The 348,753-nt window shown below is 51.1% G+C and carries 296 protein-coding genes, 10 tRNA genes, 1 other RNA gene, 4 pseudogenes and 1 riboswitch; of the genes and pseudogenes, 140 read left to right on the forward strand and 171 right to left on the reverse strand.

Features of this window, described 5'->3' with window-relative positions; genetic code table 11:
• Nucleotides 1-69: 69 nt before the first annotated feature.
• From BFW38_RS10145 to BFW38_RS10195, 11 genes are all read right to left on the reverse strand, one after another.
• Nucleotides 70-648, reverse strand: a complete 579-nt coding sequence (locus tag BFW38_RS10145) for a Swt1 family HEPN domain-containing protein (protein WP_084004584.1) — start codon at nucleotides 646-648, stop codon at nucleotides 70-72.
• 9 nt (nucleotides 649-657) lie between these two features.
• The gene (locus tag BFW38_RS10150) at nucleotides 658-1,278 is read right to left on the reverse strand and encodes a DUF5343 domain-containing protein (protein WP_068998437.1); all 621 of its coding nucleotides are present in this window, start codon (nucleotides 1,276-1,278) and stop codon (nucleotides 658-660) included.
• 72 nt (nucleotides 1,279-1,350) lie between these two features.
• Nucleotides 1,351-2,208: a hypothetical protein gene (locus BFW38_RS17975; protein ID WP_068998439.1), complete on the reverse strand. Its 858-nt coding sequence runs from the start codon at nucleotides 2,206-2,208 to the stop codon at nucleotides 1,351-1,353.
• A gap of 700 nt (nucleotides 2,209-2,908) precedes the next feature.
• On the reverse strand, nucleotides 2,909-4,594 hold the full coding sequence (locus BFW38_RS10160; RefSeq protein ID WP_068998441.1) for a multidrug ABC transporter permease/ATP-binding protein: 1,686 nt from the start codon (nucleotides 4,592-4,594) through the stop codon (nucleotides 2,909-2,911).
• Nucleotides 4,595-4,609: 15 nt separating this feature from the next.
• The gene (locus tag BFW38_RS10165) at nucleotides 4,610-5,203 is read right to left on the reverse strand and encodes a sigma-70 family RNA polymerase sigma factor (protein WP_139116599.1); all 594 of its coding nucleotides are present in this window, start codon (nucleotides 5,201-5,203) and stop codon (nucleotides 4,610-4,612) included.
• 251 nt (nucleotides 5,204-5,454) lie between these two features.
• Nucleotides 5,455-6,153, reverse strand: a complete 699-nt coding sequence (gene ung / locus BFW38_RS10170) for a uracil-DNA glycosylase (protein WP_175401022.1) — start codon at nucleotides 6,151-6,153, stop codon at nucleotides 5,455-5,457.
• 52 nt (nucleotides 6,154-6,205) lie between these two features.
• The gene (gene gpt, locus BFW38_RS10175) at nucleotides 6,206-6,697 is read right to left on the reverse strand and encodes a xanthine phosphoribosyltransferase (RefSeq protein ID WP_068998445.1); all 492 of its coding nucleotides are present in this window, start codon (nucleotides 6,695-6,697) and stop codon (nucleotides 6,206-6,208) included.
• Nucleotides 6,698-6,775: 78 nt separating this feature from the next.
• A complete protein-coding gene (locus BFW38_RS10180) occupies nucleotides 6,776-7,327 on the reverse strand; it encodes an adenine phosphoribosyltransferase (RefSeq protein WP_068998447.1) in 552 nt (183 codons plus the stop codon).
• A 2-nt stretch (nucleotides 7,328-7,329) separates the two neighbouring features.
• On the reverse strand, nucleotides 7,330-8,625 hold the full coding sequence (locus BFW38_RS10185; RefSeq protein WP_068998449.1) for an NCS2 family permease: 1,296 nt from the start codon (nucleotides 8,623-8,625) through the stop codon (nucleotides 7,330-7,332).
• 174 nt (nucleotides 8,626-8,799) lie between these two features.
• Nucleotides 8,800-9,417 (reverse strand): riboflavin synthase, encoded by a 618-nt coding sequence (locus tag BFW38_RS10190; protein WP_068998450.1) that lies wholly within the window; start codon nucleotides 9,415-9,417, stop codon nucleotides 8,800-8,802.
• Nucleotides 9,417-10,016, reverse strand: coding sequence for a 2-hydroxychromene-2-carboxylate isomerase (locus BFW38_RS10195; RefSeq protein ID WP_068998452.1), 600 nt, complete (start codon nucleotides 10,014-10,016; stop codon nucleotides 9,417-9,419). Before BFW38_RS10195 ends, BFW38_RS10190 begins: the two co-directional genes overlap by 1 nt.
• Before the next feature lie 252 nt (nucleotides 10,017-10,268).
• Nucleotides 10,269-10,345: riboswitch (SAM riboswitch) on the forward strand.
• Nucleotides 10,346-10,471: 126 nt separating this feature from the next.
• Here BFW38_RS10195 and BFW38_RS10200 point away from each other — a divergent pair.
• The 5 genes from BFW38_RS10200 (at nucleotide 10,472) to BFW38_RS10220 (ending at nucleotide 14,742) form a co-directional block, all read left to right on the forward strand.
• Nucleotides 10,472-11,512, forward strand: a complete 1,041-nt coding sequence (locus BFW38_RS10200; RefSeq protein ID WP_068998453.1) for a methionine ABC transporter ATP-binding protein — start codon at nucleotides 10,472-10,474, stop codon at nucleotides 11,510-11,512.
• Nucleotides 11,496-12,182, forward strand: a complete 687-nt coding sequence (locus tag BFW38_RS10205; RefSeq protein ID WP_281180396.1) for a methionine ABC transporter permease — start codon at nucleotides 11,496-11,498, stop codon at nucleotides 12,180-12,182. Before BFW38_RS10200 ends, BFW38_RS10205 begins: the two co-directional genes overlap by 17 nt.
• Before the next feature lie 100 nt (nucleotides 12,183-12,282).
• The gene (locus BFW38_RS10210) at nucleotides 12,283-13,092 is read left to right on the forward strand and encodes a MetQ/NlpA family ABC transporter substrate-binding protein (protein WP_068998455.1); all 810 of its coding nucleotides are present in this window, start codon (nucleotides 12,283-12,285) and stop codon (nucleotides 13,090-13,092) included.
• A gap of 92 nt (nucleotides 13,093-13,184) precedes the next feature.
• Nucleotides 13,185-13,673, forward strand: a complete 489-nt coding sequence (locus tag BFW38_RS10215) for a GAF domain-containing protein (RefSeq protein ID WP_068998457.1) — start codon at nucleotides 13,185-13,187, stop codon at nucleotides 13,671-13,673.
• 226 nt (nucleotides 13,674-13,899) lie between these two features.
• Entirely contained in the window at nucleotides 13,900-14,742 is an 843-nt protein-coding gene (locus tag BFW38_RS10220) for a MetQ/NlpA family ABC transporter substrate-binding protein (RefSeq protein ID WP_068998459.1), read from the forward strand.
• A gap of 90 nt (nucleotides 14,743-14,832) precedes the next feature.
• On the opposite strand, the gene BFW38_RS10225 is transcribed toward BFW38_RS10220, so the two are convergent.
• Complete coding sequence (locus BFW38_RS10225) at nucleotides 14,833-15,345, reverse strand: hypothetical protein (protein WP_068998461.1); 513 nt, start codon at nucleotides 15,343-15,345, stop codon at nucleotides 14,833-14,835.
• 160 nt (nucleotides 15,346-15,505) lie between these two features.
• Nucleotides 15,506-16,336, reverse strand: a complete 831-nt coding sequence (locus BFW38_RS10230) for a TatD family hydrolase (RefSeq protein ID WP_068998463.1) — start codon at nucleotides 16,334-16,336, stop codon at nucleotides 15,506-15,508.
• A gap of 507 nt (nucleotides 16,337-16,843) precedes the next feature.
• Here BFW38_RS10230 and BFW38_RS10235 point away from each other — a divergent pair.
• Complete coding sequence (locus BFW38_RS10235; RefSeq protein WP_068998465.1) at nucleotides 16,844-17,800, forward strand: chemotaxis protein CheV; 957 nt, start codon at nucleotides 16,844-16,846, stop codon at nucleotides 17,798-17,800.
• A gap of 209 nt (nucleotides 17,801-18,009) precedes the next feature.
• Nucleotides 18,010-19,911, forward strand: coding sequence for an ATP-binding cassette domain-containing protein (locus tag BFW38_RS10240; protein WP_068998467.1), 1,902 nt, complete (start codon nucleotides 18,010-18,012; stop codon nucleotides 19,909-19,911).
• Nucleotides 19,912-20,028: 117 nt separating this feature from the next.
• Here BFW38_RS10240 and sucD read toward each other — a convergent pair whose 3' ends face one another.
• The 9 genes from sucD to sdhC form a co-directional block, all read right to left on the reverse strand.
• Complete coding sequence (gene sucD / locus BFW38_RS10245) at nucleotides 20,029-20,901, reverse strand: succinate--CoA ligase subunit alpha (protein WP_068998469.1); 873 nt, start codon at nucleotides 20,899-20,901, stop codon at nucleotides 20,029-20,031.
• On the reverse strand, nucleotides 20,901-22,067 hold the full coding sequence (gene sucC / locus BFW38_RS10250; RefSeq protein ID WP_068998470.1) for an ADP-forming succinate--CoA ligase subunit beta: 1,167 nt from the start codon (nucleotides 22,065-22,067) through the stop codon (nucleotides 20,901-20,903). The genes sucD and sucC overlap by 1 nt, the downstream gene beginning before the upstream one ends.
• A gap of 216 nt (nucleotides 22,068-22,283) precedes the next feature.
• Nucleotides 22,284-23,723, reverse strand: a complete 1,440-nt coding sequence (gene lpdA / locus BFW38_RS10255) for a dihydrolipoyl dehydrogenase (protein WP_068998473.1) — start codon at nucleotides 23,721-23,723, stop codon at nucleotides 22,284-22,286.
• Between the two features lie 168 nt (nucleotides 23,724-23,891).
• Nucleotides 23,892-25,121: a 2-oxoglutarate dehydrogenase complex dihydrolipoyllysine-residue succinyltransferase gene (odhB, locus tag BFW38_RS10260; protein WP_068998474.1), complete on the reverse strand. Its 1,230-nt coding sequence runs from the start codon at nucleotides 25,119-25,121 to the stop codon at nucleotides 23,892-23,894.
• A gap of 75 nt (nucleotides 25,122-25,196) precedes the next feature.
• Entirely contained in the window at nucleotides 25,197-28,031 is a 2,835-nt protein-coding gene (locus BFW38_RS10265) for a 2-oxoglutarate dehydrogenase E1 component (protein ID WP_068998476.1), read from the reverse strand.
• A gap of 251 nt (nucleotides 28,032-28,282) precedes the next feature.
• Entirely contained in the window at nucleotides 28,283-28,993 is a 711-nt protein-coding gene (locus BFW38_RS10270) for a succinate dehydrogenase iron-sulfur subunit (protein ID WP_068998478.1), read from the reverse strand.
• Nucleotides 28,994-29,005: 12 nt separating this feature from the next.
• Entirely contained in the window at nucleotides 29,006-30,793 is a 1,788-nt protein-coding gene (gene sdhA / locus BFW38_RS10275; protein ID WP_068998480.1) for a succinate dehydrogenase flavoprotein subunit, read from the reverse strand.
• A gap of 3 nt (nucleotides 30,794-30,796) precedes the next feature.
• Complete coding sequence (gene sdhD, locus BFW38_RS10280; RefSeq protein ID WP_068998482.1) at nucleotides 30,797-31,144, reverse strand: succinate dehydrogenase, hydrophobic membrane anchor protein; 348 nt, start codon at nucleotides 31,142-31,144, stop codon at nucleotides 30,797-30,799.
• Nucleotides 31,138-31,515 (reverse strand): succinate dehydrogenase, cytochrome b556 subunit, encoded by a 378-nt coding sequence (gene sdhC / locus BFW38_RS10285; RefSeq protein ID WP_068998483.1) that lies wholly within the window; start codon nucleotides 31,513-31,515, stop codon nucleotides 31,138-31,140. Before sdhC ends, sdhD begins: the two co-directional genes overlap by 7 nt.
• Nucleotides 31,516-31,881: 366 nt before the next feature.
• Between sdhC and gltA the strand changes: the two genes are divergently transcribed.
• Nucleotides 31,882-33,162, forward strand: a complete 1,281-nt coding sequence (gene gltA / locus BFW38_RS10290) for a citrate synthase (RefSeq protein WP_068998485.1) — start codon at nucleotides 31,882-31,884, stop codon at nucleotides 33,160-33,162.
• Nucleotides 33,163-33,647: 485 nt separating this feature from the next.
• Nucleotides 33,648-35,444 carry an HD domain-containing phosphohydrolase gene (locus tag BFW38_RS10295; protein ID WP_068998487.1) on the forward strand — a complete coding sequence of 599 codons (1,797 nt, stop codon included), beginning with the start codon at nucleotides 33,648-33,650 and terminating at the stop codon, nucleotides 35,442-35,444.
• A gap of 369 nt (nucleotides 35,445-35,813) precedes the next feature.
• On the opposite strand, the gene BFW38_RS10300 is transcribed toward BFW38_RS10295, so the two are convergent.
• From BFW38_RS10300 to gltX, 3 genes are all read right to left on the reverse strand, one after another.
• A tRNA-Glu gene (locus tag BFW38_RS10300) sits at nucleotides 35,814-35,889 on the reverse strand.
• An 11-nt stretch (nucleotides 35,890-35,900) separates the two neighbouring features.
• Nucleotides 35,901-35,976: transfer RNA gene (locus BFW38_RS10305), tRNA-Ala, on the reverse strand.
• A gap of 150 nt (nucleotides 35,977-36,126) precedes the next feature.
• Entirely contained in the window at nucleotides 36,127-37,614 is a 1,488-nt protein-coding gene (gene gltX, locus BFW38_RS10310) for a glutamate--tRNA ligase (RefSeq protein WP_068998488.1), read from the reverse strand.
• Nucleotides 37,615-38,057: 443 nt separating this feature from the next.
• Here gltX and cydD point away from each other — a divergent pair, with 443 nt between their 5' ends.
• Both cydD and cydC read left to right on the forward strand, forming a co-directional pair.
• Complete coding sequence (gene cydD, locus BFW38_RS10315) at nucleotides 38,058-39,812, forward strand: thiol reductant ABC exporter subunit CydD (protein WP_068998491.1); 1,755 nt, start codon at nucleotides 38,058-38,060, stop codon at nucleotides 39,810-39,812.
• Nucleotides 39,809-41,491 carry a thiol reductant ABC exporter subunit CydC gene (cydC, locus tag BFW38_RS10320; RefSeq protein WP_068998493.1) on the forward strand — a complete coding sequence of 561 codons (1,683 nt, stop codon included), beginning with the start codon at nucleotides 39,809-39,811 and terminating at the stop codon, nucleotides 41,489-41,491. Before cydD ends, cydC begins: the two co-directional genes overlap by 4 nt.
• Nucleotides 41,492-41,577: 86 nt before the next feature.
• Here the strand turns inward: cydC and BFW38_RS10325 are convergent, their stop codons facing one another.
• The 5 genes from BFW38_RS10325 to BFW38_RS10345 all read right to left on the reverse strand — a co-directional run bounded on the left by BFW38_RS10325 (nucleotide 41,578) and on the right by BFW38_RS10345 (nucleotide 46,614).
• Nucleotides 41,578-42,300, reverse strand: coding sequence for an MBL fold metallo-hydrolase (locus tag BFW38_RS10325; RefSeq protein ID WP_068998495.1), 723 nt, complete (start codon nucleotides 42,298-42,300; stop codon nucleotides 41,578-41,580).
• The gene (locus tag BFW38_RS10330) at nucleotides 42,297-43,100 is read right to left on the reverse strand and encodes a class II glutamine amidotransferase (protein WP_068998497.1); all 804 of its coding nucleotides are present in this window, start codon (nucleotides 43,098-43,100) and stop codon (nucleotides 42,297-42,299) included. Before BFW38_RS10330 ends, BFW38_RS10325 begins: the two co-directional genes overlap by 4 nt.
• Before the next feature lie 76 nt (nucleotides 43,101-43,176).
• Nucleotides 43,177-45,141 carry a VWA domain-containing protein gene (locus BFW38_RS10335; RefSeq protein ID WP_068998498.1) on the reverse strand — a complete coding sequence of 655 codons (1,965 nt, stop codon included), beginning with the start codon at nucleotides 45,139-45,141 and terminating at the stop codon, nucleotides 43,177-43,179.
• A 175-nt stretch (nucleotides 45,142-45,316) separates the two neighbouring features.
• Nucleotides 45,317-45,979 carry a YEATS-associated helix-containing protein gene (locus BFW38_RS10340; protein WP_068998500.1) on the reverse strand — a complete coding sequence of 221 codons (663 nt, stop codon included), beginning with the start codon at nucleotides 45,977-45,979 and terminating at the stop codon, nucleotides 45,317-45,319.
• Nucleotides 45,980-46,266: 287 nt separating this feature from the next.
• Nucleotides 46,267-46,614 (reverse strand): hypothetical protein, encoded by a 348-nt coding sequence (locus tag BFW38_RS10345; protein WP_068998501.1) that lies wholly within the window; start codon nucleotides 46,612-46,614, stop codon nucleotides 46,267-46,269.
• 106 nt (nucleotides 46,615-46,720) lie between these two features.
• On the opposite strand from BFW38_RS10345, the gene BFW38_RS10350 reads away from it, so the two are divergent.
• The 6 genes from BFW38_RS10350 (at nucleotide 46,721) to BFW38_RS10375 (ending at nucleotide 54,354) form a co-directional block, all read left to right on the forward strand.
• Complete coding sequence (locus tag BFW38_RS10350; RefSeq protein ID WP_175400968.1) at nucleotides 46,721-48,778, forward strand: prolyl oligopeptidase family serine peptidase; 2,058 nt, start codon at nucleotides 46,721-46,723, stop codon at nucleotides 48,776-48,778.
• A 314-nt stretch (nucleotides 48,779-49,092) separates the two neighbouring features.
• Nucleotides 49,093-50,691, forward strand: coding sequence for an ABC transporter substrate-binding protein (locus BFW38_RS10355; protein WP_068998504.1), 1,599 nt, complete (start codon nucleotides 49,093-49,095; stop codon nucleotides 50,689-50,691).
• Between the two features lie 78 nt (nucleotides 50,692-50,769).
• Nucleotides 50,770-51,807, forward strand: a complete 1,038-nt coding sequence (locus BFW38_RS10360; protein WP_068998506.1) for an ABC transporter permease — start codon at nucleotides 50,770-50,772, stop codon at nucleotides 51,805-51,807.
• A complete protein-coding gene (locus BFW38_RS10365) occupies nucleotides 51,807-52,715 on the forward strand; it encodes an ABC transporter permease (protein WP_084004585.1) in 909 nt (302 codons plus the stop codon). Before BFW38_RS10360 ends, BFW38_RS10365 begins: the two co-directional genes overlap by 1 nt.
• Nucleotides 52,716-52,726: 11 nt before the next feature.
• Nucleotides 52,727-53,575: an ABC transporter ATP-binding protein gene (locus BFW38_RS10370; RefSeq protein ID WP_068998508.1), complete on the forward strand. Its 849-nt coding sequence runs from the start codon at nucleotides 52,727-52,729 to the stop codon at nucleotides 53,573-53,575.
• A gap of 2 nt (nucleotides 53,576-53,577) precedes the next feature.
• Nucleotides 53,578-54,354, forward strand: coding sequence for an ABC transporter ATP-binding protein (locus tag BFW38_RS10375; RefSeq protein ID WP_068998510.1), 777 nt, complete (start codon nucleotides 53,578-53,580; stop codon nucleotides 54,352-54,354).
• Nucleotides 54,355-54,416: 62 nt separating this feature from the next.
• Here BFW38_RS10375 and BFW38_RS10380 read toward each other — a convergent pair whose 3' ends face one another.
• The 7 genes from BFW38_RS10380 to ffs form a co-directional block, all read right to left on the reverse strand.
• Nucleotides 54,417-54,869: a YcgN family cysteine cluster protein gene (locus BFW38_RS10380; RefSeq protein WP_068998512.1), complete on the reverse strand. Its 453-nt coding sequence runs from the start codon at nucleotides 54,867-54,869 to the stop codon at nucleotides 54,417-54,419.
• On the reverse strand, nucleotides 54,869-55,192 hold the full coding sequence (locus BFW38_RS10385) for a YcgL domain-containing protein (protein ID WP_068998514.1): 324 nt from the start codon (nucleotides 55,190-55,192) through the stop codon (nucleotides 54,869-54,871). Before BFW38_RS10385 ends, BFW38_RS10380 begins: the two co-directional genes overlap by 1 nt.
• Nucleotides 55,193-55,289: 97 nt before the next feature.
• Complete coding sequence (gene rnd, locus BFW38_RS10390; protein ID WP_084004586.1) at nucleotides 55,290-56,423, reverse strand: ribonuclease D; 1,134 nt, start codon at nucleotides 56,421-56,423, stop codon at nucleotides 55,290-55,292.
• Nucleotides 56,424-56,573: 150 nt separating this feature from the next.
• Nucleotides 56,574-57,173, reverse strand: coding sequence for a recombination mediator RecR (gene recR, locus BFW38_RS10395; protein WP_069000378.1), 600 nt, complete (start codon nucleotides 57,171-57,173; stop codon nucleotides 56,574-56,576).
• A 135-nt stretch (nucleotides 57,174-57,308) separates the two neighbouring features.
• The gene (locus tag BFW38_RS10400) at nucleotides 57,309-57,638 is read right to left on the reverse strand and encodes a YbaB/EbfC family nucleoid-associated protein (protein WP_068998515.1); all 330 of its coding nucleotides are present in this window, start codon (nucleotides 57,636-57,638) and stop codon (nucleotides 57,309-57,311) included.
• 30 nt (nucleotides 57,639-57,668) lie between these two features.
• Complete coding sequence (dnaX, locus tag BFW38_RS10405; protein WP_068998517.1) at nucleotides 57,669-59,795, reverse strand: DNA polymerase III subunit gamma/tau; 2,127 nt, start codon at nucleotides 59,793-59,795, stop codon at nucleotides 57,669-57,671.
• 216 nt (nucleotides 59,796-60,011) lie between these two features.
• An RNA gene (gene ffs / locus BFW38_RS10410) (signal recognition particle sRNA small type) lies at nucleotides 60,012-60,108 on the reverse strand.
• 364 nt (nucleotides 60,109-60,472) lie between these two features.
• Here ffs and BFW38_RS10415 point away from each other — a divergent pair.
• The 3 genes from BFW38_RS10415 to BFW38_RS10425 all read left to right on the forward strand — a co-directional run bounded on the left by BFW38_RS10415 (nucleotide 60,473) and on the right by BFW38_RS10425 (nucleotide 63,267).
• Nucleotides 60,473-60,916, forward strand: a complete 444-nt coding sequence (locus BFW38_RS10415; RefSeq protein ID WP_068998519.1) for a CopD family protein — start codon at nucleotides 60,473-60,475, stop codon at nucleotides 60,914-60,916.
• 452 nt (nucleotides 60,917-61,368) lie between these two features.
• Nucleotides 61,369-62,142 (forward strand): TlyA family RNA methyltransferase, encoded by a 774-nt coding sequence (locus BFW38_RS10420; RefSeq protein WP_068998521.1) that lies wholly within the window; start codon nucleotides 61,369-61,371, stop codon nucleotides 62,140-62,142.
• Between the two features lie 150 nt (nucleotides 62,143-62,292).
• Nucleotides 62,293-63,267, forward strand: coding sequence for a phospholipase A (locus BFW38_RS10425; RefSeq protein ID WP_068998523.1), 975 nt, complete (start codon nucleotides 62,293-62,295; stop codon nucleotides 63,265-63,267).
• Nucleotides 63,268-63,379: 112 nt separating this feature from the next.
• Here BFW38_RS10425 and BFW38_RS10430 read toward each other — a convergent pair whose 3' ends face one another.
• Nucleotides 63,380-64,558 carry a BaiN/RdsA family NAD(P)/FAD-dependent oxidoreductase gene (locus BFW38_RS10430; RefSeq protein WP_069000379.1) on the reverse strand — a complete coding sequence of 393 codons (1,179 nt, stop codon included), beginning with the start codon at nucleotides 64,556-64,558 and terminating at the stop codon, nucleotides 63,380-63,382.
• Nucleotides 64,559-65,103: 545 nt separating this feature from the next.
• On the opposite strand from BFW38_RS10430, the gene BFW38_RS10435 reads away from it, so the two are divergent.
• The 4 genes from BFW38_RS10435 (at nucleotide 65,104) to BFW38_RS10450 (ending at nucleotide 70,476) form a co-directional block, all read left to right on the forward strand.
• A complete protein-coding gene (locus BFW38_RS10435; protein WP_068998525.1) occupies nucleotides 65,104-66,714 on the forward strand; it encodes an OpgD/OpgG family glucan biosynthesis protein in 1,611 nt (536 codons plus the stop codon).
• The gene (locus BFW38_RS10440) at nucleotides 66,689-66,886 is read left to right on the forward strand and encodes a hypothetical protein (RefSeq protein ID WP_139116600.1); all 198 of its coding nucleotides are present in this window, start codon (nucleotides 66,689-66,691) and stop codon (nucleotides 66,884-66,886) included. The genes BFW38_RS10435 and BFW38_RS10440 overlap by 26 nt, the downstream gene beginning before the upstream one ends.
• Nucleotides 66,887-66,964: 78 nt before the next feature.
• A complete protein-coding gene (gene mdoH / locus BFW38_RS10445; protein WP_068998529.1) occupies nucleotides 66,965-68,752 on the forward strand; it encodes a glucans biosynthesis glucosyltransferase MdoH in 1,788 nt (595 codons plus the stop codon).
• A 131-nt stretch (nucleotides 68,753-68,883) separates the two neighbouring features.
• Entirely contained in the window at nucleotides 68,884-70,476 is a 1,593-nt protein-coding gene (locus BFW38_RS10450) for an OpgD/OpgG family glucan biosynthesis protein (protein ID WP_068998530.1), read from the forward strand.
• 85 nt (nucleotides 70,477-70,561) lie between these two features.
• On the opposite strand, the gene BFW38_RS10455 is transcribed toward BFW38_RS10450, so the two are convergent.
• The 3 genes from BFW38_RS10455 to BFW38_RS10465 all read right to left on the reverse strand — a co-directional run bounded on the left by BFW38_RS10455 (nucleotide 70,562) and on the right by BFW38_RS10465 (nucleotide 71,854).
• Nucleotides 70,562-70,649, reverse strand: a tRNA-Ser gene (locus BFW38_RS10455).
• 133 nt (nucleotides 70,650-70,782) lie between these two features.
• The gene (locus tag BFW38_RS10460) at nucleotides 70,783-71,265 is read right to left on the reverse strand and encodes a YiiD C-terminal domain-containing protein (RefSeq protein WP_068998532.1); all 483 of its coding nucleotides are present in this window, start codon (nucleotides 71,263-71,265) and stop codon (nucleotides 70,783-70,785) included.
• Nucleotides 71,266-71,296: 31 nt separating this feature from the next.
• Complete coding sequence (locus BFW38_RS10465; protein WP_068998534.1) at nucleotides 71,297-71,854, reverse strand: NAD(P)H nitroreductase; 558 nt, start codon at nucleotides 71,852-71,854, stop codon at nucleotides 71,297-71,299.
• Between the two features lie 120 nt (nucleotides 71,855-71,974).
• Between BFW38_RS10465 and BFW38_RS10470 the strand changes: the two genes are divergently transcribed.
• Both BFW38_RS10470 and BFW38_RS10475 read left to right on the forward strand, forming a co-directional pair.
• Complete coding sequence (locus BFW38_RS10470; protein WP_068998536.1) at nucleotides 71,975-72,736, forward strand: hypothetical protein; 762 nt, start codon at nucleotides 71,975-71,977, stop codon at nucleotides 72,734-72,736.
• Nucleotides 72,737-73,051: 315 nt separating this feature from the next.
• Complete coding sequence (locus tag BFW38_RS10475) at nucleotides 73,052-74,356, forward strand: Na+/H+ antiporter family protein (RefSeq protein WP_069000380.1); 1,305 nt, start codon at nucleotides 73,052-73,054, stop codon at nucleotides 74,354-74,356.
• A 114-nt stretch (nucleotides 74,357-74,470) separates the two neighbouring features.
• Here the strand turns inward: BFW38_RS10475 and BFW38_RS10480 are convergent, their stop codons facing one another.
• The 4 genes from BFW38_RS10480 to BFW38_RS10495 are packed head-to-tail and all read right to left on the reverse strand — an operon-like array spanning nucleotide 74,471 to nucleotide 79,987.
• A complete protein-coding gene (locus tag BFW38_RS10480; protein WP_068998538.1) occupies nucleotides 74,471-75,667 on the reverse strand; it encodes an MFS transporter in 1,197 nt (398 codons plus the stop codon).
• Nucleotides 75,664-76,926 carry an MFS transporter gene (locus BFW38_RS10485; protein ID WP_068998540.1) on the reverse strand — a complete coding sequence of 421 codons (1,263 nt, stop codon included), beginning with the start codon at nucleotides 76,924-76,926 and terminating at the stop codon, nucleotides 75,664-75,666. Before BFW38_RS10485 ends, BFW38_RS10480 begins: the two co-directional genes overlap by 4 nt.
• A complete protein-coding gene (locus tag BFW38_RS10490; RefSeq protein WP_068998542.1) occupies nucleotides 76,923-77,951 on the reverse strand; it encodes a class I SAM-dependent methyltransferase in 1,029 nt (342 codons plus the stop codon). The genes BFW38_RS10485 and BFW38_RS10490 overlap by 4 nt, the downstream gene beginning before the upstream one ends.
• An 11-nt stretch (nucleotides 77,952-77,962) precedes the next feature.
• Nucleotides 77,963-79,987 (reverse strand): TonB-dependent receptor, encoded by a 2,025-nt coding sequence (locus BFW38_RS10495; protein ID WP_218186404.1) that lies wholly within the window; start codon nucleotides 79,985-79,987, stop codon nucleotides 77,963-77,965.
• A gap of 113 nt (nucleotides 79,988-80,100) precedes the next feature.
• Here BFW38_RS10495 and BFW38_RS10500 point away from each other — a divergent pair, with 113 nt between their 5' ends.
• The gene (locus tag BFW38_RS10500; protein WP_139116601.1) at nucleotides 80,101-81,105 is read left to right on the forward strand and encodes a helix-turn-helix transcriptional regulator; all 1,005 of its coding nucleotides are present in this window, start codon (nucleotides 80,101-80,103) and stop codon (nucleotides 81,103-81,105) included.
• A 74-nt stretch (nucleotides 81,106-81,179) separates the two neighbouring features.
• Here BFW38_RS10500 and BFW38_RS10505 read toward each other — a convergent pair whose 3' ends face one another.
• From BFW38_RS10505 to BFW38_RS10540, 8 genes are all read right to left on the reverse strand, one after another.
• Nucleotides 81,180-82,877, reverse strand: coding sequence for an ATP-binding cassette domain-containing protein (locus BFW38_RS10505; protein ID WP_068998545.1), 1,698 nt, complete (start codon nucleotides 82,875-82,877; stop codon nucleotides 81,180-81,182).
• Nucleotides 82,871-84,622, reverse strand: a complete 1,752-nt coding sequence (locus tag BFW38_RS10510; protein WP_245686134.1) for an ABC transporter ATP-binding protein — start codon at nucleotides 84,620-84,622, stop codon at nucleotides 82,871-82,873. Before BFW38_RS10510 ends, BFW38_RS10505 begins: the two co-directional genes overlap by 7 nt.
• Nucleotides 84,623-84,931: 309 nt before the next feature.
• A tRNA-Gly gene (locus BFW38_RS10515) sits at nucleotides 84,932-85,007 on the reverse strand.
• A 2-nt stretch (nucleotides 85,008-85,009) separates the two neighbouring features.
• Nucleotides 85,010-85,085: transfer RNA gene (locus BFW38_RS10520), tRNA-Glu, on the reverse strand.
• 90 nt (nucleotides 85,086-85,175) lie between these two features.
• A tRNA-Gly gene (locus tag BFW38_RS10525) sits at nucleotides 85,176-85,251 on the reverse strand.
• Nucleotides 85,252-85,253: 2 nt separating this feature from the next.
• Nucleotides 85,254-85,329 (reverse strand) — tRNA-Glu (locus BFW38_RS10530).
• Nucleotides 85,330-85,394: 65 nt separating this feature from the next.
• Nucleotides 85,395-85,470, reverse strand: a tRNA-Gly gene (locus BFW38_RS10535).
• 2 nt (nucleotides 85,471-85,472) lie between these two features.
• A tRNA-Glu gene (locus BFW38_RS10540) sits at nucleotides 85,473-85,548 on the reverse strand.
• A 538-nt stretch (nucleotides 85,549-86,086) separates the two neighbouring features.
• On the opposite strand from BFW38_RS10540, the gene BFW38_RS10545 reads away from it, so the two are divergent.
• From BFW38_RS10545 to htpX, 5 genes are all read left to right on the forward strand, one after another.
• Complete coding sequence (locus BFW38_RS10545) at nucleotides 86,087-86,854, forward strand: hypothetical protein (protein WP_068998547.1); 768 nt, start codon at nucleotides 86,087-86,089, stop codon at nucleotides 86,852-86,854.
• A 109-nt stretch (nucleotides 86,855-86,963) separates the two neighbouring features.
• Nucleotides 86,964-87,845 (forward strand): ribosome biogenesis GTPase YlqF, encoded by an 882-nt coding sequence (ylqF, locus tag BFW38_RS10550; protein WP_068998548.1) that lies wholly within the window; start codon nucleotides 86,964-86,966, stop codon nucleotides 87,843-87,845.
• A gap of 173 nt (nucleotides 87,846-88,018) precedes the next feature.
• Nucleotides 88,019-89,194, forward strand: coding sequence for a GGDEF domain-containing protein (locus BFW38_RS10555; protein WP_139116602.1), 1,176 nt, complete (start codon nucleotides 88,019-88,021; stop codon nucleotides 89,192-89,194).
• Nucleotides 89,195-89,386: 192 nt separating this feature from the next.
• Nucleotides 89,387-90,601, forward strand: a complete 1,215-nt coding sequence (locus BFW38_RS10560; RefSeq protein WP_068998553.1) for a pyridoxal phosphate-dependent aminotransferase — start codon at nucleotides 89,387-89,389, stop codon at nucleotides 90,599-90,601.
• Nucleotides 90,602-90,760: 159 nt separating this feature from the next.
• The gene (gene htpX, locus BFW38_RS10565) at nucleotides 90,761-91,663 is read left to right on the forward strand and encodes a protease HtpX (protein ID WP_068998555.1); all 903 of its coding nucleotides are present in this window, start codon (nucleotides 90,761-90,763) and stop codon (nucleotides 91,661-91,663) included.
• 201 nt (nucleotides 91,664-91,864) lie between these two features.
• Here the strand turns inward: htpX and BFW38_RS18345 are convergent, their stop codons facing one another.
• The gene (locus BFW38_RS18345) at nucleotides 91,865-93,943 is read right to left on the reverse strand and encodes a methyl-accepting chemotaxis protein (protein ID WP_068998556.1); all 2,079 of its coding nucleotides are present in this window, start codon (nucleotides 93,941-93,943) and stop codon (nucleotides 91,865-91,867) included.
• 373 nt (nucleotides 93,944-94,316) lie between these two features.
• Complete coding sequence (gene pdxB, locus BFW38_RS10575; protein WP_068998558.1) at nucleotides 94,317-95,468, reverse strand: 4-phosphoerythronate dehydrogenase PdxB; 1,152 nt, start codon at nucleotides 95,466-95,468, stop codon at nucleotides 94,317-94,319.
• Nucleotides 95,469-95,512: 44 nt separating this feature from the next.
• Between pdxB and BFW38_RS10580 the strand changes: the two genes are divergently transcribed.
• Nucleotides 95,513-95,794 (forward strand): WGR domain-containing protein, encoded by a 282-nt coding sequence (locus tag BFW38_RS10580; RefSeq protein WP_068998560.1) that lies wholly within the window; start codon nucleotides 95,513-95,515, stop codon nucleotides 95,792-95,794.
• Between the two features lie 133 nt (nucleotides 95,795-95,927).
• Here the strand turns inward: BFW38_RS10580 and BFW38_RS10585 are convergent, their stop codons facing one another.
• The 3 genes from BFW38_RS10585 to rlmKL all read right to left on the reverse strand — a co-directional run bounded on the left by BFW38_RS10585 (nucleotide 95,928) and on the right by rlmKL (nucleotide 99,008).
• Nucleotides 95,928-96,398, reverse strand: a complete 471-nt coding sequence (locus BFW38_RS10585; protein WP_068998561.1) for a CBS domain-containing protein — start codon at nucleotides 96,396-96,398, stop codon at nucleotides 95,928-95,930.
• A gap of 92 nt (nucleotides 96,399-96,490) precedes the next feature.
• A complete protein-coding gene (locus tag BFW38_RS10590; RefSeq protein WP_068998563.1) occupies nucleotides 96,491-96,748 on the reverse strand; it encodes a glutaredoxin family protein in 258 nt (85 codons plus the stop codon).
• Nucleotides 96,749-96,791: 43 nt separating this feature from the next.
• On the reverse strand, nucleotides 96,792-99,008 hold the full coding sequence (rlmKL, locus tag BFW38_RS10595) for a bifunctional 23S rRNA (guanine(2069)-N(7))-methyltransferase RlmK/23S rRNA (guanine(2445)-N(2))-methyltransferase RlmL (RefSeq protein WP_084004588.1): 2,217 nt from the start codon (nucleotides 99,006-99,008) through the stop codon (nucleotides 96,792-96,794).
• Nucleotides 99,009-99,349: 341 nt separating this feature from the next.
• Between rlmKL and rmf the strand changes: the two genes are divergently transcribed.
• Nucleotides 99,350-99,556: a ribosome modulation factor gene (rmf, locus tag BFW38_RS10600; RefSeq protein ID WP_069000384.1), complete on the forward strand. Its 207-nt coding sequence runs from the start codon at nucleotides 99,350-99,352 to the stop codon at nucleotides 99,554-99,556.
• A 337-nt stretch (nucleotides 99,557-99,893) separates the two neighbouring features.
• Here the strand turns inward: rmf and BFW38_RS10605 are convergent, their stop codons facing one another.
• The 3 genes from BFW38_RS10605 to BFW38_RS10615 form a co-directional block, all read right to left on the reverse strand.
• Nucleotides 99,894-100,925 carry a quinone-dependent dihydroorotate dehydrogenase gene (locus tag BFW38_RS10605; protein WP_068998565.1) on the reverse strand — a complete coding sequence of 344 codons (1,032 nt, stop codon included), beginning with the start codon at nucleotides 100,923-100,925 and terminating at the stop codon, nucleotides 99,894-99,896.
• Nucleotides 100,926-101,150: 225 nt separating this feature from the next.
• The gene (locus tag BFW38_RS10610; protein ID WP_175400970.1) at nucleotides 101,151-101,375 is read right to left on the reverse strand and encodes a DUF2835 family protein; all 225 of its coding nucleotides are present in this window, start codon (nucleotides 101,373-101,375) and stop codon (nucleotides 101,151-101,153) included.
• Between the two features lie 212 nt (nucleotides 101,376-101,587).
• Complete coding sequence (locus BFW38_RS10615; RefSeq protein ID WP_068998569.1) at nucleotides 101,588-106,420, reverse strand: NAD-glutamate dehydrogenase; 4,833 nt, start codon at nucleotides 106,418-106,420, stop codon at nucleotides 101,588-101,590.
• 491 nt (nucleotides 106,421-106,911) lie between these two features.
• On the opposite strand from BFW38_RS10615, the gene BFW38_RS10620 reads away from it, so the two are divergent.
• The 6 genes from BFW38_RS10620 (at nucleotide 106,912) to BFW38_RS10645 (ending at nucleotide 113,897) form a co-directional block, all read left to right on the forward strand.
• A complete protein-coding gene (locus BFW38_RS10620; RefSeq protein WP_084004589.1) occupies nucleotides 106,912-107,889 on the forward strand; it encodes an AAA family ATPase in 978 nt (325 codons plus the stop codon).
• Nucleotides 107,890-107,902: 13 nt separating this feature from the next.
• Complete coding sequence (locus BFW38_RS10625; RefSeq protein WP_175400971.1) at nucleotides 107,903-108,910, forward strand: DUF58 domain-containing protein; 1,008 nt, start codon at nucleotides 107,903-107,905, stop codon at nucleotides 108,908-108,910.
• A 185-nt stretch (nucleotides 108,911-109,095) separates the two neighbouring features.
• Nucleotides 109,096-109,563, forward strand: coding sequence for a DUF4381 domain-containing protein (locus BFW38_RS10630; protein WP_068998573.1), 468 nt, complete (start codon nucleotides 109,096-109,098; stop codon nucleotides 109,561-109,563).
• On the forward strand, nucleotides 109,542-110,546 hold the full coding sequence (locus BFW38_RS10635) for a VWA domain-containing protein (protein WP_068998575.1): 1,005 nt from the start codon (nucleotides 109,542-109,544) through the stop codon (nucleotides 110,544-110,546). The genes BFW38_RS10630 and BFW38_RS10635 overlap by 22 nt, the downstream gene beginning before the upstream one ends.
• Nucleotides 110,539-112,200 (forward strand): vWA domain-containing protein, encoded by a 1,662-nt coding sequence (locus tag BFW38_RS10640; RefSeq protein ID WP_068998577.1) that lies wholly within the window; start codon nucleotides 110,539-110,541, stop codon nucleotides 112,198-112,200. The genes BFW38_RS10635 and BFW38_RS10640 overlap by 8 nt, the downstream gene beginning before the upstream one ends.
• Nucleotides 112,197-113,897 carry a BatD family protein gene (locus BFW38_RS10645; RefSeq protein ID WP_068998579.1) on the forward strand — a complete coding sequence of 567 codons (1,701 nt, stop codon included), beginning with the start codon at nucleotides 112,197-112,199 and terminating at the stop codon, nucleotides 113,895-113,897. Before BFW38_RS10640 ends, BFW38_RS10645 begins: the two co-directional genes overlap by 4 nt.
• 180 nt (nucleotides 113,898-114,077) lie before the next feature.
• On the opposite strand, the gene trmA is transcribed toward BFW38_RS10645, so the two are convergent.
• From trmA to BFW38_RS10665, 4 genes are all read right to left on the reverse strand, one after another.
• Nucleotides 114,078-115,292 carry a tRNA (uridine(54)-C5)-methyltransferase TrmA gene (gene trmA / locus BFW38_RS10650; RefSeq protein WP_068998581.1) on the reverse strand — a complete coding sequence of 405 codons (1,215 nt, stop codon included), beginning with the start codon at nucleotides 115,290-115,292 and terminating at the stop codon, nucleotides 114,078-114,080.
• A 168-nt stretch (nucleotides 115,293-115,460) separates the two neighbouring features.
• On the reverse strand, nucleotides 115,461-115,982 hold the full coding sequence (locus BFW38_RS10655) for a hypothetical protein (protein WP_068998586.1): 522 nt from the start codon (nucleotides 115,980-115,982) through the stop codon (nucleotides 115,461-115,463).
• A 213-nt stretch (nucleotides 115,983-116,195) separates the two neighbouring features.
• Nucleotides 116,196-117,041, reverse strand: coding sequence for a glutamate racemase (murI, locus tag BFW38_RS10660; RefSeq protein WP_068998588.1), 846 nt, complete (start codon nucleotides 117,039-117,041; stop codon nucleotides 116,196-116,198).
• Between the two features lie 51 nt (nucleotides 117,042-117,092).
• On the reverse strand, nucleotides 117,093-118,004 hold the full coding sequence (locus BFW38_RS10665; protein ID WP_342668860.1) for a LysR family transcriptional regulator: 912 nt from the start codon (nucleotides 118,002-118,004) through the stop codon (nucleotides 117,093-117,095).
• A gap of 246 nt (nucleotides 118,005-118,250) precedes the next feature.
• Between BFW38_RS10665 and BFW38_RS10670 the strand changes: the two genes are divergently transcribed.
• Nucleotides 118,251-118,832 carry a YceI family protein gene (locus tag BFW38_RS10670; protein ID WP_175400972.1) on the forward strand — a complete coding sequence of 194 codons (582 nt, stop codon included), beginning with the start codon at nucleotides 118,251-118,253 and terminating at the stop codon, nucleotides 118,830-118,832.
• 78 nt (nucleotides 118,833-118,910) lie between these two features.
• Nucleotides 118,911-119,657 carry a hypothetical protein gene (locus tag BFW38_RS10675; RefSeq protein WP_068998592.1) on the forward strand — a complete coding sequence of 249 codons (747 nt, stop codon included), beginning with the start codon at nucleotides 118,911-118,913 and terminating at the stop codon, nucleotides 119,655-119,657.
• Here the strand turns inward: BFW38_RS10675 and BFW38_RS10680 are convergent.
• From BFW38_RS10680 to BFW38_RS18485, 7 genes are all read right to left on the reverse strand, one after another.
• Complete coding sequence (locus tag BFW38_RS10680) at nucleotides 119,654-119,923, reverse strand: hypothetical protein (protein ID WP_068998594.1); 270 nt, start codon at nucleotides 119,921-119,923, stop codon at nucleotides 119,654-119,656. The genes BFW38_RS10675 and BFW38_RS10680 overlap by 4 nt on opposite strands.
• 268 nt (nucleotides 119,924-120,191) lie before the next feature.
• The gene (locus BFW38_RS10685; RefSeq protein WP_068998596.1) at nucleotides 120,192-120,455 is read right to left on the reverse strand and encodes a hypothetical protein; all 264 of its coding nucleotides are present in this window, start codon (nucleotides 120,453-120,455) and stop codon (nucleotides 120,192-120,194) included.
• Nucleotides 120,456-120,463: 8 nt separating this feature from the next.
• On the reverse strand, nucleotides 120,464-122,383 hold the full coding sequence (locus BFW38_RS10690; RefSeq protein ID WP_068998598.1) for a DUF637 domain-containing protein: 1,920 nt from the start codon (nucleotides 122,381-122,383) through the stop codon (nucleotides 120,464-120,466).
• A gap of 360 nt (nucleotides 122,384-122,743) precedes the next feature.
• Nucleotides 122,744-123,265, reverse strand: a complete 522-nt coding sequence (locus BFW38_RS10695; RefSeq protein WP_139116603.1) for a hypothetical protein — start codon at nucleotides 123,263-123,265, stop codon at nucleotides 122,744-122,746.
• A gap of 21 nt (nucleotides 123,266-123,286) precedes the next feature.
• The gene (locus BFW38_RS10700; protein WP_068998601.1) at nucleotides 123,287-125,050 is read right to left on the reverse strand and encodes a DUF637 domain-containing protein; all 1,764 of its coding nucleotides are present in this window, start codon (nucleotides 125,048-125,050) and stop codon (nucleotides 123,287-123,289) included.
• 461 nt (nucleotides 125,051-125,511) lie between these two features.
• Nucleotides 125,512-125,865: a hypothetical protein gene (locus BFW38_RS10705; RefSeq protein ID WP_068998603.1), complete on the reverse strand. Its 354-nt coding sequence runs from the start codon at nucleotides 125,863-125,865 to the stop codon at nucleotides 125,512-125,514.
• A 194-nt stretch (nucleotides 125,866-126,059) separates the two neighbouring features.
• Nucleotides 126,060-126,206, reverse strand: coding sequence for a polymorphic toxin type 30 domain-containing protein (locus BFW38_RS18485; protein ID WP_425427900.1), 147 nt, complete (start codon nucleotides 126,204-126,206; stop codon nucleotides 126,060-126,062).
• A gap of 16 nt (nucleotides 126,207-126,222) precedes the next feature.
• Between BFW38_RS18485 and BFW38_RS18350 the strand changes: the two are divergent.
• Nucleotides 126,223-126,492, forward strand: a pseudogene (locus tag BFW38_RS18350) (transposase); the annotation flags it as partial.
• Here BFW38_RS18350 and BFW38_RS18490 read toward each other — a convergent pair.
• From BFW38_RS18490 to BFW38_RS10735, 4 genes and pseudogenes are all read right to left on the reverse strand, one after another.
• Nucleotides 126,467-126,757, reverse strand: a pseudogene (locus tag BFW38_RS18490) (hypothetical protein); the annotation flags it as partial. The pseudogenes BFW38_RS18350 and BFW38_RS18490 overlap by 26 nt on opposite strands.
• 50 nt (nucleotides 126,758-126,807) lie before the next feature.
• Nucleotides 126,808-127,353, reverse strand: a complete 546-nt coding sequence (locus BFW38_RS10725) for a hypothetical protein (protein WP_068998610.1) — start codon at nucleotides 127,351-127,353, stop codon at nucleotides 126,808-126,810.
• A 191-nt stretch (nucleotides 127,354-127,544) separates the two neighbouring features.
• Complete coding sequence (locus BFW38_RS10730; RefSeq protein ID WP_068998612.1) at nucleotides 127,545-127,934, reverse strand: hypothetical protein; 390 nt, start codon at nucleotides 127,932-127,934, stop codon at nucleotides 127,545-127,547.
• A gap of 522 nt (nucleotides 127,935-128,456) precedes the next feature.
• Nucleotides 128,457-128,993 carry a zinc ribbon-containing protein gene (locus BFW38_RS10735; protein WP_068998614.1) on the reverse strand — a complete coding sequence of 179 codons (537 nt, stop codon included), beginning with the start codon at nucleotides 128,991-128,993 and terminating at the stop codon, nucleotides 128,457-128,459.
• 189 nt (nucleotides 128,994-129,182) lie between these two features.
• On the opposite strand from BFW38_RS10735, the gene leuS reads away from it, so the two are divergent.
• The 3 genes from leuS to holA all read left to right on the forward strand — a co-directional run bounded on the left by leuS (nucleotide 129,183) and on the right by holA (nucleotide 133,459).
• The gene (gene leuS, locus BFW38_RS10745; protein WP_068998618.1) at nucleotides 129,183-131,780 is read left to right on the forward strand and encodes a leucine--tRNA ligase; all 2,598 of its coding nucleotides are present in this window, start codon (nucleotides 129,183-129,185) and stop codon (nucleotides 131,778-131,780) included.
• A complete protein-coding gene (locus BFW38_RS10750; RefSeq protein ID WP_068998619.1) occupies nucleotides 131,780-132,325 on the forward strand; it encodes an LPS-assembly lipoprotein LptE in 546 nt (181 codons plus the stop codon). Before leuS ends, BFW38_RS10750 begins: the two co-directional genes overlap by 1 nt.
• A 99-nt stretch (nucleotides 132,326-132,424) precedes the next feature.
• Nucleotides 132,425-133,459, forward strand: coding sequence for a DNA polymerase III subunit delta (holA, locus tag BFW38_RS10755; RefSeq protein WP_068998621.1), 1,035 nt, complete (start codon nucleotides 132,425-132,427; stop codon nucleotides 133,457-133,459).
• A gap of 6 nt (nucleotides 133,460-133,465) precedes the next feature.
• Here the strand turns inward: holA and BFW38_RS10760 are convergent, their stop codons facing one another.
• The 13 genes from BFW38_RS10760 to BFW38_RS10820 form a co-directional block, all read right to left on the reverse strand.
• Complete coding sequence (locus BFW38_RS10760) at nucleotides 133,466-133,936, reverse strand: energy transducer TonB (RefSeq protein WP_068998622.1); 471 nt, start codon at nucleotides 133,934-133,936, stop codon at nucleotides 133,466-133,468.
• Nucleotides 133,937-134,005: 69 nt separating this feature from the next.
• On the reverse strand, nucleotides 134,006-135,091 hold the full coding sequence (lipA, locus tag BFW38_RS10765) for a lipoyl synthase (RefSeq protein ID WP_139116604.1): 1,086 nt from the start codon (nucleotides 135,089-135,091) through the stop codon (nucleotides 134,006-134,008).
• 1 nt (nucleotide 135,092) lies between these two features.
• Nucleotides 135,093-135,761 (reverse strand): lipoyl(octanoyl) transferase LipB, encoded by a 669-nt coding sequence (gene lipB / locus BFW38_RS10770; protein WP_068998624.1) that lies wholly within the window; start codon nucleotides 135,759-135,761, stop codon nucleotides 135,093-135,095.
• A gap of 11 nt (nucleotides 135,762-135,772) precedes the next feature.
• Nucleotides 135,773-136,081, reverse strand: a complete 309-nt coding sequence (locus BFW38_RS10775; protein WP_068998626.1) for a YbeD family protein — start codon at nucleotides 136,079-136,081, stop codon at nucleotides 135,773-135,775.
• 293 nt (nucleotides 136,082-136,374) lie between these two features.
• Nucleotides 136,375-137,550: a D-alanyl-D-alanine carboxypeptidase family protein gene (locus BFW38_RS10780; protein WP_068998628.1), complete on the reverse strand. Its 1,176-nt coding sequence runs from the start codon at nucleotides 137,548-137,550 to the stop codon at nucleotides 136,375-136,377.
• Nucleotides 137,551-137,900: 350 nt separating this feature from the next.
• A complete protein-coding gene (locus BFW38_RS10785) occupies nucleotides 137,901-138,812 on the reverse strand; it encodes a septal ring lytic transglycosylase RlpA family protein (RefSeq protein ID WP_139116605.1) in 912 nt (303 codons plus the stop codon).
• Nucleotides 138,799-139,842 carry a lytic murein transglycosylase B gene (gene mltB, locus BFW38_RS10790; protein ID WP_068998632.1) on the reverse strand — a complete coding sequence of 348 codons (1,044 nt, stop codon included), beginning with the start codon at nucleotides 139,840-139,842 and terminating at the stop codon, nucleotides 138,799-138,801. Before mltB ends, BFW38_RS10785 begins: the two co-directional genes overlap by 14 nt.
• A 151-nt stretch (nucleotides 139,843-139,993) precedes the next feature.
• Nucleotides 139,994-141,139 (reverse strand): rod shape-determining protein RodA, encoded by a 1,146-nt coding sequence (gene rodA, locus BFW38_RS10795; RefSeq protein ID WP_139116606.1) that lies wholly within the window; start codon nucleotides 141,137-141,139, stop codon nucleotides 139,994-139,996.
• The gene (gene mrdA / locus BFW38_RS10800; protein ID WP_068998634.1) at nucleotides 141,139-143,031 is read right to left on the reverse strand and encodes a penicillin-binding protein 2; all 1,893 of its coding nucleotides are present in this window, start codon (nucleotides 143,029-143,031) and stop codon (nucleotides 141,139-141,141) included. The genes rodA and mrdA overlap by 1 nt, the downstream gene beginning before the upstream one ends.
• 6 nt (nucleotides 143,032-143,037) lie before the next feature.
• A complete protein-coding gene (rlmH, locus tag BFW38_RS10805; protein ID WP_069000389.1) occupies nucleotides 143,038-143,505 on the reverse strand; it encodes a 23S rRNA (pseudouridine(1915)-N(3))-methyltransferase RlmH in 468 nt (155 codons plus the stop codon).
• Between the two features lie 22 nt (nucleotides 143,506-143,527).
• Nucleotides 143,528-143,884 carry a ribosome silencing factor gene (rsfS, locus tag BFW38_RS10810; RefSeq protein ID WP_068998636.1) on the reverse strand — a complete coding sequence of 119 codons (357 nt, stop codon included), beginning with the start codon at nucleotides 143,882-143,884 and terminating at the stop codon, nucleotides 143,528-143,530.
• A 371-nt stretch (nucleotides 143,885-144,255) separates the two neighbouring features.
• Nucleotides 144,256-144,927, reverse strand: a complete 672-nt coding sequence (gene nadD / locus BFW38_RS10815) for a nicotinate-nucleotide adenylyltransferase (protein ID WP_245686136.1) — start codon at nucleotides 144,925-144,927, stop codon at nucleotides 144,256-144,258.
• On the reverse strand, nucleotides 144,924-146,183 hold the full coding sequence (locus BFW38_RS10820; protein WP_068998638.1) for a glutamate-5-semialdehyde dehydrogenase: 1,260 nt from the start codon (nucleotides 146,181-146,183) through the stop codon (nucleotides 144,924-144,926). Before BFW38_RS10820 ends, nadD begins: the two co-directional genes overlap by 4 nt.
• A gap of 697 nt (nucleotides 146,184-146,880) precedes the next feature.
• On the opposite strand from BFW38_RS10820, the gene BFW38_RS10825 reads away from it, so the two are divergent.
• From BFW38_RS10825 to BFW38_RS10835, 3 genes are read left to right on the forward strand one after another with little or no spacing between them, the layout of a single operon-like run.
• Nucleotides 146,881-147,894, forward strand: coding sequence for a hypothetical protein (locus BFW38_RS10825; RefSeq protein WP_139116607.1), 1,014 nt, complete (start codon nucleotides 146,881-146,883; stop codon nucleotides 147,892-147,894).
• Nucleotides 147,891-148,889, forward strand: a complete 999-nt coding sequence (locus BFW38_RS10830; protein ID WP_068998642.1) for a GGDEF domain-containing protein — start codon at nucleotides 147,891-147,893, stop codon at nucleotides 148,887-148,889. Before BFW38_RS10825 ends, BFW38_RS10830 begins: the two co-directional genes overlap by 4 nt.
• Nucleotides 148,870-150,264, forward strand: a complete 1,395-nt coding sequence (locus BFW38_RS10835; RefSeq protein ID WP_068998644.1) for a VTT domain-containing protein — start codon at nucleotides 148,870-148,872, stop codon at nucleotides 150,262-150,264. The genes BFW38_RS10830 and BFW38_RS10835 overlap by 20 nt, the downstream gene beginning before the upstream one ends.
• Here BFW38_RS10835 and BFW38_RS10840 read toward each other — a convergent pair.
• Nucleotides 150,251-150,868 carry a flavin prenyltransferase UbiX gene (locus BFW38_RS10840; RefSeq protein WP_068998646.1) on the reverse strand — a complete coding sequence of 206 codons (618 nt, stop codon included), beginning with the start codon at nucleotides 150,866-150,868 and terminating at the stop codon, nucleotides 150,251-150,253. The two genes, BFW38_RS10835 and BFW38_RS10840, sit on opposite strands and share 14 nt — an antisense overlap.
• Nucleotides 150,865-152,253 carry a UDP-N-acetylmuramate:L-alanyl-gamma-D-glutamyl-meso-diaminopimelate ligase gene (gene mpl, locus BFW38_RS10845; protein WP_068998649.1) on the reverse strand — a complete coding sequence of 463 codons (1,389 nt, stop codon included), beginning with the start codon at nucleotides 152,251-152,253 and terminating at the stop codon, nucleotides 150,865-150,867. Before mpl ends, BFW38_RS10840 begins: the two co-directional genes overlap by 4 nt.
• Before the next feature lie 435 nt (nucleotides 152,254-152,688).
• Here mpl and BFW38_RS10850 point away from each other — a divergent pair, with 435 nt between their 5' ends.
• Nucleotides 152,689-153,948 carry a 6-phosphofructokinase gene (locus tag BFW38_RS10850; protein WP_068998651.1) on the forward strand — a complete coding sequence of 420 codons (1,260 nt, stop codon included), beginning with the start codon at nucleotides 152,689-152,691 and terminating at the stop codon, nucleotides 153,946-153,948.
• A 222-nt stretch (nucleotides 153,949-154,170) separates the two neighbouring features.
• Here the strand turns inward: BFW38_RS10850 and BFW38_RS10855 are convergent, their stop codons facing one another.
• Together BFW38_RS10855 and BFW38_RS10860 are read right to left on the reverse strand one after the other, a co-directional pair.
• Nucleotides 154,171-155,391: an MFS transporter gene (locus BFW38_RS10855; RefSeq protein ID WP_068998653.1), complete on the reverse strand. Its 1,221-nt coding sequence runs from the start codon at nucleotides 155,389-155,391 to the stop codon at nucleotides 154,171-154,173.
• A gap of 188 nt (nucleotides 155,392-155,579) precedes the next feature.
• Nucleotides 155,580-157,307, reverse strand: coding sequence for a bifunctional protein-serine/threonine kinase/phosphatase (locus tag BFW38_RS10860; RefSeq protein WP_245686210.1), 1,728 nt, complete (start codon nucleotides 157,305-157,307; stop codon nucleotides 155,580-155,582).
• Between the two features lie 293 nt (nucleotides 157,308-157,600).
• On the opposite strand from BFW38_RS10860, the gene ppa reads away from it, so the two are divergent.
• Nucleotides 157,601-158,128: an inorganic diphosphatase gene (gene ppa / locus BFW38_RS10865; RefSeq protein ID WP_068998655.1), complete on the forward strand. Its 528-nt coding sequence runs from the start codon at nucleotides 157,601-157,603 to the stop codon at nucleotides 158,126-158,128.
• 94 nt (nucleotides 158,129-158,222) lie between these two features.
• Here ppa and BFW38_RS10870 read toward each other — a convergent pair whose 3' ends face one another.
• Both BFW38_RS10870 and BFW38_RS10875 read right to left on the reverse strand, forming a co-directional pair.
• Nucleotides 158,223-159,851, reverse strand: coding sequence for a methyl-accepting chemotaxis protein (locus BFW38_RS10870; protein ID WP_068998657.1), 1,629 nt, complete (start codon nucleotides 159,849-159,851; stop codon nucleotides 158,223-158,225).
• A gap of 389 nt (nucleotides 159,852-160,240) precedes the next feature.
• Entirely contained in the window at nucleotides 160,241-161,272 is a 1,032-nt protein-coding gene (locus BFW38_RS10875) for a DUF2333 family protein (protein WP_069000392.1), read from the reverse strand.
• 458 nt (nucleotides 161,273-161,730) lie between these two features.
• Between BFW38_RS10875 and dsbD the strand changes: the two genes are divergently transcribed.
• The 10 genes and pseudogenes from dsbD to purH all read left to right on the forward strand — a co-directional run bounded on the left by dsbD (nucleotide 161,731) and on the right by purH (nucleotide 172,057).
• On the forward strand, nucleotides 161,731-163,761 hold the full coding sequence (dsbD, locus tag BFW38_RS10880; protein WP_175400973.1) for a protein-disulfide reductase DsbD: 2,031 nt from the start codon (nucleotides 161,731-161,733) through the stop codon (nucleotides 163,759-163,761).
• Nucleotides 163,762-163,986: 225 nt separating this feature from the next.
• On the forward strand, nucleotides 163,987-164,427 hold the full coding sequence (gene aroQ, locus BFW38_RS10885) for a type II 3-dehydroquinate dehydratase (protein ID WP_068998661.1): 441 nt from the start codon (nucleotides 163,987-163,989) through the stop codon (nucleotides 164,425-164,427).
• Nucleotides 164,428-164,488: 61 nt separating this feature from the next.
• Nucleotides 164,489-164,962, forward strand: coding sequence for an acetyl-CoA carboxylase biotin carboxyl carrier protein (gene accB / locus BFW38_RS10890; protein ID WP_068998663.1), 474 nt, complete (start codon nucleotides 164,489-164,491; stop codon nucleotides 164,960-164,962).
• A gap of 64 nt (nucleotides 164,963-165,026) precedes the next feature.
• Nucleotides 165,027-166,367, forward strand: coding sequence for an acetyl-CoA carboxylase biotin carboxylase subunit (accC, locus tag BFW38_RS10895; RefSeq protein ID WP_068998665.1), 1,341 nt, complete (start codon nucleotides 165,027-165,029; stop codon nucleotides 166,365-166,367).
• Between the two features lie 138 nt (nucleotides 166,368-166,505).
• Nucleotides 166,506-167,399 carry a 50S ribosomal protein L11 methyltransferase gene (prmA, locus tag BFW38_RS10900; protein ID WP_068998668.1) on the forward strand — a complete coding sequence of 298 codons (894 nt, stop codon included), beginning with the start codon at nucleotides 166,506-166,508 and terminating at the stop codon, nucleotides 167,397-167,399.
• A gap of 133 nt (nucleotides 167,400-167,532) precedes the next feature.
• Nucleotides 167,533-167,634: pseudogene (locus BFW38_RS18495) on the forward strand (MJ0042-type zinc finger domain-containing protein); the annotation flags it as partial.
• A 153-nt stretch (nucleotides 167,635-167,787) separates the two neighbouring features.
• Nucleotides 167,788-168,729: a hypothetical protein gene (locus BFW38_RS10905; protein ID WP_068998671.1), complete on the forward strand. Its 942-nt coding sequence runs from the start codon at nucleotides 167,788-167,790 to the stop codon at nucleotides 168,727-168,729.
• 327 nt (nucleotides 168,730-169,056) lie between these two features.
• Complete coding sequence (gene dusB / locus BFW38_RS10910; RefSeq protein WP_218186483.1) at nucleotides 169,057-170,046, forward strand: tRNA dihydrouridine synthase DusB; 990 nt, start codon at nucleotides 169,057-169,059, stop codon at nucleotides 170,044-170,046.
• Nucleotides 170,043-170,363 carry a DNA-binding transcriptional regulator Fis gene (gene fis / locus BFW38_RS10915; protein ID WP_084004595.1) on the forward strand — a complete coding sequence of 107 codons (321 nt, stop codon included), beginning with the start codon at nucleotides 170,043-170,045 and terminating at the stop codon, nucleotides 170,361-170,363. Before dusB ends, fis begins: the two co-directional genes overlap by 4 nt.
• A gap of 104 nt (nucleotides 170,364-170,467) precedes the next feature.
• Entirely contained in the window at nucleotides 170,468-172,057 is a 1,590-nt protein-coding gene (gene purH / locus BFW38_RS10920; RefSeq protein ID WP_068998673.1) for a bifunctional phosphoribosylaminoimidazolecarboxamide formyltransferase/IMP cyclohydrolase, read from the forward strand.
• Nucleotides 172,058-172,137: 80 nt separating this feature from the next.
• Here purH and BFW38_RS10925 read toward each other — a convergent pair whose 3' ends face one another.
• The 5 genes from BFW38_RS10925 to folE form a co-directional block, all read right to left on the reverse strand.
• A complete protein-coding gene (locus BFW38_RS10925) occupies nucleotides 172,138-172,398 on the reverse strand; it encodes a DUF2061 domain-containing protein (RefSeq protein WP_068998674.1) in 261 nt (86 codons plus the stop codon).
• A 262-nt stretch (nucleotides 172,399-172,660) separates the two neighbouring features.
• Nucleotides 172,661-173,419, reverse strand: coding sequence for a TIGR04219 family outer membrane beta-barrel protein (locus BFW38_RS10930; protein ID WP_068998676.1), 759 nt, complete (start codon nucleotides 173,417-173,419; stop codon nucleotides 172,661-172,663).
• A gap of 138 nt (nucleotides 173,420-173,557) precedes the next feature.
• Complete coding sequence (locus BFW38_RS10935; protein WP_068998678.1) at nucleotides 173,558-174,031, reverse strand: hypothetical protein; 474 nt, start codon at nucleotides 174,029-174,031, stop codon at nucleotides 173,558-173,560.
• A gap of 86 nt (nucleotides 174,032-174,117) precedes the next feature.
• A complete protein-coding gene (gene folX, locus BFW38_RS10940; RefSeq protein ID WP_218186405.1) occupies nucleotides 174,118-174,525 on the reverse strand; it encodes a dihydroneopterin triphosphate 2'-epimerase in 408 nt (135 codons plus the stop codon).
• A gap of 66 nt (nucleotides 174,526-174,591) precedes the next feature.
• A complete protein-coding gene (gene folE, locus BFW38_RS10945) occupies nucleotides 174,592-175,164 on the reverse strand; it encodes a GTP cyclohydrolase I FolE (RefSeq protein WP_425427901.1) in 573 nt (190 codons plus the stop codon).
• A 467-nt stretch (nucleotides 175,165-175,631) separates the two neighbouring features.
• On the opposite strand from folE, the gene BFW38_RS10950 reads away from it, so the two are divergent.
• Together BFW38_RS10950 and BFW38_RS18500 are read left to right on the forward strand one after the other, a co-directional pair.
• Nucleotides 175,632-176,132 carry a hypothetical protein gene (locus BFW38_RS10950; protein WP_068998680.1) on the forward strand — a complete coding sequence of 167 codons (501 nt, stop codon included), beginning with the start codon at nucleotides 175,632-175,634 and terminating at the stop codon, nucleotides 176,130-176,132.
• Nucleotides 176,133-176,178: 46 nt separating this feature from the next.
• A pseudogene (locus BFW38_RS18500) lies at nucleotides 176,179-176,268 on the forward strand (pentapeptide repeat-containing protein); the annotation flags it as partial.
• A 28-nt stretch (nucleotides 176,269-176,296) separates the two neighbouring features.
• On the opposite strand, the gene BFW38_RS10955 reads toward BFW38_RS18500, so the two are convergent.
• The 5 genes from BFW38_RS10955 to BFW38_RS10975 all read right to left on the reverse strand — a co-directional run bounded on the left by BFW38_RS10955 (nucleotide 176,297) and on the right by BFW38_RS10975 (nucleotide 181,436).
• Complete coding sequence (locus tag BFW38_RS10955) at nucleotides 176,297-176,545, reverse strand: hypothetical protein (RefSeq protein WP_139116609.1); 249 nt, start codon at nucleotides 176,543-176,545, stop codon at nucleotides 176,297-176,299.
• A gap of 55 nt (nucleotides 176,546-176,600) precedes the next feature.
• Nucleotides 176,601-177,221, reverse strand: coding sequence for a 3'-5' exonuclease (locus tag BFW38_RS10960; protein ID WP_068998682.1), 621 nt, complete (start codon nucleotides 177,219-177,221; stop codon nucleotides 176,601-176,603).
• Nucleotides 177,222-177,320: 99 nt separating this feature from the next.
• A complete protein-coding gene (locus BFW38_RS10965; RefSeq protein ID WP_068998684.1) occupies nucleotides 177,321-179,156 on the reverse strand; it encodes a DUF294 nucleotidyltransferase-like domain-containing protein in 1,836 nt (611 codons plus the stop codon).
• A 165-nt stretch (nucleotides 179,157-179,321) separates the two neighbouring features.
• The gene (locus BFW38_RS10970) at nucleotides 179,322-181,115 is read right to left on the reverse strand and encodes a sodium:solute symporter family protein (RefSeq protein ID WP_068998686.1); all 1,794 of its coding nucleotides are present in this window, start codon (nucleotides 181,113-181,115) and stop codon (nucleotides 179,322-179,324) included.
• Nucleotides 181,116-181,160: 45 nt separating this feature from the next.
• Nucleotides 181,161-181,436, reverse strand: coding sequence for a DUF4212 domain-containing protein (locus tag BFW38_RS10975; protein ID WP_068998688.1), 276 nt, complete (start codon nucleotides 181,434-181,436; stop codon nucleotides 181,161-181,163).
• A gap of 588 nt (nucleotides 181,437-182,024) precedes the next feature.
• Here BFW38_RS10975 and BFW38_RS10980 point away from each other — a divergent pair.
• Complete coding sequence (locus BFW38_RS10980; protein ID WP_068998690.1) at nucleotides 182,025-185,972, forward strand: hybrid sensor histidine kinase/response regulator; 3,948 nt, start codon at nucleotides 182,025-182,027, stop codon at nucleotides 185,970-185,972.
• Nucleotides 185,973-186,092: 120 nt separating this feature from the next.
• Here the strand turns inward: BFW38_RS10980 and BFW38_RS10985 are convergent, their stop codons facing one another.
• The 3 genes from BFW38_RS10985 to BFW38_RS10995 all read right to left on the reverse strand — a co-directional run bounded on the left by BFW38_RS10985 (nucleotide 186,093) and on the right by BFW38_RS10995 (nucleotide 189,924).
• Nucleotides 186,093-186,755, reverse strand: coding sequence for a response regulator (locus BFW38_RS10985; RefSeq protein ID WP_068998692.1), 663 nt, complete (start codon nucleotides 186,753-186,755; stop codon nucleotides 186,093-186,095).
• 295 nt (nucleotides 186,756-187,050) lie between these two features.
• Entirely contained in the window at nucleotides 187,051-189,000 is a 1,950-nt protein-coding gene (acs, locus tag BFW38_RS10990; protein ID WP_068998695.1) for an acetate--CoA ligase, read from the reverse strand.
• 288 nt (nucleotides 189,001-189,288) lie between these two features.
• Nucleotides 189,289-189,924 carry a SprT family zinc-dependent metalloprotease gene (locus BFW38_RS10995; protein ID WP_218186406.1) on the reverse strand — a complete coding sequence of 212 codons (636 nt, stop codon included), beginning with the start codon at nucleotides 189,922-189,924 and terminating at the stop codon, nucleotides 189,289-189,291.
• A 146-nt stretch (nucleotides 189,925-190,070) separates the two neighbouring features.
• Between BFW38_RS10995 and BFW38_RS11000 the strand changes: the two genes are divergently transcribed.
• On the forward strand, nucleotides 190,071-190,769 hold the full coding sequence (locus BFW38_RS11000; RefSeq protein ID WP_068998697.1) for a YecA/YgfB family protein: 699 nt from the start codon (nucleotides 190,071-190,073) through the stop codon (nucleotides 190,767-190,769).
• 8 nt (nucleotides 190,770-190,777) lie between these two features.
• Here the strand turns inward: BFW38_RS11000 and BFW38_RS11005 are convergent, their stop codons facing one another.
• A complete protein-coding gene (locus BFW38_RS11005) occupies nucleotides 190,778-191,899 on the reverse strand; it encodes a phospholipase D-like domain-containing protein (protein ID WP_068998699.1) in 1,122 nt (373 codons plus the stop codon).
• 328 nt (nucleotides 191,900-192,227) lie between these two features.
• Here BFW38_RS11005 and plsB point away from each other — a divergent pair, with 328 nt between their 5' ends.
• The 4 genes from plsB (at nucleotide 192,228) to BFW38_RS11025 (ending at nucleotide 197,154) form a co-directional block, all read left to right on the forward strand.
• A complete protein-coding gene (plsB, locus tag BFW38_RS11010; RefSeq protein WP_084004598.1) occupies nucleotides 192,228-194,729 on the forward strand; it encodes a glycerol-3-phosphate 1-O-acyltransferase PlsB in 2,502 nt (833 codons plus the stop codon).
• Nucleotides 194,730-195,100: 371 nt separating this feature from the next.
• Nucleotides 195,101-195,826: a sterol desaturase family protein gene (locus tag BFW38_RS11015; protein WP_068998701.1), complete on the forward strand. Its 726-nt coding sequence runs from the start codon at nucleotides 195,101-195,103 to the stop codon at nucleotides 195,824-195,826.
• Between the two features lie 8 nt (nucleotides 195,827-195,834).
• Entirely contained in the window at nucleotides 195,835-196,173 is a 339-nt protein-coding gene (locus tag BFW38_RS11020; protein ID WP_139116611.1) for a hypothetical protein, read from the forward strand.
• A gap of 663 nt (nucleotides 196,174-196,836) precedes the next feature.
• Nucleotides 196,837-197,154 (forward strand): pyocin activator PrtN family protein, encoded by a 318-nt coding sequence (locus BFW38_RS11025; protein WP_068998705.1) that lies wholly within the window; start codon nucleotides 196,837-196,839, stop codon nucleotides 197,152-197,154.
• Between the two features lie 38 nt (nucleotides 197,155-197,192).
• Here BFW38_RS11025 and BFW38_RS11030 read toward each other — a convergent pair whose 3' ends face one another.
• The 6 genes from BFW38_RS11030 to BFW38_RS11055 form a co-directional block, all read right to left on the reverse strand.
• Nucleotides 197,193-197,966 (reverse strand): carbonic anhydrase, encoded by a 774-nt coding sequence (locus tag BFW38_RS11030; protein WP_084004599.1) that lies wholly within the window; start codon nucleotides 197,964-197,966, stop codon nucleotides 197,193-197,195.
• 43 nt (nucleotides 197,967-198,009) lie between these two features.
• Nucleotides 198,010-198,927: a glutaminase B gene (glsB, locus tag BFW38_RS11035; RefSeq protein WP_068998707.1), complete on the reverse strand. Its 918-nt coding sequence runs from the start codon at nucleotides 198,925-198,927 to the stop codon at nucleotides 198,010-198,012.
• Nucleotides 198,928-198,995: 68 nt separating this feature from the next.
• Nucleotides 198,996-200,843 carry an ABC transporter ATP-binding protein gene (locus BFW38_RS11040; protein ID WP_068998709.1) on the reverse strand — a complete coding sequence of 616 codons (1,848 nt, stop codon included), beginning with the start codon at nucleotides 200,841-200,843 and terminating at the stop codon, nucleotides 198,996-198,998.
• A 116-nt stretch (nucleotides 200,844-200,959) separates the two neighbouring features.
• Nucleotides 200,960-201,769 (reverse strand): class I SAM-dependent methyltransferase, encoded by an 810-nt coding sequence (locus tag BFW38_RS11045; protein WP_084004600.1) that lies wholly within the window; start codon nucleotides 201,767-201,769, stop codon nucleotides 200,960-200,962.
• A gap of 166 nt (nucleotides 201,770-201,935) precedes the next feature.
• Nucleotides 201,936-202,214 carry a hypothetical protein gene (locus BFW38_RS11050; RefSeq protein WP_068998710.1) on the reverse strand — a complete coding sequence of 93 codons (279 nt, stop codon included), beginning with the start codon at nucleotides 202,212-202,214 and terminating at the stop codon, nucleotides 201,936-201,938.
• 333 nt (nucleotides 202,215-202,547) lie between these two features.
• A complete protein-coding gene (locus tag BFW38_RS11055; protein WP_068998712.1) occupies nucleotides 202,548-203,447 on the reverse strand; it encodes a LysR family transcriptional regulator in 900 nt (299 codons plus the stop codon).
• A gap of 195 nt (nucleotides 203,448-203,642) precedes the next feature.
• Between BFW38_RS11055 and speB the strand changes: the two genes are divergently transcribed.
• Entirely contained in the window at nucleotides 203,643-204,596 is a 954-nt protein-coding gene (speB, locus tag BFW38_RS11060; protein WP_068998714.1) for an agmatinase, read from the forward strand.
• A 127-nt stretch (nucleotides 204,597-204,723) separates the two neighbouring features.
• The gene (locus BFW38_RS11065; RefSeq protein ID WP_068998716.1) at nucleotides 204,724-206,130 is read left to right on the forward strand and encodes a YjiH family protein; all 1,407 of its coding nucleotides are present in this window, start codon (nucleotides 204,724-204,726) and stop codon (nucleotides 206,128-206,130) included.
• 142 nt (nucleotides 206,131-206,272) lie between these two features.
• Here the strand turns inward: BFW38_RS11065 and BFW38_RS11070 are convergent, their stop codons facing one another.
• The 5 genes from BFW38_RS11070 to BFW38_RS11090 form a co-directional block, all read right to left on the reverse strand.
• Entirely contained in the window at nucleotides 206,273-207,088 is an 816-nt protein-coding gene (locus BFW38_RS11070; RefSeq protein ID WP_068998719.1) for an undecaprenyl-diphosphate phosphatase, read from the reverse strand.
• 91 nt (nucleotides 207,089-207,179) lie between these two features.
• Nucleotides 207,180-207,863 carry a tRNA (adenosine(37)-N6)-threonylcarbamoyltransferase complex dimerization subunit type 1 TsaB gene (gene tsaB, locus BFW38_RS11075; RefSeq protein WP_068998721.1) on the reverse strand — a complete coding sequence of 228 codons (684 nt, stop codon included), beginning with the start codon at nucleotides 207,861-207,863 and terminating at the stop codon, nucleotides 207,180-207,182.
• A 110-nt stretch (nucleotides 207,864-207,973) separates the two neighbouring features.
• Nucleotides 207,974-208,630, reverse strand: coding sequence for an adenylate kinase (adk, locus tag BFW38_RS11080; RefSeq protein WP_068998723.1), 657 nt, complete (start codon nucleotides 208,628-208,630; stop codon nucleotides 207,974-207,976).
• Nucleotides 208,631-209,053: 423 nt separating this feature from the next.
• Nucleotides 209,054-211,090: a methyl-accepting chemotaxis protein gene (locus BFW38_RS11085; protein WP_068998725.1), complete on the reverse strand. Its 2,037-nt coding sequence runs from the start codon at nucleotides 211,088-211,090 to the stop codon at nucleotides 209,054-209,056.
• A gap of 331 nt (nucleotides 211,091-211,421) precedes the next feature.
• Nucleotides 211,422-212,159 (reverse strand): glutamine amidotransferase, encoded by a 738-nt coding sequence (locus BFW38_RS11090; RefSeq protein WP_068998727.1) that lies wholly within the window; start codon nucleotides 212,157-212,159, stop codon nucleotides 211,422-211,424.
• Between the two features lie 109 nt (nucleotides 212,160-212,268).
• Here BFW38_RS11090 and pdxR point away from each other — a divergent pair, with 109 nt between their 5' ends.
• On the forward strand, nucleotides 212,269-213,792 hold the full coding sequence (gene pdxR / locus BFW38_RS11095; protein WP_069000402.1) for a MocR-like pyridoxine biosynthesis transcription factor PdxR: 1,524 nt from the start codon (nucleotides 212,269-212,271) through the stop codon (nucleotides 213,790-213,792).
• An 83-nt stretch (nucleotides 213,793-213,875) separates the two neighbouring features.
• Here the strand turns inward: pdxR and aceF are convergent, their stop codons facing one another.
• The 4 genes from aceF to ampD form a co-directional block, all read right to left on the reverse strand.
• The gene (gene aceF, locus BFW38_RS11100; RefSeq protein ID WP_068998729.1) at nucleotides 213,876-215,882 is read right to left on the reverse strand and encodes a pyruvate dehydrogenase complex dihydrolipoyllysine-residue acetyltransferase; all 2,007 of its coding nucleotides are present in this window, start codon (nucleotides 215,880-215,882) and stop codon (nucleotides 213,876-213,878) included.
• Nucleotides 215,883-216,038: 156 nt separating this feature from the next.
• On the reverse strand, nucleotides 216,039-218,717 hold the full coding sequence (gene aceE, locus BFW38_RS11105) for a pyruvate dehydrogenase (acetyl-transferring), homodimeric type (protein WP_068998731.1): 2,679 nt from the start codon (nucleotides 218,715-218,717) through the stop codon (nucleotides 216,039-216,041).
• 631 nt (nucleotides 218,718-219,348) lie between these two features.
• On the reverse strand, nucleotides 219,349-220,257 hold the full coding sequence (locus BFW38_RS11110) for a hypothetical protein (RefSeq protein ID WP_068998733.1): 909 nt from the start codon (nucleotides 220,255-220,257) through the stop codon (nucleotides 219,349-219,351).
• 121 nt (nucleotides 220,258-220,378) lie between these two features.
• Nucleotides 220,379-220,987: a 1,6-anhydro-N-acetylmuramyl-L-alanine amidase AmpD gene (gene ampD, locus BFW38_RS11115; RefSeq protein WP_245686137.1), complete on the reverse strand. Its 609-nt coding sequence runs from the start codon at nucleotides 220,985-220,987 to the stop codon at nucleotides 220,379-220,381.
• Between the two features lie 146 nt (nucleotides 220,988-221,133).
• Here ampD and nadC point away from each other — a divergent pair, with 146 nt between their 5' ends.
• The gene (gene nadC / locus BFW38_RS11120; protein WP_068998735.1) at nucleotides 221,134-221,982 is read left to right on the forward strand and encodes a carboxylating nicotinate-nucleotide diphosphorylase; all 849 of its coding nucleotides are present in this window, start codon (nucleotides 221,134-221,136) and stop codon (nucleotides 221,980-221,982) included.
• 70 nt (nucleotides 221,983-222,052) lie between these two features.
• Here the strand turns inward: nadC and rhtB are convergent, their stop codons facing one another.
• The gene (rhtB, locus tag BFW38_RS11125; RefSeq protein ID WP_068998737.1) at nucleotides 222,053-222,676 is read right to left on the reverse strand and encodes a homoserine/homoserine lactone efflux protein; all 624 of its coding nucleotides are present in this window, start codon (nucleotides 222,674-222,676) and stop codon (nucleotides 222,053-222,055) included.
• 332 nt (nucleotides 222,677-223,008) lie between these two features.
• Entirely contained in the window at nucleotides 223,009-223,629 is a 621-nt protein-coding gene (locus tag BFW38_RS11130) for an RBBP9/YdeN family alpha/beta hydrolase (RefSeq protein WP_084004601.1), read from the reverse strand.
• A 362-nt stretch (nucleotides 223,630-223,991) separates the two neighbouring features.
• On the opposite strand from BFW38_RS11130, the gene BFW38_RS11135 reads away from it, so the two are divergent.
• On the forward strand, nucleotides 223,992-226,052 hold the full coding sequence (locus BFW38_RS11135) for a methyl-accepting chemotaxis protein (RefSeq protein ID WP_068998739.1): 2,061 nt from the start codon (nucleotides 223,992-223,994) through the stop codon (nucleotides 226,050-226,052).
• A gap of 127 nt (nucleotides 226,053-226,179) precedes the next feature.
• Here the strand turns inward: BFW38_RS11135 and BFW38_RS11140 are convergent, their stop codons facing one another.
• Nucleotides 226,180-227,040 carry an alpha/beta hydrolase gene (locus BFW38_RS11140; RefSeq protein ID WP_068998741.1) on the reverse strand — a complete coding sequence of 287 codons (861 nt, stop codon included), beginning with the start codon at nucleotides 227,038-227,040 and terminating at the stop codon, nucleotides 226,180-226,182.
• Between the two features lie 95 nt (nucleotides 227,041-227,135).
• Here BFW38_RS11140 and tsaA point away from each other — a divergent pair, with 95 nt between their 5' ends.
• Complete coding sequence (gene tsaA / locus BFW38_RS11145) at nucleotides 227,136-227,945, forward strand: tRNA (N6-threonylcarbamoyladenosine(37)-N6)-methyltransferase TrmO (protein WP_068998743.1); 810 nt, start codon at nucleotides 227,136-227,138, stop codon at nucleotides 227,943-227,945.
• 344 nt (nucleotides 227,946-228,289) lie between these two features.
• Here tsaA and corA read toward each other — a convergent pair whose 3' ends face one another.
• Nucleotides 228,290-229,243, reverse strand: a complete 954-nt coding sequence (corA, locus tag BFW38_RS11150) for a magnesium/cobalt transporter CorA (RefSeq protein ID WP_068998749.1) — start codon at nucleotides 229,241-229,243, stop codon at nucleotides 228,290-228,292.
• A gap of 391 nt (nucleotides 229,244-229,634) precedes the next feature.
• Here corA and BFW38_RS11155 point away from each other — a divergent pair, with 391 nt between their 5' ends.
• The 5 genes from BFW38_RS11155 (at nucleotide 229,635) to BFW38_RS11175 (ending at nucleotide 234,034) form a co-directional block, all read left to right on the forward strand.
• A complete protein-coding gene (locus tag BFW38_RS11155) occupies nucleotides 229,635-231,326 on the forward strand; it encodes a carbon starvation CstA family protein (RefSeq protein WP_068998751.1) in 1,692 nt (563 codons plus the stop codon).
• Nucleotides 231,327-231,373: 47 nt separating this feature from the next.
• Nucleotides 231,374-231,601: a cory-CC-star protein gene (locus BFW38_RS11160; RefSeq protein WP_139116691.1), complete on the forward strand. Its 228-nt coding sequence runs from the start codon at nucleotides 231,374-231,376 to the stop codon at nucleotides 231,599-231,601.
• Between the two features lie 14 nt (nucleotides 231,602-231,615).
• Nucleotides 231,616-232,638, forward strand: a complete 1,023-nt coding sequence (locus tag BFW38_RS11165) for an ArsA family ATPase (protein ID WP_068998753.1) — start codon at nucleotides 231,616-231,618, stop codon at nucleotides 232,636-232,638.
• A 118-nt stretch (nucleotides 232,639-232,756) separates the two neighbouring features.
• Entirely contained in the window at nucleotides 232,757-233,038 is a 282-nt protein-coding gene (locus tag BFW38_RS17750; RefSeq protein ID WP_084004602.1) for a hypothetical protein, read from the forward strand.
• 180 nt (nucleotides 233,039-233,218) lie between these two features.
• Complete coding sequence (locus tag BFW38_RS11175; protein ID WP_139116612.1) at nucleotides 233,219-234,034, forward strand: hypothetical protein; 816 nt, start codon at nucleotides 233,219-233,221, stop codon at nucleotides 234,032-234,034.
• Between the two features lie 138 nt (nucleotides 234,035-234,172).
• On the opposite strand, the gene BFW38_RS11180 is transcribed toward BFW38_RS11175, so the two are convergent.
• Nucleotides 234,173-234,823, reverse strand: a complete 651-nt coding sequence (locus BFW38_RS11180) for a MarC family protein (RefSeq protein WP_245686138.1) — start codon at nucleotides 234,821-234,823, stop codon at nucleotides 234,173-234,175.
• A gap of 162 nt (nucleotides 234,824-234,985) precedes the next feature.
• On the opposite strand from BFW38_RS11180, the gene BFW38_RS11185 reads away from it, so the two are divergent.
• From BFW38_RS11185 to BFW38_RS11205, 5 genes are all read left to right on the forward strand, one after another.
• Nucleotides 234,986-235,405, forward strand: coding sequence for a DUF6678 family protein (locus BFW38_RS11185; RefSeq protein WP_139116613.1), 420 nt, complete (start codon nucleotides 234,986-234,988; stop codon nucleotides 235,403-235,405).
• Between the two features lie 31 nt (nucleotides 235,406-235,436).
• A complete protein-coding gene (locus BFW38_RS11190; protein ID WP_068998765.1) occupies nucleotides 235,437-235,883 on the forward strand; it encodes a riboflavin biosynthesis intermediates N-glycosidase in 447 nt (148 codons plus the stop codon).
• A gap of 18 nt (nucleotides 235,884-235,901) precedes the next feature.
• Nucleotides 235,902-236,258, forward strand: a complete 357-nt coding sequence (locus BFW38_RS11195) for a hypothetical protein (protein WP_068998767.1) — start codon at nucleotides 235,902-235,904, stop codon at nucleotides 236,256-236,258.
• A gap of 304 nt (nucleotides 236,259-236,562) precedes the next feature.
• Nucleotides 236,563-238,092: a UxaA family hydrolase gene (locus BFW38_RS11200; protein ID WP_068998769.1), complete on the forward strand. Its 1,530-nt coding sequence runs from the start codon at nucleotides 236,563-236,565 to the stop codon at nucleotides 238,090-238,092.
• Between the two features lie 49 nt (nucleotides 238,093-238,141).
• Nucleotides 238,142-239,116, forward strand: coding sequence for a GntR family transcriptional regulator (locus BFW38_RS11205; RefSeq protein ID WP_068998771.1), 975 nt, complete (start codon nucleotides 238,142-238,144; stop codon nucleotides 239,114-239,116).
• Between the two features lie 175 nt (nucleotides 239,117-239,291).
• On the opposite strand, the gene BFW38_RS11210 is transcribed toward BFW38_RS11205, so the two are convergent.
• From BFW38_RS11210 to BFW38_RS11225, 4 genes are all read right to left on the reverse strand, one after another.
• Nucleotides 239,292-240,245, reverse strand: coding sequence for a hypothetical protein (locus BFW38_RS11210; protein WP_068998773.1), 954 nt, complete (start codon nucleotides 240,243-240,245; stop codon nucleotides 239,292-239,294).
• A gap of 41 nt (nucleotides 240,246-240,286) precedes the next feature.
• On the reverse strand, nucleotides 240,287-241,807 hold the full coding sequence (locus BFW38_RS11215; protein WP_068998775.1) for a hypothetical protein: 1,521 nt from the start codon (nucleotides 241,805-241,807) through the stop codon (nucleotides 240,287-240,289).
• Between the two features lie 128 nt (nucleotides 241,808-241,935).
• On the reverse strand, nucleotides 241,936-243,156 hold the full coding sequence (locus tag BFW38_RS11220; protein ID WP_139116614.1) for a hypothetical protein: 1,221 nt from the start codon (nucleotides 243,154-243,156) through the stop codon (nucleotides 241,936-241,938).
• A gap of 483 nt (nucleotides 243,157-243,639) precedes the next feature.
• A complete protein-coding gene (locus tag BFW38_RS11225; protein ID WP_069000407.1) occupies nucleotides 243,640-244,521 on the reverse strand; it encodes a HEPN domain-containing protein in 882 nt (293 codons plus the stop codon).
• A 957-nt stretch (nucleotides 244,522-245,478) separates the two neighbouring features.
• Here BFW38_RS11225 and BFW38_RS11235 point away from each other — a divergent pair.
• Nucleotides 245,479-247,395, forward strand: coding sequence for a methyl-accepting chemotaxis protein (locus BFW38_RS11235; RefSeq protein ID WP_068998780.1), 1,917 nt, complete (start codon nucleotides 245,479-245,481; stop codon nucleotides 247,393-247,395).
• Nucleotides 247,396-247,787: 392 nt separating this feature from the next.
• Here the strand turns inward: BFW38_RS11235 and BFW38_RS17985 are convergent, their stop codons facing one another.
• From BFW38_RS17985 to BFW38_RS11275, 9 genes are all read right to left on the reverse strand, one after another.
• Entirely contained in the window at nucleotides 247,788-247,958 is a 171-nt protein-coding gene (locus tag BFW38_RS17985) for a hypothetical protein (RefSeq protein ID WP_175400975.1), read from the reverse strand.
• A gap of 75 nt (nucleotides 247,959-248,033) precedes the next feature.
• On the reverse strand, nucleotides 248,034-248,513 hold the full coding sequence (locus BFW38_RS11240) for a hypothetical protein (RefSeq protein WP_068998782.1): 480 nt from the start codon (nucleotides 248,511-248,513) through the stop codon (nucleotides 248,034-248,036).
• 137 nt (nucleotides 248,514-248,650) lie between these two features.
• Nucleotides 248,651-249,046: a DUF6678 family protein gene (locus tag BFW38_RS11245; protein WP_068998784.1), complete on the reverse strand. Its 396-nt coding sequence runs from the start codon at nucleotides 249,044-249,046 to the stop codon at nucleotides 248,651-248,653.
• A gap of 172 nt (nucleotides 249,047-249,218) precedes the next feature.
• On the reverse strand, nucleotides 249,219-249,536 hold the full coding sequence (locus BFW38_RS11250; protein WP_175400976.1) for a hypothetical protein: 318 nt from the start codon (nucleotides 249,534-249,536) through the stop codon (nucleotides 249,219-249,221).
• Between the two features lie 62 nt (nucleotides 249,537-249,598).
• Entirely contained in the window at nucleotides 249,599-250,183 is a 585-nt protein-coding gene (locus tag BFW38_RS11255) for a hypothetical protein (protein ID WP_069000409.1), read from the reverse strand.
• A gap of 414 nt (nucleotides 250,184-250,597) precedes the next feature.
• Nucleotides 250,598-251,389 carry an alpha/beta fold hydrolase gene (locus BFW38_RS11260; RefSeq protein ID WP_218186407.1) on the reverse strand — a complete coding sequence of 264 codons (792 nt, stop codon included), beginning with the start codon at nucleotides 251,387-251,389 and terminating at the stop codon, nucleotides 250,598-250,600.
• A 101-nt stretch (nucleotides 251,390-251,490) separates the two neighbouring features.
• Entirely contained in the window at nucleotides 251,491-252,693 is a 1,203-nt protein-coding gene (gene pcaF / locus BFW38_RS11265; protein ID WP_068998786.1) for a 3-oxoadipyl-CoA thiolase, read from the reverse strand.
• A gap of 96 nt (nucleotides 252,694-252,789) precedes the next feature.
• Complete coding sequence (locus BFW38_RS11270) at nucleotides 252,790-253,566, reverse strand: CoA-transferase subunit beta (protein ID WP_068998788.1); 777 nt, start codon at nucleotides 253,564-253,566, stop codon at nucleotides 252,790-252,792.
• The gene (locus BFW38_RS11275) at nucleotides 253,563-254,381 is read right to left on the reverse strand and encodes a CoA transferase subunit A (protein ID WP_068998790.1); all 819 of its coding nucleotides are present in this window, start codon (nucleotides 254,379-254,381) and stop codon (nucleotides 253,563-253,565) included. Before BFW38_RS11275 ends, BFW38_RS11270 begins: the two co-directional genes overlap by 4 nt.
• 262 nt (nucleotides 254,382-254,643) lie before the next feature.
• Between BFW38_RS11275 and BFW38_RS11280 the strand changes: the two genes are divergently transcribed.
• Nucleotides 254,644-255,438, forward strand: coding sequence for an IclR family transcriptional regulator domain-containing protein (locus BFW38_RS11280; protein ID WP_068998792.1), 795 nt, complete (start codon nucleotides 254,644-254,646; stop codon nucleotides 255,436-255,438).
• 44 nt (nucleotides 255,439-255,482) lie between these two features.
• On the opposite strand, the gene BFW38_RS11285 is transcribed toward BFW38_RS11280, so the two are convergent.
• Entirely contained in the window at nucleotides 255,483-256,385 is a 903-nt protein-coding gene (locus BFW38_RS11285) for a LysR family transcriptional regulator (protein ID WP_068998794.1), read from the reverse strand.
• Between the two features lie 107 nt (nucleotides 256,386-256,492).
• Here BFW38_RS11285 and BFW38_RS11290 point away from each other — a divergent pair, with 107 nt between their 5' ends.
• From BFW38_RS11290 to BFW38_RS11385, 20 genes are all read left to right on the forward strand, one after another.
• The gene (locus tag BFW38_RS11290) at nucleotides 256,493-257,614 is read left to right on the forward strand and encodes a muconate/chloromuconate family cycloisomerase (RefSeq protein ID WP_068998796.1); all 1,122 of its coding nucleotides are present in this window, start codon (nucleotides 256,493-256,495) and stop codon (nucleotides 257,612-257,614) included.
• 127 nt (nucleotides 257,615-257,741) lie between these two features.
• Nucleotides 257,742-258,032, forward strand: a complete 291-nt coding sequence (gene catC / locus BFW38_RS11295; protein WP_068998801.1) for a muconolactone Delta-isomerase — start codon at nucleotides 257,742-257,744, stop codon at nucleotides 258,030-258,032.
• Nucleotides 258,033-258,224: 192 nt separating this feature from the next.
• The gene (gene catA / locus BFW38_RS11300; RefSeq protein ID WP_245686139.1) at nucleotides 258,225-259,217 is read left to right on the forward strand and encodes a catechol 1,2-dioxygenase; all 993 of its coding nucleotides are present in this window, start codon (nucleotides 258,225-258,227) and stop codon (nucleotides 259,215-259,217) included.
• A gap of 157 nt (nucleotides 259,218-259,374) precedes the next feature.
• Entirely contained in the window at nucleotides 259,375-260,748 is a 1,374-nt protein-coding gene (locus BFW38_RS11305) for a Rieske 2Fe-2S domain-containing protein (protein WP_068998803.1), read from the forward strand.
• The gene (gene benB, locus BFW38_RS11310) at nucleotides 260,745-261,236 is read left to right on the forward strand and encodes a benzoate 1,2-dioxygenase small subunit (protein WP_068998805.1); all 492 of its coding nucleotides are present in this window, start codon (nucleotides 260,745-260,747) and stop codon (nucleotides 261,234-261,236) included. Before BFW38_RS11305 ends, benB begins: the two co-directional genes overlap by 4 nt.
• Before the next feature lie 48 nt (nucleotides 261,237-261,284).
• Nucleotides 261,285-262,343 carry a benzoate 1,2-dioxygenase electron transfer component BenC gene (gene benC / locus BFW38_RS11315; RefSeq protein ID WP_068998807.1) on the forward strand — a complete coding sequence of 353 codons (1,059 nt, stop codon included), beginning with the start codon at nucleotides 261,285-261,287 and terminating at the stop codon, nucleotides 262,341-262,343.
• Nucleotides 262,340-263,119 carry a benzoate diol dehydrogenase BenD gene (benD, locus tag BFW38_RS11320; RefSeq protein WP_068998809.1) on the forward strand — a complete coding sequence of 260 codons (780 nt, stop codon included), beginning with the start codon at nucleotides 262,340-262,342 and terminating at the stop codon, nucleotides 263,117-263,119. Before benC ends, benD begins: the two co-directional genes overlap by 4 nt.
• A 104-nt stretch (nucleotides 263,120-263,223) precedes the next feature.
• Complete coding sequence (locus BFW38_RS11325) at nucleotides 263,224-264,570, forward strand: MFS transporter (protein ID WP_068998811.1); 1,347 nt, start codon at nucleotides 263,224-263,226, stop codon at nucleotides 264,568-264,570.
• Nucleotides 264,571-265,057: 487 nt separating this feature from the next.
• Nucleotides 265,058-266,479, forward strand: coding sequence for a cytochrome-c oxidase, cbb3-type subunit I (gene ccoN, locus BFW38_RS11330; protein ID WP_068998813.1), 1,422 nt, complete (start codon nucleotides 265,058-265,060; stop codon nucleotides 266,477-266,479).
• 16 nt (nucleotides 266,480-266,495) lie between these two features.
• A complete protein-coding gene (gene ccoO / locus BFW38_RS11335) occupies nucleotides 266,496-267,104 on the forward strand; it encodes a cytochrome-c oxidase, cbb3-type subunit II (protein WP_068998815.1) in 609 nt (202 codons plus the stop codon).
• A gap of 4 nt (nucleotides 267,105-267,108) precedes the next feature.
• Entirely contained in the window at nucleotides 267,109-267,327 is a 219-nt protein-coding gene (locus tag BFW38_RS11340; protein ID WP_068998817.1) for a CcoQ/FixQ family Cbb3-type cytochrome c oxidase assembly chaperone, read from the forward strand.
• The gene (gene ccoP / locus BFW38_RS11345; protein ID WP_068998819.1) at nucleotides 267,317-268,318 is read left to right on the forward strand and encodes a cytochrome-c oxidase, cbb3-type subunit III; all 1,002 of its coding nucleotides are present in this window, start codon (nucleotides 267,317-267,319) and stop codon (nucleotides 268,316-268,318) included. The genes BFW38_RS11340 and ccoP overlap by 11 nt, the downstream gene beginning before the upstream one ends.
• Before the next feature lie 172 nt (nucleotides 268,319-268,490).
• Nucleotides 268,491-269,951: a cytochrome c oxidase accessory protein CcoG gene (ccoG, locus tag BFW38_RS11350; RefSeq protein WP_068998821.1), complete on the forward strand. Its 1,461-nt coding sequence runs from the start codon at nucleotides 268,491-268,493 to the stop codon at nucleotides 269,949-269,951.
• A gap of 101 nt (nucleotides 269,952-270,052) precedes the next feature.
• Complete coding sequence (locus tag BFW38_RS11355) at nucleotides 270,053-270,547, forward strand: FixH family protein (protein WP_068998823.1); 495 nt, start codon at nucleotides 270,053-270,055, stop codon at nucleotides 270,545-270,547.
• Nucleotides 270,548-270,706: 159 nt separating this feature from the next.
• A complete protein-coding gene (locus BFW38_RS11360; RefSeq protein WP_069000412.1) occupies nucleotides 270,707-273,184 on the forward strand; it encodes a heavy metal translocating P-type ATPase in 2,478 nt (825 codons plus the stop codon).
• Nucleotides 273,181-273,459 carry a cbb3-type cytochrome oxidase assembly protein CcoS gene (ccoS, locus tag BFW38_RS18390; protein ID WP_084004605.1) on the forward strand — a complete coding sequence of 93 codons (279 nt, stop codon included), beginning with the start codon at nucleotides 273,181-273,183 and terminating at the stop codon, nucleotides 273,457-273,459. The genes BFW38_RS11360 and ccoS overlap by 4 nt, the downstream gene beginning before the upstream one ends.
• On the forward strand, nucleotides 273,452-274,144 hold the full coding sequence (locus BFW38_RS11370) for a sulfite exporter TauE/SafE family protein (protein WP_068998825.1): 693 nt from the start codon (nucleotides 273,452-273,454) through the stop codon (nucleotides 274,142-274,144). The genes ccoS and BFW38_RS11370 overlap by 8 nt, the downstream gene beginning before the upstream one ends.
• A gap of 123 nt (nucleotides 274,145-274,267) precedes the next feature.
• Nucleotides 274,268-275,665, forward strand: coding sequence for an oxygen-independent coproporphyrinogen III oxidase (gene hemN / locus BFW38_RS11375; protein ID WP_068998827.1), 1,398 nt, complete (start codon nucleotides 274,268-274,270; stop codon nucleotides 275,663-275,665).
• A gap of 132 nt (nucleotides 275,666-275,797) precedes the next feature.
• Nucleotides 275,798-276,580 carry a fumarate/nitrate reduction transcriptional regulator Fnr gene (gene fnr / locus BFW38_RS11380; protein WP_068998828.1) on the forward strand — a complete coding sequence of 261 codons (783 nt, stop codon included), beginning with the start codon at nucleotides 275,798-275,800 and terminating at the stop codon, nucleotides 276,578-276,580.
• A 136-nt stretch (nucleotides 276,581-276,716) separates the two neighbouring features.
• Nucleotides 276,717-277,274, forward strand: coding sequence for a phosphoribosyltransferase family protein (locus BFW38_RS11385; RefSeq protein WP_175400977.1), 558 nt, complete (start codon nucleotides 276,717-276,719; stop codon nucleotides 277,272-277,274).
• A gap of 99 nt (nucleotides 277,275-277,373) precedes the next feature.
• Here BFW38_RS11385 and ttcA read toward each other — a convergent pair whose 3' ends face one another.
• The gene (gene ttcA, locus BFW38_RS11390; protein WP_069000413.1) at nucleotides 277,374-278,228 is read right to left on the reverse strand and encodes a tRNA 2-thiocytidine(32) synthetase TtcA; all 855 of its coding nucleotides are present in this window, start codon (nucleotides 278,226-278,228) and stop codon (nucleotides 277,374-277,376) included.
• 218 nt (nucleotides 278,229-278,446) lie between these two features.
• Here ttcA and BFW38_RS18225 point away from each other — a divergent pair, with 218 nt between their 5' ends.
• Together BFW38_RS18225 and BFW38_RS11400 are read left to right on the forward strand one after the other, a co-directional pair.
• The gene (locus tag BFW38_RS18225; RefSeq protein ID WP_068998832.1) at nucleotides 278,447-279,049 is read left to right on the forward strand and encodes a DNA-J related domain-containing protein; all 603 of its coding nucleotides are present in this window, start codon (nucleotides 278,447-278,449) and stop codon (nucleotides 279,047-279,049) included.
• A gap of 146 nt (nucleotides 279,050-279,195) precedes the next feature.
• On the forward strand, nucleotides 279,196-280,326 hold the full coding sequence (locus BFW38_RS11400) for a polysaccharide deacetylase family protein (RefSeq protein WP_084004608.1): 1,131 nt from the start codon (nucleotides 279,196-279,198) through the stop codon (nucleotides 280,324-280,326).
• Between the two features lie 121 nt (nucleotides 280,327-280,447).
• On the opposite strand, the gene BFW38_RS11405 is transcribed toward BFW38_RS11400, so the two are convergent.
• From BFW38_RS11405 to BFW38_RS11420, 4 genes are read right to left on the reverse strand one after another with little or no spacing between them, the layout of a single operon-like run.
• A complete protein-coding gene (locus BFW38_RS11405; RefSeq protein WP_068998834.1) occupies nucleotides 280,448-281,329 on the reverse strand; it encodes an ATP-binding protein in 882 nt (293 codons plus the stop codon).
• A 29-nt stretch (nucleotides 281,330-281,358) separates the two neighbouring features.
• On the reverse strand, nucleotides 281,359-282,930 hold the full coding sequence (gene mltC / locus BFW38_RS11410) for a membrane-bound lytic murein transglycosylase MltC (protein ID WP_218186408.1): 1,572 nt from the start codon (nucleotides 282,928-282,930) through the stop codon (nucleotides 281,359-281,361).
• A gap of 33 nt (nucleotides 282,931-282,963) precedes the next feature.
• Complete coding sequence (locus BFW38_RS11415) at nucleotides 282,964-283,974, reverse strand: serine/threonine protein kinase (protein WP_068998836.1); 1,011 nt, start codon at nucleotides 283,972-283,974, stop codon at nucleotides 282,964-282,966.
• A gap of 39 nt (nucleotides 283,975-284,013) precedes the next feature.
• A complete protein-coding gene (locus BFW38_RS11420) occupies nucleotides 284,014-284,757 on the reverse strand; it encodes a ComF family protein (RefSeq protein ID WP_139116615.1) in 744 nt (247 codons plus the stop codon).
• A gap of 89 nt (nucleotides 284,758-284,846) precedes the next feature.
• Between BFW38_RS11420 and bioB the strand changes: the two genes are divergently transcribed.
• The 6 genes from bioB (at nucleotide 284,847) to BFW38_RS11450 (ending at nucleotide 289,663) form a co-directional block, all read left to right on the forward strand.
• Nucleotides 284,847-285,938 (forward strand): biotin synthase BioB, encoded by a 1,092-nt coding sequence (bioB, locus tag BFW38_RS11425; RefSeq protein ID WP_068998840.1) that lies wholly within the window; start codon nucleotides 284,847-284,849, stop codon nucleotides 285,936-285,938.
• 2 nt (nucleotides 285,939-285,940) lie between these two features.
• Nucleotides 285,941-287,185, forward strand: coding sequence for an 8-amino-7-oxononanoate synthase (gene bioF, locus BFW38_RS11430; protein ID WP_068998842.1), 1,245 nt, complete (start codon nucleotides 285,941-285,943; stop codon nucleotides 287,183-287,185).
• Nucleotides 287,179-287,892: an alpha/beta fold hydrolase gene (locus BFW38_RS11435; RefSeq protein WP_068998844.1), complete on the forward strand. Its 714-nt coding sequence runs from the start codon at nucleotides 287,179-287,181 to the stop codon at nucleotides 287,890-287,892. The genes bioF and BFW38_RS11435 overlap by 7 nt, the downstream gene beginning before the upstream one ends.
• Nucleotides 287,889-288,722: a malonyl-ACP O-methyltransferase BioC gene (gene bioC / locus BFW38_RS11440; protein WP_084004609.1), complete on the forward strand. Its 834-nt coding sequence runs from the start codon at nucleotides 287,889-287,891 to the stop codon at nucleotides 288,720-288,722. Before BFW38_RS11435 ends, bioC begins: the two co-directional genes overlap by 4 nt.
• Nucleotides 288,723-288,852: 130 nt before the next feature.
• Nucleotides 288,853-289,551 (forward strand): dethiobiotin synthase, encoded by a 699-nt coding sequence (bioD, locus tag BFW38_RS11445; RefSeq protein ID WP_068998845.1) that lies wholly within the window; start codon nucleotides 288,853-288,855, stop codon nucleotides 289,549-289,551.
• A gap of 28 nt (nucleotides 289,552-289,579) precedes the next feature.
• A tRNA-Leu gene (locus BFW38_RS11450) sits at nucleotides 289,580-289,663 on the forward strand.
• A gap of 752 nt (nucleotides 289,664-290,415) precedes the next feature.
• Here the strand turns inward: BFW38_RS11450 and BFW38_RS11455 are convergent.
• From BFW38_RS11455 to BFW38_RS11470, 4 genes are all read right to left on the reverse strand, one after another.
• On the reverse strand, nucleotides 290,416-290,889 hold the full coding sequence (locus tag BFW38_RS11455; protein ID WP_084004610.1) for a peroxiredoxin: 474 nt from the start codon (nucleotides 290,887-290,889) through the stop codon (nucleotides 290,416-290,418).
• 127 nt (nucleotides 290,890-291,016) lie between these two features.
• Nucleotides 291,017-291,460, reverse strand: a complete 444-nt coding sequence (locus BFW38_RS11460; protein ID WP_068998847.1) for an organic hydroperoxide resistance protein — start codon at nucleotides 291,458-291,460, stop codon at nucleotides 291,017-291,019.
• Nucleotides 291,461-291,702: 242 nt separating this feature from the next.
• Nucleotides 291,703-292,218, reverse strand: coding sequence for a MarR family winged helix-turn-helix transcriptional regulator (locus BFW38_RS11465; RefSeq protein WP_342668851.1), 516 nt, complete (start codon nucleotides 292,216-292,218; stop codon nucleotides 291,703-291,705).
• A gap of 62 nt (nucleotides 292,219-292,280) precedes the next feature.
• On the reverse strand, nucleotides 292,281-292,892 hold the full coding sequence (locus BFW38_RS11470) for a LysE family translocator (protein ID WP_068998849.1): 612 nt from the start codon (nucleotides 292,890-292,892) through the stop codon (nucleotides 292,281-292,283).
• Between the two features lie 400 nt (nucleotides 292,893-293,292).
• On the opposite strand from BFW38_RS11470, the gene BFW38_RS11475 reads away from it, so the two are divergent.
• Both BFW38_RS11475 and BFW38_RS11480 read left to right on the forward strand, forming a co-directional pair.
• Nucleotides 293,293-294,576: a short-chain fatty acid transporter gene (locus tag BFW38_RS11475; RefSeq protein WP_068998850.1), complete on the forward strand. Its 1,284-nt coding sequence runs from the start codon at nucleotides 293,293-293,295 to the stop codon at nucleotides 294,574-294,576.
• A gap of 65 nt (nucleotides 294,577-294,641) precedes the next feature.
• Complete coding sequence (locus tag BFW38_RS11480; RefSeq protein ID WP_068998852.1) at nucleotides 294,642-295,175, forward strand: Mpo1 family 2-hydroxy fatty acid dioxygenase; 534 nt, start codon at nucleotides 294,642-294,644, stop codon at nucleotides 295,173-295,175.
• Between the two features lie 12 nt (nucleotides 295,176-295,187).
• Here BFW38_RS11480 and BFW38_RS11485 read toward each other — a convergent pair whose 3' ends face one another.
• Nucleotides 295,188-296,135 carry a cation diffusion facilitator family transporter gene (locus BFW38_RS11485; protein ID WP_068998854.1) on the reverse strand — a complete coding sequence of 316 codons (948 nt, stop codon included), beginning with the start codon at nucleotides 296,133-296,135 and terminating at the stop codon, nucleotides 295,188-295,190.
• 284 nt (nucleotides 296,136-296,419) lie between these two features.
• Between BFW38_RS11485 and BFW38_RS11490 the strand changes: the two genes are divergently transcribed.
• The gene (locus tag BFW38_RS11490) at nucleotides 296,420-297,613 is read left to right on the forward strand and encodes an amino acid aminotransferase (protein WP_068998855.1); all 1,194 of its coding nucleotides are present in this window, start codon (nucleotides 296,420-296,422) and stop codon (nucleotides 297,611-297,613) included.
• 150 nt (nucleotides 297,614-297,763) lie between these two features.
• On the opposite strand, the gene yghU is transcribed toward BFW38_RS11490, so the two are convergent.
• The 7 genes from yghU to BFW38_RS11525 form a co-directional block, all read right to left on the reverse strand.
• On the reverse strand, nucleotides 297,764-298,630 hold the full coding sequence (gene yghU / locus BFW38_RS11495; RefSeq protein ID WP_068998856.1) for a glutathione-dependent disulfide-bond oxidoreductase: 867 nt from the start codon (nucleotides 298,628-298,630) through the stop codon (nucleotides 297,764-297,766).
• 116 nt (nucleotides 298,631-298,746) lie between these two features.
• Complete coding sequence (locus BFW38_RS11500; RefSeq protein ID WP_068998858.1) at nucleotides 298,747-299,079, reverse strand: antibiotic biosynthesis monooxygenase family protein; 333 nt, start codon at nucleotides 299,077-299,079, stop codon at nucleotides 298,747-298,749.
• Between the two features lie 17 nt (nucleotides 299,080-299,096).
• The gene (gene rluF / locus BFW38_RS11505; RefSeq protein ID WP_068998860.1) at nucleotides 299,097-300,173 is read right to left on the reverse strand and encodes a 23S rRNA pseudouridine(2604) synthase RluF; all 1,077 of its coding nucleotides are present in this window, start codon (nucleotides 300,171-300,173) and stop codon (nucleotides 299,097-299,099) included.
• Between the two features lie 117 nt (nucleotides 300,174-300,290).
• Entirely contained in the window at nucleotides 300,291-300,773 is a 483-nt protein-coding gene (locus BFW38_RS11510; RefSeq protein ID WP_218186409.1) for a threonine/serine exporter family protein, read from the reverse strand.
• A 51-nt stretch (nucleotides 300,774-300,824) separates the two neighbouring features.
• Nucleotides 300,825-301,601 (reverse strand): threonine/serine exporter family protein, encoded by a 777-nt coding sequence (locus tag BFW38_RS11515; RefSeq protein ID WP_218186410.1) that lies wholly within the window; start codon nucleotides 301,599-301,601, stop codon nucleotides 300,825-300,827.
• A 94-nt stretch (nucleotides 301,602-301,695) separates the two neighbouring features.
• The gene (locus BFW38_RS11520; RefSeq protein ID WP_068998864.1) at nucleotides 301,696-302,346 is read right to left on the reverse strand and encodes a LysE family translocator; all 651 of its coding nucleotides are present in this window, start codon (nucleotides 302,344-302,346) and stop codon (nucleotides 301,696-301,698) included.
• Between the two features lies 1 nt (nucleotide 302,347).
• Nucleotides 302,348-303,034 carry an alanyl-tRNA editing protein gene (locus BFW38_RS11525; RefSeq protein ID WP_068998866.1) on the reverse strand — a complete coding sequence of 229 codons (687 nt, stop codon included), beginning with the start codon at nucleotides 303,032-303,034 and terminating at the stop codon, nucleotides 302,348-302,350.
• Nucleotides 303,035-303,232: 198 nt separating this feature from the next.
• Here BFW38_RS11525 and BFW38_RS11530 point away from each other — a divergent pair, with 198 nt between their 5' ends.
• The 3 genes from BFW38_RS11530 (at nucleotide 303,233) to BFW38_RS11540 (ending at nucleotide 308,789) form a co-directional block, all read left to right on the forward strand.
• Entirely contained in the window at nucleotides 303,233-304,147 is a 915-nt protein-coding gene (locus BFW38_RS11530) for a LysR family transcriptional regulator (RefSeq protein ID WP_068998868.1), read from the forward strand.
• 61 nt (nucleotides 304,148-304,208) lie between these two features.
• A complete protein-coding gene (locus tag BFW38_RS11535; RefSeq protein ID WP_068998870.1) occupies nucleotides 304,209-306,587 on the forward strand; it encodes a zinc/cadmium/mercury/lead-transporting ATPase in 2,379 nt (792 codons plus the stop codon).
• A gap of 558 nt (nucleotides 306,588-307,145) precedes the next feature.
• Nucleotides 307,146-308,789: a methyl-accepting chemotaxis protein gene (locus BFW38_RS11540; protein WP_068998872.1), complete on the forward strand. Its 1,644-nt coding sequence runs from the start codon at nucleotides 307,146-307,148 to the stop codon at nucleotides 308,787-308,789.
• Between the two features lie 153 nt (nucleotides 308,790-308,942).
• Here BFW38_RS11540 and BFW38_RS11545 read toward each other — a convergent pair whose 3' ends face one another.
• Both BFW38_RS11545 and BFW38_RS11550 read right to left on the reverse strand, forming a co-directional pair.
• Nucleotides 308,943-309,449, reverse strand: a complete 507-nt coding sequence (locus BFW38_RS11545; RefSeq protein ID WP_068998874.1) for a GNAT family N-acetyltransferase — start codon at nucleotides 309,447-309,449, stop codon at nucleotides 308,943-308,945.
• A gap of 174 nt (nucleotides 309,450-309,623) precedes the next feature.
• A complete protein-coding gene (locus BFW38_RS11550) occupies nucleotides 309,624-310,550 on the reverse strand; it encodes a LysR substrate-binding domain-containing protein (RefSeq protein ID WP_068998877.1) in 927 nt (308 codons plus the stop codon).
• Between the two features lie 98 nt (nucleotides 310,551-310,648).
• Here BFW38_RS11550 and BFW38_RS11555 point away from each other — a divergent pair, with 98 nt between their 5' ends.
• The 6 genes from BFW38_RS11555 (at nucleotide 310,649) to BFW38_RS11580 (ending at nucleotide 318,159) form a co-directional block, all read left to right on the forward strand.
• Nucleotides 310,649-311,620 (forward strand): TDT family transporter, encoded by a 972-nt coding sequence (locus tag BFW38_RS11555; protein WP_068998879.1) that lies wholly within the window; start codon nucleotides 310,649-310,651, stop codon nucleotides 311,618-311,620.
• 609 nt (nucleotides 311,621-312,229) lie between these two features.
• Nucleotides 312,230-313,546 carry an L-fuconate dehydratase gene (locus BFW38_RS11560; protein ID WP_068998881.1) on the forward strand — a complete coding sequence of 439 codons (1,317 nt, stop codon included), beginning with the start codon at nucleotides 312,230-312,232 and terminating at the stop codon, nucleotides 313,544-313,546.
• 57 nt (nucleotides 313,547-313,603) lie between these two features.
• The gene (locus tag BFW38_RS11565) at nucleotides 313,604-314,695 is read left to right on the forward strand and encodes a TRAP transporter substrate-binding protein (protein WP_245686140.1); all 1,092 of its coding nucleotides are present in this window, start codon (nucleotides 313,604-313,606) and stop codon (nucleotides 314,693-314,695) included.
• A 58-nt stretch (nucleotides 314,696-314,753) separates the two neighbouring features.
• Nucleotides 314,754-315,248 carry a TRAP transporter small permease gene (locus BFW38_RS11570; protein WP_068998883.1) on the forward strand — a complete coding sequence of 165 codons (495 nt, stop codon included), beginning with the start codon at nucleotides 314,754-314,756 and terminating at the stop codon, nucleotides 315,246-315,248.
• Entirely contained in the window at nucleotides 315,245-316,501 is a 1,257-nt protein-coding gene (locus BFW38_RS11575; protein ID WP_139116616.1) for a TRAP transporter large permease, read from the forward strand. Before BFW38_RS11570 ends, BFW38_RS11575 begins: the two co-directional genes overlap by 4 nt.
• Before the next feature lie 170 nt (nucleotides 316,502-316,671).
• On the forward strand, nucleotides 316,672-318,159 hold the full coding sequence (locus tag BFW38_RS11580) for an FAD-binding oxidoreductase (RefSeq protein WP_084004611.1): 1,488 nt from the start codon (nucleotides 316,672-316,674) through the stop codon (nucleotides 318,157-318,159).
• Here the strand turns inward: BFW38_RS11580 and BFW38_RS11585 are convergent.
• On the reverse strand, nucleotides 318,132-319,067 hold the full coding sequence (locus BFW38_RS11585) for an AraC family transcriptional regulator (RefSeq protein ID WP_069000423.1): 936 nt from the start codon (nucleotides 319,065-319,067) through the stop codon (nucleotides 318,132-318,134). The two genes, BFW38_RS11580 and BFW38_RS11585, sit on opposite strands and share 28 nt — an antisense overlap.
• 580 nt (nucleotides 319,068-319,647) lie before the next feature.
• On the opposite strand from BFW38_RS11585, the gene BFW38_RS11590 reads away from it, so the two are divergent.
• Both BFW38_RS11590 and BFW38_RS11595 read left to right on the forward strand, forming a co-directional pair.
• Nucleotides 319,648-320,922: an efflux RND transporter periplasmic adaptor subunit gene (locus BFW38_RS11590; protein WP_084004612.1), complete on the forward strand. Its 1,275-nt coding sequence runs from the start codon at nucleotides 319,648-319,650 to the stop codon at nucleotides 320,920-320,922.
• 96 nt (nucleotides 320,923-321,018) lie between these two features.
• Nucleotides 321,019-324,201 (forward strand): efflux RND transporter permease subunit, encoded by a 3,183-nt coding sequence (locus tag BFW38_RS11595; protein ID WP_068998885.1) that lies wholly within the window; start codon nucleotides 321,019-321,021, stop codon nucleotides 324,199-324,201.
• Between the two features lie 59 nt (nucleotides 324,202-324,260).
• Here the strand turns inward: BFW38_RS11595 and BFW38_RS11600 are convergent, their stop codons facing one another.
• Nucleotides 324,261-324,878 carry a TetR/AcrR family transcriptional regulator gene (locus BFW38_RS11600; RefSeq protein WP_218186411.1) on the reverse strand — a complete coding sequence of 206 codons (618 nt, stop codon included), beginning with the start codon at nucleotides 324,876-324,878 and terminating at the stop codon, nucleotides 324,261-324,263.
• A gap of 243 nt (nucleotides 324,879-325,121) precedes the next feature.
• On the opposite strand from BFW38_RS11600, the gene BFW38_RS11605 reads away from it, so the two are divergent.
• The 6 genes from BFW38_RS11605 (at nucleotide 325,122) to BFW38_RS18355 (ending at nucleotide 329,809) form a co-directional block, all read left to right on the forward strand.
• Nucleotides 325,122-325,670 (forward strand): VOC family protein, encoded by a 549-nt coding sequence (locus BFW38_RS11605; RefSeq protein ID WP_068998889.1) that lies wholly within the window; start codon nucleotides 325,122-325,124, stop codon nucleotides 325,668-325,670.
• A 306-nt stretch (nucleotides 325,671-325,976) separates the two neighbouring features.
• On the forward strand, nucleotides 325,977-328,082 hold the full coding sequence (locus tag BFW38_RS11610) for a TonB-dependent siderophore receptor (RefSeq protein WP_084004613.1): 2,106 nt from the start codon (nucleotides 325,977-325,979) through the stop codon (nucleotides 328,080-328,082).
• A 214-nt stretch (nucleotides 328,083-328,296) separates the two neighbouring features.
• On the forward strand, nucleotides 328,297-328,620 hold the full coding sequence (locus BFW38_RS11615) for an ElaB/YgaM/YqjD family protein (protein WP_068998891.1): 324 nt from the start codon (nucleotides 328,297-328,299) through the stop codon (nucleotides 328,618-328,620).
• 12 nt (nucleotides 328,621-328,632) lie between these two features.
• Nucleotides 328,633-329,160, forward strand: a complete 528-nt coding sequence (locus tag BFW38_RS11620) for a hypothetical protein (protein ID WP_068998893.1) — start codon at nucleotides 328,633-328,635, stop codon at nucleotides 329,158-329,160.
• A 171-nt stretch (nucleotides 329,161-329,331) separates the two neighbouring features.
• Nucleotides 329,332-329,580: a hypothetical protein gene (locus BFW38_RS17760; protein ID WP_245686141.1), complete on the forward strand. Its 249-nt coding sequence runs from the start codon at nucleotides 329,332-329,334 to the stop codon at nucleotides 329,578-329,580.
• A 100-nt stretch (nucleotides 329,581-329,680) separates the two neighbouring features.
• On the forward strand, nucleotides 329,681-329,809 hold the full coding sequence (locus tag BFW38_RS18355) for a hypothetical protein (protein ID WP_281180409.1): 129 nt from the start codon (nucleotides 329,681-329,683) through the stop codon (nucleotides 329,807-329,809).
• Between the two features lie 177 nt (nucleotides 329,810-329,986).
• On the opposite strand, the gene BFW38_RS11625 is transcribed toward BFW38_RS18355, so the two are convergent.
• On the reverse strand, nucleotides 329,987-331,399 hold the full coding sequence (locus BFW38_RS11625; protein WP_068998894.1) for a diguanylate cyclase domain-containing protein: 1,413 nt from the start codon (nucleotides 331,397-331,399) through the stop codon (nucleotides 329,987-329,989).
• Between the two features lie 309 nt (nucleotides 331,400-331,708).
• On the opposite strand from BFW38_RS11625, the gene BFW38_RS11630 reads away from it, so the two are divergent.
• The 4 genes from BFW38_RS11630 to BFW38_RS11645 are packed head-to-tail and all read left to right on the forward strand — an operon-like array spanning nucleotide 331,709 to nucleotide 335,672.
• On the forward strand, nucleotides 331,709-332,236 hold the full coding sequence (locus tag BFW38_RS11630) for a MarR family winged helix-turn-helix transcriptional regulator (protein WP_068998896.1): 528 nt from the start codon (nucleotides 331,709-331,711) through the stop codon (nucleotides 332,234-332,236).
• A gap of 12 nt (nucleotides 332,237-332,248) precedes the next feature.
• Entirely contained in the window at nucleotides 332,249-333,460 is a 1,212-nt protein-coding gene (locus BFW38_RS11635; RefSeq protein WP_068998897.1) for an HlyD/EmrA/EmrK family protein, read from the forward strand.
• A complete protein-coding gene (locus BFW38_RS11640; RefSeq protein ID WP_068998899.1) occupies nucleotides 333,453-334,958 on the forward strand; it encodes a DHA2 family efflux MFS transporter permease subunit in 1,506 nt (501 codons plus the stop codon). Before BFW38_RS11635 ends, BFW38_RS11640 begins: the two co-directional genes overlap by 8 nt.
• A 57-nt stretch (nucleotides 334,959-335,015) precedes the next feature.
• The gene (locus tag BFW38_RS11645; protein WP_068998904.1) at nucleotides 335,016-335,672 is read left to right on the forward strand and encodes a nucleotidyltransferase family protein; all 657 of its coding nucleotides are present in this window, start codon (nucleotides 335,016-335,018) and stop codon (nucleotides 335,670-335,672) included.
• Here the strand turns inward: BFW38_RS11645 and BFW38_RS11650 are convergent.
• The 4 genes from BFW38_RS11650 to BFW38_RS11665 all read right to left on the reverse strand — a co-directional run bounded on the left by BFW38_RS11650 (nucleotide 335,617) and on the right by BFW38_RS11665 (nucleotide 340,988).
• Nucleotides 335,617-336,681, reverse strand: coding sequence for an XdhC family protein (locus tag BFW38_RS11650; RefSeq protein ID WP_245686142.1), 1,065 nt, complete (start codon nucleotides 336,679-336,681; stop codon nucleotides 335,617-335,619). The two genes, BFW38_RS11645 and BFW38_RS11650, sit on opposite strands and share 56 nt — an antisense overlap.
• A gap of 202 nt (nucleotides 336,682-336,883) precedes the next feature.
• On the reverse strand, nucleotides 336,884-339,193 hold the full coding sequence (locus BFW38_RS11655; RefSeq protein ID WP_068998907.1) for a xanthine dehydrogenase family protein molybdopterin-binding subunit: 2,310 nt from the start codon (nucleotides 339,191-339,193) through the stop codon (nucleotides 336,884-336,886).
• Nucleotides 339,177-339,656 (reverse strand): (2Fe-2S)-binding protein, encoded by a 480-nt coding sequence (locus tag BFW38_RS11660; protein WP_068998909.1) that lies wholly within the window; start codon nucleotides 339,654-339,656, stop codon nucleotides 339,177-339,179. Before BFW38_RS11660 ends, BFW38_RS11655 begins: the two co-directional genes overlap by 17 nt.
• Nucleotides 339,657-339,674: 18 nt before the next feature.
• Nucleotides 339,675-340,988 carry a c-type cytochrome gene (locus BFW38_RS11665; protein ID WP_068998911.1) on the reverse strand — a complete coding sequence of 438 codons (1,314 nt, stop codon included), beginning with the start codon at nucleotides 340,986-340,988 and terminating at the stop codon, nucleotides 339,675-339,677.
• 557 nt (nucleotides 340,989-341,545) lie between these two features.
• Here BFW38_RS11665 and BFW38_RS11670 point away from each other — a divergent pair.
• Nucleotides 341,546-344,356, forward strand: coding sequence for a putative bifunctional diguanylate cyclase/phosphodiesterase (locus BFW38_RS11670; RefSeq protein ID WP_068998913.1), 2,811 nt, complete (start codon nucleotides 341,546-341,548; stop codon nucleotides 344,354-344,356).
• 98 nt (nucleotides 344,357-344,454) lie between these two features.
• Here BFW38_RS11670 and BFW38_RS11675 read toward each other — a convergent pair whose 3' ends face one another.
• Together BFW38_RS11675 and BFW38_RS11680 are read right to left on the reverse strand one after the other, a co-directional pair.
• Nucleotides 344,455-346,254, reverse strand: coding sequence for an acyl-CoA dehydrogenase C-terminal domain-containing protein (locus BFW38_RS11675; RefSeq protein WP_069000427.1), 1,800 nt, complete (start codon nucleotides 346,252-346,254; stop codon nucleotides 344,455-344,457).
• A 327-nt stretch (nucleotides 346,255-346,581) separates the two neighbouring features.
• Nucleotides 346,582-348,384, reverse strand: coding sequence for an acyl-CoA dehydrogenase C-terminal domain-containing protein (locus BFW38_RS11680; protein ID WP_068998915.1), 1,803 nt, complete (start codon nucleotides 348,382-348,384; stop codon nucleotides 346,582-346,584).
• Nucleotides 348,385-348,753 lie beyond the last annotated feature (369 nt).

The following is a 348,753-nucleotide window of genomic DNA, read 5'->3' on the forward strand; positions in this document are numbered from 1 at the left end:
TCGGCTCACGCGCCGGTTTGGAGCCGCGAAACGGCGAAAAATCGGTCGCTGTGCAGCCGATTGTTATATTCATCCCACCTGACGTATCCAGTCCCGACAAATGCTCTCAATTCGTTCTATTTCAATATCGGGCAGCACACCGGTATGCATAATAATGTTCCTGGACATTTCTAAGTCAGTAAACCTCGCATTAATCCACGCTTGAGACGGAAAGAGGTCAGAAAAATCATCCCAATTATTTATTATGATTTGCGCAAGATTTCCAAACATCGTATAGCCGATTGTAGTACTGGCACGCTGCGTATGGTATCTATTTATCTCTTCTTGATCCTTTAACTTTTGGACTGAACCTTTAATTTTACTTGGGACGCAAGTCTCCCACCAATCTATTCCTTGGCGCTCAGCTAATCGGTCCGTAATCAAATCCCTTACAGCATTTTCCAAACAAAAGAATACTGTATAGACGGACGCCATCTTATTAGCTTGATATATAATCCTTGGGCTAAAATCAGACTCATCCAGTCGTTCAACAGGTATCTCATGCTGTCCTTTTCTGATGGATATCCCATCAGCTTCCATACGCTGGAAGCTGTCCTCAAGTAGGATTCCGTTAAACACTAACTGCTTCAGCTCTTCTATGTTTTTCATTTTTAAAGCCTATATATTGAGGTTTTCTTTCAGGCTTTTGAATATCGCATTGTATACAGAGATATCTGTTGTGGCCGGTAGATGTATCTGGATGTTGTAATGAAATCCTGGCTGACCACTTGCTACAACTGGGGGGATATCTTCACCATTCGTGCCACCTTGAGGTTGAACCGGATCTTCTGGTGCTGGTTTTTCTACTGGTTTGCTAGCACTGTCAAATTTTGCCATATCACATAGCGTTTTGAACGTGGCATAGTACCTCCCAACTGCTTTCGCATCTTTGCCGGTCACACGTGACATTGCACCTTTAATCTCATCTTCAGGTGCAGAATGGATCTTTGTGTTAATGGCATACAAATCTGAATATAAGTCCTTGATTCTGGAACCCAGTGCCGACCATCGTTTTGTGGTGTCTTTTAAGTCATCATAGTGGGCAGTTGGAGCACCGTTATCTGTAATAAAACCTAGCCTTTTAAAAAGAGGAATTACCGCTCTATCATTTGAACTACTAAAACCTAATTGCTTGAGGAATTCATGGGAAAATTTTGGTGGCTTTGCTGCATTATGTATAGCTTCAATAATTGGCTTTATCTTATTGTTCGACACCATATAAGGATAATCGTCCGCCATATTACTCTCCTATAATTTCGTCAATATAACGCCTCATTCAGGTGCGCCGTAGGCGTCACTTGGAATGACTTGTTAAATTGATTTTTCAATTGCTCTTCTATAGACATGAGCCCCTTTCGTAGTTAACTCACCATCAATAATCAATCCATGATGTTCCATAAATAGTAAATCTTGGTCATCTAACAATCTTTCTTCTTTCATTTGCTTAAAGAGTCGATTTAACACCCGTGTTGGAGCATCGATATATTTTGATGAAAACCTTCCTTCTATTTTTTCAGATAAATAATTGATAAAAGATCCACTTACATCCTCAATATTACTCTCAGCACTGTTAATTCTTCTCTGCAATCGTCGGAGTTCGATCTTAGATCTATCTAATTCTAGACTGCTTTTTTGTAGCCTTTTTATTACCTCTTCTTTTTCATGGTCTGCAACTTTCGCTTTCTCCATTAGATCCAAAATTATCTTATCCCTTTCTTTCTCTTGCTCCTTTATATGTTTTTCTTCTTTCTTTTCTTCTTCTTTTGCCTGTTTTACATCAAATGGTATTTTGTCGAATTTTTCACGAAGACCAGTATAGCCTTCATCTATATGTTTTAGTTTTTCTCCAAAGCCAGACTCAATTCTTCCTAAAATTTCTGACATTTCTTTTGTGAACTTATAGGAGTTGTCATAGAAGCGGTTCGAGGTTTCAGTCGCCTTAAAATAAAATGCAGCTGAGAGCGCAATCGCAAAAAATGCTAAAAGTACTGACAGCAAATCGGTGAAACTGAATGATTCGAGACTAATTTTTATTTCAGAATTTATTAACTTCCAAGTAACTACAACAAGCAATGCAACTAGTATTACATCACGAATGTTACCTAATGTAAGGAAGCCCCCTTTCCACAACCTAGGTATAGCATTATCTTTTTCATCCGACTTTCTCACATACTCTCCTTATCAATTTAACATCTATGGACGCCCCGTTTTGTGCAAGCAAAGTCTTCATGACATCAAGGTATTGCAGCCATCTATCCGGATTTTACGAGGTATAAACCCCTATCCCTGATGAATTCCGCAAACTGGGGGCTCATCATTTTAACGTTCTCTATTGCGAACGATGTTAGTCACAGCCTTATCCAGTCCCGGTTCTACCTGTTTGTCATCCACTCACTTTGCCTACGCAAACCTAAGCATGGCGTCTAATCGTTTTATATTACAGCCGGTTCCATGTATCGCTGAACTTTATTCATTTTAATACTGCACATGCATGCTTTTCTCAAGCGACAACAGCCCAAAAAAAATCTGAAACCTATTGAATTAGAGAATTTTTACATACCCCTAACCATTATTTCTTGTCAAAAGGGCGCATGCGCGTTTGCATAAAAGACTCTGCTCAGTATCGTGCAAAGACACATCAACAATAGGTTAATATTGAAACATTTGGTGCGGTGATGCTAGTGAAAATAGACCATTTATTGATATGTATTAAGGCACTAAAAACAGGTAAATAACTATATCAATAGATCAATATACTGACGCGATAAATGTGAGGGCTACGGTGGGTTTTGGTGGTTAAAGCCCAGCGTTTGCTGGGCTTGTTGTGTTCGAGGGCGGTATGGTCAGTTTAATGAGCCGCAGGGATATATCAGTTAGGCGTCAAGACGGTGTTGTATATATCCTCGGTGATGCCTTGGCGTTGTGTGCCGGTCAGTTCGGTGAGTTGGCCAGCATCCATTTTGACGATACGGTCGGCTTGGTCAAAGTAGTGGTCATCGTGCGTGATCGCTAACAATGTGTGCCCTTGGGTTTTCAATAAGGGGATGAGTTCACGGTAAAACACGCGTCTGAAGGCGGGGTCTTGATCTGCGGCCCATTCATCTAATAATAGGATGTCCCGTTGTTCTAATAAGCTCAGTAATAACGCTAGCCGTTTGCGCTGGCCTTGGGAGTAACGGGTGTGTGATAGCCGATGGGCTTCAATTTCGGCTTTATGCGCCATTTGCAAGCGCGTTAGCCAGTAACTGACTCGTTCAGGGTTTGCAGATTGGCCTTGGGCTTCGAGGAGTTGGTCAAAGAGGTAGAAGTCGGTGAAGACGGCCGAGAAAAGCGCACGATAGAGGTCGACCCCAAGGGTATGCACTGGCCGCCCATCGATTAGGATTTCTCCGCTTTGCGGTTGATAAAGCCCGGTGAGTAAGCGGGCAAAGGTCGATTTGCCGCTGCCATTGCCACCAATCATGAAAATGATATCGCCACGCTGGAGGGTGAAGTCAATGGGGCCGACATCAAACCCGGCTTCGCCTTGCGCCCCGGTATAGTGATAATGCACTTGCGACAATGTGAGTGTTTGCCACTCCCCTAATCCACTGGCCTGTGATGGGTCGCCGCTGGATTGCACAAAATGAGGTTGGTAAGGCGCCAGTGCTAAACGGTCCAGTTTATTCAATGAGACTCGCGCCGAGATCATGGCCGGTAAGGCGGCGACGGCCGAGACTAATGGTGTTCTCATAAATAAGATGGTGAGTGCATAGGTGGCCGCCACGGCAGTATCGGCCCAGCCTAGGCCACGCGCGAGGTAAAACGCCAAGCCGATGGTACCCAGTACCATAATATTGGCCCAGTTACTGGCAATGCTGTGATAGCGGTCAGCCCGTGTGACATGGTGGCGATAGGTCGCCGCGCTGGGGTCAAATGTTTCGTCATAGTAATGGCGTGCACGATCACGATTCAGCGCCAGCTCTTTACGCCCTTCAATGGCCGCTTGGTAGTCTTGATAGAGTCGGTCTTCTGATTCGCGCAAGCATTGCAGGTGATGGTTCAAGCGCATCACGAGTATCCAGCCCACTGCCAGTGTGAATACCATCCAAAGTAGCGTCATGCCAAACAGAGGGAGTGAAAGCCAGGCTAAATATGCCATGGCCGCAATGCTTAAGACACCGCCATACATCAGCTCCGGCAGGTGGACAAAGGCTAGAGTGATATTGCGGATGTCGCTGGATAAACTGGCCAGGATATTGGCGCCGCCGATTTGCTCCAGGCGTTCAATATCCGTATCGAGGACGCGTTTCACTAGGCGCCGACGCAGGCCATACACAAAGCGATGCCCCAGTGCCGTGAGTGCCAGTTGGGCCCCTGATGCCATCACTAATAACACCAGCAATAATCCGACAAATTGCCAGAGCACGCCTTCAAGCGAGACATCAGGCGCTAGCATGCGCTCACTGATGAAGGCCATCACGCCGACACTGAGCAAGGCACTTAAAATACTGAGTAATAAAGCCCCCACCAGGGCTTGTGGGTGATCACTGAAAATCAGTCGAATCAATCGCATGGCGCGTTTCCTTGACTATCCCTGAGATGACTGACCACGAGCACGATTCACCGGCAGCTGTAATCGCTGACGACAGTGAGCCAAAGTATCACGCAGTATGAAGTTAACGAGGGTCGGTGAAACCCCCAAGCATTGGGCTACATCGCGTTGTGTGCGGCCTTCCAGGCGAATCAAGATTAGAACGCGGCGCATTCGGGTGGGTAGCTCAGACAGGGCCATGACCAGTTGGCGCAGCATATCCATGCCTAATGTTTCTTCCTCGGGGGAGCTGCCAGCAGGCACGGTATCCATCTCGATACTGAGTTGCTGTTGCAGATAACGCTGTTCTAACGATTGGCGGCGAAGCCGATCTAATGCCAAATTCCGGACAATTCGAAATAAAAACCGTTGGGGCTCACGCACATTGTCACCGAGACGTTGCTCCCAAATTTTAAGAAATGCATCTTGCACCACTTCTTCGGCCTGCGCTCGGGACCCTAACAATCGTTCAGCGCAATCAATTAAAGCACGCTCATGTTGTTGGTAAAGCATTAACCATTGCTGTGTCGACACCGTATCCGATGTCGGTACGAATGAAGCATCCTTCTGGGCTATCGCATGCTGTGTCATGAGAAGTCCTATTGGCTGTCATCTGTCCATAGATTGAGTATCCGAATATTTCATTGATACACATCAAGCGCACACACCATATAAAGAATGATTATTATTTTCAAATGTCTTTTTTTCGTATCAATCTTTTAAAAGACGCTTCACTGACCATGCCCTCTATTTTCTGGCGCATAAAAAAACCGCCGGATACCGAAGTATCAGGCGGTTCATATCAGCCGATTGATCGTCGCCCGATCACGGGCGATTCAACATTACTGACAATCAGGCGGCGGGGTCATGGGCAGTTGCCAATCAATCATATCTCGCCCTTGTTGCTGCAAAAAGGCGTTGGCCTGGGAGAAGTGGCGCTGGCCAAAAAAGCCTCGGTGAGCTGAGAGCGGAGAAGGATGAGGCGATTTCAATACACAGTGTCGACGGGTGTCGACAAAGCTGGCTTTACGCTGGGCGTGGCTGCCCCATAACAGGAAGACGCAGGTCGGCGCATGCTGGTTGACGACTTCAATCGCTTTGTCGGTAAAGGTTTCCCAGCCTTGCTTTTGATGCGAAGCCGCTTGGCCTTGCTCGACCGTCAACACACTGTTTAATAATAAAACACCTTGTCGTGCCCAATGCGTTAAGCAGCCATGTGCAGGCGGCTGAAACCCCACATCTTGTTGCAATTCTTGATAGATATTGCGCAACGAGGGCGGTATCGCGACCCCCGCCCGCACTGAGAAGCAAAGCCCATGCGCTTGGCCCGGCCCGTGATAAGGATCTTGCCCTAATATCACGACCCGGACTTGATCTAAGGGGGTCAGCTGAAAGGCATTAAACCAGTGGCTGGAATGCGGAAAAATGACTTTATGCTGGTCTTTTTCCTGCTTTAGAAAGCCTCTGAGTTGTTGCATATAAGGCTTTTCAAACTCTCCGCCCAGGTAGGGCCACCAGCTCTCAGGTAATGGCTGATTCAGCATCCTCAGCGTACTCCTTGATGCTCATTGAACGGTCAGTCTTTTGGAGCGATCAGTCTTTATTGAACTGGTCAACCAAGGGCTCGACGTAGCTCACGCCCATATCCCAAGGAAACTGAATCCAAGTGTCTTGATCGACCTCGGTAATACACTCGTCGACTAACGGACGCCCTTCAGGTTTGGCATAAATGGTGACGAAACACGCCTTCGGGAGCAACTCACGGACAGCACGTGCCGTTTTCCCGGTATCCACCAAGTCATCAACCAGTAAATACCCTTCACCATCACCGACGACGGGGTCAAAGGGTTTAATAATATTCAACTGACCTTGGTTCATGTGATCGTAACTGGTCACGCTGATGGTATCGATCCAACGCACATTCAGTTCACGGGCAATCAACCCGGCAGGAATTAACCCACCCCGCGTGATGGCGATAATGCCTTTAAATTCTCTTGGATATAAGCGAGCACAAAGATCACGAGTATCTCGGTGAATTTGATCCCAAGTGATCGAAAAATCTTTGCGGTAGCGGTTAGCGCTCATTGGTGTTATCCCAGGCTAGCAGTTGATCAGGACATAAAATAGTGTGCGACGATACACTCAAAACAAGCATCTCGCCATTTATTCAGACTCAGTAAATTCACAAACACTGAAAACGCTAAAGCCAGCATTTTGAATGAGTTTAGAGCCACCCAGCTCAGGCAAATCGATGATGGCGACGCATTCCACCACTTCACCACCGGCACGACGAATCAGATTAGCCGCTGCGATCATGGTGCCACCGGTGGCAATCAAATCATCCACCAACAGCACACGACTGCCGGGGGCGAATGCGTCTGCATTCAATTCAACCGTCGCTTCGCCATATTCCAGCTTGTAGGTTTCGCTTAATGTTTTGAATGGCAATTTCCCTTTTTTCCGCACTGGGACAAAACTGCAATTCAATTCATAAGCCAGTGGCGAACCAATAATAAAGCCTCGCGCATCAACAGCCGCCACCGCATCAATCTGGACATCATGATATTGGTGGACAAAGGCGTCGATCAGCTTGCGAAAGGCGGATCGGTCTTGCATCAGCGGGGTAATATCACGGAAATTAACCCCCGCTTCTGGCCAATCACGCACGGTACGGATCACCGACTTTAACTGTGCGCTATAAGGGCTCTTGGACATGCTTACTCCGACAAAAAGAGGAACTTAAGAATAAAGAGTACAGCCAGGACAAAGACACTCGGGCTCACTTCACTGACACGCCCTGATAACAGCTTCACGGCGGCATAAGTGATAAAGCCCAATGCAATACCGTTGGCAATCGAGAACGTCAGCGGCATCGCTAACGCCGCCACCAGTACCGGGGCGGCTTCGGTCACATCATCCCAATCGGCATGAGCGAGACTACCGGCCATTAAGACGGCGACATAAAGCAAAGCACCGGCAGTGGCATAGCTTGGTACGGTCATGGCGAGTGGTGAAAACAGCAAGCTGATCAAAAACAGGGCGGCGACAGTCACCGCAGTCAACCCCGTACGGCCGCCTGCGGCAATCCCGGCAGCACTTTCGATATAACTGGTGGTATTGGATGTGCCTAATACGGCACCGGCCATCGTCGCGCTACTATCCGACATCAAGGCTTTGCCCAAGCGGGGTAGTTTGCCGTCTTTATCGAGCAAGCCGCCTTTATGCGCCACGCCGACTAAAGTGCCGGAGGTATCGAATAAATCGACAAACAAGAAGGCAAAGATGACGCTGACCATGGCGACATCAAAGGCCCCAGCGATATCCATTTTCATAAACGTCGGCGCCGGTGAGGGCGGCATACTCATCACCCCTAGAAACTGGTTATGTCCTAGCAATGTTGAGAGTACGGTCACGACCAGCACGCCAATCATGACGGCGCCGGTGACACGGCGATAAGACAAGGCCGTGATCAAGAAAAACCCAAGGAAGGTATATAAGGCCGAAGGTTGAGACAGATCGCCCACGGTCACCAAGGTCGCAGGATTATCGACCACAATTCCGGAGTTTTTCAAGGCGACCAGGGCCATAAACAGGCCGATCCCGGCGGCAATGCCCAGCCGGAGCGATAACGGAATGGAGTTAATAATCCATTCGCGAATACGGAAAATACTCAGGAGGAAAAACACTAAGCCAGAGAGGAAAACCGCGCCTAATGCGACTTCCCAGGTTTTTCCCATGCCCAGCACGACACCAAAGGTAAAGAAGGCGTTCAGACCCATCCCCGGTGCCAAAGCAATCGGGTAGTTGGCCCACACCCCCATAATCAGGGTGCCGATCGCCGCGGCCACACAGGTGGCGACAAAGACCGCACCATGGTCCATACCGGTCTGGCTCAGCAGCTCCGGGTTGATGAAAATGATGTAGGCCATGGTCAAGAAGGTGGTGAAACCCGCAATGATCTCGGTTTTCACCGTAGTACCATGGGCTTTAAGCTGGAAAAGTCGTTCCAACATGAATGATCTCGCTCTGTCCGGGGCTAATTCGCAGAAGTGCCATAACCCCACGGAGAGTCGCGGGGCAGGAGAAAAACGCGAATGTTAGCGAAAAGTCAGGAAAAGTGCGAGATCACCATGCAAATGCGATACCTAAAAGCACCGATGCCCCGTATCAAATCAACAAATAAGGGGTCAAGCCAAGCCGCGCTGCGCCAGCAGCCGCTCAACCGTATCCACCGTGGCTTGAGTCTGGCTGTCCACTTCCAGATTGATATGATCGCCCTGCTGACGCTCGCCAAATAAGGTCAACTTGCGTGTTTCGGGAATCAAATAAACACTGAATCCGGTTTCATCCACTTCGCCCACGGTCAGGCTACACCCATCAAGACCGATGTAACCTTTGGGCAAGATGTACTTCATCCATTGAGCCGGCACATCAAACACCATTCGACAGTTGTGCTCATCTGGATATTCAATCGTTCGCACTGTCACTTGGTCGATGACATGGCCCGAGAGTAGATGGCCACCAATTTCGTCATTAAAACGCGCAGCCCGTTCAATATTGACGCGATCGCCCACTTGAAGCCGACCTAGGCTAGTCCGACGCAGCGTTTCAATCATCGCATCAAAATAAACCGCCTCCTCATCTTCACGCACAACGGTGAGGCAAGTGCCATTCACGGCAATACTGGCACCGTGAGTTAGGCCATCACGCCAAGCGACAGGAATCGCAATGCCTAATGTCGACAATGCCTGTTGTTGCGTCAGTGAAACGACTTCACAAACGCCTTTTACAATACCCGTAAACATTAATTTGAATCCTCTTGCTGCCAATGCAGATATTCCTGCAATAGCATGACACGATCACAGCCAAAGAACAGGGCTTCATCGACCGCAAAAGTCGGTACACCAAAAACACCTTTCCCTATAGCTTCGTCTGTTTGCGCTTTTAAGCGCGCCTTGGCCGCATCCGTTGCACCATCCGCTAGAGATCGAGGTGAGAACACCGTATTGAGTAGATCAGGTTGGGTGATATCCTGGCCACTGCCCCAATACAGATCAAATAACTGTAGCGACACTTCGACACGGGCGGGTTCAGGCATCATGACCAATGTGCGCAATAGTGGCAGCGTATTAGTCGGGAACTGATCGGGTATCGTCAGCGGGACTTGCAGCATCCGCGCCATTCTCGGGAGATCTTGCTCAAACAAATAACGCTGTTTAGCCGGAAGTGCTAAAGGAGGCTCACTGCCTAACGCCTTAAAGATACCGCCTAAAAAAACCGGTTTCCAATGTATCTTAATCTCAGCATGATCATGGGCGAGTTGCTGTTCCAGTGAGGCGATCTGAACCGCCGCCAAATAGCTGTAGGGGCTGACGATATCGTAATAAAAATCAATCTGAGACATCCTTAACTCCTCCTTAGTGAGACCCCGCAGTCAGCATTCAGATCCAACGACATCACGCATATAGGTCATGGCGACTCAATGGATCGCGCAAGGCAAGCAGCGTAAGATTTTCTGTTTTACCGCCACTTAACAGAATAGAACTATGGGCGTAAACGCCCAAAACCTTCCAAAGCACTTCGTACAAGATTGAATCGCTATAAAAAATATAGACCAGCTTGACAGGATCAAAGCGTCTACCTATCATTCGCACCAGTTCGAAATCGCGCCGATTTGAACCCGGATTGCGGGCGCGTTAAAAATTCCCGCTAAAAGGGTGTGTCCAGCGTTGACAGCCACCCGGTCACGGGTGGCTTTTTTTATTCTGCACCCGCCCTAATTAGCACCCCCGCAATCATCAGGCCCATTCGGCGCTCGCATCTAACCGTTCAGCGGTTTCAGTCAACGGGAGCGCGGCTTTGATCAATATCCGCAGTGTGAACAAAGTGTATGGTGAGGGCCCTAACGCGGTCACCGCTTTACGCGATATCAATTTAGAAGTCCCCCAAGGGGGTATTTATGGCGTGGTTGGGCGTAGCGGCGCAGGTAAAAGTACCCTGATCCGTTGTGTCAACATGCTGGAAACCCCCACCTCAGGCCAAGTGTTGGTCGATGGCCAAGACCTCACTCAACTTGATGAACAAGGGTTACGTCTGGCCCGCCATCAGATTGGGATGATTTTCCAGCACTTTAATCTGCTCAGCTCGCGTACCGTCTATGACAATATCGCCCTCCCATTAGAGCTGATGAAAGCCGATAGCGCTCAGATTAAAGCAGCCGTTGAGCCCTTGCTTGAACTCACCGGGCTAACCGATAAAGTGGATCATTACCCCAGCCAGCTTTCGGGCGGGCAGAAACAAAGGGTCGCCATTGCCCGCGCACTGGCCACAAAACCCAAAGTACTGCTCAGTGATGAAGCCACATCGGCGCTTGACCCCCACACCACACGGTCGATTCTTGAACTACTGAAAAACATCAACCGTGAACTGGGCATCACTATTTTGCTGATCACCCATGAAATGGAAGTGGTTAAGCGGATCTGTGATCGAGTCGCGTTAATCAGTGATGGCAGCCTGATCGAAGAAGACGAAGTGGGCCATTTCTTTACCCACCCCACAACGGCACTCGGTCATGAGTTTGTTGAAACAGCGCTCAGTCAGCCCTTACCTGAAGGGCTGGAAGATCGCTTACACGCCAACAAGGCCCCAAGCCGACGCCCCGTCATCCGTCTGACGTTCAGTGGCGATAGCGTGCAAGCGCCATTGATCACCCAGTTAGCGCGCCAATTTAGTGTGGATGTCAGCATCTTGCAGGCACAGGTCGAGCATATTCAAAGCCAAGTGCTGGGACGTCTATTAGCCGAATTATCAGGCAGTGATGAAGCGATTGCTCAAGCCATGACGCATCTTGAATCTCAACCGGTTCGTTTGGAGGTACTTGGTTATGTCCAGCCTGTCTGAAACACTCTCTAGCTTATCCATGCTGGCCACGCCGGAACAGTTACTCCAAGCGACTGGCGAAACGCTTTATATGGTGGTGGTGTCAGCCCTCATTTCCACCGCATTAGGGCTACCATTAGGGGTGCTACTCCACGTCACCCGCAAAGATCAGTTCATGTCTCGTCCGCGCCTGAATCGAGTACTGGGAGCCTTCACCAACATAGGCCGATCTGTTCCCTACATCATTCTGATGGTCTCTATATTGCCCTTGACCCGATTTTTGGTCGGCAGCTCTATTGGCACCAATGCCGCCATTGTGTCACTGACGCTCTCCGCCATTCCTTTTGTCGCCCGACTGATCGAAGGCGCCTTGAATGAAGTGCCGCCCGGCCTCATTGAAGCGGCACAGGCGATGGGCGCAAAACCCATGCAAATCATCACCAAAGTGCTGGTGCCGGAAGCCTTGCCTGGCATATTCAACAGTTTGACGGTCACAGTCGTGACGTTGATCAGTTATTCCGCCATGGCCGGTGCGGTTGCAGGAGGCGGCCTTGGGGCGCTAGGCATCAACTACGGCTACCAACGTTTTGATGGCATGACAATGTTGGTCACCGTCATCATCTTGGTGGCACTGGTCCAGCTGCTACAATCCGTTGGCGATGCATTAGTTAGACGTGTTGATCATCGTTGAGCATCCGTCTAGGGCGACCCTATCGCCTGATGTGAAGCCTTATATGACATGAACTCCGCCACAAAATAGACCATTGATTGCATCAAACAAGGAGCCTTAAATGAAGATTGTAAAACCGCTTCGCACACTCGCTTTAGCCGCCATTGCCGGTGCCGTATTAACCGCCTGCGGTGGGGATGAAAAAGACCAAAATACAGTACGCATCGGCACCATGGCGGGGCCAGAAACTGAAGTGATGGAAGTCGCTAAAAAAGTCGCGAAAGAGCAATACGATTTAAATGTCGAAATTGTCGAATTCAACGACTATGTCTCACCGAATGCGGCACTGGATGAAGGCAGCCTGGACGCCAATGCTTATCAGCATAAGCCGTACTTAGATGAAATGATGAAGTCACGTGACTATAGCTTTGAAGTTGCGGGCAAAACCTTCGTTTACCCCATGTCCGTGTTCTCATTAACTTATGATAATCTTCAAGCACTGCCCGAGAATGGCAAAATCGCCATTCCAAACGACCCGTCTAATGAAGGTCGTGCTTTAATCATGCTCAATGATGCCGGTGTGATCACACTGAAAGACCGGAATAACCTGGCGGCCACGCCCAACGACATTGCAGAGAACCCAAAAAATATCAGCTTCGCGGAGCTGGATGCGGCGCAGTTACCCCGCAGCCTCCAAGATGTCGACTTTGCCGTGGTGAACAACACTTTCGCTACGCCGGATCAACTCCCGGAAGGCGCGAAACGCGTCCTGACTGAAAGTTCTGAATCGCCCTATGTCAATCTGATTGTTGTGCGTGAAGGCGATAGCCAGCGCCCTGAAATTCAGAATCTCGTGAAAGCTTACCAAACACCAGAAGTGATCAAAGCCGCTCAGGAACGCTTTACTGATGTCGTTCCCGGCTGGAAATAATACTCACTGTTGAGTTTTTCGCCGACACAACACCGCCCAAGAGGCGGTGTTGTCCGTTCTGACTCCGAATGATGAGATAAAAGGGCCCCGTGATGACGATTGACGACCATACCGTTGAAGACTATCGCAGCCTCGCACGCCAACTGGCCGCGTTGCTAGGTGATGAACGAGACTGGTTAATTAATGTTAGCCAGCTGAATGCCTTTATTTTTGAACAACTTCCCGACCTCAACTGGGCCGGCGTTTATTTACTGCGAGCTGGCCAACTCAAGTTAGGGCCCTTTCAAGGCAAAGTCGCTTGCACTCATATCCCGTTAGACAAAGGCGTTTGCGGTGCAGCAGCACGAACAGGTGAAGTCCAGCGCGTTGAAGATGTCCATGCCTTTCCAGGCCACATCGCCTGTGATGCCGCCTCTCGAAGTGAAGTCGTGGTGCCTTTAAAAACACCCGAGGGCCAACTATGGGGCGTGCTCGACCTTGACAGCCCTCTACCTGCCCGCTTCACCGAGACTGATGCCACTGGCATTGCGCTGCTGGCGGATACGTTTCTTCAGCATACTGAGCTCCCCCGGCTGGATTAACACGCCGAGAAAGCTCAGCCTTCGCCCCAACCCTGCAGGCACAAGGAAGCGTCTGCATATAACCTAAAAAGACATTAAAAATTATTCTAATAATAATTACTTATATCAAAAAGCACTGTCGACAGAAGAATCGATCACTACCCAAGTGGCCGTAATTCAGAGACGATAGATGATTAGCAGCATTTACATTGAACACAACACTGAATACCACAATGGAGTTTCTTTTATGCGTATCGCTTCTGCTCTGCGGACATTAACACTCGCTGCCATAGCGGCAGGTTTACTCAGTGCTTGCGGCCAAGATGACCAAGGACAAGCTTCAACGCAGACAGACGAGTCGAATAAAACCTTGCGGGTCGGCACCATGGCGGGACCAGAAGAAGAAGTCATGGAAGTGGCCAAACAGGTTGCCAAAGATCAATACGGGTTGGATGTCGAAATTGTCGCCTTTAATGACTACATCTCACCCAATGCGGCGCTGGATGAAGGTAGCTTAGACGCCAATGCCTATCAGCATAAGCCGTATCTAGATGAGATGATGAAATCGCGGGATTACAACTTTGCGATTGCAGGCCACACGTTTGTTTTCCCGATGTCAGCGTATAGCCTGCAATATAGCCGCATTGATGATATCCCCAAGGGCGCCAAAATCGCGATTCCGAATGATCCTTCCAACGAAGGCCGAGCGTTAATCATGCTCAATGATGCGGGTTTGATCACATTGAAAGACCGCACCGACCTTTCCGCAACGCTCAATGACATTACAGACAATCCCCAGGACATTCAGTTTGCCGAGCTGGATGCCGCCCAATTACCCCGCAGCCTGGAAGATGTTGATCTGGCCGTGATTAACAGTAATTTTGCCACCGGAGACCAGCTACCTGACGGTACCCAGCGCCTGCTGACCGAAGGGGCTGACTCACCTTATGTCAATTTGATTGTGGTCCGTGAGGGCGACACTCAACGCCAAGATATTCAAACCTTCGTCAAAGCGTTCCATACCCAAGCGGTGATTGATGCAGCGAAAGCCCACTTTGACAATGTCGTGCCGGGTTGGACGACAGAATAACCACGATATAGAGACTTCACGGTATTCATATCACGAATCGGTGGAAATAAAATCCACCGATTCGGTATGCTTCTCAATGAATCCCTGGCTCTAAATTAACCCCTCTTGATGCCCTTCATCTTCATCCCACTCGGGCTCATCGCCGGTCAAAGCGACATGAACCTCCAGCATGGCACGAATACGATCTTCGGCCCTTTGCTCATCCAATCCAAGCTGTGACAACGTCAACCTAAACTGATCCAACCAATCAACGTCAGGCATCAGCTGTTGGGCTTCGGCGAGCTCAAAAGTAACTTCTCGACGCGCCGCATCAAATAATTTGAGTAACCACTGCTCTTGAGGAAATAATTGGTCGGTGTAAAACACATCATCCAGCTGATCATAAAGGAGTTCACGAATCACCTCATCGGCCTGAACCCCATGCAACTCCAGGTCCATGTCTTCCCGCGAGGCTAATACCGCGACATCATCCTGCCAATGATCTTCCGGCATAATGAGCACACTTTTGATGCGTCCATCCGGCATTGACCATGCAATCGCTACCGGATAGCTGGACTCATCCATTTCCGCTGCGTCAACGGCAATAAACATCGGGATAGACATGTACACTCCTGAAGGACATCAAAAAGAAATTTAGGGCAGAAACAAATGGGCCTGAATGATGGAATCTATCGTAGTAGATTGAATCTATCGCGGTAAATTGAATCTATCGCGGTAAATTGAATCTATCGCGGTAAATTGAATCTATCGCGGTAAATTGAATCTATCGCGGTAAACGGAAGAATCGTCGTGCATTATCCGTGGTTAAACGCGCCCACTCAACCGGATCTCGCGCTGTCCACTGCGACAACTGTGCCAAGACCCAAGGCAGACAGGCCGGTTCATTGCGACCTTTAGGAGGACGAGGACGTTGGGTTCTCGGCATTAAATAGGGCGCATCAGTTTCCAGCATCAACCGTTGCTCTGGAATCTCTTGAACCAAAGGCTGTAAATGCGTGCCACGTCGTTCATCACAAATCCAACCGGTTAGCCCAATATATAAATCAAGATCAAGATAACGGTATAAGTCTTCGCGATGGCCAGTAAAACAATGGACCACCAAGCCAGGAATTTGATCGCGCCAGGGGCGAATCATCGCCGCCAACGTCTCACCAGCTTCCCGTTCATGAACGAACATGGGCAGTTGATGGGCCGCGGCTTGAGCCAACTGAGCCTCGAAGGCTTCGCACTGCTGAGCCGGGGTAGAAAAATTGCGATTAAAGTCCAAACCGGCTTCCCCCACAGCCACACAGGCCGGATCAACCCACAACTGAGTCAGCGCTTTTTCATATTCCCCATCCCACTCACTCGCGTGATGAGGATGACATCCTGCCGTTGAAAACAGGCGCGCGGGATAATCATGAGCTAAATTCAAACTCTCAGTACTACAAGTCAATGAAGTACCCGTCAGGATCATCTGCTCGATGCCGATATCAAAAGCACGCTGAATCACGTCTGCACGGTCTTCGGCAAAGCGCACATCCGTTAAGTTGACGCCGATATCGACTAACGGGCTGATGGGAGCAACAAAAGGTTGGGCAATCGCAGTCATCATTCACCTATTTTTACGTCATACCGCCTATTTTACGTCACACCGATACAGTCAGAACCCGCTGGGAGGCATTAAAGTGCACATCAATTTCAGCTTGATCAAGGTGATGAGCCCGCAAGTTTTCAAGATGCTGATCATATAGTTTTCACTATATTGATTTAAACATATCGTCTGGGGATATCCGAGTGCCCCCTATAGAAACGGCTACAAAAGGTCAGCAACTGTTAAATATGGTCTCTTGAGTCCATCGTTCACCAGCATCTGGATGTCAGAACATAGTCAGATCTTATTTTTTTCACTAAGATGGACAGACAACACTTGTTTCGTTCTGGGTAACCGCTGTGAACAAGGTACTTAATGCATTAAAGCGAGTCAGTGTCAGGGCGAGTCGGCATTAGGGCGAGACCCTATTAGACAAGTCAGCCGAGTACCGAATGAGCAGAGTGCTTAAATGGCAGTATTAATTCGTGAGTTACTTTTCTGGTAACTCATCGCATGTGAGGAAAGATTATGGCAGGGGTTCTGGACACCGTTGATTCCCGCACACGCCTGGTGGGAGAAAACCGCCTGGAACTATTGATGTTCCGTCTGCACAGCCAACAGCTGTTTGCCATTAACGTATTCAAGGTTCAGGAAGTGATGCGGTTGCCCAAACTCACGAGCCTGCCTGAATCTCATCCTTACATATCGGGGGTCACTCACCACCGCGGTCACACCGTGCCGGTGATCAATCTGGCCCAGGCTGTCGGCATGCCACCGCTCCCGATATCCGAGGAAAGTAATCTCATTGTGACGGAATACAACAGCTCAGTTCAGGCTTTTCTGGTTGGCGGAGTGGACCGTATCGTCAACTTGAACTGGGAAGAGATTATGCCGCCACCGCGTACCAGTGGCCGCGCTCACTACTTGACGGCCATTACCCATATGGATAATCGATTAATTGAGATTATCGATGTCGAGAAAGTCCTGGCAGAAATCTCGCCTCACCAAGTGGTCGTCGATACTGACAGCATGGACCCTGAGTTATTAAAAGTGGCGAGCGAAACTGAGATTCTTATGGTCGATGATTCACCCACTGCCATCTCTCAAGTTCGTGAAGCCCTTTCCAGCCTTAATATCACATTGCATGTGGCGACCAATGGCCGTGAAGGGCTGAATAAGCTGAAAGCATGGGCCGATGCGGATGAAGATGTGCCACAAAAATTATTGATGCTGATCACGGATGCCGAAATGCCCGAAATGGATGGCTATCGCCTGACTCGGGAAATTCGCGAGGATAAGCGCTTGAAGGATCTCTTCATCGTCTTGCATACCTCTTTATCCGGTAACTTTAATAAAGCCATGGTACAACGCGTTGGCTGTGATGACTTCCTGTCTAAGTTCCAGCCCAAAGCGTTAACCGAGCTGGTTGAGAGACGTCTGCGCGAACGCGCAGGATTACCGGCCATGGTTGAACAGGAATCGTAACCAGCATTACCCCACAGGTATTCAAAATGCGCCAGCAAGCAACCGTTTGGCGCTCACTTGATAAGCTTGAGATAACGGGCCGCATTGAATGCGGCCCGCTTTGTATTCTGATATAGGTATAATGGCCTCAACCCCATATTTTGATGGAATGCTCATGCCAGAAGTCTCTGACAGGGTTCTCCAAAGTATTTTTTTCTATTGAGCGATCTATGACTTTAATCCGTTTTGAAAATCTACACCTAGCCTACGGGCCTACGCCCTTACTGAAAGAGGCCGATTTAGTCATTGAAGAAGGTGAAAAGCTGGCATTGCTGGGGCGTAATGGTGCCGGAAAATCCTCTCTGCTAAAGCTCGTCGCTGGTGAAATCCATTCAGATGATGGCCACATCTGGCGCAAACCAGAACTCAAAATCGGCACATTACCGCAAGTACTCCCGGCCGCTGACGAAAGAACCGTCTATCAAGTGGTGGCCGAAGGTTTAGCAGAAGCGGGGGCGTTACTAGAAGAGTTTCATCGCCTCACCCATCAAGCCGAACATGTCGACCTTAAGCGCTTAGAACAGCTACAGCACCAGCTCGAAGCCATTGATGGCTGGAATCTACAGAAGCGTGTCGAGCAAATGCTGAAACGCTTACAGCTGGATGCCAATACCCTGATGGCGAGCTTGTCTGGCGGTTGGCGCCGCCGCGTGGCATTAGCCAAGGCTTTGGTCAGTGAGCCGGATCTATTACTGCTTGATGAGCCGACCAACCATTTAGACATTGACACCATCCAGTGGTTGGAAGAGCAAATCAAACAATTTCCAGGCGCCGTCATGCTGATTACCCACGATCGGGCTTTTATGCAGGCGGTAGCCACACGCATGATTGAATTGGATCTCGGCCAAATCACCAGCTGGGAAGGCCGTTATCTTGAGTTCCTCGACTGGAAACAACACCAGCTCGAAATAGAAGCCAGGCATCAGGCTGAGTTTGATCGCCGATTGGCCCAAGAGGAGACCTGGATCCGTCAGGGCATCAAAGCGCGGAGAACACGGAATGAAGGTCGCGTTCGAGCACTCAAAGCCATGCGTCAGGAAAGGGCGGCCCGCTTAAAACGCCAGGGCAAAGCTGAAATCCAAATCGAAAGTGCGGATCGGTCAGGAAAGCTGGTGGCAGAGCTCACGGATGTGAGCGTCGACTATGGCGAAAAGCCGATTATCCAGCATCTCAATATGAGCGTCATGCGGGGCGATCGAATCGGCCTCCTGGGGCGCAATGGTGCGGGTAAAACAACACTGCTAAAACTCTTGTTAGGCGAGCTTTCGCCCACCAACGGCCAGGTCAAGATTGGAACCAAACTCGAAGTCGCCTATTTCGATCAACTCCGGGCGGGGCTCGATCCCGACAAGAATGTATTGGATAACTTGGCTGAAGGTCGGACCAGCGTCACCATCAATGGTCAGCAAAAGCACGTGATGGGTTACCTACAGGACTTTCTCTTCACACCAGAGCGTGCCCGCCAACCGGTACGTGCTTTATCAGGCGGTGAGCAGAACCGTTTGTTATTGGCTCGCTTATTTGCTCAGCCGTCAAATTTGCTGGTGATGGATGAGCCGACCAACGATCTGGACCTAGAAACCCTGGAGCTGCTCGAAGAGCGCTTAGCCGAATATCCAGGGACTTTGTTATTGGTCAGCCACGACCGTGCCTTTCTCGATAATGTCGTCACCAGTATTGTGGCTTTTGAAGGCCAAGGCAAAATTCGCGAGTATGTCGGTGGTTATGAAGACTGGATTCGTCAAGGCGGTCGATTCCCGGCTTTAAGTGCCCCGCAAAGTGATACGGTGTCAGCGACATCATCTCATCAAGCGAAGGCAGCCGAAACGGCGCCAAGTCGTAAAAAGCTGAGTTATAAATATCAACGAGAGCTTGACCAGCTACCGGCTCAAATTGAGCAGCAGGAAGCCGAAATTGCAGCCCAAGAAGCCATTGTCGGCGACCCAGGCTTCTATAGTCGTCCCACCGAAGAGGTGACCGTAGAACTGGCGAAATTGACTGATCTGCAAAATGCGCTGGAAACCTTGATGGAACGTTGGCTGGAACTAGAAGCGATGACAGAAGGCTCCTAGTAGGACGATAAAAGCACTGCACAAAACAGTCAGTCTATCAGACTAAAAGAAACGGCCACCCGAGGGTGGCCGTTTTGATGTCACTTCAAAGAAGCAACAAACACTCAATCGACTCGCTTACCAGCCTGCTTTTTCTTTCAAAGCAGAACCGATTTCAGCCAAGGAGCGTACAGTTTTCACGCCTGCCGCTTCGAGCGCAGCAAACTTCTCATCGGCTGTCCCTTTACCACCAGAAATGATGGCACCAGCATGGCCCATACGCTTGCCTTTCGGTGCAGTCACACCAGCAATGTAAGAGACAACAGGCTTAGTCACATTGGCTTTGATAAAGGCAGCGGCTTCTTCTTCAGCCGTTCCACCGATTTCACCAATCATGACAATCGCTTCAGTCTGCGGGTCATCCTGGAACATCTGCAGAATGTCGATAAAGTTAGAACCCGGGATGGGGTCACCACCGATACCCACACAAGTGGACTGACCGAAGCCAGCGTCAGTTGTTTGCTTAACGGCTTCGTAAGTCAGTGTACCAGAGCGCGATACGATACCGACTTTACCCGGCTTATGAATGTGGCCCGGCATGATGCCGATTTTACATTCTCCCGGCGTGATCACACCGGGGCAGTTCGGGCCGATCAGTCGAACACCCAGCTCATCACACTTCACTTTACAGTCCAGCATATCCAGTGTCGGAATGCCTTCAGTAATACAAACAATCAGTTTGATACCGCTGTTGGCTGCTTCCAGGATAGAGTCTTTACAAAACGGTGCCGGTACATAGATAACAGAAGCTTCTGCACCCGTAGTCTCAACCGCTTCTTTAACCGTGTTAAAGACTGGCAGCCCCAAGTGAGTTGTGCCGCCTTTACCTGGCGTTACACCACCCACCATCTGAGTACCATAAGCAATCGCTTGCTCAGAGTGGAAAGTCCCTTGGCCACCAGTGAACCCTTGGCAGATGACCTTGGTGTCTTTATTAATCAGGATACTCATTACTTGCCCTCCGCCGCTTTAACAACCTGCTGTGCAGCGTCAGTCAGGCTGGTGGCCGCGATGATATTCAGACCACTGTCTTCGAGTGTTTTAGCACCGAGTTCTGCGTTGTTACCTTCCAGACGTACAACGACCGGAACTTTAACACCGACCTGCTCAACGGCACCGATGATGCCTTCAGCGATCATGTCACAACGCACGATACCCCCGAAGATGTTGACCAGAACGGCCTTAACATTATCGTCAGAGAGGATAATTTTGAACGCTTCAGCCACACGCTCTTTAGTCGCACCGCCACCGACGTCGAGGAAGTTAGCCGGGCTACCACCATGCAGATTGACGATATCCATGGTGCCCATCGCCAGACCAGCGCCATTGACCATGCAGCCAATGTTGCCATCCAGCGCGACATAGTTGAGCTCCCACTCAGCCGCGTGAGCTTCACGCTGATCTTCCTGACTCGGGTCATTCATCGCCTGCAGATCTTTATGGCGATACAGTGCATTGCCATCAACACCTAATTTGGCGTCCAGGCAGTGCAGATTACCTTCGACTGTAATGACCAGCGGGTTAATCTCGATCAGCGCCAGATCTTTATCTTCAAACAACTGGGCCAGGCCCAGGAAGATCTTAGTGAACTGCTTGATCTGCTCTTTGTTCAGGCCCAGTTTGAAGGCCAGCTCACGAGCTTGGTACGGTTGAGCACCCGTCAACGGATCAATAGTCGCCTTGATGATTTTTTCAGGCGTTTCTTCCGCGACTTTCTCAATCTCAACACCACCTTCAGTAGACGCCATAAAGACGATACGACGGGTCGTGCGATCAACCACTGCGCCCAGATACAGTTCCTGAGCAATGTCAGTGCAAGATTCAACCAGGATTTTACTTACCGGCTGACCATTTGCATCAGTCTGATAAGTTACCAGGTTTTTACCCAGCCAGTTTTTGGCGAATTCAGCGGCAGCTTCCGGAGAGTCTACCAGCTTGACACCGCCTGCTTTACCGCGGCCACCGGCGTGGACCTGAGCTTTAACCACCCATTTGTCACCACCGATTTCCTGACATGCTGCGGCAGCGGCTTCCGGGGTATCTACAGCTTGACCTATAGAGACCGGCAGGCCGTAATCGGCGAACAGTTTCTTACCCTGATACTCGTGCAGGTTCATATCGCTATGCCGTTATATTGAACTTATTACAAAATGGAGGCGCCATGATAGCCAATACTGTTGACAGATTAAATCGATCATATGACCACCACTGCTAGCGCGGTGCTCATATGAAGGCGAACCATGTCAGTATTCACTCTCATAAGCCCCTCCCCCTGCAGTCAGTTGAGTGTTTCTTTCTAGAAGCATCAACAACTGACTGCATCCGTAGAAGACTTATTTTCGCTTCTTACGGTTGGCCATGTGAATTGCGTGTCCATCTACAGACAACGCAGCTTCATGCACAGCCTCGGAAAGCGTCGGGTGCGCGAAGCACATCAATGCCAAGTCTTCGGCTGAAGAGCCGAATTCCATAGCGACGACTCCGTTATGAATCATTTCACCCGCATTCTGACCCAGGATGTGCATCCCCAGGATTCGGTCAGTTTCTGCGTGAGCAATGATTTTGACCATACCATCCGTACAGCCATTAGCCATGGCACGACCGATGGCTGAGAAGGGGAAAACGCCCGTTGAAACCGGCACGCCATCCGCCTTGAGTTCTTCTTCCGTTTTACCCACCCACGCCACTTCCGGGAAAGTATAGATGACGTTGGGAATCACATCATAATTCACTTCAGCTTTATGGCCAGCAATGATGTCTGCCACCATGATGCCTTCTTCAGAGGCTTTATGCGCCAGCATCGGCCCACGCACAACATCACCAATCGCGTAAACGCCTGGCACTGAAGTGCGGCAATGATCGTCGACATAAATGAAGCCACGCTCATCCAGAGAGACACCGGCATCATCAGACAGCAGGCTCTGGGTATAAGGACGGCGGCCCACACACACGATCAGCTTATCAAAGGTTTTTTCTTGCTCGCCTTTGGCATCGGTGTATTTAACCGTCACTTCTTTATCTTTGATATCACTGCCTGTTACACGGGCACTCAGCTCAATATTGAGACCCTGTTTACTCAGCAGTTTTTTGGTTTCTTTCGCGATCTGCTGGTCAGCCGTTGCGAGGAAAGAATCCATCGCTTCGAAAACAGTCACTTCAGAACCCAGGCGATTCCAAACAGACCCCAGCTCCAGGCCGATGACACCACCACCAATCACGCCGAGACGCTTAGGCGTTTCTTCAAACTCTAAAGCGCCGGTGGAGTCAACGATAAGACCTTCAGTCAGCGGCGTCGGCGGAATTTCAGCCGGAACAGAACCCGAAGCAATAATAATATTCTCGGCTTCTAAGGTCTGATTGTTGCCATCATGCCCAGTCACTTCGACTTTTTTACCGGACAGTACTTTACCTGTCCCTTCAAAAGCCGTGACCCCATTGGCCTTAAACAACATCGCAATACCGCCGGTCAGCTGGTTAACGATTTTGTCTTTGCGGGCAATCATTTTTTTGACGTCCATTTTGACGTCAGGCGCTTCGATACCGAACTCTTCGAAGTCATCACGCGCTTCGGCGAACTTATGAGAAGCTTCTAGCAGCGCTTTAGAGGGAATACAGCCTACGTTCAAGCAAGTCCCACCGAAAACGGCCTTACCATCCTTATTCAACCACTTCTCGACACACGCAGTTTTAAGGCCCAGTTGAGCGGCTCGAATAGCGGCGACATAACCGCCAGGGCCTGCTCCGATGACGATAACATCAAATTTTTCGGACATGGTCTCTTCCTGTCTGTGCTGTATCAGGATAACGCCTGAAGTGACATCACAAAAACTTCAGGCCATAACAAAATCGCTGTTTCAAATAGGCAGGCTGACAACCACCAGCCTGCCTAGAGTCGGTCGTTACGACGTTAACGCGTTAACATCCTCGACCATTTGGCTCAATTAAACTTCAAGCAGGATGCGAGCCGGATCTTCCAACAGCTCCTTGATAGTGACCAGGAACTGAACCGCATCCTTACCATCAATCATGCGGTGATCATATGACAATGCCAGGTACATCATCGGGCGAATCACAACTTCGCCATTGACCGCCATGGGCCGTTCCTGAATTTTATGCATGCCCAAGATGGCAGTTTGCGGCGGATTCAGGATCGGCGTAGACATCAGAGAACCAAAAACACCACCGTTGGTGATGGTGAAAGTCCCACCCTGCATATCTTCGATGCCGATTTTACCGTCACGGCCGCGTTTACCGAAGTCTGAAATCGTGCTCTCAATACCGGCCAGTGTGAGGGAATCAGTATCGCGTAATACCGGCACCATCAAACCACGCGGTGTAGAGACGGCAACACCGATATCCTGATAACCGTGATACACGATATCAGTCCCATCGATAGAAGCGTTCACATCAGGGAAACGCTTCAGCGCTTCAGTCGCCGCTTTGACGAAGAAGGACATAAAGCCCAGACGAGTACCATTATGGGTCTTCTCAAACAGCTCTTTATACTGTTTACGCAGATCCATAACCGGCTTCATATCCACTTCATTATAAGTGGTCAACATGGCAGCCGTTTGCTGAGCCTGGACCAAACGTTTGGCGATCGTCTGACGCATACGAGACATCGGTACACGTTTTTCTTCACGTGCTCCCGCAACAGGCGCAGCGGCGGCTGGAGCAGCAGGTGCCGGTGAGGCTTTCGGGCCATTTTTGATGGCGTTCTGAACATCTTCTTTCAGAACTCGACCCCCTTTACCGGTGCCCTGAACCTGGCTCAGATCGACATTATTTTCAGCGGCCAATTTCTTCGCTGCCGGGGCAACCAGCTTGTCACCGACTTGAACAGCTTCTTCATCGCTGCTTTCAGTCGCTTCAGCTTTGGCATCAGAAGCGCTTTCGTCTGCAGAAGCATCCGCTTTCGGAGCATCAGCAGTGGCACCTTCTTCAACCGTAGCCAGGACTTGTTCAGACTCAACCACATCATCCTCGTTCACTTTGTGCTCTTTAAGCACACCGTCTACTGGAGACGGGACTTCAAGGACGACTTTATCGGTTTCGATTTCAACAATAATTTCATCACGGCTTACGGCATCACCTGGGTGCTTATGCCAAGTAGCAACAGTACCTTCAGCTACAGACTCAGGGAATGCGGGAGCTTTAATTTCAGTTGACATTGTCAGGACCTATTTTCCGTCATTCTTTGCAATGTTCGGACATACCCGACGTATGCCCGAACTCACCATCTGGGCTTAGACCTCAAACGCTTCGGTCACCAGTTTGTTCTGCTGTTCAGCGTGGACACTCGGATACCCTGATGCAGGTGCAGCCGCAGCCGCACGACTACTCAGTTTGAGGGCATTCGCCAGCTCCGGCTTGATCGCACCCAAAACGTTACGCATGTGATGCTGACTGGAGTACCAGGCCCCTTGGTTCTGAGGCTCTTCCTGGCACCAAACCACACGCTCAAGATTAGGATAACGACGAAGCTCCTGATCCAAGCTTTCTTCAGGGAACGGGTAAAGCTGCTCAATACGGATAATGGCAGTGTCGTCACGTTCAAGTTCTGTGCGCTTATGCATCAGGTCGTAGTAGACCTTACCGCCACACAAAATGACACGTTTGACGTTGCCATCATCCAGTTTGCCCTGATCTGGAATAACCGGCTGGAAAGCACCATCTGCAAGCTCCTCAAGCGTCGATGTTGCATCTTTATGACGCAACAAACTCTTCGGAGACATGACCACCAGCGGTTTACGTAACGGACGGATCACCTGACGACGCAGCAAATGATAAATCTGCGCAGGCGTTGTCGGTGCACACACTTGCATATTGTGTTCGGCACACAGCTGCAAGAAGCGCTCCAGACGAGCAGAAGAGTGCTCTGGCCCCTGCCCTTCAAATCCGTGCGGCAAGAGCAAGGTCAAGCCACACAGGCGGCCCCACTTACTTTCGCCAGAGGAAATAAACTGGTCAATCACGACTTGGGCGCCATTGGCGAAATCACCAAACTGAGCTTCCCAGATGACGAGCGCATTCGGCGTCGTTGTGGCATAGCCGTATTCGAAAGCCAACACCGCCTCTTCGGAGAGGAAGGAGTCATGAATCGTCATGCTCGGTTGGTTTTCTTTCAGGTGCTGCAACGGCACATAGAGGCTGCCATCTTGGTTGTTATGCAGGACTGCATGACGGTGAGAGAAGGTACCACGTCCGACATCTTGCCCTGTAATACGGATCGGGTGACCTTCATCAAGCAAGGTGGCATAAGCCATGGTCTCAGCAAAGCCCCAATTCATGGGCATTGCACCGGCCAACATTTTTTTACGATCATCGTAAATCTTGTTGACCTGACGCTGAAGTTTAAAGCCTTCAGGCGCCTCACACATTTTCTGTGCCAGCTCTTGTAAGCGTTTCAGATCAAAACGCGTATCAGCATGCGCAGTCCACTCATGGCCGAGGTACGGTGTCCAATCAACAAACAAACCTGTATTCGGCTCTTTGACAAGCGCATTAGCCACATGGCGCCCGTTATCCAGCGCATCACGATACTCATCAACCATACGCTTATCATCGGCTTCAGAAATGACGCCTTCATCGATGAGCTTTTGCGTATAGAGTTTACGGGTAGACGCGTGCTTACTGATTTTACTGTACATCAGCGGCTGGGTACCGGAAGGCTCATCCGCTTCGTTATGACCTCGACGACGATAACAAACCAAGTCGATCACAACGTCTTTATGGAATTGCATCCGATAGTCAATCGCCACTTGCGTCACATGCAAGACCGCTTCGGGATCATCACCGTTAACGTGGAAAATCGGTGCCTGAACCATTTTAGCGATATCGGTGCAGTACTCAGACGAACGGGCATCCTCACGCTTCGAAGTGGTAAAGCCCACCTGGTTGTTAATCACGATATGAATCGTACCGCCTGTCTTGTAAGCGCGGGTCTGAGACATCTGGAATGTCTCCATCACCACACCCTGCCCAGAAAAAGCGGCGTCCCCATGAATGGAGATCGGCAGCACTGCGTCGCCTTTGGTATCTTCTCGACGATCCTGGCGAGCACGTACAGACCCCTCGACCACGGGAGAACCAATTTCCAAATGAGAAGGGTTAAAGGCCAAGGCCAAGTGAACCTCTCCACCAGAGGTCATCACATTGGAGCTAAAGCCTTGGTGATATTTCACATCACCAGACCCATGATCAATCATTTTCTTGCCGTCGAACTCATCGAACAACTCAGCTGGGCTTTTCCCCAGAATATTGACCAAGGTGTTCAATCGCCCACGGTGTGCCATACCGATGACAATTTCTTTAATGCCATAGCCACCGGAACGCTGAATGATCTCATCCATCATGGGGATGTAAGATTCCCCACCTTCCAAACCGAAACGCTTAGTCCCCGGATATTTGGAAGCCAGATAGTTTTCTAGCCCTTCCGCCGCGGTCAAACGTTCCAGCAAGTGCTTACGCACTTCTTCGCTGTAATTCGGCTTAGAGCGAACAGACTCAAACCGTTGCTGAAGCCAACGCTTTTCCTCAGTATCGACGATGTGCATAAACTCAGCACCCGTCGTTGAGGTATAGGTCTGGCTAATCGCCTCGTAAATTTCCCTTAAAGTGGCCCGCTCCTTGCCAAGAAACAATGACCCCGTTTGGAACTCGGTATCAAAGTCGCTTTGATCCAACTGATGAAACGCTGGATCCAAGTCCGGAACAGGCTCACGCGCCATCAAGTTCAACGGATCAATGTCAGCACGCTGATGACCGCGGAAGCGGTAAGCATTGATCAACTGAAGGACACGAACCTGCTTTTTCTCTTGCGCATTGTCAGTACTGACGACAGCAGTATGCTGACGCGGCTGGCGAGCAAGTTGGGAAAAATGTTCACGGACGGGGGTAAGGGGCTGATCCTGAGCGGGAGCCCCTTCCGGGCGGGGGAGTGTATTGAAGTAATCGCGCCACTGCTCAGGTACGGAATTTGGATCTACAAGGAATTGCTCATAGAGCTCTTCGATGTAATGGATATTACCTCCGTAGGCATGAGAGGTACTCCATTGGTACTCCATGCTGCCTTCTTGCATCTGATATCACCCTGCATGAAGGGGAGTTTATCTGCTGTGACCGACGAGTCGCACCGTTGATGCAACCCGGCTTCCCCTGAACTGCACAGATAAACGGGGGAAACCCTAATCCCCTGATGGTTGCTAAATTGGCCGAAGCCGGTGCGTATGCACCGGCTTCGGCCATCTATTGTATCCGACTTTATAGAAAACTACAGGTCCGAATACAAGATTGGTCATATCGAATTGACCATACTGCTAATGACGCACCATTAGGTCGCATTCGACAATAGCATATCACGAATATGGCCAATGGCTCGCGTCGGATTAAGACCTTTGGGGCATACCGCAACACAGTTCATGATACCGCGACAACGGAACACACTGAAAGGATCGTCCAAGTCGGACAAACGCTCGCGTGTTGACGTATCGCGAGAGTCTGCCAAGAACCGATAAGCCTGAAGTAGACCTGACGGGCCCACAAACTTGTCCGGGTTCCACCAGAACGAAGGACAAGAAGTCGAACAGCAAGCGCACAAGATGCACTCATAAAGGCCATCCAACTTATCGCGATCTTCTGGGCTTTGCAGCCGCTCAATCGAAGGCTCAGGTTGATCATTGATCAAGAAAGGTTTGATTCGTTCGTACTGTTTATAGAACAGTGACAAATCAACCACCAGATCACGAATCACGGGCAAACCCGGCAGCGGCCGCAAAACAAGGCGATCACCTTGAACAACCTCTGACAGTGCGGTAATACAGCCCAGGCCATTTTTACCGTTCATGTTCATCCCATCAGAGCCACAAACGCCCTCACGGCAAGAACGACGGTAAGCCAATGAATTATCTTGCTCTTTCATCATACTCAGGACATCCAACACCATCACATCGCGCCCTTTGGTGTCGATTTCAAAATCCTGCATATAAGGAGCAGAGTCAGTTTCCGGGTTATAGCGATAAACGGAGACCTTGAGCATTGTCATCGTCATCTCCTCTTAATAAGTCCGCACTTTCGGCACGAAGTGCTTTAATAGATCTTCCGTCAGCAGCTTAGGTGTCATATTGACATCACGTTTTTCCAGAGTTTTTGTACTCGGAATATACAGTGAATGCTTGAGCCAACGGGAGTCGTCACGGTCAGGATAGTCATTACGGCTGTGAGCTCCACGACTCTCATCACGAGAATCGGCAGAAATCGCAGTAGCTTCAGCCACTTCCAGCAGGTTATCGAGCTCTAATGCTTCAACACGACCGGTATTGAATGCATGGCTCTTATCTTCCAAGTGAGCATTGGCAATCCGCTCGCGCAGATCCTTCAGTTGCTCAATCCCTTTCTCCATGTACGGGCCATCACGGAACACACCGAAATAGTTCTGCATACACTGCTGCAACTCTGTACGCAGCGCCGGTACAGATTCACCAGAAGAAGATTCATTCCAGCGATTCAAGCGTTTCATGGACTGTTCAATATCAGATTCAGCGGCTTCATCATATTCAATACCTTGATCAAGCGCCTGTTCAATATACTGACCTGCTGCACGGCCAAAGACCACCAGATCCAGCAGAGAGTTGCCACCCAGTCGGTTCGCACCATGAACAGAAACACAAGCGGCTTCACCACAGGCAAACAAACCATTGACGATCTGATCATTACCATTGCTATCACGCGTAATAGCCTGGCCATGAATATTGGTTGGAATCCCCCCCATCATATAGTGACAGGTCGGCACCACTGGAATCGGCGCCTTAACCGGGTCCACGTGAGCAAATGTCTGAGACAGCTCACAAATCCCCGGCAGGCGTTTATGCAGTACATCTTCACCCAGGTGATCCATTTTCAGGAAGACATGGTCACCATTTTCACCACAGCCACGGCCTTCAAGGATTTCCAGCACCATAGAGCGGGCGACAACGTCACGACCGGCCAGATCTTTGGCATTCGGTGCATAACGCTCCATGAAGCGCTCACCATCTTTATTGACCAGGTAACCGCCTTCACCACGACAGCCTTCAGTAACCAGCACACCCGCACCGTGAATACCGGTGGGGTGGAACTGCCACATTTCCATGTCCTGCATGGGGAAGCCAGCCCGCAGAGCCATCCCAATCCCGTCACCGGTATTGATCAACGCATTGGTGGTAGACGCATAAATACGACCCGCACCACCGGTCGCCAAGACCGTTGCTTTTGATTTGACGAAGACCACTTCACCCGTTTCGATGCTCATAGCAATGACGCCGACGACATCATTTTTGGCATTTTTCACTAGGTCAATGGCATACCACTCATTTAAGAAAGTGGTTTCATGCTTCACATTGTTCTGATAAAGCGTATGAAGCAAAGCGTGACCGGTACGGTCAGCGGCTGCACAGGTACGGGCAGCCTGCCCCCCTTTACCAAACTCTTTGGATTGGCCACCAAAAGGACGCTGATAAATACGACCGTTATCTAAACGAGAGAACGGCAGCCCCATATGCTCCAATTCAAAGACCGCTTTAGGCCCTTCAGAACACATGTACTCAATGGCATCCTGGTCACCGATATAGTCCGACCCTTTAACCGTGTCGTACATGTGCCAGCGCCAATCATCATTGGGATCGGTTGATGCAATGGCGCAAGTAATCCCACCCTGAGCGGAAACCGTATGCGAACGCGTGGGGAACACTTTAGAAATTACCGCTGTGCGTCGACCTGACTGGGCCAACTGCAAGGCAGCGCGTAAACCAGAACCACCACCACCAACGATGATGGCATCAAAACTCATTGTACGCAGTGCAGCCATGGATCACGCTCCCCAAAGAACTTGTACGCCCCAAACCACAAAGGCAAACAGGGCTAAAATAACGAAAGATTGGAAAATCAGACGGACGCCTGTTGCTTTCATATAGTCAGTCGATACCGTCCACAGACCAATCCAAGCGTGGGCAGCCACAGAAATCAGGGTCAGCATAGTGAAGATACGCATCCAGGTCTGCTGGAAGAGGGCATGCCAAGCGCTGTAGCTCAAATCGGAAACCGATAAGAAATAGCCCACCATAAAAAGAACATAGACCAACATAATGACAGCACTGGCGCGCTGCATTAACCAGTCCGATAGGCCGCTACGGCCAAAATTGGTGATATTAGTTACCATACCCAGACTCCTGCCAGAACCACCAGAACAATGGAAATTGCAATAGAGGCTTTCGCCATCTGCTGCCCACCTTCCAAGGTCACGCCAATATCTAAATCCATAATCAAATGCTTAACCCCAGCAACGCAGTGGTAGCCGAGTGCGGACAAAAGCCCCCACAACACAAACTTAGCGAAAAAGTTATGCTGCAAAGCATCTTTAACGGCAGCGAAGCCTTCTGGTGAGGACAAGGATTTATCCCAAGCCCAAAACAAAAAGAACAAACCGATAAAGAGAATGACGCCAGTCACGCGGTGCGTAATGGACGTAAGCGCGGGTAATGGAAACTTGATCGTTGATAGATCGAGGTTTACAGGTCGTTTGCTATTCACGGCTCACACACTCTTCTTGCTGTCACCGGGTATCGGCTCCAGCGGTGGTTGGAGATAGTGCAGTGCCCCATTGACCAGACATATACAATCCCTGGACAACATGTCACTCCAATGATTGCGCGGGACCAAGATTATAGAGGGAGGGTGCCTGCAACCGCAATGCGCATTGTCGACATTTTGGAGATAACACTGCTCGAAGTGGGTTAATTCCACCCATCTTATTTTTCGCGTGCTACTATTTTACTCAATAATGTCATCCTTTCCTTAGTCTTTTTGCGTAATTGACATTGAGCGACAGGATTCTATAGTGCACGACTTGGGAAAGGGCATAGCAAGTGTAAAAGAACACAAATTAAGGAGGCCTGCATGGCTGACAAAAAAGCGCTGCTCACCGTCGAGGGGCTAGACCAGCCAATCGAACTGCCGATTCTCTCCGGCAACGACGGTCCGGACGTTATCGACGTCCGAGGGCTTGGCGCCAATGGCCTGTTTACCTATGACCCGGGTTTCATGGCGACAGCATCCTGCGAGTCAGAAATCACATACATTGATGGCGCAAACGGCATTCTCCTGCACCGCGGCTACCCTATTGAACAATTAGCAGAAAACTCTGATTATATCGAGCTCTGCTACTTACTTCTGTATGGCGAAGTCCCAACGCCGGCACAACGGGAAAAGTTTGAAAGCACCATCACACGCCATACGATGGTTCATGAACAGCTCACACGCTTTTACTCCGGCTTCCGCCGAGACGCTCACCCCATGGCCGTCATGTGTGGTGTTGTCGGTGCACTTTCCGCCTTTTATCACGACTCACTCGACATCACTAACGCGCATGACCGCGAAGTGTCAGCATTCCGCCTCATTGCCAAGTTACCGACGATTGCCGCCATGTGTCACAAGTACAACATTGGCCAGCCTTTCGTCTTTCCGCGCAATGACCTAAATTACGCTGAAAACTTCCTTCACATGATGTTTGCAACTCCCTGTGAAGACTATAAGGTCAACCCCGTATTCGCTAAGGCGATGGATCGCATCTTCATGCTCCATGCCGATCACGAGCAAAATGCCTCAACCTCGACCGTACGACTGGCAGGCTCAACCGGCGCCAATCCGTTTGCCTGTATCGCGGCAGGCATTGCGGCACTTTGGGGACCGGCACATGGCGGCGCGAATGAAGCCGTGCTCAATATGCTAGATGAAATTGGCGACGAATCACGCATCGAAGAATTCGTCGACCGCGCTAAAGATAAAGATGATCCATTCAAGCTGATGGGCTTTGGTCACCGGGTTTATCGCAACTTTGATCCACGCGCTAGAGTGATGAAAAAAACCTGTGATGAAGTCCTCACAGAGCTAGGCATGGAAAACGATCCACAACTGCGCATTGCCAAACGCCTTGAGCAAATTGCTTTGGAAGACGATTACTTCAAAGAACGTAAGCTCTACCCGAATGTTGATTTCTATTCGGGTATCATTCTGAAAGCGATAGGCATTCCAACCAATATGTTTACGGTTATTTTTGCCATGAGCCGAACTATTGGCTGGATTTCCCACTGGAATGAAATGATCAGCAGCCCCTATAAAATTGGTCGTCCTCGCCAACTCTATAAGGGCTACACCAAACGCGATTATCCAACCAAATAACGCCCTCTCCTCAAGAGGGAAATTATTGCCCTTACTCAAAGGCTGCCCTCAAAGGCAGCCTTTTTTAATGGCTCGAGCGTCCGTAAGCACCATTCCCCGCGCCTGCCACCCACTGATAAACGTCAGATCTCAGCGACACTTCACGCCACAAAACGTTAGCAGATGTCAAAGCCGTTCACGAAAGAAGTAACAAACTTATGTGATTAGGTAAAATAGACCAGACAACAATTGCCATTTTGGCCTTCAAAGGTTAATTAGTCTGTTGCTTTACAGTGCGCACTGCTTAAACAACATACTGTGCTCATCACACTATTTGATCATCACGTATTTGTTTAAACAATGCATGCGCTCAAGCAGTGCTTTTAGCTCACCAGTGTTCTAGCTTATAAAAGTTAAAGCTTAATCTCTGGCATAGCCGTAGGGTCGGCCTATCTACCGCCTCAATCGCACTGAGCGCAGTTGCCAATGTTCATCAAGGATTCAACGTGAGCAGTCAAGAAGCCTCTTTAGACAATGCCCCTGCGAACCAGGGACAGTTACTCACCACTCCGGAAAGTATTTTTCGACTGCTTCGGCGTCTTCAGGATAGCCGCTCGCCTTTAACCCTTTCATTTTCAGCGGTTGAAGGCCACTACACCAGCTATGTCGTCCAGACGAACTTCAAAGAGCGCTACATCATCCTAGATGAGGTCAAGCCTGACTGGGGCGACCGTCTCATGACCCGCGGCACCCCTTTCTCATTCGAAGCGTTCCACGATGGCTGCCGAATGGAAAGCAGTGAAATCAAAGCCTTGGCCCGCGGCAACCGAGATGGCGACACCATCTACAAAGTCTCATTTCCAGACAGTATTGATTACCTTCAGCGCCGCCGATTCTTCCGTGCTTCAGTACGTCAATCGCTAGAAATCGAGATGCATCTAAAAAGCGACAACGAAGTCTACCAAGGCCTGCTTAGAGACCTCTCAGCCCAAGGGTGCCAAATCGAATTAGCCGGAGATTGGAGAGCGTTTTTACTACCAGACACCCAATTTGATCAATGCGATATCATTTTCCCTAATGGCCAAGTGATCAACATCAGCCTGGAAGTGAAACACGTCGCTTACAACGATAAGCAAAAGATCAGCTCGATCGGCTGCCAGTTCACCAGACTCACGGCGATGCACGACCGTAAAATTTCATTTGTGGTGGCCGAACTCCAACGCGACAACGCCCGCTTCTCTTCCAGCAACGCCATCGCCACCGGACTTTCTGCTCTATTCACCCCAAAAGAAGATGAAGAAACACAGCAAAAAGAAGCTGAAGCGGCTGCCAAAGCTGAGAAACAGGCACGCAAGGCTCGCTTCGAACAGCTGACAGAAGAAATGGCGCAGGTCGACATTCAGCAAACCCACGAACACGCCGTTAATGCCGTAAAATCGCTTGTCGCTCGCCTCAAAGCCAAGCAGCCACTCCCTATTCAAGAGGCTTGGCAAGCCAGCCAGGCATTAAGACAAGCCTGGAAGCAAGACCGACAACAACTGCTGTTACTGACACGCATACGCTCACCCGAGAACTATCTGTATGAGCACTCGGTCAGTGTCGGATTGCTGCTCGCAGACCAGCTCTCAACACCCGAGAATACAGAAGAGGCCGAAAGACTCATTTTCAGCGGCCTGTGCCACGACCTAGGCAAAGGCCTTATTCCAGAGCGTATTCTGGGTAAAGCGGGTAAGCTCACCGCCAATGAAGCTAAAGTCATGCACAAGCACGCACTGGTCACCCGAGAACTACTGTCCCGCCAGCAAGACATGCCTGAAGAAGCCCTACTCATTTGTACCCAAAACTGTGAGCGATTAGATGGCAGCGGCCATCCGGAAGGTCTTCAGGGTGAACAAATCAGTGCGTTGGGGCGCATGGCCGCAATCATTGATGTTTTTGATGCGATGACCAATGCGCGTAGCTACCGCGGCAGCCTGGTCCCCGCTCTGGCCTATAAGCGCCTACTTCAAGCCAAAGAACACTTTGATCCTCGATTGACTCAAAAGCTGATTAAGCGACAAGGACTCTTTCCAATTGGGTCAATGGTGCGCTTATCCGGCGGCTACCTGGCTTTTGTGAAGCGCCTTGATGCCCAGCAAAAGCCGGAAACATTACGTTTGGTCTATAACGTCAAAGAACTGATGCCTACACCCACGGAAGATTTGCAGGTGCACGAAATGGATGCCGAATATGGCACAATTGAAGGGCCTGATTCTCCCGGGCGATACCATCTATCCAACCACGTACTGCTCGGTCAACCCTGACCAACAATCGGTTGTCCACATCTTCTGTGGACAACTTCGTGGACAACCTCATATTTCACCGCTCAACCCTACAAGTTCAGGCGCCCCGCTTAGATTGGTCAAAAAATGATCAGAAAATAAAAGCCAAATATTTTCATAGCGTTACAGCCCTATAAACAGGGAAGATAAGCCCTATATCAAGGAAAAAAACAAGGAGTTGCGAGCAGATAAATGTGGATAATCCTGTTGACAATCGAATATTATCCTAGTCAACAACCTAGACAATATTGAGCCACAGAATGCTATTCAGTCGGAAAGAAGTGCACTGATCAGTCGTCGTCGAAGAGGTGATCAGCATCAAGCATGAAGACACGATAAAGCGGAAAGAAATGGCGTCCCATAGGGGGTTCGAACCCCTGTTACCGCCGTGAAAGGGCGGTGTCCTAGGCCACTAGACGAATGGGACGTATCAAGAATTGGTGGAGCCTAGCGGGATCGAACCGCTGACCTCAACACTGCCAGTGTTGCGCTCTCCCAGCTGAGCTAAGGCCCCACACTGTCTCTGAAAGACGGGGCGTATAATACGTAGATCACGCCCCTTGGTCAAGCTTAAAAAACGAGTTTTAGAATACTTTTTTTAACAACCGTCATCGGATCACTCAAGCACCAAGCCTGAATCGAAACTCAGCATTTATTTCAGCATTTATTGTGGCAATGCTTGATAGGCTTTCTCCAGCTTTTTCATTTGCTTCTTGGAGACACCACCTAAGACCTCAATGGCATGACGCAAACGTGAGCGCGTCATGTCAGCACCGATAATGTCCATTGAGTCCAAGACTGACGAAGAAGTCGACGCTCCGGTAATGGCAATAAAGACAGGCTGTAGGAAGCTCTTCATTTTAAGCTCAAATACATCGGCCAACGTTTTGACTTCTTCTAGAATCCGCTCCTTACGCCAATCCCTAAGGGCTTCTAAGCGCCACAACAAGAACTGAAGTAAGCGCACCAGCTCATCATGTTCTAATTTCACTTCAGCAAAGTCATCTGCCGTAATATTCGGCATACCGCTAAAGAAGAAAGAAGCCATGGGTGCGACATCGGAGAACTTTTCAACGCGAGGGCGAATCTGCGGCAGAATGCGCGAAACATAATCCTTATTGAAGGCCCACTCCATCAAGGCTTTCAGAAATGCTTCATCATCCAAGTCTTCTCGAATATAGAGCCCATTGAGCCAATTCAGTTTTTCCAGATCAAAGACAGGCCCTCCCAGCGAGACACGCTGAATATCAAAATGCGCCACCATCTCATCCAGAGAAAACTTCTCGCGCTCATCCGGCATAGACCAACCCATACGGCCCAGGTAATTTAAGACCGCTTCGGGCAGATAACCCATACGCTTATAAAAAGTGATCGAGGTGGGATTCTTCCGTTTAGATAACTTGGATTTATCCGCATTACGCAGCAAAGGCATATGGCAGAGCTGGGGCATCTCCCAACCAAAATACTCATAAAGCAACTTATGCTTAGGCGCTGAGTTGATCCACTCCTCGCCTCGCATCACATGGGTAATCCCCATTAGGTGATCATCGACCACATTCGCCAAATGATAAGTCGGCATGCCATCAGACTTGAGCAAAATCTGGGCATCGACCATGCCCCAATCCAGCTCAATCTTGCCTCGCAACATATCATCCACTTCACACGCGCCCGCTTCATCAGGCACGATCATCCGCACCACATAAGGCATCCCTTCTTTTTCGCGGCGAGCAATTTCGTCTTCCGGCAATTTCAAATCAGCCGGCTTAAGCGCCGTAAACTGGCCTGCTGCTTGACGTGCCTGGCGAAGCTCATCGAGCTCTGCCGGCGTCCGATAACACTTAAACGCGTGCCCTTTATCCAGCAGCTGCTGAACATAATCGCCATACAGGTGTTGGCGCTCACTCTGGCGGTAAGGCCCATGCGGCCCACCCACATCAGGCCCCTCGCTCCATTCAAGCCCAAGCCAGCGCAAAGAATCCAAGATCATCTGCTCGGAATCGGCAGTGGAGCGCACCTGATCCGTATCTTCGATACGCAAAATAAACTCACCACCATGCTGGCGGGCGAAACAATAGTTAAATAAGGCAATATAAGCAGTTCCCACATGCGGGTCGCCAGTGGGGGATGGTGCAATTCGCGTACGGACAGTCATGGAAGATCCTGTTAGTCAACACAGAAAGAAAACAAAGCCCGCATCAGTAAAAGCGGGTGGGTCGCATCTGATACTCAAACCGTATAAAGCTCAAGCGGTAATCATAAGTCTATTATATCGAGCCCTTTACCCGATATGCGACCCCGATCAATAGCGTTGATCATTCACATGGCCAATCGATCACACGCTTATCTCTAAACAATTCATCTCCGGTACCACATCACAAGGCGCTAAAACTGCGACAAATTGACCCATGTCACCTCCCAGGAATCCCTGTAGACTCAAATGCTGTGGCAGTCTGATCAATACAGAAAATCTATTCCTTAAGCTGTGGGTTGCGCGAGGGCGGCTCAGTCACTCGGTCGGTCCGTTTTGATCCCAACAACAATCCAGCGTATTGTGCTGCCAGTGATTTTTCTTGCTGTCAGAGTACCTAATTGCTTATGACTGAATCGACTGTTTCAGACTCCAATACAGAGGCGCCTGACGGCACCTCCAAACCTCCCTTCAATGCTCGCCGCTGGCTAAATCAGCTGGCTCGCCAAGAAAAGCGATGGCAGCGGATCACCTTGCAACTGGCCGCACTCCAAGGTGCCGCCATTATTGCTCAAGCGGCATTACTGGCTCAGCTCTTTCATGGGCTAATTATCGAGCACCAGTCGCTCCGTGATATGACCATGATTTACTGGACCCTGCCGATCGTCATCATTATTCGCGTCCTGCTCAACTGGGCACGCGAGATGGCCGGAACGCGGAGTTCCATCAATATCCGCCAAAGCCTACGCACTCAGCTGCTAGAAAGGCTAGCCCTATTAGGGCCTGTCTGGCGCCAACAACATCAAGGGGGCGCACTGGTCTCTCAGTTGCTGGAACAAGTTGAAGCACTGGATGGCTATATCGCACGCTATCGACCCCAGCAATGGCTGGCGGCCATTATTCCGTGCATGATTCTACTGGCCGTCTTTCCTGTGAGCTGGGCCGCCGGGCTGATATTACTCGGCACAGCGCCCTTGATCCCACTGTTTATGGCACTGGTGGGCCTCAAGGCTAAACAACGACAGGAAGAGCAGCATCGTAACTTGGCCCGAATGAGCGGTCATTTTCTTGATCAGTTACGCGGCTTACCCACGCTCCAACTCTTTAATGCCCATTACCAGCAAGCCGGCATCATTCAAGCCGTCGCGGAACACTTCAGACAAGGTACGATGCGCGTGCTGCGCTTGGCATTTTTATCCTCAACCGTACTAGAGTTTTTCACTGCCGTATCGATCGCACTCAGTGCGGTTTATCTGGGGTTTAGTTTTTTAGGACATCTCAACTTCGGCCTATATGGCGACCACCCCACGCTTGTGGTCGGCTTTTTTATTCTTCTCCTGGCACCAGAGTTTTACTTACCGCTCAGAGAGCTAGGTATTCACTACCATGCCAAAGCTGAAGCCGAAGGTGCCGCTGAGTTGCTTCACCCATGGTTGGATACAGCCTCCCCCAGCGTCGCAGGAGGTCGTCAAATACTTGAGTCAGCCCCTTACCATGTACAATTTCAACGCATTCATTATCGCCACCATCCAGAGGTTCCTCTCATTGAGGGCGTGACACTGGATTTACCGGCTCAACAAGTCATCGCCATTACGGGCACCAGTGGCAGCGGAAAGACCACCTTGCTGCGACTATTATCTGGACAACTTGCACCTTCTAGCGGATACGTGAGTATTAATAATGTCCGCCTCACCGAACTTGCCCAGCCTCAATGGCGTGAGCAGTTAGGCTGGATGAGCCAGCACCCTCATTTATTGGCAGCCACACTGCGCGAGAACCTGCTCTTATCCGCCCCAGAGAGCACCGATGACGCCCTTCAACAGGCGCTTGACGACGCCGGATTAAGGGGCTGGTTTGCCGAACTGCCAGAGGGGCTGGACACACAATTAGGAGATAGCGGACGCCCGGTTTCTGGCGGTCAACTCAGACGAATCGCCTTAGCGAGACTACTACTGCGTAATGCCCCTATTTGGCTGCTGGATGAACCCACTGCGAGTCTTGATGATGAAACCGAGCAGCGGATTATTCATTGCTTAGCGCGAGCCATTCGCGGCCGCACCGTATTGCTACTGACCCACCGCGAAGCTCCTTTAACGCTCGCCAGCCAAATCTACACGCTACAAGACGGGCAACTGCAATCATGTCAGAAGGATAAGGAATGATCGCTCTCTATCGTGTATTTACACCTTACCTGAAGCTGATGAAACCGCACTTAGGTTGGTTACTGGTCGGCGCCTTACTCACCCTCACAACACTTATTGCGGGTCTGGGGCTGCTAGCGCTTTCCGGCGGTTTTTTGACGGCCACTGCCATTGCCGGGCTATCAGCAGCCACAGCACAAAATTTCAATTTTTTTCAGCCTGCTGCCGGTGTCCGCTTTTTTGCCATGCTGAGAACGGGTAGCCGCTGGGGCGAAAGGGTAACCACACATGAGGCGACTTTTCGCATTCTTGCAGCCTTGCGCGTGTGGTTATTTGAACACTTGGCACCGCTGTCTCCTCAACAGTTGCAACGCCACCATAGTGGCGAGCTTTTAAACCGTCTGACGCGCGATATTGATGCTTTAGACAACCTTTATCTTCGGCTGCTATTACCTGTCGGTGCGGCCATACTACTGCTCGGCTTCATGGCGATCTGGTTAGGTAGATACCAAATCAGCCTGCTTTACCCGATCGTCGGACTCGCCATCATTGGCCTTGCGATTTTACCGCGTGCCGCCTGGTTAACTGGACGCCGTATCGCGCCTCAACTGCAACAGCAACGTCAGCACTTAAGAGTGACCTTGTTAGAACTGGTGGATGGTTTAGAAGAGCTGAGCCTGACGCCCAAACAATGGCAGCGCTATTGGCAACAAGCAGTGGATCAAAGTGAGCAATGGTTGACCCTTCAATGGCAGCTGGAATGGCGTGCAGGTTTACTACGAGCGTTGATGGGCATGAGTAGCGGGCTCGCCATGTGGGTTGCGATTGGATTGATGGCCGATGGACCACTAGAAGGGCCTTGGGTTGCCGCTATTGCGCTATTACTGCTGGGGACTGGCGAAATGTTGCAAGGCCTCCCCATGGCTTGGCAACAACTACCAGGCACGGCGGCGGCTGCACAAGGCCTGACTCAGCTTGCGGCTCAAGCACCTCTGATTCAGTTCCCGTCGCCCGAGCAGGCTCAGCAACCCAAAGATGCAAGCCTCAAACTACACCAGCTCACCTTTACCCATAGCAGCGGTGTTTCATTGCTTTCGGGCATTAATCTTGACTTACCCGCGGGGAGCCATTGCTTGATCCAAGGACCCAGTGGAGGCGGCAAGTCCACATTATGCGATTTACTCACGCGAAGACTGGACTATGCTCAAGGTGATATTACGGTGGGCGGTGTCTCACTATCGGCGCTGGATGAGCACACATTACGACAGACTATCGCCTACACGCCCCAATCGCCTTATCTCTTCACCCATACGCTAGCGGAGAACTTAAGGTTAGCCTCACCTAATAGCAGTGATGAGCAACTTTGGCAGATACTGGAAACGGTGGGATTATCCGACGCAGTGCGACAATGGCCCGATGGCCTCAATACCTGGATTGATGAAGCGGGCAGCAGCTTATCGGGCGGCCAAAGGCATCGTTTGGGCATCGCACGCGCTTTATTGGTTGAAGCCCCTATCACGATTTTGGATGAGCCCAGTGAAGGGTTGGACATTGAAGGAGAGCGGGCACTCATTCAAACGTTAACGGCGCAATTAAAAGGACGCACCTTAATTTGGGTCAGCCATCGAGAGACTGGGTTGAGCTATTTTTCACACCGTGCGCTTTTGAAGGATGGGCAATTAGCGCTCTTCAGCTCATAGACGGATCGGCACCATAGCGCAAGCCAACGCATAGGCTAGGCTCGCTCCTGACAGCTTCGATCATGTCCATGTTAGACGGGCATCAATCAATTGAGATAAAGCCCATCTTCACTTAATGCCACGTTAGGATAAGCCTGAATACGCTCAATGATCATGGGGATATGCTCGTCAAAGCAGTGATATAGCCATAAACGAGGCAGGCTCAAACGTTCTGCTAGCGCGAGGGATTGCTCAAGATCACCATGGCTCTCACTGGGCGTTAGCATCGCACACTCTAAAAAGGCATGATCTACGCCCGGCATTAGAGCTTCACTCGCTGGCGTAGGTCGACCATCGCCACTATAAAACAGACGTTGTCCGTCTAATTCAATCCGAATCGCTCGGTTAGGCATGGCGTGAATCGTCGGCGCCGTCGAAACCTGCCAATGTCGCCAAATGAAATGGTCTTGCGTATCCAACCATTGAATATCGAAACAACAACGCTCATCTGGCCAACAGGCCAAAGCCACCAATGAGTTCAACAGGGGCCGCTGAGCCGACTGACACACAATCGTTAACGGCTTATCCCGCCCAAAACTATGCCATTGATTCAATAAAGCGGGCAGCCCCGCACAATGATCAGGGTGAATATGAGTGAAATAAATCACATCGAGTTCATTAATGCCTAAACCGCGTCGCCAAAGCGCGCGTGGAATGGTCGGCCCACAGTCAATCAACCACTGCTCCCCGCGCTGACTTTCCACACGTATTGACGACGTATTACGCGCTAATGAAAAGGCACTGCCTGAGCCGATGACTTCAATGTTCATATCACACCCAGGCCAGCAGAACGGCGTCGTCCCATCACTTCACCCTCTTGAAAAATCACTAATTCCCCAGCTTCAAAAGGCGTCCAAGCCTCATTAGTCGTCAAAGGTTGCGTCGCGACCACCGTCACCACATCATGCTCAGTCGTGCAGCCGCTGAAGTCGATCGTCATCTCCATGTCCATGAGTCGGGCTTCACCAAAAGGGGCTCGACGCGTGATATGGACCAACTTAGTGCTACAAAATCCGTACAGATACTGGGCATCTGACAGTAGCATGTTGAATACACCCATCTGGCGCAATTGCTCACAACACTGATGAATCAAGTCCCAAAGCTGACGTGGCTCCTTGGGTGGTTCAGGGAATGCCTGGCGAATTTGATCCAAAAGCCAGCAGAAGGCATGCTCACTATCGGTCGTCCCGGTGGGATGATAAAGACCCAGAGGCAGAGTGGTCGCAAAAGACTGATCCAGCTGTCCATTATGCGCATAACTCCAATGCCGTCCCCATAGTTCACGGGAAAAAGGGTGGGTATTGCCCAGATTGACAGCGCCGACATTGGCTTGGCGAATATGACTGATCACAATACGGCTCTTGATGGGATAGTCACAAATCAAGCGTGCAATGGGCGATTCGATCGACGGATGAGGATCGCGAAACTCGCGATAACCATCATCCTCGTAAAAGGCAATGCCCCAACCATCACGATGAGGACCCGTCGCGCCCCCTCGACGCAAAAAGCCCGCCACACTAAAACATAAATCGGTAGGCACATTGGCACTCATTCCCAATAATTCACACACCTTAGCCTCCTTATCCAGCATAAAACGCAACAGGCCGACATATGTCGGCCTGTTCAGTTCCTGGGTCGATTAAGCCTCAGGTTTTCTTATCGTCGTCCAGATCGAGTTCCATGTCCATATCGAAATCGTCATCATCCAGATCCAAAGGTTCATCTTCATCATAACCTGGGCTTGCTTCCATGGCTTTTTGCTGACGACGCTTTTTAAAGCGTCGGTACAACATAAACAACACCACCAGCAACAAGATATTCACGATACCAGCGGCAATATACACCCAGAGAAGGCGAGGATCATCCCAATCCTTAATCGGTCCAAAGAGGTTGCTCTCTTCCTTCGGCGCTTCAGCTTCAGCTTCAGCCTCGGCCTCAGGTTGACTCTCCTCAACCGGCTCAGCAACAGCAGGTTCTTCAGGTAGAGCGGTGACTTCCGGCTCAGGCACAAAAGCAGGCGCGTCTTCTTCAACGGGCACCGGAGGTTGCGCTTCCTCCCCCGGGCGCAAGTAAACAGGCAAAGTCAACGCCGGTAAGGTGAGATCCAAAGGTGCATCCATCAAAACACCTCGCACCCGAACGTTGATGGCCTGTGGCGCACGACGATCATGCTCGCTCAAGTCTAACACCCACTCCCGATCACCTCGGTACTCAGGTGTCAGCCCTTTATCCTGTCCAACCTGAACCTGAAACTGCAGGTTTGCTGGATCCAGCTTCGGATGTTGCGCACGTAAAATCAGCTTAGCTTCGGGCCCTTCGGCTGAGAGCTGTAAGTGTGCTGAAACAACATCCTGCACGCTCACCGGACGACTGATACTGCGTTGGAACGTTTTGCCATCAACATTCACCACGATCGACTGATCACCCAGTTGCTTAGGCCCATCAAAACGCGTGGTAAAGTGCCCCGGGTTCTGACCCTCCAGTGTCATCGCCGATTGCTGCAACACCTGATCATTCTCATCAGTCATGGTGGCCTTTACATCTAACAACGAGAGAAAATCATCTCGCTTGATCAGACTACCATCTTCAGTGAACCACGCATCTAAGGGCACAGGATAGCCGCGATAAAGCGTGGCGGGCACATCGGCAAGATTCAGTTTTAAATCAGAAATCACCGTCACGCGATTATCTGGATGCACTTCTGTTTCAATCTGCCACTCACCAGAGGCGGGCTCTTTCGCAGTAATCAGATCGTATGTACGAGTGCTATGCCAGTTCACGTTACCAGGTCGGCTTTCCTCACTATAGCGTCGACCATTAGGATCTTTCAGGAAAGTTTGCTGGCTGTCGGGCTTATGAAAGACTAGCGCCGTAAACTCATTAATGCTGTCATCAATCAGGAAACGATTATCTTGAAGCGGAACTTCTTCAACCGGCACAGAGCGCTGTAACGCTTGCATGAAGAGACTCATCAAGTCATCTGCATTATGTGCAACAGCAAAGAGCCCCCCCGTACGCTGAGCCAACGTATTTAAAAGATCCTTATCGGCATTATCCGATAGTGCGATGGTGTGAATCGTATAACCCGCTTCTTTAAGCTTGGGCAGCATTTTACGCAGGATCTGATCTCGCGAGGCCTGATTTTCACGCCGTTTAATGGCACTATTCCGAGACTCAGAAGTATCCACCATGCCATCAGACAACAGAATAATGTGTCGATCAAAACCTGGCTCAGGCTTATCAATATCGTAGCTCGCCCGCTCCAAAGCATTTTCGATATCGGTATATAAAGCGACTGAGTTGATTTTGGACGCCTGTGCACGCGCATGTTCACGCCAAGCATCATCAACCGCTTGATGCGGCACCAGCATGTTGACATAAGCGCCAAAAGTCCAAACCCCAGCTTTGCTACCCGTGGGCAACAAATCAACCAGCAATTTCAATGCTGGACGACGCAGGTTATTGGGATCGTTCTTCTTCATACTGCCCGAGATATCAATCACGGCTCGCACATCTGGGCGCGAGGCTTCCGCTGCAGTCGCCTGAGAGACCACCGTGAAGCTCAGTAGCATCAGTGCCAACCCGCATATACGGGTTATCCATTCACGCATCCCACCCTCCGCTTGGGCTTTGGCCCTTATTCTTCATTATTTTGATCCCCCCAAGATGAGCTGACTATCGCACACCCTGGCTCAAAATCAGTCACTAACCCTGCAAGATCGACTCAAACAAGACCCACTCATAAAGCAAGACCGACTAACGTAAGACCGACTAAAGCAAGACCGATTAAATAACGTTTTCAGCCATACGACGGCCGCGCTCATTCAAAAACCAACGCAACCCCCACTCAGTAGTCACTTTGCTAGCCAGACCTTTCTGCATCAGCACCTGCAAAGATTTGTGCAGAGACTGCTCATCCATCTCGACATCATTGAGCAAACTCTCTTGTGTCCGGAAGATATGGCGTCCCGTTCCCAGGACTTTCAACGTCTGTGTTGATGCCACATCGAGCCCATCCACCAAAGCCTGGTCTTCCTCTGATAAGGCCGCCATTTCGGTTTCGGTCTCAACCATCGGCAACAGTAACTCGCGAAGTTGACGCACATCTGCGGCAATTGCTTCGACGTCTTGCTTAGCCGCCTCAGAAGCCTGCAAAGTGCGATCAACATCATTGGTCACCACAACGCGAGAGGCGATCGCGGCAATCAAACATAAACCAATGTAGATCAACAACTTACCGGCATCATCTTGGCTTTGCGTGACCATTTCACTGCCGACAAGATCGAGCACAACCGGGACCAAAAAAGCCGCCCCAACACCGACCACAACGCAACGCGCCATTTTCGTGGTATCTCGATTGCTCTGATTCAGTAAAAAGTAGTTGATCAGCCCGCCAAATACTCCAGCCAGCAGCATAACTAATGTCAAAACGATGACGAATGCGACCATAATTCAGTTCCCATAGTGTTAAGCACATCGTTGATTGTGGTGTGCTCAGTTACGTTACGTACTTAACCGTGTTGTGTATTTAATTACGTTGTTTATTTAATTGAGTGATGTATCTGTGTTGTATTGCACTCAATTCCGTTGTGCATGCCATACCAAAGATTCAACAGCATGGCGGTGACCATAGATTACAAGTCTCAAGGCATGGCTCGCTCAGACTCAGCTCAACTGATTGATTAATCGTGGTTTGTTCTGTCCTTAGAAAGCGTAACTCATCGAAAGAACAAGCCTTAATCCGCATCGGCCTTATCAGTAACCATGCGGTAGCGCCGCCACCATCCTACCAATAACGCAATCCCCCAGGCCGCTAATAATGCCGCTATCATCATAATTAAAATAGGTAGACCGGCTTGTGGGCCTTGAGCCATCATCTCCAGCAGTGCCACAATCACCGCTGGCGCAACCTGCTCGGTATGTGGCCCAATAGGTGCGGGCACGACCAGACACACCAGCTCACTTAATAGAATGCCCAGCCATAAGGTAAAAGGAAGCCCGCGCAAAATACGCCAGCTGGCCAGTAACAACACTAAGCCGGAAGCCGCGTAGGCCCACCAGGCATGGAATTCAAAATCAGTCATCGTATCCCGTATATCCGGATATATTTTCAGGGTCCGACATCATGTCGGAGTGAGAGTCAATACTACTATGCCGCTGACAGAAATAAAGAAACAAGCTGTAAACCTGATGCATCAAGCGACTCAGATCAGTGACCTGGAAAATGCCGCTCACCCGACAACACAGCAGTGGTTGTCATTAGCGCAACAGCATTTTGAAAGCAGTCGTCCTAAAACATTAGAAGACACCCTATACACTGAGCTATGTGCGCGCCAGCCTTTAGCCGATCAATCGACCCCGAGTCGCGATGGAGACTGGATTTATTTTAGTCGAATTGGGGAAAACGACGACTATCCGACCTACTGGCGTTATCCTGCTGCAGGCTCAGCCGACCAAGCCCAGTGTTTTTTAGATGTCCGCCAGCTGGCTGCTCAGCACCGCTACCTAGATATCGGCAACATGGAGACCTCTCCAGACGGGATGAAACTGGCGATCAGCCTGGATACCCGTGGTGATGAACATTATTGTCTTCAGATTCTCGATCTCGAGACACAACGCTGGTTAGACTGGTCCATTGATGACATGAGCGGTGATTTTGTCTGGGCTGGCGATAGTCAAACACTGCTGATCACTCAGCTGGATGACCGTATGCGACCCGACAGCGTCTGGCGCCACCAAGTCGGTCAGCCAGAGGCTCACTGTATTTATCAGGAAACGACACGGCATTTCTGGCTCAGTTTGGGGCGGACCCTTTCGCGCCAATGGCTATTGATTGAAGCTTCCAGCAAGACCAGCACAGAAGTCCATCTACTACCGGCTGAACAACCGGACTCCCCGCTATGCTGTTTGTGGCCACGCCAAACCGACGTCGAGATCAGCGTCAATCATCAGGGCCAACACTTTATTGTTTTATCTAACCATTTAGCGCGCAGCTGTAGCCTGCATGCCCTTCCCGAACAAGCCCTTCATCTGGAAGGTCAACAAGCGCCGACATTAAAAGACTGGCAAACCATTATTGCCCCCCAAGACGACATCACACTGGACGGCTTTCAACTTCACCCTGAGCACTTGCTGATTGAAGAGCGCAGTCATCTGACCGGGCTCTGTCGGCTCAAAGTAATGGACTGGCCAAAAGCCAATCAGCAGGGGCATATCCCAGCACCGGGACAATCGCTCAACTATGTCGTCAAAACACCGGATGACTTATGTAGTTTGGATATTCTGCCTTCAGAATACCCTGCAAATGGACAAGCCCGCCTGGTTTTTGAATCACTCAGGCACCCGGCGGAAACTTGGTCTTTATCATTAGATTCCGGCAACCACCAAGTATTGAAACAACAACAGGTGCACAACTTTGACAGTGCCGCCCTCAGCACCCGCTATTGCAGCGTTCTTTCAAGTGATGGCGCAGAAGTCCCCTTGCTCCTAGTCGCTCGTCGAGAGGTGCTCGAAAATGGCCATGCACCTCTAGTGATTTATGGTTACGGCGCTTACGGCGACTGCCTCGACCCTTGGTTTTCATCAGCCCGGCTAAGCTTACTGGACCGGGGATGGATTTACGCTATTGCTCAAGTTCGAGGCGGCTCAGAAAAAGGGGATCAGTGGTACCAGGCCGGGCGGCAGCAGCACAAGCCTCATTCCTTTGACGATCTAGAAGCGTGTATTCGTTATGTGCTCGAAGAGAAGCTCACCAGCCCCGCTCAACTGGCGCTATGGGGCGGTAGTGCGGGCGGTCTTTTAGTCGGCGCGACCCTTAATCGATGCCCAGAATTGATCGGTACAGCGTTAATGGAAGTGCCCTTCGTTGACTGCTTAAGAGCCATGCAGGACCCTTCTCTACCGTTAACGGAAGAAGAATATGAAGAGTGGGGCAATCCGTCAGATCCCGATATATTGGCTTTGATGCAGCAATATGATCCGATCAACAACTTGCCCCAGACTCGGCTACCTGAAGTACTCATGACCACAGGCCTGAATGATCCCCGAGTCCCTTACTGGCAGGTGCTGAAGTATTATGTTCAGTGGTGGACGCAGAATACGGATCCACAGCGTGAGCCTTTATTATATTGCCAGGACGAAGGCCATAGCGGTGCCAGCGCGCGCTTTGAAGGGTTCAGAGAAACAGCACGACTTTTAACCTTTCTTATTCATCATCAACCCTCTTCAACGACAGTCAGCACCTCATAATGCAGACGACATAAAACATCTAAGCCCCAGGATATTCCTGGGGTTTTTATTCATTCAGACTAAAGACTATTCGACCATTTTCCTATACATCATACATCACATGTTTATTGATTCATCCCCTTATATCCCCTAGCTTAACCCTTAAGTCGTGCTTAGGGCCTGCAATGTGCTCATGCCCCTTTACCCCCAAAAAATTCAGTCCCAAGCCACCGATCACGGTCTTATCAAGATTAAGGCTTTCTCCTTAAGAGCAACCTTTTAGACCTTACAGTGACCCAAAGTGACCTTTAACAATTACAATAGGAACGTCAGTCATGAAGTGTCTTAAATTACTGACTACAGGCTTACTCAGTCTGTTAATCAGCATTAGTAGTCATGCGCAAACCCCATCAGATCAATTGATCATTGGGATGAGCATGAATAACCTTCTTTCCCTTGACCCAGCAGCTGCGACAGGTCTAGATGTTGTCAGTATTAATGCCAACCTTTATGACACGCTAATTGAACTTGATGTCGACAATCCGGCTCAAGTCAATCCAGGTCTGGCCGAAAGCTGGGAAATCAGCGATGACGGACGCACAATCACCTTCAAGATTCGTTCTGGTGTACAGTTCCACTCAGGAGAACCGCTCACGGCAAAAGATGTCGCCTGGTCCCTGCAACGGGTACTGAAACTGAATCTTGCATTGGCGACAACCTGGAAAACTTATGGCTTCACTGCCGACAACGTTGAGCAGTACATGCGGGCCACCGATGACCACACCTTCGTATTGGAACTGCCCGAAGCAACCGATCCTCAACTCGTTGTTTATACCCTAGGGAGCTCTCCCAGCGCCTTTATTCTTGACCGTAAAACGGTCTTGGAACACCAAGAAGACGGTGATTTGGGCCACCAATGGCTGACATCAAATGCAGCCGGTTCAGGCGCTTTTATCTTAAACCGGTGGAGAGCCAAAGAACTTCTGCTGATGAGCCGTAATGATTATTATTGGCGTGAACCATCCCAATTACGACGCGTGATCATGCGACACATGAATGAGTCGCAATCCCTACGTTTGATGATGGAACGCGGCGATATCGACGTTGCCTACGGCATGTCAGTACCCGATATTGAAGCCATGCGTAAAACAGCCAACGTCGATATTCAGGCTGTTCAACGCGGTACTATGTACTATGCCGCTGTCAGCATGAAAGATCCAAAATATGCCAAACAAAAAGTGCGTGAGGCCATTCGCAGCTTGATTGACTACCGCGGCATTAATAAAAGTGTCATGCAGGATTACGGGGTATTTCACCAGCGCCCAGTCAAACTAGGACTGGAGGCAACATTACCTGAACCGGGCTATCAATTAGATGTTGAAAAGGCCAAAAAACTTTTGGCTGAAGCCGGTTATCCAAATGGATTCAAGACCTCAATTCGCGTTTTATCCGAAACCCCTTTTATTAATATTGCGACCAATATCCAGTCGACATTAGCACAAGCCGGTATTGATGCCAGCATCATCACGGGGACAGGTAATCAGGTTTATGGCGCCATGCGAGATCGTGATTTTGAAATCATTGTAGGTCGTGGTGGTGGCGGTATCGAACCACATCCATACTCAAGCTTACGCTCTTTAGTCTATAACCCAGACAACCGAGATGAAGCCAAACTCACAAACTTCCAAGGCTGGCGCACAGGCTTCTACAGCCCCGAAATCAACCAATTAATTGAAAACGCTTTAGTCGAAAAAGATGCCGATAAACAACTGAGCATGTATCGGGATGTGCAGCGGCTTTATGACGAAAAAGTCGGGGCTATTTTCCCAATTTCACAAATGGTTAACACCGTCGCATTGCGGAGTGACGTACAGCATTATCGTGTTCACCCAGCAGCGACAACACGCCTGCGTGAAGTTTCTAAGCAACGTTGAGGCTCAGTCACAAGTTAATGGTGAGTCGCAAGTTCATCGTGAGTCACGAATTAATGGTAAGTCACGAGGAGCCCAATCATGGCATTTTCGTCTGACACTATGGCATCACGCGTCACTCAACGGTTACTCCATCGGATGGTGACCGTCAGTATTACACTCTTTGGCCTTTTGGCATTGACCTTCATGATTGGTCGTGTCATGCCAATTGACCCCGTACTGACGGTTGTCGGCCCGGATGCCGATAGCTCTACCTATGAACAGGTTTATCAGGAAATGGGGCTGGACCAGCCCCTACTGGTACAGTTTGGGATTTATCTACAAGATCTCGCTCATGGTGATCTGGGGAATGCGCTATTAACAGGAAAGCCAGTGCTAGATGACATTATCCGCGTATTCCCTGCCACATTGGAACTCGCCACGGTAGCCATTATTTTCGGCATCGTGATTGGCATCCCCATGGGGGTCTACGCCGCGACTCAAAAGGGACGATTGACCGATCACATTATCCGAGTCATCAGCCTATTTGGTTACTCTACTCCTGTCTTCTGGGTTGGCATGATGGGCTTATTAATCTTCTATGCCTGGCTGAATTGGGTTGGAGGCTCTGGCCGTGTTGGGCTCGCTTACGAAGGGTTAGTTGAACCTGTCACAGGCATGATTCTGATTGACTCAATCATCGCCCGGGATTGGGAGGTCCTGGCCAGCGCACTCAACCACGTCGTGCTACCCGCCTTTATCCTAGGGTTGAATTCAGTCTCTTTCATCGCACGAATGACCCGCAGCTTCATGCTGGAGCAGCTGTCTCAGGAATACATTCTGACCGCTCGTGTTAAAGGCCTGCCGGAGCGCACAGTGATCTGGCGTCATGCTTTCCGCAACATCCTTGTGCAACTATTAACCATTGTGGCGCTGGCCTATGGCTCACTGCTCGAAGGCGCTGTCTTGATTGAAACCGTCTTTGCCTGGCCCGGTTTTGGTCAATACCTCACCAGTAGCATGATGCTGGGCGATATGAACGCTGTGATGGCCTCAGTACTACTCATCGGTCTGATGTTTGTCACCTTAAACCTGGTCACAGACATGCTTTACCCCATTTTCGACCCGAGGACGCGCTGATGACTGCTGAAACTTCAATGACCGCCTCAACCTCAATGGGTTCTACGCATCCCAATCGATATCAAGCCCTATGGACGCTTTGTCAGGATAGCACCAAGCGCTTACTGAAAAACCCGCTCACTGCAGTGGGGCTTGGTGTCGTCATTATGTTGTTATTAGTCGCTCTATTTGCACCTTGGCTCGCCACGCATGATCCACTCGTGCAGAACCTCAATAACACCCTGAGCGCCCCCAGCGCAGCTCATTGGTTTGGTACCGATGAATTTGGCCGTGATATTTACAGCCGTTTGGTCCATGGTGCCCGAATTACGCTGTATATCATTTCACTGGTCACCGTCATTGTGGGCCCTATTGGTCTGGCCATAGGCGCGATATCAGGCTACTTCGGGGGCTGGGTGGATACGCTATTCATGCGAATCACCGATATTTTCATCTCTTTCCCGAGTCTTGTCCTGGCGCTGGCTTTCGTCGCCGCCTTAGGGGCGGGCCTGGAGCATGCGGTCATTGCCATCGCCCTGACCTCCTGGCCCCCTATTGCACGCTTAGCCCGTGCCGAGACCCTACAGCTCAGACAAGCCGACTATATTGTCGCCGTTCAACTGCAGGGCGCCTCTTCAGCGCGTATTTTGTGCCGTCACATTGTGCCGATGTGTTTATCGTCCGTCATTGTTCGCCTGACCATGAATATGGCCAGCATCATCCTGACAGCAGCAGGTTTAGGCTTTTTAGGGTTAGGTGCGCAACCGCCACTTCCCGAATGGGGGGCGATGATTTCAACTGGACGAAGCTACATGCTGGAATCCTGGTGGCTGGTTGCCTTCCCCGGCGGCGCCATCTTATTGGTCAGCCTCGCCTTCAATCTATTAGGTGACGGCTTACGTGACCTACTCGATCCACGTAGCGAATAACAGGAGCCGAGATGACAACATCAAAACTGACGGTCAAAAATCTGGGCGTTCGCTTCAATCAAGATGGCCACTTTGTCGATGCGGTGCGTAACGTATCCTTTACGCTCGGACAAGAAAAGCTGGCGATTGTAGGAGAATCGGGTTCAGGTAAATCCACAGTAGGCCGCAGCTTATTACGCCTTCACCCACGTACCGCTGAGATCAAAGCTGACGCACTTCAGTTCGGCGATATCGACTTGCGCCACGCATCAGACAAAACCATACAGCAGTTACGTGGCGGCCGCATGGCCATGATCATGCAAGATCCCAAATACTCTTTGAATCCGGTAATGAAAGTGGGCGATCAAATCGCTGAGGCCTACCGTGCTCATCACCGTGCCACGCGTAAAAGTGCCAAGCAGAAAACCTTGGAGATGCTTGATAAAGTCCATATTCGTGACCCAGAGCGTGTCTACGATCTTTATCCTCACGAGGTTTCCGGTGGTATGGGTCAGCGCATCATGATTGCGATGATGATGATTCCCGAACCAGAAGTCATTATTGCCGATGAGCCCACCTCAGCACTGGATGTATCTGTCCAGCAACAAGTACTCAGCATTCTTGATGAATTGGTGACAGAACACCACCTGGGACTCATTTTCATCAGTCACGACCTCAACCTGGTCCGTCAGTTCTGTGACCGAGTGCTCGTCATGTATGCCGGCCAAGTGGTCGAATCGATTGCAGCCGCTGACCTTGACCATGCTGAACACCCCTACACACAAGGCCTGTTAAGTGCACTTCCCAGTGTGACAGAAAGACGTCCACGCTTACCGGTACTTCAGCGAGATCCTCGCTGGTTGACAGCAACAGGAGCTTAACCATGACAATGATTGATATTCAGTCACTTGATTTAAGCTTTGGTCATGGGGCTCAACAAGCCCATATCCTGAAGTCGATCCAACTGGCGATCGACGAAGGCGAATCCTTTGGCCTAGTCGGTGAGTCTGGATCGGGTAAAACCACAATTTTACGTTGCTTAGCAGGCCAATATAACCATTGGACAGGCCATATCAGTGTCAACAATCAACGGCTTTCTCATCGGTTGGACCGAGCGCGGTGCCGTTTGATGCAAATGGTGTTTCAGGACCCTTATGGCTCGCTTCATCCACGCCATACCATTGAGAGTATTTTGGCTGAGCCATTAAAAATTCATGGTATTGATCAACGCCATGAACGTATTGGTCAACTATTGAGCAAAGTCGGGTTAGATGACAGCTTCCGCTACCGTTTCCCTCACCAACTGTCTGGAGGGCAACGCCAACGGGTCGCCATTGCGCGGGCGCTGATTTTAGAGCCAAGAATTCTGCTGCTAGACGAGCCAACGTCCGCTCTGGATGTATCGGTCCAAGCTGAAATATTAAATCTACTCTCAGAGTTACGTCAGCGAGAAGGGCTCACTTACCTCATGGTGACACATGACCTTGGAGTCGTCGCTCACCTCTGCGATCGCATTGCCGTCATGCAACACGGTGAAATTCTGGAGGTTCTGGGGACTGATGAACTGTTAGCAGGGCAAGCACAACATCCATACACTCAAATGCTGATTACTCATAGCCGCCATAAAAGTGAAGTACCAGGGCAAGTGACTAGGGTCTGATAAAAGGCACGCCTCCTGAGACAAGGGAGGCGCTTATCTTGCTTTTATAATGGACCTTGCTTTTACAATGGAAGCTGGGGCTTGATCCACAAAATAATATGATCTTCGTAATCCTCTTCATCCACATCGGCCTCACTCACGGTACGATGACGCACGCTAATACCCGCTTCGTGCACACTGTCTGCACGCCCCGAAATGAGCGGATGCCATACCGGCAAAGGACGATCTTGGTAGCGCAGCCGATAAGCGCATGTCGGCGGCAACCAATCATAAATTTCATCTTCTTGCGCTCGAATCGACAGACAATCCGGCACTTGCTTTAAACGATTAGGATAGTCGCGACAACGGCACTGTTCAGGATCAAATAAATGACAGGCGATATCAGTAAAGAAGACCGCATCATCATCTTCATCCTGCAACTTATGCAGGCAACAACGCCCGCAGCCATCGCATAAGGCTTCCCATTCATCGTTAGACAATGAAGCTAAAGGGGCTTCCCAAAAACGTTCGCGCATTAAGCCCCCGGTGCCGGGCTGGAAGGCGGCAAGACACTCTCCACTTTAGGTGGCATCTGAAGATAAAACCCTTGTTCACGAATCGCGCTAATCACATCGGTCACATTCGCCCTAGCCAGTGAGCGCTCCGGGTGAAGAATCAACGTCATGACCGATTGCGGCGACCCGAACTGTTTCAACAAAGGTTCAGGCACATCAGCTAGGCCTTGTCGCTTATCCACGTAGAGATACATTTCATCTTTACGCGGGCTGCGATAGATCTCACACAACAGGCGATGCTCCCCTAACTCATGGCGACTGGATTGATTCGAATGTTGCGTCATGATGTCTTCACTCAATAATGAATCGGTACCCGTTACCCATACAAGGGCTAATCGATACAGGCCTTAATCAACACCCATCAATGAAGGCTTTGATAGATTAAGCCGGTGCGCCCAAGACATCGGCAAGCAACAAACGTCGCCATTGGGGCCAATCAGCAGGCAATGTCACAGGCTGGCCCGCCAGCTGCTCGGCAATCCATTGTTCCATCTGTTTACGCCTCACCAATAACTCTGGGGACAACCCGTGCTGCTCAGCTAATGTTTTAAGGCGCTCACGCCATTGCTTACGCAGTTGCTTGTACTCAGGGGCGGTTGGATTAGGCAGCGGTTTGGGCCACTCCTGGCGCGGTACCGCTTGCGCCTGTTGAATCAGCCCCAGCACTTCACGTCCTGACTGCTTAATCCACCCCGGACTGGCCTCTTCCAGTTGCGCCAATTGGGGTAAACTTTCAGGTAATTGTTCGCAAAGCGATTGCAACAACCCATCAGACGCCACTCGACTCCGTGGAATATCGCGCTCACGGCACCGCTCTTCGCGCCAAATACACAAGGCGCGCAACACCTGCAAACCCCGTGAATCCAAACGCCATGCTTGACGCACTCGCCAATAACTCTCGGCATCGTCCGTCGTCATCCTCGCCTCTCGGACCAAAGATTCGCCCTCTTGCATCACAATATCGAGACGCTCACAACCCGCAATAGGCGCTTGCCCAGCTAAACGATTCAATAACTTAGCCCACAAGGGCAGCAACCAAGCCACATCCTGGGCCGCGTAATGCTGTTGGCTCTCAGTGAGAGGACGCTGTAACCAATCAGAGCGCGTCTCACCTTTATCCAATTGAATATCTAATAAGGTATCCACCAAACGCTGATAGCCCATCCCGGAATCAAGACCTGCAAAGGCAGCAGCAATTTGCGTATCCACCACAGGGGCTGGCACCAACTGTAGCCACCCTTTAAAGACTTCAAGATCTTCCGAACAACTATGTAGAATCTTCAGTGGCCCACTGGTGAGCACCTCACGTAATGGTGCAACATCATTCAGGGTTAAAGGATCAATTAAATAACACGCCTCGCCATCACTGACTTGCAACAGAGCCGGACGTGGAAAAAACGTCGTGGTCCGAATAAATTCTGTATCCAGAGCCAATACTGGGAGGTGTTGCCACTGTGCACAATATTGAGCCAGTGACGCGTCATCACTCACCCAGATCATAGGCTGATCGGACATGTTCAATTCCTGTTTAAAACGACAAAATAGCTCAATATTAATAACGACTACCGAGCATTAACCATGACGATTGAATATTAACGATGATCGTTGAATATTAATGTGCCGGTTAAATATTCATTGGCACCCAGCCAGATAACCCCATAGATCTCAATCAAACTGACCACGCCCGACTAAAGCACGCGACAAGGTACCACCATCTACATATTCCAGTTCACCGCCCAATGGCACGCCATGGGCCAAGCGAGTCACTCGAATCCCTAAAGGGCGCAGCAACTCATGCACATAATGTGCGGTTGTTTCACCTTCGGCAGTGGGATTGGTGGCTAGAATCACCTCTTCGATCGCCCCATCTTGAACACGAGACAAAAGATCATCCAGCCCTAAATCCTCAGGACCAATCCCTTCAATGGGAGAAAGATGGCCCAATAGCACAAAATAATGACCGTCATAAATCCCAGTCTGTTCCAACGCCAACATATCCGCTGGCGTTTCAACCACACAGAGCATGTGTTCATTGCGCTTACTACTGCGGCAAATACGACACTCGGGTTCCTCAGTCAATGTCCGGCAACGGCGGCAATGGCCAACTTGATCCAACGCCTCTTGCAGAATCTGGGCCAAGCGTCGTCCACCCTCCCGGTCTCGTTCCAGAAGATGAAGCGCCATACGCTGAGCACTACGAGGCCCCACGCCGGGTAAACACCGCAACGCTTCCATGAACTGTTCGATCAAAGGGCTGAACTGCATGCATTCCTCATAACCAGCAAAGCGCCGCCGAGGCCATGCCAAGGGGCGCATCCAGTAATATCAATGACGCCAAAGCAGAGACCGAAGCGTATCCGGACTCACCCAAGCAGAAAAAGCTGACTCCAACACCGTTAATTAAAAAGGCATTTTAAACCCAGGAGGTAATGGCATCCCCTGGGTTAACTCTTCCATTTTATCTTTAGAAGCCTGCTCAACTTTTCGTACCGCATCATTAACCGCCGCCGCCAGCAAATCTTCCAACATGTCTTTATCTTCGGACATCAGGCTTTCATCAATATCCACCTTACGGACATCATGACGACCGGTCATGGTCACTTTCACCATGCCAGCACCGGATTCACCATCGACAGTGACATTGGCAGCTTCTTCCTGCATTTTTTGCATCTTTTCCTGCATTTCCTGGGCTTGCTTCATGATATTGCCCATTCCGCCTTTGCCAAACATGCCTCACCTCCACCTAGCGGTCATCAATATTTAACGGCCCTCACCCTCAGCGGGCGGGGCAGGTTCAACACTCGCTTCATCCAACTGCGCATCAAATTGTTGGATGAATATTTGAATATTGGGGTCCTGACGTAACTTTTCCAATGCCTGAGCCTTACGTGCGGCCGTAATCTTTTGCTGACGCAGTAACGGACTATCTTCCGGCAGCGGTTCCTGAGCGACAACCTCTAACTGCACCTGAGTATTCAGTGCAGTACTCAACTGTGCCGTGAGCGCTTGTTCGGCCATCCCCGTCAATACACTGCGCACCCTGGGCGGGGCCGCCAACCTCAACAATGGAGGCTCACTCGCCAGCCAACAGCACTCACCCGCCAGGCTCGCCTCCCAGCCTGATAGCCCTAACTGAGGATACACTGACAGCCAGTGCTCATTGGATTCAGGCCATGCCACCTCAGCCACCGTCTGTGGCACCGGCGGCATTTCAATATTCGGCGATGGCCGCGTACCGGTAGCGCGCTCAGAAGGGTCAGCTAACGCTGAGGGCTCAGCGGGTCGCGGCGGGGCCGTTGTTGTCGGTTCAGGAGTAGACCACTGAGCAGGCCCGTCCCAAGGCGCTGAGGACGGCGCTTGCCCAGCGTCAGCATCAGGTGCCACACCCGACTCAGACATACTGGCTTCAGACACGCTAGTTTCAGACACACTGGCTGCAGACACACTGGCCTCAGAGACGATGTCAGGTACAACCTCAGACATGGCCTGCCTATCTGGTCTAGGCGACTCAGACTGCGTTTCCGCCTGATCATGAGATGGCGTATCCGACACAGCAAAACCGGGCGACTCCACCGAAGGCATCGCCGGTGCAGCCGCATCAGGCTTTGGGGGCTCAGGCGGCGCCTCATTCAGAGGAGGAGAAGATCCTGCTTGTGGACCGCTCGGCTCGAAGTCAGTGGTTTGAGCACCAGCGGCCTGATATCCAGCAGCTTGGGGGTCAGCGGTTTGGAGGGCTGAGGCTTGGGTCATCGGTTGTGATGACGCCTCTGCCTGTAAAGAAACTTCCGGCAGCTCAGGAATCCCTTGAGGACGAAAAGCCAACATCCGCAACAAGGCCATCTCTAACCCAGTCCGAGGGTCAGGCGATAAAGGGAGATCACGACGCGATTCAATCGCAATCTGATAATACAACTGCACTTCTTCAGCGGGGAGCCGTTGTGCTAATGCCAATAGATGGTCACGCTCACCGAAGCTGTCGTCCAACGCCTCTGGCACCATCTGCGCCAATGTCAAACGATGCAGCAAACGCGCTAAATCCTCCAGCACAGCAGCAAAATCAGGGGCTTGCTCAGCCAACTGAGCCACTTCATTAAGTAAGGAAGCGGCATCATGCGCCACCAGCGCCGCCAATAACGCCTGCAAGTGACGATGATCCAGTACGCCCAGCATGCTGGTCACCGCATCAACCCGGACCTCGCCCTGACCAAACGCAATGGCCTGATCAGTCAACGATAAGGCATCACGCATCGAACCATCAGCAGCGCGCCCGAGCAACTTCAGCGCAGCATCATCAAAGGGCACATTCTCAGCGTTCAGCACATGCTGCAAATGCCCCGCAACTCGCTCCGGGGACATATTCTTCAACTGCAGCTGCAAACAACGCGACAAGATCGTCATCGGCAATTTCTGCGGGTCCGTCGTGGCCAGCAGAAACTTTACATGGGCAGGCGGCTCTTCAAGCGTTTTCAACAACGCATTAAAACTATGAGTGGAGAGCATGTGCACTTCGTCGATCAGATAGACCTTAAAACGGCCTCGCGTCGGCGAATACTGCACATTATCGAGTAGCTCTCGGGTATCTTCGACCTTGGTACGGCTGGCCGCATCAACTTCAATTAAATCAACGAAGCGACCCTCATCAATCTCACGACAAGTACCACACTCACCACAAGGTTGGCTGGTCACACCGGTTTCACAATTCAGGCATTTCGCCAGAATACGGGCGATCGTCGTTTTGCCGACGCCGCGGGTGCCGGTAAACAGATAGGCATGATGCAGACGATCCTGATCCAGTGCATTAATTAACGCTTTTTGCACATGGGTCTGGCCGACCAGTTCATGAAAGTTCTTGGGCCGCCATTTGCGGGCCAGCACTTGATAGCTCATCGACTTGGGGAAACTTCCAGACACAAGGATGAAAACACTAGCATGCGAAGCGACAACATGCACGAACCCTGCAGCCTAACAGACCACAAAGGGAGGCTCAGATATGCCGCAACCACCCACAGGCCATCCTATCGAGGTTAAATGAACAAATGCGAGCTCATCACAGGCCGAAACAATACGGCCGGACTCTATTCATACCCCTAAAATGGAGACAGCCCCTGCCAGCCACATCCCGGCACACACGTCCATCGCTACCGTTGCTCCCTTCCGGGCCTGGCGGGGTTCACGATTTAGTGTTGCGGGAGGACCGACAGGGGCCGCCACATCACGTCATTAAGGAATAAAAAAGCGGATAACTAATTGATCACACTAGATTCCCAAACAACGGCGGCGATATTACCAGCCACACCGCCACACCGCAACCACCACTTATCATCAGGACCGACAAACACCACTAAGCCTTTACTTCAGTCAAACGAAAAATGAAGTCAAGGACAAACGTACAAAGCACATCATCCGTGCTGACATCAATGTCTCCGCCCTTATCTTGAGTACACTAGCGCACCATAAGCACAACGACTTATTACGACATCGACAGCACCAGGACAAAACCACAAGCAATCAAATGACAGGCTGTACAATCGTAAAAGTCATCACCACAAAAGAGAACTGAAATCATGTATGGGCTATTACTGACGCTACACCTATTAGCCGCCAGCATCTGGACAGGTGGGCATATTATTCTTTCATTGATCATATTGCCGCGTGTGTTAAAAGAGCGCTCACCTGAACGCTTATTAGCGTTTGAATCGGCTTACGAAAAAATAGGTATGCCTGCCTTAGTCGTCCAAATTGTGACCGGCTTAACCTTGGCCTATCAAATGCTCCCTCATATTCCCTCATGGTTTGATATGTCCATCCCTATCGCACACGGCATCGTCGCTAAACTCATATTATTGGGCTTGACGGTTGTTTTCGCTTTAGATGCAAGACTCCGCGTTGTGCCGAAACTGTCACCCGCTAACCTCAACGATATGGCATTCCACATCATTGCCGTCACGATATTCTCCATCCTTTTCGTTATAGTAGGCGTATCGTTTAGAGCGGGCTGGTGGTTTTAGTTTTAACGGGGGCTAGTCATTTTAAAAAGTGTTTTGCCGCCAGTCCTGCCCCCTCTGGCCGCTATTCACACCATGCGATGGCCCTCATCAATACCGCACTCACTAATACCGCACTCACTAATACCCACTCATCACTACGACACTACGACAGCAATATGTCGCTATATTCATAACACTAGAGACGCCTTCCAAAGACGCTATACTCCCCCACTTACTGTCATCACCATTGATATCATGGTGGTGTTATGGCCATGGTGCCAATAGCGATGCATTCAAAGATCTGCACGACCGTCGGCCTCATGACACATCAACACGATTCAAGTCACGCGGCGAACGATAGTGACAACCTTTCTTTGATATGAATAATAGCCAGCTATGTGCAGACCATCGGCGACCTTTGAATCGCCACTCAAACCAGCCACTCGACTAACCCGCCACCCCGTGGAGCAAAGATGCAACGACTCGACCGCTTATTGCTTGAGCAAGGCTTATGTGCGACACGAACTCAAGCGCAGAATGCGATTCACTCTGGTCGGGTCCGTCTCTATGCGCCTAATGCTCAAGGGGTGTCATCTTGGCAAACCGTGACCAAACCGGGTCTAAAGTTGCCTGAATCGGCCCAACTTGAGGTGACACCCGATCCCGCAGACCGTTTTGTCTCACGCGGCGCGCTTAAACTCGCCGGAGCATTAGAAGCGCTGTCACTGGATGTCTCCGGGATGACCGCACTGGATGTGGGTCAGTCCACCGGGGGGTTTACAGATGCCCTACTGCAATCGGGGGTCAGTCGTGTGGTCGGCGTTGATGTCGGACATGATCAGCTACATCCCAAACTCAAAGCAGATCCTAGAGTTACGGGGCTTGAAGGTGTCAATGCCCGCGCGCTCCCTATTGACTCATTACACGCCGCGATCGAGCCCGAATTAGGCTTTGATTTGATCGTCATGGACGTTTCGTTTATTTCTCAAACCCTGATCCTGCCGGGTCTGCCGCAACTGCTCAAACCTTCAGGGCATTTGATTTCACTGGTTAAACCACAGTTTGAAGTTGGGCGGGAGCATGTCGGTAAAGGCGGTATTGTGCGGGATACACAGTGCTATCAGCAGGTAAAGACACGCATCATTGAGCGCTGTGAAACACTGGGGCTCAATGTACAACACTGGATGGAAAGCCCTATTCAGGGTGGAGACGGTAACCGTGAGTTTCTGTTATATGCCCAAAAATAAAACGCTCATGAGAGGCCCACTGAGCTCACAGGCGAGTGTCATTGTTTAAGCACTTGAGTGTTTAAACGATCGAATATTAAACGAGCCAGTACACACAACTTTATCCCTAACCCGACTCACACCACGATAAATACTGATCCGGAGCTCTTTATGCCTCACCGCCTTCCCCATTGGCTCATCATGGCGACTTTAATCGCCAGCCCCGCTTGGGCTGAGCGCCCGTCAGAAGATGTCAATGCCCACTCAGTTGAATCTAATACATCTTCTGAATCCACTACTGACAATGCGGGCAGCACTCAAAGCGATGAAGAACCTTTGATCGAGCCTATCCCCCCCAAGGCATTGGATAGCCGCCGAATTGATGAGTCCATTGCCGAAGAAAATCCCTCAGCATTCACGACATTTCGAGCCAATTATTTACTGCCGGTGACCTATAGCCATCACCTGAGTGAGCAGCACTATCCGGATTTTGAGGATCATGGCCTGCAACATACTGAAGCCAAGTTCCAGCTTAGTTTTAAATTCAAGGTACTGGACAAGGCCCTGCCCTGGGATGGCTCCTTATATTTTGCCTATACACAGCGCTCTTGGTGGCAGGTTTACAATGCCGCCGCGTCGCGGCCTTTCCGAGAAACCAATTACCAACCCGAAGCCTTTACCAGCTTTCCCAACAATATGACCTTTCTGGGTTGGACCAACCGAGAAAATCGTTTCGGCTTTGCGCACCAATCGAATGGCCGAGGCAACCCGCTCTCTCGTAGCTGGAATTACCTCTATGTCGATAGTATTTGGGGTCGAGGCAATTGGGCACTGTCACTGGCCCCTCGCTGGCGTTTGCCAGAAAGTGATGAAGATGATGACAACCCAGATCTGACCCAATACAAAGGCTACATGGATGTTGGACTCACTTACGCCCATAACAAAAATGAATATAGCCTGAGCGTTTTCGGCAACCCTAAATACAACAACTACGGCGGTACGCTCGAGTGGTCCTTCCCTTTAAAGCGCAAACTCCGGGGTTTTGTACAGATTGCAGCAGGTTATGGCGAAAGCATGGTTGACTATGACCTGGAAAACTATCGCTTAGGCTTTGGTATTCAGTTCAGTTCTCTACTCGGACATTAAGCGGCCAAGCATAAACAAAGCGCTGCCGGGGCTTTGGCGCTCATCCAATGCAACATATCACCGAGATGAGCACCCAGGCCCTGAGTCGACTCAAAAGAAAGGTCACCCGCGATCAAAAAGACTCGCCGCAAGCGACACCGGATGCCCAAGCCCACTGAAAGTTAAAACCGCCGAGCTGGCCGGTCACATCCAGCACCTCACCGATAAACCGTAACTGGGGCAACTCTTCAACCGCAAAGGTACGTGATGAAATTTGGCGAGTATCCACACCGCCGAGCGTCACTTCAGCGGTTCGATAACCCTCTGTTCCCGCTGGCGTAACCCACCAGTCACAAAGCTGGGCTTCGATTTCAGCTAACTGAGCATTACTGAAATCCGCGATATGGCCTTGGTGCCATTGATGCCAGTCGCATAAGGTTTGCGCCAATCGTTTGGGTAAGCGCTCAGTGAGAAATCTCATCAGACTGGCCTTAGGATGTGCCTGCCGAAACACTTTTAACGCTTCCAGCACCGAGGCCCCCGGTAGCAAATTCACATGCACACCATCACCCGGTTGCCAGTAGCTTGAAATTTGCAGCATCGCCGGGCCGGAAAGCCCTCGATGAGTGAAGAGCATCGGTTCTTGAAAAGCCTGCTCACGACAGCTCACCGAGACAGGGACCGACACCCCAGAAAGGCTTGCAAGGTGCTGCTTCAGCTCTGGATGCAAGGTAAAGGGCACCAAGCCTGCTCGCGTCGGTAACACCTCAAGATCAAACTGTCGGGCCAACTCATAGCCAAAGCCTGAAGCCCCTAGCGTCGGGATAGACAAGCCACCGGTAGCGACCACAACCGCCCCCACGTCCAGCCGACCTTGCGAAGTCTGTAAACGCATGCCGTCACCATGCCGCACCAGCTGCTTGATCTGCGTATTCAAGCGAATCTCAACACCGGCCCACTCACATTCAGTCAATAAAACATCTAAGACATCTTGACTACGGTGCTGGCAAAACAGCTGGCCGGGGGCTTTCTCTTCATACTCAAGGCCATGGCGATCCACTAATTCAACAAACTGCTGTGGCCCATAACGCTTCAAAGCCGAGATACAAAAGTGGGGGTTTGTGGAGAGAAAGTGCTGTGGCGTCGTGTTGAGATTAGTGAAATTACAACGTCCGCCACCCGACATCAGAATTTTTTTGCCCGCCTTGTTGGCATGGTCCAGCACTAAAACCCGCTGCCCTCGATACCCTGCTGTTGCGGCACACATTAACCCAGCAGCGCCAGCACCAATAATCACTACATCATAAGTCATGCTCATAAGCGGTCGCCGTGATCCATCAATCCATCCATACGTGCTGTCACCATCTACATCATTGGTCTTTTCATTATTGAGCTCCCCTCATCATAGCTGTGCGCCTGATGGCTGAGCTCACATTAAGTCAGCCTTAGTTAAGCTGACCTTTGTTGAGTAGGCCTTGTGTTGAGCAGGCCCTGTGTTAAAGAAACGTGTCGCCCCGGCAAAAAAGCGCCGAAGTTCACAGAAGAGGGCGTTGAAAAAGTCTGAGAAAAGGGCTCAAAAATGACGGCAGCCAAAATGACTGCAAAGTGTATCAGAGTTGCCCCCGCCATGAGGAAAATCCGACGGTACCCGCCTCCTGCAGCCGCGTAGCCAATCAGAGACGATTGCTTAAAAAAGCGCTTAAGCCAAAAATTTAAACATACATTTATGTGGGATATATGTGGGATACCCCTCCCGGATCTCACTGCGTCTTCCCACCAATCGGACGGGATATTGATGTGATGAAGGCCCTTATCACGGCCTCATCACCAACAGCGAAAGGGTGGCCTAGATCACAGATGAAAAGACGAACCTTTCTTGGCCTAACAACGCTAGGCCCAGTGATATTTTCCAACGCAACCCAAGCCGAACCGCTCCCCGAACCGAACAAGGTACCGGGGGAAGGCACGGCGACGCCGACGTCACCGTCTCCCAAAGGCAATTTTTCTTTTGATGCCCTGTCTACCCGTATGCAGGCTAAAGCGAAAGAGGCTTTTGAATCTCCCAAGATCACACTGCCTGAGGCCTTCCAATCCCTCAGTTACCAGGATTATTACGCCATTCGTTTTGATCCTAACAAAGCCCTGTGGCGTGACGGTTCAAATTTTCAGCTGCAATTTTACCCACTGGGTTGGCTATTTCAGACACCGGTCGAAATTTTTGAAATCGTCAATGGCCAAGCTCAGCCGCTTTCTTTTGATGCCAGCCAGTTTCTATTTCAAGCCCCGCTAGACCCTACTCGCTTTAAAAACACCGAGTTTCCCGGAGTCGCGGGGTTCAAAATGCATTATCCGCTCAACCGCGAAGACGTCAGTGATGAGGTCGTCTCATTTCTCGGCTCGTCTTATTTCAGGGCGGTCGGCCAAGGCAATACTTACGGACTTTCTGCACGCGGGCTGGCGATTAATACGGCCACCAATCAGCAAGAGGAATTTCCTCTATTTACAGCCTTTTATGTTGAAAAACCGACATCCAATACGGAGCAAATGATTGTCTATGCCACGCTGGAAGGTCCCAGTGTGACAGGCGCTTATCGCTTTGTGATCCAGCCAGGCAAACACACCCGAATGGATGTCACTAGCCGCTTATTTTTCCGCCAAGATGTCGAACGCCTCGGTATTGCCCCGATGACCTCCATGTTCTTATTCGGACCAGCCAATCAGCACGCTTTTGATGATTACCGTACGCGGGTTCATGACAGCGAGGGGCTTAAAATTATCCGCAGTGATGGGACCGAGCTCTGGCGAAGCTTACAAAATGCCAAATCATTGGCGAACGCTTACTTTGCTGAAAAAAATCCTCGTGCTTTTGGCCTCTATCAACGTCATCGTCACTTCCGCGATTATCAAGATGCCAACCATCATTATGAGCGCCGCCCCTCTCTATTGGTCGAGCCTCGAGGAGAATGGGGACAGGGCAACATTTCACTGGTTGAGATTCCGACTAAAGTGGAGTCCAACGACAATATTGTCGCCTTCTGGCAGCCCGAAATCCCCATTAAAGCAGGGCAGGCCGCCCAATATGACTATCGCCTTACCTGGGGGGCACTTGAAGAAGACCGCGTACGTCTGGCACGCGTGAAAGCTATCCGCACAGGGGAAGATATCAGCGCGACCCCCAACCCCAAACAGCGCAAACTGATTGTCGATTTCGAGGGTGGCGCTCTCGATAATTTAACGGCAGAAGCCCAAATCAGCTCACGACTGAGTATCACCCACGCCAAGATCATCCAAAGTCGTGTATTTCCCATTCCCAGTGCCCATATTTGGCGGCTCATGATCGACCTTGAACCTGAGGGTGATGCCCCCATGGAATTTGTAGGGGCACTCACTGATGGCAACAAGGATTTGAGTGAAATCTGGCTTTATCAAATGAGGACAGACGATGCGCAACCGATCAATGATGAATAAACAGCCACAGGATCACAGCACTTCAACTCCGCTCTCTAAGTCGCTCGATGTTGAGCCGGAGGCGTTCTTACCGCCTGCAGCCCCGCTGCATATGCCGATGCAAGCGCTTGAACGGGAGCGCCCCCATCGTTCAGGGCTCAATATCCTACGACACCATCTGCGACAACGTTAACTCGGTGAAACAGCACGACACCTAACGACAGGCTGAAACGTGCAATAACGCTGAGATGTGATCAACAGAGAGTGATTTATGCTAATACTCCGCCGCACCCTGGCGGTGGCCTTTACACTGCTGATTGCCGTGTTGGCCACTCAACTGGCGATGGATGTTTTTTTTGCTGATGGCGTGGACTGGGTTGATTACATCCGAATCACCCTCTCCTCAGTCACTGCTGCTTGGATTGCCTGGGGGGCCTCCATTGGCCTAGGCGGGCTTTTGGGGCGGGCTATTGCGACACCGCCAGCGCAATCACTTGACGAACTCTCACCTCAAACACGGACCGCCATATTGATTCCCGTGTATAACGAGGACCCCGAAGCCACACTCACCTCAGCCGCGGCCATGGCCGCCAGTCTGGCGGATACCCCTTATGCCGCTCATTTTGATTTAGTCGTGCTGTCGGATACTCGTGATGACAAGATGGTCAGCGCTGAGCAAGCTGGCATACGCTGGCTACGTCAATCGGTGACGCCAGAGATCGGCGTTTATTATCGCCACCGAGAAAACAACGAAGGCAAAAAAGCAGGTAACGTTGGGGATTTCGTCCGTCGTTATGGGGGCGCCTATACCTATATGCTGATTCTTGATGCGGACAGCTTAATGGAAGGGCATACCATACTCACCATGCTGCAACGAATGGAAGCCGACCCTGAACTGGGGCTACTTCAAAGCCTGCCACAGATTATCAGTGCGAACTCCTGGTTTGCCCGCAGTTTACAATTCTCAGCCGCTTTATTCTCACCCATTTATACACGCGGATTAGCTCGCACCCAAGGGCGAGAAGGCCCCTTCTGGGGACATAACGCGCTAGTGCGTACCCAGGCGTTTGCCGAAAGTTGCGGCTTGCCAGAACTCAGCGGAAAGCCACCTTTTGGCGGCCACATTCTAAGCCATGATTATGTTGAAGCGGCACTGCTGGCCCGCCAGAACTGGAAAGTTCGCGTTGATGCCGACCTTGAGGGCTCCTATGAACAATGCCCACAGAATGTAATTGATTTTGCCAAACGTGATCGCCGCTGGTGTCAGGGGAATTTACAGCATGCTCGACTCTTAACAACACCCGGTCTCAAGGGCTGGAGCCGCTTCACATTTGTTCAAGGCATTATGGCTTATTTAGCCTCACCGCTGTGGATGCTGCTCATTATTTGCTCGATTATTGCGCCTTTATTTGCCCCGCCCCCAGACTATTTTCCAAGCCCCTACTTACCCGCCATCTTTCCACATCCTGAAACCGCCTTGGCGGTCACCTTATTGGTCGGCATTTTCGGCTTATTGATTGGCCCCAAGCTGCTGATTGCACTACAAGCAGGCTTTAGTGGTCGTGCTCGTCGATTCGGCGGTTTTTGTCGCGCCTTTTGGTCAACCTGGGTTGAAATCATCTGGTCTTCCTTACTGGCCCCGATCACCTTGATGTACCAAAGTCGCTCCGTCTTACAAGTTCTAGCGGGGCTTGATGGTGGCTGGCCAGCGTCAGACCGGGAAGGTCAATCACTGCCTTTGATGGAAGCCACTCGCGCCAGCTGGTGGGTCTTACTGACTGGCGTTTTAATGCTGCTGGGGTCGCACTTTTTTGCCCCTAATCTTTTCTATTGGCTGTTACCCATTGCGCTGCCACAGATCCTCGCGCCGCTTCTGATCTCACTCAGCTCGACACAGCGCAGCGGTCATCTAGCCGCTCAAATGGGGCTATTTATGACACCAGAAGAGCGCCACGCTACACCGGTCATGCAACATAAACAGCAATGTCTTTCACAATGGCAAGATGATCATTTGCCGGTCGCTGACCCCCTGTCTGAGGTGACGCCTTGTTCAAAATGACGCCTTGTTCAAGATGACACTTTGTTCAAGATGACACTGTGTTCAAAGTCACGCCTTGTCAGAGATGCTGATCCATTGAGTATCAAGCATGTGACATCCACCCTGTTTTTACTGGCTAAGTGAGATTCATTATGACGTTGAACCGACGTGATTTCTTATGCCAAAGCGCAGCTTGGGCCAGCCTCCTGGCACTGCCTAGCAGTCGTTTGGCTTGGGGCAAAACGGCTACCGAGCAACATCCTTTTGCCTTTGAGCACTTGGTTCAGCAAGCGCGAAACGCTGCACAGCAGGCCTATACCCCGCCCCCAAGGCCGATGCCAGAGATCACTCAGCAGATCGATTACGCCAAGTGGGGAGAAATCAAGTTTGATACTGATAAAGCCCCTTTCCAGCAAGAGGGTGCTTATCCCGTCACTTTTTTCCATCTCGGCACTTATTTCCAAAACGCAGTACGCATGTATCAAGTGCGTCAAGGACAAGCTCAGGAAATCATTTATGACCCGAGCCTATTCAAAATCCCTGAGGATAATCCCGCGCGCCAACTTCCTCCTAATTCAGGGTTTGCGGGATTTCGCTTCCAGGAATATGACGGTGCCGATGACTGGCGCACTCAGGATTGGCTGGTCTTTCTAGGCGGGTGCTATCTCCGGACGATAGGCGCTTCAGGGCAGTATGGCTTATCCGCACGAGGCGTCGCCGTGAACCCAGCGGTTGCGGATCAAGCCGAAGAGTTCCCTAATTTCACTGCATTTTATATCGAAGAAACCACCGACCCAGAGCAACCAGTTGTGGTCTGCGCCCAACTAGATGGCCCCTCAATTACGGGAGCCTTCCGCTTCACCGCACATCGCGGACTGGATCGTAGCCAAGGCGTTGAAATCGAAGTTGAAGCCGAGATTTTCTTGCGGCGGGATATCGAACGCCTTGGGCTGATGCCACTAACGTCCATGTTCTGGTATAGCGAATACGGGCGGGAACGCCCTTATGACTGGCGACCCGAAGTCCATGACAGTGATGGCCTGGCCATCTGGATGGCCAATGGTGAGCGCCTATGGCGTCCACTGAACAACCCGCGGACCACCCGCGTATCGGCTTTCAGCGCCGACAGCCCACAAGGGTTTGGCCTGATGCAACGAGACCGAAACTTCGACCACTATCGAGACGGCGTTTTCTATGATCGTCGCCCCAGCTTATGGATTGAGCCGATCAAACCATTGGGGCAAGGCGCCATTCAGCTGTTAGAGATTCCAACCAACGACGAAATTCATGACAACATTGGCGCCTTCTGGGTGCCTGAAGCGCCAGCCCAAGCGGGTCAATATCACAGCCTTCATTATCGCATGTACTGGCAAGACGATAACCCTCACCCAGCCACACACATCGCGCAAGCCATCTCAACACGCTTTGGTCGTGGGGGGCAGCCCGGCCAGCCCCGGCCAGACAACGTCTATAAAGTGGCGGTTGAATTTGATCGACCCGAAGTACTGCAACAAATCCCCTATGGCGTCATGCCTGAAGTCGTCGCCTCAACCACTGCAGGCAAGATTGTCCGCACTCGCGTCGAACCCGTGCCCAATGGTAACGTCTGGCGGGCGATCTTTGATGTGGCACTCGAAGCCGATCAGATTGCGGAATTACGGCTTTATTTAGCGCTAGAGGGCAAGCCCTTAACCGAAACCTGGGCCTATCAGTTCGACCGAAACAGCCTGTTTCCGGCCACATGAATGGCTGACGAAATCAATGGCCAGGGACATCAATCGGCCGCAACGAAAAAAGCCCTGATCGAGTGATCAGGGCTTTTAAATTCGGTGGCGGAGAGGGAGGGATTCGAACCCTCGAAGCCTTACGACTTACACGCTTTCCAGGCGTGCTCCTTCGACCACTCGGACACCTCTCCGAACTGTTATCGGGATACCCCGAAACAGATGGCGCGTATACTACCGACACCCCTTAATGCATGCAAGTATTTTTTATCAAAAAATGCAGTTTTCTGAAGGTGTTACGACCTAAGCGGCCGCCAAGGCTTGAGGCTATGGCGCGGCTAAAGCCACATACCGGCCAGAAGCCCGTAAACAACATTGCGCCCCTTGATCCAACGTCATCGTCAACATCAAGCGCCCCCGCCCCTTCGCCTTCACTCGCGCCAACATTTCCGCAATCGAGGCCTCGGGTTGAGGCTGACAACGTAAAACAAAATCATCTGTGACCGGCGCTACAAACTCGGTTTGATGGTGGCTAACCACCACTGGGCACTCACAACCCGCGGCTCTCAATTGCAAGGTCATAAAACACCAGCCCAGCAGGGTCGACAACGCATTGAGGCCACCGCCAAATCCCGTCCCTTTATCATTGACCAGTGGAGAGAGCCGCACCGACATCAACAAGCTACGAGGGTCTTCCCACTGTAATGATTGAATTCCCAAATGAGGTACTAGCGGAATCGAAGTGCCAACTTCAGCCATAAACGAGGTCAGATCAGCAGTCAGTAATTGCTCATGATGACGGCTCTTCATCGTTGTTCATCCTCAGCACCACAAGTGCGCCTCAAGACCACTCACTGACAAAATCGTCTGGGTCCAACTCCGGTAGCGGTTTCATGCGCCCTGCCGGTGTTCCCAAATATAAAAAGCCGACGATCGATTCCGAGTCATTGAGCCCTAAAGCGTGATGAACATGCTCATCAAAAGCCAGCCACCCCGTACGCCAGATACCGGCAAACCCCTTCGCTTGTGCTGCCATCAGAAGGGCATGCGCCGCACACCCGGCAGAAAGCTGTTGCTCTATCTCAGGAACTTTAGGATCTTCTTTCGGGCTGGCCACGATGACGACAACCATCGGTGCCCGCAGCGGCATTTTGCGCATTTTATCCAGCGTCGCATCATCTGAATCGGCATCTTTGGCTTGTTGAGCCGCCACAAACACCTCGCCCAGACGTTCAAGGCCAGGGCCTGTGCACTGAATAAAACGCCACGGCCTTAAGCTATTATGATCAGGCGCACGTAACGCCGCCTGATAAAGCGTACGCAAAGTATCCGCCGCTGGCGCAGGCGCCCCCAGCTTGGGGTGAGAGTTACGTTCTAGCAATAACTGCATAGCGTCCATGGATCTCTCCCATAATCAATACAGGCAGTTACGGGGATAGTGTTGCTGCACAGGCAGAGCTGTCGCATACTTCAATCCATCCCCGAAGAAAGATTACGCGTACAAAAAGGGAAGCCTAACATGACCCTAACGCCTCTGGCAGTTTTGATACTGGTCCAGCTGGGCTTGATCCTGCTGGGACTGAATATTTTCCAGTGGTTTATTCAACGCCAACTGAAGCGAGAATTGGCTTCACGTCCTGCTGCGACAGGCCATGACCAACCCCGTTCAGCGGCTCAAAGCCCATCATTTGACCCGGAACAGGCGCAACTGTATTTGAACCGATTACATCTCAATGCTGAAACCCTGCAACAATCAGGAGATGAACGCACCACCCTGAGTCAAGAACAACGAGAATTAAGTGAAGCTCTAGCGAGTTTGCTGGGCCTCTCTTTAACCGCCGTCGCCACAGCGCCGGCAGCAGGTAATGCGGTGGCCGCTGCCTCTCAAAACGAGGCAGCGGCCATTCCTCAAGAAGACCTGACAATGGCATTGGATGACTTGGAGCCCCCCGAAGACTTTGTCGATGACTTACCTGAAGATGGCGCCGAAGATCTGCCGACAATCCCCGATGATGACCTGATGGGGCTAGATGTCGATTTACCGGATGCCCCAGCACAGGAAGAAGATGAGTCTGGCGATTTGCTCTCGCAAGGTGAGCTTGATGATGCCCTGGCAGGGCTCAGCTTGGATAACAGCGCCCCAATCACAGAAGAAGACACGAAAAAAGAGAAAGGCGAACTGCCTGAAGATGCCCTCGCGGCCAGCTTGGATGACCTGGATGAGTTTGACTTCGGTCAGTTGGAAGAAGCCCTAATGAAGGACGACAATAGCAAGCTTTAATGACCCCAACGACATCATCAGATTAAGCCACAAGGGCGCCCATTAAGGCGCCCTTGTGGCTTTTCCCTATTGTGGCTTTTTATCGTCTCGCTCGTTACCCTAATCGCCCCTTTGGGCGCATGCCTAAGATTGATCCCATCAAAAAAAGATAAGAGATAAAAAAAACACATGCCTCTCAGCTCAACTGGACACTTATCATCCCCTCAACTGCCCCTACGCGCCACAGCCGGCGTTATCTTGTTATTAGCATTGACCTACAGCGTATTATCGCCACAATGGCTGACCCTCAACTCCGTGGTGTTAGCGATTGGATTGATGATTACGCTGTGCTTGCTCAGGTTGCCTGTCACCATTGCCCTGATTGCCTCCGCACTGATCGGCGGGCTGCATAGCGGGCTGGATACTCACCAAGCCATTGCTGCGTTGAATGACAATCTGCTGATCGGTGCTCAAGTCGGCATGACTTACATCATGATTGGCGCCTTTGCCGTGGCACTCGCTCGCAGTGGTATTCTGGATCTCTTTGCCATGAAAGTGACCCACATGATGGGGTCTAGCGAAACCCACACTCATGGTCGAGTGAAATGGTTTTTATATGGCGTTTTTATGCTGTGCTCGGTGTTATCACAAAATGCCGTGCCCGTTCATATCGCCTTTATCCCGGTGATGATTCCACCATTATTAGGTATTTTTAACCGTTTACGGATTGATCGCCGCGCCGTGGCTTGTATTTTAGCCTGTGCCATCAGCAGTAGTTACTTACTCCTGCCAACCGGATTCGGGGCGATTTACCTGAACGAAATTTTGCTCGAAAACGTGAACAAAGTGGGAGCCGATCAAGGGCTCAATGTCACCGCCAGCATGGTGCCTCAAGCGATGTTCTTACCAGTGATGGGGATTATCACCGGTATGTTGGTTGCTTTATTCGTCACTTACCGCAAACCTCGTGACTACAAAGCGACGCCTGATATTCATCCAACACCACCGCAAGCACGCCGCTTAAGCATGCCGCAGCTGGTCATGACAATTTTGGCCATTGGTGTGGCTTTGGTCTGCCAGATTTATTTTGACTCACTATTAGTCGGCAGCATGATCGGATTCATGCTATTGGCTTTTGCTGGCATCTTCCGCTGGGATGAGCAGGATGATGTGTTTACCCAAGGCATGCGGATGATGGTACAGATCAGTGTCATTATCACCATTGCCTCGGGTTTTGCCGGTGTGCTCGAAGCCACCGGTGAAATCCAACCGCTGGTCTCGGCGGCGGCCAGTTGGATTGGTGATAATCGGCCATTAGCCGCTGCTTTAATGCTGCTGGTCGGCTTATTTATTACCATTGGCTTTGGTGACTCTTTCGCCAGTGTGCCGATTCTAGCTCCGATTTATATTCCACTGGCCCTAACCTTAGGTTTCTCGCCGATGGCCACAGTGGCCTTACTGGGGGCTTCGGCGGCGCTGGGCGATGCGGGCTCACCCGCCTCAACCATTACCCTAGGGGCAACATCAGGTCTTAATGCCGATGGACAACATGATCATGTGCGAGATTCAGTGATCCCCACCTTTATGCATGCGAACTTTGGCATGATCGTGTTTGCCTGGGTGGCAGCGATGATACTGTAACCTCCCCCAGGCCCGGTAATCCCCCCAAAAGTAACACCGCTCAGACGTGATAACCCGCGCTTGAGCATATATGACTGCGCACTGAATGGGCATGCCAAACAGGCATGCCCATCGTTATACTTTGACATTCCTTCCCGCAGGCAGCGAGACCACCAGTTCAACCAAAAGAATCGCAGCCAGAATCAGAATCGGGATATGCCACTCCCCTGTGCGCTGATAGATCACGCCAACCAACAGCGGCCCTGCAACAGCGAGCAGATAGCCCACAGTCTGTGCCATTGCCGAAATTCGAGTAGCCGCATCGACGCTGGACGCCTTGGCAACAAACAAGAAAGCCCCCAATGATGGACCAGCCCCTTGTCCAAAGCCCAACAGTGCAGCCCAGAGGATGGCGCTACCTCTTGGGGCATACATCAAACCTAGCGTGCCAGCCAGGCAAGTGAGCACCGTCATCACGATGTAAAGTTGCTGGTCAGTGCGGCGAGAAGCCAATAAAGGCGTGACGAAGCTACCCACCATCAAGCAAACCTGCGAAATGGAAAAAATCATCGCAGCATCAATCGGTGTAACGCCGCGATCAATCAGGATAGTCGGCATCCAAGGCAGAAATACGTACAGATTGAGTGCCTGTAAACCGAAGAACAAGGTGATCGACCAGGCCGTGCGATTGCCATAAACATTGACGGTAGCGCTTGAAACGCTCCCCAGGTTATCGACGACTGCCGCACGCCTTAACTGAGGTAGCCAAAGCAGCAACGCAAGGAAAGCAGGAAGGGCCCAAAGACCCAGCGTATGATAGGCCGCTGCGGTGTTCTCCCCCATCCACTGAAACAGAGGGAAAGAGCCGCTGGCGCCTAATACCGCACCGACACCCAGCATCAGGGCATAGATGCCCATCACCATCCCCATGCGCTGTGGTCCGAAGCGCTTGCGCGCCAGCGCGGGCATGACGACATTCATCACGGCGATGCCAGCACTGCCGATCACTGTACCCAGAATCAAAGCCGTTTCACCGAACCAGCGCACACCACACCCCAAGCAAAGCAGCAACAACGCCAGAAACAAAGTACGCTCCTCGCCGAGCCAGCGACGCAGGTGAACGCCTGGGATCGAAAAAATACCCAACAGTGCCAACGGCAGCGTCGTCACCAGCAGGGTCGATGCAAACCCTAATTCCAAATGAGTCAGCAGCGGCCCAACCGTGGCAAAGATCAGACGCAAGTTCAAAGCCGCCAGCACAAACCCCATCCACAGCCATACGGTAGACGCTGTGTTATCCATTGATCGTGTTGAGTCAATCGTCATACTCATGGCCGCACCTTGAAACGTTCATCGCGGTGAATAAAAATGCGATCACGGCTATACCATGCCAGCAGGCATACAAGCCCCAACGCGACCGACAACCCCACCAGTAATCCACCGTAACCCAGTCGATCTAACAAAATGCCCGCCAACAAAGGCGCCGTGGTGCGAGAAGCCACAAAGAGGCTGGATTGCAAGCCGTAGTCCAACGCGGCCAAATGCTGTCGTGCATGATTCATCATCAGACCGAACAACAGCCCTGAAGTCGCCCCCATCGCTAACGCTAAGGCCATGGCCGTTACCATCAACGCCGCCTTACCCCAGTCACCTATCACCACCACTACCAACGCAATCATCACCAGCAGGTTGAGCACAGCAAACAATGGCAAGGCGGTTCTTGCGCCGATGGTTTTGATAATCGGACCCGCCATCATACTGGCCACGGCAGCTACTAAGCCTCCGCCTACCCCAATGCTCCAGGCAATCTGCTCCTGAGCGAAGCCATGATCCAGCATCAAGGGTTTCAGGTAGATCCAGACAGCGCCTATCGCCGGGAAATAGAACAGCAACAGCCATATCCAGACTCGGTGCTCGGCGGTACGGAAATAGCTAATCCAGGCCTTCACGCCAGCACGGGTCACCTGACCCACATCCAGCGCATCTTCATCACCGCGATCTGTCGCCAGCCAAGGCAACAACAAGAGGCTGAGCAAAATGCTGGCCGACAATATAGCGAAGGGCCATGCCCAACCCAGCCGTGCATGCAGCACCAACATCACCCCGCCCCCGACAATGGCGGCCAAGGATGCCGCCACCGAACGAACCGCTCCGGCGCGAATACGTTCCGATTCGGGAAGCAACCTGATCGCCAACGCATTGACCGGCACATCCACCCAGGTACCCAGCAAGCTCGCCAACATAGCCAGTGCGAACAGCTGTAGATAGGGCGTATCAGCAAGATCGTTGCTCGCCAAAAGCGCCAGCGCCACTGCATACAAAACGCCCAGCAAGATGCCCCAGTGTTTGTAATTGGCCGCCCCCAGCCGCCAACGATCAACCGGGGTGGCCAGGATGAACTTAAAGACAGCCGGCAGGCCTGCCAGCTGTAGCAAGCCGATTTCCGTACCGCTCCAGCCGTGCTCGCGCATGACCAACGGTAGACCGACGAACATGTAGATAATGGGTGCAGTCAACACGAGGTTGAGCCAGCCAATCAGCAACTGCTGGGGCCACCAAGAGCGCGAGGCCATCATTGCTGTCGTGCTCATGGGCGCCTCCCCATGTGAAGGCAGACCGGTGCCATCGGGAAATCAACATGGCCTAGCGATTGGATCTCGGTCAAACCCGCCTTGGCCATCATCCGGGCGATCTCTCCCGGTTGTGGCAGCAGATTGCCGCGCAGGGCCACCGTGCCATAAAAGGGCAACACACGCGCCGCCATGGCAGGATCATCGACCTGCTCGGCATGCGCCAACAGCAACAGGCCACCAGGATTTAAGGCCGCTGTAGCCTTGCGTACCAGCGCCTCCGGATCGTGCAGGAAATGTAGGACTGCGGAGCACCAGATCAGGTCGTAGCCATTACCAATATCGTCCGTGTTCAGGTCGCAGCCCAATCCCTGTAGGCGATCGGCCAACCCGGCGGCCTGAATATTCTCTTGCGCCACTTCGGCGGCTTCCGGTTGGTCGCACAAGACACCGCGCCAACCTGGCAAACGTTGTGCCAGTGCAATACCGACATGCCCCGGACCGCCGCCCAGATCTAGCAGGCAGCCCGCTTCAGGCAGAGGCGGTAAGGTGTCAATCAGGCGCAGTACTGCCGGTACCGTTACCGCACGCTGCTCCTGCCCGATCTGCTCGCGCGCGGCTTGGGCCCAGCTTCCTTGAGGCGCCGCCTGGCCCTTTGAATCAAAGCCGTAACGCAGTAGCGTTTGCCATTGCCCAGCGAACCGAGTCAGGAAACGAGCGCGATATAACCAGCCTTGAGAACAATGCTCACCGGCGTCATCGACAAAGTAGCGCAAGGCCAGTGGCGATGTGACATAGCGCGGCTGGACAGAAACATCGACCGGCAACTGCCGCGACAACAGCTCCAGGCTCCATAACAAGTCCAGCCAGAGGGAGGTCGCCGTCAGATCCAGCTTCAGGTCCTGGGCTACGGTGCCAGCATCAGCAGGCTGACGCAGCCGATCAAACAGCCCCAAGACCAAGGCTTGCTCCAGTGCCTGAGTCTGAATCGGCGCAGCGGCGATGTTCCAGAACGGCTGCAAGGGGTGAGAGGTATGAAAGTTCATGGTCCTTGCCCTCACATCCGCCAGGTCAGCCGCATACCCACTTCACGGGGCGGGCTGTAAACTGTGACAAAACCGTTCTGGTAGCCCACGGCATCATAGGTTTTGTTCGCTGCATTATTCGTGTAAGCAGCAATTTCCCAAGTGTCCCACTGATATCCGGCCACCAGGTCGATCAAGCCAAAGCCACTGCGCTTGTAGCGGTTTTCAGCATCCAGATAAACCTTGCTCGTGCCGCGCACCTGAGCCTGCGCGTACCAGTCTTGCGGCGCGTCATAGCGAATACCGAGGTAGCCGGTCAGGTCTGGTGCGAACGGGTTACGATGGCCAGCGTAGTCCGCCGTACCGTCGCTGAAGTGATCAAAGCGGGTCCGGTTCCATGCCAGCCCTCCCTTGAGCTGCCAGCCATGACCCAGCAAGTAGTCCACATCAAATTCGATGCCTTTAGATTGGGCCGTCGCGGCGCTGGTGATATACATGACGCCAGGCATGGGCATCTGCATCACCTGCATGTCGTCGATATCCATGAAGTAGGCCGCCAATGAATAGCGCAGTCGCTTGTCCATCGCCCAGCCCTTGACCCCCATTTCATAGGACCAGTTCTTCTCCGGCTCGAAAGCGGCGTAATCGGTTGCTGCTGACAAAGCATTAAAGCCACCAGCACGGATACCTCGGCTCACGCTGACATACCACTGGTGCTCGGGCGCAAACTGATACTGAAGCGCGAGTTTGGGTGAGAAATGCGTCCAATCTCGATCCTGCTTTGATGCCCCCTGAGGGTCGATCTCGACCTCGTTGCGTTCAACGCGCGCACCGGCAGCAAGGCGCCAGGTGTCGCTCAGCGGAATATTCCAGTGCGTGAACAGCGCGACTGCACGGCTCTTCTGATCGGCACGCAAATCTTCCAGCGTCATCATGCGACGCCCTATGTTCTGCAGATCGTTGTCGCTTCGGTCCGCATAGACGCCCGCGAGCCAGTCCGTCGTGCCCAGCTGGCCCTCCAACCGAAATTCTTGTGATAGCGTGCGCAGCTGATGATTGCGCCGGATGTGCATGATGTCCGCCGCAGTGAAGTCGGTATCCTGCTGAATGTCGTCGGTGAAATCACTCCATGCCGTGATCGACCGCAGCCGCAGGTTGGAATCAAAGGCATGCGAGGCGTTCAACGATAACGATTGTCCCTTGGATTGGTTCCAGCTCGATGTACCGGATGCAACCTGCTTGCGAGGCGCAGTGGGCGCCCCCCACAGCGCTGCGCCGTCGTCGTAGTCCTGCCTCGCATAACGCAGCACCAGATCAGTCGCCGCACTGGGGGTCCAGCGCAAACCCAACTTTAGGTTGCGCGGTTCACGGTCGTCTTCCTGACCACCGGAATAAACATTGTCGATGAAGCCGTCCTGCTTCAACCAAGCACCGGAGAGACTAGCGTACAGAGTGTCTTCCACCAGCGGTCGGCTCAGCGAGAAACGGACACCCCGTTTATCTCGACTGCCAAGGTCTGTAGAGACACTGGTACGCGGTGTGTTGTCCATCGGCATACTGTGAATAGCGATTACGCCAGCTTCGGCGTTGCGCCCATAAAGAGTGGACTGAGGCCCACGTAGAACTTCGATGCGATCCACATCCAGCATGGCATCATCAAAACCTTGCGCAGTATGTGTCGGCACGTCATCTACCAGCAGCAACGTCGAAGTCGAAAAGGTGTTGAAATTGGCCGTTAACCCACGCATAACCGGTGAGTTCAATCCCGCCTGTCCGAATGGCTGGAACGATAGGCCCGGTATCCGCCCCTCCAACTGCGCCATCCTCTCGATGCCAGATTGTTCGAGATCCATCCCGTCGATCACCGCGACACTGGCCGGTACCTGCTCTAATGCGCGTGCGGTCTTATCGGCAGTCACGGTGATGGCGGACAGCTCCTCAACAGGATCGTCTGCCGTCGAAGTAGCCGTATCCTCGGCGGTTGCCATGGCAGGCAACACCAGTATCGGCAATGTCATCAGGAGGGCGCGATGGAAGGCGCCAAGTTCGTCATTCATGAGATAACCCAGTTAAAAATGCAGATGAAGAGGCGCTAATTCGCCTGAGAGTCACTATAACTTCCAGACGAAAATGGGTATCATTTGAGTTTTAGGCGATCTGGATTTTTTCTTTGGCATTTCGGAGTCAAGCCATCTCCCAACAAGGAGAAAGCCAACCCCCAGGAGGCGGAATGACCGACCACATCCATACGTCAGACATTCCCAATCCGACGCAGCTCGGCCAGGGGATCTGGCTACGTTCGCAATTACCCACCGAGCTAGGTGATTGCATGAACGACATCTGCCGTCTCGATGAAGGCCTGACACTGGCCTATGCCCACTATCGACCACAGCGGGATCTACTGGAACGCAGTTCTGTGGAAAGGGAAGGCCGTTCGCTGACCATCACCATCGCATTGGAAGGCGAGTCCAGCACTTTGGGCGTGGATGGACAGCGCTTCGACTTCATCGCCGGTCACAGCACTGTGGCAGCCTTCTCAAGTGTGCGCGGGGAGCGTCGTTTTCCTGCTGAGCGTGACATTCGTCAACTGCGCTTGATTGCCCAGGAGCCGCTGTTGCATCGCTATGGGTTGGCTCATCTGCTCGATGGCGTACGCAATGACCACTCTGCACGCCATATATTCTTCGGCAAGCATGGCGCAGGAACCCAGCACCTGGCGCAGTCACTGGTCCATCTTCATCATCGAGATGCCGGACTGCTGGATATTCAGATCGCAGCACTTAGCCTGTTAGCCGAACAAACCCGTACATTCCGGCCCTCAACGTCATTCAAAGGCCCGCTGCGTAGCGACGATCAAGATCGGATACTGCGTGTGCGTGATCTCCTCACACAGCAGTACGATCGGAAATTGACGATTGCCTACCTGTGCGCCACAGCCAGCATCAACGAGTTCAAACTCAAACAGGGCTTTAGGCACATGTTCGACACCAGCCCTCACCGTATGCTCATGGACATCCGTATGAAGAAAGCCTGGGAACTGCTGGAGAGAGGTTTATATGTCTCAAGCGTGGCCTACAAAGTCGGCTACGAGCACCTGTCCAGCTTCAGCACGGCATTCGAGCGCTACTACGGTCGCACACCAAAATCAGTTGCCAAACCTGGCAAGGGGCATTGAGGCATGCGGCGTCATGTCATCCAATACGTTTAGTTTCCGACTCAATTTCGGCTTCCAAATCCCTGCCCTGCTCCTCAGTGATCCATATCAGTGAAAAAATCAGCCACCCACGGCTGGCGCTCAGCCACCGCATCTGGATGTCCTTGATCCACTAAACGACCCTGCTGCAAAAACAGCAGGTGATCGGCCTGTCGCGCTAACATCGGCTGATGCGTAATCACAATCACGGTTTTATGGTTCTTTAAGGCCACCAGCTGGCGCACCACGCGGCCGGCCGAAACCGCGTCCAAACTTGAAGTCGGTTCATCTAACAAACAGACAGGAGATGGCGATAAAAAAGCACGTGCCAGCGCTAACCGTTGGCGCTGGCCACCAGACAATAAACGGCCACTCGGCCCCACCTGATGGGCCCACTGTTCTGGCCAGCGCTGAATATCCGCCAAGATGGAAGCTTGCTCCGCGGCTTGATCCAACTCCGCCTGGGAAGCTCCTGGCGATGACATCAATAGGTTCCAGGCCACAGGACCACTGATCAATGATTGCCCTTGAAAGACACAAGTCCGCAACTGGGTTAACGACTGTTCTGTCATTTGGCGCACATCACATCCGCCCATCAGTACTTGCCCCATATTGGGGTCATCCAAGCGCGCCAGCAAGGCCAGTAAGCAGCTCTTACCGGCACCCGAAGGACCAATGATGGCCGTCACTTTCTTGTCCGGTGCCGTAAAACTGACATGAGACAACCGGTATTGATCGCCCGCTTTCCAGGCCACTTCTTGTACTTCAACTTGGCCCCCATTGGGCTGATGACCACAGGAGGGAGACACTAATCTTGGTACAGCAAAAACGGCTATCAATTGATCCAAAGCGTGACGTGCATTATCCAATGCTTGATCGAAATGAGAGAGCACCGTTAAAGGCTCAACAAAACGCACAAGCAGAATCAGGACCACCAATAGCTGCAAACCGGAAATATCGCCCTGTGCTAAACAATGTGCTCCTAGCAGCAAGGCAAACGCTAATCCGCCTTGCACGCACACCGCAAACCCCAAATGTCCCGGCAAGCCACGCAGCAAAAGGGCACGTGAATACAAGAACAATTGCTTCAAGGATTGATCCAATCGTTGGCGAGGCTCGCTATTGCGCCCGGCAGCACGGAGTAAAGATTGGCAATCGGCAAACGCCTGAACTTCTTCAGCAAAAGCACGCTCAGCCGTTTCTCGAGCCAATGCGGTTTGTCGTTGGCGTGATCGGCTCCAGCCTAAAATAGCCAACAAAACTATGCCTGCCAGACATAGCCCAATCGCCAGACCTAAGTGGATAAAAAAGACCCCAATCACCACCGTCGACGAGGTCACCACCGCCGTCACGATAGGCGCTAATAAATGAGCCGGAATACTCATCGCTTGCATCACCGGCCCCTGCAATAATGTTTGGGGCGAAATGACAGACTGTAATTTCACTTGGCGGGCCTGAGGGAGATGTTGAATCAACTGCATAATCAACCCTGACGCCATACCGCCACTGGCCATAAAACCACACCGTGTGGCATAGTAGGCCACACAGGCCTGGGTCACCGTAACCCCGACTAAAACACTCAAGGTGACAATCGGCCATTGAAGCTCAACGCCGCCTTGTAATAAGGCCATGGCCAGTAACAGACCAGAAACTCCGTCTAATATTGCCGAGATCACCATCCAGAGCATGGCGACATTGAGCGCACCTCGACAGGCATCAGGCAAACGATAAAGCTGGCGCCACAGTGCTAACATGACCGGTCCTCCATGATCATATTGTCGCGGTGTTGCTGATGCCACATTTGCGCATAAAGCCCTTGCTTCGCTAACAAACTCGTGTGGTTCCCTTGCTCCACCACGCGCCCTTGGTCGAGCACCCAGATCTGATCCACCGAACCAATCTCAGCAAGCCTATGCGCCGTCATTACGCAGGTCTGATGCTTAAAATGATGCTGGATATTGGCCTGAACACGACTTCCCGTCGCGGGGTCCAATGCCGAAGTGGGCTCATCAAGTAAGATAATCGGAGCTTCTGATAAGAACGCTCGCGCCAACGCTAAACGCTGCATTTCCCCCCCAGAGAATTTGAGATCTCGCCCAACAACCGTTTGATACTGCTTAGGCAAGGCGCGAATCACCTCATCTAAACAAGCCCAACGCGCAGCACGCTGTACTTGCTCCAGGGAGGCCTGCGGACACAAGAGTGCAATATTCTCTTCAACACTGACACGAAGCGCTGCCGGGTGCTGATCTAACAACACAATAGAGGCACTTCGGATGGTTTCAGGTAAGGATGGCAACGGCACTCCATTCACCCAAATAGCACCAGATACCGGATCCATATAACGTGCTAACAAATGCAGTAACGTACTTTTCCCAGACCCAGAAGGCCCAACCAATGCCACACTTTCACCATGTTGAACCGTAAGGTTAATATCCGACAGACCATGAACTGCACCTGGATATCGATAACAGAGTTGGTGCACTTGCAACTGACCTTGCGCTAACACCTTCACAGACGAGGCTTCCGTATCGTCATCGTGAGGCGAACGATGTTTAACGCCCAATAGCTTCGAATCCTCGACATCGTAAGCCTCGCGTTCAAACAAAGGCGGCGTTTCAAACACCTGCTGTAATCGATCCGCCGCTGCGACCGCCTGACGTAATGCATCGCCCGCATGTCCCATCGCCTGTATCGGCGAAGCAATCGCTCTGACTAATAAAATAAAAGCGCACACATCGCCCAATGAAATAAACACACCTGTCGCGCTCAATCCCCAAGCGGATAAGAGTAACCAGATGACCAGCCAAGGCTGACTCAAGACCACCTGAATTATGGCCGCCCAATGACCGGCTTTAGAGACCCAACGAGAAAAGGACTGATTAAATTGCTGAGCGGATAACGTAACGCGTTGCTGGATCCCGGCTTCAGGATACTGCCGCGCTAGATGTAGATGCCGGGAAAACTCGCCGTAATCATCAGACAGCTGCTGCATTGCCTGATCACGCTGCGCCCCCACAGCACGAAAAGCACCAGAACGTAAGTATTTAAAACCCAGGATGGCCAAAACCAGAGGCACCGCAGCTAAGGCAAAAAGTGTCGGATTCAACCACAGCAAATAAAGACTCGTTAGACTGGGTAAGACAAGCAAATGGGTAACATCAACGGGGGCATGAGCCACCAACTGATGCAAGGCCCCCACATCGCGTTCAACGAGATGAGAGACACCTTGCGCACCACGTGCCGAAAACCAACCTAAAGGCAGTTTCTGCAAATGATCGAGTAATTGCTGGCGCAGCTGAAAACACACCATGACATCCATTTGGTGTGTGAAATAGGCCGACAAGGTTTGGCAGACAACACCGAGCAACATCACCAGCACGATGATCAACAATGGCCACCAATCAAACTGGCCTACCTGCATCCATTGATCAGCCCATAACGCCAACAATGCCCAAGGCAATAAAGTGGCCACTCCAGCCAGAGCTTGCAGGCCCATGGCCCCTATCCAATATTTTCGATAAGGACGTAAAAACTGCCACAACACAGCGCTTATCAACGACACCCCTCCTGACGATCAACAGTACAGTGACGTTAATCTACAGGGTTATCAGACAAGGTTCGGCGGGAATGCTTTCGTTCAAAAGACAAATTTATTCGATACTCGTCATCCATTATCAAGGCGTACGAATAAAGCATATCGGCATAGTGAGTCTACGGAGGGAGAGATCTCATCATTAAAAGATCAGATCAACACAATCAGATCAACAAAAAAAGCCAGCCTCTGTGAGGCTGGCTTTTTAAAATCTGGAGCGGGAAACGAGACTCGAACTCGCGACCCCAACCTTGGCAAGGTTGTGCTCTACCAACTGAGCTATTCCCGCAATGGCGTCCCATAGGGGGTTCGAACCCCTGTTACCGCCGTGAAAGGGCGGTGTCCTAGGCCACTAGACGAATGGGACACGCTTCTGGCGTTTTAAAGAGGCACCAGACTCTTAAATATTTGAACATAGAATGCACTATGCTTTCCATCATTGATTTCACTTCAATAATGGAGCGGGAAACGAGACTCGAACTCGCGACCCCAACCTTGGCAAGGTTGTGCTCTACCAACTGAGCTATTCCCGCAATGGCGTCCCATAGGGGGTTCGAACCCCTGTTACCGCCGTGAAAGGGCGGTGTCCTAGGCCACTAGACGAATGGGACACACAGCGATCTCAATTAAACTATCAGCTTAATAAGATCATACCTTTAACAAACAAGATGAGTATTGGAGCGGGAAACGAGACTCGAACTCGCGACCCCAACCTTGGCAAGGTTGTGCTCTACCAACTGAGCTATTCCCGCATTGGCGTCCCATAGGGGGTTCGAACCCCTGTTACCGCCGTGAAAGGGCGGTGTCCTAGGCCACTAGACGAATGGGACGTCGTGTATGCCTCATCTCAAGGTGGCGCGTATATTAAATAGCACCGCCCCCCATGTCAACTCGATTTTTGAATTTTTTTTACTGTCACTTCAACAACCTAGCGCCTCAACAACCAACACACTGAACACACAGTAGCGCCTGTCACTCAACCGCTAAAGACCTAACAAATCTCGATATCGTTAATACCAAGACGATCGCTTAAACATCACAGCCCCACAGCCACTCAGCAGGCAAGGCAAATAGCGCCGAACATTGAAGAAACCACTCACATTTACAGCACCATCACGCTACTATACTTAAAAATGACAGATGTCAGTCTTGTCATCCAGATCGACCACTCGGCATATTGAGCCCGACTCACCCAGCTAAACCACAGCATGCAGTAAAGTAAACGGCTCAACAGCCGTTAATAGAAAAGCTTATAATAGAACGAGTTAATGTGGTCGATATTGTAGGCATCAGTCAGTTATCAAGTTGAGATCGCCATCACCAAAGTGCTCAACTCACGATATCTAAAGATCAATACCGGGGGAAAAGATGCTGATCTTCATTTTAGGGGGTGTACTGCTACTGGCTTTTATAGTGGTGGCTTTCATCTATACCCGGCAACAACAGGAAAAAAAGCGTATTGAGCAAATGCGCCAGGTGCGAGCATTGGGTGATCGAGCACGCCAAATCAGCGTGTTATTGGATGAAATTCCACCTCAATTCCTATCAGATGACTTTAAACTCTTTCTAGTCAAGCAGTGGCAAGACCTATTACATGAGCAAAAAGCTTTGAATATGGGGAAAAACGACATCGAAGCTCAACTCGAACAAGCAGAACAAAAAGCAGAAGAAATTCGCCAGAACACACGGCCCAAAGCAGCCCCCATTGACGATATCAAGGTAGCGAATCAGGTCCGCAGAAACCTCAAACTACTGCATAAGACGCTGAGCGACCTCTATAAGGATCGCAAACTGAATGCTAAAACAGCGCAGGGATTTATCGGTGAAATCAAACACGGTTTCACTCGTTCATTGATTGAAGTATACAGTTCTGCGGCCCAGAAGGCGGAAAACGAAGGGAAATTACGTATTGCGATACTGCAATATCAGCGCATCATCAACGAACTGAACAAGGTCAATGGTCAGGGGCTATATAATCAGTACATTTTGGATTGTAAAAAAACCATTGAGCGCTTGGAACAACAGCAAGCCTCGGCTGAAGAGCAATCATCACAAAACAGTGAACTCAATGAAGCACTTGATCAAATGATCGAAGATGAAGACAGCTGGAAGAAAAAACAAGTTTACGACAACTAGCGCCTCCTCCGATACGGATACTGTACACTAACGCCCGCCTGAGTGGACCAGCCGTTGCGACTGCTGGCCCCGCTCATTTTTCACAAGTGGATTCAAATAGGATAATGCTATGACCTTGGGCTGGTATCCCGGACACATGCATAAAGCACGTCGTGAGATTAAAAAGCTGTTGCCTGAGATCGATGTGGTGATTGAAGTATTGGATGCTCGAATACCATACTCTAGCGCCAACCCGGTGTTGGGTCAGTTAGTACGCCATAAGCCAGTACTCAAACTGTTATCTAAAAGTGACTTGGCGGATCCTGAAAAAATACGTGAATGGGTCGCTTACCAGGAGCAAGATCAGCAGGTTCGTGCCTTGCCCGTTGTCACAACTGATGTCAAAACACTCAAACCCATTGCCAAAACCTGCCAGGAATTGGCCGACCAGGTGCGTGAAAGCCGCTCCGTCAAAGCCATGGTCATGGGCATTCCTAATGTCGGCAAATCGACACTCATCAATGCCCTGGCCGGAAAGCGTGTGGCCAAAGTGGGCAATGAACCTGCCGTCACACGTCGCCAGCAAAAAATCCAAGTGGGCGAACGCTTACAAATCACCGATACTCCTGGCGTATTATGGCCACGCATTCACGACCAAAATAGTGCTTATCGACTGGCAATGACTGGCGCCATCCGGGATACCGCGATGGACTATGAAGATGTTGGCCTTTGGGCTGTTGAGACCTTGATGCAACGCTACCCAGAACAACTGGCGAGGCGTTACAAAGTCGATCACCTGCCGGATGAACCCTTATCGATGCTGGAGATTATTGCCCGTAAAAGAGGGGGCCTAAAGTCTGGCGGCATCGTGGATTACCATAGGGCATCAGAAGTACTTCTACACGATCTTAGAGGCGGTCATCTTGGCTTATTAACACTGGAAACGCCGGCCGACATACCAGTCTATGACCCTGATCTTGATGGCCATGAAGAAACGGACACACAAGGCTAAACACATAACCAACAGAACGAACCACCTTGATACAAATCAAATAAAAATGATACATGACTGATATGATGCCATCCCACTTTAGTCAGTGGGCTCGGAAGTGAGGCAGGGCCTAGATTAGGTGCTGAAAAAACACTTCAGGATAAGTATTAAGTCCGACCCTGTTGGAGAAACTTGTGAGCTCACAGGAAAGGCGACGTTATCACACGCCAGGCATGACAAGGCAAGCGCTATCAACCTCTCGCTGGTTTCCATCGGGTCTTAGCGATACCTTAACCAACAAGCATCACTCTCAAGATTTCAACTTTGCACGAAGTGAGTACTTACATACTCGCGTTATGTTTGTTGCTATGGTCTTCGCGCTGCTAACGCCCATTTGGGCGATGGTGGACTACTTCATTATTCCTGGAGCGTTATACAGTAATGTGTTGTTAGCACGAGCCCTTATGATGGGCGCACTCACACTGGTCATGCTCATTACACGCCGCTCACGCATCAGTCTTGATAAAGTACGCCATTCTGTGGCGCTGTTGATGTTATCACCGGCTTTATTTTACCTCGCCGTATTACTGATGCTGGGCGATTATCAGAGTCATGACTTGGCCGGCTACAGCTTTATTCCTTTCTTACTGGTCGCATTTCTGAGCGTTTTCCCACTCACACTGCTAGAAAGCTTCGGTATCGGCATGATTATTCTGCTACTGGAGCTGATTTCACAATATAAAGGTGGATTATTACTGACGCCGTTAGGCTGGCAAGATTTGTGGCTGCTGTGCACTTTAATGGCCATTTCTTTATGGGCCAACCACTCCCAGGTCAGCACTTTAATGCGCCTTTATCGTCAGGCCAGCCTAGACCCGTTAACCGGACTGCTAAACCGTGGTGTCCTCTTGGAAAGCCTTGACCAGTTAATCGCCAAGCGTAAAGAAGACCGGGAAGACTCAGGTAAGGCGGCACCATTAACCCTTTTAATGCTGGACCTGGATCGCTTCAAACGAATTAATGACACTCATGGACACTCTATTGGTGACCAGGTCCTGAAAAGCTTCGCCTCAATCTTACGTGGTGAACTTAGAGAATCCGATATTATCGCTCGATACGGCGGCGAAGAGTTCATCATTGTACTACCCGGCACCCCCAAATCAGATGCCATGGGGTTGGCCGAACGTATCCGTCATCATTGTGAAAAAACAAGAGTCTACAATCATCAAGGCGAAACAGTCAGTTTTACAACCAGTATCGGTATCGCGGAACTAAGAGGCGACGAAGCCATTGATGCCATGCTACTGCGCCTGGATAACCGACTCTATGAAGCCAAAGCGAGGGGGCGTAACTGTATTGTTGCGACTTAGTGCCGACCAGAATCAATACCTCTCCCACAGATGAAGGCTTGGCCTAGAGCGGCGAGCCCTTTATCATGCGTGTTTGGCTTTTTACCCCTGAGCCAATTTTAATCTCCACCATCCATATTCCTCTGCTGGCCTGTCTTCGTTCAAACCGGCAAATGACGTCAATTCTAAGTAAGTCAATTCTGGATACCTGGCATGTACACCATTCGTAAGTCTCATAAACTCAACAATATTTGTTATGACATCCGCGGCCCAGTACTAGAAGAAGCCAAACGCCTAGAAGAAGAAGGCCAGCGCATACTGAAGCTCAATATTGGTAATCCCGCACCTTTTGGCTTCGAAGCGCCTGAAGAAATTCTCCAAGATGTCATGCGTAACTTAGCTCAGGCACAAGGATACAGTGACGCTAAAGGCCTCTACTCAGCACGCAAAGCCGTCATGCAGGAATGCCAAAAGACCGGTATCCAAGGTGTAGGCATTGAAGACGTCATTTTAGGCAATGGCGTGAGTGAGCTCATCGTGATGGCGATGCAAGCACTGCTCAATGATCAAGATGAAGTCTTACTCCCCGCTCCCGACTACCCACTATGGACAGCCGCAACCGGCCTGGCAGGGGGTAAAGCAGTCCACTATACTTGTGATGAACAAAGTGACTGGTTCCCTGACCTGGATGATATTCGCAGCAAGATCAGCAGCCGTACACGGGCCCTGGTATTAATTAATCCCAACAACCCCACCGGCGCCGTATACTCACGCGAGATTTTAGAAGGGCTCATTGAGATTGCTCGCGCGCACAACCTCGTCATTTTCTCCGATGAAATTTATGACAAGATTCTCTACGATGATGCCCAGCATGTGGCCACAGCCAGCCTAGCGGATGATTTATTATTCTGTACTTTTAATGGTCTATCCAAAAGTTATCGCATTGCCGGTTTTCGATCAGGCTGGTTGATTCTTTCCGGCGCCAAACACTTGGCCCAAGACTTTATTGAAGGTCTCAATATGCTGGCCTCAATGCGATTATGTGCCAACGTACCGGCACAGCATGCCATTCAAACGGCATTAGGTGGATATCAAAGCATTAACGACTTGATTTTGCCTGGCGGTCGCTTATTAGCACAACGCGATCGCGCTTATGAAATGATTCAAGAGATCCCCGGCGTCAGCTGTGTGAAACCTAAAGGCGCTTTGTATATGTTCCCGCGCTTGGATCCGAAAGTTTTTAACATCCAAGATGACGAACGCATGGTATTGGATCTACTACAACAAGAAAAAATGCTACTGGTACAAGGCACCGCCTTTAACTGGCCGTCGCCCGATCACTTTAGACTGGTCACACTCCCCTGGGTGGATCACCTTGAAGATGCCATACAGCGATTAGCGCGCTTCTTATCCCGCTATCGTCAATAAATAATAGAAAAGTCGTTGCAGCACCCGAGACATCACAGAAAGAAACACTTATAACAATGACATCTTGAAACCTTTAACCACCACCACGATCTAAAAGAGTGCTTGTAATCGCTTGATGAAGCAAAAGCCTAATCAACTTGCATGAGGACATACCACGCCATGATGCGCATACTGCTGTTTCTGGCAACCAACCTGGCCGTTGTACTGGTGGCCAGTGTCACCTTAAGCCTGCTAGGTGTTGACGGCTACATGAGCCGCCAGGGGCTGGATTTAGGCAGCCTGCTGGTCTTCTGTTTTGTATTTGGGATGGCAGGTTCACTGATCTCTCTATTGATGTCCAAAAAAATGGCGCAATGGAGCACAGGCACCCAAATCATTGAACACCCGCGTAATGCCCAGGAAAAATGGCTCGTCGACACTGTCTCTGAACTGGCCCAAAAGGCCGGCATTGGCATGCCGACAGTCGGTATTTTTCCCGCCGCACAATCCAACGCTTTTGCCACCGGTTGGAACCGTAATGATGCACTCGTGGCGGTATCGGCAGGGCTACTGCAACGGATGCGTCCCGAAGAAACACGCGCGGTACTGGCGCATGAAATCGGCCACGTCGCTAATGGCGATATGGTTACGCTTTCATTGGTTCAGGGAGTCGTGAATACCTTTGTCATGTTCTTTGCTCGTATTGCAGGCTATGCCGTGGATCGCTTTCTCAGCGGCAATAGTGATGACGAGTATCAAGGGCCGGGCATTGCTTATTACATCGTGAGCATTGTGGCTGAAATCGTTTTAGGCATTGCCGCTTCGGCAATTGTCATGTGGTTCAGCCGCTACCGTGAATATCGTGCGGATGAAGCCGGCGCTAAGTTGGCAGGGGCCGGTGCCATGATGGCGGCACTACAGCGCTTGAAAGCAGAGCAAGAGTTACCGAACCAAATGCCAGACACATTAACCGCTTTTGGTATTAATAAGGGACAGACTCGATCACTGATCGAACAACTCTTTTCCAGTCACCCGCCTCTGGACGATCGGATCGCGGCACTGGAAAAAATAGCGTATCGCTAATCTAACCCCTTAAAACACTCAAGCCCTGCAACCATTTGCAGGGCTTTTCTTTTAAAGGGTTGGTTGATAACAGGTTTTCTAAAAGGGCTTATCTAAAAAAACTTAGCATCTCAAGCCATTGAAGTGGCACATGGTTGACGTTTCGAGATCACGCACAGAGCCATAAAGCGCCAGCTGAAACGAAGCGCCTAAAACGCTGCACTAGAAGTTACTTTTAAGCGTATTAATTTCATCGACCGCCCGATTAATCTCATCTAAATATTGATTCAAAGCCTGGGCCTGCTCAATACTTTGATCCACCGTTGAGCGCGTGGCCTCAGACTCCGCAATCATCTGCGTCATATCACTTCCCAATTGGGTGACTTGCTCGCTCATAGTGTCAATAAAATCACTGGCTTGATTCATACTATCGCGAATATCTAGGATCGAGGATGAAACACCACTGACCGTTTCATTCGTTTCGCCGACACTCTCATGGGTACTACGTGACAGCGTTCGCACCTCATCCGCAACAACCGCAAACCCACGACCATGTTCCCCCGCACGGGCCGCTTCAATGGAAGCATTTAAGGCCAACAAGTTAGTTTTATCGGCAATACTGCTGATCACACCGAGCACTGAAATGATTTCATCTGCATTTTTCTGGAGTCGGCTGACGCCTTCGCGCAGACGCTCTCGGCCTTCAGCCTGTAACCGTACATCGTGATGAATCTGATCAAAACGCTGCTGTATATCATTCAGTACATCCGTCACCGACGAGGTATAGCTTTGCACCGATTCAAAGCCCGACATCATGGTCGACGCCATATCTTTATATTCAGTCATGTAATTGATTAGAATCGATTGCAAGTCGATGACTTGCTCCAGGCTATGCATTCGGCTTTCCATAAAGTATTCGCGGAAATTACTGTAGTGATGAGGAAAAAGCTCAATGAGCGGGTCGCGCACAGTGTCATCACGACGATAAAACAGGATCGCCGTCAATGTCTGGTTCATATGCACACCCAGCAACTCACCAAAAGAGGAGTAACCTGCAATCACCGTATCGGCAAAGGGCTTAACGCCTTTCAACGACTGGGCATTATTCAAGCGCCGCAAAATACAGTCGTTGGCCAAGATTCCCACTAATGCTTTAGGACGTGCTCGGGCAAAATCAGCGTAGGCTTTATCTAAGGCTTGCCCAAAAGAATCACTTTGTACTAAATGCAAACGCTCACCAAAACGGAGGTCACAGAAAAAACGTGCGGCCCCCTGTTCGAAGTCAAAAGCAGCGACCGAGCGGTTATAAGTCTCCCCTCCGATCTCAACCGCAAATGAATAGCCTTCTAAATGCTTTTCCAGTGCGCTTGAAGTACAACCAAAATGTTCACACAAGGCCTCGACAAAAGGTATTGAGCGCGTCTTTCCCTGTTGCTGTACAACAACCGTACGGACATCTCGGGTATTCACATCCGCATCACCGATCACAAATGAAGTCCCGGTTTTACGGAAGTTATGATGCATAAAAATACTGTATTGATAAGCTGGTGCTAGCTTAATAAAAATGGCTACCGCACAACGTGCTGCCACTTTTTCACCATCAAAGACAAACGCTTTATCAAAGTTTAAAGTGCCTCCCGCAGAGCCTCCCACAAAGTAACAGGGAAAACCTCCATGAGCATAAATCGCCTGCATAAAGAAGCTTTCACAGCCTGACAAACCATCAAAGAAAGTTAAAGCCAGCGTGTCATGACACTGAATGCTAAAAGGCACACGGACTTTATCCAACTCACGTTTAATCTGTGTCACACGCTCCTCTTCCGATAACCGCACCTCTCCACGCTGAATATCGTCACAGGGCAATGGGATTGTCGCGATATGCAACTGAGCCATCAGTGCTTGACTATACGTTTGTACGACCACGTTATCCCAATGTCCCTGAGCAGGGGCCTCGTGGTACATTGAAGCCCCGCAAGAGCTCAACTCCCCTGCCGTCATCAACACCACCAAACGCTGAGCGAATGGCATCGAGCGCCTGAGCTGACTCACCGTTTTCTCAAAATCAAGATGAGGCGAAACAAAAGCCAAAGCGAGCGCTGTTTGGCCCTGACCAAAATCCAACGAGGCTAACTGCTCTGGAGTCAAAGAGTGAGAAGCCCCGGCATAAACCTTGATAGGCGCAGCCGATGCTGAATCGGAGGCAAATTTAGACGTGGAGGTTTTCCAGGGTAATTTCATCATCATATCCATAATGAGTGGCAGTGGTGGCGGTGACACATGAAGCGCACCAAACAAAGACATATGCCCCAAACGCTAGCATCACTCTATCTGCTTTGATTGTCTTAACTTTAGCCGTTTTTGGCTTCAGTCACTTTTGACCTCAGTCGTTTTTTGAGCTCAGTCGTTTTAAATCAATGGCTGCCGATTTCAATCTAAAGCGCTAGTGAACTATGGCCAAAGCTTCCATTTAAATGGTCGTGTAAAATCTAGCGGTCATATCAAATCTAGGCAGCCCATCAGCAAAACACTCAACAGCCCGCGATAACAGAAAGAATAGACTCAAAGTGAGCAGAAGAATAAGGGAGGAGTCAAGCATATAAAGAAAATGACCTCACCACATGAGGCCATCAAAGCAAGCTCATCAGGGTAAGGCCATTGAATACAGATCAAACGGTTAAGCTTCGCGAATACTGAATCCAGCTGCTGTTAGAATATTGCCCATTTCAGACGATTTTTTGCGCACTTTGATCTTTATTGTCGTGAACTCACGCCGAGTATGGTACTCACGACGCAAACGGTCATAAGCCTGGGCAGGCAGTTCACGGCGTAACGCAAGTCTCAGCGCAGCATCATCATCACGCGGGTCGTAACAGGCCCTAACAGCCGCACGTAAAGTCCAAATCGGATCGGCATCAGGCGAAAACCCTAAACGCTTCAACCAGGGTTCAGGGAGCAACCCCCCGAGTTTTTGTCGCGCAGGGAGCCCAAAATGCTGACAAACGGCCTGATAAATCATTTCACTGCCCCGCATTTTACCGTCCAAGCTATAGCCTGCGATATGTGGAGTCGCCAGATCACATAGCGAGATCAATTCAGGATCAAGCTCAGGCTCACGCTCAAAGACGTCCATGATCGTCAGTAGATCACCTAAATCTTTAAGACGTGCTTTCAAGGCTTGATTATCCACCACACTCCCGCGACTGGTATTCACCAGTACTGTGTCGGGCTTAAGCGATTTCAGCCGTTTCTCATCCAATAAGTGGTGCGTCGGGTAAGCGCCTTCGCGAACCAAAGGGACGTGACAGCTGATCACATCAGCTTCAGTCAACAAAGTCTCCAGATCGACAAAGTGCTGAGTCTCCTCGGGTTCCGCATCAACCCGAGGCGGGTCGCACAACAAGATCTTCACACCTAGACGGGATAAGCGTTCAGCCAAGCGGCCACCGACATTCCCCACCCCAATGATGCCAACAGTCCGCTCGCGTAACAGAAAGCCTTCCCGCTCAGCGATCCACAACAAACTGGAAATCACATACTCAACGACAGAATCCGCATTGCTGCCCGGCGCATTCGCAAAACCGATCCCCATTGACGCCAATGCCGCTTGATCAATATGGTCCGTGCCGATCGTCGCTGTTCCGACAAAGCGTACTGGCGTGTCTGCCAGCAAATCGGCATTTACAGGCGTAATGGAGCGGACCAACACAATATCAGCGTGCTTAACGGCGGCTCGATCAATCGCCCGACCCGGTAGCGTGACCAATTCCCCCAGCCCGCCAAAAAAGGGTTGGAGTAACGGAATATTTTCATCGGCTAGGATTCGCATGATTCAAACTCTAAAATAGGGCTCTAACTAAAGGAGACCTGACTTTGATCGTTCGCTGGGAAAATGAGCATGATTACTATCTCGCCCACCTCCACCAGGATATGTTCGGCGACTGGGTACTCACCCGTGTCTGGGGTCAGATTGGAACCCAGTTCGGCGGTATTAAGCATACGCTTGTCAGCTCTCTGGATGAAGCCAGTATTCTACTGGACGATATTCGCCATATTCAGGAGAGCCGGGGTATGCATAAGGTGCTTGAAGCGGATGCTCTAGAATCACTGCCTGAGCCGGTACGCGCTCAGCTACAACGAGAGCTGCCATTTTAAGTCACTTGGCATCAAGCCCATCAGAGCACAGTGTGCTAAAAGCACCACTCAAAGCGAGACACAATGACGACCGGTGTGGATGACAAGCACCCGACCACCGGTCTCGATTAAGCGCTCAGCGTTCACAATGCGCTCAATCGATCGAGGGTTCAAGTAGACGCATAGCCAAGCGGACAAAATCAACTGAAGACACAATCCCCACCAGACGTCCATCATCCAGAATAGGTAATGCGCCTTGCTTACGGGCCAATAGCAACTGCCCGGCTTCAGTCAAAGGCGTATCGGCTGAAAGCTGTGGAAAATCACGATTAATCACATCGGTTAGTGGAACCTGCTTGAGATAATGACTCAATCGATGAGTGCCATACTCATCAGCGATCCGAAGGGCTTCTCTCAACACCGCCTTTTGATTCAGTAGCCCCACTAACAAGCCCTGACTATCTAATACGGGGACATGACGGATCTGATGATCACGCATCAGTTCATGGCCATCATGCAGTGTTTGCTCCAAACGCAAAGTCACCACATCAGGCACCATGATATCGGCAACGGTGGACGGCGATGCTGGAACTTGGGAGGTTGAAGCCTCTGTTGCAGTGGTCATACGAGGTAATCCTCTGGTTATTATTACCCACTTCATTCTTCTGACTCATGCTCATATATCACGCATGAGTGTTCATACGATCCATTTTGGGATCACCCGCTTTGAGACAACCAATGAGCGAGTGCTGGCGCATCAAAGGGCCAGCCTAGCTCATCACCCCGGGTATTTTGCAGTACCGGAATACGCACACCATACTGCTCAACCCAATCGGGATGATCCGTAATTTCAACCAATTCAAGGCTCACCCCTTGCGCCCGCCAAGGCTCAAGCAAGTGCTCTGCTTGCTCACATAAATGACAGCCCTGAGTCGTGAACAAACGCAGTGTCAGTGATGATTGTGGCAAATCCATTTCAATCTCTTCGCTCTATCAATCTTGCAATGCCTTAATCGGATTAACTCATAATGCGGTGGCGAAACTCAAAGCACTGATGGATTTTCTGATTACGGGCGAAATCCGGTGGAATACTTTGTGATGTCACATTCTTCACTTCATAGCGCGCCATCAAGTCTGCGTCCAGTTGAAAACGTCGCTGATTGTTAGAGAAGATTAATAAACCGTCACTGCTTAGCAACTTCATTGCGCCGTCAATGAGTGCCACATGATCACGCTGGACATCCAGCACCCCTTCCATCTTCTTGGAGTTAGAGAAGGTGGGCGGATCCATAAAGATCAAGTCGTAACGACCTTGATGGCGCTGAATCCATTGTAGGCAATCCGCCTGCAGACGTTGGTGTTGACGAAAATCCAGCTGATTAGCTTTCAAATTACGCTCAAGCCAGCCCAAATAGGTTTTCGACAAATCAACACTCGTGGTCGCTCGAGCGCCACCTAACGCCGCTTGAATGGTCGCGGCTCCGGTATAACAGAACAGATTAAGAAAACGCTTACCTTGCGCCAGCTCATAAATGCGTAAGCGGGTCGGTCTGTGGTCAAGAAACAGCCCAGTATCGAGATAATCCGTTAAATTCACCATCAACTGCGCCTGCCCTTCGCGTACAGCGAAAAAACGACCCTTTTGATCAAACTTGGTGTACTGCGCCGTTCCACTCTGGCGCCGACGTTGCTTGAGGTGAATATCTTCTGGCGCAACATCCAACACTTCTGGAATCGCCTGCAATGCTTCCATCAAGCGCTGCTGCGCTTTATCCGGATCAATTGAACGGGGCGGCGCATACTCCTGGACATGCACCTGATGGCCATAAATATCGATCGCCATTGCATATTCAGGCATATCCGCATCATAAAGACGGTAACACTCGATAGATTCACGCTTAATCCATTTCGCCAGCTTCTTACGATTCTTCCGCAAACGATTGGCCAGCATCTGCGCCCCTTCACTTAAGATCGACGTCGCTGTCTTTTCCGAAGCGTGTTCAGCTGAAGCCGATGATTCAACACCCGCCTCATCTGTCACAACATGGCGCTCACGCTGCTGTGCCAAATCAAATAGAAACAGCTTACAGGCGATCGGCCCATTAAAGAGGGCATACTGGCGTGCCGGACTGGCGGGAATACGATGCGCTAAATCAGGATTAGAAGTAAACAGCGCGAGCCGCCACTGGCCATAATGTTCTCGCAACTGCTGACCCAATTGAGCATACAAAGTCACCAAAGGGGGAATCTCTGACAGGCGCTCCCCATAAGGCGGGTTGGTGATCACAAGCCCCGTCTCAGCAGGCGCTATCGGCAAGTGTCGAGCATCACCATGTTCCAGCGTCACAAAGGTGTCCAAACCTGCCCGCGCCAGGTTGCCTCGCGCTGCGCTTAGAGCCTCGTCGCTTAAGTCTCGCCCAATCAGTGCAGGCAGTCCTTTCGCCAGCCCTGCCTTGGCACGCTGTTCGGCCTCATCACACAAGGCTTGCCAAAGTTGAGGGACATGCCCCAGCCAACGCTCCAAACCATGACTCTCGCGCAACAAGCCTGGAGCCATATCCGCCGCCATCAAGCCGGCTTCAGCCAATAAAGTGCCAGAACCACACAGGGGATCCAATAATGGCTCACCTGCTGCGGCTCGCTCAGGCCACCCGGCACGAATCAACAAAGCCGCCGCGAGATTCTCTTTAAGGGGCGCTCGAGCGCCTTCCAAGCGATAACCTCGCTGATGCAAGCTTTGTCCACCCAAATCCAGGCTCAGCACCCCTTCATGACGATGCAACCTCAAGTGCAAGCGGATATCAGGCTGCTGGAGATCAACCGATGGACGTGCCAACCCATGATCGCGGAACTGATCGACGATCCCATCTTTGACCTGCAACGCCGTATTCCGGGTATGGCGTAACTGAGGGGTGGTGCCACTCACATCCACCGCCAGACTCCCTTCTGAGGACAGATGCTCACGCCAATCCACTTGCTGCACCAAGGCACGCAAGCTATCCGCATCACTGACGGGCGCTCGTGCCAGCGTCAATAACACCCGGTTGGCTAAGCAGCTCCATAACACCGCACGATAGGCGTCGTCCAAGCGCCCCTGGCCACGCACACTGCCAACACTTTGTCGGACGGCCTGCCAACCGAACTGTGTTAACTCATCAGCCAACAAGGCTTCTAGCCCTTTGGGGCAGGTCACCGTCAAAGTCAGCATTGACGGGTCTAGCGGCGCATCGGACATTTTTTCTCCAGAATTCATAACAATGCCATATTGGCGTGGATAATAAAGAACCCTTGTACGATTGAAAATGTCACTTTCCCTCTTACAGCAACATAGCGTATCACTAGAAGGGTGAGCCTTGGTTGATACGGGGAGTCATTGGCACTCGTTTAACTTGCTATGTGAGTTTGACTTGCCATTAAGCCTCGTAGCAACAGGTCAGGCTTGCACGGGGATAACCCGAATGTCATGAGCTGGCCGCTATCCGAATAGACATGAAAGGCCAGTTTCATCGCCCTTCATTGTGGCATGATTTCGGGTCAATCAAAGACAGTCCAAGTAAAGCAGGAGAGGCCGTACTTATGAAGCGACAGAAACGTGATCGCACTCAACGAGTCTTTATCCGCGGCTATCAGGCCGGTTTATCCGGTCGATCAAAGGACGCCTGTCCTTCCCAGCAAGACGACTTACGTCAGGATTGGATCAACGGTTGGCGAGAAGGACGCGAAGACCGCTGGTCCGGCTTTAAAGGAGTATCGGCGATTCACAAAAATCCATCTATTCTCTAACGAACCTCATGGCTTATGCCAAGTGAATAAACGATACCCGTTGCGTGGTATGAGGGCAGTCACTTAAGCACTCAACAAGCGTGCCTAAGTGTTGCCCGTCAACAGTGTCGTACCTCAACGGTGCTGTACCTCAACAATGTGATTTTCAACATAGTGTCTGGTACAGATACCGACCTTAAGGTCTGACACTCGTCACGCAGACTGGCGTCAAGGCTCGCGAAAAATCGCGAGCCTTTCTATATTCGATTCAATCAATATCCAATCCAACCTATATCCAATCCAACTCACTATATTGACCACCCATTAAGATCTGACCCTCGTTAGGATCTCATCCTAGTTAAGCGTTTGCATCACCAAGCCCTGCCAGTGCCTCAGCACAAGACTGAACCAGTTGCGGGCCTTCGTAAATTAATCCCGTATATAGCTGTACCAAACGGGCACCCGCTTGAATTTTGGCCGCCGCATCTTGCGCACAATGAATACCCCCGACGCCAATAATCGGTAAATCATTTTCTAAGGCATCGGCCAGCACACGGATGACTTCGGTTGAGGCGTCGGTCAAAGGGCGACCTGAGAGCCCCCCTTGCTCATCCCCATGGCGCAACCCCGTCACCTGTGTTTTATCCAGCGTGGTATTGGTGGCAATCACGCCATCAATCTTTAAGGCTCGCAAGGTCTGTGCCACCGCCCGAATCTCATCGTCGTCCATATCGGGGGCAATCTTGACAGCAATCGGCACATAACGCCCATATTGATCCGCTAAGGCAGCTTGCTCAGCCTTCAACGGTGCCAGCAATTCACGCAAAGTATCGCCACTTTGGAGGCTACGCAGGCCCGGTGTATTGGGAGAAGAAATATTGACAGTGACGTAATCCGCATCGGCATAAACGGCACGCAACCCCGTCCGATAGTCATCCAACGCTTGGGCCACGGGCGTCGTCAAATTCTTACCAATATTAATCCCCAGCAGGCCCTCATAATGACGCTTGCGTACCTGCTGAACCAAGTGATCAACACCTTTATTGTTGAACCCCATACGATTAATAATGGCGCCCTCTTCGGGTATCCGAAACAAACGCGGCTTCGGATTACCGGGTTGAGGTCGGGGCGTCACCGTGCCCACTTCGACAAATCCAAAGCCTAAACGTCCCAGACTATCCAGATGATCGGCGTTTTTATCTAGACCCGCGGCTAACCCCACCGCATTAGGAAACGTCAGCCCCATCACTTGCACCGGCGCATACACCGGTTCGGGTAAACCGATCCCGAGCAGATGCAACCGATTGGCGGCATTCAGCATATCTAATGACAGCTCATGGGCTGCTTCCCCGGAAAGACGAAACAGCAGGTTACGCGCCAGACGATACATGACGATCCTCACCTCTTGGTCTAAACAATCATCTACCCACGCTGATATCACCGAGCCCAGGGAATCATAAAAACAGGGGGTGTCCAGAGGGGTCATAAAAACGGGGGGAGTATAGCAGGATACACCTGCTCAGCGGGTCTTTCTGGTGTCGAAAAGTATCGAATTCACACAAGTCAACTCATCACAATCAAAGTGCTTGACTTGGGCACCTTCATTTCATTCCCGCTAAGACGAGACACGCTGGATATCTTCAAAGCGCCCTTCGTCAGTGAAGCGAATACGAAAAATACCGGAAACACCTTGCGGGCCGACGATCCGATGTAATACAGAAGCAGGGAATTGAATACGACGCCCTTCAATACTTTGCGCCATCACCCAATGACTACCACCCTGATAGTAGCGCAAGCATTGCTCACGCGTGAGGTCCAACCGAATCAGAATACTTTGCATGGAGGTCATTCAGACAAGAGTCATTGTTATATGCGACACCGGCCCCACCCTGACAGACCAATGGCACATGCCCAGCATAGGCTGATACCACCGGCCCACACGTTCCAAAGCGCATCATAAAATGATTGGGCACAAAAAACAGCGCCCCTTATTCAATAAGAGGCGCTGTCATCACGATACCATGCCTATTTTAGTCAGGTGAACCCAGCGGTTCAGCCATCGGCATCACTGATCGCAAGAGTCGCTAATTGACGCATCGCGACAGCAAACAACGGATATCCAACATGGCTACCGCCACCGCGTACATCCTCCAGCAATTGAGACCAGTGATCCACTTGCATGGCATGGCGGGTTTCCCACTGAGTCAGACGATCCTCTAGATCGGGCGCCCCTTCATCCAAGGTCAACAAACTTACCGCAAGTGCACGCTGACGATCATCCAGCTCATCACGATAGGTTTCGCGCGCCATGGCTTCCCACTGGTCATGGACCTCCAGACCCACAATTTGCTGATTCAACCAGGGGAGCGACAGCTTCTCACCAATCAGGAAGTAAGCTTCAGCCACTTGCGGTAACTTAGCGCCGGTATCGCGCTCGGCTTGAATGATATTCAAGGCGTTATACAGGTGCTGAATCCCAGCCAAGCGTCCAGCCAGTTCTGCTGGCACGTCAGCCGCGACTAACTGCTCGTGACGCGTTTTCCAATCGGATAAAGCCTCACCGCTGAGACGCTCACCGATCAACTCAGCAATCATGCGCACCTTAGGCGTAAAGTGATCCACCGCTTCTCGAATACTGAGACCCGCAAAACGATGGCGCACAAACCAGCGTGTTGAGCGGCGCATCATCCGTGTCAATTGATGCATCATCTGCAGCTGCAGACCAGACTCAACCTTGTGATCTAATGCTTCGAGTGCATCCCACAAAGCCGGAATATCAAACACATCACGCGCAACGACATAGCCACGCACAATATCAGGAATCGTCAGGCTGGCCGTATCTTGCAAACGATGCACAAAAGTGATGCCCATATGATCAACCAATTGGTTGGTCAACATAGTGGCCACCAGTTCACGTTTCAGACGGTGCTCAGTTAAACGATCACCAAACCGTTCACGCAGCGCTTCAGGGAAGGCACGACTGAGCATCTGTTCAGAGAGCCAATGATCTTCCGGCACATCTGAGGCCAACAACGAAGCCTTGATGTCACTTTTAGCATAAGCCAGCAACACCGCCAGTTCAGGCCGCGTCATGCCTAGACCTTCAGCTTCACGCTCAGCCAACTCATCATCCGAAGGCAAAAACTCAAGCTCTCGATCCAACTGACCATCATGCTCAAGATCATCAATCATACGGCGGTAATGACTGACCCCTTCACGCGAGCCAAACTCCGCCACCGCCAACGCCTGGGCCTGAGTATAACTATCGTTTAAGACCAGCTCAGCGACTTCATCGGTCATGTCTTCCAGCAATTGATTACGCTGCTTCAGCGTCAAATCACCATTGCTGACGACCTGGTTAAGCATGATTTTGATGTTCACTTCGTGGTCTGAACAGTTCACACCACCGGCATTATCGATAAAGTCGGTATACAGACGTACACCGGCTTTGGCCGCTTCGATACGCGCCCGCTGCGTCAGCCCTAAGTTACCGCCTTCGCCAACAACGCGACAACGTAACTGGTTAGCATCAATCCGCAACGTATCATTGGCTTTATCCCCCACCTCCGCATGAGTTTCATCATGCGCTTTGACATAGGTGCCAATCCCGCCATTCCAGACCAAGTCCACCGGCGACCGCAGCAGTGCCGATATCAGCTCATTAGGCGTCAAACGATCCGCCTTGATTTCAAAGCAAGCTTTCATCTCCGGCGTAACCACAATGCTCTTGGCCTCGCGAGAGAAAACGCCACCACCCTTAGAAATCAAATCAGCCGGATAGTCATCCCAACCACTTTTCGGTCCCGCAAATAATTGCTGGCGAGCCTTGAAACTGGCCGTCACATCGGGGTTAGGATCAATAAAGATATGCTTATGGTTAAAGGCCCCAACCAGTTTGATCTGGTCAGAGAGCAGCATGCCGTTACCGAACACATCGCCGCCCATATCACCAATCCCGACAACACTGAAAGGCTCACGCTGAACATCGTGCCCCATTTCTCGGAAATGGCGTTGCACTGACACCCAGGCACCGCGAGCGGTAATCCCCATTTTCTTATGGTCATACCCCTGCGAGCCCCCGGATGCAAAAGCATCACCGAGCCAGAAGCCATATTCTTCAGCGATACCATTGGCAATATCAGAGAAGGTCGCGGTGCCTTTATCAGCGGCGACCACGAGATAGGGATCATCTTCATCATGACGTAACACTTGAGCGGGCGGTAAGATCGCATCGCCATCAAGATTATCCGTGATATCCAATAAGCCTCGAATAAAGGTCTTATAGCACTCGATCCCTTCCGCCAGGAAAGCCTCTCGGTCACTGGCATCCGGCAGGCGTTTGCAGACAAAGCCCCCTTTGGCACCGGCAGGAACAATCACCGCATTTTTCACCTGCTGAGCTTTCACTAGCCCCAATACTTCGGTACGGAAATCCTCATGTCGATCCGACCAACGCAAACCACCACGGGCAACTTTACTGCCACGCAGATGCACCCCTTCAACACGCGGAGAATAAACAAAGATTTCAAACATCGGCCGCGGCTTAGGCATATCACTGATATGACGCGGCTCTAACTTAAAGCTGATATAAGGCTTAGCTCGACCTTCAGCATAGGGCTGATAGAAATTGGTCCGCAAGGTGGCCTGAATCAACTCTAAATAACGGCGCAAAATACGATCTTCAGACAGGCTGGCGACTTTCTCCAGGCCCTGCTCAATACGCGATACACACTGGCTTTCGGCAGCTTCTGACTGCGTTTTTTCCGGGTCGAAACGCATATCAAACAAGGTCACCAGATCACGTGTAATGTCGCCATGCAGGCTTAAGGTGTTGGCAATATAATCCTGCGAAAAAGAAAACCCAATCTGCTTCATGTAGCGTGCATAAGCCCGCAACATCGCGACATGCCGCCAATCAAGATGAGCCGCTAAGACCAGACGGTTAAAGCTGTCATTTTCAGCTTCACCGAGCCAGATATGCAGGAAAGCCCGGTGAAAAATATCCCGCACCTGGGCCAGGTCAAGATCGCCGGTATAGGATAAGGAGAAGTCATGAATCCAGCAGTCACTGTCACTGCGACTAATTTCATAAGGCCGCTCACCGAGTACCCGAAGCCCCAAGTGCTCCATCACCGGTAGCACATCAGACAAAGGAACAGGCTCATGCTGTTTGAAGACTTTAAACCGCAGCTGGTCGGCATCTTCGACATTGCGATAAAGCGTTAAGCTAATCGAATCGCCCGCATCCAAGGCGTCCATATGACTGATATCAAAGACCGCATTGCGGGCATTGAAATCTTCACGATAAGCCGCAGGAAATGCCTCACGATAGCGTCGCGCATAAGCATTGGCTTTCTCTTCGCCATAGCCATCGATCAACGCATTATGCAACGCATCATCCCAAGAGCGGGCGATCTGAGTGATCCGCTGCTCGAGCTCATCCAGATCGACCTCAATCGGCTGATCACTGTTAAAGCGCATAATAAATTGAATACGCGCCAGCACCGATTCCGATAAATAGGTATTAAAATCAATAAACTCTGCATCCAGCTCTTCACACAGCAAACGTTGAATGCGTTGACGCAATTCAGTACCAAACACATCGCGCGGCACATACACCAGCGCCGAATAGTGACGGGCATAAGGATCAGTCCGCAGAAAGACACGGACCAATCGACGCTCACGCATATTGAAAATACTCAGCGCCGTCTGCGTCAGCTCCTGAGTATCAATTTGGAAGAGATCATCACGCGGATAAACTTCCAGAATCTGTAATAACTGCTTGCCATTATGACCCGACAGGCTCAGCCCGGCCTGTTCTAATACCGCATGAATCTTGCGTCGCAATACGGGAATAGCGCGAGGAGTCTGGTTATACACTGTGGCCGTATAAAGCCCCAGGATATGACGCTCACCAATCACTTCACCTTGCGCATTGAACCGCTTAATCGAAATATAATCAGGATAAGCAGGACGATGTACCCGCGCCATATTGGGCGCCTTGGCAAAGTTCAGCAACTCCGGAATCAGCACAAATTGATGCTCATCCAAAGATAAAGAATCCAGGCTCTGTGCTGAATAACGCGGGTCATCTAATTTAAAGACCCCCTGCTCACTGCCTTCAACCTTAACCAGTTTACGCTCACCATTGATCACCTGAACGTCATAATCATCGGCGCCCAGGAAAGTAAAGTGATCATCCGTCAACCATTTCAAGAAAGTCGCGGCTTCTTCAACATCTGAGGCTTGTAATTGTGGCGGTGGGGTTTCACTCAACTCATTGGCCAAGACCAAGGCCTGATCCCGCATAACGGCAAAGTCATCGACCACGACATGGACTTCGCGCAGCGTCTTCAGCAGATCTTCTCGCAGCCCTTCCAGCTCCTGCTCGTCGCTACAGCGATCAATTTCCATATAGATCACGGATTCCAGCGCACTCGACTCCAAAGTTTCCTGAGGCGCCGCCAGATGCGCTAACTCACCGGACTGGCGCTGTACACGCAACACCGCGTTGTGAATCGTATGCAGTGTTAAGCCATGTTGATTCAATGCAATTCTCAGTGAATCAACCAAAAATGGCATATCCACATTCAACACCTGAATCACCGTGTGAGACGACTGCCAGCCATCTCGCTCAAACTCAGGATTAAATACTTTCAGCTTGGATTGATCACCGTCAAAATCTTGTAGGAATTGCCACAGCGACAAGGTCGTGCCGTACAGCGCCTCATTAGACCATGCTGCCAATTCGTCATAAGCCGCACTTTTATAAAGGTGAAGTGCAAAAGCCTTGATTTGCTCACAAGTCTCCTGCGGCAAACGTTTGGACAAAGGCTCTTCTAACGTTTCAATCAATTCTGACAAGGCGCTATGGGATGTTTGCATGCGTTATATCTCCAGTCTCTTGGAGCTGTAATGTAAAGACGGTAAGGCGAACCAAAATCAAATTGCGTTTTTTTAATTTAGTGCGCTTTCAGCTTCCGAGTTCTACCGCTTTCTAATCACCAAATTTCAAACCAATACCACCTGCTCACCGGGAGGTCATGTGTATTCACCCCCACACTACTGCCTATTCTCTGCCACGCCAATGACTTCAATACCCTGAGTGGCAGGTCTACTGCCCTGTGCCTAGCGCAAGAAACTCATCATGGCCAGTCATACGCTAGAAAAGAACAGGCAAACCCGATAGGCTTGGATCATTTCGTGGCGCATGTCGTGACTTGGCGACTGATCATCTGACAGCAGCAATGAACCTAGAGGCTCGATTCCGATGCCTATGCTATGACAGGTGTTATCATCCCGCACTCAACATGCACTCTACGCATAACAAATGCCAATCGAAGCACAGGCTGTTACGCAAGGATAGACAACTGACCATGAGCGTTCATCAGGCCTTTATTGATCTAAAAACAGAACTTGAGCAACAAATCATTGGGCAGCAAGCGCTCATCGAGCGGCTGCTAATTGCATTGCTGGCGGATGGACACTTACTCGTAGAAGGTGCGCCGGGTCTCGCTAAAACTCGTGCGATCAAAGCACTGGCAGAACGACTTGATGTTGGCTTTCAACGTATTCAATTTACCCCAGACCTGTTACCGGCGGACTTAACCGGCACCGAGGTCTTTCATCCAGACAAAGGGGAGTTTAGCCTCCGCCCGGGTCCGATCTTTCATGATTTTCTGCTGGCCGATGAAATCAACCGGGCGCCCGCCAAAGTACAATCGGCGTTGCTGGAAGCGATGGCTGAGCGGCAAGTCAGTATCGCCGGGCGCACTCTGCCTTTGGGCGATGTGTTCTTGGTCATGGCCACACAAAACCCGCTTGAGCAAGAAGGCACTTATCCACTCCCTGAAGCACAGCTCGATCGTTTTCTGATGCATGTCTGGATCGACTACCCCGACAGTGCAGAAGAGTTAGCCATTATGCGACTGGTGCGCAAAGAGTTGCTACAACGCCAACAAGCCGATCACAGCGCCCACCCGACTTGGGACAAGATGCCACGTGAAGCCATCCTTGATGCCCGCCAGCAAGTGCTTAACCTCCATATGGCCGAAGCCGTCGAGCATTACATTGTGGCTTTGGTACAAGCAACACGACGACCCGAAGTCTATGATGAGCAATTGGCCCAATGGCTACGTTTTGGCGCTAGCCCTCGTGCAGTGCTCGCTTTAGAAAGATGCAGCCGTGCACGCGCCTGGCTGGCTGGGCGCGACCATGTACTACCGGAGGATGTTCAAGTCCTGGCCGCCGATATCTTACGTCACCGGCTACTGCGTGATTACAGCGCTGAAGCAGAAGGTATCTCGTTGGATAGCATCATTCAGCGCCTCTTGGCACTGGTGCCTGTCGCCTAAACGGGGAATGTTTGTGCTCTCAACCGGATGGTTCAAGTCATTAGCGTTCAAGCGCTGGGCAAAACCACAAGGGTCACAAGGGGATGAAGTGGGAGCCGCTTCATACCGCTCGTCACCCTCCGCCTCTGCGCTGTCAGATGTCCCCGTCGAAGTGACCTTTCAGGATCTCTGCCAATGGCGTGCTCAGGCCCCGCTACTTCCCTTGTCGCGACTCCTGGCCCATGCGGCTCGGATTCCAGGACAACATCTATCGCCTCGTTTTGGTCGAGGCATGGATTTCAAGGAGTCACGCATTTATCAACCCGGTGATGATCCCCGTCACCTGGATTGGAAACTGACTGCTCGAACCGGCCGCCCCCATACCAAGCTCTACCACGAAGAGCGTGAACGCCCAGTTCATTTATTTATTGATCAAGCTTCCCATCTTCAGTTTGGCCGTTGTGCCAGTAAAGCCGTGCTCGCCGCCAATACTGCGGCACTGCTGGCCTGGGCGTTACTGATCCAAGGTGAACGCATTGGGGGCGCCGTGAGAGGCTCCCAGAGTGAAAGCTGGCTCCCGATCCGACGAGGGGAAAGCGCCGTTGTACAGTTATTGCACCAGCTGGTACAGCACAATCAACAGCTTAGCGCCCTGACACCGGCTGTTCCTGGCGCACTGGATGCCCACTTACAACAGTTGCCGCAACATTGCTCTCGGGATACGTTGATTTTTCTGATCAGTGATTTTCGCGACCTAGGGCATTACACCCTGCTCAAGCGCTTGGCTCACCAGCATCGACTGGTGCTGATTCACCTGATTGACCCCTTGGATGAGGCATTACCCGCCATCAATGCCCCCATCGATCAAGGATTGGGCCCTCAACCCCTAAATACTCAAGCGCGGCAACACTGGCAACAACAGCACAAAAGGCACCGGCAACAGCTCGCACAACAAGTTTTAGGCTCAGGCGGCTATCTGGCGCTACGCAGTGATCAACCGCTACTGAGACAGCTCTCGGGTGATATTGCTGAAACCAGTTAAAACGGCCGAAAATCCAGAACAAATTTATCAAGACCCGTGATAACGATCCTATGGCAAGGCCTATCACCCCATGCGCTGTTCATACAAAGCGTGTTCAAACCACACTGTTCACACAACACAACACTGCAAGCCGCAACAAAGAGGTAAACTCAAGGCATTAAGTGTAATGATGATTTTGAAGGCCCATGAAAGAAGATACGCTAACCCTACTTAACCCGCTCGTGCCCCCTCAGTCTCCAGGACTTTGGCCCCCCGGACCGCTGACCTGGCTGGTCATCGCCAGTCTCTTGCTGGCGTTCATCGCCATGTTATGCTGGCGTCACTATAATGCGACTCGGCTGCGCCGTTATGCCTATCAAGAGCTGGACAGCATTCGTGAACGGCATGCCGCCCATTTGAACAATGCGCGTTATCTCTATGAACTGAATTTGTTGCTGAGACGGCTGGCCGTGCGTAATTTTCGTCGTGAGCACGTCGCCGCTTTAACCGGTAGCGACTGGCTGACTTTTTTGGATAATAGCTTGAACACTCACGAGTTTTCTCAAGGCTGCGGCCATGTCCTCGCCCATGGCGCTTATAAAGCTGAGCCCGGTCAACTGGATACTGCGGCCCTTCATCAGCTGGTCAGATCATGGATCAAGCACCAAACCTGACACTACTATGGCCGTGGGCACTCCTACTCTGGCCCCTGCCCTGGATACTTCACCGGCTGCTTCCGAAGCAAAGCCGGGGGGAGACTTTGCGGCTACCCGAAAATGCCACTCAAACAAGTAACGCCACAGCCCCCACAACGCCATGGGCTCGATTAAGTGGGCAGTGGCGCTTTGCCCTGATTTGGACGCTACTGATCCTCGCCACCGGTCGCCCGGTGCTGTTGGATCGTTTACAGACCCTGCCACAAAATAGCCGCCAAGTGATGCTTGCCGTCGATATATCCGGCAGCATGAATGAGCGCCTGGATCACGGCACTCGCTTAGAACAAGTTCAGAAAGTCGTCGGGCAATTTGTCATGCGCCGTCAATATGACCAAGTCGGGCTGATGGTCTTTGGCAGCCATGCCTATCTCTATGTCCCGATGACCCTCGACCATCAACTGCTGGTCGAGCAGCTTAAAGCTTTGAAGGCGGGAATGGCCGGTAATGGTACCGCCATAGGCGATGCCATTGGGCTTGGCGTCAGAGCGTTGCGACGGGGTCAAGGCGAATCTGTACTGGTCGTCCTTTCAGACGGGGTTAATAATGCCGGTCAGCTCACCCCGGCAGAAGCCCTCAATATTGCCCAAGAAGCCCAAATCCGAACTCACCTGGTAGTGATTGGCCTGGAAACCACACCCGATCTTCGTGAACGCATCGAGGCCACCGGTGGCCAGGTTTTCCATGCCAACAATGTACGTAGCCTAGACAGCATCTACCAACAAATTGATCAGCTAGAGCCCGTCACTCAATTGAAGACCATTGCCCGACACGCCCCTCTGGCTCAATACCTGCTCCTGCTCGCGCTGCTCTTGAGCAGTTACTGGTTATGGCAACGACGCACCGTGCGCCCAATTCATCAACACCATCATCAACACCAGGCACAAGCAGCATCAGCTCAAGCACCTTCTGAACCTGCGCACTTGAGGCAATCGAATGAGTGACGCGATTCACCTCTGGCTGGCACGCCCCGCATGGTTACTGCTTTGGCTACCGCTCATGGGGCTGCTGTGGATCTGGTGGCAACGCCCCCAGCAGCAACAATGGCGCCAATGGCTACCGCCGAGCCTGGCCACGCGCTTATTAAAAGGTCAGCCGATTCAAAGTCGTCGGCACCCGGCCTTACTGAGCCTCATTGGCTTATTACTGGGGCTAGCCCTGATCGGCCCCCGCTGGCCGATTGAGGCCCCTGCGCATAACTACTTACAAAACGGTGTGGTCGTGATCCAACGCATGGCCCCATCACTCATGCAAAGAGACTTACCCCCTAGTCGGTTGATTCGTGCCCAAGGGCTGCTCAGTCATCTTCTCCAGGAGCGCCAACAGGGATTAACCGGACTTGTGCTCTACGCCGGCAGCGCTCATATTGCCAGCCCGTTAACGCGTGATGCCCATACACTGGACCAACTGTTGCAACTGGTTCACCCCAGCGTGATGCCGTTAAGTGGTGATGATCCCAGTGCCGCCTTTGCGCAGGCCCAAAGGCTTGAGCCCGCTCAGGCTGAAACCCCGCTATATTGGCTATGGCTGACCGACCAACTGCCACGTCCAGAACACTGGACACAACTGAAACAGCAGATCCCAGCATCAGCCCAGCTCCTACTGGTGCCCCTCTTACCCGACAGCGCCTCACTGCGCGAACAATTAACCACACTGGCCCAATCCGGGTTGATCAGTGCTCAACTGGGGAGTACAAGACTCAACCAATGGCTCAAACACCCGGATACCGCATTAAGTACTCAGATTCAGAACGCGCGCCTGTCTGATGAACAAAACCCAGGCTATCGATTTATTGAATTCAGCCATTGGTGCTTACTGGCCGCCGTGCTACTGCTGGCTTGGCAATCCCGTGATTATCTTAATCAAACCAGCCCACTATCGCTGAGTGGGCTGGTCTGGGGTGGCTTAACGCTGGTAACGGCTCTAGGGCTCAGCTTGGCCCCCCCCGCACAGGCGGGTAATGGGCGCTGGTGGTCTGCCGACTGGCAGGCTTATCAAGCCTTACAAGCTGAAACCCCAGAAATCGCCTACCAGGAGGCTGAGGCTTCGTTACTGAAAGCGCATGCGGCTTATGCATTGGGGCGCTATCAGGAAGCCGCCCAACTGTTCAGCCAACAACTGGCCAAAATGGCTCCAAGCCAAGATGACATTAGCAGCAGTGCACAGCCTCCGCTGCCGGGCAGCTACGCGGCCCTGGCTTATAACACAGGTACGGCTTGGCTAGCTGCGGGGGCGCCAGCAAAAGCCATGACGCCGCTCACCGAAGCCTTACAACAAAGACCTCGCTGGCCAGCCGCCTGCGAGCATCGCGCCATGGCTCAAGCCTTGGTTCAAGGCTCAGACCCAACAGCCCGCTTACAAGCCTGCCATTCAGGGCAAGCGGGGCGCTCGGACCATCATGACGCAACACCACCCGAAGCCAATTCGGATCAAGGCCGCCAGCCCGCGCCTCAGCTTCAAGCCGGTCAACCACCGCCACAATGTGCACAATGCCCGCCTTTGTCAGAAGCCCGACAGCGTACCCTGGAGCTTTTGGAAGAAGACCGTTGGAATTTGCTACGCAACCGTTTCCGTGATGACTTGGAGCATCAGCCATGAGATTAACGCCATGCGCTCAATCCCAGGGCCTGTTCCAAGGGCTATTCATGCTCATGAGTTTGCTGATCAGCGCACTATCTGGATCAGCTCATGCGGCCCTGCTCACCCTCATGCAACCCAGTATAGAACCGGGCGGCAGCTTCGATATTCTGATAGAAAGTCAGGATCAAGCAGGGGCACCGCCTCAGCTAGGCTGGTCTCCCGAGTTAGAAAAGCACTTCCAGATCACCTGGATGGACCAAAGCACCGAATCATTAAACCAAGGCTTTCAACACCGCTGGCTGCTGACACTCCGTCAACGTCCGGACGATGCCAGTACCGGGATGCTGACACTACCGCCCTTTACCCTAGGAAATGATCGCACCCAACCGTTGCGGGTGATGGTCACCCCCCCCAAAGTGAAGGTGACGCCGCAAACGGCTCAATCAACACACGAAAAAGTCATTTCCATACACCAGGATCTCAACCATCGGCAGGCTTATGCCGGGCAAACGTTGGTCTACCGGATGGAAATCCTCTATCAAGGATATCCCTTTGACCCCTCCCTCTCACCCTTAAAAATGGAGGGGGCTCAAGGCCGTCAGCTAGGTGAACCGATCGAACACCAAGTCACCCTTCATGGCCAGCGCTATCAAGAAGCCCGTTGGCGCGACTTGATTACCATCAACCAAGCCCCAGCGCGTATATTGCCACGCCAATTCAGTGCCCGACTCAGCCCCTTTCCCGGCAGCCATCAAAGCCGTCGACATCAAGCTGAAGCGCCCGCCATTGACATTGAAGTCCTGCCCAAACCGGCAGAATTTCCCGAGACGGCCACTTGGTTACCAGCAGAAGGGCTGGCTTTGGATTATGACCTGCCCAACACCAACCACGCCTATCAGGCCGGTGATACCTTACAACTGACCGTCTACCTGGACGCCGTCGGGCAGCAAGGGCGACTACTGCCCACTTTTCCAAGGCTCGAAACAGAAGACTATACCGTGGCGCCGGTCCGTCACCATGTTCAGGATCGATTGGTCAGTCAGCAACTGGTGGGCAACCTCCAACAGGTCATGCTGGTCACGCTTAAACGCAGTGGATCAATCCAGTTGCCCACCCTGTCCGTGCCCTGGTGGGATGTCGAGCGACATCGACTGCGCCATACGGAACTGGCCTTACCCACACTCAAAGTCGTTCCCGCGAAGGCTGTATCGTCATCTACAGATTCGCCATCAGCAAACTCGCCATCAACAGCTCAAACCGCGGTGAATACAGGCACCGTCTCTTCGACCACCGCTGACGCACAAACGTCGACGCAATGGTCCATCCTCATTGCCTCAGTGCTGGCCAGCCTAGTCAGCATCGGCGTGATACTCTGGATACACCACCGTCAACGCCCTCAACAACGTTTGGCCCGACGTATTCGTAATCAGCAACACTGGTCGCATCGTGACATCTTGAACCTCCTCGCCGATTGGGCCTCCTGGACGGGACAACCACACCCAGCATGGCAAAAACCCGGACTGCTGCGCGTGTTACGCCATGCTGCCGCGGGTCATCGCATCCCACAGCACTTACTCGCCCAGGCCTTATTAGGCCGTAGACACGCCAGAAAAGGATTGAAAAGGCAAGGATTCACAAGACTGGCGATCAACAGAAAGAAACAAACACAACACCAGCACCGTTCCCAAACATTGCTGCCGCCGCTTTACCCCTAAACTCCGCGCATCATCCAGAGAACGCTCTGAACCATGGCCGCTTAGGAGGTGAGATCACCTCGTCACTCAATAGCGCCGAGCCAATAGCACCGAGCAAATAGCACCGGGCAAATAGCGCCGAGCAAAGCATCGATACCAAATGCCTGGATCGACATTCCACGCTCGGCGAAGCCATACATTTTAAGCCCGGCGAACCAATAACACCCCGGCCTCGGCATGATCGGTATAAGGGAACTGATCGAAAAAAGCCAAACGCTCCAGACGGTGTGTTTGGGTCAACGTCGCGAGATTCTCAACCAGTGTTTGAGGGTTACAAGAGATGTAAACAATGTGGTCATACTCCGCCACTTGTTTGAGTGTATCAGGGTCCAATCCCGCTCGAGGGGGGTCCACCAATACCGTAGAGAAAGTGTAATCTGCCAATCCCAGACGCTGCCCATAAGGGCTCTGAGGGTTCGCCAATGCCTGAGAAAACTCCTCCGCCGATAAACGCTCAACCTGGGCATTATGGGCACGATTGATTTCAACATTAAAACGACCTGCGGCAACCGAAGTCCGGGAGATTTCAGTGCCCAAAACGCGGCGGAAATTTGGTGCCAGCGCAACGGTGAAATTGCCCGCGCCACAATACAGCTCAACCAGATCCCCCCCAATGCCTTGCGTGACTTCACGCGCCCAGCTCAACATCGACTCACAAATGCGCGCATTAGGCTGCGTAAAACTATTTTCCACCTGCTTATAGGTCAGTGTCTGGCCATCCACCGTCAAACGCTCGAACACAAATTCACGATCCAGCACTAAGCGTTGTTTTCGAGAGCGGCCAATAATACTGACCCCCAAATCGACCTGTAACTGTCGGGCCAGCGTTTCCCACTGTTCATCCAGCGGCCGATGATAAATCAGAGAGATCAAAGCCTCGCCAGTCAACGTGGTCAAAAACTCGACCTGAAATAACTTATGGCGCAAAGGCGGCACATCTCGAATGGCATCCAGTAGCGCGGGCATCAACGCATTAATCCGCTCACTGGCCACAGGGTAGTCATCCATCCGCACCGTTTTCACGGGCTTTCGGGTTTTATTCCGTTTCTTCTTTTTCTTCCCTTGTGCGCTTTGGACTTGCGAACCCTCCGCCGAAGCAGCGCTCGCTTCAGCCTCGACCTGCGCGGCCTGCTGTGCCGCTAGCGCCTCGTCATCGGTATCAAACATCACATAATAGAGATCATCCCCCTCATGCCACACACGGAACTCAGCCCGCATACGATAATGCATCGGAGGAGATGGAAAGATCTCCATCTCAGGGGGATCAAAAGGCGTAAAACAAGACGCCAAAGCCTCAGCCTTGGCGTGGAGGAGTTCAGAATAACGTTCAGCTTCAACGACAGGCAGACGGCTCATGGATAAGGGCTCAGTTCAATCATCAACAAGGGGCGGCTAGCTTACCAAGCCGAACGGCCAGTGCAAGCCCGTTCTTACTGCACCGTCAAATCTCTCAATGACAGCACCGCGGCCCTTAATGATTAGACTTTAGCCTCCCTAGATGATTAAGCTGCAACGCCCGCTGGATTATTGAGTCTCAGCGCGTTGTTCACGACGAGTCAATAACATGCGATTCACCCCATCGGTCATGGCCTGTGTGATATCAAACTCAGGAAAGGCAGGCCCCAGCTTGATAATAATGTCACGTACAGGAGTACCCGAAGCGAACTTCCCAATCGGCAGTTTGATATCACGAGTCAAATTACCGGAAGTTGCCGGTAACCCATTCACCGCCTTCCAGGCCATACCAAATTGTTTTTCATCATCATATAAAGGCAACTCAATCACCTTAGGCTCACGCACGGCACGATCAAGGGTAATGCCCTCAATCAGGCTGCCGCGAGGATACAAAATCCCTTCACTGAGCAGATGGCGTGTCAGTCCTTCGATGTCATTCTCATGGCCCATGACACCAGACTGAATCAATCCTTTAATCTCTTTGCTATTGCCGAATACGTGCTGCCCCTGCCAATCCATGACTTCATAAGTCGCCTTAAAATGATGATCAAAGCCGACGTAATACCCCAGCGTCATATAGCGACCGCTCATGGTGCAGTTCTCCTCGATTAATCTCGATAACTTCGGCAGGCGATGCTCTCCTCACCACCGACTTTCCCATCACTGGCGCAATACCGAAGACTTCAGGTGATCACAATGCCATCACCGCTCAGATCCAGCCATGATATAGGCCGATAAGATGTACAAAAATGTAATATTAAAACAATGGGCTTTATATAGTGCAGCGCTCTTTATTCTGCAAGCCTAGACACTGCTCAACACAATGTCACCTTCATTAAAGTCCAACGCCGTCAGCTGTCGACAAGAAGCGAACCCCAGTGTCGCCAATGCTTCCATTAAATGGATCTGCTGCACAGGCGCCGTCGTCCAGGCGACACCAGCCGCCGCCCTATTCCCCGACACATCATCAACGCCGAGTAAATCCCCAACCCGTCGCGCCACGGCAGCACCAGAATCCACCCAGTGATAAGTGCGCTCAGCCACCGCCTGCAAGGCCGTTTTCAGTAATGGGAAATGGGTACAGCCCAAAATGATCGTATCAATATCCGATTGGGCCTCAATGGGGGCCAGAATATGGCGAAGCGTCTCTGGTGCGGGGGGATGACCCGCTAAAGCCTGCTCAGCCAAATCGACTAAGGGTGCAGAGGCGAACCGATAAAGCCGACAATCCGCCGCAAAATCCTGCATCAATTGATCGACATACGGGCGTGTCACTGTCCCAGCCGTGGCTAACAACGCAATCGAACGCGTCTGCGATACTTGCGCTGCAGGCTTGATTGCAGGCACCACTCCGACCACAGGCACGCGTAAACGCTCACGCAACCGAGGCAGCGCCAGCGTACTGGCCGTATTACAGGCAATCACCACCAAACCCGCACCGGTTTTGTCCAGCAAGCTTGTGATCACCGCTTCAACACGGTCGACCAGCCAGTCTTCGGGCTTATTACCGTAAGGAAATGCTGCATTATCAAAGGCATAATCCATCGGCAGCGAAGGCCACGCCCGACGGATCGCCTGCACAATCGATAAACCACCCACACCAGAATCAAAAACAAGTACGGGGCAAGCCCCCTGAGCCAACGGTTTCATCGTACTTTTAATGACCTCACTAAGCACACCAGACCAGAATACCCCGCACCGTTAGGGATGAACGCGTGCACAGAGAAACTCAATAAACGCCTGCACTCGGGCAGGTAAATGATGGCGATGAGCATAGACCAGGTAAATGCCCAAAGGGGGTGGCATCCACTCTTCCAGAATCGGGACTAGGCGTCCACTTTCCAGATAAGGTGACATCATAAAATCGGGCTGCTGCACCACCCCAAGACCCGCTGCAGCCGCTTCGCAAAGCGCCCGACCATTATTACAATCCAGTGCCGACACATAATGCTCACGTAGCTCGCTGCCATCGGACGGATCACGAAAACGCCATAACTGACCTTCCTGGGTATAAGTAAAATGCAGACAGCGATGTCGGCGTAAGTCCGCAGGCGTTTCAGGCCGCCCTTCACGCTCAAGATACTCTGGACTGGCATAGACCGAGAGCTGGCTCTCACCCAGTGTCCGCGCCACCAAACTGGAATCTTGCAATAACCCAATTCGCACGGCCAGATCGACAGACTCCGCCGTTAGATCAACCCGGCGATCCTCCAGCATTAATTGAATCTTCAACTGAGGGTGCAACTGCTGGAATTCAGCCACCGAAGGCATCAAAGACGCGACCCCATAATCCATCGGCGCTGAAATTCTCAATTTGCCCATTAAATGCCCGGCTCGCGCCGAGACTTCGGTTTCCAACTGCTGCCATTCATTCAACAAGGCACTTGCTTGCTGATACAACAGACGTCCCTCATCGGTCGGCGTCAGACGTCGTGTCGTCCTTGTTAATAATCGAACCCCCAAGTGCTTCTCTAACGCCGCCACATGTTTACTGACCATCGCCGTGGATAAATCCAAAGCACGCGCCGCTCCGGCAAAACTGCCTAACTCCATGACTTGGCAAAAAGCCTGATAAGCATCAAAGCGTTCCAGAATCCACCCCCTAGATGAGATTCATCGTCTATGGCTCTCGGATTAAACAACCGAGACTCAAAAGCAAATCTTACACCGGCATGCTTAGACCCACCGAATATCACTTCATTGTCAACCAGAAGTCATTATTATCAACCAGCAGTAAATAGTGCCTTTAGAATACACCCTGTTATCAAGCCCAAATCGTTCCGTCATACTCCTCGACATCAACCGGCTCACCCCAACCCCATCAATCACTTGAGCCATCACTTAACCAGGAGAAGCACCATGACACTACCCCCATTATTGGCTCGCACCGCTATGGCAACCCTCATCGGACTCGCCAGCTTAACCGCCACGGCTCAAGCCGCTGAATACAAAATCGACCCAGCCCACACCAATGCCATTTTTCGTATCAAACATATCAACACTTCATATTTGGTGGGTCGCTTCAATACGGTTGAAGGCACTTTTAACTACGACAGCGCAGCACCACAAAACGCCAGCATCCAAGTCACCATCCCTGTCGATAGCCTCGATACTAACTTTGCCGAACGCAATAAACATCTAAAAAGCCCTGACTTTTTCAGCGCCCGTCAATATCCCAATATTAACTTCAAAAGCACTCAGTACGAAGGTGATGCCAACAAGGGTACCCTAACGGGCCAACTGACCCTGCACGGCGTGACTCAAACCATCGAGATTCCTGTCGAAAAAGTAGGCGAAGGGAAAGATCCTTGGGGCGGCTACCGTGCCGGTTTCCATGGCGAAGTCACCATCAAGCGTACCGATTACGGGATGGATAAAATGCTGGGCGCCGGTAGCGATGAAGTCCAGCTCGTCTTAGATATTGAAGGCATTCGCCAGTAACCCTTTGCGAACGCCCCCAGGCCTTCACCACGGAGGCCTGGCCTGTGAAGTTTCCCTGCCGCTGACGGAACTGACACCATGTATGACACCACCGCCTCGCCCCTGGTGATGGCCTTACCCGGCCTGATCACCACCGGATTACTGGCCCTATTGGCCTTGGGATTACTTCGTCGGCATCCTTACCGACTCTCTTGGGCCTTAGCGCTGGCTCCGACACTGGGCCTGCTCGCCACTCAGCAAAATCCATTGAGTTGGCCCTTAGCACCACTGGTATTAAGCGCCGTGCTGGCCACACTGATCACCCGTATGGCCCAGTATCGCATCAGCGCAGCGCTGGGCATTATCGCCGCCCTCGCCATTAGCGGCTTTCAGCTCTTCATGCAACTTCCATTTGCAGAATTACTGCCGCTGGCATTACTCCCGTTACTGGCTCTTGCTGGCAGTCCACAACCCCACCACAGCAGCAGACTCTTTGCTCAAAGCCTCGGTGGCGCTTTCATCGCCCTCGCCATCGCCCTGAGCGCCAGTACCGAAACCGGACTCTGGATCGGCCTCATCACCCTCACCACAGGCCTGACCTGGCTCGCCACCTGCGTGATCAACATCGACACCCAACACAGCGAAGCCCCACTCCGCCTCGCCCACCTGCTGACACTTGGCTACGCCCAACTCTACATCGGCCTCCCCCTGGAAAGCTTCATCACCGCAGCTCTGGCCCTCGGGCTAAGACTCCCAGTGCAAAACGCCTGGCTCAATCCCTTCATCAGCCTGATATTTGGCGGCCTTACCCTGTGGCAACTCTGGCCCAGCCAATCCCTCTTCTAAAGCACCCACAACACCACACCATTGGTCGATGCAGCCTTGGCCAAGAAGGGGAACGGTCGTGCAACGCTCACGCGGCCACTGTTGCTGGGTAAGATCATACCGCCTGTTTCAACCTTACGGTTCAAGCCTGCGATAATGTCTTCGATGCTTTTGCCAGGAGTCAGCTCAGCTTGACCGGCTTGATCGGTGATGGTGATCTGGCCATCACTGATGCCGCTGCGGGTTAAGCTAGTATCACGCTGGCTGTCATGCAGGGCCACCGGCATGCCGCCGCCGGGAGGTGCGTCAGTACGCTAGCCCGTGAACCTACTGAGAGAACCTGTTTGCAGGCGAATATCTAAACCCTTCGCGGCCAAGGCCGCTCCTACCACACCTTGGTGCTTTCAGGGATGGCAGAAAGTCGTGGCCGCGATGACGATCAGGCACAGCATCTACGTAGCCACTGCCAAAGCCGTGAACGGCTACGTGGATCTCTAAGCACCGGGTGACACAGAAATATGAACACCCTCTGCGATTATTCGATGAATTCTGGAATTAAAGAGGAGTTCCTCTCAATCTACCAGGCTTTTGAATCAGTAGGCCATCAACTTGTCGACTCCGACATTTATCAACAAATTCCAAAGCATTGTTCAAATCCTTTTTATACAACTCATATGCTTCTTTTGTAATTTCATAGTACTCCTCATAATCTGCATACTCATTTCTCACTGGTATCGATAGATAAAACCGCCCTGAATCCTCCTCAATACCGATAGAAAATCGTTCTGCCCTATTAACTACCACGTCAGTAAATTTCATGGTTATTCCTAAAATGATAGAGGTGTCTGCCTAAATTGACTTGGCGAAATATCACCAGCATCAATTACTGCCTCCAAAGCACCATCAGGAAGTCTACCCCCAGGAACCCACAAATCATTAGCTCCCGCCTCATTACCAGATGGAATTCTTAGATTTAATTCTCTTGGTTTTGGAATATCCACTCTAACCAACGTATTAGCGTCAAAGAAGTCTTCTGGAAGACCTAACGCATTAGCCATTGCTCTGGAATTACCATTTGAAGACAATAACAATTTATCTGCCTCACTTTTTGTCATCACAAAAGAAGTTCCATCTCGCTGAGCAATTCCATATTTTTCAAGATTTCTTTGAGACATGAAGCGAGAAGCTCCGTCATCAAATTGTGAAATATGCTCGTTTATATATGAAGAAGAAAGATAATCGCTAGGATCTGGGCGCTGCCCATGTGGGATAGACCTAATTTCATCTATCTGAGTTTGGGATAGTGGAAACTTATGTAGAATACTCCCATCAACCCCAGAGTGGTGACTCGCTTCATTCTGCCCAACGGAGCTAGCATTGTCACTAGTACGGGGGTCGTTTGTTGATGTCGCGACATCGTCATGGGTGTGACTATCTTGCCCAGTCTCACGCCCTGCTGTGCTGTCTCGGTGCTCGGGAAGGTCTGTATCTCGGCCGAGTTCAACGAGGTCGTCGCCTGCTTTGGCTGCGTCCCCCGCTTGATCTAAGCCTCGACCCACAACACTTCGGCCTGCACCTTTAAGAGCGACGACCCGGGCAATGACTTTCTCCGTTGCCATTGCGGTAGTTTTGACGGCTCCACCTGCACCAGTCAGCAACCCTGCAATATCCATAAACAGTTTGCCGGTTTCCATACCAGAATTAAACGCCCCCTCAGCTCCCCCCTTCAGGTACTCTTCATCCATTTTATCAAGGCGGTCTCTAAATGATTGCTTCACCGCATCTGACACATTACCCAGCAAGTCGTCGCTATTTAACAGCAATCTAAGCGCTTCGTATGTCTTTCCCGGATTGCCTAACATTTTCACGACACCATCGATCGTGTCATGCAATCCGGCCGGAACCCCCGCTACCACTCCGGCATCAAAGCTCAACTCCTGCCCGATATCGACCCCTGTCCATTTTGACTCCACCTGGAATCGACAGAATGAGCTCTGACACGCTTCAAGTTCCTTTCTTTTCTGAGCAATCTGTGCGCTGATCAGATAGTTATTATCCACCGATGAGACGGCGCTGTTCATCGCGGTGCCGGGGTCTAGGTTGGTCCCCAGGGCCATGGCGGTGGTGAGGCCGACGATGATGTCGCGTTTGGTTTCTTTCTCTGCAACCGTTTCGTCGGGTTGGGCGGTGAAGAGGTTGGTCAGTAAGCTGCTGGTCGCCGCGCCCATGCCACCGGCCCCGCAGTCACCACCGCCGGCAGCAGCACCTAAACACCCTACGGCACCGTGAAGGGCGGCATGCAAGGGGCTACCTTCGGTGAGTTTGCCTTCACGGGTCCATTCACCCAGTAGGCTGGCGCCTTCTTGTTGCAGATAGTTGGCAACGCCCATTTGCACAAATTGTGTGGCGCCTGCGCTAAGGTTACCGCCGACAGCCGCATTCAGTGCATTCACCACTTTGCGCCCAGTGCCGCCGGGGAGCCAGGTTTCGTTTTCGATTAAGGCGGTTTTGTATTGTTGTTCTAACTGGGCAACCAGGGCGTCATCACGTTCGTCGGCTGTTTTTTCTTTTTCGGTATCCAGGGCTTTTTTCGCCCGGTCCACTTCTTTGCCGCGGTTTTTGATATAAGTCGCGGTTTCTTTAACGAAGGTCGAGGCGATGGCAAACTTGGCGTTGATTTCATCTTCATCCAAGTTGTTGCTTAAGCTGCCACTGGTATCACGGCCGGTTTCAACCTCACGGTTCAAGCCTGCGATAATGTCTTCGATGCTTTGGCCAGGAGTCAGCTCAGCTTGACCGGCTTGATCGGTAATGGTGATCTGGCCGTCACTGATACCGCTGCGGGTTGAACTGGTATCACGCTGGCTGTCATGCCTCTAAAGTTCTTGTGGGAGCTTGCTTGCAAGCGAATATATCGTGAACCCCGGACGGCCAAACACACCCCTTCGCGGCCAAGGGCGCTCCTACCACACCTTGGTGCTGTCAAGATTGGCAGGAAGTCGTGGCTGAGATGGCGATCAGACACAGCATCCACGTAGCAACTGCCAAGGCCGTGCAACGGCTACACAGACCTCTAAGCACCGGGTGACACAGAAATATGAACACCCTCACAAAAAACTCTGGTTCTGCTGCTCTAATATAATATGTTTGATTTTTTTTATTAACTCAACATCAACTTCGTCAATTAAAATCCACACAACCACTCTATCATTAGCACACCCAAAATAGACATTTTCATTTCTATATACACTTACGACATCATTATCGCTACCAAATCTTATACGCAACTGATCTTCAGAAATCTCAATCTCAACGCTACCATTACTATCTATAAAAACCCCACCCTGCCATTGATCTAAATCACTACAAGGCAATCCTTCAATAAAAATCGCCTTAAAATCTTTCTTAACTTTTTCTATTTCCACATAGTCACAGACTTGAACTAACTTTATAGAAGAAAGGCATGTTTTATATTGATCAAAACCAATCTCTATCAAATAACTTCCACCTACATAACGATAATATAACTGATGATCTGGACCATCACCAAATGTCACACAAAGCGGAACATAATCATCTACATCCAGTCTCGCTGGTAACATACAGCACACTCTGCTATTAATCTTCATTTAAAAACCCAATCAGTAAAATTAATTCAACATTCTTGCATGTTTAATCGCAGGGAGTTCACCGGCTTTTCTAGGAGGTGCAAAAATAATCTCCCAACCATCATCACTGACATATATTTTATTAAATTGAACGTTATTATTTTTAATAATATTCGAGACACCACCATGAAGGCTAGTTAATGCTTCTTGTGTTCGAACAGGATCAGGAAGATAAGTAAAATTCTCCCCTTTAATAGAGTTTCTAGATTGCCAGGAAGGAACCTTGCCTCCTATATTCACATTCCGAGAAGAAATAGTTCTGGTTAATTCTTCTTGAATATGCTTTGTAGCATTTGGAGCAATAAAAAGTTGTTTTCCCTCAATTTCAGTTATATATGCCCGTGGCAAATCAGTCCCAGGATAATTACCATAAGCATCCACTCTCTGAATTGAATCCCATACAGTTCCAGTACCATTATGTGTAACCCTCCCATCAACCCCAGAATGGTTACTCGCTTCATTCTGCCCAACGGTGCGAGCGTTGTCACTGGTATGGGTATAGTCTGGGAATAAATCCTCTCTATCTGAAGACCCTAGGCTTTCTTCGAGTCGGCCACCCGAACTTGGTGTGTTCGGGGTTTTGCGCCATAGTAACTCAAATCGTCTGGCACCATAAAGACCAGCACCGGATTTGATTAAATCTTCCGCATACTCATCGGGCGGGGTGTTGAGATAATCATAAAACTCTCTCTCAAGTTCCATACCCGGAAACTCACTGGTTGCCCAATCAGTCACAGATTGACCCGCATTAGCAGCACCATTATAAATATTCCCTGGTATACTTTTTATACCATCCCAAGCATCAGACGCCATTTGGGCCGGTCCATCAACGAGTTGGCTACCCCATTTACTTAGCTGGTCGGCCATATCATTACCCGTCTTCCTGATCCCTCGAAAGAATTCTCGTCTTTGGTAATCAGAATCGTATGCAGGCTCATAGTCTGGCAGCACATCTTCTGCCGGGTTAAGGTGCTGATCACTCCAATAGCGGTTCATCTCTTCGACCATTCGCTCGTGACTCCACCCCTCTTCTGCAGTTTGGATCAAGACTTTTTCACTGTAATTGAAAAGATCCTCATCTTGTGCATCACTGATCACACGAATTTGTCGAGTGATCGTATCTTTTAGCTCTTGATCATCAGTTGACGCACGAGCTTGATCAGCAGCATCGTTCATCTCCTTAGTGATCCAGTTATTATCCAACGATGAGACGGCGCTGTTCATGGCGGTGCCGGGGTCGAGGTTGGTCCCTAGGGCCATGGCGGTGGTGAGGCCGACGATGATGTCGCGTTTGGTTTCTTTCTCTGCAAAGGTTTCGTTGGGTTGGTCGGTGAAGAGGTTGGTCAGTAAGCTGCTGGTCGCCGCGCCCATGCCACCGGCACCGCAGTCACCACCGCCTGCAGCGGCACCTAAGCACCCTACGGCACCGTGAAGGGCGGCATGCAGGGGGCTGCCTTCGGTGAGCTTGCCTTCATGGGTCCATCGACCCAGTAGGCTGGCGCCTTCTTGTTGCAGGTAGTTGGCGATGCCCATTTGCACAAATTGTGTGGCGCCTGCGCTGAGGTTACCGCCGACAGCCGCATTCAGTGCATTCACCACTTTGCGCCCGGTACCGCCGGGTAACCAGGTTTCGTTTTCGATTAAGGCGGTTTTATATTGTTGCTCTAACTGAGCGACCAGGGCGTCATCACGTTCGTCGGCTGTTTTTTCTTTTTCGGTATCCAGAGCTTTTTTCGCCCGATCCACTTCTTTGCCGCGGTTGGTAATATAAGTCGCCCGGCTTGATCGGTGATGGTGATCTGGCCATCGCTGATGCCGCTGCGGATTGAGCTGGTATCACGCTGGCTGTCATGCAGGGCCACCGGCATGCCACCACCGGGGGCGGCGTCAGTACGCTAACCCCAGGACCTTCTGTGGGAGCTTGCTTGCAAGCGAATATATCGTGAACCCCGGACGGCCAAACACACCCCTTCGCGGCCTTGGCCGCTCCACACCTTGGTACTTTCAAGGGTGGCAGGAAGTCGTAGCCGAGATGGCGATCAGACACAGCATCTACGTAGCCACTGCCAAGGCCGTGCAATAGCTACGTGAACCTCTAAGAACCGAGTGACACAGAAATATGAACACTCTCTGGCGCGGGCAAAGTTGAGCTTAATTGATAATAAGAACGAGAATTAACCTAATGGAACACTAGGGTCTTGCCACAACTATATCTCAGACAAGTAATTTTGAGCCAAATTCTGAATAGCACTAATATCAGATTTTAAAAAAGACGTAAGGATCTCCTTTTTCTCTTCTAAATTAGACTCAGAAACAATTGATAATGCATGCACTAATGAGCCTGAATTTGACCCTTGAATATAGCCCAAGATATAATTATCTATTTCGCGAACACCAAGACCTGATGGATAAACTCCGCTGAGCAGATTTAATATACTTTCATGAACAGACAAATCAGTCTCATTCGGTAGAAGCATTAATAATTTAAGCACAATCGAAAGTTTTTCCTTATCGCTGTATACTTCCGTCTCAATTTCATCATTAAGTTCATCAACCAGCATGTCTCTACCATTACATCGGGTATTACAAATCTGTGAAATGAGGCTATTGCTCACGTCAACCTCCATTAGAATTAATTTTCATAAAATCCATTAACCAAATTTCAGGCATCTCAATAGGTATATGAGTGTTATTTGCCGCAGAAGGATCATAATGGGGACTCTCTGGTTTGTGCGCATTCTTATGCGCAAAGCTATCAGTAGCAGGTGTAGTCCCCCCCATCTGCCCTATGTGCAATCCATCCGTTTGCAACGTTTGAACCGTAATGGATTGGATCAGAGTCATCGATTCGCAGCCTATTGGTTATTCCGTTTTCATCGACCCATTTGTATTCCAAACCCATTTGGCTTTTATCTTCAACAGGCAGTAGTGTTAATCGACCGGCTCGTTTGAGTAAAGCAGGGAATGCCTACTTACGCTCTGCACTTTATATGCCAGTCATGAGTGCTGTGCGTTACGATCCGCGAGCTAAGGCATTTTATGAAGCGCTTATTGCGCGAGGGAAGAAAAAAATTCAGACCCAATGCGCCGTCATGAGGCAGTATCTGACTGTTTTATGGGCCTGCATTCAAACAAAAACTGCGTTTGACTCAACACCTTTATTCAGTGATGAGCATATGAAAACTTGAGGCTCAACAGAGTATCTACCCACCTTGGTGCTTTCAAGGGCGGCAGGAAGTCGTTGCCGAGATGGCGATCAGACAAAGCATCCACGTAGCCACTGCCAAGGCTAAGGACGCTACGCGGACCTCTAAGCACCGGGTGGCACAGAAATATGAACCCCCTCCCATAAGTTCCTTTCTGTATAGTTGCAGCATCATCCAGGTGACTCGTAACGGCATTTTGAAATTCAGCAAGAGTCTGAAGGTTCTTTTTTGTCGTATTAACTCCAAAATCTGAAGCATGTTAGAACTTCTTAGCCAATTCCCCCTCAATGAAGCTAACTACACTCTTTGCAACGTTTTATCAGCGTGAGATAAAAGCTTTTTGTACGCAGCACCCTTAATTAGCTCTCGACTCCTACATGAGCCAAGAACTAATCTCCAATCATCCCAAGGAAACACATCAGGCTCGATATAGATATTTTCGTTGATATCCAATGGCTCCTCCAGCGATAGGGATAAGTAACTCAATCCCATCGTAGTCGTAGACAGTTCGTTCATCTTAGACTCAGCTATAGAAAGTGAACTTTTAAAGTCACCTATGCATGAATATTCGCCTAGCCCTTCCCCGATAAACTTTGGACGATAAATAGTAGCCAATTGAAGTTTATCATCGTTGGAAGTTATTTGAATGGCAGAGAACTTCCCCGACTCTAGTGCAGAGAATGCAGAGTCTAGACTCCCTTTCCAGCTTTCAAAATCAAATGATTCAGCCTTTTCTTTTTTTAATACCTGAATCTCGACCTGAATTTTTCCAAGCAGAAAGCAAATGACCTCAAAGATTAGCTTGATGCTCTTTGAAGCAAACTCAACTACAAACAGATTCATAGCTTGCCTCCTAAACGAACATGCTCATCAACAATTCCCCCCTGACTAGGATTAGCTACATAGCTCATGATTTGCCCACCTTGTTCAACCAAAAATTCGTTGCCACGCCCTATGTGTCAGCGTAGTTGTCGCCTGTTTTGGCAGCATCTTCAACATGGTCTGAACAGTCTCTTGGAACAATCTAATCTCATTTAAAAATCTTTACTCAAGTCGAGACCATTAGAGCCTTTCTTAGCATAGAGAGTCTCGTATTGAAATGATAAAGCAAACTCAAATGAAGTCTGATTTGATAGATTAAAAACAATCTTCTTTACATCATCAAACAGGTTAGGCACTGTAATATCAACGTCAAAATATGCACGTAATCCAACAGACCAGCCTGTATCTTCCAGGTTTTCAGTTAATACTGTCGAATCTTCGAGATTCGTCTTAGCTGACATTGACGCATTTGTATTAGGTAATACGACAGAAAGCTCAGATTCCATCTCAGATAGGTCCGAATACTCAACACCCATTAAAGCGTTTTTTATATCCTGAAGTCTAATCCCCTTCGCAATCTCCAAATTGAGAGTCATAGCCATCCTAAAACTTCCTCATTAAACGCTTTCACCATCAATTAAATAAAGTTTTTCAAGAAATTCACCGACTTTTGTCCAAAAAACTTTAATATATCGACTTAACTCAACAGGAGTCATCAACATTCAAGACTATATCCTGAGCTCAATGCAAAACTTTACAAGTCATATCACCTCTAATTGTGTTCTGTTTTTATACTCTGGAGAATACACATCAGCGGATCTTTTATTAAAATCCAGATCAGAATCACCTCCCTTCCTTCCCATATTAGTTAAATCCGGCGACCCACTTCATTTAAAAAAACTTTAAAACAAAACTCTACTAAAAAATCCACATAACCTTTCAGTTAATTCAAACAATAAAGTACTTTTCACTTTAACCATCATATACATCTAATATTATATCGAGTAATGAGCTTAACTCATTTTCAATCTCGCGGAAGTCAATATTGCTGTAGGGGTTTGCCTGCTCGCAAGCCCCTACAAATGATCCCTACAGCGGGTGTTAATTTATCGAAAGAGGTTCAATTAAACCCCTTCACGTCGGAAGACTCGGCTATCACAGCGGTGGCAGGCTTCCAAGCGTTGGGTAAAGGGCACGGTGATGGCTTTGCCACATTCAGTACAAACGAAGCGACCGGCCATGGCGAGTTCTCCTGCATGGTAGAGGATGGCATCATTACGGGCTTCGAGGTCTTGAAAGAGCGTTTGCTGGCCGAGGTAGGTGGGATCGGCGACGTTGCGTAGGCCGTGCATAAATTGTTCCCCCAGTAACCCGGTTTCTTCCGCCAACCAGGCGCGCACATCATGGCCTGTCTCTTCCATATATTGTTTGAGGTCAGCCAGATCCCGTTTGAGCCAAGCAGACAATAAAGCCACTTCATCACGGGTCAGGCGTTCCAGTTCGCCTTCTTCTTCAACCAAGTGGTCGATTTCTTCACGCAGGCCTTCTTGGCCTTTGTTTTTCCATTCTTCTCGCCGTTCATCCAACCGCTTCAATAAGCGATCATACAGGCGCGCATTGGGTTCTTGCTGGTCTTGATCATGATCATGAGGGTCTGTCATGCGATTTCTCCTTGCGAGCCTGCTCGCGGGCCTACATGGGCACCGCTGCATCGTGTATGCTTGTCTGCCAAGTTATTTTCACGAGACAGACGCTGTGAGTCCAGCGAAGCGCAAAAGCGACAACGCTGCATGACTCCATGATCGAACAGCCGCCCTGTCATGGCAACCAGATCAGGCTCAAGAGCAAAAATGGACGTCCAAGTCAAAGACTATAATCCGCAAGCAATCGAACAGGCCGCACAGTCCTTCTGGGCGCGCAATGAGTGTTTCAAGGCTGTAGAAGACGCGACTCGCGAGAAATTCTACTGTCTGTCCATGTTCCCTTACCCCAGCGGTAAGCTGCATATGGGGCATGTACGTAACTACACCATTGGTGATGTGGTCAGCCGTTATCAACGACTGCAAGGCAAGAATGTCATGCAGCCAATGGGGTGGGATGCCTTCGGGATGCCCGCCGAAAATGCGGCCATCAAAAATCAGGTCCCACCGGCCAAGTGGACCTATGAAAATATCGATTATATGCGTCAGCAGCTCAAGTCGCTGGGCTTTGCCTACGACTGGAGCCGTGAGTTTGCGACCTGTGATGCCGATTACTATCGTTGGGAGCAGTGGTTCTTTGCCAAACTGGTCGATAAAGGGCTGGTTTATAAAAAGATGTCCACCGTTAACTGGGATCCAGTCGATCAGACAGTACTGGCCAATGAGCAGGTCATCGAAGGCCGTGGCTGGCGCTCAGGGGCTTTGGTCGAGCGTAAAGAAATCCCCCTCTGGTTCTTGAAGATCACCGATTATGCCGAAGAGCTGCTGGCCGACCTGGATACGGTGGATTGGCCTGAGCAGGTCAAAACCATGCAGCGCAACTGGATCGGTAAATCACGTGGGGTGGAACTGACGTTTGCGTTGAATGCGCCTGAATACGCCGAGGCCGAACAAGGGCTGACGGTGTACACCACGCGCCCGGATACGCTCTTTGGGGTCACTTATGTCGGCGTCGCCGCGGGCCATCCGCTGGCCAAGGCCGCTGCGGAACAGAACCCTGAGCTGGCCGCTTTCCTGGAAGAGTGCCAGAAAGGCGGCACTTCGGAAGCCGAGCTGGCGACCATGGAAAAGAAAGGGATGGATACCGGTTTTACCGCTTACCATCCGTTAACGGGGCGCCAAGTACCGATTTGGGTCGCCAATTTCGTACTGATGGAATATGGCACCGGTGCAGTCATGGCGGTGCCCGCCCATGATCAGCGCGATCATGAGTTCGCATGTAAATATGGCCTGCAAATTGAGCAAGTCATTGCGCCTGAAAGTGCAGAAGACCAAGTCAATCTGGCAGAAGAAGCTTTTACGGGTAAAGGCAAGCTGATTAACTCTGCCCAATTCGATGGACTCGAGTTTGAAGCCGCGTTTAATGCCATTGCCAATGAGCTGCGCGAGAAAGGCGTAGGTGACATTAAAGTCAACTTCCGCCTGCGCGATTGGGGTGTGGCCCGTCAACGTTACTGGGGTGCACCGATTCCCGTAAAATATGGCCCTCAGGGCGAAACCGTGCCCTTGAGTGATGACGATTTACCCGTGGCATTGCCGCTGGAAGTCGAAGTCGATGCCAGTGGCTCACCCTTGAAGAAAATGCCCGCCTTCTATGATTTGGGCGATGGCTGGACCCGAGAAACCGATACCTTTGACACCTTTATGGAGTCTTCCTGGTATTTCGCACGCTTCTGCTGTGCCGATAACCGTGAAGCCATGCTGGATGAGCGCGCCAATTATTGGTTGCCGGTCGATCTGTATATCGGTGGCATTGAGCATGCCATTTTGCACCTGCTCTATGCCCGTTTCTTCCAGAAACTGATGCGTGATTTTGGTCTGGTAGAGGCTGATGAGCCGTTTAAGCGTTTGCTCACTCAAGGCATGGTCATTGCCGAAACCTTCTATCGTGAGCTCCCCAATGGCGGCAAAGATTGGTTCAATCCGGCCGATGTTGAGGTTGAGCGTGATAGTAAAGGACGTCCGCTCTCTGCCAAGCTGATCAGTGATGGACAAGCCGTCGAAATGGGGGGCATCGAGAAGATGTCCAAATCCAAGAATAACGGCGTTGATCCGCAAACCATGATCGACCGTTTTGGTGCCGATACCGTGCGCCTGTTCATGATGTTCGCGGCACCACCAGAGCAATCGCTGGAATGGTCTGATGCCGGTGTTGAAGGGGCCCATCGCTACTTACGCCGCTTCTGGCGTTTAGTCCATGAGCATCTGGCCGCAGGTGAGCCTGGTGCGTTGGATGTGCAACAGCTGACCGATGAACAGAAAGAGTTGCGTCGCAAAACCCACGAGACCATTGCGAAGGTCAATGATGACATGGGCCGCCGGATCACCTTCAATACTGCCATTGCGGCGATGATGGAGTTGACCAACGCGGTATCACGCTTTGACGATGACACCCCGAAAGGGCTGGCAGTGGCCCGCGAAGCCATTGAGGCCATGGTGGTGATGCTGTCGCCCATCGTGCCCCATATCACTCACACCCTGTGGCAAACCCTGGGCCACGAAGAAAGCGTGATTGATGCCTTGTGGCCCGCAGCCGATGAAGAGGCCATGAAGCGTGATAGCATCGAGCTGGTGGCTCAGGTGAATGGCAAGGTGAGGGCTAAATTGTCGGTTGCCCCAGAAGCCGATAAGGCAGCGGTTGAAGCCTTGGCAATGGCTGACGAGCGGGTACAAAAGTTCATCGATGGCAAAACCATCCGTAAAGTCATCGTCGTGCCCGGTAAATTGATCAACATCGTGGCGAACTGATGAATCTATCCTTCTTGCGCTTTGAACCACGCGGGATATCACACCGGGGCCTGATGGCCCTGGTGTGGGTCATGGTGGTGGCGTCATTTTTAACGCTGACGGGCTGTGGCTATCATCTACGCGGCACCTTGAACCTGCCTGAAGGCTTGACCCCGGTTGTGGTTGACGCTAGCAGTGGCGCTCAAGGTGTGGCCCAACGACTGCAACGACGATTAGGCGAGGATCTGGCTCAATCCGGTGATCAGCCCGGGCTCAGAATACGCCTGTCGAACCTGCGTCGTGATGAGCAGCAAACCTTATATGTGGGTGATGATGGCAGCCAATTTAGCCAAACATTGAGTGTTCGTGCTGATGCGATGGATGCCTCCGGCTCTGCCATTTGGGTTAACCAAAGGGTCAGTGCCACAACGGATTATGTTCGAAACGAAGACACCTTGACCCGACCTCAACAACAGCAACAGCTACAAACACAGCTGGAGCAAGAGTTGGCCGAGCAACTGTTGAATCGGATTGCGGCGTTGAAAACCGCTGATCCCAGTCAATAATAAGCCGTCAGTCATCGCCAACCGAAGCGCCTTGGAAGAGTCTCTCTAAGGCGTTTCTCCCAGCAACCCCCTTTCTCCATGAGTTGATTGCCCACCGGTATGAAACTACCCGCTTATAAACTGAATGGTCAGCTTCAACAAGGGCTGGCGCCCATTTACTGGATCAGCGGTGATGAACCGCTGCAACACCAGGAAGCCTGTGATGCCATCCGAGCCCGCTGTCGGGCCGCCGGTATTGAAGAGCGAGAAGTGATGGCCGTAGAGCCGGGGTTCCAATGGCAGCAGCTATTGGATGCCGGCGCCAGCTTGTCATTATTCGCGTCACAGCGGCTGTTAGAACTGCGGATTACCGGCAATAAACTGGGCCGAGAGGGCTCCGAAGTCATCCGTCAGTATTGTCAACGGCTGACACAGCATCCTGAAGAGGGTGATGTGCTGCTGGTGACCAGTGGCAAGCTGGATGCCAGCCAAATGAAAAGTGCCTGGATGAAAGCGGTCGATCAAGCCGGTGTCACCGTACAAGTATGGCCGATTGAGGCGGCACGCCTGCCGCGCTGGGTTGCTGAGCGCGCTCAACAAGCGGGCTTGCAGATAGACCCTCAAGCCTGCCAACTACTGGCTGAAAGGGTTGAAGGCAATATGCTCGCCGCCGCCCAAGAAGTTGAAAAGTTGGCCTTGCTGACCCCTGCAGGTGAGCGCTTGGATGCGGATACGCTGTTAAGTCGGGTTCAGGATGCCAGTCGTCACACCGTATTTGACCTGGCCGATACACTCCTTCAAGGCGATGCCAATAAGGCGGCGCGCGTGTTACGTGGGCTTCGTGCTGAAGGCACTGAGCCCCCCATTATCTTATGGGCCATCACCCGGGAGTTACGCCAAATCATCAGCCTTGTTCATCGACTCGATGAGGGGCAACCATTAGCAACCATTTGTCAGCAATTGAAAATCTGGGAAAAGCGTCGCCCCTTATATCAAAAAGCCAGTCAGCGCTTGAGGCTACCTCAGCTGCATCAGTTACTGGCCCAAGCGGGGCGTTTGGATGACACTCTGAAAGGGGGTGGCACGCGCCAGGATGTTGAGGAAGGCTTGCTCAGTCTTTGTATGGGGTTATGCGATATACGGCTGGCAGGATAAATCAGCTTAATTCGATGGGCTCGGCGGATTCAAATGAAACTGAATCGGTAGCCGGATACGACTACGAATGGGATGACCATCCTTGATCGCCGGTTTGAAGGTCAGTGATTTCACGACTCTCAGCGCCTCGGCGTCTAACTCAGGAGAGACGGACATCACCACCCGTGGACGCTCTAACCCGCCCGTTTTGTTAACGACGCCCTGAATCATCACCACACCTTGCTGCTGCTTGGATCTTGCCGCAGCCGGATATTCAATGGCCTCATACAAAGCGCCCCAACCCTCTGCGGGCTCAGGGGGGCGATCTTCAAGTGCCCGAGGCTCAGCATCATTCGCCTGCTCCAAAGGAGCAGACGTATCCGAGGCCGGTGATGAGACGGACTCAGCAGGGGCCTGACATCCAGACAACAGCATCAAGCCCAGGCCGACTAAAACAGCTCGACCACTGAAACCTTGCCTATAGCCGAGTATCATCATTCATGCCCCTGTTTGAATCATCGTCTTGATCAACAATGCTGCCCAAATGAACAGCACTGATCACCAAGTTTAGCGCACCGTTTTGCCATGCGCCTGTTGATCAGCATGATACGATGAGCGCACCAAGGGGCCAGAAGCCACATGGACAAAGCCCATTTCACGGGCACGCTCGCCCAGCCATTCGAAATCTTCCGGCGTCACCCAACGGTCAATCGCCAAGTGATGTCGTGAAGGCTGCATATACTGACCTAAGGTCAACATATCAACACCATGAGCCCGCAGATCCTTCAGTACTTCCAGCACTTGCTCGTTGGTTTCGCCGACGCCTAGCATCAAGCCAGATTTGGTTTTCACCTCCGGACGTAATGCCTTATAGCCTTGCAGCAGTTTAAGCGAACCTTCATAGCTGGCGCCGGGACGCACCTTACGATAAAGCGAAGGCACCGTTTCCAGATTATGGTTAAACACATCCGGCGGGGTATCTTTTAAGATCTCAAGCGCCACATCAGCCCGTCCACGGAAATCCGGTACCAGCACTTCAATTTCTGTTTTCGGGTGATGCTGGCGAATTTCCGTAATACATTGGCCAATATGATCGGCACCACCGTCACGAAGGTCATCCCGGTCGACTGAGGTGATCACCACATAATTCAGGCGCATATCGGCAATGGCTTCGGCCAATTCACGCGGTTCATCCGCATTCAGCGCATTGGGACGCCCATGGGCGACATCGCAGAAGGGACAACGACGCGTACAAATATCCCCCATGATCATGAAGGTCGCCGTACCACCGTGAAAACACTCCCCTAGGTTCGGGCAAGAGGCTTCTTCGCAAACGGTATGCAAATTATGCTTGCGCAGCGTTTTTTTAATCCGTGTGATTTCCGGAGAAATCGGCATGCGGACTTTCAGCCAAGACGGTTTTTTAGGCAGTTCTTCGGTCGGTAGAATTTTGACCGGAATACGATCCGTTTTATCGGCACCACGCAGTTTGATGCCCTGCTGTGGTTTCTGGGCCCGGCGTGCAGCGGCACGGGCAGCAGCAATCGCAATCGCTTCAGCCCCACTACTCGACGCTGCCTCCGTATCTGCTGCGGGGATGTGTGTGGCCGCAGCGGCGTCGACCACTTCGATACCAGTTGTGGATTGGCTCATCTCAGGACCACCCCTGTCGAGTCTCTAAAGAAGTATGACCGAGCCGCTCAACCAAATGGTCAATCAGATGGGCTCGGGCGTCAGCTACGGTAACATCCGGACATACATCACATAATTGGGTGACCGGTAAGCCGGCATAACCGCAGGGATTAATGCGATCAAAAGGCGTTAGATCCATATCCAGATTAAAACTGAGCCCATGCATGCTGCGCCCATTACGAATACGAAGACCTAACGCTGCAATCTTGGCCCCGTCAACACGATGGCCTTTATACATCACCTGATCCAAATACACCCCTGGCGCATCCGGTTTGGCATAAGCATCCAAACCAAAATCGGCCAGCGTGTGAATCAAACTGTGCTCAATCAGGTTCACCAGATCACGTACCCCGTAACTGAGACGGCGAAGATCCAGCATGGGGTAAATCACCAACTGGCCTGGGCCATGGTAAGTCACCTGCCCGCCCCGATTAATCTTCACAACGGGGATATCGCCAGGCATCAACAGGTGCTCGTCTTTACCTGCTTGCCCTTGCGTGAATACGGGAGGGTGCTCCAGCACCCAGAGTTCATCTGGGGTCTCTGCGGTACGTGCGTCTGTAAAGCGCTGCATGCGCTCGTAAGTGGGCTCATAAGGTTGTTGGCCCAAGTCACGAATGATCAAGTCCATAGCATGCCCACTTACAGGACAATTTGAACGCGGCCAGTCGCCTTTAATGCGGCATGTACCTGGTTCAGGTGATCGCGACTCTCAGCAGTAATCGTGATACGAACAGACTGAAAACGCCCATTACGACTATCGACGATACTAATAGACTCTTCGTGGTAATGCGTCCCTTCAGCCGTCATTACATCGAGAATACAACGTTTAAAATCGGGGTCTCCCCGCCCAACCACTTTAAGGGGGTAGGCACATGGAAACTCAACTTCAGCTTCTCCAGTCTGGGGATCAGCTTGCACTTGGAGGGGCGCAGCGGCAGGTTTACTCATGGCATGATCTCATCAAACAGTCTGATCAAATGTAGTCGCCTGACATATGGCAGACCGGCAATATTCAAGATAAAGCCAGCCTGCATGAGGCCGTTGAGACGATACGTTAGGACTATACTTTAAGACTATTATGCCACAAATTATACGACCGTGATCGATAACCTAGTATTTTAGTCGGCTATTGTTTTGGCTATGTTGGCCACTCATCATAGCGTTAACCTCAAATAGCGTTAACTCACAAGAGGCCATGTCATCCCTGACAAGCCGCAAGCCGGTAGCACACACCGACTCGATCAGTTAAATAATCCCATCACAAAAAGCACGATACTGTCCCAGATGCGCTTAAAGAAGCCACCTTGTTCAACATTCTGCAATGCCACCAACGGTTTCTCGGCGACTTCTTTATCATCCAGTCGAATCACTAAGCGCCCATAAGACTGACCGGCCTGTACGGGTGCTTTGATCACCGGATCAATTTCCAGCGAGGCTTTCAAATCACCCTCGCGACCCCGTGGAATCGTGACAGACAGATCATGCTCTAAACCGAGTTGAACTTCATCTTGAGCACCAGACCATACTTTGCTGGTATTCAAAGGCTCATACTTTTCATAGAGTTTGCGGGTATCAAAGTAACGGAACCCATAAGCCAGCAGTTTCTGACTTTCCTGAGTGCGGGCCTCATCACTTTTGGTGCCCATGACGACAGAAATCAAGCGCATGTCATTGCGTTTGGCTGAAGCCACCAGACAGTAACCCGCTTCATCAGTGTGACCCGTTTTCAAACCATCGACCGAGTTATCACGCCACAGCAGACGGTTTCGGTTAGCCTGACGGATATCGTTGTAAGTGAAATAACGCTGAGAGTAGATCTGGTAGTGATCGGGATAGTCTTCAATGATATGACGGGCCAGAATGGCCAGATCATGTGCCGTTGAGTGATGGCCTTCAGCAGGCAACCCAGTGGCATTCATGTAATGAGTGTTGGTCATACCCAAACGCTGAGCAAACTGGTTCATTAAATCTGCAAATGAAGATTCACTGCCCGCCAAATGCTCCGCCAATGCAGTTGAAGCATCATTGCCGGATTGAATAATCACCCCATGCAACAATTTCTCAACTTCAACAAAAGTCCCTTCACGAATAAACATGCGAGACCCTGGCGCGCGCCAAGCTTTTTCACTGATACGGACTTTATCCGTCGGATTCAGGTTGCCCTTATCAATTTCATGCTCAACAAGATAAGCCGTCATCATTTTGGTCAAGCTGGCCGGTGGGAGCTTCTCATCGGCATTATGCTCTGCCAAAATCTTACCACTTTCCGCATCCATCAGAATCCAGGATGACGCCGCCAACTCAGGCGCCGCCGGAATCAGCGTTTCAGCTTGGGCAGACAGCGGCAGTCCTATGGCCAACAAGGCAGTGGCCCCCAACACCCGGATAGACCGTATCAGGCTTGGCGTTGAAGTCATTCGAGCCGACGCGAGAGCTTCCTGCGCCTTGGCTTGATGTTGGACTAGAGTGTTTTTATATCGGGTTCTGTTTAACACAGCCTTGAACTTGGCGTTTATCTTCAGCATGGTCGTCAACATCGCTCACATCGCTTGTCGTTGGAATCGAAGTCCATTCGAGGCAGGGTTAGCATCTCTCAACATGTAACTTTTTAGAGACACTCAAAAGACATTTACGCAGTATATCATTGCCAGTGTCGCCACCTAAACGTCGTTTCTTCACGACAAATTGAGATGGTGTGCTCACGGCAGCCTTGATCATCGCCGGCCCATGTCATCAAGATGTGCTGACCAAGAGCCTCTGCGAATGATCAAGAATCACTGCGGACCACCAGCGGGTCACCAAGTTCCGTATCGGCTATCGCTTGGCTGGCTCGTTCAATACTCTCAGTATCTTTTAAAGGTCCAATACGGACTCGATACCAGGTTTTTACGCCATAACTCGGCATGACTTTGACGGGTAAATTCAGCATTCGTTGCATACGCGTTTTCAAGCGCTGGGCCGCTTGTGCATTGCTCAGGGAAGCTACTTGCAGATAGACCGGTTGGTGCTCATTGGCAGAGGCCTGTCGCTGTTCCCGCCGACGAGCTTCGAGCCAACGCTGAGGATCAATCGCTTCAATCCTCACATGGGCGGTACCCTTGTGCAAATAGCCTAATTTGGACGCAGCGGCATAGGATAAGTCAATCAGGCGATTGCCATGAAAGGGGCCGCGATCATTAACCCGAACAATGGCGGTACGGCCATTATCCAAGTTCGTCACTTTCAAATACGTCGGCAACGGTAAAGTTTTATGCGCTGCCGTCATTTTGTACATGTCATAGACCTCACCATTGGAAGTCTTATGACCATGAAACTTAGTGCCATACCAGGAGGCCAGCCCTTCAGCGGCGTAACCTCGGCTACTGCTCATTACGGCGTAGCTTTGACCCCGCACGGTATACCGCCGCGGATTACCGTAACGGCTCGGTGATTCAACTCGCGGCACCGCATTGGGCACACCCGAAACATCCGGCGGATCATCGGGATGAGCATCATAGCGCTGGCTATAACGACCGCCTCCGGTTTGGTCAACACTGCCAAAGACCCCATCACCGCCAATCCCAGCACAGCCGCTGAGCAGGACCGATAAGAGGCATAACCCACCCATCACCCGGTAACGCCGCAGCGCTACCGGGAACCCAACAGGTAGGGCTCTAAACCACGAGTTAGCCCTGATCACGAGCGGCCTCCTGGTCGGAGGCACCCTGATCAGAGGCTTTTAGGGCTTTAGCAAGTTCATTAACGGCCATGGCATAGAGTCGACTGTGGTTATAGCGCGTAATCACATAAAAATTATGCAGCCCCAGCATCATTTGCTCCTGGTCATCATCCAGGCTCAACGCCATGGGGAGCACCCGAGTATCGGCCGTCAGAGAAGCGGATTTAGCCGTCATGCCGGCTGCGGCCACTTGACTGTAATCCTGCATATCAAAGCGATTTTTGCGCAGATTCTCAAGTTTTGTACCATCGCCTTCTAATACCGCATCCACGGCAACCGGCGCGTCTTTCTTCCAACCATGGGCTTCAAAATAATGCGCGACAGAACCAATGGCATCCACCGGATTGGTCCAGATATCGCGGAAACCATCACCATTGAAGTCGACCGCATAAGCCTGATAACTGGTCGGAATAAACTGCGGGAAGCCCATAGCCCCTGCATATGACCCCATCGGCAATAAGGGGTTCAAGCCCTCTTGCTTGACCAGTTCAAGATAAGCGACCAATTGCTTACGGAAAAAAGCACTTCGTGGCGGGTAATCAAACGACAAAGTGGACAGCGCATCAATAACGCGATGACGTCCTTTATGTCGACCATAAAAGGTTTCAACACCAATAATCGCGGTGATCACCGTCGGATCGACCCCATATTGTTCATGAGCTCGATTGAGTGCATCGCGATGCTGTGCCATAAATTCATGGCCAGCTTTAATTCGCGCATCGGTAATAAATAATCGGCGATACTCCGCCCAAGTCAGCACCCGTTCAGCGGGTTTAGAAATCAGCTTAATAATATCGTCACGCCGTTCGGCCTGACTAAAAAGATGATTCAACTGCTCAGGCTGCCAATCACTGTCTTGACTGACTTCCTGAATCAATTGTTTCACCTGCTCATTTGATGCAGGGTCGTAATGGGGTCGATCTGCCGCCAGTGAAGGTCCGGCCAGCAGTAGGCAGGCAACGCCCAAACCACGTTTTACAGTGTGTTTCATGCTTTCCCCTGTCTACCTTAGTTCGTCATCAAGCTTGCTTTGTACAGCCAGCCTGATAGCAGCACTCTTCGACATCATCGCAAAAGGCTGCAGTGATTGAGGCGTGATATTGACATCATGGTATTAGAATAAGCGATGCCATTGTCACGCATTAAGCGCGCTTGATCAGATCCCGGTGCGTATGAATCGACATTAAAATACCAAACCCCGCCAAGAGGGTAACGCTTGAAGTCCCCCCATAGCTGACCAGAGGAAGAGGCACCCCAACAACTGGCAAAATACCACTGACCATGCCGATATTGACAAAGACATAAACAAAAAAGGTGAGCGAAATGGTACCGGCCAATAATCGACTGAAAGTGTCTTGCGCATTGATTGCAATCTGGATTCCTCGCCAGATCAGCAATAGATAAACCACCATCAGTATCGACATACCAATCAGACCAAACTCTTCACCCAAGACGGCAATAATAAAATCGGTATGTCGCTCAGGCAGAAACTCTAACTGGGACTGAGTTCCATGTAGCCAGCCTTTACCATAGATGCCTCCTGAACCAATCGCCGTTTTCGACTGGATAATATTCCAGCCCGCCCCCAGCGGATCTCGTTCAGGGTTTAAAAAAGTCAGTACCCGATTACGCTGATAATCATGCATCACCATCCACAGTGCCGGTAGCCCCGCCATTGCTAGGGCTGAAAAGAAGCCGACTAAACGCCAGCTAAGCCCTGCCAACAGCACGACAAAAATGCCTGCCGCCCCGACCAGTAGCGAGGTGCCCAAATCCGGTTGTTTGGCAATCAGGAGAATCGGCACGGCCAGGATCACAGCACAACTTAGCAATTCTTTCCAGCGCGGAGGCAGAGGTCGACCCGATAACCAAGCGGCCAATGTCAACGGCATCGCCAATTTCATAATTTCAGACGGCTGAAAGCGGAATACACCAGGAATCACAAGCCAACGTTGTGCTCCTTTGGCATGAACACCTTCAATCAACACAACAATTAACATCAACACAGTAACCCCATACGCAAACGGGGCCAAACGGCGATAATGACGCGGGTGCACTTGTGCCAGCATGACCATCACCCCCATGGCAAACAACAGGCGATAGACTTGGCTTAGCGTCTCATCCAGATCAGCTCCGGAGGCGCTATAGAGCACAAACAGGCCGCCCGCCATCAGCAGCAACAGGATACTGAGCAACCAAACATCCAGATGTAGACGAAAGATCAGACCGGGCCGCCGACTCAAATGATGCTCAGCATCCGGCATCTGTCGCATAAAATCCTGTGACATCAGGGCGTCTCACCATCGGTTGAGCCCTCTTTTTCGGCTTGCTGAGCCTTCAGACGGGGCAGTAAATAGAAATCAGATAAATGACGCGCAATCGGTCCTGCCACACCACTGCCGCCGCCGCTATTCTCGGCTAAGACGGAAATCGCAATTTGCGGATCGTCAGCAGGTGCAAAACTGATGAATAAGGCATGATCATGCAGATGTTCGGGCAGCTTATCCGCATCGTACTCCTGATCTTTGGCGAGACTGAACACCTGTGCGGTACCTGATTTACCCGCCATTTTATAAGTCAGACCGCGCCCGGCACGGCGGCCAGTCCCTTCAGGCCCACTCATCACATCGACCAAAGCATTCACCACAAAATCCCAGTACTCGGGATTATGTAGTTGAATATCTGGTGGCGTATCTGGCGTAATCAGAGGCAGCTCTTTGCCATTGATTGATTTCGCCAAACGCGGTTGCACCCAACGTCCATGTTCAGCCAGTACGGCCGTTGCTGTCGCCAGCTGAAGCGGCGTTGAAAGCCAATACCCTTGACCGATGCCCACACTTAATGTTTCGCCGGGGTACCAAGGTTGATTATGAGCACGACGCTTCCAAGCACGGCTAGGCATTAAACCGGGGCGAGCGCCTTCAACATCTAGACTGGTGTCAGAGCCAAACCCAAAACGCTGCATGGTTTGCGAAAGATCATCGATGCCCATGATGTAAGCCATATGATAAAAGTAGGTATCATTAGAGACTTCGATCGCGCGATGCAGATCGACTCGACCATGCCCCCAGCGCTTCCAGTTACGGTAACGGCGACTATCATTAGGCAGCTGGAAGTAACCCGGATCATTCACCACCGTATCCAGTGTCACCGACCCCGTTTCCAGGCCTGCCAAAGCGAGAAAGGGCTTGACCGTTGAGCCGGGCGGATAACGCCCATGGGTCACCCGATTAAACAAAGGAAGATCAGGGTCTTGGCGCAAGGCTTGATAAGTTTTTCGGTCGATACCACTGACAAACAGGTTGGGGTCAAAAGAGGGCATACTGGCCATGGCCAAAATACCGCCTGTTTTGGGCTCAATCGCAACCACAGCACCGCGGTAATCACCTAACGCTTTATTGGCCTCTTTCTGAAGTTTGGCATCAATCTGTAAGACAATATCGCTTCCCGGTTGAGGGGGCTGCCGTTCAAGCACCCTCAGCACTCGGCCTCGCGCATTGGTCTCAACTTTACGATAGCCCACTTGGCCGTGTAGCTGATCCTCATAAAAACGCTCCACACCACTTTTGCCAACATAGTGGGTGCCGCTGTACTGAGTGGGATCAAGCCGCTTCAATTCTTTCTCATTAATCCGACCGACATACCCCAGCACATGAGTAAGATCTTCACCCATCGGGTAATAGCGGCGTAACTGGGCTTCGATTTCAACCCCAGGCAGGAGGTAACGATTCACCGACAATTTAGCCATCTGATCATCAGTGAGCTGATCCACCAATAATGCCGGTTCAAAGGGACGCCGACGGGTCATGGCGCGTTGGTGCATTTCATCAACACAGCCCGGCCCCATCTCTAACAAATCGCAGATGCGTCGTAGCACCAAGTCCAGATTTCCAGCGCGCTCGCGCACAATGGTCAGGCTATGGCTCGGTAAGTTTTCCGCCAATAGTCGACCTTCACGGTCATAAATCAGGCCGCGAGTCGGGGGAACCGCTTCAACGTGGATACGGTTGCGCTCAGAACGGGCAGCATGGGCATCGTATTGCCAGACCTGTAGCCAGACCATCCGCGCAAAGAGCCCAAGAATCATGAGAACGACTAGCACCAACGCCAGTCGCGCCCGGAACTGAAAAATATGCTTTTCCAGATCCGAGTCTTTTATGTCGTGCCGAAATTCCGCCATGCCGCCTCAACGATGGTAGGGGTGCCCTTGCAACAGCGTCCAAGCCCGATAGAGTTGCTCAGCCAGCAGCACACGCACCAACGGATGAGGTAATGTCAAAGGCGACAAAGACCAGCGTTGTTCTGCCTTGTCCAAGCAGGCAGAGGCCAAACCATCTGGCCCACCCACCAACAAAGCCACATCTCGGCCTTCCATACGCCAAGCATCGGCTTGCTGTGCTAACTGCTCAGTACTCCAGGGTTTTCCTTTGACATCGAGTGCAACAACCCGTTCCCCACCTTTAAGGCGAGACAGCATCTGTTCACCTTCCTGAGCGACGGTACGACGGATATCCGCAGATTTGAGCCGACTACCCGGCGCAATTTCGTCTAATTCCAGACGGAAGTCATGGGGTAAGCGTTTGGCATACTCCGTATAACCCGCCTCAACCCAAGCAGGCATACGTTGGCCAACCGCCAATAAGCGAATTTTCACAGTCACCTCATCAAAGGATGCTTTACGAGCTGGCGGCTTGATCTTCCGCATTACGCGGGAGGTCGCCCCATAAACGCTCCAGGTCGTAAAACTCACGAGTCTGCGGCAACATGACATGGACGACGACGTCACCGGCATCGACCAGCACCCATTCGGCACTGTTTTTCCCTTCAACACCCAGTGTTTTGATACCCGCTTCCTTAAAAGCATCGGTCACATTTTGCGCCATCGCCGCCACCTGCCGGGTCGAAGTGCCGCTGGCAATGACCATAAAGTCCGTCACACTGGTATGCCCGCGTACATCCAGGGACACAATATCTTTCGCTTTCAGGTCTTCAAGGGCTTGAATAGCGACCTGTTTGATCTCTTCAGATTGCATTGGGTGCTCTGTGTCGATTAATCACTGGCGATGAACCACTTACTATGAACCACTTACCATGAATCACTGACTAAAACTCAATGACTAGGCGCCATAACGAAGGATCGGACAGGCCCACCCCACGTGATAAGATATTCATCGCTGCTTATTTTGAGATGTCGAGTCGTTGTGCATCAATTCTAGTTTATGTACCAGTCCTCGCTCATGCATCACCTATCGCTCGCTAGATCACTTATCGCTAGCGAGATCGCACAAACACCGGGACTTCCCCTAGACTGATTGTCACAAACACTTTGTCACAAACATCGCCATTTAACCATTATTCTAACCGATTTGGCTCACTACGGGCAGAGGTTTGCTCACCGCCATTACTATCGATATAACTGATGCTGTTGGATGTAATCGATCACCTGATCGGGAAGCAAATATCGCACCGAGCGAGACGTCTGTAGCTGTCGGCGAATATAGGTCGCCGAAATGGTCAATGCTGAAGGTAAGGCCAAAGGTAAAATACCCCCATGGGTCGGCCATGAAGATAACGGTTTTGTCCAGCTACGCTCGGCCAAAGTTTGTGTCAACACTTCAGGTAAAGACGCTCGTTCACCGGGTCGATCCAATACGATGATATGTGCAACATCAAACAAAGCTTCCCAGCGCGACCAACTGGAGAGCCCAGCAAAAGCATCCCACCCCATCATAAAAGCCAGCGGCTGGTCATGACCATACTGTTCACGCAGCGCCATCAGGGTATCTAGAGAATACGAAGGGCCATCACGACGCAGTTCACGATCATCAATCACCCAGGATGGCATCCCCTTGGCAGCGGTCCTTAACATCGCCAAGCGTTGCTCTGGCGTCGCACCAGGCTCAGCCCGGTGCGGCGGTAAAGCACAAGGAACCAAATGCAGTGCCTTGAGTGGCAGCCACTGCTCTAACTCTACTGCACTGCGCAAATGGCCATTGTGAATGGGGTCAAACGTTCCCCCGTACATCACGACCCAAGGCACCATACCTGCCGTTTCCGGAGGATGATCAAGCATCATTGCCTCACCTGACCATCACCCAAGACAATATATTTCTGGCTAGTCAGGCCTTCCAGCCCCACAGGGCCGCGCGCATGAAGCTTGTCAGTAGAAATGCCAATTTCAGCACCAAGGCCATATTCAAACCCATCTGCGAATCGGGTTGATGCATTGACCATGACAGAACTTGAATCCACTTCACGGAGAAAGCGACGGGCCAGCGTATAATTCTCGGTGACGATACTGTCCGTATGGTGGGAGCCATGCTGATTAATATGCTCAATCGCTTCATTCATATCAGCCACCACACGGATTGCTAATATCGGGGCCAGGTATTCAGTATCCCAGTCTTCACTTGTCGCCGGTTTCGCCTGAGACAGAATAGACAGCGTACGCGGACACCCTCTCAGCTCAACTTGATGTTCAGCATAGGCTTCAGCCAACTGCGGCAAGATCGTAGCGGCCTTAGTCTCATGAACCAACAGCGTTTCCATGGTATTACAAGTACCATAACGATGCGTCTTGGCATTCAACGCAATCGCGATGGCTTTATCATCGTCAGCCATCGCATCAATATAGACATGGCAAATACCATCAAGATGCTTAATGACAGGCACACGTGCCTCACGGCTGACACGTTCAATCAGGCTCTTACCACCGCGCGGCACAATGACATCAACATACTCCGTCATCGTGATCAATTCTCCCACCGCCGCTCGATCAGTCGTTTCCACCACCTGAACCAATGACTCAGGCAGTCCCGCCTGAACTAAGCCTTGCTTGAGGCAGGCGGCAATCGCACGATTGGACTCAATGGCCTCAGACCCGCCACGCAAAATAGAGGCATTGCCAGATTTAAGACATAAACTGGCCGCTTCAACCGTGACATTGGGCCGGGATTCATAAATGATCCCAATCACACCCAACGGCACCCGCATTTTGCCCACTTCGATACCACTATTCAGACGGTGCAAATCCGTGACTTCGCCGACAGGATCAGGCAACGCCGCCACCTGCCGAACCCCTTCAATCATGCTATCAATACGAGCGGGGGTCAGCGCTAAGCGATCCAGCAAAGCGGCATCCAAACCTTTAGCCCGGCCGGCATCCAAATCACGCTGATTGGCACTGACTAACGTTTCACGCGCAGCATCCAAAATATCAGCAGTGAGCATCAGAGCACGGTTTTTGTCTGCCGTGTCTAACTTCGTCAGCAACCGAGAAGCGCGACGCGCCTCCTCGCCTAGCTGACGCATATAATCTTCCACTGTATCCATCATTTGATCTCGACTGAATTGAATCTCGACGGTCTTTCAACACATCCATCCATATGCAAGCTGCTCAGTGTGCCGTTTTTTTGGGCTCATCCCAAGAGGCTTGATGGATTAACTCTTAACGCTGTCAAAACCAACCGTATGGTCGCCGCTTTGAAATTGATTTGCCAGTTGCAACAAGGGCGTGCAATATAGCGAACAGTTTTCACAGAAGAATCATCTATAACATAAAGCGTCATGCAATTAACATACAGTGTTGTATGTTAATTGCATGACGGAGTGGCGATTCATCTAGATATTGAAAAGAGTAGATAAATTCAGATAATGCAGCTTAATATGTCCCTTGGAATGGGCCAAGGGCATATTAAAAAAGGTCTCTAGAATGCTGAGAAAAAGCGCTAGGCATACTGAGATCAATAACATTAGCGCTTAAAAGCCTTAACCTAAAAATTAGGCACAGTGTTCAGAGCAACTCTAGAGTGTCAAAAAAGCAGCAATCCCTGTTATTTTGGACTATAAAGACCCTAGTTGGCGCGAGATCTGAACTACAAAATTGTGCAAGAACAACGAACTCTTTACAATGTGGCAAGTGATCCAAGGAATAGGTCTGCTCTGGTAGCTGAATCGATTCCCTTAGCCGTACACTGGCCCCAGGTAAGCGTAATATTTCATCATTCGGGGAGTATAGGGCTTGTGCCTTATGGCGAAATCGACTACCCAATACTCCAAAAGGAAATGCCCAGAGCAAGGCCTCAGTGCGATGGGACAGCATGGACTCATGCGTTTGAAAATGTGGTTGCTCATGAGCGCAGGCTTATGTCTGATAGCCATGGCACCTTTTTATTGGTCAGATCAGGTCTACGGTGGCACTTTTATCGCCATCATTGGTGCAGGCCTTTTATTATGGCGTAGCTCGACGGGCACTTCCCCTTTACCCCGCCATTTACGTTATACGTTATACACACTAGTCGCCGTGTTCTCAGTGAGTACACTCTGGCAGGCTTATCAGATTACCCAGCACTCACCTTCTGATCCCCTTTATTTAATTTTCACCCTGGCGCTTCTTTTTTTATATCCCTTTATTGTTTCGATCGTGACGCCTTTTCATGAAGGGCTCTGCTGGATCAGCCTGCATTCACTGATCATCAACATCATATGGATGCTCAACCTCTCGGGCAGCTTTAGAGCCCATTCACTGATCCTTTACTGGCTGGCCACCTTAATGTGCGTCTTGTATCGCCTACATTATCAACAGCGCCAGCATCAATTACATCGCCAGTTAAGCCGTGATCCAGAAACCCGGCTATTTAACCGGGAGCAGCTGTACGACGATATACTACGCGAACAAAAAAGAGCGATTCGAGAAGATACAACACTCGGCTTTGTCATGCTGGAGTTCTCAACACAAACACTTAGCCAAATCATTGAGACTAGCCTGAAGCTTAGCCAACAAGTGGCCCCCTTCGAACCGCTTTATCGGGCCAGCCCCAATGCCATGGCCATTTTATTGCCAACAGCCACACGCCAAACATTAAATGAACGCGTTAACAGTCTCTGCTTTCCAGACCATATTCGCCACACACACTTTATGCTGGCTCATGACATGACATTACAAGAAGTATTCGCGCTGGCCCGACAGCAGCTGGACGACAGCCCATCGAATACGACTGACGACTCAAGCAGCGAGCACCAAGGCTGGGGTAAAGCACCATGATATGCAGCCAGCCCAGACGATTTGTCGCCTTGTTATATGCCGCCACCAGCTTACTGCTGCTGTTATTGGCAGCGAACCATTATATGGCCGGGTTTTATCAGGCTATTTTACTCCCAGCCGTATTGGCCCCCATATTTTTAGGTCTAGCCTTATTACGCTGGCACCTTGATAGTGCCTACTCACATGACCCAGCAGCCATTGTTGCACTCATCTGTATGGGGCTGCTCATCGTGCTACAGCCTTCAACCGATGCGATACCATGGCGTTTTGTCCCGATGTTTTTTTTTCCACTACTGGCCTGCCTATTATTGCCCAAGCTAGGGGCCACCTTGCTCAGCGTCTCACTCGGCATCGCCGTGCTGGCCGTGCATCCAGAAGAGTTGAAACAAGGAGAGTTTTTACTCTTAATGCTGCAATACGGGCTAGGTCTAATCATTGCCATCACCTTCGCTTCCTTACCTGCCCTGCAGCTGAGGCAACTGGCCTCGCTTAGCGATCGTGACAACACCACAGATTGTTATAACGATCGCCACCTAAAAGCCCGCCTAAAAGCGGAAATCGCCCGTTCTCGCGCCACTCGCCGCCCACTTGGACTGCTGCTGATTGAGCTACATCAGTATGAGAGTCTGCGCCATGACTTTGGCTTAAGCAGCAGTGAACAACTGATGCGCGATATTGTCATTGTATTAAGACGTAATAGCCGTGCAGGTGATGAGTTGTATCGTTTTGATGACCAAACCCTCTTATTATTGCTGCCCAATACCACCTTGAATGGTGCTCTGGTATTGAGAGAGCGCTTACACCGGCTCATACAAATGGAAAGCGAGTGTGAGCTCGGCCCCATTGATATGTCGGTAACCCCGCTCACGCTACAACCCGGAGAGCAAATCGGCGGGCTTTGGCAGCGCTTGCGCCATAGCTGTTACCACACACTATCAGAACGCTTAGACCAACCGACGGATACGCCAACCCGACATGACTTCAGCCCTAACTGATTGGTTGAACCAGTGGCCACTGCTGCTACCTTGGGCAATTTTGCTGGTCGCACTCCTTGAATCACTGGCCATTGCAGGGTTGATCCTCCCCGGAGTGGTATTACTCACAGCTTTAAGCGCTTTGGCAGGCCAACAGCAACTCGCCTGGTATTGGCTCTTACTGAGTGGATTTATCGGCGCGGTAATGGGCGATGGATTGAGCTTCTGGTTGGGCCATCACTTCAAAGATAACGTCAAGCACTGGTGGCCTTTCTCGCGCCACCCTCAATGGCTCAGCAAAGGCCAACGCTTCTTTCATCGCTATGGTGGATTCAGTATTTTTATTGGCCGTTTTGTCGGGCCAGTCAGACCCGTGATTCCACTGGTGGCGGGAATGCTGAAGATGAGCACCCAACGTTTCACCTTAATCAACCTAGTTTCTGCCCTACTCTGGGCACCAGCTTACTTATTACCCGGCTACTTACTCGGCAAACACCTTCATGAGCTGAACTGGCCTGAGGGGAGCGCCGAAATGCTGACCGTGATTGTCTTGGTCCTGGCCGTCATCGTGACACTAGTGCTCCTCGGACAAAGATATCTTGTCGCCCATAGCCGCTGTTACCAACACCTACAGCGTCAGTGGCAACACACTACTTTATGGCAAGCGCTACAGCGCCCTCGCGGGGAAAATGAGTTTCCGTTGGCATCATTACTGCTCGTTATCTTTGCCGTCTTGGGGTTTGCTTGTTGGAGTTTACTGCTCTCAGAAGGCGTTTTGGATCAGATGAATGAACGCCTCAACATCTTAGCCGGTACCCTGGCGACTCCTTGGCTGGTGACCAGTATGAAGGCTCTATCTCGTTTAGCCGATACCCCAGGTATCCTGATGCTAGGGTTGCCTTGGCTGGTCTTATTAGCGAGGCGTCGAGCCTGGATGCTACTGCTACATATCGGCGCCACATTAGCAGCGACAGCTGCAGTCACCACCGCTTTTAAATTCCTCTTCGCACGCCCGCGTCCTAATGTGGCCGATCACTTGGAGGGCTCTTTTGCCTATCCCAGTGCACATACCAGCATCGCGGTTGTTGCGTTTGGCATGATGGCGCTATGGTGCACTTGGGAACACCCTCATACCCGGCGTCGCTGGGCCTACGCTATCAGCAGCTTACCGATTCTGGCCATTGCCTTATCCCGCTGGCTGCAACAAGTCCATTGGGTCGGTGATTTAATCGGCGGGCTGCTCTTGGGGTTAGTCATGCTCGGATTGGTACGCGTGAGCTACTGCCGTTTCGATCAAACGCCGTTAAATGGTGGCCAGGATGTCCGCGATGCTGTCGTTGTGATGCTGATCATGGCGACCAGCCGTATTATCGGCTGGCCTTTCACCGAGTATTAGCCCCCCAAGAGGCGATCAATGACTGCTCAACACCCAGTTGATCCAAAATTCGCGCCACAATGAAATCCACTAGATCCGCCACCGATTGCGGCTGATGATAAAAGCCAGGCGCCGCTGGCATAATCACCGCACCCATTCGCGTGAGCGTTAACATATGCTCTAGATGAACCGCGTGAAGCGGTGTTTCTCTAGGCACAATAATCAATTGGCGTCGCTCTTTCAGCGCCACATCCCCAGCACGTTCAATCAAATTGTTACTGGCGCCAGTCGCTAAAGCCGATAAGGTGCCGCCAGAACAGGGACAAATCACCATCGCAGCTGGCGCACCTGATCCGGAAGCCACTGGCGCAAACCAGTCTTCTTTGCCATACACTTTAATTTGCTCAGGAGCCGCGGCAAATCGCTCAACCAACTCAGCAGCTAACTTGGCAGGGGCTGCCGGTAATTTAAAGCTGGTTTCTGTAGCAATCACCACATGTGCGGCTTTGGAAATCAACACACTGACTTCAACTTCCGCGGCGACCAGGCATTCAATTAAGCGTAATCCATATTGCACCCCTGATGCCCCAGTCAGCGCAACGGTCACTCGACGCGGTGTTGTCATACCTGTATCTCCCGCGCTCGTAATGCATCAAGTAACTGCTGATGCACGCCGCCAAAACCACCATTACTCATGATCACAACACGATCCCCTGGGACTAAAGTCTCCACCAGCTGCTTCACTAAATCCGACAGGTCCGTCATCACATGTCCAACCCCCAATTGCTGCACATCCCAGTCAACCCCAGGCCCCTGAAACCAATACACCTGATCAGCAGCAGCCACACTTGCGGGTAACTGCGCCTGATGAGTCCCCAGCTTCATCGTATTCGAACGGGGCTCAATTACCGCGATCAAACGCCCTTTAGCGCCAGGGCATGCCCCTGCGAGGGTCGTCGCAATCGCCGTCGGATGATGGGCGAAATCATCAAACACCTCAATCCCATCAACTTCGCCACGTAATTCCATCCGCCGCTTCACACCACGAAACTGATTCAACGCGGCCACGGCAGCATCCGGCGCCACCCCCACATGACGCGCCGCCGCTAACGCGGCCAATGCATTACGCATGTTATGCGTGCCCGTTTGTGTCCATTGCACCGTACCCAAGTGCCGATCGGCCAACCAAACATCAAAATGCTGACCGGCTTCATCTTGTGCTCGCGCTTGCCACTGACCAAATGCCACTTCATCCAAGGGGGCAATGGCAAAGGTTTCTACTTCACTCCAACACCCTTGCGCACGCACCCGAGCAAGGGCCTCATCCCCTTCGGGCATAATCACCCGACCGGATCCGGGAACCAGTCTCAACAAATGCTGGAATTGACGCTCAATCGCGGCTAAATCGGGAAAAATATCCGCATGATCATATTCCAGGTTATTCAAAATCAGCGTGCGGGGGGCATAGTGGACAAATTTCGAACGCTTATCGAAAAAAGCCGTATCATATTCATCCGCTTCCACGACAAAAAAAGGCGTGTCACCCAGCCGCGCAGACACCTCGAAATTACCGGGAACACCGCCAATCAAAAACCCCGGGCTCATCCCTGCCCACTCAAGAATCCAGGCTAATAGGCTCGCCGTACTGGTCTTGCCATGGGTCCCCGCAACCGCCAAGACCCATCGCCCAGGCAACACGTGATCATGCAGCCACTGAGGTCCAGAGATATAAGCGACCTGTGATTCCAGCAATGCTTCCACACAAGGCTTGCCTCGGCTCATCGCATTACCCACGACCACCTGATCAGGCAGTGCGCCACTGGGGCCTCGAAATTGGGAGGGGTCATAATCATACCCTTCATGCAAGACAATACCGGCGGCTTCTAATTGATCACTCATCGGCGGATAGACCTGAGCATCAGAACCGGTCACCTCATGTCCCAATGCCTTGGCCAATTGGGCCAGAGATCCCATAAAAGTGCCGCAAATGCCCAGAAAGTGCAGGTGCATGATACCTCTCCCAAAAGCAGCTGCTCTCAAATCAACAGCTGATGCCTAAAAATACCAGTGTAACATGGGGTTGAGGCCAGACTGGGTCCGTAGACGGACAGCAACACTCCCCTCACTCAGCCCGCCTCACTAAGCAAGCAAGCGCCGAAGCCCATCAGTGATCTTTTATCCGGCATCCTCTCCAATCCCCCAATCGAATTTCAAGCGCGATCTAAAGCAAGAAAATCGTCTTTTTACGGCCACACTTGTGCAAAACAAACGTCAATCGACTACAATTGGGCCGCCTTTTCATCCCGGCAATGGGCCAGCGCTGACAGTCGGCGCCACATGGGCCTACAAGCTTTACATTGAACTTACAAAAATCTAAATCAATTTCAGCTGCTTACCTATTGCCTAGTCTAATCCAGCCACTTCCAGCAGGAGTTTCTCAGCGTCATGGCGAAGAAGAATGCCTTTTACGCCCAGTCCGGTGGGGTTACCGCCGTCATCAATGCCAGTGCCTGTGGTGTCATCGAGGCGGCACGCCGCCACTCAGACCAGATTGGCACCGTCTACGCCGGACGTAACGGTATCATTGGGGCGCTGACAGAAGCCCTGATCGATACTTCTACTCTGAGCGATGAAGATGTTGCCGCTCTACGCCATACGCCAGGGGGCGCCTTTGGCTCCTGCCGTTATAAATTAAAAGATATTGACGCGCACCGGGCACAATATGAACGCCTGATTGAAGTCTTCAAAGCCCACAATATCGGCTACTTCTTTTATAACGGGGGCAATGACTCTGCCGACACCTGCCTGAAGGTGTCAAAACTGGCGGAAACCATGGGCTATCCACTGCAAGCCATCCATGTCCCGAAAACAGTGGATAACGACTTGCCGGTGACGGATAACTGCCCAGGTTTTGGCTCAGTGGCCAAATATATTGCCATCTCTACCCGCGAAGCAGCACTGGATATCGCCTCCATGTGCGCGACCTCAACCAAGGTGTTTATCCTTGAAGTGATGGGGCGTCACGCGGGCTGGATTGCCGGTGCCGGTGGTCTTGCCGCCGAGAAAGAAGGCGATGCGCCACACCTGATCATTTTTCCGGAAATCGCGTTTGATCGCCAAAAAGTCATGGCGAAAATTGACCAAAGCGTTAAAGATCATGGCTACTGCGTCATCGTCGTTTCGGAAGGCGCTCGCTATGAAGAGGGCACTTTCCTCGCCGATGCAGGATCAGTCGATGCCTTCGGCCATAAGCAACTCGGTGGCGTCGCGCCGACCTTAGCGGGCATGGTCCGTGAAGACCTCGGTTATAAATATCACTGGGCGGTTGCCGATTACCTGCAACGCGCCGCACGACACATCGCCTCTGAAACTGACGTTCAACAGGCTTATGCCGTAGGTCAAAAAGCCGTTGAACTGGCACTGGCAGGCCGTAACTCCGTCATGCCGACCATTGTTCGAGAAGAAAGCGAAACCTATCAATGGCACGTCGGTGAGGTTGCACTATCAGATGTAGCCAACGTGGAAAAATTTATGCCGCGTGATTACATCACTGAAGATGGTTTCGGCATTTCCGACGCGGGCCGGGCTTACCTGCAACCGCTAATTCAAGGCGAGTGCATTCCGCCGTTTAAAAACGGCATGCCTGTCTATGTTGAGTTAGAACACCAATTGGTCGAGCGCAAACTGCCTGATTTTGAGGTTTAAAGACTCACAAGCTTAAAGACTCACAAGCTTAAAGAGCCACAGCTTAAAAGCTCACGGGCTTAAAACTTACGATAAATAAGCCCGAGATCAGCGCACAAAGATCAAAAGCAGAAAAATTAAGAGCAGAAAAATTAAAAGCCCGTTGAGTTCAGTACTCAACGGGCTTTTTTGACTGCCGACGGCTTAACTGAAAGCCATCAGACACCATTGAACTAGATACCCTCAAGAAACGTCATGACATCCCGCGCGGTCATCACGGTGGTCGGGCAACTTAACACGACGTTCAGCCGCTTGAGAAGCGAAGAAGATCAGCATCCCTAGCAAGGCCAAACCCGCGCCCACCCAACCCGTAGAAGACCATTCAAACCCCGCTTTAACCGTCAAACCCGCCAACCAAGCACCTAACGCATTCGCCATATTAAAGGCCGCATGATTCAGTGACGCAGCCATGGTTTGGGCATCTTCGGCCACATCCATCAAACGTGTTTGCATCGCAGGCGCCACCCCGATACAAGTACCGACTAACGCCACAAATAAAAGGCCGCTCCACAAGGCATTCGCAGCAAAGAAGAAACCACTTTGTACCAGAATGCACCAGCCTAACATCAGAGGAATCGCTTTCAGCAAATTCCAATCAGTCAGTCGCCCACCCAACAAGTTACCGATAATGGTTCCCACACCAAACACGGCAAGCACGATAGGACCCAGCGATTGAGGCATACCGGCTTGCGCCGTTAAGGTCGGCACCACATAACTGAAGACAGCAAAGACACCGCCACATCCCATGCAGGCAATGGCTAACGTCGACAGTACGCGCGGTTTAATTAACGCCGTCATTTCCCGTTTAGGGCTGGCCTGGTGATCAATCGGCTGGCGCAACACCCAAAAGTGCACCATCACCATGGTCATTAAAGCGATCACGCCGACACCCGCAAATGCCACCTGCCAGCCCATTAAATTACCAGCCCAAGTCGCCAAGGGGGCACCCAGCAAGATGGCGACCGATAGGCCGCTCATCACACGGCCAATGGCCCGGCCTCGCTCCTGTACCGGCACGGCAGCGGCGGCCACCAAAGCGGCAACACCAAAATAAGCCCCATGCGGCAAACCGGCAATAAACCGTAACGCCACAAAAGACCAAAACCCTGGGGCCATAATGCTGGCAAAGTTGCCGATCGCAAAAAGCAACATCAGCGTGATCAACAACCCCTTACGAGGCACTCGGGCGGCGAGAGCCGAAATAATCGGTGCTCCCACGACCACCCCAAGAGCATAGCTGCTGATGGCATACCCCACATCGGGGACGTCAATCGCGAAATCATGGGCAACCCGCTCCATCAGCCCCATGATGACAAACTCTCCAGTACCGATACCAAACCCGCCCAGCGCAAGCGCTAACTCAGCCCAGCGAGGCGATCGACGCGGCATGCCAGTCGACGACATAAAACACTCCCGAACAAAAACGATCCGCCCAACAGGCGCTACATTCAACGCCTATCGGGCAGATCGCATAATCAGTCACAATAATGACCGAGTAGAATACTCAGATTTTAGACTTTCGTCTAGTTGAACCCCACCTTCTCGCCACAATCAGTCATTAAGACCACCCAGTCATTAAGACCACCCAGCCGTTAAGACCACCAAGTCACCAGCAACAAAATCAACAACAGTGCACTCAGGATTTTCCAAAAGGCTAAAGGATTGCGCTCCAGCAAAGGCGCATCCGCCGGTGCGGTAAAATCTGGATTGGGCTTTTTCAAGTCATAAATAAACTCAGAAAGACGCCGATAGCGTAACTCAGGGTTAGGCTGTAGCGCCTTACGCAGTGCGCCATCCATCCAGGCTGGAATCATGGGATTATATTGGCAACTAGGTTCGTAATGTAAACGCGTAAAATCCACTTTGCTCTGCATATTTTCCAATTGGCCGGCATAAGGCTTGTGTCCACACAAGACTTCATAGGCAATCGCGGCAATCGAAAACTGATCACTACGCGGCCCGGGTTCACGGCCCAAACGATATTCCGGTGCCGAATAAGGGGTCAGTCCCGCACTTCTGACCAAGGTTAAAGGTGCAGGCAAGTCAGGCAAACTGGGCACAGTCGCGACAGCAAAATCAATGAGCTTTAACATGCCTTGACCATCCACCAGCAGATTATCTGGCGTCAGTCGTTGATGCAGCACATCACGCCGATGGAGTGCACGCACGGCTTTAACTAACTGCTCAATCAAATCCAACCGCGTTTTTAAATCCGCTTGCGGATGCTCTGCACACCACTGCTCCAACGGAATGCCATGGACCCGCTCCATTAAGAAATACAAGCAACTCCGGGGACGAGACACATCGACCGCTTTAGCCACATAAGGGGACTGCACTCGCTCCAGCAGCCACTGTTGCATAATAAAATGGGCGAGGAAATCACGCCGCTGAGATAGCTGAGGCGCTGGGGCTTTTAACACCATTTCACGCCCGCTGGACATATCTGTGACGGCATAAATACGACTGGTTTGGCTACGCGATAAAACTTCATTAATGCGATAACCATCGACTTCCTCGCCCTCAGACAGCTCAACCGGCAAAGGCAGTGAGGAGTAAACCTCACCTAGCGTATTATCGGTTTCTGCAGGTAATTGATCGACCCGCACCAACTGAAAGCAGAAGTTCTGACTCGAATAGCCCCGAGCACTGGCTTTTTCAACCGCTTTTTCCAAAATCATGTCACAGGCTTGGTGTAAATCCTGTGAGTATTGCCGGATCAACTGAACAAAATCACTGGGCATCAGCGTCCCCTTGACCGACTGAGTGGTCATCAAGAAGATGTCGCCCTGCTTTAGGTTAAATTCCATAAAGTCGATATCGAGACTAGGGTCCATCCCCAAGGCTCGAGAAGGATAACGATAGCCGCCTAAAAGGGTGGTGTGCTCTCGGTTTAACTGTTCAAACTCAGCACCGCGCAGACGAAAGACCAGCGTATCCCCCATATGAAAAAGGTGTCCGACTCTTCCCCGCAGCACCAGCCCTGAAAAAGAGCTGATATAGTTGCCTTGCACCATCTGACGGCTTTGCGCGTAGAGCCAGCCATTCAAGGCACCCAAGACTCGGTTTGCAGAGGTTTTGACATCCCAATTATCCGGTGTCGCAAAGTAATCGGCCATAAACCCGCGGACACAGGTTTCACCAGCCTGTTTCGCTTTCACATTGCGCCAAGTCGAATCGGCCATCGCTGCCGCCACCCCTTTGGTCGCCAATAACGAATCTTCGGGCATCTGCACCGCCATGGCAGACCGCGCACTACGATGATCCAGTGCTCGATAGGCCTGGCCAATACTGACCGCCAGATGTCCTAGTTGCATGGTCATTTCAGTCACGCAGGCGCCTCGACTTTGCTGGTCCAGTAAAAGTATTGATCAGAAAAAACATTCGTCCGTCTTTGCAAAGAACACGTCATATCCCCCTCCTTCAAGCAAAGGATATGCCAGTGATTAAAGCAGGCTGATCATCACGGTTAATTGTCCCACTTTGACAAGCATCCTGCCAGCCGTCTGCGCGGCTTTGGTTGGATTGGTCAAGCCTTACGATGATCCGTATAATCAGAACGTTTTGTACCGGCAACCGCCGACCTCTCAGTCAACCCAAATCAAGGTTTGCACTCATGAGCTACAACCAAGTACCGGCAGGACGCGCCCTGCCTGATGATCTGAATGTCATTATCGAAATCCCGGCGAACCACGCGCCGATTAAATATGAAATCGACAAGGATATGGATGCCTTGGTGGTTGACCGTTTCATGGCCACCCCCATGTTCTACCCCGCTAACTATGGATTCATTCCGCAAACCCTAGGCGACGACGGCGACCCACTGGATGTCCTGGTCGTCACCCCCTACCCGGTTGAACCCGGTTCAGTCATTCGCTGCCGCCCGGTCGGTGTCCTCAACATGACCGACGAAGCCGGTGAAGATGCCAAACTGGTTGCCGTTCCCCATAGCAAACTGACGCCAATCTATGACGACATCAAAGACGTGGAAGACCTGCCGCAATTACTGCGCGATCAGATCACCCACTTCTTCGAGCGCTACAAAGATCTAGAAAAAGGCAAATGGGTCAAAATCGAAAGCTGGGCAAATGCTGAAGCGGCTCGTGAAGCGATCAAAAAAGCGGAAGCGGCTTACCATCAGTAAGATTCCCGCTGCGTAAGCCGGTCATTCCACAGGCTTGCTGCAAACAAAATGGCAAGGGCTTTCGCCCTTGCCATTTTTTATTGATGCCCTTTGATCAAGCCTTGTGATCATGGCTGCGCCCTTTGGTCGCATCAAAACGCTCAATCATCCCCTCAAGCTCTTGTGACATTTGCTCGAGCGACTGCGCTGACGATAAACCTTGCGCTCCCGTACTCATCAGCGCCTCAGCAGCTTCATGCACATCATGAATATACTGAGACATCTGCGTCACTTCTTCTTGCTGTTGCGTCACTGCCGTTGAAATAGACCGATTCATTTCATCCAGCGTTTCATTCGATGCCGCCATGGTCTCCACTTGTTCACTGAGCTGAGACATTTGCTCAATCCCAGTGCGCAGTTGCTGCTGTGTCTGATTCATACGATGGGTCAGTTGGGCCGCCACTTGCTGAAAACCCGATACCCGCTGCTCAATTCCCGCAGCAGATTCATGTGAGCGCTGGGCCAATTGCCTCACTTCATCGGCAACAACTGCAAACCCACGACCATGTTCACCCGCACGTGCGGCCTCAATCGCAGCATTCAAGGCCAGCAAGTTGGTCTGATCCGAAAGGCCCGTAATCAGTTCAACCATATGGTGGATGGTCTCGACGTGACCATCCAATGTTTGGGTCAACTCATCCACTTCGTCCAGCTGCACCGCACTATCGGTAAAGGCTTGCTGGGTTTCACTCAGCACTTGCAAACTATTGCGTTGAATGTGGCGTGTCTGCTGCGACATTTCCGCGGCCTGAGCACACCGTTCATCCATTTCCAAAAAAGTCCCCTGTAACGTGCCCATCGCCTGAGAGACTTGCTGCGTCTGCTGCTGTTGATGCTCCAACGCTTGTTGCACCTTGCCCAGATCACGCACGAGATCGGCGGCATGATCTTCAACCCGCCAAGCCGCATCCCCCACGCGGTCAATAATGGTCGCCTGTTGTAAACGTGCAAATTTAAGCGCTAACGCCAAGCTGCCCACGTCATCATCTCGTCCGGTATACAAACGCTGCAGCAAGGGATCATGGAAGTAGGCCTGGGATTGCTCCACGACATGTTGCAAAGGCAATGCCATTCGATAGGTCAAAGCCCACAAAAAAACAATGGTCGCCGGCAATAACACCGCAATATCCAGCCAACCAGGATCAACTCGCCAAGCCCAACCGGCCAATAGCGCTAAGACGGGCACCAGCAGCCCAATAAATAAGCGCGGCGCTAGAGACAAACGCCGCCACCAGCGCGGGCGATAACGCCAGTGACGCACATCCTGCTGCGCATGAAGCTGAGCATAAAGGACTTCGGCCTGAGCTTGATCTTGTGGCTCAACCGCATGACGCACAGACTGATAGCCGACCAGCTCACCTGACTCAATAATGGGCGAGATATGGGCATTCACCCAATAGTGGTCGCCGTTGGCACAGCGATTTTTGACCACCCCAATCCAGGTTTGACCTGCTTGCAATGTTCGCCAAAGGTGGGCAAATACCACACGCGGCATATCCGGATGACGGATCACGTTATGAGGCTGGCCAATCAGCTGGGCACGGTCATAGCCACTGATTTCACAGAAATAATCATTACAAGAAGTGATTTTACCGCGAACATCAGTATTAGAAATAATACAGCGCTGAGGGTCGACTTCGATATTACGCTGTGTTGTATGCTGCTGGTGATTAGGTGAGGCCATTGGAATAAAACTCTATTTTATATTTTATATTGCGCACCACAAAAACGCGCGAACACCACCAGGCCCAACCAGGCCATTTGCATGGTGAATCGTGTCAACACGCCAGTGACATATTGCCATCAACAAATCATAAACATGGCCATTATATTAATGGAATCAATACGTGGACCATTGTCACAATAAGTACAAAAGCATCACCATTGCGTAAATTAAGACGCAAATTGCGTAATATCTTAAAAAGCACCAACGAATATACTGAACAGATTGTTAACACGGCAGTACCAAAAATAGGCGCTTTGAGACAGTGTCTGTGGGCAAGCGCCGAGACTCATAAAACATAAAGATCTCGTAAGACATGAGAATCGGCGTTTTCAGAAGTGAAAGAAGGGTTATCCGCGATTGAGCAGCTCTTGTAGATCGATCAGGGCAGCATTGGCACGAGCCAAATAAGACGCCATAACTAAAGAATGATTGGCAAAAATGCCAAAGCCACTGCCATTGAGAATGATGGGGCTGCCCAGCGGCTGCTGTGTAGATTCCAATTCACGGATAATTTGCCGCAAGCTGACTCGTGCATTTTTATCATCCAGCACGCTACCAAAATCCTGCTCAACGGCCTTCAGTAGGTGGATCAAGGCCCATGCAGTCCCTCTCGCTTCGTAAAAAACATCATCGATCTGGGACCAACTGGTCTTGACCATCACTTCATCGGGTTCTTTTTTACTCGAAGTCGCGCTACGGTCATTCGCCAATGCAATATTGATACGTGATTGACCAACACTGGCCGCAAGACGCTGAGATAAGCTACCCAAACGGGTACCGACATCCGCTAGCCAGCGCTCAAGATTGTCTGCGCGCGCATAAAAACGCGCATTTTGCGGATCATCATCCTGCAAGCGAGTCAAATAATCACGTAGATCCTTACGTGCTTTGCTGTACTCCTGCTCAGCGGAAGGGAACATCCAGGCACTGGCATTCACAAACAATAGCGATTCGGCATCGGATAACGCCTTATCTTCCGCTGACTGAGTCTGAGAGCGACTGATATCTCGACGCATGGCTCGCGCCATATCACGCGTTTGTACTAATACGCCGTACTCCCAGGCGGGCATGTTGTCCAACCAAAGCCCAGGGGGAAACATGTCATTACGCAGATAGCCGCCCGGCTTATCCAGTAATGAATCAATCAGATGAACTAATGTCGCGGTGGTGGTCACCCCTTGACGCAATTGCCCCTCTGGCCCAATGCCCACTTCTTTTCGAGCTTGAGTCTTCACATCAAATAAATCGGGCGTACTGCTCCACCACATCCCCACCCCTAAGGCACCGATGAGGTAAGCACCTACAACCAACAGCACGACTCGGCTGATCCAACCCATCCGACTCAGAGCATGTCGGCCCTTAGACCAAAGCTTGCGCATCGTAACGATCTCCATGACATAACGCATATCACCTCTTGGCCTGAAAGCTTACCATGCCCCCTTGGATTGTTCGCCAATGATATAGGTGATCACGTTTCACAATCGGTGAGGCTTAGACTCGTGGCCGCTGTATCACACAGCACGACGATACCCGCTGAAAAATTTCCAATAAACTGAAATGCGTTCACTGACTCATGAACCATTGAAGCTATTCATAAACCCATAAACATCAGTATACAGATTTCAAAGTCTATAAGCTTAAGCAGGAAGACAGTGGATCACAAAGGCTAATCTATAGAGTTTCCATCGAGACCCATATAATTCAATACCGGAAAAGGCCATGCTGAAAAGCATGAACGAGTTGCCCCCTTTTCGGTCAAAAGCGCCATTGCGATCGTAGTCTTTCATCATCAATGATGTTCACCAGTTACAATAGCAGCATGCACCAGGGCAACGGAATGGATAAAACGGTCACTCAGGTTCTCACTCCGCATTACGATGCACTCCCCTCACTCAAGCACCACAAATGGATGGCGTTGCTGATGCTGTGGGCCATCACGCTGCTGCTTGCGGCAAGCGCTCACGCCAGCTTGTTTGATCAAGACAGTGGACAAACGTTCCGCTCCTGGCTCAGTAATGATGACAGTGAGTTCCTTTCGGTCGATGAGGCCTTTAAGCCTGAGCTCAACGTTTACGACAAACAATTAAGCATTGACTGGCACATTGCCGATGGCTATTACCTCTACCGTCCTCAAATTGAAGTCAAGATTGCCCCCGATCAAGGGCTCAGTGCAGGGCACTTAACGCTGCCACCGGGCCAAGAGAAACAAGATCAATACCTCGGGCTCACTCGGGTTTTCACCCAACAAGTATCGGCGCAATTGCCCTTGAACGGCTCACCCACCCAGGATCAACTGGCCGTCACTTTACGCTATCAAGGCTGTGCCGAAGCAGGGCTTTGTTACCCACCACGAACACGCACATTCAATGTTGATCTATCAGGATATGGTCAACCGGCACCAGAACGATCTTCACCGGAACCAGCGTCACCGACAGTGCCAGCACCCGCCACAAAGTCAGAGAGTCCTTTATCAATAGCGAACACCGAAGGCTCGACCTCCTCGACGTTACAATCCCCCTCACCGGGTTTTGTCCCCAGCGAGGATGGCCGCTTGCAAAATGCACTGGCCGAGTTGCCGATGTGGGCCACCCTGGGCTTATTTTTCCTAGCCGGATTAGGGTTAACCTTCACCCCTTGTGTTTTGCCGATGTTACCCATCATCAGTGCGATCACCTTAGGCCAGCAGCGTCATAAAGGGCGAGCGGGTCTGCTATCACTGAGTTATGTCTTGGGCATGGCCCTGACCTATGCAGCGCTGGGCGCCTTGGTCGGGCTATTCGGCGCCCAACTTAACCTTCAAGCGGCACTACAATCCCCTTATTGGCTCATTCCTTTCAGTCTATTGTTTGTCGTGCTGGCACTGTCCATGTTCGGTTTATTTGAGCTGAAAATGCCACAAGCCTGGCAAGACAGCATTGGGCAGGCTCAGTCGCAGTTAAAAGGCGGACAATTGCTGAACGTATTACTGCTCGGTGCGATGTCAACACTCGTCGTCTCCCCTTGCCTATCAGCGCCGCTGGCAGGGGCGATGGCTTTTATCGCCAGCACCGGTGAAGTCGCCCGTGGGGCACTGGCGCTCTGGGTGATGGGGCTGGGAATGGGTATTCCGCTGATTTTGGTGGGCATCTTTGGCAATCAATGGCTCCCGCGGTCAGGCGCCTGGATGAGCCAAGTGAAACATCTCTTTGGCCTTTTGTTACTGGGGCTGGCGGTCTGGTTGTTAAGCCGCTTATACCCTGGCCCGATCACCCTGGCACTTTGGGGCTCTTTGGCAATTCTAAGCGCCTTGTTCTTGGGAACACTCCAGCGGCATGAACACCCCCATAATGGGCAACGCTTTGCCCAAGCGCTGGGGCTCATACTGCTCATTTATGGCATTGCGCTTTGGTGGGGAGCACTCTCCGGCCACAAAAACCCATTACGTCCGTTAATGGAGCCCCCCGCAATATCATCGTCGATAACACCCGATGCGACAGCCCCCGAAGCGCGTTCATCTCAGCAGGCACGGTGGCGCCAAACCGATCACATTGCCACGCTTAAAAGTTGGATCGAAAAGGCAGAAAAACCTGTCATGATTGACCTTTACGCCGATTGGTGTATCGCTTGCCAAGTGATGGAGCATGAGGTGTTTCCTGATCCTAAGGTTGTTCAAGCCTTATCAAACTTCACACCAATACGCTTGGATATTACGAAAAATAACGCCGCCCAACAGCAGTGGCTCGCTCAACAACAGCTCTTTGGCCCCCCGTCACTGCTCTTTTTTGTCCAAGGGCAAGAGCAACGTCCGTGGCGCATCATGGGCGAAGTTGGGGTCGCAGAGCTGGCTGGGCACTTGAATGCGATCAAGGCGACGCCATCAGCTCAATGACTCAGTCGGTCATTGTTGATCAGCGCAAGAACATAAACGGGCGTTTAATTTCTGCGAAATAAAGCGAAACATCGCTGAACTGGACAATAACATTGAACTTCGGCAAACTTCCGCCCTAGTTTGCTAAGGGCAATTTGCCCTATAACGGGTCAGCCACTCGGCAGAGGCGGCCCAATGACGCTAACGCCCACTCAACTATTACGCTAACGGTAGGATCATTCTATTATGGCTCAAGTTTTGGTGCTCCATGGCCCCAACCTCAACCTTCTCGGTCGCCGTGAGCCCCAAATCTATGGCCATACGACTCTGGCAGATATTAACCAGCAGCTACAGCAACTGGCTGAACAAAAAGGCCATAGATTGGAAGCCTTTCAAAGCAATGCTGAAGCCGACTTGGTTAATCGCATCCACCAAGCGTGGGATGACGGGGTGGATATCATTCTGTTCAACCCGGCAGCGTTCACACATACCAGTGTTGCCTTGAGGGATGCCCTCCTGGGCGTTGCGATTCCCTTTATTGAAGTTCATCTGTCGAATGTGCATGCCCGTGAAGCATTCCGGCATCACTCTTATTTTTCCGATATTGCGATTGGCGTTATCTGCGGATTGGGCGCTCAGGGCTATGAACTGGCTCTGCAGGCGGCACTAACCCGGTTATCGTCATAGCCATATCTCAAGGCATAAGCCAACCCCTATCCACAGAACCAGACCCAATAGAGACATCATCATGGATATTCGCAAGGTCAAGAAGCTGATTGAATTGTTGGAAGAGTCCAATATCAGCGAAATTGAAATTCAAGAAGGCGAAGAGTCAGTGCGCATCAGCCGCCACGCCACCAACGGCGTTGCAGTCAATGCCCCGATGATGTATCCGCCCATGGCCCCACAGGCTCCGATGGCTGCACCTGCAGCACCCGCGGCGGCAACACAAGACAACGTGGCAGAACAAGCCCCCGCTCAGCCTTCAGGGCACCAAGTAAAATCCCCCATGGTCGGCACTTTCTATAGCGCACCGGCGCCTGGCGCCAAGCCCTTTATCACTGAAGGACAGCCGGTGAAGAAAGGCGACACGATCTGTATCGTCGAAGCCATGAAAATGATGAACCAAATCGAAGCCGATAAAGACGGTGTTGTTGAAGCCGTTCTTCTCGCCGATGGCGAACCAGTAGAATTCGATCAACCGTTGGTTATCATCAAATAACCAGCCCTTCACGTCAGACGCAGTGATCACGCTTACCGGCTCGATCACTGCACGAGGAATTGCAATGCTCGACAAAGTCGTCATCGCCAACCGCGGCGAGATCGCCCTGCGGATTCTACGTGCCTGTCGCGAACTGGGCATCCGTACCGTAGCGGTCCACTCAAAAGCTGACCGGGATCTCATGCATGTACGTCTGGCTGATGAAGCCGTCTGCATTGGCCCGGCCGCCTCCACCGAGTCCTACCTCAACATTCCGGCATTGATTGCAGCGGCAGAGGTCACCGATGCCACCGGCATTCACCCGGGCTATGGTTTTCTGGCTGAAAATGCCGGATTTGCTGAACAGGTCGAACGCTCAGGCTTTATTTTCATTGGCCCCAAAGCTGAAACAATTCGCTTGATGGGGGATAAAGTCTCCGCCATTGAAGCCATGAAAAAGGCTGGGGTGCCTACTGTACCAGGCTCTGATGGCCCCTTATCTTCTGATCCGGAGCAACTGCGACAAACCGCACGCCGAATTGGTTATCCGGTGATTATCAAAGCCGCCGCTGGCGGTGGTGGCCGTGGGATGCGCGTCGTCCATACTGAAGCCCACCTACTCAACGCGGTTCAAGTCACCCAGAATGAGGCACAGCAAGCCTTTGGTGACGGTACCGTATATATGGAGAAGTTCCTGGAAAATCCACGCCACGTGGAAGTCCAGGTACTGGCCGACGGCCAGGGTAACGCGATCCACCTGTATGATCGCGATTGCTCGCTGCAGCGCCGCCACCAGAAAGTATTAGAAGAAGCCCCCGCGCCTCACTTGGATGAGGAAGCTCGCGCTAAAGTCCTCAAGGCTTGTACAGATGCCTGTATCGAAATCGGCTATCGCGGCGCAGGTACTTTTGAGTTCCTGTACGAAGACGGCGGCTTTTATTTCATTGAAATGAACACCCGTGTTCAGGTTGAGCACCCAGTGACTGAGATGGTCACAGGTGTCGATATTGTCAAAGAGCAACTGCGCATTGCTTCTGGCCAGCCGTTGTCCATTCGACAAGAAGATGTGACATTAAGCGGTCACGCTTTTGAGTGCCGTATCAACGCTGAAGATCCACGCACCTTCATGCCATCGCCGGGCAAAATCACGTTGTACCATGCCCCAGGCGGCCTTGGTGTTCGAATGGATTCTCATATTTACTCAGGTTACAGCGTACCGCCTCACTATGATTCCTTGATCGGCAAACTGATCACTTGGGCTGAAAATCGTGAGCAATCTCTGACCCGTATGACAGGGGCCCTAGACGAACTATTGGTTGAAGGTATCAAAACCAATATTGATCTACATAAAGACCTGGTGCGCGATCAGCACTTCCAGGCCGGTGGTGTTAATATTCACTACCTTGAGAAGAAGCTGGCAGACTGATTGCAGACTGACATCAACTTCGCAACGGCGGCCTTAGGCCGCCGTTTTTAATTGTCAGTACTGCCATCATCACCCACAGCAACTGCCATTGCTAACAGTCATAGCCAACAGCAACGCTCTAAGCGCAAAAGGTGAATCATGTCCTGGCTACAAATCAAAACCCAAGTCGCCCCCGAAGATGCTGAAGTCATCGAAGATCAGCTGCTAGAAGCCGGGGCCTGCGCCATTACCTTAAGTGATGCTCAGGATACCCCCGTTTTCGAACCGATCCGAGGCACAACCCCTTTATGGGCCACTACAGTGGTGACGGGACTTTATGATGGCAATGCCGATGCTGCACAAATGCAACAGCAGATCCATCAATGGTGGACGACACATCGCCCTGAAGCGCCCGCTTTACAACTCAAGGTTGAGATCCTTGAAGACAAAGATTGGATTCGAGAGTGGATGGACAGCTTCGAGCCTTTAAAAATGGGCGACCGCCTCTGGGTGGTGCCGAGTTGGCTGGAACCACCCGAGCCTGAAGCCGTCAACCTTCGCTTAGATCCAGGGTTAGCCTTTGGGACAGGGACTCACCCCACGACAGCACTTTGTCTTGAGTGGCTAGATCAACAAAGACTTCAAGGCCAAAACGTGATCGATTTTGGCTGTGGTTCGGGCATTTTAGGGATTGCAGCCCTATTACTGGGAGCAAGTCAGGCCTGGGGCACCGATATTGACCCTCAAGCCTTGGAAGCCAGCCGAGAAAATGCACGCCGGAATCACCTCGACCCGGCACGCTTCCCCGTTTATTTTCCAGAGCAGTGCCCCGAGATCCAAGCCGATACCCTGGTGGCGAATATTTTGGCCGGGCCTTTAATTGACTTGGCCCCAACCTTAGCCCGCCTCGTTCGTAGCGGCGGTCAGCTGCTGTTATCAGGCATTCTGGCCCATCAAGCCGAAGCGATCATTGAAGCCTATCAGCCTTGGTTTGAGATGCAGCCTCCCGTCCAGAGAGAGGATTGGGTCAGACTGACTGGACAAAAGCGGTAGTTATTTCCTACATTGTCAATCGTCTCTGGCATGCAACAGCTCACTTACCAGATGCTACGTTTGAGCGCTTGGCCGATGCACCGCCAGGCGCTAATATCGATCATGGATGAAGCCGATACTGTAGGGAATTGTTGTGAAACTGACCCGTTGTCCACACTGCGAGACCCTTTTTGAGGTCAGCCTGAATGAGCTTAAAACGGCTGAGGGCGCTGTACGCTGCGGCCAATGCCTACGTATCTTTAATGCGACATACCATATCAATAACCAAGAGACATCATGTGCATCTGACTCAATTGAACAAGATGCTGATGATTCCACTAGTGCACGAGACCAGACGGCAAACGCTAATCAGGCGAAAGATATAGAGAGAAATTCTGTCAACGCAACAATGGCCACCCCCTCACCTCACAACCAGTCGATTCCCACCATTACAGAGCGCTTGAATGCCCACTCGTTTGATGATCATGCGACAGCGCATCGCAGTACGGCTGAAGACCAGCACGGTAGTGACACTGATGTCGCCCTAACATCCGAACCCCCCATAGGAACGCTGACCAAGACTGATCACACCGCGATTTCCATGGAGACGACGGCGCCAGTGACGGAGCGTATCAATGCTCAATTATCGCCCACCCGCGAAGCCGCAACGATGAACTCAGCGTCAATAAAAGCACCGTTGCTAGAAACGCCATCATCATCCGCTTCTGAGGAAACGTTAGACTTCGAGAAGCTGCTTGGGCTTAAACCTGCACCAACATCAGGTTCAGACACATCATCCTCAAAACAGACTGACGACTTACAGGCGCTGCTACAACTGGCGCCAGAGCAGACAATATCAACCAGTGAGCCCGCCGCTTCAGCAGCAATAACGGATAACCATGATGAAGAGCCAATAGATGACGACTATGACGCGTTAGCTGAATCATGGAGCGACTGGGTGCGTCAGCAATGGCAGTGGATAGGTGCAGCGATCATCCTTATGTTGGCCGGCACGATAGGGGTGCTGTCGATGACACCCTCGCCCTCCTCCAGCTTATCAAATTACCGCATTGAGTCCACTCAGGTGCAAACGGCACCGATTCAAAGCCGCTTGAACATTCGCTTTGAGTTACGCAATCTGACTGATCAACCCATGTCACTTAAAGGCATTGACATCAAGCTTAAAAATCTGACCGATAGCCTCTTAAGTGAGCATCATCTGGATCGCAGTCAACTTCAGGGCGACCTCGACCCCATCCCCCCTTTCAGCACAAGAACGCTAGAAGTAGAAGTTCCTCGACCAGGCACACTGGTCGCCAGCGTGGAAATCACACCGTTAGAAAACGACTAGGTAGGGTAACCCTATTGCACTCACGCAAAGAGTGAACATTTTTTCACCATTTATCCCTCTCTTAAGCCCGCTCAAACCTTTTACCCAGGCACCTGAACGGGTATCATACGTCGCTCTCAGGTCACAGCTATTTCTCTTCATCCGAGCTTGTAGGTTTTCAGGACGATAGGTTTTCAGAACGATCGCTTTTCAGAACGGTACGTTTTGGGAACGATAGATTTTCGGAAAGATAAGTTTTTGGAAAGATAGATTCTCGGAACGGATGGCGTTTGTCCTGTAACAACCCATTAACCATCAATCATCACCCCATCCAAGGCGATTTTCGTGCTGCGTATTGGCCCCTATAATATTGACGTCCCTGTCGTACTGGCCCCAATGGCAGGCGTCACTGACCGCCCCTTCCGACGCTTATGCCGTCAGATGGGGGCCGGTTTGGTGGTCTCGGAAATGGTGACTGCTGATACCCGCTTATGGCATACGCGGAAATCTCAACAGCGCCTTCCCCATGCCGACGAACCCGAACCCAGGGCGATTCAGATTGCCGGGGGAGAGCCAGAAATGCTGGCTGAAGCGGCCAAAGCCAATGTCGCACTGGGCGCACAAATTATTGATATCAATATGGGATGTCCGGCCAAAAAAGTCTGCAAAAAGGCGGCAGGCTCAGCCTTACTCAAGGATGAAGCCTTGGTGGCCGATATTTTAAAAGCGGTGGTGCAATCGGTAGATGTTCCCGTCACACTGAAGATCCGTACTGGCTGGGCACGACATGCCCAAAATGGCGTACATATTGCGCGCATGGCAGAAGATATCGGTATTCAGGCCCTGGCAGTGCATGGCCGCACTCGGGAAGACAAATTTCAGGGTGAAGCCGAATACGACACCATTGCCGAGATTTGTCAGGCGGTTTCGATCCCCGTATTGGCTAATGGGGACATTGACTCAGCAGAAAAAGCACGTGAAGTCCTAGACTATACTGGCGCAAAAGGTGTGATGATTGGACGTGCAGCCCAAGGTCGGCCTTGGATTTTTCGCGAAATTCGAGACTATTTGACCCTAGGCATATTGCGTCCAGCGCCCGAAAATGACGAAATTTATGCACTAATGCAAGCGCATCTGCAGGGATTGCACGATTGCTACGGCGATTTTATGGGCGTACGGATTGCCCGCAAACATATTGGCTGGTATCTCCAGCAGCACCCGCAGTCCTTAAGTCATTGGCGAGCTGGCTTTAATCGCTTAGAAACACCTTCGAGTCAGCTCGAATGGCTTGAGCATCTGTTCCACTCAGGGGCACCAGAAGCAAGGGCACTGGCATGAACCAACCCATTACGACAACACCGGCGGAAGCAGCCGCCCAGACCCAAAAAGAAGGCGCACAAGGGCTGCATGATCATCATGCCCAGCGTCCATTACGAGAAAGTGTCGCAATGGCACTTGAACATTATTTCGAGCAACTTGAAGGCCAACCCGTCAGCGATCTCTACGCTATGGTATTAGGAGAAGTTGAAGGGCCTTTGCTGGAAACCGTCATGCGCCATACCCAGGATAATCAGACCCAGGCTTCGGCCATACTGGGACTGAATCGAGGGACCCTGCGTAAAAAGCTCAAGCAGTACGGATTACTCGACTCATAATTGATCATGGGGAGCCGACCGGGCTCCCCATGTATTTGATCCTCTTTTGATTCGCACTCACTCCTGTAACCGTCGGCCTCGCCGACACAAGAAAGGCTCTCATCATGTCAGCACAGTCTGCGTCTCAGGGACTGCCCGTTCGCCGGGCTCTGATTAGCGTTTCCGATAAAACCGGTATCGTCGAATTTGCCCGTGCACTTGCCGCTCGGGACGTTGCCCTGCTCTCCACCGGAGGGACTTACCGTTTGCTGCAAGAAAATGGTATTGAGGTCACGGAAGTCTCCGAACATACCGGCTTCCCGGAAATGATGGATGGTCGGGTCAAGACCCTACACCCGAAGATTCATGGTGGGATTCTGGGGCGTCGCGGTCAGGATGATGACGTTATGGCCGATCATGGCATAGACCCAATCGACATGGTGATCGTCAACCTCTACCCCTTCACTGAAACCATCAGCCGAGATGATTGTACGCTGGAGATGGCGATTGAAAACATCGACATCGGTGGGCCGACCATGGTCCGCGCCTGTGCCAAAAACCACGCACACACCAGCATCGTGGTCAACGCAGATGATTATCAGCGTGTGATCGACGCCATGGATACGTATGGCAATCAAGTGCCGAGCGAAATACGTTTTGATCTCGCCGTTAAAGCCTTTGAACATACCGCAGCTTACGATGGCGCCATCGCCAATTATCTAGGCCGCCTGGTAGAAGGTGGTAACGAAGATTTCCCGCGCACCTTCAACAGCCAGTATGTCAAACGTCAGGACATGCGATATGGCGAAAACCCGCATCAAAAAGCGGCGTTTTATGCTGAAGCCGCGCCGACTGAAGCCAGTGTGGCCACGGCCAAAGTGCTCCAGGGTAAAGCACTGTCTTATAACAATGTCGCCGATACGGATGCCGCTTTTGAGTGCGTCAAATCGTTTGCGGAAACCGCCTGTGTGATCGTCAAACACGCTAACCCCTGTGGCGTCGCCGTTGCACAAACACCGCTAGAAGCCTATGACAAAGCGTTTAAAACCGATCCCACCAGTGCCTTTGGCGGTATTATCGCGTTTAACCGTCCACTGGATCAGGTGACGGCTCAAGCCATCGTTGATCGTCAGTTTGTTGAAGTCATTATTGCCCCTGGCGTAGAAGCGGGCGTCTCAGACATTATTGCCACGAAAAAGAATGTACGCCTGCTGGATTGCGGCGAGCATTGGCCGGGAGACCGTGCGGCAGCGCTGGACTATAAACGTGTCACAGGCGGGCTATTAGTTCAGGATCGAGATCAGGGCATGATTACCCGCGATGACCTGAAAGTGGTTACCGATCGCGCTCCCACCGAACAAGAGTTGAAGGATCTGGCGTTCGCTTGGAAAGTGGCCAAATTCGTCAAATCCAATGCCATTGTTTACACCCGTGATGGCATGACCATCGGTGTCGGTGCTGGTCAAATGAGCCGCGTCTACTCGGCCAAAATAGCCGGCATTAAAGCCGCTGACGAAAGCCTAGAAGTCAAAGGCTCTGTCATGGCCAGCGATGCCTTCTTCCCCTTCCGCGATGGCATTGATGCCGCTGCCGCCGCCGGGATTACCGCAGTGATTCAACCGGGTGGGTCAGTCAGAGATGAAGAAGTCATCCAGGCGGCGAACGAAGCCGGCATCGCGATGGTCTTCACAGGTATGCGCCACTTCCGTCACTAAGTAGGAGCTCGATTAACGGCCAACCGTGACGACAAGCGCCCCGAATGAGGGGCGCTTTTTATCTCAAGCTCATCGTGTCATCACACCTTGATTAGGCCCTTCATGGGGTCTTGAGGCGTGCTCGTGGTACGCCACTGCCACAGTTTTTCATGGATACTAAAGGCCACCGTATTAATGGCCGGTTCCACCATCGCCAACAGGCCACCCACCCACATATCCCCTGTCAGCCACCAAGCGACACAAAATGCGACGGTGAAATGTGTCATCGCAAAGGTCATCGTTTTGGCCAGGGTCACATGACGCCCCATCGCGGCCTTCAATCTTGTCAGTGAGCGATTCATGAGCCCAACTCCTCTGTAGGTATGGAATCAATATAATAAGAATCAATCTCACTTAAAAGCCAAAAAAATCAAACCTGCTGATTAATTAAGACTATTGAATTAAAACCCTAATGCACCTAAGCACTTGTGCTCAACATTTTAGATGTAGGCGCCAAAGTTAAAGTCGATGACGTGAGGCCTTCGTGTAAAAAAACCGGCTCATGTGAGCCGGTCGGGAAGTTTGATCAACAAAGATCAAAGGCAGGCACTGTTAAAGGCAAGCTTAAAAATGCAGGAAGACACCGGCGTACATGCCATCAACCGTCATATCCGCATCGATGTCATCAACATCGTCTAGTTCGGCATTAAAGCGACGATAACCAACTTCAAAGCCCGGTGACAAAATGGGCGTAATGTCCATCTCATAAGTCACTTTCGCGCTCACATCACTGACGTTATTGCCACTGTAACCGGCATAGTTAGCTTCAACCCCCGCCGATAAGCCAGAGAGCGGCAGGTGAAATTGAGCATGGCCATACAGCATGGGCAAGGTTTTATCGAGCTTCAGCGTCGAGGATTGACCGACAATATTTTGTTTGACCGTCATTTCACCATCAAACATACGGGCGGTCACGCCGAGATCCAGCGACATCCAGCCGAGGCCATCCAGCAACTCGTAATAGAGCGTGGCATCGGTGTGGGAAAGATCAGCTTTGGTATCAACATCACCGGCAAACGTCGTGTCATTAAACTGACCGACATAGGTGCTATCCCCATTAATCGATAAGTCTGTACGCTGCACTTTCAGATTAGGCACCAAGGGAATGGGATGCTCAATCGCAATCCAGATCTGATTCGCTGTGTCATCATCCAGGCCAAAGTCGACTTCATCTTCTCCGGCATTGTTGGCACGTCCTGTGTCCGCACTGGCATCCCAAAGATTAGCGCCGGCGTAAACGCCTAACGTATCGGCTTGTGCTGGTAGTGTCATCAGCGCAAAGGGCAGGCTGGCCACTGCCGCGCACATCATGGCCTTTTTCATGCGATCACTCCTGAAGGGTTATTCAAATCAGATCCAGATCAATCCAAAGCGGCATCAATCCAAAGCTGATGGGCATGGCATTATGAACATCTCAACATGCCCCATCATAATGAGGGTTTATTGGTATCCCAAGTGTCATTAAGGCGGCGACACCTGTTGCGGATCAACAGCCAAGGTCAATCCTAATAGTAGCAGGCTCACGACTAGGGCAGCCCAGGCCAATAAGCGACTAGTCGCCGTGTAACGCTCGGGGCTCTGGCGCAACTGCAAAAGTGACCACACTGCAAGTGGCGGCACCGGCAAGAGCACGATCCAACCAAAAGGAATCCCCAGAATTAACAAGACAAAAGCCACAATCGATAGATTCTGCGTTTGCTGACGAGGGGCTTGATCCGCTGAGGCAGTATGGCCAACGGCTCTCTGCTGCCCGATAGGCTGGCGAATAATACCCGTTAAACGCCCTTGATCCAGGTTTGCACTTACGGCCATGCCGACATCAGGTAAACCACCGCTACGCCATTGAGCCAGCGAAAAAGGGTAACGAGCATGATCCTCAGCTTCAATGACGCCTTGCTGAGTCTCCAGATCAAACTCGACAATCGTGCCGTTCATGAATGCAATCCTTACATGGCATGCCGCAATGACATGCCGGTGAGTCGATCGAGTTAACGTCGCTTAAATTGCCTGAATCCCCGCACTCAATCAAGTGAATGCTCTTCATCACCTCGGTGTGCATTGAGGGAGATCGAAACAGAGTCAGAAAATCTCAAGGCATGCGGTTTGTCCACCTCAACTTCGGCTTGCAATACCTGCTCATGCGACATAATGATTTCCAACACCTCACGGGTCAGCCGTTCCAATAACAAGAAACGGCCTTCTTCAACATATTGGATAATCTTCTTAGTGATCGTACGATAATTCAGCGCTTCATCAATAGTATTAAATTGAACGGCACGATCAGCGTGATAACGAATCACCGCATTAATCACAACATCTTGTCGATTATTGATTTCTTCATCTTTGATGCCGATGAAAGTTCTTAGCCGCAGGTTCTTGATACGGATCGTGGCTATGTGTTGCGGGTCATGCTGAGGGGTCGCCATCATCGCAGCTCCTTAGTGTTCACCTGATATCCATCCAACCGTCGATTGTCACCTGGTCAAAACGTGCGATTACAAACCGGCGAGCTTAAGAAATTCCTGGCGCGTATTTTGTGACTCACGGAACTGGCCCAACATGACAGAGGAACGCATTGAGGAGTTTTGCTTTTCAACACCTCTCATCATCATACACATGTGCTGTGCTTCAATGATCACCCCGACCCCACGGGCCTGAGTCACCTCCTGCACGGCATTGGCGATCTGTCGAGTCAACTGCTCTTGAATCTGCAACCGTCGTGCAAACATATCGACGATACGTGCAAACTTTGATAACCCAAGCACTTGACCATTAGGGATATAACCAATGTGGCAGCGCCCAATAAATGGCAACATATGATGTTCACACATTGAATAAAGCTCAATGTCGCGCACAATCACCATCTCATCGCAATCAGAAGAAAAGACCGCTCCATTCACGATCTCACTCAAATCCTGGCGATACCCTTGAGTCAGAAAGGTCATCGCTTTCGCAGCACGTTTAGGCGTATCCAGCAAGCCTTCGCGTTCAGGGTCTTCGCCCACGGCTTCAAGGATCTGGCGATATAGAGGAATCATCGATTCAGTCATGTCAGCATGTTTAGTCATGAATGGCAGCAGCTCAAGAAAAAGTGGAGGTTCAGGTCTAAGATGAATGAATGGCGCTATTGCATCAGCACATCATAGCACTACACAGGCTATACAACACTAGCAACTGTACAGCTATCGTACAATAAAATGAGTATCGCTATCACCCGTCAAAAACCTATGCAAGCGCACTATTTTATCCTACTCCTACACTCAAGAATAAGCGGGTTTAAAATCAAGTTGCTATAAACACATGACTCGCCAAGTTGTGCGACAAATGCGCACACCCCCGACACGGATCAATCCATTCTTATAAGCTTTTTGATATAGTCTTTGCAGCCCGTTCGATCATTGGAACTGTTGAGCACACAAGGGGCGTTACGGAAGATTTGTGGCATACAAATTTGTGACATATCGATAGGTCACCGCGCCGGACGTCACCGAGTAATTCATGGACCCTGACTCATTATCTGACGCGGATATATGGTATGAAACGACTGATCAGCGCTTGTTTTATTGCGGCTACTGCCTTCCCAATCATGGCCGCCGATACACTTACCCTGCAAGCAGGGACTCAACTCAAAGCCACCGTCATTGGCAACCAACACTTAAATGAGGGCGATGTCAGCCCCTTTGTACAACTGCATGTGGATCCCAGCCAGATTGGCCACAACACTGAGAACTGTATTGTGTCCAGCGAATTGTCTCTAAAACAAGGCACACTGGCGTTAACCGCTCAGCGCTTGTGGTGTTTGCAACCGGACGGCCACTTTTATCGTGGTGCTTTGGCTGCCACAGCAGTGAAAGGACTGACAGAGACATGCCAGCAAAAGCATGATGATCAATGCACGCAGGCACAATTAGATGATCAGCATGATCTCACCTTGAAACTCACCGAAACGGCAGAGATTCCATTGGTCATCAACAGTTCAGAGCAAGTCAACAAAATGCGTCTTGAACAAGCACCCAGTACCCCCCCCGCAGAATAATGCCGGGGTGAAGTGATAAGCCGCACCCTGCGGCTTATCTCAATCTGACCTCACTCAATCTGACCTCACTCAATCTGACCTCACTCAATCTGACCTCACTCAATCTGACCTCACTCGACTCGCTTCACTCGATTGAACTTCATGGCTAACATCCGAGCCAGTATTCAGCCCAGCATCAGCATCACATTGAAAAAGCGTGCGATCACGCCCAGCAGCAATAAAATAATACCAATTCGGTTCAACCAAAATTCGGTGGGATTTAACCGCATTTTAACTGACCAAAAAAACACCACGCCCCTCAAATCACGGGTACGGCCTAGGTACAAGCCGATTGAAAGCAAATAAATCCCGGCACCAAGGGCCAAAAAGAGGGTTTCTGCTGTAGGTAACATGGCATAAATCCAAGCCATCATCGACTCCTTATTAGCGCTTTCCTAAAACTGATGATCACCATAGACGGTTTCGGCGCTAGACCGGTATTGCACCTTTGTTGAGTCTGACGTACATCAAAGCCGTCGTGATGGCATCACCCAAAGCAGTATGGCGTTCTAGTAGAGGCACCCCCAGCTTCTTCGCCATCTGGTCAAAATGCAGATCGGGCTGAAGTTCAGGGTTCACCTGTTGCATTTTACGTTGATAAAGACGCGATAGTTCGATGGTTGTATTTGGTAAATCAAAACCAAAACGAGGCCGTAAATGGCGATTCAGTACCGCAATATCCAAATCAATGTAATAGCCCAAGATGGGACGATTTTGAATAAAGTTCAGTAACTGCGCCAGAGCATCACCCACCACTTCGCCACCATGTAAATCAACACCGCGCAAATGATGAATTTTGATGGAATCCGCATCTAAGCTATCGGGTTTTTGCAGTTTCACATCAAACCGCTGACTGGTCAGCACCTGGTCGCCCTTGACTTTCACCGCCGCAATCGATACCAGCTCCGCTTTTTGGGGGTCTAACCCGGTTAGCTCACAATCCAGCGCCACGACTTCATCGCCCTGGTAAGGCTCAAATAATGCCGCATATTGCCCTTCACGGTGCTGGCGCCGATCACGCGCCATACGCAATGCCTTCAGTACCATCATGCCCTCCTCAGGATGTCCGTATCCTTGCGCGACAACCGTCGCTCAGACGCGAATGAACACTCTAAATTCAGTGCTCTACATTCAACCAGTACGCTAAATTTAACGCTCTAAATGATAGTGGTGCTCCATGAAGGCCTTAAACTCTTTAACGAGGTGCAAGGCCTCGCGTAGCAAATCGCGATCCAATTTATTCAGTTCGGGAATCACCAGCCGGTTGCCATCACGCTCAGGGACTCGTCCAGCCTGCACCTTAAGTTGCTGACGCAAGCGCAGCATACTCATCACTGCAAGCGCTTCGGCCAAATTATCGGCAAAGTCTCGGCTTAATAATCGCCGTTCGGCCAAAACTTTCAGTCGCTCGAAGGTATTGGTGATCTTAATCCCATTCTCCAATGCCAGTGCACGAACACCATGCACAATAGGAAAAATACCGCCTTTTTTGATATCCAGCCCTTCACTACCTTTTAACCCCCCAAATAAATTGAGCGGCGTTGCGAAATGCAAAATGGGGCGGGCAAAATGCGAGAAGAACACACTGTTACCTTTAAAGCGATCAAACATAAAATCCCGAATAGGCGTAAACAGTTCAACCGCGCCAGCAACCGGGTGCGCATCCTGCACAATCGCCAGCTTCATCAGGCTTTCCCCTTCAACCGATGCCGCCCAACGCGCTAATTGGCCGTGCCACTGAGAAGCCGTCATGACCCATTCAGGGTTTGATACCATAATATTGCCCGGACATGGCGGGTAGCCATATGACAAGAGTGTCTCGGTGAACTGTTGCATCACCTGATGGCATTCAGGCCACTCCACGCCATCATCAATAATCAGCGCATTATCCTGATCCGTTTTCAGAACCTGCTCACCACGACCTTCACTGCCCATCACTAATAGACAGACATGCTGTTGATAGGCTTCAGGTACCAATAAGTTAAAAGCCTTCACCATCACGCGCGCATTCAAGGCCGCCAATAGGTCCATCGCAAATTGAATTTTGACACCTTGCGCGACCAAACTCTGGACCAACTCATCCATTGCACGCGCCGCACGTCCCAGCGAATCTAACGATTGAGCCCGTTCAATCTGCAACCCAATCACATGAGATTGACTTGAGAAAAAGCTCAGAATATCCGTCAGCTCGACTAAACCCACCAAGGTTTGATCATTCAACACCACCAGACGCTGTACACGATGTCGCGTCATCAAAATCAACGCATTGAATAGAAAATCACCGAGTTGAACGCTGAACAAGTTATAACTGGCCAAAGGCCCAACAGGGCTCGACAAAGTTTTATGCTGCATCACAACAGCATCAAGCAGATCGGTCCGCGTTAACATGCCTAGTTGCGTATCATGACGAACCAATAAACTATCGGCCTGCTCCTGCCGCAATTGCCCCGTTGCGGTTTCGATACTGCAATCAGCATTCACGACTACGGCTTCACGCAAAATCGTGTCACTGACGCGAGCCAGCATGAAACTCGACAGATCTAGACCCTCTTCACGCGGAGCATGGCGCGCAATGAGGCGCGATTTCTCAATCAAACTATGCCGAAAATAGTCTGCAAAGGCCGTGTTCTCTTCCATTAACTGAAGAAAGATCGCTTTGGGCAAAAGCCACACAATGGTTTCTTCTAGAGTACGAAACCGATAGCGACTTCGACCGTTGATAATACTAATCGCACCGAAAACATCTTCAGCAGTGTAGTGTCCAATCACACCCGCGTCTGGGTTGTCCGATTGCAGCTCATCCGGATCCAGCTCAACAACCACACCCTTCATGACGATAAACACCGCATCACTTTGTTGGCCAGCGTCGAGGACGATATCCCCTTGGCCGTAATACGCCAGATCAAGGCTTTGACTCAAGGTATGGGCCTGAGACTCCGACAGCTGATTAAAAGGTGGCTGCTGACAATCAAACTCATGACGCATGATGGCTCTCCCTGACCGTTGCTTCGTAGCGCAGATCGCGGCTTTTCATCTGGAGGGTCACAAAAAGCGGGCCCGCAGGCCCGCCCTGTGCTCACTGATCAAAAACTTGATCAGATTGTCTATGCCCGCCTCAAAAGGTAGGGCGCTTCTTGAGTCATCGATAGATCAATGGTCGATCGCCTCACCCGCTCCTCGGGGAATGCGAATGCTTTCTACCAGCGCTTGAATTTCAGCTGGCGGTGGCGGTGTGAAGCGGGATACCGCAAAAGCCACCACGAAGTTCAAGATCATGCCCAGAGAACCGATCCCTTCAGGTGAAATACCGAACCACCAAATAGACGGATCAGGGTTGATGAACTTGGTATAAACAATATAGCTGAAGGTGAAGACCAGACCGACGACCATACCGGCAATGGCACCTTCACGGTTCATGCGCTTATAGAAGATCCCCATAATGATGACCGGGAAGAAGGAAGCAGCAGCCAGACCAAAGGCAAATGCCACCACCTGTGCGACGAAGCCGGGAGGGTTGATACCAAAATAGCCCGCCACCAGAATGGCCACAGCCTGAGCCAGACGCGCGACATTCAGCTCTGCTTTCTCACTGATATTCGGATTGATGGTTTTCTTCACCAAATCATGCGAAATGGCCGATGCGATCACCAACAATAGACCGGCAGCAGTCGACAGGGCCGCAGCCACCCCACCGGCCGCCATCAAAGCGATCACCCAGCCGGGCAAATTGCCAATTTCAGGGTTCGCCAAGACCAGAATATCGCGATCGACATACACTTCAGAGGCATTATCAGTCAGCGCATTCGTGACCGTACGCTCACCCCACTGGCCTTTCACCTCACCGCCTTCTAAGGTGCCACCAGCAAAAATTGGCTTCCCTACGAAAGGCGCACCACCTCGCATTTGAATCTTGCCATCGCCATTTTTATCGACCCAAGCAATCAGGCCGGTAGCTTCCCAGTTATGGAACCAAGCAGGCGCGTCCTTATAGGCGACTTCATTGACAGACTCAATGATATTGGTCCGTGCAAAGACCCCAATAGCGGGTGCGGTGGTGTACAACAGGGCAATGAAGAAGAGGGCATAACCTGCAGAAATACGGGCATCTCGTACTTTCGGCACAGTAAAGAAACGCACAATCACGTGAGGCAAGCCGGCGGTACCACACATCAACGCGGCGGTAATAAAGAACACATCGATAGTGGCTTTTTTGCCTTCGGTATACTCACCAAAACCCAGCTCAGTCAACAGGCCATCCAAGCGATCCAGAATAAACTGACCGCTATCCGCTCCATCGACAACCGCGGTCGCGCCAAGCCCGGTCTGTGGCAAGATATGCCCAGTCATCATAATGGACAAGAAGATAGCCGGTACCAGATAAGCCACAATCAATACGCAATATTGAGCCACCTGAGTATAAGTAATGCCTTTCATGCCGCCCATAACGGAGTAAACAAATACAATCGCCATCCCAATGATGACGCCCATATTGATGTCCACTTCCAGAAAGCGCGAAAAGACGATCCCCACGCCACGCATCTGACCGGCGACATAGGTGAAAGAGACGAAGATAACGCAGATGACGGCAACCGTACGTGCCACATTGGAGTAATAACGATCCCCGACAAAGTCCGGTACGGTAAATTTACCAAATTTGCGCAGATAAGGCGCCAGCAACATTGCCAGTAGCAGATAGCCCCCAGTCCACCCCATCAAGTAAACAGAGCCGTCATAACCGAGATAAGCCAACAAACCGGCCATTGAGATAAATGATGCCGCGGACATCCAGTCGGCCGCCGTGGCCATACCATTGGCCATCGGCGGTACACCCCCTCCGGCGACATAGAACTCCTTTGTGGAGCCCGCTCTAGACCAAATTGCGATCCCGATGTAAAGCGCAAAGGAGGCCCCAACAAATAAGTATGTGAGTACTTGTACGTCCATATTAAAACCCTGTGTTGTCGTTATAATGCGCGGGATAAGTCGTCGTTACTCGTGCACGTCATATTTTTCATCTAATTTATTCATTGAGCGTGCATACATAATGATGAGAATAAGGAAAGTGTAGATGGACCCCTGCTGGGCAAACCAAAAGCCCAGTTTGAAACCAAAAAAGCGGATTTCATTGAGCTGATCGACAAACAAAATGCCGGCGCCGTAAGACGCCAAAAACCAGACCACAAGATAACCCGCAATCAATCTCAGGTTTTCTTTCCAGTAGGCTGTCGCCTGTTGTTGCTGTGTATCACTTTGATGGGTACTCATACGCTTCACCTGTTACTGTTACCGTTATTGTTTGAGGCTTAACGCGCTAAAGCTGGGCTTAACGTTTTCGATCTAACTATTTATGGTCTAACTATTCTCGCTCTAACGGCCTTGATCTCACGCTTTCAATTTCACGATCACTGATCTCGCGTTCAATCACGGCTTAAGCTCACTCCTTTTGGCCTAAGGGGCCTTCCGGATTCCACCCCACATCAAACGACATGATGCAAACTGATTGAGTGGCTTGAGTGTCGCCCATTCAATGTCGCCAATTGAATGCGGTTAATTGAATGTGGCTAATTGAATGTAGCAAGCCACCGCCCAGCTCACGCCTGTACATTAGTCTTAAGACGAAGGACTAGCAGGATCAAACACTTAGACCATTGTTTAATGATTCACCCTACAATGAGTCAGGAATTATTCTGAGGCTTTTGGCTTGAGCCTAAAGCGCCATCACAAGACAATAGGGCCATCAAGAACACACGCTTGGATGAAAAGCCTCATCACACTCGCTCAAAGCGCCAAGCGAAAAGGTCAGACTAAGGTCAGGAATGTTCCCGGCCATCAGATTGAAATAAGGACACATGCATGTTTGCGGGCTGGCAATTAATCCTGGTAGCACTGAGTTACCTCATGCTTTTATTTGGCATTGCCTGGTGGGGCGATCGTCGTGCTCTGGGCCGCAATAGCCAGAAACCTCGCCCTTTTGTCTACAGTTTAGCCTTGGCCATTTACTGTACCTCATGGACTTTCTTCGGTGCGGTCGGTCAGGCGGCAGAAGGGGGCTGGGTCTATCTCGGCATCTTCCTTGGGCCGATTTTGGCTTATGTGCTGGGTTGGCGCCTGATTCGCAAAACACTGCGTGCCAGCAAGGCGCAGAACATCACCTCGATTGCTGATTTTATTGCCTCACGCTATGGCAAATGGCAGGTATTGGCCGTCGTCGTCACCTTGGTCGCGCTGATAGGTTCCTTGCCTTACATTGCGCTTCAGCTGAAAGCCGTGGCGATGGCCTATGACATGCTAATTCATTACCCGGCTCCGCCACCGGATCACAAGCAACTGCCCGCAGTCGCAGACACCGCATTTCATGTCGCCATCGTGATGGCGATTTTTGCGATCTTATTTGGTACCCGCAGTATTAATGCCACCGAACATCATAACGGCCTCGTCAAAGCTATCGCCTTTGAAGGGGTCGTTAAACTATTGGCTTTTCTGGCCGTTGGCAGCTTTATTACTTACGGCGTTTTTTCAGGCTTTAACGACCTGATGAGCAAAGCACAGATCTATTTTGACCTGCAAAAAACACTCGGCTCGGGCGATGTCCCTCGCGGTTTAATTGCCCAAACACTGGTGTCGATGTTTGCCATTTTGATGTTGCCCCGACAGTTTCACGTCACCGTTGTCGAAAATACTCACCAGGATGACCTGAAGGTTTCACGCTGGCTGCTACCGTTATATCTCGTACTGATTGCGCTGTTTGTCATGCCGATTGCAGCGGCAGGCTTAATTCTATTCAGTGATGGTAGCGTTGAACCCGACGTTTTCATGCTAGCGCTCCCCCTATCACTACACTCCAAAGAGCTAGCGCTGGTCGCCTTTTTTGGCGGTTTCTCGGCCGCCACCAGCATGTCCATTATGGCGACCGTGGCCATCAGTATTATGGTGTCTAATGAGATCGTGATCCCGTTTCTGCTGAAATCACGCTGGAACAACAACACCTCTCATCACGATTTCGGCCGAGTCGTGCTGCGTATTCGTCGCCTGACCATGCTGGCGGTCATGCTGCTGAGCTACCTCACTTATCGACTGGTGGCTGAGTTCAATTCACTGGCCGCCACCGGCTTACTCTCTTTTGCGGCCATTGCACAGCTAGCACCCGCTGTTATCGGGGGACTGATCTGGAAACGTGGTAACCGCTGGGGAGCCTTGGCTGGGCTCGTCATGGGGATGTGGTTCTGGGCTTATACCCTGCTCATCCCAAGTCTACAGGCCGCCGGGCTGATTGATGCCCGCCTGATGAGCCATGGTCCTTGGGATATTCAATGGTTGCGCCCTGATGCCCTGCTGGGCACAGGCCATCTGGACTTCTTCACACACGGTGTCTTCTGGAGTTTAGGGGTTAACCTCCTGGCCTATATCAGCATTTCTCGACTAACACGTCAGCGGGTGATTGATCGTATCCAGGCTTCGGCCTTTGTCGATAACATTGAAGCGCGCCCCGCCAAAATTCGTCGCCCTTGGCAGGGCGTCACCACCGTGGGTGACTTAAAACTGCTAGGTCAGCGTTTTATCGGTCATGACGCGACCAATCAAGCCTTTGATCACTATGCCCACCAGCGTCACCTACCGCCGTTACGCCCCGAAGAGAAAGCCAGCATTGAACTGATTCAATTCACCGAACGATTATTAGCCGGGGTCTTGGGCGCCTCATCCGCACGTATCGTGATCAGCTCGACACTACAGGGCAAAGAGATCCAGATTGCCGATGTGATTTCCATCGTCGACGAAGCCTCTCAGGTACTGGAATTCAGCCGTGGATTATTGCAATCGACAGTCGAACACTTAAGCCAAGGCATCAGTGTTGTCGATCAGCACCAACGACTGGTGGTCTGGAATCAACGCTACCTGGAGCTGTTTCACTTTCCCGACGGCTTTGTCCAAGTCGGCTGCCCCATGGTCGATGTTTTTCGTTATAACGCTGAAAATGGCGAGTATGGCCCAGGCGATCCTGAAGCACATGTCCAGCAGCTGATGGATAATATCAGGCAGGGAGAGCCCCACCGTTATACTCGCTACCGCCAGGATGGCACCGTGCTCGATGTTCAGGGTAACCCCATGCCTGGAGGCGGCTTTGTCTTCAGTTATCAAGACATCACGCAACAGAAACAAACCGAAGAAGCCCTCATCCAATCGGAAAATAATATTCGGATATACACCGACAATGTCCCCGCATTAATCGCCTACTTTGATACTGAAAAGCGTTATTTATTTACCAATCGCGCTTATGAGGAAGCCATGGGGATCGATCGCACTGAAGTGATCGGTCAGCCCATCTATAAAGTGCTCTCAGAAGCGCAATATGAGCACCGTAAGCCGTATATGAAAGCGGCTTTGGAAGGCAAGCTGCAAAGCTTCGAACTAGAGCTACCCAGCCGCAACAAAGGCATGCGTTATGCTTTGGTCACCTATACGCCTCATCATGCCGAGAATGGCGATGTACTGGGCTTTTTTGCCCTTTATCAAGATATTACCGAACGCCGTTTGGTCGAAATTGCGCTGCAAGAAACCAATGAACACCTGGAAGAACGCGTCCGCGAACGTACGTTGGCTTTATCGGAACTGAATGCGGCGCTGCTCACTGAAAATCAGGTGCGAGCCAAAGCCGAAGAGGCCATGCGTCAGGCGAAACAACAGGCAGAAGATGCCAATGCCTCCAAAACACGCTTCCTAGCAGCCGCCAGTCACGATTTATTGCAACCCCTGAATGCGGCACGACTGTTCACTTCCGCCTTGGCACAGCGCACTCATGATGACAATACCCGCGCCACCACGGAGAATATTGATAACTCACTGAAAGCCGCAGAAGAGCTGCTGAGCACCCTGCTGGATATTTCCAAGCTGGATGCCGGAGCGATGCAGCCCAAAATCAGTCATTTTGCCCTCACCGATATTCTCCACCCGTTAAAGGCCGAATTTAGCATCATGGCCAGCCAACGCGATCTCGAATTAGACGTTATCGATAGCCGGAGCTGGGTTAAAAGCGATCCTCAAATGTTACGCCGCATCGTGCAAAACTTTCTTTCCAATGCAATGCGCTACACCCGAGAAGGACGAGTATTGCTGGGCTGTCGTCGAGAAGGACCGCACCACCTGCGCATTGAGGTCTGGGATACAGGTCCCGGTATTCCAGAGGCTAAACAGCTGGAAATTTTCCAAGAATTCCGCCGCTTGGATACACCGGACAAACACAACGAAAAAGGTCTGGGGCTAGGACTATCGATTGCCGAGCGCATGAGCCGCGTGATGGGTCATGATCTTCGTGTTCGTTCTTGGCCAGGGCAAGGCACCGTATTTTCCATTACGGTGGAGAAAGGTGAGGTTCAGCAAGAGCAGCCTGTGTCCACCTCACCTCGTGCTCGCATGAACAAACTCGACGGTGTCACTGTCTTGTGTATCGACAATGAACCGATGATTTTGGAAGGTATGTCGGCCATGCTATCGGGTTGGCACTGTGAAGTCTTTACCGCCACCACCATCGGTGGTGCCAAATCAATCTTGCGGAGTCAATCGGAGCCTCCTCAAGTCTTTCTTGCTGATTATCATCTGGATAACGAAGTCACCGGCATTATGGCGCTGAAAGCCCTGGAAGAAGCGCTGGGCGAGCCGGTACCCGGCATCGTGATTACGGCTGATCGTACCGATGAAATTGCCGAAGAAGTTCAACAAGCGGGCTATCAGCTGCTGCACAAACCGGTCAAGCCTGCGGCACTGCGTGCCCTGATGACTCGAACATTGCAGCGCAATAAGCCTTAAGAATCAGTAGAGAGAAGAGGTCAGACAGACGGATAAAAACAACCCCCGGATGGTGATCCATACGGGGGTTGTCTAGTGTCCGCTTTTGGCCGTCGTCTATTCACTTGTGTCTTTCAGTGATTAGCTTTCGACTTTAGGTGGTTCAACTTCCAGGCGCTGAGCTGCAATGACCGCTTGAGTCCGGGAATGCACATTCAGCTTACGCAGAATAGCCGTCACGTGAGCCTTGATCGTCGCTTCTGAAACATTCAATTCATACGCAATCTGTTTGTTGAGCAAACCTTCAGTTAACATGCTCAACACCCTAAACTGCTGTGGTGTCAGTGAGGTCAGAGCCTCAGCAAAACGGGCTTCCTCTTCAGAAATGGCCTCCATATTGTCAGCCATCGCCGGGGGGAGCCAGATTTCACCATCCAGGACTTCACTGATCGCTTCTGCGATCATTTCCAGCGAGGATGATTTGGGAATAAAACCAGACGCCCCATAATCAATCGCACGGCGCACAACACTCGGCTCTTCACTCCCGGACACCACAACAACGGGAATACCCGGAGATTGGCCTCGCAAAAAGACTAAGCCAGAAAAGCCATGCGCGCCCGGCATATGCAAATCCAGCAAAATAAGATCAGCATCCGCATGCTCCTGAGCGACCTGCTGTACCCCCTCTAGAGTATCGGCTTCTACAATCTCAACCGATGAAACGGCTTGATGAACAGCTTGTTGTAAGGCTGCACGAAATAACGGGTGATCGTCAGCAATGATAATTTTTTGGCGCAGTGCCATCGGGTTATCCTCCAAGTCCCTGCATGGGGCCCGATGCCCCTATCTCGTCAAGCATGCCAGAAAGCGCCTGTCGCGAAAAGGTTTCGCACTGTAACTCTAGATCACTCAACGTCATCAAACCTCCTTTTAGTTTTGAGTCAGGTCGGAATTAAGAGCATTAAACCCCGCCATTACGGCTTATCGACGAAGATCACCATAGCTCAAGCCTAAAACAAAAAACCAGGCCTTAGCGATAGCTAAAGCCTGGGTGACATCTGTCACGACAGGGTGACTGACCCTAAAATCAACTTAAATGTTATCGATTCAAGCGCTGATCAATCAGCTCATCGACCACAGAAGGATCAGCTAACGTTGAAGTATCGCCCAGACCATCGGTCTCATTGGCGGCAATCTTACGCAGAATGCGGCGCATGATTTTGCCTGAACGCGTTTTCGGAAGGCCCGGCGTAAACTGCACCAAATCCGGTGAGGCAATCGGGCCAATCTCTTTGCGTACCCATTTCACCAATTCTTTTTGCAGATCTTCTTCCGGTTCATAGCCATCGGCCAGAATCACGTAGACATAAATCCCCTGACCTTTGATATCGTGCGGGAAGCCGACCACCGCCGCTTCGGCAACCGCTGGGTGAGCCACCATGGCCGACTCAATCTCAGCGGTCCCCATTCGGTGGCCAGAGACATTCAATACATCGTCTACACGGCCGGTGATCCAGTAATAACCATCATCGTCACGACGACAGCCGTCACCAGTAAAATACATGCCTTTGTAAGTAGAGAAGTAGGTCTGTACAAACCGGTCATGATCTCCCCAAATAGAGCGGCCTTGGCCTGGCCATGAATCCAGCAGCACCAAGTTACCTTCAGTTGCCCCTTCAAGAATATGGCCTTCGTTATCCACCAACGCAGGTTGGACACCAAAGAAAGGCAAGGTCGCAGAGCCAGGTTTTTGAGCAATCGCACCGGGCAGTGGAGCAATCAGAATGCCTCCGGTTTCAGTCTGCCACCAGGTATCCACAATCGGGCAACGGCCATTGCCGATCACACGGTGGAACCATTCCCACGCTTCTGGGTTAATCGGCTCACCCACAGAGCCCAGAATCCTCAGGCTATCGCGTTTGGAGCTGTCCATGACATGCTCGCCCTGAGCCATCAAGGCACGCACCGCCGTTGGCGCCGTATACAGAATTGAGACCTGATGCTTGTCACATACTTCACCCATCCGGCCCGAGGTCGGATAACTGGGCACACCCTCGAACATGAGGGTGGTCGCACCATTGGCCAGCGGCCCATAAACAATATAGCTATGGCCAGTGATCCAGCCGACATCGGCGGTACACCAATACACTTCACCGGGCTTGTAATCGAAAACGTATTGATGAGTCATAGCCGCATAGACCAAGTAACCGCCCGTCGTATGCTTCAACCCTTTAGGCGCGCCCGTAGAGCCCGAGGTATACAAGATGAACAGCGGGTCTTCTGCGTTCATTTCTTCGGCTGGGCACTCATCACTGACGCCCGCAATCGCATCGTGATACCAAACATCACGGTGATCGTGCCAATCGATATCGCCACCGGTTCGCTTGAGTACAATCACCTTTTCAACCGTTTTGACTTCGGGATTCGCCAAGGCTTCATCAACGTTTTCCTTCAGCGGAATACGCTTACCTCCTCGCAACCCTTCATCGGAAGTAATCACAATGTTGGAATTGGAGTTCACAATACGGCTGCCAATGGCATCCGGTGAAAAGCCACCGAAGACGACCGAGTGCACAGCCCCTATGCGCGCGCAGGCCAGCATAGCAACAGCGGCTTCAGGCACCATCGGCATATAGAGCGTGATGACATCGCCTTTTTTTGCGCCGAGTTTTTTCAAGCCATTGGCAAACTGGCACACTTCACGATGCAGCTCGCGGTAAGTGATTTTACGATCTTCATTGGGATCATCGCCTTCCCAAATAATTGCAACTTCATCCCCACGCTCCGCCAAATGACGATCCAAGCAGTTATAAGCGGCATTCAAAGTGCCATCTTCGAACCAGCGGATATCAACATTATGGGGGTCATAACTGGTGTGCTTGACTTTGTTGTAGGGCTTAAACCAATCAAGGCGTTTACCTTGCTCGCCCCAGAATCCTTCTGGATCATCAATAGACTGCTGATACATTTGCTCATAACGCGCTTGGTCAATCCAGGCCTTAGCCGCTAGATCCGGGTTTACCGGGTACACCTTGTCTTGTTCACTCATCAGTCTCAGCCCCTATATCTGTAATGACGTCCTTGCAGTGCTCATCGCAGCTGGCAAGTCCTGTAAGTTAAGGAAGTGCCGGTGAATATTATTGTTGTCAGTGCACAAGCAATTCATCGCTTACGCAGATGCGAACATGTTACTTTCAGTTATACCGAGCCAAGCAGCGCGACAATATTAGACCTTGGTATTAACAAAAAACCCTTAAAAATCAATATGATAAACAAATCAAAATCAAGTGACTCCCAAGTCATTCGCCTTTGGTCTCACGCTTTTACCCTATCCTTGTCACGACTCCTGACGAACAAAGCGCAAGGGCTGACGGCAGACACGACATACATAAACCTGTCCTTGGCCCATGCGACGATGCCGGATAATCGTCAATGCATGTTCACGATCCTGACACTGACAAGCATAGATAAAGCTTTGACGTGCTGCCTTTTTAACATCAAAACCATGGCGAGTTTTAGGGATACAACCGAGTACATCACGCATGATCGACTGCCATTCCCCGCCATGAGGACGAATACGGCGACCAAACAAGGCATAGGCCAATAAGTGGGCGACTTCATGAGGAACAACCTCATCAACAAAGGGCTGGCCATTCTCTAAAAGCAGTTGACGATTAAACCGTAATCGCTGCCGCCCGGGTTCAGCCACGCCCGCATGACCGCCACGCAGCTTAAAGCTGACTTCAGGACGTGGAAAATGGCGCAGGAAATAACGCTCAGCTTGGTCATAACAAGCTTGAACACAAACACGCACCTGCCATTCCCATTGCGCCGGGGTGAGCGATTGATCCGGACTAGCTGCCGAATTCGCGCCCTGGATCAGGGACTGATCATTCGATGGTGAGAAATCCAACACAAAACCTCTTATCTTCTGGCACAATGCCATCATCGATAGGCTGATGGCTCCTGACATGACAGCGCCCTGTTTTTAAAAAAGCCCTGTTTTTAAAAAAGCTCTGTAGTTAAAGGAGCCGGACTGGCCTAACCGTAAATTCAAATCCCGGAGACATTCCGGAATATTCAGCAATAAAGCTGTTCATGCCAAGTAACGAGAATATCATGAGCGACGCACCCCTGCCTTTACAGCCCCTTGATGACGAAGCCTTCAATCGCCTGGCCGAACAGCTGGCGGCCATCACAGGGGTTGAAGATGAACATGACCTCACCACTGATGTGATGGCGGCCCATGGTTTTATGGTGGCCGAGGCACTGCAGCCGGCACCTCTGGAGCGCACCGCACTTCTGCCAGCACTGCTTGAAGAAACGGACGATATTCCAGAAGCCCAGCAAATCGCCTTGTGTGATGTGTTACTGCAGTTTGCAGAACGTGCACGACAAGCTTTTTATCTGGGGCATAGTATCGAGCTGCCTTTTGATTTGAACTGGGAAGCAGGCAGTGAAGCCGATATCGGTGATTGGAGCGCGGGCTTCATGCAAGCTGTTTTTCATGATGAAGCCCGCTGGTTCGGTGCTGTCAATGAACAAAGCACTGAAAATGAGCAAAGAGCACAACAGGTTGCTGAACTGTTATTACCCATCATGGCCCTCTCAGGCCTATTTGAAGATGAAGAAGAACTGGCCGAAGTGAGTGATGATCCAGACCTACTGAATCAGTTCACAGAACAACTGCCAGAACTCCTGGTTGATCTCTTCTGTCAGCTCAATGCCCCTGAAGACAAACCCGCGCCCAATAAAGCTCCAGGCAAAGGGCCCGGTAAGGGACAGCGACGCAGTGGACAACGCCAGAAGCGCAAATAACTCACCCTCTAGTGCAACTTCATCATTAAACCATTGACCCACCCCCAAAAGGCTTGCTGGATCTTTTGCCAGCGGGAACGCTGAGCCCAGCGTTGTGGGTCAATGGCTTGGCCTTGATCAAACCCGGATTGGAACCACTCGGTGACCGGCCAGGCCGCATCCGCCCCTTCCAGTTCTTGATTCGCTTCGCGATTCCAGCGCAACCCCCAGTGATCAAAATTACAAGAGCCCACAGAGACCCAATCATCGACACGGCTGACCTTAGCATGAATAAAACGTGGCTGATATTCATAGATACGCACCCCATTGGCCAGTAAGCGCTGATAAAACTGCTGGCCCGCTAGGCGTATCCAAGGATGGTCATGATGCGGCCCTGGCAACAGCAGGCGAACATCAACACCACGCTGCGCCGCCGCGATCAAAGCCCGTCGAATCGGCCGAGTGGGCACAAAATAAGGGGTTGCGATCCAAGCTCGATGCTGCGCATGACGCAAACGGTACAGCAAAGAATGCTTCACCACTTGTAAATACACCCCTTGAGCATGGACCACACGACCTTTCAGTCGATGCTCACTCATCTCGCCTTGGCACGAGCGAGGATCAGGGAGCACGACATCCGGCGCCCGCGCCTGCCGCCAGCTACGCCAAAATAGCGTTTGCCAATCCCCCACACAGTCGCCCTGAATTTCCATGGCGACTTCGTGCCAGGGCACCTCACCAGTTTCAAACTCATCGGCCCAACCAAAACCACCGACAAAAGCGGTATGCCCATCCACCACAATCAATTTACGATGATCTCGGACCAAATTCCGGCCCAGCTTGTGCCAACGCAAGGGGTTAAACCAGCCCAGATCGACGCCAGCCTCCACTAAGCGCCGGCGATCGGCATCATTCAAGGCCGCAGAGCCGTAGCTGTCGAGCAATAGCAATACCTGCACGCCCCGCTGCGCAGCCGCAATTAATACAGGAATCACCCGATTGCAAACCTGCCCAGACTCCATCAAGTACAGCTCAATCAGCACATAATGCTCAGCACGCTCAATGCGCTGTCTCATTTCGGGCTCATATGCCGTTGCATCAACCCACAAGCGTGCTTGCTGCTGATCTCGCCATGGAAATGGCTTGGCCACGTCACCTCCCCAATATTACGGGTTAAACAGTTAAACAATTGTACAATTACGCGACACTGACTAGGCAATGCGACACCCTCCAGTCTTTGGCGGAGTATGCATCATGCATGTGTCTTTAATAACCTATTGATCATGACACGAGTTGACATAGACTCGTGAGCCAATGACGCTGCTTAAGGTCAATCATTCATCATCGACGGATATGCCATCATCGACTGGTATAATGTCATGATGTGCTCTACGGCCGATCGTTAATAACGCCATAGCATCGTTGATCCTCAGTGGATCATATCATCCTACTTTTATGCCTCTGTCGCGGATACCCTGCATGAGATTGCTGAAAACGCTGCCCAGCCTCGTCACTCGTCCCATCAATCTGTTAATGCGCGGCATTTTGCAGTTGTGGATTAAACCGCACTGGTCAACCCCTGGCCCAGAGCAGCTCGAACTCGACCCTACCCTTCCGGTACTTTATGTCTTGCCCAGACAGAGCTATACCGACCGTCTGGTGTTAGAGCATGTCTGTCGTCAGAAGGGGCTGCCCGATATTCGCCCCTTGGCTTTGGGAGACCACTGGCTCGGCGATAATCTCGTCTATCTAGAGCGTCCCAGCCGACGCGGTCTATCCCGACGCAGCCCGCGGCTAACTCAAGCTTGGGAAGTCTTGCAAGCACGCCCACAGGATGATCTTCAAGTCGTGCCCGTCAGTCTATTCTGGGGGCGCGCCCCTGGGCGTGAGCACTCAGTGATGCAGTTGATCACGGTCGATAGCTGGTCGGTCGTCGGTCGACTTCGACGCCTCTTACGCGTGATTATTCATGGTCGACAACTGTATATGCAGTGGGGCCAGCCATTACGCCTACGTGAAGTACTGGGAGCACAACAGTTGCAGCAGAAGGGCGCCGCCTACGCGATTAACAAGAGTTCACGTCTGCTGGGGCTGTATTTTCGTCGGGTACGGACTCAAGTGCTGGGCCCCGATTTGTCTCACCGGCGGACACTGGTCAAAGGCTTACTACAAAGTCCACGCGTCAAAACCGCGATTGAGACCCAAGTTCAGCAACATGGCATCAGTGAGCAAAAGGCCTATCACCAGGCTGAGCGTTATGCTTTGGAAATTGCATCGAATGTGTCTTATCCGGTCATTCGGTTACTGGATCGCTTTCTTAACTGGTTGTGGAATCGACTTTATGATGGCGTCAAGGTCCATCATCTGGAGCGCTTAAAAGATCAGGCCGGCCAACACACGGTGGTCTATGTCCCCTGCCACCGTAGCCATATTGACTATTTACTGCTGTCTTATGTGTTGTTTGAACATGGCTTGATGACACCGCATATTGCCGCCGGGATTAATCTCGACATGCCGGTGATCGGGCCGTTGTTGCGTAGAGGCGGCGCTTTTTTTATGCGCCGTAGCTTCAGAGATAACCCGCTCTACAGCGCCGTATTTAACGAGTACCTCTATACCTTATTCGACCGGGGCCATCCGGTTGAATACTTTATCGAAGGGGGCCGCTCACGTACCGGGCGCACGCTCGCTCCGAGACCGGGGATGCTGGCGATGACACTGCGAGCGGCCTTAAGAGGCACACAAAAGCCATTGGTAATGGTACCGGTGTATATCGGCTATGAGCATGTGTTAGAGGGCCGCACCTATCTTGGAGAACTTCAAGGCCAAGAAAAGCGCAAAGAATCCCCCTTAGATCTATTTCGTGTGCTCAATAGCCTGCGCAAGGATTTTGGCCAAGTGAATGTCACTTTTGGCGAACCCTTGCATCTGGAGCGCTTCATGCAGGCCCATTACCCGCAATGGCGTCAATACGATAAACATGCCGAGCGCCCAGATTGGCTACAGCAGGCAGTACCAGAGCTTGGGCACGAGTTAGCCGTTAGAATTAACCAGTCTGCCAGTTTAAATCCTGTGGCATTGGTGGCATTGGCGCTACTGGCCAGCCCGCACCGCGCCTTAGAAGAAAGCGTTTTAGTGGCTCACATGCAAACGTTGGTACAACTGCAGCGGCAAGCCCCCCTTAGTCCAGATATTGTGTTGCCAGAAGGCACCGCTGAAGCTTGGCTGAGTAAAGCGGAAAAAATGGACATTATCGAACGCGTTGCCCATCCAATGGGCGACATCATCCGCGTCAATGAATCACAGGGTGTTTTACTCACCTGGTACCGCAATAACGTGTTGCACCTATTTGCGTTACCAGGGCTGATCGCCTATCTCTTCATGAACCAGCGTCAACATAGCCAGGATCGATTACAAACCCAGGTCGAGCTGCTTTATCCAGTACTCCAAAATGAGCTTTTTCTGCCGTGGCAGACGGATCAACTGACCCCAGTGGTGCAGCAAATGATTCAAGTCATGTGCAACAACGGCCTGCTCGTGGGGCATGAGCATCAACGCTTACGCCGTCCTCCCGGACAAACCCAAGGCATGATGCAACTTCGCTTACTGGGACAATTAGTACAGCCTGCTCTAGAGCGTGGCTATTTGCTACTGGCACTGCTCGATCGTGCCGGTTCCAATGTGCTCACCCGCGACATGCTGGTCGAGCAAGCTCAAGCACTGGCTCACCGTTTAGCGATCTTGCAAGGGTTAAACGCACCCGAGTATTTCGATGCCCGCCTTTTTCGCGGGCTGATTGAGGCGATGATCAAACAACAGCTGCTCAACCAAGATGACACCGGTTACCTAAGTTATGATGCCCCCTTACGTCGGCTCATTCATGCGGGCCGCAACCTATTTGATCCACGCTTAAGACATAGCATTCTACAGTTAGCGTGGACAACACCAGTCCCCCACAATTCGGAGACTCAGGCGGATTAAATGATCACGCCTATTTAAGCTCGTTTGTGTGAATCCGCTTGCTTGAATCTACTTATTTGAACCCACTTTTCGGCTCGGCTTATGTCGGGCCATTTTCTATCCTGCCATACGCCGATCGCGTCATATGGGCTATTCAACGGTGTTCAGCGTGGTTTAGCTGCCACATTCGATGAAACGAGGATCTAAACCATAGGTCATATCAACACTTTATATATAATCAGTTCATTAAAAATCATTATAAAGACACTTCACAAGAAGATCTCAACCACAAATAAAACTTTTAAACATCTGCTGAGCTATCGCATTAAAACAGTTTAATCGTGATTTATCATTGGATTGCCATTTTTGGCAACCCAATATGGAGAACGATTATGCTATTAGGATATATTGCGATGATACAAGTCATCGCCTTCACTTTCTTTTTCACATTAGAACGACTCGCCCCTAATCAACATCGCCCACCGTCAGATCACTTTAATCAATGGCTTTCTTTCGTCGGCTTATTTGGAGTGATATGGCTTAAGATCATAATACTGGCTTGGACATCGCTTATGCCCTATGGTTTAAATATCACATTACCTGGAAAAAACTGGGTGATAGAAGGCGGTATATTCTATCTTATTTACTCGTTTGGTAATTATTGGATGCACCGTATCAAGCATCAAAGTCAATGGCTCTGGCACTATGTTCATACCTTCCATCATATGCCACAACATATGGATACTCGCGTCTCATTATTTCGTCACCCAAGTGAGATGTTATTCAACTCTATTTATTTAATCACCCTGGGGCAATTAATTTTCAATGTCAGCTTAGAAGCTGCTGCCCTAGCGCTGGTCATTGAAGGGAGTTTAGAAGCCTTTCATCATAGCAATATTCGGCTGCCTCGAATTTTGAGGCCACTAGGCTATATTATTCAAACACCAGAAATGCACTTGGTTCATCACCAAAGAGGCTGGCATCGATCAAACTATAGCCCATTTTTATGGGATACAGTGTTTGGTACAGTGAGCTTTCCTAGCAATGACGAAATGCCAGTTGGCTTTCGACAAAGCCGTCGCATTGGTCCTTTTTTTCTATTCAAAAACCATAGATAGGTGACATCATGAACGCAGCAATGCCGCAACCTCAATATGATGACGATGACATCATGCCTGAAGCGATCAAAGCACAACTCGAGTCGATGTTTGATGCCGTCGGCATTGATGAGTTGGAGGCATTGCTGCGCACAAGAATTTCTAGCTACCTCGACTCAAGAACCATCATCAACGGCCGCCAGCGCAAAGGTAGCTACAAACTGCTTTCGGAAGCCACCGGGGTCAGCGATGCTTATATTTGGCAATTCCATAAGCAGGAAAGAGCCATTTGTATTACCAACATGAATTTGCTGGCTCAACACTTCGACATCCGTTATGTCGTTTATAACTTCGAACCTTCCGCCTAAGCATCCAAGGGTTAAGGCTGTTATTTTATTTTTATCCGAAATAGTTGACAAATTTAGCACGGACGCTATGATGCTAAATCGTGAAGGTTTAATAGGGAAATAACATTCACGATTGACTCATCATAAAAAACATGATTGATCAATTGACAGTCCCTAAAAAACCAACTAAGCCTATAAACACTCAACCCCATTGACGGGTGAAAGGCTCATAGACAAGGGAAAAGTCACACTCATCTAACGTCTCTCATTGGCTATCGAAATGATGGCGTAATGTCGGTATTTTCACCCAAAATGATTAAAATCTAGCGGTGTAAACCCTTCTTAAAAGAGACGCATGAAAGAGACGATAGGTATCATATTATCTATCTCACTCAAGCTCATCATGAGCTCAAAGCTACCTTGATCAAGCCTTTCATATAGATGATCTTATCGTCCAGGTTCTTGTGTGATCATTTCAAAAAATAAGAGCCAAGTTCAGACCAAACAAGATCAACCAAAAAGGCCTGATTAATCATCAATATGATGGGCTTTTATTCACCAAATACCTGGGGAATGATTATTTGCCCCATAGACCCTACAACGACAAAGCATCGCAACCCCCAGACCGGTTCATGGCAGTGACAAGCCATATCAGGATGAACCTCTGTTAAGGAGAACAGCCAGATGAGTACATCCCCTGAAGCGCTGGACATGACCCAGACAGCGACCTACCAAGAACTGCTGGCCGAATTTGGACAAGCGACTGTCAAGCTAGACCAAATTTGTGAAGCCTATTTTGGTATGAGCGTCGAAAAAGCGCGTGCTCGTGCCCCTCACAGGCTACCTTGCAACGCCTTCTTAGGAGGCGGTCCCACCCTTGAGTGGCGAGTCAAGCTCATAGACTTAGCCGCATTTATTGAAGCCAAGCAAGAGTTAGCCCAAAGAAAAGCGCGCCTCAAACCATCACTGCAAACAAGCACAGACCTCGACAGTGGCTATTGAGCCGATCGTTATTGAGACGCGGCCTATTGCGATAGCGGTTATTGAGACAGAATCGTACGGCCATTGAGTGGCTGGGTAGGACGGTTATTCGGCGCATTGACTAGCGCCTGAAAACGCTCAATTTGTTCTGATGAGACACTTCTTGGCATTCTCAAGACAAACCACTTGACCTCTTCCACGCATGGCGGCACCGTCAAAGACCCCAGATACCGGTAATGGACCGGGTTCGGCGGTAACAGCCGTTTAGGATTGAACGGCTTATGCCAGTGAGCGACTTCCCCCTCCGCCAGTGGCGGTGCTTGTAAAAAAGGCTCTAGTGCCGCTTGGTGCAGACCAAAATCAAAAAACAAGGCCACAACAGCGACCTCACCCGTTGCATTCTTATGCACCAAATGGACCTCAAGGGGATAGCTTTCACTATTAAAGCGATGTTCAGAAGGGCTGTGCAGATCAATACTCACCAAGGTATAACGGCTATTGCCCAACCATAGCAAATTCCCCGTAGGCATCGGCATTTCTAGCGTGTGCCCTCGATGAACCACCTTCGCCTCTCCCGAATGATAGTCAAAGCGCAAATCAGCGGCATCGCTCTTAATCACTGTGGACTTCTGAAAATCAATCGGTGATTGCGCTTGGCCTTGCTCACATAGAGAAAAACGCTCGGGCGTAGGCTCGGTATCAACAAGCCACTCAGGCTCAGCTGAGGCCCTGCTGGCAGCGACTGTCAGCCACAAGACACTGGCGAGCCATATGGAGAGACTTCGCAGACCGAAGCCCAGCATCCTGGCATTTTCTGTCTTATCGCTCACCATGCGGTTACTCCTTAATTCCAATGCGAAACGAGCCCCAGACTAATCACGCCGGGGCAAACACCGACCACCCAATACGCTCTGAAAGCTGTTCCAGCACAGCCATACCCACCAAAGAATTACCACTGTGATTGAGCTCCGGAGACCAGACACAGAGACTAAAACGCCCCGGCACAATCGCCACTATCCCGCCACCAACACCACTCTTCCCCGGCAACCCCACTCGATAAGCAAAATTACCCGCTTCATCATAAAGCCCACTGGTGGCCATGATAGCGTTCACTTGCTGAGTTTGTCTTAATGACAAAATACGCTCGTGAGAATGCAGGCACACGCCCTGATGGGCTAAAAAGCTAAAACCGCGCGCTAAATCAACACAGCTAGCCGCTAAAGCACAGTGATGAAAATAGCTACGCAACACGGACTCAACATCATTCTCAAAATTACCAAAGGACTGCATGAGATAAGCCATGGCAGCATTACGGGCCCGATGCTGGTATTCAGATTCAGCCACTTTTTCATCACACATCAATTGCGTATTGCCCGTCAGGCGCCGGACAAAATCTCGCATCGATAAGGTCGGCGCAGCATAACGGGAATGATTAATATCGCAGACCACCAAGGCTCCCGCATTAATAAAAGGATTGCGTGGCCGACCTTGCTCATATTCCAACTGAGCCATCGAGTTAAAAGCCTGCCCTGAGGGCTCATGACCCAGCCGCTGCCAAATGGCTTCACCCTGGTGCTGAATCGCTTGCACCAGGGAAAACACCTTAGAAATACTCTGAATAGAAAACGGCGTATAGGCATCACCGGCCGTGAACAGCTCCCCCTCAACACTCAAGGCAGCGATGCCTAGCTGGCAAGGGTTCACTTCGGCCAATGCCGGGATATATTGGGCCACTTGCCCTTGCCCGATTAAAGGCCGAACGGCATCAAGAATCTCATCCAACAGTGCTTGCATGATTACTCACATCCCACAGCGCAAAAGGCGCTCAGTATAGCGCCTGAATCTAGGGATACCAGATGTAATCAATCGCCTAGAAAGCCCCCAGTCTGATGAGCCCAGAGCTGCGCATAAATCCCCCCATGCGCCAATAACGCTTGATGACTGCCTTGTTCGACAACACGGCCTTGGTCCATCACGATCAACCGATCCATGGCCGCAATCGTCGATAGCCGGTGGGCAATAGCAATGACGGTTTTATTGGCCATCAACTGGTCCAAACTCGCCTGAATCGCCGCCTCAACTTCTGAATCCAGTGCCGAAGTGGCTTCATCCAAAATCAAGATGGGGGCATCTTTAAGTAACACACGCGCAATGGCAATTCGCTGACGCTGCCCTCCAGAAAGCTTCACGCCGCGCTCACCCACTTGAGCATCCAGACCGACATTACCGTTGGGGTCATTTAATGCCTGGATAAAGTCTTCAGCTTCGGCTTGTTGAATGGCCTGATGCAATTCAGCTTCCGTCGCATCCGGGCGACCATACATAATATTGTCGCGAATACTGCGATGTAATAAAGCGGTATCCTGCGAGACCATCCCAATATGACGACGCAGGCTATCCTGGCTGACCGCACGAACATCCTGCCCATCGATCAAAATACGCCCACTTTGCACATCATAAAAACGCAGCAACAAGTTCACCAAAGTCGACTTACCAGCCCCAGAGCGCCCGACCAAGCCGACCTTTTCTCCCGGTGCAATATTCAGATCCAACTGCTCAAAAACCGGCTTCCATTGGCCATTGGCACTGCGATAGCTGAAATCAACGCCTTGAAGTTCAATCCGGCCCTGTGGGACAGACAAAGCCGGGGCCTGGGGGGCATCCTGAATCTGAACCGGTTGAGACAAAGTATTCATCCCATCGGTAACAGTCCCCATGTTCTCGAACAGCATGCCCACTTCCCACATAATCCATTGCGACATACCGTTGATACGCAGCGCCAGCGAAATGGCAACCGCAATGGCACCCACCGTGATGGCATCAAACTGCCATAGCCAAATTGACACCGCCGCCACACTGAACGCCAGCAGATAGTTCAAGATATTGACGACCACATTCAAACCGGTCACCAAACGCATCTGATGATGCACTGTGCCCATAAACCCTTCCATGCTATCTCGGGCATAGTCAGATTCACGCCGAGTATGAGAAAACAATTTCACCGTCTGAATGTTGGTATAACTATCAACGATACGCCCGGTCATCGCTGAGCGCGCCTCCGCCTGTTGAGCCGCCACCGCTTTCATCCGCGGCACAAAGTAAATCTGTACCGCAATATAACCCAACAACCAAACCAGCATAGGCATCATCAAGCGCCAATCGGCAATGGCGACAATCGCCAACATACTGGTGAAATACACCAGGATGTACACCAACACATCCAGCAACTTCATCACACTTTCGCGCACCGCCAGCGCCGTTTGCATGACTTTGGTCGACAAGCGTCCAGCGAAGTCATCCTGATAAAAACTGAGGCTTTGTCGTAATAGATAACGGTGCGCCAGCCAACGCACTTTCATCGGAAAGTTACCCATTAGGGTTTGATGCACAATCAAAGAATGCAGAGTCACCACCAATGGCATGGCCACTAATAAAACGGCACTCATCCCGATCAACCGCCAGCGTTCTTGCTGCCAAAAGGTCGCCCGATCATGATGGGTTAACCAATCGACCAACTGCCCCATGAACTGTACCAGCTGAACTTCAAGCACCGCCAAGGCGCCTGTTAAAAAAGACATCAATAGCAACGGCTTACCCATGCCCCGCGCATAATGCCGACAAAATGCCACCAACCCAATTGGCGGCTGCTCTGGCGGTTGCGGCGGGAAAGGACGCACCCAGTTTTCAAATAAACGTAATAAGCGATTCATAAAACACACGACCTATGATCTGGCGATCCTGAAAATGGCACGACACAATAAGCTCATCACTGCGCAATAAACTCAGCACAGCGCAATAAGCCGCATTTAAAAGGCCTAGGCGATACTCAGGAACGGCGTAAAGCCTGTTTGGGATAGACATCAAAACGACTGGATTGACCTTCCAACACTAAACCAGGTGTAGGCCCGTCAATGGGCGGTGCTTTGCGGGGACGTTTGACCACCACTCGATGTGTCGCCACCTCCAATGCTGCCGCCAGTAATGTCGGCGCATCATCATCATCACCGACCAGTTGACGGAATAACCGCATCTCTTTTTTAACCGCAGCGGCAGCCTTCGCACGATTTTGCGCCCCATCGCGATGAGGAAACATAGGATCGAGATAGACCACCTCAGGCGAATATGACCACTCATCAACTGCACCTGATAGCTCACACGATGCATTTAAATGACGCAGCTGCCAGTGCTGTAAAATCGAAGCCAACTCAGCATCAGCGTGTGCCCGAGCTAATGCATCTGCGAGTAACGCATGCACAACAGGGCTGCGCTCCAGAGACAACACCGGACAACCCAGTGAGGCCAAGACAAAACTATCGCGCCCCAAGCCTGCCGTCGCATCCACAATGGACGGAGTGACGCCCGCTTTCAAACCACAAGCCTTCGCCACCGCCTGCCCCCGGCCGCCGCCGAAACGGCGACGATGGGCCATTTCCCCTTGGGTAAAATCGAGCCGCAACGGTTTAAGTTTAGGTTGATCCAGATCTTCTAACTGCAGCCCCTCGGCAGTCAGCGTCAGCAGTAACCCTGTATCAGGGCGCTGTGTTGCCCAAGTCTCGGGCAGCGTCACATCAGCAGGTAATCGCAGCTCAAGCTCAGCAGGCTTGTACCACGTCAACGGAGGCGTCTCAGGATTCATAGATATCTCACTATCGAATGAACCCCATATGGTAACGATTTAATTTTGAAGGTCTACGACACGGCGTCTAAAAGCGCATTTTAGCGCCTAAAAGTACCTATTGAAGAAGCACACAGTACGCTTGAGTCAGCAAGCGGCAAGATTCAACATTAAGCAGCAGGAAGGATTAAACATAAAGATCAACACGCGGCCAGGGCTCTTGATGTAACGAACGATGAGCCACATCCCAATAATGGCGCAAAGCTCGACGGCTATGACCCGACAATTGCCGGTCATCTTGAGGCATCTCATCATGGGCCGCGATATAGTCAATATCTTGACCCAGTGCAATCACCTCTGGCCCTTGCTGCGAGGCGGGTTGAGATTGAGGCTTGGCAGAAGGCTTCCGTTGTTTGGCCCGCGCCGGTGGCGACCAGGGCGCAGAAAGCGGTCCTCTGATTTGCATAGAAAGTTCCCCCTGCCCTGTGGTTGACCGTTTCCTTACATCTTGTTGCTTTTATCGGCCACTGGGTAAACATCTTGAATACAAATTCAACGAATAGTCATCAACAAATTCAATGTTGTTCACAATGATGGCCTATTACAGCGCCAACCGTTACCGCTGAACCGATGGCCTTTGTCCTGAGCCATCAATCAGTTCAGTCTCATACTCACGCTACCAGAACAGTTTCCCGCGATTACCGACCCAATGGAAGCCGCCAAAAGTATAACAAGCATTCAATACCCATATTTAAATGAGCCCGTCTCTCCCACCAAGCCGGTCTCAACTGATGACACATTAAGCATCATCCGCAGTATTCTGAATCAGCAGCTCTCGCATAGCGCGTATCAGCGGCTCACGAGCACGGCCGCGCCGACAAATCAATGATAACAAGGCTTGATATCCAAATTGACTCGGCAGTAGTGGCTTCAAGCGTTGGGCTTTCACAAAATGCTGGGCATATCGTTCAGGCAGGTACCCCACGTATTGGCCTGACAGAATCAGGGCCAACTGAGCTTCCATATTTTCAACAGTCGCAGTGCTATGACCAAACCCACGCTTACGTAGGTCCGAAAAGTTCCAATAACGTCGCGTTACAAAGCCATATTGCGTAATCCGCTCAACCGTTAACTGAGGCGTTTCAAATAACGGATGCGAATCTGCGCAATACAACCAGTGCTGTTCACGGTATAGCTCGCGCCCGATAATATTATTGACGGCAGAAGGGACATTGCCAATGGCGATATCGAGCTGGTTATTTAAGATACCGTGGATCTGCTCGTAGGGCGTTCGAACCTGAAGATCAAGATGGACTGCGGGGTAGCGCTGATTAAATTGTCGAATCACATTAGGCAATGACAGTGTCGTATCTAATACCGTGGCATCCAATACCGACATCGTCAGTCGACCGCCTAAATCACCTTTGATCGCTTCGACACTACGCTCTAAAGCATCAAACTCCCCCAAAAACTGAACCGTCTGGTGCAAAAACTGCTCGCCTTTCTCCGTTAACTGAAAGCCCGCCCGACCTCGTTGACACAGTACAAAGCCAAGCTGGGCTTCCAACTCACTCATGTAATTACTGATTGCGGAAGTCGTCAGGTTCAACGCTTGCTGAGCCCCCATGAACCCCTGATGCCTCGCAACAGCCACAAAAACTTCCAGCAGCCTGACGTTCAAACGCTTATGAGCTCTCATCCGAAAAGCCGTCCTATCACTATGCCGACAGATAGTTCACAAATTTGTGAAGTGAATATTTATTTTTTCATATTTTATGGTCAAGGAGGGATTTTTAAGATGCGTTAATTCCACCGTGATTACGATCAAGACGAACCCAAAACCATCGACCGATCCAAAACACCGACAAAAGACAATAACGAAGGATTTCTCATCATGGTCAAACACCTGAACCAACCCCAGAGCGGGAACGACATGCCGAGATTCGGCGGCCGTGCCACAATGCTCAGACTCCCCTTCGCTGAAGATTTAAATGGACTGGATGCAGCGTTTGTCGGCATTCCTCTCGATATCGGGACATCTCAGCGTGCAGGAACACGTTATGGGCCACGACAAATCAGGGCAGAATCCGTCATGATCCGCCCTTACAACATGGCCACGGGCGCCGCTCCTTTTGAGTCTTTATCAGTGGCCGATATCGGTGATGTCCCCATTAACACTTACAACCTGCTTAAGTCTGTCGACATCATTGAAGCCTACTACAGCGAGCTGAATGCCTACCCGCTGATTCCCTTAACATTAGGGGGCGACCACACGATCACACTGCCCATACTGCGCGCCTTAAGCAAAAAGCACGGCCCTGTAGGCCTGATTCACATCGATGCACATACGGATACCAACGATCAAATGTTCGGGGAATCCATAGCGCATGGCACGACATTCCGCCGGGCGGCCGAGGAGGGCTTGCTGGACTGTAACCGAGTGGTACAAATCGGTCAGCGAGCGCAAGGCTATTCCGCTCAAGACTTTAAATGGGGTGAAGAACAAGGATTCCGCTTGTTTACCGCTGAAACGTGCTGGTATCAGTCATTAGCGCCTTTAATGGCTGAAGTACAGAAAATGGTCGGCGATGGCCCTGTTTACTTATCTTTTGATATTGATGGCATCGACCCGGCCTGGGCCCCAGGAACAGGTACCCCAGAAGTCGGTGGGCTGACCACAACACAAGCCCTGGAGATTGTTCGCGGCTGCCGAGGGCTCAACTTAGTCGGCGCCGACCTCGTTGAAGTCTCCCCTCCTTATGACATCAGCGGTAACACCTCCCAGCTTGGTGCCAACCTACTTTACGAAATGCTTTGCGTATTACCCGGAGTGACTTATCACAATTAAATCCGCACGACGCTATCGGTACAGCACATCCAACCTGTACCGATAACGGTGTAAGCACTGGCCACCGAAAGACCCCGCTCGGTGGCCTATTAAAAAGATAAAATATAAATATAAATAAAGGCTTAGCATGAACCAACACCTGGATGAAAAAGAAGCAGACAGCGTTTTACTGAGCGATGTCGATAAGGCGCACCGCCCGCATACCCTGGCGACATACCTTAAATTCATAATCCCCTCACTGATTGGCTTTCTATTCTTCTTAACCCCGATCGTGGTGGATGGCAAAGTCACCATTGGCATGGGGGTACTGGCTGATCAACTCAATGAGCTCACTCAAGACTATTTACCTGCTTTTGCGACCTCGCTACTGGTTATTTCAGCATTGATCGCGCTTTATACAGCACTGTTTAAGCCTCGCTGGTCGCAACAAGATACCACCCTAGCCGAGATCTTCACCCCTAAAGGCATTTGGCTAGTGCTCAGGTTAGCGGGTGCCATATTTGCCACCATGATTCTGTTTGAAGTTGGGCCGGAATGGGTCTGGAACCGCAACACCGGAGGCGTGATGATGCTCGATCTTGCCCCCGTGTTAATCACATTTTTCTTTTTTGCGGCCATCCTGCTGCCCTTTTTGGTCGACTTTGGCTTCATGGAGTTTATCGGTACGCTAGTTCGTAATGCGTTCCAGAAAACATTTCGCTTACCCGGCCGCTCATCGATTGATGCGATTGCCTCTTGGCTTGGATCAGGCACCGTGGGGGTCTTAATTACCACCCATCAGTATGAGCAAGGGTTCTACTCCAAACGTGAAGCCTGCGTGATCGCAACCAACTTTTCGATCGCCTCAATCGCATTCAGCCTCCTGGTCAGCAGCTTTATTGGGCTGGACCACCTCTTTGTACCGTTTTATCTCACCGTGGTGGCCTCAGGCTTAGTTGCCGCGATTATCACACCGCGTTTGCCACCTTTATGCTGGAAGTCGGATGACTACAGTGGTAGTGGTAAACAAATCAATGAATCGGTTCCCAGCAATCACTCTTTATATTCCTGGGGCTTAGAACAAGCATTACGTCGGGCAGAAACCGCACCCAGCCCTTCCACGCTGGCACGAAGCTGCTTGATGAATGTCGTGGATATATTATTTGGTTTACTGCCACTGGTGATCGCGATCGGCACCGTTTCCTTGGCACTGGTGGAATACACACCTATTTTCACCTGGCTGTCTTATCCACTCATTCCGCTTCTAGATTTACTACAACTCCCAGAATCGGCTAAAGCAGCGCCCGCAATGTTGGTCGGGTTTGCGGATATGTTCTTGCCTGCGGTACTCGGCAAAGGCATTGAAAGTGAACTGACACGCTTTGTCATCGCTTGCGTCTCCATGACACAGCTGATCTACATGTCAGAAGTCGGCGTACTGCTACTGAAATCGAAAATCCCGCTTAACTTACTTGAACTACTCGCCATCTTCGTCATCCGTACCCTCATTACGTTGCCCATTATTGCGCTGATTGCACACACCTTAGTGTTCTAATCGACAAGAGTTTTAGTCACGAGAATTCTAATCGACAAGAGCTCTAATCGATGAATGCTCTGATCATCAGCCCATGCCACTGAGCGCTCTTCATTGAGCGCTCAACCCACCTTCGGCCTAACGCCATGAGCCCCAGTGATCATTAACCCCAATACACCATCGCCAGCAACACACCCGCCAAACACAAGCGATAGATCACGAAAGGCATCATGCCAATCCGGTCCAGCCAATGTAAAAAGAGGCGAATACATAGCCAAGCCGAAAGGAAGGATAATAAGACGCCCCAAGCCATATCCAACCAACGAGCTTCGGCCGCGTGCTCGTACAGCTCAATCCCTTTAAACAACCCGGCCGCGATGATGAGGGGAATAGACAGCAGGAAAGAAAAACGGGCACCCTCTTGACGGCTAAAGCCCAGCAATAACGCTGCCGTAATGGTGATCCCCGAGCGAGAAGTGCCTGGAATCAAAGCTAAGGCTTGAAATAGACCGATCACAAGCGCCAGCTTTAATGTCATTTGAGTCAATTGGCGAGTGCCGCTGTAGCGATCAGCCCAGCCCAGTAGGACACCAAAAACCAATGTGGCCCAACCAATGACAGCAGCAGAGCGCAAATGCAGCTCAATCCAATCGCTTAACAAAAGGCCGGCAATACAAGCAGGCACAGTGGCCACGATGATCGCCCAGCCTAGGCGCACGGCTTCAGGATCGGGTTGATGTCCCCTAGCAGCAGGCCAAAACTGACCGCCCCAACCGCGTATCAAACGCCCAAGCTCATGACGAAAGGCCCACATAACCGCCATGAGCGTCCCCACATGTACGGCGACATCAAACGCCAAACCTTGATCGGGCCAGCCCAGTAACGCATTGGGAAGAATTAAATGAGCCGAGCTTGAAATCGGCAAGAATTCGGTAAGGCCCTGAATCAATGCCAGGGCGGTTAATTGAAACCAGTCCAAAGGCGGCTCGCTTTTTTCAATAAGACGCTAGATTCAATAAAACGCCATAACCCTCAGCACTCAATAGCGCACCTCGACGTTACTGGCGATTTTAACGACGTTGATGGGTCACCTGATCACGTAGATAAACCGGCATTGCCTCTGCCGCATCAACGGCCAGGCCTGCGGCCAGATCTTGCGCGGCCAGCACCGCCATAGCATCCGCCTGGGGCCCAAGTGTCACCACCTGTTGCTGAATCCGACTTTGTACCACCGGTGGAAAGCGCTGATCATAATCCGCACCTGATCCCACCAGCACCCAGTCATCATCCTCACCTTTATCCAGCAACAAAGCTTCAGGCGCGGAGAGACGCTCTTCATGCAACGCTTCTGGATGATCCTGCTCCCAACGCCAGCAACACCAGTAGAGCTCATCCATACGCGCATCCAATGCCGTAATCACATGCCGTGCATATAACTGCTGATGAGCGGTATAGGCCATCGCGCGTAAAGTCGAGATGGGCAACACGGGCAAATCATGCGCTAAGGCCAGCCCTTGGGTCGCGGCTGCGGCAATCCGAAGGCCGGTAAACGAGCCTGGACCACGGCCAAAGGCGATCGCATCGAGCTGAGACAAACGAACCCCCGCGAGGTTCAATACCTCATGCACCATCGGTAACAATTGCTGTGCATGCTGACGCGGGCAATCACGATGAAGGGCCTCCACTTGACCGTCGTGCCATAGCGCAACGGAGCAGGCTTCAGAAGCGGTTTCAACAGCAAGAATGCGAGACATGAATTTTCTCTATGGGTAGACACAAATGAGCCCGCATTATAGCGGGCTCATAAAGCAGGACCAAACGGTCACCAGGCAATCGCATACGATCACTGTTTGATCCTAACCTCTCAAGATTTCAGTGCAGAGATAATCTGCTCACGAATGTCGTCAACACTACCGACACCGGCAATACAGCTGTACTGAGGCGCCTGAGCGGGGTCTTGCTTAGCCCAGCTCTGATAATATTCCACCAGCGGGGCCGTTTGCTCATGATAAACCGCCAAGCGATGACGAACGGTTTCTTCTTTATCATCATCACGCTGGATTAAGCCTTCACCGGTCACGTCATCCTTCCCTTCATCCTTGGGCGGATTGTAAATCACATGATAAGTACGACCAGAGCCCGGATGCACACGACGTCCCGCCATACGCTTAACGATTTCTTCATCGTCAACCGCGATTTCAACCACATGATCCAGTTTCACACCCGCTTCTTTTAAAGCATCGGCCTGGGGAATGGTACGTGGGAAGCCATCAAACAAAAAACCATTCGCGCAATCAGGCTGAGTGATCCGCTCTTGCACCAGCGCAATAATAATATCGTCAGAGACAAGTCCACCTGTGGTCATGATCTCTTTTACTTTGAGCCCTAGTTCAGAGCCTTCCTTGACTGCTGCACGTAGCATATCGCCGGTGGAAATCTGGGGGATAGCAAAAGACTCACAAATAAACTGAGCTTGAGTACCTTTACCTGCCCCAGGCGGGCCCAACAAAATCAATCGCATGGAAATCTCCTTAATCAACTGGCAACAGCCCGGCATCACCGGACTGCTTAATGTCATGGGGTATCAAACAAGCCCAGGGACGCTGATCACACCCGTTAAGGGGCACTATAACGGCCCCTCATCGAGATGACCCTGATATCCATCACTCACAAGCGTTTCATCACATGTTTTTAAAAGCGTTTTGAAAACCGTGCTTTCAAACACTCAATGCTCAAACACCGGCTTTCATAAACACGCTTTTCCCAAAATCATGCGATGAAAAAAGCTCAATATCCCCTGCTTGTGGTATCCACAGCGGAGATACTGATAAGACTGAGCGATAATTAGGCCAGTTTGTCATCTAAAATGGAATAACTGGACAATACAGGGCCACCCGAGCACTGACAAGCCTAATCCATTCAAGAACACTTGAAAGCCCCGACTTCAGTATAGGCGAAAAGCTTGCACGGCCTGTTGCAAATGATCCGTCGAGCGAATCAGCTGGGCACTGATATCTGCGGTACTCTGCGCAACCTGACGACTATGGTCACTGCCCTCACGAATGCGCATTAAGTTGCCATCAATTTCATCGGCAACACTGGACTGTTGATGAGCGGCGGTAGCCATTTGCTGACCCATGCCGAGAATCATCGCCATACCATCGGTGACCTCTTGTAAAAGCGCCCCCATTTGCTCGGCCTGCTCAGCCGTCGACACCGCTCGTTGCTGACTGCTGGATAAATGCTCGACGACCCCATCGATCCCGCGATAAAGCTGATCAATGACTTCGGCAATATCCTGAGTTGAGGCTTGAGTACGACTGGCCAAAGCTCTCACCTCATCGGCCACTACCGCAAAACCGCGCCCACTCTCTCCAGCTCGCGCCGCTTCAATAGCCGCATTCAGTGCCAACAGATTGGTTTGATCAGCAATCTCACGAATGACATTAAGCATCTCATTGACTCGACTGCTTTGTTGCACCAACTGAGTCCCCGCATCTCCCGCTTGGGACAGAGTGTTGGCCAATTGTTGCATCCAAGATTGCACTCGCTGCATCTGTTGATGCCCGGCTTCGACCTGATCACGCACCGACTGGGCGGTCTCAGCAGCGCTACTGGCATGCTGTGCGACTTCGGTGGCCGAAGCACTCATCTGATTCATTGACGTCGCCACCTGGTCCGTCTCATGGGTTTGCACGTCATGCGCCTGTTGTGCCTGCTGTGCTGAAGTCGCGACCTGATGAGCATGTTGATCCACCTCAGAGGCGGTCTCTGCAACCGTCTGCACCAATCGCCGCATATGCTCTGCCATAGCGGCAAAAGCATCGGTTAACGCGCCCATTTCATCCCGAGTATGCCGTTGCGGCACTTGGGTCAGATCGCCCCGGGCCAGGGTCTGTACTGACTTGAGCAGCACTTGAATATTGTGATGCATGGATAAATAAAAGCCGGTATACAAATAAGCAATCAGCAGCAAAATAGCGGCCAACCCCGCCACCATCCACACAATACGCTGTTGCTGGGCGCTTTCGGCATCGGCCAACTGGCGATCAGCCGCTTCAATCAAAGCCTTGGCCAACGCCATCAACTCAGCTTGCGCGGGATCCCCCTGCTGATAAAAAGCCGACCAGGGTTGATCAAGGCTCATCGCCGCCAGCAACTGTTCATCCAAGGCCGTTTGAAACGCCGCCAGCGCTGCCGAAGCCGCTTCAAAGCGGGGGGCCAGCTGATCTGAAAGCTCAGGGAAACGGAGCTGCATCACCGATTGCACTTGTACCAACTGCGCCTGCTGATGCTGTAACCGTTCATACCCCTCATCCAGCACCTGACTGGAAGAGGAATCCATATATCCCAACAAAAAACTGTAAGCGCCATAACTGCGTACCTGAGACACCGCATGTAAACTGGCGGGGATCTCCTGCAACAGCACACCTTGTAGCCATTGCACCGGTAGCCGTGAATCCCGAATCAACTCACTGCGTTGACGCAAATTTTCCAATAGCTCTTCAACCGCCGTCACCAAAGGCTGATAGTGGCTCATCGCCAGATCATGATTGCCCAAGCGACCCGGCGAAGTATTCATTGTCTCGACGAGCGCCTGGACCTGCTCGAACTGAGGTCCGGTTTCAATCCCAGGAAATTGCGTCTTGGCCAAGGTCATAAACGCTTGCCAGCTAGTCTGCCAACGCTGCCAAGCTGCCGCTTGCTGTTGTGCTAATTCGACCTCACCCCGGCCATTGCTTAAAGCGGCGAGATCACGATAATGCTCTGCCTGTTGAATGAGCATGAGCACATCCTGCTGACGCGACAACCCTTGACGCTCATGCTGAATGAGCTGCCAATCTGCCCACAGGGTTTTGAGAATCAAGGTACTGAACACGACTAATGGCAACAGAAAAAGGAGTGAAACCAGAGAGAATTTAGTGACGTAATGCAACCGATTCATCAGTGCCATTGCCGGCCCAAACAGTGCCTTTCCCATGGAAGTTCCCTCGACGCAAAGATCGTGAGGTCTCGTTTGAACCAGGTTGAAAAATCAGCCTCCAAACGTTCCTCAGCGTGATAAAGACAACAGACTCAACGCGATAATAATGGCAGATAAGCCTCTTATTTGCGTAACCCTTGATTGATGACGCCATCATCACACTAAGCGATTAGCACTCAAATTCAAACGATCGTTTAGTCTAAAACAATCGTTGGTAACGTGCTGTGGTCTCGCATGGGAACATGCATGCTCGCGCTAAACCCGGCATACAAAAAGCGACCGCCCCCGGCACGGGACGGTCGCTTGGCAGTGCAGTTCAATATGGCCCTTAAGATCCCCCCTGGGCAGGCGTGGTCTCTACACCTTCCAGCCAAGCGCTTAGCGCGGCACCAGCGGCGCGTGGCAAATCAAATTGCAGGGCCTTGGCTTCGGTACGTAATCGACCAAGATCAATACCAGCTTGCGCCAACTCGCAGGCATGCCCCACTAACCAGCGTTCGATCTGCTCCGGGTCGGCCTCCAAATGGCACTGGAGTGCCAGCACATGGCGGCCAACACTAAAAGCCTGGTGGGCACAAATGTCCGTGCCTGCTAACCGGGTCGCAGCGGCGGGGATATCGAAACGATCGCCATGCCAGTGCAACACCGGCACTGCCCCCAGTGCCGCCAGTGGCGATTCCTGCCCCTCAGGGGTCAACGTCAATGGCGCAAAACCAATCTCTTTCATGCCCATGCCGACAACTTGCGCCCCGAGTGCACGAGCGATCAGCTGTGCCCCCAAGCAAATGCCCAATAGTGGGCGTTGACATGCCAATCGATCCTGAATCAACGTCAACTCATCACCAATAAAGGGATAAATTGCCTCATCAAAAGCACCAATCGGCCCCCCCAGCACCACCATAAGATCGGCCGCTGCCGGATCTAAATCGCGTAGTTGATCGAGGGTGGCTTCCACATAACGCACATCATAACCGCGTGCCTTAAGTAGCGGCGCCAAGGTGCCGAGGTCTTCAAAATCCAGATGGCGAATCACAATAGCTGTTTTCGTCGAAGCGAGAGATGACATGGCCGGACCATAACTCCTGAAAAATCGGTGGGGATGACTTGAGTCATACCGTTATAAACTTAAAATGGCTGGATGTACCCCACCATTTTTCACAGACGATACCGACCAATTGTTTAAACACGCGTTACTTGAATCCGTCAAAGCCTGGATCAGCGACCCAGTGCACAGTGCCTTACCGCGACATGCACGTATCCAGCGAGCACTGCGTCAGTTGATCCTCGACGGTGCACTAGGTGTCGGCACGGCGCTGCCCGCCTCTCGCACACTGGCAAAATCATTGGGCGTTTCCCGCGATACGATCGAGTCAGCTTACAGCCAGCTGCACGCAGAAGGCTTCATCGAACGTCGCGTCGGTAGCGGCAGCTTTGTCTCAGAACAGGCACGACGCTTATCCGGGAGAGGGAAGCCAAAATACACACCCCTCGATCGCCAGACGCCCCCACGCCTTAGTCAGCGAGGCCACACCATACTCCAGAGCGGCGGTGTCCGTGATTTTCTGGAAGCACGCCCGTTCGCGCCCGGCGTGCCGGAAACACGCAGTTTTCCACTACAAATCTGGGAACGGGTGGAACGCCAGGTGCTGAAAGAATACGGCACCCATGCCTTGAGACACAGTCCACCGCAAGGGATGGCCCCGTTGCGGCGCGCCATTGCCGATTACATCAACCTGGAACGTGGTGCTCACGCCACTCCCGAACAAGTCCTGGTGTTGACCAGTTCCCAACAAGCCATGACCTTATGCGCCACGGTGCTGCTTGATGCGGGGGATCGGATTTTCGTCGAAGACCCCGTATACCACGGTGCACGTAAAGCATTCGACGCCGCCGGTCTCACCTGTGTACCGGTCCCTGTGGACACCGATGGCCTACAAGTCGAGCAACTGCTGGAGATGACTCAATCATCTGAGACGAGTCCCCAGGCGGTGTTTCTAACACCTTCACACCAATTCCCCACCGGCACAACGCTATCGTTAGACCGCCGCCTGGCCATCATCGAATGGGCACGAGCACAGCAAGGCTGGATCATCGAAGACGACTACGACAGCGAGTTCCATTATGCAGGCAAACCCACTGCTTGCGTGCAGGGGCTCGACCCTCATGAACGCACCATTTACATCGGCACTTTCACCAAATCCCTGTTTCCGGGATTGCGCATCGGTTATATGGTGCTACCAGCCTCGCTAGTCGAGCCCATGACCGTAGCCCGCACCCTATTGGATGGTCACAGCGCCCCGATTCCACAGCTGACACTGGCACGCTTTATCGAAAGTGGCCACTTCGGCGCTCATATCCGCACCATGCGTGCCGTTTATGCCCAACGACGCGACCAACTGGCTCAGCTGATACGCCAGCATCTCGCCGACTTCGTGGAACCCCAGGTGCCTACCGGGGGGATGCAAATGCCCTGCGTGCTCATTCGTGATATTGCCGAACAAAAGGTCGTTGAAGCCGCACGCCGAGTAGGCATCGACCTCTTAGGGTTAACTCCCCTCTACGCATCGAGCCAACCCAAGCCAGGCTTCCTCATGGGGTTTGCTGCTCATGCGCCTCACGAGCTGGAGACGGCTGTCAAAACCCTGGCAAAACTATTGCATAAGCTGACGCGATCGTCATATGACATCGACACCCCATAAAAAAAGCGACCGCCCCCGGCACGGGGCGGTCGCTTGGCACTCACAGGTTTTCACACCTGTGCAATCGCGTCAGAGCCTGCAGCTTATAGCAGAATCTGGCGAATATCAGCGATGATGCGGGCCAAGTAGGCCGTGAAACGTGCAGCATCAGCGCCATTCACCGCGCGGTGATCGTAAGATAAGCACAGCGGCAACATCTGACGCGGCTCAAACTCACTGCCATTCCAGACCGGCTCTACACTGGCTTTGGAGACCCCAAGGATCGCCACTTCAGGCGCATTGACAATCGGCGTAAACGCGGTGCCGCCGATTGAACCCAAAGATGAAATGGTGAAGCAACCCCCTTTCATCTCATCGCCTTTCAGCTGCTTCTTCTGGGCTCGTTTAGCTAGATCGACACTTTCACGTGCCAGTTCGAAAATGCTCTTCTTATCTGCATCACGAATCACCGGCACCAGCAGACCATCCGGCGTATCCACCGCAATCCCGATATGCACATACTTTTTCCAGATCACGTTAGTACCGTCCGCACTGAGCGAGACGTTAAATTGCGGGAACTGGCGCAACGCATGGGCGCAGGCTTTGATCAGGAAGGGCAGTGGTGTCAGCTTGGCGTCTTGTTTCTCGGCCTCAGCTTTCATCGACTTACGGAAGGCTTCAAGCTCAGTGATATCCGCTTTATCAAACTGAGTGACATGGGGCACGTTCAGCCAAGAACGATGCAGGTTAGTAGCCCCAGCCTTCATCAGGCGACCCATCGGCTTCTCTTCGACTTCACCAAACTTGCTGAAGTCAACCGCAGGAATCGGCGGAATACCCGCGCCACCAGTGGCCGCAGGCGCCGCAGCAGACCCACTGGCTTTATGCTGGCGCATCACCGATTTAACGTAGTTTTCCAGATCTTCTTTCAGCAAACGACCACGAGGCCCGGTCGCAGGCACATCCACTAGGTCAACACCCAACTCACGTGCCAACATGCGCACAGCGGGCCCCGCATGGACTTTGCCACTGGTACTTTCGGGAGCCGAAGATGCCGCATGAGACGATGCCGCAGGTGCCGGCGCTGAAGATGCAGCAGGCGCTGAGGTATTGGCCGTCGATGATGAAGAGGATGATGCTTGGGCCGCCGTATTGCTTGCCGCCGGTGCACCGGCCACTTCAATCACACCAATCAAGTCGCCTTCATTGACGCGATCACCGACTTTGATCTTCATTTCGACCAATTTACCGGCATAAGGCGCAGGCACATCCATAGAAGCTTTATCGGTCTCCAGTGTGAAGAGACCATCTTCTTCATTCAGGTCATCGCCTTCATTGACCGCCACTTCGATGACTTCGACATCTGTCGCGCCCCCCAGATCCGGCACATGGATCTCTTGGCGACCACCGCTAGCCGCAGGTTGCGCCTGAGGTGCGGGCTCGCTGGCCGGTGCCGAGGTCTCACTGGCAGGCGCAGAGGCCGCCGCTTCGGGTGCTGCCGCGCCGGAGGTGGTTTCGATATAACCGATCAAGTCGCCTTCATTGACATGGTCGCCGACTTTAATCTGCATCTCGACCAGCTTACCGGCATAAGGGGCCGGTACATCCATCGACGCTTTATCGGTTTCCAGCGTGAATAAGCCGTCTTCCACTTCAACCGCGTCGCCTTCGCCTGCAGTCACTTCAATCACTTCAACATCAGTGGCGCCGCCTAAATCCGGCACACGGATTTCCTGACGGCTGGCTTGTTGCTGGTGACTGGATTGCTGCGGCTCACTTTGCGTCTCAGCTTGAGCTTCAGCAGGTTGTTCTTGAGTCTCAGCGCTGTTCTCTACAGGACGACTCGCTGCAGGCGCATCCCCGCCACCTTCACCTTCGAGTTCAATCTCGAGGATCTCAGCGCCTTCGGAAACTTTATCGCCTTCAGACAGCAGAATTTTTTTCACCACACCGGCTTTCGGCGCCGGGACATCCATACTGGCTTTGTCCGACTCCAGTACGATCATGGTGTCTTCAGCATCGAGGCGATCGCCCTCTTTAATGCTGATTTCGATGACCTCGACATCTTCGCTGCCGCCGATATCGGGCACTTTGATGATTTCGGTACTCAAGGTCGTACTCCTTCAGATTCTATCTGTGATCCGACACGCGGGCCGTCGCTTGCTTGCCCCTGAGTGACGGGCTCGACAATCAATACTGGGCGCACCCAAACAATGCCGGGCGCACCCAAGGACAAGCGGTCAAAACGGACCCTTATCCTGCTGAGATCAGCAGTACAGCGGGTCGCATTTTTCAGGATCAATACCGTATTTGGTCAGCGCCTGAGTCACGACCTTCGGCTCGATCTCACCACGATCCGCCAGCGACTTCAAAGCCGCGACAGTGATGAAGTAGCGATCGATCTCAAAGAACTGACGCAGTTTCTCACGCGTATCTGAGCGACCGAAACCATCCGTACCCAATACTTTGAAGTCAGTCGGTACCCAATTGCTCACCTGATCAGCAAACAGCTTCATATAGTCAGTGGAGGCAATGACCGGCCCTTGACGACCTGACAGCTGCTCAGTGACAAACGCCTTTTGCGGCTCATCTTCCGGGTGCAGGAAGTTATGACGATCCACTTTTAGACCATTACGGCGCAGTTCATTGAAACTGGTCACCGACCAGATATCAGATTCAACACCAAAATCATCACGCAGCAGATCAGCAGCCGCTTCGACTTCACGCAGAATGACACCCGAGCCCATCAGCTGCACTTTCTTCTCGGCTTTAGCCCCTTCGCGCAGCAAGTACATGCCTTTGATGATGTCTTCACGAACACGATCATCTTCCGGCATAGCGGCATGTGCATAGTTCTCGTTCATCACGGTCAGGTAGTAATAGCAATTTTCTTTCTTGCCATACATACGCTCCAGACCATCCTGAATGATCACGGCCAGCTCATACGCATAAGTCGGATCATAGCTGCGGCAGTTCGGGATAGTGCTCGCCAACAGATGGCTGTGACCATCTTGGTGCTGCAGACCCTCACCGTTGAGCGGTGTCCGACCCGACGTGCCACCAATCAGGAAGCCACGAGCCTGAAGATCGCCCGCAGCCCAGGCCAGATCGCCAATGCGTTGGAAACCGAACATGGAGTAGTAAATATAGAACGGCACCAACGGATAGTTGTGGTTGGTGTAACTGGTCGCAGCGGCTACCCAAGCCGACATGGCACCCGCTTCAGTAATCCCCTCTTCGAGAATCTGACCTTTTTTATCCTCACGGTAGAACATGATCTGGTCAGAATCTTCCGGCTTATACTTCTGGCCTTCAGAGGTATAAATCCCGAGCTGACGGAACATGCCTTCCATACCAAAGGTACGCGCTTCGTCCGGCACAATCGGCACAATCTGCTTGCCGATCTGCTTGTCTTTGGTCAGCCCCGTCAGAATGCGGACAAACGCCATGGTGGTGGAGATTTCGCGATCCCCCGTCCCTTTGAGCATGGCATCAAAGGCTTTGTCATCCAAAGCGGGGGTCGGTAAGGCTTCGAAATCAGTTCGACGAGCCGGCAGGTAGCCCCCTAACTTCTGACGCGTAGCATGCAGGTAATTCAACTCAGGGCTATCGTCTTCCGGCTTATACAGCGGCGGAATACCACTTTCGATCTGCTCATCTGTCAGCGGAATACCAAAACGATCGCGGAATTTCTTCAGCCCTTCCGCCTGCAGACTCTTCACCGAGTGAGTATCGTTTTTGGCTTCGCCATCATCACCGATGCCGTACCCCTTAACGGTATGCGCCAGCACGACAGTCGGACGACCATTCGAATTATTGACAGCCTCGTGATAAGCCGCATAAACCTTATAAGGATCATGACCACCGCGGTTCAGGCGCCAGATATCGTCATCGGACATATCCTTGACCATTTCTTCGGTTTCCGGATATTTGCCGAAGAAGTGCTCACGGGTGTAAGCGCCGCCATTGGCTTTGTAGTTCTGGTACTCGCCATCCACAACTTCGTCCATCCGCTTTTGCAGCAGGCCTTTTTTGTCCTGTTCAAACAGCGGATCCCAGAAACGTCCCCAGACGACTTTGATGACATTCCAGCCAGCGCCACGGAAGACACCTTCCAGCTCATCCATCACACGGGAATTACCCCGTACCGGGCCATCCAGACGCTGAAGGTTACAGTTGATCACGAAGATCAAGTTATCCAGCTTCTCACGACCGGCCAGTGAAATCGCCCCGAGGGATTCCGGCTCATCGCACTCACCATCGCCCATAAAGCACCAAACTTTACGGTCATGCATGGGCTTGAGTTCACGGGAATCCAGGTACTTCATGACGTGCGCTTGATAGATCGACTGAATCGGACCCAACCCCATAGACACCGTCGGGAACTGCCAGAAATCAGGCATCAACCAAGGGTGCGGGTAAGACGACAAGCCGTTGCCATCGACTTCCTGACGGAAGTTATTGAGCTGCTCCTCGCTCAAGCGACCTTCCAGATAAGCGCGGGAGTAGATCCCCGGTGCACTATGACCCTGGATATAGACCAGATCGCCTTCGAAATCGCCATTAGGCGCACGGAAGAAGTAGTTAAAGCCTACGTCATACAGCGTCGCGCTGGACATAAAGCTTGAGATGTGACCCCCGATCCCTGGGTTTTCCTTGTTGGCGCGCATGACCATGGCCATCGCATTCCAACGAATCAAAGAACGAATGCGACGTTCCATGAACAGGTCACCGGGCATCCGGGCTTCACGATGGACAGGAATCGTATTGCGATGCGGGGTGTTCAGCGAAAACGGTAGCTGAGTACCATCCCGACGCATCCGATCGGCCAGTTGGGTCAGTAGGAAGTGAGCACGATCCTCACCTTCTCGATCCAGTACCGAATTCAGGGAATCCAACCATTCCTGAGTTTCCACCGGGTCGATATCTTGAACCTCAAGACTCATGGCGTCTCTCCGCGTGGTGATGTTGACATTATGATGAATAAAAACCGCCTCTATATTGGGCCCCTCAACATCACTTGATCAGTGGATGATGCTGACTTGACCATAATGGGCGATACAGGTTTCCAGTGCAGGCAGCCTGGCATTGACGCCAATAGGGGCAGCTTGCGTCTAAAATCAGTCTTTCGTTAATCCGTCTTTCTGAGTCAGTCCGTTGAATACGCACATTCATTCAATACGCACATTGAATCCGTACATCTCGGCAATACGACCGGCAACGGCTCAATGTAGTTAATTTACACAGGAGCTTACACCCGAGCAGGTTAACCTGACTAGAGCGTCAGCAGATCATGTACTGAGACCTCAGACTATATGATGACAAAGCGCAAGATAAATTCATGCTGCAGTGCAGAAAAATAGCCTTTATGACTCAAATCCAGGAACGGTCATCACGGCCGACAATCAACATTGCGACCTCTGCTTGCCGTTCACGTCAACTCAAAGACTTGTAATTTTACTACAAAAAACATCGCTTTGAATCCCTGAAACGGTTTTTTATCCCGTTGGCCGTCATCGGCGCGCCGCTTTTATACTGAAGAATGCAGGCCCTGAGCGGCCTGCATCGACATCAAAATCAATTCAGTGCGGGGAAAAAGATGACACTCAAAGCGGATAATGCCACCCAAACGGCTAAAGCACGCCACACCATTTCTCGTACACAGCCCAACTCATGATCGGCTTCAGCTGAAAAGTGCTCAGGGCGTTGACAGTACACCGTCGCCTCATCGGTCGAGGCATCCCCCCCTGAGACAGCCCCAAAACGGGTAATCAATTGGCGATTTAAATACACCTCAGTGGGTAATCGCCAACGCAACAGATCCATCAACCATTGCCTGATGCCCAAAACAGGCCGTCCCACTAAGGCCAACGTCAAACCTAAAAGGCGGGCTGCGGGCCATTCCAAAAGCCCTTGAAATCGCATAATCCAAGGGTTAACCGTCTGACCTTGAGCTTGAGCCCATTCAATGGCCAATGCAGACAAACGCGCTAACAAGGCCGCTACAGGGCCCAAGAGCAAATACCAGAAGAGCACCAAAAACAGTCGATCAAATGCATGTGCCAACAACCGAGCAACCAGTCGACAGTGCATGCTCACCGGAGTCAGGCCGGTCTCATCATCATCCAGCAATTCCAATGCATAGTGACGAGCCGCTTCATAATCCCCTTGTCGCCAAGCGATCATATAACGCTCAATCCAAGTCATCTCATCACGCCGACCTAAGACATAAAACACCACCAGCAAATGCACCACCAATGCGGCCAGATTCCAAGGGGTATCAGGAACGCGAGCTAATAGCGCGCACAATAAAAGCACCGGAGGTAAAACGCCCAGCAAATAAGGCAGCACCCTTCCCGCCCGATATCCGGTGATTCGCTCGATCAAAACCAATAATCGGGTATAGCGTCGATCCAGATACTGAATCAAGCGAATGCCAGGCACCCGCCGGAATAAAAGTACAGCCAGCATCACCACAAACTTCATGGGCGAGGTCTCCCTGTATGCCAATCAGGATTTTTGCTCATACCTCATTTCCTCCATTCCCTACGCGATTGCAGTCGATGATATCTATAGCGGCTTCAAGCTCATCATTCATCAATGTCTATCAATAGGCCAGCAACTGACGAAAATAAGCCCAATTAAACGCAGGCCCTGGATCAGTCTTCCGGCCCGGCGCAATATCACTATGGCCCGTCATTCGATCAGCGTTAATCTGAGGATAAGCCTGCATCAACACCTTGGCGACTGCGGCTAACTGCTGATATTGAATCGTGGTAAAAGGCTGATCATCCACCCCCTCTAACTCAATACCAATGGCATAATCATTACATTCAACTTGGCCTTGAAATACAGAACGCCCCGCATGCCAGGCACGTTTGTCAAAAGGCACAAACTGCACCAACTCACCAGTGCGCCGAATCAACAGGTGGGCCGACACCTGCAGCCCAGCCACTTTGGCAAAATAAGGGTGATCATCCGGCTTTAAACGTCCCTGAAACAGCGCTTCGATGTGACCCCCACCAAAACAATAAGGCGGCAGTGAAATATTATGGACAACCAATAAACTAATGGCTTGTCCTGCTGGGCGTTCATTAAACCAAGGCGACGGACTGCGCCGTACTCCTTCCAGCCAATGATCAACCACTTGCTCTGGTGGTCGCTGGGGTCCTTCACGCATTGAGCGGGGAGCGACCTGAGTGGGGGTTATCTGCATATTATCGAGATGCCTTCTGATCTTGCCTATTCAAATCAAACTCAATCACTTGCCTACGATCCTCAGTGCAATCTTGCTTAAACGACATCCATGGATCAGGCAGGTATAATACCGGACGAACTAAGCCTACCGAATTTGGAGTCATTATGCTGGCCAGTCTACCTGCCATTGAAGTCATTGATCGCCAAGTCCAAGAAGCGCTGGCAGAAGATGTCGGCCAAGGTGATATCACCGCCCAACTGATTCCCGCAGATCGCTGGCGCCGAGCCCGCGTGATCACCCGCGAAGCAGGCGTTTTTTGTGGTGAAGCGTGGATTGAATCCGTCTTTCGCCAGCTAGATCCTCGAGTGCAAGTCAGTCAAATCGCTCACGATGGTGAACGACTAGTCGCCGATCAAACCCTATTTTATGTTGAAGGCCCCGCCCGCGCGCTCATGACGGGTGAGCGCACCGCATTAAATTTTGTCCAAACCCTATGCGGCACCGCCACCCATTGCCAAGCGTATGCCGATCGCGTGGCCGATACCGGCGTGCGACTGCTGGATACGCGCAAAACACTGCCCGGTTTACGGCTAGCGCAAAAATACGCCGTCACCTGTGGTGGCTGCCATAACCACCGCATTGGCTTATTTGATGCCTTCTTAATTAAAGAGAACCATATTGCCGCTTGCGGAGGTATCGCAGAAGCTGTAGCCAGCGCCCATCGCATTGCGCCGGGTAAGCCGGTTGAAGTCGAAGTGGAAAACAAAGCGGAATTGGAAGAAGCGCTAACCGCTGGAGCTGACATTATCATGCTGGATGAATTCGATCTGATCAGCATGCGTGAAGCGGTCAAGTTCACTGCCGGGCGGGCCAAGCTAGAAGCCAGCGGCGGCATCACAAATAAAACCTTACGCCCTATTGCTGAAACCGGTGTTGACTATATCTCGATCGGCACACTGACCAAAGATGTCAAAGCACTCGATTTATCGATGCGCGTATTGGAAAACGGATAACTGGCGACATCACTCAAATCGCCACCCTCCTGATCCCCCCGAAAAAAGAGGCCGCTAAACGGCCTCTTGATTATTGTCCGTGTCGATAGGATGCCATCAAAACTGCCGCGCCCATAAATAAGCTGCCAAAAACACGGTTCATATGGCGCTGTCGGGCGGGTGTTTTTAGCCAGCCTAATAAACGGCTCGCCAAAGTGGCATAGCCCAGCATCACCACCACATCAACCACAATCAGTGTCACGCCCATTTCAAGAAACTGCGTCATATGACTGGCGTTAGGGTCAACGAATTGAGGGAACAATGCCACCAAAAACACGGTAGCCTTAGGGTTAGTCAAATTCACAAACGCAGCATTCCAAAACCGTTTTTGTGCCGACTCTTGAGGCTGGTCATCACCCGCGACGCCAAAACCTCCCTCACGAAACTTTTGCACCCCAAGCCAGATCAGATAAGCCACCCCAATCCACTTCACCAAAGCAAAAGCCAGCGCCGAAGAGGCCAGCAAAGCACCCAAGCCTACGCCAACCAAAAGAATTTGAGCCCCATAACCCAACTGAAGCCCCAAAATAGCCGGTAACGTATTACGCACACCATGGCGCAATCCATTACTCATGGTGTTCACTGCACCAGCACCGGGTGAAATGCTGATCAGACAAGAAGCCAGCAAAAAAGCCAACCAAATATCAAATGCCATAATGGGATTCCTGAAAACGCGATGACAAAAATACTCACCCCACCGCTCAGAACGCTGTGCGGAGGGAAACATAAGCCACTCAAGGTTCATGACCGGCTCAGGGTGATGAAAAACACCCGCGAGCGGTAGGGTCGCGAGAATAGATATCAGGCTAGTGAAAAAGCCAAAGAAGCGTCAATCATATTTTTGTCAGGGTATCATTCATCGCGCCCGGCCGGAGGCGCCCGATATAGGCTTGCACACGTTTTCAAAACTCGCCAGCTCTTTCAAAACTCGCTAGCTCTTTCAAAAATAGCATCATCGATCAAAAGAGCCGTCTACTGATCACGCGATTATGCAGCCAGGCGTTGCTCAATACGGCGCATGAGATGATTTAAAAATTCATACCCTGCTTCCCATTGATGATGCCCAGAAGCCACATTTAAATGACCCACACCCGCCAGCACATCCAGCTCAGCGCCCCAAAAGCGCGATAAGGCTAAAGCTCTTTGCGCTGTGGCTGCCGGATCATTGGTCGAGGCCACAACATGCACAGGAAACGGCAACGGCTGATGCGGTATAGGGGCAAAATTTTGCAAAGGCTCAGGACAATCGGGGCGCTCAACATCCGCAGGTGCCACCAGCAATGCCCCGGCAACTCGGGCGCGCAGTGCAGGGGCTGCGTCTAATGCCCAGTGCGCGATCGTAATACAGCCCAAACTATGGCCAATTAAAATTACCGGGCGGTCATCCGGGATCTCACGTAATGTCGCCTCGAAGGTGTCCACCCATTGCAACCGATCCGGCTGATGCCAATCACGCTGCTCAACCCGATATGCCTGTAACTGAGCCGTCCAATGACTCTGCCAGTGATCAACTTCCGAACCATGCCAGCCAGGCACCACAAGGAAGTGATAAGGCGCTTTTGAGTTCAGCGCGATCGGTGATTCAATAGAAGCAGCAGTCGGCAGCATGGTGTCACCTCCAGATAAGTAGAGAGGTGAGTATGCCAAGCCGCACAAAGAACAAAAAGAAATAAATAAAAATTTATTTATTCGATAAAGCAATAAAAAATAAGCAGTACCTCAATATACTCACCCTCCATGAGCCCATCAAAAAATCTCGACGAGGTATTCAGGGATGATGCATCACACGCTCAGAACACCTAAAGTACCCAAATCCCAAATCCCAAATCCCAAATCACTCAATAACCAATACTGAGGAACCAAGACCCCACAATACTTAAAGTACATAAGAACACTCAAAACAACCTAAACTTTCATCATCTCTCATTCATGCAGTGGATGCACAGTGCTGCCGTCAAGGGCCCTCATTTATGCTGAAAGCTTACCATCGCCTGCCTTTAGCCATGCAGCTCAACATGGCCACTCTTTTGGTGCTCGTCATTGTATTCACTGGTTTGATCGTCATGATCAATACCCGTGTTTCCAGTGACCTGGAACATTTAACGACACAGCACATTAAAGATGACTTGCAACTGACTACCGACTTTCTCGAAACCACTTATAACGCCACGCGACACGAAGTCGAAGCCGGTGGGCAAAGGTTTATCCAACAGTTCCCAGAAGGGCTCACCTTAAACAGGCAAAACACGCTGGACTTTAATGGACAACAGATCCCCGTACTATCGGATGAGAATGGGCCCTTAGCACAAAACTTCAGCAAACCGGATGAATTCACCTCAATGACCGGGGACAGTGCAACCATATTCCAACGAGTTGGGGATGATTTTCTGCGTATTTCGACCAGTTTACGCAAGCAGGACGGCAGCCGCGCTTACGGCACCTGGTTAGGCAAACAACACCCAGGGTATGAAAAATTAATCAGCGGCCAACGCTATGAAGGCTTAGCCATGCTGTTCGGCAAACTCACCCTCAGTGCTTACGAACCGGTTAAAGACAATAATGGCGACGTGATTGCAGTGCTTTATGTAGGCAGTGATGTCTCTGCAGTATTCGATGAAATCAAAACCAGCTTAGGCAAACTGAAAGTCGGCGATACCGGTTATTACTATGCGGTGGCCAACGAAAAGCAGAAAAAACCGGGCCTTATTCTGGTTCACCCGACCCTCGCGCAAGGACAAGAAGCCGCCGATATTCGTCAGATCAAAGATGCAAATGGCAACCAACCCTTTGGCGTGATGACCAAGGCCAATACCTCTGGCGTTCTTGACTACCCCTGGCAGGATGCCAATGGACAAGTACGTCAAAAAATGGCGGTTTATCAAAGTGTCGAAGGCTGGAACATGAACCTTGTTGCTGGCAGCTATGTGGATGAATTCACTGCGGCCAGTCGAGAGCTCCGTAACCTTTTAATGCCGTTGATGCTCGGCGCATTGATTCTATTGGGGCTACTACTGGCGTGGTTACTGCGTAGCCGACTCAAGCCATTACAAGCCCTCACCGCTCATGCTCAAGCAATGGGGGCAGGTGATCTGACACGCCGCCCCGCCCCAGACGATCAAACAGATAGCCGTAACGAACTTCACCGCTTGCAACTCGCTATGTATAGCATGGCCGATGGCCTACGAGAATTGATTGATAATCTGCAAGCGGCGGGGCAAGGCCTTCGTCACTCAGCAGAATCCATGTCATCCTCCGTGACAGGCGTCAGCAATACCGCCGATCAACAATCACAAGCCACCACACAAGCGGCGGGCACCATTGAAGAATTGACCGCCAGTGTCAGTGAAATTGCCCAAAATGCCGAAGAAGCCCAACAAACGGCAGGGGAATGCATGGATACAGCCCAAAACAGCCGGATTCACATGCAAGAGATTCTGAGCAACATCAACCAATTTGCAGAGCAAATCCGCAACTCATCCACCACCATGCAACAAGTGGCGGAGCGCTCCAATGCTGTCGGTCAGGTGATGGATGTGATCAGTGATGTCGCCGAACAAACCAACCTGCTGGCACTCAATGCGGCGATTGAGGCGGCCCGTGCCGGAGAACATGGACGCGGCTTTGCCGTCGTGGCTGATGAAGTCCGCCAACTGGCCCAACGCACTCAAACCGCAACCACCGATATTCGCAAACTGATGGATGAATTACGCGGCGATATTCTACAAGCCGCAGAGTTGATGCGTACCGGCGAAAGTGGCACGGCCGCAATGGTCGACCAAGTCAATGAAGCTGAAGGCACGCTGGACAGCATCATCAACGGCATACAAAACGTCAATGAGCGCAACCACTCAGTGGCTGTCGCCTCCCGACAGCAAGCCGAAGCCACCAATGAAATATCAGACAGCATTGCCCACATTGACTATCAAGCGCAGGAAACACGTCAACAGATTGATGCCAGCACAGAGGCCAGCCATCAGGTCTTAATGCTGTGTGACGATCTGGAACAACAAATCCAACGCTTCAAAATATAACCATGCACCCAGCAATACCGGTGAATTAAACAATACCGGTAAATTAAAACAGTCTGAATCCAAGCCACCACTTGGGTTCAGACCCTGATGAGCCAAGTCGATATCGTCTATTCAGTGAGTACGATGTTCAGCCAGTAGCCAACCGATCTAACGCGGTTTTCAACACTTGTGCTGCCAGCACCCAATCCTGTTCTAGCATGACGCCATGCCCCATGCCTTCAAGCCACTCAACTTTCACGCCATAACTCCAGGCCGTCATATCGGCCATCGCTTTAGGTACTAATTGATCCTCTTTCGCCCCAATTACGGCCAGCGGGCATCGCTTATGGCTCCATAACACATCAGGCGCGCCTACGATCAAGTCACCGCCTAATCGATGCGATTCCGGCCCCATCAAGGTCATATATCGATTCAAGGTCTCATCTTCAATCGGCTGATAAAACATCATCTCGCGGAGCTGCTCGGGCGTAGCCGTCTCCACATCCCAAAAAGTTCGAGCCATATTGAGGGTCAGATCAGGACGGCGCCAGAAACAACTCCAGGCTAAAGGCAATAAGCCTTGCGGCGGTATCGCGCAGAGTAACACCGCCCCAGGTAATGATTGCCGCAACATCAACTTCTGCACCAGCAAGCCGCCCATAGAATGTCCTACCACCCAGGGCTTCTGACCGGATTGCTGTTCAACCAAGGCCATAGCGCTTTCCACATCATCGACAAAATCACTGACGCCCAAGTGATTCAAACGCTCACGGCCGGGGCTTTGCCCGTGCCCTCTTAAACTGACCGCCCAGCAATCGTATCCTTGGGCCGCAAACCAGGGCATGAAATGCTCCTGCCAGACCCAAGCACCACAAAAAATACCATGGACAAATAGAATCGGGCGCTCTTGCCCGCCAACCCCTGGCTCACGAACAATTTCAAGGGGTTTGGCGGAAGCTGAAGCCGTATCCTGTCCTGATCCAAAAGACTTGGCAGAGGATTGCGTCATAATGTGACTCCGTATAGGTTAACGACCCTGTAAAACGATGCTTTAAATGACCTTGCAACACATCCCGATCAAATGACTTGAACGCCGAGCCCTGCATGCCTAAAGACGAAAGACTCACACACACACTGGATGGCCCTTACTCTGTCACGCCCATAGCGATGGTGACTAGCGACTTCGAGGAAAAGTTTGCCGTGCCTCGGCAACCCGGACTCGCCCCCAGTGCACGAGCTCGCTTAGTGTTGATTCCGCCATTTGATCGTCCGGAAGCATTAAAAGGACTCGACCAGCATAGTCACCTCTGGTTGATTTTTCGCTTTCACCTGGCCCAGCGTTCAACCCCAACATCATCAGAAGACATTGCTGAGGCTAACCCAGATTCCACCTTTAAACCGACTGTCCGCCCACCGCGACTCGGAGGGAATCAAAAGTTAGGGGTCTTTGCCAGTCGCTCGCCTTTTCGACCCAACAGCATGGGGCTATCGGTCGTTAAACTGGAGGCGGTTCATGCTGATGATCCGAACGGCCCCTGGATCGAAATCAGTGGCGCAGACTTGGTCGATGGCACCCCTATTCTCGATATCAAGCCTTACATTCCTTATGCCGACTCACTGTCTGAAGCGCACAGCGAATGGGCCGCGACCGCTCCGATACAGCGCCCAGTAAGCTTCAGCCCAGAGGCCCTGGCAACCACCGCGCAACACCAAGAACCCGAACGACTCAAGGCCGTGATCGAAGAAGTGCTGTCGCAAGATCCCCGCCCCGCTTATCAACAACAGCACCCAGACGTTGATCGGATTTATGGCGTACGCCTAATGGGAGTCAATGTTCGCTTTCGCTGCCTCAGTGATGATACTCAACCCGCCCCCCATGCGACTCGGTTCGAGGTCATCGAGCTGAAGCCATGAAAATACTGAAAATACGACGACAAAAGTCGCGCAAAGACTCGTTGTTGAAACCGGCATGAATAGAGAGAAGATTGAAGGGCTGCTGAATTCAGCCTATCGAATCCCTAATCAACTGGCCACACAGATTAAAACCAGTATTCAAAGCGACCCATCTGATCTTTTGAGCCGACCGCAACGGCTGGCACTCAGCTAAGGCCCTCTCAATGAAGACATCGCCTCCACGGTCACCCTCATTAAGCGCGGGGGGCAAAAGGGTCTCAGTCACCGTCGAAGCAGCAAAGCCAAGTCAGTGATGAAACCAATCGCAACCTAACCAGTATCAGCAGCGCAGCCTTAGTGAGGATTTACAGCCAACCGCGATGCTTGAAGTACCAATAAGGCGCGAACCCCGAACACACCATCAATCCCAACGCAATGGGATACCCATAGGTGAGATTTAATTCAGGCATCATATGAAAGTTCATCCCATAGATACTGGCGATGAGCGTCGGTGGTAAAAAGACCACCGAAGCGATAGAGAAAATTTTGATAATCTTGTTCTGTTCAATATTGATGAAGCCTTGGGTTGAGTTCATCAAAAAATTAATTTTATCGAACAAGAAGGTCGAATGAGACATCAGTGTCTCCACATCCCGCATGATCTCGCGGAGTGTCTCCGAGTATTCGTGATGATTCCGCATATGACGCAGCAAAAAAGAAATATCGCGCTGAGTATCCATCAAACACAAACGGATTTTTCCGTTACTGTCTTCCAGCTTCGCCAGCTTTTCGATAATGCTATCCAACTCACTTTCGTTTTCTTCCAACACCAGATGACTGACATCCTCTAGCTGTCGATGCAAATCCTCTAACGTGTCAGCATGATTCTCGACCTTGTTTTCAAACAGCGTCACAAGCAACTGCGCGGGTGAATCCACCGCAATCTGCCCACGGCGGGCCCGCATCCGCAGTAACCGGAAATCAGCCAATTCACTTTCGCGAATCGTGATCAAACGGTCTTGTTGTAAAATACACGCCACCGTTGAGGTTTTATGGCGTCCTTCCGTCTGATTTAAAAACAAAGAGTGCACATGAATGCCAGCCTGATCGACAAAGCAGCGCGCCGACGCTTCAATTTCTTCAACATCATCAGATTCCGGTAAATCTGTGCTCAATATAGCTTGAAGCTGTAACCGTTCATCATCATCAGGCTCCGTCGCATCAATCCAGTCGGCTTCTTGTTGCAAGGTGGCAAAGTGCTCGTCTTCTCTTGGAATTTCTTGCATCAAGCCATTGTTAATTTTAAAAAATCTTAGCATTCGTTGACCTCGGTATATTCGATACCTCATATCAGCCTGGCAGACACAGGCTTAGGCTTTAGCGCTCTCAGGTGCCCAACAAAACACCTCGAAAGCACAAAAAAAGCTCAAGACCGACAACATCTCAAGACCGACAACCGCTCAATATCCAATAGCCCCTAAAAGCGGAGCCTACAGGAAGATCATGACGAAAGGGTGGGCTACAGATGCTATCAATACCTTTCAAAAGTCGAATTGCAAGCTAAGCCGCCTCATAGCAACATGCAGGAGTTCGGGTTATGCGATGTAAACCTGTCAGTATTAAGGGGTTAGGTAATGATTCGCTCATTATCTAGCAAGGCAGCCAAGATGTGTTAACACATCATCTCGTGATGTTAAGGACTCTCTATCTATGAGCGCTATTATTTTGCTGCTCTTTGGGCTGGGGGGTATGGCCCTGGGGTATGTGTTCTATTCCAAGTTCATTGCCCAGCATATCTATAAGTTGGATGAAAACTTCAAAACACCCGCCCATGAAATGGAAGACGGGATCGACTTTGTGCCCACCAATAAGTTTGTCCTCTGGGGGCACCACTTCACCTCAGTCGCTGGCGCTGCGCCCATTGTCGGGCCTGCCATTGCAGTGATCTGGGGTTGGTTACCAGCCTTCTTGTGGGTCACGATCGGTACCATCTTTTTTGCCGGTGTCCATGATGCAGGGGCCATCTGGGCCAGTGTGCGTAACCGCGCCAAATCGGTCGGCGCCCTGACCGGCGAAGTGGTCGGTAATCGGGCCCGCTCGGTCTTTATGATCGTGATCTTCTTGGTGCTGCTGATGGTCAATGGCGTCTTTGGTGTGGTCATTGCCAAACTGCTGATCAATAACCCTGGCGCGGTCGTCCCCGTTTGGGGCGCCATCGTAGTGGCGCTGCTCATTGGCCAGCTCATTTACCGCATGAAAGCCAGTCTCCCGCTGGTGTCGATTCTAGGCGTTGGCGCCCTCTACTTCCTGATCTATATCGGCCCCTCCGTTCCCATGGCATTGCCTGAGCAAATTGGCTTCGAAGCAATCGGCTATCTCTCCGACTCAGCGGCCTGGATTCTGCTGCTGTTTGCTTACGCTGCCATTGCTTCACTGCTGCCCGTATGGATGCTGCTGCAACCCCGTGATTACATCAATGGCCTGCAACTGTTTGTTGGTCTGATCCTGCTTTATGGCGCGGTATTGATTGCAAACCCCACCGTCGTCGCCCCCATGATTAATATCGATGTCCCTGAAGGGACGCCGTCAATGATCCCCTTACTCTTTGTCACCATTGCCTGCGGTGCCATCTCCGGTTTCCACGGCCTAGTGGCCTCCGGTACCAGCTCCAAACAGCTGGATAAAGAAACGGATGCCCGTTTTGTCGGTTACTTCGGCGCCGTCGGCGAAGGGGCTCTGGCATTGGCCGCGATCATTGCCGCAACAGCAGGCTTTGCCTCACTAGCGGACTGGAAAGCGGTTTATCACGCCTTCGGTCAAGGCGGCGTACTGGCATTCGTCAATGGCGGTGCCACCATCCTGCATGCGGGTACAGGCATTGATGAAGTGGTCGCTTCAACCCTGCTGACCGTCATGGCCGCCTTGTTTGCAGGCACCACCATGGATACCGGCCTACGCCTGCAGCGCTACATCTTCCAAGAATGGGGTGAGATTTATAACATCAAATGGATGGGGAAAGCCCTGCCCGCCACCTTACTGGCAGTCGGTAGCTGTCTTGTTCTCGCCTTTGGTGCCGGTGGCGCTGATGGGACTGGCGGGCTGATCATCTGGCCGTTGTTTGGCACCACTAACCAACTGCTGGCCGGTTTAACCCTACTGGTCATCACGGTGATGCTGGTACGCCGTAAAATCGCCTCAGCCTATACCCTGATACCGCTGGTCTTCCTGCTGGTCATGACACTGGCTGCCCTGTTGCTACAGCTGAAAGGCTTCTATGAAAGCCAGAACTGGTTCCTGCTGGGGCTTGATATTGTTGTGCTGGTGGCAGCGATTCTGGTCACCCTGGAATGTGCTTCAGCACTGCGTCGGACCAAGCGCGAAATGGCTGAGGCTGACGCGTGAAGATCACGTTAAACCGATTGAAATACTGGTATCACAAGGCCAGTGAAATGGGGGCACAGTATTACAATGCCCCCTATCGGGCCGCCATTGCTCGGGCCAAGCGTGAAGAGGATGACCTCTTCATGCTACTGGTCTTCTCAGAAATGATGGGCGTGCCCAACCCGGCCTCCTGGTACTGTCTTGAGCTCCAGCCCTTGCTGCTGGAGCGCTTCCACCAATGGCACCAACGCATGGGTATGGAACGCTCACCGCTTGATCATTTTCGCTGCTGCTAACCTGGACCCGCATTATGACACTTGAGCTGGCCCCACTGCTTCAACATAAACGCCTGCTTTTTGTCGGCGGCAAAGGGGGTGTTGGAAAAACCACCATCTCAGCGGCACTGGCTGTCGCCGCCGCCGAAAGCGGGCGACGAGTGCTGCTGATCTCCACCGACCCCGCCCACAGCTTAGCCGATGCTTTTGATCGCCCGATTGGCGGCCATGAAACTCAAATGGCTGCCAACTTAACCGCCTTAGAGCTCGACCCCGACGCCGAGGTTGATACCTACCTTGAACGCGTCATGGGCCAAATGCGACGCTACGTTGGTCCCGATCAAATGGGCGAACTCACCCGCCAACTGCGCCTCTCCAAGCAATCCCCCGGCGCACAGGAAGCGGCCCTGCTGGAACGTTTGGCTCAACTGATCGAATCCGGCTTAGAGACTTACGACCTGCTGATATTCGACACGGCTCCGACCGGCCATACCCTCCGCCTGCTCAGCCTGCCCGAAGTGATGGCCGCCTGGACAGATGGCCTGCTCAAACACAATAAGCGCTCCGAAAAGCTGGGGCAGGTGCTGGCTCACCTCACCCCCGGCCGCAGCGTCGATAACCCAATGAAAGACCCGCAAGACAATGCCTTCGAAGACATGGACGACAAAAGCAAAGCCCTGGCCGAAACGCTACTGGCCCGCCAGCGCCTCTTCCATCGAACGCGCCACCAACTGGCCGACCCCGAACAAACCGGCTTCTTATTTGTGCTAACGCCGGAAAAACTACCGATACTGGAAACCGAACGCGCCGTTCAATCACTCCAAGACGCCCACATCCCGGTTGCTGGAGCCGTCGTCAATCGACTGCTGCCCGACACCGAACAGCAAGGCTTCTGGGCTGCCCGCTTTGAACGCCAACAACGTCACCTGGAAGACCTCAACCAACGCCTTAAGCAGCTGCCCAAACACCTCGTACCGCTGATGGCTGATGATATTCAAGGCCTAGATGCCCTCAGCCAACTTGGACACCAACTGATCAAGGCCCCTCAAACCGTTTAAAATCCACATCATCATTTGCCTCAAGTCAATGAAAGCTGCCTTAAGGCTTTAGCCTCCTAAGTGATCGGCGCCATAATTTCAATCGCAGGATATATGGTGCCACTCATGGAGAGCCTTTATGCCACGCCATCACCCCACCGCTCCTGAAGCCATGCAGAACCTGATCACCCAAATCAGACACAACCTCCCCATCGAACAACCCGACGCCTACCTCTGCCGCGCCCACTGTGTCGGCTGCCCGAAAAAACTCATGGAATACCTCGAAACCGAAATCCTCGATTGGGAAGCCGCCCTCGAACGTGGCGACACCCCAACCCTCGGCGACATCAATAAACTCGCCAAAAGCAGCCGCAAGATCCATACCGTCATGGTTAAAAACGGCCTCGCCGAACCGTTATAACCACTTAAAAAATGCCCAAATGACCAAGAATAATGAGTCCAACGACTCTCTCCCAATGGACAATATTGGCACCCAAGGTCAAAATTGAGGCATCCAAAAAGCATATTAATAACCACCAGCGTCATCACAAAAGACGCCGTAATCAGTCATCATCGACTCAATACTCACAGGGAAAGCAACATGCACCGACTGGCTGTTATCCTCATCAGCGCTATATTCCTAGCCTCATGTTCAGCATTAACCCCCAGAAAATCCAATACATCACAAGGCCCCTATATGCCCATCGTTGGCACATGGGCAATGGTGCCTCTCTCTAATGGCATAGCGAATGTTGCTGAATTTACGGCAGAGGGGAAAAGTACTCTACATGTATTCAACTGTGGGCAAGAACCCACTAACGAAACGGAAGTCTCAACTTACAAAATCAACAATGAAAGAAAGTTCATAAGAATAAACCAAGGCGATACTCCTATATTTCTATATATAGCTGAAATCAAAGACGACACTATGCTGCTGAGGCAAATAATTGGTGATGAAGTTTTCAACTTAAACTACATCAAAGTTGATCAGGTGTCTCCACTATGTGACCGCAAAGAAGCGCTACAAAAAGAACTGGGCCAAACACCTTACAAGCCATCAGACTTTGAGCCAAACCCAATCATTCCCGAGGCGCCAGGGTTAGAGCGATATGAGGGTAAATGGATGAACAAAGAGGGCCAACTCATAGTTGAAATCCACAAAGATGCCAATGGCCAATATAGTATTCAAAACCAAAGTACCAGAGACTGGAACTACCTTTATAGCCTCCTGAATCACGATGATAAATCTTTAGTCTTCATCAAATTCACTTATTCTGACAGACCCATATTATTCAACGCTCTAAAACATAAACTGCAGATTATTGAGGGGCTCACTCCTATTGAATCTCCGGACCAAATTAAATACACCTATTTTCTTGGCTTTAAAAAATACAGCGAAATATTAACTCGGCAATAATATATTCTAAGCAAAACATATCAAATGAGAGGGCAGGCCAGCCTTAGTGATTGCCTGCCCAAACACTGCGTACCTAAAAATCTTAGCCCTTATTCAATCAAGCGCCCTACCTTTCACCCCCCCCTAGATAAAACCCGATCAGCTTCCTATCTTCGCACTTTGGAAGAGAATATAAGCATCATGAACGCCTTGTATAAACATCTGGGTACCGATAATGGTAAGGATAAGCCCCATTAATCTTGTTGTAATACTTACGCCCGCTTCGCCTATTTTTTCAATTAATTTTGCACCATATAAAAAGCAAGCAAAAGTAATCAGGCACAGTATAGCGAATATAATAATTGTAATCACAATATGCAGCATCTCGCCAGATGCTGAATAGTTCATGGCGGTCGCAATGGTGCCTGGCCCAGCCAGAATCGGTATCGCTAAAGGCGAGATGGCAATATCAATATCGTCATCATCAGGCGGGAGGGTTGCGCGAGAGTGGAGATTTGAGGTGCGCCCATTAAGCATATGATAACCGACGATAAAGACTAAAATCCCCCCTGAAATACGTAATGCAGGCAAGGTAATACCAAAGACTTCGAAGATACCTTTGCCGAGCAAACAAAAAGCCGTGATGATCAAAAATGCCGTAAGTAACGCCTTAATCGTCGTATTTTTACGCTGTTGCTGATTTTGGTTTGCCGTCATGCCAATGAATACTGCAGTATTCGCAATCGGATTCATCATGGCAAAGAAGCCCATAAAAACAGAGATCGCCATGGTCGTGATATCGTGCATCATGAGGTTATCAGCTTTATGTGATTGAGAAATGAAGGGATTATCATGTTTTTTTATAGGGGTATGTCTATAGGGGATTCATATTGAGGGCCTCGCTGATGATACCAATGTGACCCCCCAACGGAAGAGAACGCCATCTAAGCAACGTTAAACAGGTGTGATCTCATGACTGAAACCGAAGAACAAGCAAAGGATCGCCACAGGATGGCACGCTATATCGCTCGGGAAGGGCTTGTCAGTGTCATGAACCAAACCAAGTGGGAAAAACTGCAGGCTTTAATGCAGCAAGAATCCTACCGAAGGCCGCCTTGGCGTGCCTACTGCTTACGAGATGCCGAAGATCTCGAACCAGAATGGGATTACGATTGGCACTACCACTTGCCGCCATTCAAATCTATTGTATGGCTCGAAATTAATCCTATTCAGAAAGAACGCAGAGGCCAACTCTTGCCTGATAAACTCACAGACAATACGGATTACCTTACAGACCTGCTCAAAACCCATCACATTCCCTTCAGCATAGAAGGTCAATCGCTTCGAGTATGGGGATACCTCAAACCCGGCCAGGCAGTTTCATTGATATAAATTGTATTCAAAGTTCAGGTGATATCGCAGTATGGCTAAGGTTATTTACTTTTTCGACAAAGGTGACAAGTATTATCAACTCTCCAACTTTGCCGGGTTTGGCTTTGTCCTGGATGGCCATCGATGGCGTACGATGGAACATTATTTCCAAGCCATGAAATTTGAGGGCACTGCTCACTTCGATAAAATCCGAAACTGTGCCTCCCCCAAGCAAGCCAAAGATTTGGGTCAATCTAGAGCAATACCTATTCGATCAGACTGGGATTCAATTAAAGAAGAGGTGATGCTCAAAGGATTAAGAGAGAAATTCAAAGACCCTGAACTGAAGAAAATTCTGCTCGGCACCGGGAAGAAAGAACTGGTTGAAAATTCACCCTATGATCAATATTGGGGAATTGGCTCCAATGGCAAAGGTAAAAATAGGCTTGGTATTTTACTGATGCAGCTACGGGCCGAGCTTAAAGCCTCCTCAGCCTAGCCGCAGATGGAGAGTGATATGGAAGCGATGAACCTGAGTGATGATGACATTCTCGCCGTTGTCAAACCCTTGGCGGAGCATACCGAACAGGCTTGGAATGAAAAAAACTATCATGAGTTTATTCGCTACTTCATCGAGGAAGATCCAACGGAGAACTTCCCCGAAGATGAGTTCTATCGGCAGATTGAAGAGAACTATAATCTGCACGGTCAGCATACCATTGCAGATTTAGTCGCCATTCATCGCAACCCCGATCACGTCATTGTGCTGTGGAAGGTCGATCTGGAAAAACGCCCAGAGCCAGGGCTACTGATTTATGGTTTCAGAGAACATGAAGGGCAAGTGTTCATCGAGGGTTGCGCCTATCACGCCTAAGCTCACGACTCGATAAGCTCTCCGTATAGCCCGCAACACCGTGTCAGCGACTCGATTCGATGCTGATGCGCCGAGCCTTCTCACCTCATCATCACTTTTGTGCTGTGCTATTTTCAGCATACAAAATGACTATTGTGCACAATAGTCATTTAATGCCAATATCCCATCATGCTTCATCGGCCTACACGGCTCAAAACCTGAGCTTCACTCAAAATAATTCAATAAAAACAAACTACTAAAACAATTTCATGAAAAGCGCCACAACAGTCCACTCAAAACAATAATTGAATATCAGAGGGCGAAGATGGAATTGATTACGTCATCCAGTACCGTAAAACGGCTGCACGAGCACGATAATGTGGCAGTGGCGATGAACGTGATGTCTCAAGGCATGCCCGTCGGCATCGCTGACGTCACCACGCGGCAACCGATTCCCGCCGGTCACAAACTGGCGCTAAAAACGATTGAACCGGGCGAGCATATTCTGAAATATGGCCAGGTGATTGGCTATGCGACTCAAACGATTGAGGCCGGTGCTCACGTTCACACACAGAATGTCGCCATGCAGGAGCGCGCTTCTTCATTGGATCAATTTGTGCCTGCCCAAATCACCCCCGTGACTGACCACACACGCACCTTTCAAGGCTTTGTCCGCCCCAATGGCAAAGTGGGTACGCGCAATTACATTGGCATTCTCTCGACGGTGAACTGCTCGGCCACCGTGTCCAAGGCCGTCGCCGATAAACTCGACTCATCAGAAACACTCAAAGCCCTAGGCTACGATGGCGTCGTCGCCATCACCCACGGCTCTGGCTGTGCCATCAACACCGAGCACGAGGGCTTTACCTTTCTGGACCGGGTGATGCGCGGCTATGCCGATCACCCCAACTTTGCGTTCATACTGGTGATTGGCTTGGGGTGTGAGACCTATCAGGTCAAAGACATGATCGCCCGACAGCACGCCGAATCTGACCCAAGCGTCTTCTACTTCAATATTCAAGAGGCCGGCGGCACCCGTGCCAGCATCAAACTAGCGGAGGAAAAATTGCTCGCTATGGCGCGTGAACGCCAACCCGTCAGCCGCTCCAGCGTGCCCCTCAGCGAGCTTTGTGTGGCCCTACAATGTGGCGGCTCTGATGGCTACTCGGGAATCACCGCGAACCCGGCACTGGGTTATGCCGCCGACCTCATTGTGCGCCATGGCGGCAGCGTCATTCTGGCGGAAACCCCTGAGATTTATGGCGCCGAGCATCTATTGCTAGATCGTGCGATCAGCCAACCCGTGGCACAAAAGCTGCTTGATCGCATCGACTGGTGGAAGCACTACACCGCAATCAACAACGCAGAGCTGAACAACAACCCCTCCCCCGGCAACAAAGCGGGCGGCCTGACCACGATTCTGGAAAAATCGCTTGGCGCTGTCGCCAAAGGCGGCACTAGCAGCCTCAACGATGTACTCGAATACGCCGAGCCCAGAACCGTAGCAGGCTTTAATTTCATGGATAGCCCAGGCTACGACCCCGTCTCCGTCACCGGGCAAATTGCCTCTGGCGCCAATGTTGTTTGCTTCACCACCGGTCGCGGCTCCGTATCTGGCTTTAAACCTGCGCCTTGCATTAAACTCGCCACCAATAGCGCCATGTACCAACGTATCGCTGAAGATATGGACATCAACTGCGGCACCATTATTGAGGGCGACCGCGCCATTGAAGCGGTCGGCGAAGCCGTGTTTGAACGGATCATTGCCATCGCCTCAGGTGAGGCCAGTGCCAGTGAATCACTGGGTTATGGCAACAACGAGTTTGTGCCCTGGTCAGTCGGCGCGATCACCTGATCCAGCCCAACCGCCCACGGCGGCAAACCGCAACAAGGTCAGTCGTCACATGGCAAACGCATTAAAAGACCAACTCTACCAAGCGCTCAGCACCAGCATCAAAAGCGGCGCCCTAGAGCCCGGATTAGTACTACTCGAAAGCCGCCTTGCGCGGCTTTTTTCAATGAGCCGGTCACCCGTCAGAGATACCCTGAACCGGCTGCATGAAGAAGGCCTCATCAGCCGCTTTGAGGGCCGCGGCTTTCTAGTAGGCCACACCCCCAAGCGTATCATCCGACGCGAGATCCATGCCGAAGCGTTTCAAAAAAGTGGCACCACAATCCAACGAGAAAACGACTGGACCACCCTAGCCGCAGACGTTGAGCGCGACACCGTGCTCTGCTCAATGCTTGGCCGCTGGGAAATCAACGAACTTCACCTCGCCAACACCCTTCAAGTCAGCCGCAGCGTCACCCAACAGATTTTGCTGAAGTTACAGTATCTAGGGGTTGTCGAACGCGAGAAATACAGTGGCTGGCAAGTGGTCCCACTCAATGATGCGCGCCTTCATCAACTCTATGAAGCCCGCATCCTGTTAGAACCCTTTATGCTGGAACGTGCCGCCAGCCGGATTCCCCCAGCCATATTGAACCGTTTTATCAACGACCTGAACCATGCCGCGATTCACTACCCGAATATCGAACCACGCCAACTCGATACACTGGAACACCACCTTCACCGTGACACCCTCCAGTACGGCGACAATGATGAAATCCTGACCATGCTAGGGCGTACCCGCCCAGTCCTACTGATCAGCAAACACTTATTAGAAGGGCCACTTCAACTCCCCAATGCAGACCCCTTCCTGGAAGATCACCGCCTCATCTTCCACCTCATGGCCCAGGGAAAAGGCCCCCAAGCCGCTGAAGCCCTGAAACAACACCTCCTCGACTCAGAAACAAAAGTGCGACACCGCCTAAGCGAATTTCGAACCCAAGGGCACATCCAAGCACCTGACTACCTTCGCTGGATCTCTGAGGAATAACCTAGACACAACTAGTGGCCAACAAACGCGGTTGGATCGCTCCTTATCCGCTTGCCTGATCAGACCCAACCAGATTTAAAGCCTCAATTCCCGCATTTAGCGGTGAACGTTCACGCGACCAGACGGAAGGGCGACACAGAAATATGAACACCCTCCCTTGCTACCTTTTGTGCTGCTAACACAAACCCAGTCGTCGCCTGAAATGTTCATCTTTATTTTCCATGTCACAATACATTCTGAGCATCTCATCTGGTCGTTCGTTTTCATCAGCCAAATAAGAGGCTTCATCAACTACCTCACATCTTGCATTTTTGTATGAGATAACCGCATCGTGAAACACGTAGGCGGGTAAAAATCTTAGTTTACTTCCACCCCCAGAAAGGCTAATACCGGCCAGCCTCACCTCACTATCATCATGAAAAACACTGTAAACCGGTCCGCCGCTCATCCCGTTAAGTTCTTCATGCGTAATATTCATCTCATCACTAAATGACACAAAACCGTCATGCTCATCTCTAATAAACAATCCTACTTTATGGTCCAGATTGAACATTGTAGATTGTGTAAATTCAGAGCGCTCGTCTAAATTGTCGTAAAAGTTATATTTTGCTGGAAACCCGCTGCACATGAGGATTTGCTTTTCAAAAAAGCTATCCTTATCTAAAAAATAATCTGAAGTTCCAACATTAATAAACTGTTGGGGTAAGGACATTGGCTTCATCGGAAAGAAGAACTCGACCAACACAACATCTTGCGGATCAAAACTTGACCTCTCATAGTCGATCAGTTCTCCCACATACCAGATTCTTCTCGCCATAAAAAAATCTAACATATCATCCCAATTCGGTGGATGATCTTTTGGCACCCATATCGGGGACTCATTTCTAAGCTCTAGAGGATATAGCTGCTTAAGGTTATGCTTAGCAGTAAGCAAAAAGAAACGGAAGTTCTGATATACAATCAGCCCCGACCCAATCCCAGACATAACATCAACATGGAAATGACCTCTCTCTTCAATATTAATTTCGGAGAAGTTATAAACAATTCTCCGAGTAGCTTTCGCGAACTCAGACTGCTTCGTAAATTCTAACCCTCTCCGAATGTCCTCAAAACCCGCATTCTCTATCAAGCTAAAGCTCCGATTTATATTTCAAGAAGAAAGGTAACGCCCTACTCAGCCGACGCGTTAGCGGTCGGCTGCAGTAGTTTGTTATGTTCGTCTGTCTCCGTTGAGCTTTGTTTCAGAACAACCTCTTCATGCCTGAGAAAGCTCGAATTAAATCTTTTTTCTAAGTTATCCCAGTCAATCGTTAGTGCTGCCAGTAAGATCTGAACTATAATCAAAACCCCCACTATCAATGAATATTTCCTATTGAAACGAAGATTTTGAACCTGCATTTCACTATTTAATCCGGACAGCCTACGATCTATAGATGCTTTTAATTTATCAGCAAGATTAAGCCTATATTTTGCAATTCTTTTTGCGGTATCCGAGTAAGACTTCCTACAGCCATGAGGAATCTCTTTCTGAATCGCCAGAATATTTTCCCTTAATGATTCTAGCTGGTTGGTAGACTCGAAAAGTATGTCATAATTTTTTTCAACCTTGTTTGAGTTCTTCAATAATGCTGAATTAGCGTACTCCGAAATCTCTACCTGTTGTCTTGCCACATCAATAAACATTGAGATAAATATGTGTGAGTCGTATAGAGCCAACCCATTCCGAGCAAAATTATCAAACTGGTCAAACTCTTCTAAGCTTTTGCTCTTTATAAATAACGCATCTAGATCATTCTTCTCTACCACGTAACGGCTTAAGAAGTGTTCTGAATTATCACTGCTTATTTTTTCATCAAAAAATCCAAGACTTCGTCGACAAACGCAAACATGGCTATCATCCTCGCATTCATCAGCTTCAACAAAATAAGGCTCATTAGTATCTCGATAGATATCTGCAATTAGCGTTAACTTTGAATCATCCTTAGTTATTCGCCATAGACTAAGGACTTTTTTAGCCATACTGACCACATCGCTGCAAACCTTATTTATATTCTCGTTTATAAGGTCTTCAACTAGGTTTCGTTTGTCATGATGTCGAATGGCTCTAAATTGCTGTGAAAATGGATTTGCGGAAGCAAAGGCGTAGTATCTCTTTACCTCGCTTACATCAACGCTGGAGACCATTCCTGTTGCTGACTCCTTCAGGAAAAAATATAGGGACAAATAATTAATTCCATACGAGTACTTGGACAAAGACACGTAACAAGAATCACAAAACTCTGATTCTTCCTCCATTCTCAATAAGGAAGTCAGCCTGTTTTCTCTGTGAAAATGAATCCAACCTAAATTTCTGTACCCTCCACCATGGTCATACTTGTTTTCAAAGACGGAATCATCTCTCTCAGGGTTGTAATCACCAGGAGACGCATTGGACTTTAGCCATCGGCGAATCGAATCCAAATCATCATGATCAACCTTTACAACTACGCTTATAGCTTTCCACGTGAAGCTTCCATCAAAAAGACTGGCAGATTTAATTCGATCCTCCTTTTCATACAGATGCTGGATCGACTCTTGCTCTTTTCGAGAATAGCTCTTTGCAATAAACCGAAGCCACTTAGGAAATACCCAAGGAATTAACCTGGCTAGGAGTAAGACAATTTCAGTATATTTGGCTTTTATAGGTTTCATTATTTTATTTCAGGCACAAAAAACATAACGCCGCCATAAGCGGTGAGTAATAGCTTGCTAAAATGTGGAACGAAGTGGAATCGAGCAAGCTATTACGAATCCGACTTAATGGCCTTGTTAAGGGCACACTATGCACACAGGTATTTTAATTGGTTTTCAAGGTCTTCTATTAACCAATTTAGTTTACTATCTGATATCGGTGCGGCTAAATTTTCTTGTAGACGACGTATTGATAAATGCTCTCTATCTCTGAATACAGCATCTAATTTACCTTTGGATATTACGGGCTCAAAGATCTCAGCATTAAAACTTAACTTTGGTGATGCATTTGATTTTAAGTCAGAATAAAAAATGGATTCTAAATTAAACATATCTCCCACTGATAAAAGCTTTTCCTCAGAGCTAACTATATAAGCTGTATTTATTTCAGGAAGATTTGAAGGTGTTAACAAAAACTCAGGTAGCCTTAACAGGAGCAAATCCCAAGCGGTGGCTTTTAAGTTCTTAACAGCTTTTGCGAAAGACATATTTGGTTGTACGTTTACAAACTTACCAGCAAAGTTTGAAAAATAATATAGTGCTAGGTTCACTTCTCTAGCCATCAGAATGTTTAATTCTGAAGTCAGAAAGGTTTCGAATTCTTTGTTTTTAGCGAGAATATTTTTTTCATTTATAGCGGGGTTCATAAAATGAATTAAAACCATCTTTAAAAGGCAAGCATAAGACACTCTTGTTAAGTCTATATAGTATTTCAATTCCTGTGCATCAACGAGGGATTTAGCCCAGTTAGCACCACAGTCATCAAGATTCGAAGCACCATATAAATCATAGTAATGGTCTAATGCCTCTTTTTTGTATTTGATCTCTTCGTTTTCAACGAAAGAAGACTCTTCCATACAATGTAATCTTAATACAGATGCTAACTTTTCACTTGAAGTCTTTAAAAATTGCTCTTTAGAAGATTTAGCCATATTCTCGGCTAGATAAAACATAGGACTGTAGTCACAATTTAATTGTGAAACATGTTTAAGGAAATCTATAGTTACAACTCTAGTATCAATGTCTAATTTACCTTTTCCAGATATAAAGCGGTGCAACCCATCAACAATATGAGAGTCTAGTATCAGAGTATGAACTATATAAAACTGTAACTCTTTTCTCTCTACAACAAACTCTCTATTTAATACCGCGGGCCTTTTTCCTTGAAACTGATCGACTATCCCGATCTTTTTAGTATTACTTTCAAAATGGAACGAACCGTCATAAAACTGAGCCTTATAAGGAGAGTTTGAAAGCTCAAAAATATGAGCATCTTTCATGTCTGGGTGGTCAAAAATATTAGAATACAACGACAGCCTCCTTGTGCCTTTAACATTGTTAATATCGCGCATGCGTACTTTTCTCAAGGCGACAACAAATAAAAAAATGTTAACCCATTGAATTAAAGATATTTTTACATATCTTTGACGTCTACCTCTTGTAAAAAGTACGCATACTCGTTTGTATCAAATTCTGTGCTCACTATTTCACAGTGCCATACCCATGGCTTCTTAATATTGAAACATCTTCTGTGATGATGCCAGTCCAAAATGCGCATTAATTGACATGGATTGACGCGCTATGGGCCGTTACAACCCAATCAATTATATATAAATATAGTGATATATATGTATTCAAGCATGAGCTGATGATGGCAGGGCACAGGGGTATGCATCGACATCGTTGGTTTGATTCCAGCCCTTCACAGAATCGCCTGCAAGCAGGCGCCCACAGAAAATTCCGAGGTTCATCGAAGGGTTGTAGGAGTTTGCTTGCAAGCGAAAGAGGCTAGCTCAAACTTCTCCAATTCTCTCCCGACAAACCCGATCCGTTAATTCTTGCAAACGCTGTACTTCTCCGGCCAGGTAATGAAGTTCTTCTTCGGTGATTTCGTAATGCTCAGAGTAGCGGGCTTCAATGTAAGCCCGTTGCAGGCGACGGAAGCAGCGGCGGTGGAATTTGTTATCGAGCGGGAAAATCGTTGCAAATTCAGGATCAATTTGGGCACATAGTTTTCCCAGTTTTTCGATGTTGTGGGACTTGGGTAAATAGTTAGTGCAGACCAGTAGGGTACAGGCGAATAAGTGTTCACTTGCTTGATGGAGTAAAAACGCAGCTTTTTTAAACCAATGGTTTTGCATCGTCACTTGGTGTAAAGCAATAAACTGAACCGCACTTTCAAACCACTGCTTATAATGCTTACGGGCGATTTCCTGTTGCTCTTCCTCGGTTAAGTTCCCCGGTTCAACGAGTGCCTTCCCATTGGCGTTATAAAGCAAGATGCCTTGTTCACGAATATCGGTAAAAAAGTAGTGACCTTGTCTGAGCTGTTCATTCACGTCTTCCAAGGTATGCACAATTAACCCTAGCGGTGCGCTTTTGACTTTACGTTCGATCTGCTCTTCCGCACTGCGCCAGACAAGGTCTTCTTCCACCAACGCGGCTTTGTTCACAATCACCAGAATATCGTAATCGCTGATATAGCCATTGACCGGATCGTTGACCCAACGGCCTTTAGCATGGCTGCCGAACAGGATGATTTTTAAGATCCGAAACTCGCTTTTACTCCCATTCTTGCCCTGAAGGTAGTCTTCCAGCGTATCGCGCAGAATCGTCGAGATCGTCGCCAGCTCACGCTGTTTATATTCGGGCAGGTGGTCGAGGGATCTTCTCATAAAACAACGCTTGGTCTGTGACTGAATCGCCATAGCATAAAAGAAGGGGCAGACAAAGAACACCGCCACCGCTCACGGTGCGCACATCACTGAAAAGAATGTGATTCAATTCAAAGCGGTCGCTTGTGATATTCAACGTTTACCCGGCCCTTTATCGATAAAGGGCAGATGATGAACTGGGAAAGGCTTCCGGTGGTGGAGCTTGAGTGGACTGGGGGGTAGGCTTACGGACATCATGAGCTTGACTTGAGGGGGCTGTGTTAACAGATGCGCCGTGCTTTGTACCGTGGCATTTTTACCAGTGCTGGCGAACTAAAAAAGGCGGTTCGTCGCTTGATCCAAACTCATAACGAGAAGCGAGCGCAGCCGTTCCGCTGGCACAAGAGTGCAGAATCGATTATGACTTCAGTCGCACGAGCAAAGCTGAGTGTTATTGATAATAAATTAATTCACCGGACGGCACGCTAGGGGCTTCTATCTATAGATAGGCTTATCTATAGAGGGCTATCGATAAAGGCCTCGCATAGCAACGCCTATTCAATTTTAATCATAAATCGCCCACCATATTAAAACCCAAAAATAATTCAATAAAAACTAATAAAGAAAACTCTAAAAAAATAAATACTGAAAAAATCTAAAAACACTCATACCTGCACAATTAATAAAAGAGACATGCCATTGATCAAGCTCATATTTTATACTGAGCTTTTCTAACACTACGAAATTCAATGCGTTACAATGATATAGCACGACATGTCTCATTGTATCAACAGGCACACTGACCGACACACCGGCTATCAAACCTCGTCATACCGAAGTGATGGATTGACCCGCACGCTAAAAGCGCAGGTAAAAAAGCGTCTATAACACATACGAGAACGGCTCTATTCTGCCAACAGCACAAGCGTTACATCATTTGAATCGCGCGATCCTCAATCGATAAAGCAAGGCAGCATAATGACACTTTCATTAAAAAAACGAATTCTATTCTTCTCGCTCTTATTCATACTTGTGATCTCAGCGGTTCAAACATGGAATGGCTATATTCGGTTTAGTCACTTTAATGATGACCAATCACTATCGAGCCAAACGCTTGAGACACACCTTATCGCCACCACATTAAACGAAAAGATCAATAGTTATTTTAATGCGCTCAACAGCTTTCATGTCGAATTCAACGCACAAAATCAGTTTGCAGACACTGACCAAGTGACTCAAGCGCTCACTCAATTAAAATCGGTTGACCCGAACATTCAGGCTGCATTCGTTGCATTAAAAGATGGTCGCTCTTTCGAAAACGGACGATTCTTTCCAGGATTCAATGCCAAAGAACTGAAGAAAGAATGGTATCTACGGGCTTTTGCAGGCGAGCACGACATCATCACCAAAGCCTATTTTGGAGAAGGCGAGCAAGAAGACGTGTTTGCACTGGCAGCCCCGATTTATCGCCAAGGCCAAGTCGTTGCCGTAGTGGCCATCACATTGAAAGTCTCCATGCTGAGTGATTTCATCAGTCACCTGACCCAAAACAACCAAGTCTTCGTTTACGATCATTCAGGCTACGTTGTTTCCGCCCAAAAAACCGAAATGATCGGACAAAATATTCATCAACTCCGTCCAGGCTTCAACCAGTTCAAAAACGGACATGACGTACTGAAGTATGACATTAATGATCGCACAGCCTTAGCCACCAAAAGCACATTACCGGATCGAGACTGGTCCGTCGTGAGTTACACCTGGGACGATGTCACCTCCAAACCGAGCCACGAAATGCTCATCGGCTCACTGGTCATTTTTCTGGTCATCGGCATACTGGCCCTCTTCATCGTCGCCCTGGGCGTCAATCGACTGGTCTATCGTCCCATTGGCGGAGAGCCGGAAGAAATTTCTCAAATCATTGCGAACTTGGCTCAAGGTGACCTCACCCATCAATTCAAAACCAGCGCCAATGATTCAGGTATTCATGCGTCGATTATCAAACTCAATCAAAAGCTTTCAGATATCATCCAAAACAGCCTGACCATTTCTGACAACGTCTCGGCCTCATCCGAAGAACTGACCAACGTGATGGACGATGCCGCCACGAATTCACGTCACGAATTGGCCGAGATTGAAACCGTCACCGCCTCAATCACTGAACTGTCAAGTACATCTCGTGAAGTCAGCACCAATGCGACCGAGGCCGACCAACAAGCGGATCTCGCCATTCAAAGTGTGCAAAGAGGCCAACAAGCCCTCAACAATGCCACTCAACTGACCGCCACCATCAACCAGTCCGTCACAGAAACCGCTGAGATGATTGCCCAACTGCGACATGACACTTTAAATATTGGTGAAGTGACTGATGTCATCAGTGCAGTCTCAGAGCAAACCAATCTACTGGCATTGAACGCCGCCATCGAAGCCGCTCGAGCCGGTGAACATGGCCGCGGATTTGCCGTTGTCGCGGATGAAGTCCGCAACCTTGCTGCGCGGACACATGAATCGACCGCTCAGATTCAAAATATTATTAACCAATTACAACTTCAGTCAGAAAAAGCCAACAATAATATGGCGGAAAACGTCAAAGCAATCCAAGCCTCCGTCGAACTTTCAGAAGAGGTCAAAGCGGCCTTTGATGAAGTGGCTCAAGCCGTCAACGCGATTGCAGATATCAACAAACTGGTGGCCACGGCCTCACACGAACAGTTCTGCATTACCGAAGATATCGAGCGCAACACTCAGCGGACACTGGACCTTGTGAATCAAAATGTTTCTGCCGTTAACCAGACTCAGCAAGCCGCGAATGAACTGGCCCAGTTAGCGGCTTCACAAAAAGAAGTGATGTCTTTCTTTAAATCCCAGCACACATCAAAATCCCAGCACACCGGCTAAAAACGGGGGGATTACCGCGGTTTGTAATATTCAACGTTTACCCGCCTTTTATCGATAAAGGGCGGATGATGAAGTGGGAAAGGCTTTGGGTGGTGGAACTGGAGCGGACTTACGGCAGGCTTGCGGACACCATGAGTTTGACTTGAGGGGGCTGTGTTAACAGATACGAGGATCATGAAGCACCGGGTGACACAGAAATATGCCCCCTCAGTCGATCACGACCATGGCGTCGTGACTGTGCTTGAAGCGAGGCATGCCGATCAGTACTTGTTCGTTTGCCTGATCCAGCCCAGCCAGAGGACAATTTCGAGTTTTTCTTCAACCTCAACGCTAATGGTAATGGCCGTCAACGGAGCGAGCGCAGCGTAGTTGGTATCCCGTTAATTACATGGTTATGCCAGTTGTTGTAGCCAGTCACGAAACCACTCCGTTGGCATTTGCTCTTCCTCGAAATTCTTCATTCGGAGTGCCTCTGGTGAGTAGGTTTTCGCCAAATATAAATCCCATTGTGTTTCGACATCAGGAAAGTGGTATAACACCAGTGCACAACTGCGCACTTGCAATGGAGGCGGAGCCGCAATGTAAAGGGCGTCGCGCGGCTATAGGCCGCGAATTGATGCGCCTTGTTAAATATTTATTTATTGAACCAGAAACTCTTTCGGCAATATTTGTTCTGGTTCAGTTCGAAAGAACATCGATGTAGCCCCTATACCCTGGGATCCGCTATAGTAATTGGCGACAGCAAATGCTGGTCCGTTTTCGTACTCAAGAATTCCAATGATATAGCAGGACTTAGCACCTAAGGCCTTCGTACTTAATACCGATGAGCCTTGTAACGGGCCAAAAAACTGTTCTATTTGGCCAAGCGTCTGAGCCTGACTTAATGACCTCGTATCGTTTTCAAGCGGCCCATTTTTAAGAAAACGCTTCATAAATGCGGCTCCGCCTTCCTGTTTATAGACCTCGACAGCCGCTGCAAATTCTCTTGAAGCGCCATCACAAACATCAGATGCGTGAGCCAATAGGCTTAGAAAGCTTAAAACTATGACTAGCAAAGTTCTTTTCATTATCGTCCCTTGTATATGATTAATATCATTATTGGCCAATACATTTAACATTTTTAATATCGCTCCTGCGTTTTTTCTCAGGGGAATAACGAGCCCCAAAATAGACAGCCTATCGAAGTATCTTGGATGAGATAACGTCATTCTAAAATGAGTGTCTGTTGACATCCAATTAAGCACTCAGCGAGGGGTCAGTCACGATAACCCCAGATGTACGCATATTCTTCCATCACTTCGAGGGGAAGCTCGCCCAACTGACAGAGTCTTTTCAGAACAGCGTCACTTGCGTCTTCGCTATGTTGCACTCTCCCCGTCTGAGGGTTGCGATATGATTTAAAACGTGGAAAACGCAACGCGTAAATATCTTTGTACATAATAGGACCGCCAACCAAGACGTCTTTGACGTACGTTCTTTCAAGTGCATCCATGCTTAAGATCTCTTCTATACCAAACTTTTCTTGGCCAACCGACGCGAGTTGGAAGGGATGCCGAGCGTCAGCAAGGATCGTCAAAACCTCTTTCCATTTTGTATTATTCATCAAAGCACATGAATAACGAGATATCGCTACATCGAGTGTTTTTCGCATATTCGACATCATTTAAAAGCCAATAAGCATGGCCAGTACCCACGCCCCCGTTATGACGAGCAGAACAGCTCAACCAGGCGCGCAAGTCGCTCATGGATTTACACCCCAAGTAATCCAGCACTGGGGCTATTAAACCGCAATTCAGTGATACCGAGTCTTATTAGGTTTGGGGTTATTCATCATATGGTGTGAACATGATGTCATAACCAAACGGGTTGTCTTTAGGGGGCTGTTCGGGTTCTGTTTCATATACTTGGATGTCTCCCGTCGCCTCAAAACCAATTTGCCTACCGATGACGCCAAGCATGTCAGCAGATTCGTCAGCGTTGGTGGCCCACGTTTTCATTGCCATTATTGCGGGGCCTTTTCGACACTTAAATCCGTCAGCAAGGTCACCCACAATGCCATCACCTAAAACCGTAAAATGTCGATATGGTGTGGTTTCTTTTCCGTATCGTAGTTTTAGCTTCCAGTTCTTTTCATCTTCCATGGTAGGCCTACTTTTTAATTCAAAGCATTGCTAGTTCAAAACATTGCTAGTTCAAAACGTTATCAGTTTAACCATTCTCTTTGAACGCCTGAATGCTCTATTTTCAGAAATTCGACTTGTGCTATTTTATTCTCAGACTCTGCCTCACTGAGGACGCCTTGTTCTGCGAGCCATTGAAATTTCTGTATTTCATTATCTAGATCATTTTCTGGATTAACATCCCCGAACCATTGTAAAAGTTGAGATTTTCTTCGTTTATTAATCTCATCAATGATTTGATCATGCTGTTTGTCTTGAATCACCCAAATGTTGCCTCGACCAGACCGGAAGACGGTATATTTAACCTTTGAATAATTGGACCAAATAATGCATGCGATGCCCAGTAGAATCCAAACGCCCTTACCGGATAATGAAGCATCAGCATAAATAGCATAGCCAAATTGTAGCACCCCCAATACCATCCAAAGATAGCCTACATTTCTAAGCCATTCATTTTGTTCTATTTGAATTGATGATTTTTGAGGAAAATCAGCATAATGAAGATCACCATCACTCGATCCAGATCGATCCTCATAAGCAAAATTAAAATAATGATCATAGAGTGTAAACACATGCTTAGTAGATCTTTTCTTTTGTACAAATTCCATTTGAACTGGCTCCCCATTTGACATAAGCGATGACCTATAGTGAGTTAAAATAAAAGCGTCATTAATGGTATAAACATCTCCGGCTGACATTAATGAGCACATTAAGCAGACATAGTGAATGATTAGATCATTCTCTTAAATGATCCCAAATAGTATCCAAAAGCAGACATAGTTGATCACCATTACGCTGCCCAAAAAGAGCACCTTAAATCCATCGCTTTAGGGCTCCGATATCACTTGAATCAGAGGATAAGCAGCGCACAAGAATAAAAAACCGCCTGCGATGTCACCGCTATTGTGGCGATCGCGGGACACCGAGGCGGTGATGTCAAGGGTTAACGCCCTTAGCACGAGGCGAGTCGATAAGATTTAAGCCACCGCACCTTCAACAAAGCTCAAACAGGGCCAGAGGCTTCAATGCGCATGCGCTAGAATCAGGGCACTCAGTTGTGAGGGGGCTTCTACTGCAGGTACGTGGCCGACATCTTGCATGATGATGGGAGCTGGCGCGCCGCAGATTTGAGCCAGTTCATTGAGCGTTGCCGCTGGGGTGGCCATGTCATCCCTTCCCCCAATCAATTGAGGCAACGGCTCACACGGCCCCAGCGTTGCTCGAAAATCTGTTTGCCCGAGCATTTCGCAGAGTAAGGCATAGCTGTGGGCATCGCCTTGACCCAGGATATGCTGCCAGCCCTTAAGTAGGGCGGGTTGTTGACGGCAGGCAACGGGCCCAAACCAGCGGGGCACGATCTCCCTCGCCATGGCGCTTAGCCCCAGTTCACGCACTTTGGCAGCACGAGTGTTCCAGGCATCAGCGGTGCCAATCTGGGCCCCGGTGTTGGTCAGCGTCACGGAAAGCAAGTGTTCGCTCGATGCAGCCAGCAGCTGCTGACCGATCACGCCGCCAATGGAGGTGCCGACAAAATGGAAGCGTTCGGCCCCCGCATGCCGGGCGAGTGCCAAGGCCTCCTCAGCTAAGTGTTGCGGACTAACGGTGGTGACCGTTTCGGGCCAGGCACCGCTGGCACCGTGTCCGGGCAAGTCCCACGTCAGCACTCGAAATTCAGCCAATAAATCGGGCAACAGGTCATCCCAGATGTTCTGGGTCATCCCTAAAGGGTGCGCCATGATCATCAAGGGTTTGTGTGAATCACCGAGTAGGCGGTAAGCCACAAGGCGATCATTCAGTGTAATCATTGACATCATCAACTCCAGATCATTACGTCTTGGCTGATACCGCTCGATCATCTTATCGTGCTCGAAACGACTATGACGGTGCTCAGCACTCAGCACCATGATTGCGGTGATCAAACACGTTCAATTAGTGTTGCAATCCCCTGCCCGACACCGACACACATGGTGCATAGTGCGTAGCGTCCACCGGTACGTTGCAGTTGGTGAGCAGCCGTCATCAGCAGACGGGCGCCGGACATCCCCAGCGGATGACCCAGTGCAATAGCACCGCCGTTGGGGTTGACCCGAGGGTCGTCATCAGCAATACCAAGGGCTCTTAATACCGCCAACCCTTGGGCGGCAAAGGCTTCGTTCAATTCGATCACATCGAGCTGATCAACCGTGATCCCCAATCGTTGCAGCAATTTTTGGGTGGCCGGTACAGGGCCGATCCCCATAATGCGCGGCTCAACACCGGCGGTACTCATGCCAAGAATTCTCGCCATCGGCTTAAGGCCGTGCCGATCCACCGCCGCTTGGCTGGCGACCAGCATGGCAGCGGCGCCATCATTAACGCCCGAGGCATTACCGGCGGTGACACTCCCTCCTTCACGAAACGGCGTCGGTAAGGTAGCCAGCTTCTCCAAGCTCGTCGCCCGCAGATGTTCATCGTGTTCAAAAACCCAAGGGTCCTGTTTACGACGCGGAATCGAGACCGGCTCGATCTCTTCGGCAAAGATTCCGGCCGCTTGCGCTTGAGCGGCTTTTTGTTGTGAGCGGAACGCAAATAGGTCCTGATCTTCCCGCGAGATATTAAACTGCTCGGCCACGTTCTCAGCGGTTTCCGGCATCGAATCGACGCCGTATTGCTGCTTCATTAAGGGGTTCACAAAGCGCCAGCCAATGGTGGTATCTTCAATATGCTGACTACGGGTGAAGGCGCTGTCCGCTTTCCCCATGACATAAGGGGCACGAGACATCGATTCCACGCCACCGGCCAGCACTAGATCCAACTCACCCGCACGAATGGCGCGAAAAGCGGTGCCAACGGCATCCATTCCCGAACCACACAGACGGTTCAGTGTTGTCCCAGGTACACAGACGGGCAGACCCGCCAGCAAGGCAGACATTCGTGCGACATTGCGATTATCTTCACCCGCTTGGTTGGCAGACCCCATCATCACTTCATCAATGGCAGCCCGATCCAATGTGGGCACCTGGTCCAATACGGCATTGAAGATATGGGCGGCCAAGTCATCCGGGCGCACGCTGGATAGCGCACCGCCCATACGGCCAATCGCGGTACGACGGGGATGGCAAATCAATACATCGGTCATCGGCTGATTTCTCTCTGTTGACTGATCTCAGCAGGGTCATCCCTGCGGGGTCATCCCAAACGGGCTCATTTCAGAAGGCTTATCACGGCGTTCTGATCACGACTGCCCCGCATGATGGGCCTGGGTTCGCGCTTTCAAGCGACGCAATACGTCCAGCTCATGAGCACTGGGGGACGGTGTCGTCTCCAGTGAGTCAGCGAATCGGATCTCCCAACCGGTGGCCTCAATAACGGCTTCGCGGCTGACGTTAGGGTGCAATGAGGTGACAACCAACTCTTTGCTGGTCGGGTCCGGCTTGAGAATACATAGATCGGTGATCACGACAGTCGGCCCACGACCGATATGGGGGACGTCATCCCGCGCTTTACCATCGCGACCAAACCCGACCGTGGTAATGAAATCGACCGCTTCAACAAAGGTCCGTTTGGAGTGTTTAACCGTAATGAAGACTTCATGCGCGTTGGTGGCAATCTCGGGGGCACCGCCGCCTCCCGGTAAACGCACTTTGGGATGACGATAATCCCCAATCAAAGTGGTATTCAGGTTGGCATAGCGGTCGATCTGGGCGGTACCCAGGAATCCAACACTGACATGCCCCCCTTGAAGCCAGTAACGGAACATTTCCGGTACCGAAACGGTGGTCAGCGCGGATTCACAAAGCTCGCCATCACCAATGGATAACGGCAAGATCTCGGGCTTAGTCTGCAGGGTGCCCGATTCGTAGATTAAGGTGACCTCTGGCGCGTGGGTCAGGCGCGCAAGATTCGCCGCCTCACTTGGCAGACCAATCCCAACGAAGCAGGTCATGTCATTGGTCAGGGCACGGGCAGCGGTCACACTCATCATTTCCGATGCGGTAAATTCTAGCGTCATGACACAGCTCCTTGCTCAAGCACATGATCGTTCAACCAAGCCTGAAAACGCTCACGATCGCGGGCGATTTCATCCCATGCTTGGTAAAAGGCGTTATCTCGTTCGTAGTAGCCCAGAGCGTAGGAAGGCTTGGCCCCTTGCGGCGCCTGTGCAATCGCCGTGACTGCCCAGCTTGGCAAAACGCAGGCATTCACCGAAGCGCCGAGATCATCCACAATCTCTTCAACGGTGACGATGCTGCGTTTGGCCGCCAGCACCACTTCTTTTTGCACCCCGACAATGCCCTCAATCAGCACATTGCCTTGTCGATCAGCCCGCTGAGCATGCACGACCGCCACATCAGGCCGAATCGAAGGCACTGCGGCCAGTTGTTCGCCGGTGAAAGGGCATTCGATGCATTTGATCTGAGGGTTGACCTTAGGTAAGTCACTGCTCACATAGCCGCGCAGCACCGCCAATGGGAGCCCCGCCGCGCCCGCCTCATAAGCACAGGCCATGGCCGCGTGGCTATGCTCCAAAATCTCAACCGAGTTGGGCCAACCTTGCTCAACCGCATCACGCAAGCGGTGTAAAGAGCCCACGCCTGGGTTACCGCCCCAGGAGAAGATCAACTGACGCACACACCCGGCCCCGATCAGCTGGTCGTAAATCAGATCAGGGGTCATCCTGATCAGGGTTAAATCGCGCTTGGCCTGCCGAATGATTTCGTGACCCGCTGCAAACGGAATCAGGTGGGTAAAACCTTCCATCGCGACCGTATCGCCATCGTCGATGTAGCGGCTCACCGCCGCTTGAAGGGAAAGAAACTCAGCCATGACTGCACCTCTTCGTGGATCGACTGATTGATCAGCGTATTAATCAATTGCTGACTTTATTTTTGTTCGTATTACGAACTTAAGTGCTTATAACGAACATCATGGAATGACTAAGGCTGAACCGTCAAGTCCAAAAATCGTCGATCAGTCGACCTCTAAGCCTTATTTCACCACCTCTCGATCCTGTTCGCATAACGAACACTAAGGTAAGATGCGCATTCAAGCGGTTAAATAAGCGGTTAACAATGACGGGAGAAAGCCCATGGATGACACGCTCGCCAATGAGCCCGTGTTAAAACCTGAAGATCGAGATTACGTCGGCGCCCTGGCGGCAGGTCTTGAAGTGCTGCAGTCGTTTGATGCGGAGCACCCTCGCATGACGCTCAGTGAAGTGGCCGCCAAGACCCAGATGGATCGCGCCAAAGCACGGCGCTTTTTGCTGACATTACATGCCTTAGGCTTTATCAAGCGTCACGACCGCCTGTTTGAACTCACGCCCAAGGTGCTGCAATTAGGCTACGCTTATCAGGCTTCGGATCATTACCGCGCCGTGATTCAACAGTATCTAGAAGGCATCACCGCCGAGCTTGGGGAGTCATCCTCGCTGGCAGTGCTGGATGGCGATGACGTGGTTTATGTGGTGAGATCGGCCGCACGGCACCGGCTGATGGTTATCAACTTATCCATCGGCACTCGCCTCCCTGCGGCCTATACCTCAATGGGGCGGGTTTTGCTTGGGCAGCTCGCTGAACCCCAGCTGCAAGCGTTTTTAGATCGAGTGCAACTGACGGCCTTTACAACCAACGCCATCACCACACGCAGTGCCCTTGAAACCGAAATTCGTCAAGCCAAGGCACAGGGGTATGCCGTAGTGGATCAGGAATTGGATTTGGGGCTACGATCACTGGCGGTGCCGGTTTTCGCCGGTCACGGTGAGCTGCTCGGCGCCATCAACATCAGTACCAATGCGGCTCGTGTCAGTATGGACACCTTGCACCACCAATATTTGCCCCACCTGCAATCGGTGGCCGAGCAAGTGAGGTTAAATACTCAATAATCCCCTCAATACTCGATTAACACCGTTGGCATGCGCTGAGGTCGTTAGGGATAACGTCCACTCAAGCGGTTATCGACCAGTTCATGCAAAATGGTATTCACCAGCCGCATGACAGAATTAGGGGCTTCTCCGCGCCGACGCGAGGCAATCACCGGAATACTGATGTCGGAGTCAATTAACGTGAGAAAGTCGACATCTTCACGATGAAGCTTACGCACTTGCTCGGGCACTAGGGTAAAGCCCATATCTGAGGCCACCAGAGAGAGCGCAGTTTGAAGATCGTTCACCTGCTGGCTCACATTGATTTTGAGCCCTCGGCTATGAAACAGCGCTTGAGTAATATCCGAGAAATTGGGGCCAGGGCCAGAGGGAAAGGCCACTAAGGGCCATGCTGAAAGCGCTTGCATGGTCAGCGGTTGCTGCCCCAGCACATGCCCTTCAGGCACTGCCGCAATCAGCGGTTCAGCAAACAATAACTGCTGTTCAACATCCGGGTCCTCAATATTGATCCGACCAAAGCCGATGTCGATTTTACCCACTTTCAGGGCCTCAACCTGCTCTCGGGTTTTCAACTCATAAAGCAGAATTTCCAGATTTTTATTCTGCCGCAAGCGTCGAATCATTTTCGGCAACTGGCCGTAGAACACGGAGGGCACAAAGCCGATGGAGAACACCGTTTTGCGGTGTTCAGCAATACGGCGAGTATCTTCAACCGTCGCCTTCACCTTGTCCTGAATCTGGCGGGCTTGTTCGAGAAAATATTCACCCCCGGGGGTTAATTCAAGCCCACGGGGTTTACGGATAAACAGCGCCACCCCCAGCTCTTCTTCCAACTGTTTGATCTGTCGGGTCAGCGGCGGCTGAGCCATAAACAGCTTTTCCGCTGCCCGCGTGAGATTGCCCTCCTCTGCTGCCGCAATGAAGTATCTCAGGTGTCTCAGCTCCATCCATACCTCCAGGGTATTGGTCGCTACTTAATCAATATTGGTTCAAGCCCAAAGAACCCCGTAATTTCTGAATCACAGGGTTGATTACTGATGATTACGGAGAGGCCATGTCCGCCACTATTCATTCTATCGAAGCGATTCTCGTCGACATCCCGACGATTCGCCCTCATAAGCTTTCGATGACCACCATGGGCGTTCAGAGCATGGTGATCGTGCGGATCAAGGACTCTGAAGGGCTTGAAGGCCTTGGCGAAGCCACAACTATCGGCGGCCTCTCATACGGCCCGGAAAGCCCAGAGAGCATTAAGCTGACGATCGATACCTACTTCAAACCACAGCTGATCGGGCAGCTTGCTGACAATATCAATACTCTACGGGTAATGCTAGAACGCTCAACCCGCGGCAACCGGCTGGCTAAATCGGCTATTGAAACCGCCCTTTGGGATCTGTATGGCAAGCGTACGGGCCGTTCACTTAGCGCCCTTTTAGGGGGTGCGGTGCATTCACATCTTCCGGTGCTGTGGACTCTCGCCAGCGGCGATACCACACAAGATATTCATGAGGCATTGGGCTTCATCGAAACTCGCCGCCACTGTGATTTCAAGCTCAAGATCGGCAGCCGGGCCTTGATGGAGGACATCCGCCATGTGGCCGCGATAAAAGAAGCCGTTGGGGATACGGCCAGTGTCCGTGTTGATGTCAATCAAGCCTGGGATGAATCTACCGCGGCCAAAGGCATGGCGGAGCTACAGGCGGCCGGGATTGATTTAGTCGAGCAGCCGACACCGATGGCGGACTTAGCCAGCCTGGTGCGCCTGTCCGAGAAGTTTCATCTCCCCATCCTGGCCGATGAGGCTGTTGCGAATGCCAAGGATCTTTACCACCTCGCGGCTCTGGGGTTCAGCGGTGCGGTGGCCATGAAAATCGCCAAGGCAGGCGGTCCCTTACGCGCACTCGAACAAGCCGCTGTGGCATCAGCAGCGGGGATCGGCTTGTACGGTGGCACCCTGCTAGAAGGCACGATCGGCACAACCGCCGCCCTACATGCTTGGTCGACCTGTGAAAAGCTGCACTGGGGCACTGAGATGTTTGGTCCGTTACTAATGAAAGATGACATCGTCATTCAGCCACTGAACTTCCATAACAACGGTGTTGATCTACCCACCGGGCCGGGCCTTGGCATTGAGATCGATGAAGAGAAGCTGGCGTTTTATCGCCGTAAAGACTGAGCTGCGCCAACGGTCATCACACTTCAACCCAAGTAAAACTTAACCAGAGCAAATCTTAAACCGAGCAAAGCTTAACCCGAACAAAGCTTAACCCAAGCAAAGCGCTACCAGCACAGGGGAGAGAAAAATGCTGTTCAAAGTCGAGATGACCGTGAAGATCCCGCACGACATGCCCGAAGAGATCGCCGCCGACATCAAGGCGCGAGAAAAAGCCTATGCGCAAAAGCTGCAAGCGCAAGGTCAGTGGCTCCATCTATGGCGTGTTGCGGGGAGCTACGCCAATGTCAGCATCTTCGATGTCCAAAGCAATGAAGAGCTTCAAGAGATCATCAGCCAGCTACCACTATTCCCTTACATGGAGATCAGCGTCGCACCTTTATGCCGACACCCTTCATCAATCCATGAGGATGATCGCTAACCCCCGAAACCCGCTAAACCAATGGCGTCGGTGAGCCATCGCTTGTGTTCATAAGAGCACCTGACCGTTGACCATAAAAGCACCTGACCATAAGAGCACGGGGCAAATCACAACATTCATCGAGTCATAACAACCATCGAGTCACAACAACCATCGAGTCATAACAACAATAATGTAATGGAGTGAGTCAAAATGACCGTACAAACAGCGACTGTTAACACAGTGTCCATTAGAACCATGCAATCCGCAGAGGTGAAAGAGCTGCTACACAAAGTCGCCGGTTTCAATAAAACGGGCGGAAATGAGCGGGCCAAGCAAGTGGTTCACCGTGTGATGCATGATGTTTTCCAGATCATTGAAGATCTCGATATCACGCCGGAGGAGTTTTGGCAGGCCGTTTACTACATCAATGAGTTAGGCCAGAACAGTGAAGCCTCATTGCTGGCGCCCGGCCTAGGAATGGATAAGTACCTGGATATCCGTCTTGATGCGGAAGATGAGCAAGCAGGCTTGAGCGGTGGAACACCACGCACCATTGAGGGGCCGCTTTATGTCGCTGGGGCGCCACAACATCATGCGTTTGCCCGGATGGACGATGGTACTGATAGCGCCGCCGAAGTCATGATACTGACCGGACAGATCCTCGATCAAGATGGCCAGCCGCTAGCCAACGCGGTGGTCGATGTCTGGCACGCCGATAGTAAAGGGGGCTACTCTTATTTTGATCGCTCCCAGAGTGAGTACAATCTGCGTCGCCGCATCACGACCGATGAACAAGGGCGCTACACCGCGCGCTCGATCATTCCATCCGGTTACGGCTGCCCGCCGGAAGGCCCGACCCAAAAGCTGTTGAATCAACTCGGTCGTCACGGTAATCGCCCCGCCCATATCCATTTCTTTATCTCGAAACCGGGTTACAAACACCTGACCACCCAGATCAACCTGGCCGGTGACGAATACACTTACGATGATTTCGCCTTCGCCACACGCGATGAGTTGGTCGTTGACGCTCACCGTATTGAAGACCCCGCCGAGGCCGCGTCTTTCGGCCTAGCGCAGCCGTTTACCAAGGTCGAGTTCAACATCCAGCTAGTGCCGACCGAAAGAACAGAACTGCAAACACGTCATCAACGCCAGCGAGCGCTGGAAAGCGAAGTCACTGAATCCCAACCGACAACCGCTTAAGCCCCAAAATAAGCGCCCACCGGCTTGTCCTGTCAGGCTGGTGGGGCGGCTTTATGCACGATGCACGGGATGCACGGGGTTGATAACAACGGCAGATCACCAAGACAGGCAGCCATATCAGCATATGGCCATATAACAACAATATGGAGTGACAGTCATGAGTCGCCAACTCGATCAACTTGAAAAGAAAATTGTGAATGCTGTCGAGGCGGATGCAAAAAATGGTCGCTATCGTTGCGATCGCAGTATTTTCACCGATAAAACGCTGTTTGAACTGGAGATGAAGCATATCTTCGAGGGCAATTGGGTGTTCCTGGCACATGAGAGCCAAATTGAAGCCCCTGGGGATTACTACACCGCCTATATCGGCCGTCAGCCAGTGATGATCACCCACACCCAAGCAGGTGAACTCAAGGCGATGCTCAACACCTGCTCACACCGTGGCGCGACCTTGTGCCGTAAGAAGCATGGCAACAAAAGCTCATTCACTTGCCCCTTCCACGGCTGGACGTTCAAGAACGATGGTCGCTTACTCAAAGCCAAAGATCAGAAAAAAGGCGGCTATCCCGCAAGCTTTAATCATGAGGGGTCTCATGACTTGAAGCCGCTGCCTCGTTTCGGCAACTACCGTGGCTTTCTGTTTGGTAGCTTAAATCCTGACGTGCTGCCACTGGAGCAATACCTCGGCGAAACCACCAAGGTGATTGATGCCATGGTCGACCAAGCCGAAGAAGGCATCGAAATCCTACGCGGGGCCTCCACCTATACCTATGAAGGCAATTGGAAACTGACTGCCGAAAATGGCGCCGATGGTTATCACGTCAGTACCGTGCATTGGAACTATCTCTCGACCATGGGCCAGCGCAATTACGAGAAAGGCGGCACCGAGGCGGTCGATGCCAAGAGCTGGTCTAACGAAGGCGGTTTCTACGCGTTCGAGCACGGCCACATGATGCTGTGGACACGCCTGACTAACCCGGAAGTTCGTCCGATATATCAGCACCTCGATCGCCTGGAAAAAACACTCGGCGCGCCAAGAGCCGACTTCATCGTGCGGACAACAAAGAATCTGTGCCTGTATCCCAATGTCTATCTGATGGATCAGTTCTCCACCCAGATTCGGGTGCTACGCCCCATCGATGTCGATAAGACTGAAATCACGATTTATTGCTGGGCCCCTAAAGGCGAATCAGCCGAGAGCCGAGCCAAACGGCTGCGCCAGTATGAAGATTTCTTCAATGTCTCGGGCATGGGCACGCCCGATGATTTAGAGGAGTTTCGTGGCTGCCAAGAGGGCTATCAGGCCAAAGGTCTGAAATGGAATGACATGAGCCGAGGCGCCCAACATTGGATCGAAGGGCCTGACGAATGGGCCAAGCGTATTGAAATGAAGCCCATTCTAAGTGGCGTGCGCCCAGAGGATGAAGGGCTTTACGTCACCCACCACCAACACTGGGTCGCTGAAATGTCCAAGGCCGTTGAAACTGAGCGCGCACAGTTGATTGCCCTGTCAGAGGAGGTGTCCCCATGAGCATGAGCTTTGAACAAATTCAGGCGTTCATTTTCCGAGAAGCACGATTGCTGGACGATCGCGAATGGGATGAGTGGCTCAAGTGCTACCACGAAAATGTCACTTATTGGATGCCCGCCTGGACTGATGACGATGAGCTGACTGAAGACCCTCAAACCGAGGTTTCTCTCATCTATTACCCCAATCGAGATGGGCTTGAAGATCGCGTTCACCGGCTCAAAACGGAGCGTTCCGGCGCCAGCTCTCTACCAGAACCGCGCACTGTCCACCTCACCTCCAATCTCGAAATCCTGGCACGAGAAGGATGCACAGTGAAAGTGCGCTTTAACTGGCAGACCCATAGCCACCGCTATCACAAGACGCACAGTTTTTTCGGTACCTCTTTCTACACCCTAGATTGCAGTGATGAACAGCCGCTGATTATCGACAAAAAAGTGATTCTGAAAAACGACTACATCAATCAGGTGATCGACATTTATCACCTGTAATTGAACCAGCGGTCATCGCACCCGCTGTAATTGATGAAGGAGTACATCATGACTTACCAAGTGGCGCTGAATTTTGAAGATGGTGTCACCCGAGTGATCACCTGTAATACGGGTGAAACCGTACTCGACGCCTCCTATCGTGCGCAATTGAATCTCCCCATGGACTGCTCCGATGGCGTTTGCGGCACCTGCAAGGGCGCATGTCACCAAGGCCAATTCGACCTAGGTGAAGACTATCTTGACGAAGCCCTTTCAGATGAAGAAGTTGAGCAGGGCATGGTCCTGACCTGTCAGATGGTGCCGGAAAGTGACTGCGTCGTGGAAATTCCCGCCGCCTTCTCACTGTGTAATAAATCTAAAAACAGCGCGATCAACGGCACTGTAGATGAAGTGAACTTACTCTCACCGACGGCCATTGAGCTCAAGATCACGGCGGATGCCGATATCGGATTTCTGCCAGGTCAGTACGTCAATATCCAAGTCCCCGGCACCGATGAGCAGCGCGCCTATTCCTTTAGCTCCCGTCCAGGCAGTCGCCAGTTGAGCTTTTTGATTCGTAACGTGCCAGGGGGCTTGATGAGTTCATGGCTCGTGGAACAGGCCAAAAGCGGGGATCAAGTCTCGCTAACCGGCCCAATGGGGGTATTTTATCAGCGCGCCGTGGAACGCCCTGTACTGATGCTGGCTGGAGGCACCGGGTTAGCACCATTTTTGGCCATGCTCGAAGCCTTACAGGAGAAAGGCTGTGAACACCCCACTCACTTGATCTATGGCGTTACCCACGATGAAGACCTGGTAGGTGTCGAAGCATTGGAAGCCTGGGCTCAACAGCTCGAACATTTCAGTTTCAAAACAGTGGTCGCCGACGAATCCAGTCAGCACCCACTTAAAGGCTTCGTGACTCAGCATATGCAAGACGCGCCCATCAATGATGGGGATGTCGATGTTTATCTTTGCGGGCCGCCGCCGATGGTGGATGCCGTGCTCAAACACTTCAATGCACAAGGCATCACGCCGCACTCATTCTATTACGAAAAATTCACCCCCAATGTCCAAGCGCCTCATGACGCAGGCGCCTCGAATCAGCAAGCGGAGCATGTCGCATGAAGGCACGATTCAGTAATAAAGTCATGGTCGTGACCGGTGCGGCCCAAGGCATTGGCAAGCGTGTGGCCGAGCTGGCCGCTGATGAAGGGGCACATGTGGTGCTGGTCGATAGGGCCGATTATGTCCACGGGCTTGCCACTGAGTTGCAGGCTCGAGGGGTCGATGCTTTGGCCGTACAGGCGGATCTAGAAACCTGGGAAGGTGCGGAAAAGACGATGGCCCGCGCCCATGAGCGCTTCGGCCAAATCGACATTCTGATCAACAATGTCGGTGGCACCATTTGGGCACAGCCTTTTGAGCACTATCAACCGGCACAAATCCAAAAAGAAATACAACGCTCACTGTTTCCCACCCTGTGGTGTTGCCGAGCGGTCCTGCCTTACATGGTCGAACAGAAGAGCGGCGTCATTGTGAATGTTTCTTCTGTGGCGACTCGGGGCCTGATGCGCGTGCCTTATGGCGCCGCCAAAGGTGGAGTCAATGCGATAACCGCCAATCTCGCCTTCGAGTACGCCGAACAGGGCATTCGTGTGAACGCCACCGCGCCCGGTGGTACTGAAGCCCCGACACGACTGACCCCGAGGAATACTGAAGCTCAAGGGGAGCGTGAAAAAAGTTGGTATCAATCCCTGATCGACCAAACCCGTGATAGCAGCTTGATGCATCGCTACGGCACCCTTGACGAACAAGCCGAGCCGATACTGTTTTTGGCCTCTGATGCCGCCAGCTATATCACCGGCACCGTGCTACCTGTTGCAGGAGGCGATCTGGGGTAAGGCGCTCAACGCCTTGCCCATTCATCAACCTTAATTCACCTCATTCAGTAGCGATAACACAGTCCTGACCCTCCAAACATAAAGACAATAACAAGGGCCATATCATGAGACATCTGGACGTAAGTCATGTCATTGACCATGCCAAATTCAGCCCCTTCCATTGGAAAGTGCTCTTCTGGTGCACCCTGATCATCATTTTCGATGGCTATGATCTGGTGATTTATGGGGTCGTCCTCCCATTACTGATGGCACAGTGGGCACTCAGCCCCTACGTCGCCGGGCTTTTAGGCAGCAGTGCCTTATTTGGCATGATGTTCGGCGCAATGGGGTTTGGCATGCTGTCCGACAAGCTCGGGCGCAAGAAAACCATCTTAATATGCGTGGTGCTGTTCAGCGTGACGACGGTGATTAACGGCTTGGCCACGACCCCCTGGCAATTCGGCATTCTGCGTTTTATCGCAGGGCTTGGCATTGGCGGAGTGATGCCTAATGTGGTCTCACTGATGAGTGAGTACTCACCTAAAAAAAGTAGAAGCACACTGGTGGCCCTGATGTTTTCGGGCTATGCCGTCGGCGGTATGATGTCAGCGGGGCTTGGCATCTGGATCGTCCCCAATTTCGGCTGGGAAATCATGTTCTATCTGGCGGTGGTGCCGCTCTTGTTGTTGCCGTTAATAATGAAGTTTCTCCCCGAGTCAGTCGCTTTCTTGATGGCTCAGAAACGAGATCGCGATGTCCGTACAATTCTGCATAAGCTTGATCCTGATCTGAACTTGACGGCTGAAGATCAGCTTACAGCGCCAGTCACGAAGGAAAGCAAGGCCTCTGTACTGGCGCTGTTTCGTGGCGGACGCGCCTTCAGCACGACCATGTTTTGGACCGCCTTCTTCTGTTGCTTATTGATGGTCTATGCACTGGGCTCTTGGTTGCCGAAGTTAATGTCCATGGCCGGATACGCCCTCAGCTCTAGCCTGATGTTCCTGATGGTACTGAATATCGGCGCGATTATTGGCGCTGTTGGCGGTGGCTGGCTGGCCGACCGCTTCTCTCTGCGAGCAGTGCTGGTCTCTTTCTTTATCTTGGGATCGGTGTCATTAATGATGCTGGGCTATGAACACCCCATGGGATTACTGTACACCCTGATGGGCATTGCAGGGGCCACCACCATTGGCTCCCAGATACTGCTTTATGCCTATGTGGCGCAGTACTATCCGACAACGATTCGGTCGACAGGATTAGGCTGGGCTTCCGGTATCGGGCGTAACGGTGCCATCGTCGGGCCTATGTTAGGCGGTACTCTGCTGGCACTGGCGCTGCCTCATCACCAGAACTTCTTGGCGTTAGCCATACCCGGAGCGATCGCCACTGTCGCCATCGCACTGGTCGACCGACGCTTTAAACTATCAGTGCAAGGCCCGAATAAGTCCTCTCTGGAAGCCAGTCATCGTTAAGCCCCGTCATTGTTACCACCACCATGGCAGGCACTTTCACTCGCCCCGCATGAGGTAACGCGGGGCGTTTTTCAGCAGTGTCAACACAACACATTGCCGTGACTGCTTTGATCTGAAGATATCACACAGACCTAATCGAGCAAAAAATATGTACTTTCCGCTTAGATGAATGCTATTCAGCTCGATACAGTCTTAACTATTCCATTCTAGGGATAGTACGGTTCTCTCATGTCTATGTTCGGCTTCATGTCAGTCGGCTCTTAAACACACTTATTTTCTTGTTGGATGACCAAGAGCTGATCAAGGTCAGCATCAAGTTCAACTTATTCAACTAAACTGAACAAGATCCTGTCAGGCAGGGCCTTTTTAAGCCCTTCAGGACACTGGCTTCACAACCGTTGACTTGCATCATGGCCCAGCTTCGCCACTTCCAAGACACTGGCGGCTGGATTCCTCCATTAAAAAATTGCTGTTATGGGAACCTGACATGAGCACAGCGTTTGAACACCCGACCTACAACTATAAGGTCGTTCGGCAATTCGCCGTTATGACTGTGGTCTGGGGCATCGTCGGTATGTTAGTCGGTGTCTTGATCGCAGCTCAGCTCGCATGGCCTGCGCTGAACTTCGACCTTCCGTGGACAAGCTTCGGACGTTTACGTCCGTTACACACCAATGCGGTGATTTTTGCCTTTGGGGGCTGCGCCCTCTTTGCAACGTCTTACTATGTGGTACAACGAACCTGCCAGGTCCGCTTAATTTCGGACGGCCTTGCTGCCTTTACGTTTTGGGGGTGGCAGGCGGTGATTGTGGCAGCGGCAATTACGTTACCGCTGGGCTTCACCTCTTCGAAAGAGTATGCGGAGCTGGAATGGCCGATCGATATTTTGATCACCCTAGTATGGGTGGCTTATGCGATCGTCTTTTTAGGCACGATAAAAATCCGTAAGACGTCGCACATTTATGTGGCGAACTGGTTCTATGCGGCTTTCATCTTGACCGTTGCGGTTCTGCATGTGGTCAATAGTGCTGCGATTCCAGTTACGCTAACTAAATCCTATTCGGCGTATGCGGGCGCGATCGATGCGATGGCCCAGTGGTGGTATGGCCACAACGCAGTAGGCTTTTTCCTGACGGCCGGCTTCTTGGGCATGATGTATTACTTTGTGCCGAAACAAGCTGAGCGCCCGGTTTATTCCTATCGCTTATCAATCGTTCACTTCTGGGCATTGATCTGTACTTATATGTGGGCTGGTCCTCACCACCTGCACTACACCGCGCTACCGGATTGGGCGCAATCCGTGGGTATGATCATGTCACTGATTCTGCTGGCACCTTCTTGGGGCGGTATGATCAACGGGATGATGACACTCTCAGGTGCGTGGCACAAACTGCGTACAGACCCGATTCTACGCTTCCTGGTCGTGTCTCTGTCTTTCTATGGGATGTCCACGTTTGAAGGTCCGATGATGTCAATCAAGACCGTTAACGCGCTTTCCCACTATACCGACTGGACCATTGGTCACGTGCACGCAGGTGCTCTCGGCTGGGTCGCCATGATCAGTATCGGCTCTATTTATCATCTGATTCCGCGCATTTTTGCGAAAGAGCAGATGTATTCCACCAACCTGATCAATGTGCACTTCTGGCTCGCCACTGTCGGCACCGTCCTTTACATCGCCTCTATGTGGGTCAATGGCATCCTGCAGGGTCTGATGTGGCGCGCAGTCAATGCTGATGGCACGCTGATGTACTCCTTCGTGGAAGCGCTGGAAGCAAGCCACCCCGGCTTCGTCGTTCGCTGGATTGGGGGCTGTTTCTGGGTCGTCGGTATGCTGATCATGGCATATAACGTCTTTGCCACTATTAAGAGCCCATCGACTGAAAAAGCTGTGGCTCAAGCGGCCTGATCAGAAGGAATGAATGATGCGACACGAAATTATTGAAAAGAATGTCGGCCTGATGGCCGTGCTGATTCTGGTCGTGATCAGTTTCGGGGGCCTGGCTGAAATCGTACCGCTGTTTTTCCAGGATAAAACCACGCAACCCGTGGAAGGCCTGGAGCCTTTAGGCGCACTGGAACTCGAAGGACGCGATATTTATATCCGTGAAGGCTGTAATGTTTGCCACTCACAGATGATTCGTCCTTTCCGTGCAGAAACAGAGCGCTATGGTCACTACTCAGTTGCCGGTGAGTTCGTCTATAACCACCCCTTCCTCTGGGGCTCTAAACGAACCGGGCCAGACCTGGCACGTGTTGGTGGTCGCTACAGTGACGACTGGCACCGGGCTCACCTCTACAACCCTCGTGACGTAGTCCCTGAGTCGAAGATGCCAGCTTATCCCTGGTTATTCCAGAATACGCTGGATGGGGCAGACACCGGTGCCAAAATGAAAGCACTGCGTACAGTCGGTGTGCCCTATACCGATGAGCAAATTGATGGTGCTGGTGAACAGGTGAAAGGGCATAAAGAAATTGATGCGCTGGTCGCCTATTTACAGCAACTCGGCACTGTCCTCAACGACAAGCGGTAAGGTTATGGATATTAACGTTTTTCGCGGCATTCTCTCTGTCATCCTGATGATCGCATTTGGCTGGATCGTATTCTGGGCTTATAGCAAGCATCAGAAAAAGAGCTTCGATGAAGCCGCCAACCTGCCATTTGCTGATGATGAGGCTCATGAGGCGTCGCAGAAAAACGCCCATAACCCGGATGATGAAAGCTCATCACTGGAGATGAAGAAACATGATCAATGAATCCATGAGCAGTTTCTGGGGGATATGGATTACAGCAATTACCCTGGGTGTGATTGCCTTCTGCTTTGTCCTGCTCGCTGGAAACCGCAAAACTGAGAAACCCATGACCGCTGATGGGGATGTACAAACCACCGGTCATGCTGCCGACGGCATCGAAGAATATGATAATCCACTGCCACGCTGGTGGTTCATGCTCTTCGTAGCCACGATCATCTTTGCCTTAGTTTATCTGGCGCTATACCCAGGGCTTGGTCAATGGAAGGGGCTGCTTGGCTGGTCATCCACTGGCCAGTGGGAACAAGAGATGGCTCACGCAGAAGAATTCTATGCGCCCATCTTTGATAAGTATGCCGCCATTGATATTGAGACGCTGGCCAATGATCCTGAAGCGATGAAAGTTGCTGAACGCATCTTCGTTAATAATTGCTCAGTGTGTCACGGATCGGCAGCTAAAGGCGGTTATGGCTTCCCGAACCTCACCGATGATGCGTGGCTGTATGGGGGGGATCCAGAAACCATTCGGACCACCATTATTCAGGGGCGTAATGGCCTCATGCCTGCCTGGGTCGATATTCTGGGTGAAGATGGTGTGACCAACATGACACAGTATGTCATGAGCCTGTCAGGTGCTGAGCACAATGCAGAACAAGCCGCCGCAGCTAAACCGCTATTTGCTGCCGTCTGTTCTTCTTGTCACGGTACTGATGGTAAAGGAAGTGCCGCCCACGGCATGGAGCTGGGCGCACCCAACCTGACCGACAATACTTGGCTATATAAACAACCTGAAGAAAGTTTGGCCGCCTCCATTGAGTACACTTTACGCAATGGTCGTAATGGCCTCATGCCTTCTCAGGCTCGCTATCTGGACTATGGTGCCGATCTACCCTCTATGGGAGAGTTAAGCAACATGTCACCTGAGCAAAAAGCAAAGCTGCTGCCTAAGCTGCACTTGGTCGCTGCCTACGTTTATAGCCTTTCCAACAAGCCGTAATCACGGACCGTCAGAAGCAGGGGAATGCGGCGCTATGTCGCATTCCCCTTTAGCATTCAAGCTGGATAATCTTGATATAAAACAGAGATAAGACGCTTGAACGTCTTACATTAAAAAAATGGATATGAACCGACGATCTTGATGATGACACTTTAACTGCCTGGTGAATGCAATGACGGATAAAATCCCCACAAAGGATGTCACCCCTAAAACCATAGATCCCAAAAACATAGATTCCAAAAACATAGGGGCCCAAAATACAGCGGGGGGTGGCTCTCTTTATGCCCAGCGTGAACATATTTATGTGAGGCGCATTAAAGGCACTTTTCAAAAGCTTCGAGGCCTATTTAACTGGCTCCTTATGTTGCTTTATTTTGGCACCGTATGGCTGCAATATGATGGGCGTCAGGCCATATTCTTTGACTTGCCAAACCGTCAGTTCCATATTTTTGGGGCAACCTTCTTTCCTCAAGATTTCGTTTTGCTCGCCTGGCTTTTGATTATTTGTGCCTTTGGTTTATTTTTTATTACTAACTTTGCGGGCCGAGTTTGGTGTGGTTATACCTGCCCACAAAGTGTCTGGACGTTTCTCTTTATTTGGGCTGAAGATGTCACGGAAGGAAGCCCAAATAAACGACGCAAGCTAGATCACCAGCCCATGAGTCGCGACAAGCTGACTCGCAAAAGTGCCAAGCACGCCATCTGGCTACTGATTGCGGCCGCAACCGCCATTACTTTTGTCGGCTATTTCTCACCGATTCGTCAGTTGATTCCCAATATCTTTGCATTTGATCTCGGCTCTTGGGAAATGTGGTGGCTAGGCTTTTTCACCTTTTTCACTTATCTCAATGCAGGCTGGTTACGTGAACAAGTCTGTATCTATATGTGCCCTTATGCCCGTTTCCAATCCGTCATGTTTGACCGAGACACCCTCATTGTCTCCTATGATCAAGAACGTGGCGAACCGCGTGGAGCGCGTAAAAAATCGGCTGACCACAAAGCTCAAGGGCTGGGTGATTGTATTGACTGCAACCTTTGTGTTCAGGTCTGCCCAACCGGTATTGATATTCGTGATGGTCTTCAGTATGAATGCATTACTTGCGCCGCTTGCGTCGACGCCTGTGATCAGGTCATGGAGAAAATGGGGTATGCCCCTGGGCTCATCAGTTATACCACTGAAAATGAGCAAGAAGGCCGTAAAAGCCGGATCTTACGCCCTCGTTTGATTGGTTACTTTATGGTGCTGGTGGGCATGATCGCCGCCTTTACGTTTGCCGTGGGGACTCGTGTGCCCGCTGAACTGGAAGTATTGCGAGACCGAAACCAATTACTGCGGATGACCGATAGCGGTGAAATTGAAAACAGTTATCGTGTAAAAATCGCGAACATGACTCAACAGCCGCGCGCCTTTGAGTTATCGGTCAGTGGTATTCCTGGCATTGAGTTAAAAGGGACAAGGTCTATTCAACTCGGCCCGAATGAAGTCCGTGAATTCCTGGTACAGCTGATCGTTGATCCTGATGCCATGCAAGCGCCGGCACAAGATGTCCTGATGACCGCCGTCAGTGATGAAGGCTCAACCCCCATTAGTATCAGTAAAAAGTCACGTTTTATCGGCCAAGTACAGCGTTGATGGTCGATGAACTTTAGTGAACAAGTAATGATCTTATGCCCTTGGGGTGATCGTTTCCCAAGGGCTTTTATCCATGAAGTAATGCATCAGAAGGTCTGATCATGAGTGAAATGTCATTCACCCCTTGGTACAAACAGTTCTGGCCGTGGTTTATTCTCACGCCTTTACTGTTTACTGTCGCCGTTGGAATCACGATGCTGACCATTTCCATTAAAGTGTTCGATGGTACGGTAAGTGATACCTATTACAAAGATGGGCTGGCCGTGAACCAGGTACTGGCTCGAGACCATGCGGCCAAGACTCTTGGGGTCGAAGCTGATATGACCTTCACTGATCAAGAGGTGTCACTCCAACTGAATGGCCTTTCCAGTCAACCCGCTTCGCTGGCACTGAAACTCATCAACCCGACCCGAGCTCGCCAAGATTTAGCGATCACCCTTGAGCACCAAGGCAATTATCGCTATGTCGGTACCTTGCCTCATGCGCTTCAATACGAGTGGGATCTAGAGCTGCAGCCCGCAGGTAAAGTGTGGCGTCTGACTGGACGCGCCAGCTTCCCGGCCCACCAAACAATCAAGCTATCCGCTGTTCAATAATCTTGAGGGCTATGGCATGTTTGGGGCTTTCTGACATATTGTTGAGCCCCGCAACACCACAGCCATGAGCGCCTGATTGATTCGCCTTATCCAATGACCGCTCATAAGATGTTATTGGGTAAGGCATTGCCCCACCACGGACCGGAAAGATCAAAACTGATGCATGAACCGTCCTGTTATCATTGCGGTGAGCCGATTCCTCAAGGACACCATTTCAGTGTTGAGGTCAATGGCGAATCACATGCCCTATGCTGCCGTGGCTGTGAAGCGGTAGCTCATGCCATTATTAACGGTGGCTTGGATAGCTACTATCAGTTCCGCACGCAAATGCCTGAACGCCCTGAAGGAGAAACACACCTGAGTGAGGCGGACCTGAATATCTTTGATCGTCCGGAATTACAGGCCCGTTTTGTCCATCAGGATGAGCAAGGCCATTGTGATACCCAATTAGCGATTGATGGCATGACCTGTGCGGCCTGTGCTTGGCTGATTGAACATCATATTGGTCGTCTTGAGGGGGTCACCAGCCTACTGGTCAATGTTTCTGACCATCGCGCACGGCTCATCTGGGATCCCGCACGCATCCAACTCAGCCAGATTTTAACTGAGCTACAGCAGATTGGTTACCCCAGCCGACCTTACCAACCTGATCAACATCAGCAGCAGTTGGAGTATGAACAGCGGATGGCCACCCGCCGCCTCATCGTCGCGGCCATCGGCATGATGCAGGTGATGATGTTCGCTTCAGCGCTGTATGTCGGTGCCTTTGATGGGATCGATGACAGCTTCAAAGCGCTTTTCCGCTGGCTATCATTGGCCTTAACCACACCCGTAGTTTTCTTTTCCGCACGACCATTTTTTACCGCCGCATGGCGTGATCTAAAAACCCGCCACCTCACCATGGATGTACCCGTCTCTCTGGCTATCGGTCTGGCCTACAGTGCCAGTGTCTACGCCACCGTGACCCACGGGCCCGAGGTGTATTTTGACTCTGTTGTCATGTTCACCTTTTTCCTATTATTTGGCCGCTATATCGAGATGCGAACACGCCACCGTATTGGTCGTGGAGGTAATCGCCTCGATACCCTGCTGCCAAGCAGCGCTATCCGTCTCACCGCCAATGGTGATCACTGGACGGAGGAGGTGGTCACTGCCGAGATGTTGGCGCCGGGAGAGCGTATTCGTGTTCGCCCCGGACAAACACTGCCTGCCGATGGCACTGTGGTCATAGGACACTCCAGCATTAATGAAGCGGCGCTCACCGGCGAATACATGCCAGTCCCCCGACAACCGGGGGATCAGGTGATGGCCGGAACACAAAATATTGATAGCCCGCTGGATATTGAGGTCACTCAAGCCGCAGCCCAGTCACGGGTCTCTGATATCATGCGATTAATGGACAGAGCGCTGGAGGAAAAACCGCGGGTCGCTGCAATCGCTAGCCATCTGGCTCATTATGTTGTCTTAGGGGTTCTCATTCTGGCCACAGGCACTTATGGCGTTTGGTGGTGGCTCGGGTCGGATCATGCTTTTTGGATTGCACTCTCGGTATTAGTCGCCACGTGTCCTTGCGCGCTTTCACTGGCCACCCCTACCTCGCTGACGGTCGCCAACAGTCACTTGCGTCAGCGTGGATTACTGGTAACAAGGGGACATGTACTGGAAGCTCTGGCGAAAGCCGATACGTTAATTCTGGATAAAACCGGGACCCTCACGGAAGGGCGCCTTCATCTGAGTCAGACCCTGTTATTAGCACCTGAAACCGAATCGATACCACAAGAAGCATTCATCCGTTGGGCCGCGTCACTTGAGGCACAGTCGAGCCACCCGATTGCAACAGCATTTAAAGAAACCAACGATCAAGCGCCGCTCGCCACGCGCCAACTGGAGGTGGTCACTGGCCAGGGAATCCAAGGCGAAGCACGCGACCTACAGGGGCAATGGCATACTTTACGTTTAGGACGCCCCGACTTTGCTTGGCCACAAGCGACACTTGAACGTCCCCAGTCAGAAGGGCTCTGGCTCCTCATGGCTAACGACCAAGGCCCCCTGTGTTGGTTTAATCTGAGTGACCGCCTCAGAGCTGACGCCATTGAGGCCGTCCAGGCCCTACAACAACAAGGTTTGACACTGGAACTTCTCAGTGGCGATCACCCGGATCATGTCGCACATATTGCCCAAATATTGGGACTGACCCACTATCAAGGTCATGCGACGCCTGAGACCAAATTGGCCCGTCTGCAACAGCTTCAAGCTGAAGGTCATCAAGTCGCCATGGTCGGTGATGGCATCAATGATGTTCCGGTACTGGCCGGTGCTCAAGTGTCGATCGCTATGGGACAAGCCACTGACTTGGCTCGCACCAGTGCCGATGCTTTATTGGTTTCATCCCATTTACAAAGGCTCTCAGAAGCACGGCAACTGGCGCTCAAGACACAACATATTATTCGCCAAAACCTTGGGCTTTCGCTGTGTTATAACCTCTCAGTGGTGCCACTGGCTGCCATGGGATGGGTGCCACCCTGGCTTGCGGCAATTGGTATGTCGCTCAGCTCGTTGATGGTCTTGTTCAATGCACTCCGACTCCGCTACCGTGAACAGGCATCCTCACCCGTCATGGAGGCAAGCTCTGCATGAGTATTCTTTATCTACTGATTCCGTTGTCATTAATTTTATTGGCACTGGCGGTATGGGCCTTTTTTTGGGCGGTTGATAACAAGCAGTTTGATGACCTCGAAGGCCCGGCTTATAGCATCCTTTTTGATGACGATGACCCTCGACATACCGGGCAAACAAGCACTAAGAGCGACGCCTCGTCCGCCGCATCAACGCCGCAAAGCTCGGCTCATAACTCGGATTCATCACAGTCCGCCACAAACTCGGCGCCATCACAGCATCCTCGCCATGATTGAACAATCGTTGTGGTCAGCCGCACTGATTGCCGGATTACTGGGTGGAGGGCATTGCATCGGCATGTGTGGTGGCATAGTCAGTAGCCTGACGATGGCATTACCGCCTGGTCGTCGCGAGCCACGTCAAATTACAGGTATGTTGCTGGGATATAACCTAGGGCGAATCAGCAGCTACAGTTTGGCTGGATTGATTGCAGGTAGCCTGGGTCAGCTATTAGGACAAAGCTGGATGGGCGTTGCCATGGGGTTACGGGCGCTGGCTGCCCTGATGCTGGTGTTAATGGCGCTCTATATTGGTCGCTGGTGGTCTGGCTTGATTCACATCGAAACCCTCGGGAAGGGGCTTTGGCAACGGATTGAACCCCTCGGACGACGTTTATTCCCTGTCCGACATGGCGGCCAAGCGTTTCTCTTGGGCAGCCTGTGGGGCTGGCTGCCTTGTGGTTTAGTCTACTCGATGCTCATTATGGCGCTGTCCAGCGGTAGTGGCCTCTATGGGGCTTTGATCATGCTGGCTTTCGGCCTCGGCACACTTCCGACACTGCTGGTCACTGGGTTTATGGCCGACCGCTTACGCACAGCACTCAGGCACCCGGTTTGGCGGCATCTCGCAGCATTCATTTTGCTCTTATTTGCATTGTGGCAACTGGCCCCGCTGTGGTACCAGCTAAAAGGTGCCGGCTAAAACATTCACTCAGTTAACGCCATGACTGTTTTTCAGTACGCAAAAAAGTTGACCTGGATCAAGAGGCCATAATGGCCAGAGGTCTAGCATGGCGCTTAATCAAAAGCTTTGAAAGACTTGTCTATGAAACACCCAGACCTCACTCGTATTGACTGGCAGCCCGAGCTCATTAAGCGTTATGACCTTGCGGGCCCACGCTACACGTCATACCCCACAGCACCTCAGTTTCACAGCGGGTTTACTGAGCAGGACTATCGACAAGCATTGTCAGAAAGCAATGCTTCAGGTGCCCCTTTGTCACTGTATTTCCATATTCCTTTTTGCGCCAAGATTTGCTTTTACTGTGGCTGCAACAAAATCGCGACCAAAGATACGCGCAAGTGTGAGCCTTACTTGGCCCACTTGATTCAAGAAATGGATATGCTGGCCGCCCATATCGATACACAACGCAGTGTCGAACAGCTTCATTGGGGCGGTGGTACCCCCACATTCTTATCTGACGAACAAATGCGTCGTTTGATGGATGCGACGCGTGAACGCTTTAACCTGCGGGACGATGACCAAGGCGATTACTCGATTGAGCTCGACCCTCGCGAAGTAGGTGATACCACGCTGCCTCTTTTACGTGAGCTTGGGTTTAACCGGGTCAGCATCGGCGTACAGGATTTAGATCTCGAGGTCCAGCAGGCGATTAACCGTGTACAACCCCGTGAAATGAGCCAACGTGTTCTGGATGAATCACGAGCGCTCGGCTTTCGCTCAATCAACTTCGATTTAATTTATGGGTTGCCCCATCAGGATCTTGCCCGTTTTAGTGATACCTTAGAGCAAGTGATTGAAATGGGGCCAGACCGCTTGTCGGTCTTTAACTATGCGCATTTACCCAGCCGCTTTAAACCGCAACGTCGAATTAACGAAGCCGACCTGCCCTCAGCCGATGAGAAGTTGAAAATTCTTGAACATAGTATTGGCCGATTGGTCAAAGCGGGCTATGTTTACATCGGGATGGATCATTTTGCTAAGCCCGATGACAGTCTCTCATTGGCACAACGTGAAGGGCGCCTACATCGAAACTTCCAAGGCTACACCACTCATAGTGAGTGCGATCTGTTAGCTATTGGGGCCTCATCGATTGGCCAAGTCGGTCCGACTTATATCCAGAACCATCACGATGCAGAGGCTTATCAGGCCAGTATTGGCAACCAGCAGTTTGCCACGATCCGTGGGCTCAAATTAACGCAGGATGATATCATTCGACGTGCAGCTATCAATCAGCTGATTTGTCATTTTGAGCTCGATGGCGACACTTTTGGACAACAGCACGACATTGCATTTAATGACTACTTTGCCGATGAGTTGATCCGGCTTCAGCAGCATGAACAGGATGGGCTTTTAGAACGACAAGGTAATCGTCTTGTCGTCACCCCCGCAGGCCGACTGTTGATTCGAAGTATTTGCATGGTATTCGATGCTTATCTCAACCAAAGCCAACAAACTCAGAAGTATTCACGTATCATTTAATATTGATACGCTAAAGATCAATCTTTTAGATTAATCGCAGAAATGCAATCGTCGCATTGCGTTAAGTCATAAAAGAGTGATAATGGACACCTATTTCACTCGCAAACCATCCGAATATAGGGAGGGTGTACGATGCCTAGCCGTCACCTCAAAGGGGGTTGCTTCAGCCTCAGCAAGGAAGCGCGTTGCGTGACCTGCAGTCTTAGCTCCTTATGCCTGCCATTATCACTCAATCTTGAAGATATCGATCAGCTAGATCGCATCATCAAGCGTCGGCAGCCACTCAAAAAAGGGGAGCATCTGTTCCGTCAAGGCGATGCCTTTGAATGTGTTTACGCAGTGCGCTCCGGCAGCCTGAAAAACTACATCATGACCAATGAAGGTGAAGAACAAATTACCAATTTCCATCTACCCAGTGAACTGGTTGGGATGGATGGCATTGATTGCGATGTTTACCCCATTTCGGCCAAGGCATTGGAAACCACAACCGTGTGTGAAATTCCATTCACACGTTTGGAAGCACTGGCACATGATTTACCCGATCTGCGCCAACAGATTTTGCGCATCATGAGTAAAGAGCTCCGTGATGATAAGCAAATGATGATGCTGCTTTCTAAGAAGAATGCAGAAGAGCGCGTAGCGACCTTCATTTCCAACTTATCCCAGCGATTTAAACGCCGCGGTTATTCTCAGTTCACTTTCCGCTTGCCCATGTCTCGCAATGAAATCGGGAACTATCTGGGCCTTGCAGTGGAAACGGTAAGCCGTGTGTTTACACGCTTTCAAAATGCTGAGCTCATTGCTGTAAATGGTAAAGAAGTGCACATTCTCGACATGGACCAGCTGATTGAGCTGGCCGGCATGGTCGATTGTGGCAGCGCACAACCCCCGGAAAAAATCGCAGCAGCACAATAATGCGATGATTTTGGGTTACACTTAATATCAGCAATTATTGATTTAATATCGCCTTGATTAAAAAAGCTTAATACAGGATCGGCACAGGCCATTGGAATGCGACACCCAGTGGCCATTGAATATGCGGAGAATGGTCATGGCTGAAGATTTCGCGCTTAAAGCGCTTGTCAGGCGTTTATCTGGATCATCCTCATCACGGGCCACACCCTTATCACGAGTAGAATGCGACTTCAGTCGCATTCTATCGGATCCCAAAGCGCTTCATCGTGCCATCGGCATGTTGATGCAGCGTTATATCGGTTCAGAAATCACTCACATTTTGGCGCTACCAGGCCAAGGCTGCCTATTGGGTGCGTTGCTCGCTTATCAACTAAATCTCCCCCTCATCTCAATTTGCTCCCCGGAAGATTTCCCTGAGGACGAGCGCCTAGTCTTACCCGATACCGACCCAGCACGCCCGCTGGCAATTCGTAAGGATCAACTGGTGGCAGGGGATCGCGTTTTACTCTTCGATGGGGTCATCGCCACAGGCACGACGTTTATCGCTGCCAGCACCTTGGTTCGACAACAAAATGCCAACATCAGTGAAGTCGCCGCGATCGCAGATTTCCCTGATTATGGCGGACGCCAACGGCTATTAGATATGGAAATCCCGGCTTTTAGCTTAATGGCTTTTGATGCGGACGAGCTTTAACAAATAAGCTTTGAAAAATAAGCTTTAACAACAAGCGGTATTGAGCGGCGGGAGGATCAAGGCTTAGATGCGCCTAAGCCTTGAATACTTGAATCAACACTAGGCCTTATAAGCCAGCATATCCAGTGCTTCAATACGTTGAGATTGTTGCTTCTCACGCTTGGCTTCGAGACCTTCGAAATCGAATAACTCTCGATCCGCCAATTGGCTGGGGGCCACATTCTGAACCGCTCGAAACATATTTTCGAGACGCCCAGGATGCGCTCGTTTCCAAGTCTGCAACATGTCTTTAATGACCTGACGTTGCAGACCATCTTGAGAGCCACATAAGTTACAGGGAATAATTGGAAACTCTCGGGCTTCTGCAAAGGCCTCAATATCGGGCTCTTCACAATACGCTAACGGGCGAATCACAATATGCTTGCCATCGTCTGATAACAGCTTAGGGGGCATGGCTTTGAGGGTACCGCCAAAAAACATATTCAAAAATAGTGTTTCAAGAATATCGTCGCGGTGGTGCCCCAGTGCAATTTTAGTCGCACCGATCTCTTCGGCATAGCCGTATAAAGTGCCCCGGCGCAGGCGAGAACAGAGACCGCAAGTGGTTTTACCTTCGGGCACCACCTCTTTGACGATCGAGTAAGTATCTCGCTCAATGATGTGATAAGGCACACCGACCGATTCTAAATAAGCGGGCAGGATATGCTCTGGGAACCCAGGTTGCTTTTGATCCAGGTTCACCGCAATCACATCAAACTGGATCGGAGCACTTTTTTGTAGGCCCAATAGAATATCCAGCATGGTGTAAGAGTCCTTTCCTCCGGATAAACATACCATGACCTTATCGCCGTCACGGATCATGTCATAATCACCGATCGCCTGGCCGACTTGGCGACGAAGCCGTTTTTGTAGCTTATTGAACTCACGTTTTTGCTTGGGCAGCAAATCCTGCATCGGGATCACCACAGTCTGACTGGAGGAGGGAAATAGGAACGGCCCACGTTGTACCCAATCCGTGGCAAAAAGTAAACGCTGGACTCGTTTTCCTTCTCTCATACCCCTGCTAACATGAGAGACTGAACTTATGTAAGTTCACGATCATCAGTTCAGGCGTATTAAGTCAATTCATCGCCTGAATGCTGCCTGTAACGGCATATAATTGGATGGATGCAATGACAGTATTGCAAGAAAGCCGCCTGTTTGGTGAGTTAGTTGAAATCCTTCAGCAATATCCCGAAGGCGTTAACGAACATACACTCCTCAAATCATTGGATGAACGAGGCGCCGTCAACCTGGATGAGGACACTTTCCGGGATACGGTCAAGCTCTTCCGCACACATTTCCTACTCTATAACGCTCTTTACCAACTTCGTGACCAACTTTGGCGTGAGGCGCGAGGACATTTGGAAATCACGGCAGTTCGCATTCAGTTGATGGCCTACCACCCAGGTCAATCAGGTCTCGAAGAACACGACCCCATGCGTGATTATTACCTCGATATCGATATGCTGGAGAAAACGACTGAGCAAGATATCGAATCAGCCTTGAATAATTTCTGGAAACGGCTGCATGAAGAAAGCATCTTCAGCAGCGGTGGGTTACAGGCGAAGGCATTACAAACGCTGGGCCTCAAAGAAGGATGCCCGGCACCAGAAATTAAACGCGCTTATCGACGACTATGTATGCGACACCACCCTGACCGAGGCGGTGATCCAGAGCGTCTTCAGGAAATTAACGAGGCCATGGAAATTCTGCGCCCCATGGTAAGGCCCTAAGGGGATCAGACTGAAAATACGCGATTCACATTAGGTAAGTACGAGATAAGAGTATGCCACTGAGGTAAGGTGCGGTTTATTACGGCATCGAGTATGGCCATATCACGATAGGCCCTTAAGGATACTGTCAGCTTATTGAGGATCTTATGATCGCATTTAGACCCCAGCTTCTCGCCATAATGTTATGGCTTATTAGCTCACTACTTTTTAGTCCACTACTTTGGGCTGCCAATTCCGCCTCTTCAACGGAGACAGCACCATCGGTCTATCATGCGGCGATCCTGATTTATCATCATGTCAGCGAACAGTCTCCGCCCTCGACCAGCGTCTCGCCTGATCGTTTTCGGACTCACCTGGATTTACTGGATGAACAAGGCTACACCGTTTGGCCATTACAAAAGGTCATGCAAACAATCAGCCAACGACAACCCATGCCGGACAAAGTCGTTGCGCTCACTTTTGATGATGGCTACGAAGATGTCTATCAAAATGCCTGGCCACTATTAAAACGCCGAAAATTGCCCTTTACCGTCTTTGTTAGCGGCGCCTACATCAACCAGCACCCCTTATATTTGACCTGGGAACAGCTCAAAGAGATGCAGGACACAGGATTAATGACGGTGGGCAATCATACCGCGTCTCACCCCCACATGATTCGACGTCAAGAGGATGAGAGCCGGGCAGACTGGCTCAAGCGGATGCAACGCGAGATTAACCTGAATGAATCACTGATTAAGAAGTTCTTAGGCGCTTCAACGCCCTTTTTCGCCTTCCCCTATGGTGAAAGCAACCCGGATCTGGAACGGCTAGTGCGTCAAATGGGGTATATGGGATTTGGCCAACAAACCGGTACGGCAAGTTTGTATACCGGCTTATCTCTAATCCCTCGCATTGCGGCCAACGGTCTTTACTCCAACCCTTCGACATTGATCACCAAGCTCAATAGCCTGCCATTACCGGTGAAAAACGTACAACCCGCGTCAGGTGTTTTGGAAGCCGACCAAACACGGCCTGAGCTGACATTTGATTTATATCCGGGTGAATACGATCCCAACCAACTCCGCTGCTATGGTGGCGATGGCCATGAAATTGAGACTCAGCACCAAGCGCTTAAAGCGGGCGGCTACCGGGTCAAAGTCATCACCGATCGTGATTTGTCGCCCGGCAGAACACGCTATAACTGTACCGCCCCTAGCCAGCAACAAGCGCGTTACTTTTGGTTTTCAAAACAATGGATGCTGCCGAATCCCAACGGCCAATGGTATCAGGAGCACTAAAGTGGTTGTCGCTCTATGGGCCTGAGGCGTTAACGCCTCAGGTTTTTTAATGCGCTCGCGAGTTCAGCACTTAGTGCGCTTGAGAGTTCAGCACATAGTGCACTTGAGAGCTCAGTACTGATTAAAGCCCTAGCTGATGCCGCCCTAAATAATCACGAACAAATTGCCAAGCCACACGCCCTGAACGCGCGCCACGCGTACGGAACCATAGTAGCGCTTCCTCCTGCGCAGCCTCGACTTGCTCTGAAGACAAGCCAAAGTGGGCTAACCAATGATTCACGGCCCTTAAGTAATCATCCTGACTGAACGGATAGAAACTCAACCAAAGGCCAAAGCGCTCAGATAAAGAGACCTTTTCTTCGGTCGTATCTCCAGGATGAATTTCACCATCATGGCCTTGCTGGGCTTCCAGGTTTTCACTCATCTGCTCAGGCAGTAAGTGGCGCCGATTGGAGGTGGCATAGACCAGCATGTTCGGCGCTGTACCACTAAGGGCACCATCTAAGGCACTTTTGAGCGCTTTGTAATGATCATCACCAGCTTCAAACGATAAATCATCACAAAATAGGATAAAGTATTCTGAACGGCGGCGAACAACATCGACCAAGAGCCTTAAATCGGCCAAGTCATGCTTATCGATTTCAATGAGCCGCAGTCCCTGGGTCTGAAACTCTGCCAAGCAAGCTTTAACCAGCGACGATTTCCCTGTGCCACGGGCGCCCGTTAACAACACATTATTGGCCGGGTATCCAGCGATAAACTGCTGTGTGTTGCGACGAATAGCGTCTCGTTGGCGCTCAATATTCTGCAAGTCGTCAAATTCAATTAAGGCGGGATTTTCAATGGGCACTAAACGCCCCCCGACAGCCGATCCACGATTGGATTCCCAACGATAAGCCGGCACCTCTTGATCGGGGAAGACCACGGATGCCTGACCACTCAGCGACTCTAGCGCATTGGCAATCCGGGTAAGCTGAGTCGTGACGGCATTCAGATCACTCACAGTGTAACTCCTGTTTTTGAGTTTATTATTCAGTGCGCACTGGCCAACGCAGGCCCTTGGCCACCACTTTGATAATGTCGTTTGGCTGTGGTGACTTTCTCAAGATAACGCCGTGCTTCGCTACTGGGGTGATTATGGCGTAGCTTCTGATACACCTGCTCAGGCGATAACCGATTGATCATCTCAACGGCCTGGGTGCGATTGCGACTGAAAGTGCGTAACACATTGCCCGCACCACCGTTGTAGCCAGAAATCATGGCATATTCGCGTGCAGTCGGATTACGAATCTTATTGAGGTAGTTGTCGCGCAAGATGCTGAGATAAGCGGTTCCGGTATCAATATTATTCGCCGGATTAAACAAATAATCCCGAGTGGGCTGATCATGGCGTTTTTTGATCCGCTGGAATACATCACGCCCAGCTGTCGCAGGCACAACCTGCATCAACCCATAGGCCGGAATATGGCTGGTGGCATAAGGGTTGAAGCTGGATTCGGTTTCCATAATCGCATAAATCAAAGGTTCCGAAATTTGGTACCGCTCACTGGCTTGTCTCACCAGTGTTTCATAACGATGGCCACGCACCTGAACGTGATTGTCAATCAGCGGAATCTCAACGCGATAAACTAGTTGGCCATCTTCCTCAACCTGCTCCACCCGATGATTCACCAACCACTCAGCATAACGATTGGCTCGCCAGGGCCATTTGACAGGAACGCCGTCTTGGTCCTTCACCTGACCGGAGAGTAAATAAGGGCCATCGTAATCAATCCGACGATCACTGAATAAGTTGGGATCATCCGCGTTTAAGGGGGTCAGCAGGGTCGTCACGATGGCTTCTTTTAATCGTGCTTTAGGGTCCGCCTGATCGACGGTCTCGACCACAACTTTGCCACCGGTAAAGTCCATATCCCCGCGGCTTTTATAATTATCCGAATACTTTACAAATTGCTTTTTACCCGAGGTCAGCACATTACCTGAACCCCATTGCTTCGACACTTGCTGCTGCAATGAAGCCAGCTCACGCTTATAGTGCTTGAGCTCAGTTTCAAGCGCGACGATACGATCTTGATATTGCCCAAAATCCTGTGAAAGGTTGGGGTATCGATCTAACCAGGTATCCTGGGTATCGTCTTGATCCTTATCGTTTTGCCCCTTAGAAGCTCGCTGCGAACCGGTAATCGCGGGCTCTGCCGCAGCAGCAGGCTGAGGTTTAGGCGCCGAAGCGATCACCGGGGTTGGCTTTGGGGGCGAAGACTCACTGACCGGAGGTGTCGAATCCTCAATATTATCTTCGCGTAATGGCACACCCTCTTGTGGATCTGCGGGCATCACCTTAACCCGCGTATCACCTTCATCCGCGGGGCTCGCTTTCACCTCAGGAGTGGAACGAGGCTTTTTGGGGCGGGAGGGCCGAGTCGCCGGGCGCGGCTCGGGAGAGGCAGGCTTTGAGCCCGCCTCTGTTGAACGTGTTTCCCAATGGCCACTGGTCGAAACAGCACTGGGGCCATCAGATATGTGCGTTGAAGTGCCAGCCGGCATTCCCATACAACCACTTAACAATATGCTGCCCACCCAGCCGGCACCTAACCAAAATCGCATTATGGGTATCTCCTATGAAGCCTCGCGCATCACTCAAACCTGTAACATTCGATCCATGGATAACGTCAGGTTTTGCGACTGTTCTGAAAGTAACTTCAGTTGCTGATCCCAGAAGCCTTCAGCCTTAACCCAAGGAAAAGCCTGAGGGAAAGCAGGATCCTGCCAACGCTGGACAATCCAGCCACTATGATGAATCAACCGCAATGTCCGTAAAGATTCCACCAACCCCAATTGGGCACGGGGAAACTCACACACCTGCTCATAACCTTCCACCAGTTCGGAGAGCTGCTCCCGCCGCTCAGCCATGGTGGTGCCGGTAATCAACATCCACAAATCTTGAATCGCTGGCCCCATACGGCTGTCATCAAGATCAACCAACACCATGTCATCATCCCGGCATAATACATTGCCAACATGAGCATCGCCGTGTAAACGAATCCACTGATCGGCAAAAGGCGCCATAATCTGCTCAATACGCGCCAACAACTGATCACTCAGCTCAGCATATTGGGTTCGCTGCGAGCCTTGAAGCCAGGGGCACGTTAAGACAGCCTCACGTGCGGGACGCCCCCATTGCGCCACATCCAGCACCGGCCGATGCTGATAAGCCTGCAAGCCGCCGATATGATGGAGACGCCCCATCATTTCCCCGAGTCGAAATAAGTGGTCGGGGTTGTCCAACTCAGGCGCCTGACCAGGTCGCTGTGGGTAGAGCGCAAACCGAAAACCTTCCGCTTCATGCAGTGTTTGCCCCTGATAGCTGATCGGCGCCACAACCGGCGCACCAGCCTCTGCCAGGGTGGCCACAAACGCATGCTCTTCAAGGATTTGCGCAGTCTTCCAGCGCTCAGGCCGATAAAACTTCACAATCAGGGTCGGTGCGTCTTCCATACCGACCTGAAACACTCGATTCTCATAGCTGTTCAAGGCCATGCAGCGGCCATTACTGTAGGCACCCAAAGACTCAACAGCATCCAGGACACGGTCTGGACTAAGCGTCGCAAAGGGATGAGACGGCTGATCTGGCGTATGCAATGTATTCATGAAAGCCTCCCAAACGAGCAATAAGCACCCAACGGGCTATCATAGCACGGCAGGCATCGCGGCTGGCGTACGCCCCCAGGCCAAGCCTTGAACATGATCCGCACCGAGTTGACGTAGCTTGGCGGCCGCATAGTGCATACTGGCGCCTGTAGTGACGACATCATCCAACAACAGAATACGCTGTGCCGTGCCCCTTTGAACCCAGCGCCCCGAAGTTAATAACGTTTCAGGGTCTATCTGCCAACGGGCTTGGCGCGTCCGCCCTCTTTGTTGTGGTGCATGTGAGGCGCGGTAAAAATAGCGCGGTGCCAATAGCGGAAGACGCCAAGCAGCTGCTAAGCGCTGCCCCAACCAAGATAAGGCATTGAGAGGCCGCTCACGCCGAGAGTAACGGTGCCCGGGCACCAACACCATTAAATCAAAGGCCGTTTGTAAGGGCCGCTCGGCCTGCATTAATTGCAATAACAAGCGTCCGGCAACACGATCGCCTTCAAATTTAAACCGTTGAATCAAATACGCCATTTCATCCTGATAAAGCCAAGGCACGACTAAACCATCATGCGCCGGAAACCGATGCTGACAACGGGCACAAAAGAATCCCATCACACCCGGCTCAGCACAGCCGACACAAGGCTGTAAGTTACGCTTCAACAACGGCTCACAATAGCGACATAGATCTTGCGGACCCGCTTCTGTGACCTGACACAGCAGACACCGTCCCGGTAACACCCGGCGTAATGTTTGATCGAATGTAGAGCAACCCAAACGCCACTTGTTAACCATACAGCCAATCATTGGTTGACAAGATTGTGCAATCCTTCGCATCATCTCTGTTAACTCCTTTTTACAACAAGGTTAACAAGGCTTATTTCATGACCGTAACGCTTCGCCATGACTGGACCCGTGATGATGTTGCCACCCTCTGGCAACAACCTTTTAATGACCTACTGTTCCAAGCACAGACCGTTCACCGTCAATGCTTTGACCCCAATGCCGTCCAGGTATCGACGCTGATGTCGATTAAAACTGGGGCCTGCCCTGAAGACTGTAAATACTGCCCTCAATCCGGGCATTACAACACAGGCTTAGACAAAGAAAAGTTACATGAAGTCAGCAAAGTGGTGAATCAGGCCAAAGCGGCACAACAGGCAGGGGCCTCAAGGTTTTGCATGGGCGCGGCTTGGCGTAGCCCACGGGAGAAAGATCTGACCGTCGTGTTAGAGATGGTTCGACAGGTCAAAGCCCTAGGCATGGAAACCTGTATGACGCTGGGCATGCTCGATGCCGGACAAGCCGAGCAACTAGCCGATGCGGGCCTCGATTACTACAACCACAACCTCGACACCTCGCCAGAGTATTACGGCGAGATCATCACCACACGAAGTTATAGCGATCGCATGGAAACGCTAGGCCATGTACGTGATGCCGGGATGAAAATCTGCTGCGGGGGCATTATGGGCATGGGCGAAGAAAACCGGGATCGCGCCGAACTGCTTCGCCAACTGGCGAATCTAGATCCCCACCCTGAATCGGTGCCCATCAATATGCTGGTCAAGGTACCGGGCACCCCGCTGGAAAATGTAGCGGATCTGGATCCTTTTGAGTTTATCCGTGCCATCGCCGTCGCCCGAATTCTTATGCCTCACAGTCATGTCCGCCTTTCGGCCGGTCGCGAGCAAATGAACGATGAAACCCAGGCATTAGCCTTTATGGCCGGTGCCAACTCCATCTTCTATGGCGACAAGCTACTGACCACGGAAAATCCCCAGGCCGATAAAGATCGGCAACTATTTAAACGCCTGGGCTTGCACCCAGAGCAACACCAAGTGCCTGTGGATGACAGTGTCCGCGCTGGAGCACTGCGCGAGGCCATCGCCCAAGATAACAGCTTGTTCCATGATGCGACGTCTCAGCCTCATGCGTCTCAACAACGCGAAAGAAAGCCTTGTGGCCTGGTGGTCTAAGTATGACAGCATGCGCGCCACAGGCTTGGGATCAGCGTATGACAGAGCGTCTTGAGGCCAGGCGCGCGCAATCGGTCTACCGCCAACGGCATACGCTCAGCAGCGCACAAGGCCGTGAAGTGATCTATCAGGGCCAACCCTATTTGAACTTCGCCAGCAATGATTATCTCGGGCTGGCGGCTGACCCTCGACTGATGGAAGCTCAACGTCTGGCGGTCAAACAGTGGGGGGTAGGCGCAGGCAGTGCCCACTTAGTCTGCGGCCACCAGTCGCCCCATGAAGCACTGGAAGACGCCCTGGCGACACTCACTGGACGTCCCGCCGCACTCTTATTTTCGACCGGTTATATGGCCAACTTAGGGGTCATTCAGGCGCTGACCCAACGCGGGGACGAGGTCATTCAAGATCGCCTGAACCATGCCTCATTACTCGATGGCGCTCAGCTCTCAGGGGCTCGGCTCAAGCGATATCAGCATCAAGATATCGCCTCACTGAGCCAACATTTAAGCGCGCCCTGCAAGGGGTTAAAACTTGTGGTCAGCGACGGCGTTTTCAGTATGGACGGTGACTGTGCCGACATCCCCGCCCTAGCAAGCCAATGTCAGGCCCACCAAGCCCTACTGATGATTGATGATGCCCATGGCCTGGGCGTCTTAGGCCCACGTGGTGGCGGCCTCTGCCAAGACTACGGCCTGGATACTGTGCCGATATTAGTCGGTACACTCGGAAAAGCATTGGGCACCGCTGGCGCCTTTGTTGCGGGCAGTCATGCCTTAATTGATTACCTGACGAACTTTGCCCGAACGGCCATCTACACAACCGCTCAGCCTCCCGCCGTGGCCGCCACCACATTAAAAGCCATTGAACTGGTACAGCAAGAGCCCGAGCGACGCCAACATCTGAGGCAATTGATTCAGTACTTTCGGGAAGGGGCCCAAGCACTGGCATTACCGTTACTGAACAGTCAAACGCCTATTCAACCCCTTGCCCTCTCCTCTAGTGCACAAGCCTTAGACTGGCAAGCTCAACTGGCCCAAGCCGGTCTTTGGGTTGGCGCCATTCGCCCTCCCACCGTGCCTTCGCCTCGACTGCGTATTACGCTGACAGCCGCCCACCAAATAAGCGACATTGATCGACTGATCAACGCCTTGGCGCAATGTTTAAACAAGCAATGTTCAAACAGGCAAAGTGAAATCGAAGAAAGCGTTATCACTGAGCCACAAACACAGGCCACATCATCATGTTGAGCTGGCAATTGATGTCAGGTTGGTCGATACCGGCCGTGGCCATGCAGCCGCTTGCCAATGCACTTCAAGCCCGGCACCCTCACGACTCAGTCGAATGTCTCGACTGGCCCGGTTATGGCGAGCAACCCTCACTGGAAAAGCCCACCGACTTAGCAGAGTTAGCGAACGTGATGGCCACTCGGTTAAAGCCTGACGCGATATGGCTGGGCTGGTCATTAGGTGGCTTATTATTAGGTGAACTGGTCAGCCGACTCGGGCCACCTAAAGGGCTGGTTTTACTGGGACAAAGCGGCCGCTTCACCGCCACTGAGGGGCATCCTGGCATTGCCCAAACAACGCTGACCTCGTTTACTCAGCGCTATCATGCCGAGCCCGACCGCACCTTAAAATATTTCCAGCACTGGCAAGCCAGTGGCGAAAGCGAACCACGCCTCGCGCAACAGCAATTAGCTCGATCCCTCGCCAAGGTCGCGCAGCCCGATGATCCCACTTTAAGGGCAGGTCTCGAACAATTGGCGACCCTGGACTGCCGAGCACTCCTGACGCAAGCGCCCTGCCCCGTTTGGCAACTCTGCGGCGCTGATGACCCTTTGTGCCTTCATCGGCCAGCCACACGCCCTGGAGGACACTTAATGCATTGGGTCACCCCTGAAGTCGTCGTCGATTGGCTCGATGCACAGGTGCGACCACAGGTCGTGCCATTATGACGGGGTTAACATCAACGATGTCTCGCCCTGACACCCTTCTTCCAGCTCAATCCAAAGCACAAACACAGGTACAGCGTCGCTTCAGCCAAGCCGCTCCTCATTACCAGCAGCTGGCGCAGGTGCAACACCGCCTGGGCGAGCGCCTCTGGCAACACTGTCCCGAAGACGCGCAACGGATTCTCGATTTGGGGTGCGGCCCAGGCCACTGGAGTGCCCGCTTGTCTCAGCGCTATCCCCATGCCCACGTCACAGGGGTTGATCTCAGCCCAGGCATGCTAGCCGAAGCCAAACGCCAATGGCCAGCCGCACAATGGCCGCATTTACACTGGCAACAAGAGGATGCTCAACAACTGCCCACGCCCAGATCAGCTTATGACCTGATTTTTTCTAATCTGGCATTGCAATGGTGTTCAGACCTGGAAGCGCTCAGTGACAGCCTCGCGAGGGCTCTCGCGCCAAATGGCCAAGCGTTGATCCATACGTTACTCCCAGGCACATTTAATGAAATTGAGCAGGTTTGGCAAGCTGCCGGACGCTCAAGCCCCGTCAGGCACTTTTTCGCCCCAGAGTCATGGCTTAACGCTCTCACTGACCGGGGATTCCAGGTCGAAATCGAGCCTTTCTGGTACACCCACACTTATCCAGAGATCAAAACCTTACTGCAATCTATTCGCGGTGTGGGGGCTCACACAGGCGATACCCGCGATCAGTCGATTACACCGACACAATGGCGAGCCATCCAACGGCATTATGAAGCGCTGCGCACGCCTGAGGGGCTACCGATCAGCTACCACCTGCTTTATCTCAAACTCAATAAACACGCGCCTTAGCAGGCAAATTTAAAGAAAACATTGAAAGAAACACATTTCAAAAGACACATTTAAAGAGACATATTTCAAAAGGCATATTTCAAAAGAACAACGTTCTGCAGAATAAGCTAAAACTCTTGGATCAACTGACATGCACTCAATACCCCGCCAACTGTTGATTACCGGCACCGATACCGAAGTCGGCAAAACCTTTATCAGTAGCACCCTGCTCTACAAAGCCCGTCAATCGGGTGCCACCACAGCGGCCCTCAAGCCCATTGCCTCAGGTGCAGAAGAGACCGCAGAAGGGCTACGTAACGAGGATGCTCTGGCCTTGCAACGCCAATGCACGCCCGCGCTCCCCTACGCCCAGATCAACCCGGTGCTACTGGAACCCGCCATTGCGCCGCATATTGCAGCCGCTGAAAGTGGACGCCGCATCAGCGTTTCACAATTAGCCGGGCTATGCCGGGGCGTTTTAATTCAACGGCGTGACTTCACCTTGATTGAAGGGGCTGGGGGGTGGCGTGTTCCTTTGAACGAGCGAGAAACCCTTGCCGATCTAGCACGAGCACTGAACATCCCCGTCGTGTTAGTCGTCGGCCTGAAGCTGGGGTGCATCAACCATGCCTGCCTGACCGCGGAAGCCATTCTCAATGATGGATTGCCTCTCGTCGGCTGGGTCGGCAATGCCTGTGGTCCAACACCCATGGATCGCCTTGAAGATAACCTTCAGACCCTGCGCCAACGCCTTCCGGCGCCTTGTCTGGGGATCATGCCTTGGCAATCAGAACCGGACATTGAAAGCGCCGCAACACAATTAAAATGGCCAAGAGAATTGACTTCATAAAAAACCACGTTAGAATGCCTCTCCAGTCGCGGATGTGGTGGAATTGGTAGACACGCTAGATTTAGGTTCTAGTGCCCTTGGCGTGGGAGTTCGAGTCTCCCCATCCGCACCAAATTAAAAGCCCTGAACACTCTGTGTTCAGGGCTTTTTTCATTGCACCAGGGTTCCCCCAAATCGCCACCCCGTGTACTCACGCACTTATCCCCGATCAGTTTCAGAGCTCAAATATGATATTTGAGAGCCATGATATTGAGGAATGTGTCGGGCATCACATTCCTCAATATCACCTTGTGACACAATAAGCCTCAACACAATCACTGATCGCACTCAGATTCAAAGAACGCGATTAAGTGAGATTGAATTGAGAGGGTGTCTGCAGCTCAGCAGCGCCCAACCATCGCAGCAAATTGCGTTACAGCCGCTTGCTATCGTATCTGCACGTCGCCTACAGAACGTTTCGGTAGGGTTCCTTTTTTATACAGTCGTATTCGCCCCGCGCTGGGATCAGCCGGGGCTTTTTTTATACCCATCACGGTGTTGATACCTGTTGTATTAAAGCCTGTATTAAAGCCTGTCGCTTAAAGTAAAGCGTGTTGTTAAAGCTGATGTTCTAGCGACTGAGCATTTGAAGTATCAAGATCACGTTCAGATTCACGATCTCGACAATCGGCCATGCCACGCAAAGAGGAAGTGAAACAAACTAAGAAGAGAGGTCTATTGGAATCAGATTAATTATTGGAGAATCTGAGGGGTCTTAAGATTTACTCAAGCCCCCTCAACTCAAGGCCAATCAAGCGTGTCAGCGCTACCGTTTAAGCCTCATAGGGTACTCAACACACTCCAACACTCAACATCGAATCAACCCTAAAGGGCCGCCAGGATAGTCTCGGCTTTAGAGTGTTCAAATGTTTTTGGAGGTTCAACATTCAAGACACTCACAACGCCATCATCAATGATCATGGCATAACGTTGGGAACGTGTGCCGCCAAAGGCACCTGTATCCATGTCTAACCCCAATGCCTGGGTAAAGCTGGCATCACCATCGCCCCACATGTGAATGGCTTCGGCATTTTGCGCCTTGCCCCAAGCGCCCATAACAAAGGCATCATTCACCGCCACGCAGACAATTTCATCAACACCTTTTGCCTTCAGTTGGTCAGCGAGCACAACGTAACCCGGCAAGTGAGCTTCTGAACAGGTCGGGGTGAAAGCCCCTGGCACAGCAAATACGACGACTTTTTTACCGGCTAGAAAAGCAGGAACATCAACAGGCTGAGGTTGCCCATCAACAAGGGTCATCACGGTAGCATCAGGTATTGCATCGCCAACTTGTATCATGTCTATCACCTCTTCTGTTGGCAGGAGGCATGCTCACCCCCTGCGCAATGATGCCATATGAAGGCAAATACCCTCGGGTATCAGCCGGGTGTGCAGAAACCTTCTCATCACACACCGACGTTTCGCATCACACGCTGACGTTTAAAGTCACGTCAATGTTGCCACGCGTGGCATTCGAATAAGGACACACTTGGTGTGCCTTCTCAACCAACTCATTGGCTTGTGATTCGTCCATACCCGGTAACTGGATATTCAACGTCACTTCAATGCCAAAACCGCCTGGAATTTGACCAATCCCGACATCACCCACAATGGCAGTCGCTTCCGGCAGTTTCACTTTGTCTTGTGCCGCCACCGCTTTCATCGCGCCAATAAAGCAAGCGGAATAACCTGCAGCAAAGAGCTGCTCAGGGTTGGTCCCATCACCACCAGCACCGCCAAGGGCCTGCGGTGTGGAGAGTTTCAGATCTAGCACCTTATCCGATGAAACGGCACGCCCATCACGGCCGCCCGTCACGGTTGCTTCAGCACGATACAACACTTTTTCAATCTTAGCTTTTTCGGTACTCATGCGAACCTCCTACAAGGGCCCTATGAAAAAGAATCATCAAGTCTTTGATCATCCGCTATCTATCACGTTATGGCAGGTCGACCCGGTTTCAAGGGGACACCATTGAATCCCCCTCATTGATTGAAGGCGCCTTCATCCGGTGCAGTTAAAACCCGGTACAACCAAACTCAAAACAATAATACACGATTAAATCGTGCACGATATAAATATCACATCTAGAATCTTATGGCGATCCCGCAGGTTTAATCCTGCGACATCCGTTCAGGCGAGGCCAATGCAGCCTCAAGATCATGACGAAGATGATCAAGAGACTGTTTCAAAGACAATAAAGCTTCTGGCGACATATCACTGGCACATAAAGCGGCTTTAGGCACATTAGCAGCACGCGACTTAAGTTGCTTGCCTGCATCCGTCAGCACAATATCCACTTGTCGCTCATCCTGCTGTGAACGTTGACGGATTAACCAACCCGCTTTTTCCATGCGTTTGAGTAAAGGCGTTAGGGTCGCCGAGCTCAACAATAGCGCCTCACCTAACTGCGATACTGATTGAGAGCCACGATCCCACAAAACCAACATCACTAAATACTGCGGATAAGTCAGCTCTAATTCCTTAAGCAGTCGCCGGTAAAGTTTGCCAAAAGTCAGCTGAGCGGCATACAGCGAAAAACACAGCTGAGATTCGAGCTTCAGCAATACATCGTCCGAGCAAGGAAGTTGATCCACCGTCGCTGCTTTTGTTTCATTCGTTTCCATCATGATGCCAACTTAATATTGCCCATAATTCCAAGCCCACCACACGATGCCATCATTGATGGGGATCAACTGACCACCACCGCGGTTCCAGCACTGACCATCGCCGCACCCGCGCCTTTGTTGAGCCGCGCCATTGCCTGTGGTGTTTGGATCATCCGCCGCGCTTTGTTGGCCGCCAGCGCATAAGGGGTCACCACCGCAATGAGTACCGTCGCCGTAATCGCGGCCAGTTCAAAAAATATCGGCACAGTGATCGCATGCATGTCCACAACCAAAGGCATAATCCCCATATAAAAAACAATGGTTTTAGGGTTTGCCAAGGTGGTGGTTAAGCCTCCCAAAACGGCAGCCATCAAGGAGCCTTCACGGTTCAGCTGAGTATTGCCCAGCGTCGGTCGCGACCGCCAGATTTTAATGCCCATATACGCCAGATAAAGACCCCCAGCGATTTTCACCAGCAAAAAGGCTTCGCCCATGGTCTGCGCCAGTGCGGCCAACCCCAGTACAGCAAGAGCGAGATACGTCATGTCACCGATGACCAAGCCAATCGCATAGCCTACAGCAGCTCGCTTCCCTTTTCCCAGTGTCCATCCCAGCAATCCCAAAATACCGGGGCCGGGAATAACCGCCGCCAGCAACAAGGCACCAGCAAACGCTAATAGACTATCCAAAGACATGCTCTCTCCTATGGGGTGAACTCACTCAGCGATGACTCACGATAAGATCGCGATAAAATCATGCCCTAATATAACCCGATCCCATCTTATACTCCCACTGATCAGCCAGCAGCCCCCACTAAAGTGTGGTGTGCCGAATGCATGAGATTCGTTAGTCTCACTTGCATCGACTGATGAACACCACACGCGTTATGGCTTGTCATGACAACATACAGGTTCAACATTACGTACCCAACGGACATTGCGCACCCAACGACAGCCCGAACAAAACAAGAGCCTGTATAAGATAACGGCCCGTACAAAAACGGTGTAACCCCAAAACGGTGTAACCCTAAAACAGCAATAATAAAAACGGCGCGACGACAAGAACGACAGTGAAAACAACAATAAGGAAAAGACCATGCAATGGTTTGTGAAAGGGGCAGTCCGGTTCATGGAGCGCTATCTGCCAGATCCTTTTGTGCTGGTATTACTCCTCACACTCATGGTGTTAGGGTTGGCGATTGGCGTACAAGGGATGCCTCCCATGGAGGCCCTCAACAGCTGGGGACAAGGGTTCTGGAACCTACTGACCTTTGCCATGCAAATGGCCTTAATTTTAGTGCTAGGGCACCTAGTCGCCTCCACCTCAGCAGTTCGACAATGTTTAAGCCTGTTGGCAAGGCGTTTGCCGGGACCCAAAAGTGCCATCATGGCCGTCACACTGGTCGCTTTGGTCGCGTCCTGGCTCAATTGGGGGTTTGGTCTGGTCGTCGGGGCTTTCTTCGCCCGGGCCATTGCGCGTGAGATTGCGGTTGATTACAAGCTATTAGTCGCATCGGCTTATTCAGGGTTTATCATCTGGCATGCGGGATTATCAGGCTCTATTCCACTGACATTAAATACTCCCGGACACTTTGCAGAAGCGGAAATCGGCCTGCTGCCCACAGCTGAGACTATTTTTGCGCCGTTTAACCTGGCCCTAGTGATCAGCTTGGTGATCATTCTCCCGCTACTCAACATGCTGATGCTGGACAAGAAGGCGCCGGGTCAAAAAATCGCTTTTCAAGATGAGGTGTTGCCGGAGGGCGGTCATGGCCCGCTCCTTCATCATCGCTGGCCACTGTATCTCATCGCGATCGTCATTCTGGCGTACTTGATTCCTTATTTTGTCCAGGGCGGCGGTTTGAACCTGAATATTCTCAATCTCCTCTTTTTGGCGATAGCACTCCTACTATTGGGTACGGCAAGTCGGTTTTTAGGCGCCCTTGGACCGGCAGTCAGCACGGCCAGCGGCATCCTGATTCAGTTTCCTTTTTATGCCGGCATCATGGCGTTAATGCAAAGCTCCGGATTAGCTCAGACGCTGGCACAAGGGTTTGTACAGACTGCCAATGCCGATACGCTCCCGGTGTGGAGTTTTCTATCGGCCGGCCTGATCAACCTACTGGTGCCTTCCGGAGGCGGCCAATGGGCGGTTCAAGCCCCAGTGATGTTGCCCGCAGCGGAGTTACTCAATGTTGATGTGGCGAAAGTGGCCATGGCCGTCGCCTGGGGAGATGCATGGACCAACTTGCTACAACCCTTCTGGGCTCTACCTGTGTTGGCCATCGCCGGGCTGGGCGCCCGAGATATTATGGGCTATTGCCTGATTCAGCTCATGGTGTCTGGCTTAGTCATCAGCTTAGGGCTTTATTTCATCTAATACGGCTGAATCGAATCGAACAAGAGCAGGCGTAACACACCCAAGCCCGTGGCCAGGAGCCGCTGATGAAAACAATAGAAACCCATCTCAGTCAGTATGCAGCCTACCACCGGGATTGGCGTAATATTCAGACTCATCTGGTCGGTATTCCGATGATTGTTCTGGCCGTGACCATCTTGCTATCACGCCCAGTGTTCACCATCTTGAGCGGATGGCCGATCACCCCTGCACTATGGGTGGCTTCTGCGTTGAGCTTATTTTATCTACGTCTGGATCGTCGCTTGGGCGTATTGATGGCGGCTTACCTCGGACTCAACCTACTGATCAGCCATTGGATCGCTCAGGGATCAACGACGATTTGGCTCAGCAGTGGCCTGAGCCTGTTTGTCGTCGGTTGGATCTTCCAGTTGATCGGCCATTACTACGAGGGCCGTAAACCGGCGTTTGTCGATGATGTCATCGGCCTCATCATTGGGCCACTCTTTGTCGCCGCCGAGCTGCTGTTCTTATGGGGAGCCTACTCACAACTCGAAGCCAGTATCACCGCACTCGCGGGGCCGGTGCGTCGTCGCCCTCCGGCCCGCTCAATGGACTCATAATAAGATTAAATCTCACGATGGCGTTGTACTGGGGGAATCGGCACGCAAATCCACATCGCGATAAGATTCAGCTTCAATAAAAACGCGTTTGACGACGGGAGAAGTCTGCTTAATATTGCGATCGAGTTCGGCAATCGCCTGCTCGATCTCGGCGGCAGTGCTGCCTCGTTTGAAGCGCACACTGATGTTCACCAGGACAAAATCAGGCCCCATGTGCATGGTCAAGACTTCGTGCACCGCATCGACCAGTGAGGCTTGCTGCACTTGTGAGCGAATATGCTGGATCACCACTTGATTGGCACTTTCACCAATCAAAAGCCCTTTGGTTTCAACAGCGAGCCAGATCGCGGTTCCTGCCAGAATCAAACCAATCAGAATCGACGCAATACCATCAAATACAGGGTTACCCGTCAGCTGGCTGAGGGCCACACCCGCCAAGGCCACCAGTAGCCCAATCATTGCGGCCGAATCTTCAAACACCACCATAAATAGTGAAGGATCTTTACCACGCTGCACGGCTTCCAAGTAGCCCCATTTACCTTTGGTTTTGCGAAACGCATTCAAAGCAAAAACCCATGAAGCCCCTTCAAACACCAAGCCTAGCGCCAACACAATGTAGTTCACTATGGGTGATGTCATCGGCTCCGGCTCAAGTACATGCAGGATACCCTCATAGAGTGAAACTCCGGCGCCAATGGCAAAAATCAAAATCGCGACGACAAAGCTCCAAAAGTACACTTCTTTACCATAACCGAAGGGGAACTGATCATCTGGGGGTCTTTGCGCCCGCTTCATGCCCAGCAATAACAACACCTGATTGCCTGTATCCACCACAGAGTGAATCCCTTCAGACAGCATTGCAGAACTACCGGTGATCCCTCCGGCAATAAATTTGGTGACGGCAATCAATAAATTACCGGCCATTGCGGCATAAATCACCGACTTGGACTCACTGGCCATACAACACTCCTGATTAAGAACTCAACACAGCTCAGCACAACATCCAGCATGATAAGGCGGCCTGGATAAGGCTCAATTATGTCTAAAATTTAATTGTTCATGAGATGAGTCGTTCATGAGATCAATGGTTCATAAAATGAATTGTTCATAAGATTTAATTGTCCCATCTGCGTTATGCTATGCACCAGTCATAGGCTTGCGACATGGCGGCAGCAAGCCGAAGGTTGTGCGGTTGATCGTCGACAGCCGACCTCGTATCCCCTCACTGATTCTCAAGGACGCTTATGTTTAAGCATGTGCCCCCCTATGCCGGAGACCCGATCCTCTCATTGGTTGAGTCCTATAAGCAGGACCCCCGCGAGCAAAAGGTCAACCTAAGTATCGGCGTTTATTATGATGAGCAGGGCCTCGTTCCCATTCCCGCTGCGTTACGCGAAGTGCAACAAGCCTTCAAACCGAGTACTGAAGGCGAGCTGTACTTACCGATGGAAGGCTATGCCCCTTATCGAAAAGCGGTCCAGCACCTGATCTTCGGCGCAGATAGCCCCGCACTGGCCGACGAGCGTATCGCCACAATTCAGAGCCTGGGCGGATCTGGCGCCTTGATGATTGGGGCTGATTTCCTCAAACATTACTTCCCTCAATCAGAAGTCTGGGTCAGTACGCCCACCTGGGAAAACCATATTGCGATTTTCCAAGGGGCAGGCTTCAAAACTCACGCCTACCCCTACTTCGACCCTGAAACGGGTGGCGTCGATCTTGAGGCCATGCTCAATAGTCTCAAGCAGTTGCCCGCACAAAGCATCGTGTTGCTTCACCCTTGCTGTCACAATCCAACAGGCGCCGACTTAACCCCAGCGCAGTGGGATCAAGTCTTAGATGTTATTGAAGCCGGTGAACTGATTGCCTTTATGGACATGGCCTACCAAGGGCTAGGTGACAGTATGGAGGCCGATACCTATGCCATCCGTGCACTCACCGCTCGCGGCTACCCCTTCCTACTGAGCAACTCTTTTTCAAAGGTATTCTCACTGTATGCTGAGCGGGTTGGGGCCTTATCCATCATCTGCTCAAATGCAGAAACGGCAGAACGCGTACTCGGGCAGTTAAAAGCCACGGTGCGTCGTAACTATTCCAGCCCAGCAAAACATGGCGCGCGCCTGGTCAGTGAAGTCCTGAATGACGCGCGACTCAATGCCCAATGGCAAACCGAAGTGGCAGAAATGCGCCAGCGCCTAGTCAGTATGCGCGAACAACTGGTGTCGGCCTTATCATCGGCACTGCCTGATCAGGATTTCAGCTATATGACTCAGCAAAAAGGGATGTTCAGTTATACCGGCTTAAGCCCAGCACAAGTGGTCCGCTTGCGCGATGAGCATGGTGTCTACCTGATTGACAGTGGCCGTATGTGTGTTGCGGGTTTGAATCAACGCAATATTGAAACCGTGGCACAAGCTATCGCCAAGGTGTCCGCTTAATCTCATCGCGTGAGTCTTGCTAAACTTATATGATCAAAACTTATATGATCAAAACTCGCCTGATCTAAACATCACCTGATGTCATCAGGCAAAAAAACCGGCGGCTGAGTTAAACTCAACCGCCGGTTTTTGATGAGGATGGCACCGGACTTACGCCTGACGTTTATCCTCGGTATTCAGTTCAAAGTCACTGGCGTCGTGCCGCTCATGTAACTGCTCATGAAGCTCACCGAACGTTCGATTCACCATACGACCGCGCTGCACAGCAGGACGGGCATCAATCTCTTTCGCCCAGCGCATCACGTGGGTGTAGTCTTCCACTTGTAGAAATTCCGCTGCATCGTACAAGCGCCCCAGCACCAACTGACCATACCAAGGCCAATTAGCCATATCTGCAATCGTATATTCATCGCCCGCCAGATAACGGTGATCGGCCAGATGGCGATTCAAAACATCCAGCTGGCGTTTGGTTTCCATCGCATAGCGATTGATCGGGTACTCTAATTTCTCTGGCGCATAGCTGTAAAAATGACCAAAGCCACCCCCCACAAAAGGCGCACTGCCCATCTGCCAGAACAGCCAATTCATGGTTTCAGTGCGGGCAGGGATCGACTGAGGTAAAAAGGCATCAAACTTTTCCGCCAGATAAAACAAAATCGAGCCTGACTCAAAAACACGGGTCGGCGTTTCTGTGGAATGATCCATCAAGGCCGGTATTTTTGAGTTGGGGTTAGCCGCCACAAAGCCACTGCCAAACTGATCACCTTCACCAATATTAATCAGCCAAGCATCATATTCAGCCGGATAACCCTCAGCCAACAGTTCTTCGAACATAATGTTCGCTTTCACACCATTGGGCGTTGCCAATGAATAGAGCTGGAAAGGGTGACGCCCTACCGGCAATGTTTTGTCGTGAGTCGGCCCAGCAATAGGACGATTAATACTGGCAAACTTGCCACCACTGGCTTGCTCCCATTGCCATACTTTTGGCGGGGTATAGCTTGAATCTTGGCTCATAATCGCTCCCGAGGTTTCACTCTAGTCGTTGATGCCCTTTATCATGGGGTCAGATGATCAACATTCAAGCAAGCCAAGGGGCGGTGTCAAAAGGTGCGGTGTCAAAAGGCACAGCACTAATCGGGCTTCCCTTGGTGAAAGAGCTGGCGCTGTAGCTCATCATCGGTAACGGTCATTTCATAGACGGTATGAGAGGTCTCAAGACAGTCCCTCATAAGCTGACGAGTGTTGATAAAATCGTCATCGTCAAGTTGGCGACTGGCCGCCCACTGTTCGCGGCTTGGCCATTGGGCATACCCAACAAAGCGCCCTGGATGATCGGTCAGGTGTAAGCGCGACCCATAGCTGTCACAACGCTCATAAAACATCTGCGTGACCTGCCGCCAGGCGTGTCTAAAAGCGGTTTCCTGACCGGCTTTGACTTGAAACTCATACACCGCAATAAACATGACAAGTCCTCAATTCATTAGCGTTGACGCGATTTAGACCCCCGTACGGCAGGCCCTTTACGCCCTTGCCCGGTCCGATGACTATTACTGTTTTTACCGGCGCCCTGAGCCGCCTTTTTGCCCGATCCCGGTTTGCCCGACCCCGGTTTGCTCGATCCCGGACGTCCCGCGCCTTTACCGCCTGAACCTTGCGCATTTTTGCCCTTAAAGGGTCGTTTTCCCGCCTTCCCAGCGGGAGCACCTTGACCGCGGGGCGGGTGACCGGATGACGCCGTTTTCTGTTGGGTTCTAGAGGACTTGGCTCCAGTACGCTTGGTTCCAGCAGGTTTGGTTTGACGAGGCTTTGAGCGACGGCGTCCTGGCGCGGCTTCTGAAGAAGAACCTTCAATAGATTTCAGCAGTACACTCAGTTCTTTATCGGTCAAATCACGCCACTCACCCACAGGTAAACCTTTTAGGGTGACATTCATGATGCGCACCCGTTCCAGCTGTGTCACTTCATAGCCGAAATATTCACACATCCGCCGAATCTGTCGATTCAACCCTTGCACTAAGGTGATCCGAAAGACATGACTGGATTCCTGGCTCACCGGACACTGACGCGTCATCGTGCCGAGGATAGGCACCCCGCCCGCCATCCCCTGGATGAAAGCCTCAGTGATCGGCTTATTCACCTGAACTAAATACTCTTTCTCGTGCTGATTCCCCGCCCGGAGGATCTTATTGACCAGATCGCCGTTATTGGTCAGGAAAATTAAGCCTTGAGAGTCTTTATCCAAACGCCCAATAGGAAAAATACGAACACCGTGTTTGACAAAATCAACGATATTGGACTTTTCGCTCGATTCAGTGGTACTGACAATGCCAACGGGTTTATTCAGGGCAATAAATACCAAATTTTCTTCGCCCTGAGGCTCGATTTCCTGGCCATTCACGCGCACCGTATCGCGAGGACCGACTTTGTCCCCCACGGTGGCTCGACGCCCGTTAATGAACACATTGCCTTGCTCAATATAGCGATCCGCCTCACGACGAGAACAAATACCGCTTTCACTGATGTATTTATTCAGTCGTGTTTGCGCATTTTTCATCATAAAAACAAACCTTCACCGCTAGGCGGTTCTAAAACGGGACAAAAGACATCAAAACACAATAACAGCCCTGCCAAGGCTGCCTGCATTATGACGCATAAGCGCCATCACCGTGCACCATTAGATCACCGGATGACGACGGCGAAAGTAATGTAAGGAAGGGATCGCCAACCCAAAAGTAATCGCAAATAAAATACTGAGGGTATGCACCCCATTGGTCAAAAAGCGCGCCACTAGCTCATCAGAAGCACCGTGCTCACTCATCGACACTAACGTGATCATGGTTTCGTAAGCATAGGTGCCTGGAATCATCGGAATAATAGCCGGTACGGTATATACCGGGCGCGGCATCCAGTGACGCCGAGACCAAAACACACCGAGAATCCCCATCAGCGTTGCGGCAACAAAAGTAGCCAATCCAATCGACACATCAAAGCCTTGCATCAAAAATGCTCTGAAGCTATAGGTCAAAGCACCGCCTAGCGCACAAAATTTCAATGCCTGGCGCGGTACATTGAAGATCATGGCAAACCCCGCTGCGGGTAATGCAGCCAGTAGCGCGTCGATAATGGCTTGATCCCAGTGCCAGTGCCCAATCTCCATCACGATCTCCATGCCCCCTTGGTGTTATTTCGTTTCGCCTCAACCCACGCCTTACCAAACATGAATATTGAGTAAACGCGAGGCCAGAATAATCCCTAAGGAGGTCATCAGTGTGAGCAAGCAAGCCTCCAACCAGCGCCCCCATCCCATACTGAGATAGCCTTTAAACGCATCCAGAAATGCATTCACAAAAGGAAACCCAGGCACCAGCAATAACACACTGGCCGAAATCACCAAGTTGGGTGTGCGGCTCAATTGCGGAAGCAGCGCTAAACTGGCAATACTGGTCGACACAAACGCAGTGATCGCAAAACTGATTAATGCAGGGTAACGGCGCTTCGCTAATGCCGTACGAACCCACATCCCCACTGCGGCAGCCAAGAAGGCGATCATAAAGCCAGGCCAATCAGCCCCATGCAAATGACTGAACGCCGCACAGGCCAAACCAATCACGGGCACCAGCACCCACTGCGGGTAATAGCGTGGCTTAATCGTACGAAGCTGCTGCTCGATGTCATCAATATGTGCGGGGTGGCGCTCAAGATGGATACATAGCTGTAAGATGTCGTGTACAACGCCCATATTGAGGGATTGAGCCCTAGTGCGCCGGGTGGTGGTGGCAGACTGCCCTGCAATCCGAGTACTCAAGGTGACGGCAGAGGGAATCAACGCCATGTCCACTCGATCACAGCCGAGTGCCGAACCGATTCTCACCGGGATTTGCTCAATCAAACGACTTTCAGCACCATACTCCAGCAACATGATCGCGACTTCGGCCAACACCTCCGTCATCCGAGACTGATCGGACATCACCACCGCTGTCGACATGAAGACCCTCTCTCGGCATCCAATACGTGATGCTCAGTTTAACACGAGCCAGTCGATCAATGAGCGCGCCGGATCAGCAATGAATCACAAACACTCAAGCTACTGCGGTCACTAAACGAACCGCAAACCCGATCAGTAACAACCCCACAATCCGCTCCAACCAATGCCCCATCTTTAAAAAGTACTGACGCACTTTGGCTTGAGCGAAAAAAATGGCGACGCACATAAACCACAGCGCATTAATGCTGCACATCCAAGCCCCATACCCGAGCTGTATCATGAAAGGCGTCGACGGACTCACGATGGTGGTAAAAATCGCCAGGAAAAAGAGCGTTGCTTTGGGGTTCGTCGCATTGGTCATCACACCGATCATCAAAGCTTGACGCCATGAGGGAGGTGGGATGGTCGATGAGGACAAATCCGCCGCTTCCGCGGCCAAAGGGTTGATCGATGCGGCGCGACTGACTAATAACCGCCCCCCCAGAAAGATCAGATAACCCGCCCCCAATAATTCGGCCGCCGTCATCAACCAAGGCCAGCTTTTCATCAGTGCGCTAACGCCGACAAGGGTATAAGCGACATGGACAGACAAGCCGAGACCAATGCCTAACGCCGTTAAGATCCCCACCCGAATGCCATAGCGTAGGCTTTGTCTGACGGTGATCGCAAAATCAGGGCCCGGCATCAATACCGCCATGAGGTGAATCAATGCCAAGCTTGAAAACTCGCTCCAATAGCCGGTCATATCACGCCACCCCATAAGCTTCAGGGCTTGTCGGCGGGACCTGATACGAGACTTGAAGCCGCCCTTTTTTCATCTTAATGGCTTGAACTTCAAGCCCCAGCAACTGTTGAAGTGAAGTCACATGAGTGCCTCCACAAGGAAAAGCGGGCCAAGGCCCCATCGCCACCTGCCGTAATCCATTCGCATCCAGGTGCTGCACCACCGGCGTATCACTGTTGATCGCTTGATCACACCAAGCTTGAACCTCCACCACTGCAGGCACAGGTAAGTGGTCACCAGTAGGGCTCAAGGTAATACGGCATTCACCCGGCCAATGATGGGCCTTAACCGGCTGCCAACCTTGAGCGCTAAGCAAATGAGCAATCAGATGGCCAGCCGAATGTAACTGCGCATGCCACAACCGCTGGGGCATACAGACAGAGGCTTCGGCTGCGCCTAACGGCAAAGCCACATCGGTCAAATGAACGACCGTTTGGGACTCATCTTGAATCACATGTCGAACAGTGGCTATTGGCCCCTCGGGGTGGCGCAAATAACCCGTATCACTCGGCTGGCCACCCCCTTGAGGATGAAACGGCGTGGCCTCAAGAATGATCCGAAACCCAGATGAGGGATCCGGCTGACAACTCAAAACGTTGACGGTGGCCTTGGCTGGCGCAGGATCATTTAAATATAAGCGTTGAGTCATAGGTCTATCGCCTTATCAAAGAGTCGTGGTCAAAACTTCAGGCTTTTGCATCACCTTGCATCATCAAGGGGCTAGCGCTGATTGGTAGTGTTGGATCAATAGGCTTGAATCAGCAGCCACAACGATTTTAACTAGCAACACCATTAGCGATAATCCCAGCTACAAACAAATGACTTTTGCCTTGAGAGCACAAATAAAATGAACGCTCTGCTCCACGAAATCGCCGTTTTCGTTAAAGTGGTCGAGACGGGTAGTTTCTCTGCCGCAAGCCGCCAATTGGGGACCACCCCGTCCGCCACCAGTCGCGCGGTCTCACGACTTGAAAAAGCATTAAGTACCCAACTTTTGGAGCGCAGTACGCGGAAATTGCGCTTAAGTGACAGCGGCCAAGCCGTTTATCGCCACGGCCAAGCGATGATGGGCGCCGCTCAAGCCGCGCTGGAGGTATCAGGGCATATCAATGAAACGCCCCAAGGTGTCGTTCGAATCAGCATCCCAAAGGCCGTCGGACATTATGTGATTCACCCCCATATTCCCGACTTTCTCGCGCAATATCCTGAAGTGGATGTCTTGATGCGTCTGGAGGATCGTCACTTTGATTTAATCGACGATCCGATTGATCTCGCCCTGCGGATTACCGACCAGCCGCCACCGGGATTAATGGGGCGGGAGCTGATGAAAATCAGCCATGTCATCTGTGCCACACCACACTACCTCACCACTCATGGCACACCACAAACCCCCAAAGACCTACAACAGCACAGTTGCATCTGCCTAGGCGAGATTCCGGCCGATGCCCACTGGAAATTTCAACGCGCTCATCAGCGCGTGACTGTGCCAGTCAAGGGCCGCTATGCCGCCAACCACACAGGCGTTCGACTCAGCGCCATACAGCAACATTTGGGGATTGGCAGCTTACCGCACTTTACTGCGCGCGAAGCACTCGAAAGAGGTGAGATTGTGCCAGTGCTACCGGAGTGGACGTTTAAAACCCAGTATTGTGGTGGGCTCTGGGTGCTGTATCCCCCCAATAAGCATTTACCGGCCAAGCTAAGAGCCTTGATCCAATTTCTGAGCGAGCGTCTAACGGCGACGACGGCAAAGAAATCTTGACCCTAAAGTGTGCTTCAGGGTGTAGGCTGATTAGTATTCACTGACCCAAGAGGGGACTGCTATGTGTGCTCAACATCATCATGCCCAGCATGACGGGCATACCTCCCGTCATCGCCCAGCCACACCTTGCTGTGCCAATCCGACACACTTACCCACTCAGCACAGTGCTCATCAGTGCGACGATCAGGCTCCGTCTTGCTGTGATCATTCGACCCATGAGCACACTCATGCACAGGGGGAAACGCTGTCGCCCGATGACGATGAGGAAGGGGACAGGCCGCCCTCATCAGCCTACCAAAATCGTTGGCATGTACAGGGAATGGACTGCCCATCCTGCGCTCAAAAGATTGAAACCGCGGTTCAACGGTTACCCGGCGTCACCCGTGCTGAAGTGCGTTTTACAACAGAAAAGCTGATTGTTGATTACGAAGATCAAGCGCTCAGTGAACATATTGAAAAAGCCGTCACTCAAGCGGGTTTCACACTGGCACGACAAGCCAACGCCTCAGATCAAGCGCGCCACCCTGGTCAAGCGCGCCATTCAGATCAAATAGCCCACTCGAACCCAAACCACTCGAAGTCATATCTATTTTGGCAAGCCAATCGCCACTGGCTGCTGATTGCGTTAGGCAGCGCAATCGCCTTTATTCTTTCGCCTTGGCACCCTCAGGTTAGTCAATATTTATTCATCGTAACGTGCCTGTTAGGGCTCTTACCGATTGCGCGACACGCCTGGCAACTGATGCGAAGCGGGACGCCTTTTGCGATTGAAACTTTGATGACTGTCGCAGCCCTGGGCGCCCTTTATCTCGGCGAGACCGCCGAAGCGTCGACGGTATTGTTGCTGTTTTTAATCGGTGAACGGTTAGAAGGTGTGGCCGCGGCCCGAGCCCGTAGCGGTGTCCAGGCGCTGATGGCGCTGGTGCCCGATCAAGCCGTTAAAATTGAACAAGGACAAAGAATCACTGTCCCGGCCAGTACACTTATCCCCGGCGATCTTGTTGAAGTCTCGCCTGGTGGGCGTTTACCGGCGGATGGCCAGCTCAATGACGAAGCAGCCAGTTTTGATGAAAGCGCCCTAACGGGAGAATCGATTCCAGTCGAACGTTTTCAAGGTGAGAGGCTTCCGGCTGGTGCGGTGGCGGTTGATCGTGTGGTACGCCTCACGATCACTTCAGAACCGGGCGATAATGCCATTGATCGCATTCTTCAATTAATCGAAGACGCTGAGTCGCGAAAAGCGCCCTTAGAACGCTTCTTGGCTAAATTCAGCCGCTGGTATACACCGTTAATGATGGCGCTTGCGTTGGCGGTCGTGCTGATTCCTCCGCTCATGTTTGCACAGCCCTGGGATACCTGGATTTATCGTGGCTTGGCCATGCTATTGATTGCCTGCCCTTGTGCCTTGGTCATCTCAACACCTGCCGCCATTACCTCAGGACTGGCGGCCGGAACCCGTTTGGGAGCTTTAATCAAAGGTGGGGCCGCACTGGAGCAACTGGGTCGAATTGATACCATTGCCATTGATAAAACCGGCACGTTAACTGAAGGCAAGCCTCAGGTAACGGAAGTGCATCCCTTAGCGCATCTATCTACCGCTCAGGTACTGCAATATGCAGCCGCCATTGAAACGGGCTCAAGTCACCCGCTGGCCAAAGCACTCATCCACTATGCCACCGAACAGCTCGCGACCCCTTGGCCTGAAGCCGAGCACAAGCAAGCGCTGGCCGGTCGAGGGGTCAGTGGAGAGATCAAAGGCCAAACCTACCAACTACTGGCGCCAGCTCAACTCTCTGAACCTTTAACGGACGAAGTGTCAGCACAGGTTGAAACATTAGAAAGCCAAGGTAAAACGCTGGGGATACTGCTTGAGGCGCAAACCCCCGTGGGCTTGATTGCTTGGCAAGACACGCTGAGATCTGATGCGCTGGAGGCCGTGCAACATCTGCATGAAAAAGGCATTCGAGTGGTCATGCTGACCGGTGATAATGCCCGCAGTGCCGCCGCAATCAGCCAACGTTTGGGTATCGACTATCAGGCCGAACTCCTCCCAACAGATAAGGTCCGCTATGTCGAGCAATTGGCCCACTCCCATCAAGTCGCGATGGTGGGAGATGGCATCAATGATGCCCCAGCCATGAAGGCGGCCCATATTGGGATTGCCATGGGTAGCGGCAGTGATGTTGCCCTGGAGGCCGCCGATGCTGCGATCACGCACAATCGGCTACCCACGCTCAGTCACATGATTGAACTTTCTCAGGCCACTTTGAATAATATCCGCCAAAATATCGCCCTGGCTTTAGGCCTAAAAGCTGTGTTCCTCGTCACCAGCTTGATCGGTATCACCGGTCTTTGGGTTGCAGTGCTGGCTGACAGTGGCGCCACCGCGCTGGTCACCCTCAATGCCTTACGTTTATTGCGACATAAAGCCCGCCAATAAGTCATCAGTAAAGGCGTTCGTCGGTATCATCTGAACACAGGTTAATTCCGTTAAGGTGATACCGATTTAATGCTTTTGATATTCAATCATCGGATATTTAATCACCGGGCATTAATCACCTAATGTTCGATAACCGAATGTTCGATATCGATAGTGTTTATCATCCGGTATTGGATCCTCCTGAAAACATGAATTCATAGAATCCAACCCGCCCCTTAAAATCCATCTCTCTAAAGCTGATCGTGAACATCGATAAAAAAATAGCAAGCAACGCATGCAAAAAAATCACAAAGTGATCACACTGATCAGCGGATCAAAGGTCATTGACCCCAGCCCATTGCTCTGCACAAAAAATAAACATAGTGGCAACATAAAAGAGAAAAAAATTGGCATATAAGGTTTAATCCGTGGCGTTTATGGATGCCTAAAACGCTCCATTCTGGTGCATTTCAAAAACGAACCCAATACCAATAATAAAAATACACTTTTCATGATTGATCACTATATTAAAGCAGCATCCCTTAAAAAAAATATTATTCCCCGATTAAGAGAACCTCTATGAAAGTCATGACTCACATCCCTTTGAGATGGCGACTCCTCTTGGTGATTGCGATACCGGTCATCGCCATCGGTGGCCTGACCATCTATGCCCTCAATGTATTCGCTAGCATCAACCATGGTGTCTCCAGTATCTACAATGATCGCGTGGTGCCCTTACAAGAACTAAAATCCATTTCTGATGATTATGCAGTGCTCGTAATTGACTCTGTAAATAAAGCCAATGCCCATTTGATCACCCCTGAAGCCGCCAATAAGGCACTGGGTAAAGCACAATCCAATATTCATAAGCTGTGGCAACAGTACACTTCGACAGCACTCACACCAAGAGAAACCAAATTGGTACAAGAGGCTGAAGTGCTCTTTGCTCAGGCCGATCAAGCAATTCAAAAGGCACGAGACGTGCTCGCTTCAGCGGCCCAAACACCGGGCACAGACCTCGATGTGATTGACGGTCCCTTATACCGTGTCATTGACCCAATTACCGCTAAAATTGACGAATTAATGACCCTGCAACTCAATGTCGCGCGGGAAGAAAGACAATCCGTCGGAGTCTTATATGATCACAGCCTGGTGCTCTATCCGAGCATTGCCATCACCGTGACCATCCTAGGGTTATTACTGAGCTGGATGATTGCTCGCTCAATTAACCAGCCCATTCAAGCGATGCAAAAGGCCATGCGCCATATCACGGCCGAATCTGACTTGAGCCTGCGCATTAAGACACAAGGTCGCGATGAACTGGCGGAGCTCGGCGAAGACCTTAACCGAATGCTGACGCAGTTCGATGGCGTGATCACCCACTTATCGGCCATGTCAGATGAAGTCTCTGCTTCTGCAGAAGAGCTTTCATCTATCAACTGTAGTGCGATGGATAATGTGCAAACTCAGACAGATCAAACAGATCAAGTCGCAGCCGCCATTAACCAAATGAGCGCGACCGCTGTGCAAGCAGCACAAAGTGCTGAAGAAGTGAGAACCGCTGCCCAGCAAGCGAGAACACTGAGTAACCAGGGGCGCGATATTGGCGATCAAGGTCGTCAGGCCTTAATGAATCTTGCCAACGAGATACAAAATGTCGCGCAACAAATTGATGACTTAGAAAAGAAAAGTGCGGACATCAGTCAGGTCACTCAGGTCATTAATGATATTGCCGAACAAACCAATTTATTGGCACTCAATGCTGCCATTGAGGCGGCTCGCGCCGGAGAGCATGGCCGAGGCTTCGCCGTCGTCGCCGATGAGGTGCGCTCTTTGGCACAACGCACTCAGTCCTCAGTGGGTGAAATTACGCAAGTGGTCAACACGCTAATAGAAGGAAGCCATGAGGCGGTCACCATCATGAAAGGAGGCCTATCTCGGGTAGAAGAAAATCAGCAGATGAGCCATCAAGTCGCTCAATCCCTGCATGAGATCGGCGATGGCATTGATCACATTGTGCGTATGATCGAGCAGATTGCCAGTGCCTCTGAGCAACAGTCAGCGGCCACTGAAGAAATCAATCAAAGCTTGTCACAGATCGTCAATATCTCGGAACAGACCCTGATGGGGACCGAACAATCCACAGCCGCTAGCGAAGAGTTGGCACAATTAGCCACCACAATGAAGACACAAGTCTCTGTCTTTAAGCTTTCGGTGGCCTAAAGCTTTCGGTGACATAAAGCTCGGCGACATCACCACCACAGCACGCCCCTCACCGAGGGGCATCGCCGATAACAACGGCTGGCCAGCGCGACAAAGCGGCCAGCCGTTTTTCTTATACAGCACAGGGGGTCATCGTCGTCCCATAGAGGGCGTTCAAGCCGCAACGGATTGCGTAGCCAAGGCACATGTCATCAATACGGCACCAGGGCCGTAACTGTCATCAACAGAAGCCTGAGAGGCGGACTTAAAGCCCATCTTGGCCCAAAAGGGTGAAGAATCTTGCACTGAGACCAGTCGAATATGATCAAAATCGGCCGCTCGGGCACGCTGCATCAATTGGGCCATCATTTTCTGCCCGATCCCTTGACCGGCATAACGTGGTGATACCGCCAAATCATGAACAAATAGGCAATCCCCTTCACTTGCCGGCGGCAAAGGTGAGTAAAGCTTGGGGGGAACCGGGCTATGCCAAGCATGGGCTAATAGATAAGCCCCAATATCCTGACTTTGCATATCCTCATACACAAAGCATAAATCAGGTGATTGATGCCATTTGCTTTGTAATACCTGAAGCGGTTCAGGTTCGATCTCAGAATAAGCCTCATCTTGAAGACGCAAAATAGCGGGCCAATGAGCCTCGCGTACAGTGGTAATACTCATGGTTAGTCTCGTCATTTGATGATCAAGTATCGACCGGATTTGGCGATACAGATCCCATTAGCGGGCAACAAGCTTGTGGCTCATTCCCCTATCTCTTTATTAACCATAACTATTATACGCCTTTTTTTACTTGTCAGGGTCTATATCAAAAGCATATCAATACGACCTCATCACCTAATCAGACGCTTTGTCCAAAGAGACATCCGCCGTGCTTAACAACGTCGCTTGTTGCTGGCAAAAAGCGACGAACCGACGTAACAATGCACCATGGTATTTTTGTTTGTGCCAAATCAGGCTGAGTTGCCGGGGATAACGGTGTGTGAGTGGCAAGACCACCAAGTGCCCCAAGGCTAATCGATCATGAATCGCCAGCCGTGAAATAAAAGTCAGCCCCAAGCCATGAACGACACTGGTCATCACTGCTTCCAGTGTATTCAACTCCATCGTCGGGCCAATGGCCGTCAGCTCTGGAGCAATCCAATGATCAAACTGTTCACGGCTGCCAGAATAAGGCTCACGAATCACCCAGTGACAGTCATTCAGCATTGCGACATCCAAAGCATCGCCGGTTTGAGCCGTCTGGAGGGCCAGCGGATGATCAGGAGGCGCGACCACCACCATTTCATCCATTAACCATGGCGTCATGACTAGATCGGGGTGATGGCTTTCGCCCTCAATTAACGCTAGATCAAGCTCAAAGCGCATCAACATGTCACATAAATGATGTGTATTAGTAATTTGAACTTTGGCCTGTACTTGAGGCAAATAGCCCAGTAACACGGGCAATAAATAGTTTCCAATCGTCTGACTGGCGCCCACATGCAAGGCCCCTGTGGGCTCTCCTCCGGTATCAAATAGATGCTCAATATCCCAAGCCTGACTTAATAACGCTTCTGCCATCGGCTGTAATTGACGTCCCTGGTCATTCAACTTCAATCGTGGATGCACACGATCAAACAAGGGCGTCCCCAATCGCCGCTCTAGCTCTGCTAAAGCCTGAGACACCGCCCCCTTACTGAGAAACAGATCTGATGCGGCACCACCGAGATGCCCATGGCGCGCCACACTGGCAAACACCGCCAGTTGTTTAAGACTCAGCATTTAGTTTTCCTAAACGACGAATTTAGATCATTTAGATATCACATATAATGCATTTTTCATAGGATGGCATAACGAAAACATCTAAGAGGGATACCACTGTGATTCGCCAAACTTTAGCCCGATGCGCTACCGCTCCGACGCCCATGGCCGGTCTTGCCTTAGGGATTGGCAGTCTTGGTTGGTGCTGGGAAAATACATCCCTGTTTCATGCGACTTCATTACAAGGACAAGCTCAGGCCGTAGGAGCCGCTATCGCCAGTGTGCTGCTCTTAATTCTGACCACTAAATTTATCCTAAACCCCAAACATTTAAGCGATGATCTCGCCCATCCCGTTGTCGGAAGTGTGGTCCCTACTTTTGCGATGGCCACCATGGTGGTCTCCAAAGCGGTTGGAGGCACCGCAGGCAGTGCATTATGGATCTTCGCTGTGGGCTTGCATCTGCTGTTTCTGATCACTTTTGTCTGGCATCGAAGCCGACAGTTTGAGCTGCAACATATGCTGCCTAGCTGGTTTGTCCCACCAGTCGGCATTATTGTCGCGGCGGTCGCCAACCCTGGAGGCATATTGACGCCTGTCGCTCAGGGGCTTTTCTGGTTTGGCTTGATCAGCTATGGCCTGATGCTGCCAGTGATGTTATATCGCTTAATCTTTGCCGAAGAAGTCCCCGATGCGGCCAAGCCCACGATTGCCATACTCGCGGCACCTGCCAGCTTGTCTTTAGCAGGGTATCTGACCGTGATCGCGGCCCCGTCTCCGTTATTGGTGGATCTACTGCTGGGCGTTGCCGTACTGATGACCATGGTGATTTATCTGGCCTTTATTAAATTACTCCGCCTCCCCTTTAGCCCAGGCTATGCGGCTTTTACCTTTCCCATGGTGATTGGTGCCACAGCCTTGTATAAAGCCGCCGATATGTTTACTCAGTGGGGGGTGACCGGGCATGCCGTTGGGCAACTACAACTGCTGGCAGAGCTCGAGCTGTTGGTGGCGACGTTGCTGGTTGGCTATGTGGCGCTACGCTATCTACTCTTTTTTAATCCGTTACGCCGAGCCAAGCTTGCGTTATGAGTCTGCGATGAAGTGTTGAGGTCAAACCTCATCACTTCATCTTTCTATTTCTTTATTCATCTTATTCATCATTCCTCTCTACTCCTCTCTACTCCTCTCTACTCCTCTCTACTCCTCTCTATTTCTCTCTGCTCCTCTCTATTTCTCTCTTTATTCCTCTCTTCAACCCATGATCATCACCCCCAAGGCCTCGTCTTATAGTGGTCTTAGGTGTCGTTATTGGTCGCTATACGGGTATTGGTACAACATCGTGCCATTTCGCCAACCACCTGCTCTATCAGTATTTTTTCTACCTATCGGACCCGCCAAGTTCAAGCTCTTAAACTTTGGTTCAAGGCCCGACATGGGATCGTCATACCGTCTATTCAGCGCTCACTGATGCAAGCGCCCAAGCGGCGGGGGCTTGATCGTCAATATCCCGAATTCAGCGCCAAACCGATAACACCAGGTTATTGGTTTGGCAAAAAATAACATTAGCAGTTCGTTTCCTGCGCCCCATAGACTCAAAGCATGACGTTGACGTCACAGTGCTTGACGAAATCGTCAAGCGTAAAGGCTCACCCGGCGCCTTGCGCCTGCTCTGATGATTAACCCCAGACAGGAACCCTTATGACCACGATCACCCGAGTTGAAGCCCAGGACATTCGCTTCCCAACGTCACGAGAGTTGGATGGCTCGGATGCCATGAATGCTGCGCCTGATTATTCAGCCACTTATGTCATTTTACATACCGACAGTGGCCTCGAAGGTCATGGCCTGACCTTCACCATAGGCCGTGGTAATGACATCTGCGTGGCGGCGGTTAATGCAATGGCCTCGCAGCTTGAGGGACTGACACTGGAAGAAATTACGGCCGATATGGGTCGCTTCTGGCGCGATCAGACCAGCGGCGATAGTCAGTTACGTTGGTTAGGCCCTGAAAAGGGTGTCATGCATCTGGCTTGTGCCGCCATGATTAATGCGGTTTGGGATTTATGGGCCAAGCAGGAAGGCAAGCCACTTTGGAAGCTTTTAGTTGATATGAGCCCCGAAGCGCTGGTCCGCTGCCTGGACTTCCGTTTTGTCAGTGATGCGCTCACCCCAGAAGAGGCGTTGGCATTACTCAAGCGGTTGCAAGATAGCCGACACGAACGCGAAGCCGAATTAAAAGCACACGGTTATCCGGCCTACACCACCTCTGCAGGTTGGCTCGGCTATAGCGAAGAGAAAATGCGTCAACTGTGCCGTGAAGCCCTGGCAGAGGGTTGGGAGCATTTCAAACAGAAAGTGGGCGGCAACCTTGAAGATGACCGTCGCCGTGCCGCCATATTACGTGAAGAAATTGGTGAGCATCGCACTTTAATGATGGACGCCAACCAGGTTTGGGACGTAGATGAGGCCATCACCCAGATGCGCAGCTTGGCCGAATTCAACCCGCACTGGATCGAAGAGCCCACCAGCCCCGATGATATTCTCGGCCATGCGGAGATCCGCCGTCGCTTGCAAGGCTTTGGCGGTGTTCAAGGCATTGGCGTCGCCACTGGCGAGCATTGCCATAATCGCGTCATGTTCAAGCAGCTGATGCAAGCCGGGGCGATCGACTACTGTCAGTTGGATTCCGCGCGTCTGGGCGGGCTCAACGAAGTCATCATGGTGCTACTGCTGGCCGCGAAGTTTGATATCCCAGTCTGTCCTCATGGCGGCGGTGTCGGCCTATGCGAGTACACCCAACATATTGCCATGTTTGATTACATTGCAGTTTCAGGCAATCTCGAAGGGCGTTTGTTGGAGTATGTGGACCACTTACATGATCACTTTATTGATCCTGTACGTATCAAAACAGGTCACTACCTGGTGCCTGAAGCGCCCGGCTATAGCATCACGATGAAGCCCGAATCATTGGCGCGCCATCGTTATCCGGACGGCGAAGTCTGGCAGGAAGCCTAACACTTAAACATCATGTCCCAAGCATCACATCACAACCGTCACATCAGGAGAGATCGCATGACAATAACAACAAGCGCTCGTCCCCAGCATCTGACTCGTCCTCATGGGGTATGGCAAGGGGCGATGAAAGCGGGAGCACTGGCACTCGCCCTCGTGGGGTTATCCGCACAGGCTGCTTCAGACATGCCACCGATGCCGGAAATTACTGGCGGCAAGGTGGCCGGTAATGGGCAGGACTACACCATTCGCGTCAGTATCGGCACCACCAAAGGCGGCGCCCAATATCGTGGCGCGGAGTACTTTGAAAAAATCGTCGAGTCACGCAGTGATGGCCATGTTCAAGTTCAGCTGTTTGATAGCGCTCAGTTAGGCGATGATTTACAGGCCGTCAGCTCGTTGCAGTCTGGCACGCTGGAAATGACGCTGCCGTCCACCTCACCACTGGTCAAGATGTTCCCAGAATTTGCCGTCTTTGATTTGCCCTTCCTCTTCCCCACAACCGATGTTGTTGATCAGGTCTTTGATGGGGACATTGGTGACCAACTACTCAAAGTCGCCAGCAGCAAAGGTTTGGTGGCGATTGGTTGGTCTGAGAATGGTTATCGCCAGCTCACTAACAGTAAGCACCCGGTCTCTTCACCAGCGGATCTAGAAGGCCTCAAGATTCGCACGATGCAAAACCCGATCCATTTGGATATTTGGAGAACCTTAGGCGCCAACCCCACCCCCATGTCATTTGCAGAATTGTTCACAGCATTAGAGCAAGGCGTGGTGGATGGCCAAGAAAACCCCTGGATTACCATCCAGTCATCCAAATTCAATGAAGTGCAGCCTTACGCCACAGAAACCAACCATGTCTACACGCCCTTCATCACACTGGTCTCCAAACGCTACTGGGACCGTTTGCCCGAAGGCTATCAACAACTCTTGGTTGACGCCGCTCAGGACATGAGTCGATATGAACGCCAGGTCAGCCGTACATTAAATGATCAGATCAAACAAGAACTGAAAGATGACGGCATGCAGATTACAGAATTGACCCCCGGTCAGGTCGCCGTATTCCAGAAAAAGTTGGCACCGGTTTATGACCATTGGCGTGACCAGATCGGTGGTCAGCTGATTGATGATATCCGTGAGCTTTCCCAATAACTGACTTCATTGAAAACGCTGAGCGTCGTCTCACCCGACGCTCAGCAGGAGGCGCTGCATGCAGACATCCCCTACCTCCTCTCCCATGCCTCCATGGCTGGGCCTTCTGATTACGACGTTACGCGTTGCCGTTGGTCTACTTGTGCTGGGTGTTGTGTTCTGTGTCACCGCCAACGTATTTGGCCGTTTTGTCTTAAACACCTCTTACGCCTGGGCTGAAGAGATGTCCCGAGTGCTCTTTATTTGGCTGGTGCTATTAGGTGCGGGGCTCGGCAGCCTGGAGCGAGAGCATGTCGCCGTCACCTTTTTTCGAGATTTAGCCCCCAAAGGGCTCAAGCGTTTACTGTCGCTGTGCGTCATTGCTCTGATTTATCTGGTTTGCCTGAGTATTGGTCTGGGATTCCACGATCTGATCACAGGCTATGTCAGTGAAACCCCGATGTTAGGCATCTCCAAAATTTGGCTCTATAGCGCCATGTTAGTAATGGGCGGGCTCACATTGATTGCGAATACTTTAGCGTTAATCGACGTTTTACGAGGGCGTGACCAATGATTCTATGGAGCATTCTTGTAGGTCTGGCCCTGTGCATTCTGATTGGAATGCCCATTTCTTTCGGCCTGGGTGCCATCAGCTTATTTATTTTCTTTTATTCTGATATTCCGCTGTCGCCTTTGGTGGATCAAGCCGTCAATGGCCTCGATTCTTTTCCGCTGCTGGCCATCCCACTCTTCATTTTGGTCGGTGAGGTGATGAGTGCCGGCGGGATCGCAACGCGCTTGGTGCGTTTAGCCAGTGCCATGGTGGGCTTTGTTGCCGGAGGACTGGGCCAAGTGGCCGTCATGACCTCCATGTTCTTTGGCGGTATCAGTGGATCGGCCGTGGCCGACGCCTCTGCCGTCGGCAGTATGATGATCGAGCCGATGAAGCAACATCGCTATTCAGGCTCAATGGCGACGGCCATCGTCGTCGCCGCTTCCGTGGTCGGAATTATCATTCCGCCCTCCATTCCGATGATTTTGTTTGGCGTTGTCACCAATACCTCAATCTCAGAATTATTTCTGGCAGGTATTGTACCGGGTATTCTGATCACCGTTTGTCTAGCGGCCACCACCTATCAACAGTCTCGTCAGAATGGACGCGGCCAACCCTTTGATTTTGGTGAACTCGTCAGTGCACTGAAAGAAGCGTTATGGGCCATGCTACTGCCTGTCATTATTGTCGGCGGCATTCTGACCGGTATTTTCACACCCACCGAAAGTGCTGCGATCGCACTGGTCTACGCATTACTCGTCTCCTGCTTTATCTACCGTAGCTTGACCTTAAAAACGTTGTTTGGATTATGCATCACCACCGGCCGACTCACTGGTGTGGTGATGTTACTGTTGGCTTTTGCCAGTGTGCTGGCTTGGCTTTTGACCGCCAATATGATCCCGCAGCAATTGGTGGTGGGGCTTTCATCATTGACTGATAATAAGTTTCTACTGCTGTTAATTCTCTCCGCCTTTTTATTAGTGGTCGGCTTCTTTATGGACCTCACGCCAGCCATGGTGATTCTGGCCCCCATGATGACACCGGTCGTAGTGAAACTGGGGATTGATTCGGTTTACTTTGGGGTGCTGATGTCGTTCATCCTGGGGATTGGACTGATTACGCCACCTGTAGGCACAGTGCTGTATGTGGGATGCGGTGTCGGCAAAGTGAGCATGGAGCGCTTAGTGAAAAGCCTCCTGCCTTTCTACTTCACGCTACTGGCATTACTGGCGCTATTTTTACTGTTTCCAGGTGTTGTCCTGTGGTTCAGATGATCAGGCCACTGGGATCAGCGGCCTAGCTTATTGAATGAATGAATTCATTCAGTAAGTTCAGCAAATAAGCTCAGCGGCTTAGATCAGTCGCTGAGTTCATCTGCTTGAGTCAGCCCTAGCGAAACTCCCTTGAACCCGTTGTTTTCATATCATTGCACGAGGTCGTTTTGATGGCATCAACACCCCCTGCTCATCACCGCACAATAGCGGCATCCCAACAAGCAGAATTAGTGGCTTTTTTACAGGACACCTTAGGCCCCAAGGGCGTACTCACAGAAAAAAACGACACGGCACGTTATTGCATTGATTGGGCGGGAACGACCGGCGCAACCCCCTTGGCAGTAGCGCGCCCGGCCAATACCGAAGAGGTCGCTGCGGTCGTGCGCTATTGTCACCAGGCTCAGATTCCGATCGTGCCACAAGGAGGCGGTAGCGGCTTAGTCGCCGGCGCCTTACCTGATGCACAAAAAGCTGAGCTGGTGCTCAGCCTGGAGCGCATGCAACGTATTCGCCATCTGGACCCGTTGAATTTTTCCGTCAGTGTAGATGCTGGTTGCGTGCTGCAAACTCTCAAAGACGCGGTTGAAGCAGAAGACTTTACCTTTCCTTTGGCACTAGGCGCACAAGGCAGCTGCCAAATTGGCGGCAACATCGCGACCAATGCCGGCGGTTTGAATGTCCTGCGTTACGGTATGATGCGTGCACTTGTACTGGGGATTGAGGTCGTCTTACCTGATGGCCGCATTCTCAATGACATGAAAGCTCTGCATAAGAACAACACTGGCTACGATCTCAAACAATGGTTTATTGGGGCCGAGGGCACCTTGGGAATCGTCACCGGTGCCGTACTCAAACTCTCACCTAAGCCTACCAGCACCCGAACCGCGATGATGGCTTGTTCGGATGTCACCGCAGCCATGCGCTTATATGCCCAAGCCCGGCGCAGTTGCTGTGATTTACTCAGTGCTTTTGAATTGATCCCCAGGCGCTGTATTGAGCTGGCGATTGAGGCTTCACCTGAGTTGAGCGACCCTTTAGACACCCCATATCCTGTTTATGTGCTCATGGAACTCAGTGCCAGCGGTCCCGTCTCACTGGATAGCATGATCGAAGGGTTGTTCGAGGCGGGATTGACTGATGGCCTACTGTTAGATGGCGTTTTAGCCTCAAGTGACACTCAAGCCAATCAATTATGGATGATTCGCGAAGCCATGTTGGAAGGCCAACAATTACACGGGCTGCACTTGCGCACCGATATTGGTCTGCCGATCTCGGCACTAAGCGACTTTCATCAGCAAGCCAGCGCCATGGTGCACGCGCATAGCCCTGAATCAGAAGTGATTGCCTACGGACATGTCGGTGATGGCAACCTGCACTTCAACATTCTGCCGCCCCCTCAACTCAATGAAGACGAGAAAGCAGCGGTTTTGCACAACTTAGAGATGCGTTTGTTTGCACTGGTCCCCCAGTTCAATGGCAGCATCAGTGCTGAACATGGTATTGGTCGCCTTAAACAGGCACCTTTCCTGGAAACACTCGATGAGACTGAGCGCCAGTTGATGCAACAACTTAAACTGTTGCTGGATCCCGATGAGCTGATGTGTCCCGGACGCATCCTGCCCCGTCAATCTCAGCGCAGCAGTGACTCGGTTTTCTGATCAAGCGGCCCACCACGCAAACGCAGTACATCAGTGCGTGGTGGTGCACCAAACTGGCGGCTGTAATCGCGGCTGAAATGTGACGGGCTCTCATATCCCACACGGAAGCTCGCGGTAGACGCCTCAATCCCTTCACTTAACATCAAACGACGCGCCTCATGTAGGCGCAGTTTTTTTTGAAATTGCAAAGGCGACATCCGCGTCACCTGTTTAAAACCATGAAAAAGTGAGGACTCACTCATATTGGCCATCGTGGCCAAATCGCCCATTTTCAAGGGCTCATGGAAACGATCTTTTAACAGCGTAATCACTTTCGAAATACGGTGTATTTGACTATCGGCAGTGGCAAACCGACGCATACGTCCGCCCATTTCACTGACTAATGCCCAATATAAAATCTCCCGATGGACAAGCGGTGCAAGAATGCGGGCATCACGCGGAGAATCCAACAACTGAACCAAACGTAGAATCGCATTCACCATTGACGCACCAGCCTGCGCTCGGCATAGCCCGCAAGCCAACTCAGGACAAGGCGCCTCTGAAAGCGGGGGCAGTTCATCCCCAAGCGCCATAACCAAATCGGCCACCTCGGGGGGAGCGATGTTAATTTTAACCCCCAGATAAGGCTGCTCAGGAGAGGCTTTTGTGACCTTCGCCAAAACAGGCAAATGCACTGAGGTAAACAAGCAGCTCAAGGGTCCATAAGTCATCTGTCGATCCCCCAGCCACAACACCTTTTCACCTTGGGCAATCAAGCAAATCGCCGGATCATAAATGGATGATCCCAAACACGTCATGGGACTATCCACACGCAATAGTTCTAAACCTGGAATCGTTGTAGACGTGATGCCCTCAGCACTCGCCCAAGGCTTCACATGCTGAGCAAGCTGCTGACTTAACTGCAACATGTCATCGGTGAGAGGTAGTGGGGACCCGGGTTCTGAAGATTCTGGTTCTAAAAACCCTGACTCTAAAAAACCTGGCTCTAAAGGCTTTGATTTCGAATGCTTTGATTTCGAAAGCTTTGATTTTAAAGACCATGGCACTGGCGAGGCAGAATCTAGCATAACGGAGAGCCCTCATCGGCGATTAGCGACGTTACACGCCTGGGAAAACGCTGCCCAGTATAAGCAACATCATGGGCCTAATAGTTGCCCAAGCAATAAAATGCAGGATTAGGCAAGCATCCAGCAGAGATCAGCAAGTCAGGACTTCAACCTTCCCATCACCTTAACGTCACATTGTTGCCGCGTCTGTTATCCGGTTGATTGTGACGCCATGAAGACTGCTCACGCACTGCAGGATCAGGCAAGGATAGCCGAGAAATCGGATAACGCGAATTCGTCAGATCCGCTTACATTGGCTCACCTTCATGACGTCCCGATAGCCGTTCGCCCCATCATTCAAACCGAATTGACTGAGCCTCAGTGCTCTGAGCGGCGCGACGTCAGCATGCGAAACTGTCACCCCATGCAGGAACTGCATCCGATGAAAGCTTACGTATCTACGACTCGTTTATTCAAAAACGACGGCTTCAAAGCCCATGTATTAACAACCCATGTATTAAAAACCCGCCCACTCAAGGCGGTCACTCTCATGATGGGCTTGATCACAGCGGCCCTATTGACCGGCTGCCAATCTGACGAAAAAAATCAGGCCGCCTCATCACAACAGCCCCCCGAAGTCGATGTCGTGACCCTTCAAGCCGAGCCTGTCACGCTGAAAGAAACCTTTACCGGGCGCTTGGAATCCCCACAAACGGTAGCGTTACGCCCACGCGTCACGGGTTACATCGATCAAGTCGTCTTTAAAGAAGGCGAAACCGTCGCCGCAGGTGATCTGCTCTTCCAGATCGATCCCCGGCCTTATCAAGCCAAATTGCAGGCCGCTCAAGCCGCGTTGGATCAAGCTAAAAGTCAGCTACAGCTGGCCGAAGCCGAAGCGTCTAGAGGCCAACGCTTACTCAATAGTCACGCCATTGCTCAAGAATTGAATGACCAACGCCAAGCCACATTATTGAATGCTCAAGCCAGTGTAGAAGGCGCTCAGGCGGCACTAGACAGCGCCCGGCTCGATTTAACTTACACTCGAATCACTGCCCCGATCAGTGGACGCATTGGCCGCGCATTAGTCACCCAAGGCAATCTGGCCAGCGCCAATCAAACCTTGTTAACGACCCTGGTGTCGGTTGATCCGTTATATGTCTATTTCAACAGCAATGAATCCAGCATCCAGGGTATTCATCAGCAGCAAACCCTCACAACATCAGTCGCCATCGGCGTTACAGGTGAAACCGGATTCCCCCATCAGGGCCGTCTCGACTTTATTGATAATCAACTCAATGCCAACACCGGGACACTCCGTTATCGCGCCGTACTACCGAACCCGCAAGAACAGCTTAAACCTGGACAGTTTGCACGGGTGAATGTCCCCGTCGCCCAACATCAAGCAGCCCTTGTGCTAGACCGAAAGGCCGTAATCGCCGACCAGGCAAGACGCTTTGTTTATGTGATCAATGATGAACAAAAAGCCATACCTCACCCGGTCACACTAGGGCAGACCGTCGGTAATCGCGTCATGATCACCTCAGGGCTCCAAGCTGGAGATCGCGTGGTGGTGAATGGCATCCAAAAGATCTTTTTTGCCGGTATGCCGGTGACCCCTCATTCAGTCGAAGGCCATTCACTAATCCCTGATGCACTAACCCCTGATTCACCGGTCTCTGATTCAGCCACCTCTGAAGTCGCCGCCACTGCACCTTAAGAGGCCACTTCCCCCCGTACCCATCACCGCCCTGACTTCTTTAGGCCGTATTAGAACGCCAGCGGTCATCAACCGCTGACGAGGACACTTTTGCCTATGAACTTTTCCAGATTCTTTGTAGACCGACCTATTTTTGCGGCCGTTCTGTCTATCATCATGCTCGCAGTGGGCGCGATTTCGATCCCCCTGTTACCCATTAGCGAATACCCCGAAGTGGTGCCCCCTTCGGTTCAGGTCCGCACCGTCTACCCGGGTGCCAACCCCAAAGAGATCGCCGAAACCGTCGCGACGCCTTTGGAAGAAGCCATCAACGGGGTCGAAGACATGATGTACTTCAAGTCTGTCGCTGGGTCTGATGGGGTCTTGCAAATGACCATTACCTTTCGCCCAGGCACCAATGCCGAAGAGGCCACGGTGCGGGTACAAAACCGCGTCAGTCAGGCGCTGGCCCGCTTGCCAGAGGCCGTTCGGCGCCAAGGGGTCACCACCCAAAAACAATCACCCACTTTTTTGATGGTGGTCCACCTAGTCTCCCCTGATCAGCGTTACGACACCCTCTATCTACGCAACTATGCGCGTCTGCATGTCCGCGATCAGTTAGCGCGCATTATGGGGGTGGGAGAAGCGCAAGTGTTTGGCGGCGGTGATTATGCGATGCGCGTCTGGATTGACCCTGATAAGGCCGCAGCCAGAGGCCTAACGGCCAGCGATATCGTTAATGCTATCCAAGAACAAAATGTGCAAGTATCGGCCGGTCAATTAGGCGCCGAACCGATTGGCGATAGCGATTTTCTGACCCTGATTAACGCGAAAGGGCGGCTCAGCACTGCAGAAGAGTTCGGCAATATCGTCCTGAAGGCGGGTTCAAATGGGGAAATTCTGCAGCTTAAAGATGTTGCTCGGCTGGAAATGGGCGCTGGAGACTATACTTTACGCTCACAACTGGATGGTCACGATGCGGTCGGGATTGGGATCTTCCAAGCACCGGGGGCTAATGCACTGGAAATACGCGATCAGGTGATCGCCAAGATGGATGAACTGTCCCAGCAGTTCCCTGCCGGTGTCGAGTACCGCGCCGTTTATGACACCACTTTATTTGTCACAGATTCAATCCACTCGGTGATTCAAACACTGGTCGAAGCGATCATTCTGGTCGTGCTGGTGGTGACACTCTTTTTGCAAACTTGGCGGGCCTCCATTATTCCGCTGCTGGCTGTGCCGGTCTCCGTGATCGGTACTTTTGCCGTTCTCTATGTTCTGGGCTATTCCATTAACACTTTAACGTTATTTGGCTTAGTCCTGGCCATTGGGATTGTCGTCGATGATGCCATCGTTGTGGTCGAAAATGTTGAGCGCAACATTGAGGCTGGCTTGTCCCCCAAAGCCGCAGCTCATCAGGCCATGAAAGAGGTCTCAGGGCCTATTGTTGCCATTGGATTGGTGCTATGTGCGGTGTTTATCCCAATGGCGTTTCTCTCTGGCGTCACGGGGCAATTCTATCGTCAATTCGCTGTCACGATTGCCATCTCAACCGTGATTTCGACGATTAACTCACTGACCTTGTCTCCGGCGTTATCCGCCATGCTGCTCAAGCCGCATGATGCAAAGCCAGATCGCTTAACTCGGATCATCAATGTCTGTTTAGGCTGGCTATTTCGTCCCTTCAACCGGATTTTTAATGCCAGTGCTCATCGTTATCAGGGGGCGGTCTCACACAGTTTTCGCCGACGTGGTGCGGTGTTTGTAATCTATTTGCTACTACTGGGTGCCACCGGCTTTATGTTTAAGTCAGTCCCCTCAGGATTTATCCCAGTTCAGGATAAAATGTATCTGATTGCTGGCGTTAAACTCCCTGAAGGGGCCTCAATCGAGCGAACCGATGCCTTACTGAACCAGGTCATCCAATTGGCCCAATCGACCGAAGGTGTGGCCCATGCCATTGCCTTTCCTGGCTTGAATGCCCTGCAATTTACCAATACCAGTAACACCGGCTTGGTCTTCTTGACCCTGACGCCTTTTGAACAGCGTACACGCACAGCAGAAGCCATTAATGCTGAAATTAGCCAGAAGATCGCCAGCTTAAAAGAAGGGATCGCCTTTTCTTTTATGCCGCCACCGATTCTGGGACTGGGTAATGGTTCGGGCTATCAAATGTTTATTGAAGATCGTGCTGGCTTAGGCTTCGGGCCGCTCCAAGAGACGGTCAATGCACTGCAAGGTCGGATTATGCAAACCCCTGGCATGACCTATCCCATCACCAGTTATCAGGCCAATGTGCCGCAGCTAGACGCCGATGTTGATCGCTTAAAAGCCAAGGCTCAAGGCGTCGCTATCACCGATCTATTTGCCACACTGCAAACCTATCTGGGCTCGACTTATGTCAATGATTTCAATCGCTTTGGCCGCACCTGGCAAGTCATAGCACAAGCCGATGCGCCTTATCGCGATAGTATTGAAGATATTGCCCGGCTCAGAACCCGCAATGCCAATGGTGAGATGGTCCCTATTGGTTCGATGGTCAGTATTCAGCAAAGCTTTGGACCTGATCCAGTGTTGCGCTATAACGGCTATCCTGCGGCCGATCTCGCCGGTGAGACCGATCCCCGTTTGCTGTCATCGACACAAGCAATGGATCAACTCAATGCCATTGCCGATAAGATCATGCCGGCAGGTATGCACTTGGAATGGACCGATTTAAGCTATCAGCAGGCCACTCAAGGCAATGCTGCGCTGATCGTATTTCCGTTGGCGGTGTTACTGGTATTCTTAGTGCTTGCCGCCCTTTACGAGAGCTGGACCTTACCTCTGGCGGTCATTCTGATTGTCCCGATGTGTATGCTCTCAGCCCTAATAGGCGTTTGGTATGCCCATGGTGATGTCAATATTTTCGTCCAAGTCGGCTTGGTCGTACTCATTGGTTTGGCCTGTAAGAATGCCATCTTAATTGTTGAGTTTGCCCGTGAGCTGGAGTTCGAGGGATACGGTATCACTGCCGCAGCGCTCGAAGCGTGTCGGCTTAGATTACGCCCGATCATTATGACGTCCATCACCTTCACCGCCGCCGTTATTCCACTGGTCTTAAGCGAAGGTGCTGGTGCTGAAGTCCGTCACGCACTGGGCGTAGCGGTATTCGCAGGCATGTTGGGCGTCACTTTATTTGGGCTCTTCCTAACCCCTGTTTTTTATGTCGCATTGCGCAAACTATCAGGGCCTTTAAAACACCCTCGTGCTTCCACCATGACAGGGGAAATAACCGACGAAGGTCATACGCCTCAATAACCCGCCCTCTCCGTTGAGGCGCAACTGAAGCGCGTCACTGGCTTGGCCTTAAAAAATGCTCAGGGCAAGCCCATAAAACGTTGAAAGCTCAGCACCACCTGCTGATTCAACGTTTGGGCTTGCTCGGCGGTTAACGTCGGCCAGTGCAACGCGAACCATTGATCCGCCTCACGGGCCATGGCAAAGACCATCGGCGCCAGCAAACTTAAAGGCAGGTCTTGGCGAATCACCCCAATGACCTGACCTCTGCGGAGTAATTGCTCAAGCTGCTCAAACAAGCCATCCCAAAGCGGTTTAAGCGCCGCAATGCTCTGTGGGCTGTCGTAACAACGACGCGCCAACGCCGCTAATCGCTCATCTTGGCTTAAACACGTCGAGACACGCGCAAAAAGCACTGACAAGGCCTCCCAAAATTGGTCAGGTTCAGCCTCCATCACCGCCTGGGGATTCAACTGTGTCGTCAGCCGCGCCATCGCTCTGGCCATCACGGCATAATAGAGATCCGCTTTACCGGCAATATAGTGATAGGCCTGCCCTTTACTCATGCCCGCCTGTTTTAGAATCCGATTGATCGAAGCCTGCTCGTAACCATGTTCGGCGAACTCATGCTCTGCCGGGTCAAGTAATTGAACTTGCCTCTCAACGGGTAGCGCTTGTAAACGTTCTCGTGGGGTCAACACCATTCATCCTATTGTGGCTGATGAGATCTTGCGACTCATCACACGGCGTCACGCGTGATACTCGCTTATTCACGACATCAAAAAACACTTCACTTGCTTTAGACTGCTGGTCTAATATGCAGTTAGACCTCTAGTCTAAAACAAGGATTAAAGGCCATCCACTGAAATGGCCACTCAATGAAATGAACCTGATGAAATAAGCCTGATCACCGACTACTCATCGATTAAGGAGAATCCCTAATGCGTTCGCGCGGTGTAAATCATATTGAACTCTCGGTGTTGGACTATGACGCCTCAATTGCCTTTTATGACCAGCTATTTGGATGGCTAGGCTATAAAAGTTTCTGGACACTCGATCTGGGATACCGCTCAACCTATTACATGGCGCGCTTTCCTATGCCACACAGCTACATTGGCATTCAACCCGCACACAGCGGTGAAAAACTGCACCATGAAGCACGCCCGGTGGGCCTTCACCACCTAGCCTTATGGGCGAAGAATCGAAAGGAAGTTGATCAGTTTCATCAGCAATTCTTATTACCCCAAGGCCTCAAAGTCACTGAAGCCCCGGCAGAATATCCGCTATATGCTCCTGGGTATTATGGGGTTTTCTTTGATGACCCCATCAATGGCTTTCACCTAGAACTGGCCCATATTCCCAAACTGCCCGGGCTCGGCGCCTATCGACGCTGGAAGAAAGCCCTGGCAGAGGCCCGCAAGCAACATCCGGAATGGTCAGGAGGGTTCATGAAAGAAGCCATTCGCACGCTTCCAAATAAGCATCAATAACACCCTCATTTGACCTGCACCATGGCCACTCAACCGCAGTGGCCAGCACAGGCCCCATACAGACCGATACCGAGAAAGGTGGAATAAAAAAGAGAAGCTATAGAGAAGAGAACCATCAGCCAAGTAGCAATGTCAGCGCAAGAGCACTCAGCAGCGAGCGCGAAGAAAAAGCGCATTGTTCTGAAAATTCAGATAAAACTTGAAAGATGAAAAAAATCTAAATATAAAACATTATCATTAGCAGTATTAAGATAACATGAATAATTGCATTGCGACTTTTCTCATCTTTGCTCTTGAGGTTGACCGATGTCCCCGCTTTCCCATGATCCTCACTTTCAGCCCCTATCTTCACAAAAAACATCACAAAAACGATCACCACAGCACACTCGACAGGGTCTAAGCTTTTGCCTCTCCAGCCTACTGCTGAGTTCAACGATACCGGCCTTGGCCGCAGATGAAGCCTCCACCACACAACAATCTGAAACAATGGTGATCGTCGGCACTGCCACCAAGGTGGAGACTCCCTTGGTCGAGACCCCTCGCCCGGTCTCCAGCGTTGATCGCGCAGAGCTGGATGACCGAAATGTACAGCAGCTGGACGAAACGTTCCGTTATCGTGCAGGCATACTTTCCGGGCATTACGGTTCTGATAATGATACGGATTGGCTCAAGATCCGAGGATTTGATCAATCCACTTACCAAGATGGCTTACGTATTTATCGAGAAGGTTTCTATCAATGGTTACCTGAGCCCTATGGGATGGATCGTGTCGATGTCTTTAAAGGCCCCTCTTCCATTCTCTATGGCGAGGCGCCTCCCGGTGGCTTGGTCAACATCATCAGTAAGCGCCCGACCGAAAATGCTCAAGGCCATATTGATCTACAATGGGGTAACCGGAATCATCGCATGCTGGGCATCGACACTGCCGGCCCAGTGAACGCAGATCACAGTATTCGATACCGCCTAGTGGGCATGGCAAAATCTCGCGATGGTGATTTAGACCATACCGAAAATGATCGCTATTACCTCGCTCCGAGCCTGGCCGTTGATTTCAGTGAAGACACCCGCATGACATTCCTGGCCAGCTTCCAGAAAGATGATGGTGTACCCACTAATGCCTTCAAAATGCCTTATGGCACCATTCACGATACCCCGTTTGGCAAAGTTGACCCCAAAACCAGCTACGGCGAACCCGATTATGATAAAGCCGATCGGACTCAAACTTCGTTAGGTTACGAGCTGCGCCACCGCCTCAATGACACCTGGCGCTTCGAACAAGACTTACGTTACAGCCACTTGGATTTGGAACTGCGCAGCACTTATATGCTGTCCCAGTTAGATGATCGGATGGGCGCACGCGGTTTGGTTTACCGCGATGGCGATATTGACAGCTGGACAATTGATAACCGACTAATCGGCCAATGGTTCACCGAACACACCGAAAATACACTGCTGATCGGTCTGGACTACCAGAACTTGAACCTAGACGGCAAAGAAGCGGATATTTATGGCTTCGGCGACCCGGTGGACTTATTTAAACCGGCATATGGCCATTATACGCCCGTCGCTTCAAGTGATTTAATTCACCGCGAAATCGATAAAGAACAAACTGGGGTTTACTTACAGAACCAACTCCGCATTGATGATCGCTGGGTCTTGCTGGCCGGTGTGCGTTATGACAAAGCGGAGACCGATAATCATAACCGTACCGCCAAGAGCGTCGAACGTTCAGATGACGATCAACTGTCATGGTCGGGTGGCGCCATGTATCTCGGCCCCCATGGGATCAACCCCTATGTAAGCTACACCGAGTCTTTTGATCCCGTCGGTCGCGTCGATGCCGACGGCCGTTTGTATGATCCTCGTGAAGGTCGGCAATGGGAACTGGGCGTTAAGATGGCACCACGAGACTGGGATGGCTATATTTCTGCCGCCGTATTTGACTTAAAAGAAGATAACACCCTGGTCACCCAAGCGGGGGGCTATCAGGCTCAAGCGGGCGAACGCCAATCCACCGGTTTTGAGTTAGAAAGTGTCGGCTATATCACCGATCACCTAAAAACCACACTGGCATACACTTATACGGACGCCGAACTAGAAAACGACAAGCGCGCCGCCTTGATTCCGCGCCACCAGGCTTCGGCTTGGCTAGACTATAACTTTGCCACACTGCTGCCTGGGCTGGCGCTCGGTGGCGGGGTTCGCTACATCGGCGAAAGTGTCGATGGTGACACAACCGTCCCTGATTACACCCTCGTCGATGCCATGGCACGTTACAGCTTTGCGCAACACTGGCGTGCTCAGGTTAACGTGAATAACCTGACCGACAAGGAATACGTCGCTAGCTGTGACTATTGGTGCTACTACGGTGAATCACGCAGTATTATCGGTAGCCTGACTTACCAGTGGTAACCGCTTGTCCTCGGTCGGTCATACTCGATCAGTGAGACCAAGTTCGTGATCCATCGCAAGCCCGCGGAATCAGCCGCGGGCTTATTGTGATACCTCCCCCCATATCAACACATGATACTCCGCGGTTCGCTGTGCTAGAGTAATCGGGACAGATGCACGATTGCGCAAGACGGCAAGTTCTCAAGTGAAGCCAAACCAAAGTGAGGAGCTCACAATGGAATCAAAAGCGACACAGGAAGATTACGAACAGCTTAAAGCCGATATGCAACTGCTGAGAGATGATCTGGCTAAACTCAGTAAGACGGTGGTTGAAGGACAAAAAGACCACATCTCACAGCTCAGAGAGGAACTACAACGTGAAGGCAGTGCCGCACTGAAAAAGGCGCGTCATCACGCAGATGAATCGATTGAGCGTGTCCGTGATAACAGCCAGAAAGTGATCGGCGAGGTGGAAAAGAAAATTGAAGACCGTCCATTTCTCACCGTCGTGCTGGTTTTTCTCGCCGGGATGCTGCTGGGGAAATGGTTTGACCGCTAACGCTGGTAACCGATGATTTCACGAGAGGAACTTCAGACCTTATTACGTAAGGCGTTAGCTGCGGTCATCGGTGCCTTACTGGGATTGATACTGCTCAGCGTATTGTTGATCGGCGGTATCATTCTCTTGTTAAAAGGCGCTTTATTAGGCCTAACCCCTTGGTTAGGCCAAGCCGGTGCTTATGGGGTGACCGGTTCGATCTGCTTAGCATTACTCGGGTTGTTTTTTGTCCGCTTATTACATCGCTCCACGGGGTCATCATCGACGGAGTCTTCTCAACCAGATTCAAAACCATCCTCAATACAACGATTACGCCAGCTCATCCGACAAAATCCTTGGGAAGCCTTACTGATTGCCTTCACATTAGGCTTGATCGAGCGTACGGATCCTCATCTGAGGAAATTACTGTTGCAGGGTGGCCTGGCATTATTTAACCAATCTGAAGACGAGGCCACGGATGAGGCTGAATCGACAGAAGCCTCCGCAGACGCCACTGACCTCGATAGCTCGTCGGTGAATGACTCACCTACGAATCCGTAACCCCTTAAGACCCCTATTGCTCAACCCCCTCCGATTTGCCAAGCGCCTTACAATGATATACATTGGATATCATTGCGATATACATATTAGACATTATGCTAGCTAGCGTGATGATAAATGAGTCAGTATTCGCGCTAAAAGTCCCAAGACATCACATAGCGAGAACCCCGCTTGAGTAAGTCTAAAAAGATTGCGAGCACGCAAGATGAAGTACAAGCAGCGCCAAACTCAGAGAAACCAAAATCAACACAAAAGAAAAAGACATCCAAGAATGATGCACAATTGTTGATCAGAATGAATAGCCAAGAAAGAGCGGAATTTTTAGCACTTTGCGATGAACTTGATACCAGTGCAGCTAGAGAGATTCGCAAGTTTATTCGACGTTTTATACGTCAAAACCAAAGTAGTGATGAAGACTGAGACGAGCGTCTCATTCACTACTTGAGTGAGCAAAACCAGGCACTCAATGGCCTCGAACTCTTCAGGCCTATTAATCAACCGATACGGCAGGAGTCATCACATGGCAAAGCAAAAAGCATCCAAAAAAGCGGATAGCCTGAAAAAAGAAATCAAAGCACGTAAGAGTAAAATCGATAAGCATGAAAACAAGCTGAAAAAGCTGAAGAAAAAGCTTAAAAAAGCCGCCTAATTGATCTTTTGATGACACGTTAGGCTATAAAAAAACGGTGCCAACTATTGGCACCGTTTTTTTATTTAATGAACTTTTATTCAACCAACGATTCAGTCAACATAAACGCCATATCCAACACAAGAATAAAATGCTTTTCGCGTGCCTGAATAAGCCATTCACATGAGAGATGACGGTCTAAAGATGACCGTCAGAAACCGCCTGTTGCTTATGCTGATACATCTGCTGATCCGCACGTGATAGCAGCTGATCAATATCATCACTCACCTGAATCAAGGTATAACCCATAGCCGTTGACAGTGCCACCTGAGTACCGGAAGTAAGATCAATAGGCGCTTTCACCGCCGCGCCAATGCGCTCGCAGGCTAAGGTCATCGCCTCATCACTCATCGTCCCATCAAAGCGAAGCACGCCGACAAACTCATCACCTCCCAAGCGAAAAAAACGTTCATGTCGGGACGACAATGTGCTGAGCCGCTGAGCTATCGTCACTAACACCTCATCACCGGCTTCATGACCGTAAGTATCATTAATCGCCTTAAAACCATTCAAGTCGAGATAAACCACCCCAAAATAGGCCTCTGACTTTGGCATGACCGCATGGGCGGCTTGTGTTTTAGACAATGCAGACTTTGAGGGAATCAGTCGTCTAAGCAAAAACTCAACCTGACGATAAAAAGCTCGGCGATTGGGTAACCCAGTGAGTTCATCGAAATTAGCCAGAATACGATTACGCCGATGCTCACGCATCAAAATGAAATACATCAGCGCAAGAAGTAATGACATCAACCAACCGACAGCGCGCAAAGCCAGCATCCACCAGGGCATGATATGATTGTCAATCGGTACGCCTTCCAGTATCCAGCCCTCATTATGTAAATACAATGGCAGTCGAATGGCCTCAGAGGCATTAGCCGCAATATCATTGGCACTGCCGAAAATATCACCCCCACCAGGCTTGCTTGGATTATATAAATGCAAGTTGAATAATGAGGTATATTGATCAATATCGGCAGCCTTCAACAGTGATTCAATATCCAGTACCACACTCACCATACCCCAAAGTTGACCATTCTCCCGAAAAATAGGAACTCGATTAATCAGCCCCTTGCCACCTTGAACCAGGTTCACCGGCCCATCTAATACTGTATCTTTTAAATCAATCGCCTTTTTAACATAGGGCCATTGCAAAGTGAGATCTCGAAAGTCGAGCCCCAGAATACTTTCATTGCCGACGCGGGGATAAACCATGCGAATAATCAAATCGGGAGCGACGGCCAAACTACGTACATTTTTACCGTCCTGATAAACATTTTTCAGGATCGGCTCAACTTGATCGATATTGATATCAGGATAGGCGCGGAAAAAGGCGACCAATCCTTGTACCAAATAAATCGCAGAATTTGCTTGAGATTCAATTTTGGTTCTCAAAGTACTCAAAGACTGGGCTGAAGCTGCGTTTTCCTGGGCTAAGCGATTTTCTGACAATAAGTGGTAAAAGCCTTCCACCACACTGATCGACACCACCAAAATCACAGCGGTCATCAGTCGGGTCAGACGAGAACTCAATAGCGTCGAAGAAGAAGGCATCCGTCCCTCATTGAAAATATTTGGGTGTCATCACAATATCTTTACGTCATAAAAGCGTCGTTGTTTCATGCTCGACGCTTTACTCAGAAAACTCAAGAACATCTATGTTTCATATGTAGTTTTCATATGTGGTTGCCAGCACATGATGACTCACGTCCCAGAGATACTCAGCATAGTGTCATCACCTGCTTCCTGCCTGATATGCCATCATTCCTGCCCAACTTCACAACTCATTGCCTAGACAAGTAATTGCATGCGGTTTAATTGCGGCGTATAGTCGGCTCATTACTTGCATAGGCAGCTATTGACATGGCATATTTCAATTTATCCTCATTGGAACAGCCCCACCATCTGACGCTCGGCCACCTACTTCACCTCGTCAACCAGCATAAAGAAAAAGTACTCACGCAATATCTTGCCCCTCTAGATATCACCGCGCCTCAATTTAAAATCTTATTACTGCTATACCGGCAACAGTGCAGTGTCTGTAAAGAATTGAGTCAGCAATTGAATATGGATGCCGGTGCCACCACACGGATGGTGGATCGATTAGAAAAGAAGGGATTACTCCAACGACATCGAGATGAACAGGATCGTCGGCGTGTCAGACTGGCGCTGACGGCCTCAGGTATCGGGCTATGCCACCAATTCCCACCTTTAATCGTGGATGCCTTAAATGCCTTAACGATCGGCATGGCTGATGAAGACATTCATCAGCTTGAAATACTGCTCACGCAACTACTCGTCAATAATGGGGTCCTGTCCATGCCCTTGGCCTCCGATGAAGAAGCATCATGCACCTTTCCCTCACTGACCTCGTCTTCCATGACTTCTTAATGGTTTCAGATCATGTCTCAAGAAAATACCACTGAAGCAGCACCTTCTTCTCAGCCGCGCAAACGCAAACACTGGTTGTTGGGGCTAGTTCTGATGACGCTGATTATTCTGGGCAGCGGCTATGCGTATCATGAGTTTTATGGTCAATATTATGAATCCACTGAAGACGCTTATGTCCAAGGCAATTTAGTGTCTATTGCGCCCAGAGTGAACGGTACCGTCACACAGGTGTATGCCGAATCAGGCGATTACGTCAAGCAAGGTCAGCCTTTGGTCACACTCGATCCGAGTGAAACCCGGATCGCCTTAGATCGGGCTGAAGCTAATCTCGGTAATGTCATCCGCCAAACTCGTGGGCTTTACAATGATGTTGACAACTACCAGGCTCAAGTCCAAGTCAAAGAAGTCAACTATCAGCAAGCTCAGGCGGATTACGAACGCCGTCGCAAACTGGCTGAAAAAGGCGCCATTGCTGAAGAAGAAGTCACCCACTATCGGGATGCCCTCAACGCAGCACGCAATGAACTGATGTCAACTCGGCAAGCGCTGAAAGCCAAACGGGCCCTCACTGATCATGTTGATATTGCGCAGCACCCTGCCATCAAAGAAGCCATTGCTCAGCTACAAAATGCTTATCTGAATAACCAATATACCCAGATCAAAGCCCCGGTCTCAGGCTATGTCGCCAAACGATCCGTTCAGCTAGGCCAGCAGGTCAGCACAGGCAGTGACTTAATGGTGGTGGTACCGCTGCATCAAGTATGGATCGACGCCAACTTCAAAGAAAGCCAACTCACTCAAATGAGAATCGGCCAACCCGTCGACATTACGACCGATTTATACGGTGATGACGTTCACTTTGAAGGCCATATCAGCAGTCTCGGCATTGGCACCGGGAGCGCTTTTGCTTTACTTCCACCACAAAATGCAACCGGTAACTGGATCAAAATCGTCCAACGCCTACCGGTACGGATAGAATTAAACACCGATAAGCTGGAAAAATATCCCCTCCGGATTGGGCTGTCCTCCACGGTGACCGTCCATATGGCGCAGGAAGGTCTTTTGTTACCCGAGCAGGCGACCACCACCGCTCGGCTGACAACGGATATTTATCAAAATCAGCTCCAAGATGCCCATGCCTTAGTCGCGCACATTCTCAGCGCCAATGGGATTGATGCCGACAAAGCTCTGGCCATGTCAGCCGCCGAGGCTGAACATGAGTGATGCCGCTTTTCGTCCCCCAAGCTTACCTCTAGCGGCATTGGGGCTTTGCCTTGCGACATTCATGCAGGTATTGGATACCACCATTGCCAATGTGGCGCTACCCACGATCGCGGGGGATTTGGGTGTCTCGGCGGATCAGGGTAACTGGGTCATCACCTCATTTGCGGTCTGTAATGCCATTGCTTTGCCGCTCACCGGATGGGTTGCCCGTACAATTGGGGAAACAAAGCTCTTTATCGGCGCCGTCATCTTATTTGCGGTCACCTCCTTTCTGTGTGGCATCGCGCAATCCATGCCTGAACTGATTGCTTTTCGTGCCCTACAGGGGCTGTGCTCCGGCCCGCTATTTCCCATGGCCCAAACCTTAATGATGGCCATTTTCCCTCGCGAAAAACGTACCGTCGCACTCGCGATCATTGGCATGGTCACCGTGGTCGCTCCTATTATTGGGCCGATCACAGGAGGCTGGATCACGGATAATTACTCCTGGCGTTGGATTTTTTATATCAACGTGCCGATCGCTGTAATCGCCACATTTATGGTGTTAATACAGCTCAAGGATCGTCCCGACCAGACGCAAAAAACCCCGGTCGACTATATCGGTCTCTCGTTATTGGTGATGGGGGTCGGCGCCCTCCAGATCATGCTGGATAAAGGCAATAACCTTGACTGGTTTGACTCTAACTTTATTGTCACGTTAACCGGTATTGCGGTTTTTTCCCTCGCAGCCTTTGTCATCTGGGAGCTCACTTCAGCTCACCCGATCGTCAACCTCAGACTATTCAAAGACCGTAATTTTGCGGTAGGCACCGTGGCGCTTGTTTTAGGTTTCTCAGCATTCTTTGCGATTAATTTGATCTTACCGCAATGGCTGGAACGTAACCTGGGGTATACCGCCGTTTGGGCGGGTCTGGCCTCGGCGCCGATGGGAGTCATTCCACTGCTATTTTCCTCAGTCGTCGGTAAGTACGCTCCCCATATCGACTTACGGATTTTGGTCACGGCATCATTTCTCGTTATCAGTAGCTCATGCTTTATTCGCGCCGGCTTCAATACTGAGATTGATTTCATGTCAATCGCTTTGGTACAAGGCTATATGGGCCTGGGCGTGGTGCTATTCTTCATGCCGCTCACCACAATCTTACTCTCCAACCTGGATAATCATCAGATTGCAGATGGCTCAGGGCTCGCCACTTTCCTGCGGGTATTGGGCGGGAGTTTTGCCTCTTCACTCAGCATTTGGCTATGGGATCGTCGCGAATCTTTCCATTACGCTCAGCTCAATGAGCATGTCAGCCCACATAATCCGGCGGCCCAACATTTCTTCGAACCGATCGGCGGCTTTGTGGCGAATAACCTAGCGCAAGTCAAACAGATGATGCAGAGCCAAGCCCTGATGATGTCGACCATTGACTACTTCACACTACTCGGCTGGTTATTTTTAGGCTTGTTAGCCATCATTTGGTGGACTAAGCCGCCCTTTTTTAAAGGGCATTAGTGCCTAAACCCTATTCATTTAAAAAGTCATCAACAGCACTGAATAAAAGGGCCAACCATGCCCCATCACCATGCCGCAGACATCGGGATATTAATACTGGCCGCCGGTCATGGCCGGCGTTTCAAGGCCGCAGGCGGGGAAGGATTAAAGTTAATGGCCCGTTATCCTGAGCCGCAGGCAGATCAGTGGGCAAAACATCAAACCGCCAACCAAGAGCAGGTCGAATATCGGCCGTTACTTTACTGGACACTCCAACAAGCACTGCGTAGTGGCCTGCCGGTCCATTTAGTCACCCGCCCGGGGTTAAAGCCATTGCAACACTTGGCTCAAGCCTTAAAGATATCCATGACATTAATCGACAGTCAGGGCAGCGGAGAATCCATTGCTGCTGGCGTTCAAGCCACCTTGGCATGGTCCGGCTGGCTGATTCAGCCTGGCGACATGCCTTGGGTTCAAGCAGCGGATTACCGGCAAGTCGCCACAGCACTCCACTCCGGCGCAGCCCAAGCACGACTCATGTATCAAGGAAAACCGGGGCACCCCGTCGGCTTTGATCGCCGTTATCAAGAGGCCTTAAGCCAGTTGCAGGGCGACCAGGGGGCACGGGCGCTGCTTGAAACATCACAACTGGAAACCCTTGAGGCCCATAGGGGCACCATTACCGATGCTGATCTGCCGCCCCCTGATTTTTCAACCGCACAATATCCGCCATAATCGCTAACCCGATCTCAGCCGGTGTTTTACTGCCAATATCCAAACCAATGGGAGCGTGAATACGCTGTTGGTCAGTATCCGTCAGATGGCCGATGCGTGTTAACCGTTCACGTCGGTGACGGCTGTTTTGAGCGGAGCCCATCACCCCGATATAAAAAGCGGGCGTTTTAACCGCTTCCATCATGGTGAGATCATCCAGCCGAGGGTCATGAGTCAAAGCCACAATCGCCGTATTGGCATGACATCCATTCAACTGCAGATAATGGGCAGGCAAAGCCTCCAACACCCGCACACCAGGCGGTAAAGTATGCACTTGCGAATCACCTTGTAGCGTGGCTAATACTTCCTCACGAGGTTCACATAAGACCACTTCAAACCCGAGTGAAAAAGCAAAAGACATGCAGTATTGAGCCACCGGGGAATAGCCTGCCACGAATAACTGGGGGGCTGCTGATAGCCGAATGTCGATCTCATGACCTTGAACGTTAATCTGAGGCTGAGTCGCAAATTCAGCGGGGGTTAAAGACTGGCATGGGTGAGGCAAAGTGAGACGCTTATGTAACGCTTCATGTCCGGCAACAGCGGCTAATTGGCGCCCCAGATAAGCTACGGTATCGTCACCGGCGGGTAAATATTCAATTAAAATGCCCAGGATACCGCCGCAAGGCAACTTCACATTCGCCGCGAGTTCACCGTCACCGTACCGAATCACCTGTGAGGGGGCCTGCCACTGGCCCGCGGCCAGGCGAGCCAATAAGTCCTCCTCAACGCAGCCGCCGGACAAGGAGCCACAATGATGGCCCTCGGCACTGACTGCCAACATTGCGCCAGGACCTCTAGGCGCAGAGCCCCAGGTATGCAGCACCGTGCATAGCCAGAGGGCTGAAGTCGCAGCCCACTGCTGGGCTTGTTGTAATACCTGAAGATCTAGGGGGGTGCCGGAGGCCGACAACCCCGACGAAGGGAAAGCATCAGTATTTAAAGCGAGTGGATCAATAGACATCATCATATCCTGATCCCAATAGGGGATCACATCACTGTATCGACGAGATTGGAGAGACTATGTTCAGCGTGATCGGGGCATTTAAAGTCATGCGTTCAATCCAGGCTTTATACCCAGACTTTAAAGCTTGGCGCTCAACTCAACCGTGACAGGAAGCCCCTAAGGGACTTCCCGCACAGGGGGATCATACGCTGAACGTAAGAGAGGGTTACGCTTGGCTCAGTGCGCCTTTAACATCAGCGGGGCGCATTGGGATTGAGCGTAAACGAACCCCCACCGCATCATAGATCGCATTCGCGATCGCTGGCGCGACAGGGGTTGTTGCCGGTTCACCTAAGCCCGCAGGCGCCGCATCCGTGATGATAAACTCAACCTTCACCTCTGGGGTTTGCTGAATACGCAGGGGGGTATAACTATTGAAGTTATCATCCTTAAAACGCCCCTGCTGTAGCGCTGTACCTTCATAAAGCGCCATCGACAGGCCCCACAAAGCGGCGCCCTGACACTGAGCTTCAGCCCCGTTCGGGTCGACAATGACCCCGGCATCAACCGCCACATAGAGCTTCTGAACATCCACCAAACCGGTTGAGCGATCGACATGGACTTGCACGGCACAGGCCACCCAGGTCGGCATATCGCGCTCTTGACCAAAGGTCGTCGCAATGCCGATGCCGGTGTCTTGAGGCAAGTCCTGACCCCAGCCAATCATCTCAGCGGCTTTTTTCAGTACAGCGGCCTGACGGTCAGCCCCCCCTTTAGCAATCGGCCCTTCACCGGCATTACGCCCTTCGGCCTTCAAATGGGCTAGGCGGAAATCCAGCGGATCTTGTCCCACATGATGAGCGGCCTCATCCATAAAACTTTCAAGGGCCCAATTGGTCCACCCAGGCGCAACCGACCTCAACCATCCAGGACGGAAACTGGCATTAGCTAAATCGTTAGCAACAGCGCGAACACGTTGCGCCCCGACACTGTACCAATGATCCGCACCGGCAATGGAGAAGGGATCATACTTTTCACCATTCACCCCCGCAGGCATAAAGCTCGGCACCATGGCCTGTGTCGGCCATCCGGCAGACGCATGATGCTCCATGGCCACCACCTGCTGGTCGGCATCGAACGCCATCTTCAGCTGTTGCACAGAGGCAGAGCGTGGACTATCAAACTGCATATCGCCAGGTCGGGTCATGACCATTTTAACTGGTTTGCCTCCCAACGCTTTTGAGGCTAATGCCGCCGGGACCGTGTAATCACCGTTGAGACGACGCCCGAAGCCGCCCCCTAACAGATAGGCCCGAATAATCACTTGCTCTTCTTTAACATCCAGCGCTTTAGCCAACCAAGGCAAGGTCAACGATTGCCATTGACAGCCAGAGTGAACTTCCCAGATTCCTTCTTCATTGCGGAATACCAGAGCATTCAGTGGCTCCATTTGCGCATGCAGTACGGTATGCGTCAGATACTCCTGCTCAATCTGGGTGCTCGCCTGGTCAAAAACCGGCGCTGTATCCACATTCCCGGTATCGAGAATGGCCCCTTGAGCGGCATCTTTTAATAAACGACGGCCGTGCTCAATGATATCCGACTCGGAAACTTTAGACGCCTCACCGGCCGCCCAACTGACCTTCACTTTTTGGGCAGCCTTCTGAGCCGCATAAAAACTATCCGCAATCACCATCACCCAGCCCGGCACATGACCACTGGGATCATCTAGTTGCAAGGTCTGTTGGTAGCCACGCACAGTCTGGGCTTCGCTATCATCCACCGCAGTCACACGGGCGCCATAGCGCGTGGGGGGCACAAGGGGGCAGCCATAAACCATCCCGTCGACTTGAGCATCGATACCAAAAATCGCCTGACCATTGGTTTTATTCTCGATATCCAACGACTTAACGGCCTGCCCGACTAACTTCAGATCCTGATTCGGCTTCAGCGGCAAGGCTTTCAGCTCATCTTCACTGAACTGACGTGACACCCCTTGAGCCACTAGTTCGCCATAGCTGATACGTCGCTGCCCAGCCACGACATAACCGTGTTTGGCCTGACACGCTTTCGGCGAAATGCCCCAATGCCGCGCCGCCGCCTCAATCATCGCGGTACGGCCAGCGGCACCCGCCTGACGATAAATAGGCCAGCTTTGAGAGACAGACCAACTCCCCCCTGTGACCATTAACCCCCAGCGCTTAGCACTGTCGACATGGATAATATCGACATTGTCCCAATCCACTTCCAGCTCATCGGCCAAAATCCGCGCAATAGCGGTTCCCACATGCTGGCCCATTTCAGCACGAATGATGTTGACCTTCACCTGGCCCGCTTCATCAATCGAATACCAGAGGGTAGGCTCATAAGCCCGGCCATCATCAGGCAACACACGGCCATCCGCATTAGCCGGATTCATGGCTGCCCAGGCCGCAGTAGGAAAGCCAAAACTCACCCCTAAAGCGGTCATCCCAACCAAAAAGCCTCGGCGGGAGATACCGGCAGACCCATTGGCTTCATCACGCAACTTGGCCATTGTCTGCCTCCTTCATTTTTTGAGCGGCATCTTTAATCGCAGCACGAATACGGACATACGTCATACAGCGGCATAAGTTGCCGCTCATCACCCCATCGATCTCTTCATCAGTCGGCTCGGGAATATCTTTCAACAATGCCGCCGCCTGCATAATCTGACCCGACTGGCAGTAGCCACATTGGGGCACCTGCAAATGCTGCCAAGCTTCCTGAACCGGGTGATCGCCCTGCTCAGACAAACCTTCAATCGTGGTAACTTCAGCACCTTCTACAGACGATACTGGCGTGGTGCACGAACGAGTCGCCCGTCCTCCCACATGAACAGTACAGGCGCCACAAGTGCCGATACCACAACCAAACTTAGTGCCCGTCATACCCAATTCGTCGCGAATCACCCATAGCAGAGGGGTATCAGCATCCACCTCAGCAACGACGGCCTGACCATTTAAAATAAATTGTGCCATTGTGCTTTCTCCCCTGAGTTAATGCTCGAACCGTGGCTGCTGACGAACGTCAGTGACCTGCTGCTGCAGGTTAGGCCAAGGTGACTCGCCCGCAGTGTGGCGTAAATAAGCGGCAATCTGTGCAATTTCAGCATCACTCAGGGCATCACGGAATCCAGGCATGACGACACCCGAAATACCTTGGTCTGCCCGTAGGCCATCCAAAATCACATTGACCAAGTTGGTGGGGGCATCCAGGTGAGTTGAAGAATCAATAGTCAGAAGCGGACGACCTTTGACTAGATGTTGGCCGTTGTAATGACAAGACGAACAAGCGGTGGCATAAAGACGTGCCCCCTCATTAATCCGGGCATCTGGAATCGTCGCCTGATCAGTCAAAGCTGACTGCAACGCCTCATGGAACTCTGCATCTAAGGCTTCATCACGATCAACCTGCGACGGCTCATCATGAGACAGATAAAGACTGATGGCCTGAATATCACGATCAGGCAATGCCGCCAGCCCCTGATGGATCACTGGAGCCATAGGTCCAGCCGCACTGCCATGTAACATTGAATTACCGGTGCGCAGATAGGTATAAAAATCTTGCTGACGCCAAGGGATCGGCGAAGGGTTTGATGGGGTCAGAGAAGGCGCAATCCAGCCATCAATCGCAGCCCCTTCATACATTTGATCATATTGCTCGGCGCCCACCGCATTGCGTGGCGTATGACAAGCGCCACAATGCGCCACCCCTTCTGCTAAATAAGCGCCACGATTCCACTGATCAGACTTTTGCGGATCAGGTTCAAAGGGTGCCGTATCAGCAAACAACAATTTCCACCCGGCTTGCAGCCAACGCATATTGAGAGGGAAAGGAACGCCGTTAGCCTTTTTCTCTTCGTCAACGGCGGGAACAGACGTCATGATATAGGCGTAAATCGCCTTGAGATCATGATCTGTCATTTTGTTGAAGTGCTCATAGGGAAAGGCCGGTAACAGATGGTGGCCATCACGGCTCACACCTGTTCTCATCGCTCTGATAAACGCCTCTTCAGACCAGCGACCAATCCCCGTTTCAGGGTCAGGTGTAATATTGCTGGAATAAATCGTGCCGAAACCGGTGTGCATTTCATAATTACCAGCATAAGGCTGGCCACCGGGAGAGGTATGACAGGTGCTGCAATAACCGGCTGACGCCAACATTTCACCTTGATCAATCATCTCTTGTGGGAACTGATCAGCCGAAGGGGGCGTTATCGGGTCAATAGCGGGATGCCAGGCGTAGAGGCTAAAACCTGCCAGCCCCACAATGGCCACTAGACACACGCCATATATCAGGCGTTTTCGCATAAAAGAATGCCTCATCATTGGTCAGGTCAATCAATACTTCAGGTCAATGATCAGCGCCATAAAGCCCATCAGGGCTGCTCATGGCACTGCTCATAAGCCGCTTAAAAGCGATCATGGGTTATGTTCATTCAATCATGGTTGATTCAACACGATCGACGCCAGCACTTGACCTGCCGGAGGATTCGTCGAGCGAAACCTTGGCAGCCAATGGATACTGACGCGCAAACGACATCAATTCTTGATTAAAACAAGCTATCACTTAAAACAAGCTATCGATTAAATCGTGCACTAACTAGTTTAGCACATGATGCTTGAGTGACTGTTCAAAAATTACATCAACTTATCGCGCGGCGCTCTTCATTGAAGAATACGAACGGCAACCGTTCAAAACGATTTTTTTTGCAACTACCTTTTTGCAACTCAATCTTATATTCTAGTCACAATTAACTCTATTTTTATTACATCTTTTATGACGCAGCCTTGAACTGCGCGTACAATACTCTCCTTTCATTGCCTCCCTGGCCTGAATAGGCCCCCAACCGTATGCTCGGCGCGCTATGTGGTCGTTTCGAATTCTTGGTCCTTTTTTAGCCATTTCGTTAAGCAGTATTATTGCCTTGATCGTGCTATTGCTGATCACTGGGCGGGATATGGATCATCGCGCAACAGCAGCCGCACAAGATTATCTCATTGGCGCGCTGGAGACAGCTCAAAGACAGCTGGCCAATGATGCTCAAAAAATCGCCACATTGGCCAATAGCATGCCGGATAAGCGTGTTCTACAGCGCATACCTCATCAACTCTATCAAGGCTGCATCTGGTGGCGCCACCAGGACCGTTGGCAAAGTGGGGACTGTACCGGGTCACCTCATATCTCGACCCCTCCTGCGCTCTTAACCCCTCTGACTCAGGCGCATCGCATGGGGCTGATGCGCCATCAAAATACGGTCTGGCTATTTGCCACTCAACCGATGGCAAAACCCGGTGAAGCCTTACTCATGATCGCACCGATAGATAACGAGCTTTTAGCCCGTTGGGCGACGCCGCTTGCACTGCAACATTTGCAAATCACGCCGAACCCCGTGAACGCAGCAGACACAGCCAGCATTGAGCTACACAATTATCAAGGGCAAGCGATCGGCTATCTCACTTATCCCTTGCCATTACCTGGCAAGGCCCTGGTGAAAGCCGCACTATTCCCCTTATTGGTTGTAATCGCCCTCATTCTGCTCATTGCCCTACTGATGGCCCGTAAACTCAGCCAACTGATGCGCTCTCGTGAACAGAGTGAATCACGCCTGCGCCAAGTGATCGACTTAGTGCCCCATATGATCTATGCCCGCAGCCTCTCAGGCCAATTCATTCTGGCCAACCAAGCCACTGCACGCTTTTTTCAGAGCACGCCTGAGGCCATGCTGGGACATACCGCCGCCGAGCTCTCCAGCCATGGCGATATATTAGAATCCACTTGGGCCAGCGAAAGAACCGTCATTGAAAGTGGCCAAGCCCTGTATATGCAGGAAGAGCAGTTACCTGACCGTCAGGGACAAATGCACCAATGGCAAAGCAGTAAATTACGCTTCACGGACCAAGCCGGTGAAGCGGCGGTACTCAGCATCGCCATTGATGTCACCGAGCAACGCGCTCAGGCACAGCAGCTCCAATTAATGTCAACGGCTCTGGAGCGTAGCGGTAGTGCGGTCATGTTGACCGCGGGTAGTGGCGAAATTTTATATATCAATGAACGCTTTACCCAACAGTTTGGTTATAGCACTGATGAGCTGTTGGGCCACTCTCTCATGGAGTTAATGCGACACTACCTATGTGCTGAGCAGCGCACACAAATCCTCAGAACCATGAGTAAGCAAGGCCAGTGGCGCGGCGAGCTTTCAGTTCCCCATCGGCGCGGTGGGCGCTTCTGGCTCATGGTCTCGATTGCACCGTTATCGATTGAAGCCAAAGGTTCAACTCCCGAACACTTTGTCGTGGTCGCTGAAGATATTACAGAGCTCAAACAAGCTCACCAAAAAATGGAAAATCTGGCCTTCTACGATACCTTGACCGGGTTGGAAAACCGCCGCCTGTTCAAAGAACGATTACAACAGGCTATTCGCGATGCAAGTCGATATGAGCACCTGTCGGCTTTGCTCTATTTAGATTTGGACCGGTTCAAGCGCATTAACGACACCTTAGGCCATGACGCGGGCGACCAGCTCCTGATGACAACCGCGAAACGTCTGAAGACTTGTGTGCGCGAAGCCGACTCAGTCGCTCGATTAGGTGGCGATGAATTCACGATTTTATTACATCGTATTCGAGCACCTGAAGTTGCGGCCCATGTGGCCAACAAAATCATTAAAGCCTTAGCGGCCCCCATCCAGTTGGGCCAACAAAATATCATTGTCACCACCTCGATTGGGATCACACTTTTACCCCAAGACAGTGACACGCCCACAGGTTTGTTGAAAAATGCAGATCTCGCTATGTACCGGGCGAAACAGGAAGGGCGCAACAATTACCAGTTTTTTACACCGGAAATGAATACGCGGGCCAGCCACCTACTGCGCTTGGAAACCGAGTTAAGGGATGCCTTAGAGCAACGACATTTCACGCTCCATTACCAGCCTCAAATCCACTTAAAAACAGGTAAAGTCAGGGGGTTTGAAGCCCTGGTCAGATGGAACCATCCTCAGCATGGCATGATCCCGCCACTGGACTTTATTAGTGTCGCAGAAGAAACCGGGCAAATTGTCGAACTGGGATATCAAGTGCTCGAGCAGGCCTGCCGTGAAATCAAACAGCTGCGAGAAACCAGCAAGCAACCGTACTATGTCGCGGTGAACCTCTCACCACGTCAGTTGAGAGACCCTGGGCTGGTGCATTCAATCGCACAAATTCTGGAGCGCACCGGATTACCCGCCAGAAAGTTGGAACTGGAAATCACCGAAACGGCGCTCATGGAGCAAATTGATCAAAGCCTCGCCCTCTTGCATGACTTGGAAGCACTGGGGGTGACCTTATCCATTGATGATTTTGGTACCGGCTACTCATCACTGAGTTATCTGAAGCAGTTGCCTGTCCACTCCCTCAAGATTGATCGCTCTTTCGTCCAGGATATTCCAGCCGACCCAGATGATATGGCGATTATCGCCGCCGTCACGGCTATGGCACAAAAGCTCAATATCGAAGTCGTTGCCGAGGGGCTGGAAACAGAACAGCAGTTCCACTATCTACGCTACAATCACTGCACACTGGTACAGGGCTATTTCTTTTCTCCCCCCGTGCCTTTCGACCAACTGGAAGAGACTTCTATCAAGATTCAGCAGACCCTGACGGAAATGACCCAAGCAATCGAATACAACGATTGATGCCAACGGAACCCTGCCAGCGCCGCATTAGAGTCTTATATATTAAAACGCCCAGCCATAAAGGCCGGGCGTCAACGACAAGCATGCTGTTATAGGTCTTATGCGGGATAGAAGTCCGCTTCATCCATGGCCATAAGCACTTCAGATCCTGCTTTGATTTGGGCCTCTAAGCCCAAAGTCCGGGGCAGAATACGCTTCATGTAGTGACTGCCAACCTGCAGCTTAGCCCGATAAAAGCCGGACGTATCACTATCTTGAGCGGCATAGGCCACTTGCATCATGCGCACCCACATATAACCATAAGCGACTAGGCCAAACAGATTGAGATAATCAACTGCGGCCGCGCCTAACTCTTCGGGGTTCTGCTGGGCCTGTTCAATCAACCAATCAGTCACAGATTCTAATCGAGTTAACTCCTGATTGAGCTGAGTCAGCCAAGGTTTGAGCTCTGCCTGGCCATCACACTCGGCCATAAAGGTGCGAATATCGTCAGTAAAGATTTTGACAAAAGCACCTTGGTTCGCAAAAACTTTACGCCCGACCAGATCCATCGCTTGGATGCCATTCGTGCCTTCATAAATTTGAGCGATACGGGCATCCCGTACATATTGTTCCGCCCCCCACTCTTGGCAATAGCCACTTCCGCCATAAATCTGCTGCGCTTCAACTGTGGCATCAAACCCCCGGTCAGTGATGAAGGCTTTTGCCACTGGCGTCAGCAATGCCACCAGATCAGCCGCATGCTGTCGCTGCTGATCAGCTTGACTATATTTGCTCATATCCAGCTGCATGCCCACATAGGAGGCAAATGCCCGGCTGCCTTCATTAAAGGCACGTACATTCAGCGCCATACGTCGTACATCGGGGTGCACGAGAATCGGATCAGCAGGTTTGTCAGGTGATCGTTTCGCTTTATTCGGCGCACGGGACTGGAGACGATCGCGAGAGAAATCCATCGCACTTTGATACGCCACTTCGCCTAAACCTAACCCCTGAATGCCAATCGATAAACGTTCATAGTTCATCATCGTAAACATGGCCGCCAAGCCACGGTTCGGCTCACCAATCATCCAGCCCTGAGCGCCATCAAAGTTCATCACACAGGTGGCCGATCCCTTGATCCCCATCTTGTGCTCAATCGAGCCACAAAAAGCCGGATTGCGTTCACCAAGAGAGCCATCTTCGTTAATTAAAAACTTGGGCACCAAAAAGAGAGAAATCCCTTTAGTACCTGCAGGCGCATCGGGTAACTTAGCCAGGACTAGATGAATAATATTTTCTGAAAGGTCATGCTCACCACCTGTGATCCAGATTTTATTGCCCGTAATCACATAGCTGCCATCATCTTGCGGCTCAGCTTTAGTGCGGATCAGGCCCAGATCTGTCCCGGAATTAGGCTCCGTCAAACACATAGTGCCCAGCCAACGACCTTCATACATCGGCGGTAAGTACTGCTCTTTCACTTCATCGGAAGCATGTGAGTCAAGCAATAACGCAGCCCCATTATTGAGCGCCGGGTACAAGGCAAAAGCCGCATTAGAGGCATAAAGCATTTCCTCAAAGAGTACGGTGAGCATTTTCGGCATACCTTGCCCACCATATTCGGGGTTACCGCCTAGCCCTAACCAGCCGCCTTCAGCCAGTGCCTGGAAAGCCTGCTTAAAGCCTGCCGGTGTTTTGACCGCTTGATCGGCATACTGGCACTGTTCCTGATCGCCACTGAGATTAATCGGAAACAGTTCATTCTCCGTCAGCTTGGCCCCCTCTTCGAGGATGGCATCCACCAGATCAGGCGTCACCTCTTCTGTCGCAGGCATGGAAGCCCATAATGCAGACGCCTGAAAAACTTCATTCAAGACAAAGCTCATATCCCGTAATGGGGCCTTGTACATTGCCATGGTTTCACCTCTGTCCGTAAGTTGTGAAAGTGGAGAGCCAAGGCTCTCCATGACGGAAAATCATTTTCTAGTCATCATACGCTTTATGCTGCACAGCACAAAGATCCCCGTGTGACTCACAAGTCTCCACTATTTAAGCCTCGCACATGATCAATACAATACAAGTGATAACGCGCCTTGAACTGATCTCTAGCGGCTCTTGATATAAAAAAAGCGGCTCAACATGAGCCGCTTAGTAGAGTGTCGTCAATTGTGTTATCGATTAATGACATTCATTAGCGTCATCGGTGACTGACCATACCTCAGGGACGATACCTGAAGACGACATCACACTTCGAAAGCGAGCCCAAAATCATCTTCACTGAGGTTTAACAAGGTGTCGGCTCCCGCCAGCATTGAAGTGGCCAGCGCCTGAGTGCGCGGCAAGAGTCGCTGATAATAAAAACGAGCCGTTTCAATTTTAGCTTGATAAAATGCCGTTTCGGAGGTGCCACTGGCCAATTGACGCTGTGCGACCTGAGCCATCTGAGCAAAGAAGTACGCCAGTGTGACATAGCCGGAATACATCAAGTAATCAAAAGAGGCAGCCCCGACTTCATCACGATTTTGCATCGCGGCCATGCCAATTTTCATGGTCAGCTCGCCCCATTCTTTATTGACCTTCGCCAAGGGCTCAGTGAACTCACTCATCTGCTCATCTTCAGCGGCCTGGCAGAACTTATGAATCTGCTTGGTGAATTTACGCAGCGATTCACCTTGATTCATGAGTACTTTACGCCCCAACAAATCTAACGCCTGGATACCTGTCGTACCTTCATACAATCGGGTGATACGGGCATCACGCACAAACTGCTCCATGCCCCACTCGGCAATGAAGCCATGCCCACCAAAAATCTGCAGCCCTTCATTGGTAGAATCAAACCCAGCTTCGGTCAGGAAAGCCTTCACAATCGGTGTCAAAAGCCCCAAAAGTTCATCAGCATCAGCCTTGGCCTCATCACTACCGTGCTCAACTTGATCAACCAGCTTCGCCGTGTAATAAATCAGGGCTCGACCACCTTCAGAAAAAGCCTTTTGAGTCAGCAGCATGCGTCGCACATCAGGGTGTACGATAATCGGATCAGCGGCTTTCTCTGGCGCTTTAGAACCGGAAAGCGCGCGCATTTGCAAGCGATCACGGGCATAAGCCAATGAGTTCTGATAGGCCACCTCTGTCAGGCCCTGGCCCTGAATTCCGACCCCAATGCGGGCCGCATTCATCATGGTAAACATCGCTGACAGCCCTTTATTAGGCTGACCCACCAAAAACCCTGTAGCCCCATCAAAGTTCATCACACAAGTGGAGTTACCATGAATCCCCATCTTGTGCTCTAACGCCCCACACTGAACGGCATTGCGTGTGCCTGGCGTGCCATCATCATTAGGCATGAACTTGGGCACCAAAAACAAAGAGATGCCTTTGGTTCCAGCAGGAGCGTCCGGTAGCTTCGCTAACACCAAGTGCACAATGTTTTCGGCGAGATCATGTTCACCTGCTGAGATAAAAATCTTAGTCCCAGTGACCCGGTAAGTCTCATTATCCTGTGGCTCAGCTTTGGTTTTAATCAGCCCCAGGTCTGTCCCACAATGCGGTTCAGTCAGGCACATGGTGCCTGTCCAGGTTCCCTCAATCAGCTTGGTGAGATAGGTCTGTTTCAACACCTCACTCCCATGATGACGCAAAGCATCCATGGCGCCATGAGACAAGCCCGGATACATACCCCATGCCAGGTTAGACGAGGTGATCATCTCATTGAGTACCATGCCCAAAGAGTGCGGCAGCCCCTGCCCACCATAGTCCGGGTCCTGACTCATTGAGGGCCAGCCACCTTCCACATATTGCTGATAAGCTTCTTTAAAGCCTTTAGGGGTCGTGACTTCACCGTCTTTTAATGAACAGCCTTCCTGATCGCCTGACAGGTTAAGAGGAGTCAGCACATTCTCCGCAAACTTAGCCCCTTCTTCGAGAATCGCATCCGCCACCTCGACCGCATCACTCCCACCGGGCAGGGTTTCATAATGCTTGGGGAATTCCAGCAACTCATTCATCACAAAGCGCATATCACGCAATGGAGCTTTGTATGTGGGCATATCGACCTCTCAGTGGCTCCAACAGGAGCAGGCAATGTCATCAATAAGACAACTCCGATGCCTAGGTCACACCCTCCTAATCAATCAACAAGGTTGATGACCAGCACCAGAATCAAACGTATGTTTGAAACGTAAGCCAAGCCTGAACGAGTGTCAAGAGAGCCAGCCGCCATCTACGACTAAGAGTTAATAACGGCTAAGAGTTAATAACGACCAAGCGTGAATACATCGCTCATAGAAGCATCAAAGCAACGCACAATTGAACTGCGGCCTTAGACTGACCCGAAGGCAGCAAGTTGATCCAAGTGAAAACCAAAAGAAAGAGAAGAGAGAAGAGAGAAGAGAGAGAGAGAGAAGAGAGAAGAGAGA

The organism is Terasakiispira papahanaumokuakeensis, from assembly GCF_001709345.1.
Taxonomy (GTDB): Bacteria; Pseudomonadota; Gammaproteobacteria; order Pseudomonadales; family Halomonadaceae; genus Terasakiispira; species Terasakiispira papahanaumokuakeensis.

What these genes read in the sequence shown, in the direction of transcription:
- BFW38_RS10375 (WP_068998510.1), top strand. Translation starts at nt 53,578, where the DNA reads ATGACAATGATTGATATTCAGTCACTTGATTTAAGCTTTGGTCATGGG.
- fnr (WP_068998828.1), top strand. Translation starts at nt 275,798, where the DNA reads ATGCCTAGCCGTCACCTCAAAGGGGGTTGCTTCAGCCTCAGCAAGGAA.
- nadD (WP_245686136.1), bottom strand. Translation starts at nt 144,927, where the DNA reads ATGATGCTTGATCATCCTCCGGAAACGGCAGGTATGGTGCCTTGGGTC.
- mpl (WP_068998649.1), bottom strand. Translation starts at nt 152,253, where the DNA reads ATGCACCTGCACTTTCTGGGCATTTGCGGCACTTTTATGGGATCTCTG.
- BFW38_RS11435 (WP_068998844.1), top strand. Translation starts at nt 287,179, where the DNA reads ATGTTGAGCTGGCAATTGATGTCAGGTTGGTCGATACCGGCCGTGGCC.
- BFW38_RS11240 (WP_068998782.1), bottom strand. Translation starts at nt 248,513, where the DNA reads ATGTTAAATGTATTGGCCAATAATGATATTAATCATATACAAGGGACG.
- sdhD (WP_068998482.1), bottom strand. Translation starts at nt 31,144, where the DNA reads ATGGTAACTAATATCACCAATTTTGGCCGTAGCGGCCTATCGGACTGG.
- BFW38_RS10640 (WP_068998577.1), top strand. Translation starts at nt 110,539, where the DNA reads ATGAGTGACGCGATTCACCTCTGGCTGGCACGCCCCGCATGGTTACTG.
- BFW38_RS11275 (WP_068998790.1), bottom strand. Translation starts at nt 254,381, where the DNA reads ATGGCTGAGTTTCTTTCCCTTCAAGCGGCGGTGAGCCGCTACATCGAC.
- sucD (WP_068998469.1), bottom strand. Translation starts at nt 20,901, where the DNA reads ATGAGTATCCTGATTAATAAAGACACCAAGGTCATCTGCCAAGGGTTC.
- BFW38_RS10965 (WP_068998684.1), bottom strand. Translation starts at nt 179,156, where the DNA reads ATGCGTCATGAGTTTGATTGTCAGCAGCCACCTTTTAATCAGCTGTCG.
- BFW38_RS10970 (WP_068998686.1), bottom strand. Translation starts at nt 181,115, where the DNA reads ATGGACGTACAAGTACTCACATACTTATTTGTTGGGGCCTCCTTTGCG.
- BFW38_RS10230 (WP_068998463.1), bottom strand. Translation starts at nt 16,336, where the DNA reads ATGATGACTGCGATTGCCCAACCTTTTGTTGCTCCCATCAGCCCGTTA.
- BFW38_RS10955 (WP_139116609.1), bottom strand. Translation starts at nt 176,545, where the DNA reads ATGATGGCTTGGATTTATGCCATGTTACCTACAGCAGAAACCCTCTTT.
- BFW38_RS10450 (WP_068998530.1), top strand. Translation starts at nt 68,884, where the DNA reads ATGACGTTGAACCGACGTGATTTCTTATGCCAAAGCGCAGCTTGGGCC.
- BFW38_RS10485 (WP_068998540.1), bottom strand. Translation starts at nt 76,926, where the DNA reads ATGAGCACGACAGCAATGATGGCCTCGCGCTCTTGGTGGCCCCAGCAG.
- BFW38_RS11155 (WP_068998751.1), top strand. Translation starts at nt 229,635, where the DNA reads ATGAGCGCTATTATTTTGCTGCTCTTTGGGCTGGGGGGTATGGCCCTG.
- BFW38_RS10355 (WP_068998504.1), top strand. Translation starts at nt 49,093, where the DNA reads ATGAAGTGTCTTAAATTACTGACTACAGGCTTACTCAGTCTGTTAATC.
- BFW38_RS11130 (WP_084004601.1), bottom strand. Translation starts at nt 223,629, where the DNA reads ATGCTGCCGACTGCTGCTTCTATTGAATCACCGATCGCGCTGAACTCA.
- BFW38_RS10855 (WP_068998653.1), bottom strand. Translation starts at nt 155,391, where the DNA reads ATGTCGTCGACTGGCATGCCGCGTCGATCGCCTCGCTGGGCTGAGTTA.
- BFW38_RS10935 (WP_068998678.1), bottom strand. Translation starts at nt 174,031, where the DNA reads ATGAACGGCACGATTGTCGAGTTTGATCTGGAGACTCAGCAAGGCGTC.
- BFW38_RS10850 (WP_068998651.1), top strand. Translation starts at nt 152,689, where the DNA reads ATGGCGAAGAAGAATGCCTTTTACGCCCAGTCCGGTGGGGTTACCGCC.
- BFW38_RS11255 (WP_069000409.1), bottom strand. Translation starts at nt 250,183, where the DNA reads ATGGAATTTGTACAAAAGAAAAGATCTACTAAGCATGTGTTTACACTC.
- BFW38_RS10435 (WP_068998525.1), top strand. Translation starts at nt 65,104, where the DNA reads ATGAAAAGACGAACCTTTCTTGGCCTAACAACGCTAGGCCCAGTGATA.
- BFW38_RS18355 (WP_281180409.1), top strand. Translation starts at nt 329,681, where the DNA reads ATGGCAAAGCAAAAAGCATCCAAAAAAGCGGATAGCCTGAAAAAAGAA.
- acs (WP_068998695.1), bottom strand. Translation starts at nt 189,000, where the DNA reads ATGAGTGAACAAGACAAGGTGTACCCGGTAAACCCGGATCTAGCGGCT.
- BFW38_RS10345 (WP_068998501.1), bottom strand. Translation starts at nt 46,614, where the DNA reads ATGACTGATTTTGAATTCCATGCCTGGTGGGCCTACGCGGCTTCCGGC.
- BFW38_RS10930 (WP_068998676.1), bottom strand. Translation starts at nt 173,419, where the DNA reads ATGAAAAAGGCCATGATGTGCGCGGCAGTGGCCAGCCTGCCCTTTGCG.
- BFW38_RS10820 (WP_068998638.1), bottom strand. Translation starts at nt 146,183, where the DNA reads ATGGATACAGTGGAAGATTATATGCGTCAGCTAGGCGAGGAGGCGCGT.
- ampD (WP_245686137.1), bottom strand. Translation starts at nt 220,987, where the DNA reads ATGCAGATAACCCCCACTCAGGTCGCTCCCCGCTCAATGCGTGAAGGA.
- BFW38_RS10385 (WP_068998514.1), bottom strand. Translation starts at nt 55,192, where the DNA reads ATGACGCAACATTCGAATCAATCCAGTCGCCATGAGTTAGGGGAGCAT.
- BFW38_RS10870 (WP_068998657.1), bottom strand. Translation starts at nt 159,851, where the DNA reads ATGGCCTCACCTAATCACCAGCAGCATACAACACAGCGTAATATCGAA.
- BFW38_RS10735 (WP_068998614.1), bottom strand. Translation starts at nt 128,993, where the DNA reads ATGACAGACCCTCATGATCATGATCAAGACCAGCAAGAACCCAATGCG.
- BFW38_RS10440 (WP_139116600.1), top strand. Translation starts at nt 66,689, where the DNA reads ATGCGCAACCGATCAATGATGAATAAACAGCCACAGGATCACAGCACT.
- BFW38_RS10725 (WP_068998610.1), bottom strand. Translation starts at nt 127,353, where the DNA reads ATGAATCTGTTTGTAGTTGAGTTTGCTTCAAAGAGCATCAAGCTAATC.
- sdhA (WP_068998480.1), bottom strand. Translation starts at nt 30,793, where the DNA reads ATGGCTGCACTGCGTACAATGAGTTTTGATGCCATCATCGTTGGTGGT.
- BFW38_RS10780 (WP_068998628.1), bottom strand. Translation starts at nt 137,550, where the DNA reads ATGACTTCAACGCCAAGCCTGATACGGTCTATCCGGGTGTTGGGGGCC.
- corA (WP_068998749.1), bottom strand. Translation starts at nt 229,243, where the DNA reads ATGCTAAGATTTTTTAAAATTAACAATGGCTTGATGCAAGAAATTCCA.
- BFW38_RS11055 (WP_068998712.1), bottom strand. Translation starts at nt 203,447, where the DNA reads ATGAGAGCTCATAAGCGTTTGAACGTCAGGCTGCTGGAAGTTTTTGTG.
- BFW38_RS10325 (WP_068998495.1), bottom strand. Translation starts at nt 42,300, where the DNA reads ATGAACATTGAAGTCATCGGCTCAGGCAGTGCCTTTTCATTAGCGCGT.
- BFW38_RS11585 (WP_069000423.1), bottom strand. Translation starts at nt 319,067, where the DNA reads ATGTTGCAGTTAAGTCAGCAGCTTGCTCAGCATGTGAAGCCTTGGGCG.
- BFW38_RS10750 (WP_068998619.1), top strand. Translation starts at nt 131,780, where the DNA reads ATGAATCTATCCTTCTTGCGCTTTGAACCACGCGGGATATCACACCGG.
- BFW38_RS11550 (WP_068998877.1), bottom strand. Translation starts at nt 310,550, where the DNA reads ATGCTGAGTCTTAAACAACTGGCGGTGTTTGCCAGTGTGGCGCGCCAT.
- BFW38_RS11535 (WP_068998870.1), top strand. Translation starts at nt 304,209, where the DNA reads ATGTGTGCTCAACATCATCATGCCCAGCATGACGGGCATACCTCCCGT.
- BFW38_RS11665 (WP_068998911.1), bottom strand. Translation starts at nt 340,988, where the DNA reads ATGCGAAAACGCCTGATATATGGCGTGTGTCTAGTGGCCATTGTGGGG.
- BFW38_RS11455 (WP_084004610.1), bottom strand. Translation starts at nt 290,889, where the DNA reads ATGATACAAGTTGGCGATGCAATACCTGATGCTACCGTGATGACCCTT.
- dsbD (WP_175400973.1), top strand. Translation starts at nt 161,731, where the DNA reads ATGGATAAAACGGTCACTCAGGTTCTCACTCCGCATTACGATGCACTC.
- BFW38_RS11085 (WP_068998725.1), bottom strand. Translation starts at nt 211,090, where the DNA reads ATGGGAAAGGCACTGTTTGGGCCGGCAATGGCACTGATGAATCGGTTG.
- ccoN (WP_068998813.1), top strand. Translation starts at nt 265,058, where the DNA reads ATGAGCACAGCGTTTGAACACCCGACCTACAACTATAAGGTCGTTCGG.
- BFW38_RS11040 (WP_068998709.1), bottom strand. Translation starts at nt 200,843, where the DNA reads ATGAATCGCTTATTACGTTTATTTGAAAACTGGGTGCGTCCTTTCCCG.
- BFW38_RS10875 (WP_069000392.1), bottom strand. Translation starts at nt 161,272, where the DNA reads ATGCGCAAGCTTTGGTCTAAGGGCCGACATGCTCTGAGTCGGATGGGT.
- BFW38_RS10195 (WP_068998452.1), bottom strand. Translation starts at nt 10,016, where the DNA reads ATGTCTCAGATTGATTTTTATTACGATATCGTCAGCCCCTACAGCTAT.
- BFW38_RS10210 (WP_068998455.1), top strand. Translation starts at nt 12,283, where the DNA reads ATGAAGATTGTAAAACCGCTTCGCACACTCGCTTTAGCCGCCATTGCC.
- BFW38_RS10645 (WP_068998579.1), top strand. Translation starts at nt 112,197, where the DNA reads ATGAGATTAACGCCATGCGCTCAATCCCAGGGCCTGTTCCAAGGGCTA.
- bioC (WP_084004609.1), top strand. Translation starts at nt 287,889, where the DNA reads ATGACGGGGTTAACATCAACGATGTCTCGCCCTGACACCCTTCTTCCA.
- nadC (WP_068998735.1), top strand. Translation starts at nt 221,134, where the DNA reads ATGCTGGCCAGTCTACCTGCCATTGAAGTCATTGATCGCCAAGTCCAA.
- BFW38_RS10490 (WP_068998542.1), bottom strand. Translation starts at nt 77,951, where the DNA reads ATGAACTTTCATACCTCTCACCCCTTGCAGCCGTTCTGGAACATCGCC.
- rhtB (WP_068998737.1), bottom strand. Translation starts at nt 222,676, where the DNA reads ATGGCATTTGATATTTGGTTGGCTTTTTTGCTGGCTTCTTGTCTGATC.
- benD (WP_068998809.1), top strand. Translation starts at nt 262,340, where the DNA reads ATGAAGGCACGATTCAGTAATAAAGTCATGGTCGTGACCGGTGCGGCC.
- dnaX (WP_068998517.1), bottom strand. Translation starts at nt 59,795, where the DNA reads ATGAGCTATCAAGTGCTGGCCCGCAAATGGCGGCCCAAGAACTTTCAT.
- ccoS (WP_084004605.1), top strand. Translation starts at nt 273,181, where the DNA reads ATGAGTATTCTTTATCTACTGATTCCGTTGTCATTAATTTTATTGGCA.
- sucC (WP_068998470.1), bottom strand. Translation starts at nt 22,067, where the DNA reads ATGAACCTGCACGAGTATCAGGGTAAGAAACTGTTCGCCGATTACGGC.
- BFW38_RS11660 (WP_068998909.1), bottom strand. Translation starts at nt 339,656, where the DNA reads ATGGCACAATTTATTTTAAATGGTCAGGCCGTCGTTGCTGAGGTGGAT.
- BFW38_RS10360 (WP_068998506.1), top strand. Translation starts at nt 50,770, where the DNA reads ATGGCATTTTCGTCTGACACTATGGCATCACGCGTCACTCAACGGTTA.
- BFW38_RS11570 (WP_068998883.1), top strand. Translation starts at nt 314,754, where the DNA reads ATGCAGACATCCCCTACCTCCTCTCCCATGCCTCCATGGCTGGGCCTT.
- BFW38_RS11215 (WP_068998775.1), bottom strand. Translation starts at nt 241,807, where the DNA reads ATGAAACCTATAAAAGCCAAATATACTGAAATTGTCTTACTCCTAGCC.
- BFW38_RS11510 (WP_218186409.1), bottom strand. Translation starts at nt 300,773, where the DNA reads ATGGAGATTGGGCACTGGCACTGGGATCAAGCCATTATCGACGCGCTA.
- BFW38_RS10220 (WP_068998459.1), top strand. Translation starts at nt 13,900, where the DNA reads ATGCGTATCGCTTCTGCTCTGCGGACATTAACACTCGCTGCCATAGCG.
- BFW38_RS10420 (WP_068998521.1), top strand. Translation starts at nt 61,369, where the DNA reads ATGCAACGACTCGACCGCTTATTGCTTGAGCAAGGCTTATGTGCGACA.
- BFW38_RS11285 (WP_068998794.1), bottom strand. Translation starts at nt 256,385, where the DNA reads ATGGAGCTGAGACACCTGAGATACTTCATTGCGGCAGCAGAGGAGGGC.
- BFW38_RS10620 (WP_084004589.1), top strand. Translation starts at nt 106,912, where the DNA reads ATGAGCGTTCATCAGGCCTTTATTGATCTAAAAACAGAACTTGAGCAA.
- plsB (WP_084004598.1), top strand. Translation starts at nt 192,228, where the DNA reads ATGAGATTGCTGAAAACGCTGCCCAGCCTCGTCACTCGTCCCATCAAT.
- gpt (WP_068998445.1), bottom strand. Translation starts at nt 6,697, where the DNA reads ATGAGCGCTAACCGCTACCGCAAAGATTTTTCGATCACTTGGGATCAA.
- BFW38_RS11645 (WP_068998904.1), top strand. Translation starts at nt 335,016, where the DNA reads ATGCCCCATCACCATGCCGCAGACATCGGGATATTAATACTGGCCGCC.
- hemN (WP_068998827.1), top strand. Translation starts at nt 274,268, where the DNA reads ATGAAACACCCAGACCTCACTCGTATTGACTGGCAGCCCGAGCTCATT.
- BFW38_RS10685 (WP_068998596.1), bottom strand. Translation starts at nt 120,455, where the DNA reads ATGAAATTTACTGACGTGGTAGTTAATAGGGCAGAACGATTTTCTATC.
- BFW38_RS10215 (WP_068998457.1), top strand. Translation starts at nt 13,185, where the DNA reads ATGACGATTGACGACCATACCGTTGAAGACTATCGCAGCCTCGCACGC.
- rsfS (WP_068998636.1), bottom strand. Translation starts at nt 143,884, where the DNA reads ATGCAATCTGAAGAGATCAAACAGGTCGCTATTCAAGCCCTTGAAGAC.
- BFW38_RS10160 (WP_068998441.1), bottom strand. Translation starts at nt 4,594, where the DNA reads ATGCGATTGATTCGACTGATTTTCAGTGATCACCCACAAGCCCTGGTG.
- BFW38_RS11260 (WP_218186407.1), bottom strand. Translation starts at nt 251,389, where the DNA reads ATGATGTCAATGATTACACTGAATGATCGCCTTGTGGCTTACCGCCTA.
- BFW38_RS11575 (WP_139116616.1), top strand. Translation starts at nt 315,245, where the DNA reads ATGATTCTATGGAGCATTCTTGTAGGTCTGGCCCTGTGCATTCTGATT.
- BFW38_RS10190 (WP_068998450.1), bottom strand. Translation starts at nt 9,417, where the DNA reads ATGTTTACGGGTATTGTAAAAGGCGTTTGTGAAGTCGTTTCACTGACG.
- BFW38_RS18225 (WP_068998832.1), top strand. Translation starts at nt 278,447, where the DNA reads ATGACAGTATTGCAAGAAAGCCGCCTGTTTGGTGAGTTAGTTGAAATC.
- BFW38_RS10205 (WP_281180396.1), top strand. Translation starts at nt 11,496, where the DNA reads ATGTCCAGCCTGTCTGAAACACTCTCTAGCTTATCCATGCTGGCCACG.
- BFW38_RS11175 (WP_139116612.1), top strand. Translation starts at nt 233,219, where the DNA reads ATGCACCGACTGGCTGTTATCCTCATCAGCGCTATATTCCTAGCCTCA.
- BFW38_RS11000 (WP_068998697.1), top strand. Translation starts at nt 190,071, where the DNA reads ATGAGCGACGCACCCCTGCCTTTACAGCCCCTTGATGACGAAGCCTTC.
- BFW38_RS11190 (WP_068998765.1), top strand. Translation starts at nt 235,437, where the DNA reads ATGGCTAAGGTTATTTACTTTTTCGACAAAGGTGACAAGTATTATCAA.
- BFW38_RS10365 (WP_084004585.1), top strand. Translation starts at nt 51,807, where the DNA reads ATGACTGCTGAAACTTCAATGACCGCCTCAACCTCAATGGGTTCTACG.
- BFW38_RS11135 (WP_068998739.1), top strand. Translation starts at nt 223,992, where the DNA reads ATGCTGAAAGCTTACCATCGCCTGCCTTTAGCCATGCAGCTCAACATG.
- BFW38_RS11490 (WP_068998855.1), top strand. Translation starts at nt 296,420, where the DNA reads ATGTTTAAGCATGTGCCCCCCTATGCCGGAGACCCGATCCTCTCATTG.
- BFW38_RS11620 (WP_068998893.1), top strand. Translation starts at nt 328,633, where the DNA reads ATGATTTCACGAGAGGAACTTCAGACCTTATTACGTAAGGCGTTAGCT.
- BFW38_RS11515 (WP_218186410.1), bottom strand. Translation starts at nt 301,601, where the DNA reads ATGTCGACAGCGGTGGTGATGTCCGATCAGTCTCGGATGACGGAGGTG.
- benC (WP_068998807.1), top strand. Translation starts at nt 261,285, where the DNA reads ATGACTTACCAAGTGGCGCTGAATTTTGAAGATGGTGTCACCCGAGTG.
- BFW38_RS11630 (WP_068998896.1), top strand. Translation starts at nt 331,709, where the DNA reads ATGGCATATTTCAATTTATCCTCATTGGAACAGCCCCACCATCTGACG.
- fis (WP_084004595.1), top strand. Translation starts at nt 170,043, where the DNA reads ATGAACCAACCCATTACGACAACACCGGCGGAAGCAGCCGCCCAGACC.
- BFW38_RS11400 (WP_084004608.1), top strand. Translation starts at nt 279,196, where the DNA reads ATGATCGCATTTAGACCCCAGCTTCTCGCCATAATGTTATGGCTTATT.
- htpX (WP_068998555.1), top strand. Translation starts at nt 90,761, where the DNA reads ATGATGCGCATACTGCTGTTTCTGGCAACCAACCTGGCCGTTGTACTG.
- BFW38_RS11090 (WP_068998727.1), bottom strand. Translation starts at nt 212,159, where the DNA reads ATGTCATCTCTCGCTTCGACGAAAACAGCTATTGTGATTCGCCATCTG.
- holA (WP_068998621.1), top strand. Translation starts at nt 132,425, where the DNA reads ATGAAACTACCCGCTTATAAACTGAATGGTCAGCTTCAACAAGGGCTG.
- BFW38_RS10635 (WP_068998575.1), top strand. Translation starts at nt 109,542, where the DNA reads ATGGATCAAGCACCAAACCTGACACTACTATGGCCGTGGGCACTCCTA.
- lipB (WP_068998624.1), bottom strand. Translation starts at nt 135,761, where the DNA reads ATGGACTTGATCATTCGTGACTTGGGCCAACAACCTTATGAGCCCACT.
- BFW38_RS11245 (WP_068998784.1), bottom strand. Translation starts at nt 249,046, where the DNA reads ATGCGAAAAACACTCGATGTAGCGATATCTCGTTATTCATGTGCTTTG.
- BFW38_RS10370 (WP_068998508.1), top strand. Translation starts at nt 52,727, where the DNA reads ATGACAACATCAAAACTGACGGTCAAAAATCTGGGCGTTCGCTTCAAT.
- tsaA (WP_068998743.1), top strand. Translation starts at nt 227,136, where the DNA reads ATGCCTAAAGACGAAAGACTCACACACACACTGGATGGCCCTTACTCT.
- BFW38_RS11225 (WP_069000407.1), bottom strand. Translation starts at nt 244,521, where the DNA reads ATGAGAAGATCCCTCGACCACCTGCCCGAATATAAACAGCGTGAGCTG.
- BFW38_RS11370 (WP_068998825.1), top strand. Translation starts at nt 273,452, where the DNA reads ATGATTGAACAATCGTTGTGGTCAGCCGCACTGATTGCCGGATTACTG.
- BFW38_RS11590 (WP_084004612.1), top strand. Translation starts at nt 319,648, where the DNA reads ATGAAAGCTTACGTATCTACGACTCGTTTATTCAAAAACGACGGCTTC.
- BFW38_RS10760 (WP_068998622.1), bottom strand. Translation starts at nt 133,936, where the DNA reads ATGATGATACTCGGCTATAGGCAAGGTTTCAGTGGTCGAGCTGTTTTA.
- bioD (WP_068998845.1), top strand. Translation starts at nt 288,853, where the DNA reads ATGCACTCAATACCCCGCCAACTGTTGATTACCGGCACCGATACCGAA.
- BFW38_RS10495 (WP_218186404.1), bottom strand. Translation starts at nt 79,987, where the DNA reads ATGAATGACGAACTTGGCGCCTTCCATCGCGCCCTCCTGATGACATTG.
- BFW38_RS10425 (WP_068998523.1), top strand. Translation starts at nt 62,293, where the DNA reads ATGCCTCACCGCCTTCCCCATTGGCTCATCATGGCGACTTTAATCGCC.
- BFW38_RS10695 (WP_139116603.1), bottom strand. Translation starts at nt 123,265, where the DNA reads ATGAAGATTAATAGCAGAGTGTGCTGTATGTTACCAGCGAGACTGGAT.
- BFW38_RS10835 (WP_068998644.1), top strand. Translation starts at nt 148,870, where the DNA reads ATGACTTCAGCCCTAACTGATTGGTTGAACCAGTGGCCACTGCTGCTA.
- BFW38_RS10505 (WP_068998545.1), bottom strand. Translation starts at nt 82,877, where the DNA reads ATGTTAGCACTGTGGCGCCAGCTTTATCGTTTGCCTGATGCCTGTCGA.
- mltB (WP_068998632.1), bottom strand. Translation starts at nt 139,842, where the DNA reads ATGAAACACACTGTAAAACGTGGTTTGGGCGTTGCCTGCCTACTGCTG.
- ttcA (WP_069000413.1), bottom strand. Translation starts at nt 278,228, where the DNA reads ATGCAGGATTTGCTGCCCAAGCAAAAACGTGAGTTCAATAAGCTACAA.
- BFW38_RS11270 (WP_068998788.1), bottom strand. Translation starts at nt 253,566, where the DNA reads ATGACGCTAGAATTTACCGCATCGGAAATGATGAGTGTGACCGCTGCC.
- BFW38_RS11580 (WP_084004611.1), top strand. Translation starts at nt 316,672, where the DNA reads ATGGCATCAACACCCCCTGCTCATCACCGCACAATAGCGGCATCCCAA.
- BFW38_RS11675 (WP_069000427.1), bottom strand. Translation starts at nt 346,254, where the DNA reads ATGGCAATGTACAAGGCCCCATTACGGGATATGAGCTTTGTCTTGAAT.
- BFW38_RS11195 (WP_068998767.1), top strand. Translation starts at nt 235,902, where the DNA reads ATGGAAGCGATGAACCTGAGTGATGATGACATTCTCGCCGTTGTCAAA.
- BFW38_RS10950 (WP_068998680.1), top strand. Translation starts at nt 175,632, where the DNA reads ATGAAACGACTGATCAGCGCTTGTTTTATTGCGGCTACTGCCTTCCCA.
- BFW38_RS11325 (WP_068998811.1), top strand. Translation starts at nt 263,224, where the DNA reads ATGAGACATCTGGACGTAAGTCATGTCATTGACCATGCCAAATTCAGC.
- BFW38_RS11655 (WP_068998907.1), bottom strand. Translation starts at nt 339,193, where the DNA reads ATGGCCAAGTTGCGTGATGAAGCCAATGGGTCTGCCGGTATCTCCCGC.
- BFW38_RS10960 (WP_068998682.1), bottom strand. Translation starts at nt 177,221, where the DNA reads ATGATGGTACTGAAGGCATTGCGTATGGCGCGTGATCGGCGCCAGCAC.
- BFW38_RS10905 (WP_068998671.1), top strand. Translation starts at nt 167,788, where the DNA reads ATGGCCACCCCCTCACCTCACAACCAGTCGATTCCCACCATTACAGAG.
- BFW38_RS11200 (WP_068998769.1), top strand. Translation starts at nt 236,563, where the DNA reads ATGGAATTGATTACGTCATCCAGTACCGTAAAACGGCTGCACGAGCAC.
- ppa (WP_068998655.1), top strand. Translation starts at nt 157,601, where the DNA reads ATGAGCTACAACCAAGTACCGGCAGGACGCGCCCTGCCTGATGATCTG.
- BFW38_RS11605 (WP_068998889.1), top strand. Translation starts at nt 325,122, where the DNA reads ATGCGTTCGCGCGGTGTAAATCATATTGAACTCTCGGTGTTGGACTAT.
- BFW38_RS10585 (WP_068998561.1), bottom strand. Translation starts at nt 96,398, where the DNA reads ATGACCACTGCAACAGAGGCTTCAACCTCCCAAGTTCCAGCATCGCCG.
- BFW38_RS11670 (WP_068998913.1), top strand. Translation starts at nt 341,546, where the DNA reads ATGTGGTCGTTTCGAATTCTTGGTCCTTTTTTAGCCATTTCGTTAAGC.
- BFW38_RS10460 (WP_068998532.1), bottom strand. Translation starts at nt 71,265, where the DNA reads ATGAAGAGCCGTCATCATGAGCAATTACTGACTGCTGATCTGACCTCG.
- BFW38_RS10630 (WP_068998573.1), top strand. Translation starts at nt 109,096, where the DNA reads ATGAAAGAAGATACGCTAACCCTACTTAACCCGCTCGTGCCCCCTCAG.
- BFW38_RS10235 (WP_068998465.1), top strand. Translation starts at nt 16,844, where the DNA reads ATGGCAGGGGTTCTGGACACCGTTGATTCCCGCACACGCCTGGTGGGA.
- BFW38_RS10145 (WP_084004584.1), bottom strand. Translation starts at nt 648, where the DNA reads ATGAAAAACATAGAAGAGCTGAAGCAGTTAGTGTTTAACGGAATCCTA.
- murI (WP_068998588.1), bottom strand. Translation starts at nt 117,041, where the DNA reads ATGAAACCGTTGGCTCAGGGGGCTTGCCCCGTACTTGTTTTTGATTCT.
- BFW38_RS11110 (WP_068998733.1), bottom strand. Translation starts at nt 220,257, where the DNA reads ATGAAGTTTGTGGTGATGCTGGCTGTACTTTTATTCCGGCGGGTGCCT.
- BFW38_RS10270 (WP_068998478.1), bottom strand. Translation starts at nt 28,993, where the DNA reads ATGACAATGCTCAAGGTCTCCGTTTATCGCTATAACCCGGAAACTGAC.
- BFW38_RS10470 (WP_068998536.1), top strand. Translation starts at nt 71,975, where the DNA reads ATGACCCTAACGCCTCTGGCAGTTTTGATACTGGTCCAGCTGGGCTTG.
- BFW38_RS11545 (WP_068998874.1), bottom strand. Translation starts at nt 309,449, where the DNA reads ATGAGTATTACCACTGTACGCGAGGCTCATTGGCCCGCTATTTTGCGT.
- BFW38_RS11500 (WP_068998858.1), bottom strand. Translation starts at nt 299,079, where the DNA reads ATGTTTATTGCGGTGTATGAGTTTCAAGTCAAAGCCGGTCAGGAAACC.
- BFW38_RS11540 (WP_068998872.1), top strand. Translation starts at nt 307,146, where the DNA reads ATGAAAGTCATGACTCACATCCCTTTGAGATGGCGACTCCTCTTGGTG.
- rnd (WP_084004586.1), bottom strand. Translation starts at nt 56,423, where the DNA reads ATGTCCGATCAGCCTATGATCTGGGTGAGTGATGACGCGTCACTGGCT.
- BFW38_RS18485 (WP_425427900.1), bottom strand. Translation starts at nt 126,206, where the DNA reads ATGGGTTTGGAATACAAATGGGTCGATGAAAACGGAATAACCAATAGG.
- BFW38_RS10265 (WP_068998476.1), bottom strand. Translation starts at nt 28,031, where the DNA reads ATGCAAGAAGGCAGCATGGAGTACCAATGGAGTACCTCTCATGCCTAC.
- BFW38_RS11340 (WP_068998817.1), top strand. Translation starts at nt 267,109, where the DNA reads ATGGATATTAACGTTTTTCGCGGCATTCTCTCTGTCATCCTGATGATC.
- BFW38_RS10610 (WP_175400970.1), bottom strand. Translation starts at nt 101,375, where the DNA reads ATGCAAAGTATTCTGATTCGGTTGGACCTCACGCGTGAGCAATGCTTG.
- BFW38_RS10615 (WP_068998569.1), bottom strand. Translation starts at nt 106,420, where the DNA reads ATGCAAACATCCCATAGCGCCTTGTCAGAATTGATTGAAACGTTAGAA.
- BFW38_RS11250 (WP_175400976.1), bottom strand. Translation starts at nt 249,536, where the DNA reads ATGGAAGATGAAAAGAACTGGAAGCTAAAACTACGATACGGAAAAGAA.
- BFW38_RS11160 (WP_139116691.1), top strand. Translation starts at nt 231,374, where the DNA reads ATGGGGGCACAGTATTACAATGCCCCCTATCGGGCCGCCATTGCTCGG.
- BFW38_RS10705 (WP_068998603.1), bottom strand. Translation starts at nt 125,865, where the DNA reads ATGCTGGTTGATGAACTTAATGATGAAATTGAGACGGAAGTATACAGC.
- BFW38_RS10545 (WP_068998547.1), top strand. Translation starts at nt 86,087, where the DNA reads ATGCTGATCTTCATTTTAGGGGGTGTACTGCTACTGGCTTTTATAGTG.
- BFW38_RS11635 (WP_068998897.1), top strand. Translation starts at nt 332,249, where the DNA reads ATGTCTCAAGAAAATACCACTGAAGCAGCACCTTCTTCTCAGCCGCGC.
- folE (WP_425427901.1), bottom strand. Translation starts at nt 175,164, where the DNA reads ATGACTAAACATGCTGACATGACTGAATCGATGATTCCTCTATATCGC.
- cydD (WP_068998491.1), top strand. Translation starts at nt 38,058, where the DNA reads ATGACTGAATCGACTGTTTCAGACTCCAATACAGAGGCGCCTGACGGC.
- accC (WP_068998665.1), top strand. Translation starts at nt 165,027, where the DNA reads ATGCTCGACAAAGTCGTCATCGCCAACCGCGGCGAGATCGCCCTGCGG.
- BFW38_RS10605 (WP_068998565.1), bottom strand. Translation starts at nt 100,925, where the DNA reads ATGTATCGTCTGGCGCGTAACCTGCTGTTTCGTCTTTCCGGGGAAGCA.
- bioF (WP_068998842.1), top strand. Translation starts at nt 285,941, where the DNA reads ATGACAGCATGCGCGCCACAGGCTTGGGATCAGCGTATGACAGAGCGT.
- BFW38_RS10560 (WP_068998553.1), top strand. Translation starts at nt 89,387, where the DNA reads ATGTACACCATTCGTAAGTCTCATAAACTCAACAATATTTGTTATGAC.
- BFW38_RS10840 (WP_068998646.1), bottom strand. Translation starts at nt 150,868, where the DNA reads ATGACAACACCGCGTCGAGTGACCGTTGCGCTGACTGGGGCATCAGGG.
- BFW38_RS11360 (WP_069000412.1), top strand. Translation starts at nt 270,707, where the DNA reads ATGCATGAACCGTCCTGTTATCATTGCGGTGAGCCGATTCCTCAAGGA.
- aceE (WP_068998731.1), bottom strand. Translation starts at nt 218,717, where the DNA reads ATGAGTCTTGAGGTTCAAGATATCGACCCGGTGGAAACTCAGGAATGG.
- BFW38_RS11030 (WP_084004599.1), bottom strand. Translation starts at nt 197,966, where the DNA reads ATGGTGAGCGATAAGACAGAAAATGCCAGGATGCTGGGCTTCGGTCTG.
- lpdA (WP_068998473.1), bottom strand. Translation starts at nt 23,723, where the DNA reads ATGTCCGAAAAATTTGATGTTATCGTCATCGGAGCAGGCCCTGGCGGT.
- purH (WP_068998673.1), top strand. Translation starts at nt 170,468, where the DNA reads ATGTCAGCACAGTCTGCGTCTCAGGGACTGCCCGTTCGCCGGGCTCTG.
- adk (WP_068998723.1), bottom strand. Translation starts at nt 208,630, where the DNA reads ATGCGATTGATTTTGTTGGGCCCGCCTGGGGCAGGTAAAGGTACTCAA.
- BFW38_RS10995 (WP_218186406.1), bottom strand. Translation starts at nt 189,924, where the DNA reads ATGTCAGGAGCCATCAGCCTATCGATGATGGCATTGTGCCAGAAGATA.
- BFW38_RS10180 (WP_068998447.1), bottom strand. Translation starts at nt 7,327, where the DNA reads ATGTCCAAGAGCCCTTATAGCGCACAGTTAAAGTCGGTGATCCGTACC.
- bioB (WP_068998840.1), top strand. Translation starts at nt 284,847, where the DNA reads ATGACCGTAACGCTTCGCCATGACTGGACCCGTGATGATGTTGCCACC.
- rmf (WP_069000384.1), top strand. Translation starts at nt 99,350, where the DNA reads ATGAAGCGACAGAAACGTGATCGCACTCAACGAGTCTTTATCCGCGGC.
- BFW38_RS10480 (WP_068998538.1), bottom strand. Translation starts at nt 75,667, where the DNA reads ATGAGTATGACGATTGACTCAACACGATCAATGGATAACACAGCGTCT.
- BFW38_RS11050 (WP_068998710.1), bottom strand. Translation starts at nt 202,214, where the DNA reads ATGCAAATCAGAGGACCGCTTTCTGCGCCCTGGTCGCCACCGGCGCGG.
- BFW38_RS11385 (WP_175400977.1), top strand. Translation starts at nt 276,717, where the DNA reads ATGGCTGAAGATTTCGCGCTTAAAGCGCTTGTCAGGCGTTTATCTGGA.
- BFW38_RS11305 (WP_068998803.1), top strand. Translation starts at nt 259,375, where the DNA reads ATGAGTCGCCAACTCGATCAACTTGAAAAGAAAATTGTGAATGCTGTC.
- rodA (WP_139116606.1), bottom strand. Translation starts at nt 141,139, where the DNA reads ATGTCACAGGATTTTATGCGACAGATGCCGGATGCTGAGCATCATTTG.
- BFW38_RS11460 (WP_068998847.1), bottom strand. Translation starts at nt 291,460, where the DNA reads ATGAGTACCGAAAAAGCTAAGATTGAAAAAGTGTTGTATCGTGCTGAA.
- BFW38_RS10830 (WP_068998642.1), top strand. Translation starts at nt 147,891, where the DNA reads ATGATATGCAGCCAGCCCAGACGATTTGTCGCCTTGTTATATGCCGCC.
- BFW38_RS18345 (WP_068998556.1), bottom strand. Translation starts at nt 93,943, where the DNA reads ATGTCTTTGTTTGGTGCGCTTCATGTGTCACCGCCACCACTGCCACTC.
- BFW38_RS10185 (WP_068998449.1), bottom strand. Translation starts at nt 8,625, where the DNA reads ATGTTGGAACGACTTTTCCAGCTTAAAGCCCATGGTACTACGGTGAAA.
- glsB (WP_068998707.1), bottom strand. Translation starts at nt 198,927, where the DNA reads ATGCAAGCACTGTTGGATGAGATTCTTGATGCCGTTCGGCCTTTAATC.
- BFW38_RS10925 (WP_068998674.1), bottom strand. Translation starts at nt 172,398, where the DNA reads ATGAATCGCTCACTGACAAGATTGAAGGCCGCGATGGGGCGTCATGTG.
- mrdA (WP_068998634.1), bottom strand. Translation starts at nt 143,031, where the DNA reads ATGGCGGAATTTCGGCACGACATAAAAGACTCGGATCTGGAAAAGCAT.
- pdxB (WP_068998558.1), bottom strand. Translation starts at nt 95,468, where the DNA reads ATGCGAATCCTAGCCGATGAAAATATTCCGTTACTCCAACCCTTTTTT.
- speB (WP_068998714.1), top strand. Translation starts at nt 203,643, where the DNA reads ATGGTCAAACACCTGAACCAACCCCAGAGCGGGAACGACATGCCGAGA.
- rlmKL (WP_084004588.1), bottom strand. Translation starts at nt 99,008, where the DNA reads ATGTCCGATGCGCCGCTAGACCCGTCAATGCTGACTTTGACGGTGACC.
- ccoO (WP_068998815.1), top strand. Translation starts at nt 266,496, where the DNA reads ATGCGACACGAAATTATTGAAAAGAATGTCGGCCTGATGGCCGTGCTG.
- aroQ (WP_068998661.1), top strand. Translation starts at nt 163,987, where the DNA reads ATGGCTCAAGTTTTGGTGCTCCATGGCCCCAACCTCAACCTTCTCGGT.
- BFW38_RS11015 (WP_068998701.1), top strand. Translation starts at nt 195,101, where the DNA reads ATGCTATTAGGATATATTGCGATGATACAAGTCATCGCCTTCACTTTC.
- BFW38_RS11480 (WP_068998852.1), top strand. Translation starts at nt 294,642, where the DNA reads ATGAAAACAATAGAAACCCATCTCAGTCAGTATGCAGCCTACCACCGG.
- BFW38_RS11185 (WP_139116613.1), top strand. Translation starts at nt 234,986, where the DNA reads ATGACTGAAACCGAAGAACAAGCAAAGGATCGCCACAGGATGGCACGC.
- BFW38_RS11475 (WP_068998850.1), top strand. Translation starts at nt 293,293, where the DNA reads ATGCAATGGTTTGTGAAAGGGGCAGTCCGGTTCATGGAGCGCTATCTG.
- prmA (WP_068998668.1), top strand. Translation starts at nt 166,506, where the DNA reads ATGTCCTGGCTACAAATCAAAACCCAAGTCGCCCCCGAAGATGCTGAA.
- BFW38_RS10340 (WP_068998500.1), bottom strand. Translation starts at nt 45,979, where the DNA reads ATGGTCGCATTCGTCATCGTTTTGACATTAGTTATGCTGCTGGCTGGA.
- rluF (WP_068998860.1), bottom strand. Translation starts at nt 300,173, where the DNA reads ATGATGAAAAATGCGCAAACACGACTGAATAAATACATCAGTGAAAGC.
- BFW38_RS11560 (WP_068998881.1), top strand. Translation starts at nt 312,230, where the DNA reads ATGACCACGATCACCCGAGTTGAAGCCCAGGACATTCGCTTCCCAACG.
- BFW38_RS11025 (WP_068998705.1), top strand. Translation starts at nt 196,837, where the DNA reads ATGAGTACATCCCCTGAAGCGCTGGACATGACCCAGACAGCGACCTAC.
- BFW38_RS11520 (WP_068998864.1), bottom strand. Translation starts at nt 302,346, where the DNA reads ATGACCGGCTATTGGAGCGAGTTTTCAAGCTTGGCATTGATTCACCTC.
- BFW38_RS11625 (WP_068998894.1), bottom strand. Translation starts at nt 331,399, where the DNA reads ATGCCTTCTTCTTCGACGCTATTGAGTTCTCGTCTGACCCGACTGATG.
- BFW38_RS10730 (WP_068998612.1), bottom strand. Translation starts at nt 127,934, where the DNA reads ATGGCTATGACTCTCAATTTGGAGATTGCGAAGGGGATTAGACTTCAG.
- BFW38_RS11470 (WP_068998849.1), bottom strand. Translation starts at nt 292,892, where the DNA reads ATGTCTTTGGATAGTCTATTAGCGTTTGCTGGTGCCTTGTTGCTGGCG.
- BFW38_RS10150 (WP_068998437.1), bottom strand. Translation starts at nt 1,278, where the DNA reads ATGGCGGACGATTATCCTTATATGGTGTCGAACAATAAGATAAAGCCA.
- BFW38_RS10240 (WP_068998467.1), top strand. Translation starts at nt 18,010, where the DNA reads ATGACTTTAATCCGTTTTGAAAATCTACACCTAGCCTACGGGCCTACG.
- catC (WP_068998801.1), top strand. Translation starts at nt 257,742, where the DNA reads ATGCTGTTCAAAGTCGAGATGACCGTGAAGATCCCGCACGACATGCCC.
- mdoH (WP_068998529.1), top strand. Translation starts at nt 66,965, where the DNA reads ATGCTAATACTCCGCCGCACCCTGGCGGTGGCCTTTACACTGCTGATT.
- BFW38_RS11065 (WP_068998716.1), top strand. Translation starts at nt 204,724, where the DNA reads ATGAACCAACACCTGGATGAAAAAGAAGCAGACAGCGTTTTACTGAGC.
- folX (WP_218186405.1), bottom strand. Translation starts at nt 174,525, where the DNA reads ATGATGGCGACCCCTCAGCATGACCCGCAACACATAGCCACGATCCGT.
- ccoP (WP_068998819.1), top strand. Translation starts at nt 267,317, where the DNA reads ATGATCAATGAATCCATGAGCAGTTTCTGGGGGATATGGATTACAGCA.
- BFW38_RS11530 (WP_068998868.1), top strand. Translation starts at nt 303,233, where the DNA reads ATGAACGCTCTGCTCCACGAAATCGCCGTTTTCGTTAAAGTGGTCGAG.
- BFW38_RS11615 (WP_068998891.1), top strand. Translation starts at nt 328,297, where the DNA reads ATGGAATCAAAAGCGACACAGGAAGATTACGAACAGCTTAAAGCCGAT.
- BFW38_RS10860 (WP_245686210.1), bottom strand. Translation starts at nt 157,307, where the DNA reads ATGACCATGCAACTAGGACATCTGGCGGTCAGTATTGGCCAGGCCTAT.
- BFW38_RS11650 (WP_245686142.1), bottom strand. Translation starts at nt 336,681, where the DNA reads ATGATGATGTCTATTGATCCACTCGCTTTAAATACTGATGCTTTCCCT.
- BFW38_RS11465 (WP_342668851.1), bottom strand. Translation starts at nt 292,218, where the DNA reads ATGATGGAAACGAATGAAACAAAAGCAGCGACGGTGGATCAACTTCCT.
- BFW38_RS10675 (WP_068998592.1), top strand. Translation starts at nt 118,911, where the DNA reads ATGTATGACACCACCGCCTCGCCCCTGGTGATGGCCTTACCCGGCCTG.
- BFW38_RS10400 (WP_068998515.1), bottom strand. Translation starts at nt 57,638, where the DNA reads ATGTTTGGCAAAGGCGGAATGGGCAATATCATGAAGCAAGCCCAGGAA.
- BFW38_RS10380 (WP_068998512.1), bottom strand. Translation starts at nt 54,869, where the DNA reads ATGCGCGAACGTTTTTGGGAAGCCCCTTTAGCTTCATTGTCTAACGAT.
- odhB (WP_068998474.1), bottom strand. Translation starts at nt 25,121, where the DNA reads ATGTCAACTGAAATTAAAGCTCCCGCATTCCCTGAGTCTGTAGCTGAA.
- BFW38_RS17750 (WP_084004602.1), top strand. Translation starts at nt 232,757, where the DNA reads ATGCCACGCCATCACCCCACCGCTCCTGAAGCCATGCAGAACCTGATC.
- accB (WP_068998663.1), top strand. Translation starts at nt 164,489, where the DNA reads ATGGATATTCGCAAGGTCAAGAAGCTGATTGAATTGTTGGAAGAGTCC.
- mltC (WP_218186408.1), bottom strand. Translation starts at nt 282,930, where the DNA reads ATGCGATTTTGGTTAGGTGCCGGCTGGGTGGGCAGCATATTGTTAAGT.
- BFW38_RS11180 (WP_245686138.1), bottom strand. Translation starts at nt 234,823, where the DNA reads ATGATGCACGATATCACGACCATGGCGATCTCTGTTTTTATGGGCTTC.
- lipA (WP_139116604.1), bottom strand. Translation starts at nt 135,091, where the DNA reads ATGAGCCAATCCACAACTGGTATCGAAGTGGTCGACGCCGCTGCGGCC.
- recR (WP_069000378.1), bottom strand. Translation starts at nt 57,173, where the DNA reads ATGCAGTTCAGCCCTTTGATCGAACAGTTCATGGAAGCGTTGCGGTGT.
- BFW38_RS11020 (WP_139116611.1), top strand. Translation starts at nt 195,835, where the DNA reads ATGAACGCAGCAATGCCGCAACCTCAATATGATGACGATGACATCATG.
- BFW38_RS10430 (WP_069000379.1), bottom strand. Translation starts at nt 64,558, where the DNA reads ATGACTTATGATGTAGTGATTATTGGTGCTGGCGCTGCTGGGTTAATG.
- cydC (WP_068998493.1), top strand. Translation starts at nt 39,809, where the DNA reads ATGATCGCTCTCTATCGTGTATTTACACCTTACCTGAAGCTGATGAAA.
- BFW38_RS11485 (WP_068998854.1), bottom strand. Translation starts at nt 296,135, where the DNA reads ATGGCCAGTGAGTCCAAGTCGGTGATTTATGCCGCAATGGCCGGTAAT.
- BFW38_RS11140 (WP_068998741.1), bottom strand. Translation starts at nt 227,040, where the DNA reads ATGACGCAATCCTCTGCCAAGTCTTTTGGATCAGGACAGGATACGGCT.
- BFW38_RS11290 (WP_068998796.1), top strand. Translation starts at nt 256,493, where the DNA reads ATGTCCGCCACTATTCATTCTATCGAAGCGATTCTCGTCGACATCCCG.
- BFW38_RS10225 (WP_068998461.1), bottom strand. Translation starts at nt 15,345, where the DNA reads ATGTCTATCCCGATGTTTATTGCCGTTGACGCAGCGGAAATGGATGAG.
- trmA (WP_068998581.1), bottom strand. Translation starts at nt 115,292, where the DNA reads ATGAGCCGTCTGCCTGTCGTTGAAGCTGAACGTTATTCTGAACTCCTC.
- pcaF (WP_068998786.1), bottom strand. Translation starts at nt 252,693, where the DNA reads ATGACCGATGTATTGATTTGCCATCCCCGTCGTACCGCGATTGGCCGT.
- benB (WP_068998805.1), top strand. Translation starts at nt 260,745, where the DNA reads ATGAGCATGAGCTTTGAACAAATTCAGGCGTTCATTTTCCGAGAAGCA.
- BFW38_RS10980 (WP_068998690.1), top strand. Translation starts at nt 182,025, where the DNA reads ATGTTTGCGGGCTGGCAATTAATCCTGGTAGCACTGAGTTACCTCATG.
- BFW38_RS10465 (WP_068998534.1), bottom strand. Translation starts at nt 71,854, where the DNA reads ATGGACGCTATGCAGTTATTGCTAGAACGTAACTCTCACCCCAAGCTG.
- BFW38_RS11640 (WP_068998899.1), top strand. Translation starts at nt 333,453, where the DNA reads ATGAGTGATGCCGCTTTTCGTCCCCCAAGCTTACCTCTAGCGGCATTG.
- leuS (WP_068998618.1), top strand. Translation starts at nt 129,183, where the DNA reads ATGGACGTCCAAGTCAAAGACTATAATCCGCAAGCAATCGAACAGGCC.
- BFW38_RS10655 (WP_068998586.1), bottom strand. Translation starts at nt 115,982, where the DNA reads ATGAGCGGTCGCTATATGACGCTGGGGTATTACGTCGGCTTTGATCAT.
- BFW38_RS10165 (WP_139116599.1), bottom strand. Translation starts at nt 5,203, where the DNA reads ATGACACAGCATGCGATAGCCCAGAAGGATGCTTCATTCGTACCGACA.
- tsaB (WP_068998721.1), bottom strand. Translation starts at nt 207,863, where the DNA reads ATGTCTCGCATTCTTGCTGTTGAAACCGCTTCTGAAGCCTGCTCCGTT.
- BFW38_RS10350 (WP_175400968.1), top strand. Translation starts at nt 46,721, where the DNA reads ATGCATCAAGCGACTCAGATCAGTGACCTGGAAAATGCCGCTCACCCG.
- BFW38_RS10825 (WP_139116607.1), top strand. Translation starts at nt 146,881, where the DNA reads ATGGCGAAATCGACTACCCAATACTCCAAAAGGAAATGCCCAGAGCAA.
- gltX (WP_068998488.1), bottom strand. Translation starts at nt 37,614, where the DNA reads ATGACTGTCCGTACGCGAATTGCACCATCCCCCACTGGCGACCCGCAT.
- ccoG (WP_068998821.1), top strand. Translation starts at nt 268,491, where the DNA reads ATGACGGATAAAATCCCCACAAAGGATGTCACCCCTAAAACCATAGAT.
- BFW38_RS11280 (WP_068998792.1), top strand. Translation starts at nt 254,644, where the DNA reads ATGGATGACACGCTCGCCAATGAGCCCGTGTTAAAACCTGAAGATCGA.
- BFW38_RS10510 (WP_245686134.1), bottom strand. Translation starts at nt 84,622, where the DNA reads ATGGGCCTGCAAGCTCTGGCTGGAGTGGCCACTTTATTGCCTTGGGCA.
- BFW38_RS11415 (WP_068998836.1), bottom strand. Translation starts at nt 283,974, where the DNA reads ATGAATACATTGCATACGCCAGATCAGCCGTCTCATCCCTTTGCGACG.
- BFW38_RS10475 (WP_069000380.1), top strand. Translation starts at nt 73,052, where the DNA reads ATGATTACGCTGTGCTTGCTCAGGTTGCCTGTCACCATTGCCCTGATT.
- BFW38_RS11355 (WP_068998823.1), top strand. Translation starts at nt 270,053, where the DNA reads ATGAGTGAAATGTCATTCACCCCTTGGTACAAACAGTTCTGGCCGTGG.
- BFW38_RS11235 (WP_068998780.1), top strand. Translation starts at nt 245,479, where the DNA reads ATGACACTTTCATTAAAAAAACGAATTCTATTCTTCTCGCTCTTATTC.
- BFW38_RS10975 (WP_068998688.1), bottom strand. Translation starts at nt 181,436, where the DNA reads ATGAGTACCCATCAAAGTGATACACAGCAACAACAGGCGACAGCCTAC.
- yghU (WP_068998856.1), bottom strand. Translation starts at nt 298,630, where the DNA reads ATGAGCCAAGATTCAAGCTATACCCCGCCAAAAGTATGGCAATGGGAG.
- gltA (WP_068998485.1), top strand. Translation starts at nt 31,882, where the DNA reads ATGGCTGACAAAAAAGCGCTGCTCACCGTCGAGGGGCTAGACCAGCCA.
- BFW38_RS11525 (WP_068998866.1), bottom strand. Translation starts at nt 303,034, where the DNA reads ATGACTCAACGCTTATATTTAAATGATCCTGCGCCAGCCAAGGCCACC.
- BFW38_RS11565 (WP_245686140.1), top strand. Translation starts at nt 313,604, where the DNA reads ATGACAATAACAACAAGCGCTCGTCCCCAGCATCTGACTCGTCCTCAT.
- BFW38_RS11205 (WP_068998771.1), top strand. Translation starts at nt 238,142, where the DNA reads ATGGCAAACGCATTAAAAGACCAACTCTACCAAGCGCTCAGCACCAGC.
- BFW38_RS11595 (WP_068998885.1), top strand. Translation starts at nt 321,019, where the DNA reads ATGAACTTTTCCAGATTCTTTGTAGACCGACCTATTTTTGCGGCCGTT.
- BFW38_RS10415 (WP_068998519.1), top strand. Translation starts at nt 60,473, where the DNA reads ATGTATGGGCTATTACTGACGCTACACCTATTAGCCGCCAGCATCTGG.
- BFW38_RS11680 (WP_068998915.1), bottom strand. Translation starts at nt 348,384, where the DNA reads ATGCCCACATACAAAGCTCCATTGCGTGATATGCGCTTTGTGATGAAT.
- BFW38_RS10775 (WP_068998626.1), bottom strand. Translation starts at nt 136,081, where the DNA reads ATGAGTAAACCTGCCGCTGCGCCCCTCCAAGTGCAAGCTGATCCCCAG.
- BFW38_RS10680 (WP_068998594.1), bottom strand. Translation starts at nt 119,923, where the DNA reads ATGCCGGTGGCCCTGCATGACAGCCAGCGTGATACTAGCTTAACCCGC.
- BFW38_RS10670 (WP_175400972.1), top strand. Translation starts at nt 118,251, where the DNA reads ATGACACTACCCCCATTATTGGCTCGCACCGCTATGGCAACCCTCATC.
- catA (WP_245686139.1), top strand. Translation starts at nt 258,225, where the DNA reads ATGACCGTACAAACAGCGACTGTTAACACAGTGTCCATTAGAACCATG.
- BFW38_RS11165 (WP_068998753.1), top strand. Translation starts at nt 231,616, where the DNA reads ATGACACTTGAGCTGGCCCCACTGCTTCAACATAAACGCCTGCTTTTT.
- BFW38_RS10335 (WP_068998498.1), bottom strand. Translation starts at nt 45,141, where the DNA reads ATGCGTGAATGGATAACCCGTATATGCGGGTTGGCACTGATGCTACTG.
- BFW38_RS10590 (WP_068998563.1), bottom strand. Translation starts at nt 96,748, where the DNA reads ATGGATTTGCCACAATCATCACTGACACTGCGTTTGTTCACGACTCAG.
- BFW38_RS10985 (WP_068998692.1), bottom strand. Translation starts at nt 186,755, where the DNA reads ATGGCACTGCGCCAAAAAATTATCATTGCTGACGATCACCCGTTATTT.
- ylqF (WP_068998548.1), top strand. Translation starts at nt 86,964, where the DNA reads ATGACCTTGGGCTGGTATCCCGGACACATGCATAAAGCACGTCGTGAG.
- BFW38_RS11045 (WP_084004600.1), bottom strand. Translation starts at nt 201,769, where the DNA reads ATGAATCCTGAGACGCCTCCGTTGACGTGGTACAAGCCTGCTGAGCTT.
- BFW38_RS11420 (WP_139116615.1), bottom strand. Translation starts at nt 284,757, where the DNA reads ATGGTTAACAAGTGGCGTTTGGGTTGCTCTACATTCGATCAAACATTA.
- BFW38_RS11610 (WP_084004613.1), top strand. Translation starts at nt 325,977, where the DNA reads ATGTCCCCGCTTTCCCATGATCCTCACTTTCAGCCCCTATCTTCACAA.